The organism is Phycisphaerae bacterium, assembly GCA_019636475.1.
Taxonomy (GTDB): domain Bacteria; phylum Planctomycetota; class Phycisphaerae; order UBA1845; family UTPLA1; genus JADJRI01.
Genome location: JAHBXN010000001.1, coordinates 173015 through 634387, shown reverse-complemented (window position 1 = coordinate 634387; position 461373 = coordinate 173015). Strand labels below are relative to the sequence as shown.

Genomic DNA, 461373 nt, shown 5'->3' with positions numbered 1-461373 from the left:
CTCCGGCGCGGCAACGCTGTCGCCGATTTTCTTGCCTTCTGAATCGAGTATCACGAAGTACGGCAGTCCCTGATTTTCCCCGCCATGCTTCGCATTGAACTCCTTGCCGCCCCTGAAACGATCGACGTCGACCTTCACCGTGACAAACGCACGATCAAAAACTTCGGCGATCTCGGGCCGCAGCAGATAATCGTCAAGCCGATGGCACCATACGCACCAGGGTGCCGAGAATTGTACGAAGACGGCCTTCTTCTCTTTCTCGGCGCGGGCCAGCGCGGATTTTAGGAGATCATCGGCTGAAGGCGCCGGTGCGCGCCACTTCTTCAGAAATGCCAGCACCTTGGCCGGATCGTGATGGTCGCCCTCTTCGAGCGAGCCGGTCTCCTGAGTGGTCAGTTGCTTGCCATCTGCATCGAGAACGACCATGACCGGCAGCCCATGCTTTGTCGGATTACCATACTTCTCCACCACCGCGGCGTTATGCGGCTTGCCGTCGACCTTATCGACATCAATCAGAACCACGAGAAACTCGTCCCTCAATTCGCGGGCGATTTCCTTGTCGGACTTGCACAGGTCATGCAGCTTGTGGCACCAGCCGCACCAGTTCGCGCCGAACTGAAGAAGCACGCGTTGATGGTTTCTTCTGGCTTTCGCCAGCGCATTGGCGATCTGCTTTTCTCCGTCAGCCGTTTTGTCGTAAATTTCCGCACGTGGCGATCCGGTTGGTTTAGGCACGTCCTCAGCCGCCAATGCAGCGTGCGTATGGCCGGCCAGCAAGACAAACAGCGAGAAAATCTTCAGTCCGGAGCGGGTGGTCTGCATCGCCTGGATCCTCCAAAACAGCCCTGATGCTCTGTTTGTACGCCAAAGTGGCATGATAACCAACTTTCTCGTGAATTTCGTTGACCGGTTTCCGATGGGGTGTTGTGATGGTATCGCTTCTCGACCATTGCGGGAATCATCATGTCCGGCTCTATTCGAATCGAACGCTGTTCCAACCATCATACGGACGCGGTCCAGCGCTTCCTGGGCGAACATTGGCGGGCAGGACACATCCTTTCGCACGATCGTAACCTGCTGTTCTGGCAGCACAGTCCTCCCCGAGCCTCGGAACTCGGTTTCGACGGACCGTCCATCCTGCTGGCACTCGAACACGATCAGATTGTGGGAATGTTGGGGCTGATCCCGGTCGGCTTCAATCTGCGCGGTCGATTACTGCGCGGCTGCTGGCTGGCGATCTGGCATGTCATTGAACAGGCGCGTTCAACCTCCGCCGGACTGGAGTTGCTCGGAATGCTGCACGATCTGGCGCCTGAGGCGATCGGCGTTTTGGGAATTAACGACCGCGTGGCAAGAATCTATCGCGGCCTGCGTTACCAGGTGATGGACGATTTACCCAGATGGATCGGCATCTTCAATATCGAATCCACTTCAAATTTAATCGGCCACTGTTCGCCGGGCGACCTTCAAGCGTTTCGGATCGTGTTGAATCAGGATGCGGATGATTTTCACGGCATTTTGGTCGAGCGAATGGAGCACCGCTTCACGGCGAAGTGGGACGAATTCTGGAATCGGCAACTCGCTCCTCGACTGATCGGCACCAATCGCGATGCCGCGTATATGAATTGGCGCTATGCCGAACATCCGACCTTCCGTTATGAAAGACTGTCAGCACGCGATGAGCGGGGATGCCTTTGCGGAACAGCGGTCTATCGGATCGAGACGGTGGCAGGCAGTTCAGTGCGTGTGATGCGAATCGTCGAATTTCTGGCGAATGAGCGTGCCGGCTTGGCGCTTGCGCGTCGCATCGCCTCGGACGCGCAGGAATTCGGCGTGGCGTTCGCTGATTTTTATTGTGCAGCTCCGCAGTTCGCCGTTTCGCTTGAAGCCGTCGGCTTTCGACGTTGTGGCGTGGAGCCGACGGGGCCGATCTTTCCTTGCCGGTTTCAGCCGCTGGAACAGAGTCGTTTTGCGATGAGCGGCGCTTTCCGAATCACCTGCGAGCATTCCACGTTGAGCGATTCCCTGCTGACGGCCGATGATCTCTATGTAACAAAATCTGACGGCGACATGGATCGCCCGAATTGATCCATCGCGAAGTCGGAAGGGTATGACCGGCATCGGCCGATCGCGCAATTCTCGGGAGTGACTCTTTGCTGACCGTCGTCATGTACCATTACGTGCGCGAGACGGCTTCGACGTCGCGTTACGGTCTCAAAGCGAGGCGGGTGCATGAATTTGACGCCCAGCTCGATTACATCGCTGCAAACTTCCATGTTTGCTCGTCGGCGGATGTCGTGGCTGCCGCAATGGGCAAAAAGCCCTTGCCGCCGCGTGCATGTCTTCTGACTTTCGACGACGGGTTGATCGATCATCATCGGATCGTGTTTCCGCGGTTGTCCGCGCGAGGCTGGTCGGCCGCCTTCTTTCCGTCGGCGATGGCCGTCGAGCGACGACAGATGCTTGATGTTCACAAAGTGCACTTTATCCTGGCGGTGAGTGACGACCTCGATGCACTCGAAGGACGCATTCTGCGCGTCGTTGCCGAGTTCCGCCGTGAACATGACATTCCAGAAGATGCCGAGTTGAAAAAGCGATATACGGCCGCCAGTCGCTTTGATGCGCCGAACGTCGTATTCATCAAGCGCCTTTTGCAGCACGGTTTGCCGCTGCCGGTGCGCAGCGAGGTCGCCGACCGGCTCTTTTGCGAGACCGTCACGAAAGACGAATGCACTTTTTGCGACGAAGTCTATTTGACGATCGATCAGCTTCGACAGATGCGCGATGCCGGCATGGAAATTGGCGGCCACGGCGAACGACACGTCTGGTTGGAGCACTTGAGCGAATCGGATCAGTGTGGCGAATTGGAGCGGACGCTTTCATTTCTGGAGCGCGTACATGGAACGCGGCCGGCGAACTGGATGATGTGTTACCCCTATGGTAGTTACAATGCCACGACGTTGAGTCTGTTGAAAGAGCGAGGTTGTGCGGTCGGCTTCACGACGCGAGTCGGAACGAATGCCGACCTGTCGCGGCCGCTGGAGCTGGCCCGACTGGATACGAATGACCTGCCGGCGTGCCGCGTTAGCCCGCGTTGGGAGCAACCTGCTCCACATTGTGCAGATAGCCGTTGATTTGGTTGATCTGGGCCTGAATCACCTCCAGTTCGTGAGTAAGCACGGCTTCCAGATCATGAAGTGCGGAGTTTTCAGTCTGGTCAAGGGTTTGACGCAGGTCGTTCAACTCCTGCTCAACCTGACTCCTTCGGCCCATGACGGCATCAAGGCGGTCGCGCATTCCCATCAAAAAGCTCCTAAATACTTCTCGGGGCGACGAGGCCCGAACCCTTTTCGGCTTCACTGCGGACAGATACTCAAATGATATACGATTCAAGTCCCGCCGAATCAATAAAGGTCCAATAAGATCGATCGAATTGTACAAGAAAAACGTTTTCGCTGGCGCTTATAGGACGTTCAGATGACAGGCTCTTATTTGCCGCTAGAGTAGCCGATCAAGGAGTCGAAACCACGAAATGGACCGACCAATCGTTGAAGTTGAAGCACTCACCAAGGTTTTCCCCACCACTGAAGGCGGGGACAAGCGGGCCGTGGACGGTGTGACTTTCTCAGTTGCGCCAGGCCGGATTTACGGCCTGCTGGGACCCAACGGCGCGGGGAAAACCACGACCCTTCGAATGCTCAGTGGCTTGCTCACCCCCACATCGGGGTCCGCGCGTCTGGCGGGGTTCGACGTTCAATCGGAGCGCGAGCAGGCCAAACGGCGGTTAGGCTACCTCACGGCCAGCACCGGGCTTTATCAACGACTCAGCCCGCGTGAGCTGCTTCGATACTTTGGTGAACTGATTGACATGGAGCGGCAAGCAATCGAGCGCCGCATCGTTGAACTGGTCGAATGGCTCGATATGAAATCCTTTGCAGATCTGCGCTGCGGCGGGCTGTCCACCGGCCAGAAACAGCGAACCAATATCGCTCGGGCGCTGATGGGCGATCCGCCGATTCTGGTCATGGATGAGCCGACACTCGGACTCGACGTGCTCACGAATCGCGTTGTACTCGATTTCATTCGAGCCGAGGGCGCACGCGGCAAGGCCATTATCCTGTCAACGCACTATCTCGATGAGGCCGAAACGCTTTGCAATGAATTCGGCATGATTCATGACGGTCGTCTCGTCGGGACGGGCGATCTGGCCTCGCTTCAGGCCTCGTCCGGCAAACGCCGCCTGAGTGAAATCTTTCTTAAACTGTGTGGTCAATCGGAGCATGTGCTGACGGGCGTGCCGAACGACACGGCGGAGAGCCCGGAATGAATCGATATCGTCGTGTTTCGACTGTCTTTCGAAAAGAGTTGATCGAAACGCTCCGCGACCGCCGCACCCTGATGGCGATGGTCGTGGTGCCAATCGTTCTATATCCGATTCTCATGGTCGTGCTGGTAGAGGCGCTCAAGAGTGAGGCAGGGCGGCAGGAGAAGGAACATTATCTCGTCTGTGTGCCGGACCAGGACCATCGCGCCTGGCTGGATGGGGTATTCAAACGTGAAGAGGACGCCCGCGCCGAAGAGGCGCGACTGACCGAGGAGGCCGCAAAACGCGTCGGGCGCGCACCGGAGAATGCGGCCGCCGCGTTTCAAACGCGACTGCGCTGGGATCAGATCACGATCGACGTGGTACCGGCGGATCAGATGTGGGATCGGGTCTCGCGTGGCGGCTACCATGTCGGCGTGCTCGTCAACCCGCCCCCGGATCCGGAGCACTTCGCCGACAGGCACAACCGTGTCGTGCAGATTCTCTATAACGATACGAACCCGCTGTCGGACGTGATGTATCGCCAGCTGAATTTTATTTTCGGCAATGAGATGGAACGAATCGTTCGCGCGCGTGTCCGATCGGTTGCTGGAAGTGATCAACTCCTGTCGCCTCTTGCGGCGAACAGCATTTCAACCACAAGCCCCGACCGCCAGTTTGCCAAGGCACTGGCGATGATCGTCCCGTTCCTTCTCGTGACCATGACGGTGACCGGTGCGATGTATCCGGCAATTGATCTGACCGCAGGCGAGCGGGAGCGCGGCACACTGGAGACGTTGGCCGTGTCGCCGGTTCCCGTAGGGCAGATCGTCGCGGGCAAGTTTGGCGTGATCGTGACGATCGCAATGACGACGACGGCGCTCAATCTCGCATCGATGACCGCCGTGATTCACTTCAGCGGCATGGACAAGCTCTTCTCGACGATGAAGCCCGAATCGGATTCGGTCGGCTTGAGCGTCGAAGCCATGATCGTCGGTGAGCCTGGACCCGGCGCGACTGAATTTGCAGGACAGCAGCGCTCGAACATTGAACGCCGCCGGTCCATTGAACGGGCGGCGGCCGAGTCGGTTGGCTTCATCGCGAGCGCTGCTCCGGTGGTGCTTGCATCGATGATTCCGTTTGCCGTGCTGTTCAGCGCCGTCATGCTTGCGGTATGCAGCTTCGCTCGCACCTTCAAGGAAGCGCAGAATTACATGATGCCCGTGATGATGTCGGCGATCGTGCCTGCGATGATCGTGTCTTATATGCCGACGATCAAGCTGGAAGGCGTGATGCTGGTCATTCCCGTTGCGAATATCGTCGTGCTGATGCGCGAATTGTTCCTTGGAAACCACAACGTTGCCGCGATGGTGCTTTGCCTCGGATCGACGTGCTTCTATGCGGCGGCAGCCGTCGTGGTGGCGAACCGCGTTTACGGCAACGAGTCGGTCCTCTTCAGCGATGTGGGTTCGTACAAGACGTTGTTTGTGCGGCGCTACCTGCGGCCGCAGAAGCTGCCTTCGTCGGCGATGGCGCTTCTGACTGTTGCCCTGTTGTTCCCGTTCTATTTCTATGCCCAGGCCGGCCTGATCGGCACTGAGTCAGCCGCGCGGAATCAAGTCGTGCTTGTCATCACGCAGATCGGTTTGTTGGCGTTACCAGCCGTGCTGCTGTCGTGGTACGCACGGACTGACATTCGAGAGACTTTCTCGCTTCGAATGCCATCGCTACCGCATGTGGCGGGCGCGATGCTGCTGGCGGTATCGATGACCCCGGTCGTGACACTCCTCCAGCGCATCCAGTTCCACTTTTTTCCGGCAACCGACTTGGTCCACGCACTCGAGCAACAGAAGGCGATCTTGTTCGGCAATTCTCCGTGGTGGATCATCGTCCTGGTCTTCGCCATCACACCGGGAATTTGCGAGGAGTTATTGTTCCGCGGTTTCCTTCTTGGCGGCCTGCGCGAGCGAGTCGCCCAGTGGAAGACCGTTATAATCGTCGGGGCGATTTTTGGACTTTTTCACTTTCAGCTGGAGAAGATTCCGGTCACCGGCGTGATGGGAATGGTGCTCGCGTGGGTCTGCCTTCGATCGGGATCCATTTTTCTGTCAATCCTGGTGCACGCCGCGCACAATGCCCTTTCCGTTGCTGCGGAGACTTTTCCGATCATTCCTCGATTTTTCGGATTGCCGCAGACTGCGGAAGAGATCGGCCGACTCAATCTTGATGTCCGGACCGCTGCATTTCTCTTGACGTTCATGCTTGGGATTGCAGCTTTCGCCCTGGCTCGGCGCCGCACGGCCTGAGCAGGCCCGGGTCATGCTGGTTCAAACGGCGTGCAATCGGCTTGGCGGCATACGGTGCGGTTCACGCCATCAAGTGAAGATCACCTCTTTCGCTTGTCGGGCGATCGCTCCCACAGCCGGGTGCGCGAACGTTCGATCAACGGAGACTGCAAAGAAACGCTCCTTGATATCCGGCACCCGGCCCACGGGAATCACACCATGTAGTCGGCGCAGGTCGCGCGCGACGACCGTCGGCATTGCAAACAAGCCGACACCGTGCTGGCCGAACACATTCAACAAGGCGGAGTCCTCGAATTCGCCCACGACGCGCGGCCTGATGCCGGATTTCTCGAACCAGTGATCGAGGCCCGCACGAAGCGTCGACGACCTGGCAGGCAGAACGAACGGTTGTCCGTCGAGCGATTTCGGAAACTCCCGCTGACAGTTTCGCGCTAACGCTTGCGCGCCGAATATGCCGACACCGCATTCACCGAGCAGGTGTCCGAACGCACGTCCGCGCACGGTCGGCGCGAGCGGCGAATCAAGTATCACCACGTCGAGTTCGTTGTCTGAAAGCTGGGCAAGCAGGGCGGCGGGTCGCCCCTCCACGCAAGATAGGGTGATCGGCTCAGGCAGTTCAAGCGCCGGACGAAGCAGACGGTATGCAACCACCTTGGGTATCGCGTCGGCCACGCCCACCAGAAACGGAAGGGGGCCGCGCGTTATACGACCGGAAAGCGAGTCGATCAACTCGCGTCCCAACGTGAAGATGTCATCGGCATATCGAAAGGCCACCTTGCCAGCCGCAGTGAGAACGAGCTTTCGTCCGCGCCGGTGGAACAGGGTTGCCTTGAGAGCGGCCTCAAGATCGCGAATCTGCATGGAGAGCGTCGACTGGGAAATCATCAGCTTTCGTTGGGCCGCGGCGATGCTGCCCTCGCGTGCGACGGCCCAGAAATGTTGCAGGTGAAGATAGTTCAGTTCGATCATGGGGGATTCCTGGGTTCACCGGCCCGATTATCGCGTGCAAAAGGACCGTGATTCGGCCGCCGGCAATCATTCTATTTTATAGATAAACACGATTTAGATTATCTATGAAACAGATCTGTCGGGCAATCCGTATATTACAGTGAGAGCAGGAATGATCCTGCTCCGCTTCAGATGGAGGTCAGACATGAATCTGGTGCTTCAGACGCGCAACATGAGGATCAACACCCAGCTTCGTGAGTGGATCGAGCGCAGGCTCGCCTATGCACTCGGGCGGTTTGCTTCCCGATTAACCGAGGTTCGCGCGGTGCTGTCGGATGAAAATGGCCCACGCGGTGGCTTGGATCGCCACTGTAGCCTGGAAGCGCGTTTGAAATCATCCGGGTCCGTGATTGTTGACGTCATTGACGCTGAAACAGAGACTGCCGTGAGCCGAGCGGCGGATCGCCTCGCCCGGCGCATTCGCGACACCTTCGAGCGCCGTCGCGACATCAGGCGGCGACCGTCAGGTTCACGCCAGTAGGAAATCTGTTTGTCGGCACCCCGTGTTGAGCGGACGATTCGTCGGCTCGGCACGGGGCCGGGATTACGATCGGCCGAATACCCAATCGTTTATCTCGAAGGGCGGCCGCGACGGCTGCTCACGACGACCGACCCACCGTTGCCCATTCCCAGCAATACGTCGGCGCCGTCCTCTTTGAGCGCCGAGATCGATTCCTCGGTGAGCGGTTGGCCGTTGATACGCACGATGATGTCGCCGGGCGTCAGGCCCGATCGGTCGGCCGGGGAATCCGCATCCACTCGCAGAACCAGCAGCGCGTTGTCCGGCAGGTTCGCGATCAGTCGTGTTGACTGCGGCACCGTCCCAAGTTCCGCGCCACGGAACGAAATCATCACATCCGGCAGCGGCTTGGGATCCGCGGATGGCCGCCGTACCAGCGTGATTCTTGCGGTTCGTTGCTTGCCGTTACGCACATAGTTCAGGCCGACCACATGGTTCGGACCGAGTGAGCCGATTGTTCGGACGAAGTGCTCCACCGACTTGATCGCCTCGCCGTTGACGCTCGCCACGACGTCCCCTCCGCGAACGCCGGCACGCTCCGCCGGGCCGCCCGGGAACACGGTCGTGATGACCACGCCCTCGCCGGACGGCAGGGCCGCCACCGCGCGCCGTCGTTCATCGATCGGCTCTACCTCCACCCCCAGATAGCCATATTCGACCTGCTGGCCGCGGAGGAGCTTATTGATGATGGATCGCGTGTGTCGGTTGATCGGCACTGCGAAACCGATGCCGTCGTGACCGTCTGACCGCGTGCTGACCGCCGTGATGATGCCGATCACCCGGCCGCGCACATCAATGAGGGGGCCGCCCGAATTGCCCGGATTGATCGGCGCCGTCGTCTGAATCATGTCGCCGTAATACCGGTCTTCGTCACGGCCGAAGTTCTCCGGAAGCGGGCGTCCGATCGCACTGATGATCCCATGGCTGACGGCTGCCTGTCCGTCGCCCGAAAGCCCAAGTGGATTTCCCAGCGCGACGACGATGTGGCCGCGCCGCGCCGAGTCGTCCTCCGCCAGGTCCGCCGCGCGTAGATTTTCCGACTGAATCCGGATCACCGCCAGATCAGCACGGCGATCCTCGGCGATGGGCATGGCTCGGATGGAGCGGCCGTCGTGTAGAACAACGTTGATTCGTGTCGCTTTGTCGATGACGTGCTGGCTGGTGAGGATCATGCCGTCGTCGCGGATTATCACACCGGCGCCGGTACTGATCCACGCGCGCGGGGCCCAATCGTCGCGTTGCCCAAGCCCGGACGGATTGCGATCGGCCTGAATGGTTACGACGCTGGGCTCGACTTTTCGAACAAGCGAGGAAACGGCGTTTTGAACCCGGCGGAGCAGATCCTCGCCTTCGAGCAGGATGGCGATGTCGTTAGTTCCCGGCGTCTCTTCGGCAGCCGGTTCCCCGGCCGGTTGAGATGTCGAGCGGCTCGTCGTCGGTGATTCGGGCGGCGAGCCGTCTTCGGCCGCGGTCCGTGGAAGGCAGGACAGAAATCCGATGGCTGCGGCACATGCCGCGCATCCCAGACCATGTCCCATCCGGCGACGCTGACGAATCAACGGGCGTCGGTCAGACGGCGCGCGGTTCCACGACGCCCGTTGGAATAGAACGACGTGCTCACGCGGATTTTGATCTGACTGAAAGTTGCTCACGGTCCATCGGCTCCATCCGAAAGTACCGAGTGCCCACAGTGGGCCTTGCACAGGGGCGGGAACCTCGAGCGCGGCGCTCAGGACGCGCTCACAGATCGCTCGGACCAGGTTAGTTCGGTACCTCGATGTCCAGTTCCTGCGACTTCCCGCTGCCCGCATTGAAGCTGACAATCTTCACGCCTGGAGGAACGAGGAACAGGTATCCGAACCGCGTGTTCTCGGGGCCGGCCTTTGTCATTAGGCTGTGGGTGACCTTCGTCGGCTTCTTCAGGCAGCGTTCGGGAACCTCGGCGTTCGGGTAGTACTGGATCTCGATCTTGAAGGTGCCCTCGATTTCAACGGCGGCATATTGCCCGATGGCGAAGTAGGCGTTGCCTTCCGTGTCCGTGATCTGGATCTGCGCCGTCACGCGGTTGGCGAACCCGATGGCGCGGGAGTACATATTGCTCTGCTTGAGAACTTCCGCACCGATCTGGACCATTCGCTTGTCCTCGGGCACAGAGAATTTCTCGACCCGATCGCTCGGCTCCAGCACATACGGCTTTGGCTCGTACCAGAATTGACAATCATCACCACCGAGCTTGCCCTGGAACAGGTGCTTTGCAATCACAGGGTCATTCTTTTCAAGGGGGATCGGAATGTCATCCGACACCCCGGTGCGTTCTTCAATTGCATCGGCGACGTGAAGGGCTCCTCCGGGCGCTGCGCCAACGAGCTTATTCTCCTGCCGCTTGACTTTGCCCTGCTTGCCGCCCTGACCAAGGGGACGTGACGCATACGACGGCGGCTCCTTCAATAGCTTCTTGCCCGTCAAATCGAAGCGACCACCGCGCTTGAACTCCAGATACCACGGCTGGAAGTCCTGAGGCACTTCGAACGCGACATCAAACTTGAAACTGTCGCCATCCGACACGACGTTCGTGAACTTGTCTCCGAGGATGAAGTCCGTGAGCGGCCCAAACAGGCAGAGCCGCTTTCGCTGATCCGTCGTCACTGCCGTCGGTCCGAGCTTGCGGTGCGTATAAAGGTCGGTCATGCCGCAGGCCATGTAGACCGATGGCGGGCCGCCAACGCCATCCTGTCGCGGCGGGCCAACCAGCCTGAATTGCGGAACACGGAATCGGATTTCCCCATTCGACTTTTCGCCGGAAGCGCCTTTGTTGATCGACACATTGCAGATGAGGAAGGTCGTGTTGGCTCCCTCGGGGCCATGGGACGCATAGTTGCGGACCAGCGTGTTGTCTTCCACTCCGTGCGTGGGTTTGTCGATCTCACTTGCTTGCCACATGGCATTGACTTTGATGTCGCCGGGTTTGACGAAGATGCGCTCTTCGCTCGCCGGAACCGCGCGGGACGAATAAAGTGACTGAATGTAGTTCGGCTTCGATTCCGAGAATCGCACGTCGCCCCCGAAACGATCGTTGGACAAGGCCGACACCAGCCAGCAGACAAATTCGTCCGGTCGAACAACACCCAGACTGTGTTTTCGCGTGCGGCCATTGGCATCGACCGAATAGCGTTCAAAGCCGAACATCGCGGAACCGATCGGAAACATCTGGATCGCTGTCAATGTGCTCCCGATGATGATCATCCCTGCGAAGAATCCTGCCACAGCCGCGCCAGCGCGATCGACGGCGGGAGGAAACGTGACGGTCCCGTGAATCAATTTATCCGTTGCTGTGCGCATGATCCCCAGGGCGGCAAGGAAGATGACCATGAAGCTGACTGGCTGCTCGATTCCGGGGCCGCCGAGCGAACCGTCAGCCATTCCGGCGACCGGTTCGAAGAAGCCGAAAGCCAGCATGCAGGCAATCACCGACTCAAAGAACATGATCAGCGCGCTGAAGAAGCCCTGATAGGTCCAGAAGGCTCCAACCAGTACGACCATGAGAAACACGACGAGAGAAAAAAGCATCGCAGTCACCCAGTAATTTCAAATGAGGCGTGGGGCCATGCCCCGGATTGACGATGCCGCAGCAGCGGCCGAATCCGCCACCTCAGGCTTCCTTGGTTACGCGGAGGATTTCGGCAATCGCCGTCTGGCCCTCATACACTTTGTGCAAGCCGACTTCCTGGAGGTAAAGCATGCCGCGTTTGCGAGCCTCCGCCTTGATGCTTGGCAGCGGCGCGCCTTGCGCAACCATGTTGCGGATTTCCTGATCCGGCACGAACAACTCGATGATCGCCGTCCGTCCGATGTATCCCGATCCCTGGCAGGCCGGACAGAGTATCGGATTACCTTGTTTATCGACCTCGATCTCGTCGGGATTGGGCGGCTTGTAAAATGGGCGATTCTCATTCTCAGCCAGGTTGGCCTTCTTCAGCAGGTTCGGGTCCGGCTTGTAGGCGCGTCGACATTGCGCACAGAGTACGCGCGCCAGACGCTGGCTGGTAATCGCGATGAGGCTTGATGCGGCGAGGGCGTTGTCGTTGACGCTTTGCAGGTATCGCCGCAGTGCCACGAATGTGTCGCTCGCGTTCATGCCCAGATAGACTTTTTTGCCCTGGCGGCCTGCTGCCGCCGCAAGGGCCGCCGTCTCCGCATCGGGAGTGTCGCCCGCCATGACGATGTCCGGCTCGGTCCGAAGGATCGATCGGAATCGACGACCGAAGCTGACCGTGCCGTCTGAGCTGTCGTAGACGTGTTGAGTGATGTTCTCGAGGTCCATTGATTTGGACAATTCGAGCGAGTGGATGTTCTGCATGAAGGCGTCGTGCGAGCGGAGGATCGCGTAAAGGCTGCTCGTAACACCGCTGCCGCGGGGGCCGCTTACGATGACGACACCCTTGGGCTGTTGAATCGCTTCCTCAAATACGGGCAGTTGCGCCTTGGTGAACCCCAGATCAGGAATCCGGAATTTCGCTTCCTCTGAGAACATCTTGAGGAGCATTCGCTCGCCCGCGGTGCTGCCCGACGTTTTCACATCGACATCCACCGTCCGCTCCGCGCCGGCTCCAGCGCCGATGGTCGCCTTGAACTTGCCCTGTTGCGGGCGACGATGTTCCTCAACATTGAGCCCCGAGATGCGCTTCAGATGGCCGATGACGCGCGGCGCGGTTTCCGGGTCGAGCGGATCCCGCGTGCGATCGACTCCGTCGATTTTGTACATGATCTTGAGCGGCTCGTTGGGAATCATGTCAATCAGCACATCGCTCGCACGCCGCCAGATTGAGTCGAACAGCAGGTCCTGCGTCGCCTGGTACGCCGCGTGCTCAGTCGGATCCGTCGGCCAGGCCGGCTGCTTACCGTCCGGTCCTTTGATGCGCGTGCGGTCTTTGCCGCTGAGGGCCTCCTCCGTGCTCTCTTTCGATCGCCCCGAGGCGATTCGCTTGATGTGCGCGGATGTCAAAACGGTCTTGGCCGGAGCCACGCGGCGATTCCGAAACACGACATATGAAATAGCCGCCGGACCGAACGTCACGGCGAAGATCAGGATGCCGACAAAGTAAAGAGGAATGACCAGCCAGAGCACGAGGCCGAGCACGCCCGAAAAAAAGATCGCTGGCACCCAGAACCCCAGTGGGACCCGGAGCAGGCGCAAGTCTTTATCCGACCACGCCGCCGTGTGCGCCCAGAGGACGACGCACAACGCGTAGATGATGATCTTCCAGATCGCGAAATAGCCCCCCTCGTCGGTCGGCAGCGCCGCGAGCAAGGGCGAAACGAGTCGGTCAGGGACAAATTGGTCTGTCATTAGCGTTTTTCGGTTTCAGGTCTGGTGCTCGGTTTCGGTCGGCTTGAATCGAATGATTGTAAGGAATGACCGCCGAGATTGGAACGGCAAAAGGCGATTGCAGGCTTCAACCCTGGCGGACTGGTTTTCGGGCGTTGTGCGGTCCCGCCGGGGCGGACGCCCTGACACTGGCTAGGCCATTCCCGATACCCGGTCGACCTCCTGAAAAGTGGTTTTACCTTCCATCACATACCGAAATCCGCACTCGGTCAGCGTTTCAAACATCCACTCTCCGGCGGCCTTGCGAATATCGGAAATGGTCGGTCTGGTGAGAATCACGTCGCGGAGCTGTGGATTGAACATCAGCATTTCAAAAAGCGCCGTCCGGCCGCGATAGCCGACGTTCATGCACTTCTTGCAACCCACGGCGTCGTAGAAATGGCCATACTGCCGGCCTTCGATTTTCATCGCGCGGATCATGGCCGCGTCGGGCTTGAAGGGACGCTTGCAGTTGTCGCAGAGGGTCCGCACCAGCCGCTGTGAAATACACATCGTGACCGCGCTGGCGATCAGGAACGGCTCGACGCCCAGATCGAGCAGGCGAAAGATCGTTCCCACGGTGTCACGGGCATGGATCGTCGTCAGGACGAGATGACCGGTCGTGGCGGCCTGCATCGCCATCTTGGCCGTCTCCTGGTCACGAATTTCGCCGACGAGAATGACGTCCGGGTCCTGGCGCAGGACTGAGCTGAGCACCGAAGAGAAGGTGAGGTTGTGACGTGGGTCGATCGATATTTGCGTCGTATTCGCGAGTTCGTATTCGACCGGGTCCTCGATTGTGATGATATTGCGCGTCTCGGCGTTAATGCCCTTGAGGGCCGTATACAGCGTCGTGGTTTTCCCGCTGCCGGTCGGACCGGCGAGAATGACCATGCCCGAGTCCTGCGACGTGACGCGCTCCATCTCCATCACGGCCCGCTCTGTCATGCCCAGACCGCTGAAATGATCGGGAACAGTGCCCTTATCAAGGAAACGAAGCGCAAGTTTTTGCCCGTGAACCGTCGGAGTCATGTTCACGCGAAAATCGACCCGGCGCGACGCAAGATCCACCGAAAAGTTGCCTTCTTGCACGATCTGTTTTTTGGAGATGTCAGCCTCGCACAGCACCTTGATGACATTGAGCACCCCGACGCCCATCCGGGATGACATCTGCCCGACCGTGTGCATTTGACCGTCAATTCGGAAACGCACGCTGATCGTGGCACCTTTCGGCTCGATGTGAATGTCCGTTGCCCGGGTGCGAAATGCCACAAACAGCAACTGCCGAAGCGCTTCGACCGATTCGCCGACGCTCTCATCGCCGGACCGGCTCTTGACCTGTAATTCCTGGCCGCGTCGGCTTAGAAGGCGGAAGTCCTTGGCTGTGTCCGGCGATCCGGGCGGACGCGGCACATTCGCGACGGCCAGCATCATGGGCGCAAGCTGTTTTGATAGGGGGCCGGCCGCGAGTGCCCGTGCGGCGAGTGTGGTGGCGACGGTATTGTCCCCCGGGGCCGGTGAAGGCAGTTCCTCGGGCGAGTCCTCGACCACCACCGCCGTGGGCACCTTCCTGCCCTTTTTGCCGACGACTTCGTCGGGAAGCAGGCGCAGGCGGGTCTTGCCGATGCGGATGATATCGCCGAAATCAACCGAGGCCTCGATGATCCGATTGTCGCCGACCCAGGTTCCGTTCGAGCTCTTCAGGTCTTTGATGCGGAAGTTGCCGCCTTCAACCTCAAGTATGCAGTGCTGGCGCGATGCGAGCTTCTCGTTGAGGACGACATCGTTTCCGGCGTCGCGGCCAATTCGGAGCGTCGGCCCGTTGAACGGGACTATCTGCGATTCGGTTTCAGTGAGTATCTCAATTCGTGGCATGCTTGCAGCGATCCCCGACCCTCACCTCAACTGGTCGCGCGTTCGAGGTTGCACCACAAATGCGCCCGGTGCTGGCAGGCTCCGGCGATCGCAAAAAATGCGACGCGCCGAAAATGTCGTCGCGCAGGCCCGGCGCTCATCCCAGAATCATGCCCGCGCCCGTTCGGATGCCCTTGAGCCGCATCTTGAGCTCGTCCGGGCTCGGGGCGACTTCCATTGCCAACTTGACATCCACGTATTCCTGCTGAACGAGCTGGTACAGCGCCTCCGTGAAGTCCTGCATTCCGTCATGAATTGACGATTTGAGGACCGCGGCAATTTCAAAGTCGCGACCTTCGGCAATCAGCTTTCGAATGACCGCATTTACGATCATGATTTCACAGCATGGAATGCGCGATCGCTGCGGATGGATGCTTGGCAGCAGCTTCTGACAGATCACGGCCTTCAGGTTGAAGGTCAACGACTGTCGGATCAGTCCGCGCGCCTCTTCCGGAAAGAGGTCGAGAATGCGGGTAATGGTCTGAGAGGCGCTGGACGCGTGAATGGTTCCCAGCACGAGGTGGCCCGTTTCCGAGGCGTGCATGGCCGCTTCAAACGTTTCGCGGTCTCGCATTTCACCGACGAGCACGACGTCCGGATCTTCGCGCATGAGGTACTTCAGTGCGGCATGGAAATCCTGGACGTCGATGCCGATTTCGCGTTGATTGATAAACGCCTTTTTGTCTTCAAAGATGTACTCGATCGGGTCTTCGACAGTCACGATGTGACACGCGCGATTCTCGTTGATCTCGTTTAACAGCGCTGCAATCGTCGTGGACTTGCCGGAGCCGGTAATGCCGGCAAGCAGGATCAGGCCCTGATGCAGTTTGGCCAGCGAGCGAAGTGTGGGCGGAACACCCAGTTCCTCGAACGTGCGGATGTTTTTGGTAACCCGGCGTGCCGCCACCGACGTCATCCCTCGCTGTCGAAAGACGTTGACGCGAAAGCGGTCCAGTCCCGGCACCTGGTGGGCAAAGTCGAGCGCACCGTGCTCGAAGAAATATTTTTTCTGGCGCTCGCTGATGACCTCGAAGATCAGGTCGTCGATATCGTCGCTCGATAGCGGCGGTTCCTGCGCCAGGCGGATATCGCCGCCGAGCCGGAATCGCGGTGGAGAATTGGCCTTCAGGTGAAGGTCGCTCGCTTCGAGCTTGCAGCACGCCTTGAAAAGGCGGTTGATCTGCGGATTCTTCGGCTTCTGTATATTGTCCTGAGTATGAACTTCATGAATGTCAACCGGATTCGGGTCGTTGGCTGAATGAAGTTCCCCTTCCATTTCGACGGACATGACGAGACCTCTTCTATACGGATCATGAAGCGCCGGTATGCGTCCGGCTGCTGTGCGGGAGGGTTCAAAAGTTGATTATGAACCACCGACGATTGAAATCGCGATGGGTTCTAACCGTCGCTTTCGAAGTAACCAACTTCATTCTAAGGCCTGAGAGGCGCGAATCAAGGAGCGGCGTGGGGCGATAATCTGCGAAAGGCGATTTTTCCGTTGCCCATGCGCCGCCCGGAATCAAAGCGAATGAAGCAGCTCCTCCATTTCACTCTTCGAGTGATATTCGCCCAACTCCTCCGCCTTCGCGATGCCGATTTCCAGCGCTCCTCGGGCCGCTTCCAGATCGCCCTTGCTCACCAGTGTCTTGCCCCTGTGAAAATAGGCGGCGATGTAACCCGGATCGAGATGAATGGTCTTTTCGAATTGGGCGAGGCTTTCTTCCCAGCGCCGGCCTTTGGCCAGTTCCATCGCCAGGCCGAAATTGAGAAATGCGTCGTTCGGTTCTTTGGCAAGCAGGGCTTGCAGCTTTTCCATCCGCTCGGTGTTCATAATTATCCACGCACCCCGCGCCTGCCCAGTCGAAGAGGGAATCGGCTACCTCCGCCGATTCATCTGCCGCTGACGCCGGGGCGCAGCTTCGACAGCGGCCATCGGAATTGCCACAATATAGCCGATGATCGCAATTATCGCAGTCTGGACCGCTCTCGGCGCGATGGTGACGACTTGCGTCGTCCTCCTGGTACCCACTCGCAACAGCTTCGATACCGAAGCCGTCATCACGCTGTTGCCGTATACCATCGCGTTTTCCGCCACGCTGGCGGCGGCCGTTCTATGGTCTCTCCGCAAATGCCGGGCCGACGAACCTGGCGTGGCGGGACAAAGGTTGCAGGCGATTGCGTCGCTTGCCATAAACAGCCTGACTTTTGCGATTCTGCTGTTCGCTCTTCAGGACTTTCAATTCGCCGTCGTCGGGCTGGTCGTGGAGTTCGGATTCCTGTATGTCTGCTATTGGGGCTACACGCGCGTGCTGGTGCCCGACAAACGCTGATCTCCTGGCGCATCAGGGCCGGCGTCGTTGCTCCGGCGCTGATTCACTATAATCCGGAAATCGGCCCGGATTTTGCTCGGCGGAACCGGGCATTCCGGAACCGCGGTGAACCGCACCGAAGCCGGACTCTAACTATGCAGACCGAATCGGAATCAAGCCCTGTATCGACCGTTGCCGTGACGATTAATCTGAACGGGACGTCGTTTACTCTGCCATCGCCGGCGTCGATCGGGAGCCTCGTTGCAATTCGATCGCCAAGGCCGCCGTTCGCGGTGGAATTGAACAAGCGGCTCGTACGCCGCCCACAATACGAATCAACGCCGCTTGTCGATGGCGACGTCGTCGAAATTGTTACGCTGGTCGGTGGCGGCTGAACCGCTCCCGCGTATTCGTTTCCGTAGGCCACTTGGGCAGTATGACGAAGGTATTCCAGATGGATCCCATCCCCCTGAAGATCGGCACCCAGTCCTTTCGCTCCCGCCTATTCGTCGGAACCGGCAAGTACGCGACCTATGAGATCATGCGCGAATGCCTTGAAGCCAGCCGATGCGAGGTTGTTACGGTGGCCGTCCGCAGGGAGCGACTGTTTGACGCTCAGAACCGCAGCCTGCTCGATTTCATTGATACGTCGCGTTACACCATTCTTCCCAACACCGCCGGCTGCTTTACGGCGGATGATGCCATTCGTGTTGCACGCCTCGGCCGCGACATTCTCGAACAACTGAACAATCCCGGCGCCGCATGGGTAAAGCTCGAAGTTCTCCACGACAGGAAGACGCTCCTTCCCGATCCGGTCGCCACGCTGCAGGCCACGAAAGAGCTCGTGAAAGACGGATTCCAGGTGCTCGTCTATTCCAGCGATGATCCGGCCTCCGCCTGCCGGCTCAAGGAGGCCGGCGCAACCAGCGTCATGCCCGCTGGCAGCCCGATCGGAAGCGGGCAGGGCGTGCTGAATCCCAATGCAATTCGCATCATCCTGGAAATGCTCAAGGAGGGCGATCCGGATTATCCGGTAATCGTCGATGCGGGTGTCGGCACGGCCAGCGACGTTACAATTGCGATGGAGCTGGGCGCTGACGGCGTTCTGCTCAATACGGGCATCGCTCACGCGAAAGATGCCGTCGCGATGGCACGCGCAATGGCTTATGCCCTGGATGCGGGCTACCTCGCGCATCGGGCCGGTCGCATCCCCAGAAAGCTCTACGCCACGGCCAGTTCGCCCGTCGAAGGGACAATCGTTTACTAGACAGCCGCGATGAAATTCCGCCCCGTTTCGGCGCCCCGCCGGCGCTGCTGCTGAGCCGTCTGCACGGAAAACGGCCGTCGGCGCCGCGGCACCGGATCGAAGGTCAGCGCCGATCGATGAAACACGACCGGGCCGGTCTACCCGCCGCCGTTTGGCGGCTGGTCGTTGTAGGCGTGTACGATCTTGGTGACGAGCCGGTGGCGCACGATGTCGGCGTGGGTCAGCCGCAGAACCGAAATGCCTTCGATGCCCGAGAGTCTTCGCACGGCATCGGCCAGGCCGCTGCGCTGCTTGCCGTCAAGATCGGACTGGCTCTCATCACCGGTGATGGTCATCTTACTGTGATGGCCCAGCCGCGTAAGGAACATGAGCATCTGTTGCGGAGTCGCGTTCTGTGCTTCGTCTAGGATGATTACTGCGTTGTTAAGCGTTCGGCCCCGCATGTACGCCAGTGGACAGACTTCGATCACATCGTTCGCGACAAATCGCTTGATTTGGTCGAAGTCCATCATGTCATGCATCGCGTCAAAGAGCGGACGCAAATAGGGATTCACTTTCGCCTGCATGTCGCCGGGCAGATAGCCGAGCTTCTCGCCAGCCTCCACGGCTGGCCTCGCCAGAACGATGCGCTTGATCTTGCCCGCCTTCAGCAGGCCCAACGCCACGGCTACCGCCAGATAGGTCTTGCCCGTGCCCGCCGGTCCTACGCACACGCAGAGATCGTTCTCCAACATGGCCCGGACATATTCCTTCTGGCCCTCAGTCCGAGGCTTGACCGCGGCGGTCCGACGAAACACCTCGATCAGGTCGGCAGAGTCTCCAGGTTCGACGGACGTCCGTGCCAGCACGTCGCCCACGTCGTCCATCGTCAGATGAGATTGAGACTTCAGGCGCGATTGCAACTCTTCAAAGACCGATGCGGCCTTTCCGACGGCCGCTGCATCGCCCGATATTTTCAGATTGGGCCCACGTGCAAAGACGCGCACGCCGAGAACTTCGCGGACCGCACGGAGGTTGCAGTCGCCGGGACCGAGTATCTGCATGTGATCGTCGTGGTTGCCGCTTAATGTAATCGTGATTTCGGAGATGTCTGGCACCCTCATTTCAAGTTGCATCGGCCGAAGCGGCAATCGGTGCGAAACCTCTGACCCTCGGCCCTTGCGGAATCGTCGCTTCAAGCACTCCCTCGCTTTTCCGCCGAACCTCGAACGTTTTGTCAGCGCTCAGGCTCGAGATAGAACAGTTCGGCTTCGAGGCATTTTAATCATCGAACGGGCGTGAATCCTGATTGATCGACGCCCCGGACTACCTCCGATTTCCCGGAATACGTGACCTGCGGCCGGTTCTTATCAGACGTCCCCTGGCATCATATCAGGATCCAGTACGCAAAAGGAGCCGTCACCAACGGAGAATCGATAATGTCCAGTACGCCACCAAATGCCGGCACCGCCGAGGCGGAATCCTTCGCTCTGGCTTCCCGCTTGAATAGCGACTCCAGCAGATCCCCCGCGTGACCCACCAGCGCCATTGTCACACCGAAAAGGACGGCCATACCCGACGAAGGCAGTTGCGCCGCCAGCGGCGAACCCGGTTCGGCCAGTGCACGAACGATGGTCGGAACGGCCACCGCCACGACGACGCTGAACGTCACGCCGCCCGCAAGCCCTTCCACGGTTTTCTTCGGACTCAGCCATTCAATCAGCTTCGTTCGGCCCGCCATCCGGCCTGTGAAATAGGCGCCGATGTCGCAACTCTTTACGACGCCGACATAGTAAAGCAGGAGCCAGGCGCCGCCCGATGGCGCGAACATCCGGATGCGTACCAGGAACGATGCAAGCAGGCCCACATAAAGGATAATTAACAGTGTGGAACCGATGGTGTCGGTCGCGCCTTCGACCCGTTTGCGAGCCGCCACCAGTACGGCCGCGCCGATGAAGGTTGTCACGATCGCCGCCAGGGTCATTCTGCCATCGAAGCCGGAGGCGTCGAGGCGAGGCAAGGCGGAATCGGTGCTGTTAGCCGCGATAAATGGAATCGCGATGAAAAGCACGCACATCAGAACCGGCCATCGCGAGAGCGGGTCTCGGCCGGCCGCCCGGACGAGCATGACCATCTCCCGCACGCCAAGTATCGCGAGCGCCAGGATGACGCCGACGACAAGCATGCCGTCCAGTCTGATCAATCCGATTCGTCGAAGGAATTCCGGAGGATCCGGTGCGAGCTGCCCGTCGAAATAAATGAGCGCGAGCAGCGCCGCGATGAGTATTGAGCCGTAGAGCAGGCGTTGCTGCATTCGAAGTTCCGGGGCCGAAGTTCGCGTTCGAGGCGCTGAGCGTCCCGACTCGTCGTGCCTGTGTCCGGCCGCGGGAGCCACACAAGCGGGTGTCGCCAGGCCTAATTGCCTTCCTTCAGAAGCCTTTCGATGCTGAAACTCGTCCAATCGGAGTCAGTCGCCAGCCTTTGACCGCGGCAAATGGCGACGCGCAGTGTCCGGCGATTCGGCTCAAAGATCACCGAATGATAAGTTAGCAAGCCACCCGTTTTTCCCGCGGGGGCGACCGACGCCAGACCGAGAATTCGACCTGCTTCGGCCGCGTCAAGCGGCTTGCCCGCCTTCGATCGATCGGTCAGGGAGTCGTTCAGTTTCTGATACCGCGTGCATCGTTCTGCCGGCAGCCGCTTTCGGTAATGATTGGTGCATACATCAAAGCACCGATCGTCCGCCATGCGTTTGTTTGACTTGGCCGAACCGCCGCCATTCAGCATTTCCGTGCGTCTGACCACCACGCCGCCGTCAATTCCGCGACGGCCGTCATACTCAAACACCATGAACGGCGGAGCATCGGTGCCTTCGACGTATGGCACGCCCACGGGGATATTATTTCCGACCGCGACGCTGTGCGCCTTCAACACCGTCATGATATCGCGCTCTGCCGTTGCCGGGCGGGCTTTCTCGATTGCTTCACGGAGTATCAGCGATCGGGGCGTGAAGCCCATCGGCTGATCAGGCGCTCCGGCGTAGACATCGTGCATCGAAACGGTGACGCCATACTCGTTCATCCCCGTGTAGCATCCAATGGCTCCCGGCCAGGTCACTCCGACCCATCCCGCGCGGCCGCTGTCGGAATCGGGCGCCTGCACCACGAGAATCTGATTGGCAGCCATCTCAGGGATGTAGAACCAGTCCAGGTTGCGTGCCACGATCGTGTCGCCGGTTTTCGTCATCGGACCCCACGTCGCGAACGAGGAGCAGCCGAAGCCGGCCGAATCCGCGATGCAGTTCATCGCGATAATGTCCTCCGGCGTCAGGTTGCGTCCGAGCGACTTGATCTCCATGTTGCCGCCGGACGATTCGCGGACGCCGTCGTAAATTCCCTGCATCTCGTCGCGGTACGCCTGCCCGAACGTCATGAGCAACCCGATGCGAGAGACGTTCTGCTCATAGCCTTGCGGTCCGCCGCTCAAGCGCTCGGTCTTCACAAACGCATTGAGCAGTTTGATGATCTCATTGCCGAACTTTCGGCCGTGGGCCAGCCCGCGATCATGTGGCCCGCCGGAAAGATGAAGAACGCGCAATGCGCCATCGCCTGTCGCGCGCCCGTCCGGCCTTGGCTTGCCTTTCGGTTTGTCGGCTAGCGAACCCGCCGGAAGCATCAGCCCCAAAGCCATCGCGCCGGTGACGACTGCGATGAAATGACGATGGCGTTTTCTCATATGCGCTCCATTCCGTGCTGACTTGGTATCAAACAGGCCATTATAGCGGGAGATCGAATTGCTTCATGCTGATTCACGCGCCTGTTGTCTGATCCGCCATCGCCTCGCGAAGTCGATCGGTCCGCCCGGTGATGTGGTTGAAGATTCTCATTGCGACCAGCGCGACGCCACCGATTGCCGCGAAGGTGTACCAGATATAATGGGCGCTTGCGTAGGCGCTCGGAAGTTCGCTGCCGGTTTCGATCGCGGATTTCCATTGGGCATGGGCAAGCGGATTCGTCGCAGCCAGTTTTGCGGGGTCCGGGCAGAAGGCGTCAAGCAGGTAGCCCGACATGATGAATCCCACCAGCCACGAAACCGCCACCGGCAGATTCTGGAATCCCATGTAGAGTCCTTCTTCTCCGCGGGGCGCCTGCCTCGAGGCATACTCCATGAACTTCGGAGAAAGGAAACACTCGGCGAATCCCTGAAGCGCGATGCCGATGATCACCATCATCGTGAGCGGGTGCAGTGTGAAAAGTCCCAACACCGATACCGAATTACCTGTCTGCGCCTGCAATAGCGGCGTCATGGCAACGGTCAGTGCCGAAAGCGGTATGATTGTAAGCGCGATCCCGATGGACGTTTCGGGCTTGAAGTTTCGAACGAACTGGGTAATCGGCATGACAAATAACACGACAACGAAGGGATTCACATTCGCGAGCCATTCGGGCTTCGCGCTGTCACCAAGCAGACGGATCATGTACTTCGGCATCGACGCATAGAGCTGGCCTTGTATCAGCCAGAAGCCGGCAACGATGAGAATCAGCACCATGAATCGACCGTTTCTCAAAACGCGAAGAAACCCCTCAATCACCTCGCTGAGTGTCTTTCCGGTGCCTTCCGAATCGGGATTGCGATAGGCAAGGGCGACGAGCAGCAGGGCGATGACCGCCATGGTCGCCGCATAGTAATTGATGTAAACCAGACCCAGTTCGAGGCGACCGTACCACGGCAGATCAAACCCGGTGCGCAGCGGCGCGGCAATCGTTTTACCGCCAAACGCACCGATGTTGACCATGAAGTAGAAAATCGAGAACGCGCGTGCACGGTGGAGTTGGTCGGAACATTTCGCCGCCGTACCAAGTATGACAGGCTTGACGATCGCACCGCCGCCGGCGATCAGCGCCAGCGCGAACGCCGCCGCAATTTTGTTCGGCAGCGCGCCCAGCAGGGCGTACCCGCATGCAAGCGAAACAAACGCCGCAATCAGTGAAATGCGAAAGCCGATCTTGTCGGCGATGGTTCCCATGAATGGCGGCAGCAGATACAGCGCGAATGAAAAAACCGCGGTCACCCATCCGGACGAAACATCAGTGAAGCCGACCACATTGGTCAGATACATTGAAAGGGCGATGAACATTCCGTAGAACGCGGCCCGCTCGAAGAGCTCGGCGATGTTTGCCACCCAGAATGTCGCCGGAAACCGCCAACTGAGCTTCAGGGTCTCAGCGCCGGTGGTCGTTTGTTCGGCCGGTTGGGGCATCGCCATGTTTCAGTCACTCCAAAGCTGGATTTCGATTGCTGACGCGCCGGCAGTTCGATGCGCGTCGCGGCATGGTCGCAGTGTGTGCCGTACACCACCGCCCTGCGACCAGTCTATTCAGAATGGCCGGAAGGCGTAGGGGTAACGGAAGATCTCGCCCTCGTTCGATCGTATTGCCGCGACGACGCATGAATACAGATTCAACAGCACCAGGACGAAGAGTCCGAGGATCGACACGCTGCCGACGCGGGCGATCGGCAGAATATTCAGACTCGCGACGAACATCACCATCACAGTGAACGAGAACTGAAAATTCAGAGCTTCCCGTGCGCTGGCCCCAACGAACTCGCCCAGTTCTTTCCGCTTGATCTGCCAGATCAGAAGCGGTCCGATGATGTTGCCGAACGGCGGCATGAGAAACGCCAGACCCGCCAGATGAGCGAGCATCGCCCAATTGCGCTGTTGTTGCGTCGGTCCGAGCGGCGAGGGTGCGTCCATGTCGCTAGTCTAGCCGACCCGCGCGCGGCGACAATGGCCGGTCGGCGATGCGCCAGGCGCATCCCTTCGCTTTTAGCGGCCTCGTGGCGTACCGCACTCCGCGGCATCGAGGTATCATCGACCTGTATTGAGAACGTCAGGAGTCCGCCGCCATGTCTGAACCGCTGCGATTCAAGCTAGTTGACGCATTTACAAGCTCTTCCTACGCCGGAAATGTCGCCGGCGTCGTCTTTGACGCCGATGCGCTGACCGATCGTCAGATGCAGTTGATTGCCGCCGAATTCAATGCCAGCGAGACGACCTTCATTCTCAATCCCACCGTTCGAGACGCAGCTCTTCGCTTTCGCTGGTTTACACCCGGGTGCGAGGTAAATTTCTGCGGCCATGCGACAATCGGGGCCTTTCACGCCGTGATCGAGGACGGGCACTTCGCAGGCGCCTTCGATGAACCGGGCACCATCATCCCGATTGAAACGCGCAGCGGCATCGTCACGCTGCGACTGGAAAGATCCCGCGATCCGGCTCAGGTCGTTACGATCTGGTTCGACGCGCCGCATAACGAACCAAAAAAGACACCAGTCAATTTATCCCCGCTCCTGCCGCACCTGGGGATCACGATGGATCTCGTCGATCCACGCTTCAAGCCGATCCGAACCCACGATGACGATATCATCTTCGCAATCACCTCGCTCCCCGTGCTGCTTCAGATGCAGCCGTCAATGAGCGGACTGATCGAGTATTGCCGGCGTGCGGGCGGGTTGCGCGGAATCTTCATAACCTGCTTCGAGACCCTGTCCGCCGCAGTGGCGGCCCAGTCGCGATTTTTCGCGCCGAATGCCGGCGTCGACGAAGACCCCGTCACAGGCAGCGCACATGGTCCGTTTGGTCTGCAACTGGTCCAATGCGGCATCGTGCCCACGATCGACGGGCGCGCGGATTTTCTCTGTGCACAAGGCAAGTCCGGCGGACGCGCCGGCCTGGTGCGAGTCGTCGTCAGTGAGGAGCCGGGCGAAGACGGTGCCATTCAGCGAAAGGTTCGCATCGGTGGCAACTGCGTCACCACGGCTTCCGGCATCCTGAATCGGCTGCCGGCGGATCCCGCATCGGGCCGCCTTTACAAAGGCTGCTGATCGCAAACGACTTCAGCCTGTCCCCTGCCGTCGGTATGGCTCCCCGCTTCTCAGGATTTTCCCCGTGCGGAAATAAGCACACGGGCACACAATAATCCTCCGATCAGTTCGCCATGACCGGCCGAGGCCGATTGAGGAATCCATCATGTCCGATCCTGTTCAGTTGCTCGCATTCGCAGGAAGCACGCGCACGCAGTCGCTCAACAAAAAGCTGGTGAAGATCGCCGCGGAAGGCGCTCGAAAAGCCGGCGCGGTCGTCACGGTGGCCGACCTTCGAGACTTCGCAATGCCCCTGTTCGACGAGGACCTGGAATCGCGAGAAGGTCCGCCCCCGTGCGCCACTCAGTTGAAGAAACTGATGATCGCATCCGATGGGTTCATCATCTCATCGCCGGAGTACAACAGTTCGATCAGCGCCGTGCTGAAGAATGCGATCGACTGGGTTTCCCGCGCGGCAGCCGGAGAGCGGCCGTTGGCGGCCTTCAGCGGAAAAACAGCAGTCCTGATGGCGGCATCGCCCGGCGCGCTCGGAGGGCTTCGCGGCCTGGTCCACCTTCGAGCGATACTCGGCAATCTCAACATGATCGTCTTGCCCGAGCAGCGTGCCATACCGACGGCACATCAGGCGTTTGAAGGCGATGGACGCTTGAAAGATGCAACGCTTCATGAATCAGTCGAAGCATTGGGACACCGCCTTGCGTTCGTGACTCGGAAGCTGAAAGCCGTCTAGATATGTCCGTTGATTTTTCACCAGGCAGGCGGAAAATGGCGCGGGCGACCATCGATCCTCTGAAGGAGGTCGGCGTCGCCCACGCTGCGCTGCTTTTTCCCCAATCCGGAAAGCGCCGGGAACCGTGCGTCCCTCCGCCCGCTCCGACCCACCGCGCTGGACGGTGCGGTCGGCTCTTCGGTTCTGTTCCGAGATCGGCTCAAACCGCGGCGTCATTGAGGCGAAGTTCGTGCAACGCCGCTTATGATGACTTAGCTTTTTCCCGATGCTGCATTCCAGATCCATCGAAACACGCCGTTGTTCACCAGCCCTTTTTCGGACCGCTCCGTAATGTGCGGCGCACCCGGCTCAATAGGAGGATAATGCGCTTCGCATTGAGGCCGCCGCGAAACCGATGAATTCGCAAGACCGGCTGGCGCAGCCTGCCGACGTGTGCGGCCGAGGCCCGTCGATTATCATGGTCTCGCGTTCATCCCGAAGGGTTTCGGGACGAACTCGACGAACTGGAGACTTCCGTGAGATACTCACATTCCTTCTCGCGTGTTCGCGACACGGCGATGGCTTTCGGACTGATCCTGGGCTGCATCGCATTCTCGGCCTGCGATCTGTTCTCGATGCTGCCGATCGTCAATCCTCCGAGTAATACCGGCTCATCCTTTGCGACGGCGAAGCTGGTCTCATATGGTGCCAACGATGTGTCCGAATTCAGCGGCACGATCGGTTCGCAGGTCGCCGATGTGTATGACCTCGGGCCGATGGCCGTCGGCGATCGAATTCGAGTCACCGTGGATGCGGCATCAGGCAGTCTTCTCGATCCGACGATCGCGATCTTCGATCAGGACAAGGAACTGTGGTCGATCAACGACGATGTCGATTTCGACGCAAACAACTTCAATTCCGCCATTGATGATGTCGTCACCGTCGCGGGCGATCAGTTCTATCTCGCGATCACAAAATACTTCCAGTCCACGCGCGGCGGCAGCTACAACGTCCGCGTGCAGATCACTCGCGGCGGCGTGGTGACCCTGCCGGCCGTTCAGACCCTGCTCCTGAACTTTGCCGGCGGACCGGTGACCATCGCGGGCGATGGGTCGTATAACCTCAAGGTCTTCGATGCCGCCGACATCGATGATGCGTACGCCGGCGAAACCGCCGCGATCAAACAGATCATCATTGATACCGTCAAGGACAACTTCGCGGCCACCGGACTCGAAATTGTCACCAGCGATGAGAATCCCATGCTCACGCCGGGTACGTTCAGCGCGATTCACTTCGGAGCCTATAGCGGAACGAAATTCGGAATTGCCGATGATGTCGATGTCGGCAACCGGGATCGGTGCGACGACGGCATTGTCTTCATCGAACGGTTCGACGACCCCTTCGCCCAACGGCCCACCGTGACGGGAATCGGCATTGCAATCGGAAACGTCGCGGCCCACGAGGCGGGGCACCTGCTCGGACTCAATCATGTCTCGGACGTGACGGCGCTCATGGATAACACCGGATCGGCCAGCACGCTGCTCGAAGACCAGAATTTCAAAACGGCTCCGCTCAGCCGATCGATCTTCCCGTTCGGCGATCAGAACGATCTCAAGCTGCTGGAGAGGGTTGTTCCCATGCCCTGATTCGGGCACACGGATCCCGATTCAAATCGGTGGTTGTGGTTCCCAGCGCGAACCGAAGTCTCCGGCCGATTATCTGAATCGCCCGCGATACCGTTCCGACGGATATTTCGCCGCGTTCTTCACCATCTTCTCTCGCACCGCATCGTTCACGTCGATTCCTAGTGCATTGGCGAATGATAGCGCGTAACACAGAATGTCAGCGAGTTCTTCGCGAACCTCTTGCATGACCACCGGATCATCGGTCGGGCGACTCGATCCGCCACCCTCTGTCCATTGAAAGTGCTCCATCAGCTCCGCGGCCTCGATCGCAATCGACATCGAGAGATTTTTGGGCGTATGGAATTGCGACCAGTCACGCTCGTTGACGAATTCTTGAATGAGCCGCTTCAGGTCGGCTATTGTCGCCGTCTCGTCTGTCATGGTTTGCCTCCGTGAGTTCGGCGCGACGCAATTCCGGCGACGGATTGCCGCATCGCCGCCGCCGCGCGATGCGGCAGCACTTGATCTCCGCAATCGGTCATGCGCCCGCCGCTGACCGGACCGGATCGTACCCTCACGGGCTGTCGGATTCGACTGGGTTAGCGCTTTTGGGCATGCACGACGAGATTGTCCCCCAGCAAAGAAGGGTGCAGGCGATACCCGCGCCGCCAGAGCCGGTCGGCCGTGGCGGCCGCGGTGTCCAGCGTCGTGGGAGGAGCGGTCCGCAAGTCCGCCCATGCGCCAATTCGGCTCATGCGATCGAGCAGGGCGCCCGTTCGCCAGGCCAGCGCATCGGGCATCGCCCCGATCAGTCCCCGAAGCTCGGGTCGCGCGGACGGCGCCGCATATCGGCAGTGAGTGTAAGATGTCGTCCGCGTGACATCCATTCCACATCGCGCGAGCATCGCGCCAAGCGACCTTCCATCAAAGAGATTGACGTGAAACGGGTTGATGCCGATCCATCGTGATCGCGCCACCCGCCGCCACCATCCGCCCCAGTTCGGCGTATCGATGCACACGACGCCATTCGGAGCGAGGCAGCTGTGAACATTCAAAAGGAATCTCGCCGGATCGCCCACGTGCTCCAGCACGTCGCCCAGAAACACGACATCGAATCGCGGCAGAACCGAAAGATACTGCGACAACTGACCGGCCAGCGCATCAATGCTAAACGTCGAAACCGCGCGACTCACCGCCTCGGCCGAGACATCAATTCCCGTCACGCGCCAGCCGCGACGCTTTGCAAGCGCCGCCAGATGCCCCAGCGCGCAGCCCACGTCCAGAAGCCGCTTCGGTGATCGACGCTCAAGCCCTCGAAGATGGATGCAATACTGTTGCACGGCTCGTGCCCATCGGCGCGCATTGTCCTCCTTGAAGACGTAGTAGTTGTGACCGTAGTGAGCGGCCAGCTTTGCCGTGGACTCGCGGGGATGCTGCTGCACCAGTCCGCAACCGCCGCATCGATGCAGATCGAATGGAAGCGTTCCGCCGTTGCGTCGCAGGGCCGGGCGACCTGGCGACTGCATCAACCCGCAGCCAACGCACTGCATCGGCGGGGATACGATGGAAGCATCGGCGGCTGGATGAGTCGGAACGGCGAGAGCCATTCTGACTTATCGGCGGAAACGTTCGCACGCCTGCAATTTCTGCCGGTTGGTCATGCGGAATTTGCGCGATAAGCGAAGGATCACGAATTCAGACGGGTGGATCGTGGCAATTCAGGCCGTGTACCGCGTGGAATCTCCGCCGCCTCGGTCTTCGGGGTCATCGGACGGCGCGTCGGCGTGATGCTCGTCCTCGTCATCCTCGAATGTTTCGAGCGGCCCCACCAGGATCGGGGGCAGCGCGACCTCATCCGACCGCTGGACCGTTTCGCTCCGGCCGCGAAGCCGCAGCATCGCCATATTGAATGGCCCGGACAGAGCGTACGCCGAAGTCACGATCCACAAGGTGATATGAAACTGAACGACGAATCCGATCAGCACCGACATCGAAAGTGCGACGACCTGCCAGAACGGTCGACGGCTGCGCAGGACGGCATTGACCAGGTGCGGATAACGGAACGGGCTGACCATCAGCAAGCCAAGCAGTAGGGCATAAGCGGGCATCGCACGGCCCAGCACATGAGCAAACTCCGGCAGCTTCAAATCGGGCAGAAGGCCCTGATGGCAGATCACCAGGCCGATCACCGCGCCTGCCGCTCCGGGAGTCGGCAGACCGCGAAACTCCATGTGAGCCGATTCGTCTTCCTCGTTCTCAACGTTGAATCGCGCCAGGCGCAGCGCCGCGCAGCACACGTACACCGCAGCCATCACCCATTCCAGACGCCAGTACACCCGGTCGATGAACGACAGATCATTCATATCCACGAAGGTGGCGGGCTGCGAGATGCTCAGCACCATCAACGCCGGCGCGACGCCGAAACTGACCACGTCAGCCAGCGAGTCGAGCTGCGCCCCGAATTCCGTCGTCTTCCGCGCCAGACGCGCGAGGCGCCCGTCGATGCCATCGAAGCACATCGCCAGGATCAGCAGGAATCCCGCCGCCGCCACAAAAGACGGCGAAATCGCCGCCAGTTTTGCACCGCCGATCGGCGGATCGACAATTTTCATGGCGACCGCCTGCGAATGAAGCAGGCAAAGGTAGATCGCGCCCAGGCCGCAACTCAGATTGCCGAGCGTGGCGAGCGACGGCAACACACCGATCGTCTTCAGAACGCGCTCTCGGCGGCGAACTCGTCGGGCCGCGGGATCATGATGTTTGCGGAGTCTCATGGGATTGGGTGCTACGCCTTCTGCGATGACATCGTTGCCGCGCTCGGCTCGGTCGGGTGCGCGTCCGCTTCACAACGCACCTTCGATTGGACGGTCCGAATCAGAATCGTCGATCCGCCTTTTACCATATCGTTTACCTGAACCACCGGCTCCAGCCCGATATCCGCCGGCACGATCAAATCCGTTCGCGAGCCAAACTTGATCAGCCCGATTCGACCACCACGGCTGATCGAGTCCCCCGGACTGATCTGGCAGATAATCCGTCGGGCGATCAATCCGGCCACCTGTCGAATGACAACGCGTGTGCCGGTCGGACCCACGCCGGCCCCGGATCCGAGCGGCTCGTTTGCTTCGAGAACCACCGTGTTGCATTCGTTCCGAATGCCGCACTCCGGATGGCGCGCGTCAAGAAATTCACCCGCGCGATAATCCGTCCGCAGCACCCGGCCGGAGCAGGGCGAGCGATTGATATGCACATCGAAGATTGAAAGGAAGATGCTGATCTTCAGGGCCGGACCATCGATCCACTCGTGCGACTCAACCCGGGTGATCTCCGTGATCTTCCCATCAGCGGGCGAAACGAGCGAGCCGCTTTCGGCTGGAATATCCCGTTCGGGGTCGCGAAAAAAAGCGATGGTAAATACCCACACCGCCGCGAGCGGAATCGCCGGGATCCACCACAACGCCGACCCCGAGACCGCGCCCCACGCGCACAACGCCGCTCCACCGCCGAACACGACGGTACAGACCAGCATCTCGCGTAAGCCTTGAAGCGCCAGCGGCATCGGAATCCCAAAGTCAGATTGGCAACATTCGATTGCATTCGTCTCGAAGGAACGCTGCCTGATCGGATCATATCGCCGTTCGAGACACGGGTCATCCCTGCCGCCCGGCTCGTCGCCCGCTCACATGCCGGGCGTCTATGTGACTGAATGCCGAAACCCGCTATACTGCCGAAGAAATGCGCGATTCCCTGCCGATGAGCGGGCGCGCCTGACCTGGCCAATCGCCAACGACGCTCGTTTTGTTCCACTTCCGGTGCGGAACGTTCGCGTGGCTCGGTGCCCGACATGAATGAAGCATGATTGCCCGCGTGCAATCGATTCTGAAACAGGAGTAACAGAAAAATGGCAGCAGACGCTCCAGCCGCCGTCATGACGCCGGATACATACGACTTCTTTAACGTTAAATCACTGCTCTCCGAAGAAGAACGGCAGGTCCAGGAGACCGTCGCCCGCTTCGTGGACGAAAAAGTCATTCCTATCATCGGACAGGCGTTCGAGGATCACACATTTCCGCGCGAATTGATCGCCGAAATCGCGGCCCTCGGTCTGCTCGGCTGCAACATCGAGGGTTATGACTGCGCCGGATTGAACAACGTCTGCTACGGCCTGATCTGCCAGGAACTCGAGCGCGGCGACAGCGGTGTCCGCAGCTTCGTCTCCGTCCAGGGCAGTCTCTGCATGTACCCGATTCTCACGTACGGCAGCGAAGAGCAGCGACAACGCTGGCTGCCCGGCATGTCTCGCGGAGAATTGATCGGATGCTTCGGCTTGACCGAGCCCGATGGCGGCAGCGACCCCGGAACGATGAAGACGCACGCCGTGAAGAAAGGCGGCGATTGGGTCATCAACGGCGCGAAAATGTGGATCACCAACGGAACAATCGCCGATGTCGCCATCGTCTGGGCCATGACCGACGACGGCGTCCGCGGTTTCCTCGTTGAAAAAGACATGCCCGGATACACCACGCGCGACATCCTGCGCAAGATGTCCCTCCGTGCCAGCATCACGAGCGAGCTTTTCTTCGATAACGTGCGCGTGCCACAATCCAGCATGTTGCCGAACATTCGCGGCCTCAAGGGACCGCTCGGTTGTCTCACCCAGGCTCGCTACGGCATCACGTGGGGCGCGATCGGCGCTGCCATCGCCTGCTTCCGGGAGGCGCTCGAGTGGTCGAAGGTGCGTGTCGTCTTCAAGCGACCTATTTCACACACTCAGACCATTCAGCGTCGTCTTGCGGACATGTCCCGACGCATCTCGACCGCGCAGCTGCTTTCGCTGCAACTGGGTCGGATGAAGGATGAAGGCACCATGCACCATGCCCAGGTTTCGATGGCGAAGTGGAACAACGTGCGGATGGGGCTTGATGTGGCCCGCGACGCGCGCGATATCCTCGGCGCGGCCGGAATCAGTATCGAGTGTCACTCGATTCGACACATGCTAAACCTTGAAAGCGTCATCACTTACGAAGGCACGGAAACAATCCACGAACTGATTGTCGGGAGCCAGCTTTGCGGCGTCCCGGCTTTTTGAGACATCGTTCCCGAACCCCGTTTTCGCTCGGATTCTGCATTCCCGGCGCAAAATTGCATCGATCAAAACGCGCGCAATCGCGATGAAAACGCCGTTTTCCGGGCCGCCCGCAACTGTGGCCCCGCGCCGGTGTAGAATCTGCGAGGATCATGACGCCTGTCGGTCGTATCCGATATGGATAGTGACGTCCGCATGCGGACTGGCAAGGCTTGGATCGCTGCAAGTGTTTTCATGATAATGATTTGCACGCCATGGCTGAGGCCGGTTGCGCTCTAGGAGGGCGGAGGCCTACATCGGAAAATCGATCAAATGCCCAGTTTCTCCTATGTTGCGCGTGGTTTGGACGGAGGTACGGTGAAGGGCGTCCTGGCGGCCGACACCCAGCAGCAGGTTTTGCGCGCCCTCGACGAACAGCGGCTCTTCCCTCTCGAAATCACAGAAGGCGGCATGGCGGTCAGCGGCATGACCGGCCGCAAGAAGAAGGTCAGCTCGACCAATGTGGCGGTTTTCTATTCGCAGTTCGCGGACCTGCTCCGGGCAGGCGTTCCGGCGCTACGGGCGCTCGATGTCCTGTGGAAGCAGACTTCCAACGCTGTTTTCAAAGAAATTCTGAAAGAGGTCCGCGAGGACATCTCCAGCGGTCAGACGTTGGCGGACGCGATGGATCGGCATCCCAACGCCTTCACGACACTCCATGTCGCGATGATCCGTGCCGGCGAGAAAGGCGGTTTTCTCGAGGAGGTTCTCACACGCATCGCCGTCTTTACCGAGCGACAGAACGAACTCCGCAACAAAGTCATCGGCGCATTGATCTATCCGAGCATTCTCATGACGGTGGGCGCGGGCATCGTTGTCTTTCTGCTCGTCGTCGTCGTTCCGCAGGTGAGAAAATTCCTCCAGGGCAATCTGCCGATTCTGACGCAGTGGGTCTTCGCGGCCTGCGATTTCCTCCAGATTTACTGGCCGTACGTCGTGTCGGCGATCGGCGTCCTCGGAATCTCGGTGTTGCTGGTTTTGCGGAGCGAGGGCGGCCGCATTGCATTCGATCGCATGCAGATGAAGGTGCCGATGCTCGGCGAGATACTCCGGCTCGTTGCGATCTGCCGTTTCTGCCGCATTCTCGGCACCCTGCTCAACAATGGCGTGCCCATTCTGCAATCCCTGAAAATTGCCCGAGACTCGGCCGGGAATCGCATGCTGGTGGAGGTGATTGACGACGCGACGGAGAGCGTGCGAAAAGGCGCCGCGCTGTCGGGCCCGCTGGGACGCAGCGGGCTGTTCCCACTCGATATTGTCGACATGATTGCCGTCGGCGAGGAAAGCAACAATCTCGAAAACGTGCTCGTCACGATCGCGGATTCGTATGAGAATCGAACCGCTCGGAAGATTGATCTGGCGGTTCGATTGCTGGAACCGCTCCTGCTGGTCTGCATGGCGGGCGTGGTCGCCGTGATTGCGATCGCATTGCTTTTGCCGATTCTGACCATGAGCTCGGGCGGCGCCAGGTAGTTGCCTTCGGCGATGCTCGGCTTGTCCCGAGCCGGCCTATAATATCGGCTGGAAATCCGCTGAATTTGCTGCCACAATTCGGGATGCAACGTGTATAAGGATGTGCCGATGTGAGCAGTCCGTGTCCCGCAGGGAATTGGGTCTGAACATCCGCTCGATATCGAGATCATTGTTGAAGGAGTCTGATCACCATGAGTCCGAAGCGCGTCAAACGTCGTCCGGTTCGCAAGGGTTTCACCCTGCTTGAAATTCTGCTTGTCGTCGGTCTGCTGGCCTTGCTTGCAGCCTTCGTCGTGCCGTCGCTCGTCGGCCAGGCGGATGATGCCAAGGTCAAGCTCGCCAGAGCGGCGGTCGGCTCGAACGGCCCGCTGGCCAATGCGATCAATCTCTACCGATTCAATTGCGGGAGCTGGCCGGAGGATCTGAAGTACCTCTACGAGAAGCCGGCGGATGAGGAAATCGCCAAGAAGTGGATCCAGGGCATTGAGGATCCGGGTGGATTGAAGGATCCCTGGGGGCGTGACTATCAATTCCGAGCACCGGGCGAAAAGAATCGTGACAAGTACGACCTCTGGAGCCTTGGGCCCGATGGGCTCGATGGTTCTGAAGACGACGTGACCAACTGGCAGAGTGATCGCTAGGTCGTGTTTGCACGCGCTGATCCGCCCTGGCGATGGCGCGGCTTCATGTCGGTGCCCCGCGGCCTTTCACGCCCCTTCGCGGGCGTGATTTCCTCGCGGCGGTTTCGTGATGGGTGACATGCACGAGATCTCAACATTCATCGCCTGGACGCCGCGAAGGAGAAATTGCGCCAGGACGTTACGTCGCGCCGGATTCACGCTGATCGAGATTCTCGTTGCGATTTTTCTGCTTGCGATTCTTGCTGGTCTGAGCTGGCCGCTCCTTCAGAATCAGATTGTTGCGTCCGAGCTGCCGGAATCGGCTGCGCAGATGCGCGATACGCTTTTTCTCGCGAGGACGGAAGCGATGAAAGAGAACCGGCGCGTCCGCGTACGGTTCGCGCCGAACGAGCAACATCCCTATTTTGAAATCGAGAACGACCCGATTCAGTTTCCGGGTGTCTGGGAACCGCTTCAGGCGACGTGGGCCCAGGATTCGCCGCTTCTCGGCGAAGTCCATGTGCATACCATTGAGCTGGGCCGACCGGTCTTTCTCAAGCCGATTTCGTTCGATGAGACCACCGATTCCGCAAAGAAAGACTCGGACAAGCAGGAAGGAAATGCGAATTCCGCTGATTCCGAAGTGACTATTCCGGCCATCACGAGCATGAACGAGGATGTCGAACTCGACGATCGACGTCCGATCATTCTGTTCGAGCCGAGCGGTTCGACGGATTGGGCGACGCTAAAAGTCACGAAAGTGGCACTCGACCGCGAATTGACGGAAGACGATCCCCAGCATTGGATCATTCTCGATGGTCGGACCGGTCTGGCATACTTGCGCGATCCCGTCACCGAGGAGCAACTCGCCGACGAGACCTTCTACGTTAAGCGTGAAAACCTCGAGATGCCCACTGATGCCGATGCGAGTGACCTGTCATTCGGCTTACCGGATCAGGCGGCTGCGGCCGGCGGCGGTTCGGGCGGTTTCGGCGGAGGCGGCGGATTTGGCACCGGGGGAGTCGGCGCTGGCGCCGGCGGATTTGGCGCCGGGGCGGGTCGCGGTGTTCCCGGCGGCGCGGGTCCCGCCAGCCCGGGCGGACTGGGCGGATTGCCCGGCCGCGGCGCGGGTCAGTTTCCGAACGTCGGCGGTGCGGGGGGTGTTGGCGACGGCGGTCGAGGCGACGGCGGTCGAGGCGGCGGCGGTCGCGGCGAAGGACGTGGCCAAGGCGATCGGGGTGAGGGTGGCCGCCGTGGCGGATCGGATGGCCGAGGTCCTGGCAACGATCGCGGGGGAGATCGTCCGCCGATGCAGGATCGTGGCGGGAATCGTCCAGATCCGCGGGGGTCCGGCGACGGAAAAGACGGTGAAACCGGTGGCCGCAAGGGCGATCAGAACGGGCAAACCGGGCTGAAGGAAGACCTTGAGCAGTCGAATCTTACGGACGAAGAACGCGACAACATCGACAACGCACTGAACAACAACTCCAATTCAAATTCGAATTCCGGTCAGAAAAACGACAACACGAACAACCCGCCGGACACAAAAGGCGACAACGACAACCAGAACGACAACAAGAACCCCTGATTCGAAAATGTCCGCGTCGCTGTCGCCTGCATAAGCCATATCTTTATGATTCGCTGAAAGTTAAGTCTGCCGTGCCGGCTCGAAGATACTTCCGAAAAAGATCGTCCGTTCTGCGACGATTGCCGCTCTATTGCGTACAAGAAATGGGTTCTCGCAAGGCCTCCTGAAGGCCTCTCGGACAGGGAGCGCATTCGTGGCGATTTCGTATTCTCAATCTGGGGTTTCAGTCTGCGCAGCGGGTTCTCTGAGGATCCGCGCGCGAACGCCGTCCGCCCCGGGCCCGGCTCGACGCGGCCTGGTCTTGTTGGAAGTCGTCGTGTCGCTCGGCATTCTGCTCATGGCGATTGCGGCGATCGGAATCGTGTTTCGCAATGGACAGCAAAACGTCGAACTGGCCGAGCGTCTGACGCAGGGCATGTTGATGACCGATCGGCTCATCGCCGAGATGGACACCAACTCCGGCCTGCTCAATCTCGACGAGCGCGAGCAGAGCGGATATTTCCGTGAGGGCGAGACACTCGATCGCCTCTCGTGGAAGGTGACGACGAATCCGTCGCTTCGCGTTGAGGGACTGCTTGAAATCGATATCGAGATTTTTGTCGGCGACCCGAACGCAGATACCTCAGATCGCGAATTCGTCATGGCGACGCGAATCTTCCGCGCGATACCCCGCGGAATCGATCTCGAAAACGACTTCGGACTCGAGCCGGAGCAGATTACCCAGATCACCGACGCGATTCCCGGCGGTACGCAGTTTATCGATCCGAACAACTTTGATCCGCGTGCGCTGGCATCGATGGATATGGACACGCTGATTGAACTCCTTCCGACGCTTATCGCGGCGTTCGGTGATCGGTTTGCCGGCGGACAGATTGACCAAATCATCGCCGCGCTCCAATCCGGCGACACCGGGGCACTTCAGCGCATTGCCGGCCAGGCTGGCGTAAATCCCGGTCAAATTCCGGGTGGCGGGCAACAACAGGGCGGTGGGCAACAACAGGGCGGCGGTCGGCCGCAGGGCGGTGGACAGCAAGCCGGAGGGCGCGGCGGACAGCAAGGAGGAGGTCAGAAGCCTCCGGACAATTTGCCTCGCGGCGGATTCAGACCCGGGCAGGGAGGTGGCCGCTGATGACGCCATGCCGGCACAGGCGACCCGCGAACGCATTCGGGCGGCGATTGGCCGTTCCGGTGTCTCGTGATGCGCGGCGAGATCGCCGACGCGCGCTGACGCTGCTGGAAGTGCTGTTGGCGATCGGCCTCATGGTGCTGGTGTCGTTGCTGCTGTTTTCGTTCTATGACCAGGTCATGCGAACGCGTGAGAGTTCGCTGAAGGTCACGACGGCGGGCTATCTCGCCAAGATGGTCGCTCATCAGATTGCGGAGGAGATTCGCGCTTCGAACGGTTTTGTATCGACGCTCGGTCCGGGCGTCACCGGGAAGGAGCGTTTCATCTCTTTTCAGACGGTCACACTTCCGGACAGGACGCTATTCCGACAGCGAGGCATCGAGGAACTGCCTCCACCGGCCGAGTGCGACATCCGGCAGGTTCAGTACTACCTCGCCTATGACCAGGAAGACGAGAGCTACACCTATCCCAACGGTACGACCGGCAAGGCTCCGCTGGGGCTTGTGCGCCGCGAGGTGAAGACCCACTTTCAAACGGCGCTGTTTGAGAAGGATGAGAACTGCGTCAGCCTCGATCTGGTTTCGCCTGAGTTGAAGTTCATCCGATTCCGCTACTACGACGGTGTGGATTGGCTGGACCGATGGGACCTTGGCTTGCAGCCTGAGGGGAAGATGGGGAACTCCCTTCCGCAGGCGATCGAGATCACGGTCGGCTATCAGGAAGTCCCTCCGCCCGAGGAAGAAGAAGAGGAGGATCCGCTCAAGTTTGATCTAACTCCCTCCGAGCCAGATCCTTACACGCGTGAAGCCTATACGATCATGGTGCGTTTGCCGCAGGCGGACACGTTCATGGGATCGCGGCTGATGCGTGCACAAAAGATTACCCGCACGCGAGCGAGCGGAGGCAGCGGGTCAGGCAGTTCCGGCAGCCGGTGATGGGCTGGCTCGGTGGTTGTGATTTATTGTAATATTATGTACCAAAGGCATTTAAGTATTAGTTGTTTTCGTCGTAAGGTCGCCAGGCGCGGCCTCATGCTGGTCGTCGTTCTGGTGATGGTTGCGCTGCTGTCGCTGCTGGCGGCTGGATACACGCTGATGGTTCGCGCGTATCTGGACGGAATGACGACCGAGATTCGGCAGTTCAAGATCAGGCAGGCGGCCAACTCCGGTGTCCAATCGGCGGTTGTGACTCTTCGTTATACGCGCGGTGATCTGGATAGCTGGTTTAACAGCCCCGAGCGTTATCGTGCATTTCTGGTTTCGGGTCCCGAAGGCAAGGATGCCGAATCGGTCCAGCAGAAGGCCGTCACCGGCGAGGTGAAGAAATATGATCCGACGCTGGAGGAGGCGTTCCGATTCAGCCTGATCGCCCCGGACCTGAATGATCCCAATCGCGTTCGCTATGGCATCACGGATGAATCGGCTCGAATGGACCTGAACTCTGTCACCGGTGATCAGCTTCGTAGACTACTGCAGCGGGTAGTACCGGTGAACACGGACTTTCCCGTGAACATCGATGTGCTGGTCGATTCATTCCTGGATTGGCGCGAACCGGGCGATGAGCCTCGTCCTAATGGCGCAAAGAACGAGTACTACGCCACTTTGATTCCTCCGTATCGCGCCAAAGGCGCTGCATTTTCTTCGGTGGAAGAGTTGCTCCTCGTGCGGGGTTTTTCGACGTGGGTGGTGTACGGCGAGGATTACAACCAGAACGGGCTACTTGATCCGAACGAAGATGATGGCAATGAGTCGTTTCCGCCGGACGACGGCAACGGCGTTCTCTATCGCGGCATTGCTCCGTTCTTCACGGTCTGGTCGCAGGAATCGAACACATCCGGCGATAATCGCCCGCGCATCAATCTCAACATGCAGGATCTGGACAAGCTTCAGGAGAAGCTTGAACAGGAAATCGACGGCGACATTGTCAGTTATATTATCTCGGTTCGATCGGCGGGGATCCGTTTTAACAGTGTTATGAATCTGCTTCCCGCGCCACCGCTGGAGGCGCAGTTGGCGGAGCAGGAGGCCACTTCACAGCCGGATGATCAGTCCCCGCCTGAGCAGGGTGCACCCCAGTCGCCAGCACAGGCGGACGGGGAAGATCCGACATCTCAGCCATCCGAGGAAAACCGTGAAGATTCGAGGCCTGGTTTCGCCGATCAGGATGGGTCGGATCCCGAGTCCGAGAATCCGCCGACGAGCGCTCCAAGCGGAGAGAATCCGCAGCGCCCGCCGGCTGCCCGCGCACCCGTGTACGCGAACCTGACGGACGAGGAGCCGCCGGGTTCTTACGAGGATTTGCCGTTGCTGCTGGACCGTCTGTCGGCGTCACCGTCACCGATCCTGAATGGTCGCATCAACGTGAGCACTGCGCCCCGTGAAGTACTGGCAATGCTTGAGGAACTGAGCGATGAGGATGTGGAAGCGATCGTGACGGCACGTGCGAATCTGGACAGCGCGACGAAATCGTCGCCGTCATGGCTGGTTTCGCAGGGCGTGATCAGTGAATACAAGTTTCGCCGGATCCTCGACAAGATCACGACGAAGTCGTCTGTTTATCGAATCGAGGCGGTTGGGTTTGCTGACAGTCTTGGTATTGTGGAGCGGTTCATGGTGATCCTGCAGATGCGCGGGCCGGTTCCGCAGGTCATGTATTACCGAAACCTGAATCCACTTGGCATGGCGTATCGTCCGCACGGCGACGAATTGCGCGGCGCGCAGGACAAGTCCAAGTAGGGATCGAGCCGCGAGAGGCGGACCGGCGAATTGAAGGGGGCTGAGCCGAACTGATGGCACTGACAGGGAAAAAACTTCTGGCGGTTGACTGGGACGCCCGCGATCTTCGGATGGCGATGGTTCGCGTCAGGGGCGATCGTCTTGATCTGGTGAAGGCGGTCTCGGTTCCGATTCCGCCGGATCTGGCGGTTGACAATGCGGAGTTGCTCGGAGCATTCATTCGGGAGGCGATGAAGCAGTCCGGCCTGTCCGCGAAGCACGCCCTCATGTCGATCCCGCGCAACCAGGTCGTACTTAACCGGCTGGACCTGCCGCCGATGCCCGCGGATGACCTGCCGGCTTCGATTCAGTTTCAGATCGTGAAGGAACTGCCGTTTGCCGCGGAGCAGGCGACCATCGATTTCGCCTTCGCGCTGGGGCATGATCCGAAACAGGCCTGTCAGCCGCTGGTCGCGGCGATTCGCAATGAAGACCTTGAATTCTATCAGCGGGTCGCGCGTGAAGCGGGACTGACCATCGAGCGACTGGGTCTGCGGCCGTTCGCGAACCTGCGCGCGGTGATGGGCGGCCTGCCGGAACTGGCGGCGCACTCGGTGCTGGTTGTGGATGTCGGTCCGACGCACACTGAGATCGATGTGATCGATCGAGGGACTCTGGCATTTTGTCGTGCCGCGCAGTTGACATTGCCTCGGATTGACGCGGTCGGCGCGGACCGTGTGAAGGATAGCCGCATCACGGCGCTGCCTCTGCTGGATGCGGAACAGGACGAACTGACGACGGAAGCCGTCGGCAAGCTGCTGGTTGATGTCATCCGCTCCTACGAGGCTCACCGCGCGACGGCGCCGCACACGAGCGTTGATCAGATCGTGGTCTGCGGCTCGACCGGGCTGGAGGCAGAGCTGGCTCAATCCCTGGCCGCACGATTTGCCGCGAAGGCGCAACTGTTCTCGCCGGATCGCCTGCTCGACTTGTCGCCGCAGCGTGCGAAGGAGCTGCGCGGATTCTCGTCGGTGATCGGCATGGCCGTGAGCGAGGATCGGCCGGCGCTGGAGGCATTTGATTTTCTGCGACCGAAGAAGCCCGTCAGCAAGCGAACGAAGCGCCTGAAGAAGGCGCCGGTCGCGATTGGTGCGGCGATTCTGGTCATCGGCGCCGGCATCTGGGCACATATTCGCTTTGTGCTTCCGGCGCGTGCGAGCGCCGAGTCGGTTCGAAGGAGCGTCGAGCGCAAGCAGAGCATCGAGAAACCGTATCTGGAATTCATAGCGCAGGCCAACGCGCTTCAGGAATGGAAGGCTTCGGAGCAGTACTGGCCGGACGTGGTCGCTGAACTGTCGCGTGTGTTTCCTTCGGATCAACTGGCGTGTGTGGATCGCCTTGATTTGGATATGCGCAGCGCCGGTCGCACGGGGGGGCGAATCGCGAAGCTGGCCATGAAGCTCCGCGTGGCAGAATCAGGAACGGTTAATGCGATCAGCGAATCCCTGCGGTCGCTTGGATTCAAGTCGGTCGAGCCCGGGTCGGAAACGCCCCGCGGCCTGAAGGATCTCTCGGAAATCTATCGATTCGACACGAGCGTTCGAGCCGAACTGCCTCCGCGCGAGCCGCGCAACTGGGACGACGTGGATACGGACGACGCGGATGCGGCGATTGAAGCGGAACCGGATTCCAACGCGGCGCCTTCCGGCGACAACTCGAACGAGAATCGAGGTGGGGAGCCTTCGCCGGCGCGCCTGGACGTTCGATCGGCAACCGACGCGCACGCCGCGTCCCCAGCGGCTTCCCCGGTGTCGAATGGTCGATCGATCGGCCATCAAGGGGGTGTCCGATGAACCCTCGTGAGAAACGACTGGCCGCGATTTTCGGCGTATTCCTCGGCGTGCTGGGCGTCTGGTCGATGATCAACTGGCTTTTCATCGGCGAGATCAAAAAGGCGCACCAGCTGCGCGAGAGCTACAGCGAGCGTTACAACAAACTGAAGCGGCTCGAAGATGAAAAACACCGCGTGGAGAAAGTCTGGCTTGCGGATGCGGCGCGGACATTTTCATTCAACGAAACGCTCGCGAAGGACATGCTGCAACTTGAATTGAAGCGAATCGCCCTTCGTCATGGGTTCGATTCTCCGAACGTGAAGACCGCGATGGGCATCCGCATCGGGGTGAAGACTCAAATCAAGTCGCCGGCCGCGAGCGTGACGCTGATTGGTGATTATGTCAAAGTCATGGCATTTGTTCGCGATATCTATCGCGCCCCGTTTCTGTGCCAGATTACGAATCTGGCGCTCACGCCGCTCGGGCCGCGATACGGCCGGAACAATGTGAAACTCGACGTGACGGTTGAGACGCCGGTGCTGCCGGAGCGAATCAAAGACATCACGTTCGCGGAAGCGCCCCGGACAATTCCGACTGATCCGGCCGAGCCGCTCGCGTCGGTCCGGCAGGATGTCGCGCCCGATTGGTACTACGCGATTTTCGACACACGGAATCTGTTCCGCGAGTTTGTTCCCGCGCCGACCAACGTCGTTCTTCTGGACAACCAGGACCGAAAAATGGTCGGAATCAAGGGCGTATTTTCCTTCGATGGCAAGGAAGAAACGCAATTTCAGAAGGGTGTCGGCGGTAACAGTCAGGTGCAGGTCGAAGGCAAGGGCGATGTGGTGGAACTGACCATCGCGTACGCCGACGGCCATTCGGAGGGTCCGATTCGTCACGAATTCAAAACGGCCGGTCCGTGGGCCTACAAGGTGGCGTCTCGAACGCCGCCTGAACCGCCGAAGATCGTGAATCTCGCCGTACAGAATACCAACGCTGAAGAGGTTCTGCTGAATATCGTGGTTACAACGGAAGACGACAAGCAACTTCGGCCACCCACCATGCTGATCGAGGCGAATCAGACGATCGACATTGGCGAATGGCGGGCGAAGCAGATTCAGGTGAGTGCGACGTATCGATCCCGCAAGCCTGCACCGGGTGGAACGTACATGCCTTCTGACACCAAGCAGACGCTGACGATTCCACCGGAGCCGGAAGAACCGGTCTATGTCGATACGAACCAACCGCCGCCCGAGGATGCCCCGCCGGATGATCAGTACAAAGTCGCGGGTCTTTGGACCTATCGTGACGTTCAGGAAATGATCGTGGTGGGCGGAACGGGTCGGCGCGTGATTACTTTGGCCGACGAGGGCGCTGTGGATGGCGGCACGCTGCGCGCGGTTCATCCGCTGGGCGGCGTGGTGTATATGCCGGCGACCGGAAACTACTACCTGTATCCGCTTGGCAAGACTTTCGGCAAGCGGGTCTGGCTCAATGTGGAGAGTGAAGAAGGTCTTGCAGATGCGATCGATGCGTGGTCGCGGACGCGAAGCGCGTCGGCTGCGGCGCAATAAGTGTAAGACTTGGGGCGGAATCGAATGATGGAGACGCGCCCTCGCACGGTCCATTCGGCTGTGCGGCGGCTTTGCGTGGAGACGTAGTGATGAAATCGAAGAAACTGACAAAGACCGAACGTGCAGTTTTTCCGGCGGCATGGCCAGTCGTCGGAATGCTCGCGATGTTCTGCGTCTTCACATGGCAGGCTCGCTTTGTTGTCGGCGATGAGCCGGCGACGACGCAGAAAGTCGATGACTCCACGCCTGCGAGCGACGATGCCGCCGGCGTGGAAGCCAAGGACGAGGTCGAGTCGGCCGAAAGCGCAGCAGACGACAAGCCGGCCGACAAGTCCGCAGACGATGCAAATCTTGAAAAGCTGAAGGCGGCGGCGCGGGCTTCGACACAGCCGGCAAAGACTGCGGACAAGCCTGCTGTGACGCCGGCCGGTCTGGGTCAGCCTTCCGCCGGATCTCCGGCGACTACTCAGCCTGCGGCGGTTCCCCCGAGCACACAGGTCAACGGCGCGCAGCCGACGCATCCCAATCGAGCGGGAGGCCGCGTGAACCGACCTACCGGCCGTGCGATGCCGACGGTTCCGAAGGCGAATCTGTCGCAGCCTGGGAATGCGCATCAGATGAATCAGCCGACCGACGGCTCGGGCGCACCCGCGATCCAGCCGACGCCGGGCCGTACCGGCGGCCGGCCCGATCCCCGGGCTCCTCGAACACCTGCGACGGCAAGTCCGCGCGGCGGCACTCCGCCCGCGAGTGCCACGACCGCGACCCCTGGCGAGACATCGGACGATGCAGCGCCGGTTGTGACAAATACGAAGACGAAGATGCTCGTGTTCCAGATCGAGGATCCGCAGCCGGAGGCACGGACGTATCGATTCCAGTATTTCGACATGCCGTGGCAGGACGTGCTGGAGGACTTTTCGCGAATCAGCGGCCTCCCGCTCGTGAACAAGCCTGATCCGCCGATCGCCGGCAATCTGACCTATTTCAGCAATGACGACTACACGTTTCAGGAAGCCTATTACAAGCTGAACGAACTGCTGCTGCTTAATCCGCTGAATAACTATGTGATTCAGCGGAAGCCCAAGTACCTCACGGTCGAGCGCATTCCGGATCTGGTTCGCAAGATCGATACGGATCGGATGTTCAACTCGTTCGAGGAGTTCGAAGCGGCGCATCTGGATCTTTATGAAGTCTGCCTTGTCAAATATCGCACGCCGCCGGGATGGTCGGCATTTCAGGTGATCGAGCAGTTCCGCTCGATGTTCTCCGATACGTACGGAACCGAGATCGTCGGCCCTGACCTGATTCAACTGACCGGTCTGGTGAAGGAACACTATGAATTCAAGGCCACCGTCGCGAAGCTGACCGTCGGCAAGCCGCCCACTGAGTTTGACAAGCCTCAGTTGATCTACAAGCTGCGGGCGCAGAAGGCGGCAACTGTCCAGACGATACTCAATCAACTGTTTCAGATCGCGCCTCCCACGCCACGAGCGAGGCCAGGCGGCCCGGTGACGATCGACGCCAATATGCAGGAGCAGAAGGCACTGACGATTGTTCCGGACATCACGAACAACGAACTGTATGTCCGGGGACCGCAGTATCTGGTGGATGAGATTCTCACGACCCTGAAGCGGATCGACATCGGCGAATGGGTGCCGCCGAAGCAGGAACTGCTCAGGCTCGAGAACGCGTCGGCCAACACGATCGTCACGACCTTGAAACCGCTCTTCCAGAAGATGCTGGCGGACGTGAACAAGACCCAGCTTTATGTGCCGGAGGAGATCAAGGCCGCGCTCGATGTGGACATTTTTCCCGATGTGTCCAGCAATTCGGTCATCATCGTCGGCGGCGACGAGGGTCGGGCGCGAGCCAAGCAACTCGTGCGCCAGTACGACGTACCGACGGAGTGGGTGACTGAGATCATCACGTTGCAACATATGAAGTCGGATGATGCGATGCAGATGATCCAGATGACGCTCCAACGTCTGATGGGATCGCGTGGCGCGTCGATGGCGCCGCAGGTTACGGTTCAGTCTTCGAATACGCTGCTGATCTCATGCAGCCCGTCGGACTTGCGCGAAGTCATGGCGCTGCTTGAGAAGATTGATATTTCGAATCCCGAGGAGCCGCACGAACACATCATGCGACTCGAGTTCGCGACACCCTCGGATGTTGCGCAGACGGTTACGCAGGTGCTCTCGTCGGTCAACGGCGGATCGACGCCTCGCGTCATGCAGATGCAGGGCGCGAATCGGGCCATGCGGGGCAGGCCGGTTCAACCCGCCAAGCCAGGGCAACCGGGTCAACCGGTGCAGGCGCAGATGCAGCAGGTGATCGCCTCCGGCCAGGCGGGCGGGGCCGGGCCGCTGCTGCTTCCTGATGACGATGCCATGACACTGATGGTCTATTGCTCCGACAAGGAGTGGCCGCAGGTCGAGGACCTGGTGCTGAAGCTCGATGCGCAGGCGGGCACAACCAAGCCGATGCTGCAGACAATCGAGCTGAAGCGTGCGAATCCGGAAGATGTGGCCCAGATGATCAACTCGATGTTTCCGCCGGCGCCGGGATCGAGTGTTCCGCAGATTGTTACGGCCGACATCTACAACAACACCGTGCAGATTTTCGCGACGCCGTCGTTCGTGGAGCAGGTCGTTCCGCTGATCGAGACGCTGGACATCAATGCGACGGCGGAGTTGACAATCATCAAGCTGGATCACTGCAAGGCGGACGTGATCGCGCCGATTCTCGCTCAGGGTATTCCCGGGGCGCAGGCCATCACGACCGCTCGTGCCAATGTGCCGACACCCGGCGCGCCGCAGCAGCGTCCACAGCCGGTTCAGCGACCTGGTATGGTCAACCAACGGGGCGATACCAGCGTCCGCATCGTCGCGGAGCCGGTGACGAATTCGCTACTGGTGACTGCGCCGCCCAAGGAACTGGAACAAATTCAGAAGCTGGTGGCCGAGATGGAGAAGGTGGCCGAGGATCAATACGGCCCCGATGAGCAGGTTATTGTGACACTGGAGCATCGCCCGGCCGAGGAAATCTCCACGACGCTGACGACCCTTCTCGGCAGCGGGCCGACGGCTCGGGCGGGCGTGCCCGGCATGCCTGCGGGGCAGGCGGTCGCCGGTGAGTTCAATCCGAACGCGAAGGAACTGAAGGTCGTTTCCAACGGCGATCGACTGATTCTGAAGGGGCCGCGAACGCGCGTGGCCGAGGCGCTCATGATTATCCAGCGCATCGACGTGCCGGATCAGTCGCCGGTGACGCGGGTCTATGCCGTGAACGATGCCGAAAGTGATGAGCAGAAGCTCCGGGCGCTGCTTGCGGGCCGAGTGGCGGCCGGCGGCACGTCGCGGCCGGCGCCGGGCCGGCAGGCGCCGGGCCGACCGGTACCTGGCGGTCAGCCGGGTCAGGCGATTCAGCAGATTTCAATTCCGACGCAGACGTCGACCGACATCGTGATCTACGCGGACCTGGACAAGAATTCGCTGTTGATTCGAGCATTGCCGAAGGATTTTGTTGCGATCGAGGAACTGCTCACGGTTGTTCTGAGCGACCCGCCCACGACGACGATCGTTGGCAAGGAAGGCCGCGATTCCGATGAGTTTTTTGTGATTCGCTTGAAGTACAAGTCCGCATGGGACCTGTCTTTCACGCTGGATGATTTCATCAACACGAACGAGCGCTCGAAGGTGGAATTCCTCGAGGGTCCGACGAAGCGAGATCTGATTGTCCGAAACTACAAGCCCGGGCAGGAGGAGAAGATTCGCGAAGTGGCGACGATGTTCGACGTGCCCGAAGGCGGCGTGCGCAAGGATTATCGCGTGCTGAGTTCGGACAAGGTCACGTCATCGCGGCTCGAGACCATTCTCAAGTTGCGTGACGGACAAACCGCAAGCGGCATTCCGATCGAATTCATTCGGTCCGGCCGGGAGGGCCGCGTTCAGGTCATTGATATTCACGAAGGTCAGGAGCCTGACGAGGTTGAGACACAGCCGTCGGCGCCCGGTGGCTCGAAGCCCGGGAGCGAGACGGGCGCGAATTCATCCGGCACCGGGACCGATAAGAACACCCCGGTCGGTTTCGCGCCGGCTTCGTCGATTCCGGGATCGTTGCCGGCATTGCTCCTGAAGGCGCAGGCGGCGGCGGCCGTCGCGCAGACCCAGCCATCGGACGAAGGCGAGGGCAAGTCGCTCCGCTTTGCCGGTACGCGGAATGTGCAGAATCCCAGCGAGCCGCACCACGACAAGGTCTCGATCATTCAGGACCCGGATACCGGTGAGTACATCATTGTCGGTCCGGAAGATGAGATCGAAGCGATCATCTCGGAGATCGAGGGTGATGAAGACGAATCGCCGACCGTGATTCGCGTCTTTCCCTTGAAGTACGCTGATGTCAACACGGCGGCACAACTGTTGAACCAGGTCTTCAATCAGCAGGCCGCGCCCCAGCCGCAGCAGCAGCAAGGCCGTCGCGGACAGCAGGCCGGACCTCAGCAGCCGCAGCCCGGTCAGATGCAGATCGATCCGAAAACCGGCCAGCCGATTCCGGTGCAGCCTCAGATGCCGCAGGCCGCGGTGGTTCAGCAGCCGGGGCTTCGACGGGGTTCAAGCGGTGGCTCGTTGTTGAAGGTTGTTCCGGAAGAACGAACGAAAAGCCTGTTTGTCATCGCGAAGCTGTCGGACATTCCGCTGATCGTTGAAGTCCTTCGCAAGATTGATGTTCGCGTGCTGGATTCCAAGAACATCCGGTTTTTCCGGCTCAAGAATCTTGAGGCGGAGCAGGTTGTCGAGCGATTGCGCGACATCCTTGGACTGGAGCAGCCCATGACGGCGGCTCGAGGCCGGGGGGGACGTCCAGGACAGCAAATGCCGCAGCAAGGCGGCGGGGCCGAAGGCGAACAACAGATTGTCGGCCTGCCCGGCCAGACCGGCGCGGCCACTGTCGCGGCGGACAAGATCAAGCTCACGGCCGAGACGCAGACGAACACGGTCATTGCCCAGGCTCCGCCCGATACGCTTGATCTGATCGAGGGCCTCATCGAAGAATTGGAGACCCTGACGAACACGACGCAGTGGGACATGGAGCGATTTGAACTGATTCACGCGCGTGCGACCGACATCGCGGAGATCGTGGATGACCTTGCACGGGAATTGCTCCCCGGAGGCGGTGCGGCCGCTGCACAGATGCAGCAACAGGGCTTTCCCGGCGGCGGCCGTGGCGCGCGGCGCGCCGGCGTGAATCGGGTGCTTGTCCAGGCGGATTCGCGGACCAACAGCGTCATCGTGGCCGGTCAGGCGAAGGATCGCGAAGTGGTCGGCAAGATCATCAAGGATCTCGATATCGACGCGGGAGACAACACAGTCCGGCAGTTCACAGTCAAGGCGACCCCGAGTGACATGGTCCAGTCGCTGAAGGATCTGTTCGTGACGAGTCGCGGCGGAGGTCCCGGACGCGGCGGCCCAACCACGGACATCATCATCACATCGAACGACGCCACCAAGACGATTCTCGTCAAGGCGCCGGCGCCGCAGATGGCCGAAATCCAGAAACAGATCGAAAGCATGGATGCGAAGATCGAGAACGCCCAGGCGCTTCGAACGATCAAGCTGGCCGTTGCCAACGCAGAAACAATCGCGACGAAGCTGACCGAGGTGTTTGCGGCTCAGCAAGGCCGCGGTCGAGCGCAGAACGACGTGTCGTTCAAGGGGGTCAAGTCGAATGGGACGCTTTATGTGCGTTGTCCGGACGACATGTTTGATCAGATCAAGTCGATCGCCGAGTCGATGGACACCGCGCCGACGGATGTTCAGGTCAAGCGCTTCCCTTTGAAGAATGCCGCCGCTCAGGATGTTCATCAGCGTATCCAGACACTCATGGCGACGGCCGTGACCTCGCGGTCGGACCTGAATCTCGACCTCATCGGCTTGACGCCCGATCCTCGAACGAATTCGCTGGTGCTGGTCGGCGGACCGACGTCGATCATGCTGCTTCAGTCGATGCTGGGCGAAGTGGACGTGCCGCCCGAGACGCCGCTGCAGCGCACGAGCGTCTCCTACAAGCTGCCGACCGGCCAGGATGTCAACCAGGTTGCACAGAATATCAACGCCATGTTTCAGGGCGTCACGCCGCAGTCATCCGGGGTTGAGGCTCCGCGTGTCACGGCGAACGTCGCCGCCAGCATGGTGATCGTCGATGCGAACGCCGATCAGCACAAGAAAATCAAGGAAGCGCTGATCGAGCCGATTCTTGCGAATGTCGGCGCCGAGCCGGCGAGTTACAACGTGCCGCTCAGGTTCGCGCGGGCGGACGAATTGAGGCCGATCATCGAGGAATCGATGAACAAGTGGCGTCAGGCCCGCGGAAACAAGCCGCAGGACGCTTTCTATGTCACGGCCGATCCGAACAGCAACATGCTCCTCGTGAATTGTGCCCCGCATGTGAAGGAGGAGTTCGATCGCAAGCTAGCGGAAATGGATACGGACCGCATCGCGATTCAGGGCGACCGCAAGCCCAAGGCGTATGTTGTTCGCTATGCGAACCCGCAGGCCGTTCAACAGGCGATCTCGACGAACTTCCCGAGCCGCCCGGGCATGGCCAGCCGCGATCAGGTCACGGTCAGCCTCGACATGAACACCAACACGGTGATTGTTCAGGCGAATGACGTGAACCAGGACAAAGTGGGTGAGCTCGTCCAGATGATGGACACCGAAGGCGCAGAGGGCACTGCGAAGCGCGATTATGTTTACCAGGTGAAAAATGCGCAGGCCTCGCAACTCGCGAACACGCTGATGACGCAAGTGCGGGCAACAATGCCGAATGTGCTCGGCCGGTTCCCGGTGAACGTCACCGGCGACGACGGTTCAAACACGCTCCTCATCAACGCCACGGAGGCCAATTTCGAAAAGGTGTCCGGCTGGATCACGCAGCTCGACGTTCCGCCGCAGGATCGCATTACCCGCGCTTTCAAAGTCAAGTATGTCGCCCCGTGGACGATGGCGAACATCATCAATCAGCAGTACGGCACCGCGACGCGCAATCCGAACGAACGCGTCACCGCGGCATTTGAAGACGGCACACTGTCGATTGTCGTCACCGCCAACGGAAAGAACATGGACCAGGTCGCCAGGTTGATCGAGGAGACCGACAAGCCCGGTCAGACCAAGGAGACGCGCTACTATCAGATCAAGGAAGCCCGTGCCGACGATCTGCAGCGGGCGCTCGATGCATCGCTTCGCGGACGCATGCCGGTTCAGCGCAGCGGGCAGTATCCGTACAACATCACCGCGGACCTCGCTTCGAACATGCTCGTCGCGACGGCCGAAAGCCAGCTCTTCGACGAGATTGAGGAACTGATCGCGAAGCTCGATATCAAGCCGGCGGGTACGGACGACGTGCTGCGCAAGAACATCAAGCTGACTTTCGCCGATCCGTGGGCGGTGGCCAACAGCATTCGGCAGAGCTTCACCACTCCGAATCGTAATCCTTCGCCCCGCGACGTCGTTCAGGTTGCCGAGAACTGGACGACGAATAGTGTCTTTGTGACGGCATCAACGGCCAACATGGCGAAAATCGAAACGATGATTGCCGAGATGGACAAGGCCGAGGACACGCGTGTGCAGCGCGTGATCGAGGTGACCAACGCAAATCCGAACGATGTCGCCCAGGCCGTGCAGGCGGTCTTTCAGGACATGTACCGCAACCGTCGGCAGCAGACGCCGCCGACCATCAAGGCGATTCCGGGCACGACCAAGATCATCGCATTCGCCAACACGGAGGAGTACGAGCAGATCAAGTCGCTTGTCGAGAAGGTGGACATCGAGGGAGGACGCATCGTCCACACCGTGACGATGCCGGAGCAGGTTCCGGCGCGAGGCGTGTCGGAAAACATCAATCAGCTCTTCGGCGCGCGCGGCGGGCAGAGCGGCGACGGCCCGAAGGCGCAGTACCACGAACCCACGAACACCGTCCTGATCAGCGCGACGGATGCGGAATTCGATAAGATCAAAAAGCAGGTGATCGAGCCGCTCAGTAAGTCGCCGGGCACGAAGGTGCTTAATTTCTACAAGATTCCACTGAAGTTCGCAGTGGCGGATGACGTCGCCCAGACGCTGCAGCAGTTTTTCGACAAGAAATCCGGCGTCTCGCAAAACCGAAACCTGCCGCCGTGGATGCGATCGCAAAGCACGTCCGAAGCACAGGACAACCAGGTGACGGTCATGGCTGAGGCCGGCAGCAACACGCTGCTCATCTTCGCGACGGAGACCACCAAGAATCTCATCGACGAACTGATCCGGGATATCGACGTGGATCGAATCACCGATCAGACAATTGAGATGGTCGCCCTGCAGTATCAGGACGCGAAGGAAGTGCTCGAAGTGATGACCGAAGTGCTGAAAGTGCAGAAACGCACAGCCAGCGGCGAGGAGGACCGTTTCATCCCCTGGTGGATGGAGGGTCGCCAGGAGAAGAAGCAGGACGAGGCCGTGCTCGCGGGTGGCATGAGGCTCAAGGCGATTGAGTCCTCGAATTCGGTGATCGTGAGCGGCAAGCGGGCGTCAGTGGCGGATGCGGTCGCGAAGATCAAGGAACTGGACGTGCCGACGACAGGCGATACGCCCGTGACCTATACCGTGACCAACGGCACGGCGACCGACAAGGCCGAAGTGCTGAAGAAGCTGTTTGTCGAAGGACGTGACACCAGCCGTAGCTCGGCCTCGGTTCAGAAGCTCACGATCGTTGCCGATGAAGGGGCGAACCAGATTCTCGTCAAAGGCAAGACCAGCGAAGTCAACGCAGTCATCGACATGGCCAAACACCTCGATTCCAGCATGGAATCGAGCTCGACGGGCGTTCAGATTGTGAACGTGCCGATCGGCCAGAACGTGGAAGTGCTGGCCCGCGATATTCAGGATCATCTGAACGAGATGGAGCGGAACAAAGCCCAGCGCATGCAAGGCTACAAGGCCGATCTGGTCACCATCACGGCGAATACGAAAGCCAACGTGCTGATGGTTTCGGCGTCGAAGGCCAATATGGAAGAGATTCGCAGGATGATTGATACAATCGTCGCAAAGGGGCCGCAGGGAGGCGTCGTCCGCACTGTCGTACCCATCAGCACCAAGCTGTCTCAACAGAAAGTACAGGAGCTGATCCGCCAGATGCAGGAGGGCAACAGCGGCACGGGCTCGCGGCAGGGGGGCGGTCGCCGCGGTCCGCGCGGTGATGCCGAATGGACGAATAACCGCCGCTATGAACGCGCGCTTGATGGCGACTCGACGGCGCCGGCGTCGAAGGACCGTGGCCGGAAGTCAACAATTGTTGCATCGTCGATGCCGCTGCTCCTCATGCAGGTGGCATTTTCGACAGCAGTCGCGCAGACGACACCGAGCAAATCCGACGATGCCGACAAATCCAATGCGGACAAGCCCCGCGTCTCAACGATTCGGCCACGTGAGACGGCGACGACACAGCCCGCGACGAAGGGCGAAGAAGCTCGAAAGAACCTGCCGGTGACGACAAAGGGTCTGTCGGTGCCGGAGGCGATCCGTGCATCGGCGAATCAGCCGGAACGACCGGTCGGCAGCCGGCACGCGACCGGCGAGCCTTCGAACGCCGCTCGCCAACCGGCCGAGCACTCGATGACGGCGAACGAGCTTTTCGCGTCGACCACCCAGCCGGGCGATTTTGCGAATTGGTCCGATGAGGCGAAGAGCGCCTTGCAACTCACCGGCGCGGACGTCACGGTCTCGGAAGCCGGTCCCGGCATGATCTACATTGAAGGCGTGCAGTCCGACGTCGAGACGATTGAGAAGTTGATCCGCATTCTCGAGGCGTCAGTTCCGGAGCGGCGGATCGAATATTTCCGCCTGAAGAACGCAAGTGCCAGCGATCTGGCCCAGACGCTGGTTTCGGTTTTTCAGAAGCTGGAAGTCCAGGGTCAGGGACAGGCCCAACCGCAGGACAAGGTCGATATCATCCCGGATTCACGGACCAATGGTCTGTATGTCGCGGCATCAGAGGACAAGATGCTTCTCGCCGCTCAGTTGATTCGCGACGCCGACATTCCCGTTGATATCTCCAAGCGCGTGAAGGCATTCGTTTTCAAGAATCGCCGCGTCAGCGAATCGGGCGAAGTGCTCAAGAAGCTGATTGATTCATACCTGAAGCAGCGCGGCCTGGCGCCGAGCCTTATTTCAGTTGAGATCGATCCGCAAACGAATACCGCGTTTGTCGCGGCCGGGGAAAGTGATCTCGAGGTCGTGTCGGGTTTCGTCGAATTGCTCGATGCCGAACTCCCGGAGGAAGCCGACGAAAAAGGCAAGGCCGGTGGACAGGGACGCGCCGACATCATGGTTGTTCCGCTTCGGGTCGCCAAGGCGGACACGCTGGCGACACTACTTTCGGGACTTTTGCAGCGCGCCGCGACGGGTGACACGCCGATGAAGGACTTCATCCGCCGCTTGAGGCTGCTCGACGAAAACGGCAATCCGCTCGCGACCGTGGATCTCAATCGGCCCATCTTTGTCTTTGGCGATCCCGATTCAAACGCGCTGCTGATTGCGAGCACCATGGAGAACTGCCTGATCATGAAGCAGGTGGCTCTGGCGTTCGACAAAGAGCCGTCGAAATCCGAAGTTGCATCGAAGGTTTTCACGCTGCAATACGCCGATGCCGGCGAGATTGCAACACGCTTCAGTGAAATGCTGAGTGAAGCCGAGAACCTCACCAAACGGCCTGGATTGTCCGAAACCAAGGGCGTGCCGGAGGGCGAATCCGGGTCGCTGGTCTATAAGGCGGTGGTCAAGGCCGATCCCCGTACCAACCAGGTGATCATCGTGGGCCGGCCGGAAGCGGTCGAGGTTTTCGACGGGCTCATCAGGCAGCTCGACGTACAGGGCCGCGGCGTGATGCCGTTTGAAATCATTCGGTTGGAATTCGCCAGCGCAACGGCATTGGCAGGCGCGCTGACGGAGATGCTGGACAAGCGCAAGGACACGATTCCCGGCGCGAACGAAGCGGTGACCAAATCCGAAACGGTCATCATCACGCCGGATGCGCGGTCGCAGTCGTTGATCATCGCGGCCAAGCTCGAGCGAATGGAGGAGTTGAAGAACCTCATCAGGCAGTTGGACGTGAAGGCGTCGGCGCTCGTCGAGAACATCCGAACGATCACGCTTCGCAAGAGCAATGCCAACGATCTGGCGGAGAAGCTGAAAAATCTCTGGACGCAGACCCGGGATCAACGCGAAGGCGGACAATCCGGCGGACTGGGTTTTGAGATTCCCGCCATTGTGGCGGATGAGCGGAGCAATTCGCTGATCGTATCGGCCAGCCTGAGCGATTTCGAATCGATCAAGGGTGTCGTGGACAAGATCGAGAATCTCGAACTGAACCCGATGGCGAACATCTACATCGTTCGCATGAAGTACAACTCGGCCTCGCAGCTTTCCGGGGCGCTGTCCAATCTCTTCCAGGCGCGGGCGGAAATGTCGTCCGTCAGTGGACAGGTGCGGCCGGAGGACAAGGTCTCGATTGAAGTGGATGAGACGACGAATTCGCTGATCGTCGCGTCCTCTCGCACGAACTATGACGTGCTCATGGAGAAGGTGAAAGAGCTGGACGTGGAAGTCGGCGTCATGGGGCAGATAGAATTCTTCCGCTGCGACAACGTCAGCGCCGGCGCCGTCAAGGAAGTGGTCGATCAGTTGTTTCAGGGCAAACTGTTCAAGCCGGGCTCCGGTGGCACCGGACAGGGCGCCGAGGCGAGGGAGAAAGTCACCACCGTCATTGACGATCGGGCCAACGTCCTGGTCGTGACGGCCAGTCCCGAGAACATGGCGGTGATCCGCGAAATTCACTCGCGGATGAACAGCGTCACCAAGCCTTGGGATGTGGCGGTGATGGAACTGATCCAGCTTCAGCACGGCGATTGCGTACAGGTCGCCGCGCAGGTCGAGGACTACTTCGACAAGCTGAAGGAAGTTCGCGACACGGGAGGATCGACCGGTGCCAGCAGCACGGCGCGATGGACCGTGAAGGTGATTGCCGACGAGAAGCGCAACCGCGTGCTGGTGGGCGGCAGCAAGGACGGGATTGATCGCGCGGTGGAGTTGATCAAGAAGCTCGACGTGCCGCCGGGTGAGTCGAGTCAGGTCATTCACGTTTACAAGACGAATGAAGCGCCGGCCTCGAAAGTCGGCGAGATGATCAAGAACATTTTCCAGGAGCGAAACCAGCCTCGACAGGGGGCGACTGGAACGTCGGTGCCGGACATCAAGGTGACCGTCGAGGCAAACGACACGGCGCGGACGATCGTTGTCAATGCCTCAAAGCTCGATCACGTCCTGATCGCCGATTTGATCAAGCAGTTGGATCGCCCCAGCGCTCTGATCGACATGGTCAAGGTCTTCCCGCTTCTGCGCGCCCGCGCGTCGAAGGTGAAGGAGATTCTGGACGAAGTCTATCAATCGGCCCAGTCAGGCGGCGGGTCCGCGGCGCAGGCTGTGGCAGTCGTCGCGGACGAGCGCACCAATGCGATCGTCGTTGCGGCGCCTCCGGGCGAATTGTCCAACGTCGAGACGATCATTGGTCGGCTCGATCAGGCGGACATCACCGGGCTGGTCGAGGTCGGCATCTTTCCGTGCGACAATGAGGACGCCGAAAAGATGGCGGAGATTCTCAATCAGATCATGATGGCGCAGGGAGCGCAGGGCGGCGGCTCCTCCGCGGAGAATGACAATCTCCGGCCCGCGGGCTCCCGGCCGATCGCCTATCGCGATCGCACGACGCCTGGCGAAGAGCGTTTGCTCCAGACCATGCGGGAAAACGTTCAGATCACCTTTAATGTGCGGAGCAACAGTGTCATCGCCGTGGCTCCGCCCGAGACCCTGAAGCTGATCAAGGAGCTGATTCGCAAGCTGGACGGCATCCAGAAGCGCGAGGTCCTGGTCAAGGTATTCCTGCTGCGCCACGCCGACGCGACGAAAATCGTCCAGATTCTTGAAACGATGTTCGCACAGGACGAATCCGCGAGCCAGCAGGCCGAATTCCAACAGGGCCGCGAGATGAATGTCGAAGGCGGCATCAGCGGAACGTCCGGTGTGCCGACCGCTCTGTCGCAGGGCGGCGAATCCAGAAAAGGGACCTTCGGTCGGCCGAAAACGACCTTCGTCGCTGATGAGCGAACCAACGCGATCATCGCCGCGGGCTGGCCCGAGGATATCAATGTCGTTGCTGACATTCTCGATCAGTTGGATTCGATCGATGTACGCAACCGCGACAGCTTCGTCTACACGGCCTTGAACATGAAGGCCGTCGATATGCAGACGGCGCTCGATCAGTACTTCCAGAAGGAAAAGTCTGTGCTGGACAGCGTGGGAGACGCGGTGTCACCTCAGCAGCGAATGGAACGCGATGTGTCCGTCATTGCTCACGAAGAGTCGAACCAACTCATCATCTCGACCAGTCCGCGCATGAAATCATCGGTGCTCAGCATCGTCGAGTCGCTCGATACGCCGCCGGCGCAGGTGATGATTCAGGTCATGATCGCCGAAGTCACGATCGACGACCGGTTTGAAATGGGCCTGGAGTTCGCATTGCAGGAGCTGCGATTCAGCGAGACGGCGGTCCCCGGCGGAAACGGCATTCTGCAGAGCAGCCATTTCGACGTGGTTGGCGGCACCGATCTTGGAGCGGCCGGCTCGGGTCTGGGCGGCTTCAGCTTCACCATCACGGGTGAAGACTTCAACTTCCTTGTACGCGCCCTCCAGTCCGACAGCCGGCTTGAAGTCATTCAGCGTCCGATGATCATGTGCCAGGACAACCAGGTTGCGAACATCACGGTCGGTCAGTCGGTACCCATTCCGCAGGCCACCGGGCAGAACACCGGCGGAACCGTGCAGACCAACGTCGTGTATCAGGACGTCGGTGTCATTCTGAAGGTCGAGCCGAACATCAATCCGGACGGCTGGGTCTATCTGAAGGTCGCGCCGGAAATTTCGGACATTGCCGATTCGAGCATCCAGGTCGGTCCCGGCGTCTTTGCCCCGATCTTCACGAACCGCAAGGCCGAAACGTTTGTCGCGGTGAAGGACGGTGAAACCGTCGTGATCGGTGGCCTCATCACCACCAGCGAATCGGAGAGTGAATCGAAGGTTCCGCTACTGGGCGACCTTCCCCTCATCGGCGCCGCGTTCCGCACGACCGTGCGCGTGAAGCGGAAGACCGAACTGCTCCTCGCGCTCACGCCACGAATCGTCCGGACGGTTGAGGACGGCTACCGGATGAGCATCGAGGAACGCGATAAGTCGGGCATCATCACAGACGAAATGAAGGCGAGCCCGCTGTTCGAAAAGCTGCGGCTCACCCCGCAGTCCGAGGACGAGATTTCGTCGATCGAGGAGTTTCCCGTCGACGAAAATTACACTCCGCCGAACGGTGGCAAGCCGACACAGCCGCCGAGCGACAAGTCCGTCCCGCCGGAAAAAAAGTATGGTCCGCAAGTTCCGAAGTATGGCCCGATGGTGCCTTCAGATCCGGAGGATGAGGAAGTGGTTGCCCGGCGCAACGCGCGTTCGGCGACTGTTGGCTCGCGGTGAGGTGCGATTGGTTTTGTCGGTTCGAAGGGCTCTTGCGGCCTCACAATGTTTGGGTGCCGTCCCAGTAGCAGTTGATTGGCGATTCAAATGACAACACGAACAGCACCGATCTGCATGTCAGGAATCCGCCGCTCGCGAGCGAACGGATTGATCGCCGTACTGTGCATCCTCGCGCTGGTCACAGGCTGCGGAGAGCAGGGGGGCGTGGCACAGCAGCAGCAGCAACCACTCAAGCCTATTCGCACCTCAAGCATCGAGCCGAAGCCGATCAGCGCGCCGCCGAGCACCGAGGAATCCAACATCATCCGGGTCAACAAGATATTCGACAGTTTTCCGTGGCTGAGCTTCGCATCAGACGGAAGCGGACGGGTCGATGGTTTCAAATGTGCGGTTTATCTTGAAGGCGCCCGCAGCACCAAGGGCGTATTCGGCACGGGAACGCTGGTGGTCTCGATGTATCGGCTCGATGCCGACGCGCTCGGTCGCGAAGTGCCGACTGAGGTTCAATGCTGGACATTCACTCGCGAAGAAGCGATGCAGTTTCGTGCGAGAGAGATGAAGATGCTCGGATGGGGCTACGGTCTGCGGCTCAAATGGGATGACAATGTAAGCGTGTGCGGCAAGAAAGTGGCCGTTGTCATTAAGTACGTTCGCGATGACGGGCGCGTCGTTAGCTCATCCCGGAAGGTGCTGCGCGTGCCGATCGTCGGAGATTCTCGCGGCCAGATTCTGGACGCATCAACTTCCGGACAATCGAATGGTCGGGAGAAGCCCATCGCGAAGCCGGATCCCGAACCGCCGACACGAGCGTCGCGGGAGGCATCACCGCCGGGCCGCGGCTCGGATCAGTCAAACGCCGGTACCGGTTCGCGCCCGGCATACGGTGCCCCCCGGATTGAATAGCACGGTGTCACACGGGCGACATCGCGATGCTCGACTCGCCAGGCTTGAGATCGAAATCGAGGCTTGACATGCAGGCAAATCAACCGGCCGAACGGGATCTCGCGAAAGAGTGCCTTGCGGCGGTCGACGTGCTTCGTACGGCAAAAAACGCTTTCTTCTGGCTTGCCGCGGTTGCCGTTCTCATTCATCTGACGGCATGGTTCAGCGCCGGTCCTGCGGCGAGCCGGGCTCGCGGCACCGGCGCCACGACTGCGGCGAACCCGGGCGTCTCGCCCGAAAGCCCGCCCTCCACGGGTGACGCGTCAAGCCATTCGTTTGCCCAGGTGATCGAGACGAGATTACCGCTTGTCGGTTTTGTCGGTCGCGCGTCGGTGCTTGTGTGTTGCGGCGTGTTTGTCCTGTGCCTGCTAATCAGCCTGACCGGCCGCATCGGTGGGGCGGCGGGGTTTGCGAAGGCCTGCGTCTGGTCGCTGGGCGCGCTGGCAATGGTGACACCGTGGGTGGGCGCTGATTCGCGGCAGTTGTGGGCCTTCCGGTCCGCTTTCTTTGACGGTGACGAGCTGTATTCATTCGATGACGGATTTGTTGCACTGATCCGATTCGTCCTGTGCCCACTGTTGGTGATCGCATTTCTTGTGATCGCCCAGTTGCAGTTTCGATCCTCGTATCGACAGGTCACGCTGCCTGCATCCGGCAGACTGCCGATTCATGAACTATGAACGCCGGAGCACCTCATCCAGCCACACCGCCTTCGGCACGACCGGTCGATGAATCCGGCACGTACGGACACGGCGGGGGTCTGTATCGAATCGCGCTCGCGTCTTTGGCACTGATGGGCGTTGTCGCCAGTCTCGTCCTGATTGCAATGAGTGCATCCGCGGACGGCGCAGGCGAATCACTCGGTTCGAAGCTCTGTGCGCCCAGCGCGAACATGGACTGTGAGCACGTCCTCCGCAGTGAGTGGGCCCGAATCGGTCCCCTGCCGACCGCCGTCCTTGGTCTTGCATATTTCGCGACATTGGCCGTCTGGTTCATCGGCGTCGGTCTGCCGAATCGCGAGCAGCGGGCGTGGCATGCGTGGCCGACGGTCTTCGCGACCGTCGGCATGGTGGCGTCGACGTGGTTCGTTTATGTCATGGTCGCGCGGTTGCCGGTGTGGTGTCCGTGGTGCATTGCCTGCCACGCATTGAACGGGTTGATTTGGCTCGGCGTGCTTGGTGCGTGGGCCCGGCTGCCGCGCGTGCCGTCCTTGGTCGCGGCCACCGAAGCACGCTCAGATTTGGCCGCTGGAATCCATCCGACGATCGCTCGGGCCGGGGTGACGCTGGTGCTTGCTGGTGCAACGCTGGTCATCATTCCGCTTGCCGGCGTGGCGCTGGTGCATCAGTTCAACTCGTTTCGATTCCATCGTGAGTATCTGAAAATCGCGAACGATGTGGACTACATCATCTGGAAGCATGCCCGCGCGGAGAAGCACGAGTTCGCGGTTCGCCCGACCGACTGCATGATCGGATCGATCGATGCGCCGCACACACTGATCGTGTTCTCCGATTTTGAATGTGCCGCGTGCGTCGAATTGCACGCCAGCATGGACGGACTTGTTCGCACATTTCCGTCCGTGCGCTGTATCCTGCGGCATTTCCCCATGGACCGAACCTGCAATTCCTCGGTGTCGGTGGACTTTCATCCGAACGCATGCGAGGCGTCGCGAGCTGCCGAGGCCTTTATGGCGTTGACGGACGACCCGGAGAAACGGCTGAAGTTCACTCGTGCACTGTTTGACGCGCGGCGGTCGCTCGCCGGGAGGCCGTATGATCGGATCGCGAAGGATGTTTCAGCTTCGATCGATCTTGCCGCGTTCGAACGCGAATTGTCATCGTCGGCGGTTGCGTCGCGCGTGACCGAAGACATACGTCAGGGAAAAGCGGCCGGCGTCGATGGCACGCCTGCGATGTTTCTGGACGGCCGGCGATTGATGACGTGGCGAATCACATCGATCGACGGCGCGGGCAAACCGGATGGCGAAGCAACCCGTCGCTTGTGGCAGGCGCTACTGGCCGTTGAGCCTGTCTCGCAGGGCACTCGTGAATCCACCGCGAGGCCGGACCGCTGAGGGACAGGCGTCGCCGGCGGGCGGAATTCAGTTCGCGGGCTCGGGCGCGGCGCCCACCACGGGCAAGGCGATGCCAGGAGGAGGAAGGATCTGCGGCGCTTCCGCCACATCCGCATCGTTTTCGTGCCAATAGCTCGGCACGGTAAATCCCTTGGACAGGTTCATTCTGAATGCGGCGCGAACCTTGCTCATGCGCGCGGACTCTCGCGGAGCGAAGCCGAATCGCTTTTCGTCGTGCGGGGTCTGTACGATTGCCATCTTCCGCCAGCCGACATTCATGCCGTGAACAAAAAGCGCCGTCGTCAGCGAGCGTGTGTGCCAGAGCGTCTTCAGCGTTCGCTTCCAGACCCAGTTCTCCTTCGCGGCTGCATAGCGCAGTTCATAGATGGCTTCGTCCAACTCGCGGGCCGTCATCCGCTTCGGGTTGTACACTGTCTCAACGAAGGTGTATCGCTCCCAATCCGCCGGATAGTCGGTCGCAAACAGACGCTTCGCACCGGAATAGCGATCGAACATGGTCGTGCCCGGCAGAGGCGTCAGATTGGTAATCTGAATAATGTCCACGCCCATCTTCACGGCTGCCATCGCCGTATCCGCGACAGCATCGGTGTTGTCATCGTCCGAGCCAATGATGAAACCGCCGAAGACGGAAACTCCCGCGCGATGAAATCCGTTCACAAGTTCCTGATAGCGGGACAGGTTGTTCCGATTGATTCCTTTGTGATAGGCCTTCAGCGTTTTCTCGTTAAAGGTCTCGAAGCCGATCAACATGCCGCGGCAACCCGCTTTGTACGCGAGCCGCAGGCCTTCCTGGTCTTCGCCCATGTTGATCGTCGTCTGGCTGAACCACAATCGCTTCCGGCCGTGCTTGATGATGGCGCGGAGCAGTTCCTTCGCCCATTCGGCGTGTGCGGGCCCGACACCGAAGAAGTTGTCATCAACGACGAATATGAACTTCTTGGGCGTCTCGTTCCATTCCTTGAGTATGTCCTCAATGCGGCGGCGGCGAATCGGCGCGCCATTGAAGCGAGTCACGCTGCAATACTCACACCCCACGGGGCATCCGCGAGAAGTCTGAATGGCCGAGACGCTGTATTTCCCGTTAATCGGCAATACACGCTGCGCCGCGGCGCCCAGTCCGGTCGATTCCAGATCGGACAACCTGCCCTCGTAGCGCGGAGCTAGTCTGCCAGCCGCGGCATCTCGAACAATCTGCGGCCAGATCTCGTCCGTCTCGCCGACAGCGACCGAATCAAAAAACTGTGCTGCTTCATCAGGCCGCGCCGAAGCATGCGGCCCGCCCATGATGGTCTTGATGCCGAGCGCGCGACACCCCCTGGCGATTTCGTACGCGCGGGTCGCGCCGCTTGTGTATGCTGTCAGCCCGACGAGGTCATATCCGCCCCGGGCGATGAGATTGTCCGTCGCCTGGGTGCCGAAGATTTCGTCAATGATATCGACCTGGTGCCCATCAGGAACCAGGCGGGCGAGAACCTGCAAGCCCAGCTGCGGGATGTAGCTGCCGACAGTGTGATAGCCCTGGGTCCGGCGGGTGATGGGATTAACGAGTGCGATTCGCATACTGTACTGCCCTTCAGGGAGTTGAGCCTTGAACGAAGCGGTCGGTGCGCCTTTCGCGGCAGTCTATTCAAAAGAATCGGGGGGGTCAAAAAGGATCGTCGCTTCTGGCATGAACCGGCTCGCGGACAATCTCGATGCCGCTAAGATGGTGCGGAATGCGGGACAAATCGTTGCAGCGTCCGCGATGTCAGACTTGGCAAGGAATATAATCTCCATGAGCACCCGGACCGCCCACGCCGCCGTCATGAGCGCTTTCAAATCGCCAATCGAACTCAGGGAATTTCCACTGCCGGCCGAGCTGGATTCGGGCGAGGTGCTCGTCAAAGTCACGCTGGCCGGTGTGTGCGGAACCGACGTTCACCTCCACAAGGGCGAACTCAAGGTTCCGCTTCCCCTTGTCATGGGGCATGAGACCGTCGGTCTGATTGCGGCAACCGGTGGCGAAGTCGAGGACTGGCTTGGTAACCCGCTCAAGATCGGTGATCCCGTCTCATGGACCGTCGGAATGACTTGCGGCAAATGCAAGTACTGCCGCCTCTACAAACTCCCGGCCCGATGTGTCAACCGAAAGGCATACGGCGTCAACACGCCGTGCGACAGGCCGCCCCACTTCCTCGGTGGCTACGGTCAATATCACCACCTTCGAGCCGGCACGGCTGTTTTCAGGCTCCCGCCCGATCTGCGGCCCGAATCGCTCGTCGGCGCCGGCTGCGCGCTGGTCACCGTTGTGCACGGTTACGAAAAAATGCCCATCCGCTGGGCGGAGAGCGTTGTCGTGCAGGGCGCGGGGCCGGTCGGGCTGGCTGCCATTGCCGTGGCATCCGACGCCGGCGCGAGGCCGATCGTTGCGATCGGCGGACCGAAGGACCGGCTCGATCGATGTCGTCAGTTCGGCGCGGACATCGTCATTGACATTGACGATGTGAAGGATCCCGCCAGACGCCGAGACCTCGTCCTTGAACACACCCGCGGCCTGGGCGCCGACATGGTCGTTGAATGCGTCGGACATCCGTCAGCCGTTGCCCAGGGGTGGGATCTCGTGCGCGATGGCGGGCGATATCTCGTGCTGGGGCAATATTGCGATGCCGGCCCTGTCCTGCTCAATCCGCACCTCATCACGAAAAAAGAGCTGGAAGTTGCCGGGAGCTACGGTTCTGAACCCACGCACTGGGCCAAGGCGCTCGAGTTCCTCCGCACGCGAAGCGATCGCTTCCCCTTCCACGAGTTGATCACCCACCGCTTCCGGCTCGATCAGGTCAATGAGGCGCTGGCCGAAGTGGCCGCATGGAGAACAGGCAAAGCCGTGATTCTGCCGAACGGCTGACCCGCTCGGAGATCGGACGATTCTCGCATCCATGCGGATGCGGCTTGTTTCAGAGCAGATCGCGCAGCGGCCTGAAATGGAACCCTTCCAGGAGGCGATGCAGGCGTTTCTCTATGCGGCTGCGAAACAGCGCTTGCGTGAAATGCCGTATATTCCCGACCGAAACGCCGTCCAGCCTGTGTGCTAGTACCCCGCCGACATCCAGCTCATACGGGTGCATGTACAGGATTGCCGGCATGTTCGACCGATTCATCCCGCGAACTGCCGCGCGAACCAGCGGGCCGGGCAATAGTCGAAAATATCCGCCTCCGGCAATCGGCAGCGTGGTGCCGAAAATTCGGCAGGTCGCCGGTGGGCATTCGATGAGATCGCAGTTCTCCCAGCGATGAATGCGACGCGGCGAGCCGGGAATGCCGTAGCGCGGGTGCCGAATCGGAAAGATGCTCGAATCATATTTGAACCCGAGATCTGCCAGGATCGGTCCGGCCCAGCGTGTTTCACTGATGACGCTGAATGCCGGGGCGCGATACCCGATAGGTCGCGTCCCGGTGATCGCAGTCAGTATCTCAATGCTGCGCGACACGTCTTCGGCGAAACGGCTCGGAGACATGTTGAAGAGCAATTCGTGTCCATGACCGTGCGATGCGATCTCGTGACCGCGAGCGTGGACCTCCCGGATCAAGTCGGGGAATTTTTCGGCCACGCGACTCAGGACAAAAAACGTCGCCTTGGTGCCATGCCAGTCCAGGAGCTGAAGGCAACGCTTTGTGTTCCGAACAACCCGCGATGTGATCTCCTGTCCCGGACCCAGCACCGCGACCGGCCAGTCCTCCAGATCAATCGTCAGCGCATTGGCAACGCGCGACGATGCTCTGTCGGCGGCGGCGGAATGCGTGTGCGCGAACGCTTCGCTTTGATCGTGTGAGTCGCGGCGAAGACCGTCCAGGTTGGCGCCCGCGGGCTGCACAGGATTCGGTCGCGAGGGTATTGAGCGACCCAGCCGGACGGCGCGATCAAACGCGATGGGTCTGCCCATTTCCGAGTGCTTGTGCGGGTCTGAGGAAGCACGGTGTTGCAGGCTGGACGCGGGCATACTCGATCATCATCGGCGAGATTCATTGCGGGAATTGATCGCCCCCGTCGGCCCCAGGCAGTATTTGCCGTTAGTGGTCCGCGAATCACGGATAAAGCGGAACAGCCGCCGTGCTGGCTTCCCTCGGCGGGGCAAATCTGCAAAGGACACGTCGACAGATCTTACGGAGCGGACGCAACGATTGGCGAGACGGCGACTTCCTGGGTGGGAACGATGCCGAAGTCAACAAGGTCGGGTGAGGGTGTCACGACGGCAATCGTGGCCGGGCCGAGGTAGGAATCGATCGCGGCGCTGACCGCATCCAGGTTCACGCTGCGGATCTCCGTCAGAAACCGCTCGCTGTCTTCGAATCCCAGGCCGAATAATTCGTCCAGTCCGGCCCGCGCGGCATATTCGGCGGATGATTGCAGCTGATCCAATTCCCCCATGATGACCATGTTGCGGGCCCGGTCGATTTCCTCTTCGTCGTACCGGTGAGCGCGAAGCGCGTCCAGTTCGCCGCGGACGATCGCGTAGACTTCGTTGATTCGATCTGGTTCGCAGCCGGCGACGAACGCAATGTGACCCGGGAGCACGCCGATCAGGCCGGCGGGCGCGATCTCATAAACCATGTCACGGTCACCGCCCCGGAGAGCCGCGAACAGCCGCCCGCCCGAAAGCGAGTAACCGGCTAGCATCGTCTCCATGACAGCGACGCTCGCACGGTGCTCCACATCTGACACCCGCAAGCCGGGAAAGCCGACAAAGAGGCCGGCGACTTCGCGCTCATCGGACGACCGCTTGATAAACAGTCGATCCGCGCTGCGGACCGGCTCCGGCTCGACGGTCAGTTGGCGGCGGGTCATCGACGAAGGCATGGCGGCAAAGTGACGCCGTACGCGCGCCTCGACCGCGTCGACGTCGAATCGACCGGCAATGGAGAGCACGCCATTACCGCCCTGGAAGGTCTCTCGATGCGACTGAAAGAGATCGTCCGGCGTAAACCGATTCACGTTCGCAATCGTACCAAGTCGTGGAAGGCGATAGGGCGAATGATCGAAGAACTTGAGCCGTGCGAACTGGATCAATTCGGCGTTCCAGTCCTCCTCCGATCGGGCGATGCTGTCGCAGTGCGTGGGCTTGAGCTTCGCAAGCTCTTTCCCGTCGAACGCCGGCGAAAGAAGCACATCCGCGAGCACTTCGAGCAGTACGTCGAAGTCTTCTGCCACCGAAGTGAATCCGCACGACAACTGGCTCAGTCCCGAGACGGCTGCCAGACCGCTGCCCCTTGCCGCGAAATTCTCGGAGATCTCGTCGCCGGTGCGGTGGCGCGTTCCACGTGACAGCATCTGAACCGCCAACGGGTGGACGCCGTTGGTTTCCGCCGTCTCCGTCACGAGTCCTCCGATGAACGTGGCGTGGGCCGACGTGAATCCCGCGGCGGGTAACGGCTGCAGGACGCAGGTCAGCCCGTTATCGAGTTTGAGGATGCGCGGAAGAGCGGTGGCAGCCTGCGAAGGAGTGGTCGAACGGCGCGAAACGCGCTTTCGCGGCACAACGGTTGCGGAGACAAATGCATTCGGGCGCAGGTAGCGTTTCGCCGCCCGCATCAGTTCGTCCACGGTCGTTTCCACGACACGGCTTTCATAGGCTTTCGCGTAGTCCACATTGCCGCTGGCCAGAAAGTCCTCGCCCATCTGGGTCGCCGCGCCCGAGGCCGTTTCTCGCTGCATTCGCACGGCGGTCAGCGTCTGGCGTCGGGCGCGATCCAGCTCCGCCGCCGTCACGGGCGATGCTTCGATGTTCGCGAATACTTCCAGCATCGCGCGCTCGGCGGCCTCAAGCTTCGCCGCGTCACATTGGATGGTGACCTGCATCAATCCAGGCGAATGCCAATGGCTGTCATGCAGGATGCCGACGTCGTATGCCAGTTCGCGATTCCACTTCAGCGCTTTTGCCAATCTCGATGTTTCGGAATCGCCAAGTACCGACGCAAGCAGGTCCAACGCAATGTCGTCGCATTCTCCGTCGCGAACCGTCAGCCAGCCGAACGTCGTCGTGGCGGATTCGACACCCATCGAACGAATCGCGCGCGCGGGCGCGATGAACGGCCGAACCGGCGGAAGAACCATGTCATAGCGGGCCCGCCGCTCCATCGCGTCGAAGTGCCGGGCGACGACGGAGGTCGCCTCGTCAAGATCGATGTCGCCCACGATCACCACGAAAATGTTGTCGGGGACGTGCAGTTGCCTGTGATACGCCAGAATATCCTCGTGCGTAAGCGACAGCAGGCCCGATCGATGGCCGATGACCGGGTACTGCAATGGGTGACCGACATATGACACTTCGTAGAGCATCTCTTCCAGTTGCGTTTCGGGGTCGTCCCGGTCTCGCTCCAGCTCGCGCTGGACGACGCCCAGCTCACGATCAAACACCGCCTTGGAAAGCAGGGGGCGAATGAGGTAATCCGCGAAGATTTCGACGGCCGCCGACATGTTCTCGCGTGTCGTGCCAACATGGTGGCAGATGTGGTCGATCGTCGTATACGCGTTGATCAGTCCGCCCAGTCGCTCGCCGAGCCGCCCCATCTCCCGCTCGTCGCGCTGTTCGGTGCCGTCCGACGTGATGCAGTGCTCCAGGAGGTGGCTGATCCCCGTGCCGGTCCATCGGCCTTCGAATGCGCTCCCGCCGCGAACATATACGCGAACCTCGACGACCGGCGCGACACCGTGGCGCTGCAGGATCGCCGTCAATCCGTTGTCGAAAACGCAGACGCGGCGCTCTGCGGAATCAACCAGCCGATATGCTTCACGAAACGCGCGTTTTCGAGGTTTGCGGGCCATGGCGAAGTGTCAGGTGTTTCAGTTGGTGGCCTTCGAACGCGATGCCGCATCGGCAGAATCGCGCAAATTTTGCTCGGGATGATTCATCCGTCTGATTTCCGTCGGCCGCGCCGATCGCCGATCCGCCACCGGGACCGGCACACCGCTTATTTTGCGGATTTGCTGGCGTGCCTGACGCGAAGAAGCGTCCGAGCCCGCGCCAGAAGGTCTACACGATTCACCGGTTTGGTGATGAAATCGTTCGTCCCGACTTCCACGCCGCGCTCGATGTCGCCCATCTCGTGCAACGCCGTCACCATGATGATCGGAATGTCCTTGGTCGCGTCGTTCGCCTTGATCTTCTTGCAGACTTCGTAGCCGCTCATCCGGGGCATCATGATATCGAGCAGAATCAGGTCAGGCTGATCGGCCGCCACCTTTTCAAGGCACGTTTGGCCGTCAAGGGCGCTGGCGATCGAAACGCCGGGCAGGTCTTCCAGATACGCCTCCAATAGCTCCAGATTCTGCGGATTGTCGTCCACGATCAGAATCTTGCTCGGTGGCAGCGAATCATCCATGGTAGTCACCTCACGCATTCAGGAACGCCGAAACTGGAGATTCCGTTCGTTTTCATATGCCGTCAGCGCACCGGCTGCATGCCTGCTCCGGAGTCCATCCGCCGCCTGAATTCCGGCGGTCTAGTGGCGCGATCCTACCCGCTGGAGGCGTTTCAGGCCACTTTGCAGCAGATTGGGGAGCCCGTGCGCATCGGGCGTCGCCATTTCGGCTGCGTTGTTCAATCCCGGCCGGTTTGCGATTAGAGTCATGAGGTGATCGACAGACGTCGCAATTCGCACAAAAACGGCCATTTCTGAACACCGAATGACGCATTCAAAGGCATGGAGACAGTTTCGGGCCACAATGGTCGTCTCCGACGCGATCGCGATCGTCGGCGTCTATATCATTGCCGACATTTTCCGCTGTCATTTCTGGATGCGGACGCCCTGGCCCGAGGTCATTGACGGCCGCTGGAGCAGCGTTCGCATTCATATGACGGTACTTGCTTTTTTGCCGCTCATCTGGCCGGCAATCCTGAATGCCCTCGGCTGGTACGCGCAGAAATGGCGATCCTGGCGGTGGGTGGTTCAGAATGCGGTGGGAGCTGCATGTGCACTGGCGCTCTCGATGGCGGCCCTGGCATTGCTGCTTGAGCGCGAGCTCTATCCCCGTGCGCAGATTGGGCTTGTGGCGTTTCTGCTGCCTGCGACCACCATCGGCGTCCGCTGTATAAGCTCGTGGCTTGGCCGGTGGTTCGGCTCCCGGGCATCGCACCGAATCCTGATCGTGGGAACCGGTCGTGATGCAGTCCGGCTTCGCAGACTCTGTCAGAATGTGCAGGTGGGTCGGCCGAGCGTTCTCGGCCATCTTCGCGGTCCGTGGGAGCAGGCGACCGAATCGGATCACGCCGTCGAGCCGCTGCGGATTCTCGGCGAAATCGAGGAATTAGGTCCGATATTGGATCGTGAGGTTGTCGATGAGGTGATTTTTGCAGCGCCGCTGGATCACCTTCTCGAGGTACTTCCATTTGTTAGTCTGTGCGAAGAAGTTGGCGTGACGGCTCATGTTCAAGCGGAGTCGATGACTTGTCACTCAATCCCGGAAATCGCGAACTTCCACGGCGTGCCGCTCCTGGCCTATGCGCCGACGCGTCATTCCGCGGAGTGGCTGGCCATCAAACGCGCGTTCGATCTTCTGGTTGCAAGTGTCGCAATCGTCGCGACGGGGCCGATAATGCTGATATGTGCGGCTGTCATCAAACTTACCTCGCCAGGCCCGGTTCTGTTTCGCCAACGGCGAAGCGGCTTGAATGGCCGCGAATTTCTCATGCTCAAGTTCCGCACCATGGATCTGGACGCGGAAAAAAAACAGGCGGAATTTGCGCATCTGAACGAATCACAGGGGCCGGTTTTCAAAATCACGAACGATCCGCGCGTGACGGCGATCGGTCGGCTGCTTCGCCGATGGAGCCTCGACGAATTGCCGCAACTTTTCAACGTCGTAAAGGGCGACATGTCAATTGTCGGACCCCGGCCGCCGATACCCTCCGAGGTGGCGAAGTACGATCGCTGGCAGCGTCGGCGTCTGAGCATGCGCCCCGGATTGACGTGTATCTGGCAGATCAGCGGGCGGCATCGCGTCGGGTTCGAAGAATGGATGCGGATGGACTTGCTTTACATCGATCACTGGTCCCTGCGGCTGGACCTTCTCATCTTCTTCAAAACGTTCGCGACCGTATTGTCGGGATCCGGTGCGTGAGTCCTTTGGCGGCAGTTCCGTCGAAGGTGGAAGCCCGATCAACAATCCGTTACCATCGATGGTCCACGGCCGCGGTTGCCAGCCGAGCTGCGGCGTCGGGGGAAACACACAAAGAACTCACAACCGGCACGAGGGGAACATGACCAGTTCGATGCACTGGCTGATGATGCTTTTTTCGCTTTTCATCGCGCAGCCCGCGCCGATGTCCGAGCCCGATTCGACGTCACAGGCTCCACCGGAGGAGACGATCGTCGAAGAGCCGATCTCAAACGCCGTTCGCGTGCTCATCCGCACGGATAAGTCGATCATACCGATCGGCAGCCCTGTTTTTCTGGAATTCGTGGTGCAGAACAAGACTGGCGCGCCGGTGACGCTCGCGGTCCCCGGGGCGCTGAAGGGCAAAGAGGCGCCAGAGCACGGCATGGGTTTGCCGCTTGAACACGTTTTTTCCGGCATCAACTTTCGCGGGCTGGAGATCAGCTCGGAATCCAACCCGGAAATGGGGAATCGGGTGACGCGCAAGCCGCAATTCCCGGTTCCGCCGATTACGCTGGCTCCGTTCGGCACGGTCGGCCTGCGGTTCGATGTGGCGCGTTTCTATCCCGGACTTCACCAGGCCGGAAAATACGAACTGCGGTGGCGGCCTTATGCCGGTGCGGTCGAGACCAACACGTTGATGATCGAAGTGGTCTCATTCAAGCAGGCCGTGATCGAGACGAATTACGGCAACATGACGATGAACCTGCTGTACGATCAGGCGCCCCGACATGTGGACAATTTCATCGAGCTGGCCCGTGATCGGTTTTACAACGGCAAGACGTTTCACCTTGTTTACCCCACGCAGTTCATACTTGGCGGATGTCCGATCGGCGATGGAACCGGGAAGCGGGCGGACGGGCGGACCTTGGCGCCGGAATTCAACGATACGCCATTCGATGTGGGAACCGTCGGCATGGCGCTGATCCAGGGCGACGCAAACTCCGGCAGTTGTCAGTTTTTCATCTGTTTGAGCCGTCAGCCGAAGTGGGACGGGCAATATACCGCATTCGGCCGCATTCAAGGCCCGGCGTCTCTGGAGACCCTTCGGCGTCTTGGCGAAGCCAAAACGGACGAGAATCACCATCCGATTGAGCCGCTCAAGATCAAGTCGATCACAATTGTCGATGTGCCGTTCGTGGCTCGGGAAACCGAGTGACGTCGGGTTCCGATTGATATGGGGGGGGTGCTCCATTCGGCCGGCACACTGAATCGCCTCGTCGTGGGATCAAGTTCTTGCATCCTGAGGAAGCGGGCTATAATTGCGAGTGTGTCGGGTTCGAGCGGATTGGTTTACGATCCTGCTTGCGCGAATCAATTGCCGGATTTCACGGCGCGAATAGGAGATTGAGGCATGGCGCTTCCAAATCGAATCACTGCTGTCGTATCGAAGATTCCTGACCAGCAGACGCGGGATGCCGTCTGGCGATTTCTGAATCGCTGGCAGCATGAACAGAAGGTATTCACGGGTCGTGGGTGTCTGACTCGGGCCCACACGTTTCCACCGCCGACTCGAATTGCGCTGCGTCTGTCTCAGGTTCCCGGCGCGGATCTTGCGAGCTGGGCTTTTGACATGACGGGAACCTGCCTCGATTGGCTGGTGGAATCGTTCGCCCGCATGTACAAGAAGTCCGGGCAGATCAATCCGTCCGTGCGAAAGCAGTGCGAATACGTTCTCAAGGGTGGGCGTTGATTGCGGCGTAGGGGCCGGTCCTCGGGGATTCCTCCCGCTCGATCGTCGCCTGCTCCGGTCGGCCTGCTCAATTTCCGAGCAACATTCACATCCCAGCGGCCCGTCGACTCGAGTAGTTGCCGGGCCGCTTGCTTTGTGCGTCGCGCGCCCCGCGCGGGTGGCGGCGGGGTATCAATTCGCTAGAATGGCGGCAGCCGTTGTCGGCGGGATTCCGCGTCGACTGTGGTTCAAGTCCGGTTCGGCCCCATGCAACGTCCTGACCGGGACAACGGGTCAGATGGGAAACCAAGCAGCCCAGCTCTGTCAGCCCGTGTGCCGTGGATCGCCGAGCCGGACTTGAACGACAGGCGAGTTTATCGTGAATCGTGCCTGTCCCGCGGGCCCTTTGGTTTCGCTTGGGTTCGTGAATGCCGCATCCGCGACGCGCGGTTGTATCTGCTTGTTGGGAAACCAGGCGCGGCGTTGGCTGAATCGTCCGGTGCCGCGGCGGAGGCGTCATGTCCTACACCGTACTCGCCCGAAAATTTCGCAGTCAGAATTTCGACGAAGTGGTCGGCCAGGCACCGATCGTCGCGACGCTGAAGAATGCCATCGAACAGAATCGTGTGCACCACGGCTACCTTTTCTGCGGCACGCGAGGGGTCGGTAAGACCTCGATGGCCCGCATTCTGGCCAAGGCTCTTAATTGCCATGCATTTGAAGGCCCGACGGTCAAGCCATGCGGCGCCTGCGATTCATGTGTTGGAATCTCACGCGGCGACGATGTGGATGTCGTTGAGATCGACGCGGCCAGCAACACCGGCGTCGACAACATTCGCGAGCTTCGCAGCAATGCGGTGTATCGGCCGGCGAGATCGCGCTTCAAGGTGTATATCATTGACGAAGTTCACATGCTCAGCATGGGTGCATTCAACGCACTACTGAAGACTCTGGAAGAGCCGCCGAGCCATGTGAAGTTCATTTTTGCGACCACCGAAACGCAAAAGGTTCCCGCGACGATTCTCAGCCGCGTTCAGCGGTTTGATTTCAAGTCAATCCCGCCCGATGAGATCGAAGGCCAGATTCACTCGATCTGCAAGTCGGAGCATGTGGAGATTGATGCCGCCGCCGCGAAGCGCCTGGCTCGCCTTGCCAACGGCTCGATGCGCGACGCGCTCAGTCTGCTCGATCAGGTGCTCTCGATGGCGGGGAACAGGATCACAACCGCGATCGTGGATGAGCTACTTCCGGCTGCACACGATGAGTTGAACGCGGCATTGATCGATGCGCTGGCGGCCAACGACGCGGCGGAGGCGCTGGCCGTGATTGATCGGAGCCTTGGCGGTGGGGCAACGCTCGATCTCTGGTGCAGTCTGCTTATAAACCAGCTTCGTGATCTGATGGTCCTGCGCGTGGCCGGAGAGGAGACGGACCTCGTGGATGTACCATCCGGCCTGCGGTCGAGATTAGTCGAGCAGAGCCGCAAGTTCGATGGCGGCGCGTATGTCTTCATGATTACGGTGCTCGAAGAGCTTCGCCGTTCCGTGAAATCCAGCGGCAGCGGTCGAGCGCTGGTCGAGGCAGCAATCATTCGACTTGCCGAGGCGTCGAACTATTCCTCGATCGAATCGCTTCTCGGCGCGATCGGGCAGGGCACATCGAGCCGCGGCTCGGCCGCTGCATCCACGCGCGCGGCGACGGCTCCGGCACAGGCCATCAAGCCGGCGCCCCGGGTTGCCGCTTCTGAAAAAAAAAACGAGATAGCCGATGAGCGAACGGCCGGTTCCTCTCCGACTTCGACCGGGCTTGAATCGGATGCGCCTGCCAAGCGGCGACCGCTGACGCCCGGCTCGCGGATCATCGCCTCGGGCGAGCCAATCGCGCGCTCTGACGACCGCCGCGATGAAGAAGTGCGCGGCCTGCAGCAGCCGGTGCCGCCGATTGAGCCGGCCGCGGTTCGTGCACCGTCACCCGCTCCCGAATCCGCGACTATTGCGCATCGTACGACGCAGGAGGACATTCGGGCCGCGCAGAACGACCCGCTTGTTCGCGAGGTGCTGGACCTGTTCGGCGGGCAGATCGTGGATGTGCGCCGCAATCGTCAGGCGACGACGGAGGGGTTAGAATCTCCCGGCGAAGCAGACGAGGATGACGTCGCGTCGTGATCGTTTCGGCTTCGTGAATCGGCTTTACCCTTTAAGTGCAAAGTACTCTGTGAGGAAAATCGAATGTTTGGAAAGCTCGGCGAGATTGGCGGCATGATGAAGCAGGTCGCGCAGATGAAAGCGAAAATGCAGGAAATGCAGGAGCAGGCCGTCAATTTGCGGTTTGATGCCGAGAGCGGCGCGGGCATGGTCAAGGCGACCGTGAATGGGCGGATGGAATTGGTCGCGGTGAAGATATCGCCTGATGCAGTGGCGGGTGGCGACCTGGAGATGCTGGAGGACCTGGTGAAGGCGTCTGTCGCCGCGGCACAGAAAAAGGCCGCCGAAGGCATGAGAGCCGAGATGCAGAAGCTCACAGGCGGCATGAACCTTCCGGGACTCGATGCAATGCTGGGCGCGTAGGTTTCTTCATTGCACGCCGCGCCGACTCGTTCTGAGGGACCCTGGGCTGATAGTTCTCTTTCCGCCGTCACCCGGAATGAGCCATTCGATTTTCGCCCCGGCCGGTTGTGTGCGTGCCTTGCGTAACGGCCGGACCGAAGGATCCTTGAATGCCCGATCAGCTTCCGCCATCACTTGTTCGCCTGAAAGACGAGTTCAACAAGCTGCCGGGCATCGGGCCGCGCAGTGCCGAGCGTTTGGCATTTCATATTCTCAAATCCAACAAGGAAGAAGCGCTGGCGCTGGCTGGCGCAATCCGCGAAGTCAAGGAGATGGTTCGGCATTGCCGGATCTGTTTCAACCTGACGGAGGCGGATCCGTGCCCCATCTGCACGGATTCACGGCGGGATCAGTCGCAGGTCTATGTTGTCGAGCAGCCGAAGGACTTGATGTTGCTTGAATCGACAGGACTGGTTCGTGGCGTGTATCACGTCCTGCTTGGGCATATCGCCCCGCTGGACGGGATCGAGCCGGGGGATCTGACGATTGACGCTCTGCTTCAGCGCGTGAAGCGCGGGGGCATCAACGAGATCATCCTGGCGACGAATCCGACGATGGAAGGCGAGGGAACCGGTCTTCACATCAAGAGCGTCCTTGCGGGCACCGGCGTACAGATCACACGGCTGGCTCGCGGACTACCCAGTGGATCGCAGATCGAGTACGCCAGCCGAGCCGTGCTGCAGGATGCGATCGAGGGACGCCGCTCTTTCTGATCGCCGCTCGCGCGGTTCGCACCGGCTTGGCGCGGGATGAACTGGCCCGCAATCCAATGCTCGTCGGGAAGGTTCTCACCGTGCGCATCGATTCACTCCAATCGCGACGCGGACAGTCCGTTTCTTGTCTCACAATACGAGCGTTCTATCCGGATGGGCTGAATCCGAATTGAACGGCTTTGGCGGCGTTGGCCGGTTCGCGATGTCCAGCGGTCGCGGAAAGCCTAAGATAGCCATGATCATCTGATCGCCGGCCCCGAATGAGGGCCGGACATGCGCGGCATGTAATCGAATCGCCGCGAAGAAGGGAGCCGGGTTTCATGGTGACACCGTTCTGCATGGGCCGTACCGCGTTTTGGTTCGGGAATGGGCTGCGAGTCGTCGTCATTGCTGTTGCGGTCGGCTGCCTGGGTGCGGATCGCCCGGGATCGAGGTGTCTTGGAGATGACATCGGCGGGAACACATGGACGCAGTGGCGCGGACCGACGCGAGACGGACGAGCTGCGGATCGGCCGGTGTGGCCCGACGACCTGAAGGGCCTGAAGGAGGTTTGGCGGGTCAAGTTGTCGCCGAGCTATTCCGGGCCGATCGTGTCGGCGGATCGGATTTTTGTCACGGAGACGCGACGAGAGAAAGAAGAAGTGGTGCGGGCGTTTGACAGAGCGACCGGCAAGCAGATCTGGAGCGCGCGGTGGGACGGCGCGATGAAGGTTCCGTTTTTTGCGAGGGAGAATGGGGATTGGATTCGTTCCACGCCGGCGTTCGACGGCGAAACGCTCTATGTCGCGGGAATGCGGGACGTGCTCGTGGCACTATCTGTGGCTGACGGCCGGGAAATCTGGCGCGTGAATTTTCCGGAGTTCTACAAGGCGCCTTTACCCGATTTTGGCTTCGTCTCTTCGCCGCTGGTGATCGGTGAGTTTGTGTACGTTCAGGCGGGCGGTGGATTTGTGAAGCTCAACAAGCACACGGGCGAGCCGGTCTGGCGCGTGCTGGTCGACGGTGGCGGGATGTACGGCAGCGCGTTTTCGTCGCCTGTGCCGGCGCATCTGCATGGTCGCGAGCAGATCCTGGTGCAGACGCGGGAGAAACTCTGCGGCGTTGATCCGGACAGTGGCAAAGTTCTGTGGTCGCAGGTGGTGCCGTCGTTTCGGGGAATGAACATCCTGACGCCGACAGTGTATGCCGATGGTGTATTCACCAGTACCCACAAGAACAAGTCGTTTTTCTATGCAACGAAGCAGGGCGAGGGCGATTCGGTGGTCCTTTCCGAATTGTGGACGAACAAGGCGCAGGGCTACATGTCCTCGCCGATCGTCCGGGGTGACCACGTCTATCTGCATCTGGGCAACGGACGACTCTGCTGCATCGATCTGCGCACAGGTGAGCAGCGCTGGCGTTCGAAGTCATTTGGGAAATACTGGAGCATGGCGGCTCAAGATGACAAAGTACTGGCACTCGACGAGCGGGGGGAATTGATACTCTGGCTGGCCAATCCGGCTGAGTTCAAGCTGCTGGATCGGAGAAAGGTCGCCGATGCGGATTCGTGGGCCCATGTGGCGGTCTGCGGCGGCCAGGTCGTTGTTCGCGATCTTCGCGGGCTGTCGGTTTTTGATTGGAGTGCAGCCACTAAGTCGACGCCGTAGACTTGCCTGAATCTGATGATTGTATTTTTGAATCGCTCTGAGGCATGGACTCCGCTGCCATATGCTCGCCTTTTACGGGGTCGGCTCGCAAAGCGTTGCTAGGACCCCGAACTCCAAGCAGCGCATCAACATTCACGTCGATCGATTGCACGGCCTGACTTTTCCGTCCGGCTACGCGCCAAATTAGGGCGTTTACCCTAATTCGGGATCAAGGGGCCGAATTGCAATCAACATTTCAGTGAATAAATGTGATTTGGTTGGCTGTGGGCTGGCGAATTCACGCTTATTAATTAAGGCGTGACGATGGCGTGGCATTGACTGGCAGGCCTGCTTCGCCCGCTTTGGCCTGTTAGTCTTTGACCGTTGGGCTGAATTGCCCGGCGAAGAGCGTCCGATCACTGTCAACGCCTTGACCTCCTGCGGTGCCAGGGAGCTAGTTCGGGCCGGCTTCCTGGCACGCGGGGGTTGTACAAATTAGGGAGCAAAACTTGAAAGCGATTAAGACTCTTGCTATCTTGGAACTCTCGGGCGGGTTTCGTCGGTATCCGGGGAAACCAAATTCACCTTGAAGATCATTGTTGGATCGACCAGAGATCCACCGGGGGCGCGGTCTGTCCCGCGCCTGGCTGAACTGGTCATGGCTCAACTTCCTCATGGAAGCTTGAACTGAGCCACCTGATATGGAATCGACGAAGAGGATTCCGCAGGGCATGTTTGTCAATTCGCTCGTGATGCCTGCGAATCTTGGTCGTCCGTGAATCGAGGAAATTTAATGCGAATCGTCAGGCTGACTAATAGGTTGCTTCCGGTGGTTCTCTTCCTTGTCAATTCCTTGATCTCGGTCCGTCTGGCGGCTTCCGAGATTCAGGTGGAGGCGTGGACTCTGGGCACCAGAGTTACGGGTATCGGAGTCGGCACTGATTCAATTGTTTCGACCGTCCCCCAGTCGCCGTACTCGGCCCAACAAGTTGCAAGCGCACCACCATCGACCGCGAGCACTACGTACGAGGTGGCTTCAGACGCTTCAGGCCAATTTTACTTCCTCGCCGAAGGGTCGCACGCTGCCGCCGGGAATCCGGACCTTTCTTCCCGTTCGACCGGCGATCTGAGGCTGACGCCCCAGGTCGACTCCACGCTTGTCATTAATGGCAGCTACACCTACAGCCTCGCGGCGGGTGATCGGGAGGTGAGCTTCTTTGTCAATGTGACCGATGGCGGTGGTGCCCTTCTCTTCAATCAACAGTATTCCGTTAATGCGCTCATTGGAGACCCGCCATCCGGAACTCGTTCAATCAATGCGGAGATCCCTTTACAGCAGGGGATCCAGTACACGTTGCGATACAGCATGGAACTGCTGTCCTATAGCGGCAGCCCGGCCATCCTCTCCGCCGGCGGCGGATTTGTGCAGTTCTCTATCACTCCTGGATTGGGGCCCGGGGTCGACTGTAACGGGAACGGCAATGAAGATTCTCTGGACATTTTCGACGGCACGAGTTCGGACTGTAATTCAAACGGTGTGCCGGATGAGTGTGAGTTGATCGACAACGACTGCAATGGTGACGGCGTGCCGGATGAGTGCGAGCCGGATTGCAACTCCAATGGCCTGCCGGATTCCTGTGAGTTCGATGCACCTCCACTTGAGATCGCCAAGCTGACGGCGTCTGACGCGGCAAATGGTGACAACTTTGGCTACAGCATTTCGATCAGCGGCAATACGGCCGTGATCGGAGCTCTCGGGGACGACCACGCCGGTGGCACCGGTGCTGGATCAGCCTACGTTTTCCGTGAGAACGGCGGTGTCTGGCAGCCGATCGCCAAGCTGACGGCGTCTGACGCGGCAAATTTTGACCAGTTCGGTATCAGCGTTTCGATCAGCGGCGATACGGCCGTGATTGGCGCTTACCGGGACAGCCATGCCGGCGGCACCCAAGCCGGATCAGCCTACGTTTTCCGTGAGATCAGCGGCGTGTGGCAGCAGATCGCCAAGCTGACGGCGTCTGACGCGGCAAGCGGTGACTGGTTTGGCTCCAGCGTTTCGATCAGCGGCGATACGGCCGTGATTGGCGCTTATCGGGACAGCCATGCCGGCGGCACCCAAGCCGGATCAGCCTACGTTTTCCGTGAGATCAGCGGCGTGTGGCAGCAGATCGCCAAGCTGACGGCATCCGACGCTGCATCCTCCGACCTTTTCGGCATCAGCGTTGCGATCAACGGCAATACGGCCGCGATCGGAGCTCACCTTAACGATCATGCCGGCGGATTCGATGCCGGATCGGCCTACGTTTTTCAACTGCCCGGCATCGACTGCAACGGCAACGGCATTCCGGACGAATGCGACATCGCCGATATGACCAGCGCCGACTGCAACGAAAACGGCATTCCGGATGAATGCGAGACCGCCATCTGCGATCACCCGGACTTTGTCGTCACCAGCATCTCCTTCCCGGACATCGGCGTCGCGGGCGAATCGATCGACGTGCGGTTCGTCATCGAAAACACGGGCACGGCCGATGCTGTTGGCACCTGGACTGATCGTGTTTACTTCTCGGCGGACGATCAGGTTGGTGATGACCTTCTGGCCGGTAGCGCAGTATTCGATGGATTGCTCGGGGTGGGACAGTATTACGAGCAGATCGTCGCGGTTGCATTGCCGGCGAATGCGGGTGTGTATCATGTCGTTGTGCGAACGGACGCGACGAACAGCCTGTTCGAGGGAGTTGGTGAGTCGAACAACGATGCGGTCAGTGTGGATACTATTCATGTTCTGCCGATTCCGCGTCCGAACCTCGTGGTGGCGCCGTTCTCGGTGCCGCTGTTCGGATTGGCCGGTCAGGAGTTTGACCTTCGATTCACGGTAAGAAACGAGGGGAGCGACACGGCGGTCGGTCCGTGGAATGATCGCGTCTATTTCTCGTCGGATGATCAGATCGGCGGAGATACGGCGGTAGCCACGCTGAGTTATCCGGCTGCGCTGGCGCCGGACTTTGAGTACGAGCGTGTGGTAAGGATCAGGCTGCCGGGGACTCCGGGACCGCATTGGGTGGTTGTGAAGACCGATGCGGACGACGCCGTCGAGGAAGGCTCTGGGGAATCAGACAACACCGCAATAAGTGACATGGCGGTCGAGGTTCAGGCCCTGCCATTGGCGGACCTGGTGGTTGAGAACGTGGTCGCTCCCGGCGGCGCGGTTGTATCCGGCACGAGTACGCTGATCACGTGGAAGGTTCGAAATATCGGCGTCGCATCCACCTCGGCCACGCAATGGGTGGATGAGGTCTTTCTATCAACGGCTCCGAACCTGTCGCTGGAGGTTCCGGGTGGCGATCAGTTGATTTGCGGCGAGCCTTTTTACTATCTAGCGGCGCGGGTGGGTAATCAGAGCTATCTTGGGATCAACGGCGAGTACACGTCGTCGGCACTAATCTCGATTCCGCCGCATATTCAGGCGAATACAGTTTATGTGTATGTGGTGGCGGATCGTGTAGGCTGCCACAACGTTTCTGGTAATGTTTCTGAATTGAGCGACACGAACAATCTGAGTCGAAGTGAAAATCAGTTCTCAATCACCCTCCAGTCGCAGGCGGACCTGGTGGCGGCTGACAATCTGGTCTCTTACTTTCCTCCGGAGGTCGTGCCGTCAGCCTCGAGCTTTACGGTCAACTGGGTGACTAGCAATGAAGGCGCTGGCCCCACTTCAAGCGGAACGTGGATGGACGATGTGTATTTGTCAACGAATTCAAATCGATCGATTGACGCCGGCGATATCCTTCTCGGTCAGCGAACCCGATCAGGGCCACCGCTCGCCGCCACATCGAGCGACCCCATGGCGAGCATCACAAGAGTGCTGCCTCAGGAGTTGTCCGGGTTGTTCTTTGTGAAAATTCGGATCGACAAGAATAACAACGTCTCCGAGATCGGCTATGCGGACAACAACATCGCTGTCAGCAATAGTCAGGTGACGGTCACGCTGAGTCCACCACCGAACCTTCGGCCCGTATCCGTGCAGCCTGTTACCGTCGGCTTTCCTGCGCATCCGATCAGTGTCACATATGAGACCGAGAATGCCGGCGCGCCTCCCGTCAGCGGACTCGGATGGCGGGATGAACTCTATCTGTCAACGGCGCCGACCTTGGAAGGCGGGACGAATATTCTGCTTGGTTCGGTGTATCGAAGCACGTTTTTCCAGAATGGGCAGTATGTTGTGCCTCCGACGGCGACACTGAACAGCACGATGCCAGTGTCGCTGCAAGCCGGTCAGTATCATGTGATCGTGAAACTAGACGCGGATAACACGGTCAGCGAAGGGAATGATGAGAATGACAACATTCTTGCATCGGATCCCATCCTGGTCACGCTGCTATCGGCTGACTTGCGGATCGCCGCAGGATCAGTCGGCTACGAACTCCCGACTTCGGCCGTGGCCGGACAATCAGTGTCGATGACATGGACCGTGTCGAATGAGGGGACCGCATCGACACCCGTGAGCTTCTGGTATGACGCCGTATACCTGTCAGCGGATCAGACGTTGGGCGGGGGTGACGTTCGCCTTGCGATGGTCACCCACAACGGTGCGTTGGCGGTGGGTGCATCGTACGTGGGTCAGCGAACAGTGCAGATCCATCCATCGACTGCGAGTGGTCTGTATTATCTGCTGTTTGTGACGGACGACGGCTCGCACGTCTATGAGCAATCGCCTGGCGAGTCGAACAATGTTTCATCGACCGTGCCGTTTGTGATTCATCCGCCGGATCCGATATTTCTTGCGGATCTCAAAGCGACGCAATTGAGTAGTCCGCCATCGACTGAACCAGGCGCGGCGTTTGTCGTCGAGTTCCGGGTGCAAAATTCAGGCAATGTGGCGACCGCGGTATCGTCGTGGCGCGACCGAATATACCTCTCGGTCGATCATTGGCCGGATAGTGGTGACATCGTTCTGGCAACCGTGCCGCGAACTCAGGCCTTGGGAGTGGGTCAGGAGTATGTCGTTCAGCAACTGGTGAACATTCCAATCATCTCAGGAGGGGAGTACCGACTGATCCTTGGCTGCGATGTGAACAACGAGGTTCTGGAGTCTTCTGAATCCAATAATTTGCTCAACGTGCCAATCTTTGTGGACGGCCCACCGCTGCCGGCGCCCAATTTGGCGGTGACATCGGTTTTGGCGACCCAGATGCTGGAGTCCGGCGGATCAATGGACGTGACCTGGATTGTTCAAAACGGTGGCGAACTGCCGACGCCTTCGGGTTTGTGGCGGGACTCGATTTATCTTTCAGTGAATTCCGCACTCACGCCGGACGATCTGTTGCTGGGTGAGTTCGTTCATTCAGGTGTGCTCAACGATGGTGACGAACGCGAGATTTCGCAGCAGTTCTCGATCTCGTGTGCTGTGAGTGGGTCCTACTACGTCATCGTTCGGACTGATTCTGCCGGGCATATCGATGAGAACGGCCGAGAGAGTGACAATTCAATGGCATCTGAGGATGTTATACTGATTCAGTCGCTACAAGCGCCAAACCTCCGAGTGCAGGAAGTATCCGCTCCAACTTCGATCGTTGCAGGGCAAAGTGTCGGCGTATCCTGGACGACAGTGAATGGGGGGGCGGGGCCGACGTGCGCGGTGTCCTGGCGAGATGCCGTCTACTTGTCACTCGATCTGATTCTTGATCCGCAGCTGGATCGATTACTCGGGACATACACTCATTCGGATCCACTAGGGGCCGGTGAGTCGCGTCCGGTCGACGCAAGTTTCGTCATTCCCCCCGGACTATCTGGACCGTATTTCGTCATCGTCCGGGCTGACGCTTACAACCAGGTCGGCGAGTCATTGGAGGTCGACAACGACAGGCACACAAATGAAATAACCCATATCGTCCTGCCGTCACCTGGCGATCTGATCGTCAGCAGTGTCTCTACGCCGGAGGGAGGGTTGATTGGCGAGGAGGTCGAATTCGCGTGGTCAGTTGAGAATGCCGGCGACGTGTCGGTAACCGGGGTATGGAGTGACTCGATCTATCTCTCCGACGACGTATCATGGGATGTTAACGACATGCTGGTCGAGCGGGTCCAGAACCCTTTTACCAACATCCCTGGTGGGCATGAGACCGCGACGTTCTCGAAGTGGATTGCTCTTCCAGCAGTCGCTCCTGGTGACTATCACGTTATTGTCCGGGCCGACATTCTGAACCAGATTCCGGAAACGGATATTAATAACAACATTGGACATTCCACTGAGAAAATTCATGTAGGCGTGCGTTCGATCGAACTGGGGCAGCCGTTGAATCTGCCTCTGCCGGCTGGGGGGAGTCAGTACTTGGCTCTGGCGGTTCCGAACGCAGGTGAGACCGTCAAGATCACTCTGGATCACGACAGTGCGGACGCATGGACCCAGTTGTATGTGCGAAAGGGTGAAGTGCCGAGCGTCGGACAATTCGATCTGCTATCTGACCGTCCGAACGAGGCAAACCAGACCTTGTTTATTCCGACGACGGAAGCGGCGGCGTACTACATACTCGCCCGCGCGACGGCAGGAACCTCGTCCCCGTCAGGTGTCAATGCGACCATTCTTGCGACGATTGTTCCATTCGGCATTACTTCGGTAATGCCTCCGGTCGTCGGGAATGGTGATCGTGTGACGTTACGAATCGGGGGATCGAGACTGGGGAGCGATGTCGCCGTGGAGCTTCGAGCATCCGGCGGGTTGGTTATTGCGCCGGAGTATGTTCGGGTCGTCGACGGACAGAACCTTCGAGCGCGTTTTGATTTGTCGAACGCTCCGCTTGGACTTTATGACGTCGCCCTCATTGAAGCAGGCGGGCAGGTTGTCACGTTGCCAGGCGCAGTCACCATCGAGCCCGCGAGTGAACTGGCGACATCCATCACCGGAAACGGGGAATTGGATCCTCGGGCGGGGACGGCATTTATCGCGAATGGTGTGATTCAAAATTCGAGCAATGTCGATGTCCCCTATGTGACGATACTGGCAGATTTTAGTGGGAATGCGGTGATCGGATGGAGTCGACCGGAGGATTCACTTCCGCGCGTGTCGGATTTTTCGGAAGACGCGTGGGCCATTCAGTCACCTACGGCAAGTTTCTTCGGAGGGCATACGTATGATACATTCTACATTCGTGACCTCGGCCCAAGCGAAGCAGTCAGTTTTTCCGCAGTTGTGACGGAGTTTGTGGAAGGGCCATTTAATTTTGAACTCAGCGTGCATCCCGGCACATATGAGGAGTTTGCGTCCGGCCTCGCCGGACGCATCGAGACAATTAGACAATATCTGCTCAACTCCAATTTTGCAGATCTGCCTGCAGAATTGCAATCGCTGGTAAACGACCAGGCAGCCTGGAAGGCGTACTTTACGGAGTCGTTTGTCGAGACCGGATTCATCGACGGCCCACCGACATCGTCAGCTTCATTCGGGTGCGATGGATTTGCTAACTGTGCAGGACTCGCACTAATCGGGCCACTGACAAACGGTCTGTCGGATTGTACGTTTGCTGGAGCGGGCGTGCGTCGTTGCGTCACCAAGAAGATACTCCAGTATGGATCTGGCTTGTTGAAATGCTATCGCAACCACTGCAATCCACAGTGTTCAGATTGCGAGGGGGATCAACTCGCTTGGCGCTCGTGCTCGTTTCTTGACGTGATTGGCGCCTATTTCGCGGTCAACAGCAGCGCGTGCGGTTCAGCGCGAGGCGCGATTGATCCGAACGAGAAGTCAGGTCCATCCGGTACGGGCGGTACGCAGCGGATGGTTGCTGCCAGACCGCTGCAGTACACTATTCATTTCGAGAATCTAAGCAGCGCCAGTGCCCATGCAGGCACGGTCCGGATTACGGACAAGCTTAGCGCAGCCCATAATCTTGGAAGTGTCCGGTTCGGCGATATTCGAATCGGCGATGTCACAATTACAGATTTAAGGGACCGGTTTGCTTATTCCCGAAGCTACGATCTTACAGAGTCGAAGGGGATCATTCTCAACGTAATTGCCGGTGTCGACTCAGTGCGTCGCGAAGCTTATTGGATCTTGCAGAGCATTGATCCGAACACGGGCCTTCCGCCGGCGGATCCAAATCGAGGAATTCTACCACCGGAAGATGGCTCTGGAAGAGGCACGGGTTACGTTGAATTGCTTGCAGCGCCGTCACCTTCCGCAGGTACCGGCGCGCCGATCCCCAACGAGAGCGAAATCGCATTTGATTCCCAGGCGATTTTTGTGACGAACACGGTGATGAACACGCTTGATGCGGATCGACCAGCCAGCTCCGTCACGCCATTGCCACCGCAAAGCCCGAACCCTCAGCTCCCGTTAACGTGGACCGGCGTCGATCCGCCCGGCGGTAGCGGACTGGCAGGCTTCTCCGTCATGGTGCAATCGAGCGCGTCGCCGCTGACAACTTTCCAGCCGAGTGTTGCGGCGGCGATTCCGTCACTGATTGATACATTGGAGCAGGCGCAGACATTCGAAGGGCAGCCGGGGCGCCGATACTGGTTCTTTTCAGTTGCGAAGGACCGTGTGGGCAACCTCGAACTCGCACCGGTCGCGGCAGACGCAGAGACATACATCCCATTGCGCGAGCCGAATCCTCCCGAAGTGTTGTTACGGACGGCAGCGACCGTCAATCTCGGGCTCGGACTAAACCAGACTGTGCCGCAGAACCCTGCTGAGACGGAATATGCTGTTATTGAGAACAATTCGGGACGATACCTGGGCACGGACGGGAGACTACAGGCGACGCCGTTCTGGCAGCCCGCAGCCGCATGGCCCAACCTAGTTACGATTCGGGCGCTTCAATACGAAACGGTCTACGGCTTCCGGATCATGGCAAGGAATGCCTTTCCCGGAGACAGTCCACTCAGTTCTGTTGCGAATGCGCAGACGCGCATCAGCGGCGACGTCAACGGCGACGGGGTCGTTACTCAGGCGGATGTCGATATTGTGACAGGCGCGTTGGGGACCCAGTACGGTCAGGCGGGCTTCGTCGCGTCGGCCGATTTGAATGGGGATAGCCGCGTGAATTTCAGTGATTTCGCTCTGGTCAGTAGCGCGCTTCCGTGCAGTGGTCCCGGGACAGGCGATTTTGACGGCAGTGGAGCGGTGGGTCTTTCGGATATTCAGATGTTTGTCAGCGAATTGCTGAATCCATCGGTACAGGGTAGTTGCGTCGGTGATGTCAACGGAGACGGAAGATTCGATGGATTAGACATTCAGTATTTCGTTGATTTGTTGCAGTAGCTTTAAGCCTGAAATGCGGAGCGGAAAACATGAAACATGATGTGATCATCACGGGAATTCTTGTCGGCTTGTTGTCGGCGATCAATTCGGTGAATGCGGCAGATTATGAAGTTTCGGCCCTGTTTGGCGGACAATCGCCGACGGCCGTGCCGGGCGCGGTCGTTCAATTACGCGTATTGGCCCGGACGCAGCAGGGCGATAACCTTGTCGGTGCAGGGCACGTGGCGTTTGCGATTGATCTAGAGTTGTCGGGCAGCCTGAATTTGTCCGCGACCGCGATTTCAAATGTGGATTTGAATGCGGTCGTTTTTAATAATCTCGTGTTGTCATCAGCAGGTCTGGCGCAGGGCAACCATTATGTCGGCACGTCCGGAATCACGACCGACCTGATTCCCCCGAACCCCGGTTCTGTCGTGGGGGACGTTGTTCGGCTTTTTGATTTTGATTTGACGATTCCGGCGACGGCGCAGATCGGACAGTTCCTGACAATTACTCCGAGTGAGGGCGATCGTGGAAACGTGGCCGCGACGATGGATTTCGCTTCGGTGTTTCCGCAGGAATTCGTTCCGGCGACTGTGTTTATTGTGCCGGAGCCCGCGGTGCTGACGCCGATCTGTCTTTTCTGGATTTTGCTTGGCCGACCGAGGCGAGACTTGCGCAATTAAGATCGAGGCTTTCTATCTCGACGGAATCCCGAGCGATCCCCGCTCCTGTCAGGGGGATCCGCGCGCGGCCCGTCGCGTTTGCGGGATTTCGAGGATTAGGCAATCGCTTGCACGGAAGGAAAAAAGGGGGATGCGGGACCCGGTGATCTGCGCATCACATCAAGGACATTCAAGACTCAAATGACAGGCACACATGCAAGGCATTTGTCCGAGTTAAGGAGATTAAAATGAAATTGCGAATCGTCGGATTGATCCTGATGGTTGGATTTCCCGTGGCAGCGCGGGCTGATATCGAGGTTCAGTGGGCAAACGGCTCGGATGGGGATCTGAATGTGACCGCCAATTTGGTGCGTGATCTGTCTGAAGCTGAGACGATCTCGCTCGCCGAGTTTGAAGCCGGCATGAACCCCAGCCCCGGCAAGGGCGTGTACATTCCTGAGAAAAGGGCGGTGGTGTTTCGGTACTCGAGCGTGAATATTAACGCGAGCCGGACGCTGACATTCAAGAATCACCCGTCACGTGCGCCTGTCGTGTGGCTTGTTTCCGGCGATGTCACAATTTCCGGGCTTCTTAGTGTGAACGCGACGCAGATGGGCGGCGCTGACGGTCAATTTGGTGAACCTGGGCCGGGCGGATTCCGAGGAGGCCGAGGAAATCATGGCCTGGGACAACTGCAATCCGGAGGGTTGGGGCCGGGCGGCACACGGAACCTGGCGAATGGGCAAGGCCCGTACGGTGGCAGCCATGCGACGCCAGGATCGTCTGGTTCAGGAGTATCGAGTGCTGGGCCGACTTATGGAAATGCCAGCATTACACAGTTGCTTGGTGGATCTGGGGGTAGCGGCGCATTGTATCTGCCCACCGGCAGTTCGGCGATCGGTGGATGTGGAGGCGGTGGTGGTGGCGCTATCTTAATCGCCTGCCAAGGCATTTTGAGAATCAATTCCAGCGGTGGCATTGAAGCAAATGGCGTAGGGGGTGGAGATTCCTCTTCATCAGGTGGAAGCGGTGGCGCCATTAAGCTCATAGCCGATCAGATTATTGGTTCGGGTCGCCTTCGAGCAGTCGGTGGCCCGAGTAGTTTCTTCGGTGCTGGTGCCGGCGGCGCCGGTCGCATTCGACTTGAATCAACCAGCACAGCCGTATCCGACTATGTTCCAGACGCAAGTTTCGGTGTACCTGCGCAACCTGTGATCGTGTGGCCGCCCGCGGAGACGCCGATCGTCGAGATCATTTCAATCGGAAGTGCCGTAGTCCCAGCCGATCCCCACGCGAGTCTTGATTATCCGAATTACGACGTTCCACTGGCGGAAGCAGGAGAGGTCGTCGTTCAGATCAAGTGCAAGAATATTCCACTTCCACCAGTCGCATGGACGCTCGACGTTCGCGTCATTCCGAAAATGGGCCAGGACTTCACAGTCGAGGCGGAATATGTGAGCGGCAATTTTGAGGAATCCACATGGGAAGCGCGGATCACCTTCGCCGACGGCTTCTCAGTGGTCCAGGCGCACGGCAGGCAACCGTCGTGACCGTTTGTGATTGATTGCAATCAATTGCGTCTCGCGGAATTACGCGCCACTGCTGATGCACACTGACGCCCGATTGACGAGTGAGAGTCTTCTGTCCGGCTGCGACTCAGGATTTCCCTGAATCAGGACAAGTCAATGACATTCCGACTTTCAAAACAATCGAAGCAATCCGAACGTCATCGGCACTCGTTCCTGAGTGGCGGCTTGCGATCGTCAACCGGGTTGCGACGCGCGGCGATGGTCGCGATATTGGGATTGTCGAATTTGTTTCTGGCGGACTTATTGGCGGATACGGGGGACGCGGTTTCCCTGGAGATTTCTGTGCTGAATGACTCTATCGGCACTGAACTGCCGATGGACGCCGTTTCACGGGAAGTCAGCGTCTATCTCCAATCTTCCCTCGAAACCGTTGACACGGATGCAGTGTCGCGCGAAGTCTCCGTCCTGGTTGGCGCGGTTCCTGAAGCGCCCGCCACGAATGCCGTATCACGCGAAGTTAGTGTTTATGTCGTTTCGATCGTCGATATGAACTTATCGAATGCGACCTCTTGTGAAGTGAGTGTCTATCAAGAGTCGGCAGACGATCGGGAATCGCGTGACGCCGTCTCCCGGGAAGTCAGCATCTACGCGGCCTTGCCGGATCTATCGCTGGAGAGCGTGACTGCATCGGAGTTTGTGATTTATGGCGAGAATGCCGATGTGAGCTGGACCGTGCGAAACATCGGCCCCGGCGTCGCATCGGGTACATGGGTTGACCATGTCTACCTCTCCGAAGATACGATATTTGATCCCGGAGACCTCTTCGTGGCGGAAATCGCGCATACGAATTCGCTGCCTCCGAATGAGACATATCAATCGTCGGCGTCTGTTCCTGCGCCGGCCTGCGAGACCGGTGTTTACTACTTCATTGTATTCGTTAATGCCAGTGCAGTCCTGAATGAACTACCGTTGGGCGGCGCCAATGTGAGCGCGGCTGACGCGACTCAGGTGGTCGTGCTCTCGGATGACTGCAACGGAAACGGTGTGCCGGACACAACCGATCTCATCGAGTCGATCGACTTCAGCATTGTGGCGTCGATGCAGACAGGTGGCGGACCTGGGTTCGTTGCTGAAGGGGATCTGGATATGGATGGCGACATCGATCTCGCTGTCGTGAATTCCTCCGATAGCACGATCTCGTTATTCTTGAATAACGGCGACGGGACCTTCACAATGGCGGCACCCATCACGGTCAGCAACGGGCCGCGCGCGGTCTGCATTGCCGACCTCGATAATGACGGCCTTCCTGACATGGCCGTTACTTGTTTTACCGCAAACTCAATCACGCTTTTGCGGAACCAGGGCGGTGGGCAGTTCGTCCCAGTTGCACCGTTCGTGACTGGGAACCAGCCGTTCGGTGTTGCTGCGGGTGACATCGACGGCGATGGCTTTATCGACCTTCTCGTCGGCCGGGCCGAGGCGAATAGCCCATCTGTGTGCGTTCATCGCAACATGGGTAATCTGGTGTTTGGTAGCGCAGAAGCGGTCACCGTGCTGAATGGTTCGGGTAATGGTGTGCGTCCGCGCAGTGTCGCTTTGGCGGATGTCGACGGCGATGGCGACCTCGATATCATCTCTGGCAACGGTGATGCGAATATCGTCGGCTCAGTGTCCATCGTACGGAACATCGGTGGTCAATTCTCCACATCGCCCGAGGTTTATTCAGTCGGAATGTTCCCATACGACGTGACGCTCGCCGATTGGAATAACGACGGAGCGATTGATATCGGCGTGGTCAATGCGTCATCCGGCTCAGCCACACTGCTTCGGAATAACGGATCCGGCCAGTTTACGGCTCTCACAACGATGTTGACCGGCAGCGCACCAAGGCGAATTCGCGCGCTCGACTTGAACGCCGATGGCTGGGTTGATGTTGTGATCGCTAACTACGGGTCCAACACTGTGACAGCATATAAAAATGAGGGCAACGGCGGCTTCATGCCGGCATATGCATGGGATTTTGGCCAAAATTCAGGGTGTCACGGTCTGGCCATCGGAGACTTTAATGACGACGGCCGCAGCGATTTTGCCGTCGCGAATCTGACTGCCGCAACATGCGTCGTGTTTCATAATCGATCTACTTCGGAGAGTGACTGCAATGAAAACGGTATACTCGACGAATGCGATGTGCGTTGCGGCTCAAGTCTGGACTTGGATGAGAATGGGATTCCGGACGAATGCCAGGTACCGGGCAACTGCACTTCCTGTCCGGGGGATCTGACGGGAGACCACGTTCGCGATGGCCAGGATATACAGGCGTTCGTCGATTGCATGATCGGCGAATCGATCGCCGAGGGGTGCGGGTGTGCGGACATGGTCGCCGACGGCAGCCTCTCACTGGATGATATTGCCGAATTCACCGCACGCTTACTGGTCGACCATGTATGCGAATAGGGGCAACTCCGTCAACACGTCTGAATGAGGATTTCCTGGATCCAGGCAAATGAGGCGAATTTCATGAAATGCCTCTTACACCAAATCGGTTGGAGGAAAAACTCCCATGCCTCAATACGAACACAGTGATCTTCGTCGCATCTTTGATCAGGCACTTGCATTGCCTGCATCCGAGCGCGCGGCGTTTCTCGATAGCGCTTGTGGGGACAATCGATCTCTGCGCGAGGCGGTCGAGAAATTGCTGGCCGGCCATGACAGTGCCGGGTCATTCCTGGAATCCCCCACGATCAAGGATATTCACGATTCGGAGGAGACGATCAGTTTAAATCAGGAAACGATGCAAATGACTCGTCCGATTCGGGAAGCTCCCGGCGCGGAAATCGGACCTTACAAGCTGCTTCAGGTTATTGGCGAGGGGGGATTCGGCCTGGTGTTTCTGGCCGAGCAGCGCGAGCCCGTCAAACGGCGCGTCGCGCTGAAGGTCATCAAACTGGGCATGGACACAAAGCAGGTGATCGCGCGGTTCGAGGCCGAGCGTCAGGCGCTGGCCATGATGGATCACCCCAACATCGCCCGTGTTTTCGACGGCGGCGCGACTGCCACGGGGCGGCCTTATTTCGTTATGGAGTTAGTCAAGGGGGAGCCGATAACGGACTTCTGCGACAGGCACAGTTTCTCAATTCGGCAGAGGTTGGAATTGTTCGAGCAGGTGTGCACGGCCGTTCAGCATGCTCATATAAAGGGAATCATTCACCGCGACATTAAGCCGAGCAACGTGCTTGTCAGCATGCAGGACGATCGGCCGGTGGCGAAGGTGATCGACTTTGGCATTGCCAAGGCGACCAATGCGCAGTTGACGGAGAAGACTTTTTTTACAGAACACAAGCAGATGATTGGCACGCCGCAATACATGAGTCCGGAGCAGGCGGCGGGGGATCCGAATATTGATACGCGGAGCGATGTGTATTCGCTGGGTGTATTGCTATATGAGCTTCTGACCGGAACGACTCCATTCGATGCGAGGCGACTGCGATCAGCCGCATTCAAAGAGATCCAGAGGATCATCTGTGAGGTCGAACCACCGAAGCCATCGACGCGGCTGAGCGAGACGCTGGATACATTGCCGAGCGTAGCCGCCCGCCGCGCGACCGAGCCGAAGCGGCTTGGCACGATCATCCGCGGCGAGCTGGACTGTATCGTGATGAAGGCGCTGGAGAAGGTGCGGGAGCGACGGTACGAGTCCGCCACGAGCATGGCAGCCGATATTCGGCGTTACCTCGTGGGGCAACCGGTTCTGGCGGCCCCACCCAGTGCGATGTACAGGTTGCGAAAGTTTGTCAGGCGCAACCGCGCGGCGGTTGTTGTAGCGGCCGCGATCGTCATCAGCATTGTGATCGCCGGGGTGAGCATCGTGCGGGCGCGCATGAAGGATCTGGAGATAGCTTATTTGCAATTGGAAAGGGATAAGAATCGGGAGCGACAGGCGGAAAATGATTTGTTTTTCGGCGTTGTCTTTGGATCCGTCCAAGAAGAAACACTGGCGCTGGAGCTCGTTCGTCAATCGGAGCCCGCTGTACGGTCGTCGTCTCTGCTGACTTTAGGCACATACGAGGATAGGAAGATATCCCATGCATTAACAAACGGCGTGGACGTACTGACCTCAAGAAATTGGGATCAAATCCCACATGAGCGACTGACCAACGTTCTTACTATTTGCGCTCAGCTACTGATCCGCTTGGACAAAGGGATCGAAGCGGGCAGGGCAGCCGATCGAGCGATCACGATTCTGAGACAGCGCGGGGTCACCGAGGATCACACGCTCATTTCGAGTCTGAATATTTTGGCCTCGTCGCAGCAGTCAAAACGGGACTATGTGAATGCGGAATCGAATTTCAGAGAGGCTCTGGCGATTTGTCGTCGAATCTATTCGGGTGATCATCCTGACACGGCCGAAGTAACGAGCAACCTGGCGCTGTTGTATCAGGCGCAAGTTCGACATGACGAGGCGGAGCCGCTCTTTCGAGAGTCGCTGGCCATGTATGAGCGGCTGTATCCGCAAGGTCATGCCGATGTAGCGACGGCTGTCAAGAATCTTGCATCTCTTAAATATGCCAAGGAACAGTTGGATGAGGCAGAACGATTGTTTACGCAGGCAAGTGACATGCGCCGAAGCATCTACCGGGATGACCATGCCCTGTTGGCAATGAGCTTTTTTAATCTCGCTGCGGTGAGGCTTGAGCTGGGCCGCGCGGCCGATGCCGAAAACGTGGCTCGCGAAGCGTATGAAATGTGCAAACGGCATCCGGACTGGCGATCAGACGTCCGTAGGGATGCTTGTGCGACGTATTTCGAAGTACTCAAGGCCTTGGGCAGGACCGATGAAGCCATGCAGGTGATCATCGATTTCGATCCGCCGGTGGCCAAGGAATTGCCTGACACGAATCGGGCTTCGTTGCTGGCGGTTTATGCGTCGAAGTTGCTCTCGCTTCGTCGATCCGATGCGTCGGCCGCGGCCGTTCCCATGCTGGATGAATGCGCGGCGATTCGTCGTGCAGCATGGCCGGACGGCCATGAGCGCGCATGGCTCGTGTACAATGCCATCAGCCTTCTTGGCGAAGCCTATCTTGGCGAGGTCGGGGTCTTCGCAATCGAATCCGGCGGCAATTCAAAATCTGAACCATCGAAATCAGGGAAGACCGGTGATCCAACACCTGCATTCAATAGAGCGGAGCCGTTGCTTCTTTCTGCTTGGGAGTATCTCCGGAGTAATACAGACGTGCCGTCCGAGAAGCAAATCAAGGACATTCGCCGTCGAGAGGCACTCGCTCGGGTCGTGCTCTTGTATGATGCCTGGAGCGCGGCGCAGCCGACCGCCGATCGCATGGCCACGGCGGCCATGTGGCGGGATAGGCTCGCAGAATTCGATTCTTCGTTGGAGAAGTGAGGTGTTTACGGCAACTTGTTTGCCTACGCGGTGCCCCCAGGTGAATCTATCGCGATTTCCCCTTTGGGCTATCCCGTGGCGGCGCGCGACCGACTACCATTCAGTCGATTTCGACCGCTCCCATCCCGAAGAAGAGGTCGCTACCTCTCAGGATTCGCCTGAGCAGGGAAACAGTCACATCTTGAGATTACGGTCAGATGCGGTCTCTGGAGCGGATGTCGATCGAAAAGTGAAACAGCCGCCGATGGGACTCGAACCCATGACCTGCGGTTTACAAAACCGCTGCTCTACCAACTGAGCTACGGCGGCGGCGTGGCAAACCGAATTATATCGCGCGAATCCCATTCATCCACCGATCAAGTTTTCGCCGTCGAGCGTGGTCGGCCGGCGATTTGGATGTTTTCAAGAATCAGGCTGTTGAGGTCAACGGTTCCCGGCGTGTGTATAGCGAATTTACTATCGATTCTGCCTCGAACCTGCTTGTCCAGGGGGTAGATTGGATTAGTGAAAGTTGTCAGCGGCCCATGATGCCGGAATCGATAGATGTAGTACCGCTGCATTTTGACCAGATCAAGGAGCAGCGGCGGATTCCAGAACTGGGCATCCAGCCTTTGTGCGGCGATTCCAAGTTCGGCAAAGAGAAACAGCATCCACGAGTTGGGCTCCGCGACCGGATACGTATTCCCGGCGGCATTGAAGGGAACCCTGGCTCCAAGGGTGCCGGCAGCAAACTCCAGCAATGCTGCACCGACGTGTTTCTCTGGTTCCCACTGATCCAGGTTGCGCGCCGCCGCCCGGAAGACGTCCGATACCAGCTGGAGGTCGTCGTTTTCTATTTTTGGTGGCGGCGTCGTCGAGGACTGCCTCGCTTTGAGATTTCCCACCAGGCCGGCTTGTAATCGCTCCACCGTTTGTAAGCGCAGCTGAATTTCGCTGGGTGTCAACTCCGTTGCGAACTCGAGAAACTGTGGGTTCGTCATTCGGTCAAGATCGAAGAGGAATGCATGTTGACGCTTTTCAATCCCCCGTGCTTTGCACACTATTTCCCTTCGCCCATCAAGTATCGCCTGAAACTCCGCGGGCAACTCCGGCGCACGAAAGTAATCAGCCGGGGAGACTGGGGGTTGATTTGACCAATTTACGGTCAGCAATTCGGGCGGTTCGCCGGAATAATGAACCGTGAATATGACTTCGTGCCTCGCCGGGCACGCCGGTGCAAACTTGAACTCTCTGAGAAACCCATCGTTCTGCGACGATGACGATGCTGGCATCGTCTTAATGTGGCCGATGACAGTTCGAGTCGGAGCGAACAGCAAGGATACCGCGTGGCAGTCGCCCGCTGCTTCATTCCGCTGTTTGATTTTCGTCACGCAATCGGACATTGTCATACTCGGGTAATGATCCAACGGCACCGCACCCACATGCTCCGAGGGTCTGGGTCGTTGCGGGGGAAATTCCAGTCTTGCGAGCCTCTCCGGTTGATTACGACGCGAACAGGCACCTCGATACTTTCGTGTTGTCCGCCGGCCCCTGTGTTCCAGGGTCCGTGTGTGCTGCTGAACGCTTCGACATCACTGACATCTAATGGATTGCAGCCGAAGTCCGCGGCAATCTTGTCGCGCATTGAGTCGAGAATTTTCTTGTCCAGTTCATTCAAAAAATTTGTCGGGGTCATGTTCCTGAGCGTGAAACGCCACCAATCTATCTGGGTTGTCAGATCGAATCGATCAACGAACTCCTGATCGTATCTACGATCGTCGTCTTTGAAGTAGAGCCACATATGAACGAGATAGTCTGACATGTGAAGTTCCTTTCAGTTTTCTGCAAGAGTCATGTTGTCTTGTTCCGATTAGAATGCCCTACGAATCGCAGCTTACGTATTTTCGGTATTACTCTCTCGGTTTGTGCAATGCGCTCCGCGCGCAGCGAAAACCAATCTTCATCGACCAGGCTGGCTGACTCCGGCCTGACGCATCCACAACTTCCATCGGATAGCTTCGGCTGTTGGCCAGGTCCCATTGGTCGGGCAGATTCGCCCACGAAGCACCTTTCAGGACAACCTGCCCCATGATCTCACTGACGACCGTCTCCGTGAATTCGCTGACATTGGTTGCGCCGTGAAACAGGCCGACCGAGCTTTGGAGCGACTGGTCGGAACGAACCGGCCGAGTGTTCGCGATGTATTCAGCAATTGCAACGCTCATGTTGATCGAGGAAGACCGCTCAGCTGCATCAATCGAGGTGATCCGCAGTTCAGTTGGGCTCTGGCTTCCCCATGGCACCAGCCGGCCATCCGGCCAGCGCATCGCATGCTCCCACTCATCTGCCGTGGGAAGCCGTTTCCGAACGAAACGGCAGTAGGCGTTGGCGTCGTCCCAGGTCACTCCCACGACCGGACGATCATCGAGGCCCGGTTCGAAATCGGGATTGTCCCAATGGATGGGACGCCGGTGACCGGTCGCTTCGACAAAGCGCCGGTATTCCGCGTTGCTGACTTCCGCCAAATCGATATAGAAAGGATCCAGTTGGACCGCCCGGAGTGACTGCGAGCCGGTACGACCAGGCACGCCGGACATGACCTGACCAGCCTCGAAATAGGCCATGTTCGGATCGTTGGGAATCAGCTTCGGAGGCGGCATTTCAATCGTGCGTTCGTCGCCGGTCGTCGTGATCAGCAGCGTGGCTTCGCTGAAGCCGTCACCCGAAGTCGCCGTGAGACGATAAAGGCCGGTCGGCAGGTCGAATTTGACAGGCAGGTTGCCCATGTCCATCGATTTGGGAATGCTGGCGGTGGAACCGCCAATTGGCCGAACCCATAGTCGCGCATCCTGATCCTCGCACGTAGCGAGAATGTGTGACATGCTCCGTCGAGTCTGGGCGACGACGTTCCACGACAGCAATGCAATGGCTGCAAGCAACGCAGCGATGACTCCGGCGACAACACGGCGCCGGTGGCGTCGAACATAGCGGACAATCCGGTGCTTCAATCCGGGGGGTCTGGCAAGAATCGGATCGTTGGTGAGGTAACAGCGCAGATCTGCGGCGATGTGGGCTGCCGTCTGGTAGCGATCATGGGGTTGCTTCTCAAGGGCTTTGTGACAAATCGTTTCGAGGTCCTGCGCGATGGAGCGATCGATCGTACGCAGCTTCTGGGGCTCGACGTACATCACCGCTTGCAGAACCTGATGAATGGTTGGTCCGTCGAATGGGAGTCGAAACGAAAGTAATTCGTACAGCACAATGCCCAGCGAGAAGATATCGCTGCGCTGATCAACCTGCGTTTCCGCGATGGCCGCCTGCTCCGGGCTCATGTAGTGCACGGTGCCGATGACGCCGGAGTGGGGACTTGGCACTTCGTCGTTTACGTGCTTGGCGATACCGAAATCCGTCAGGCGCGGCCCCCGGTCATGGTCCAGCAGAATATTGGACGGCTTTACATCGCGATGGACGATCCCCGCCCGATGCGCGCAGTCCAGCGCATCCGCAATGACCGCCAGAATCTCTGCGGCCTGCTTGTGCCAGTCTCGGGCGTCTTCATGCGGCCGTGCCCGAAACTCATTCCGCTTGCTTTGAATCAGCCCGGCGAGCGTTTGACCTTCCACCAGCTCCGAAACGATGAAGTAGTCTTCGCCCGACTGACCAAACTTGAAAACAGGCACAATCGCGGGGTGCTTGAGCGCTGCGGCGCTTCGGGCCTCTTCGCGAAAGCGCGCGAGGGCGTGCTCGGAATTGATCTTGTGGCGCGCCAGAACTTTCAGCGCGACACGGCGTCCGAGTATCGCGTCTTCGGCAAGATAGACGACCCCCATGCCTCCCTCACCCAGCTTGCGGATGATCTTGAATTCCTCAATCTGGGATGGGAGCTCGGCGGAAGTCTCGGTCGTATTGACCGAAACGCTCAGCAGGTCCTCGTCGGCCTGCTGATGATGCTCGATCAGTGATCGGATTCGCTCGAGAGCGGCATCGTCCGGGCACGCCTCCTTCAAATACGCCTCGCGCTCGGCCCCGTGAAATGTCAGAGCGCGCAGGAAGACCTCCTTCTCGTTCCAGCTTGAATCGCCCGGCCGTGTTTCATCCGATGCTGCCATTATCGTAATAGCCGAATTTTCAGCCCGTCGTTGCGCGAATTCTTAATTTTTAGGTCTCAAGTGACCCCGAAGCGCCGGATTCAGGGATGGGCCAGTCGCTCGTGCAGCCAAGCCTTGGCATAGTCCCAATGTCGCCGCGTCACCGCGAACGTAGTGCCCATGGCCTCGGCGATCTCTTCCAGTGTCAGACCGGAATAGAACTTCATCAGGACGACGTGGGCGGCGGCTTCGTCGATGGCGCCGAGTTCACTCAGGGCCTGATGCAGGTCCATGAAATCGATGGGGTGGGGCAGCGGTTCGAGCGAAATCTCGATGAGCGGTACCCGGCGCATCTCGCGACCGCGCTTTAAGGCGAGGTCCGCGCGGACCCGCTCCACGAGCACGTCGTGCATGGCACGGCTGATGATGTAGAAAATCTCCGAGCGATCGCGGGCGGCGATCGGTTCCTTGGCCGCCAGGCGGGCGTACGCCGCATTGACCAGTTCGGTTGCTTGAAGTACGCCGCGCCGGTGACGTGCCAGGTGCATTCGCGCAACGGATTTCAGGTCGGAATAGATGTGCGCGAACAGGCGGTCTGGCGCATTCGGCAGCCCATCGCGGACGTCCTTAAGAAGTGACGTAACCGTACCCACACTCTCTCCGAACTGACCCGGCAACTGGGATCATTGTACGGCGAAAGGGCTTCGTGTTGCAACAAATCTGAACTGCCCCCGAATCGAACGGTGCCGCCGCGGCGACGCTCTTTGAGTGGGTGCTTTGTTTGAAGTGAGGTGCGCGGCGTGCAGGATTGACGCGGCGCATGAACAGAGCGCGATTCCCGGTGTCGCGGAAACAAGTGGAAGTGACTTACCCGTTCATCGTGACGGTCAGTGGGTGATTGAAGCTGTTTCGGCCGACACGGATCGGCCCCTTTCCGGCGCGTGCCGCTTGAGCCAGGATTCGACTTCCTCGACATGAAAGCCGAATGGCCCTGGTCCGCCCGCATAGGCGATGCGGCCGTCAGTGCCGATGATGAACATCCGCTCCGGCCAGCCGGCGTACAATTCGTCAACGGCATTGTCGATCGTGTCGACGACGCATGGCATGGTCAGTTTCAGCCGCTCACAACACGATTGGGCGATCTCATCGCGCCGCGACTTGGTCGTTGGCTGTTCATAGACGACCTTCTGCTCCTCGTTGATGTCCATTTGCCACCCGTCCGATGGATGGGCCTCGGAAACATAGACGAACAGGAAGTTCGCTCGATCCTTGTAGTTCTGATAGACCGACTCGATAGCGCCAGACTGGCGCCGGAAAGGAGGTCAGGTGAAGCTGCCGAATATCAGCACAAGCGGACGAGCTTCGCGAAACTCGCTCATGCGAATCGTTCGAGCGCCGTCCAGCGTCGCAAGGGCGAAATCAGGCGCGGGTTCTCCGATGGCCGGGGCAGGCCTCAACATCAACCGTTTGGTGCGTTCCCAGTCCGGCACGCGCTGATCGGGCGGCAGGGAGTCCTGTCGTTGAATGAATGACGCAACTGGGTCAGGCGACTGGCATCCGCCGAAAGCCCCGGACAGGGCGACCAGAACGCCGACAACCGCCGCGCGCTCGGTCAGGGCGGACCGGCGGCGTGGATCTAATCGGCTCAGACTGCGATGGCTCATTCGTTCATCCTCGTGCGAGCATGGCCTTGAGTAGTCGAATCTGCCCGGCATGATATACATCATGCGAAGCAATGCCGTGAATCAGCTTGCGGTAGCGTACTTCGCTTCCGGGCAGGCGTATACCCAGACGACGCGGCGCAACCTCCGCAACGGCCGCTCGCAGCCCGGCGTGCTCGGAATCAAGCAGCTTGAGGATGCTGCGCCACGTTTTGTCATCCAGCGAATCCGGCAGGACAAACCAATTGCTGCCCTTGAAGGGAAAAGACCCGCGCTTGTCGCCGCGAAGCCTGCGTCGCACGGCGTACTTCCAGTATCCGCAGTGTATGACCAGTTCAGCGATCGAGTGTCTGACTCCTGCCGGCCGGGCGGAAGCCTCGGCCGCCGTCAGGCCTCGAAGGATGCCACGAAGATTCGGCCCGTGCCATGCCTTCCCGCCGAAGGCATCATCGATCATTTCGAGTAGCAATTCAATTTCGCCGCTTGCTGCTTTGGCCATATCGATACCGCATCGCCCAAGACGAGGACTGCTAGGTTCTCCTTACCGCCCAGTCGTGCATGATAACGGATCGGCAGGCCGAAATGCTGGAAAGTCCGCCGTTTATGGTTTGATGGTTGGCGAATCCCCGTTCGCGCGGGCACGCGCGATACAATGAAACGCTGGAGGCGATTGGGCCGCTATTCTTCGAGGAATGCCCGCAGCATCCATGCCATTTTCTCGTGCTGCTCCATCAAGCCGGTCAGAAAGTCATTGGTCCCCGCGTCGCCGAACCTGCTGCCGCAGGCTTCAAGGTCGGTGCGAAGCTGGCGAATCAGCGTCTCATGGTCGGCCAGGAGATTGCCGACCATCGATCGGGCGTTCGGGAACTTGCCGGGCTCTTCCTTGAGGCGTGCGAGCTTGACGAATTCGGTCATTGTACCGGGTGACTTGCTGCCGAGCGTGCGAATTCGTTCCGCAACCGCGTCGATCGATTCTTCAAGAAGATTGTATTGCTGCTCCAGGAATTTGTGCAGATCGTTGAACTGGGGCCCGACCACGTTCCAATGGTAATTGCGCGTTTTGACATAAAGCACGTGCTCATCCGCCAGCACAGCGGCGAGAATTTGCGAGACAGCCTGCCTGTTCGAGTCGTTGATGCCGATGTTGGGAGTCATGCGCTCATCCTTTCGGTTCCGGGTGTGCGTGACCTGACGTCGCGCCGCGGCACCGAAGACCTTGGCGCGAACGTAACGATCGGGATTCTAGTCTATTTCCCCGTCGGCTTCCGAATCCAGTACATGTAATCCAGGTCCACTGATATACCGCCGGCCCTGCGAATCATGTTGACTGCCTGAGCACGATGATGGACCGAATGAAGAATGCCTTGAATCAGCATGTCCGACAGTGTGGCGGTGAACAGGTCGCCCTTGGAGTCGCGATAGGTGATTTCTCGGCCAAGAGACTCGGGCTTGACTGAATCGATAAACGCCGCGCGGATGCCGCTCACTTTGGATAGTCGTTCCCCGATCTCCTTCGGAGACAGTCGCTCGGCCTCGTCAGGCCATGCGGTCTCTGTTCGGCGTTGCCAGCGCTGAAGCCAGACATGCTCGCCTGCCCACAAGTGCATCAACGTCCGGCGCAGCGAACCCGGGCCCATCTCGACGGGCGTATCAAGCTTGTCGTCGCTGAGCGGTGCTGCTGCCATTATGAGCTGGCCGTTCGCCCAGTCACTGTAGCGGAACAGTTCCTTCGCCGCGTCCATGTTGAGCATTGCCATCGGCTCCTGAATGTCATGGCGGCTGCCAAGACTCGCGGCGCGCCGCGAAGCAGGTCAATTCGGACGTGCATGGACGCTCGCCGCGTGCTGACGGCGCGACCAGGCGATCAGATCGAGCGTTCCGATTGTGACGCCGCTGTGACGCAGCATGTTCACGATCTGAGCGCGATGCAGTGTCGCATGGACGCACAGTTGCAGCATCGATTCACCGAGACGGAAGAATAGGCGGATTCCCTCGGCCGGCTGGGCCAGAATCTCCTTCATGAGTGATTCGTCCGTCTGCTTTGAGATGTACTCGTTGCGTCCGGCCATACTACGGCTCCATTGCTCGCGAAGTTCGGTAATGGTCGTTTCCTTCGGCAATTCGTGGAATCCCGGTTTTGATCCCTGGGTCCAGTTTTCCAGCCAGTTCTGGTCAGCCGCCTGAAGGTGCAGGAGCGTGCGCCGGATCGACCCGAGTCCGATGTCGAATCGGCGGTCGAGTGCGGCATCGGAAAGGCCGGCCGCCGCGTCGAGCACAAGTCCGCTCGCCCAATCGCTGTATGTGAAGTAGGTCTGTAGCGCGGCAACTTCGAATCCGCACGACGTGTCCAGCTCCAGACCGACCTGTCGACCGAATTTCTCCAGTTTCTCGCGCGTGGACGCATCGGCGATTCGCACGGTCGGTCTGGCGACACGCATGAAGAGATAGTCGATGTTGCTCAGTTTCCGGCCGCCGCGGCTGATCATGTTGGCGACTTGCGCGCGGTGATGGATGCCATGATTGCAGCCGTGCATGAGGATGTCACGCAGGGGATTGCGCCACGGGTTCCCCTTCATGTCGCGGTACTCCACCATGCGGTCAAGTGCTTCGGAGTCAACGGACTGAAGCCACCGCGCCCGCACATCGGCAAGCGCCGAAATAGCGGTGCGAACCTCCGACACCGAGTGGAGCGATTCCGGGCTCGGCAGTGCCTCGGCATCGGCACAGCCAACGCGGACGCCCCAGATGCGTTCCGCGAAATAAATATGTCGCAGGGCCTCGCGAATCAGGCCGGGACCGATTTCATATTGCTGATCCAGCAGGGCGTCTGACAACTCCGACGCAACGCCCAGCACGACATCATTGGCCCACTCGTTGTATCGATACATTTCGCGGATGGTTTGAATGGACACCGAGCGCTCCCGATTTCCTGGCAACGGTCAAATCCGTTGCAACCTAATACGACCAGAATGCCAGAGCCGCCCACGGCCAGGCGAATTGAATCACAACCGCTGCAACGGCGACATAAACCGCAGCCTGTGCTGTTCGTACGGACCCCGCGGATTCGCCGGCCGCACGTGCGGCATGACTCCAGTGAAAAGCAAGTGGCAGACTCAGGATGATCACGCCCAGACCGAGCGTCGATAGGGGGTCGCCTCAGCAATATGCCATCCGTAGCGTCGCGCCGCCGAAGGCTGTAGCCGACGCGATGATCGATCTTATCGCGTGTTTCATCGCTGTAATTCTCACCTTGCTTTCAATGCGGGATTATTGTCTTCTCAATCCGCCCCGGCAATCCGTTCGCGTGACTCTGCCCGGCATTGGTTTTTTACGCCAAATCCGCGCAGGGGGTTTTTCCAAAAAAACAGGCCCGGCGCTTGCGTGCGCCGGGCCTGTCGCGTTGTGCGGTTGATATTCGGAGTCGAAGGGCGCGAATTACATCTTGGTCGCGACAGCCTTCGTGCCGTTGACGGCCTTTGCCGCTTCGAACTGCGCCTTCGCCAGCTCGACGCGGGCCATCAATTCGCAGTCCATCTGCTTCTTGCCGACGACGTACTTGACCTTGCCCTCGGACTTGGCCGTCGGGCAGACCTTCGACGCACAGTCGACTTCCTTGCCGTCCACGATGTACTTCATCGACACGGTGTGGATCGCGGTGATGACCTGTTCGCGAGCCTTGGCGGCTTCGTCCCAGGTCTTGTAGGTGTTGCCGGCGACCATGAACTTCTGATCTTTCGCAGTCTTGCACATTTCGGCGCAGGTCTTGGCGTCGATCACGGCCATCTTCTGGCCCTGCGGACCGCAGCAATCCTTGCCGTCACCGGTCTTCGAAACGCAGCCCTTGCCGCAGCCTTCCTTCTTCTCTTCGGCGCTGGCAAGCTTGCCCTTCGTGGCGCAGCAGCTCTTGCTGTCTTTCATCGCGACCTGCTCGCCTTCCTTCTTGGTGCAGGTGGCGGGCTTGTCATCGGCCGAGGCGAGTTTAGCCTGCTTGTCGCCGTGGCAGCTTGCTCCGGCCGAGGCGGTCTTCATTTCGCCGCCCTTGGTGCAGGCCGACGCGGACTTGTCCGCGCAGCACTTGGCGCCATCATCGCAGACGTAGTAGGTCTTGCCGTCCATCACGCATGCGATCGTCGCGAAGTGCTTGACGAACATCTCGGAGTTGTCGGCCAAGGCAGCCCAGGCCTCGCCTTCCTTCTCAAACTTCTGACCGGCGACGGCGAACATGACCTTCGTGTTCGACTCTTTCGCCATCTTCTCGGCTGTCATGGGGCACTCGACGCTCTTGTCCCCGACCATGCGCACCATGTGGGGGAATTCTCCCGGCTCACTGCAGCCTGAAGCCGCCTTGGTGCAGGATGCGGTTTTCTCGCCGCCTTCCTTCTGGCCGGAGCAACCCGGGCCGGCGGCCATCGCCGTCGAGATACCCAGGCTACACGCCGCCAAACATGCCAACAAAGTCGTGATTCGTCGCATTGATACTTCTCCTGTGATCAAAAGTGAAAACTGAATTCATTCGCTCGGCGACCCCGCGGCCACCAGTCATTTTCATTCAAGCGTTTGGGTGTTGAGTTCGATCCACCGCATATCGCGGCGGCGCAGGCGCTCTTCTCCTCCAGAACGTCCCGGTTTTCGCAACAGTTCGGGGCTATTATAGCGATTTCGCTGTTCGATGCTGCGGAGAAACATGCGGTTACAACTGCTTTTGGACGATCAAAGACGCCAAAACGCACATGATACGGTAAGATACGATATGCGTCGTTAGGAAACGTGATCGAACGTCCCCATGGCAATTCCAGAAATAACAGTAGGTTGCGCTGATTGAGCGGCATTGTGTATTGGGCGTCGATCGGGTTGTGGGTTCAGACACGGCGGTTTTCCGTTCGTTTGTCGGCTGGTTTTGCGTTACAGGGAAGTTACACGTCGTCGAAGCTGTGGATAAATCCTCTTCCATGCCACGCGGACCAGCGGTTATGAGCACTTCTTCCAAGCCACCTCTCATACTCTTGCTCGGTGTCACGGCCAGTGCCAAAAGCGCAGTCGCGATTGAGCTTGCGCAGTGGTTTAACGCCGAAATTGTCAGCGTCGATTCGATGCAGGTTTATCGGAGAATGAACATCGGCACCGCGAAACCGACCGCGCAAGAGCTGTCGGCTGTTCGTCATCACCTTGTTGATGTGGTCGATCCCCACGAGAGCTTCAGCGCGGCGCGGTTTACCGAAATGGCGGACGAGGCGATTGCCGGGATCGCAGCGCGCGGCAAGACGCCGCTGGTGGTTGCGGGGACGCCGCTCTACCTCATGTCACTGATGTATGGCTTGTTTGATGGACCGTCGGCCGACTCAGGTCTGCGTGAAGAGTTTCGCCGGCGAGCAGGCGAGCACGGCATCGGGGCGCTTCATTCGGATTTGACCCGCGTCGATCCGGAGGCTGCGGCGCGAATTCATCCGAATGATTACAAGCGAATCGAACGAGCGCTCGAAGTCCACGCCGTCACCGGTCGTCCATTGTCTGAGCAGCAGGTGCAGTGGTCGGCTGGGGCGTTGCGATACCGTGCGGTGGTGGTGGGGATTCGACGGGAGAAGGAGGAAGCATCCCGGCGCATCAATTCCCGTGTGCGCGGGATGATCGAGACGGGACTGGTTGAGGAAGTTCGATCGCTGCTGAGCGAACCGCCCGGCTTGAGCGAACAGGCGCGGCAGGCGGTCGGCTATGCCGAGATCATCGCGTACCTGGCCGGCGCCATGTCGCTGGAGGATGCAGTCGAGCGGATCAAGATCAACACGCGACGGCTGGCCAAACATCAGCGGACCTGGTTTCGCAAATTTCCGATGACGGAATGGGTCGATGCGGCCGGCGATGACACGGGCGCGATTGCGAACCAGATCGCTGAAGTGATCGACGTGCTGAATGTTCGCGAAGCGATCGGCATTGCGCCGCGGTCCTGAAGGACGGGAGCAGCGTTCGCGCGTCAGATCATTACGCGGCGGTTGTAGACCCACCATTCGAACATCACGATTGCAAGTGCCGCAATGGCGGCATATGGCCAGAGCGGCCGAACCGCCAGGGAATCCTGATCGATTGCGGCGATGCGTCCGCTGCCGAATTCAAGACTCTGCGCGGGGGCGATGCGCGATTCGTTCGGATCGAGCAGGTTGACCGCGAATTTTTCAGTTGTCGAGGACGGGTCGTCGAAAGCGGCGCTGTAGAGCCCATGTTTTCCGGTCCTGGCGAAGGTGATCGCCGGTCGGTTTGATGCGTCCAGTTCGATGCGTTCGGAGTCGGGCAAGCGGACTATCGCCCTGGAAGCGCCTGCCGGCACGTTCAGGGTCATCGATTCGCCGGGTTGGACCAGTCGCCCCTGTTCACCGGCGCGACCGGCGGCCAGGAAGGACAGGGCATTCTGCAGGAAGATAATCATCGCGGGCTGTTCGAAACAATTGGATTCCATTAGATCGAACGCCGCGATGACATAGCGGTGTCCCGGATCGGTGAGATAGGCGAGGGCGGTCGAGTTTTCGCCCTCGACCAATCGGATCGCGTAATCCGGGAGACTGAGCTTCTCCCATCCGAGCACGACGATGTTTTCAAACGAGGCGTGCTGCAAGAGGGGGTGTGATTCTCGCCAGTTGACGAAAATCTGCTCGTCAACGACTTCGTTCTCGCGGCGAACTCCTTCAATTTGAGGGATTCCGCCGAAGAACATGTAATTGCCTGGAGCAAGCCGGTTCGTATCGTGATCGTCGAGTATCACAAGATCGTAGGCTGAGCGGCCGTCGACGGTGAACTCCGAATCCGGGCCGGATTCGTACCGGGCGGTGGAGATCGCCCGAAAATCCGGAATTTCAAGGGCGAGTTGAAACGCCCGGCGCATATAGTACTGCACTTCCGGCCGATCCGACACGGACAACACACGCAGACCGCGCGGTGTTTCCACTGGAGCGACGACCGAATTGTCGATGTCGAGCGCGTCCGGCCTGTTGATTCTCAATTCAATCAGTGCGGCGGACGTATTCTCCAATTCGAACATCAGATTTTGCGCCGAGGCGAACCGCGGTTCCTTCTCCATCCGGGCCGGGCCGGAGGCCAGCAAACCGGCGCCGGCGGAAGCGGCCGTGCCGGATGCCGCGAGATCGGCACTCGCTGCGTCAGCGGGGCCGAGGGTCAACTCCTGCACTTTGAGCAGTTTTCCGTCCACAAGGAAGGAAACATCGGTCGTGATTTCGGATGGCCCGAAATTCTCCACGCGGGCGAATGCGATTGCCACGCCGGGCCGATCGAGTTCATGGCGAAGGTCGAATGCCACAATTCCCGTGTTGTCGGCGGCCTCGCCGATCCGGTGAAAGTTCAACTCACCCTGGGTGAGGATCTCTTTATCGATATCCGCCAATCGACCATCGCTGAACAACTCGATTCGGACTGATTCATCCGACGAGATTCCAGGCTCATGCATCATCGAATCCGTCTGATCGCCGGTTCTCGTCGAGTATGCCATGGCCAGTTGCAGGGCCTCGCCGATCCGGCTGGATGCATCGACGGCTTCGATGTCGCGAATCCTTGACTGCAGCTGCCGCGCGTCCACGGTGAACGTGCAGATCACCTCTGCGCGGTCCGCGAAGGCGATCACCATCGCGCGTGTTCCGGTGCGCATCGCGGTGACGAAGTCGGCCGCAGCGTCCTTGGCGTGCTCGATGCGCGTGCGGCCGTCTGATTCGATGGTTTTCATCGAGCCGGATCGATCGATGAGAATGACGAAATTCCGGCCGCGTACCTGCTGGAAATTGGCGGTCGGTCCGGCAAGGGCAAAGAGCAACGCGGCGAGAATGAGCAATTGCAGCAGGAGAAGCAGGTTTCTGCGAAGTTTTTGAAACGGGGTGTTGACCTGCAAGTCCTGCACCGCTTTTTTCCAGAGCATGGTCGACGGCACGACGTGCTGCTGTCGGCGAAGCTTCAGAAAATAAAGCAAAAGGAGAGACGGCAGCGCAATTCCGGCCGCGATGAGGCTCACCGATGGCGTGGTGAAAGTCATCGGAACAGTCCTCGCTGTCGTAGAAATTTCAGAATCAGGGACTCGAACGGCGTGGTGGTGAGCGTGTAGTGATAGGTCACGCCTCGCGACATGCAGTGCGAGCGAATAGCTTCGCAGTAGGAGTGAAGGCCGGCCTTGTACTTATCGATCAAGGGCTTGCTGATGGAGACTTCAGCGGCCTCGTCGTCTTCGCAGTCCACGAGTTTCAAGTCGCCGGTGAAATCGGGATTGACTTCTTGAGGGCTGAGAATCTGGATGGCGTAGATGTCCATTTCACGACCAATGAGAAATCGCAGCCCGTTTTCCCAGCCGCCCTTGTCCATGAAGTCGGAGAGGATGAGGACGACGCCTTTTTGCCGCTGGCGCAGGGCGAATTGCCTGGCGGCCACGGCGAATCGACTTCCGCCTTCAAGCGGCAATTCCTCAAGAAAACGGACAACGTGGGGCATCTGGCGCCGTCCGCGCAAGCCTGAGTTCATCCGGACAATGGAATCCGCGTAGGCACACAGGTTGACGCGGTCTGTATTACAAAGGCCGATGTACGCCACGGATGCAGCCACTCGTTTTGCGAAGAGCGCCTTCGACGGTTGGCCTGCATCCATTGAATGAGACACATCGATCAATACGGAAACGTTGAGGTCCTCTTCCTCGAGAAACATTTTTAGAAAGAGACGGTCGAGGCGTGCGTAGATGTTCCAATCGACATGTCGCAGGTCGTCACCGACGACATAGTTGCGATAATCGGCGAATTCGGCGGATTCGCCGCGTCGTTTGCTCTTTCTTTCGCCCTTGCGGCGACTTGCGTGGATTTTTCGAGAGACGATCGCCAGTTGCTCCAGCCGGGCCATGAAATCCGGATCGAGCAGTGAGCCGTTTGTCCGTCGGTCTGCGTGTTCAGGAATGGGCTCGCTCATTTGTGGAAATCACGGCGGCTGATGATGGTTCATTGTTGTCATTTGAGGCGCCGAATTCAGCGGATTTGGCGGCCCGGGGTAGAGTACATGATATTTGTTGCGGTGCGGCTGTTGAAAAACCGGTACCCCGTCGATTATACCGTTATCGGAGTCCTTTGATATCGCATCCTGGAACTTGCCCGTTGGAATCTCGCAAAGCTATACTAGATGTAATACGAATCAGCAGTGGGAGCGGCCGACATGGCAAAAGGCGGAAACAAGGGAACATCAAAGGCGGGCACCGAAAACGCGACCGTCGCCGCGCCGGAAGCGACGCGCCCACGCCATCTACCTCAGTACAAGGTTCTGCTGCATAACGACGATGTCAACGACTTTCTCGATGTGATCGAGACGATCGTGATGCTCACGCCGCTCAACAAAGAGGACGCGCAGCGTTGCACCGAGGAGGCCGACAAAAACGGCGTGTCCCTGCTGCTTATCGTTCACCGGGAGCGGGCCGAGCTTTACCTCGAACAGTTCCAGTCGCGCAATCTCACTGTCACAATCGAACCGACGGAATAGCTCCAGAACGATGAGTTTCGATCGGCCGTCGCTGATTCCGCTTATCTGGCGTGGGCTTCGACGTCGGTGCCCTCGGTGCGCGGCCGGCCGGATTTTTCAAAGTTGGTTCACACTCCATGCGCGTTGCCCCAACTGCGGTTTTGAGCTACTTCAGGCCGACGGCAACACATGGTTCTTCATGTACTTCAGCAGTGCCGGGGTCGCGGGCCTTTTCTTTCTGTACTCGTTTCTGAATCCGCCGGATAGCGCGGCGATCGGCTGGATGACGATAGTCCCCGCGGCGGCACTCGTGATGCTGGTGTCGCTGCCGCACCGCAAGGGCGTCGCCATCGCGATTGATTATTACATTGATCCGACGGGCGGCGGTTCGGCAGACACGGACCGACACGCCGCGAACAAGCCGGAGCTGTCGGATGGGCCGTGATGGTTACCGGTTTGGCGGCAAGGCATCGATCTTTCGGAATGCGTCGGCGTTTTCCGGACATTCGCGCAGAAACACCATTCCGTCGGGCTGGGCGTAAACGAGCGTCCATTCCGGATCGTTCAGGAGAAATCGATGCAGCGCCGGGCCGGAATCTCGCGTGACACGTGCCGGCTTCAGCAGGAATGCTCCGAGGCGGAATTCTCTCACGATCCGAGCGAACTCTGCGGGGGATGAAGACGCACCCAGATAGTTTCGCCCAAAGAAATCGAGATCGTCGACGAATCCGTGGGAGAATAGCTTTCTGCGGCCGTGCCATTGCCACGCCAGATATGCTCCGTAGCCATGCTGGTTGAAAAGATTGGAGGACAATCCGATCGAGTCCAGGAACTGAGCGGCGTGGATGGGGTGGGCATTGGTTTCGAGGCCGCCGCCAAGTCGCCGGGCGGCGTGGGAGGGCGCGTAGCCGGCGATCATGATTTTCACGCCGATGGAGACTGCGACGAGGGTTGTGATTCCAGCGGCGATTCGACTGATGAGTGTTCGCGAACGGATCGATGTCGCCGTTGCGACATGCGGTTCGCCATTGCACAGGTCGGCAGCGATGGTTGCGAGAGCGTACGCGGCTGTCGGGAGGAAGCGGATGGCGGAGAGCCCGAGATAGCCGAACACGGCCAGAAGCGCGGCATGAATCCACGGTTTTTCTCGGCGGCGTACGATCAGCAGCAGGATGGACAATCCAACGAGCACAAGGAAGAAGACCGCCATGAGGCCCGCCTGATTTCGTGGGTCGAGCGTCGGCAACCATTCCATGTTGAAACGGCGGTGAACGTCCCAGGTGTGGTCCACGATCGGTCGCAGCGGGTATATCACGCCCTGCCAGGCTCTGGGATTGAGGAAACAGGCGAGCGCGGAAGCGACGACGCAGCCCGCGAATCGTCGTGTTTCCGTTTCTCGCGGGCGTCGCAGTCGGAACAGCAGGGCGATCAGGCAGACAGCGAGTCCGGGGTAGAATCCGGGGTGGAAATTGACCCAGATCGCGAAGAGCAGAGGCAGAAAGTATTTGAGGCGGGCGGCCCCTCGCCGATCTGACAACACGATGGCGACGACGATCGTGGTGAAGCAGTCCGAGACGAGTGAAGATCGTTCGATGAACCGCTGACAGGCTGCACCACTTGCGATCAGGACAACCGGCGGGACAACCCATGCCATGTGGCGTGCTCGTCGTGCGACGAGCATGGGAGTCGCGGCCATCGCGAGGATCAGCACTGCTTTTGTGGTGATCAGTGCGTTCCAGCCACCGATCGCGAATATACCGTAGGCAACCAGGTGCGATGCCCATTCGTGAATGACCTGCCAGTGGTAATTCGGGATGCTGAACAGGAAAGGGTCGACCTCGGGGATTCCGCCTTCGTGGAAGAAGCGACGCCCGAGTTCGAGATGCATGAAGATGTCGTCGGAGCGCACTGGAAACAGGCACATTAATCCGACGGTAATCAAGACGAAAACCGCAGCGGCGAGACCCAGCGGCCGATCCCACCGGCCATCGCCGCCGGATTTCGCGGTTGGATCCATGAATCGAGTTCGTTTCGGCACTCTGGGCATGGACCAAGCCGGCTAATCAAAGGCGACGATTGCTGTGGAACTTTGGCCGCGGCACGCGCTACGCCAGGTTCATCGTCATCAGGAACTCGGCGTTTGTGCGCACCTTCTGCAAACGGGCCGTCAGCATGGACATGGCCTCGACGGGGTTCATGTCGACAAGGACCCGGCGGAGTTTGTACACGAGTTCCAGTTCTTTCGGATCGAGCAGGATTTCCTCCTTTCGGGTGCCGGAAGCGGCGATGTCGATTGCGGGCCAGGTTCGTTTTTCGACGAGTCTGCGGTCGAGGTGCAGTTCGCTGTTTCCGGTGCCTTTGAACTCTTCGAAGATGACTTCGTCCATTTTCGAGCCGGTGTCCACCAGGGCGGTTCCGATGATGGTGAGCGATCCGCCTTCTTCAATGTTGCGTGCGGCGCCGAAGAACCGCTTCGGCTTCTGCAGGGCGTTGGCATCCACGCCACCGGTGAGAATCTTGCCGGAGTGCGGCACTTCGGTGTTGTAGGCGCGGGCCAGTCTGGTGATGGAATCGAGCAGGATGACGACATCTCGCCCGTATTCGACGAGGCGCTTCGCCTTTTCGATCACCATTTCCGCTACCTGCACATGGCGGCTTGCAGGCTCGTCGAAGGTGGACGAAACCACTTCGGCCTTGGTGTGCCGCTGCATTTCGGTCACTTCCTCCGGTCGTTCGTCGATCAAGAGGATGATGACGTAGGAATCCGGGTGATTGGTCGTGATGGAATTGGCAATTTTCTGAAGGAGCACGGTCTTGCCGGTTCGCGGCGGCGCGACAATGAGCATGCGCTGGCCGAAGCCGATTGGCGTGACGAGATCGATGACGCGCATGTTGATCTCGGCGGAGGCCGTTTCGAGGACGATGCGTCGCGTGGGGTGTAGCGGCGTGAGATCCTCGAAGTTGGTCTTTTCGGTGACTTTGTCGGGCTCTTCGAAGCAGATGGCCTCGACTCTCAGAAGGGCGAAGTATTTTTCGCTTTCCTTGGGGGGGCGGATCTGGCCGGCGATGATGTGTCCGGAGCGCAGGCCGAATCGGCGAATCTGCGACGGGCTGATGTAAATGTCATCGGGGCAGGGGATGTAGTTGTATTCAGGCGAGCGCAGGAAGCCGAAGCCGTCCGGAAGGATTTCGAGAACGCCTTCGCCGTACATGAGGCCTTGTCCGTGACGATTGATGCGCTCCTTGAGTATTCGGAAGATGAGGTCCTGCTTTTTGACGAGGGCGTAATCGGTGACACCCTCGGCGTTTGCGATCTCATGCAACTCGGGAATGGACATCTTCTGCAAGTCAGTAATGTGGAGGTCACCGCGTTTGATTTTTTCGTACCGCTCATGCGTTTCGGGATCGACCGGACGGGATGCGGGTTGCTGGCGCGGAGGCTGAGCTTGCTGGGTATCGTCCATGGCATGTTCCTCGATCGGCGCTTCATCGACGGCGGAGTCCATTTCTTCAAGGGGTGTGTCATCGGGCTCGATGACGACGGACGCTTCCCGAGCCGGCTGGCCACCGTTCGGTCGAATGCGATGTTGACCGCCGGGGTTTCCGCCGGATCGCCGAATTTTCTTTCGCGGTCGGTGACCGCCCCCACCTTGCTGCTTAGACATGGACCGCTCCTTCAGTGATTGGGCAATACAGACGCATGATGTGAATCCTGTCGAATCTTGTTCGGATGGAAATGTTCCCTGGTGAAAATTGATCCGCGCCAGTCGAGCCGAGCTCTATGTTGAACGTCGCCGCAGGGATCGTGGAAGAACAGCCTCAGATTGAACCGAAGCCCGCGATGATTTGGGATATCACTTGCTCAACTTGTTTTCGCAGGTCGGCCAGATTGGAATTGTTCTTACAGGTATAATCGGCTCTCGCACGTTTCATGTCTAGGGGCTGTTGCGATTTTTCCCGGCGGACCATCTCCCCTTCGGGCCAGCCGCGCAACTTTTCGGACCTCTGCCGTCTGACCTCATCATCGGCGTCCACGAAGACGACCGCATCGCATTCGAGGTCGAGGTCGGATTCGTACAACAGCGGGCTGTCAATGACCAGGAACTTCGTGCGCGGCTGCGCATCGAGTTCGGCCATCCGGTCAAGCCGTCGGACAGCGACTCGCGGGTGAATCAGCGATTCGAGGCGATGCCTCTGCGCCGGATCAGAGAACACCAAGGCCGCGATCTGCTTTCGATCGACCGAGCCATCCGCGGCGAGGATGGAAGGACCCCACCAGCGAACCAGGGTGTTCTTCACATCGGACGCGTTGATCTCCTCATGGCTCAGCTCGTCGGACGAAATCACGCCGCCGCCCAGGTCGGACATGATCTGCGCCACCGAACTCTTGCCGGCACCGACGCCGCCGGCGAGCCCGACAACCGGCTTTCGGAATCGACGTGTTGTTTCTCTGTCCGTGGAAGCGCTCTCCAACCTCAATGAACCTGTCAGTCTACCCACCCGCAGATATTTCCCGAGCACACGTCGATGAGACCGGAATTCCCGAACTCGGTGTTCGGCGCTGAGGTGGGGAGCCGGCTGAACCTCGTGGCCACCGGCAATCCTGGAAGGGCGAGGGCGTTTCATACAACGTGCCCGCATCCCTGCACATTCCAAACACCCGGATTCTAGCTCGGCGAAGGTTCGATGTCACGCCGGATTTCGGTCGCTTGACTCGGAGCGAATCAGTCCGGACGCCGGTCAAGGGGGACTCGCGCCGGTCGACCATCGCCGACGGTCAGTCGCCGCATTGTCCCTCGATCAGGCAATCGACGAGCCGTGCGGCGTCGAAACTGTCGAACGTGTCGTCATCGTCCATATCCACCGCGAATCGGCGCTGCCAGCTTTGCGCCCCTGGATCCAGCAGGGTATCGACGAACGGCTGTATGTCGGCGGCGTCGACGGCGCCATCGAGATTGGCATCGCCGCGCAGGGGAATCGCGGCCATTCCGACGACCGTGCCGGTGATGCTGACGGTCCCGAGGGCGGGGTTGGCCGGGTCGAGCGGGCCGCTGATCTCGGGATGGAGCGTGAGCCGAACGACGCGACCGGGCAGCGTCTCGACGATGCCGGTGAAGTATCCGAGCTGAGTGCCCTGCTGTGACAGATCAATGGCACCGGCGCAGGGATAGCCGGCGAAGGTCAGGAGCAGGCATGTGGTTCCGGTGGCGGTGTATGAGACGATGCCCGACTGGTTCGCGGGAACGTCGAATAGCGAGAATCCTCCGCCGGGTCCGACCGGCTCGGGTTCCGTCGGGACGCCGGGCGTCGCGTACTCGAACATCATGCCGGCGCCCACTGCGGACAGGCCGGTGAGATTGAGCTGAATATCCTCAGTGAGCGCGAAGAAGAAGTCGTGCAGTTGGATCTGAGCCGGTGAGGCGATGGAGTCCAGCTTGAGCACGGTGAGACCAATGACGGGGGAAGAATCGTTCGCGCAGTTCGCGCCGAGGCAATACTGCACTGTCACGCTCGATAGGCCGGTATCGACGTCGATTTCGATGGGCGTCGCGATCACGGCGGGCATGTTGATTGAGAGCACGGCCAGGAGGCAGAGCCCGTGCATGATGCGAAAGTTCATGTCGTTCCCTCCGAAAATTGCAGGCAACCCCGCAGACGCATGATGGATGTTCCATCAGGATATGCGGGCCCGGCCAGCGAATGCAAACTTCGCGAAGTGTGCAGGCCTTAATTTTTCATTCTGGACGTTGAACGCGACTTCACCCGGTTCGGGAGGAGCTTGAAACATCGCGTTCGATTACTTTTTCCTGGCGCTCCTGGACCCGGATTTCGCGGCCTTGCGTTTTGCCGCTTTCGGCGTGGCGGCCTTCGACTTCACGGGCTTCCTGCCCGCGGACCTCGCGGACGCTTTTCCGGTTGAGGCGGGAATCTTTGCGCCGACTTCGAACTGCCAGAGATTGTCGACCTTCTTCATCGAATCGAGCTTCCACATTTCTGCAAGCAGCTTGTCCTGCTGCGCGTCGGAGATGACCCCTTTGGCCAGGGTGCGGAACTTGTGTTCGACTTCATCGTCAGACATTGGATTGCCCGCATGACCGCGAGGATACTTGACGGTCTTTTCGTAGACCTTTCCGCTGCGCAGGTGCACACGCAGGCGATTTGGAATGCCGTCCGGATAGCCGGCGTTCAGGTCGTCGGCCTCGACGATGGTCGTTCGGTCCAGAATATCGAGGTATTTCGGGTCCGTGAACTTTCGCGGTTCAAATGTTTCTCGGGTGACATCGCCATCGACGAGCGCGGCGACGGTCATGTATCCCATGCTGTGGTCGGCCGTTTCGCGGCTGGTCGGGCGCCATTTCTCCTTTTCGCTGCCGATGATGGACACTGCCGCCTCAAAGGATTCCATCTCGACGCGATCGATGTCGTTGTATGACCAGCCGTCGGCCATGAATTCCTTGCGAATCTGAAGGGCCGCATCGATGGAACTCTGAGCATGGTATTCGGCGGGCCAGAACTTGATGTAGGTTTTGTTAATCATGTAGCCCCTGCTCTTCGAGCCGAGCTCCACGTCGAATGCGCACCGAGTGAGCATGTTGAAAAGGCCTTTGGGGCCTTCGAAGATTTCGTTGGGACCGGTGAAACCCTGGCGAGCAAGGTTGACTGCAAAGAGGGCGCCACGGCATACGTTGGAGAAGGCGCAGGCCTTCCACATGGAGATCTGTCCGGTGCGTGTCTGTCGCGTGGCGTTGTTACACACACCCGCGAGGCCCTGGGCATGAATCATCTGGTCCGTGCGAAGGCCGTAAAGCTTCGAAGCGCCGAGCGTGGCGCTGTAGTTGCCGTAGATGACGTGATCCCAGCCGTGCGCTCGGAGCGAGGCCGCGTCGCAAAGGCGGCATTGAATTTCGTAGGCAATGACAGTGGCGAGGATGAGATCCTTTCCGGATCGTCCGTTGGCCTGTGCGGCGGCAAGCGTCGCGGCGATGTTGTCGGACGGGTGGGCGGGTTCGAGCGAGAGATAGGTGTCGTTGTAGTCGAGGTACCGCACGTGCGCGCCGTTTGCGAATGCGGCGAGCGCGGGCGTGGAACGATGCTTCGTGCCGAGAATCACCGATCCGCCCCTGGGGCACGGGACGGACAGGGCCGTGGCGCGGGCGATCGAGGCGGGCTTGCTCTTATAGGCTCCGAGCGCGGTGCCCAGGGAATCAATGAAGCGCCGTTTGGTCTCGTGAATCGCTTCCGGCGTGAGGTCGGTGTATTTGATTTTGTTCGTCCAGTCCGCGAGTTTTTCGGCCAGAAGCATCGTTCGGCTCCGTGAAAATGGCGTTCATTTCTGATTGGATGCGAAGCTCCTTCGTCGCATTCCCGTCGCCCGGCAATTCGGGTATTCGCGGAAATCCGGGCCCGCCGGGCCGCAGCATTTCGCGCGGGTCGGATTATATCGACGTGACGTGTCGCTGAAAGTGGTTCGAGATCGGCAGTCGGTTTCTGGGCACCGGCTTGTCGATCCACTTCCAAGGCACTAAAAGATTGGGCATGATCCAAACCGCCCGACTCGGCCCGACCGAAGCACCTCCTCGAATTCATATGGGGGACCTCGTGATACAGGTTCTCGACGGCGGTCATCTTCGACTCGACGGCGGGGCCATGTTCGGCATCATTCCGAAGCCGATCTGGTCGAAGCTGGTGCAATGTGACGAATCCAACCGCATCCCGCTTGCAACGAGTTGTTTTTATGTAGAGGCAGGGGGCAAGCGGCTTATCGTTGAATCCGGCTGCGGACATGCGACGAAGTTCGACGCCAAGGAGCACGGGTTCTTCGATTTCAGCAAGCACTGGCTGGCAGATTCACTGGCGGCCGCGGGCATTGAGCGCGAATCGATCGATTTTGTGATTTTGACGCACCTACATTTTGATCATGCGGGAGGCGGGACGATGCCGGCGGGCCACGTCGGATTCGAACCGACATTTCCTCGCGCGAAGTACGTCGTGCAGCGTGGCGAGTGGAGCGATGCCGTGTCTGGTCACGCGGTCATGACCGGGACCTACCGCAAGGAGAATCTTGCTCCGCTGGAAGCGGCGGGTGTGCTGAGTTTCGTGGAAGGTGACCAGGAAATCGTCCCGGGGGTTCATGTCCGGCAGTTTCCCGGACACACGCGACATCAGCAGGGCGTGATATTCGAGAGCGGAGACAGCCGGGCGATCCTGCCGGCCGACCTGATGCCAACTTCCGCGCACGTCGGACTGCGGTTTAACATGTCGTATGATCTGCTTCCCTATGAGAATATGCTAAACAAAGAGCGGCTCCTGAACGAGGCTCAGCAACCAAACACAACATTGCTATTGGGGCAGGATCCAACTGCGGTTCAGTGGCGCGTGGTTCGTGACGTTAAAGGTCGATTGTCGCTTTCGGCAGTGGAGTGAGCGATTTTGTCGGGGATAAATCGTTTCACTATTTGGGGTTTGTCGTTGCGGACCCGGTTTGGGTGACCGCATTCGCCGTTGTGCGTCCAAGGGGGGGGCTGCGGCGGACCGGAGCTTCCCGTTTGTCGAGCGGGCGGTCAAAGGGCACGAGCCGTGGTGCATCGACGTCGGGGAAAGCGCGCGGGCGTGGCTCGTTTTGACCGGCGGGCAGCTTTTTCTATAATGGCCTGATTCGATAGATTCGGGGAAGTATCTAACCGTCCCGTCGGTTGACCCCAATTTCCAACACCACAAAGCGATAGAATCGAGACAGCGAAGCGATGAACTTTGAGCTGCCAGAGGATCTTGTCGGAATTCGAGACGTGACGCGTGCCTTCGCCGCCGAGCGAATTGCTCCCCATGCGCGGAAATGGGACGCGGAAAAGTGGATTCCAACAGAAGTGTTCAAGGAAATGGGGCGAATCGGCATACTGGGCGTCGCGTTTCCGGAAGAGTATGGCGGATCCGGTCTCGGCCTTTTGGGAATGACGGTGGTCGTCGAAGAGATCGCTCGGTGGTGCGGGGCTTCGGCGCTATTCATCGCGGCACATTCCGGCCTTTGTTCCACGCACATTCGCATTGCGGGAAATGATGAACAGAAGCGGCATTGGCTGCCGCGGCTGGCGACGGGCGAGGCGATCGGCGCCTGGTGCCTGAGCGAGCCGCATTGCGGGACGGATGCCGAAGCGCTGACAACTCGTGCCGAAAAGACGGCGAAGGGTTGGGTGCTGAACGGCAACAAATTCTGGATCACGAATGCCATTCGGGCGAACGTGTTTGTCGTCATGGCCCGAACGAAGTCTGGCGAGCGGGGCGCCCGGACGATCTCGGCATTCCTTGTCGAGAAGGACACGCCCGGCCTGATTCTCGGCGAGCCCGAGGACAAGATGGGAATGCGCGGCAGTGATACGGTTCCGGTGGGCTTCGAGAACTGCGAGATTCCCGCGGAAAATCTATGCGGCGAGCTGCACGGAGGCTATGTCGATGCACTGCGTGTGCTGGATCGCGGCCGGGTGACGATCGGATCGCTTTCAATCGGCCTGGCCCGTGGATGCCTGGAGGAGGCGGTGAAGTATGCGGCGGAACGCCAGAGCATGGGCAAGCCGCTGCATGGTCACCAGGCCATCCAGTTCAAGCTGGCGGACATGGAGACTCAGATCGAGGCGTCGCGTCTGCTGGTGCGGCAGGCGGCGGCGACGCACGATGCCGGCCGACCGGACAAGGAGCTCAGTTCAATCGCGAAGCTTTTCGCAAGTGAGATGGCCAGTCGCGTGGGCTGGGATTCGATTCAGATTCATGGCGGCGCCGGCTATACGAAGGATGTGTGTGTGGAGCGACTGGTTCGCGACAACAAGCTCTGTGAAATCGGCGAAGGCTCAAGCGAAGTGCAGCGTATGTTGATTGCCCGCGCGGAGTATGCGCGGCGCAGCGCGTGAGTGTTTTCGCAGGACGTGCCGTGGCCGGCGGCCGAGCGGGCGTCGGAAGCATGCCCTGTACGTGTAAATCGGCGGATATATGACGGACCGTTTGGTCGCCTGGTCGATCGAACAAGTATGACACGAATCGGTGAATGAATGACGATGATGACCGGCGAGTTGATTCCATTCGGCTATGAGTTGGGTGAAGACCACCAGATGCTTCGCGACAGCATTCGCGAATTTGCCCGAAACATTGTGGCTGCCGGTGCGATGGAACGGGACATCAAGGGGGAGTTTCCTGGCGACGTGGTCCGCCAGCTCGGCGAAATGGGTTACATGGGAATCTGCGTGCCCGAGGAGTATGGCGGTTCGGGCATGGACGCCATTGCATCGGCGATCGTGGTTGAGGAACTCTCGTATGCGGATGCATCGGTCGGCGTGATTAACAGCGTTCAGAATTCGCTGGTGATCGACCCGGTCCTCAAGTTCGGCACGAATGACCAGAAGCGGAACTGGCTTCCGAAAATGGCGTCGGGCAAATGGCTGGGCTGCTTCAGTCTGAGCGAAGCGGGCAGCGGTTCGGACGCCGGAGCCATGTCGTGCCGGGCGGAATTAAAGGGCGATGAATGGATTGTGAACGGCACCAAGATGTGGGTGACCAATGGCGCCGAGGCCGATGTCGTGCTGCTTTTTGTCCGCACCGAGGATACCCCGCGCCGAAATGCGACATGCATGCTGGTTGAGAAAACCACGCCGGGCCTGACGGTCGGCAAGCACGAGGACAAACTGGGCATCCGAGGCAGCAGCACCGTCGAGCTGATTTTCGAGAACGTTCGGGTGCCTGTCGCAAACACCCTGGGCCAACGGGGCGGCGGGTTGAAGATCGCACTGACGGCGATCGACGGCGGCCGGGTGGGCATCGCCGCACAGGCGCTGGGAATCGCGCAGGCCGCACTGGACAAATCGATTGACTATGCACTGGCCCGCAAGCAGTTTGGAAAGCCAATCGGTGATTTTCAGGCGATTCAGTGGAAGATCGCTGATATGGCGACGCGAATCGCCGCGTCGCGTGCGCTGATTCTGAAGTCGGCTGCCCTGAAAGCGGCCGGCACGCACAACCTGCACATTCCGGCGATGGCCAAATTGTTCGCAGCGGAGACGGCCAGTTTCTGTGCAAACCAGGCGATCCAGATATTTGGCGGCATGGGCTACTGCCGCGAGAGTGAAGTTGAGCGGTATCTTCGCGATGCGAAAATCACGGAGATCTACGAAGGCACGAGCGAGATGCAGCGAATGACGATCGGGGAAACACTTGCCAATGACCCTGGACGGGTCTCGGCGAACCACTGCTGATTGCGTTCGTGCCGCTTCTGACAATTCACATGTCCGGTTTCGGTGAGTTGATTCCGCCTGTGAATTCGCATGTCTGTGGTCCATTCACTTGACCTTGTGCTTGCATCGCGTTGGAATACGGGTAAGTCCGCAGGTGGGGTACTGAATCTGGGCGGACAGCCCTGCATTCCGGGGGGCGGTTTGGACGGCCCGCGCGGCTTGGCGCTGCGCGATCGATCAAGGATGACACCCATGTCCCGTATTTTCCTTTCTCGTCGTGTTTCAACGTGCGATTTGCAGAGGTCTGCAAGTGTCATTGCAATGGCATTTATCGCGATGACGGCGGCCGTCGGCTGCGAAGGCATTTCGCGACGACATGACGCGCGCGTCGGCGATATTTCCCCGCCTCCGGAGGATGTGGATTTTCGGACGGCGTCATCGGAGTCGGCCAATTTTCCCGACCTGGTCGAGGAAATGGTTCAGAAGCGATCGGACTACATAAACCATCTGATTCAGATGGAGCGGGCTTATCTGAATGTCGGGGACATCAACCGGGCGAATTGGGCGCGTCGGCAGCGCGAACTGACGGAGCGGATCGAGGTCTATCCCTATCTGACCGAGCAGACGCCCATGCAGCAGAACGTGCAGGTGCAGGTCATACCGCGTGACTCGATTCCGGAGGCTGACGCTCTGTTTGAGCAGGGCTTCAAGCTTTACGACAAGTTCGTCGGCGTTCCTTTTGTCGGATTCGCGTATTTGAACAAGCCGGAACCGCGTCAGGCCGTGGATATTTTCAAGCGCGTGATTGCGGAGTACCCCACATCGGACAAGGTCGACGACGCGGCCTACTACATCGGCAACATCTACAAAGAATTTCTGCGGCATGACGATCCGGACAACGAACTGGCACTTCGTTATCTCAAGTGGGCATGGACGCTCGACCCGCGCACTCCGCACCCGGCGAGGTTTGACGCGGCGGTGATCTACGATTTCCGGCTGCATGATCGCGACAAGGCGATTGAACTGTATCACGAAGTGTTGTCGCTCGAGGAAGCGGGCAATAATTCGAATCAGCGGTTCAGCGCGACGCGAATCGCGCAGCTGTCCGACGACGATGGCAGCCACTTACGGCCGCGAGAGCCGCGCGTGGCCAGCGGAGGATCGAGCGGCGCGACTAATACAGCCGCGTCGCCGGTTGCGCCGAAATCTCCGGGCGAGGGTTCGCCTCCGGACACGTCGCGTGAGCCGGGCCCGGGGGGCGGTCGAATGTCGGGCGGAGGCGAATGAGCGTCGATTGGACGTGACGCATTGGAAAATTCGAGAGACACGGAGCCGGTTCCGACAGTCATTATCGGGGCCGGCTCTTTCATTTCCATCGCGGCCTGTTGCGGTTCTGCTATGATTTTGGGGTGATGAGGCACGGGCCGAGTCTCCGGCCGCGCGGCGAGCTACGGACTGGGTGGATGGGATACCGCCGCGGTGCTCGGCAAACGAGGTGCATTGGGACTGATGAAGATTCTCCTGGCGAATCCGCGTGGCTTTTGTGCCGGCGTTGATCGGGCGATCAAGATCGTCGATCTGGCGCTGGAGACCTTCGGTCCGCCAGTATATGTGCGGCGCGAGATCGTGCATAACAGCCATGTCGTTCGGGATCTGCGGAGCCGAGGCGCCGTTTTCGTCGACGAATTGACGGCCGTTCCGCCCGGCTCGGTCGCTATCCTGAGTGCGCATGGCGTCGCTCCGCTGGTTTTTGATCAGGCTCGGGAGCGCAATCTGCGACTTATCGACGCGACGTGTCCACTGGTTACGAAGGTGCATCTCGAGGTTCATCGATTCGTCAAGCTGGGATATCACATTGTGCTGATCGGTCACAATGGTCACGACGAAGTGATCGGCACGATCGGTGAAGCGCCTGGGCATATAACTCTCGTGGAGAATGAGGCCCAGGCGGCGACCGTTGTGCTGCCTCCGCATGATAAGCTAATGGTTCTGACGCAGACGACGCTCGGCGTGGATGATACGAAGGCGGTGATCGAGGCGCTGCGCAAACGGTTCGCCTATCTGGAGCTTCCGCCGACCGACGACGTGTGCTACGCGACTCAGAACAGGCAGGACGCGGTGAAGGAGATGTCGGCCCGGGGAATGCAGTTGCTGCTGGTTGTGGGATCGCGGAATTCGAGCAATGCGGCGCGCCTTGTGGAAGTCGGCGAAGCGCGGGGCGTGCGAGGATTTCTCATTGACGGGGCGGATGAGATTCGCCCGGAATGGCTTGATGGTGTCACTTGTGTGGCAGTGACGGCCGGCGCGAGCACTCCAGAGGATGTGGTGCAGGGCGTGGTCGACCGTCTTCGCAAATGCGGCGACGGCCGCGTCGAGTATGTGACCACGGCCGAGGAGACGACGGTGTTTCAGATTCCGATTGATCTGCGTCGTGCAATGGAAGAGCGAGCCGCGTTAAAGCGTTGAGGACGTCGCGGTCGATGCTGACAGCTCGAGACGGGGAATTGTGATGAGCGAGACGGGCGAACCGCAGAAATCGAATCTAGCTGCCTTCGCGAAATCGGCGCTGGAGAGCGGCCGAAGTGCGATGGAGACGGCGGCGGAAGGCGCGAAAGCCGGTACCCGGCTGGCGGTTGGGACGCTTTTCGCCGGCGCCAATGTCCTGCTGGACCTGGGAGTCAAGGTGGCTCGCGGGCTTCCGATTGACGGGAGTGACACGGAAGTGACGCTCGAATCCGCGGCGGGTCGGATTCATGCCGTCACGATAGCGGGACGGTCCCGTGCCGGTGAGTCGTCGCCGCTGGGGTGGTACCTTCCGGGTGATGCAGCAGCGCCGGCGGGTACCGAGTCTCCTGCATCGGCTATGCGGCGACTGCGAAGATCGGTGTTTGCATATGATCTGCCCGACGGTGTTGGCTTTGCGGTGGACGGCCGGTGCGTGATCGGTGCGGATGCGGCAGCGGTCGGCCGCAGCTATCCGCTGAGGGCGTATGTGCCGCCAATTGGGCCGGAGTCGCTCGGGGATCCGACGTTTCGGGCCGATTATGGATTGAAATATGCCTATCTTGCCGGTGCGATGGCCAACGGCATCGGCTCCTGCGAAATCGTGGAAGCGATGAGTCGCGCCGGGATGCTTGGCTTTTTCGGATCGGCCGGCCTGCCGCTGGAACGTGTTTCCGCCGCGATCGACCGATTGCAGAAGAGCCTTGGCGAGGCACCGTTCGGATTCAACCTGATTCACAGTCCGAACGAACCCTTGCTTGAGGCCGGGGTCGTGGAGTTGTACCTGAAACGTGGAGTGCGGCTGGTCGATGCGTCGGCATACCTCGACCTGACGCTGCCGTTGGTGCGATATCGCGTGCACGGCATCCGGCGCGAAGCTGACGGGCGAATCGTGTGCCCAAATCGCGTGATCGGCAAAGTCTCTCGAATTGAGGTGGCTCGCAAGATGTTATCGCCGCCGCCGGAGGCGATTCTGCGGCAACTGGTTGAGCAGGGTGCCATCAGCGCGGCGCAGGCGGAACTGGCGAAACAGGTGCCGGTGGCACAGGATCTGACCATCGAGGCGGACTCGGGCGGGCATACGGACAACCGTCCGGCGCTGACGCTTCTTCCGGGGATGATCGCGCTTCGGGACGAATTGCAGTCCATTCATGGATTTTCGATGCCGTTGCGAGTCGGCGCCGCCGGCGGGATCGCCACGCCGGCGAGTGCGGCCGCGGCTTTTTCGATGGGGGCGGCGTTTGTAATGACAGGTTCGGTGAATCAGGCTTGCGTGGAGGCCGGCACCTCGTCGATCGTCCGCGAGATGCTTGCGCACGCGAGTCAGGCCGATGTCACGATGGCGCCAGCCGCGGACATGTTTGAGATGGGCGTCAAGGTTCAGGTGCTTAAGTGGGGCACCATGTTTCCGGTGCGGGCGAGGAAGCTCTACGACGTGTATCGAGAGTACGAGAGTCTCGAAGCCGTCCCAGCGGCGGTGCGTTCGAGCATTGAACGCGACTGTCTCCGATGCACGTTCGAGGAAGCCTGGCGATCCACACGCGAGTTCTTTCGAACGCGCGATCCGAGCCAGATTGACCGAGCCGAACAGGATCCCAAACACAAGATGGCGCTGGTGTTCCGCAGCTACCTGGGTCAGTCATCCAACTGGGCTAATGCGGGCGATGCGTCGCGCAAGGTGGATTTTCAGATATGGTGCGGCCCGGCGATGGGGGCGTTCAATGAGTGGTCAAAAGGTACGTTTCTCGAGAAGCCTGAGAACCGAAAAGTTGCAGTCGTCGCGATGAATCTTCTTGTCGGCGCGTGTGTGTTGGCGCGTGCGAATTCGTTGAAGCAGCAGAGCGTCGCCCTTCCGGCGGCGGCGGAGCGATTTGCACCGGCGACCATGGAAGAGATCGAAGCGATACTTGCGTATTAGGTGTCCGCGGATGCCGTACCTCGAAGGCTCTCTCCGAGTAAATAAAGCAGGGCAACCGGGGCGTGATGGCGTGGCGTTCCCCATCTCAATCCTGCGGAGGCGGGCACTTCCTAATTAATTTTGTGTCAGTAGGTTAGGGCTGACATGCGAGTCGGGGACTTTGCCCTTATACTATTGAATTTCCATCCGTACGCCGTTCCATTCCCACGCGCTTCGAGGACGATTGGTGTCGAACAAAGCCGACCTGAACAAGGACATCCCCCAGACCCCCATCGCCATTATCGGCATGGGCTGCATCTTTCCGACTGCACGAAACTTAACGGAGTTCTGGCGAACGCTGCGCAGCGGCCGCGACGGCATCGCTGAGGTGCCTTCGACTCATTGGAATGCCGCCGACTACCTCGATCCGGATCCGAAGAAGCCGGACATGACTTATTGCGCTCGCGGGGGTTTTGTCTCGCCGGTGCCGTTTGACCCGACGGAGTTCGGCATTCCGCCGACGATTCTCGAGGCCACTGATACGACGCAATTGCTCGGCCTGGTTGCGGCGAAGGCTGCGCTTGAGGACGGCGGATATGGTGAACATCGCGACTTCAACCGAGACGGCGTGAGCGTGGTGGTTGGCGTGACGGGCACGCAGGAACTTGTTCTGCCCTTGTCGGCGCGTCTTGGGCATCCGATCTGGCGGCGGGCCCTTTCGCAGGCCGGCGTCGGACCGGAAGTGGCGGAGGAAGTCGTCGCACGAATCGCCGACTCCTATGTTTCCTGGCAGGAAAATTCCTTCCCTGGGCTGCTCGGCAATGTGGTTGCTGGTCGAATCGCGAACCGGCTGAACCTGCGCGGGACGAACTGCGCGGTTGACGCGGCTTGTGCAAGTTCGCTGAGTGCCATTCATCTGGCAATGATGGAGCTGTCGCTGGGCCGTTCGGAGATGGCGCTGGCCGGCGGCGCCGACACGCTGAACGACATCTTCATGTACATGTGTTTCAGCAAGACCCCCGCTCTTTCGCCAACAGGCGATGCGAGGCCGTTTGCCGCCGATGCCGACGGAACGGTGCTCGGCGAAGGAGTCGGCATGGTGTTGCTGAAGCGACTCGAGGATGCGGAACGCGATGGCGACCGCATCTACGCGGTGATTCGCTCAATCGGCACCTCCAGTGACGGCCGCTCGCAGAGCATTTACGCGCCGCACGCCGCAGGCCAGTCTCGAGCGTTGCGTGAGGCCTATCGGCTGGCAGGCATCGGACCGGATACGGTGGAACTGATCGAGGCGCACGGCACAGGCACCAAAGTCGGCGATGTGACCGAGTTTGAAGCATTGAAGACTGTCTTTGGCGAGACGGCCCGAGTTGGATCGTGGTGTGCGATTGGCTCGGTCAAATCGCAGATTGGCCATACGAAGGCAGCGGCGGGAGTGGCCGGTCTCATTAAAGCCGCGCTGGCGATTCATCACCGGGCCTTGCCGCCGACGGTGAAGGTGCGTGAGCCGAATCCGAAAATGGGCATTGAAGAGAGCCCGTTTTATGTCAGCACGGAGTTACGACCGTGGTTGTCGCCGTCGGGTCGTACGCGTCGCGCGGGCGTCAGTGCCTTCGGATTCGGCGGGAGCAACTTTCACGCGGTTCTGGAGGAGCACGATGCTTCGCTGCCCGCAGCGGCCTGGGACGGTTCGGTTCAGATAATCGCGCTGTCGGCGGCGACGCGAGACGAACTTCGCGATGAGCTTTCGGAATGGATCGAGTTTGCGGGGTCGGAACGATTTAATCCAGATTTGTTTGCCTATCGCGCTTCACAGTCGCGCAGCGCGTTTTCGATCGACGAAGGGCATCGCCTGTTGATCGTGCTGGAGGAAGGCGTCGATCCGCGCACACACTTTTCGACGATCGACGCCCGGCTCGCCGAAGCTGCCGACGATTCGTCGTGGAGTCTGTCGCATGCGTTCTACGGGAGCGGTCCGGCTGACGGGAAGCTGGCTTTCGTGTTTCCCGGACAGGGCAGCCAGTATGTGAAAATGTGCCGTGATCTGTCATGCACATTTGCGGAGATGACGACAACACTGGCGGAGGCCGAAGCAGTCAGCGGTGTATCGCTCGGGGATCTGATCTATCCGCGCCCGATCTTCGATGAAACGGAACGGGTTCGACAGGCGGAGTCGTTGACTCGTACGGAAGTCGCGCAGCCGGCACTCGGCGCAGTGAGTCTTGGGCTGATCCGGGTGTTGGAGCGATTCGGCGTTCGGCCTGCGATGACGGCGGGCCACAGCTTCGGCGAGTTGACCGCGCTTTGCGCCGCGGGTCGCATCGATGGTGCCGCGCTGCACCGTCTGGCGCGGCTTCGGGGGCGCCTGATGGCGGAAGGCGATAGCGGTCGCGGCACGATGCTTGCGGTGAAAGCACCGCATGCGGCCTTGTCGGCGATGCTGAGCGAGGAATCGATTGATGTGGTGATCGCCAATCGGAATTCGCCGGCACAATCTGTGCTCTCGGGTGAACGCTCGGAGGTGGGGCGGGCGGCCGAGGCGTGCAAGCGTCGCGGGTGGGCGTCGACGTCGCTGCGGGTTTCTGGCGCGTTTCACAGCCGATTGATGGAGTCCGCGCTGCCGCCGTTTCGCAATGCGCTGGAGGCGACGGAGATATCACCCGGTTCCGTACAGGTATTTGCGAACACCCTGGGCGCGGCCTATCCGCCATCGTTGTCGGAGACACGGCGCATTCTGAGCGAGCAACTCGTGCGGCCGGTGGAATTCGTCGGCGAGATCGAAGCGATGCACGCCGCCGGCGCGCGGATGTTCGTTGAAGTGGGACCTCGCAACATCGTGACCGGACTGGTGCGGGAAATTCTCTGCGAGCGACCGCATACAGCCATCGCGATCGATGCGTCCGCGGGACGATCTTCGGGTGTGCTGGATCTGGCTTTGGTTCTGGCACGGTTGGCGGCGGGTGGATTCAACGTCGATCTCTCGCAATGGGAACTTCCAGTGTCGGAACCGCGCGTTCCGAAGATGGTGGTTCCGTTATCCGGAGCCAACTATCGCGCGGAGAAGCGCGGCACCTCAGCGAAGCAGGCGCCTCGGCCGATGACTCATCATTCTGAGGATGCGGCGAGCGTCGGAGAGTCTCACGCCATGCCGGATTCCACGGTCGACTCGGAGAGGAATAGTGTCGCGCGTAAGGGCATTGAGACGGACGGAGGGAGGGAAGCAGGACGCACACCAATCAGTGCGAGTGATTCGTCCGCAAGCGAAGTATCCGAACAAGTGACGGAAGACATCGCACCTCTCGCCGAGGAATGCGATTCGAATGCAGGAATGGCAATGAGTTTCGAACATCAGCATGTGCAGGATCTTTCCGGTATGAAATCTCCGGCGTTGAATGCCGAATCAGATGCCTCCGTATCAGCGGCCGCTCTACACGCATCGATGCAACTGGTGCAGCAGGGAATGACTGCGATGCAGCGTCTCCAGCAACAGACCGCCGAAGCACATCAACGCTTTCTTGAAGGCCAGACACAGGCGCATCAGACGCTTCAGATGATTCTTGAGAGCCATCAGCGGATGGTCGGTGCGTGTGGGAAGTTGTCCTCCGACGCCGGGCCTCACGTCCCTGAGTTACCGCGAGCGTCCGGGCCGACGGTGGCGGCAAACCCCTCGAATGCGAACCCATCCGTAGCTGCGCTGCCGAAGGGTATTGAATATGTTTCGCCTGCGCGGGTGGCGTCGGCCGTCGCGGTTCCGGGTTTGCCCGCCACGCCAATTCAGTCACCATTCGTCGAGACGATTTCCAAGGTGGTGGGACCGAATGACACTTCGACAGCGACTACGGTGGAAGCGGTTGTCGCGCCGAAGGCGAGCCAGCATGATTCATCGGGCGGGGTCCAACGCGACGCGATCAAGCGCGCACTGATTGAAGTGGTGTGCGAAAAGACGGGTTATCCAGTCGACATGATTGATCTCTCGATGGACATCGAGGCCGATCTGGGAGTTGATTCGATCAAGCGTGTGGAGATCATCGCCGGACTGGAGGAGCGCGTTCCCACATTCTGCGGGGTGAAACCGGAGTACATGGGTTCGATCCGCACGCTGGCTCAGATCGTGGATTTCGTCACGGGAGATTCGGGAGGCGGCGCGTCGTCTTCAGTGACGGGCGCGGTGGCGCCAGGGACTGACGTGCGCGAATCTGGCCGGGAATGTGCCGGGACGGCATTGGGTGAATCGGCGGCGCCGGCGGATGCGAGCGGCAATGGTGTCGGACGTGCGGCATTTGAGGATTCTCTGTTGGCGGTTGTCGCCGAATTGACGGGGTATCCGCGCGACATGCTCGAACTGGGCATGGACATGGAGGCCGATCTGGGCATCGATTCAATCAAGCGCGTCGAAATCCTGGCGGGAGTTGAGGCTCGCGTGCCGGGATTACCGACCGTGAAGCCGGAGTACATGGGATCGCTCAGGACATTGGCGCAGATCGCGGACTATTGCATCGGAGAGACGGGCGGCCGTGCGCCGGTCGATATCGACGCCGTGCCAGCGCCCAGATTGAGTGTCGTCGAAACTCCCTCGTCGGATTCATCCGGCGTACACGCGGCTGAAACCGCCCCTGAAGGTGCCACGTCATCAGAGCCGGCGCCGCGCAACGAAGCGAAGGATGCGGCGGGCAGGCGAAAGAGGCTGAACCGTCGCGTGCTATCACTTGTTGATCTTCCGTCGGTGTGTGGCGAGGCGCTGCGTGTCGCAAAGGATCGGGAGATTCTCGTGACGGACGATGGTGCGGAGCTGTCACGTCAGATGGTGGCGCGGCTGGACTCGGCGGGCTATCGAGCACGGCTGATTCCGATCGACTCATCAGAGGCTGCGGGCAAGGTCAACATCGGTGCGGTGATCATCGTGGCGCCGCCGCGACCGGCGAATGACGGTCTTTGGCGACGCGAGTCCGAGGCTTTCATCAAGTCAGCCTTCTCGCTGATGAAAGCGGCTGTCTCACCGCTTGCGACAGCCGCTTCCCGCGGGGGCGCGTTGTTCGCGACGGTCTCGCGAATGGACGGCGGATTCGGGCTGCTGGGCGGTTCGTTTGATGCCGCGCAGGGTGCGCTCGCCGGCTTGTGCAAGACCGCCGCTCGAGAGTGGCCGAATATCGCCTGCCGATCGATTGATGTCGCGTGCTCCTGGTCTGATGCCAAGTCGGCGGCATCGGCAGTACTCCGAGAATTGGGTGAGAACAGCCCGCTGGAGGTCGGCCTCGATTCGACTCGCCGGCGCGGGCTGAAACTGGTGGAGCAGAGCGAGGCGTCGATCGAGTCGGGGACGAGATTTGCGGCTGAAACAATGGCGCGTCCGCATCGATTATCGCCGGGCGATCTGGTGATTGTGACAGGTGGTGCGCGCGGTGTAACGGCCGATGCGGCAATCGCTCTCGCGCGGCGATATCGACCGACGCTGGTGTTGCTCGGCCGGACGTCGTTGCCTGAGTCAGAGCCATCATGGCTGGCGAACGCGGAATCCGACGACGAAGTCCGGCGGGCCGTTCGCGAACACGAATTTGCCAATCGCAAGCCGACACCGAAGGAGCTGAAGCTGTCAGTTTCGCGGCATCTTGGTCGTCGAGAAATCCGTCGTAACCTGGCGAGGATCGAGTCCGCGGGGTCGATAGTTCGGTACTTTCCGGTTGACGTTTGCAATCCGGCTGCGGTTCGCGACGTGATTGAGGATGTGTCGGAGAAGTTCGGCCCGGTGCGCGGGTTGATTCATGGCGCCGGCGTGATCGAGGATCGGAGGATTGAGAACAAATCGGCTGAGCAGTTCGCCAACGTGTTTGACACGAAAGTCGTTGGTCTGCGAAACGTACTGGATGCGATCGATTTGGCGGCGCTGCGCTGCGTTGTGATGTTTTCGTCGGTAAGCGGACGGTGCGGCAACGTCGGTCAGGCGGATTATGCGGCGGCCAACGAGGTACTGAACAAGGCATCGCAGCGATTGTCGGCGATGGTCCCGTCGGCGCGCATTGTCTCAATCAACTGGGGTCCGTGGGATGGCGGCATGGTGCATCCGGCCCTTCGGCAGGAGTTTGTCAATCATGGGCTTCGACTGATTTCGGTGGACGACGGCGCGGAGTTGGTGGCGGATGAGCTATCCATCGGCCTCGCTGAGAACGACATGCCGGCCGTTGAAATCGTGGTCGGTTCGGATTTTGAGAGTGTGGCGTCAGGAGGCGCCTCAAGCACGGGATCGCGAGAAATCGCCGCGCAGGCGGCGGGCTTGCATGGGAGTTCGGTCGGTCACGCTGCCGAGTCCATGGCGCTATCGTTTGAACGGGATCTGGACGTTTCACGGCACCCTTTTCTTAAGTCACACGTGATCGACGGTCGGCCGGTACTGCCCGCCGCGATGATCATGGAGTGGATGGGGCATGCGGCGCAGCACGCGAATCCGGGACTGCGGTTACAGGGTCTGACGGACTTCCGGGTGCTCAGGGGAGTCGTGGTTCGCGAATCGGCGCCGACTTTGCGATTTTATTGCGGTAAGGTGCGACGCAGCGGAGAGGTATTCGACGTCGACGTCGAAATGCGCGGGGTGACAGGCGGCCCGGATACGACGGAGATCATCCATGCTCGGGCGACCGTGGTGTTGGCGTCGAAGCTCATGGCCCCACCGAATTTCGAGCCTCGGCCGGAGCTGATTGATCGTGCTTACGAGCGCGGCGCCGCGGGCGCCTATGCGGGGATTCTGTTCCATGGCGAGTTGATGCGCGGCATCGATCGCGTGGACGGATTTTCGCCGGATGGAATCGTCGTTCGCGTGAATCCCGCGACCGAGCCGGCGGCATGGATGGTCGATCCACTCAGGAGCCACTGGTTGACCGATCCGCTGGTGGTGGATTGCGTGTTTCAGGCGGCCATTCTCTGGTCCGTCGAACTGGCGGGTGCCCCGTGCCTGCCGTCGGTCGTGCGTAGTTACCGGCAATATTGCGCTGAGTATCCAGCGGAAGCCCTATCCGTGGTGCTGGAAGTCTGCAAGTTTGAACGGCACCGATGTGTGCTGGATGCCACAATACTGACACGAGATGGTGTCGTGCTGGCCCGCTTCGAAGGGGTTGAATGCACGATTGACGCGGGCCTGGCAAGAGCATTTCGCAATCGAGAGGCCGCGGGCGCTTCGGGTGCGGCATCGTAGGGGGCGGTCTTGGAGGATCAAACGCCGATTGCCGTTGTTGGCATGGGATGCGTCTTTCCCGGCGCGTTCGATCCTGCACGCTTCTGGCACAACATCATCAATCGCCGTGAACTCACACGCGAGGTGCCTGGCGGTCGATGGATCCTGGATCCGGCGCGGGCGAGACTCGCGGCTGAAATAGACACGTCCGCGGCATCGTTTGCCGGAAACGCCGCTGACCGCGTGCTTACAACCCGCGGCTGCTTTGTCGATGACTTTCATCTCGACGCGACCGGACTGGACATTGATCCGTCGGCGCTTTCATTGCTGGATCCGCTGTATCACTTCGTTCTACACGCCGGGCGAGCCGCCCTTCAGGGTTCATCCGCGTCCGAATTGGATCGCGATCGTGTCGGCGTGATCCTTGCGGCGATTGCGCTGCCCACTGATGGATCGTCGGCGATCACGCGCGAGGTGTTCGGTCGTGCGTTCGAGCAGCGTTTGTTTGACAACGCACCGGCCTGGATTCGCGAGCGGCTGTCAACCCGCGAGACCCGGTCAGGCGGTGATCGTGCGGAGCGTGTTCGGTGGTTGAACGGGCAGGTAACGAGTCTTCCGGCCGCGCTGCTGGCGTCGGCGTTGAGGCTGGGCGGGGGCGCATACACGCTGGATGCCGCTTGTGCGTCATCGCTCTATTCAATCAAACTGGCCTGCGACGAGCTGCGTTCGGGTCGTACAGACGCGATGCTTGCTGGCGGTGTTTCCCGCCCGGATTGCCTGTACACGCAGATGGGCTTCACGCAGCTTCGAGCTTTGTCTCGAAGCGGCCGATGTTGTCCGTTCGATGAGCGTGCGGATGGTCTCGTTGTGGGTGAGGGCGCGGGAATCGTCCTTCTTAAGCGATTGGACGACGCGGTCCGTGCCGGCGATCAAATCCTCGGTGTGATTCGCGGAATCGGACTTTCGAACGACATCGGCGGCAGCCTGATCGCGCCGGACGGCGAGGGGCAACTCCGGGCGATGCGCGAGGCTTATCGTGCGGCGGGATGGCAACCTGACGAGGTTGACCTGATTGAGTGTCATGGAACGGGCACTCCGACGGGCGATGCAGTCGAATTGTCCAGTTTGTGCGAGTTGTGGAGCGGACTCGCCGGCCCGCCCGGTCGATGTGCGATCGGATCGGTCAAGTCGATGATCGGCCACCTGCTGACAGGCGCCGGCGCTGCCGGAATCATCAAGACGCTGCTCGCCATGAATGAAGGCGTGCTGCCGCCTTCGATCAACTTCGAGCGACCGAACCGAATAATTCCGCTGGTAGACAGTCCTTTTCGGGTTCAGTCCGCCCCGGCAGCATGGGCGCGTCGATCGGCGGAAATACCACGGCGGGCAGCGGTCAGCGGATTCGGTTTTGGCGGAATCAATGCGCATGTCCTCGTTGAGGAGTGGCTCGGCCAGGGGCGTGGACAGGGCGAGAGTGCCGTGGGGACCATTCTCGGGGGGGCTGCGTCGTCGAGGCCAGCTCGCGCCGATCAAACTGCCCCGGAACGTGACGGGGGCGGTTCAGGGCCGGAGCCGATTGCGATTGTGGGAATGGATGCGCGGTTCGGAGAAATCGAATCGCTCGGTGCCTTTGAACGCGCGGTGATTCGCGGTGAGTTTATTGCGGTCCGGACGGATCCGACCCAAGTCGATCATCCTGTTGGCGTACGAAGTGAGCGGGCATCGCCGGCGGAACAGTTGAATGTGAGTTGCTCGGCGGGCGGGTGCATAACATCGGTATCGATTCCTTTCGGCAAGTACCGGCTTCCGCCAAATGAGATTCCGGAGATTCTTCCGCAGCAACTGGTTGCGTTGGATAGTGCCGCAGCCGCGATGGCGGACGCCGGCATTTCGATCGGCGAGCGCCGACCGTTGGCAGGCGTGCTCGTTGGCATGTCGTTCGATTTTGAAACGACGAATCATCATTTGCGCTGGTGGGTGGAGGAACAGTCAAGGCGATGGATTTCGGAAATCGGGGCTGAACCGACCGAAGCGCAACTGGCGTCATGGATCAATCAGTTGCGGGATGAATGCGGGCCGGCGCTTACGCCAGCGGCCACCATGGGTGCGCTGGGAAACATCATCGCGAGCCGCATCGCGCGGGAATTCCGGTTCGGTGGTCCCAGTTTCGCGGTCTCGGCGGAATCCGCTTCGGGCATTGTCGCACTGGAAGCCGCGGTTCGCTCGCTGCAGCAGGGCGAAACGGACTTGATGGTTGTGGGGGCGGTCGATCTGGCGGGCGACGTACGCTCGGTGCTGGCGACTGGCGCGGCGATTGAGTGGATGAAGCCGGCGTTTGGGGGCGATGGAACCGCGTCGCCGGTCTGGGTTGCTTCGAGTGCTGATGGCACGCCTGGGACGCTTGACGCCCGCTCGCGCGGCGCGCGCGTCGGCGAAGGTGCGGCGTCCGTGGTGCTCAAGCGCCTCTCAGATGCGCGAAGTGATGGCGACCGGATCTATGCCGTGGTTCGAGGCATCGGTCGAGCGGGCGGAGCGGAGATCGGCGGGATGACGGGCCTGGGCGACGAGGTCGCGTCGGCTTCGCAATCGCGCAAAGAGGCCGCTCGCGTGGCGGCTTATCGACGGTCCGTCGATGCCGCGCTGCGGGACGCCCGCGCTGACCTTAGCGCCATCTCCTACGTCGAATGCGCAGCATGCGGCGACCCCGCAGGCGATCGATTCGAGGCGAGCGTACTCGGGGATATTTTCTGCGGCTGTGCAAACGACACGGCGGTCGGTGCAACGGCCGCAATCGTCGGTCGACCGGGAGCGGCTGCATCGCTTGCGGGTGTCATCAAGACCGCGGTCTGTCTTTTTCGCAGAGTGCTGCCCCCGCTTCGAGGATTTGAATCGTTGCCGACAGGAGCGAACTGGCGTGAAACGAGGCTGCATGTCCCCAATCAGGCTTCGTACTGGTTGCGCGACCAGGTGGACGGTCCTCGATGTGCGATGGTCGGTTCGCTGACAATCGACGGGCAGGCGGCTCACGTCATTCTTGAGGATGCCGGGGGCCAACACCGTCCTGTGCCAATCATGACGGAAGCGGTAGAACCGGCCGCGGCCAAACTATTCCTCGTCCGCGGTGCCGACGTCGCGATACAATTGAATGAACTTCATGCGCTATTGCATTCGGTACGAGTGAATCAATCGCTGCCGGCCGCGGCAGTTTTGGGGGATGCCAATGGGCGACTTGTCGTTGCGCTAGTTGCCGCCACGCCGACCGAACTTAGCTCTGCAATCGAAATCGCCTGCAAGCATTTGCGAGAGGATTCAACACAGGCGATCGACGGGCGCGACGGCGTATTCTACGAGCCGCACCCGCTTGCCGCGTCCGGAGAAGTGGCAATCGTCTTCCCGGGTTCGGGCAATCAGTTTGTTGGCATGGGGCGCGACATCGGGCTTCGTTGGCCGCATGTGCTGGATGCGATGGATGAGCGGACGGAGCGGCTCAAAAGCCAGCATATGGCGCGGTGGTTCGTGCCGTATCGGCATTCGTGGTCCGGCGATTGGCGTTCGGCCGCGAATGCAGCGATGTCGAGCGACTCGCGTCGAATGATTTTCGGCCAGGTGGCGTTCGGCATGTTCATGTATGAACTGCTGAAATCATTCGGGATCCGCCCGTCCGCGCTGATCGGGTACAGCCTCGGAGAATCGACGGCATTGTTCGCATCGGGCGCCTGGCCGGATTCCGACGAAATGCTCCGGCGCATGATGTCGTCTTCCCTTTTTGCGTCTGACCTGTACGGTGAGCGCCGTGTGCTTCGACAAGCATGGGGACTCAGCGCCGAGGATGCCGCGAGCTGGCGAGCCGTCCTGATTCCGAAGTCAGCGGAGGTGGTCGCGCGGGCAATCAATACCGCAGAGAAGCAGGGCGCGTCGCACGTGCGTCTGCTGATTGTCAATACACCGACCGAGTGCGTCGTGGGAGGTTTGCCCGCTTCGATTGATGCGGTCGCAGCTGCGGCTGGGTGCCGCTGGGTGCCATTGGCGGACGTGCCTTCGGTACACTTTGAAGCAGTCCGTGTAGTGGAATCGGCGTACCGCGACCTGCATGTCATGCGCACGCGACCACTGAGGGATTTGCGGATTTACAGCGGCGTTCATGGCGGCCCATTTGACGTTACTTCCGAAAGCGCGGCCGATGCGATCACGGGACACGCGCTGCACGGTTTTGATTTCGTGCGAGTTATTGAGCGTGCCTATGCCGACGGCGTCCGGCTTTTTGTCGAGGCAGGTCCGCAGGCATCCTGCACGCGAATGATCCGCAAGACGCTGGGCAAGCGTGAGCACTTTGCCATGTCTGCGAGTGCAAAACGCGATGACGAGGCGCGCGTGGTTGTGCGCCTCGCCGCCTCGCTTGCTGCACACGGCGTGCCGATCGATGCCGATGCAGTGAATCGCGGTGTGGTGGTGTCGAGTCGGCCGGTCGTTCCGCATGACAGCCGCCGGTCGATTGAAGTGCCGTTGAGGCGTCGGTCGCCGAGTCCGAATTGGCCGGAATGGGCCATGAAAAAAACGCCGGAAAATCATCAATCGGGACGGGGTGCAAGGCCAGCGATGCCGGTCGCGACGAGTCGCAGCGCCTTACCAGATGTTGATCGTGTCTTGCCGAGCGCGCCGACGAACGGGGCGCTGCAAGCTCTGACCGATGCGCAGCTGGCGGTGGGGTGTGCACATCAGGAGTTCCTGAATTTCTCGGAGACCGCCGCGCGCGGTGTGGGCAATATCATCGCGAGGCAGGCGGAGTTGATTCAGGCGGGTGGCGATGCGTTGAGTGATCCGCGCTGGGCCGACGCATATCGGCAGGGTGCATCGGATCCACCACTGTCTGCCGGCTTCAATCCCGAGCGAGCAAACACGGTGACCGACCATCCCGGCGATGCCGGAATTCCGAACCCAGTCAGGCGAACACTGAATCCGACCGATACAGGAACTCGATCGAATGCGCCACCCGTACAAAATCTGGAGGCCCCACTATTTGATCGCACCATGTGCTTGGAATTTGCGGTCGGACGCCTGGAGCCGGTGCTCGGGCCGAGCTTCGCGGCCGTCGATTCCTATCCCGTCCGCGTTCGCCTTCCGGCTGAGCCGCTGATGCTGGTTGATCGAATCATGCGCGTCGAAGGTGAAAAAGGCTCGCTCACGAGAGGTCGCGTCGTGACGGAGCACGATGTGTCGCCGAGCGCGTGGTATCTTGATGGCGGTCGTGCGCCGGTTTGCATTACGGTTGAAGCGGGTCAGGCCGACCTGTTTCTCTCGAGTTATCTGGGAATCGATCTTCGTGTAAAGGGCTTGCGGGCGTATCGCCTCCTCGATGCGACTGTCGAGTTTCATCGTGATCTGCCCATGCCGGGAGAGACAATTCGATACGATATTCGAATTCTCCGCTTCGTCCGTCAGGGCGAGACGTACCTGTTTTTCTTCGAGTTCGATGGAACGATCTGCGGGCAGCGCGTGCTCACAATGCGAAATGGCTGCGCGGGCTTCTTCACTAATGAGGAAATTGCCAATTCCGGCGGCCTCATTCTCACAGCCGACGAAAAGCGACCGGAAACAGGTCGGCGTGATCCGACCTGGCTGCCTCTGGTCCCATTTGAAGGCGTCGAATCCTATGATGCCGATCAGGTGGCGGCACTGCGGGCCGGCGATCTGGCAAGCTGCTTTGGACCGATGTTTGATGGACTGGGTCTGCGCGATCCGCTTCGGTTACCGACTGGTCGCATGAAATTGTTTGATCGTGTGCTTGAGCTTGATACGGTCGGCGGGCGGTTCGGTCTGGGCATGATCCGCGCTGAGGCGGACGTGCATCCGGACGATTGGTTTCTGACCTGCCATTTCATCGATGATCAGACGATGCCAGGCACGTTGATGTACGAATGCTGTGTTCACACGCTTCGGTTTTTCCTGTTGCGGATGGGTTGGGTAGGCGAGCAGACGGGTGTTTGCCATCAGCCGATTCACGGTGTTCCGAGTGAGTTGAAGTGCCGCGGTCCTGTCATCCCAACCACGAAGAAAGTGATCTACCAAGTCGAAATCAAGGAGATCGGTTATCGCCCCGAACCTTATGTCATCGCCGATGCGCTGATGTTCGCCGACGGCCGTCGCATCGTACAGATGAAGAATATGTCGCTTCGAGTGACCGGGCTGTCGCGTGAAGGGATTGAGCGGATCTGGGCGCGAAAGCGCGGCCTGTCTGGGGCCGGGGCCGATGCGGGAACTCGTCCTCCGATTTATGACAAACAATCGATCCTCGCTTTTTCCAACGGCAAACCGTCGGAGGCATTCGGCAAGCCGTATCAGGTGTTTGATCATGAACGGACGATTGCGAGATTGCCCGGACCGCCTTTCCAGTTTATCGACCGCGTGACAGTGGTTGATGCGGAGCCGTGGTTGCTTAAACCGACGGGATGGGTGGAGACCGAGTACGATGTGCCGCCTCACGCATGGTACTGTGCCGCCAATCGTCAACGGGCCATGCCGTTCGCGGTGTTGCTGGAGGCGGCGCTTCAGCCTTGCGGTTGGCTGGCTGCTTTTTGCGGGTCGGCATTGCGAAGTGCCGTGGATATGTCGTTTCGGAATCTTGGCGGCCGTGCCACGCTTCACGAGGAACTGTCCCCGGACTGTGGGACGATCGTGGCGCGCGTGCGTATGACCAAAGTCAATGAAGCAGGCGGCATGATCATTCAGGATTACGACATGCAACTGCTCCGCGCGGGCCGCGTGGTTTACGAGGGCACGACGACGTTCGGCTTTTTCTCGAAGCAGGCGCTGGCGCAGCAGATCGGCGTTCGAGACGCCGGAAAGCGTCGTCTGACCGCCACCGATGAAGAGCGGATTGCGGCCCGGCGATTTGAGATTTCTCGGATCGCACCGTTGGATCCCGATGAGCTTTTCGAGGCGGGATCAGGCAGAACTGGCGTCCCCCATTCCGCGGAGCCCGGCTTGTGCCAACCAGCCGGCGCATTTCTCATGATCGATCGGATCGAGCTTCTGTCGCTTGTTGGTGGGCCGCATGGATGCGGTTTTGTTCAGGGTTCGGCAGACGTGAACCCCGCCGCGTGGTTTTTCAAGGCACACTTCTATCAGGATCCGGTATGGCCGGGATCGCTCGGATTGGAGTCTTTCCTTCAGCTATTGAAAGCTTACGCCATCGAGCGATGGGGCCGGGCGCTGTCTTCGACGCACCGCTTCGAGTCGATTGCTTTGGGTCTGACCCATTCGTGGGCCTATCGCGGACAGATCCTGCCGACAAACCGCCGCGTTGAGGTCGAAGCGGTGGTTACACGCGTGGAGGACAGCGACGAGCCGCTCGTCATCGCTCGCGGCTTTCTCGTTGTCGATGGCTTGCCGATTTACGAAATGACGGATTTTGGCCTGCGCCTCCGACGACGCTAGAATTCGATGAGAAGCGGCGAAATGCCGATCTGACAACGGGTCTTCAACCACGGTTGAATCGTATGAACCAGAATTCACGCATCATGCGCTTCACCAAGATGCATGGCATCGGCAACGATTACATTTATGTCGATTGTCTTGATCAAATGCTCAAGGACGTTGATCTGCCTGCCCTTTCGCGGCGCATCAGCGATCGGCATCGAGGCATCGGGTCGGACGGGCTCATTCTGATCGCGCCGCCGACGAAGGGCGGCGCCGCCGACGTGCGCATGGAGATGTACAACGCCGACGGCTCGCGCGGTGAGATGTGCGGAAACGGCATACGATGCGTTGCGAAGTTCGCCGTCGAGAAACGACGCAAGGGCACGATGCTCCCCCAAAGCAGTGAGCATCCTTCGGCCATGGATTCCATCGCGCTGCGCGTGGAAACGGATCGTGGCGTACTATCGCTCGTCGCATATCGATCGGGCAGCGTCGTTTCGCGCGTGCGGGTCGATATGGGGCGACCGATCCTGGTACCGGGCGAGATTCCAGTCAACTATGCAGGTGCTCGCGATCGCTGCGTTTGCGCGCCGTTGGAGGTGGGTGGTCGACGAATGACTCTCACGTGCGTTTCGATGGGCAATCCGCATGCGGTGGCGTTTGTCAGCGATGTCGCCGGATTCGATCTGGAGCGAATCGGCCCATTGGTCGAGCGACATGCGATGTTTCCGAATCGCGTGAACTTTCACATCGCCGAGGTTCGTTCGAGGACCGAGGCGATCATGCGGACGTGGGAGCGCGGCAGCGGCATCACACAGGCCTGCGGCACCGGCGCTTGTGCGGTATTGGTAGCCGCCGTCCTGGAGGACCGCCTGGATCGCGCTGCGCTGATTCACCTGCCCGGCGGCGATCTTGAAATTGAGTGGTCGGAGGGTTTGGGCGGCGGCACCGTGCTTATGACCGGCCCAGCCGAGGAAGTCTTCAGCGGCGAGTATCCATATTGATAAGTCGTCGGCGAGAGCGTGGCGCGGCATGTCGCCCTGCTGCGTCCAATCCTTGAGCGTACGACATTGCGGAGCGGATCTTGTTTGATCAGGCCATAAATCGGGTCGGCATCGGAACAGACCTCCACCGATTGGAGCCTGGCGGGCCGCTGCGACTTGGCGGACTCGACGTTCCGTTTGATAAACACGCCGCGGGTCACAGCGACGGCGATGTCGTGCTCCATGCATTGATCGACGGCATTTGCGGTGCCGCCGGTCTGCCGGATATCGGCGAACACTTTCCGGATACCGATCCACGCTACAGGGGTGCGGACAGCCGCGTGTTGCTCACGATGGTTGTCGATGAGATTCGACAGTTGGGTCTGATGGTCGCAAATATCGACATCACCATCCATGTCGAGCGGCCGAAGCTTTCATCGCTTAAAGGCGATATGCGCGCGGTGATTGCAGTGCTGTGCGAGATTTCGCCGGAATGTGTGAGCGTGAAGGCGAAAACGAACGAAGGAGTGGACGCGGTCGGGCGCGGCGAAGCGGTGGCGTGTACGGCTGTAGTCGGATTGTGTCGGGCATCGTAGCGGCCTGACGTGTCGCGGTTCTGAACTGTTGATGGTCAGGCGTCGAACAGTCCGCTCGGAACGTCGGCATCGGACGAACCGACGGTCGTCGAATCAGGCGGCGTCAACCCGAGATGCTCATATGCGGCGCGTGTCGCGCAGCGGCCTTGCCGAGTCCGAATGACAAAGCGGCGCTGGAGGAGAAACGGTTCGACCATGTCCTCGAGCGTGTCACGCGATTGCCCCAGCGTGGCCGCAATTGCTTCGATGCCGGCCGGTCCGCCACGGTATGTTTCGATCAGGCAGCCCAGGAACAGGCGATCGAGGCGATCCATCCCCGCGCCGTCAATCTCCTCGATTGCCAGCGCCTTCTCAACCGCGGAAGGGTCTATCCTGCCGTTCGAGCGCACCGCCGCATAATCGCGAATTCGCCGAAGGAGCCGATTCGCCACGCGCGGCGTGCCGCGCGAGCGCTCGGCGATGAGCTGAAGCGCATCGGCAGGTGCGGAGATTGCCAGTCGTGTGGCCGATCGCCGGAGTATCTCCAGCAGATCCGCCGGATCATAGAAATCCATATGGTATCGCAATCCGAAGCGGTCACGCATCGCTGCAGTCAACATGCCGGCGCGGGTCGTGGCGCCGATCAATGTGAATCGCTTCAGGTTGAAGTTGACCGTCCGTCCGCCCACTCCGGACTCCAGCGTGAAATCCACACGAAAGTCCTCCATGGCCGGGTAGAGAAACTCCTCGACGGTGCGGGCCAGGCGGTGGATTTCATCGATGAAGAGTACATCGCCTTCTTCTAGACCGGTCAATGTGCTCATCAGTTCGCCCGGTTTGACGATGGTGGGGCCGCTGGTCATGCGGATCCGATCCGCAACGCCCATCTCCTCTGCAATCAAGTGAGCCAGCGTCGTCTTACCGAGGCCGGGCGGCCCGTCGAGCAGGACATGCTCCAGTGGCTCACGCCGCGCCCGTGCCGCATCGATGGCGATATGTAATTGCTCAACAACCGCGCGCTGCCCGACCCATTCGTCGAAGCGCCGCGGGCGCAAGGCGAAGTTGGTCTGCTCCTCCCGAGCAGACAGGCTGCCGGATGTAATCACTCGCTCACGGGACATCGGATCACACAATTCATGTTCGCACTACTGAACGCATGGCCCATCAATTCAAAGGGCGCGGTCTATTGTACTGAGTGGCCGGTCATCTCGCCGTTCATTGGCCGAGGTCTTCTGAATTCGCTTCTCGTTCTTGACGCGCTTCCCGGGCACGTTTGTCTGCTCCGGTCCGTCGCGCTATCGCTCCGCACCGCCTTTCACGCGGTAGGCCGCCTTAACCCATTCGTCAGGCCCGGCGATATCCTGATGCAATTGGGCCGCTCTCGCCACCCATCGTTGTGCGTCGCCTCGGGAATCGCCCCACTGCGCAATGATCTCAATCGCCATCAGTTGCTCATCCGTGAACTGCGGCGATGCGGATTGCACCGGACCTGTTGCCACGGCATGCGCCGTCACCTTGCCACGGAGCTCCGCGACTATCTGCTCGGCTGTCCGTCGGCCAATACCCGGCAGCTTTACCAGCGCGTTGACATCGTTACGCTCGATATAGCTCGCGATATGAGCGGTCGGCGCGGTCAGCGCCCGAAGCGCTTTACGCGTGCCCAGCCCCTTGACCGTCGTGAATAGCTTAAAGAACGTGCGATCTTCCGGGCGAAGAAAGGCCACGATGCGCGGTGTCATGTTCCCGCCCGGAGTGCTCGATTCGAGATATTCGAGCGTGTAGACCGTGATTTCAGTCCCGACGCTCGATTCGAGTTCCAGTTTTGTGTAGGCGGGCACGAGCACTTCGCGCGCGATTCCGTCGCGCTCGATGACAGCGGTTTCGTTGTCCAGTTCGCTCAGATTGCCTCGAATTCGGACGATCATGCTGTATCGCAGTCGGTAATCACTGGGCGGCGGACATCATCGGCGAGTCAGTTCCGCTTCCCGGGCCTGCTGGCCTGCGCACCACGCGATGGCTAGCGCATCCGCCACATCCGACGGCTCGGGCATCACACTGAGTTCGAGCGTCGCTAGGATCGCCCGCTGCATCTGCAATTTGCCCGCATGACCATTCCCCGTCAATGTCCGCTTCACCATCGTCGCGGACAAGCTGGCGACGTCGATGGCACGTCGCGCAGCGGACACAAGCACCACGCCGCGAGCATGACCCATCAGGATGGCGGTGCGCGGGTGTTTATAGTGCGCGTAGAGATCCTCTACCGCGACGAGATCGATGGCATACTCGGACAGGAGTTCTTCGAGTCCGGCCTCGATTTCGCGTAGCCGGCGCGCGAGAGGCAGTTTATTTGACGATCGCAGCAGCCCCGCGTCGATCACCCGCCGCGTACCGGCTTCCAGCACGGCGTATCCGGTGCGATCCAGTCCGGGATCAATGCCCAGAATCGTCATTGACAGCAACCGCCGGGTGAGTCCGACATCGAGCGGGCCGCTCTCGGCCGGGGTGGTTCGGTTCGACGCGATCAGCCGGCGTGTTTTTGATGCACGTCCCGGAATAGTCGAGCCGCTGTCGGTTACTCGATTCGCCACTGAGTCCCATCCTTGCGATCTTCGAGTGCGATTCCCAGTTTGGACATTTCCGCGCGAATATGGTCTCCGATCTCAAACTGCTTCGCATCGCGCGCCATTTTTCGAACCGCAATAAGTAGTTCGACAAGTTTCGGAGTCAGGCTGTCGTTCTGAACTTTCGCCGTCGGCTTGGTCGTCAGCAGGCCGAGCAGATTTGCCATGAACGTAAACGAGCCACCGGCCGCCCGAACGATGATGGTGGCCGTTTCACTGGTCTGTGTCTCAATGCGCGATGCATCAATAAATCGATTGATGGCGCTGGCGGTGTCAAAGAGCACGCCAATCGCACCGGCCGTGTTGAAGTCGTCGTCCATCGCTTCGAGAAAACGCACACGCAGATTGGTGATCTTCTCTACGAATTCGCGTGTTGCCGTATCCACGGCCTGTTCGCGTACATGCTCGATCTGCACCTCGGCGCGATAGGGGTCGACTCCCGACGCCCGTTCAAGTCGCTCCATGAGCCGATGAAACGTGCTCAGGCCGCTCTTGCAGGCCGCGAGTGCTTCGTCAGAGAAATCGATCGGCGAACGATAATGCGACGAGATGATGAGAAAACGCAGCAGTTCCGGCGGGTGTGTGGTCAACAGGTTCGATAGCTGAAGCGACGCCATGACCTTTTCGAATTCAGGATCGGACTTCGAGACTTTCTTCGTATTGAATCGTGTCAGCCCGTTATGAAGCCAGTATTTCGCGAACGGCTTGTTGTACGCAGTTTCGGACTGGGCGATTTCGTTTTCGTGGTGCGGAAACTTGAGGTCCATTCCGCCGCCGTGGATGTCGAACGTTTCGCCCAGATACTTGGATGCCATCGCCGAGCACTCGATGTGCCAGCCCGGCCGACCGCGGCCCCAGGGTGACCGATAGACCACGTCGTCCGGTTCATCCGGCTTGGCAGCCTTCCAGAGTGCAAAATCGCCGGGGTTCCTCTTCTTCCCCTGAACGAGACCGTCGCGCGTGCCGGCGAATTGTTCTTCGGGTTTGCGATGGGAGAGCTTGCCGTAGTCGGCATCCTTCGAGACATCGAAATACACATCGCCATCGACGGAATAGGCGGCGTTAATTTTGATCAGCTTGTCTATGTGATCGATGATGTCCTGGATATGTTCGCTGGCTCGGGGCATGTAGTCGATGGATTTGACGCCCAAAGCGCCCATCGCTCCGATATACTGCTCCTCGAGGTCGCGGGCCAGCTCCATCACCCCGCGACCTTGCTTACGAGCTTCATTGATCAACTTGTCCTCGACGTCGGTCACGTTCACAACCCACGTTACTTTGTAGGACTTGAACGTGAGATATCGCTTGATGACGTCGAAAATCACGGGGCCGACGGCATGACCGATGTGCGCCGGCTTGTAGACTGTCGGGCCGCACAGATAGATTCCGACCGCGCCCGGTCGAACTGACTCGAATAGCTCTTTCTCGCCGGACAGGGTGTTGTAAACTCGTAGTGTCATGCGTGTAAGAAAACACGTGACGGTCGAAATGTCAAAGTGGGCAGTCCCGAGGCCGGAACCGGATCGAATCGGGGCCGGCGATTACCGCCGAGACCTGGGGCCGCCGCACTGATTTTCGTGGGCGGACCGTAAGGGAACGAGGTCGTAGCATCCTGCGATGAACGTTATTTCCGCCGTCATGGTCGATCTGGAGTGCTCGCCGCTGGGAACGCGGAGCCGCCTAGCGGATGATCTGCTCGGCAAGCCGATTCTCCGCAGAACAGTGGATCGGGCACTACGGAGCAAAGAGTGTGTCCGACTTCATCTCGTCGTCCCGAGCCAACAGGGCGGTCGCGTACGGGAACTCGTTTCAGGGCTGCCTTGCGAGATCGAGACCTATGCTGCCGGTCCACCCGCGCACCAGACGCTTGTACGCGGAGGCCGGTTCTGGGGGCTGGACTCGTGGCGGGGAGGTGCTGGTGGATTCAGCGTCTTCGACGAGGATTTCAATGCTCCCGTGCTCCAGGCGCTTCTTCGCAAGACGGGCGCCGATGCGGTGGCAACCATTCCGGCGGCCGCATCGCTTTTCGATTCAGCGATGCTTGATGCCATGATCCGTCACGCGCGGAAGGTGGACGAACCGACCGGAATAACCTTCGTTCAGGCTCCCCCTGGTCTGGGCCCGTTCATCATTCGAAATCACATCGTGGATCAACTCGCACCTTCGACTGTCCCGCCCGGAGCCATTCTCACCTATCAGCCTGGACATCCGGTCGCTGATCTCACGGGACGCGAGACCTGTTGGAGGCCCGGCGTTGAGGTCATTGCCGCGCGCGGCCGATTGCTCTGCGACACGCGGCGATCGACGGAGCGGGTTGAGCGTGTGCTCCGTGCCGGAGCGGAGGTCGAATCATGGGATGCCGCGAGAATCGTTCGTTGGCTGGCCGAGGTCGAGTCACGCCGAGTCGAAGATATACCCAGCGAGATTGAAATCGAGCTGACGACTGAGCTGCCGTATCACCTTCGCTCCATCTTGCGGCCGCTGGGCGGTGACGTGCCCTCGCGCGGTCCCATTTCGATGCGTGTGATTCAATCTGTGGCCGACTGGATTCGTGGGTACGACGACGCGTGCGTGATTTTGGGGGGATTCGGCGAGCCATGCTTGCATCCGGAGTTCTTGGAAATCTGTCGCGCACTGCGCGAGTCCGGTACGGCGGCCTTGGCGGTACGTACAACCGGCCTGATCGAGAGCGAGGCGATTGAGGCGGCATTGTTTGAGACGCCCGTGGATCTGGTCGAGGTGATGCTCGACGCATCGAATCCCGAGACCTATGCGCGCGTCTGGGGCGTGGACGAGTATTCTCGCGCTATTGCGGTGCTGGAGCGTAGACTCGAACGGCGCGTTCGGGAGAATCGCGTGCTACCACTCTGGATGCCCTCGATGGTCAAGGCGCGAGAAACCTACGAAGACCTTGAGACGTTCGTCGACACATGGCAGCGCCGGTTAAGCATGTACGCAGTGACCGGGCATAGTCACTGTGCAGGCCAACGGCCTGACCACGCCGTGAGCAGCCTTGCACCACCGGAGCGATGTGTTTGCCGTCGAGTGCGATCCCGCGCTGTCGTCCTTGCGGACGGTACCATGATCACCTGCGATCAGGACTACAGAGCCCGGCAGGTGATCGGGCGTATCGGTCCGCAGATGCCGAATGAATTTTGGCAAGGCGATCCGATACTGAATTCGATTCGTAATCAGATCATCGGTGACGCGCCGCTGTGCGCGGCTTGCGACGAATGGCATCGCCCGTGACCACCTGCGCCCGCGCCGTTGCTGGACCGCATCAGGCGGACAAATGTAAATGCCAGGCGACCACGGGCGTCAGATCAGACTACCCGTGGTCGCGCGTGATGTCTGTGCTCAGTTAACCGATGCGATACCGACTCAGCGGCGGCGCTTCATCTGCCGCCGGGCCGCGCGCCGCAATCCGCCATATCCGATGAGGAAGCCCAGGAGCGGAGCAAATAGGTTCGTTCCGCACAACTCAACACCGCACACTGGCAAACCGGGGATGAGTTGTACGACCGAGATTCTGATTCCGGTGTTGCCGTTGTTATTGTTGTTGGTGTTCGGCTGGCCTGCCGGCGGTTCCTGAACCACGGGCACGTTTGGATCGTTGGGAGCCGGATCGATGCAATCCGGCGTACCGTCCTCGTCGGCATCCGCATTGCTGTCGACAACGCCACATCCGCAAATGCCCGGCTCAAGCTTGGCTGCGTCATTCGGGCATTGATCGAGGCAGTCCGGGACACCATCACCATCGGAATCCGCCTCTGATTCGCTGCAACCGCAAACTCCGGGTGCAATTTTGTTCGGGTCGCTGGGGCAGAGATCGACGCAGTCAGCGACGCCGTCGCCGTCCGTATCGGTATCCGATACGCCGCAACCGCAAATGCCGGACGCCGTTTTGTTCGGATCGGCCGGGCAGGCGTCGAAGCAGTCTGGCGTGCCATCCGCATCTGAGTCCTCGACATCATTCATCGGGCCGTTCGACCGAACGAGCACGTTGTTCGTTTCGTCGGTTTCGAGGACCACGCCGTCGCGGTCGAGAGCGGCCTTTATCACGAAATGATTCGTCACGAAGTCAGCGGCCGATACGATTACGCCTGGAATGATGACCGTGTGCTGACCCACCGTCCGGTTCAACGCATCGCTCACGCTGACGCAGCCCAGCAGCACGTCGTCGGGGCCGATCGATGCATCATCATTGTGGGAGGCGAACAGGCAGATTTGATACGTTTCGGTCGGATCGTTCTTCGCGATGTCGTACTGGACTGTCACATCGAACGGCGTATCAAGAATCGCGCAGGCGTGCGTCAGATACCGGCCGACAAGATCGACCAGGTAGTCGCCTGTGGCTGTCTTAACGTTGTTGTTCTCATATCGCTCGACGACGGCATTGGTCGGATCGAGCTGCATGATGACGTTTACGGTTTCGCCGGAAGCAATTCCGACGGCCCGCAGCTCTGGCGCGAGATCAACGTTGAACTCGTGTACGCCGGGCTCAATGGCTCCGGGCAGGTCGAACAGGACGTCGTCAATCAGGTCGTCGCCGTCCGTGTCACGACCGACGTAAATGCGATACTCAGGCACGTTTCCGGGCGAGGTCACCTGGTAGGTGCCGTTGACCAGGAACGAACCGGGCAGGGCAATCAGCGATGTGGGCGACAGATCGATGATCTGATCTTCAGTGCCTGCTGCTGATGTCACGTTATTGCCCACTTCGACAATTTCGACAACCGCGCCCTCATCGCCACCGACCGGTGCGTTCAGTAGGTCAAGCGTTGCGATGATTCGATCACCGTCAACCAGCCGCGGATTGAGTTTGTTAATCGCTCCGCGGAGATCCGGGACAATATGTACATGTTCGCCTGGCGCCAGATCCGCCACGTCGGTTAGCGTCTGTTCGAAAATCTGGTCACCTGCGTCGAGATTGTCGATGAGGTTGTCGCCATCGCGGTCGATACCGATCCGCAAAGTGAACGGCGGAGCTTTGCCGATGCTGTTGATCGAGTAGACGACCGTGGCCGATGTGGTTCCCGCTTCGTTGTCAGCCGTCAGGAAGATCGACTGGGCCACCAGATCGACCGTGACCGGTTCGCGGGCGAAGTTGTTCTGCGTTTCGTTCTCCTCGACGACGAGATTCTCAGGTGTTGCGGCTCCGTCATCGAGAATGTCGATTGTCGCGATGATTCGGTCGCCATTCTGAAGGGCCGTGGGCAAGGCATTCAGTGCGACGAGCAGATCGCCCGAGTTGACGACATGCTTGTCGCCGTTCGGACGCAGCTTGCCGGGCCCGATGGCCGCAACGTCGATCGTCTCAAGCAGCGTGCCCGGATCGATGATCCGATCGCCGTCCGAGTCAATGCCGATCCGGATGAAGAATGGTGCAACGGCACCGGGGCTGTTGATGATGTAATTCACGCGGGCCACGGTGTCGCCGGTCGACGGGCGGTAGAACACCTCCACGGCCGTCGCGACAATATCGACGATGACGCTGTAGCTGGCGATATTGTTCGCGGATTCATCGCCACCAAGTTCGATGACGCTGTTGGCAGGCGTGCCGTCGTCCGCGAGGTCGAGCGTTGCGATGAGGCGGTCGCCGTGGTTCAGTCGCTGGGCAAGCGCTTCCATCGACGGCCGCAGATTGCCGAAGATTGCGGTGTGCGCTCCGGGGCTGAGATCCGGTGCAGCGACAATGGCGAGCACGTCAGTTGGTGAGTCGATGACATCGTCACCGTCGCGATCAACTCCGATCCGGATGTCAAACGCCGGTACGGCATCCGGTGCGTTGATGGTATAGGCGACGGAAGCGGTCGTCTGGTTCGCGTCGTCATCGGAGATCACCGTCAGGGCGTTGGCGATGAGATCGGTGATCTCGGTGTTGTTCGTGACCGCGATGTTGTTCGTCTCCGACAGTTCTTCGACGTCAAGCTTGTCATCAACGACCGCGAAGATGTGCTGATACGTCTGCGGAATGTGCGCGCTGTAATCCATGAAGGCGATGTGCTCGCCCGGTGTTGTCTGGCCGGCGACGAAGCCGACAAGCTGATCCGAGATATCGAGCAGCCCATTTTGCGGGTTGTTGTCGAGGTAGAACGATATCTCATAGCTCGGCACGCCGCCGACGCTGTTGACTGCATAAGCCATTGTCGCCTGATTCGTGTTCGAATCGAACGCCAGCGAGATCGCCACCAGGTCGACTGTCTGCGGCGAACGCGTCACGTTGTTCTGAATCTCTTCGCCTTCGACCACCAGATTCTCCGGTGTGCCCGCACCGTCATCGGCGATATCAAGGGTCGCGATAATGCGATCACCGTTGTTCAAGCCGAGTGCATCGAGTGCGGTCGTCAGATCTCCGCTGACGACTTGCCGGTCACCGGGACGGGTTTTTTCGTCCGCGAGGAGCGAGAGATCAAACAGTTCAAGGATGGAACCCGGGTCGATGATCTTGTCGTTGTCGGAATCGACGCCGACGCGAATGGTGAACGGTGGCACGGCGCCGGGACTGCTTACCGTGTAATTAACACGGACGCCTCGCCCGCCGTTGCCCGGGTGCTGAAGCACTTCGACGGCGCTTGCGACGAGATCGACGCTTTGCGACTGGCTCGTGATGTTGTTCGCAATTTCCACAGCTTCGACAACCAGATTGGCGGGCGAACCGTCCGGCAGAATATCGATCGTCGCGATGATTCGATCACCATCGCCCAATCGCTGTACGAGATTCGCGAGCGCCGACCGAAGATTACCGGTTGTCGTCGAGTGCGAGCCCGGCGAGCGATCGCTCGGTGAGAGGATCGCGAGCAGGTCGCTGGAATCCGCATCGATGATGTTGTCGCCGTTCCGATCCACGCCCACGCGGATGTTGAATGGGGCGGCATTTGCGGGGCTGTTCACGGTATAGGCGATGGTTGCGATGGTTTGATTGTCGGTATTGTCCGACTGAATCGCGATTGAGTTGGCGATGAGATCGACCGTCTGAGATTGTGCGACGCGATTGTTGTTGCGCTCGATGTCTTCTCGAACCGCGCCCTGGTCGTTGCCGTCGAGCATGAGATCGAGTGTCGCGAGAATCACGTCGCCATGCTTGATCGGTGTTGCAAGCCCGTTCAGCGCGGCGCGCAGGCCCGGGACGTTTACCGTGTGCGCACCGGGCGTCAATTCGGTGCCGCCAATCACGATGTCTGCCAGCAGGCCGTCCGGATCGTCGATCCGATTGTCGCCATTGCGATCGACGCCGATCTTCAGGCTAAACGGGGCAACGGCGCCGAAGCTGTCAATCGTGTATGAAACGCGAGCTCGCGTCGTTCCGGCATTTGTGTCGGTGATAATGTCGACCGCATTGGCAACCAGATCGACCCGCTGCGGCAGCGATACCGAGTTGTTCGAAACCTCGGCCGACTCGATGACGGAATTGGAGGGCGTGGCGTCGCCGTTCAAGTCGATCATGGCGATGATTCGGTCGCCCTGCTTGAGTGCCGGAGATACGGCATCGAGGGCGGCGCGGAAGTCAGCCGAGTTCGTCGACTGCGCGCCGGGCCGGAGATCTGCCGGGGCTGCGGCCATTGTCGTCAGCACGTCCGCCGGAGAATCGATTATGCCGTTATTGTCTCGATCGACGCCAATGACGATGTTGAACGGCTCGACACGGCCGGGACTGTTGACCGTGAAGCTGACGCGGGCCCGCGTCTGATTGCCGTTCCCGTCGAGGAACAACAGAAGCGAATTTGCGATGAGATCAACCGTAACGGTCGTCGACGTCGTGTTATTCGCGATTTCTTCCGTTTCGAGAACGGCCCCCGCGTCCGTTCCGCCCTCGGTCAGATCGAGCGTGGCGACAATCCGATCGCCATGAGCGATACGCTGGCCGATCGGAAGGCTGTTAATCGCCGCACGGAAATTCGGAATGAAGATGGAGTGCACGCCGGGAGTCAGATCCCCCGGAGCCGACACAGTCACATCCGCGAGTACATCACCCGCGCTATCAATCACGCCGTCGGCATTCCGATCGACGCCAACCTTGACACTGAACGGCGCGACCGGCAGCGGACCGTAAATCGCATACGCCACGTCGGCGGTTGTCGTACTACTGACCGTATCGACATGCACGGCGATCTGTGCGGCCACAAGGTCTGTGCCGAGTGAATTGCTCGCAGACACCAGGTTGTTTGAGAATTCATCGGATTCGACAACCGCGCCGATTTGCCCCGCATCCAGGTCGATGGCCGCGAAAATAAACTGGTTGGAGCCGGGCACGTCGCCGGAAAAGTCCTGAATGAGCGTGTAGGCGCCGGGCGTCGTGTTGCCGGAGACGATGGCGACGGGCGGCGCATCGCCAACATCGAGTGCGCCGGACTGATCGCGATCAAGATAAAAGGCGACGTTGTACGCCGGCACCGGGATGGGGGCGTTCACCGCGTAGCTGAGCGTCGCTTCTTCGGTGTTGGAGTCATAAAACAGCGAAATGGCGACGAGATCGGTCGGCGTGTTGTTTCGGGTCTTCGCGAAGTTGTCCGTCTCGTTCTTCTCCGCGACCTGATTGTCCGCATCGAGGACAACGTAGATGAGCTGATTTGACGCCGGCGGAGACGAGGCGTAATCGCCGATCGCGGCGTGGCCGCCCGGTGTGATCTCTCCGGCAACAACTTGAACCAACTGGTCCGAGCCGGCTTGCAGGCCGGGCGTGCCGTTTGATTCAAGGTAGAAGCGGATCTCATAAGGCAGCACATCGACAGGCGAATTCACATGATATGCGAATGTTGCTCGCTGGGTGTTGGAGTCATAGGTGAACGAAATGACATGAAGATCGCGGTAGTCCGTGTTTGTCGTGAAGGACGTGTTATTGAACTCATTGATCTCATTCACGTTGCCGAATGGCGGCGGCGAATAATCCGCAATGGCCCAGATCCACTGATCCGGCTCGACCAGATTGAATTCGAATGACTGAACCATCGTGTGCAGACCCGGCGTGGTGTCACCGGCCTGGACTCCCACGATCGTGTCCCCCGGTGTAATGGTGAAGCTGTTGTCCGTGTCGCGAATGAACGTGATGGTATAAGCCGGCGTGTTGATCGGGCTATCAACGAGGTATGTCAGATAGGCGACTTCGTTCACTTCATCATAATTCAGTGAACCGACCATGTTCAATGCAATGTCCGTCTGGGCGCTGTTCGTGGTGGTTACAAGGTTGTTGGATTCATCGATCTCCGCCACCGAGTTTGTCGCGTCCACAAATGCGAAAATCGTCTGGTTCGACGCCGGCGGATTTGCACCAAACGAGATGGTCTGAACATGGGAGCCCGGCGTGACCTGCCCCGCGATGGTGGCCACGGTGGTATCGGCCGGCGAAAACGCAAAGTCTGTATCCGAATCCAGGGCGAATGCAATGTCGAATGGGGCAACGGGAATCGGTGACTGCACCGTATAGGCCAGCGTCGCCAACTGCGTGTTTGCGTCATACGTCATTGCGACGGCAATCAGGTCCGTCGTGGCGGAATTTGACGTGGCTGCGAAGTTGTTCTCAGCCTCTTTGGTTTCTGGGACGTTGCCTCCGGTCGCAAAGGGGCGGTCGATCGCGGCGAAAACGAGTTGGCCGCTGTCTGCAGGACTCGCGGCGTAGCTTTGCATCAGGGTATGGGCGCCGGGCTGGGTATTGCCGGGGACCAGTGCGACGAGCGTGTCAGCCGGCGAAGGCGTGCCGCTGTGGTCGGAATCAAGATAAAACTCGATCGAGTAGGCGGGAACCGGAATCGGTGCGTCCACCACATAACTCAACGTCGCCTTTTGCAGATTGTCGTCGTACGACAGCGAAACCGCGATCAGATCCGTCGGCGTGGTGTTGACCGCCGAAGCAATATTGTTCCCCGATTCGTCGGATTCAACGACCTGATTGAACATGACCGGATCGATTGTGGCGAAGACAAGCTGGTTCGAAGCCGGGGCATTGATCCCCACAAACGCCGCGGTGGCTGTGTGGGCGCCCGGACTTGTTGCACCAATGACAAGCGCGACATTCGGCAGGTCTGCCACGCCGATCGAGCCGTTGCGATCTCGATCCAGTGAGAAGACGATGGCGTAAGGTGCCACCGGCGTCGGACTCTTGACGAGATAGCTCAGCGTTGCGATGCCGGTATTGGCGTCATAGTTGAAGGAGGTAACGGAAAGATCAGTCGTGAAGGTTCGGGCGGTGCTGATGATGTTGTTGGCCACCTCCGTCTGTTCCGCGACCTGCCCGCCCAGGCCGGCAGGCACCCGATCGATCCAAGCGTGAATGAACTGGTTCGAAATCGGCGCATTACCGGTAAAGTTGACCGTGGCGCTGTGCGGTCCCGGCGTGACATCTCCCGTAACCGTTGCGACAACAGGCGCGTCTCCTGGAGTTGGAGAACCGCTGTTGTCTCGGTCAAGGAAAAACTCGATGTCATACGCGGCGACGTCGGTCGGGCTGTTGACGAAATAATGCAGCGTCGCGTCCCGGGTGGTCTCATCATATTGGAGTGAAATCGCGATCAGATCGGTCGATTGGGCGTTGATGCCTGCGATTTCGTTGTTCGACTCGTCCGCTTCCGTTATCGCATCTCCGGTATCAAGACGGGCGAAGATCATTTGGCCCGAGGCAGGAACCAGGCCGGTGTAGTCCGCCATCGCTGATCGAATTCCGGGTGTGCCGTCGATGTTGACGACGGCCACTAGCGAATCCGTCGGATCCAACGCACCGTTTTGCGGATTGTCGTCGAGATAAAACTGAATCGTCGAATCGTGGATCGCCGCCGGGCTGTCAACCAGGTAGGTCAGCGTGGCCTGATTGGCACCATCGAGAACGAGCGACTTGGCCCGCAAATCCACGAAGAACGGTGCCGATGCCGCGAAATTGTCAGCCTCGCCCGCGCCCCAAAGCTCGTTGTTTGTATTGGCGGTATCAAGTCGGGCGATGAGCCGCGCGCCGTTGCGCATTCGCAGACTCAGGGGAAGTGCGTTCAGGTCGGGCAGAATGTTCTGCGACCACACATGACCTACGAAAGTCGTGCCGACCGTCTGGCCCGAAAAGGAATAAAGAACGTATTCGGGTGTCTGGTCGCCATCGAAATCCAGTCCGATCTCGATCGTGAATGGATTGAGGGGCGTGCCTATGATCGGGAGCAGATCGATGATTGAATAGTCGAGTGTCGCGCGCAGCTCCGTTCCGGTTTGTTCGACCGCGAGCGCATTTGCACGAATGTTGTCCTCGGGACCGGCATAAGCTGTCGAAGCGCCACCTGCGATTATTACGGAAAAAGCTGCCGCGAACACCCGCAGCCATGACGCGTTAGCCCGATGTGATTTGAAACCGTTGCCTGATGAGTCCGCCTTGGAGGTGATGCCGTCCCTGCGATCACTTGCGAGGGTCATCTGAAATTCCTTTGCGAAATGCGCTCGTGTCTACGAAGCTGTGCCTATTTCCCCGCCCGCTCTTTCGGGAGTGTCATGACCGTGGCGCGCTATTGCGACACCGGGCATCAACACAATTGCTGATACGCTAGCATCGATCCGGCAGTCGGCCGTTTGCATTTGAAGAGGTGACGCGACTGGGAGATGTGGAAGCATCGCTCTCTTCGTGGATTAACGGTCCACCAGTCCCGATGATCTTCGAGTATACGCCCAATCCTCGTTACGATCAACGTGGAGAGTCAGTGCAACGATGCGGCATTAGTCTCGACGCGCCGGGGCACACCTTATCGACACGTTCGCGCGGTCTTAACAATCCGGTGGCACGGTGCGGTTTCGGGTACACCGCGATTAGTTGCGCGACGAATTATGCAGTGGTCCGAAAATGCCGCTGCCATGAGAGTGAAAATGCGGAGTGCTTCGAGATAGCGTCAGTTGTCGTATACAAACTCGCTCAACCGGCGTTCATGGTCGTTTTGGCTTATCCGGCGACGGGCGCGAACGTAATGATCAAAACTCCGATCGCGGCAAGAACGACGGAGGCAAGCTTTCGTTTCGTCATTCGCTCGTTCAGAAAAATCGCAGCCAGAATGATCGCGAAGACCATCGAGGTCTGGTTCAGTACGGCCGCAACAGCAGCGCCGGTGTACTTGAAGCCGGCGACCCAGAATACCATCGATAAGTAAGCGCCAAGAAAGGAGCCGGGCACAAGGTATTTCCAGACATCGGTGGGGCGAAATACGCCCAGCAATCGTCGACGGTCCGGCGACGCCAGAATCATCAATGCAAGACAGCCTGCACCCGCCGACATGCGAATCGCAACCGCCCATAGCAGCGGGAATCCGGCAGCCGTCAGTACCGGCTTCGCCACGACAATGCCGACGGCCATCAGCGCGATCGCGCCGACTCCGGAAACGACTCCGATCACGATCTGTCGAGGCGTTCGGCCCATGGGTGGCGGATGCCGCGTGGAGATGAACACGGCACTGACGATCAGCAGGCCGCCGACATAATGTGGCAGCGCGAGCGATTCACCGATCATCAACCAGGAGACCAGCAGCACAATCGGGCTGTAGGTGCAATCGACAATCGCGAATAGACTCACGCCGATCAGATTCAGACTGTAGAAAAACACGGTGTCCGCCAGTGCAATGCCGAGAAAGCCGCTCACGATCAGGATAAAGATTTCTTCCCGGGGATGGTTGGCCAGATCAGTCCATGACTCCCCAAGGAGCGGCAGGGAAAGGCCCACGAGAATCACGCCGAGCACGTTTTTGAACAGATTCATCGCCAGAGGGTGAACGCGGCCTTCGGTCTTCTTGAAGAATACCATCGCCACGGCCCACGTCATTGCGGCGGCAAGAGCGTTCAACTGTCCGATGTGATCGTTCGACAAGCGGTGACGCTCCGACGGAGGGTGCAGTATCACGGCATCCAACGACAGACTCTACGGCCACAGGCTGCACAAATAAACAATCCCCTTTATCATGCCCGGTCGCATGGTAGCGAATGACCGCCAACTTTCGCCCGTTTCGATCGTTGTTCCCACCTTTCGCGAGGTGAAGAACATCCCCATTCTGGTGGAGGCGGTGTTTGCGGTGCTCAACGACGCCGGCCGGCCCGGCGAGATGATCATCGTTGACGATTCCAGCAACGACGGTTCGTTCGAGGCCGTTCAATCGCTGAGCGAACGCTTTCCCGTTCGGATCATCGTGCGCGAGAATGAGCGGGGGCTCTCTTCGGCGGTCGTTCGTGGATTCGAAGAGGCCCGATACGATCTGTTGCTTTGCATGGACGCGGATCTCTCGCATCCGCCTGCTGCCATTCCGGAAATTATCCTTCGGATAGAGAGCGGCTCCGCCGACTTCTGCATTGGTTCCCGATATGTCCAGGGCGGTCGCACCCGCGAGGATTGGGGGTTTCTCCGGAAGATCAATTCGCTCGGTGCCACGTCATTGGCACGACCCCTGACCACGGCCCGGGACCCGATGGCAGGTTTCTTCTGTTTAAGCCGCGAGACGTTCGAACGCGCGCGAAAGGCCGGCATCAATGCGATCGGATACAAGATCGGCCTGGAGCTCATGATCAAGGCCGGCTGTCAGAATGTGGCTGAGGTTCCGATTGAATTTGCCGACAGACTGCACGGCGAGAGCAAACTGACTTTCCGGCAACAGTTGCTCTATCTGAAACATCTCTGGTCGTTGTACGTCTTCCGGTGGGGCGTCGTGCCTTACTTGCTTGTGTGCCTCTTGGTCGGGGGATTGCTCGCGACTCTGTACTTCCTGGCGCGCTAATTTCGGAAAGTAGCTTTCGGTTCCCTGGCCTCGCACATAATTTTTGGTCTGCGTGGACGGAGACGTCGATTGTAACTGTTAGCCTGCCATAAGCTTGGTTGAGGCGCAATTTCTGCGCTGTGACGCACTCCCGCGAACGCAAGTTTTTTGCTTGAATCGAATTACGTCTGCCCTAGTATGGTCGCCCGGCTAGGGCTTCGGCGCCCCGCGTGTTCCCCCCCAGCACGCACCCGGACCCTAGCCATTATTTTCCTCCATCCTGTTTCATATCGCACGCAAGTGCGTGCGACGGCGGGGGGTTTGTTTGAATCACAACTTCCCCTCTATTTCCTTCCGAGATCGGGCGCTTCGTTGGGTGGGGTCGCGTTTGGCAGCCCGATTGGCGCGCTTCTATACTCACAATCGCGAGCTGTCGGCGTGGCTTCGGCGGATCGCACAGGCAATACCGGACCGCTTCGGTCCGATTCAATGAAGTGGTCCATGATTCCGATACAAGGCAGCGACGTTCCCGCACCGGCATTTATTGAAGCGATGAAACTGGCCAAAAGGCCGTTAATTGTCGCACACGTGACACCGGATGCGGATGCAATCGGCTCTTCGCTCGGACTCGCCGCGGCGATGCGTGAGTGCGGCATTGATGCAACCTGGGGGATGCCGCAACACTGCGTCTCGAAGCGACTCCAGTTCATGCTCGATCTGTCGCCCGACATGCCGCGAGAAGCACGCTGGCGCCCTGATGGCGGCTACGATGCGGTCGTCGTTCTCGACACGGCAGCCGAAAAACGAATTAACATTGAACCCGCGATTGACCTTGATGGGGATATCGCCGTGTTCAACATCGACCATCACATTACGAATACCGACTTCGGGCGCTTCAACTGGGTGGACCCGCACGCCACGAGCACCTGCGAGCTCGTGTCGCGTTTGATTCCCCTCATGGGATGGAAGCTTTCCGCGCGGGTGGCTTCGTTGCTCTACGCCGGGATTCACGGTGACACCGCCGGATTCAGCTTGCCCAATACCACGGCCGATGCGCTGTTCGCAGCAGGTGAGCTGCTTCGCGCCGGAGCCGATGTCGCGCACATCGGGGAGCAGCTTTGTCGATCGCAGGCTCGACCGGATTTTGAACTGCTGCGCCGCGTCTACGACCATACGGTGGTCACCGAAGACGGTTCCATCGCTTACAGCCATCTGACCTATGCGGATTTTGTCGAGTCCGGTTCACGCGCCGAAGACATCGACGATCAGGTGTCCATCCCCTTGGCTTTGCGCGGCGTTCGCATGGCACTGCTTTTCACCGAAGGTGAGAAGGGAGTTGTCAGGATTAACCTTCGCGGAGAGGGGAAAACCACCGTCGTTGAACTTGCCCAGCGATTCGGCGGCGGCGGGCACGCGCATGCCGCCGGGGTGAGAATGAAGAACAAGCCTATTCATGAAGTCATTGACACGGTGCTTGCGGCAGCTCGCGAAAATCTGGCCGCGCAGCCGGCAGAACGCTGAATTGCCTTCACATTCGGAAGATTCCAACTTTTCTATCCGGCCAGGGTGCGTTGAGACTTGCCGAGATCGCCAATCCAAGCACCATGCGCGTATCCGCCGGATCGATGATGCCGTCATCCCACAGCCGGGCCGTGCTGTAATACGCGCTGCCTTCCCGTTCATATTTCTCCAGCGTCGGCCGTTTGAATTCTTCCTCCTCGATCGGTGACATCGCCTTGACGCCTTTGGCGGCAAGCTGGTCCTTCTTCACCGTCAGCAGCACATTGGCGGCCTGCTCGCCGCCCATCACGCTGATCCGTGAGTTCGGCCACATCCAGAGGAATCGGGGCTGATAGGCCCGGCCGCACATGCCGTAATTCCCAGCCCCATACGAGCCGCCGATGATCACTGTGAATTTCGGCACGGCTGCATTCGAAACCGCTGCCACCATCTTCGCGCCGTCCCGAGCGATCCCGCCCGCCTCATATTTTCGGCCGACCATGAAACCGGTGATGTTCTGCAGGAATATGAGTGGAATCCGTCGAACGCTGCACATTTCAACAAAGTGTGCAGCCTTGAGGGCGCTTTCGCTGAAGAGCACGCCGTTATTGGCCACGATGCCCACTGGAAAGCCCCAGATGTGCGCGAAGCCTGTCACCAAAGTCGTCCCGTACAGTGCCTTGAATTCGTGGAAGCGGCTGCCGTCGACGACGCGCGCAATGATCTCGCGCACGTCATACGGCTTGCGGATGTCTTTCTGGATCACGCCGTACACTTCTCGCGGGTCATAAAGGGGTTGCTCGACGGGAGCCATCCCGATGTGGGCCGCGGGCCGCGTGTTCAAATGGCTGACGATGCTACGAGTGATGGCCAGGGCGTCTTCATCGTTCATCGCGTAATGATCCGCCACGCCGCTGGTGCGGCAGTGCACGTCCGCGCCGCCAAGTTCCTCGGCCGTGACTTCCTCGCCGGTCGCCGCTTTCACGAGCGGCGGTCCGCCGAGAAAAATCGTCCCCTGGTTTCGCACAATGACCGTCTCGTCACTCATCGCGGGAACATACGCGCCACCCGCCGTGCAGGAACCCAGCACGACGGCGATCTGCGGAATGCCCATCGCTGACATTTGTGCCTGGTTGTAAAAAATCCGACCGAAATGATCTCGATCCGGAAACACCTCATCCTGCATCGGAAGAAACGCGCCGCCCGAATCGACAAGATAGACGCATGGCAGATGATTCTCACGGGCGATTTCCTGCGCCCTCAGATGCTTCTTCACGGTCATCGGGTAATACGTGCCGCCCTTGACCGTCGCGTCGTTGGCGATAATGACGCACTCGCGGCTCTGAATTCGGCCGATGCCCGTCACCACGCCGGCACTCGGTGCGTCGTCGTTGTAGAGTCCATACGCGGCCAGCGGCGTCAACTCAAGGAACGGGCTGTCCGGATCGGTCAGGCGATCGATGCGATCTCGCGCCACCAATTTGCCGCGCCCGCGGTGTCTCGCAACGGCCTCCGCGCCGCCGCCCTGTTTGACCTGGGCGATCCGCTCTCGAAGTTCCCCCACGAGCCCCGCGATGTGTGCGGCGTTCTCCTTGAAAGTCGGATCACTGGTGCTGAGTTTTGATTGGATGATGTCCATGTCCGGATGATAATCCGGAGTGTCATTCGATTCACGCCCCCAACCGAAAAGGGAATCCTTGCTGAATCGTCGACGATCTGGCCGCGATTTTTACTTGGAATTGAATTTGAACGACGGCCCGACTCGCTTCGATTTTCCGCTTGAGGGTTCGGCGGGGGCGAGCACCGTGCCCAACTCCCGGACGACGCGGATGATACGGGTCTCAACCGTCGTCAGGTCGACCACTTCCCCGTTGTCGCGGCCGTCGCGGGAAAGTATGCGTACGACCGGGCGCGTGTGCTTCCCGCTGTTGGCGCGAAGGACGCGGGCGAACCGGCCATCATCCAACTCGACATGGCTGCCGATCGGAAAAACGGAGAGCCCGTCGATCAGAGCCCGCACGAAAACGGCGTCGTATTTGCCCGCGCCGCAATCGAACAGAATGCGCTTGATGGCATCGTGTGGCGACATGGCCTCACGATAGGGCCGGGGACAGGTCATTGCGGCGTACACGTCGGCGATGGCAACGATCTTCGCATAGGCATGAATGCCGCCGCTTCCGCGACTTCGCGGATAGCCGGTCTTGTCGAGCCGTTCATGAGCCTGGACGCCGACGTATTTCACTTCGCGAGGCAGTCCGGCAATCTTCTCAAGGTATTCCACCGTGTAAAGCGGATGCCGTCGGATTTCCGCCATCTCTTCATTGGAAAGCGGGCGCGGTGCAAATCGGATCGATTCCGGCACCTTCAGCATGCCCACGTCGGCCAACAGGCCCGCGAGGCCGATTTCGATCGTCTTTTCGCGACGCATCCCGAGTTGCGTCGCGATGTTCATGCTCAATGCCGATACATTGACACTGTGTTTGAAGAGATATTCATCCGCCGAGGTCTGAAGGCTCAGGATGGTCGGCATCAGATCGAGGTCTGATGAGACCATATCCATGAACTCGTGCACGATCTTATGCAGTCCGTCGTTCTTCGGAATTTCATTTTGCTTCAATGTCTTGCAGAATTGCTCAAGCGTGCGTCCTGCTGCATCATGCGTCTTTACGCCCCGAGTCGCCCGTTGCTCCAGGGCCGCGAGCGAAATGCGCGGCCGTTGCCCCGGCGTCAGCGGTCGGACCGGCAGTTGCGCGTCCGCCGGATTGATCTCGTTGAGAAGTCGATCGATGATCTTCTCGTCACTGGCGCGCGGCGCGACGACTTTGGTGCGTGCCGGTTCCGGACTGGTCGAGAGATACCGGATCTCACGTTCCTGCAGCAGCTTGAGGAACTCCGGGGTGATTTGCGTGCCGGCGGCCAGCAGCAACACCCCGGTCGCCGCTTCAAACAGTCCTTTGGTCAGCCGCATTCCGACACGCAGCGACGCCACGCGCACAATATCCGAACCGACGGATGCGATTGCCCCGTCAGTCGGTGGAACTTCCTGTGTCGTCCTGGTCTTTTGCGGGACTTGCATTCCCCGTCACCCTGCCTACTGGGTCCGTGGCACAGACTTTTATCGGATACTGCTGAGCGGTCCGGCCTCGTCGTCGACTGCGGCCGACCAGCGTTTCATCGGCAATTCGTCCACCGGTCGGGAGTTAACACGTCGATCGATCGATGCGAATTCTCTGCATCGGAGTTCTCAATCTACGATTTACAGGGTGATGTGGCGGGTCGCGCGTCCGCGAAGTGGACCCGTTGCTTCTTTCATTTTTCGTGAGGCTATCGGGCCTTTTGTTTCTCCCTATAATCAACGCGCCGTTGCCCGTCGGCGCGGTCGCAGCGAAAAAGAGCCCACCAATGACATGGGAATTGCATGACACAGCCCACGATCCCAATTCGCGTCGGACACTCGCCCGACCCCGATGACGCCTTCATGTTCTACGCGCTGGCCCGCGATCTGATCGATACCGGCCCTTATCGATACACCCACGAAATGGCGGATATCGAAACTCTCAATCGTCGCGCGCTGGCCGGTGAATTGGAGGTCTCCGCGATCTCGATTCATTCTTATCCCTATGTCTGTGACAAGTATGCACTGCTTGCATGTGGCTGCAGCATGGGGGACGGCTACGGACCGATGGTGATCACCCGGTCACCGATGACGCTTGGCGATCTCCGCGGCAGGATGATCGCGGTCCCGGGCGAACGAACGACCGCCTTCCTCGCACTGAATTTATGTATGGGACGCGGCGCCTTCCAGCACCGCGTTGTGATGTTCGATGATATCCCCGATGCGGTCGAACGTGGTGAAGTGGATGCAGGGCTGATCATCCATGAGGCTCAACTCACCTACGAACGCCAGGGGCTGCACAAGGTCATTGATGTCGCCCAGTGGTGGGGCGAGCAGACCGGTTTGCCGCTGCCCCTCGGAGGAAATGTCGTACTGCGGAGCCTGGGTGACAAAGCCATGCGAGATGTGGCAAAGCAGCTACGCGCTGCGATCGAATACGGACTTGAACACCGGAAGGATGCCATCGCATATGCGCTGCAATTTGGCCGCGGTCTTGACACCAGTTTGACAGACCGGTTCGTGGAAATGTATGTCAACAAGTGGACGGTGGACTACGGCGAGCGAGGCCGGCGTGCCGTGCGGGAGTTGCTCGGGCGAGCCTTCCGCGAGGGAATGGTCCCCGATCCGGGTGAGATCGAATTTATCGAGTAGCCGGCGGCATTCGCTGGATCGTATTGGAGGCTGTCGTCGCTTCCGGTGCGACGCACGGTGTCGGTTTCGATGTGGCAGGGCCCGGGTTGATCCACAAGCTGAAGAACATCATCGATCGTCTGCGAACTGTCGGTCTGCGCTGTACCATTGATTATCTTATTCAGCGAATCTCCTGGGTTCTCTATGATCGCATGCTCGGAATCCAAACCACGGGTGTCGTTCGTCTGGCCGCGCTGGGACTGTCCGGTGAGGCCCGAAGCGATTACGCCCCCATCAGTTTCGCATGCCTGCGCCGCATCCTGCGTCGCGTCTACATCCGCCCGGGACAAGATGTCTTCATCGATTACGGATCAGGGATGGGACGGGCCGTCATTGTAGCCGCGACCTATCAGTTCAAACGTGCGATTGGCGTCGAACTGAGTCCGGATCTCGCTCACGTTGCCGAGGCGAATCTTGCTCGAGCCAGGCCGCGCCTGCGATGTTCAGACGTTCAATTTGTCGTCGAGGATGCCACCCGCTTTGTTGTGCCCGACGACGTGACTGTCGCCTTCTTCTTCAATCCGTTCCGCGACGACATTCTTGCGGCGGTCATCCAGCGGATCGTCGATTCGTTGGATCGTTCCCCGCGACAGTTGACGATCGCGTTCGTTCATCCGAGCGAAGACACTGAAGCGCTGCTGAGAACCCATTCGCGATTTACCCTGCGACAGGAATACGATGATTGGTACAGCGCCGGCAGTCGCGGCAAGGTATTGATCCTGAATTCCCGCGAAACGGCCGCACCCTCGGATTAGATCATCACTGTCGCTTCGGTCGTTCCCGTAACCGCCGATCGACCTCCATGCGGATGGCCTCCGCGGTTTCCCGCGAACAGGCATTGGAAAAGTAGGTCAACGTGAAATTCAGTCGATCATGGTACCTGCAGAAAGCCGCAATGATGCCGGGTGGCGCCGCCGGCACGCCCCATGCAATCATGTTTTCCACGGTGCTGCCGCAGAGCGGTCGGTCCAGCGGATGAATGCGGTAATTGGTGAACGCCAGCGAATAGCGAGGGAAGATTCGAAACTTCCTCAGCAGCCAGGCATACACCCGAATCGGAAACCGTCCCACGAACGCCGTCGTCGCCGAATCACAATCGTCAAGCCGATCGCGCGCGTATTCGACCAGTTGTGCCGATAGGCTGGCATCAATCAAACGTGGATCGCCGACCGCCGATCGGGGAACTTCGAGCGTCGCGATGCCGATTCGGTTGCCGGGCGCATTAGGGTTTTCGTCTTGGCGAAGCACACGCCGAGGCAGCGAGATGAGGTAGCGATCCCGCAGATGAACATGGGATCTCGAAAATACCGCATCCGCGGAAGCGACGACAGCTGCGAGTTGCCACCGCGTATGCAGTAACGGCCCCGGGGCACAATGCTCAATCGCGGCCCGATCGATCGCCGTGGTTTCCTCCCGCGTCCACGAACAATGCAAGGTCTCGACCGACTTTCCGGCAGCGGCGTTTCTCATCTTCAGGCGATTGCCTTTGATGAAATTCAGCCGCTTGAGCCGCCACATTCCCCGCATCCAATCGTAAAAACCCGGGGCCGTATCGGAAATTCCTTTGCCCGCGAAGTTCGAAACGGCTGTTCCCCCGCCATCCGTCATGGTTCGGATCAACTGCTCTACGCCCGACAGGTCCATCAGATGATGAGGCCACTGCAAAACCAGGTGATGTCGTTCGTCCGCAAGTTGAAAGAGATGGAATCTGACCTGAGATGCGGCAAATGGATCGATAGGCTGCTGTGCCGCGGCGTGAAGCAACGAGCCGATGCGGTCCTCGGCAACAGCAATTCCGCGAAGGTCGTATTCGATCAGCGCGGGCGCAAATTCAGATGTCGTATGAGACGCGCTCGCGGCCGAATTCCATCGTGGCGTGCCGAACACGCGCGAGATCCGAACGGTCGTGCGGAGCGCGCGATATTGCGATGGCAGCTCGGCGATGCGGCGACGAAGCAGTTGAAAGTTGATACTGCCGGCCAATTCCAACCGGAGGAAAACGTGGTGCCCCGGCAGGCCCCTTGCTTGAAGGGCGAGCGTGCTCGCCAGAAAAAAACGATCGTACGGACCGAATTCAGAATTTTCTCCACCGGCGATCGCATCCATCTTGCGGACTCGGGCGGGCAGGCCCAAAACAGCCAACCCGCATTCCCGCCGCTCGGGTCGTCGCCGGCTGTCCAGATTTCCGATCTCAGGACGCGAGCAGGAGGTTCAGCGGATTCTCCAGAAAATTGATGATCGTCCGGCAGAACCGCGCCGCATCCGCTCCATCGATCACCCGGTGATCAAACGAGAGAAAGAGAGGCAGCATTTTGCGAATGACGATTTGCCCGTCGCGAACGACCGGCTTCTCCTGCAACTTGCCCATACCCAGAATCGCGACTTCGGGATAATTGATCATCGGCGTGGCAAATGTGCCGCCCAGGGCACCGACATTCGTCACGGTGAATGTTCCGCCGCGCATATCGTCAATCGCCAGCTTGAAGTCGCGCGCCTTCTCGGCGATCTCCTTCATCTCTTTCGAAATGGTCATCAGGCCCTTGCGATCCGCGTCCCGCAAGACGGGAACCATCAGTCCCTTCGGCGAATCGACGGCAATGCCGATGTGGACATAGTCCTTGAAGATCATTTCGCCGGCCGCATCATCGTACGATGCGTTGAAACTCGGATACTGCCGCAGCGCGCCGGCCACCGCTTTGAGCATGAACGCAGTGATCGTGAGTTTCACTCCCTGCTCTGCCATCACGCTGCCATGTTCCTTTCGGAACGATTCAAGATCGGTCACGTCGGCTTCATCGCCATGAGTCACGCGAGGCAGGGTCCACGCCCGTTGCATCTGCCGGGCGATCGTCTTGCGAATCTGGGCAACCTTCTCGCGTCGAACCGGTCCCCACTGAGAGAAATCAGGAAGTGGCTCAAAACCAACCGACGGTGCCGCAACGGACGGGACTGCATCGCCGCGAGCCGGTGTCACCGGTTGAGCCGTCGGCGCCGTGCGCGCCGGTGCGGGCGGAGCTCCTGTGCCCATCGGCCCCGCCAGCATATAACGCTCGACGTCTTCCCGAACGATGCGGCCGGCCGGTCCGGTCCCGTGCACCGCCCGCAGGTCGATCCCGTTCTCACGGGCGAATTTGCGAACCGCAGGCGCCGCGGGAATCGGTCCTTCCGCATGAGCGGGCGGAGCGGCCGTGGTCGAGGCATGAACGGGTGCCGAACGCCCTTCACCACCGACCGTCTGCGACATCAGCGCCTTTGCAACGCCCGCGGCTGGTGCGGAAGCGGCTTTGGGAGCAGGCGCTTCGGCGCTTTTGGCCGCCGGTTTGTCGGCTGAGGTTTCGCCGGCGCCGCCCACTTCGAGCAGCACCTGTCCGACCTTGACCGTATCGCCTTGCTTGACGTTCAACTTGTTGATCACGCCGGCGAATGGCACGGGCAGTTCGACAGCGGCCTTGTCCGTTTCGACCTCCATCACCATCTGATCGGCGGCGACGGTGTCGCCCTCTTTGATCATGACGTTGACGACCTGCGCCTCGTGGATGCCTTCACCAAGATCGGGGAGTTTGAATTCTTTGCCCATTGAAGTTCCTGATTTCGCCTTTCCGAACCGCGACCCGCGAGGGGTGCGGCGGGTGTCACGAATCGCGTCACATGCGATGCGGAGCCAACCCGTCCATCTTAGGTGTCAAGCCGCGCATCGCTCATCGCGGCCCAGTCGATCCGTTCGCCGCACGCGGCGAAGGACTGTCTAGTAATTTACGACTTTTCGTGCAGCCATCACGACCTTCGTCGAATCCGGCAGATACGGCCGTTCCAGATTGAAGAACGGCATGACAAGATCATAGCCGGTCACCCGCTCGATCGGCGCTTCGAGGAATTCAATCGCATCCTCGACGATTCGGGCGATGATCTCGGCCGCCGGCCCGCAATTGCGCGGCGCTTCATGAACCACGACGCAGCGACCCGTCTTCCGGACGGATGCCATGATCGTGTCAGTGTCGAGCGGCACGAGGCTGAGAAGGTCGATCAATTCGGCATCGAGCTGATGTTCGTCTCGCAATTCGTCCGCCGCCTCAATCACCGGCCGCATCGAGGCGCCGTACGAGATGATCGTCACGTCGCTACCTTCGCGGACGACCTTGGCCTTGCCGATTTCCATCGTCTCGGCGGCGTCCGGCACTTCCTCTTTGAATGCTCGGTAGCACGCCTTCGGTTCGTAGAACATGACCGGATCAGGGTCGGCAATTGCGGCCCGCAGCAGCGCTCGCGCATTTCGAGGGCCGGACGGGATCACGACCTTCAGGCCCGGCAGATGAGCCCAGATCGCTTCGCGGCTTTCACTGTGATGCTCAATCGCTCGGATACCCGCGCCATACGGCATCCGAATCACCATCGGACATGTCAGCCGTCCGCGCGTCCGGTTGCGAAAGCGCGACACATGATTCTCAACCTGATGAAATCCGTGGTAACCGAAGCCGGAGAATTGCATCTCGCAGATCGGCTTGATGCCCGTGAAACACAGGCCGACGGCCAGCCCGACGATGGCGGACTCCGCGACCGGGAAATCGATCACGCGATCCGCACCAAATTCCTTGAGCAACCCTTCGGTAATGCGAAAGACGCCTTCGTCCTGTCCGACATCCTGCCCCATGATGAGGGTCATCGGATCTTCCTGGAGCGCCTCCCGCAATGCGAGGTTCAGCGCCTTGGCCATCGTCAATTGAGCCATGTCATCAGATTCCTGGTTTGGGTTGGTTTCTCAACGCTCGTTCCGTAAACAATCGCCTGCCCGCGCTGCTCGTTGCACGCCAATCACACGTTTAATGCAGATGCTTACTGTAGCCCGCCAGGTCCTCTCGGTCACCGTCAACCGCGGACGCATCCCCGGTCGTGACCGCCAGATAGGCCTTGAACTCGTTCAACTGCCGGTCAAGGAACGCAGGGCGTTCGGCGAAGCAGTGGTCAAACGGCTCGGTGATATTCGGAACATAACGCTCCGCGCGTTCGATGCCCGCGGAAATCTCTTCCTGAATCTCCGCCTCCATTTTCTCGCGGTCCTTTTCCGATAGCACGCCCTTCGCCTTGACGTAGGTCCAGAACCGAGTGAGTGGATCCTTTGGTTTCCAGCACTCGACTTCTTCTTCGGTGCGATACTTCTTCGGATCGTCGGCAGTCGTATGGACGCCCATGCGATACGTCACCGCCTCAATTAAAGTCGGGCCGCCGCCGGCACGCGCCCGCTCGACGGCTTCGCGTGTCGCGGCGATCATCGCAAGGATATCGTTGCCGTCCGCTTGAATGCCGTTAATGCCATATGCAATGGCTTTCTGGGCGAGGGTCTTCGAAGCGGTCTGCTTCTGTCTCGGTAGCGAAATGGCCCATTGATTGTTTTGAATGATGAGAATGAGGGGCGCGCCGAAAATCGCGGCGCAGTTCATGCCCTCATGAAAGTCGCCTTCGCTCGTGCCGCCGTCACCGACAAACGTGAGCGCGACATTCTTTGTCTTTTTCAGCTTGCAGCCCCATGCGGCGCCCGCCCCGTATTGAACCTGCGATGCGACCGGCACGCAGATCGGCACATCTTTCGCACCATCGGGCGGTGTCGCGCCGGCCTCGTTTCCGCCCCACCAGAGAATCAGCTTGTCGATCGCCCAGCCGCGCCAGAGCGTGGCCGCAGGCTCACGGAACGAGGGAACGAACCAATCATCCGGTGTAATGGCGAAAACCGGTCCCAGCGACGCAGCCTCCTGCCCAAGTGCCGGACCGTAAGTGCCGATCCGTCCCTGACGCTGAAGCTTCAGCATGCGCTCGTCGTATCGGCGGGCGAGGGTCATCGCTCGGAAGAGCCTGCGAAGGTCTTCGTTGGAGATTTTGGGCTCGAGCGCCTGATCCACGTTCCCGTGTTCATCGAGGATAGAGAGGCTTTCGATCTTGTTTTCGATCTCGATCTTCTTTCGGGGCACGAAACGTCCTTTCGATCGAACGACAGCTGCACTAATACCAGGTTTGTAAGTCGAATCCGCTGGCCGGCGAAGCGCCGACGAAGGACCGCCGTCAACTGCCGGGCGGGGCGATTCTAGCCAAAACTGCTACGAGGCGAAAGCGCCCGATCCGCTCACGTCTGCAACGCCGCATCGACTGATGGATAGATCCCGAAGAGTTGCGCCAACCGCGTCGTTTCCAGTAACTTGCGGATATCCGCGGTCGGATTCACCAGCCGCATTTCCCCTTTGTGCTTGCGTGCCCGAAGATAGCCAGCAATCAAACCGCCCAGGCCGCTCGATTCGATGAAGTCGAGCTGGCTTGCGTCCACAACGATCAGCCGATGCCCCGCGCTACCCAGATCCCGCATCCGGACACCGAGCTGCGCCGACACCGTCATCGTGCAGGAGCCGCGCAGGTACGCGACCGCTGCATCGCCTCGTGTTTCCACTTCCATCGAGAACGGCGTCTCATGGATGGAAAGGTTCGTCGTGGGATTGCCGCTCATAAACAGACTTCTCGCAGGCTGCTCGACCTCGTGCTGGCCCTTTTCAGTGCGGCTTGAAACGGATCACTTGCGATTCATGACCAGTCTGACAGACTTGCCCGCAGGGCCGAATTCGACCACATCCAGATAGGCCCGCATCAGCATAATGCCGCGCCCATGAGGGCGATCAATGTTTTCCGGCAGCGTGGGGTCAGGGACCTCGTCTGGGCAGAATCCCTCGCCTTCGTCGTGAATCTCAATCTCGATTCTGTCCGGCGTGACTTCATACCGGATGCAGATTTTCTTGTTCGGATCGCCCTTGTTGCCGTGGCGATATGCGTTGGTGATCGCCTCCTCCAGGGCGAGCTTCACGGCGAATGTGCAGTTCTCGCAATACCCCTGGCTTCTGACTTCGGCCAGAATCGATTGCTCGGGCTCCTTTGCCGCCGAAAGATCGTTGGCTACGACGATTTCCTTCAATGGCTTGTTCCCCGTCAACCTTGATTCGCGTCACTCGCCCGAACCGCGGTCCAGGCGTGTCGTCATTTCTGTCCGCAACGCCCCTGCCTCAGAAACTCGCTCGCGCCTTGTCGATCGAAGGATGAATGTCAAAGAACTTGTTCAATCGGGTGATCTTGAACACTTCGTAGATCTGCGGATTGATGTCGCTGAGCTTGAGCTTGCCGCTCTTTTCCTCAACCTTTTTTCGCAGCGTAATCAGCATGCCGAGCGCCGCACTGGACAGATGCTCGACGTTCTGGAACGAAAGCAGCAGGTTACCGCCGGAGTGATTCTCAACCAGGCGCGACAACTCCTCTTGAATCTCGAGGATGGCCAATTCGTCAAGGATCTTACGATCTGAAAACTCGACGATTGAGACGCCGCTCACGTCTCGCACTTTTAACCGCGAGGTACGATCCGCCATGTGCATTCTCCGTAACTCCCGACTTCTGACGAAGTTCGGAGTCTAACACGAGAGTCTAGCCGCTTCCAAATCCGAAAACAAACACGCCGCCCCGGGCCGAGGGCACAGACCGGTGGAAATCAGGATGATTCCGGGATCCAGTAGGGTTCGGTAGGCGCCTAGGCACACGGCTGGCGAGACCCCGGCGGAATCCCCGGAATCCCGCTGCCGGTTCGCAATTGAAGTCAGGCGGTCTTGGAAATTCGCTCGAACGTGACTTCAAGGCGGTCCTTGACCAGTTGCATTGTCTTGGGCCGGTACTCGCGCTCTGGCTGGCAGCAGTCCTCGATCAATTTGACCAGCGCCGGGTCCAGTTGCTGCGACGTGGCGTCATGCCGCTCGTTGCGCCACGTGTAGACACTGACGCCGGACTTGGTCACCGCCGACGAGTTCAACTCGGTTTCGACGGTTCGACCGAAGAAAATTCGATGCATCGTCGCACCAAATCCGAAGATGTCCGTCCGCTGATCCAGTGCCTTCCGATCAACCTGCTCCTTGGCGATATAGTCCTTCGTGCCTTGGATGCGTTCCTTGCGGGTGTACATCGGGCAGGCCTGGCCGAAGTCAATAATCGTCGGCCGGCCGTTCTTGGCACAAAGGATGTTGATCGGTTTCAGGTCCGCATGGACAAATCCGCGATTGTGGAGGTCAGCCAATCCGTCCGCGACGTGCCAGAATATCTTGACCAGAAGATCCGGCGAGCAGTCTTCCGCATACTTGTCGAGCGGGATGCCGTCCACATACCCGAGAATGTTGAACGCCTCGATCGCCCGAAGCTTCCGTTTTACGATGCCATATTCGAAACTCTTGCGGAGGACCGGATGCTCATTCTGGACTCCAACCTCAAACTCATTTTTGAGCTGCCGAACCTGTGAATTGAAGTTCTCGGCATTCGCGCTGACGTACTTCTTGCAATAGAGCTTGTTATCCCGGACATCGCGCATGAGCGACACCTTGGTACCGGCTCCGGTCCCCAGTTCCCTGACGAACATTAGCGATTCGAGGCGTTTGGACACAAGTTCCCCGTCTGACAGAATTCCCAGGCCGGTTTCGCTAGACAGACCTTTCCGCGCGAAAGAGACCCGGAGCCTCACTCTGAACAGCAATTACCGAACCATCCGCCAATGTACATCGGCCATCTGAGCGGTGGATGGATTCAAACGAATGGCCCCGCAAGAATGGCAGACAGCGCCATCCCGTGGCTCAATACCGGTACTTCAGGCGATTTTGGCCGCGCGGCGCTATCCCGAACCCTGCGCAAAGTACGATAACGCGTATCAAGAAGGGGGGAGGTCGAGGAGGAACGACTCGTCAGAGGGTAATAAAATCCGCTTTAGGAAATATTGCTTTTCAGAATGCTCGAGCCGCATCCACTCCATTCAAGCTCTTCCCACCTGTTCAGTGGAGTATAATCAAATCCCAACTGTCTTTCCACCCGATCAGGCCCGGCCCGTGGCATGAGGATGGCAGTCGCAACGCGCAACGGTTTGGGGACGTTTACTGATCTCCGCTCGATTTCGCCCACATGCGGGGTTGGGCATTCTGCAACCACTGGCGATCCGTTGGCTGGGCGATATTACCCACTTCGAAGCCTCCGCTGCCGAACCACCGCATCATTAAAGGAGTTACGTCAATGGCACTGTGAGTGCCACAGGACTCTCGCCTCGCGATCGAGCCAAGGCTGCGGCCGGCCATTGGGCGGGTGTACGATGAGAGAAGCCATTGCAAATCCTGATCGGGATTCACAGAGCTGGGCAGGTGTCATGAATCGATTCTGGAGGAATCTTCGGATGTTCGGAAAGAACTGCTGGGCCGCCCTGCACCGTCATCACGACCAGGCCCCAGCATGTTCCTGCTACGACGCGGAATAATAAGGTGGCTTGGTGGGGGGCGGATCTAGGCGCCGGCGTGGTGGTCAAACTCATCGCCGCGGAAGGTTGAGCCTAGATACGTGTCCCGAACGAGCTTGTCGTTGATCAGCGACCGGGGCGTGCCCTCGCGCAGCACCTTCCCTTCGTGAATGATGTAGCTGCGGTCCGTGACCTCCAGGGTCTGCCGAACGTTGTGATCCGTGATCAAAAACGAAATACCCATTTTGCCCCGAAGGTGCAGAATCTCGCGCTGCAAATCCTGAACGGCGATCGGGTCCACGCCGCTAAACGGCTCGTCCAGCAGGATGATCGCCGGTTGGGTCACCAATGCTCGAGCGATTTCGAGCTTCCGGCGCTCGCCACCGGAAAGCGTTCTCGCTTCCTGCCTGGCATTTCTTAACAGGCCGAACTGTTCCATCAGGTCGTGAGCGCGCTTCCGGCGTTCCGCCAGGCTCAGTCCCGGCATCAATTCGAGAATTGCGAGCAGATTCTTCTCGACCGTCAGGCGCACGAAGACACTGCTCTCCTGCGAGAGATAGCCGATCCCCTTCTGAGTCCGCTTGTACATCGGGAGCTTGGTGATTTCCTGATCGTTGAAGAGCACGGTGCCGGCGTCCGGCTTCACAATGCCAACGGTCATTCGGAAACTGGTCGTCTTGCCGGCTCCGTTGCGACCGAGCAAGCCAACGATCTCGCCCCGGTCGACGTGAAAATTAACGTCCTTTACGACCGTGCGGCCGCTGTACGCCTTAAGGAGGTTCTTTGCTTCGAGGAGTCGGGTCACATCGGTTCCTATCGGGGAGCGATTCTGTCGGGTCGGACAGATGTTAACAACCTGTCAAATTGGGTGGCTCCTCGGGGCTCGCCGACCATGTGCGACCCATGCGGGTTCGGCTGTCGGCGAAACGATGGATCCATCATAAACCCGATGTTCTGCATCGCCTAGCGTGTTGTATCTTGTGAATTTGGCTGGCATTAAGATTCAGCTGTGATTTGTGGCCTTCGGAGGGGTCTCGCGCAGTTCTTGCGCGAAAGACGTTCGGGAGGTCGCAGACATTCCATGCCTCTGATTTACTCGGTGTCACCCATGTGGTTTGTGCATAAGTTGTTTGTGATTTACAGCCCGAGCTGCCTGTTGGCCGCTCGTTTCCTTAGGCCTGACAGAAACTTGTTGGCATTGATGGAGCCGGCAGTGTTCACCGCCGCATTCAGCGAATCATGCGCATGCGCCCGACATTCGGAATCACCGCCATGCTGTTCTTCGAGAACCGCAGACCGCTCGGCCAGTAAACAAAAAATGCCTGGCCGATCAACTGGTCGCCGGGGACGGTGCCGTATCGGTACTCATTGGGTGGCTTTCGTTCGCGAAGCAGCTCACAAACGTCGGTCCACAATCGCGAGTCTTTGCTTTGCGGACTGTTGTCGCCGCAGCAGAAAAAATCCTGCGGTGATTCGCGAAGCAGGATCGGATTCAGCGCAGTGCCCCAGCCGGGCGCTCCATTGAAGATGCTGTGCTCAACAAACCGGTCCGAACGATAGTACACATCGCGTTGCACCTTCAGATGGCGGATCTCCACCGACATCAGTTTCACGCCGATCGCGATTTGCGCATCCTGTCCGTGCCCGTCTTCGTACTTGGATTTCAGAACGTCTTCAAGATTCGGGTGGTACTGGGCATCGTCGGTCGCGAGAACTTCATCGCCATTGACTCGAAGTGCGATTCGGTAATCCAGATTCTCGAACTCGATTTCGATCGGCTTCCTGGATGCCAGTTGGGCGATTTTCGTTTTTCTGATCTCTTCCCAGAAACCGCCACGAATGGAGTCGTTGAATCGTTCGAGCCGAACCGTGCCGTCCGACGCGAGGTGCGCTTGAAACCGATCCCTGCCCTTGGCCAGCATGAGGGACAACTCTCCTTCACTGCCGTCTGGAAACAGCACGAAACTCAGGAGTACATCGCCGACTGCGCGGGCCGGGGTCGAATTCCGGGAATTCGGTTCGTAGTTGGTGTTGTTGTATCCGTACTCGTCCTCGATTCTCGCCCCGGTCAGGTCAATCCAGTGCAACTGCGTATCGGTCGGCTTGAAAGTGACCAGTGGCGTGCGGGTACTCCACGCCAGCGCTGATCCGGGGTCTCGCTCGATCCATCGCGGTGGGTCGTAATATCTTGCCATTCGATTCCGCTCAAACGTGTGCGGGACAAAATCGTGGTCATAGTGAAGCATCCAGAGGCTGTCCTGCGCGACGCGCGGCTTTCGCTGGATCTTCATCACCCTCGCCAACCGCTTCATTTGCTCGTCGGTGAGCCGTGCTTCAAGCGGATCGCCTGGGGGAGGGCCGTCGAGCGCTTTGACGATATCGTCGGGGACCGACTTGATCGGCGCGGCGAAGACGTCGCCGTTGATGATCTGAAGCACCTCTCCCGGAAGTCCCAGCAGTCGTTTGATGAAATTGACCTCGCCGTCCTGTGGGTTCTTGAACACCACGACATCCCACCGCTTGGGGCCGAGCCAGGGGCCGCCCAAGTCGTACGGCCATTTCAATACCAGTATCCGGTCGCCTGAGTCGGGAACGACCTGGTTGCTGCGGACATTCAGCTCGGAATTGCCTTCGCCATCCCACGAACAGTTGGGGCATCTGACCGAAAACGATCGAATCTCTCCGCGATCCGTGAAGAGCGTGCCGTAGTCGCGAACCTCCGGACTGGGAATGGGCTCGCGAATGCCGTATGCAAAGGAATATGAACAGTTCGCGCAGCGATGCTGACCGTGCATCCCGAACAGGGACGGAGCCATCGAGCCCGTCGGGATCACGAACGCCTCGACGATGAACGCACGAAAGACAAACGCGAGGATAAACGCCACGACGATTGAATCAATCGTGTCTCGAATGCTGTCGGTCACGATGGCCGGAGCGCCCGGGGTTGATCCCGGCCCCGCGGCCGGCGAATCTGGGTGTTGCAATGGATGTCGATTCATCGTTGATTATTCCAACGCAGTCAAATGGCCTGCTTTTCGGGACGATAATCGTCACTTAAGGTTCGGTCAAAAGCGCTGCTCGTTGCGAGAAGTGTCTGCACTGTCTATGCACGCGATACGTCGGCTGGACATCATCTTGAATCCCATCAGCGGCCGTCGACGGATGCGACGATTCGCCGCTGCATTTGTCCAGCGACTCGAACGCACGTTCAAGTCGGTACGACTTTTTGAAACGCGCGGGCGCGGCGATGCGGCCGCCCTCGCGGCGCGGTCCACGGCCGAGCCGGCGGAGACGAGGGCGGATGTCCTGGTGGTGGTCGGCGGCGATGGAACCGTGCGCGAGGCGGCGGACGGGCTGATTTCCGGTTCCTTCCGGCCGATCGACGATCGGGAAATCAAGGATGTCGGACCACCGATTCTGATTGTCCCATGCGGAACGGAGAATGTGCTCGCGAAGTATTTCGGGCTCGCGCCGGACGAGGACCTGCTGCTTGATGCGATGCAATCGGGCCGCCTTCACGCGCTGAACGTTTCGCTCTGCAATCAGCATCGCTTCCTCTTTGTCGCGGGTGTCGGATTCGATTCGGAGATTGTCCGTCGCGTTGAAGTCGCGCGGCGTGGCCACTCGTCCTATTTTAGCTATGTGCGGCCGGTTCTCCAGACGCTGTGGAACCACGATCCGGCAACGATTCGCGTTGATATTGACGGAATCCGTGTCTTTGAGGGGCGCGGGCTATTCCTCGCCGGAAACATCTCACGCTACGCGCTCGGGCTTGAGATATTTGAACGAGCCGATCCGGGCGATGGGCTGCTGGACGTCGTGATACTCGCATATCGACGACAATTCGGACTCCTCTGGCACGCGCTGCGCATGCTGTCCAATCAACATGTCGGCGCGACGGGAGTATACTATGGTCAGGGCAGGGCGATCCGGGTCGAATCGGATCGGACCGAGCCGCTGCAACTCGATGGCGATCTGGCGGGTGCGACCCCGATTGAGATCACGGTCCTTCGCCAACGCGTTCAGTTCCTGACGCGCCAATGATGTCAAAGGACGATGAACGCGACGGGCGATATTGAGATGATCGAAAATCGCCCGCGCGTCAATATCCGGAACTTGCATGGAAAGAGCCCGCTGATGAAGCCGACCAGACCGATTGAAGCCGAGGATTCCGCGCGACCCGCTGGACGCCGCTCATCGCGGAGACATCGAGATTCAAGGACGCTGCGGACATGCGGATGGCTCCTTATCGTCGCAGCGGTACCACTGGTGCCGCCGATCGCCGGGATACTTGCCGAAGACACCGGACCCACGACCCAGCCGATGACCACGACCCGGCCTGCGGCCTCTACCACTCAGCCTGCGGTCGCGACCCCGACCCCTGGCGACGCGGTCGATTCCGGTCGTGTGGACGAACTCGACTTGATATTTCTCGCCAATAGCGCGCGTTCCGCGTTTCGCGCAAAGGCCGCGGGCGCGCCGGATCAGCGCGCTCGGTTCCATCCAGAAACGCTCAAGGGCAAAAAGGGCATCATTCATCTCGTCCTTCGCAGCGATGGCGCGGTAAAGGCGGAGGCCGAGACGACCTCGATGGACATCGTGGATGCCGCCATATCCGCTGGGACCCTTCTGGCCACGGCTGCCATTGAAAAAGGCGCTGCGCTGACCGACAAGGGTGATGATTTCGGCATTGAGCTGGAATGGCTTGAAGCTCCCGAGACGCTCACGGTCCCGTCGTATGATCAGGGTGGCGTCTGGACCGAATCACTGCTGCATTCATTCGAACCGGCGGTCGAAGGCATTGGCGTCGAGTTCCGCGGCAAGCGCGCTTTGACCCGCCCGAGCCAGGTGGTCACGCTGGGATACACGCCGGATTTGGCTCTCGCGGCCTGCGAAAATGCCATTGGCCTGAAAAACATTCACAAGATTCGATTCGAGAGAGAGATAAGGTACTTTAGATTCCGATGTCATCACGTATGGCAGGCGAATTCCGCCGCCAGACCGGTTGAACTGAGACGCGGCGATCGGCTGATACCCGCATCTGCGGTGACGCGCGAAAATCTTGACGCGGCGATCGCGCGCGTAGGGCAGTATCTGCTCTACCGGCAGAATTCCAATGGCGAGTTTTCGCACGCTTACATCCCGTTCAACGGAACTTACACCCTCGGAAATGCCGCCCGCGTGCAATTGCGAGCGCTCGATGGGCTGGCCGCGTATGCAGTTCGTGAGAAGGATGCGGACGTCACCGCGCGGCTTTCGCGCGGCATTGCGGCATTCACCCCCTACCTCGAGCCGGTAGTAATCGCCGAATCGCGGCAGGACGGCTCTGTTGAGCAGAAACAGGTGGGTGTGGTGCTCGCGCCGCCAGGCCATTCCGGTGTTCTGGAAATCACCGCCAGGCTTCTATTGGCCATGAAGTTGTCACGAAATGCGGGTGACTATGACGAAGACTGCGCGCGTTTCGTGAATGCCATACTCGCGGCCCAGACCGAAGCAGGATATTTCGCGATTGCGGTCAACAATGAGGCCGAGGTGTCCGCTGATGCCGCACAAGTGTTAAATGATGCGGATTCCTGTACGGCGCTGGCGGCCCTCGCGGGAATCAATGCGATGTCCGAGGATGTTCGGATCACGAAATCAATTGAATCGGCAGTTCGTTATTACAGCGATCGATTCCAGGCGAGGTTTGAGCCGACGGCGGCTGCCGCTTTGCTGCAGGCCTTGTGCTTACATTATGCAAGATCGAATGATGCGCGTATCAGTGACATGGCGTTTGATCTGGCGGATCGTCTGGCCGCACTTCAGTTGACCGACAGGAACTGCCCCTATGAAGAATTGCACGGAGCGATCAACGTCCGGCGTGCGGGTGAAGTGGGGGCCGATACGTCCATCTACCTTGCGTCCCTGGCCGATGCGCTGGAACTCGCGGAGCGCGTCGGAGATTCCGCTCGCATCGAAGGTTATCGATCGGCGGTTTCGGCAGCGGCCCGTTTCGTTATGCAGCTTGAGTTTCGCGACGACGGTGCATTCTATGTTCGAAGTCGACGCGATGTTCTGGGCGGCATCCGTGCGGCGTTGTGGGATGGCCGGCTGCGCATCGATCATACCGGACTGGGTCTGCTCGGGCTGATTCGGGCTCGCGACGTGCTGAATCAAACGGCAGGCCGCTAATGCGACACGCCGGAGCAGGTTGCCAGGATGGCGACCTCTGACCGACGCCTCTGAATTTGCCTGATTCTGCGCGTCGTGCAGCGTTCGGCAGAACTCGCGGGCGCAGGAAAAATTCCTCGGCGGATCAACTCGCGGTATTGGATCGAATTCTCAGGGCTGTAAATCAGTCCACCCGCCAAAACGGCCTCTTCGTCCTAGAAAAAAGCGCTCGGTTCTTCGCGCACAACTCGCCGATACTCACAAAGTCACGCATGAATGGGTGCGAGTGGCGGCAGAATACGCCGGTTGGGGCGTGGTCGGCAGACTGGCGCGGCGGCGAGTGTGACCGCTGACGCGCCAAATCGGCAGGTTGGGCAGCGAGCTGATGGAAGCGGTGAGACTCAAGCCGATTCGAGGAACACTGGCGGGCCGGTGGCAAACACCGGTTTTTCTCGCCGGCGTCGTCGTCTTTGGATCCGCGATCTATCGCATGTCGCTGAGCCATCAAACGCTCAGTTTCGAAGATGAGTTGCAGCGTGTTGAGACGCTTCGGCGGGCGGGGGCCCTCACTCGCCTGAATGCATACCTCATTTATCTGATGAGGGATGTCGAGCGGCCGGCATCGGAGCGTGCGGAGCTTCACCGTCGGATGGTGGACGCCGTGCACCTCGCGGAGTCGCGATTCGAGACCCATCGGCCTCAGAACATTGAATCCATAATCACGAATTTCGACCGTGCCGCGGCGCTCGGCTCGACGATGAGCGGCGACGACTGGATTGCTCTGGCGGATGCGTACTTCTGGTCGAATCAGCCGGAAGAAGGAATACGTTCGCTGCGACAGGGCCTGCGTGCTGGTGCGTCGCGATCGGATGCCGTGCGTCGCCGACTGGTGGAGCATGCGGTCGCATCGAACGCGGACGCATTCGACGACTCGCTGGATGATATCGACGCGATCATTGAAGACGCCAGGTCCAGCCCCGGAAACTACCTCTGGGCGGTCGGATTGCGCGTCAGATGGTATCTGAGAAAAGGCGAATCGGCGTCGGCGCTGTCCGTGGTTGATGATGCCCGGCTGCGACTGAATGGCACGCCGGAACTTCCGATGCTTCGCTATTACGAAGCACTGTGTCTGAAGCGTCTCGATCGGACGGACGAGGCGGAGGCGATTGCCAGATCACTGCGTGATTCGGTGGAGACACTTGACGAACTGTGGGGCCGCACGGGCTGGCTTCTGGGCGAGATTGAACTGGATGGGGGTCGGCCTGATTCCGCGCTGGCTCTGTTCGAGGACGTCGGGCGGGCCTATGAGTTCGGTCCGTTGCGTGATGGGTGCGACATGGGTCGTGCCGAAGCGTTTGTCGCGTTGAACCAGCCTGAACGCGCGTTGGAGGCTTTTGCGGAGCTGCGCGACGGCCTGCCAATGTCCGGGTGGCATGAATTTGTTGACCGTGACGCGCTGCGTATGCGGCTGACGACGGTCGCTCGCAGCCTGTCGGTCTCCGGCCAACACGAACTCGGCGTCCAGTATCTGGAACTGGCGATTTCGTTGGTGCCTGCCGGTGAGGACGAGCTGCGGTCTCAGTATCTGGGGCAGATTGCTCTGGGTCTGCGTTCGGCGGCGCGGTCAATCGATCTTGTCAGCGCCGGCGAATTCGATCGGGAGCGATATCGCCTGTTGCATCTGCGGGCGGCCGAAGTGTCGCTGGCGATGGGTCGGCTGGTCAATCTGGACAACGGGCGAGCGGCTGAGGCGATGGAGGCTGCCGCCGACGATCTGGATCGGAGTGGCGAGATCGATCGCATGATGAAGGTGCTCGAATCATTCACGGCGCGCTTCACAAATGAGCAGGTCGGGTCAGTCCGTGCTCGCGTCATGATGCGCCTGGCTCGAACCTATCAAGCGAAGGGTCGTTATCACGACGCGGCGGCGGAGTATCAAAGCGTGATTTCGGAGTATCCGCGTCAGCCGGAGGCGCTCGACGCAATGGTTCCGCTGGCCGAGTGTCAGCTTCGACTGGGTGGCGAAGCCGCGTCGCGCGGAGAAGCGCTGCTGGTTGATATTGTAGACGACCGCGGCCGCGATGTGCTGTTCACGCCGACTGCGCGAGAGTATCGGGACGCGCTGGTGCTGCTGTGTGAGCATTACGTGATACCCGAGATGTCGCCGGACACCGCGGTCAGCGAAGGCACGCAGGACGAGGAAGCGCGTCTGGCAATGGGGATAACCCGTCTCGAGGACGTGCTTTCCCTGTACCCGGACGATGAGCTTGCCGGGCGCATGACATTTCTCTTGGCCGAGGCTTATCGACGCAGCGCGTCGCTGCTTTCGGCGCGGTCCACGCCGGCCGATGCGGCCGCCCGGCGAGAGGTGGATCGGCGGCTTCGATTCGCGCACCAGCGCTATTCAGAGGTGAAGCGCCGTCTGGCGCGACTGGACTCCGGCGAATTGACGGCGCTGGATGCAACGTATCTTCGCGCGGCCTATCTGTATCTTGGGGATTGCCTGTTTGATCTCAACGACTTCGAGCGGGCGGTGGAGGCGTATCGCGAGACGGCGTGGCGGTATGAGAACGAGCCGGCTGCCGTTGCGGCGATGATGCAGGTCGTGAACTGCTATTTTCGCATGGGCCGCGGTGAAGAGGCACGAGCGGCGCTGGCGCGGATGAAGTGGCTGCTGAAGAAAATTCCGCCGGAAGCATTCGATGGCGTCACCGGCATGTCACCAAAGGGCTACTGGGAAGACATGGTGATGCGCCTGGAGCGTTCCGAAATCAGCTGATAGTGGGCTTCATGCTTCAAAGTCGATTGGATGATGCGGACATGGAAGAGTTGAACGAAGGGCGATTGGTGGAACTGTTGCGTCATCAGCAGGTGCTGTTCAGGCGATTGCGGCAATTGGCCGACCGGCAGCGCGCCCTGGTCACGCAGGACGATGTGTCGTCGTTGGTTGATCTGCTTGTGGAGCGGCAGCGGCTGGTGGACGGTCTGGTCGGCCTGAGCGGAAAGCTTGCGCCGTTTCGGGCCCAATGGTCTGAAATCTACTCCGGCCTGTCGGAGGAGAGTCGCCGCGAGGTGGCCGCCATGCTGGAAGAGGCGAACCAGTCCTTCGGCGCGCTGATCAGCAGCGACAGCCGCGATAGTGCCACGTTGACTGCACGAAAGCAGGGGATGGCCGCGGAGCTGGAGAGTTATCATGCGGTCGGTCGCGCGAGTGCGGCGTATGCCGCGGCCGCGTCGACCGGCATGGCGAGTGCGACGGAGGCAAGGGCCTGATGCTGTCCGCAACCACGGAACCGATGCTCCGATCAGACTCGTCGTCCTCGAGCGCGCCCGGCGGATCGTTGGCGGACGCCTCCCATGTGCTACCCGAACGGGAGCGCGAGCTTGGTGCGATCCTGAAGGCCTACAGCGACGTGACCGAACGGCTGAAGGTGGCGCACGAGCGACTGAATGACGAAGTCTCTCGGCTTCGCGAGGAACTCCGGCGAAAGAACGAGGAACTGCGTCGTCGTGACCGATTGGCGGCACTGGGTGAGATGGCCGCAGGTCTGGCGCACGAGATTCGCAATCCATTGGGCGGCATTGCGCTGTATTCATCGATGCTGGAAAGAGAGCTTGCGGGACAGGAACGGGCGAGGCAGGCGGCGACACGCATCTCAAGCGGGGTGCGCACTCTGGATCGGCTGGTATCTGACATTCTGGATTTCGCCCAGGAAGATCACGTTGAGAAGACACTGTGCCGGGTGGGCGACATCCTGGAAGCGGTCGAGGATAGCCTTGCTCCGTGGGCCGACCAGCTTGGAGCAAAGGTGCATATCGAGGAATCCGCCCGGAACGTCGCGGTCAGATGTGATGCCGGAAAGATGCGCCAGGTGCTCCTGAATCTGATGCTGAACGGCCTTCAGGCGTCGGGCTCCGGCGGGTGGGTTCGCCTGAGTGCTTCGCGGACAGAGGCGGATGGCGCGGATGCGAGCGGAACCTGTCTTGAGATTGTCGATGGCGGGCCGGGCATACCGCCCGCCATGCTCGATCGCATTTTCAACCCATTCTTCACGACGAAGTCCGAGGGAACAGGACTGGGATTGGCGATCGTGCATCGAATCGTTGAGGCGCATGGCGGCACGATTCGAGCAATGAATGTCGCCGAGGGGGGCGCAAAATTTGCCGTAACGCTGCCGGACTGATGAATCCGGCGAATAAGGTTGTTTCAAAGGGCTCTCGGAATGGATGCCGTGAGCAAGATTGATAAAGGGAACGGTCGTCAATTCGAAACTGAACCAGCGGACCGTAGGGTCTCGCACCACTGATTGGAGGAATCGACATTATGCCGCGCGTTTGCATTATCGATGACAAGGACGTCATGCGAGACTCGTTGACGGACATTCTACGAAGCAGGGGGCACGAGGTTCGGTCATTCTCCGATCCGCATCAGGCGCTGACCGAAGTCAATCCGACCGAGACAGAGGTGATCATCTGCGATCTTCGGATGCCGGGCATTGACGGGATCGAGCTGCTTCGCTCCTGGCGGGCGCGGGGCATGGAGACGCCGTTTGTTCTCATGACCGCCTATGCAAGCGTTCCGACCGCTGTCGAGGCGATGAAGCTCGGCGCGTTCGACTACATTCAGAAGCCATTTGACGGCGACCAGATCGAACTGGTTGTGCAGCGGGCGGCCATGATGGGACGCCTCCAGGGAGAAAACGAGGCGCTCCGCGAGACGATTCGTGATATCTCCGGCGAATGGAAATTGATGGGATCGAGCCGGGCGATGCGCAACGTCCGGTTGCAGATTGAACGGGTCGCCAAGAGCCAGGCGACGGTGCTGCTGCAAGGTGAGAGCGGAACGGGCAAGGAACTCGTCGCGCGAGCGATTCATGAGACGTCGCCGCGGGCGAACGGACCGCTGCTTTGTGTCAATTGCGCGTCACTTTCGAGCGCGATGCTGGAAAGTGAGTTGTTCGGGCACGAGCAGGGCGCTTTTCCAGGCGCCGAGAAGGCCAGAAAAGGCCGGTTCGAACTGGCGCAGGGCGGCACGCTTGTGCTGGATGAAATCAGCGAAGTGTCGTTGCCGGTTCAGGCGAAGCTGCTTCGCGTACTGCAGGAGCGCGAGTACGAGCGGCTGGGAAGCAACGTGACGCGCAAGGCGGATGTCCGCGTGATCGCGACGACCAATCGCGATCTGTCGGAGTGGGTGGCACGCCGGCGATTCCGGGAGGATCTGTTCTTCCGCATCAGCGTGTTGCCGATCGTGATTCCGCCGCTCAAGGATCGGCGGGAAGACGTACCGGAACTTGTTGAGCACTTCATGCGCCAGATTGCCCGGCGCGAAGGCGGTGAACCGCGGCAGGTGACCGGCCGCGTGATCTCGATGCTGCAGAATTATCATTGGCCGGGCAATGTTCGCGAGTTGCAGAATATCTGCGAACGCGCGGCGGTGCTGTGTCAGGAACATCAGATCGACGCGCCGCTGATTGAGCCGTGGCTGGCGACCCCCGAGGTCAAGGCGGAAACGCTGACTCGACAGGGTCGTCCGGGCTTCCTGATGGAAGACATGGAGCGAGCGCTGATTGAACAGACGCTGGTGAAGTTCAGTGGTCATCGTGAGAAGACGGCGAAAATGCTGGGCATTGGTGTTCGGACGCTTGGGATGAAGTTGAAGAAGTGGCGCGAGGATGCGGCGGCGGCCGCGGCAAGCGCTGCGGCTGCGAACGCCGCGAACACGGCGACGATCGCGGCGTCGAGTCCGGCGGTCGGCGTTCAACCGGGCATGGCGGCGGGTGCTTCGAACCAGCGACTGGCCGGTTGACGGCGGGACAATCGCCGAACCCGGACAGTCTCGTTCGCGTCGGGAATCGGGTCGGAAGTCCACGGATTGCGAATCGTGGGAATCCGGCTTGGCGGGTTGGCGCAGGAATTGCGCTGTCGCGTCCCTTTCGTGGGGCGTGATGCGCGAAGATCGCGCAGACTTGTGTCGCAAAATGCAGGAAGGTGCATCATGTTCATGGATGATGTTTCAAATGCCGGCGCGATTCCGATGCTTGAAAAGGTGCTTGCCTTTACCGAGGCTCGCAACAGGATGTTGGCGGAGAATATCGCGAATGTCACGACGCCGGGATATCGCGCGAAGCAACTCGATGTGCATGGCTTTCAGTCCGCATTGCGCGAGGCGTTTGACAAGCGAGCGGCCGCGGGCGGACGGGTCGATGTCCGGTCGGGAGAGCAGATCTCGACGGATTCGGGCGGCCGTTTGAGGGTGAATCCGACGCAGGAGCCGGCGGAGAATCTGCTGTTTCATGACGGCACGAATGCGCGGATTGAGCGAGAGATGGCGAATCTGGCCGAGAACGCGATGATGCATCAGGCGGCGACGGAGTTGACAAGGGTCTACTTTGACGGATTGAAGAAGGCGATCAGCGGTCGCGTGGTGTAAGGCGTCCGGACGCTGATCTTGAATGACGTTGCAGGTCGCAAATGTTTGGATCGCTCGATATCAGCACGTCAGGGTTGGTTGCGCAGCGGGCGCAGCTGGACACGATCGCGGGTAATGTCGCAAATTCGCAGACGACCCGGCGGCTGGACGGCGTTCCGGGGCCTTTTCTGCGGCGCGTGGCGCTTCTGGCGGCCGGCAGCGATTCGGGCGGTCCGGGTGTGCGCGTGACGGGCGTGGTGGAGGATCGTCGGACGCTCCCGCGGCCGGTGAAGGATCCGGGGCATCCAGATGCCGATGAGAATGGGATTGTCTATTACCCGAACGTCGATCCGGCGACGGAGATGATTAACGCGATGGTTGCGGCCAGAGCGTATGAAGCGAATGTGACGGCGATGGAAGCGACCAAGTCGATCATCGCGGGTTCATTGCGGATACTGGCGTGATGGGAATGTGAACGCTGTCGGGATTTGTTGGACAGGATTGAATCTTGCGGGCGTCGGGATCAGGAGGATCTGCGGCGTCGTTGCAGTGTTGCTGGGTGAATCTGATGAGCGATCCGTTGATGGGATTGGGTGCGATTGAGGCGCTTCGCGGCGTATCGTTTCCGGACACAACGTCGACAAGTCCGGCAGGGTCCAGCGCGCCGGTTGAGGGCAAGGACTTCAAGTCCTTTCTCATGGAGAGTCTTGAGAAGGTGAGCCGGCTCCAACAGGATGCCGACGCCGGCGTTCAAAAACTGCTGACCGGCGAGACAGACAATGTGGCAGAGGTGTTCACCGCCAGCCGAAAGGCGGGCATCGCATTTGATTTGTTGATGGAAATCCGTAATAAGTTGATGGATGCCTACGGCGAAGTGAAACAGATGCGCGTTTAGGATCGTTGTTCGCCGATTCTCGGAACCGTCGGTTGATGGCTTCGGACGGCGCTTGAACGCATGGCATTGACTTGACAGAATGGCGTCGGCATGGAGGCCGTCGCGGACACATCGATTGGCGTTGCAATCTATCGTGATGGAGTACGATGGACGCGCTCAGGGCACAACTTCGATATATCTTTGATCAGTTGCGGACGCTCTCCGTGTCCGGACGCATTGCGATCGGCCTGCTGCTGGTTGTGCTGCTCGCAGGCATGGTTCAACTGATGAATTGGGCCGGCCGGCCGGAATGGCGGCCGCTGCTCGATCAGCCGTTCACGTCGACTCAGATCCAGCGAGTGCAAAGCGAACTGGCCGTCGCGGGCGCGGCAACGCGCGTGGAAGGCGATCGAATCCTGATTCGTGGCGACGATGCGGACCGCCAGCGTTATATGGCGGTTCTGGCTCAGCGCGGGGCGCTCCCTCGTGATACGAGCCTTGGCTACGAGGCGATCATCAAAGGCTCGAATGTTTTCATCAGCAATCAGGAAGCGCGATGGCGTCAGAGTCGTGGTCTTGAGGCGGAGCTTGCCGGGGTGCTTCGCAAATTCCAGGGTGTCAGGGATGCCAACGTTCTGATTCAGGTTCCGGAAAAACGTCCGCTGGGTTCGCGTGCGAAGTCGGCCGCGAGCGCGAGCGTGAATGTGACACTCGAAGAAGGCGATGTGCTGGATCAGAAGCGCATCGACGCGGTCGCCAATCTCGTGGCGGGCGCGGTGGAGGGCTTGTCTCCGACGGATGTGAACATCACGGACGGCACGCAGATCTACCGTGCGCGCGATCCGCGCAAGGGCATCGCGAGCGATCTACTGGAAAAGCAGCGGATGGAGGAAGATCATTACACGAAGATGATCTACAACCAGTTTGCCTATGTGTCGGGACTGGTGGCCCATGTGCGTGTGAAGCTGCGCGACGTTGACGAAGTGACGGATGACAAAGTGCTCGGCAAGCCGGAGCCCATCCGCGAGATGGAGGATTCGGAGGAGTCGTCGAGCGGATCGTCGTCGGCGGCGCCGGGGGTCCTGGCGAACCAGAATCGATCGATCAATGACAGCAGTCCGGGCAACACGACCACGCGCACCAAATCCACGATTGAATACAGCGAAAACGTCAACACACGGGTCACGCGAACGAACAAACCGGCCGGATTCCTGGATACGCTGAGCGCGTCGATCAACGTGCCGCATACCTGGCTTGAGGGGGTGTATCGACGCCAGAAGGGTCTTGATGACGACAAGCCGGTGGAGTTTTCCGAGCTTCAAAAAACCGCGGACATCGAATTGAAGCGGATTGAGGATCAGGCGCGGACGCTGCTGCTCGTGGACAACGCGGACTCGGGTGAGTTCAAGCGCGTGGTGGTGGACTGGTATTACAGTCTGCCGCCGGCGCCGGTTGGCGGACAGGTCGCGCTGGCGGGATCGACGGATTATGTCTTGATGCTTCGCGACTTCGGCCCTCAGATCGGGCTGGGTGTCCTGGTTCTGGTGAGTCTGTACTTCGTCATGCGGATCGCGTCGAAGGCACAGGCGTCGGTGATGGCGGCCAAGGCGGCCGGCGCGGGCGGGGCGATGGGAGTCGGCGGCGTCGAGGAAGTGCCGCTGGGCGGCGGTCCGGTGACGGTGGGCCAGGCTGAAGGCATGCAGAGCGCAATGATCGGGCATGAGGTGGACGCCGGTTTGGTTCGCACACAGCAGATTGTGCAGCAAATTTCGGATCTGGTGGCGGAGGACGCGGAATCAGCGGCTGGCATCTTGCAGACATGGCTGGCGGAAGATAAGTAGCCGGCGAAAGCGATCAGATTCTCGATTGCGTGAACGGGATGCCCGTTCCGAGGCAGTCGGTCGGCGGAAGAGGGAACAATGGCGGCGAGCACGAAAAGCAGTCAGAAATCCGACGGCGAAGCCAAAATGAGCGGCGCGCGGAAGACGGCCATACTGCTTGTCAGCCTGGAGCGCAACACGGCGGCGCGCATCCTGGCGAAGCTGGATCCCAATGTGGTGGAAAATGTCACCCGCGAGATCGCACATCTGAAGCTGGTGACGCCGGAAGAGCGGCAGAAGGTGGTCGAGGAGTTTCACGGGCTGGCGCTGGCGCAATCATTCATGGAAACGGGCGGGTTGAGCTATGCGAAGGCGCTGCTGGCCCAGAGCCTGCCGCCGGATTCGGCCGAGAAGATCATCGAGCAGATTGAAAGGCAGTTCTACTCCAAGCCCTTCAACTTCCTTCAAAAGGCGGAAACGGAGAGTCTGCTGACGTTTATTGTTGATGAGCACCCGCAGACGATCGCGCTGATTCTCGCACACCTGCCGCCCCAGAAGGCGAGTGAAATTCTCGGGGGCCTCTCCGATGAAAAGAAGGTGGAGGTTGTCAGTCGCATCTCGCACATGGAACAGACAAGCCCCGAAGTGATCAAGGAAGTGGAAAACAGCCTGGAACAACGGCTGGCCGGCCTGATGGGCGACGGCCTTCAGCGCGTGGGGGGTGTGGAGTCCGTCGCTGAGATTCTGAATCTGTGCGATCGCTCGACGGAGAAATCGATCCTCGAATCGCTCGAAACGAACGATCCGGAGCTGGTCGAACGCATCCGCCGCCTGATGTTCGTCTTCGAGGACATTCTGCTGATCAACGACCGCGGCGTACAGGCATTCCTCAAGGAAATTGAGACAGCCGACCTGGTGCTGGCGCTTCGCACCGCCACAGAGGATCTTAAACAGAAGATATTCTCCAACATGTCGGAGCGAGCGGCTCAAAACATCAAGGAAGAGATGGAATTCATGGGGCCGGTTCGGCTGCACGACGTGGAGTCGGCCCAGCAGAAAATTGTCGATGTTGTCCGGCGGCTTGAGGAGTCCGGCGAGATCATCATCGCGGGCCGCGGTGGTGATTCGGACATGATCGTATGAGCGGACGCGTGATCAAGGCGGGTGATTCGCGTGCCGTCATGAACACTGCGCGAAGTCTTGATCTGCGCGACATCGCCGCGAAAGCCGACGAAATGCTCGCGGCGGCGCGTGATCAGGCGAGCGCAATCGTCGCGGCTGCCCACGAGCAGGCGAATGCGGAGCGAGCTTCGATCCATCAGGCGTCCCGCGCCGAAGGTTATGCGTGTGGTCTGGCCGAAGGCCGGCTGGCCGGTGAGAAGAGCGCGATCGAGTCCGCGGCCCGCAAGTTCGCGGCGGACCAGTCGGGACTCCTGTCCGCCCTGAGCACGGCTTTGACAGAATTTGAGCATCGACGCGAGCAGTTTTACTCCGCGGCTCGGCGGGATGTCGTCATACTGGCAGTTGCGATCGCGTCCAGAATTGCACGACGCTTCGCCCTAATGGAGGAGCTTGCTCCGGAAATCGCGGCCGATGCAGCCCGGGAGGCGCTGCAACTGGTGCGTGAAGCGACGGACGTCACAATCGTGACACATCCGGCGGATCTTGCAGCGGTCCGGGAGCTGGCGACGGAGCTTTCGCAAACGCTGAAATCGTTAACCCATTTGCGCGTCGTCGAGGATGAGCGGATTGACCGCGGGAGCGTGCGCGTCGGCACATCGGACACGCGCATCGACGCATCCATTCAAGACCGGATTGAGCGCATCGCGGATGAACTGGTCGATCACTGGCGCGATCGAATGAACTCGCTGGGCATTTCGCCATGAGCGTACTCGCCGAACAGATTGAAACGGCGCGCCGCGTCTCGACGCTCGCCATCGAGGGCCGTGTTGCATCGGCGGCGGGCCTGACGATTCAGGCAAAAGGCATTCCCGCACCGGTCGGCTCGATGTGCGAGATCATCACGGGGCCGGACCGCGTCATTCGAGCCGAGGTGATCGGTTTTCAAAAAGAAACGACGCTCCTCATGCCGCTGTCCGAGATCGAAGGTCTGGCGAGTGGCCAGCGCGTACGGCATGTCACCAGCTCGCAGAAAGTTCCGGTCGGACCGTCTCTCCTGGGGCGCGTGGTGAATGCGATGGGCGTTCCGATGGATGGCGGCGGGCCACTGTCGGTTGATTCGTATTATCCCCTTCACCGGCCCGCTCCGGAGGCGATGGGGCGCCCTCGGATTGATGCACCGCTGTCAGTGGGCATTCGTTCGATCAATGCGCTGACGACCATCGGACTGGGGCAGCGTGTCGGTGTGTTCGCGGGAACGGGCGTCGGCAAGAGTGTGCTCCTGGGCATGATGGCACGATACACGTCGGCGGATGTTTGCGTGATTGCGCTCGTCGGCGAGCGCGGCCGCGAGTTGCAGGATTTCATAGCAAAAGACCTTGGGACCGAAGGCATGCGGCGCTCGGTGGTCGTTGTGGCCACTTCGGATGAATCTCCCCCGATGCGATTGCGCGCGACGTTCGCGGCGACGGCTGTCGCGGAGTATTTTCGGGATCAGGGCGCCAATGTTCTCCTGCTGGTGGATTCGATCACACGCATGGCGATGGCCGCGAGGCAGATCGGTCTGGCGGCGGGCGAGCCTCCGGCGACGAAGGGATATCCGCCCAGCGTGTTTGCAGCGATGCCGCGCCTGCTGGAGCGCAGCGGCCGCACGGAGCAGGGGTCGATCACGGGTCTCTACACGGTACTTGTCGAAGGGGACGATTTGAATGATCCGGTTTCGGACGCGGCGCGCGGCATTCTGGACGGTCACATCGTGCTAAGTCGGAAGTTGGCAAATCGGGGGCTTTATCCGGCGGTCAGCGTGCTGGACAGCATCAGCCGGGTCATGACGGACGTCGTCAATGCGGAGCACGTCCGCGCGGCGCAGCGCGTGAAGCGGATGATGGCGGTGTGGGACGAGATTGAGGACCTCGTGAACATCGGCGCCTATGCGGCCGGGACGAACCCTGAGTTCGACATGGTGATCCGGATGCGCCCCGCACTCGAGGAATTCATGAGGCAGGATGTTTCGCAGGGCGTGGACTCCGCCGCTGCTGCAGCGGACCTCCTGGAATTATCCGCGAGGATGGATGAATCTCCGGCGAAGGTCACCAGCGAGCCGGGCGGACCCGGGCGCGGCGTGGTCGGACAAGCGAAGGCGGGCGGCGCGGCGACACGCGTCGCGAACGCCAATCGAGCGAACTCGAATGGGAAACCCGCGGCTCGTCGTGGTTCCTGAGGGTATCGCGGAGGCGCGGGCGTCTGGATCGGGTGACGAGGCCGTCGGATGCGTTTCAAGTTTCGATATGAAACATTGCTTCGGATTCGCCGTCAGCTCGAAGACGAGCGGAAGCGAATTGTCGCAGCGCGATTGCAGGAAATCGCGGAGACGGAATCGCACCGGCAGGCCATTCTTGACCGAATTCGCCAGCAGTCAGAGGAGACGCGGCGGGCACTGTCGGCCGAAACGGTCAATGTGGATGAATTGAAGTTCGGTCGGCATTGGATGCTTCGGCTGCAGCGCGGCGTACTGGAGGCCGACGCGACGATCGTGCGACAGCGAGCGGCGTTGGCGGAGGAGCGTGTGCGGCTGGCGGAAGCGGCTCGAGCGGTGAAGGTGCTCGTTCGCCTGAAAGAGCGACGGCAGGCGGCATACGAGATGGAGATGAATCGGCGCGAGCAACTGGAACTGGATGAGATCAGCGTGCTGCGCCACGGAAGAGTCGGCACGGAAGATCGCAACGAGCGGCTGGTCGGTGACGTGGGGCGACAGACGTGACGATGCGAGCGCGTCAACTGCACGTCGTTAGATCCGCAGAGCGGGCCGGTGCCCGGGCGTGAGATGGGTGCTGTATGAAGAAGGTTTTTGTGGCAATCTCGGTCTTCTCGATCCTCAATCTGGCCATGCTGGCTGGCGGGGCCGCTTTGGCATGGCAAAAGGGCTGGCTTGAACGGTCTCGCGTGCTTGAAGCCGTGTCGATTCTGCGCGGGGAATCGGCAGAAAACATACAAAGGTCCGAAAGCGCGGGGGCTTCCGCGCGTCCGGTCAATGCAGAATCCACTCCCCGGACGATTCAGCAGACGGGTGATTTGATTCGCGAAGGCCGCGAAGCCGACGAGCGCAAGCGAATCGAATTCGCCCGTCGCGAGCGCGAGATTCAGGATGGATTCCGCTTGTGGGAGGCCCGGCAGCTGGCATTGCTGCGGGAGAAAGAAGCGCTGGAGGAGGAGAAGCGACGATTTGCCGCGGAGCGTGAGGCGCTGGCGCAACAGGCCGGTGACAGCGGGGTTCAGAAGGAGCTTGAGACGCTCTCGGGCATTCCGCCGAATTCAGCGAAATCGCTGCTGATGGCAAAGGACGAAGCCGAGGCGGCACGCATTCTCCGGACAATGGATCAGCGAAAGCTGAACCGGATTGTCAAGGAGTGCAAAACGGAAGAAGAGCGTCAGTGGATCGGACGCATTCTGGATAAGTTTCAAAACGCCAGCACGGCGAAGGCGGAGTCCCTCGACGACGGCTGATTGATGCGAAAGCGTCTGTCGAATGGGACCGCGTTCTCTGCCGATCGGAGTTTTTCGGGTGGCCCCGGGACCGGCACCCGCCGTTGCAAAGTCCGGTCGCGCCGGTGGATCCGGCGATTTCAAATCCGCATTGGCTGATGCGGCATCGCGCCGCGAGCAGACCTATCGAACGGGCACGCCGTCGGGCGCTGATAATGTGCGATCGTCCGGGCGCTCGAACAAGTCACGCGATTCATTGAAAGACAATCGACCGATTGGATCGGAGTCGACTGAATCGGATAGCCCGGTTTCGGTTGAAGTCTCCAGCATTGTACCTGACACAGTGGTTGCAGCCGATCCGCAGGCCGCGGGTTCGCAACTCGTCATCCAGAATTCCAGATCCGACGATTCGACGCCCTTCGATGGCACTTCGTCAGAAATCGTGCGAAACGTGTCATCCGCCTCGCCCGGCGAAGCGGAGGGTGAGACGAAAACAGAGGGCGATTCCGAAAGAGCCGGGCCGATCAATGGCCGAGTGGCTACCGAAGATTCAATACGAACATCGATTGGCGTGAAATTGGATGAGCGGGTCTCGTCGCGCGGGGCCGCGGAGGGGGGGGCAGCTCAGGGCGTAAGCCCGGTCGAGCCGGCTGAGGCGGAGGTACAGACCGCTTCACCGAGTCCGGAATCAAGTCCCGCCGATCGCATCCGAATCAGCGGCAAATCAGCGGATTCACAACGTGTGGTGACGGATGAAGCTGACCGCGCGGCAGCCGAGACCGCGCGTAGTCCGGCTGCTACGCAGCGTGGACGCGCGGACGCTCCAGTGGTCGAAGGCGAGGAAGGCCTGAGATCGCGTGAGGCGGCTGGCGACAAGCGCCGAGTTTTGCACCTGGATGCGCAGGAGCGGCCGTCCGATAGGGCGCGCGGCGCTGAAAGTGTGTTCGAAGAAAAAGTTCGCCGATGGATTGACGGTCGTCGTGAGGGGTCGAGTGTGCAGGATTCCGATGCGGAGTCCGGAAATGAATCGAAGCTCGGCAACGGGATATCGACGCCCATGACACGCACCAGCGGAGCAAATACAGCGAAAGTGACCGCTTCGGCGACGGAGATTCGACACGGCATTCGCGTGCTGTCCGGTCGTGGCGATGGCGCGGCTGCTTCGGTGGCGAAGCTGTTGCTTGAAGGTGGCGGCGAGATCGGACGCGACCATGCGACCAGTGAAACGGTGACGACACCCGGCTCTGTGGGCACGCATACCTCGGCTGCCGGGGTGATTGCGGATCGCGAGGCCGCGATTCCGGCGAACGTCGGCATGGATGCCGTGAGAAGCTCCGGCCCGTCGGGCGCCGGACATCGCGTCGCTGAATTGTTGAGTACGAGCGATGTGCAGAGCGATCCTATTGAGGCTTTGTCGCGCACGCTGAGCACTTCGGGCGGCGCCGGACGCTATCAGGCAACGATGCGGCTTGATCCGCCCGAGCTTGGGCAGGTGACCGTGCGACTGCGAATGGACCAGCAGGCCATGACGCTTCAGGTTCAGACCGAAGATGCGTCGGTTTCGCGGTTGGTCGAATCACGACTGAGCGAGCTTCGCGACGCCTTGTCGGCGCACGGCATTCGAATAGAGCGGTCGGAAGTCGTGACTCGCGCTCCAGAGACCGGTGACGCACGAAATCATGGCGAGTCGCAGCAAAGGTCGTCCGGCGACTGGCAGCGATCCGGTCGCGAGAGCGAGACGTGGGACGGCGCTCAGGATGGCCGTGGCGGTGCGTTTTTCCGCTCACGTGAGGGCGAAGGGGATCACAATTCGGCGTGGGATGCCGGGTGGCAGGCTGACGAATCGGCCGGACCGATGTCATCGAACGTCGGCGTCGTGCGAGGAGTGAATCGGCGCCCGATTCGAGATGGATCGGTTGATCTTGTGGCTTAGAGCGTGCGGCATGATGCCGATGGCGGCAATGTGCCGATGCCGAGGCATGTGAATTCGCTGTTGAAGCAGAAGGGTGCGAACATGGAAATCGGATCCACATCAAATGTCGCGGTCGCGGGCGGTTCGTCAAAGCCGACGACGGTCGGTTTCGGCGACATGAAGACCGAGGATTTCTTTGCGATGATGATCGCGCAGCTCCAGCAGCAGGATCCGCTCAAACCGCAGGACAACCAGCAACTGCTTTCGCAGATGTCGAACATTCGGCAGATCGAGCAATCGACCCGGCTGGGTGACACGCTCGAGGCACAAATGAAGGCGCTTCAGCAGCAGACCAAGATTCTGCAGGGGCTGACCTCCCAGAAGTTCAACGATCCGGCGAGCTTGATCGGCCTGTATGTGCAAGGACCGGGCGTCGGCGATTCCGGCGATCCGGTGATCGGCAGTGACGGAAAGCCGACGAAGGTCGAAGGGATCGTCATCGGCGTGGATTACACGTCGGCGGGCAGGGCCGTCCTGAAGTTGCACAATGGTACGTCAATCGTCGCGGACACGGTGGAAAAGGTGAAGATTGTTGTGCCGGATGACGGCGCCGGCGGCAGCGATGATGCTGGGACACCCATCGACAACGACGGAAATCCCGACGATTCAGATGCGGCGAATGACGATGCCGCGCGTATTAAGGCCGGCATGCACACTGCTGCGGACGCAAGGCATGTCAACGGGCCCCAGCAGATGGACACGGTCGCCGGGCTGCTGGATTCACTATTCTCGCAGGGCCTGGGCGTGCGCGTCGCCGTATAAACGAGACGGGATTGTCCGCTCAGCGGTATGCGCCGCGTCCGGGTTTGTCGAAAACAGTTTGATTATTCGCCGAGTCGTTGATCGAGTCAGAAAACTCTCGCCACAGAAACTGGAGTGAAGCAAGTATGGGTCTGACATCATCTCTTTACACCGGCCTTTCGGGGATGAATGCGAGTCAGTTCCGACTCGACATCATCGGCGACAACATCGCCAACATAAATACGACGGGCTTCAAAGGCTCGCGGACACTGTTCCAATCGCAGTTTTCGCGAACGCTTGCGGCCGGCACGAAACCGAGCGCGCTGCAGGGCGGGACCAATCCGGTTCAGATCGGACTGGGTGCGGCAATTGGTGCGATTCAGCGATCGTTCACGCCGGGCTCCGTTGAGACGACGGGAGTGCCGAGCGATCTGGCAATCGAAGGTGACGGCTTCTTCGTTCTGCGAACGCCGGAGAACGAACGGGTATTCACCCGTGACGGTGCGTTCAGCCTGAGTGCGGACAACCGGTTGCTGTCGGCGGATGGGTTCTTTGTTCAAGGCTATGCAGTGAACTCGAACTTTGAGCTGATTCCGGGATCGGTGGTCGACGTGAGTATCCCGATCGGTGTGTTGACCACGGCAAAGGCGACAAACGAAATTCAGATGGACGGCGTGCTCAATTCCAGCGCGACCAAGATTGTTGCGACGCAGGGATCGATTCTTCAGTCACAGATTCTGTACAACGCCACGACCGGCGTGCAGTTGAACAACGTGACTGGCCCAGGAACCGCGTTGACCAACATTCGCACGTCTCCCGGTCCGGGCGGCGCGCTTTTTGCGAACGGGGACGTCATCACGATTGATGGTGTTTCGCGCGGAGGACGTGATGTCCCTTCCGCTCAGTTCATTGTGGGGACAACCGGCACCACCATTGCGGACTTCCTCGCATGGACCGATGAGGTGATCGGTATTGACACAAGCGTGGGCGTGGCGGGCAATCCGGGAACCGGCGTGACGGCCGATGGCAGATTGGAGATTCGCGGCAATGCCGGAACCCAGAATGCGCTGTCGATCCAGGCCGGGGATCTGATCAGCAACGGCGGTACGCAGGTGCCGTTCACATTCACGGAAACTCAGGCGGCCAATGGTGAGAGTTCGCATACGACATTTGTCGTGTATGACAGTCTGGGGGCGCCGTTGACGGTCGATCTGACGATGGTGCTCGAAGCGCGCGACACGGGCAGCGCAACCTGGCGATACTATGCCTCTTCAGCCGACGATTCTGACGTGGACTTCGTCGTGGGAACGGGGACGATCACTTTCGACGGCAACGGTCAGTACATCGCGGCGCCTCAGCCCGGATTCCTTATTAATCGCGTCGGCACGGGCGCGAACGACCCGCTCGCAATTCAGATCGATTTCTCACGAATGAGCGGCCTGTCCGTCACCGGCCAGTCCACGATCGTGATGAGCTTTCAGAACGGTTTTTCGACCGGAACGCTGATCGATTACAGCATCGGCGAGGACGGCGTTATCACCGGCACTTTCAGCAACGGCCTGAATCAGACGCTGGGTCAGATCGCCGTCGGCACGTTCGCGAACCAGGAGGGTCTGCTGGCGCGATCCAACAACGTTTATTTCGTCGGGCCGAACAGCGGCGATGCAAGAATCACCCCGCCACTCACGCTTGGAGCCGGCAAGATTTCCGCAGGCACGCTTGAGTTGAGCAACGTTGACCTTTCGCGGGAGTTCATCAATCTAATCACGTCTTCGACGGCCTTTTCGGCCGCGAGCCGGGTCATTTCGACATCGGATACCCTCTTGCAGGAACTGCTGCTGGTGGCTCGACGGTAACCTCGAGGCCGTTCAGGATCGGTGCTGGAGTCTTGAAATGATCGCGGTTACGAAGCTTGGTGGTCAGGCCATCGTCTTGAATGCGGAGTTGATCAAGTACCTGGAGTCGACTCCGGACACAATGATTACCCTGATCACGGGGGAACGGATCATCGTGAAAGAGTCGCTTCAGGAGGTGGTTCGGCGCGCGATTGAGTACGGAAGGAGCGTCCGAGTCTTCGCCGCTTGATCCTCATTTTGTTGTGTTTCATGGAACCATTTGAGCGAAGCCCGCGGCCGATGCGCCGTGGGTTTTCGCATTTTCAGCAATGTTCCGCGGTCCGGTCCGGCAAATTTTGCGCGAAGGTACCGGCCGATTCCGCGTTTAGAGGCCCAGGTTGCGCAAGATTCGCAGTTGATCCGGTGAAGTATGCGCCGGAATCGACCGATAAGTATGGATACGCGATGACCGGAGGAGTCTGCCGGTTTCGCAAGGGGTGCCCTGACCATGGCCGATGCCGCGAAGGCGACAGATAAACCGACCGCTGAGCAGGCGGCGGCCGAAGCCACTGCCACCGGCAAGAAGAAGTTGCCGGTAGCGACTCTGGGGCTGGTGGGCGGCCTGATGGTATTGGAGGGTATCGGGATCTTTGCAGCGATGAAGTTTTTCGGCTCGCAGCCTGATCCGACCGTCGGCATGCCGCAACTCCAGGTGACGACACAGCCTTTTGGCGACAGCAAGGAAATTGAAGTCGCCAAGGTTCGCGTCCAGAACGCGAATGGCGTGCGGCCGATGCTGTATGCGGTGGGCATCGATATCAAAGTTCCGAGAGACAAAGAGGGCATGATCTCGGAGGATTTTCTGAAGAACCGCAAAGCCACGGTTACCGACGCGATCAGTCGCATTATTCGCAGCGCCGAGGGCAAGCACCTGACGGAGCCGGGCCTTGAGACGCTGAAACGTAAGATTCGAATTGAGCTGAGCAATCTGCTGGCGGACGACAAAATTATTGAAGAGGTGCTGATTCCGGAGTTCACGCCGATGCCGCTGGGCTATTAGCAGCGATCGTCGGCAAGAACGGGGACCGCCGTGCTGATTCCAGACCGGCAGATGAGGGCCGCGTGGAGCGCGGCCGGGCCACTGACCATGGATGGTGACGACGATGGCCGCTGAGAATCCTGACAACGTAGATGGCTTGTCCCAGGCGGATATCGACGCGGCGCTGGCAGCGGCCGGCGGCGATGCGTCGACGAGTCCGGCCTCTTCTTCGGGATCGGACGAAGGGGGTTCGACCTCCGATTCGATACCGATGTTTTCCCAGAGTGAGATTGATGCGGCACTGGCCGCGTCGCAGGAGGATGACGGTTCCGGCGCATCTTCCTCCCCATCGCCGATGGCCGTCGGTACGAACCCGGATGGAACGGTCAAGCTGGATTCCTCTGGTCGGCCGTTCGACGAAGCGGCGGCCATGATGGAAGCGGCGATCGCGGAGGAGCGTGCCGCAGCCCGGATGAATGCGTCGTCGTCTTCATCCGGTGCGGGATCGGCGGCGGTGACCGCCGGCGCAATGGCACTCGATCTTCCGGACTTTGGCGGCGGCTTGAGCGAAACCGACGAGAAAGGCATTTCGCTGATCGGCGATGTTCGCCTCGACGTGAAGATCGAACTGGGCCGGGCAGACATGTATATCGAGGACGTGCTGAAGCTCGGTGAGGGCGCTGTCGTCGAGCTGGACAAGCTCGCGGGCGATCCGGTTGACGTGCTTGTGAACGATCGACTGGTCGCTCGGGGCGAGGTACTCGTGCTGAATGACAATTTCTGTGTTCGAATCAGCGAGATCCTGCCGGGCGCCGGCGAAGCCCTTGAAGCGGCCTCATGACGGAGCGGGCAAGATGGGCCGGTTCGGACGGATAACCTTGTGCCATGAATTTGACATCCGACGCTTCCTGATTGCCTTCGCAATCCTTGCAGCTGTCTGCCTGCCGGCGAGGGCCGACGCGCCGCCCGTGTCCGGCGAGCGTGCGCCGGGGGTGATTGAGCGGAATAGCGAGCGCGCTTACGGCTCTCAGGGCGGATTGAGCGGCGGTGCCGGCCTGATCAGCTACTTCGGGCCGCTGTGCGTTGTGTTGGTTGTCGTCGGCGGTCTTGCGTGGGTGGCGAAGCGCTGGATGCCGCAGTCGCTGCGTAACACGGGTTCGGGTGTACTGCGAATCATCGCGAGGCAATCGCTTTCCGCGAAGCAGAGTTTCTGCGTCGTGCGGTTTGGGCGGCGCGTCGTTCTTGTGGGCGTGACGCCGGAACGCTTCACGGCGTTGAGCGAAGTGGTCGATTTGCAGGAGTCGTCCGCGATCATCGCGGCTGCGGAGAGCGGCAACCCTCAATCATTCTCGGCGATCTTCACGCGGGCTTCGGATGAGGATGCGAACTCCGTTTCGGGGGCCGAAGCGACGGGTTTCGGAGATGGCACCGAATCGGCAACGATGGAGGCCGATTCCATCGTTCGGTCCGGTGAACTGGCACGGTCGCGGGCGAAAGTGAAACAACTGCTCGAGCGCGTTCGCAGTCTGTCAAACGGAATCACGGCGTCGGCGGAGCCGGCGCAGCACTCGGCGTCGCGGTAGCGGCCCGATTCACACATGGGGCGCAAAGGAGTTGCGCGATGTCGTGCCTGCGTCGTCCACTGCGGCGATCGCGATTTATCCTCTCGGTGGCTTTCGCATCGGGCGTCGTGCTCCTGAGTGCGCCCGTACCGGTCCGCGCACAACTCTCTGCCAACGGCGTATCGAGTGCAATCGTCGACGAGTCGGACGCCGAGGCTGCATCTGGTTCGCCCAATCCGCTCGGAATTCCGGATGTGAGCCAGTTCTTTCCGACGGCGACCGATGCGAAGGGCGTCAGCGCCTCGATCAAGATTCTTGTTCTGCTGACGGTGCTGTCTCTGGCTCCGTCGATTCTGATCATGATGACGAGCTTCACCCGTATCATGGTGGTGCTCGCTTTGCTGCGACAGGCGATCGGCACTCAGCAGTTGCCGCCGGGACAGGTGCTGACCGGATTGTCGATCATCATGACGATGCTGGTGATGGCTCCGACGTGGCAGCGAATGAAGGCGGATGCGTTTGATCCGTATCTTGACGGAACGATGAATCAGGAGACCGCGTTCGAACGCGGCGTTGCACCCTTGCGGGAATTCATGCTGCGTCAGATCAAGCACGCGGGCAACGAGGAGCAGGTGTACCTGTTTGTCGAGTATGCCCGCGGTGAGTCGATTCCAGCGGGCAAAGTGCTGGCCGATGACGAGGTTCGGATGGCGGAGCTTGTGCCGGCGTTCGTGCTAAGCGAATTGAAAACCGCGTTTACGATGGGCTTTCGAATCTATCTGCCGTTTCTTGTGATCGACATGGTGATCGCTTCGGTTCTGATCAGCATGGGCATGATGATGCTGCCGCCGGTACTGATTTCGCTTCCGTTCAAGTTGATGTTGTTCGTGCTGGCGGATGGCTGGGGCATGGTCGTGGGATCTCTGCTCAACAGCTTTCATTGACGACGGCCGCGGATTGATGAGCGTCGCGGTTCGAAGGACTGGATATCGAAGATGAATGCCGGAACCGCCGTCGATATGTGCCGGGAAGCGCTAATGATCGCCCTGATTCTGGCCGGCCCGATCATGGCGATCGGCATGGTTGTCGGGTTAATCATCAGCATCGTTCAGGCTGTAACGCAACTACAGGAACAGACGCTGACTTTTGTTCCGAAGATTGTGGCGATGGGCGTGGCGACTGCGTTGTTTCTGCCGTGGATTACATGGCGGCTGGTGGAGTACACGCACACGTTATGGGGAGAGTTGTAAGGCGGGTATGCCGCCGAGAATTCGGACATCGTGTCGATACATGGAACTCATGCCATTTGAACTGCTGACATTCCAGAATCTGCTGCCGGCGTTCGCCCTGGTGCTGGCGCGGGTGTCCGGTGTGGTTATCGGGGTGCCGATGCTGTCGAGCGTTCAGATTCCGCGCGAAGCCAAGGTATGGCTCACGGTGACGTTGTCGTTGATGGTGTTTCCGCTGGCTGCACCGCATCTGCCGGTGGGGCTGACGCTGGGGCAATCGGTTGTCGGCATGGTCGGGGAATTCATCATCGGGGAAGTCATCGGACTGGGGACCGGGCTGGTGTTCGTTGCGGCGGAGGTCGCGGGCAAACTGGTCAGTCATCAGGCCGGATTGTCCATCGGCACGACGATCAATCCATTTTTCGACGAAGAGTCGATGGTGCTGGATCAACTCTGGTTTTTCACGGCGGCCATGCTTTTTCTCGCGTTGCGCGGCCATGTGCTGGTGGTGACGGCGTTGCTTGACAGCATTTTGACCATTCCGCCGATGATGGCGCATATCGACAATTCCGCCGGGGAGTTTGCGATGGCCATGCTTCAGAGCACCTTTCAACTGGGGCTTCGGATTGCGGGGCCGGCGATCGTGGCGCTGATGCTGACTTCGCTTGTGATGGGATTTCTTACACGGACGATGCCGCAGATCAATGTGCTGTCCGTGGGATTCGCGATCAAGATTCTCGTCGCTCTGCTCATGGTTTCGATGACGATATCGGCATCGGAGGACGTACTGACTCATGCGATGCAGCTCGGCTTCGATCAGATTTCCGCTCTTTTTGAGCAGATGTCGGAGGTGATCAAGCGTGGCGGATAGTGCCGGTGAGAGGACTGAAGCTCCGACGCCGCGCAGGCGGCAGGAAGCGCGGGAAAAAGGGCAGGTCGCGAAGAGCACTGATCTCAGCTCGGCCGTGCTGCTCCTGGGGGCAATGCTCGGCTTGCGCATGTTCGGCGGAAACCTGTTTGGTTCGCTGATGCAGGTCATGCGTGAGAATCTCGCGGAGATTGATGCGAGCGCCGCGGTCTCACTCGACATTCCGCGACTGGTCGCGACGACGGCGGTCCTCATGCTTTCGGCCGGCGGTCCGGTGCTGGTGACACTGGTCGTTGTTTCGCTGTTGTCGAATCTCCTGCAAGTCGGAGCCGTGTTCACGACGCGGCCGCTGGTTCCGCAACTGGAGCGATTGAATCCGCTGAATGGACTGGGGCGATTGTTCAATGTGCGCACGCTGGTGCAATTGGGGATGAATCTCATCAAGCTGCTGCTCGTCGCGTTCGTCGCCTACACGGCAATCAAGGGGCGGATGGGAGACCTGCTTCTGGCACTGGAACTGGAGGGTTGGCCGCAGGTGGCGCTCCTGTCTGACGTGCTTTACGACGTTGGGATTCGCCTGGCGCTCGTGCTGCTGCTGGTCGCGCTCTTTGATTTTGCATGGCAGCGTTTCAAGTTTGAACGCGATCTACGGATGACGAAGCAGGAAGTGAAGGAGGAGCTTCGCCGGATGGATGGCGACCCGATCATCAAGCAGCGGCGGCGGAAGATGCAGTTGGCGGCCGCCCTGCAGCGGATACGCAAGTCGGTGCCCACCGCGGACGTGGTGGTGACGAATCCGACTGAACTGGCGATCGCGATCAAGTACGACGCGGAGACAATGACCGCTCCGCGCGTGGTTGCGAAGGGGGCCGATTATCTTGCAAAGAAAATTCGCGAGATGGCAGCTTTGCACGGCATACCGATCGTCGAGCGAAAGCCACTGGCGCAGGCGCTTTACAAGACGGTGGAAGTGGGCCAGGAAGTGCCTGAGCAGTTCTATAAGGCGATCGCAGAGATTCTGGCGTATGTCTATAAGCTTTCCGGAAAGAAACTGAAGACCCGCAGCGCGGCATAGGTATTCCCCGGTGAACGGGACCGCCTGCATGAGATTCCGGAATCCGGATCAAGGAGCGAATGACGGAGAATGGCGACGGCGCTATCACCCATGGTCAGACTGACGAACGCGCTTCACGAGCATCGCGGACTTGCGTTCCCGCTGCTGGCGATGTCGCTCATTCTTGTCATTCTGGTGCCGCTGCCGACGCCGATGCTCGACGCGCTGCTTGTAGCCAATGTGACGCTCAGCGCTGTTGTGCTGTTGACCGTGATGTATATGAACGGTCCGCTTGATTTCTCGTCGTTTCCGTCATTGCTGCTGTCGTTGACGCTTTTTCGGCTGGTTCTCAACACGGCGACGACCCGATTGATTCTCACAAATGCGGACGGTACGACCGGGGCGGCGGGCGAAGTGATTGAGGAGTTCAGTGCGTTCGTTGCGGCGGGATCGCTGGCCGTCGGCGTCATTATCTTTGTCATCATTACGGTGATTCAGTTCGTGGTCATCACCAAGGGTGCGACACGGATTGCGGAAGTCGCGGCCCGGTTCACGCTGGATGCGATGCCGGGCAAGCAGATGGCGATCGACGCCGATCTATCGGCCGGACTGATTGATGAAGGCGAGGCGCGTCGCCGTCGTGAAAACGTGACCAAGGAGGCGGACTTCTACGGCGCGATGGATGGTGCGAGCAAGTTCGTGCGAGGCGACGCGATTGCGGGCGTCGTGATTACGCTCGTCAATATCATCGGCGGCATCTATGTGGGAATGGTGGAGAAGAATCTGCCGTTGATGGACTGTCTGAGCGTTTTTACCCGACTGACAATCGGTGACGGACTCGTGACGCAGATCCCCGCGTTTCTGGTGTCAGTTGGCGCCGGCATGCTGGTTACGCGGTCGACGGCCAAGTCGAACATGGGCGAAGAGCTCATGGGGCAGCTTTCGTCGAGGCCGGTCGCATTGATTCTGAGCGCCGCGTTCCTGCTGGTCCTGACGGCGACGCCGCTGCCAAAGATGCCGCTGCTTCTGATCGCGAGCGGCGTGGGCGGCCTGGGGTATATGCTTTACGGTCGCGGCCGGAAGCTCGCGCGGGCGGACGCTGCTGCGGCGACGGCTGCGGCGGCCAAGCCGAAAGAGCCGGAGAAGATCGAATCGTTGTTGTCGGTCGATGCGCTCGAGTTAGAAGTCGGATATGGGCTGATCCGTCTGGTTGACAAGAAGCAGGGCGGCGACCTGCTGGATCGCATTCAGAACATTCGACGGCAGATTGCGACGGACATGGGTATGATCGTGCCGCCGATTCGCATACGGGACAATGTGGCACTGGAACCGAACCAGTATGCGCTCAAGCTTCGCGGAGCGCACATCGCGAGAGGTGAACTCATGCCGGGTTATCTGCTCGCGATCGATTCCGGCGCGGTGTCGGAGCCTGTGCATGGAATTGAGACTCGGGAGCCGGCGTTTGGGCTGGCGGCTCGCTGGATTTCGGACTCGGATCGTTCGATGGCGGAGCATCGAAACTACACAGTGGTGGAGCCGACGAGCGTGCTTGCGACCCATCTGACTGAGCTGGTTCGAACGTACGCCGCCGAATTGCTGACGCGCGAGGACGTGAACAAGCTGATCAGCGCACTGAAGGAGCGCAGCCCGAAGATTGTCGAGGAGATTATCCCGGATGTGATGAAGATGGGCGAGGTTCAGGGCGTTTTGTCGCATCTGCTTCGTGAGCGCGTGCCGATTCGTGATCTGGAGACGATTCTGGAGACGCTTGGCGATTGGGCGCCGCGGACGAAAGATCCGGACGTGCTTACGGAGTATGTGCGAAATGCGCTTGCCCGGACAATCTGTGAGCAGCATGTTGATTCGGCGCGGACAATTCACGGTGTCACGCTCGATCCTGGCGTCGAGGATCTGATCAACTCCCACGTTGAGCGCACGGAGCGCGGCTCGTATCTGACGTTGCCGCCGACGATGGCGAACAAGGTGATCGCGGCAATTCGTCGTGAGTTGGAGACCGCGGCGTCGAAGGCCGGTGGACGGCAGCCGGTCATCTTCTCCTCGCCGCAGGTTCGACAGTGGACACGTCGAATTATTGAGACGGCGCTGCCGACCGTGGCGGTGCTGGGTTACAACGAAGTCGTCCGAGGTGTGAACATTCGGACACATGGCATGGTGACAATCCAAGATGAAATTGAGAACGTATCAGGCACGGTCAATGGCTGACGCACTGGCCAAGGTCAAGAAGGACCTTGGCAAGGATGCCGTCATTCTCCACACGCGGACGCTGACGCGCGGCGGGATTCTTGGCATCGGCGCGCGGTCTGTCATTGAAATCACCGCGACGGCCGATGAGCGGGTGATGAGCATCCGTCGCGCGGCGCGGTCGGGCGCTGAATCGGATGAACTTCCGTCGCCGAGGTCTTCACCGCGTGTCGCGCCCTTGTTCGATTATGCAGTGGCGCAGTCGGTCGGCGCGAGTGCGCCGCGCGAGGGCCTTCGCGGGCTGCCGACGCCGGTGCTCGCGGGGGTCACCACGGATCCCGGGGCAGGTTCCGGCTCGGCTCGACGCGCAGAGGCAGTGAATGCGACGCGAGGGGCGTCGGGTGCGTCGGACCCCGGCGCGGGGGTCGGCGATGACAAGGACGCTGACGAACTTCGGCGCGAATTGACGGAGATTCGCGGGATGGTCCGCGATCTTGTCCGGCATGTTCGTGGATCGGACGAGTTCGGCGAAGTCGGGGCGTTTGATGAATATCACGCGCTGCTTCTTGCACAGGAATTGGATGCTGAGTCGGCGTACGATCTGCTTGGCCGGACTGCCGAGCGCCTGCGTTGTCAGTCGGCTTTTCAGGGACGGATTCGGGCGGACGGCGCGGGTGGGGCGGAATTCTCTCGCGAATCCGTGCTGGCGGAACTGCGAAAAACCATCGCGGAATCGTTGCCTACCGCGGCGCCGCTGCGATTGCGTGATGATGGGCAGACGACTGTGGTCGCCCTTGTCGGGCCGACCGGCGTTGGCAAGACGACGACCATCGCGAAGCTTGCTGCAAACATGAAGCTGCGTGAGAACAAGCGCGTCGGATTGATCACGATCGATTCGTATCGGATCGCGGCGGTCGAACAGCTGAAGACGTATGCGCAGATTCTGCGTGTGCCCATCGCAAGCGTCCTGAAGCCGGAGGATATTCGCACGGCCATCGACGAAATGTCTGACATGGACCTGATCCTTATCGACACGGCCGGGCGGAGCCAGAAAGATGGGCTACGAATTGGCGAGCTGAATGAGTTCGTTCGGGCGGCGAACCCTGATCAGATTCATCTCGTACTGTCGACAACCAGCAAAGAAAAGACACTGCGAGAGGCGATCGATCGATTCAGCGTGCTGGGCTCGGCGCAACTACTCTTTACAAAGGTCGATGAAGCGGACGGCTTTGGCGTGATTCTAAACGTGCTGCGAGACGTCGATATGCGGCCATCATACCTTACGACGGGACAAGCCGTGCCGGATGATATCGAAATAGCCAGCGCCAGCCGACTCGCGCGGCTGATCGTGGACCAGATGGAGATACAGTCGCGCGAGGCCGGTGGTCTGCGACCAGAGGACGGCGGTCGCACGGGAGCCGTGGCATGAGTGCGATTCCGAAAGATCAGGCCGCGGATCTGCGGCTGCTCATGGCAACCCGCGGTTCGAGTCACTGCGCATCGCAATCCGTGCGAGCTTCGCTTCGTCGTAGGACAGCGAGAGTCGTGGCGGTGGCCAGCGGCAAGGGCGGTGTCGGCAAAACGAGCATCGCGGTGAATCTGGCGCTGAGGCTTTCTCAGTCGGGGCATCGCGTTGTCCTGGTTGACGCGGATCTCGGAACGGCCAATGCCGATCTACTGCTGAATGTTCACGCGCGGAGCAACCTGGCCGCGCTGGTTAGCGGCCGGGCTTCCATTGACGAGGTTCTGACCCCGATCAATGCGCGGATGAATCTGGTGGCAGGCGCGTCGGGCCTGGCTGCGGTTGCCGATCTGAGTTCACACGATCGTCGGGCGCTGGTTGACGACCTGTCTTCGCTGGAGGCTCGCACTGACATCATCCTGATCGATTGCGGCGCGGGTATTTCGCAGAATGTGCTGGCCTTTGCTCATGCGGCTGACGACCTTCTTGTCGTGACGACGCCGGAACCGACAGCGATCACAGACGCGTACGCCCTGGTGAAGGTGCTATCCCGCGCGGCTGAACTTCCGGCCGTCCATGTCGTGATGAATCAGGCATTGAGCGATGAGGAAGGGCGTACTTCGGCTGCTCGATTGACGAGCGTGGCGTCGCGATTCCTGGGGGTTGAGGTTTCGCTTATCGGACAGATCGCGCGCGATGAGCACGTCGGTCGAGCCGTTCGTCTTCGTGCTCCATTTGTTCAGCGATTTCCGCGCTGTCTGGCGTCAAGCGGCATTTCAGCATTGGCAAACAGGGTCGCGCTTCCCGTCGCCTCGACGAGCGACGATTCAGGATTCTTCCAACGCGTCCTTCGCTTTTTTCACTGAACCAATTCGAACGCTTCGCCGATGCCCAATACGGTTGAGGACCGAAAACGGCTAGAGGCGAGGGCGGTGTGGCTTCCTTGTTCGGTGTGACATGCGGTCTGCTGGCATTCGCGGGGATGATTCTGCGCGGATTGTTCTCTGGCAACGCCGTCGAGGTCATCCTGCTTCGCGCGATGGGCGGACTTTTCGGCTTCCTGATCATCGGAACGATCGCCGGGTGGATTGCGGGTTGCGTCCTTCAGGATCGTCCCCTTGCGGAATCCGAAGAGGATGGCAAGTCACGGTAACTGCGTCATGTCAGATGCCGTGAGCCTGACATCTTTCGCACCGCGACCCCGCCCGGCAGCCACGACGTTGACCTGATGGTTCTTGAATCAAAGCGCCCGACCTTCTCGCCCGAGTCGGACAGGAGTTTCTTCGAATGCTCGCTTCGGAAATTGACGTCTCGAAAGTCTGGAAACAGTACAAGAAAGAACCGGATGACGAACTCCGCAACACGCTGATCGAACAATACATGCATATTGTTCGATTCAACGCGGAGCGTATTCATACCAAGCTGCCGACGGAAGTCGAACTCGACGACCTGATCAGCGCGGGCATGTTCGGTCTGATCGACGCCATCGAGGCGTTCGATATGGATCGCGGTGTGAAGTTCGAGACATACTGTTCGCCGCGCATTCGTGGCGCGATTCTGGATGAGCTTCGTTCCATGGACTGGGTGCCGCGCCTGGTTCGCAATCGGTCGCAGAAGATTCAGAACGCAACCAAGGAGCTTCAGTCCGAACTGGGTCGCATGCCCAGCGAGCGCGAAGTGGCCGAGCGGATCGGCGTTGCGCCGGATGAATTCAAGCGAATTTCGCGGGACGGCAACGCGGTGTCGATGACATCGCTTTCGCGAAAGGCCTTCGCCGGTGATTCCTCGCGGGAAGTCTCGGAAATCGAAGTGCTCCGTGACGAACGAGCCGTGAATCCCGTGAAGGAGATTCAGAAATCGGACCTGAAGCGTTTGATTCAGCAAGGCCTTTCCTCGACTGAGCGACTGATTCTTGTGTTATACTACTATGAGGAAATGACCATGAAGGAGATCGGGGTGACGCTCGATCTTTCGGAAAGCCGGGTGAGTCAGATGCACTCGGCCATCGTTGAACGACTGCGGTTCCAGTTGAAGCAGCGCGACAAGGAATTCAGAATGTAGGCCACTTACCTCGCGCCGACCGAACCCGCGGAGCGGCCTGCGGGGGGGGCGCACTGGCGGATGCGGTGGTCAATGTCATGACCGCGGCGATGCACAGCCGGAACTGATTCTCGACGGGAGTCCTTCGATGTCGGCCATTCCGCCCAATTCGATCGGCTCGGTGCTACAGTCCGGCGCCGCCCAGCAGGTTCAATCGCGCGAGCGAGAGAACGAGGATAACCTTCGCACGGACGCTTCACGCCGTCTCACCGGGCAAGGCAGCGCCGATATCATCGAAATCGAAGCGACTGATACAGACGACAACGAAGTGCATGCCGACACCGCCGGCACGGGCGGTCAGGGCCGTTTCGACGCGCCGCCGGAAGAGTCGGAGAGTGAGACACACGACTCAACGGGCGTCCGTATCGACCCTGATGGCCGCCCTCATCTCGATCTTTCCGCGTGATCCGAATCTCATCCGATGTCGCGAATGTCCCATTGGGGCGCGACGAGCATTTGCCTCAGAACAATTCAGTTCGCAGGCGGGTAACCAGCAAGTGTGCCTGCCGGGTCGGTTCGGGCATCCGGTAACCCATGCAGCACCGGCGTGTCACTGAAACTGCATTGGCGAGTACCATCCGGTGTCCAATGCTGATATAGATTGGTTTGGCGCCTTCGCGGGTACGGACGACCCGTCCCAGAGTTTCACCATCCACGACGAGCCTGCACGAACCGCCCGCCCGAGACCCCGGCTCACGATGTTGACCGCAAAGACGGCTCTTCGCACAGCCGATGGCCGGTCGGTCGAGAAACAAGCCGACGTGGCATGCAAGGCCGAATCGCCTGGGGTGTGACTTCCCATGCCCATCGAGGATAAACACATCAGGTTCACGTGACAGCAGCCTCGCTGCCTCGATGAGTGCCGGCGCCTCGCGGAAGCTGAGCAGGCCGGGCACATAGGGAAAGGTCACGTTTTGATGTGCGAATGCGGTCTCGACGATCGTGTGTGCTGCGATGTCCCAGACGACCCACGCCGCAATCAGCCGATCGCCTTCAGAATTAAACGCCACGTCGCCGCCGGCAGCGAGGCGCGCAGCACGGGGGAGCGGCGATTCGATGATTCGCGCGGCGAGTTGTCTCTGGAGCTGGATTGCTGCCGCAGGTGTCTGGTTCCAGTCGTGTATCGGAGTGGGCAGGTTCATGCGCGCGAACCGAGTTTGCTCGTATAATACTGCGGATACCGCGATTGTGCGCAGGAGAATGATCCGCCGCGGGGCCGGCAAGTCTGCACTTGGAATGCCTTGGAATTGTTGAATGAATCGGGATTTTTCCGGCATCCAGCTGCTTCTCATCAGCGTGATCGGCGTCCTGGTCGCTTCGAGCCCGTCAAATGCCGAGATTGTCCGATTGAAGGATGGCACTTCCTTCGCAGGGCGCGTGGTCGAGGAATCGCCGACGTCCGTCCGATTGAAATCAGGCACGGCCGACGGGCCCAGGGAGCTGATATTTTCGCCCGACGATGTCGCGGCCGTTCGACGCACAATGGACGAAGTGGCCGAGATCAATTCGTGCATCGAGCCCGCGGTACTGCGTCGATGGTGCGAGGGGTATTTCCATTCTGACATGGCCATCCTCGCGGTTCAGTGCGTGGAACGACTGGTCGTGCTTGATCCAGGCTTGAAGGCGCGGGTGTGCGACACGGGATCGGCGGAGTACCAGATTTTCTGGAACAAGCTGATTTTTCGGCAGAGGTTTAACTCGGCGGAGTCGTCGTCGGGCGCGGGATTGCTGGAACTCGCCAAGTGGGCTGATGCCGCGGGGCTGAAGGCCGACGCACGCGAGACGCTGCGTCGAGCGGCGTTTGCCGATCCCACTCTGACAGAAGTGAGGCAGCTTGCGGCACTCTGGAATGTCTCACTTGCCTCATGGATTCGGTTGGATCTGACGCCGGCGATTGAGACGAGCCTGTTCCTTTCGCGAATCGTGGATCAGGGCGCGGAGGTGGAGGCACAGGCGGGCCGGGAGTTTTTACTTCTGCCGCTGCATTACGAATCGGATGTCGCGCCGCGTGTGCTGTCGCGTCTGCTTCTGTCGAAGCGCGATCGGCCGGCCTATTACGGCGTGTATTCATTCCATCGTCAGCCGACGGCCGCGGTACTTCAGTCATGGACCGAATCAATCGTGTTCGAGCGCATGGAGTTAAAATCCATCGCCGGTGGCGAGGTTCAGGTTGTCTGGAAGAACAATTTGCTTCCACGTGTTCGCGACGGGGAAAAATGGAAGCAGGAGGCTGTGCGGTCGCGTTCTGAGGCGGAGCGGCCGGCGGGCTGGGCGGTGCTCGTCCTTGAGCCGGAACCTGGACAGAGGGAGATTGTTCTGGAATGGGGCGACGGATCGGCGGACGTGATCGATCTGGCATTTATTCGATCGATACCGGAAATTCGGACGAAGGGCGGCCGTCTCGAACCGGATGCGCCGGAATTGGTGCAGGCGTTGCGGCATATGGGGGGGCGGTCCGCGGCCATGGTGGAATTGAGTGTCGAAACGCTGGGGATGGTTCGTGCGCAGGTGACGGCAGATCGGATTGGGAACTGGGCCCGCACGGTCGATCCGGGCGTGATCGCCCTGGTTAATCGAGGTGACCACCGAATCGATCGGGCGGTCTGGCGGTACATTGCGTCTCGCCGGGAGGTGCCGATGGCTGCGATGGCGCAGCTGCAATCGCTGCCGCACGAGTTGAAGCTGAAATGGATCAAGCTGATTGGCGAGCATGGTGTGGAATCCGTTGCGGGCGATTCGGCAATGATCAAGTCGCTGTTGCTGTCGATGTGCAGCAACGGGTCAGTCGAGGAATGCGAGGCAGCGCTGGTCACGATGCGGCGACTGCGAATGAAGGTTGATTGGTCTGAATTCAGCCGGATGTCGCAGAATGCACAGATGGCTGCGCTCCGCCAACTGGGCGGCATGCGCCGTGATGACGCGGTTACGGCACTCCTGACAATCATGAAGCATGTGCAGCAGTCGTCGGCGGCAGAGGTCGCCCGGCATGTGCGATCACTTGGACTGGAACTGAGCGACCCGCGCGATCCGCTGCTCCTTAAGTGGCGGGAGCTCAAGTCGAATTCGGATCGGATCTCACTTCTCACCGTACTACAACCGGCTGCGCTGGGCGATCTGATCTTCTCTCGTACGTTTGCAGATATTGTCAATACCGGGATTGAAGCGATGCCAAGGCAGCGCGGCCTGAAGCGGGCGGTATTCGATCTGGTGGTCGAGCAGGGCGAGCGATTCGTGTCGGATGCGCGACTGTTGGGGGACGAGCCAGGACACGGCGTTTTCCCTCTGAATGTGCGGCTGCGAATGGATGATCCGATGATCGCCGGTCTTGCTGAGGCGGCGCGAACAGGAAGCATGAGCCAGCGGATTGACGCCGCTTCGATTCTGATTCGGGCGGGGTATCCGACAATCGCGGCCGACGCGGTCAGTGGCTCGAATGCAACGACGGAAGAGACAGCGGCCATCATCACGGCACTTCTTGATCGACCGAAGACGGCGCTGTCCGACGGTATGCTTGGGCTGTGCGGCCGTTTGCTTCGCCCTGAGGGCTTGCCAATTGTAGAAACACTGTTGACGTGGCTGGGTCGGCGTTCGGCAGAGACGCCCGTTGCTGAGCATTGGCGGCTGATCGCCGCGATGAAGACCGGCATCGATTTTCAAGCGTTCGCGGAAATGGTGAGCGTGATGCGTCCGACTCAGGCGATTGCCGCGCAGCGCATCCTTTTTGAGGCAGGCCATTTCACGGCCCAGGACCGACAGGTTTTCGTTGCGGAGAAGAATCCGGCCACACGACGGGCGACGCTTTCGGAACTGGACCTGCGAAGAGCACAACTCGTCGATGGAAATTATGGTGTTGTCATCGTGGCTGAGGTGATCGAGGCGGTTGATTATCCGATCCACTCGCAGTCCGAGGATGTGCAATTGTCCGCCATTCGCTGGCGGGCGCCGCGCCGGGTGACCATGTATGGTCCGGCGGTCCGACTGTCGTCCAGTGATACCGGCAATGATTATCAGGTCTATTGGGAGAATGGCGAGATCGGACGCGGTCGTTCGCGTTCGAAGTTGAGACCAGTTCGGCGACCGGAAGGGTCGATCCCGGCGCTGGCCGATCCGAACGCCGATCTGTTGGGGGCGAATGGTTGGGGCTGGCCGGGGCCGACTGGGCTGGCGGGATTCGAACTTCAGACGGCAGTGGGACCGGTGGTGTTACCGTCTAATCGGCCGGTGCTGGACGAGCCAGGTGAGGATTTTGCGACGCTTGATCTGACGACCTATGCGGCGAAATTGCTTGCGGAATCGGGGCTGTTCTCGACGGTCGATTTGAGCAGGCTTTCCGTGACACCGCTTCGCGTCACGGTTCGATATGCGGCTTTTGCGTCGTATGTCGGTCTGATGCCAATGCGGGAGCCGCCTTTGAGCCCCGCACCTGGTCAACGCCATCTGCTGGGGATGCTTGTCATGCTGGAACGGATCGATCCGTGAGCGCAACGGGACGGCCGAATTTCGCGCGACATCATTGCAGGATCATCACGCGAGAGTACTTGGGCACGAGCAGATCGAAGACGAATGCCACCTCGTCCGGTCCGAGTCGGACGCATCCCATCGACATATCAGCGCCGATGCTTTTCGGATCGATGGTACCGTGAATGCCGAAGCCGATCCGCCCCATGCATTCGCCCGAAATGCACTCGAGGCTGATCCAGCGTTCGCCGATCGGGTTCTCGGGGTCGTTTGCCGCAAAATATCGGCCGGAGATCGGGTCGGCCCAGTCCGGATTGGTGAGTTTGCTCTTGATGAGCCATTCGCCGGTGGGGGTTCCGCCGTCGGTTCCGAGACCGACAGGAAAGCTGCGCACGAAGACATCTCCCAAGGAGAGGTCAATTCGATGTGCGGATTTGTAAATCCTGGCGCTGAACGGTCCTTTGATCACTTTGAGTCGCGAACCGGCGAGAATCGAATCTCGATCGCGGATGCCGTTAAGGGTCATGATGAGCTCTTCGCTGATCTGGTATTTCCTCGCGATCACAAAAAGGCTCTCGCCGGTTTTCACCACGTGAACCGCAGTGAGCGGATCATCCGGCGTCGTTGCGCGGCTGAAGAGAAGGGCGTCCGACAGGCGATCCAGCTCGCGTCGGATAAATTGCTGATCGGGTGGATTCACGCCGAGGGCGAGAGCGCGCGACAGCGCGGCGCGAGCCTTGATGACTTCGCCGGAGGCCAGCGCATCTCGACCGGTTTTGAGCGCGCGGGCGGCACTGTTGCCGAAGGCGCTCGGCATGAGCGGATTCGACGTGTCGGCGGTCGTTGGGACCGAGGCGATGGCGACCGTCGGTGTCGTGGCTTCGACCGACTCCCGGATGGATGTTGCCTCATTTGGCCGGATCGCGGCATCGAGGTCGGGCGCGTTCTCAGGCTTGGAAGTCCGCGTGCTACTCGGCTCTGATGAACCGAACCGCGGCGCGTCGTTGGAAATTGAGGCCGCCTGGTCGGACCCGACATCAGGCGGATTTGTCGACGAAAATTTCCATGCGTAGAACGACCATGCGGCCGCGGCGAAGATCACAACGCCTAGAACCATGCCGAGCGATTTTTGGTTTGTTCGTGTCATGGCAGTCAACCTCGAGCTCAGTCCCGCGGAGTAGCCCGGTGAAGGATCATACGACGCCGCCCGGACCGGAGTTTACCAAATCGCGCGGGCGATTCGCCAGATGAAAATCGGAGGCGGCGTCTTGTCGGCAAATCACGCATGTGCCGAGGCGGTTTCACGGTGCGCGTCTGTGGCCGGCGTGAATCCGTGGCGTGCCGTGTTTTCGGAAATCGTGCGGGGCAGCATGAATTGCTGGAGGTAATCCGGTCCGCCGGTTTTCGATCCCAGGCCGGATTGATCAAAACCTCCGAACGGCTGGCGGTCAACCCGCGACAGGGTGATCTTGCGATTCACATAGATCATGCCGGCGCGGAGGCGCAGTTTGGCGAATTCGCAGTGCCGCGGGCTTCGCGAGTAGAGACCGGCACAAAGGGCGTAGTTCGTGCAGTTGGCGATTTCGACAGCTTCCTCGAACGATTTCGCCCGATGAATGCACAGCACTGGCGCCATACACTCCTCCCGGGCGATAAACGCATCACACGGCACATCCGAGAAGATTACGGGGGACATGAAAAATCCGGCTTCGCCTGCCCCTTTTTTCGGCGGGAGAACACAGCGTGCTTCACGCATCCCGTTCTCGATGAAGCGCTCCGCAACTGAAAGCGCTTGCTCGTTGATCAGCGGACCGACCGAAGTCGCAGGCGAGTCGGCGGGTCCGGGCTTGATGGCGGACGCTGAATCGACCAACTTCTCGACAAAGGCTTCGTAGATCGAACCGACCACGATCACGCGCGAACAGGCGGTGCATTTTTGTCCTGCGTAACCAAAGGCTGACGCCATCACGGCCTGCACGGCGTCATCCAGATCGGCGTCGTCATCGACGATGATGGCGTTCTTTCCGCCCATCTCGGCGATAATGTGCTTAGTCGCTCCGCGGTCCGTCGATGCCGAACGTGCCTGATCGATGAGTCCGCGACCGACAGCGGACGACCCGGTGAATGCGATCATGTCGATACCCGGGTGGCGAACGAGAAACTCGCCCAGATCCGCGCCGGGTCCGGGCGTGAAATTAAGGACGCCCGGCGGAAGGCCGGCTTCGATCAGAATCTCGCAAAGGCGGGCGGCGCAGACTGCGGCATCGTTCGCAGGTTTCATCACGACGGTATTGCCGGTCACAATCGCGGCGGCAGTCATTCCACCGATCAGCGACGTGGGGAAGCAATAGGGGCCGATCGTCAGAACGACGCCGCGCGGCAGATAGTTGTACTCATTGGACTCACCTGGAAAGTCTCGCCGTCGCGGTCGAGCTGAAAGGCGGCGCATTTCCCGAGCGTAGAAACGGAAATAGTCGGCGGTTTCCATGAAGTCCGCTTGTGCTTCGCGCCAGGTCTTGCCGACTTCATGAATCATCCACGCGCAGATTTCAAATCGCCGCGATTCGAGCAGGTCGGCCGCTCGATCCAGCAAGGACGCCCGCTCCGCAGGCGGTGTGGCTGACCATTTCGGGAATGCTGCTCGAGCGGCGCTTATGGCGCGATCGGCCAAAGCGTGATCGCAGATGGCAGTTCGGCCGACGATCTCATTCCGATTCGACGGATTGAGCGATTCGTGCCATTCGCGCGTGTCAACCCCTCCGTTCGCAATGATCGCGGGGTACTTGCGGCCGAACTGAGCGCGTGTTGAGGCGATCGCCGCCTTCATTGCTTCGCGGTTGGCGTCGCGCGAGAAATCCATCTCGGCGGATTCATTAAACGGTTCCATGCATTCTTCCCCTTCTGGATCCTGGATGCGGGGCGCTGGCAGAATTGTCGGACAAGTTGGCGGTTGGCTGCCGGGACGCGCCAGGAGCGCATCGACCGACATGTGCTGTCCGAAGCTCTGCCGCAGGAAGGATTCGTTCGCGGTGTTCTCGATCAGCCGGCGGATGAGATACGCCATGCCGGTCATCAGATCGCCGAAGGGCGCGTAGATTCGCAGCCGCTGGCGCATCGAGACAAGGGCCCGCTTCAGCGGATCGCCCATGCCGGTCAGCATTTGCAATTCAAGGGTCCGTTCGGGCAGACCCAGTGTGGCCTCCATGGCCAGAACAGCCGCAATGGACCTGACGTTGTGACTGGCGAATGCCGGGCGAACAACATCAGCGTTTTTCAGAAGCAATGCTGAAACACGCTCGAACGATTCGTCGGAACGCCATTTCTCGGTGTAGAGCGGGATCGGCCACTTATTGCGCACGGCAGTCGCGGTTTCCGAATCCCAGTAGGCGCCTTTCACGATACGAACACTGATCGGCGTGCCGCGCCGGCGAACCCAGCCGATCAACTCGCGCAGGTCGGTTTCGCCTTCGGGCATGTAGGTCTGAATGACAATGCCGACGTCGGGCCAATCGCGGAACTCCGGTTCGCTCAGGACGCGCTTGAAGATTTCCAGCGTCATGTCCTTGACCGCGTAGTGTTCCATGTCGATGTTGATGAATGCGCCGACCTGCCGTGCGGCCCGGAAGATCGGACGCAGGCGATCCAATACGGCGGCAGCGACGCCTTCGGGATCGATCGGGTCGAATCTGACGACAATCGCCGAAAGCTTGATCGACACATTCACCTTCGGCAGGGACCCCCAGGGCGTGCGATCGAGGATCGGATCTTCCCGCCACTCGAGCGATTCGCGGCCAAGGTGCCGAATGAGTTCGAGATAAAGTTCCTGATGATGGCGCGCCACACGATCAGCGATGATCGTTTCGCCGAGGACATCCAATGTGAAGGTCATGCCCTTGCGACGCAGCTTTCGGACCGCGGCAACCGCTTCGCCGGGTGTCGATCCGACAATGAACTGCCTCGCGCTGGTGCCGCATCCGAATCGTGCGGCCCATGCGACGAAGTGTGCATAGGCGCTTTCCGGTCGATCGAATCCGATCGCGAGTTCGAGTATCCCAGGGAGTCGATGTCCCTTCACGCGACGCCAGGCCGCCTTGGGTTCGAGATAATCGATGAGGTGCCGCGCGATTGATGTCGCGTCGTTTAGTGACGGCATGACCTCAATGAAGCGAAACAACCGGAGTTTGAGGTCTTCATCGGAGGTCAGCCAGTTCATGCCGAACTGTTGCCATGCCTCCATCGAGAAAATCGATGGGGAGGCGTCCTCCGCCCGCTTGAAGATTTCGCGTCCGATCCTGCCGATCTCCGGCTCAATGGCAGCGGGGCTGAGGCGTGCGAGCGTCATGCGTTTGTACGGCCCCCTCGATGGTGTTTCGGATCGCGCGGGCAATTGTCCCGCCTGGCACATTTCTGATGAATTCTAAAGCCCGCTGACGCTGCTGCAAATACGCCGGATTGCCGGGTATGTGGGTCGGCTCTACACTCTGCCTCATGTCAAGAATCGTATTGCAGTGCCGGATTCCGGCCCTCATCCTGTGCTGTGCCGTCGGCGTCGCCGGCTGCGAAGACAAACGCCGTCATCAGGCCTCAGAGAATGTCGAGTTTCCGGTCGTGGAGCCGCCGGTCGGAAGCGACGCTCCGGCGGATGCGGTCGCGCTGGCCATGCTCGACGCGATGCGGACATTGCAGCGTATTCGAGCCGTGGGTTTCGGCCATTCGGACAACAAGGCGAAATACGACCACGCGATGGGCGTGATCGCGAGCCTGATGGACAAGGATCGCGTTTACATGTCCGTCAGGGCGGAGCCGCCACCAAGCGTTCCACGCGATATCAAGCGCGATGCGGCTGTACGGCTGGTCGCCGAGTCCTGGGTATCGGCGATTGCGCATTACCTGGAAGGGATGGAATCGTCGACACGCGAATTAACAATCCGAAAGAAGGGCGAGATTCTGTTCGAACAGAATCGGGCCATGTCGGCGGATGGAAAAATCGAACGCTCGAACGAACGAGTTCTGGCAATGGATGAGGCCACGCTCTATGTCGATGCCGTGGATCCGCATGAGCGCGAGATGCTGGCGGAAATCGAATCGAGCGACGAGATGACCAAGGCCGTCGGCTCGGACGGAAAGCCGCTTGCGAAGGGCACGGAAGCGTACCTCGCAAAACTGCGGTTATTGACAATTCCGAGGGGATTCAATGTGCCGATCGGCGCGGTGATTGTGATTCGCCTGAGCCAGACGCCAGACGGGTGGCGTGTATTTCATCTTCACTTGCAGGGTTGATCTGTTCGAGAAGCCGCGTGAAGGAAATGGCGCCGGCCTAGACGTGCAATTCGACGATGTTCTTATCCGTCAGAATGTGGTTGCCGGTGACCTGTTGTCCGTCGTGCACGGTGCCGCCCCAGATTCGAGCGGTTTTCAGCTTGGCAGCCAAGTCCTTGTGAATGTGCTCGGCCATGTCGAGCACGGTTGCGCCGACTGGCAGGATGAACGGGGCTTCCTTGTCCGCGGGTTTGCCCGGCTTCTTTGCATAGACACGAATCACATTGAGCAGCTCGTACAAATCCGCGAGCATCTCCGGCATTCCTTCGCCGGATTTGGCGGAGATGCCTCGCACCTGCAAGTGTTCCAATTCGCCGGACATCAATTCGCGGAATGTGCTGAGATTCTCCATCGCCCCGGGTGCATCGAGTTTGTTGGCGACCAGTAATGCGCGCTTCGGCAGGGCGGTGGCGTCGATTGCGTCCAGGTCCCGATCTTCCATGTCTTCTCCACCAAAGTCCGGCGTCGGCGTCGTCATCGGCCGCATCTGATGATCGCGAAGCAGTCTGATCGACTGCTCAAACTGGTCGACGACCTCGATTGAGGCCAGGTCGATCACGATCAGCAATGCGTCGGCACGGCGATACGCATTCAGCATTCCGGGCTGTGCATTGCCTTCCATGATCGGCGGCATATCGACGAGCTGGATTGGAACGTCTTCGTGATGAGCCATGCCGGGCACGGCCGCGTGCGTGGAGAAAGGAAAATCCGCAATTTCAACCTTTGCATGCGTCAACGCGCCGACGATGGAACTCTTGCCGACGTTGGCGGCACCGAGTAGGACGACTTGCCCGGCGCCCTGCCGGGGTACGCTGAACAGGTCATGCGAGGCGTGTCCACCGGACTTGTGCGCGCGTTGCGCGTCCTCTCGCGCGGCCTTGATTTTCTGCTTGATTTGAAGCTGGAGTTTCTCACTGGCCTTGTGCTTGGGGACGAGGCGAAGCATTTCCTCCAGGGCGGCGACCCGGTCGGCCGCATTGGTCGCGCAGCGATATCGCTCTTCGGCCTTCTTGTACATGGGTGTGGCATTGATCGCCATTCAACGATTACTCCATCAGGCTATGCGGGTTGGCTCCCCGGTGGCCGGCGTCACGACCGCGCCGAAACGAAGGATTCTGAATTCTCGATCTATCGCCATGATATCGCGCCGTCGCCTGCGCATCGACTCGGGTCCTTCCCATGAAGAGCTCGCTGCTCATGCCGGTGGGCGGGATGGTGTGTCCGAAGGCCCGAATCCGGAATTGTATCGAACAGATCGTTGTGCCATTACGACGGCATTCTCAATCTGCTTGATGATTCTGTGGCGACCACCGGGTGGCCTCTGTATCGGGCGATGCCGCGGAAAAAAGTTGCCGAATTTGCAAAGATCGGCTAGAATTCCTTCAGGCCAGCAAGCGCATTTGTATTTTCATTATTCGACCAAGCGGGTCGGATGTAATTTCGTGCGCTGAGTCCGGTCCGACATGAGGAGGTGAAAAAAGGGTTTCCGAATCGACGACGTTTCGGAGTCCGATTCAGTATTCACCGCGGCGTATTCGACAGTCTCCGCGATGGAATCTGAACCGATCTTGCCGAGTGCAGCCTGAGCTGATGGAACACGGATTGGCTGATGCAAATGGCCGTGCGAGACGTCACGAGGAAAAATAAGATAACATGCGAGTCCTGCATCGCGGGATTTGCCAACCGAGGAGAACGCCCATGACAGCCGTCACGCTCCCGCAATTCGAGGGTCGCGAGGGAGGCGCCCCGCGCGTCAGGTACATCCGAGACATTGATAAGCTTACCCAGATTCCGCCGGCCGAGCGCGACAAGCTCAAGAAAGTGGCCGAGCGATATGTGTTCCGGGCCAACGATTACTACCTCGGTCTGATCAACTGGGACGATCCCGACGATCCAATCAAGCAGCTCATCATCCCTCGCGAAGAGGAACTGAACGACTGGGGACAGCTCGATGCCAGCAATGAGGCATCTGTAACTGTTACCAACGGCGTTCAGCACAAGTATCCCGATACTGTTCTTCTGCTATGCAACGAAGTTTGCGGCGCATACTGCCGCTATTGCTTCCGCAAGCGGCTCTTCATGGATGATAACGACGAGGTGACGCGAGACGTTTCGGCTGGTATCCGCTACATCGCCGAGCATCCCGAGGTGACAAATGTCCTCCTGACAGGGGGAGATCCGCTGCTGATGGCGACGCGGAAACTGCGGCAGATAATCGGCGGGTTACGGGAGATTGAGCACGTTCGGATCATTCGCATCGGCTCAAAAATGCCGGCCTTTGACCCATGGCGGATTCTCAACGACCCGGATTTGCAGGAACTGCTTTCGACCTATTCGACGCCCATGCGGCGCATCTATCTGATGGCTCATTTCGATCATCCGCGCGAATTGACGGAGGCGGCGATCGAGGGAATCGACCGCTTTATCCGCTGCGGCGTGATCTGCGTGAATCAATGTCCGCTCATCAAGGGCATCAATGACGACCCGGATGTGCTTTCGGATTTATACAGAAAGCTCTCGTGGATCGGCTGCCCGCCGTACTACCTGTTCCAAGGACGCCCGACCGCCGGTAACGAGCCGTACGAAGTGCCGATCGTTCGTGGATGGGATATTTTCCGCGAGGCGCTGCGTCGCGGGTCCGGTCTGGCTCGCCGTGCCCGGTACTCAATGTCTCATGAGACCGGTAAAATCGAAATTGCGGGCGTGGACGATCAGTACATCTATCTGCGATATCATCGCGCGAAAGACCCGTCGCTGCGGGGCAAGTTCATGGTTTACCGCCGCAACGATGAGGCGTATTGGCTCGATCAGCTTGAACCGGTTTCACCGGCCGACGCGCCACGATTCAACGTTGAAAGCCGATATGATGTTGTTGACGGTCCTGAATAACATCAGCCGTGATTGGCATGAATTGTGCAGCAGGTTCTGTTCGGGAGCTAACCATCTTCGGAGGGCTTACGATGACGCCGCGCGACATCGCAAAGTGGATTCACGACGAGCACGCTCGAGTCCAGGAGTTCACATACGACGTGCGAAAGCAGTTGGCGGTCCCGCCGGTCGGACAGTTGTCGGACTGGCTGCCGAGACTCCGAACCAGCTTCAGCAAGCTGGCCACGCACCTTCGCAACCACATGGCCATGGAGGAGGAGGGTGGTTACATGAAGGGCGTCGAACGGATTCGGCCTACGCTGTCTCGAAAGGTCGAAGCACTGCACCATGAGCATTCGGAGCTTGATCGGCTCATGCGCGAGCTCGATGCATCGATCGCCGAACTGCGGCCGGAAGACAATCTGCTCATCCGACACGCCATCGCCCGAATCGGGATGTTCCTGGCCTACGTCGAACAGCACAAACACGAGGAGGAGAATCTCGTGATGTACGCGTTCAATCAGGACCTCGGTACCGGCGACTAAGCACCGGATTGAATTCGATTTTTCCCATATCGCACCTCGAGGCTCGGGCCGCGCTGCGATATTGATTTTTCACCCGACGGGGTGATACCATGCCGATCGAGAACCACGTAGCGATGAATTCCTCAAAGCCAGTCAGTCTCAATCTGAATGTCCGCGGACTTGGCCAATCGCCGACGCTCGCGATCAAGGAAAAATGCCGCGCGTTGTTACAGGCCGGAAAGCACGTCTATGACTTCGGCCTGGGACAGTCGCCGTTTCCCGTGCCCGGCTCCGTCGTCGAATCGTTGCGGACGGCCGCCACGGAGAAGGACTACCTGCCGGTCAAGGGCCTGCCGGCTTTGCGCGAGGCAGTCGCGGACTATCATCGCAAGAAGGATGAAATTGACGCCAGCCCCGATGGCGTGATTGTCGGTCCCGGCTCAAAAGAGCTGATGTTTATCCTGCAACTGGTCTATTACGGCGAGATTCTGCTGACGCCGCCGTGTTGGGTGACCTACTGGCCGCAGGCGAGGATTCTCGGTCGCCGATTCAGTCTGATTCATACCCGGTATGAAAACGGCTGGAAAGTGACGGCCGAGGAATTCGACCGGGCGCTGAGCGTTGTCGAGGACGATCATCGGCCGCGCCTGCTTGTGCTGAATTATCCGAGCAATCCGACGGGTCTGACTTATAGTGCCGACGAAGTCAAATGCCTTGCCGAGGTGGCGCGGAAATACAATGTGATTGTGTTGTCCGACGAAATCTATGGTCGGCTGCATTTCACCGGCGAACATGTTTCGATTGCACGATTCTACCCGGAGGGCACCATCGTCAGCTCCGGATTATCGAAGTGGTGCGGAGCCGGCGGCTGGCGACTCGGCACATTTACCTGCCCGCACGAATTGCGCTGGTTGGTCGATGCAATGGCCGCCGTCGCCAGTGAGAGTTTCACGTCAGTCAGCGCGCCGATTCAATTTGCGGCGGTCCGGGCGTTCCAGTGCGGAGTTGATATCGAGCGGTATCTGTGGCATGCGCGCCGGGTGCTCGCGGCAATCGCTGCGCCCACCGTTTCGATTTTGAAGTCCGCCGGCATTCGCGTTCATGCCCCGGTCGGCGGATTCTACCTTTTCCTGGATTTCTCGCCGTTCGCGGAGATGTTGGCCCGCCGCGGGATCAGGGACGGACCCAGTCTGTGCAATCGTCTACTTGAGGAAGCCAATGTGGCGATCCTGCCCGGCGTCTCGTTCGGGCGTTCGCGTCAGGATCTGACGGCTCGGCTTGCGTTTGTCGATTTCGATGGCGGCGCGGCTCTTGCTGCCAGCGAGAATCTGCCGCTCGAGCACCCGTTGCCGGACGATTTCGTCCGGGCGCATTGCCGAAGAGTGATAGACGGCGCTCTTGCAATTTCACAATGGCTTACGATCGGCGCGGACGGCAAGAATTCCGAAGGCTGAGATTGCGCCAATCGCTCGCCGGGAATCCCTTTGTTTTGACGTTTTCCGTCAACCCCCTAGAATTCGTTCCTCTTGTGGGTTGCCGCTCCCGTTGATCGCGGCGAGATCGAGAGGAATCAGATATGGTCGTAGGCGAACTGACTCAGGAGGTTGACCTCGTTGTCATCGGCGGAGGCCCCGGCGGTTATGTGGCGGCTCTCGCCGCTGCGGATCGCGGGATTCAGACCGCGCTGATCGAGGAAGCCAAAGTGCCCGGCGGCGTGTGCCTGCGTGAGGGCTGCATCCCCAGCAAATCCCTCCTGCATGTCGCCCGGATCATCGATGAGGCGAAGCACGCTGAGAGCCTTGGATTGACCTATGCCCCGCCGAAGGTCGATATCGAGAAACTTCGCGGCTGGAAGAACGGCGTCATACGCAAGCTCGCGGGCGGCGTTCAGTCGCTCATCAAGGCGCGCAAGATCGACTATTTCAACGGTCATGCCGAATTCGAGAGTTCGAACATCGTTCGCCTCGAAGGCGCAGATAACGCACGGCTTAAATTTCGGCATGCAATAATTGCGACCGGTGCATCCGCGAAATTTCTGCCCGAATCCGTGATTCCCCGGGACCTTTGCTGGAGTGCGGCGGACGCGCTCGAAGTCAGTGAGGTTCCGAAGCGATTGCTCATCATCGGCGGCGGCTACATCGGTCTGGAAATCGGACAGGTTTATGCCGGCCTGGGTAGCGAAGTTACGGTTGTCGAAGCGCTCGATGGCGTGCTGACCGGACTCGATCCCGAATTAGCCAAGCCGCTGCTTTCGAAGTTGAACAAGCAGATGAAGGCGATTCACACCGGAGCGCAATTCAAAGGCGCCAAGAAGTCCGGCAATGAAATTCAGGCGACATATGTCGTTGGTGGAAAGGAAGTCACCGAGCCGTACGACAGAATCCTCGTTTCGATCGGGCGCAAACCACGGACCGACGGACTCGGGCTTGAACATACCAAGGTTTCGCTTACGGATCGCGGGTTCATTCAGGTCGATCATCAGTTCCGCACCACAGACAAGCGAATTTTCGCAATCGGGGATGTCATCGGCGACCCGATGCTGGCACACAAGGCTTCCCGCGAGGCGAAGATTGTCGCCAATGTTCTGGCGGGCAAGAATGATGAATGGGACAACGTGACCATTCCGGCTGTCGTTTACACGGATCCGGAAGTCGCCTGGTGCGGCTACACGGAATCGGAAGCAAAGGCCAAGGGGCTGGATTTCGTTGTGAAGAAGTTTCAGTGGGTCGGCTCGGGCCGTGCGGTATCGATGAATCGGACTGAGGGACTGACGAAGCTCATTTTCGATCGACAGACGCAGCGGTTGGTCGGTATGGGAATTGTCGGTGCGCATGCCGGCGATCTACTGATGGAAGGTGTGCTCGGCATGGAACTCGGCGCCGTGGCCGATGATCTGGCATTGTCGATCCATCCGCACCCGTCCCTGGGTGAGACGATTATGGAGGCCGCCGAAGCGATGACAGGCAAGGCGATTCACGGGCATTGATTGCGTTGGCAGAAGCGTGTGGGTTTCCAAGGTTCATAGCGGGGCGAATTCCTTGCAGGCATCCGGACAATCGACGGTTTCAGCACTACCCCTTCCGGCCGATGAGTCGCCGAAGCGTTTCATGATTACGGGAGGTGCGGGCTTCCTCGGCATCAATCTGATTCGTTATCTTCTTTCGCGTGGTCACCAGGTCACATCGCTCGACATCGAGCCATTCGACTACGAGGATTGTCGCGACCGGATTCGCGAGATTCGTGGCGACATTCGCGATATGAACGCTGTGCGGGAATCCGTCAAAGGCGTGCAGATTGTTGTGCATTGCGCAGCGGCACTGCCGCTGTACAAGCCAGAGGACATCCGCTCGACGGACCTGGACGGCACGCGCAATGTGCTGGAGGCGGCGCGCGAGGCGGGATGCGAGCGGGTCGTGCACATTTCATCCACGGCGGTGTACGGCATTCCCGATCACCATCCATTGCGTGAAGACGACCGGCTTTACGGTGTCGGTCCCTATGGCGAAGCGAAGGTTCAAGCGGAGGAAGTTTGCAGGGAGATGCGATCGCGCCACGGCATGTGCATCCCGATCATCCGGCCCAAGAGCTTTGTCGGACCGGAGCGGCTGGGCGTGTTTGCGCTGTTCTACGACTGGGCCAAGGACGGGCGCGGTTTCCCGATGATCGGCTCGGGAAAAAACCGGTACCAATTGCTCGATGTCGAAGACCTCTGTGATGCGATCTACCTCTGCTGCACTCTTGAACGCGATCGGGTCAACGATGTCTTCAATATCGGCGCCAAGGACTTCCTGACCATGCGTGAAGACTATCAGGCGGTTCTGGATCGCGCCGGATTCGGCAGGAAAATCAGGGGCTTTCCGGCCGCTCCGATGATCTGGACACTGCGGCTTCTGGAACTGCTGAAGCTCAGCCCGCTCTACAAGTGGGTGTATGAAACGGCGTCGAAAGACTCCTTTGTGTCGATCGAGCGGGCCGAGACAAAGCTGGGTTTCCGGCCCCGGTTCAGCAATCGCGACGCGCTGGTGAGAAACTACGAGTGGTATCTGGCGAACCTGCCAAGGTTTGAAAATGCCAGCGGTGTGACACATCGCGTCCCGTGGAAGCAGGGCGTTCTGCGGATTGCCAAGGTCTTTTTCTGACTCGTCGGCAGATGCAAATCGAGGCCTGACATGATCGCGGTCACCGGAGCGGCGGGTTTCATTGGTTCGAATCTGGCGCATCGTCTTGCGCGGGATGGCGCCGAACTGCTGCTGGTCGATCGAGAGTTGACCGCCGCGAAGGCGCCGAATCTTGAAGGGCTGCGACGCGCGGATGTGGTTCGGCACATCGAATTCATTGACGCGCTTGAAGCCGGCCGTCTCTCTCCGGAGGTCATTTTCCATCTGGGCGCGTGCAGCCGTACGACCGAGACCGACTGGGCCTATCTGACCGAGATAAACATTCGATACACCCAGCGGCTCTGGGCCTGGTGCGCGTCCAGCGGGCGGCCATTGATTTTTGCATCGAGCGCCGCCACATACGGTGACGGCAGTCAGGGTTTCGACGACCGCACGCCCCCGTCGCGGCTCGCGCCTTTGAACCTGTATGGTCGTAGCAAGAATGATTTCGACGCGTGGGCTTTCGATCAAGTGTCAGCCGGGGCGCCCTGTCCTCCGCGATGGGCGGGGCTGAAGTTCTTCAATGTCTATGGTCCGCGCGAGGTGCATAAGGGCCGTATGGCGAGCGTCGTCTGGCACGCCCATCGGCAGATTATGGATACCGGCGAGATGCGACTCTTCCGTTCGAACGATCCGGCCATCGCCGATGGCGAGCAGCGGCGGGACTTCGTCTATGTGGAGGATTGCATCGATCACATGGTTCGGCTCTGGAAGCATTTCGCCCCGAACGGGCTGTATAATTCCGGCACGGGGGCCGCGCGCACGTTCCTCGATCTGACACACGCCGTCTTCGCCGCGATGGGGCGACCTGCGAAAATTCAATTCATCGACATGCCGCCGGACCTTCATCGCCAATACCAGAATTACACGCAGGCCGTTATGTCAAGCTGGCGGGACGCCGGCATTGAAACGACTCCGACTCCACTCGAATCAGGCGTCGCGCAGACCATTCGGGCGATCATGGCCGGACGGTCATAGAACGGACGGCGCGTCCCGGGCCGCGTCGGCCGTCCATCCCTTATCAGATCTCGTAAGACCATTCCGCTTCGACTGAGTCTGGTTTGTCATGGCGTGAGTCAGGCGCGGCTCGCAGCAAGTTCGTGCCCGTGGGCACGAATCCACGAGCAATGGTCTCCGCCAGTTCGATCGCCGCATGGGCGGAACTGAAGACTTTACGCGTGGTCTTGAGGAGGAATCTCGGATCGAGCGTACGGCCCAGCGGGCTGCGCGAAAGCTGTTCGTGCATCCGGTCCGTCAGACCGCAGATGATGAGCGTGCCGCCATCTGATATGTACCTCTGCACGACGCGATTCAGTTCGATGATGACCGAGTAATCGATGTGTTGCGTTCGTCGCATGCGAATGATTACGACGGCCGGTCTGCAATTGAAGATACGTCCCAGCACATCCGAAAGTTCCTCCGCTTGCGCGAAGAATAGCGGGCCCTCCACCTGAAGCATCGTGATCGGGTGGTGGCCGGTTTCCTTGTCGATCGCGTGCTCGTGAAACGCTCGGCCCTTGCCGGCGACCATCTCCACCAAGTACAGCCTGCTCACACGGCGAAGGAACATCGCAATCGATACCGTCAATCCGATCAGAACGGCCCAGTGAATCGGCAACGCCACCAGGCAGACGACGGTCGTAATCAGCACGATTCTGTCGTGTCGCGCGTGCGTGAGCAGATCTCGCACCTCCCGCCAGTCGACGACCGACCACGCCGTCGCCATGAGCAGTCCGGCAATGGCTGATCGGGTGATGTATTGGGTGTAGGGGGCTGCTCCGAACACGATGATCGCAGTGGCAATTGCGCAGATGACGCCGGACATGCGGGTCCGGGCGCCGGCCGTGTCGTTGATGACAGATCGCGAGATACTCTCCGCGCCGGGAAATCCCCCGCAGAAGCCGACAGTGACATTGGAAAGGCCAAGCGCGATCATTTCGCGCCGGGCGTCGATCCGCTCGCCATTTTTTGATGCGAACGCCTTTGAAAGAGCCAGCGTCTGAATCATGCCGACGGCGCAGATCGCGGCCGACCCGAAAACAAGGTCGGTTCGAAACTCGCCGTGATACGCAGGTAGGACGAACGGAGGCCATTCTCGGGGCACAGGTTCAATTCGAACCAACTGCTCACTAACGCCGAACCTCTCCAGCAGCCACACCGCGAATCCGCCGGCGAGGATTGACACAAATGCTGCGGGAAAGCGCCGTCCCAGTCGGCCGCCGACCAGTACGATCGCGAACGTCGCCGTACCCATCAGGACGTCTGGCCACGATGTTTCGGACATGCGGCGAATTAAATTGAGTATGAGCATGCCCAGGCGCGGTTCGCGCTGAACGGAAATCCCGAGGAAGGGCGCGAGCTGCGCGCCGAAGATGAGTACTCCGACGCCCACCGTCAAGCCAATCAGAACCGAGCGAGAAACAAACCGGACCATTTCGCCAACGCGCAGAACAGCCAGAATCAGCGTTAGCCCGCCGACCATCACGGCCAGCAGTCCGGCGATGGCCGGCCAACTGGCGATGTCTCTTGGAGCGACACTCGCGAGCACACCATACACCATCGAACTGGTTGTGATTGCCGGTCCAATGATGGATTTGGACGAAGTCGTTACCAAGCCGTTCACAATCCCCATGACGACTGCGCTGTACAGTCCCATGGCGGGTGGAAGCCCTGCCAGCGCGGCAAAGCCCATGCACTGCGGAACACCGACAAGTGCGACGGTGATGCCGGCCTGAAAATCCTGTCGAAGTGCGGACGACTCAATCACGATTTGCGACGTTGTATCAGAAATAAACGCGGGCACAAACGCCATGCCGGGCGATGCCTGTGATGGGCGCGGGTCGGTTCAGGATCGGAGTGGTTAATTCTTCGGTTCCGCGGCTTGAGCGGTGGTGGCCGCGCGCGGGTCCGGTCGCGCGGAGGGAATCAATTTGCGCTGCTCGCTGGTGAGCACCTGGCTGTCGAGGCGTTTCTTGAGTCGTTCGAACATCTCAGCGATGGGTCGCCGCAGCCGCACAACCTCGTCCTCCGCCATTTTGCGTTTCTCGGGGCTCTCGGCGGACGTGCGCATCGACTCCGCTTTTTCGATATCCTTGCCGCGTGACCGAATGTAATCCGCAGCCTCTTTTTCGCAGCTTTTCAGGATGGATTCGGCCTGCGATTGCTGACGTTCGTCGCATTTGTAGTGCGCGATGAACCATTGCACATATTTTCGCCATTCGCTCTCGTTGCTGCCGTCGAACTTCGGCTCCTGGCCGGTCGATGCCATGGCTGCGGCGGCGAGTGCGTTTCGATTCGCCTCTTTCGCGCGCCATTCATTGACGGCGGCAGCGTGAATCGGATCGTTGTCGAGTCCCCAGTCCGTAGGGTTCCACTGGCCGGATTGCCATCGTTCGACCATTTTCTCCACGTCTTTGTGACGCTTCAGCAGGGCGTCCATGTCGGCCCGTAGCCGTTGTCGCTGCTGATCCGTCATCGTGTTTTCGAGTTTGCTGGTGGTTCGCTGCAACGTCGCGATCGCATCATCCATGACGGGGCGAAGATCACGTGACCATTTCTGAACCTGCTCGGGCGTGTAAGGCTTCTGCTCGAGGCGGGTTTGAATTGCCTCCATGACAATCGGGAACATCGTGCGGAAGTGCTTCATGCCGAACTGCATCGACTCCTGGCGCATCTGATCGGCGATGAGCTGTCGTTGATCGGCCGTCAGGCCCAGCCTGGTCTGCACGCCATTGAGGAAAAGCTCTTCCCGCTGCTTCGGATTCCACGGCGTGACATTCGTAATCTGGTGGAGCAGATCCAACGCAAACTGGTCCGGTTCCGACGTCCAGCCGTTCGCCTTGAAAATGTTGGCATGGGCCTGATGCAGGAATTGGGCTTCCTGGTCCCATGAGATGTTCTTTGTTTTTTCCTGGAGTTCGCTGATTTGTCGCAGGGCATCGGCGGGTGGGCTGTCGTTCTGGTTGTCACGCTCACCGCCGCGAGCGGCGCGGCGTTCTCGGCGCTCGCGTCGACGTGCCGGGTCTTCCTGGCGCTGCCCATTGCGCTGTTCGCCGGGCTGCTGCGCCTGGGCCGCGCGTGCATGTGTGACAAACTGGCCTGGCGCAATTACTGCGTCAGCCGATGCGATCAGGGCGATCGCAGCACAGGTGACCCATTGCATCGGAATTCGGTGCTGCATCGTCAAGTCAGTCTCCGTGGCCCCCAAGATCCCGTGAGCGGATGATCGCCGCCCGGAGTTGTTCGTGAACTTCGCCTGGTCGCGACACGGTGCGCCACGAATGAGCACCGCCCAATACGCCCTCGGCCTGCGCCGGCTGGAACGAAACCGTGCCGGTTCGGCAGAGTCGTTCTCCCAACTCGGCCGTCAATTGCGTACTTTGAATGCGATCCAGTGCACACTCGAACAACTCGGCCCTGAATACGCCATGAATGCTCACGACGCGCCGATTGGTCAGGACATACATCCTGGAGACCCACTCCAGCGAGGCCCAGGCGAGGCGGCCGCCCACCATCACGACGCCGAGCTTTACGACCTGGTCGCGATAGTTGACATCGATCACCCCGCACAATGCCATGACGACAAGGACCGCCGCGAATGCGATCCACCTCGACGACTCGAGCAGGATGAACCAGGTCGACGGTCGGATCGAAAAATGAACGATCTCGCCGCCGTCCAGCAGATGGGCGGGGACCATCTCGCCGAATGCGATCCGCGCGACGCCGGATGGCGCTCCTTCGAGGTGCGCGGCGATGGGTTGCGCCTCAACGCGATAAGATTTGACCTTCAGTCTCACGCGTACAACTCCGGCTTGAGCACGCCGATCTCGGGCCAGTTGCGGTATTGGTCATTGAAGTCCAAGCCGTAGCCAACCACAAAAACGTCCTCGATGTCAAAGCCAACGAAATCCACATGGAAGCCTTTCGGCGCACGTGCCGGCTTCCGGAGCAGCGTGCAGACGCGAAGCGACTTCGGCCCGCGCGCCGCCAATTGCGAAGTCACACTCTGGAGCGTGCCACCCGTGTCGAGAATATCATCGACAACCAGCACATGACGATTCGCGATATCAACCGTTAAGTCCTGTATGACTCGGGTTTCGCCGCCCTCAGTCGACTTGCCGCGATATCGACTGACGGTCATCAGCCCGATATGCATTTTGAATGGCAGTTGTCGGATCAGGTCAGCGACGAAAATAATCGATCCGGACAGGACTGGGACGATTACCAGACCGTCGCTTTCCGATTCATAGACCGACGCGATCTGCTTTCCCAGCTCGACGACGCGGGTATGAATCTGCTGTCTGGTGAAGAGCGTTCGCGCCAGGTCCTTTTCCATTCACAGGATTATAGCCCTGTCGGGAGTAGTCACAACGGTTTGAGTGAGCGTGCACAAGGTGCGAAACGGCCGATGTTTGCAGCGATTTGCACGATTCCTGCGATGCCGGGGCTCGATTCGGGATGTCTCCCGACATTCGCCGCCACAAATTTACGGAATGAGTCGGGGTGTCCGAAAACTTAGCGACATCAGGATTTTGCTCGCAGGCAACTTCGGACTGTCCGATGCAGTTCGAGGCCGGGAGTCCCAGCGGGAACTCGGGTTCGCTTTCGGCCCGATTGAATGTTGCTTGATTGTATTTCGGGCCGCCGCAGGAGGGTTCTGCACATGACTGATGCGGGACAGTCGTTAGATCACAATGACGCTCCACTAATCCTGGTCGTCGACGATTCCGAAGACACCATGCGACTGGTGGTGAAGACGCTGCAGGTCGCCGGCTATCGAACGCTCTGGGCTGAAGACGGGGCGACCGGGCTTGTCATTGCGGAGAAGTATCAGCCCGACGCCATCGTCCTCGACGTTCAAATGCCGGACATGGACGGTTTCAAAGTCTGCGAAGAGTTGAAATCCAGGCTGAACACGGCAGATATCCCCGTGCTGTTCCTGACAGGCCTAAAGGACAGCGATGAACTCGTGACGCGCTGCTATGAGTCGGGCGCCCACGACTTGATACCCAAGCCGGTGCGGCGTACCTGGCTGGTTGCCCGGCTGCAAGTGGTTCTGCGGGAGCGTGCACTGCGCGAGGTCTACAAGCGGCTGGCCACTCAGGATCCGCAGACCGGGCTTGACAATCGTCGGCAGACGTTTCTAAGCATCACCGACGCCATCATCACCGCTCGGCGGAATCAAACCCGGAGTGCCGTCATTCTCGGCGACATCAACAAGCTCGCGGACATCAATCTCAAATATGGATACGAATTCGGCGACGAGATCATCCTGACCTTTGCCAGAATACTCCGCCGATTCATGAGCGCCGAATGCAAGATTGGGCGAATCGCTGGAAATACACTGGCAGTCATACTCAAAAACACCGACGAAGCTCGGGCTCGCGAGTTCTGCGAGCGGATCGAACGGACCTTCTCCGCGATCGCCTTTGATGCTGCGACCAGCCCGAAGCATTTCACAGCCAGCTTCGGCGTGGCGGTTTTTGACGGGGCTGCTTCCAACGGTGACGCCGACGATTTCATGAGCCAGGCCGATTTGGCTCTTAGCAAGGCGAAGAGTGTGGGTCGTGGCGGCGTCGCGTCCTACTGGGAAATGACTCCTGCCGAGAGGGATAGCGGCTTCTCCGGCAAGCGACGCTCACGGAAACGCCGGCGAATTCGTACCGATCGCACATTCGTGGCATTGGAACCGCAGCCGCAGATCGAAGCCGAAAACACCGTGGGGTGAGCGCCTTCGCGATCAATTGACCAACTCAGGAATCTGTTCGTCTTTGATTCCGGCCGACTCGCCATTCGGCCCGTCAGTTCTCCGTCAGCCGCCCCGGAATCAACCGGTTTGCCGCCAGACGAGCTTTAACATTATTTAAATACAGAACTTAAGGTGATTCCGGGGTCTCCGTTCGTCCGGTTCCGTGCCAAGTTTCTCGGTCTGGCATCGAGCTGCAAGTCATTTCGCCACGGTTAATTGCAACTGATTGTGCCGGTCAGCGTATAACATGTCGTCCCAAGTTCGTGGAGGGACTCCGCGCGATTTGATCGGGGCGGATAGCAGTGAACCGGATTGACACGGAAGGGATCCGGGAGAATGTTAAGGCCTGTTCAAGTTGGTCCCGGAATGGTTGCGAACCGATATTCGATTGAAGCAGACCACGGCACAACGAAAGGATCCACTCCGTTGAATCTCGGTTCGATTCTGATCGACGACAAGGTGCTGACCCAGGGCCAACTGGAGAGCGCCAACGCCCAGTGCGGCCCGAGCGATCGGCTTGACCAGGTGCTCGTTCGGCTGGGCTACTGCAGTGAAATGGCCGTGCTCAATGCGCTGGGGAAGCTCTATCACTTCGACGTTGTGGATCTGACGGACTCATCCATCGTCATCGATGTCGAGACGATGAAGAAGATGCCTTCGAAGCTGGTTCACCGGGCGAAGTTGATTCCGCTGAACCGCGAGAACGGGTCGATTCGGGTCGCGACGCGTGATCCGTTCCAGATCTACGCGTTCGACGAACTTCGCATGATCACGGGGTTGGATGTGCGCCCCGTGCTTGCGAAGGAAATCGAGATCAACGAGATCATCAAGCGATATTTCGGCGTCGGCGGTGACACGATCAGCAAACTGGTCGAGGATGACGACAACATCGCAGTCGTCAGCGATGTGCGCGAATCCGCCGGCGATCTTGCGGAGATGGCCCAGGATGCGAGCGTTATCAAGCTCGTCAACGAGATTCTGCTCGAAGCGATCAATGAACGAGCGAGCGACGTCCATATCGAACCCTACGAACATGACCTGAAGATTCGTTATCGTGTGGACGGCATACTTCGAAACACAAACGTGCCGCCACAGATCCGTCAGCTTCAGGCGGCGATCATCAGCCGCATCAAGATTCTGGCGAATCTGAACATCGCTGAACGGCGCCTCCCCCAGGACGGCAGCTTCAAGATCAAGGTTCGCAATCGCGAAGTGGACCTTCGTATCAGCATCATCCCCATGATCCACGGCGAAGGCGTGGTCATGCGTATTCTTGACAAGCAGTCGATTCTCCTGTCGCTGGAAGATCTCGGATTCGACGATCAAATGCTCGAGCGATTCGTCAAGATCATTAACATGCCGCACGGCATTCTGCTCGTGACGGGGCCGACGGGTTCCGGTAAGACGACCACGCTGTATGCTTCCCTCCGCACGATTGTTTCCGAAGAGATCAAGGTGCTGACGGTTGAAGACCCCGTAGAGTACCACCTCGAGGGGATCAATCAGGTCAACGTAAACAACAAGGCCGGGCTGACCTTCGCAAAGGGCATGAGAGCCTTTCTCCGACATGATCCGGACGTCATCATGGTCGGTGAAATTCGCGACCTCGAAACGGCCGAGACGGCCGTACAGGCGTCGCTGACCGGTCACTTCGTCTTCAGCACGCTTCATACGAACGACGCGGCCAGCGCGACAACCCGCCTTCTGGATATGGGGGTGGAACCGTTCCTTGTGGCCAGCTCGGTCGAAGCCATTCTCGCCCAGCGCCTGATCCGAACACTCTGCAAGCATTGTCGGCAGCAGTACAAGCCGGATCCGATTGATATCCCCCCGGACTACCCCTACAAGGATGAGCCGATCTACCGTGCGGTCGGGTGCCGCGAATGCCGCAACACCGGATACGCGGGACGAAAGGGCATATACGAGCTGCTCGTCATGGATGACGACGTTCGTGAGTTGGTGCTCGAACGAGCCAGTTCCGGCAAGATCAAGAACAAAGCCCTTGAGCATGGTCTGATTCTGCTTCGCGATGACGGCTGGTTGAAGGTACGTTCCGGCTTGACGACCATCGAAGAAGTCATGAAAGCGACCAAGGGCTGATCCGTCCGTACTGCCGACGTTTCAGCCGCGCCTTATCAACCTGTCATACAGTGCGGCCAATTCCGCCACCATCGTCCGATGGTCAAACGGGACGAGACATCGCTCGCGGCCGGCGCGTCCGTAAGCTTTTCGACGATTCGCATCGGCCGCCAGCGCGAGGATCGCCTCGGCAAACGCGGTCGTGTCATTCAGCGCTGCCAACTCACCGGTGGCGCCGGGAATGATCACTTCCGGCGCTCCGTCGATCGCGAAACTCACAGCGGGTTTGCACATTAGAAGTGCCTGGACGACGGCACGCGGCAGACCCTCCCATTGCGAAGTGTGAGCGAGCATGTCGATACCGGCGAGCATGCGCGGCATGCTCGCTGGCGGGATGAGACCGGTCAAAGTCACCCGATCACGCAGTTTCCGACGAATCAGTTCAGCTTCGTAGTGTTCCCTGTACGCGCCGTCGCCGACCCAGACGAACTTCAGTCGACCATCTCGTCTTGCGGCGATGTCGATCACTTCGATGAGCTGCTCGTACCCCTTGTTCTCAAACAGCCGTGCCACCGTTCCGACAACCACGTCGTCCGATGCAAAGCCCCATTGCGCTCGGATCGCCGCTCGTTCGATTTGCGACGGATCAAACTGCTCGGTTTCCATGCCGCTGCGTATGGTCAGGTATTGCTCGGGCCGGCCCACCCCGGCGTTGAGCGATTGGGTGGCCATCGCGTCCGCTACACACACGATGGAATCGGATAGTTCCGCGCAAAGACGCTCGGCCCATTTGTAGGTCGTCTGAGTCAAGTGGGGCTGCGTCCGGTTGAAGCTCATGCCGTGGATGGTATGAACCACGAACGGGACGCCGGCGAGCCGGGCTGCGAGCCGTCCGATCACACCGGCTTTGCTGGAGTGAGTGTGAACGATGTCAGGGCTGAATTCAGAGAACATCCGCGCCATCGCGATGATCGCGCGCAGGTCCCGGGCAGGACTGATTTCGCGAATGAGGTCGTCCAGCTCGATGTAGCGGTACAATCCTCGCCCCGCTCGATCGACAAGCGAGCCCTCCGGTCCAGTCGTCGGCCCTGTCAGCAGTGTGACATCGTGACCCAGCCCGGCAAGCCCTTCGCAGGTAAGGACGGTGTTCTCTTGCGCGCCGCCGACTATGAGACGCGTGATGACATGGATGATTCGCATTGTCGGGAAGAAAACGCGGAATTGAGGAAAAGGCAAGGGCAGATTTCGGCGAAGCGCGAAGCGCTGATTGCGAACGGCTAGGGGCAGGTCTCCGGTTCGATCCCGGATTCGTCGGCCGATGGGGCGGTCGAGAGCGGCTGCTGATCAACGCTGAACATGGCTGCACCGGAAGGCGGCGTTGCCCGTGCGGCGCGCTCGAGCATGTCCGGTGTCGGCGGCGGCAATCCGGGGATGTCATAGCGGACCCATCGCAGGCACAGGCCGCGTGCCGGCGCGGTCGGCCCGGCTTCGTTGCGATCGCGTGCCTCCAGTATTCTCTTCGCATCCTCCGGCGTCCATCGGCCTCGGCCGACTTCGAACAGTGTGCCGACCATGTTGCGCACCTGTTTGTAGAGAAAACCGTCGCCTTCCACGTCGATTCGAATCTCGCGACCGTGCCGGTGAATGTCCATGCTCATAATGCGGCGCACATTGGACTGTCGCTCATTACCTGACGAGGCGAACGATGTGAAGTCGTGCTCGCCGACCCAGTTTGCGGCAGCCTCGCGCATTCGATCGATGTCCAGCGGTTCCCAGACATGGTACGAATGATTCTGCGAGAACTGCTCAACAGGCCGACCGTGTTCATTATGGATGCGATATCGATAGAGCTTCCCGATCGCCGATCGCGTGGCATGAAAAGTGAGCGGCACTTCGCGGAGGTCGACGAGTGTCATGTCCTTCGGAAGACGCGACCCGACGCTTCGAAATACTGCGAGCGGACTGATTGGTGAACTGGTTGCGAAATTCGCGACATAGCCGGCCGCGTGTACGCCGGAGTCCGTGCGGCTGCACCCGACGACACCGACGCGGTGCCGGACGGTGCGTCGCAGCGCCTGTTCGAGGCACTCCTGTACCGTGCGCATGCCGGGCTGGAACTGCCAGCCGTGAAATTCGGTGCCATCATAGGCCAGGACAAGCTTGAGGTTTCGCAGCATCGGTGCGTGGCATGTTAGTTGAGCGGCTCGCGGGAGCAAGCCATCGTTAAACGCCCGCGGTTCGGCCTGTTACGACTTGGCCGAAAGATCCACAGCGACCAGCTTTTCATTATCGCGCACATACAATGTCGTGCCCGCGAGGGTAGGGACGGTCCATGCGTGCGACCCGAGCAGCGGCACTTTCTCGCGAATTTCAAAGAACTCCGGACAGGCGGTGGCCAGTCCGAGATAACCTTCCTCGTCGATCACGATGAACTGGCCGTCGGCATAGATTGCGTTCGATTTTGCGAAGCCGCGTTCGCGCCAGCAGACCTCACCGGTGCGGATATCGATCGCCTGCCAGATGTTGGGATCGCCCGTGGACGCGTAAACATGATTGCCGATCCGAATGGCGTTCTGGTGGTGGATTCGGACGCGGCGGTTGTGCCACAGTTCCTCGACTTCGGTTTTGTCGCCTTTCAGTGTCAGCTTCAGCGCCCTCGTTCCGCCTTGCTCGATCGAAGAGATGAACAGAATATGGTCGTCACCCCAGACCGGCATCGAGATGTTCTGGCCGTAACCGTTGCCGTGCTTGAATTCCCAGAGAAGGTTGCCGTTTGCGGGATCGATGGCAATCAATTCCTTTGCCATGAAGCAGAGAAGCTGCGGGCGCCCGTCGAGATCGATGAGCTTCGGTGTCGCATAGCTGGCATCAAAATCGTGCTTCTGCCACCTGATATCGCCTGACTTTGCGTCGAAGGCGACAACGCTGTGCCCCCTGCCGCCGACGACCGCAATCACCGTGTCTTTGTAAACGAACGGACTGGCGGAGTATCCGTGGTTGAGAAAAGTGGCGTCCTTGAACTCCGTCCAGAGATCGTGCCGCCAGATTACCTTGCCGCTGCTTGCATCCACACAGTGGAAGACAGCGCCGCAGTTGATGAAGTATAGCCGGCCGTCGTCGAGAGTCGGCGTGGCGCGCGGCCCGGCGTTGAATTCAATGACATGCTTCGGATGGGCGGGAGCGTCGAATTCGAAATCCCAGGTTGTCTCGCCGTTCTTCGCTTTGAGGGCGGCGAGATGATCACGGCCGGCCTTGCGGTATGTCGCGTACAGCATATCGTTATCCGCAAGCACAGCCGTGTACCCCTCGCCCAGATCGCGGGACCACAGGATTGGCGGGCCGCCGTCGGGCCAGTCATAAGCCAGCTTGCGGCATTCCACCTTGAAATCCTGCTTCGCGCCGCCGAATTGCCGGCACTGAGCCAATGAGGGCGACGCGGGAAGGGTGATAAGCAGGAGGCCGACGGCGCTCGCGGCACTGAGATGATTGGCGTTCATTTGAAGTTCCTCTCTCGATTTCCGCGGCGGCCTGATTGCATTGGGGGCGGTTTGCTTTTGAGCAATCGCACCACACCGCAGCGGCAGGTGCTATCGGCGGTGGTAACAGCAGGAGATTTCCGACCGGGACGGATTGTAATTTGCGGTGCTTTTCCGGGCCATTCGATTCGCCCCGGCTGGTGTCAACGCTTCTGATTCCTGAGTGAACGGCGTCTCGGCAGGCGGTTCACGCGCCGCGTCGGGTTGTGGGCCGCCCGGATAGGATTATGGACGAAGGGGGGGATATGCTTGAGAATCATCGGGGAAATGGGTCTTTCGGAATTGTGCGAGGGCGATACCGTGACGATTCGGCGATCAATTTGTGGAGTGTGGGCTCGAAACGCCTGGGCGGCCATGTCGATGGCGATTGTCGCTGTCGGCTGCGCTAAGCCCGAGCAGAGCGTTCGGCCGGGTGTGAATAAGGAATTCGAGGGCAAGGTGGACGTGCAGCAGTGGGTGGAGCGGTTCGAGGGCGAAAGCCGAGAGACCTACGCGTATCGCGACCGGATTGTCGCGGCGATGGGGCTCAAGCCCGGCATGTCGGTTGCGGACATTGGTGCGGGAACCGGATTCTATTCCTTCCTTTTCGGCGAGCAGGTGGGGCCCCGGGGTCGCGTGTTTGCCGTGGACATTTCCGATGAGTTCGTCGCTCACATCGAGGCTGGTGCCAGGAGTAAGGGGCTGACGAACATCCAGACCGTCCTGTGCAAAGCGAATTCCGTGGAGCTGCCGCCCAGGAGTGTCGATGTGGCATTCATCTGCGACACATATCATCACTTTGAGTTTCCCAAGAGTACGATGCGTTCGCTTCATCGTGCGTTGAAGCCCGGGGGCCAGGTTTTTATTGTGGATTTCATCCGCATTGAAGGTCAAAGCCGCGACTGGATTTTGGAGCACGTCCGCGCTGGGGAGTCGGTCGTTCGCGAGGAGGTCGAATCGGTCGGTTTCAGATCCGAGCCGCTGGGAAGTGACATGTCGTGTCTGAAAGAGAATTACATGATTCGATTTCGAAGGCTTTGACGTCGCGGACCGATGCGCCGTTGCCTGAGGGGAGTTTCTCGGACGTCGATGCGGGATCTCAGATTCGCCGTGCCGAAAGCGGATCGTCGGACCGATGTTAGCGTAGTATGCAGAGTTAGGGCACGAGGCGGTCGCGAATGGTCCTGCCGAAGATTCGATTTCTGAAGTTCACGTTTGGCGCGTTCGCGCTGTTGTTGGCGTCGATCGTGACGACTGACTATTTCTCAGTGTTCAAGATTCGTGAGTTGCAGTCACGCATCGCGGATCTGGAACGCGAGAAGGCGGAGATGCTGCTGTTCGCCGAGCGCATCACGGCTTCACGGCGGGTTGCCCAGGTTACCGTCACTGAGCAGCATCTGGATGCCCGTGACGGGCCCATGACCTTGTTGCATTGGCAGCAGATTGGCGCGGACGGTGTGCTCGGGCCGGTCGAGGTGATCGGAATCCGGGGAACGCAGGTCTACTTTGAAGCGCTGGTGCTTAAGTTCGATTACGACCTGATCGGGCGGGCATCGGGCGAGCCCACGACCAACCTGGCGATGTTCCGACGCGCTTTCGGAGATGGACAATCACCTGTTTCGGGGCATCCGCTTGATCAGACGGCACCAACCCTTCGCGGCGAAGCCGGTACCCATACGCAGGCTGAGGCCGCACTCTGGAAGCGTTTCTGGGAGTTTGTTGATCGCCCCGATTTGGCGAAGCAGTACGGCATTCGTGTGGCGCAGTGCGAGGCGCCGTCGGCTCCGATGCGCCCAGGCCAGGTTTGGGAAGTTGCGTTGGATGCGGCCGGCGGACTGAATCTGAGGCTGTTGGGTGAACGCGGTCCGGCTTCGCAGCCGTCGGCGCTGCCCGGTGAGGCGGCGTCGAGATGATCCGGCCTGCAACTTCCTTCCACGTTATTTGATATCTCGTCACATCTGAAGCAGATCGGCCGGCAAGCGGCCGACGTTTTCGTTGTGATGCACCAGTAGGTCAACAGTGATGGACCGCGAGCACTCGTCGTCCGACATGCTCGACCTCTACTACCACCTGCACGACGACGACAGCCAACAGGCGATGCTCGCACTCGCCGGCGGGAACGGATTCAGCCATCGAGAAGCCGGCACGATGAAGAACGAAGAATCAGGCGCGTTGAACAGTGAAAAATCGGAAATGGCGGGCAACGTCGGTTCGAACTTTGAGGGCAGTTTGAGGGCAGTCGGGCAGTCAACAATCGAGAAACTTTCGCAAGTGCGAGAGTTTCAAGAGTTTGTGAACAGCCTGCAAATTGAAACGGAGAGGGAGGGATTCGAACCCCCGGAGGCCTTACGACCTCAACGGTTTTCAAAACCGTCTCCTTCAGCCACTCGGACACCTCTCCTACGGGCAATCAACCAAGAACTTACTACTCCACGCTGCGGCGCCTGGATCGAAAATCGGAATGCCAGGATTCAGTCGGCGGCCGCCCAATGGACAGGCAAGTCCCCTGTGCGCTTCTGTCGCAGGTTCGTCGATTCATGCCGGAAGTCATTATACGCCCACAGGCCTCAAATCGATATCCGACTTTTCGAGTAGCTTCATGCCGCAAGAGAGTCAGTCGAGGAATCCCCAAACTCGATGTCTATGATGGGAATTGAAGCGGTCCCGAGTCTTTGCACACGCAGGAGCGAATTTTGCCTGCAAGCGCCTTGATTATGATTCGAGTATCACGCGCTGCCAAATGGCGGCGTCGCGCATACGAGAAGGCGAATCCCCGGATGCGTTCCTCTCGAAGACGGCTATCGACGGAACTTGATCTCGCGAGTTAGTACGACAACGCGGGAATGTGCGGCCAAGTAACAGCGCTTTCGGCGCATCTGGACGAGTTTGTAGGGTAAGCCCATACGGACTTGTCCACAGCAACGTCCGCCGACTCAACCAGCGGAGCTCGTTAGCCTGCTTAGGTGAATGGTCGTCCTCCGCCTTGGAAATCCGCGCCGTGGGACTAGTCTGCGCCAGGGTTCTCCTCGGAAGAGTCGATCGCAATGCTGCCGGAGTGATCGGGTTCCTCAATTGGCGCTCCCTTGATCCAGCCGATCACCAGGAAGTCAGCTCCGAGTCGGCGGCGGGCGATCGTCGGATCGTAGTCGATGGATAACGCCGACAATCCCAAGTCATCGACCATGCTTTGCGCGGCAGACGGGCCAATGAGATCGTAGAACCCTTTTCGGCGCAGTCCCGCTTCGACTCGTGCCGCGGTCTGACGGCCATACTCGGATGCCGCGGTCCTTCGGTTTGTCGGCGCGAACGGCAGCACGGCGATTCGCTGATTATTTGTACGGTCCAATCGATCGGCCATGTACGAAACGAGTTCCGAAGCCAGCAGATCTGGATCATCTCCGGGAGACGTGACGATTGGGAGCGACTCCGCCTCCCCGGTCGACACGTTGATCAATCGGACGCGTAGCGACACGGGCCCGATCCCGGCCATCGGTTCGCGTGCGGCGACGGTCCGGATCGATGAGGGTGAGTTCTTGTCGTCGGTGACGGACACCCTCTTGGCATTCGGAGTCCGATCGCCGGTCAGTGATCTCGCCTCCTCCAGCGCGGCATGAAAGGTCTCGCCGCCGATTGCCTTGAAGGCCACGCGACCGTCGGAATCGAGTACGAAGCGGGCGGGCAGGTCGAACTGCCAGCTCTCATCCAGCCATCGACCGATGTCCAATCGCGCGGAGCGAGGGATGACGACGCAGGGATAATTGGCTCGCGCGCTCTGGAGGATCGGAACGACGCGCGATGCCCATTCATCCGATGGATCAAACGTGCATGCGATCACGCGGACACCGTCGGCGTATGTCTCCTCCTGAAAATCCGCCAGTGGCGAGAGATCAGACCGGCTCGTCGGCGACCAGGACGCCCAGAACTCCAGCACGACGGTCTGGTGGCGATACTGATCGACGAATTCCCGCAGGCTCGAGGCATCCATCACCGGAGGCGTCGGGGGATATTGATAGCGATATGCGGAGTAGCGATAGATCGAATCGTTCGAGGCTTCGACCGTTCTGCCCGCGGAACCTGAGCTTTGGCAACCCACCGGGCCGACGGCCGCGAAGGCCATGAGCAGGAGTGTCATCACCGAGGCACCTAATCGGCTCGGTCGCTGAAGGTTGATTGTGGAAGGGGACAATTGTCGGTTTCGTTCGTGCGCCATCGTCTCTGACCTCCGTGTCGTGGGCGGGCTCGAAAATGCGGGGTGCCGCTTCGCGCCCCGGCCTCCAGCGGGGAGTCGGTTCACCGCTGGAATTCATCCGAGAACCGTGCCGGGCAATGAGTGTATCGACGGCGACTCACATCGTCTATTCGGCGGCGACCTCGACTGCAACTTCCGGCTGCTCGCCTTGCTCGGCACGCTTCGTCAGCAGATGCATTCGATCGCGAACTTCGGCAGCCATTCGGGAATTCGGAAACTCCTGAATGATTGACTCGCCCGCCTCGATCGCCTCTTTCCATTCGTGCCCCGATACGGCAAGCGAAAATCGAACGCCCAGGTTGTGCAGTTTGGCTCGGAAGACACCGCGAGCTGATTCCTCGAGTGCGGCGGCCTCATTGGGCGTGAGATACTGATCCAATTCCTTGAGGAGGGCAATGCCGCGGTCCACTTCATTGCGCTGTACGGCAACGTCCCATTCCTTAAGCAACCGCCGCTTATGATCGTTTCGCATCCGAGTGTAGTACTTGGGCAGTTCCAGCACTTCCGCATGGGTCGGATTCTCGGCCATCAGACGATCCATCCCACGTCGAGCCCGCTCCCAGTCATGGTTCTGCATGAACTGTTTGACCTTTTCGATCGTTTCATGCAACTTCTCGACGCTGTCCAGCTTCCTTGAGCGATCCACTTCGATCCGCAGTCGGGACGCTTCGTTGGTATAGCCGTGCCGTTGCTGAAGCTGATCGACCAATGCGTAGGCCGCTTCCCAGTCGCCGCGAATGATCTCCTCATTGATGGCCATGCGCAACGCCGTGCGCTCCCGGGCGCGGTGCGTGATGGCTCGCACCGCATCCGACATTTGTGAGTTTTCGGCAACGATGCGAAGCGACTCGTCGCTCTTCTCAATCGCGCTTTGAATATCGCGAAGGACGCCGTAGCTGCGGAAGGAATTCCCTTCAAGCTTCAGCAGAAGGCTCAACACATTCCAAAGGCAGATGAACGCCGCTGCGACGAGACAGACGCCGGCGATAAGTAGAAGCGGGAACACGTTTCTGCCGATCCACGGCCATGGCGCGGCGTCGCCCGCCAACCGATAGGCGGCAACCAGAACAATCAGGCCGGCGCCGCAAAACACGAGCAAACGCCCCAACCTGGCCGATTTACGAATGTGGTCGAAACGCTGGGGGACTTCAGACATGACAAGCCCCGTTTCTGCTGCGACGAGATGCGACGGCCTCGTCCTGATCCTACCTAGAATGTATCTCCAGTAAGGCGATGAGTCAATCAGAATCGGCGCAATGAGTTGCGACCCATGAGGTTAGGAGGCTTGATCGACGCAGGCCATGACACCGCTCAGGCGCGGGTGAGAGATTCTCTGACACCCGTGTGTCGCAATCAACGCCTAAATGCCAGCGCGAAAGCGGTCGCGTGGGCAAGGTCCCGACGATGGCGGCGGCCGATCTGGCGCGGGACGAATTTGAGTATCAGATTGCCTTGCGCGACTTGCTTCGCTGTTCAGCGGTCAAGACACCGTCGAGTCGGATTTTCAGCTCTTCTTCCAGTTTGACGATCGGAGCGTTCAATTCCTTCAGCTTCGCCTCACGCTCCTTTGAGTCAGTGATTTCCTTGGCGGCGGCGATCTTGGCGGAATTCGCCAGTTCCACCTGGCTTGCCCGATTGCGGACGTCTTTAAGGATGGCCGAGGCGGCCGATTGCTGGTTAGCCGAGAGCCTGTACTGAGCTGTGAACTCGCGGACCAGTTTCTCCCAGGGATGCTCAGCGGCCTCGACGGGCTTGGGCAGATTTACGCCAGACTGCGCTCGCGCTGCATTGACCTGATCGCGAAGTTGCCGCTTCAGATCGTCGGACATCCACTGCCGCTCGATCCGCTGATCCGCATCGTCCAGAATCTTGCGGACGGCGTCAGTGTCGCCTCGCGCCGCAGCTTCCTGATATTGCTGTATGGCCTTTTGCATTTCGTCGCGAATCTCAGTCTCTCGCTCTTGCCGTCGTGCATCCCAGCTTTGCCGTCGCTCCTCAAATCGCTGACGGCCCTTCGCTGCCTGGTCCGGCGGAAGCAGGCTCTCGACGCGCTGTATGGCTGCCTGAAAATCGAAAGGATACTTCTGGTCGAGCGTTCGAATCTCGTCTCGAATCTTCGTGAATTCGGGATCGTTGCGCATTCGCTCCCAATCCGGCCCGCCGCGTCCTCCGCGGTCACCGCCGTCACGATTCTGCCAGAAGCTGAACATCTGCTCGCGAAGTTGTTCATATCGCTCATAGTCCGCCCCCATGAGCATCTTGCGTTCGTCGCGCATTTTCTGCATCTCGCTGCGTACGAGCGATTTCTGATCCTCTGTGAGGTCATATGTGCGAGCGGTCATATCCAGCATGCGTTCGTCGCGCATGCGCCGACGCTCTTCGGGGGATATATTACGAAAGTCCGGCGGTCCGCCGCGGCCGAACCCGCGATCACCGCGCCCTTCCCGATTGCCGCCGCGACGATCTCCTCGCTGGCGACGATTCTCGCGTCGATTCTCATCCTGCTGCGCGGGCTGATCGGGTTGTACCTGGGCAACCGGCCCCGACCATGTTGACGAGAGGATTGTGATAAGAATTCCGGTGAACATGCGATCTTCCTCGATCTGATGACGGTGCAGAAAACCCGCGAAACGCGGTCAGTTAAGATATCCGCTCGCCAACTCAGCGACAACACGAACCCCGCCCGAAAGAGCCGGCAAGAGTTGATCCGGGCGAATTCCGCACTTGGTCGGCGCGCAGCACTCACCCGACTTGCTTAACGTTATCCGCTGCGGCGTATTTCAAAGAAAACGAGAATTGAAGGGCTGCGTGGAAGACAAGGCTGCCTCGGCGACACTGAGAGCGAGTTGGTTTCGCGTAAGTGGCGTCCGGAGTTGGACTAACAGCCGACGTGATTTGCCGGTGCTCCGGCAGTGCCCGAAAGTTGAATACCGCAGAGGTACCGTCTTCCGTTCCGGCTTATCTCTTTGGTTTCTTGCTCGCCTCGTACTGTTCACGCTGCGCTGCGGTCAGCAGGTTTTCGAGGCGTGCAACCAGTCGGCCGAAAAGTGCGTCGATGGGGGCGCTGATTTCCTTCAGTTTCTCGGTTCGCTGGCGCGGATCTTTAATGGCGTCGGCTGCCTTGATTCGCGATTCGTTGGATTTGTGAAGTTGATTTGCACGATTTGTCATATCGCGCAAAATCGCCAGGGCGGCATTCTTCTGGGTTTCGGTCAATTGGTTCTTCTCGATGAAATCCATGACGAATTTCTCCCATTCCGTCAGGGGGCGCGGCGGCACGGTCGGGACAACCGGCGCCGGTGCGGGCTTTGCCGTCGCTGCAACGGCGACGGGCGGTGCCTTCTTCGGTTCGCTGTTCGCCGTCGCGGAAATCGGGCGTGGCGCGGCCGAATTTGCCTGGGTCTGTTTCGGTGGCGGCGCGGCTTCGGCGTGTTGGGTGATTGCAGTGCGCTGAGTTTGAATATTCTCCTTTCGGATAAACTGTCGGCTGCGTGCCCCATCGGGTTTCGCGGGCGGTACGACGTAGCCCGGGTAGGTTGCCTCATTGGCAGCCAGGACCGCCTCGTAGCTGCCGGCTTTGGCTTGGGCGAGGAGGGTCCGATTCTGAATCGGGAGGTGGTCTAGTCGTGCGGAATTCGCGGCCCAGTTGGCCCTCGCGTCGCTGACTTTTTCGTAGGGGATGAAAGTTTCGATCTGAGGCAGAAATTCGGCCAGATTCAGTGGTCGAGATTTCTCATACTCCTGGCAGCTGTCATTCACGGACTTAAAATCGGGATTCTCATTCAATAGTTTGTCCAGGCTCGCCTGATTCATGCCCTCGGGACTGCCATTGACGATCTTCGAAAACAGATCCGCGCGACGCTGAAGCATCAGTCCGAATTTCGAATCGTCATTCGCATCACTCCAGCGAGAATCCATCGCAACAATGATGGCCTTTTCGACGTTGCGAGCTTCTTCATGGTCGAGGCGATACATATTGGTTGCAATCGTCATCAGGTCGTTTGTCTCAGCACGCCGAGCTTCTTCGGGACCCCATGCCCATCGAGCCGCCTCAGGACCAAGTCCCGCCTGGGACCGATCGCTCGCGACGGAAGATCCGGGCCGGCTCGGCGCGTGATGACTTCTGCTGACTTCGGCGTGCTTGTCCTGAGCGTTCAAACTGATTGGTGCGACCAGGATCATTGAGAAGACGGTGACAACGGGTGTGAACGCTCGTCGTGTCATTTGTTTTCTCCGAGGTGAACTGCATAACGACGGAATGAGCCCCAAGTAGCCCTGGCCCAGCCTTCCATGAATATACCCCGCACGAGTGGCCGGCTCAACGCGAGCATGTCCGATAGTTACGCGGTCGTTGCGCCCCGGCAAGCCCCACACTCGCTTTTCTTTCACCCAGGAACGGACAATGTCGTCATTCTTTGCTATTGGGCGACTCAGCGTGAGGCTTGCCGGTCGGTGGCCGATCGTGTGGCGATTCACGCGCCGGTCGGTTTGATCTCTCCATTTTTTCCATCGGATGGGGGTTCGGCCTTCTGCGTCGACGGCAACACCGTTTCAATGAATTTGCCGCCGCATTTCACGACCACCCGTTCACTTTGTGCGAAGCAGCTCGCCAACTCCCTGTGCGTGTTAATCAGGTCGAAATAGTCTTTTGAGTAAATCACCACCTTTACAGTCTCGGCCTTGCCGTCATAGGTGGCATCCACCCACCTGCCGTCTTCGAGGTAGAACGTGCGCGGACCGACGAAGTTGATGAGGCGACGACCCTGGTTGTCTCGATTGCTGTCAATCAGCACCGATTCCTGCTGGGTGGCGGCATCGCATGCCAAGCCACGGAAGATGTAGTTCACCTGAGATTGCTTGTTGGATTCCTTACCGACGGCCGCCGCCTGTCCTCTTGCCGCCGCAGCGTATTCGTCGTCCTTCGACTCTCTCATCTGCCGCATTTGAGGGGTCGCCGCTCGGCCGCCGACGGGGGCTCGGTCTTCGCGCAACGCGAGATGCTCGTCTTCCTGAACAAGAAAGCTGGTATATGGCGTGAGAATGCCGTAAAGCTTGCTCAGGCGGATGACCTCGTTCCTGATCTCGAGGTTATCGCCGTGAAGCCGCAACTCATCGAGCAGAAAGCCGATCTTTCGCATCGCCCAGAATCTGGGCAGGAATTCGTTGCGAGAATCCTGAGTCGGAAAGCGGCACGCGTAGTTGTAGGAACGCTTTTCACCACGTGCAGTGCCTGAAAGTCTTATCTGCTGCGACTCTTTGGCGCCGCTGTATCGACCGACGACGACGATCTCGCCGCCGTGGAAGAGATCGGGAATCTGGCGCGGATACAAGTCCTGGACCGAGACTCCATCAAAGGCCAGCGAAACATCCGATAGCACGGGGTTCGCGAGCTTCGTGTAAAACGCGGAGATCTTCAATTCCAGATTCTCATCCGGTGTGACGTAATCGCGCGTGCCGCCGTTGTCGTCTGAAAGGCGGTCGAGCAACTTGGTGTTGACCTGAAATCCAACACCGAGTGAGAAGATGCGTGCGGATTTGCCGACGTTGGCCGCTGCCGCGTTGGCGAGGATTTCGTCCAGGTTGGTGACTCCGACGGTTGGCTCTCCATCGGTAATGAAGACAATGAGGTAGGGGTTGTTTTTCCAGGCCTCGGTTGCGCCGTCAGTTTCGGACCGGGTCGGTCGCATCGACAATGCGCGCGCCAGGGCGGCGTTGATGTCCGTTCCGCCGACGGCGCTCGCCCGATCGATGAACTGGCACGCGGCGTTTCTCTCCGCGTCCGTGGCGATGGCCCAACTTTCGCGAAACGAGCGAATTTCCGTCGAAAATGTGATGACATTGAAGCGATCCTCCGGATGCAGATTGGTCACGCAGAATTGCATGGCTTTGCGTGCCTGCGCGATCTTGTTCGAATCTGCCATGCTTCCGGAAGTGTCCAGCACGAAACAGATATTTTTCGGTTGGATCGCGTCGTCGCGACTGGTGACGCGCGGCGAAATTCTCGCCATGAAAAATCCCTCATCCTCGCCCATTCGATAGGGCAGCATGGAGAGGCCGAATGCGTCCATGCCAAGTTGTGCAAACAATTGAAAATCCGACTCAGGTGCGTGTCGCTGTCTCTCGATGCTGACGACGATCTCTTTCTCGCTTCGGCGATCTACGCTGCACTGGTCCGAGGCGCTGAACACGCTGATCAGCGGACGCTCCGTTCGAACCGTCGCGCGCAGGGAGAATTGCTCGATCGGCTCAAACCGGCCGCCGGCTGATCCAAGTGGAAATCGGTACGACGCCAGGCCGCTGTCAATCGTGACGGGCTCCGTATACTTCAGCTTGATTCGACATTCTCCGTTGGGCGGGATGGGAAACACTTTTGCTTGAATCAATCCGCGGCCGGCGAATTGCAGCAGACCGGGATCGCGTGTTCGGCTCACGATGGATTCGTAAATGCTCCGCGCCCGATCGGCATCAAGCATCTCGCCGACGACTTCCTTGCCGTTCATCCACATTGTGAATCGATGAACGCCGGCATTCTCAGCGATCGGGAAGAGGTATTGTCCTTCCTGAGGGCTGCCGCTCCGGTTCACGAAGACCTGCTCAACTGTTGACTCCGCGACCGCTTCAGTGATTGTCACGTCGACGATCTGGTTCTTTATCTGGAAGGGCATCCATGAATGAATGGGGCGACGCTCCGGTGGCGATGTTGCGACAGCGGACTCACTGATGGGACTGATAATCAGGCCGTTGGCGTGAGCCACCGATAGGGGCAAGCAGTGCGCCGCGGCGGCGCAGATCAGGATTACGAGCGAAGTCGATGCGGTTTTTCGCTGAGTCGGGATCATGGGTTTCCCTTTCGTCTGGGTCGGAACGACATGCTCCAACCGGATGGTCGGCTTCTGTTCATTGGTGGCCGGGCCGTCTGTCGGCTAATGGACAGCCGCCCGAAGCCTCGAAACCATCAGACGCGGAAACGCGGAAAAAGTTCCTCTGTGGTGTGATAATCGAGCTTGGCGCGGCGCAGATCCGCGCGTGCGGGGCTACTTTGCGCCGGCGGAGTGCAGTGGCCGAGTCGGCGAGGTGTCCGTCGGCAGGGGGGGACGGACGGCAGGCAGGAAATAGTCCCGAGCAACCACATCCCAGCTCATTCGATGGGCCAATTCCGCGCCGCGCTTCAGGAAGGCCGCTTTCTCCTCAGGGGTGCGTGGGAGTCGCCGCAGAATCCTCTGCGCGGCGTCTTCCGCGACGCTTTCGGCGAAGGCGTGGCGTGCTTCCCTCGTCAGGCTCTTGAAGCCTTCGATCGTGTCCGGCTCGGCGCGGTAGTCGGTGTAGTCCGCGACAATGATATTCGGTGAGCCCTCGGGTCCGGCAGCCTTCTCGGCAAAGAAACGGCATCCGCAGGCGCTACTCATCACGCAGATCGATCCGAACGACAATGCCTCGACCTGTGCGATCCCGAATGGCTCATAGATTGACAGGCCGAATTCGACATCGCTGCCACGCCGAATATCCTGGAATCGCATGTCTTCGGGAATTCGTCGTCCGCAGGTGAGGTGATCGAATCCGAATTGGTTGATGAAAATGATCTTGCACTGCCGCGCGCGGGCGTTGAAGGATTGCACATGCTGATAGAAAAGGGCTTCGCCGCCGGTGAGATCGGGCAAGCCTTCGCGGTGAGCGACCGGCCAATCCCATTCTGACTCTATTCTCAGTATGTCCTCCTGCCGGCGCGGGCCGCCGATTTCCGTGGAGAGCACGAACAGCACAGCTGTTTTTCCGAGTTTTCGAAACGCCTGCTCGATGTGGTTCATCAGGCAGACATCCTGCCACAGGCCCTTGCTGAGTGTCATTCGAGTGACATGAGTGAAAATATAATCGGGGCGATCTCCGAGCAGCTTTTCGGCGTAATCCTGCAGGCGGCGCTTGCTGGCGGCGGCCTCGTCCCGTGACAGCTCGTAGGCTGGAATGCCGTTATAGACGAGCTTGATTTTGTCGGCGTCCATGGCCGGCGACAGGAGCTTCAGCTCGAGACTGACATAATCTCCAACGGCCAAGGTGACATCGAGGTGCCGGCTGGCTTCCGCCAGGGCGTGCCGGTAGTAGCCGAACTGATCGCCGAAGAGATCGGCGAATTGCAGGCCCTGCTCAGCGCCTTTTTTCAGCACATTGTAAAACATGGTGTCATGGGCCGGATGCTCCTCGACGATCTTGCGTGCCGTTGGCACCTCGTGTGCGTGATACGCCGTGCGCATGTTCCATTCGGGATGAGATTTCGCGCAAAGCGCCGTCGGCATGCCCATGAACTCATGCCCGATGATGGCGCACTGCTGGGTGCCCGTGTTCAAACCGAGGGCGCGAACGACGGCCAGCGCCGGTTCGGCGAGCCGCACGTACTGTTCATAATCCCAACTGTCCTCGTATCGTCGCGAATCGATCCCGAAGTGGTCGTACAATCGCTTCTTGAAGCCATCCACTTCCAGCGTATTCATATGGCCGACATCGATCAGCGCCACCTCCGGCCGCGCTTCGCGTCCGGTGAGCGGATCGCGAAGCAGTCGCCGACCGTAAACAATGCGCACAAAGAATCGGTGTTCGATCTCACGGAAGTCATGGGAATGGGGATCGCTGGTTCGCCCGTCTATCGAGGAATAAAGCACGTCGCCGTGCTCGCCCAGGCGGGAATCGACTCCGCCTTCCCGCGTGAAGAGCGGACAGATCAGAAGCGTCCGGTCAACCGCGGCGTCGTAATCCTCCGAAGTGATCAGGCCTTCGAGGACGGTCCCGATGCCACCGATCTTTACGACGGCCTCGTGAGTGACGTGCGCGATATTAAGAATCATGGGTTGCATCCGTGCAGAGGTATCTCGCGGCGGCCACTCGCGATGCGCGTGAACCGCCACATCGGGCAGTGTATCACGATTCACCTGCGAGGAAAGCAATGCCGTTTGATCTCGATGCGACCCATCAAGCAGTCCATCGCACGCAATGGCAGTATCGCACGGCTGATCCGCGGCGGCCGGATCGCTCGCGTCGTCGGTCAAGGGTCCGCGATCGCCGAGCGTCTAGAAGATCGTGTAGATGAACGGCGAAGCGGCCGGCGCAATGACCGCCAGCGCGACCAGGCCGATCAAGCTGACGATGATAATCAGGATCGGCAACAGCCACCATTTCTTGTTGTGTTTCAGGAAGTCGATGAATTCCGCGACAATGCCGGTGCGGCCGGATTCGGCTTCGCGGAGAAACTCATTTTGATCGTGGGGCTGCTGCTGACTCATCGTGCGTCTCCGCAAGTGTACGGTTGGCGGACGTGGAACTCTTAATTTCAGAACTGACGGAAGTATCGCTTCACATCGGTCATCGGTTTTCGTTTGATCCAGTAGGTCGTGGCGGCCGGTTCGAATTTGCGCTGCATCGCATCACGGCCGATGAGTTTGAAGATGAGGGAGATCGGCGTAATGACGAGGAAGTAGGTAATCGCAAGCAGCACGTAGAGTACGGCGGCGCCAATCGGAATTCCGATAAAGGACATCCCGATGAACAGGGGGCGAAGCAGCGCAGGCGCCGCGATCGCTCCAATGCCGCTGAAAGCGCCCAGAGCAAGCATGACCCAGACGAGCACGCTGTTTGCCGCTGCCGGGAGCATCGCAAAGATGATTACACCCTTCGTCGCCGCGAGCGACAGCAGCGGGAATAGCATCAGGCCGATCAATCCGAAGATTCTCAGCGTGCGGGCGGTTGGGTTGAAATCGATCTTCATCATGGACATATCTGGAACTCGTCTGTCGTGTCGCCGTACTGCGGTTAATCCAACTGGAATTTCTTCAGGTATTCCGCGTTATCAAGCTTGTCCTTGTTGGGCTGTTCCTCTTTGAAAAGAACGAAGTTGTCAATGACCAGGACGTCGATGTGCGTCCCCATGAAGCAATGATAGGCGTGGTCGGGGCCGCAGATGATCGGTTCGCCGCGCACATTGAAGCTCGTATTGATAATGACCGGACAGCCGGACATTTCCTTGAAGCGCTTCATTACCTTGTAGAGCCGGGGGTGTCGGATAGGGTCCACCGTCTGGACGCGGGCGGAATAGTCGACGTGCGTGATGGCCGGGACAACGCTTCGGACCTGCTTGAGCTTCTCAATGCCCCAGAGATGGTCACCATTACAGGGCAGACGCTTGTCTTCGCGGACATCCGCGACAAGCAGCATATAGGGGCTGTCTTCGTTATCCCGCATTTCGAAATACTCGCTGACGTTCTCACGCAGCACGCACGGTGCGAAAGGACGAAACGACTCGCGGAATTTGATCTTCAGGTTCATGACCGACTGCATCTCGCGCGAACGGGCATCCCCGATGATGCTGCGAGAGCCCAGCGCGCGCGGACCGAATTCCATCCGGCCCGCCATGTGACCGATGACCTTCTGGTCAGCGATGGCTTTGGCGACGATCTCGATCACATCGTTCTCGTCTTCGTAGTAGTGATACTTTGCTCCGACCTTGTCCAGGAATCGCTGGGTTGTTCCCTTGTCGAACGCGGGGCCGAGAATCGACCCGCGCTGTGCGTCCGGACTCTCCACCGTTCGTGGGTTGCCCAGCAGTTGATACCACACCATCAGCGCTGCGCCGAGCGCGCCGCCGGCATCGCCCGCCGCCGGCTGGATCCAGATATTCTCGAAAGGTCCTTCGCGAAGAATGACGCCGTTGCCGACGCAATTTAGAGCAACACCGCCCGCGAGACAGAGATTTTTCGAGCCGGTCTCTTTGTGAACGTGACGCGCGGCCCGCAACATCGCCTCCTCGGTAACGGCCTGAACGGAGGCTGCGAGGTCCATGTCCTTCTGAGTGAGCATGGACTCCATCTCGCGCGGCGGGCCGCCGAAAAGATTGTGGAACTTCTCGCTGGTCATCGTCAACCCTTCGCAGTAATTGAAGTACTCCATATTAAGGCGAAGGGAACCGTCCGGTTTAAGGTCCATCAACTCGCTGAGAATGACATCCTTGTATTTCGGATCGCCGTAGGGTGCCAGGCCCATGACCTTGTACTCACCGGAATTCACCTTGAATCCCGTGTAATAGGTGATGGCGCTGTAGAGCATTCCAAGGGAATGCGGAAAGTGCATCTCGTGTGTGAGTTCGATCCGGTTGCCGTGGCCGAATCCGTATGCGGCGGTCGCCCATTCTCCGACGCCGTCCAGCGTCAGAATCGCGGCTTCCTCAAAGGGTGACGGGAAGAAGGCACTCGCGGCATGCGACTCGTGATGCTCCGGAAAAACATATCGGCCCTTGTAGCCCTTGAGGCCATGATCCATCTCACGCGGCAGATGGAGCTTTTCCTTGACCCAGAGCGGGATCGCCTGAATAAAGCTCCGGAATCCCTTCGGCGCGTAGGCACAGTAGGTCTCAAGGATTCGTTCAAACTTGAGCAGCGGCTTGTCATAAAACGCGACATGATGAAGATCGGCCGGCGTAAGACCGGCTTCCTTCAGGCAGTAATCAATCGCGTGGCGCGGAAAACTCGCGTCCGCCTTCTTGCGGGTGAATCGTTCCTCCTGGGCGGCCGCCACAATACGTCCGTCCTGAACGAGGCAGGCGGCGCTGTCGTGATAAAATGCGGAAATTCCGAGTATGTTCATCGCGTCGGACACCCTGTTCGGGGGCTGTTTTCTACAACTTGTTGAACGACTGACAAGCCGAGCTATTCTACCTTTCGGCAGGCTCGAGGGCCAGTGTTTGGTTCGTTCCGGCGACGGCGTCGCAAGGCCCGATATGGCCGTCAGACGCCGGTAGGCGTCCCTTTTTTCGTTGAGCGAATCCGCGTCCGAAGTCGGAATAGCTCGACAAATGCCTTGAAGATCACCCTGAGCTTGGCGCCGGTCTGGACGCCGGCTTCGCGAGGGTAGTGGTTGACTCCCACCTCCCGGATCCGCAATCCCCGGTAGGTGGCTTTCGCGAGCAATTCGGTGCTGATCAGCGCGCCATCACTCCAGAGTTCGATGGAATCCATGAATGACCGGGGAATGAGTTTGAAAGCACAATCGATATCGCGCACGCGGATATGGAACAGCAGCCGCACGAGCGCGCCCCAGCAAAAGGCATTCAGCCGTCGAACGAAGGGATCCGCTCGCTTGATTCGATATCCCACCGCCATGTCGCAATGGTCGAGCAATTGAACAAGTTTCGGCAACTCGTTGATATCGAATTGGCCGTCGCCGTCGGTGAAGAAGATGTACTCCATCCGAGCTTCCTTGAAGCCGCGCTTGACCGCGCCGCCGTAGCCCTGATTCGGGCGGTTGTGGGCTGCCCGGCAATTCGGAATCTCTCGATCGAGTCGGTCCGCGATCTCGCCGGTGCGATCGCGACTGCCGTCGTTCACCATGATCACTTCGAACTGATCCGCGAAACGGGGAGCCGCTGCGACCGCGGCGCGCACCACCCGCTCGATATTGGCCTCCTCGTTGTAGAACGGGAAGAAAATAGTGAGTGACGGTAACTTGCTCATCGCGATTTTCAGGTTGGTCGGATGGATTCGAATCGAATATTTGGTCGAAAGCGGCTCGCGTGCCGGCCGTAGTCAGTGATTGCAGATCGCTTCGCGTATCTTCACGCAGGATCGCAGCAGTCGTTCCAACTGATCCACCGGAAACACGGTCTTCGCATCCGATTTCGCGGCGTCCGGCGTATCGTGAATTTCAATGAACAGCGCGTCCGCGCCGGCAGCCACCGCAGCGCGTGCCAGCACCGGGACATACTGTCGCAGACCGTCGGATTGGTTGCCAAGCCCGCCCGGAATTTGACAACTGTGCGTGGCATCAAACACGACGGGGGCGAAGCCCTGCATGATCGGAATGCAGGTCATGTCGTTGACCAGCCTGGCATAGCCGAAGAATGTTCCGCGATCGGTCAGTAGGACGCGGTCGTTGCCGAAATGCCGCACCTTGTTCACGGCTTCCTTCATCTGCTCAGGCGACATGAACTGGCCTTTCTTGACATTGACCGATTTGCCCGTCTTCGCAGCCGCTTCAAGCAGATCGGTCTGCCGACACAGAAAAGCCGGAATCTGAACGATGTCACATACTTCACCGACGGCAGCGCACTGTTCGGGCAGGTGTACATCCGTCACGACCGGCACGCCGAGCTTTCGACCTACCGTGGCCAGCGTGGCGAGTCCCGATTCGAGGCCCGGACCGCGGAATCCACCGACGCTGGTTCGATTTGCCTTGTCGAAGCTGCACTTGAATACGTAATGGATTCCAAGCGAGCGGCAGATGCTGGCGGCCGCTTCGCCCACGCGCAGGCAATGCTCCGTCGATTCGATCACGCAGGGGCCCGCAAGCAACGCAAGCGGCCGGTTCCGCCCAATTTGAAACGGGCCGATATCGACCGGTGGGGTTCGTGGGAATTCGCCAAGCTGAGTCATGCCGAACTGCTCCTGGAAGTTCGTATTATCGCGGGTTTCGACTGCACCGATCAGATGCACCGGCTACGCCGCATGCCGGCCGCAGACCGGACTGACATCATACGTCCGATTCACAAAGTGCGGAATTGAGTGAGTTTCTTCCAAGTGGCAGGCGGGGCGGGGCGCACCTCGCACCCTGGCGGATCGGTCTTCACCAGTAATCGCTTGGCGGAATGGCCTTGGGGATCCCGCCGGGAGCGAAATTGGATGCGGCGGCAACCGGCAATCCGACAAGATGCGAGCATTCATTCAGGCAGATCAGGGAGCTGATTTCCTGGTGAAAGCGGAGCGCGCTTAAACCGGCGTTGTCGATGATGAATCGAAAGGACGGCCCTGGTGAGGGCGAGAGCCAAGCATCGATTAGTCGGGCGATGGGACTTCCGTGGCTGATGACCAGGACGACGTCTCCGGGGGCCTGCCAGCGTGTTTTCAGATAGCCGGCCAACCGCCTGATTCGAAGGATGAGATTCTCGTGGCTTTCATCGATCGGGGTCCATTCCAACTCGCCGGGCCAGTCCGGACAGCGAATGAGTCGTGAGTCAGATGCGAGCAACTCCTCGGGTAGCGGCAGTCCGGCGTCCGTGACCGTGCCGGGTTGAAGGTGATGGAACTCCGCGAGGTCTGGCCGAATGCGGATCGGCATGTCGAGAGCCTCGGCAATCGGCGCGGCCGTCTCGATGCAACGAGCAAACGGACTGCAGTAGATCGCCGAAAGCCTCTGGCTGCGGATTCGCTCGCACAATGCGGTCGCCTGCTGCCGACCGAGCGGGCTGAGCAGCGAATTCAGCCCGGCGGAGCGGTCAACGTTGGCAATTGATTCGGCGTGTCGGGCGGCAATCAGCAGCATGCACATTCTGTCCGTTGGGCGAGCGTGGTGCTCGGTCTTCATCCTAACGCGGCACGGCGAGACCGAGAACGGCTTCCGCCGTGTGAGTGATTGCCGCATCTCGAAATCTATCAAGCGCTGGCGATCGACGGCGCATGCGAGCAGATTCTGTGAATTGTCGTCACGTCGTTTTCTCGGTGAGAATCGGTGTTCCCGGTTGACAATGTGGAGTATGCGACATATTTTGAGGACGTTAAGCGGGACTGCTTAACCCATTCCGCGCGCTACGGTGCGCTCGCATTACAGGGAGGTACCTCATGTCAAGAGCACGTTGGATCGCCGCCGCGGTGCTCGTGTTTGTCTCCACCCAGGACCTTTTCGCTCAGACCGGGACGTCGGGCAGTGCCGCGAGTGCGGCACCAAGGACCGCCTTCCCCTGGGAGGGAGAGGTCTCCGGCACCAACGTACGGGTTCGCTCAGGCCCCGGAACAAATTTCTACGCGACCACCAAGGTCAATACCGGTGATCGCCTGCTGGTGCTCGGCGTGCGCGACGGCTGGTATGAGATCGCGCCGCCGCGAGGCAGCTTCAGCTATGTGGATACCGCGGACGTTGATCGAGAGGGCATGTCCAATCGCGGTACGGTCAAGAAGGAACGGATTTTTGCCAGAGCCGGCAGCGAGTTGGCGGCAAGCAAATCCACCAATCAGATCGCACTGACGCGAGGAACTCGCGTCGAAATCATCGGCGAAGTGGACGGCTTTTTTAAGATTTATCCACCGGCTGGAGCCAAGCTCTATATCAGTACGGATTTCGTGCGGCCGGTCGCCAATGATCTGCGAACCGGGCTGGCGGAACGCTATCTGGCCGGTCTGGAGCAGACCCCGGCGCCGGAGGCCGCGGCGCGAAACACTGCAGCGCCCGTTCGGAATTCCTCCGCTTCCACCGCGACGCCCGGTGGCGTCAGCCCGGCGCCTTCCAACGCGCCGGTCGACGAGCCGAATCTCAGCCGAATGAATGAGCCTGCGGCCGAAGAAGAGGAGGAATCGGAGGGCATGGAGGGTGCGGAGCCTTCCGTGAATGACGATGACGCGATGGTTGATGAACTTCCGCCGATCGAGACCGATCGAAGCATTCAGGCATTGAAGGAGCCGAAGGACGAGCGGCCCCGGCGGGATGTCCCTGCGGCTCCGATGAACAAGACGTCCGGACGATATCAGGCATTGCTCACCGCAGTCGAGAGTGATCTCCATGCGACGATGCTACTGCCCTTGGAGGAGCGCGATCTGGATTCGCTCGTTCACCGCTATGGGGAAATAGCCAATCAGTCCGATGAACGCGTTCCGTCTGAATATGCAAAAATTCGCGTTTCTCAGTTGCAGACCATGTCCGATGTGCGCAAGGCTCGGGCGTCTGCGGTTGCCAGGTCAAGCGACATCGACGCTTTCAAGGCGCGCATGACGAGCGAGCGAATGCAGATCATGCGGGCGCGGGCCGAAAAGGTCACCGAGAAGTTTGATTTTGTCGGTGAATTGCGAAAGAGCTACGCCTTCGCCCCGGAGAAGCGGCGATATCGGCTTGTCGATGTCAAACGCCAGACGACGATCGCCTACATCGATATTCCTCGTGACATCTCGGAAAATCCGGAGTATATGGTGGGGCGAACGGTCGGAATTCGCACGTCGGGGCAGCGCTACAGCATGGCGGCGCGAATTCCCATCGCCGTCGCCGCGAGCCTGACGGATTTGACGCCACCCGCTGAAAATGCGGGCGGCACGCTCGGCGAGTCCGCCGGGAAGAATTCGATTGACATAGCGCCGCCTCCCTTGGAGGACAAGCCGACGACGCCGGACGAGTCGTCAGGCAAGGCGCCGGCGAAAACCGAATAAGCCGCGCCTTCCCACTTGTGAATTTGTTGCCGGCTTTCATGAAGCGCGGATTTTGCGTTCGGCGCACGCTCGGTTCACCAGCCTATCTCAATTCGCGTAGTTGGATTCCTGTGGAGTTTCGGCTCCAGCTGCTTGGATGCGTCCCGCCTCCAAAGTGCCATTCTTTTTGTAATCAATATTCGACCCTGCAGCGTATAATATCTCTGCGATGTGGGTGAATTCCTGTAGTGGGCCGGATCGCATCCTGGATCAGCACGGCGACCGGTCGTTCCGCAGGCGAGGGTGATGACCGTGGTTTACTACTTCGTAATTGCCCAGGATGGCAGTCGGTACGGGCCGGCGGATATCGATACTCTGGTCCAGTGGACCCGGGAAGGGCGCATCATCGAATCGACCTTGCTGGTTGAACGCGGAACTGAACGTCAATTGTCCGCCTCGGAGATTACCGCCATTGCCGTCGAGCTTCGCCGCAGCATGGGTGGAGCCGGTGTCGCGATTGAGCGCGGCCAGCCGTCCGGATTCGATGAAAAGCCGACGATGACGCGGCCGGGTGCGCCGGCCGGCCCCATCAAACCTGCACCGTATCCGCCTTTGCCGCCCATGCCGCCGACAAATTTTGCGCAGGCTCGAACTGCGGGTTCAGTCCACGATGCCAATTTCGGCACCCGAAGCAGGATCGCCGCCGGACTGCTCGGCATTTTTTTCGGGGGATTCGGCATTCACCGATTCTATCTGGGATATACGGGGGTTGGGCTGCTGATGCTGTTTCTGTCGGTAATCGGTGGCGGCCTGACGGTCGGCTATAGCTGCGGATTCGTTGGTCTGTGGGGATTCATTGAAGGCATCATCTGCCTTTGCGGCGGAATGAAGGATGCCGACGGTAAAAATCTGCGCGAATAACCCAGGACGGCCGCGATCTTATTCTCGCGGCGATCAACAAGTCCGGCGGTCTAAAGTGATGAAAACGCTCAAAGTGAAGCCGTTTTCGCAATGAGGCGCACCGAGGCCCAGTCGCGTACTGCCGCGCCTACTGATACGGAAAGCGGATCGGAGTCGTTCCCCACAACAAATCGAACAGCGTCGGATTCGCCAGACTGGTGAGCGGCGGACAGACAGACGGGTAGTTCGGCGGGTCCAACTGGGCCTGCGCGAATGGGGTGATGCCCAGGACCAGCAAGGCGGCCAGCGTTGCGATTCGTCGCCAGAATGAAATCGGCGAGGGGGCCGCATCCTGATCCGGTGTTGGGACGGGAATCGTTTCGCGATTCTCCGTCGAATCCGGGCTCACTCTGGAATCCGCGCTTCGATATTCAGGCCAATCAGATCGTTTCATACCCTAATAACGGCTCAAGATAGGGTGATACTGTACGCTCGCATCGATTCGGTGAAGTTATCGGGCGAGCCTCGACAGGGTTTCCGCTCGCATTTTGAGTTGCAAATCAATATGCTCCGCCTTTCCCGTCGGTAACAAGGTGAGCTGTGTTTGCCCGGCAGGTTCCAGCATCTGCCGCATATATCAGAAACGCGACGAATGGATCCAAGTCGCAGGGAGATAACGAGAAGATGAGCCAGTCTGGACCCAGCTACTCCGCCGCAACCGAGGCGGCAGACCCCCGTGATCGTTCATTCTTCGGGCATCCGTCCGGATTGGCGGTTTTGTTTTCGACTGAGCTTTGGGAACGCTTCAGCTTCTACAGTATGCGAGCGTTTCTCGTGCTTTACATGACCAAAGCGCTGTCTCTCTCCAAGCAGGCCGGAAACGAGGTCTATGGCGGTTACCTGGGATTCGTTTACGCCGCGCCATTTGTCGGCGGCATGCTCGCCGATCGGCTTCTTGGGCAGCGGCGGGCCATTGTGATCGGCGGAATCATGATGGCGGCAGCGCAATTCTGCCTCGCAGCGCACGCGCTATTATTGCCGGCGGAGGGCGGCGAGGCTCCGGTATACCTCAACCAGTTGTTCTTTCTATCACTTGGCCTGATGGCCGCAGGGAATGGGTTCTTCAAGCCGAACATTTCCAGTATCGTCGGGTCACTCTACGAAAAGGCTGATGCGCGACGCGATTCAGCATTCACCATCTTCTACATGGGCATAAACATCGGTGCGTGGGTCGCGGGTATTTCAGGACAAGTTGCCGAAAGCAAGGGTTGGCATTGGGGGTTCATACTTGCCGGCGTTGGCATGTTGTTGGGTCAGGTTATTTTCTTCGCCGGTGGCCGGCGTCTCGAAGGAAAAGGACTCCCGCCGCGCGAGGGAGCTCTGCTGGAACGCGGCATCGCAGGCTTGCCGAACGTCATGAGCCTCATCATTGGCGTGATGATCTTCATTCCGACGACGGCCTATCTGATTTCACAGCCCAAGTTTGTTCAGTCTCTTGCGATCATTGTGGCGGTTCCAATCCTGATTTACCTGCTCTGGGAGGCGTTCAGAAGTTCGCATGAAGAGCGGGACCGAATGATCGTGTTGATAATCCTGTGTTGTTTTTCGATTCTTTTCTGGGCCTTCTTCGAATTGGCCGGCAGCGCCATTTTGCTCTTCACTGACGAGCACGTGAATCGAACGGTGCCTTGGTTCGGCGAGTTGAAGGCCTCGCTGCTGACCGCCTCGATCAATCCCGCATTCATCATTTTGTTTGCGGCGCCATTTGCCTGGCTGTGGATCTGGCTAAACAAGCGGAAGATGGAACCCTCCAGTCCGCTGAAGTTCGCGATGGGTTTGATTCAGCTGGCGGCGGGATTCATGGTCCTTTACTGGGGCGCAATCGTGGCCGGACCCGATGGCCGCTGCAATATCCTGTTTCTGGTGATTGGATTCATGCTGCACACGACTGGCGAACTCTGCCTCTCGCCGGTCGGGCTTTCGACGATGACGAAGCTGGCGCCGGCCAGGATGGTCAGCACCGTAATGGGTGTCTGGTTCCTTTCCTCCGCACTCGGCAATGTGCTCGGCGGTTATGTCGGCGGCAAGACCGAGCATTTTGGGTTTGCCAAGGTTTTTCTCGGAATCGGCATCGTGACGGCTGCTTCGGCGCTTCTGCTCACTATCGTCGCTGCACCGCTGAAGCGCATGATGCACGGAGTCAAGTAACGATCGAGCGGTCGGCTGGGCTGATGAAACGCGCCATTACGCGTTCATGTCCGCCCACCTTTTCGCCATCTGTCCGAAGATGAACAGCGCAATTGCCGCGGCCACACCCACCGCCACGAATGGCAGCCAGAAGTAATACTGCGGGTGATAGGTTTCCCACAGGAGTTGGGTCGCCTGATCCGAGTTGACGTTCAGCACCTCCTGCAGCTTTGAGAACGCGTCGGTTCGACTGATGCCAGTCACCTTTTCGAGCGAAGCGGCGCGGCCGTCCCATTTCTTCTCGCCAAGTAGCGGCGTATGCTCGGCGAGATACTTCAGCGAGAGGTTCGCTTTTTCGCACACTTCCTGATAAAGCCAGCCCGACAGCTTGTTGCCGACGCCGCGGCCGATGCCTGTCGGGATGACGACATAGCCCAGGTAGAGCGCCTTCTTTCCGGCGGGTGCGATCAGGGCGAGGTACTCGCTCTTCTTGGGTCCGACCAGCATTTCGCCAAGGGAGAACATCGTGATGCCTGCGAGGACGATCCACGCGCTCTGGGTCGTCCCCGCCGCAAAGACACCCAGCGTGACAACTCCCATTCCCAGCAACATGGCGGACAGGCTGCGAAGTTTGCGAACGAGGAACGAAATCGGCACAACAAACACGACAATGAGCAGGCTGTTGAGCGAAAGCAACACCTGCTGCGGCACGCGCAGCTTTCCATCGGCGCCCAACTCACGCCAGCGCTCGACCGGCATCGCGCTGGCCAGTGATTCGCTGTTGATCCAGTCGCGAATGAAATTCGGCTGAGCATCCCAAAGCTGGTACATCATCATCCAGAAGCAGGACATGATCAGAAGCCACGCGAGCAATCGCGGCTCGACGATGTTTCTGGCGGTGTTCCAAAGAACCCTGAGTGGATGCACCTCTTTGGAAGCGCCGCTGGGCACATCCCTGAAGACGATCAGCAGGGCGATCAAATTGAAGGCGCAACAACCTGCTGCGATGAAGAAAAGTCGCTGGTAGGTTCCCGGCGTTGTTGGCGAGAGGAGGATGATTGGCGAGATCCAGTGTCCGATCATCGCTCCGATATTGACGACCCAGTAAAAGATTCCCCATCCGATCGACGATTGCTCGCGTGTCAGAAGCTGGGAAAGGGCGCCTTGAATCGCCGGTTTGAAGAACGCCGCGCCGACGCCGACGAGCATCATGCCCCAGAATGCCGCTGCAAATGTATGCTCCATCCCCATTATCGCATATCCGGAGGTGCTGATGAGCATCGAAACCATGAGCGACAGCTTGAATCCGTATCGATCTGCATAGCCGCCGCTGATGATCGGCAGGATGATCTGGACCAGGGAGAACCAGAAGATGAGCGTTCCCTTGTCTGCCTGGGAGCGATGCAATCCGCCGGGATCGTCGGCTTGCGCGATGTAGATCATCAGGATCGGCCAGACGAGGTAGAACGCGAGACGCTCACCCGCTTCGATCGTGTTGAGCAGCCAGAAGTTGAACGGGAAGCCGCGCGTCGCCTGCCGCGGGGGTTCCGAGTCATCCGTCCTGATCGGCGACATGCCGGAGTGGGTTCCGGTCGCGGGCATGTTCATGTGCTATCCCCGTGTGTAGGCGCGGAAACACCGCTGAAGGAAAGATCGGATTTCTCAATGCTGCAACGAGGAACCCGTGGATTGGCTGGGCTTGGCGCGCAGGCAGTCCAGATAGACAAACAAGCAGAGGACCCCGAATGCAATGAGGCCGGCCCAGTTCTGGGCTGCGTCGTCGCCCACGACGGAGCTGATGTCTACGGAGTCAAGGACGTCCTTGCTGATGAGCTTTATTACGCTCTTGACCACGCCGATGATCGCCGCTCCGGCGATGAGACCGGAAGCGAGCAGGATGCCCTTGTCGTTTCTTCCCTTGACTTTTGCCGGATCGCTTGAGCTTTTCTGCACCATCCACGCGACAATCGCGCCGATGAGAATGGGTGTGTTCAGAGCCATTGGCAGATACATGCCGAGTCCGAACGCCAGCGGCGAAATACCGAGCATCTGCAATAGCAAGGCGATTACCACGCCCACGCCATACACCGTCCATGGCACGTCGCCGGAACCGACGAAGCTCTTGAGTGCGGTTGCCATGAGGTTCGCCTGTGGGGCCTGGAGCGCTTCGGTGCTTGTTGTGGAATCGTATCCCGGTGATTTGGCCAGAATCATGATCGTGGCGGTGACGACCGCGGACGCCAGGACGGATGCGAGAATCGCACTCCATTGGATGCGCCTCGGGCTCGCGCCGACCCAGTAGCCGATCTTGAATTCAGTGACGAGGGTGCCGGCCATTGACAGCGCCGAAGCGACGACACCGCCGACCAGCAGCGTCGCCAGCATGCCCGCCTCACTTTTGGGCAAGCCGGCGGCAAGCAGCGCGACGGCCGTGATGATGATCGTTGTCACAGTCATGCCGGAAATCGGCGTGACGGAAATCATGGCGATCGCCCAGGCTGAAACGGTTGTAAACACGAACGCGACAAAAATGGCCAGCACCAGTGCGATGAGAGATAACCGCTCAACGCCCGCGATGTCGTGAAGAGCGACGAACCTGAAGTACGCCCAGATGGCAGCGGCCGTCACCAGTCCGAGGAGCAGCAACACGGGATAGCTAATGTCGGTGTCGGTACGATCCTGCAAGCCGCCGCTGGATTTGAACAGGCCGCCGAGCGCCTGTCGAAGCGCCGTGGCGATGACTTTGCTCATTTTGAGAATGGACAAAAGGCCGGCCGCAAAAATGCAGCCAATGCCGATGCTTCGTGGAATTGCAAGAAACAGGTCGTCCGCACCGGGAAGCAGCCCCATCACTGAAATGCCGCCCGACTCGGCGTCGGCCTTGAGCTCGTACGTTCGCTTTTCGTCGCGGATTTTCCACTCTTTGCCGGCCGATTTGACCGTGATCATTGCGTCCTTCTTGGTCAGGGGATGACCCGCCTCCATGAACGCCGGGCGCAGTTCCGCGATTGCGGCATTGCGCAGATCAAGTTTTTCCTGGTCGCTCAGCTCCTTGTCGGCCAGTCGATCGAGGGATGCCGCCATCGTCATGGGCAGCGTGAGCAACCGGGTCGAGTCGATCTCGCCATGATGGGCCTCGGCTTCACCATTGATTTGGAGGACATGCTGGTAATTGAGCGGTGCAAGCAGCGGGATGATCACAAACCACGACAGAAAAGACCCCGCCACGATGATTGATGCGTAGCGCACACCGATGATGTAACCAAGCCCGAGAAACTCCGCGCCTGTTCCGAGTGAGAACACAGCCTTGATTCGATGCGTGAAGGATTCGATTTTCGGGATTGCAGCCGTGGTGAATTCCTCGCTGAAGAGCTTCATCGGGCTGGAAAGCCAGTTGTAGACCATCCCCAGTAGAAATGAGTAAATCAATACGATCGCCTGCGAGCCGCCGCTGGCGCCGGTGACGAGTATTTCATTCGTGGCGGTGCCTTCGGGGAAAGGCAGTTTGCCGTGCATGTCTCGAACGAAGTAGCGCCGGAACGGCACAAGCAACAGAACACCCAGTATCGCTCCCAGCAGGGGAACGAGAAATATCATGAGAAACAGCGAAAGCCCGTCGATCTTCAGCGTGCCGTTCAGGTTGAGAATATAAATCGCCGGCATTGTGAACACGGTCCCGCCGGCGACGATGCCGCTGGTTGTGCTGATGGCGAGAATGTTCACGTTCTCGAGCAATGAGCTGGCGCGGGAGCCCGATCTCAGCATAAATCCGGAGAAGCCAACTGCCAGAATCGAAATCGGAATCGCGGTCTCGATACCCTGACCGACTTTCAGCGCCAGGTAGGTCGCCGCCATCGAGAAGATGATGTTCATCACAATCCCGAATGCGATCGAGCGGCCGGTGATCTCCGGCACGGTGACTCCGGCGGGGACCATCGGCGTGTAAGCCTCTCCGGGCTTCAACTCGCGATAGGCGTTTTCCGGAAGCTGGGTCTGAATTTGAATCGGTTCAGTGGACATCGATGTTCCTTTGGTTGAATTCCGGACGGCGGCACCAATGTAGTTGCGATCAGGAGGGCCTGCGCTTGTCGTGGCCTTCGGCGGCCGCCCTGGGTGGCTGCACGCCTCGCGTCGATTACTTCATCACTTTTCCTTGCCCCACAACTGAGCCAGTTCGACGAGCACTTTGACCGCATTTTCCATCTGCTCAAGACAGGCGAATTCCAGTGGCGAGTGGAAGTTGTGCATGCCGGTTGAAAGATTCGGAGTTGGCAACCCCTTTTCACTCATGCGCGATCCGTCGGTACCGCCGCGGATGCTCTGATACTTCGGTTCGATTCCGGAATTGCGGATGGCCTGCTCCGCAAGCTTCGTCGCGCGCGGCTCCTTCTTGAGGTATTCCAGCATATTTCGGTATTGCTCGGTGACATCAATCTTGATCTCCGCCGCAGGATGTTCGGCTTTCAGCGTTGCGGCGATGTTTCTCAGGATATTTGCCTGATCTTCCAGTTCCTTCGTCACAAATGAGCGGAGCAGCACTTTCAGCTTCACCTCCGGCACTCCGCCTTCGATGACGTACGGATGCAGGAAGCCCACGCGGCCCTCAGTCGTTTCCGGCGAAAGCGTGTGCCAGGGAATGCGCTCGATGAACTGGCCCGCAAGGCGAATCGCATTGACCATGCGGCCCTTTGCGAAGCCGGGATGAATGTTTTTCCCGGTGATAGTGACGGTTGCCAGGTTGGCCGACCATGTCTCGTTTTCGATATTGCCTTCGTCTTCTCCGTCGAGGGTGTAACAGCAGGTGCAGTTTATCTTCTGAAGGTCGAGATGGTCCGTTCCGTGCCCAATCTCCTCGTCGCAGGTATAGATGATTCGGATGGGGCCGTGTTTGATTTGCGGATTGGCCATCATGTGCGCGGCCGCGGACATGATGACTGCGACCCCGGCCTTGTCGTCCGCGCCAAGCAGCGTGGTGCCGTCCGTGGTGATCAGCGTCTTGCCCGTCATATTGGTTAATGCGGGGCATTCGTCGACCTTGATGACGCGCGACTTATCGCCGGGCAGGGTGATATCCTTTCCGTCATAATTCTTCACGATCTGCGGCTTCACGTCCTTCGCCGTGAATTCGGGCGATGTGTCAACATGCGAGCACCAGCCGATCGTGGGCGCGCCCGCGACATTGCCCGGAACGGTCGCCATCACGATGCCGTGCTCATCCATCGTGACGTTTTCCAGCTTCAATGCGCGGAGTTCATCGGCCAGCATCCGGCCTAGATCGAGCTGTCCGGGTGTGCTTGGGTAGGTCGGTGAATCCTCCTTCGCGGTGGTTTCAACCTTGACGTAACGAATAAAGCGATCCAGAAGGGTTTCCACGGCAATCCTCCTATGGTCCAGATGCGGTCGTGTCGAAGAGCGCGCAGTGTCGCTGATCGGAATCGAATGGCGTGAGTTTTACGGCGTCAGGCGGACAGACGCAAATCGGCCTTCACCGCGTCTCCCCGGCCCGGGCGGGGTTGGAGAACGATACGGATTGCGGACTGCACTTCGCGCGGGGCTCGGCGAATGCTGGTCGCTATACGGTTCACTTGGCAGGGCTCATTCCGAGTTTCTCAATCCGGGCGAAATGCCGCTGTTCGACCGGCATGATCGACAGACGCTGGCCGCGTTTGAGTACGAGCAGGCCGTCCAGGTCTTTTGTGGCGCGGAGACGATCGAGGGTGACGATCTCGCGGAACTTCGCCTCAAATTCGATGTCCACCATCAACCAGATCGGGTCTGCCTTTGTCGATCGGGCGTCGAAATGCGGGTTTGTCGGGTCGAGCGCCGTATGATCCGGATAGGCGGTTCGGCAGATACGCGCGAGGCCCGCAACGCCGATCGGATTAGAATTCGAATGGTAGAACAAGACTCGGTCGCCGACTCTCATGTTGTCGCGCATGTAGTTCCGCACCTGGTGGTTTCGGACGCCGTCCCAGTGCGTTCGGCCATCGCTTTGGAGGTTGTCGATCGAATAGTCCGACGATTCCGACTTGAAGAGCCAGTACTGCGTATTTGCCATGTGTGGGACGATGCCTCCGATCGTGATGCCGTCGCGATTGCTCATCACGTCGGGCCCGTGCTGTGAAATGACTGCGCCGACGTATCATTGATTCAATCGTCTCGGCGATGATTGAAGCGGCTCTTTTGACGCTGTGCAAAAAAAAGCGGACCCGAACCGGATCCGCTGGAGGTGCACTGCTGAATTTGCTCTGCGATCGTTGTGCTGCGAAGGCGCGACCCGATCAGAAGCTGCCCGGCGTCTTCTGGATGCGTCGCTTCGACTTACGGCTGTTGCGCCGGTTTCGATCCGACGGCTTCTCGTAGTATGCTGTTCGCTTCATCTCGCGAAGGACACCTTCGCGTTCACAGAGCTTCTTGAGCCGCCGCATCAGTTGCTGAACAGGTTCACCGGGTCGTGGTTTGACTTTGATCATACTGAACGTCACTTCGCCTTTCGCATCAGAATGTCGCAGATTTACGGGTTCCACTTGGCTGACCGGAGGTCCGTACCCGATCGGTCGAGCACGGCATGATACGCTCCAATCGACAATTTCGCAATGCGACAGTAGTCTGGGGGAGTTGCCTGTGGATGTACTCAGCCGAGCGGTGAAGCGAATCGGAGCGTTTTGGAACGCCAACGGCAAATGTCGTCGACGTGGTTTTCGATATAAGCTAATACTTGGCAAGTAGTTGTGCAACTAATGCCGTCGAGTTGGGCGGCTGAACAGCATCGCAGTTAAGATACCCGACAGCGAATCGTTGGGGGCCGATGGCCGGTGGAGTGGGGACGGACGCCGGCGCCCGCCATCTCCATTGGGCGATGGATCTGAGGAGCGGTGATGCCTGGCAGAGCGGACACGCGGGCAGCGGAGCGGCTGGACGAGCATCTGACGATTTATCCGCATCTGACCGATCGAATTCTGCGCCAGCTTCTCTTCACCCTCCATGAGAAGGGTGTTGTATCAATCGATCAGGTTTATGAGGAAGCGCGGGCGGCGGCCGGTCGTACGACGACCGCAGGCGTCGATCCGTTGAATCCGAATGTTGCCAATGCGCCGCGTGGAGATCTGGTCGAACGCGACCTCGTGAACCAGATTACGCGCCGGTACGTCGTGGAGAATCTTCGGGCGCACGAAATCGACGAGATTGTCAACCTGACATTGAAGCGGGAAGAGGCGGACAAGCTTCGCGCGATCGTCACGCTGGGTTCGGTGTCATTTCGACTTCTGGCCGATACGGTCCGCCGTTTTTGCGCACTGCCCGAAGGGGAATTGCAACTGACTCCCGACGAGGCGATGGGTATTCGCGTCGGGCTCATCCGGCATCTGATCAGCGATCAACTCGAGTTCATCGCAATTGCGAAGAAGTGGTTGCGCATCCGCGACTTTGAAGGGATTATCGAGCGCACGATCGGCCCTGAGGCGGGAATGGGCCGGGTCGGCGGCAAAGCCGCCGGAATGTACCTCGCCGCGACGATTCTCAGCGCACGGCGACATGGCGGTACGCCGGACTCCGCAACACCTGCCGCGACTTCGACCTATTCACCCACCGGCGCGCCGGCGGAAAGCTACGCGCTTTCGATGCCCGAATCGTACTACCTCCGTTCGGATGTGATCGAGGATTTCATCGCATTCAACGGACTGGGTGAATATCAGAATCAGAAATACAAGACGTCTGACGAGATTCACAAGGAATATCGACTGATTCGATCCGTGTTTCGCAACGCTGATTTTCCGTCCGGCATTGTCGATCAGTTGCGTAACATGCTGGTCAAGATTGGCGATCATCCACTGATCGTCCGGTCGAGCAGCCTGCTCGAAGATCGTTTCGGTACGGCATTCAGCGGGAAATACGCCAGTCTTTTCGTGGCCAACCAGGGATCGATGGACGATCGGCTCAGTGCGCTCCTGGGCGCGATTGCCGAAGTGTACGCCAGCGCGCTGGGGCCGGATCCGTTGCTCTATCGACGCGAGCACGATCTCATCGACTATGAAGAGGACATGGCGGTTCTGATCCAGAAGGTCGTCGGGAAACGATTCGGTCCTTACTTCGCACCGGCTTTTGCGGGCGTGGCATTCAGCCGAAACGAGTACCGATGGAGTCCGCGGATCAAGAAAGAGGACGGCCTGGTCCGAATCGTCATGGGCCTTGGAACGCGCGCCGTCGATCGGGTGGCCGGCGAATCGCCGCGGCTCGCGGCGCTGGGTCTGCCGACATTGCGCTTCGAGTCGAGCACGAACGAGATTCTATCCAACGCGCAGCGCACGATTGACGTAATAAACGTGGAGACGAATCGCCTGGAGTCGATCAGGCTGGAGCAGTTGCTTGAGCACGCGGCGGATTTTCCGATGCTTGATCGCTGCGTGTCGATTCGGCGCGACGGCATGCTCGTGCCGCCGATGGGGACTTACATCGACGCGCCGCATCGCGATTTGTACATTACGTTCGACAAGCTGATGAATGAAGGCATCCTCCCTGAACAGCTTCGACGAATCCTTCGAAAGCTGGAGGACACGTACGGAAATGCCGTGGACGTCGAGTTTGCGCACGACGGTGAGCGGCTCTACATTCTTCAGTGTCGCACACTCAATCAGTATGGAGAATCCGAGGCCGTGGCGATTCCCACGGATGTCTCCGACGAGCGCGTCGTTTTCAGTGCCAATAAGTTCATTCGCTCAGGCGCTGTATCTCAAATCGAATACGTCGTGTATATCGATCCGCGTGATTACGACATGGTGCCGACACGGGAAGGCCGCGTCGAGATTGCCCGCGCGATCGGACGTCTGAACGAGAAACTGACGGGCCGGAAGTTCATATTGATCGGCCCGGGCCGGTGGGGGAGCAATGACATCCGGCTTGGCGTTCCGGTTTCATATGCCGATATCAATCGAGCGAGCATGCTGATCGAGGTGGCGCGAGAGAAGGACGGGTATGTGCCCGAAGTGTCATACGGAACGCATTTCTTTCAGGATCTCGTCGAGGCCAGAATCGTTTACCTGCCTCTTTATCCGGATGATCGACGCAATCGATTCAATGAAACCTTCCTGAGCGGATCGGCAAACTGCCTTTCTGACCTCATCCCCGATGCAGGCACGCTCGGCAACGTCATACGCGTGATCCATGTGCCGTCGGTCGCGGGCGGGCGATTCTTGCGGGTGGATATGAACGGCAATGAGGACCGAGCGCTGGCCTATCTGGTGAAACCGTGACGGTGCGTGCGTTGGATGTTTCGGGCGGAGATCGGCATGAAGGTACTGGTTACGGGCGGCGCGGGTTATGTCGGAAGCCATTGCATTCGCTCTCTGATGGCGGCTGGACATGAAGTGGCCGTGCTCGACAACCTCTGCTCAGGTCATCGGGCGGCGGTGGCGCCGGGCGCGCGCCTGTTTGCCTTTGATCTGGACGACTGCGTCCGACTTGATGCGTTGTTCGATGGGGAACGGTTTGACGCCGTCATGCATTTTGCGGCGTTTATTGAAGTGGGCGAATCGGTCAGACAGCCACTGCGCTTCTATCACAACAACGTTGCAAAGACGATTGACCTACTACGAGTGATGCAGAAGCACAGCGTGAAACGCCTTGTGTTCAGTTCCACATGCGCGATCTATGGCACGCCCGAACGAATGCCTCTTACTGAAAGCATGACGCCGAATCCCGCGAGCCCGTATGCCCGGAACAAGCTGGCGGTCGAGTGGATGCTGGCTGATTCCGCCGAGGCATGGGGATTGGGTTTCGCGGCATTGCGTTACTTTAACGCGGCCGGTGCGAGCGACGATGGGTCGATCGGGGAAGATCACAATCCCGAATCGCATTTGATTCCGAATGTCCTGAAAGTGGCACTCGGTCAGCGCGAGGCCGTGCACATTTTCGGCTCGGATTACCCAACTCCCGACGGTACCTGCGTGAGGGATTATGTCCACGTGGATGATCTGGCGGACGCGCACGCCCTCGCGTTGGACGCGCTCTCGCCCGGCGATCGGCGGTTCTACAACACCGGCACCGGCCGCGGGGCGAGTGTGCGCGAGGTGATCAACGCTGCCCGCGTGGTGACGGGGCACGCGATTCCGATCGTGGAATCGCCTCGTCGCGCGGGAGATGTTCCCGTATTGTACGCCGATTCGTCGCTGGTGCAGCGGGAACTGGGCTGGCGTCCACGATATACGGAACTCAAGGATATCGTCGCCAGCGCCTGGAAATGGCACGCTTCGCACCCGCATGGGTACGGCGATCGTGGCGGTTAAATCGGCAACGAGTTGACCACCGGCCGCATCATGTCGCGATGCAGACGTTCTTCGGTTCCGTGAAGAATCGCAGGGCTTCGTCGCCGCCTTCTCGGCCGACGCCGCTCTGCTTCATGCCGCCGAAGGGTACGCGCAAGTCGCGAATCAGCCAGCAATTCACCCAGATCGTGCCGCTGTTGATCCGCTCGGCCAAACGGTGGGCCCGGGTAAGATTCTGGGTCCAGAGTGTTGCGGCCAGGCCGTATGCCGTGCCATTGGCATATGCAACCACCTCGTCCTCGGCATCAAAAGGAATGATCGTGGCGACGGGACCGAAGATTTCCTCCTGATTCACGCGGCAATTCGGCCCGAGTCCGGTGATGACGGTCGGCGAGAAGAAATAACCGTCGCGGCAGCGGTCATTTACGGGCGGCGGCGGCGAGCCGCCCACCACAATCTTCCCGCCTTCCTCCTTCGCCAGCTTGACGTAGTAGTTGACTTTCTCGAACTGAGCTTTCGAAACGATCGCGCCTTGATCGACACCCGGTTCCAGCGGATCACCTACGCGCAGGCGGCCGGCCTCGGCGGCGAATCGTTCGACGAACTCGTCATACGCGGAGCGCTCGACGAAAATCCGTGATCCGCACAGGCAGATCTGGCCCTGATTGGCGAAGGCGGCGCGCACGCTCTCGGCGACCGCCTTGTCCATTTCGGCGTCCGCGAAGACGATGTTCGGATTCTTGCCGCCCAGTTCGAGCGAGACTTTCTTGAACAACGGGGCTGCCGAGCGGGCGACTTCGCGGCCCGTGACGGTGCCGCCGGTGAATGAGAGGGTGGTGATTCCCGGGTGTGCCGTCATGGCCGCACCCACTTTGGCGCCGAGGCCGTGCACGATGTTGAGGACGCCGGGCGGGAGTCCGACATCGCGGCAGACCTGCGAGAGGAGGTAGGCCGTCATGGGCGTGACTTCGGACGGCTTGGCGACCGCCGTGTTGCCCGTCGCGATGGCCGGAGCGATTTTCCAGCTCAGGAGATACAGAGGCAGATTCCAGGGTGAAATGAGACCGCAGATGCCGCGCGGCTGTCGCAAGGTGTAGTTGAGGGCGAGTCCGTCCGTGACGTGGGTCTCGCTGCGGGCGTGCAGAATCGCCGTGGCAAAAAAGCGAAAGTTCTTGACGGCGCGCGGAATGTCCAGGCTGCGTGTCAGTGACAGGGGCTTGCCATTGTCGATGCACTCAGCCAGCGCGAATTCTTCGAGGCGATGCTCGATGGCGTCGGCGATCCGCAGCAGATGGCTGGAGCGAACGTCGGCGGGCGTGCGCGACCACGCCGGGAAGGCGGATTCGGCGGCCAGGACGGCGGCGTCCACCGTGGCGGCATCGCCGTCGGGCACGAGGGAATAGACGTGGCCCGTGGACGGATCGATGTTATCGAGATAGGCGCCGGAGCGGGGCGGGGACAACTCACCGTTGATGTAGTGCTCAATGCGAATCATGGGTTACAGGCTCCCCAGGCGACCGCCATCGACAGGCAGATTGACGCCCGTGATGTAGGAAGCGGCCGGTGACGCGAGGAAGGCCGCTGCGGCGGCGATCTCATCGGCGGTGGCGAGCCGCTTCATCGGGATACGGCCGATCATCTCGTCTCGAACTTCGTCAGTCGCGGTTCCGGCGGCCTGGGCCTTTTTCTGGATCAGCGCGTCAAGCCGGCCCGTTGCCGTGTATCCTGGAAGAACGTTGTTGACCGTGATACCGAACGGAGCAACCTCTCCGGCTGTGGTCTTGGCCCATGCGGCGACAGCCCAGCGGGTGGTGTTGGAGACGCCGAGCCCCGGAATCGGCTCCTTCACCGACGTGGAGATGATATTGACGATGCGGCCGTATTTTGCCTTTTTCATGCCGGGCAGGACAGCTTGCAGGAGTATCTGATTGCAAACGACGTGCATTTCGATCGCGCGGAGGAATGCTTCTGGTGCGGCCTCGATGATCGGGCCTGAAGCGGGCCCGCCCGTGTTGTTCAGTAGAATGTGAACCGTGCCGGTCGCGTCGACGTGCCGCGTGATGGCCTCTTTCACGGAATGGGGTGAAGCGAAATCGGCGACGAGGGTGCGGTGCTGGATGCCGTCATGCGTGGGCAATTCTGTGCGGACTTGGTCCAGCGCGGCGGCGTCGCGAGCGAGCAGGGTGACGGAGGCGCCAAGAGTGGCGAATCGGTGTGCGCAGGCGCGGCCGATGCCCTGGGTGCTCCCGCAGACGACGGCCTGCTTTCCGACGAGTAAGAGATCTTGCGGCCCCGTCATGATGGATCCTCCCATGTTCCCGTATCGGTTCGACAATTCGCGGTTCGAAATGATAACACAACGGGCAGATCTTGACGCCCGGCCGATTCCTGCGGAAGATGAAGGGGAGTTGCATGTTGCCGACATAGCTCAGCGGTAGAGCACAGCTTTCGTAAAGCTGGGGTCCTGGGTTCAAATCCCAGTGTCGGCTGTTGGCTCGGCCGGCGGTCTTTCTTTTCGTTGGTTTTGTTTTGGACCTCGCGTGATGGGTCTGTTGCGCGCGGGTCTGGATTCTCGTGCGAGAAGGGCCTCGCATTCCCGGGTTGGCGTCGGATGGGTGACGTGATGCCGGTGCGGGATCGGCTGGCGCACGGAGTGGGTGCGAGAAAGGCCTCTCACACCCGTTCGACATGACCGTGTCATTGCTGCGATGATGGACCCTGTTTCTTACATTTTCCCACACGCCGGAGGGCTCAGTCGCGGCGGCGTGCGAAGATGTCTCATGGCGTTGGGACTCATTCTGGTGTCCGTGCGATGTCATGATTCCGCATCAGATGGATCGGGGTTTGAACCGTCGCCGTGTACGACAAACGACACCGATCCGGCAACTGACGGTGTCATGATCAGAATCGGGTTTGAGTCGGCGGATTGGCGGGCGCCCTTCGCGCCGCTTGCCCTGCCGCTTCATGCCCAACCCGTGGCCGACGACATCGATCGCGGGTTCGAGCCGCTTGACGGGCGCGCCCTTCGCGTGACACTGCGCGAGGGCGAGCACTACGGTATTTATCATCTCGCCTACTATTTCCGATGGCACACCGGAGAGGAGCCTGAGGAGATTTACTTTCGATATTACCTTCGGCTGGCCGGCGATTTTGATCCGGTGCATACGGGGAAGCTGCCGGGTCTGGCGGGCACGTACTTTCGCGCGGGCTATGGCGGAATGCCGTCGGACGGTCGCAACGGCTGGTCGGCGCGCGGGCTGTTCGGCGCCAGGACGGCCGAGGGGCGGATTCCGATCGGATATTACATTTATCACGCCGACATGGCCGGACCGTATGGCGACGGCCTTTACTGGGCGGTCGAGGGCGGCGGCCTTGCGCTGGATCGCTGGTATTGCATCGAGCAATTCGCCCGGATGAATACGCCGGGAGAGAATGACGGGGTGCTGCGGGCATGGGTCGATGACGTGCCCGTGTTTGAAAAGACGGATCTGAGATTTCGCGATGTGCCGGAGCTGAAGATCGAGAAGGTGTGGCTGGACGTGTATCACGGGGGCAAGGTGACGGCCGCGAAGGACCATCACCTGTACATGGATGATGTCGTGATCTCGCATCGGAAGATCGGGCCGCGACCGTGAGGGGAACGCCCGAGTTTGGGATGGGGATGGGGATGGAGATGAGGGGCGGCGTCCGTCTTCTCTCGCCCCTGCGGCGGGCGGGCGTCTTTCGGAACGGAGCCGGTTACCCCGCGACGGCCGCGCATCAGCCCGCGACGGCCGCGCATCAGCCCGCGACGGTCGCGCTCGTCGTGGCGCTCCACGGACCGGGCTGGCAGCGTGTGTTGAGCCAGCGGGCGAGGTAGTGTGCCGTCTGGCCGGCATCGGCCCCCTTGAATTCGACGGCGGCGGGGAAGCGCGTGGCGGTGAGGGCGAAGCGGTAGTCGTCCGGGTCGGCCGGGGCGTTTTCGCCCGGCGGGGTAAGTGCCACGTAGATGGCAGCGGCGAAGACGCCGCGCGGCTTGGCGAAGCGCGTGGGGTGTTCGCTGTCCATGAGCCGCAGGCGATGGACGAGCCGCGCGCCGGCGTCGATCATCACGATCGGGGCGGAATCGGGCGCCGGGTAGTCCGGGCCGGTGGCGCGCGGGGCGTTGAGGCCGAGTGCCGCGCGCTGGGCATCGTCGATCTCGGGGTTGGCCTGGATGCGGACGGCGGCGCTGCGGATGATGGCGGCGAAGGCGTCGCGGGCATCGTTCTTGGCGGCGACCGACGAGGCGAGATAGGCCCGGGCATCGGTCACCTGACCCAAACCCTTCCGCCAGCCGGTCTGGGCATCTTCCAGGGCCTCGACCTCGGCATGGGAGAGGCCCAGCGCCGTCGAGTGGGCGAGGGCGTAGGCGACAAAGTTCTTCTGCCAGGCGTCGAAGTCGCCGTCGGCCCGCGGCATGGTGTGGATGTTGGGCATGGTGAGAAACGCCAAAAAGTCAAAACGCCAGAACGTCAAAACCTCGATACGCCGACGCCCGCTGGTGCGAGAATCCGTTCTCGCACCCGCTTCGACGCGGAATCCTTTCCGCTGTTTTCGGTCGGCGACTGGGGCGGCTTGCGATTCGATTGGCGGAGGATTCAGGCCGGCGCGCGGCGGAGGGGCGGCAGGGCTGGGAGGATGGAGATTATGGGCGCCGGGTGAGGCGGGAGCGACGAACCGGGCGGCGGGGATGACAGAAGGAGCGGCGGGGGCAAAGAAACGAGCGGTGGGAGCGAAAGAAGGAGCGGCGGGGATGAAAGAAGGTGCGGCGGGGATGATCCCCGCCCGGTGACGGCCTGGCGGCACCCGGTTCGCCGATCGCGCGAACCGGTGACGAGCGGCCTCGAACCGGTGACGAGCCGCCCGTAACCGGTTACGAATCGTTCGTAACCGGCGACAAGTGCCTGTGAACCGGTGACGGGCAGGGCGGAGGGGGTTACGGACGATCGGTAACCTGCTCGTGTTTGAGGAATTCCGGCTTAGGACAAGAAGCCACCTACGGAGGCACTGAGATCTGATCTCCTTACCCAATGAGCCGTAGAAGCGCCCCGACGCTAGCCTAATCAGAGTCTTCTGTTCAAGCAGCTAACGCTCTACCTTATTCCAGGTTATCCCCTTGCCTATCTCCAGAGTCGCACCCTCCATGATTAGTTCGCGGTCGATCACCCCACACCTGCCGTCTGAAATCTCGAGGATTCTTGTGTTCAACGGCTTTATTATGGTTTTGAGGGATTCGAGGGGTGTTCCGCGGCATCTGGTCATAAAGATATACAAGTAAATCTGCACGGTAATCCAGTTATCGCGTACGAAGCGATTAATCATGCTGCTTCTAAATGAAAACTTCCCGGCGTCATGCCATTGAACCCCCAAGAGCGAGTGCAAGATATCGGTAACTACGAGGAACCACTCCCGTGTAGCCTCGTCTGGCGAACAGTATCGAAATCTGCCGTCTTCATCACTCAGTAGTTTCTCATCAACGAGCGTCAAGAGTATTGACTTTGCAAATTGCTTCAGGGAATCAGGGACCATTTTGGGGTTCGCGAGTTCCGCCGACTCGTAGCTGATCGCAGCTACAGGCATGGTACGCATGAGATCGCGAACGATTAACTCAAGCCTCGATAAGAGTGGGTCAGCGTGGAAAATATCGGTCTCTTTACTGTCTCGAAGAAGCGCCGTGTCTCCTAGCATCTTCGACGAGGCAGGAAATCTGATCTTGTATGATCCGCCTATGTTCGGCTCGTCCCCTGGAACTTGGCTGGAGTAGTAAACGGCGTGCTGGCGGGCCGATCTTAGCATGGGGGGCGGAGGAATGGTTGAAGTAAACTTGAATTCATCATTGTCGACTTCGAAGCTGTAGACGCACGCGAATTCCGCGTTTCCGCACACCGCCTGCTTGTGGGCCATAATAACCGCTAAGGAAGGGTCAGTGGTGAAGTCAATTAGCGGCGACGCGAATCCGTGATGTCGTGCCATCGACATTGCGGTATTTTGGTCCAAGTGCCATGCCTTCTCGAACCTTTCTGACGCATACCAATTTATTTCGTACAGCACGAGAGCGAATATAGTAGCTGCATATAACTGCCTAAGATGCTCCCGTACGTCTGACTTCATGAAGCGATCAATACTGGGTTGAATTGTCCATCCATCCACGTCAGCCTGACCACGGTAGACCTTTGGACAGCCGCACGCCTGAAGAGAGATTTCCTGGTCAAGGTGTAAGCAGAGGGCGGCACTCGCTGCGTCGGGCACTACAGTACTTGAGCCAGCAGTGAGAAAACCTGGCACAACGCCGGGTTCAAGGTTTTGTCCAATGAAGTCTGAGATTTCTTTGCCCGAAAGTCCTACTGAGTTTTGGCACGAAAGAATACCTGCAAAAAGTCGATGCGGGCCCCATGAGTCCATCTGTATGGACCGGTACCGTTGCCATAAAGACCACGCATCCATTTGTCAGCCGCTTCTCCCAACTTTGGTCAATCGGACAGGCATTTATTCGTGCCTCTTGCATCTGAGGCAGTCTGGTGGACATCTGTCGAAAACGGCTTGGGCGAGCTTATTCGACGACGATGCGATCGTCCTCGACATGGAGCCAGCCGTTGGAACCAAGGAGAGTTGCCGAAAGTTCTTCACGGTCTAAGATTCCTCGCTCAATTAGATCGACACACATTAGAAGGTCAAGAGTCTTTATCAGAAGTACGTTGTCGTCTCTGGCTCTTTGCTGCACGTCGGGGACTGGCCGATCGTCTTGCTTTTCTTGAAGCGAGGTCGCGCCAAGTTTCGTATTCATGATTAGCCAGCCAAGAGTACCTGGATCAAGATTGACGCGTTTGCGATGGGAATCAACCTGTCCAATTTCTTTCAAGCCAAAGGAGCCAGAAGAGCCTTTTACCTCGACCACCACGCGAATGCCGCCATTGTCGTCGAGGATCGATGCGTCTTGGATCTTGACGTCGTCCTTTTGAATCTTGAAGCCAAGTTGTTCCTCAAGGAGCTTTGCAACGTGAAAAACTAAGAGATCACTTTTTTGCGTCAGGAGATTCTTGCGGGCTTCGATATCCGCCAACTCTTCCTTTGACTTATCGAGTTGGGCAGAAATAGAAGCGATACTGTCGAGTAGCAAGGATTCCCGCTGAGACCGATACTCCGCAGTCCATTTCGGGAGTTGTTTGACCAAACGCTCGCGGTAGTTTAGTACAGATTCGACGGCGGATTCGGCAATGGAAATCGCGTCCTCTTGATCCGATGGTTCACGGGCGGGAAGGACAAAAATCCGTTGCAAAAACTCCCATGCGACGCAGTGCCTCTTGCTGTCATTTATGGGGACGATTGAATCTATTATCTCGTCGCCGAATTTAAATCCAACATGCGCGACTCCATGCCTGCGAAGATACTCCTCGAATTCTGGAATCTCTGCCTCGAAAGTTTCGGGCTGCTTTGAGTGATACCATTCAAACTCGTTGCGGTTAAGGAATCGCCTAAAGAGGTCATTGTCGTCCGTCGCAGGGTAGCCCACATTTCGAGGTAGATCTGGAACTAGAAAGATAATGGGCCGATCTTCGTCAATGCAAGTATTAAGCTCATGATCTCTGCGATTAAGGTCGCTCGCGTTTCGCACATCCGTGCGAATGTAGGCAATATAGTCGTAACTACCCGGTGAACGTTGTTCGAAGATCCCGGCATACAACACGATTGCGTCAAAATCAAGGAATGACTTCGGATGACCTAATGGAGCAGCATAGAGAGTAATGCGCTCTAGGTCATGAATGATGCGGTCCCCTGATTTTATTGCGACCTTGGGAAGTGCGTAGGCAAGGACCCGAGGTAGCCCTGGGCGATCTTGTCCACCAATCAAGACTCCGCGCGGGGTCGTGGTCTTGTTCTTGCGATAGTCAGCCAAGCAGAATTCCTCACTGCGATCACAGCGACCATTGCGGACGATGATTTTGGATCAAGTCAACGCGCCCCCAGAATCGGCAGCTCGTACGTCGCCGGGTTCAGGCGTTTGAGGACGGTCTCCACGCGGTGGGGCTCCTGCTTGCGGATGTGGTCTTCGAATTCTCCGCGGGACTTCGGGACGATCGTGCGGATGAAGCCCTTCGGCCCACTGGCCAAGCAGCAGGTCCCTTGTTTCCGCTGTCAGGCCGCGCCCTCGAACTTCGCCAATGGGATGTTGGTATCGACCGCCAGCTCGCGCCAGTGGAGGCGGATGCGCTCGATTTCCTTCAGCGTGGCGGCCGTCAGGTAGCTTTCGCCGCAGGATGGGCAGGAAACGACCGGCACGTTTTCGATCAGAAACGTCGAGCGGCCGCGACCGAAGCTGCGCGTGATTCGGCGGACGCGGGCCTTCTTGTTTCCACAGATGTCGCACACCATAACTGCCGTCCCACGATTACACCCGATAGACCGTGATAATGATCAGCTTACCGGTGGGCCCGATTTTTGCAACGACGTGAATAAGCTTGTGGTCGAGCGCCGGCCCTTCCACCACGTATTTCCACTCTCCGGTCATGCGATCCTTCTGGCGCACCAGAATTCGGCCAGCCAGGATGCAATGCTCGACATCGAAAATGATGAGGCCGTCGGCTTCCATCTCGTCGAGCGCGTGGGTTGTGGCGATGTATTGACCGGTACGGATCAACTCTCGCATCTTTTTCAAGATTCGATCGAACACGGGAAAGGCATTCTCCGCTTCACCACACTCGCCCCGCTGGCACGGGGGTCAGGAATCACCCTCATCCAGCCTCTCCTTTCAAGGGAGAGTCGCAAAATGACTCAGCGAGCCCCCAGAATCGGCAACTCGTACGTCGCCGGGTTCAGGCGTTTGAGGACGGTCTCCACCCGGTGGGGTTCCTGCTTGCGGATGTGGTCTTCGAATTCGGCGCGGAACTTCCGGACGATGGTGCGGATGGGGAAGCAGGCGCCGTCCGGCAGGCCGCAGATCGAGAGGCCGGGCATCATGCCCATGTTGGTCGTGATCTCTTCGAGCAGGTCCAGGTCTGTCATGCGGCCGGCGCCAAGGGCGATGCGCAACGCGATCTTGTAGGCCCAGTTGGTGCCCTCGCGGCACTGGGTGCACTGGCCGCAGCTTTCGGAACTGTAGAACCGCGTGATGTTGGCCAGCACCTGGCGGATGTCGGCATCGTGGGGAATGACGATCGCGCCGGCGGTGCCGAGACCGAGCAGGCCGTACTTGCGGACATCGTCGAAGTCGAGCTTGCAGTCGAGCTCGGCTTCCGTGAGAACGCCAACCGACAGCCCGCCGGGGATACAGCCTTTCACGCGCTTGCCGTCTTTCATGCCGCGGCCGTAGTCGTCGCCGAAAATAAGTTCCCGGCATGAAAGACCGAGGGGCGCTTCAAAACATCCAGGGCGGTTGACCGGGCCGCTGAGGGTGTAGAGCTTCGGCCCGGCGGAGCCTTCGGTGCCGATGGATTTGAACCATTCCGCGCCGCGTTCGAAGATGTGAACGACGCAGCAGAGGGTTTCGACGTTGTTGACGACGGTGGGGCGGCGGAAGAGACCTTCAATGGCTGGGAAGGGCGGCTTGATCCGCGGCCACCCCCGCTTGCCTTCAAGGCTTTCGATGAGGCCGGTCTCCTCGCCGCAGACGTAGGCGCCCGCGCCGCGATGGATGTAGCAGTTCATGGAGAAGGGGGTGCCGAAGATGTTCTTGCCGAAGAAACCGGCGGCGTAGGCTTCGTCGAGGGCTTTCTGGAGGATGTGGAACTGCTCGTGGAATTCGACTCGCATGTAGATATATGCGGTGGTCGTGCGAGTCGCATAGCCGGAGATAAGAATGCCCTCGAGCAGTTGGTGCGGGTCTTCCTCCATCAGCACGCGATTGCAAAAGGTGCCCGGTTCCGATTCATCTGCGTTGACACAGAGGTATGTCACTTCGCGGTTGGGTGGCAGGAATGACCATTTCATGCCGCAGGGAAAACCGGCGCCGCCACGGCCGCGCAGGCCGCTCGCCTTGACTGTCTCAATAACGGCATCGGGCGTCAGGGTGGTGAGGACTTTCCTGGCGGTTTCGTATCCGCCGCGCGACTGGTAGGTCTTGAGAGACCGGATGTTTTCGACGCCGAGATTCCTGAGCAGGACGGGTTCATATTTTGGCATGGGTTTGTCCATGAAATCGCAGGTTTGCCGGAGCAAGTCCTAGGACCACTCGTGCGGTCCGCGATGTGCGTTGAATTTCGCGATTCGCATCCGGCCTATCGCACTTGTTACACCTTGAGACACTGAAAATACCACGCGCTCCATGCGATGCAGGCCAGCGTGGCCGGCGTTCGACGGCATCCGCGCGTCAGCGGTGCGATTACAACCAACCAGATCACGATGAAATCCATCGCGAATCGGCTGTAACCATGCCCCCAGTGTCCGGGGGTATGATAACATAAGAGCACCGCCATGATGAGCAAAGTGCATAGCATCATGGCACGGCCGGCCAGGCTGGACCACCAGGTGCCGGCATTCCAAAGGACGAGCAGAAGGAGCGGCGTCGTGATCCAGATGCTGGTTCCATACGGGTTGGCTTCGCGGATCAATAGCCTGTTGGGGTCCAACTCGGCCAGTTCCGGCAAGGCCAGGTGCATAAACCATGCATTGCCAGGCAGGAAGTGGGGCGAGAATACGCCATACTGTGCGCAGTTTCGGGCGAATTCATCATCGCGGCCGACGTAAATGTACTTGTAGCCGAATTCGAACGGACTGCCGAACTTCGCCTGATTCAGCATCAGAAGCGGTGCCACAATGATGATAATGGCTCCAAGGCAGCCCGCCGCCATCTTCGGTCCGCGGAAATGCCATGCCGCCCATATTAATGCCAGCCCGTAAAGAAGGGTGACCTGACGAGTGTAGGTCGCGATAAACAGGCCGATGAGTCCCGGCCAGAAGCGGCGCGGCCCGAGCAGGTCGTCCGCAAGAATCAGCAGGCCGATGCCTGAGAGGGTGTGATTCATCTGGCCGAGCAGTCCGCGGCCGGTGAGTTGCAGATTCGGATAAACGGCTGTTGCCCCGATGAATCCAAACGCGAGTAATGCTCCCCATGCCGAGTCACCCACGCGCCGCCTGAAGACGAGGAAAGCAGTGATCGGCAACGGCCAATAGACCAGCCAGGCGAACGTCCAAGGCGACCAGACACCATCGGGTAGACCGAGCAGCATCGAATGTAGCGGGTGCAGTACCACGGTCAGCAAGGCGACCAGAGGCGGGAACACGTTATAGACTTTTCCGTCGAATGCGGCGGTGTCCCACGGTCGTTCATCGGCGTTTGAGGCGTCTGTGCCTCGAAACGGTATGTCGAGCCGGCCATTGAGCCAAGCGGCGCCTTCGGCGACGGCGGCGTTGACGTCCGAGTCAACATGCCACTGCGAGAGTCGCACCTTGTCGCCAAGGGACACGTTCAGTGCAACTGCGAGGAGTACGAAGCAGCCCATCGCGCGGAGCCGTGATTCGTTTTTCGGGGATGTCGGAATCGCGGCACTCATGCAATCAGATGGAAGTAGAGGGCGCTATAAGCAAGCAGGCCGAGTGTAATCCATGTTCGCCGGCCGTTAAAGAGATCCGGGGCGATTACTGCCAGCCAGATCGGAACAAAGTCCATCGCGAAACGGTGAAACCCCCGTTGAACGGAACCGGTGTTGTGATAGCACAGCAAAGCAAGCATCACTGCCATTGAACAGAGCATGAGGCCGCGCCGATCCGAATCGCGCCACCATCGGCGCGCGTCGAACAGCACGTAGAGAAGCAGCGGAGATGCATACCAGAATGCCGCACCGTCCGGATCTCCCGTGACGCGAATTGCGAGTGAGCCGCGTGGCTCCACCATCGGAGGAGCCGCCCACATGTGCCATGCGTTGCGCGGAATGAATCTCGGATCGAACGCGCGGCCGAATTCGGCATAGCGACGAGCGTAAACGTCGTCACGGCCCTCGTAGATCAGACCGTAGCCGCTTTCAAACGGCGAGCCGAATTTCAACTCATTCAGCGTAGCGACGCTTCCGAAGCCCATGCACGCGGCGAGTGCAACGACCGTCATCCGGATCCGGCGAGATCGTGCGCTTGCGGCGGCCGACCAGGCGGTCCACGCCACCGCGACCAGATAAATCACGGTCAGTTGACGCGACCACAGCCCGATGGTGCAACCGATCGCGGCCGGCCAGATCCTTCGATTGCCGAGCAGATCGCCGGCGACGAGCAGTAAACCGACCGTGGCGAAGACCTGATTCACTGCCACGGACCCGTCGCGACAGCCTTCGAGAATCAATAGCAGGGGCGTCCCGAGAATGAGGTAGGCTGAAAGAACAGCGGCGGTCATATAGGCGGAATGGCCGTTCGATCGAAGACCGGCCGAGGATGCGGCCCGCGAAAAGGCCCAGAATGCGACGAGCGGAAGTGGGAGTGCCACGATTGCGACATACCATGCGGGATGGAAGACGGAGTCGCCGTCGGAGCCGACGCCCTGCCAGTCTTGAAGTGTCAGTGCGCCGTAAGTTATGAATGTGAAGAGCGGCGGAAAGACGTTCCAGACTTTATTCTCTCGCACGGCCGTATCGAGCGGTCGCTGGCCGGCGCGTTCAGGGTGGGCGGAACGGACGGGGAGGTCGAGGCGGCCGTGTCGCCAGGCCATGGCTTCAATGACATTGGGATTGACGTCCGGCGCCACACGCCATTCGGAAAGTTGTAGGCGAGGCCCCGCCGTCAGATAAACGCCGACCGCCATGAGACCGAAGATCAGGGCGACATGTCTCGCTTGCGGCTTGCCGGAGCCGATCCGCGGATTCTGATTCGCGGCGGGATCTGCCAAGTCACGACTCCCGCATCTCCTGAATGTCGGACGTCTTTTCGATGATCTTCGTGGCGTCGCCACCGTCGCCGACGGCTTGTGAAGGGGGATCGAAAAGATCGGACCTTTGCGGCGCGATTTGATCGTTTTTCGGGTCTTTGAGAATCTTCTTCACATCGTCCGGCTTTACGGACTTGTGCAATTTCTCGTTGATCAGCATGCAGGGAGCATGATCGCAGGCGGCGAGGCACTCTTCCGTGAGCAGGCTGTAGCTGCCGTCGGCTGTGGTGCCGTGCTCCTCGATCTTCAGTTCGTCCTTGAGTGCAGCGAGAACGGCATCGCCACCCATGACCTGGCAGGACAGGCTTCGGCAGGCCACAATGACCTTCCGGCCTTTTTGGTGATCCCAGAAGTGGGTGTAGAACGTGAGCGTATCGAGCACCGCGCTGGGTGGAATCTCGAGGAGCTCCGCAATTTCGGACATCGCCTGATAACTGATGTGGCCCAGCGTGTTCTGTACCACATGAAGCGCCGGCAGCAGGGCGGCGCGCTTGGTCTCGTAGCGGGGAAGGAACGAACGAATCTTCTCACGCACGGTTTCGCTGAGCGACGGGGGCGCTTCGGAGTCGAACACGGGGGTGCGGCGGTCAATTGCCTGCCAAGCCATGTAACACCTCAAATCTCGATCGATCGCGATGATTCGAAGGCTCGCGACACGGGCCGAAGTCTAACCGATCGACGGCAGGAACGCACGTCCTTACGGGGGCGGGCGACTTGCTTCGCTATAGCGCCGTTGATGGCAAGGCGTGCCGCAGGTAGGCGAAATACGCCACACTCCACAGGATGCATGCGGTGGAAAGCCAGCGCTGTCGCCCTCTCATAAGCCACGGAGCCGCAGCAACGAGCCAGACCGGCAGGTAATCGAGTGCAAACCGGTAGTAGCCATGCTGAACATAGCCAGTGTTGTGATAAAACAGGTGCGCAAGCACGATCGGCATGGAGCCAACACACAGTGCGAAGGCAACCTGATCTCGAGGCTTTCGGCAAATGCCGATGACTGCAAGCAACGCGATCGGCGTCGTGAACCAGAGGGCGGTACCGTGCGGAGACGGATCGAAACGAATCCGGTTGTCGTCGTCGAAGCTGAACGGGAGCGCCGTATTCATATAATAAGCATTCATGCCGACGAAGTGAGGTGAGAAAAGGCCATACTGGCGCGCATTGATGGCGGCTGGGGTGGTCCGATCGTGGTAAAGGTGCTGATAGCCGCTGTCGAACGCATTTCCGAATTTCGCTTGATTCATCGCCAAAGGGACGCACACGATAAACGCGATTCCGATCGCGAGTGATGCGAGCTTACCGAATCGGAGGGAACTGACGTCGGCCATCGCAGGTTGGTCCCCGTGCTGAAGCCGCGCGATTGAAGTGGCGAGGACATACAAGATCGGCAGTGCGAAGAAAATGGTGAGTTGCCTCGTCCACGCGGCGATCAATAGACCGACCAACAAGACCCATGCGCGGCGTCTCCCGAACAATTCTCCTGCCAACAGTAGCAGCCCGACTTGCGAGAGCAAGTGATTCTGGTGATAGATGTAGTCCTGCCGGGCGGCCGCAATGCAGGGCATGACCGCTGAGCCGCCAACAAGTGCCAGTGTGAGCAAAGCGGCTGCGGCCACGCTTCGAGTCCGTCTGAAGAACACGGCGTATGCTGTCAGCGGCACTGAAATTCCGAATACGATCAGCGGCAGGATGTGAAATGCCGGCATCGATTCAGGCGTAGGCATCGCTGTTTCGACGGGAACCATCCACACGGCGAGGTATGTAATGAGCGTGATGAGCGGCGGATAGACGTTGTAGACTCGCTGCACCTCAGGCAGATACGCGGCGTCGAGCAGGCGATAGCGCAGGTCGAGCCGGCCGATTCGCCAGGCCCATGCTTCCTGAAACGCGGGATTCAATCCGGTGGAAGCGGTCCAGTCGAACCATGCAATGCCCCGCTGCTGCGCCGCTTCGATCGTGCCGAAGACCAGGAGCAGTGCAAAAATGTGCCGAATGTACGACACCCGCTGAACCGGCGGCTTGGCTGGAGGATCCAGTCTGCTATTCACGGTCGCATCCGGCATCATGGAATCGGGCTGATCGGGGAACACGCGGCAATGCTCTGATCGCTATCCGTGTTGGGCGGAATCAGCGGCACTTTCCGCGCCGGGCTTCGGCTTTCGGCGAGATCCCTCGTACAACTCGTACATAAGTAGCCTGCATTCGATCCGGGCATTGAAGAAGATGATGCGGCGTTTGGCCGTCAGCCCGATTTTCTTCGCAAGTTCGAGGTTCCCGGAGAATACGTAGCCTGAATGGCCTCTGCATTTTTGTTTGAAGAAGTCGCCGATTCGTGCGTAGGTTGACTCGAGCGCTTTGATTTCGCCCATCCGCATGCCGTATTCTGGATTGAGCACCACCACGCCTTTGTCGCTTGGCAGGGGGGTATTGGTGAAATCGCACTGGTGAAATTCGATCATATGGTGCACGCCGGCGGTCTCGGCATTTCTCCGCGCGGCGTCGATCGCGCGGGGGTCCATATCAGTCGCGACGATGGGTTTGGGCTCCACCCGGTTGCGCATCTTCTTTGCGGCGATTCGCATTTCCCGCCAGGCGTCTTCATCGAAACCGCGAATGTGCTGAAAGCCGTAATGCGTGCGGAAGAGCCCCGGCGGCCTTCCCGTGGCAATCAGCGCGGCCTCAATGGCGAGCGTGCCGCTGCCGCACATCGGATTGGTCAGTGACACGGATCCGTCGTAGCCGGTGGCGAGAATCACCGCAGCGGCCAGAGATTCCGACATGGGAGCATCATGCGGCAGTTTCCTGTAGCCGCGGTCCGAGAGCTTGCGCCCGGAAGTGTTGACGAACAATTCGGCGGTCTCGCCGAACCAGATGACATTGAGGACGAAGCCGTCGCGTTCAGAGCCGGTATCCGGGCGGCGGCCGAAGTGTTCGATCATCCGATCAACGACCGCGTCCTTTACGCGCTGATTGACATACATGAAGTTGTCGATGCTCGGGTGATTTCCGCGTGAGACAACAGTGAAATAGGTATCGGGGGAGAGCCAGTTTTCCCACGGTACGTCGCGAACGGCGCGGTAAAGCTCATCGGGGCCGTCACAAGGAAACTGCGCAAGCTGATAGAGTACGTTGACAGCCGTCCGCAGGTGGAGATTCATCCGCATGGCGTCGATCAGTGTTCCAGATGTTTCAACGACGGAGTGGCCGACGGTGTCCACCCTGAAGCCGAGTTGTTCGATCTCGGCGCGCAAAAGTTCCGCCGCTCCACGTGGGCAGGTGAGGCGGATCGCGGCTTGGCTGGTGAAATCCATATTCTCCGATCAGATGGGCAGGACCTTCAGATTCGCCTGAATTGCCTCTCCAGGTCTTGCGTAGTGAGTTCGAGCGTGGTTGGGCGTCCGTGCGGGCAATTACTTGACCGCTCGGTCAGATGCCGCATTTCCAGTAGCGCTAACATTTCGTCCTGGGTCAACGGGTCACCGGCTTTGACCGCCGCCTTGCACGCCATCATGTCGAGTGCCGCGTGAATGGCGGTTTCCTCGGAGGGGGCGCCATCGGTATCCGGGAGTTTGTCGAGCAGGTCGGAAACGAATTCGCCGATTTCAACGCCCTGTAGAAGCGTGGGGAATGCCTGGACCGCCAGCGCGCCGGGGCCGAAGGGTTCGACCACGATGCCGAGCCGATTCAGCAACGATGCGTGATGTTCGATCGTTTCGGACCGCGTGGGGGAAGTCGCGATTGTCTCCGGAAGCAGCAATCGCTGCGATTCCAGCGGGCCTTGTAGTATTCTCTCGCGGAATCGCTCGTAGAGGATCCGCTCGTGCAGCGCGTGCTGATCAACGATGATCACGCCGTCCTGAGTCTGCGCGACGAGATAGGTATTGTGGATTTGCATCACGCCGCTGGGGCCGGGTGCGACGATACCTTCGGGCACGCCGGCCGGCAAGGATTGGGAAGCCATCGCCGGTGCGTCTGTCGCCGCTGACGCGGCGATGAACGGCTCCGGACGAGCGGAGCTGTTCAGTTGGCCTGGTAATGTCGGAGTCGCTTCTCCGGAATCCGAGCCCGCTCCATTCAGAGTTGCCGGGCCGAAGGGCGACGGCGGGCCCAGCGCGGCGTCGTGCGATTGGGAATCATCCATTGGCGGCGTTCGCAGCGTTCGCGCGATCGACGGTCGCAGCGAATCTGAGCGGAACGGTGGTGGCGAGAAGGTCAGCCGCGATTGCGTCGGATCGACGCGCTTAAGGTAATCGGCCAGCGCCTGCCGGGCGCGCTGCTGATTGCCGAAGTCGCGCCGCGGGCCAGGATCAACCGAACCGAGCCGCGCGACCGCATCACCGGAATTCCAACCGCCGCGAGCGCGATTCATATTCATCGCGGGCGTCAGATCGTGCGACAAAAGCGCCTCGCGCAGAACGGCCAGCACCTGCGACTGAACCAGACCCGCATCCTTCCAGCGAACCTCAATCTTTGTGGGGTGCACATTCACGTCGAAATCGCGCGGATCAGCCAGGAGAAACAGGAACACCACGGGAAATCGATCGTGCTCGACGAGGCCGCGAAACGCTTCGCGTACGGCAAAGGCGATCCGGCGATCAGTAATGTATCGGCCGTTTAAAAACAGGTATTGCCACTTCGTCGATGCGCGCGATTGCGCGGGTGGGGCGATCAGGCCTTCGATGAGTAGTTCGCGTTCCTGACTCCGCACGGGCAGTAGGCAATCCGCCAGTTCCGCTCCATAGAAATCAGCGATTCGTGTGCGGCGGTCGACCGTTGCCGGCAAATTGCGCAACGCGCGGCCTTGGTGCGTCAATGTGAAAGCGATTCCGGGATGCGCGAGTGAAAGTCGGGCGATCTGTTCGGTGACGTGGCTGCACTCCGTTTGCGGTTGCTTTAGAAACTTGCGCCGCGCCGGCACATTAAAGAACAAGTTGCGGACCTCGATGCAGGTGCCCTGCGGGGCCGCGAGTGGACGTGGCACAATTCTCCGATGTGGATCGTCGGTGGCGAGGCGGGCGTTGCGGTGGTCTGCCCTTTCGGGGGATAACTCCTCTGAATCCTTGTTGGATTGAATCTCATAGCCTTCGAGCTGGTCGGATGGCCGGCTCACGATTCGTAGATGGCTCACCGAAGCAATCGATGCGAGGGCTTCACCACGAAAACCCAGTGTGCGGATATTGAACAGATCGTCGGCCGAGCTGAGCTTGCTGGTGGCGTGAGAGGCGATTGCAAGAGGCAGGTCGTCGTGGCCGATGCCGCATCCGTCGTCGATTACGCGAATGAGGTCGCTGCCGCCGCCCTCAAGAGCGACGTCGATGCGGGACGCTCCTGCATCGATGGCATTCTCGACGAGTTCCTTGACGACCGAAGCGGGACGTTCGATGACCTCGCCCGCGGCGATCTTGTTGACAAGGGAGGGGTCAAGCCGGTGAATGCGCATCGTCGTCGAGGGTTGTCGCGAAAGCGGTTGATGAATATCTACAATCCACCAAGTATAGAACCGCGATAGTCGATGAGCAATGCAGATGGAGGAATTCACATGTTGTTTAGGCCCTTGGTTGCGGGCGCGTCGATTCTGGTCGGGACGTTCGTGTGGTCGTCGGCCGTCGCAGGTGAGCCGAAGATCATCGCAGGGCCAATGGTTTCGAAAAGCGAACCCAATAGGATTGAAATCTGGCTAGAGACGGATAAGGAATCCATGATTGGCGCGCGTCTTGTCAGCGGTCGCGCTGGTAGCGGCGGCGCGGGCGACTTTGTCGCGGCAAAGCGCCTACTGTGTTCGCGTTATCTTCATCGCCTGCAATTAAGTACGGATGCCTCGTCGGCGGTGCGCATCCAATTCGCATGGGCGACTCAGCCGGCCGGCGAGCAAGTGAAGTGGACCTTGGTGGACGGAGTCGAATGGCGTGGAACGACCCCGCCCTTGGTTGGCGCCGCAGGTCGGTTCAATTTGGCTTTCGGCTCCTGCTCACACCAGGAGAAGCATCCGGCCTCTCAGCCGGTCTGGAGCGCAGTTGCTGCCGACAAGCCGGATCTTTTTCTCTTCATCGGCGACAACATCTATCTGCCCAACGATTCAATTCAGTATCCGGCGACGCGAGCAGAGGTGCTCAAACTCTACTGCGATACCTACGACAGACAGCGGCGGATGCCGGAGTTGCAGTCGCTTTTGCGATCAACATATTGCTTCGGCCTGTGGGACGATCATGACTACGGCCCAAACAACTCTGACAGAACCTGGCAATGGAAGGACGTGGCGTTGGAAGCGTTCATGCTCTATTTCCCGGGGGAGTATGGATTGCCGGACGCGCGCGGTTGTTTTCGGAAGTTCGCTTGGGGCGACGTGGATATCTTCATGCTCGATGATCGAACGTTTCGCGACCCGAACACTGCGCCGGACCGCAGGACATTCCTCGGTGAGAAGCAACTCGCCTGGTTGAAGGAAGGATTGTCCGCTTCGAGGGCGACGTTCAGGATCATCGTCTGTGGCAACCAGATTCTGTCCGACACGCACCCGCATGAGGGCTGGGGCACGTGCTTCCGCGCCGAACGCGATGAGTTTCTTCAGTGGCTGTGGAACAACCGGATCGGTGGCGTCATTTTCCTGGCGGGCGATCGACACTTTGCGGAATTGGTTCACAAGAAGGATCCATCGAAAAAGGCTGCGGATCTCTGGGAGTTGACGAGTTCGCCGCTCGCCAACGACACGTTCAAATCGGGCGACCAGATTCCCAATGCGGATCGAGTTGCGGCCTATACGACGGGGCCGAACTACGGAGTGCTTGAGTTTGATACCGTCGCGAATCCGCCGTCCGTTATGCTGAAATTGAAGAGTGAGACAGGTAAAACCATGTTTCAGCAGGAAGTGCGTTCGATTCGTCGGGCCGACTCTCCCTGACACGCCATAAGCCGTGTGCGGCCGCATCGTATCGCTGTCGGGAGCAGGCCGGAATTGCCGATTCATAGGTATGACATCGCTTCCGCTTGCTCGGCTGGAACCGGCCGACGGGGCCGGCCATGGCTTACCCTCGTCCAATGCACCGCGATCAGCGCGCGCGATGTCGGCGTTGGCGCGATCCTTCCGAACGGGCCTGTTTCATGCGCATGAAGCGGTGATGCGCCGAGGAACCGTGCGTCTTGCGAGACGCCTGATCTCGGACGAACGGCAGCCGCCGTCGGCAGTGGTTGCGATGCAGCGAGGCAAGTTGATCGCCATTCTGGAGCACGCCCGGCGGACGTGTGTTTACTACAAGGACGGTCGCTATCGGAGCATGGAGGATGCGCTTGCGGCATCGCGAGATCGTCAGGCTGTTTCGGCGGCTGATCTGCTTGCCGGCGTTCCCCTTCTTCCGAGGGCGGAGCTCCGATCGCATGCCCGGGAGATGCGGTGGGACAGCGGCCCCGGGCGCGTGCTGATCGACCACACACGGGGGTCGACGGACGAGCGGCTGGCTTATTATTGGGATCGGAACCGGCAGGCGTGGGACAAGGCCCAACGAATTCGCGGGCATCATGATCTCGGATTCGCGATCGGCGACCGCGAATTGCACTTATGGCCGATTGATCCGCCGGTTGACTTCAGCGGTCGTGTTCGGCATGGATTGCGGCGGCTGCGAGACTTTGCGCTCGGCGAATTGCAGGTTGATTGGCCGGGCGGAACGAAAGAGCTAACGCGCGACATGGCGGCGTCGTTCTGGCAGAAGGTATTGCGGTCCGGGCCGTCGCGACTTAGTGCGTTTCCGTCGGCGTTGTCGATGATGATACAGACGGACCCCAAAGGTGCGCAGGCCTGTGCGCGTCGAACACTGCGAACGGTGTTTCTCACCGGCGAGGTGACGCATAAGTGGCAGAGACGTCTCATCTCGCGATCATTGCACGCGCGATGCGTGGAGAGCTATGGCGTGCAGGAGGCCGGGGCAATCGCATACGAGTGCGCGCGCGGGCGATGGCATGTGTGCTCGGAATCAGCGTTTGTCGAGTTTGTTCGAGGGGGGCGATCAGCGCGGCCGGGAGAGTTGGCGGAAGTGGTGGTGACGGGGCTGGAGAGTTTTGCGATGCCGCTGATTCGCTACTGCACCGGCGATGTCGTTCGCGTTGGCGAATTGGATTGCGACTGTGGCAGCGGTCGGCCGGTTATGCCGAGGGTGCTGGGGCGTACGCGGGATTTCCTTGTGACGGACGAAAGTGAGTGGATTGAGCCGGCGAGGACCGTCGAGGCGCTTTCGCCGATACTCGGAGAGGGGCGTTTTCAGGTCAGGCAGACCGATGTCGGTTCAATCGAGATTTCGGTCGTGAACGACGGCACGACCTCCACGGGACGCGCGTCTCGTGTTCGCGAGGCATTGGAATCACTGATGGGGCAGCGGGCGGCGGTGAGCCTTCGGCAGGTCGACGGCCTCGAACGCACCGAGTTCGGCAAATGCCGCTATGTGCAATCCGATCGAGGCTTGCAGGGTCTGGCCGGCGCCGCATAAGTGCGCAATTGCACCGATATCCGTTTGCGCATTAAACCCGTGCGCGGCGTCTGCCCGGTGAGGTTCAGGAATCAACGCAGTGCAATATGCGGGAAACGCGGGCGGATCAGCCTGCATGCGCTTCCTGTGCGACAAGATTCAACTCGACAAGCGCGTTGTAGGCCGCCTTCTGTTCGGCTTCTTTCTTGCTCGGCCCCCATGCCGGAGCAAACTGCCGTGACCCGATTCGGACGGCCACTTCAAAGCACTTGCTGTGATCGGGCCCTTTTTCGTCAAGCATCTGGTAAACAGGTGTCGCAGACATGTCACGTTGTGCGTGTTGCTGCAACTGGGATTTGAAGTTCTGGTGGTGCTCGCTGACCGCGGCGCGCTGAATGAACGGTTCGACATGCGTCAGGACAAACTCCCGCGTGGTGTCCCAGCCGGCGTCAATATACATCGCGGCGATTATCGACTCCAGCACGGCGGCGAGCACGGATGTCGGGAGCTTGGCTCGCGTCGATATGCCGTTGCCGAGGAACAGGCATTCAGCCAGTCCAAGCTCCTCGGAGATTTTGGCACAGGTCTTTCCGGAGACGACGGTCGATTTGATCTTGGTCAATTCGCCTTCGAGAAAATCAGGGTAGTTCTCGAAGAGGTACTGGCAGACGATCATGCCGAGAATGGAGTCACCGAGAAATTCAAGGCGTTCGTTACTTTCAAGGCGATTGTTCGCGATGGAGGCGTGTGTGAGTGCTGAAGCAAGGAGGGCCGGGTTCTTGAATTGAATCCCGATCGCCGCCTGACAGCGGGCAAGCGCTTCGTCACGCATAGATGTTCTGATCCTCGATTCGAGCGATCAGGCGGATGACGAAAGCCGCTCTCGGCGATACCCAAGCGGTTTTCGGCATAAGCCCGGTCGAAAGGCCGGTCTCGGTACACGGGACGCGAATTCACCTTTCGACGATTCCACTATAGTATCGCACGTATGACCAGTCAACTGAACGAGTCCATGCATCAATCTTCCAAAATCGAACCGGATCATTTCGATTCATTGCCTCACCTCACGACCGATATTGCGCCAATACCAGCCGCCATCAAGCGTCGGTACGAGGATTTTCGCGTTGAAGAGATCCCGGCCTACGAACCGTGCGGCAGGGGCGATCACGTGTATTTCACGATCGAGAAGTCCGGGCTTGCGACGATGCGGGCGGTAAACGACATCGGGCGCTACCTCGATGTCAATCCGCGTGACATTGGTCTTGCCGGGCTGAAGGATGCCCGAGCTGTCACCACCCAGATGTTAAGCATTGAGCATATCGACTCCGATCGGGTTCGATCCATGGAGATTCCGCGGATCAAGATTCTGAATGTCTCGCGGCACACCAACAAACTGCGCATCGGGCACCTTCGGGGAAACCGATTCGTGATCCGCATGCGCGAAGTAGCGGGCGATCGACTCGACGATATCCGGGCAGTTTGCGACACGCTCATGGCACGCGGCGTACCCAACTACTTCGGGCGACAGCGATTCGGTTCACGCGGAGACACCTGGCGCATAGGGCGTTCGGTCCTCCTGGATGATAAGAAGCAGGTTGTCGATCTGATCCTCGGACGGCCGGGGCCTGCTGACTCCGGAGAAGTGCTTCGGGCCCGTCAGCTCTATGAGGCGGGCGATTTCGCCGGAGCGGCGAAGGCGTGGCCCTACGGCTTTCGTGACAATGTCCGAATGTGCCGGGAGCTTGATCGCACCCGCGGCAAACATGCGAGGGCATTCCACGCCATCGACATGCGGTTGAAAAAATTCTATGTCAACGCGTACCAGTCCTATCTTTTCAATCTCGTTCTAGCGCGGCGCATTACGACCCTCGACGAAATCAGGGAGGGAGACCTGGCTTTCAAGCATGAGAACGGCGCGGTGTTCCGGGTCGAGGATGCCGCGGCGGAGGCGCCTCGGGCGGCCGCCTTCGAAATCTCGGCGACCGGTCCCATCTTTGGATACAAGATGACCGAGCCGACCGGAGTTCCGGCGGAGATTGAGAATGAGATTCTCCAAACAGAGAACATTTCGAAGGACACTTTCCGTTCGTTGGCGCGGATGAAAATTCACGGCGCGCGGCGGCCCTTTCGTTTCCGGCCCGAGGGGCTGTCGATTGAGCCCGGCGAAGACGAGCACGGGCCGTTCATTGAGCTGCGATTCATCCTGCCGTCGGGCTGTTACGCCACGCTGATACTCGGTGAAATCTGCAAGCAGTACATGGAAGAAGGCCTGGAGGAGGAGTAATTTCCGAACGTCCCTTCAGGCTCCGCGCATGTCGCACGGTGGGGCGGAACCGCTGCCACGACTGAAAGGTTGGCACGCCACAAGCACGGTGTCCGGCGCCGGCGAAGGCAAGAGCGCATCGCGGCCGCACTACTCCAGGTGGGCCAGCCGGATCTTCTCGATAAACCAGATGAGATAACCGGCCAAGCCCAGTCCGCCGACCATGCTGACGATCCCCATCCAGAGAGTCAGCTGATCGCCATCCGTGCGAAATTCATGAATGGCCCAGCCGCCGAAGAGATCAGCCCCCATGATTACAATCATGACGAAGATCAGATGGAATGCTTTCAGGGACATCACGGCACCTCCAATTCAGAAATCCGCGCGGAAATCCTCGGACGACCGGCAGTCGCAACGGCCGGCGCTCGAAACGTGGCATGGCAGTTGTTGCAGGTTTTGATCATCTGATCGAGCCGCTCTTTCACGAGGCTGATGCTGCCTTCAACCGCCGCGTCATGCAAAGCGATCGCATCTGCGTGCAGTCTTCGCGACATTTCGTCGAGAACCCGTCGCGCCTCATCGTTCATTTCCGTGTTCCGAAAGATGATTGGAACCACCGCCGCATCGGATGCCAGATCAGTGGCATACGACGCGATATCGCGAATGTCCCGATTCAGTGCTCCGGTCTTCTCTATTTCGATTTCCATTTCATCGAAGTTCATCTGAGACAACCGGCGCATGATCGTGCGCAGCCGATCGTTATCGAGCACATGAAGGCCATGAGTTTCGTCCGACGCGGCGACGTCTGATCGCGCTGGAGGGTCCGGCGTCTCCTGGGCCGCGGGGGTTGCTGTGTTGCAGCCGCAATTCGATTTCCTGTGGGCCTCGCCGCTCGACTGGCTGCACGACGGAAGTAGGAGAACGACGAGCAACGACGTGACGATGATTGCAGGGATAATCAGCGATTTGGCTCGAAGTCCGTGGAACATGAGATTGCCTCCGGCGCTCCCGATCGCGTCGGCTGCGTTGGAAAATCTATGGAGCGCCATCAAACTTGCTGCAAGGGAGGTGCCAGTCGCTCGGAAGGAGGTTTCAGCCCGGTTCAGCCTGAATTTTTGGCATGAATGCTCAAGAATCGGCAATTCGTCGCGGACAATTCCGCAAGGCTTCGGTGAACAAGCCTCCAAGGCTGTCAGTCGCTCTCGGGTTTTGCCGTTGGACCGTATCGCGGCGAGACGGCCACATAGGGCTTGCCTCGCAGTTTCTTGACCAGAATCAGCTCGCCCATGTCGTTGCCTTCGACCAGGTGCCCGATCCACTGCAGCAGATAGCCGCCGGCAAACAGCGCGGTCGGCCGCCACCACAGCGACCATTCATCACGGGTAAGCTGCACAATGGCCAGGGGAATCGCCGCGATCGTCATCGGAATGCCGATCATGTGCAACCAAAATGACACCGGATTCTGATGCCGCTCGAGCCAGTTTCGAAGCCACGCCGGTTTTCGGGAGGATGTTGCGCGGCCGTCCGTGTGTGAGGCGGATGCGCTCCGAGGTGCCGTGACGAGATTTGATTCCTGATTGCGAGTCAACGATTATCGCTCCCTGACGAGCTGCTCGCGCCGAATGCCGAGGCGTCGCGCGTGTGGTTCGATGTCTTTGAGAAATCGTATGCCGTCTTCGTAGTAACCGGCAGTCGGGACAAGGTCGGCTGCATGTTGCCGCCAATAGGCATTGAATCTCTCCATGAACAGTTCGCGGAGGTACTTGCTAAGCATGCTGGCCAGCGCGATGGGCAGATACTTCGACTCGCCGCTCTGACTGAACCGGACGCGCCATTTTGTCAGGCGACCTTGCAACTCGTATTCACTCTCTTCGTCTTCCTCTTTCAGTATTCGCAATTGTCGGTCTTCGAAGGCGCGCAAAAGGAGCGGCCCGTAGCGCCCACGGCCGCCTTGCTTGTCAATCAGAAAGAGGACGTCACGATCGGGATGAGCGGCGGCGGCGCGCTGTATCAGCCGCAGAACCAGACCGAACAATGCGGACGCCTTGTTTTGTGTCACACCCACCAGACGATTGAAGTGCCCTTCAGGAAGCACTTCAGACCACATGCCGGACTGTCGCACCGATTTCGCGGCGAGATCCCGCGCGAACCGCGCCGCGGCAATGCGTATCGCTCCGGCGTCGGCCGCGCAAGGTAGCGGCAGATCGGAATGGCTGTACCATGCATACTCCTTCAGAAGCGGAATGACGTCGGGAGCGACGGCTGTCAGAAATCCGGATAGGTCCTTCGGGGGTTCATTCGCGCCGCCGAAGACCGAGAGAACGGAGCGCTCCAGCCTGGCCAGACCGTGTTTTCGATGGAAGAGCTTTTTGCTGTCCTGGATGGCGATCCGACCGTCGCGTGTCGACGTCCCATTCGAGACGCTTTGAGTCAGAGATTGCCACAGGCATCGATGCCAATCAACGCGGGGCACTTCAAATGCAGCGGCGCTGACGACCAATGGACCGAGAATCGGCCCATAGCCTGCTTCATCGATTCCGACAATCACGACATGTTTCGACCAGCCGGACATGTTCGGAATCATGCGCGAGACAGGCCTTGGATGCCAGCAAAAGCCGGAATGGCGCGCCGGCACGCCTTTAGTTCATCCCGACCTCTTTCGGCGGGTAAAAAGACAGCCGTGCTTTTATCTGGGCGATGATAATTGTCGGACAGGCTGCTACACTAATCGAGGAGCCGGCCCTGCACCGAGTCTGGTGCACGAGACGTTGGACGAGCAGTCTGCATGATAAAGAAAGTGCTTCCACACTGGATTCCGATCTTCCCACTGCCCAACGCGGTCCTTTTGCCTCGGACAATTCTGCCGCTGCATATCTATGAACCGCGTTATCGAGAAATGACCGAGGACGTGCTGTCGGGGCGGCGGTTTATGGCCATCGCGCTGTTGAAGCCAGGTTACGAAGCCGCCTACCACACGCTGGATGCAAAAGTCTGCGAAATCGTCGGTGTCGGCCGTGTCCTTCGGGACGAGCGCCTGCCGGACGGCCGGTTTAATCTGCTGCTACAAGGACACTATCGGACCAGGATCATTGAAGAACGAAAAGATCGAGTCTATCGGCAAGGACGTCTTGAAGTGATTGAACCGATCGCACCGCAGCCAGAGCAGGAATGCGCCGTCCGGCGAAGGTTGCGAGAGCTTCTGAATTCCTCGTCGTTGGCATCCTGGGCAAAGGAAGCGAACTGGAACGAACTTTTTGCCTGTAGCGCCTACTCGCTTTCGGATGTGGTTGATGTGATTGCATCATCGCTGGTCAAGCGGCCGGAAGATCGCCAGTGTTTTCTGGAGGAATTGTGCGTTGAGCGACGCGCGCGATGCATCTGTTCGGCTTTGACGGTGCTTTCGGAGCAACTGGCTCAGGCCGCCGCTACGCGCCGCGCCAGGCCGTGGCCGCCGACCGATTCCTGTAATTGACGCTGCCACACGGAGACCGGAAGCGAGGCGCCGCCGGCTCGATCCACGACGTCAGAGATTATGATGATCGGAATCGAGCATGTCTTTCCATTCCGCAAGATTCTCGAGATAGACGGCTGTTCCGCGCGCGACGCATGAGAGCGGGTCGTCCACGACCTTGCATTGCAGGCCGGTGCCGTCGCTGATGACGCGGTCGAGACCTCGCAGAAGAGCGCCGCCGCCACAGAGGTGGATGCCGGAATCAACCAGGTCGGCGGCGAGTTCCGGCTCGCATGCCTCAAGCGTATGGGTGACGGAATCCAGTATCTGGCTGATGGGTTCGCGAAGCGCTTCGCGAATTTCCTGGCTGGTGACAACGGTCTTGCGCGGCAGGCCGGAAATCATGTCGCGCCCACGCACTTCGACAGCCACTTCCTGATCGAGCGGAGACGCCGACCCGATCTCGATCTTCAACCATTCAGCCGTTTGAGGGCCGATTTGCAGGTTGTATGTGCGTTTCATGTGCGCCTGAATGGCTTCGTCCATGTCGTCTCCGGCCGTTCGCAGCGACGTACTGACCGAAATATCCGCGAGCGACATGATCGCGACTTCAGTCGTCCCGCCGCCGATGTCGACGATCATGCTGGCGCGTGCCTCAGAAATCGGCAGGCCCGACCCGATGCCGGCCGCCATCGGCTCTTCGACGAGATAGACACGACGGGCGCCGGCGCGCTCCGCGCTGCCATAGACGGCTCGCTTCTCGACGGCGGTGATGCCCGACGGTACCGCAATGACGACGCGCGGGCGAATGAAGCGGCTGCGACCGCCGTGGACCTTGCGGATGAAATAGCCGAGCATCGCTTCCGTGATATCGAAGTCCGCGATCACGCCGTCCTTCATGGGGCGAATCGCGGTGATGGAGCCGGGGGTCTTGCCGAGCATTTCTTTCGCAATCAAGCCGACGGCGTTCCCTCCCTGAAGTACTTGATTGGTTCCCTTGCGCACCGCGACGACACTCGGCTCGTTCAGAACGATGCCTTCGCCGCGCACGCAGACAAGCGTATTGCAGGTGCCCAGGTCGATCCCCATGTCGACGCTGAACATTCCTAGTAGAGAATCGAATAACAAACCGGGTTCCTCGAACGTTCGGCCAAGCGAGATAAGAGCGCGCGAGCGATGGCATCCTTCCAAAGCGACCGCGCTCGACGGGCATTCTACAGATATACGTCATCTCGTCATAGAGACGTTCGCCCTGGGAGATGAAATTTCAGTCGGGGCTGTGAAATGATTCAAAATCGTATGCGAGCCGGAAACCGGTCGGTCACGGTCCGGTCGCGCGCCGCCCAACCCTGAATGCGATGCGTTATAAAAAAAAGCGGCTCCGATTGGAACCGCGTTGAAAGGAAAACTGAAAGGACGACGTCGGCCGCCGGAGCCACCGATGCCGCCCGTCGATCTTCAACTTGCGAAGCTGGGAAACGGGACACCCAGAAGTTCGTTCGCTCGTATGATCGCGAAGGTGAAAGTACCCGCCACCAACGCGAGCGCGATCCCCAGGAGCACCGTGTAAATGTCGTTCTCAGGAGCGGGTCGTGAGCCATATCCACCGGGCGCTGCCATGATCGCTAACTCCTTGTTTCGATTCCAACCGGCATGAGTCAGGCTGCCGTCTATGCTTGCGAGGCGACGGCCCAAGCCTCGTTCCGTTTGCGATTATCCGCGGAGGGCAAAGCTGGCTTCGTCCCGAGCGAGGTCACCCGGACGAATCTGCCCTTCGGTCGTTTCCACTGAACCGGCACAGGCGTTCGCCTCCACCCGCGTCACACGGAGGGTTCCGAGATACATCGGCTTCGAACCGGCCACGCCCGGTCGGTAGAGCAGAAAGGTCATGCCCTCGACGACGCCGTCGGATGAGCCCACCGAAATGCTGGCGAGTCCGTCCTTGACGTCAGTGACCTCACCCCGGATCGGAGCGGTCACTACCGGGCGGGCGGCGGTCGAGACACTGGGTATGCCGGCCTGCACGATGCCGGGACCGCCGGGAATCTGGGTGACGCCGGCGACCTGGCTGGTTGAGATCGTCTCAATCTGCTCGCGAAGTGCCCGAATCTGTGACTGGGCCATCGCCACACTCGACGTGAGTTCCTTCACCCGATCGTTCAGATCGACATTCAGCCGCTCCAGCTCGCTATTGCGACGACTCAATTTGGCAATGAATTCACCATCGCGATTGCGGGCTGTTTCGAGGAGCTTGTTGTGCTCCGATGTGCTGGCCAAAGCGCCTTGGGCGACGGTCATTCGGTTCTGCTCCGCGGCGTAGTCGCTCTCCAGCTTGGCGAGTTCACGCTCCTTGTCCGACACTTCCGCCTTCAGGCGGTTGATCGAGTCCAAGTCGGAAAGGTGCCGAGCCAGCGCGTTCTGTGCTTCGAGCGCCGCGTTGGCTGCGATGGTTCGAGACTTGGCTTGCTCGGCCAATGCGACCTCTTTCCAGTCGGCCGCCGACGCCTTCCACTTCTCCTGCTGCGAGAAGGTCGCCACGGTGTGGGCAGATAGAAACACGGATAGAACGACAACAACGATGACAAAGACCTTCGTGAGGACGCTCACTTCGATTCCTCCTCAAACGGAGTAAGTAGGTTTGCGAGTCGAATCGGCGGCGAGCCGCTTCATGCGGTTCTTTCTTTGGTTGCCCCCCGTCGGGCGGTGTGGCGATTCGTACTCTTGTAAGCCTTTTCGCTAATTCTGTGCGTTGAGGCGTGGTTCCGTTGAAGTCGCGCCGAGCCGGTTGCGGCGTCCGGCGCTTTCACTGGAATCATTGGATTATCCCCTCTCTGACGGCGATTTGCAAGCCCCTCATCACCTTGAAGTCGCAATCTCCGATCGGCGGACCTTGCGACGTCCGCGAACGCGCGAACGCCTCGGATCGAGCGGTGACGATCGAATGGTCTGAAAGACGAGGGGACCGAGAATCCGCATGAAGGGTCTGAAGGCGGAACCGGGTCAGGCCGATGGTTCGGGACCGGGATTCGCGCCGGGATCAACGTCCCAATCAGCGTAATCATCTGATTGGCACGGGTCCACGTCTTGACCCGGCAGCGTCAGAACGATTACAGTTAGAAGCAGGATAGCCGCTATTTTCCAGCCTGCCGCGCGCGTCCTGAGCCCCGGGGTGAAGCGTCATTCCAGCAGATCAAATGGTTGGTGAGACCGATTGACCCGCTGCGCCGATTTCAGTACCTGAGCCGATCATCCCGCCAGAAGCCTTCCGTTCGACTGAGGAGATTGTCGATGAATTTCTGCGTTCGTGCCGCCCTTCCTTCGTGGGTCGCTTCGATGGCGATTGCGTCCTCGATTTCTTCGGGCGCGATTGCATCGGATTTGATCTCGGTCGAGTCGATTGACCAGCTTGCCGCGCGAAAGTTGTGGCGGGTCAGCATTCCACTCATGGCGAACGATCGCATTGTCCGCGCCGAGTTGCTCGACGATAATCTCTATCTGATTACCGCTCAGAATCTGGTCTACGCGGTTCACGCCAAGACCGGTGTGATTCGATGGACAGCCCAGGCCGCCGAACCGGGCCAGTCGCTTCGCGGCCCGACGCACACTCCCCAGTATGCGCTCTTCACGACCCCCGCCTCAGTCAAAGCGATCGATCGCGTGACCGGTCAATTGGCCAGCGAGCCTCGAAAGCTCCGCGGCGCAATCATCGAAATCTCTCACGACGTCGCCACGATCTCGATCGGCCGGGCCAACGGCATCCGACAGGATGATGTGCTGAGCATCGTTCGAGTCGGCGACGAGCCGGACGATTCATCCAAAACCCTCGCGAGGCTTCGTGTGACCGTCGTCGGCGAACGCCATTCGAAAGGGGAGGTGATTCGTACCTCGCGGACGACCGTCATCGAACCTGGAATGCGAGTGGGAGCCAACGTCAACCTTCCGCTCAAGTCGATCAATCTGCCGTTCTCGGCGACAACCGCTGCCGTGGGTGACGCGTTTCATATTTTCGTCGGCTCGGCGAACGAACGCGTCTATTCGCTCGATATCTTCGAGACCTTCCGCAATTGGGAGGCATCGGTTTCGGGTACGGTGACCGGCACGCCGGTGCTTGTCGGAGATGAACTGTATTACGGATCGCAGGGCGGCCGCGTGACGGCATTGATCCTGGGCAGTGCTCGGCGCGACGAAGCCCGCCGCAAGTGGGAGTTTGTCACTGAAGGACCGATCTTCAATTCGCTGGCCGTCGATGCGGAGAAGGTGTACGTCGCATCAAGTGATCGGCAGCTATACGCTCTCTATCGCAAGAACGGCCGCCAGGTCTGGACCGAGCGCTTCGAGAATCCGCCGGATTCACCCCCTGTGCTGGCCGATGGACGGGTTTACCTGTCGATCGTCGATCACGGACTGAATTGTCTCGATTCCCGAACCGGAAAACGGCAGTGGCATCTGCCGGAACAGGCACGTTATCTCGCCCGGTTCGAAAACGACGCATACGTGCATTCGCCGACGACCTCCTCCATTATTCGAATTGACGAGGTGACCGGGAAGATCAAGAGCCGGCAATCCACATCGGCGGATATCGCGGTCTCCAGCCATGCTGATCAGTTGATCGTTATTGGAAATTCGTGCGGCGATCTCGTTTGCCTGCGACCGAAGTCGGCGCCCCCCCTGAAGCCGGCGGAGCTCGCAATCGTCTTGCAGAACGATGCCAGAGCGAAGGAACTTGCGCGGATGTCTGCGGAGCAGCGCGCCCTTGCGGAGGCAAAGTCGTCGGATGAGTCGATACGGCGCCCGGACATCAAATTCATCGAGGACGACGATTTCCTCGGGAGCCGCAGCACTGCAAAACCGGCGGGTGGCCGAGACTTGGTTGATGTTGGCGAGAAGCCGTCAAATGGCCGCACAAAGGCGCCGGAGGCACCGGCAAAAGAGACTGAAGCCGAGGAAGAGACCGAGGATGAATCCGATTCGGATGACGGTGATGAAGCCGATTCCGACGACGATTCGGATGATGAAGATGACTCCAATTCCGACGACGATTCGGACGACGATTCCGACGACGATTCTGATGACGATTCTGATGACGATTCTGATGACGATTCGGACGATGAAGACGACTGAGATTCTGCCCGGCTTGTGATGTTTGAATCGTGATTCGGCATTGAGTAGCACCAGGCGCATTTCTCCCTTTCGCCGGTTACGCTACACTGCCGGTCATGCCCCAATCCAATATCCGACGTGCGCTGATTGCTGTCTACGACAAGGCCGGAATCGTCGAGTTCGCCCGCGCGCTTGTGGACGAATTCGGTATTGAAATTCTCTCCACCGGCGGCACTGCAAGGCATCTGAGCGACGCCGGAATTCCCGTCACGATGGTTGAGCGGATCACCGGCTTCCCCGAAATGCTCGATGGCCGCGTCAAGACCTTGCACCCGAAGATTCACGCGGCCATTCTGGCCGACCGCGACAACCCCGATCACATGCGACAACTGGCCGAGCATCGCATCGAACCGATCGACATGGTCGTGGTCAACCTTTATCCGTTCAGCGCCACCGTGGCGGATCCGAACTGCGCCATAGAGCAGGCGATTGAGATGATCGACATTGGTGGCCCCTGCCTGATCCGGGCGGCTGCAAAGAATCACCGGCACGTGTTGGTGATCTGCAATTCAACCGCGCAGCAATTGATTCTGAATGAGATGCGGTCGGGAGGGCGGAACTTGGAAGCGGTGCGGACCGCGTTGGCCACGCGAGCGTTCCAACTGACCTCCGACTATGACGCGGCTGTCGAGGCGTATCTCGCGAAGTCGGTCTCCGACAAATTGGATAATCTGTTATCCTCGGCACTCGAAGCGGCCGGCGAACATCCCTGCGAGGCGCATCCGAAAACGGATCCGCCACACTCGCTCGAATTGGGGGACGTATCTCCGCTGCGCTACGGGGAGAACCCGCATCAGCGCGGATTTCGTGCCGCTCTGAATGAGAGGGAACCCGGAGTCCGGCTCTTGGATGAGCATGGCGACGCAGGGCAGGATTTGTCGTTTAACAACCTGCTAGATGCGGACGCAGCCTTGGCAATTTGTTCCGAACTTGCAAGAGCACGGATTCATGTCGGCCATGTAGACACCTTTGTCGATGAAACCGCATCGCGGCCACATACAGCGTGTGTTTTCATTAAACACACCAATGCGTGCGGCGTCGGATTTGCCCACGATCCGATCGATGCCTTTCAAAAAGCCTACCTTGGTGATCCGAACGCCGCGATGGGCGGTATCCTCGCTTGTAACTTTGGCATCGATGCCGCGTTTGCCGTTGCGGTGATGGAAACATACGATCGCTTCGGTCGGCCGTTGAAAGCCGCGGGTCATCCGGCCGCTCCCGGCGGTTTCTTCGTCGAGGTGTGGGTTGCTCCGCATTTTACCCCCGACGCAGTCAAGTTGATACGGGGAACGGCTGAGCCGGCCGCCGACTTGCCGCATCCACCGAGAAAGAAGTGGGGTGAGAGTGTCCGGCTGCTCGCCGTGGGCGACATGAACATGACGCCTTCAGCGGCTACCTTCGATTACAAGCGCATTGCCGGCGGCATGCTCGTTCAGGATCGCGACGTCGTCTGTCTCAACGAGGATCAGTGGCGCGTGGTGACCGCGCGCCCGCCGAGTGAGGCGGAATGGTCGGACTTGCGGCTCGCATGGCTGATTGCGAAACATACGCGGAGCAACGCCATCAGTCTCTGCAAAGGCGGCATGCTCATCGGAAATGGTGCGGGCCAGATGAGCCGCGTGATGAGTTGTCGAATTGCGACCTGGCTCGCTCGTGAAAATGGTCATTCCCTGAAGCTGGCCGGCGCGGCCGCCGCAAGCGATGCGTTCTTCCCTTTTCGCGATGGTCCGGACATCCTCATCGATGCCGGCGTGACGGCGATGATACAGCCCGGCGGAAGCAAGCGGGACGACGAAGTCATCGCTGCATGCAATGAACGAGGCGTGGCGATGATTTTCACCGGAACGCGGCACTTTAAGCACTAACCCGGTATCAGACTGGTAGAACGGCTGCAAGCCTTTCGATCTCGCCGCCGAGGTGCCAAATTCGTGTCACTTACTCAGGACCGCCGTGGGCCACGTACTGGGATCGATGAACCAGTTCAGCTCGTCACCGATGGTGATCGATTGACGGCCCAGTTCGGTATCTTCGACCATCACGAACAGGCCGATGCGAGGATTCTCAATCGGGTCAAACCCGTTCAGAATCGCGCCGGGCAGTTGAGCGGTTAGCGTATAGCCGCCACGACTGAGCGTGGACTTGATCGGGATCTCACCGGGCTTGGGAAGGGGGGCGTCCTCCGTGGCCCGTTGAACTTTGTCCGCGCCGGCGATGGCCGCTCGGCCGTCCCGTCCGCCACCGGTTGGGAGGAGGTGAAAGTGCTGGCAGAAGCGCGTCGCTCGGCGGATGCTCCGTGTGTCGCGCATGTCGGTCATGACCCGAACATGATCGGATTTCCAGAATCGTTCCGGATCACAAATCGGAGGTCTGCTCTTACCGGAGACGCGCGCGGCAATATAGAGCCCGTCTTCGTCACATGTCGCGAACACTTCCGCAAAGCCCGGCTCTTCGTCCAGCTGATGAAGGGCGGGCAGCCGCCATGAGGGGTCCCAGTTTTCCAGTCGGCCGTCAATGGAGGGTGCGGTCGCGCACCAATTGAGCTGAAACTCGAACTTAAACAGGAACCGATTGGGAATAATCAGCGACATGGCCGAATTATAGCGTTCCGGTTTGCCGGCGTGAACGCGGCGTGAGTTTCGGCATCGGACGCACGGCCTCCTCGGTTCTCGCGTCGTCGCGGCTCACCACGCTTTCAACTCGCCGACAATTTCCTCCACAAGGTCTTTGACCGTGACGATTCCAAGACAGCGCCGTTTGCTGTCCACCACAATCGCCATTCTGCGAAATTCACGCTGAAGACGCGAAAGGGCATCGACCACACGCGTCTGCGGAGAGATTTCGATCGGTGGACGCATCAGGTTTCGGGCCGTCCGATCGCCGCCGGCCGTGAGAAGATCGAGCACATGCACGACGCCGACGACGTTCCGTTTGTCGTCACCGTAGACCGGCAGCCGCGAGACGCGCGACAACCGAAGCAGCGGCTCGGCCGACTTGCGTGTGTCGTCCGCCGCGAGCATCACAACCTGATAATGCGGAACCATCACCGCCGATACCTGCAACGACCGCAGTCGATCGATGCGTTCGAGAATCGACATTTGGGTGAGGCTCATTGTCCCTTCCGCCGCGCCCTCGCGGAGCATCTGAAAGACATCAAGCCGCGATTTCACGCCTGCCGTATCGCGCGCGTTTGGGTTCATTCCTCGAAAGGCGATCTCTGAGAATTTTCGCTGAAGCCAGATGATGCCCAGCTTCTCGCAGATGCGATGCGCCAGAAAGATGATCCCGGAGAATCGCAGCATGAGCGCTTCGGCATTGCGATTGAATACGTTCTTCGGCACGACTTCGCCCAGAACGAACACAATCGGTGTGAGGATCAGCGTGGTGTAGAGCTCGGCCAGACTCTCGGTCTCCTCTCGCGTGTGATCTGCGATCGTGCTGAGAAAAATGATCGTCAGGCAGGCCGGCGCAAGGTAATTCGCCAGGTTGGTCCCGAAAAGGGTCGTGAAGAGCAGCCCGCCGCGATCGCGCAACAAAAGCTGCATCCGAATCGCCGCCGCACTCTTCTGATGCGCCGCGAGTCGCACGCGCGTGGTATTGATACAGTACATGCCCGTCTCAGCCCCGCTGAACAGGCCGGAGAAAAAGACACACACCGCGCACAATCCAATCCAGCACATCATTTCCGGCAGGGCCATATCGGCCATGATCGCTGTCGGCGTCATGACACCCCTCCGCCGTCCGCGCTGGACCTCATTTGCTCGGTCGATCCCTCCGATTGTTTCAGCAGAATCATCAGATCCGGATTGTCTCGAATCGGCCGGTCAAGTGTCACAAGCACGCGCACCACCCGGCGCCGCCGCATGCCAAGCACCGTGAGCTTGGCGTGCCCGATGACGACTTCGTCTCTCGGTTCGGGCAGTCGATCGAGTCGCTCGCTGATCAGCCCGCCGACGGTGTGGATGCGGGTCTCCTCCTCCGGCAGTTCGAAGGCCTGGCAGAAATCGCCGACATCCAGCCCGGCATCCACGAGGTAGTGCAGATCGTCCGACTTTTCGATCATCGGAAGGTCGGATTTCTCCTCCGGGGCACGAAGGTCGCCCACGATTGCCTCAACCACATCCTCCAGCGCCACCACGCCCGCCAGTCCACCGTACTCGTCCACCACCACGGCGAACTGGGTCTGAGTTTCGCGAAAGTGCTTCAAGAGCATCTCGCTGCCGGCCTGCTCAGGGAAGAAATGGACCGGCCGCACAAGCTGCCTGATGGGTGTGGTCGGACTCAGGAGCACATCGCGCGACGAGACGTAGCCCGTAATGTGGTCGATGTCATCCTCAAACACCGGCAGTCTCATCAGGCGATGGGACTTGAACAGCCGAATGAGATGTTCTCGCGAGTCATTGAGGTCGAATGCGGCCACATCCACGCGCGGCGTCATCAGCGCGCTCACCCGAAGATGCTTCAGGTCCAGAAGCTGATGAAGCAGCACATTTTCAGCGTCGTCGAGAAGTCCTTCGTTGCGGCTGATGCTCACGAGGCGTTGCAGGTCGTCCTCGTCGATCGACGCCGGCGGAGCCGGTGTGAGAACGCGAGTCAGTGGTTCAATCAGCGTGGCGTCCATCACGCGACGAACTGGATGCGTCAGAATTTCAATTGCACGCATCGGCCGCGCCACCATCGGCGCAAGCCGTTCACTGAGCGTCAGAGCGATCAGCTTGGGCAGAATCTCCGCGAACAGCAGAACCATGATGAAGCCCGCCACGCCGAGCGCACCCGTCCAGACCGCCGAGCCATTCGCCAAGGCCCCGACGGTCACGCCAAGTATCGAATACAACAGGATGTTGATGGTCGTGTTTGATAGAAGGACCGACGCCAACAACTCCGACGGATTCTCGCGCAGTCGAACGATGGTCGCCGCCGTCGCGGATTTCATGCTGCGATACCGGTTAATCTGCTGCCTGTTAAGCGCGAATAGGGCGGTCTCGCTGGCGGAAACCATCCCGCTCACGCCTGTGAGAATGACCAGCGTGACCAATTCGGGGATGTTGTGGACAAGCACCTCAAGCGTCATGTGCGGCTCCCTGCCTTACGCGATGATAGCAGAAAAAGTCCAACGCCCGAAGATGCGGCCCCGTCTCTTTCCATGGCAGGCACGCGCTTCGGCGAACAGTTCCATCAACCGCACGTTCGAACGGCGGATCGGTCTTTCATATCAATCGGGCTCAAGTCAGTCTGGATTGATCCGGGCGCCGAATGGGCGATACGGTATCATCGGGCCAACGAAGCTTGTGGCCTCTGGTTTGATCGATACGATCTCGCGGACAAACCCATGAATAGCGACGAACTGTTGACGCTCCTGCCGATCGGTCTACTCGCCGGATTCTGCGGAGGTCTGCTCGGCATCGGTGGCTCGGTCGTCATTATCCCGGCCCTCATCATTTTCTTCGGTGGCCGGCAGCAGCATCTCTATCAGGCGGCCGCGATGATCGTGAACTTCTTTGTCGTCGTTCCGTCGGTCATTCGGCACTTTCAGGCCCGGGCCACGCTTCGCCCGATTACCCGATGGATGATTCCGGGCGCGTTGATCGGAGTCGTCGCGGGAGTCTATCTAAGCGAACTGCCGGTGTTTCGAGGGGCAGGACAGGGCTATCTGCAGATCGCATTCGCCATATTTCTCGCCTATGTGCTGATCTACAATCTTCGAAGGCTCACATCGGCAATCCGCATGCCGCGGATTTCAGAGTCTCAGGCTGCGGAACGGTCCGGCTTCGTCGCATTCGCCGGAGTCGGCGTGCCCACCGGGGTGACGGGCGGATTGCTCGGCATCGGAGGCGGACTTTTCGCCGTGCCGGCGCAACAATTGCTCCTTCGGATTCCCCTTCGCAATGCAATTGCGAATTCCGCTTCGGCGATACTGTGGACCAGTGTCGTCGGCGCGGCATTCAAGTCGGCGAAATTGTCAGGCCACGGACATGACTGGACCGACGCGATCTGGATGGCGATCGTGATGGCGCCGCCTGCCATGATCGGATCATGGTATTCAGCCGCGAAGGTTCACGTGTGGCCGGTCCGAGTTACTCGCCTGGCGTTCAGTCTGCTGCTCATCTATGCGATTATCCGGCTCGCAACGACAGGTTGGGCGCAGATTTACGGAGGGTCTTGATATGTCAGCGGAACTCAGGCGATTGATCGAAGCATATCAGCCGGGACTGAAACTCGATCGTGCTTCGACCATCCCTTCATCATGGTACACGGATGCGCGAATCGCCGAGCTCGAACGATCCGCGGTCTTCAGCGGCACATGGCAGTTCGCCGCGCGAGCCGATCAACTGAAGAATGCGGGCGACTATGTAACGACCGATGTGGCCGGCGAACCGGTGGTCGTGGTTCGCGGCGAGGATCACCAGCTTCGCGCATTCTACAACGTATGTCGGCATCATGCCGCTGCCGTCATGACCCAGCCGCAGGGACGCTGTCATGTCATGCAATGCCCTTACCACGCATGGACCTACGCGCTCGACGGCTCGCTCAAGGGCATGCCCGACTGGGACGGCGTGCAAGACTTCAGAAAGCGGGACAATGGCCTGGTTCCCATCCGTGTCGAGACATGGGAGAACTTCGTCTTCGTGAAACTCGGAGCCGGCGGGGCGCCCGCGGATGCCCTCGCCAAAGGTTCGGAGTCGTTGGCCGCCTTTCTCGGAGACATGCCGACGCGCGTCGAATCCCTGAATCTGACCAGTCTGCGGTTTTTTGAACGGCGATCCTACGACTTGAAATGCAATTGGAAGGTTTATGTCGACAACTACCTCGACGGCGGCTACCACGTCCCTCACCTTCACAAGAGCCTGAATACGGTCCTTGATTATGGTGAGTACACAATCGAGACATGTGGCAACTATTGCCTGCAATCAAGTCCGTTGACGGCCGGGAGCGATGCCGACACCGCGTCCGTTCGCCGTGGTAATCGCGCGTATTATTACTGGGTATATCCCAATTTCATGCTGAACTGGTATGAAGGAGTCATGGACACGAATCTCGTCATGCCGCTTGCGGTGAATCGATGCCGGGTAATTTTTGATTTCTACTTTGATAATGTCGAGCCGGCGGCACTCGACCGCAATCAGCGCAGCGTCATGGTGGGCGAGCGCGTGCAGCAGGAGGACATCGATGTCTGTGAATCCGTACAGCGTGGGCTAACATCACGAGCCTATGACACGGGTCGGCTGTCAGTGCGCCGTGAAGCGGGCGAGCAGCAGTTTCATCGCCGCCTGCACGATTACATGAACCGGTCCCTATCCGCATCCGCCGACTCCGGCTCGCGAACAGGATCGGACATCGCAACCGGGCGCTCGGTCTGAACGGGGCGGTCCCGTTCGGTTTGGCCGAGTTTCCGTGCAAATCGCGGGTTACCGACGCGAATCGAACCAACCAGACCGATCGCAAAATCGGCCCGGACTCGGCGGTTTGATGATTTGCTTGCGTCCATAAAGCTATGCAAGCAAAAAGTTTATGGCTGAATCTGGGCATTGCGCAAAATCGCCTCACAACATTCGCAAAGCCTTGACTGCGAAGGATTGAAACAGGTACGATGAAGATAGTGGACGATGGTGTTCATTCGTTTCGGGGAAGTGCCCGGAAACGGAATAAGTCAACATCGTATGGGGTTTGCAATTTAGGCGGTAGGTTAGGGGCCGCCTGGGCAGCGACGTAACGGTAGGAGTGGGGTCAATCCAAGAGGGGATTCCCGCAGTTCGGCCAGTCTCGACTCGCATTCGCGATTGCAGGCCGCTGGCGGGGTCAATTGACCCGCGATTAACACTGTAAGACTTGTTTTAAATTAGGTCGGTCCGCGCTTTGTGCTCCGTCGATTCTCGCGCACGCCGTGTGCGCGGCTGAATCGTGGATTGATCTGCATTCTTCGGAGGCGTGGTACTTGTACGTGTCCGGACTGCCGGACGGAAGGAGTGTGTGGAGATGGGTAAGTTCAGGTTGTGTAGTTGTCTTGCAGCACTGTTTGCGATCGGCATCGCGTCGATGTCCGTTCGCGTCTTTGCGGATGGTCCGACGGAAGGTCCGCCGACCAATGAAGCGACGATTTCCGACCTTCAGCCCGTTTCGGACGGCGAAGTGATCGGAACGGACGGGATTCTCCCCGGGACACCGGACGACTCCATTCAGGCGAAGGTCTCTCGTGGGCCGCGAACCGACCTCGACCCCGCCGCGCCGCGCGGTCCGGGTGCCGACGAGTGCGCGAATGCCACGGCCGCCAACGACGGCGCGAATGCGTTCGATACCACTTCAGCTTTGCCCGACGGCCCGACTCATACGGCTGCGGAGTGCCAGATCGCCGGCACGCTCAACAACAACGTGTGGTTCACCTATCAGGCGACCTGCACGGGCCTGTTGACGGTCACGACCTGCGAGCAGCTCGGCGGCAGCGCCGACTATGACACCCGCGTGGCCATCTATTCCGGCTCGTGTGGCGCGCTGACGCTCGTCGGCTGCAATGACGACGACGAATTCAATGCTTGCGGCGGTGCCCCGAACTTTCACTCAACGGTTCAAGCCCTTGTCACCTCGGGCACGACCTATCGGATCAGTGTGGGCGGCTTCGATGCGTTCGAAATCGGCACCGGCTCGCTGTTCATCTCCTGCAACGGCAATCCCAGCGGCGCTTGCTGCCTCGGCGACGGCACCTGCCAGGAAGTCGCGACCGATGTCGATTGCGCATCGCTCGGCGGTCTGTGGAACGGCTATGACACCACCTGCGCCGAAACGACCTGCCCCTGCGGCCAGGTTGTTTATTCGAATCCTTACACCGGCGGATTCTTCTACACCTTCGTCGGCGTTGGAAACAACGTCGGTAACGGCATGAATCTCGCGGCCGGCAATCGTGCGCTCTGCCGCATCGATACCCTGGTTCGCAATACGACTGCCCCCGCCGGCACGCCGTACAACCTTCGTGTTAATGTCTGGACGGCCTGCCCGTCGACCCAGAGCCCGCCGGTTACGGCTTGCGGCTCCTCGGCGACGCTGCTCTACACGGGCCTGATGGATGCCCCGCTGCTCTCCGACCCGACCCCGGGCGGATTCCTCGTTGCGACGTTCAATCTGCCGAACGTTCCGGTTCCGAATCAGATCTTCGTGACGGTCGAGCCGGTGCTTGCGAACACCGCGTTCCTCGTGGACGGCACGGAGGCGATTGTTGGTCAGCGTGCCAGCTCGATCGCCCTCTGCTTGGCCGGAAATTCCGGTTGCGGCTGGGTCATCGGTGGCGTCGCGAACGTCCCGTTCGTCGTCTTCGCCAAGCCGATTCTTGAGCCGGGTGCCTGCTGCGATATCTCCGACGGCACCTGCACCAACGTCGCCGGCGGCCAGCCGGATTGCGACGGCCCCACGGAACGCTTCACCTACGGCGGATTCGGCGGCGATTGCAACAATCCGAACTACACGTGTGTTGCTCTGATTGGCGCTTGCTGCGATCTCAACACCGACACCTGCACCGAAGGTGTTCTGCCCGGTGACTGCACGGGCGCTGGCAAACACTTTGCACTCGGTCGGGGTTGCGATGACATCATCTGCCCGCCGTCGTGCATGGATGGCGGTGATGGACAGCTTCCGAACTATGCCGGCAACGGCGTCGAGAATACGGTCGGTCGAACATCTGACCTGAGCCCGACGTTCGCCGGCTTCCTCGTGGCTGACAACGTCACTCCGGTCGCCAACGGAACGATCAACTCGGTCCGCTGGTGGGGCGCTTACCGAAACTTCGGCGCAGGCAACGTGCCCTGCAATCCGCAGAACGGTGATGTTCCCGATAACTTCCGCATCCGAATCTGGAACGAGGCGTTGAATCTCCCGTACCAGATCCTGGCCACCTACAACGTCGGTGCGTCGGCCGTCAAGGTCGACACCGGTCTCGATTTGAACCTGACAAGCGGTCGACGACGTGTCTATCAGTACACGTTCACCGGTCTGAACTTCCCGGTCCAGGCGGACATCTGCTACTGGATCGAGATCGTCAACAACACGACCGGCGGCAACTGCCAGTGGCTGTGGCTCTCCGGCCCGGCGGGTGACTCCAGTGCGGCTCAGCACGTCGGCGACACCACTTCCGCGTGGATCTCCGATGACCTCATCCCGCACGACATGGCCATCTGCGTTGACGTCTCGATCAACGCCGACGGTTGCGACAGCGCGATTGAGCTTCCGGGTGCCTGCTGTTTGTCAGCCGATCCGTTCTGCACCTCGGTCGGACCGACCGATTGTGCGAACCTCGGTGGTGAGTTCACGACGGTCGGACAGGCTTGTCCGCCGCCGCAACAGTTCCCGACGAGTCCGATCTGTCAGGGTGCATGCTGCGTCAGCGGTACATGCGAAGTCGTGACGGAAGCGGATTGCGATGCCCAGTTCGGCACATTCTTCGGCGTCGGTTCCACCTGCGGCGAAGGTCTGTGCTTCGGTGCGTGCTGTCTGGCTGACGGCGCTTGCGTCGACAACGGCCTCGACAGCTCCATCAATGCCGTCACCTGCGAATCGACCGGTCTGATCGACTATGCCGGTTCGTGGCTCGCTGGCGCAACCTGTGCCACCTCGATCTGCGCTACCTATGACCAGTGCGATCCGGACGGCCTTGGCCAGCCGGGCGGCGTGCCGCTCCTCAGCTTTGCCAATTCGCCGTATGTGTTCAACAACACGGCGCAGTTCTCGCAGGAGTTCAGCATCCCCGTCCCGAGCTTCCCGGATAATCCGGACCCGAGCTGCTTCGGCGGCACCGGCAACGGCGACGGCGTTGGTAACTTCTGGGTGGCCTTCACCGGCACCGGCAACAGCGTCGAGGTCAGCACCTGCAACAGCGTCGTGTCGGATACCGTGCTCGCGGTCTACACCTATGGTCCGGAACAAGGTTGCCCGACATTGCTCACGCTCGCCAACGAAGTCGGTTGCAGTGAGGACGACGATGCCTGCGCCGATCCGCTCCAGTCGCGAATCTGCCTCGAGACGACCGTCAATGGACAGGTCTACTATGTCCAGGTCACGTCGTTCGATGCGGCGAGCGTTGGGCTGATCACGCTGAACCTCAATTCGCCGTGCCCGGTGGCCTGCGCCTGCCCGGGTGACGTCGGTGGTCCGGCGGGTGCGGTCAGTGATGGTCTCCGCAACGGCCTTGATGTTCAGGAGTTCGTCCGCTGTCTGCTCGGCACCGGCACCAATTGCGATTGTGCCGACGCCAGCGAGAACGGCGATCTCACTGATATCTTCGGCGCGAACGGCGACATTGCGAAGTTCGTTGAGTTCCTGCTCAGCGGACCGAGCTGCCCGTGATGACGGTCTGACGCCGTTCATCCCGTCGGAATAACCGCCAGCCGGGCATTGTTCGGGTGACGGGGTTCCGGCGCAAATAAAGTCTCAAACGGCCGCGGTGCGAGAGGAATCTCTCGCGCCGCGGCCTTTTTTTTGGATCAACCGAGAGGCTACCGGGTCTGAAGTCGAAGTCCTCGTCGCGTCGCCTCAGGGCCGCAAAGTTAGCGTGACCCGGAGGCTCGGATGGACGATGAAGTCCATGCGCGGCGTAGTCTGGTCGTGTCGCGTGTGAGAGAAATTAATGTAACGTTAGGCTGGCAAAGCACATAGGGTGGTTGCCGGTATCGTTTCGCGTTGTTGGCGGAATAATTGACTAAGGTCCGAGAGTTTTGTTACCATGCAGCGGTCGGTCGTCTGGAGTAGAGACGCGACCCGGCGTCTCAGGATTGGCGGGGTTGTCAGCGGTTCGGGCAGCAGGGGGTTCTCGTATTTTGGGATGCGGGAACGTCGAATAACGAACACAGCTGACCTCACCTCCCGCACGAGTGCCAATCTGACGGCAGTCAGTCGTACCCTGAATTGTCGGACCTTCCCATATGAGAGATCTGATGCGCGCCCGTGAGTGGAGAATTCGCTGGCAGAATCAGTTACCAATCGGCGTGTGCCTTGATGGTGGCCATCGGGCGCGGCGTTTCGATCGTTAAGTGCTGAAAAAAAGTGTCCGCGATGAATCGCGACCACGGATCCACCCAGGAGGTATGAAAATGTTTGGTCGTCCGGGAAAATGGAAGAGCCCACTCTCCCTCTGTATCGCGGCGCTGCTTGCGTCCGCGAACGTCGTCTCAGCCGATGAACCGCCGGTGCCCGAAAAATCCTGGCAGCCGGTCTCTGCGGAGGCAATCATTGCGGATCCGTCTGCATTGGACCCTTTTGATGACGGTACGCCGCGCGGTCCCGGGACCTACTTTGCCGGATTCGAGACCGGTGAAGGCTACGCAAACGGCAACATTGCCGGGCAGGTCGGATGGGTAACCTCCGTGGGTTCCGGAACGACGTGGGCTACAGTTTCGACCGTTACTCCCTTCACCGGTCTGCGAAGCTTGCGGATTGTGGACAACACCTCGCTCACCAATGGAACGGAGATCATCGCATTGACGCCGGTGCTGCCGCCGCCCGCCGCGGGCCCGAGCGTTTTTGAGTGCGATGTCCGCATCAGCGGAAATAACGGGGCGGACTACGATATCGTCCTGCAGTCGGTCGCCGAGGGTTTCATCACGGCGAGAATCAAGTTCTACTTCGGTGACACCGGCGATCCCGACACCACGCCGGGAGAATTGGCCTTTCTGGACAACGCAACCGGCGGTGGCCTGGCCTTCGTCGCGACAGGCGTCGAATACACCGTCGGACAGTATCGACACCTCCGCGTCGAGTTGATTCCCAGTGCCAATCAGATCCGCTACTTCTATAACAATGTGCTCATCTACACCGGCCAGATGCTCAACGGAGCCGGCACCCGAATCGACCAGGTCGGAATCATCAGCGACAACTGGCAGAATGTGAATGAGAATGCCCATTTCGATAATCTCACCGTGAATCCTCTGACGGTTACCGGAGCCTGCTGCGCGAACAATACGCTCCCCTGCCAGGACAACGTGCCCATCGCCAATTGCAGCGGTCCGAACGATCGCTTTGTTCCCTTCACCACATGTGCATCGGCCGTCTTCACTCCGGCATGCGGTTCCACCACGCCGGGCGACCTCTGCACCAACGCCCTGACGCTCAGCGGCCAGGGTGCGACGGCGAACTTCACCACTTCGGATGCGCTGACTGGTGGGCCGGATGCTTCCTGCGTCCCGAATGGGCCCGGCACACTGCACCACGACCGCTGGTTTGACTACACCGTTCCGACGCTTTCCCCGTCGGCGACGAATGGTGGCGATCTGGTCATTAGTACGCTCGGTTCCGATCACGACACCGTCGTGGTCGTCTATGGACCCGTCAGCGGGACCGCAGCGCAGATCTGCCAGGATATCACCCTCGGCAACGTTGGCGAGGTCGGATGCGATGACGACATCCGCGCCGAGAATCTGCTCTCCTTCCTCAGCGTCCCGAGCGTTCAGCAAGGCGAGCGCTATCGGATTCGCGTCGGAACGCCCTTTGACTCGGTCAGCGGCAACGGCGTGATCAACGTGGACTTCGTGCCTTATTTCAACGGCGTGAACTACCTTGACGCCGGTCGGTGCTGCAGCGAGGACGGCTCGGTCTGCACGATCATTGGCCGCTCAGACTGCGAAGCCCTTGGACGATTCTGGCAAGCCGGAACGCGATACGTCGAAGGCGCGAGTGCCGCGATCCAGGCCCAGTTCCCTGAGACGTTCCCCATCGGTTGCCGGACGCTTCCGTGCCCGACGCTCGGCGGCGCGTGTTACAACGCGATCAGCCTCCAGAATGCGATCGGCGGCAACGAAGGCACGGTCGCCCGCAGCATCACGGACAAGATCTTCTTCAAATACAACATCGGTGTCGGACAAACGCTTGTCCTCGACACCTGCGGTTCGTCATTCGACACCGTGATCGAAGTGTACGCCGGATTCGGCGATCAGAGCGGCCTCTCGAACGGCGACTGCCAGAATCTGATCAAAGTCAACGACGACTGCTCCTTCGGCGATCCTGATGGAACATCCGAAGGTGCCAGCCAGACTGCGTCATGCTATGCGGCAGCCGGACAGCTCGATTCCTGTCTGTGTGTCAGCCGCGACGAAGTCGATCAGGCCGGCGGAGTGAACGGCCGCGTCTACATTGCCATTGGCGCGTTCAATCCGTTCCGAGCCGACACGAACGTGGCATCGATCGATCCGGTTCTGAATCCGTTTTCACCGGCGGCCACGCTGAATCTGACCGCCACGCTCATTCCCCAGTGCTTCGTCTGCAACGTCACGAATGTAGTGGATGGCAACCCCGTGACGCCCATCCTCGAGAATGAGCCGGTTTGCGGTAACAACACCTCAAATCGCACCAACGATGGCTGCAGTCTCCCCGGAACGCCGAACTTCCAGTTGCTGACTCCGCCCACTCCGGGCAATCCGATTTACGTTCGGGGAACGGCCGGCGTATATATCGATAGCGTTCACGGTCATCGGCCGGATAACGACTGGTACGAATTGAATTTTGCCGGCAACGTAACCGCGGAGTTCCGCCTCGTGGCCGCTGAATTCCCGGCTCGATTCACGGTGTTCCGCGCCGGCGAAGTCGATCCGTGCCAGGCCGAGGCGGCTTCCACCTTGACGACCTTTGTCAGTTGCGTTGACACCGAGGACCTCTTCACGGTCGACCTGTGCGCTGGACGATATTTTGTCCGCGTCCGGGCTGAAGCGCCCAACGACGTGCCCTGCGGCGCCGCCTACCTCTTCAAGGTCAGCGTGACCGCGGCATCACCGAGTACGGACTGCTGCAAGGGCGACGTGGACGGCAGCGGCGTCCTCGACGGCGAAGATGTGGATCTGTTCGTACAGTATCTGACGGAAGGCGTTGTGGATGCATTCGGCTTCGGCCCCTGCTTCGGCCAGAAGTTCTGCCGAGCCGATGTCAACAACGACGGCGCCGTCAATCTGAACGATGTCGGTCCGTTTGTTTCGGCTCTGCTCAGCAAGGCGCCGTGCCCGCCGATTCCGCCGTGCACCGATCCGGATGCCTGCCAGTTGCCGAACCAGACAAACGTCGTCGCAGCCGATACGGAGGACTTCCGCTCGGCCGACAACTTCACACCGCGACGCAGCGGGCAGATCACGAGTGTTTGCTGGTGGGGTGCCTATATCGACGTCACATCGGCTTCTTTGCCGGATTGCGGTCCGGGCGGTGGCGATGCCTTCACCATTGCGATCTATAACGATGCCAGCCTCTGTGCGGGCAGCCTCATCGCCACGCAGAGTGTCACGGCGACCAGAACGGCAACCGGCAGTCAGATCGCCGGTCTCTGGAACGAGTATCGCTACCAGGCCACGCTGAGCAATCCCGTGTCCGTTGTGCGCGACCAGTGCTACTGGATTGAAATCCAGAACAACGTCGCCGGCACGGGTTGCCTCTGGGTCTGGGAAGGTTCTGATTCCGGTGACGGAATCTGCCTGGCCGATCCGGATGCCGCGCCCTACACCTGCCCGGATGATTACCTCGGCACCGATCTGGCGTTCTGCCTCAACCTGAAGCTGGGTGGATTCGGTTGCTCGGATATTCTGGATGATGGCAAGTGCTGCTATGTCAGCGGTGGTAACACCCTCTGTGTGCAGACCGACATCGACACCTGCATCGTTCAGTACGACGGCTACGCTTTCGACTTCGATGGCGTATGCGGCGTTGATCCCTGTCCGGCCGCCCCATGTACCGTGACATGCCAGCCAGGTGACATCATCGAAAACGAGTTCTGCGGGTTCGATGTCAATGGCGGTTGTTTCCTTGACTCGGTCTTCCCTGCCGTGCAGGAACTCGGCGCGTTGACCTGCGGCCAGCCGAAGTCGATCTGCGGCGAGACGTGGAGTGACGGCGCGGTCCGCGATACGGACTGGTTCCGGTTCACGACGTCGACGCTGAGCAAGATCACGGTTTCAATGCAGGCGACGAGGTATGACGGGCGAGTCGTTCTCACGCGGCTGGACCCGAACTGCGACAATCTGCCGATCCTGCTCGACGTGCAGTTGTTCCCGAACACCTGTCAGGAGGTTCAGCGTTCGGCATGTCTGCCGGCCGGTCAGTACCTGCTGGTTGTGCTTGGTTCCGAAACCTTCACGCCTCACCTCTGTGAGACGCGAAATCGCTATCGCGTGACCGTCGCGTGCGAAACGCCGTGTCCGTCCTCGCCGAACGACCTCTGTGTGAACGCGATCGACGTGACCGCGAATATCAACGGCGCACCCATTCAGGCGGATAATAGCGATGCCAGCACCGAAGCCGGTGATCTTCCGCATAGCTGTCACTGGTCTGGCACCCCGACGCCGGCCGAGTTCACCATCTGGTACAAGTTCACCGCGCCGGCCAACGGACGCATCACGGCCTCGATTTGTGGCAGCACCGGTTCGCTGCTCGATTCGACCCTGGCGATCTATTCCGGTGCCTGCGGAGCGCTGACGGAAGTCGCGTGCGACGACGACGGCTGCGGAGATGCGCCGCCGTACTACTCGCGCGTTTCTTCGACGACGTTGACGCCGGGACAGGTCTATCTCCTGCAGATGGGCAACACCGGAAACACGACGCCGACCAATCCGGGCACGTTCACCCTGACGCTGACGAGCCCGTGATAAGCGGCCAACATCGGATGGCCTGAAACGGCATCCGAACATCGTGGTTTGGAATCAAGCATCGGCCTCCGCGACGACACGTCTCGGGGGCCGATGTCATTTCTGGAATGCGTACGATTCAGGCAGGATTGGTTTGTCGACGATTAGCGATTTGTATACCATGAAATCGCGGATCGGGTTCCTGTTTCAGCATGGAGCAACGGTTGATGAAGAGATCCCACAAAGTCGCCTGCGACAGAAACCCTCGGAGGTTTCGGCTTGCCGTTCAACCAGTGATGGTGATCACAGGCATGATCCTGCTGATGGCCTCCGCAGGTTGCGACCGTAAGTCGGGTAACTCCGGCGGCGACGCCTCCCAAGGCACGAATGCCGTCTCACCATCCTCAACCGGAACGTCGACGTCTGGGACGCCGACGCGTGTCACAACTCAATCCGCGCCTGTTGCTTCGTCACAGTCCTCCGAACCGATATCGCTTCCGCCCGATGCGCCGAGCAACATCGTCCTGATCACGCTTGATACAACACGAGCCGATCGAATTGGTTGTTATGGTCATGCCGGTGCCATGACGCCGGCGCTGGATGCCCTGGCGCTCGAGGGTGCACGATTCAGCAGAGCGATTTCCTCAGCGCCTTTGACGTTTCCATCTCATGCATCGCTCTTCTCCGGCGTGCATCCGCCGGTACATGGCTGCCGGGTCAATGCGACCGATTCCATCAGAGATTCCATTCCGCTCTTGACCGACGCGCTCCGGGCGCGCGGCTACGCGACCGCGGCATTTGTCTCTGCATTCGTGCTGCACCATCGATTTGGACTTAACCGTGGATTCGACGTATATGACGATGGCTTGAATGAATCGCACGATTTCGGCTCCCACGGCGAACGGCGCGGCGACCTCACTTGTGACGCCGCGATTAAGTGGCTGTCAAATCGCAAACCGGGACCGTTCTTCATCTGGCTGCATCTTTTTGATCCGCATGAGCCCTATGCCGCGCCGCCGCCGTTTAATGAGATGAGCGATGCCTACGATGGGGAAATTGCGTTTGCGGATTCGCAGGTGGCCCGCGTGGTCGAAGCACTGTCTCGCGCGGAGCATTGGGACAATTCGCTGGTCGTGATCATCGGCGATCATGGCGAATCGCTCATGGAGCATGGCGAGCCGACCCACGGTCTGCTTTTGCACGATTCGACCCTCCGCGTGCCGCTCATCGTTCGATGGCCGAGGCGCGTGCCGAAGGGTCGCGTGATCGATGCGTCGGTCGAGCTTGTTGACATTTTCCCGACGGTGGCCGACTTCATCGGAATGGAGCCGCTTGAGCGGTGCAGTGGCCGAAGTCTGCGTTCGACCTGGGAGACCGATGAATCATGGAGCGATCGCCTGATCTATTCAGAGACCCAATACCCGTGGCGATCGTATGGTTGGGCGCCGATGACCTCGCTGGTGCGAGGCAATTGGCGATATGTCGAAGCGCCGATTCGCGAATTGTACGATCGCGAAACCGATCCGGGCGAAACAGTGAATCTCGCTTCGAAGCGCGCCGATCTCGCGGATGAATTTCGCGAGTTGCTCGTGCAGATGACGTCGCGGTTTGTCGCGATTGAAACGAACGCGGTTTTACCCGATGCGACATCGCGCGGCATGCTTGAAAGCCTCGGTTACGTTGGGGCATCGGCGACCGCGAGTGATCCGACCGGCCGCGAGCGGGATCCCAAGCAGATGCTTGAAACCTACTTGCGCTACGTCACTGCCCAGAAAATGCTGAAATCCGGCCGCATCAATGAGGCAATGCCGATCCTCGAGTCAGTCGTAAAGGACTCGCCCGAGTCAGACGAACTCTATGTCTCACTCGGTTCATCCTACCTGACGTTGGGGCGACCGGCCGATGCCGAACGTGCGCTGGCGATGAGTCTTCGCACCCGTGCCGATGACCCGTACAAGTTGTGGATGCTCGGTGAAGCGCTTCAGCGTCAGGACAAGCTGGAAGCGGCGCTCAAGTGCTTTTCGCGGACGGCCGAGTTGCTTCCGGAAATGGCCGATGCGCAGCGAAGCATTGCAATGGTGCATTGGAAGCGGCGAGATTTTGCAGCGGCATACGAGCCGTTCCGTCGCTACACCGAATTGAAGCCTCAGGCTGCTGCCGGATGGATCGATCTGGGCAACGTGTGCGCAGCTCTCGGCCGGACCAGCGAAGCGATCTCCGCATACGAGAAGAGTCTCGTCATCGATCCGGCGAATCTGATGGCCAGGCAGGCCTATATCCAGGCACTGATCGGTAGCGGCCGGAAGCTCGACGCGATTACCGCGATGAAGGGCGCACTCGCAGCGAACCCGGGCGAGAATTCGATGAAGACTCCGCTCGTTTGGATGGCCGCGACCACCGAAGGTGTCGATGCCCAGACACTGCACGAATGCGTGAAGCTCGGCGAGTCCCAGGCCCAGGCCAATCCGGGTGATGCGCGGACGCTGGACGCCCTCGCCGCGATTTATGCGGCCGTGGGGCGATTCGAGGATGCATTGGCCACGGCGAGGCAGGCTCTATCCGCTGCGGAAGCGATGGGTGACAAAGACCTGACCGCCAGGATCGGATTTCGCGCGAAACTTTACGAGGCTCGAAAACCGTTTCGCAGTCAGTAGCGCCGATGACGACGGGAGTTATTGATCGTTGCGCCATTTCGCGAGCGACGCCATCTCGCGAATCAGCTTCTCATAGACTTGGAAATTCAGCGACTGGTGGCCATCAGACAAGGCCTCGTCCGGCTGCGGGTGTACCTCGATCATGACCGCATCCGCGCCTGCGACGACCGCTGCCTTGGCGAGTGCCGGTACGGCCCATGCGATGCCCACTCCGTGCGACGGATCGGCAACCACTGGCAGATGCGTATGCCGTTTAATCAGCGGAATGGCCGAGATGTCAAATGTGTTTCGCGTCATGGTCTCGAACGAACGGATGCCGCGCTCGCACAGGATGACTTCGTAGTTGCCCAGCGACAGGAGATACTCGGCCGCCATAAACAGTTCTTTCAGCGTGGCCATCATGCCCCGCTTGAGCAGAACCGGTTTGCGAAGCCGACCGCACGCCTCCAGCAGTGAAAAGTTCTGCATGTTGCGCGCGCCGATCTGGATCACGTCCGCGACCGCTGCGATTTCGGGGAGCGTCTCGGAATCTTTTGCTTCCGTCACGATGCGCAGGCCGAATGCCTGCCGAACCTCCTCCAGCAGCCGGAGCCCTTCCTGCTTCATACCTTGAAACGCGTAAGGCGAAGTGCGAGGCTTGAACGCGCCGCCCCGGAGGAACTTGGCGCCGCTCTTTGCGACCGCCTCGGCTGCCCGAAAAATCTGGTCTCGTGATTCAACGGAGCACGGACCCGCAATGATTTGTAAGCGACCGTCGCCGATCTTCTCGCCTCCGACGCTCACAACCGTCGGTTCAGGCTTTACTTCCCGGCTCACGAGTTTGTACGGATTTGAGACCGGAACGCACTCGGCCACGCCGGGGAGATGAATGAAGTGTTCCGTGGAGACCGCGCCTTCGTTTCCGGTGATGCCGATGGCCACGCGCGTCGATCCCGGTATTTCATGAGCGCGGTAGCCGATCTGCTCAATCCGCCGGCAGACGGCCTTAATCTGATCTTCGGTGGCATTCTTTTGCATCAGGATGAGCATGGGAAATTTCTTTGAGCTTGATCTGGTCGATTGAGGACGGGGACACTCGAACAACGGACGCGGGCCGGCCTACTGCGGCGTATTCGCCGAGGCTGGCGGCGACCTTCCGAGGTTGGCGCTCGATTGTTGGGCCCGGTTCCGTGCCTTCGCGCTGGCATTTCCGCTCGAAGGACGATCCTGCTGGACGGCCAGCCAGCTGGCATAGCGCGCGAGGTAGTCCATCAGCGGCTTCTCTTCGCCGTCCTTTTCAAGGTCGTATTTCTCCACCAGTTCATCGATCACCTGTTCCAGCGTCCAGCCGCAATGGCGCAATCGATACGCCGCGAGCACCGCGTTTGATCGTTGCTTACCCGCCGCGCAGTGATAAAAAACAGGCTGATTACTCGGATTGGCAATCGCATCGGCCGCCATATCCAGAAGCGCGAACTCGGCTGTGCCGTTTCCGGGCATCGGAATGCACATCAGACGGATGTTCGACGCGCGGGCGGCGCGCCGCCGATCGCGGTCTTCGGGCGTACTCTTGTCTTCGAGAAGGCTCAGAATCGTGCGGATATGACGATCTCGCCCAAGGTCTCGAATTTGTTCCGGCGTCGGTCGGCCGCCCCGATAGATTGCACCGGGAACAACCTCGGCGAATCGCCGGGGCTGCGATTGCAGTCGAGTGACGATGGCCGTCGCAATCGGCGGTGCAATCAACAGAAGCATGAGCAGGATCTTGCGTGTCATCGTCATGCCATCGCGTCGAGGCCGGTATTCGGCCCAATTGAAATCGACCGCGGATTCAACGAAATCATGCCGTTCGAATTCGGCTCGGCTTCTGCGCCGGTATCCGGGCGTTTGATTCCACGCCCCTTTATTTCTTCGCCGGCAGGTCGCAGTGATTGATGAAATCCACCAATTGCCTCAGCTTCCCGTGCGAGCGGCGATTAAACCGGAAGATCAGACGCGGCATGCCCGGCAGTTCATTCTCTTCTTCCGGCAGCGGCCCCCCGACTTCAAAAGTCCCCAGTTCCAGGATGCCGGCGAAGTTCTTCTGAATCTGCTCAAGGGCGCCGTCAGGCAGCGGCGAATTCAATCGCATCACAAGACGCTCGCGAACATATCGATACGAATGGAAGCGGCGATAAAAGGTGAGTATCTCCTCGACCCCCGCTTCGACATCGTCGGTGAACTTGATCAGGCTCATGTCCTCGGGGCTGATCATGTTCGTGTGCAGCAACTCCGCCTTCACATACGTTCGCCAATGCTGCCAGTAGGTTCCGCCGGGCGCGTCAAGCATGACGATCGGCACAAGCTGCGCCTTGCCGGTCTGAACCAGCGTCAGCACCTCGAAGCCCTCATCCTGCGTTCCAAACCCGCCCGGAAACAGGGCGACCGCCTTGGCTTCCTTCGTGAACATGAGCTTGCGAGTGAAGAAATACTTGAAGTTGATGAGCTTTTGATCGCCTTCGATGATGTCATTCGTGCGTTGTTCGAACGGCAGGCGAATGGCGACCCCGAAGCTCGCTTCGGCGCCGGCCCCGCCATGGCCGGCCTTCATGATGCCGTCGCCAGCGCCGGTGATGACCATCCAGTTGCTTTCGCGCATGCGCTCGGCGAATCGAACTGCCTGGATATACTCGGGGTGATTCTCCGGCGTGCGGCTCGATCCGAAGATTGAGACCTTGGGAATGTGCTCGTACGGCGCAAACGTCTTGAAGGCGTATCGCAATTCCGCGAGGGCCTTGTCCACGAGCTTCACTTCGGCTCGATCTGTCCCGTCGCGCGACATGCGACACACCGTCTTGATCATGTTCGCGTACAGGTCCGTATCCGGTCCGCTCGCGTACCTGTCCACAAATTCCTGGATGGCTGCATCGCGGGCGGCGCGTTCTTCCGGGCTCTGGTGTGGCTCCGATTCTCTCGCTGATTCTGAAACAATCTTGCTCACAAAACTTCCTTCAGGTCGGGCATTCCGGTGACCGGACCGGCCGATCGCCGCCACGACTGACGATTTCGCCCTTACTTTTGGTCTATTTCATCGTGTTCGATGGGCCCAGCAACAACGGGGCGACACGGCGCGTGAAACCCATCGACAATCGTTTCTGACGCGATCATCGCGAACCCCGTAGTATAGTCGCTGTCTGATGCGCCTACAAAAGTGCGGGCACCCGCATTCCGGCCCCAACCTGCCCGCTCCATGCACCATTCCGCCGGGATCCCCGCACCGGAACCGACGTTGTTCCTGTTCTTATCGGAGCTTACGATGCCACGGGACCTTCGGCGACAGAGCGCTGAGCAAGTACACTCAATGGGTTGAGATTGGAAGGAACGCGGTCTTGTGGATGTCCCGGCTCGGATTGCCCAATTGCATCAGTCTGGGACGAATTCTCCTCGTTCCGGTGTTCGTTTTCTTCCTGGTGAGACAAGCCGACTCCGGCCGGGTCCGAGACCGGTTGCTGGCGATCGGCGTCTTCGCCGTCATGGCGTTGAGTGACTGGGTTGACGGCTACCTGGCTCGCAGGCTGCGCCAGGAAACCGCACTGGGGCGCATTTTGGACCCGGCTGCCGACAAGCTTCTGGTCATTTGCGCCGTAGTCTTGCTCTGGCGTCTGGGGGTCGCGTGCCCCACCGAATCAGGGGACCTGCATCAATTTCGGCTGCCGGGCTGGGTTGTCGGAATTGCAATCAGCCGAGACCTGCTGGTCTGCCTGGGGGCGCTGGCATCACGGCTGTTTGCAGTTCCGGTTCGCTTGCAGGCCAGGACGCTCGGGAAGTGGTGTACGGCCGCGCAATTGGCGTTGGTTCTGGCTATGCTATTGTTGCCCGGATTGCCGGGCGAAGCCGCGAACCTGCCGGTCATATGCTGGTGGATCTCGTCGGCATTGGCGGTCGCCGCGGCGGCTGACTATGTTGCAGTGGGGATTCGTGCGCTTGAGGCCTGGTCGTTCGCCTGACCGACGCGGGCGACTTCAATTGGAGAATTGCCTGATGGCGTCCGTTGCCAAACCGTTTTCGTCCGTCACGGAAGCACTCGAAGACATCAGGGCCGGCCGACTCGTCATTCTGGTTGACGATGCCGATCGCGAAAACGAGGGCGACTTGGTGTGCGCGGCGGAGTTGGTAACGCCGCAGATGATCAATTTCATGATTCGGCAGGCCGCCGGCAAGCTGTGCCTGTCGCTCTCCGCTGAAATTTGCGAACGACTGCACCTCTACCCGCAAACCAGTGACAGCACCGCCCCGCATGGCACCGCATATACGATTTCCATCGACGCGAAGCCACAATTCGGAATCACGACAGGCGTCTCGGCCGCGGAACGATGCGCGACGATTCGCCGATGTCTGGCGGACGATGCCCGGCCGGGCGACTTTGATCGCCCCGGTCACATCAGCCCCCTCAAAGGTCGTCCCGGCGGCGTGCTCGTTCGCGCCGGCCACACGGAAGCGAGCATCGATCTCGCCCGGCTTGCCGGCCTGAAGCCGGCGGGTGTCATCATCGAGGTACTCAAGGAGAATGGCGAAATCGCCCGGCTGGACGATCTGGTGCAATTCGCTGCGCGGCATGATCTGAAGATCTGCACGATTGAATCGCTGATTGAGTATCGATTGCAGCGCGAACGTTCGGTCATGCGCGTTGAGTCAGTGCCCATGCAGAACGCCTACGGTCAGTGGACGCTCCACGCCTATCAGTCCGTGACCGACGCGGAGCCGCACGTTGCATTGTGCATGGGGGACATCGGCAAGCTCGGTCCGGATGGTGAACCGATCGACATCGACCACGCGGTTCTCGTGCGTGCGCACTCGCAATGTCTGACCGGTGATGTCTTCGGATCGGCACGATGTGATTGCGGTGAACAGCTCGATCTGGCGATGCAGACGATCGCCAGGGCCGGTGAAGGCGTTATTCTCTATCTACGGCAGGAAGGCCGCGGCATCGGACTGCGCAACAAGTTGCATGCATATCGCCTTCAGGATGAAGGGCTCGATACGGTCGAAGCCAACGAGAAGCTCGGTTTCCCCGCGGACAAGCGCGATTACGGCGTGGGTGCGCAGATGCTTCGTGATCTGGGCGTGCGGCGCGTCCGCATTCTGACCAACAATCCGAAGAAGGTCAGCCGGCTTGAGGTGTACGGTCTTGAAGTGGTCGATCAATTGCCGCTTCAGGTCGCATCAAATCCTCATAACAGGCGATATCTGCAAACCAAACGCGACAAGCTGGGCCATACGCTGAAGGACGAATAAGCACGGAATGAGTCCATGATTCAGCCCGGGCAGCCTGATCCCGCATCGAAACCCGCGTCACGCCGATCTGTCGCCGCGCGGGATCGAGTCGCTCTGCGCCGTGCGCGAACGCGCCGGCCGATGTCGCTTTGTTTGTGTGATTTTGATGCGCTGTACGCCCCGACTGTTGCGACCTGGGTGCGAAACGATCGGGAACTGCTCTGGCTGGCTCCGCGAACGCCGCCGCCGCTCAGTGCATCAAAGGTCATGGCATGGGGGCGTGATCGATCGAGCCGGATGCTTCTCTGGGATGCCGCGTCGGCGACACCAGTCGGCTACACCGAGCTGAACGAAATGCCTGGCGAGCGCGATCATCTCTGGATCGGCCATTTTCTGCTTGCGCCGCACCTGCGCGGTCGCGGGCTGGGCAAGAATTTCGTGCGTGCCGTGCTGGCTCGCGGGTTTCTCGATTTCAACGCGCGCGAAGTGTCACTGGTTGTCTTTCCGGACAACCACCCGGCAATCCGCGCCTACGAGTGTGGCGGCATGAAGGCGGTGGGACGCGAGTTCAAGTATTTCAAGGAATCGAGAACTCGTCACGAATTCGTGAGGATGTCGATTCGGCGAACAGCATACGAGCGATTGATTGCCGCGGGTGAACAGCCGCAGCGGTCAATTCTGTTCATCGGGGACTCCGCCCTTTTGCGAAGCGGTCCGATTCGCCTTCCATTTCAATCGTCGTAGCGATTCGACATTCGATTCCGCGTCTGTCGGCTGCACAAGTCCATCGAGATGGACGCAGGTCGCTTACTTCAGGTTGAGCAGGGTGTGATGGCGGATTTCCCCGCCGATCTGCTCGACCGATACACGAATCGGCCGATCGTCCGACGCGGCGGGCACGCTGACGGCATATTGGCGTGTCGCCGACTCGCCGGCGCCGAGCTGCGAGATCGTCCGCCACTGTCGAGCATGGTCCGGCGAAATCAACGATGCCTTAAGATCAAGCGGACGTGATGTCATATTGGTGACACGCTGAATCACTTTATATCCATCCACGTCGCGTACAGCCGCGACGTCGACCCGCAGTTCCTCCGACTTCACTTCCACGGGTACCCGGAGCGTCAGCGCTTTGCCTGCGACGCCGGCCGTTAATCGGCCGATCAGCTCGAATTCACCCACGGCCTGATTTGCCGGAATGCGAATTCGCGTCGTGAAGGTCGTGGTAACGCCGGGCTGGACGTCGATCGGAAAGCTTGAGGGGGTCAAACTCCATCCGGCCGGTGCGCTGAATCGGATCAAGCCGCGCAGCGGACGCGAGGTTGTGTTGGTTAATCGAATAGTTCGCTGATGGGTCTTGATTCTCGGCGGCAAAGACGGCTCGTCGATCTCGAGACTTTCAGCGAGTTGTGCGATACCCGGATCGATCTTTCGAAGCAGCACGGGCATGGCGGTCAGCGTCAGATCATTTCCGTCATCGCTGCGGGAGTGTGTCGATCGATTGCCCCACAAATCGACGAATTCGATATCCTGTCCCAAATCGAATCGAACGTGCGTGGGGATCGGGCTTTCCCCGCGGGTCCATGCGGCGACGACGCCTTGCTTGCCCGATTCATCCGCCAGCAGCCATGCTTCGATTCCTCTTCCCATGCGAAGCGGCTTGACCGGTCGATAGCCATGCAGGATTCCGAAGATCGTCCGAAGCAGAATCAGTTCTTCGGTCGGCTCAACAAGGACACCGCTCGCGGTCGTCCGGGTCTGCCAGGGAATTCGGGTGAATACGGTGGCAGCGCCATGGCATCGCGCGAGCAGCAGGCCGCGGGAAAAATCCGCCAGCCGGCTGTTACGCTCGTATCGATCGGAGGGGAGAGACTGAAGGGTCACCCACCGGTCTTTACTGCTTTCACGATCAACATCGAACAGTTGGCGGGCAACTTGTTCGGCGGGTCGATGGGCCGGCTGTGCGAAGGCCATGATGTCGCCGCGATCGAGTTCCACATCCATCGGAGAATCACTCGATTGCGGCAGTACGAAGCTCGCCGAGCCGATCAGGGGCTTCACTTCATTGACTGAATTGCGTATCGCACTCTTCAGCAGATCGCGATCGAAGAGCGGGTCCACTGCGTCTGATCCGAGCTGCCACTGATCCACCCACAGTCCGTAGCGTGTCACAACCATCGCAAGGTACGGCTGCCAGAGCGACGAATCCTCCGACAGGACATGGAACAGTCCGCGACGGCCTTTGGGATATTGCATCGCCAGGCCCGCGGGGGGCGATTCCAGCACGGCTGCCAACCCCATGCCTCTCTCGTGCAGTGAGCGGACGGCACGATCGAATTCGGCGGAACCGAGTAGTACGGTCTCGTCGTTCATGTCCGCGCGCCACACCGGGACTTTCACGCGATCGGGCTTAAGCACCTCCATCCACCGGAGCATGGCCTTTGGCTGGCTCATGCTGTTGCCGTCGAGAACGATGCCGAATCCGGACTTCGCGCCTTGGGCGTCGCTTAGCGCATCCGCGAGTACGACGAACGATCGTTCGACCGACTGCAATTCATGTTGTTCGGAATGGAGCGTCAGACGCAGCGTGTAGCGGCCGTACTTCAGCGGCGACGGGCGATATGTGTGGATGGTCCCGATCATGCTGGATGGGTCGATCTCGCGCTGCTCGACCGGCTGGCCGTCGGCGTTGACTAGCGTTAGTTCAGCTCGAATCCCGCGGCCGTCGACGTCTGAAAGCCGGATCGATGCCTCCGGTGCTTCACCCTTCTCGAAGATGCTGTCCTTCCGATTGAGTTCGAGCGACACATACGGCATGCGAATCACGGATATGTCGTCAAACCACGCCTCGCCGCGCGCATCGCGATGTTCAATCGATTTGTATGACTCGGACGCCTCGCCGCCGATCGGCGACTGTTCAACCCGACATGCGAGAGAAATCCAACGCGCGTGCTCCGCACTCGGAGCCAGGTCGATCGAGACTTCGACCCACTGCTCACCGTTGTCGCGAGCGACATCGCTTCGCCGCTCGGTGTTGGGCAGTATCGATCCATCCGCGGCGAGGTAGTGCGCGGAGATAAACGCGCCGGCATGTTTCAATCCTCGCGGCCTGATCCAGCCGACAATGCGATAAGCGCAGCGCGGGTCGATTGGAATTTCACGACCGACGTACACCGCACCCAGATTGCCGCCCTGAAGCGCGAGGTGAAATGACGGCGGGGCGTCATGGCCGATTGTTTCGTCGATGCGAGGTTCCAGAAAGCGGGGATATCCCGGTTCGACAATCTGCCGCCAGTTCATCGGCATCGAGTCGTAGTTGCCGAACTTCCGCTCGTCAAAGTCGAAGGAACGCACGATTCGCGCAAGGCTGTCATTCTGCATGCTCTGGGTCGTTGTGGTGGCGGGCTGTCCAACTGCAACTCCATCGAGTGAAGGAGCGGTCAGTCCGAGCAGGAGAGCGATGCAAATTGCAATGCGGGATCGATATGTGCGCACGATGAAACCCTTTGGCGTCTCATCGTTTATCGGGGCGATTGGCAGGCCAGTTCAGAGTCGATCTGGCATTGCGGGACGGTCGAGTCGCGTGCGGGCCCCGCAGGCTTCGCGGTCGGCCGCGCTAAACCGGCCGAAGGTCCGATATGCACTTACCTCTGCCATCTCGTTTCGGAAGCCGCCTCCGGTCCATCCGAAAGGAATGGAGGTGCATTGCCAAAGGGAATCGTGACTTGTGATTCGCGTTGCAGCGGGAGGCCAATCGATGAGACGCTATTCGAAGATGCTCCGTAAGTTGAAGATTTCTGCGATTGCGACGCTAGTCGGCGGGGTCCCGGTCCTAAACGGGTGTCTGGATTCTGATGTTTTCAAGCGATTCCGCGAGGCCTACGAACCTGGTTTCGTGGAGGGGCTTTCGATGGCGATTGAAAATCCTGCTCAATCGCAACTCGGCTTTCGGCGACTGGGCCAGGCGCTGTTCGAGGGGCTTGGGGCGATCATCGATCCGCGCACTCCATCTTCCGCCGGTTCGAGGCGGTAATTTTCTCGTCCACGGGAACGAGTCGTTCTGGGCACTTTCGGCGTCGCGCACTTCGCGAGCGGCGCGCAAGTTATTTAATATAAGCAGTTTGCAGATCGACCGCTTCAAAATGCGGGCAGAATGGGTCCACGAAATCCGTTGGACTCAGGAAAATCCTGAACGAAAAAACGTTCTTTTGAGTGAGATCTGCGCCGAAAGTCCGTTATCATATGTATCAAGGCGCTGGATGAAACTACCACTTTAACTCGATGAACGGTGTCTGGTAATGGATGGCAAGAACGGACCGGGATGTTGGGAATTTAATTCGTATCAAAATGAGGCGAATTCCAAGTAACGCCCGGGAACCGTAAACGTCCAAGAGAAGTAGTAATTAGAAAGGTCGATTGGCCAGTTGTCGTTTACGGACGGTCGTTCGACGTGGCCGCCACCTACTGGCGCCGGAAAGGTGAGTGCGTGATGCGACGTGTAACGACGCCCAGCTCAGCAAGATCTGCGATGAAGGATTGGATGGTTCCGCCGCCGTACATCATGAATGCGGAACTTCGCCGACCATCGACCGAGGATCGGCTGTTTTCGGATTGGCCGGGGATCGTCGGGGACTCTGGTCGCCTCACGCCGGATGGCGAAGTGCTCCTTTTCAAGCAGTTGCACTTCTGCGGATTCAAGCTGAGCACGCTTTACAAACAGGCATCGAAGCGACCGACGAAGGGGCTGAGGCAAAAATTCAATGTGTGGGTTCAGCGTTACAATCTGATCCGCACGCGGATCATCGAAGCGAACCTCGGTCTTGTTTACGACATGATCGGCCGGACACGATTTGAAGTGCTCGACCGCGACGAAATGACGAGCGAAGGGATGATGGCGCTGTTGCGTGCGGCGGATACGTTTGATCCCTGGCGGGGCTACCGTTTCAGCACGTATGCCTGCAATGCGATCATTCGGGCATTTTCCCGCGCGGCCTTGATGGACTCGAAGCGTCGCAGCCGGATTGCCGGCCCGTTCGACGTCGAGTTCGAAAAGAGTGACGCGATCGAATCAATGCGAACGGATCAGGAAGCCCTTTTCACGGAACGGCTGGGGCAGATTCTTCAGTTGGATAACGCGGAGTTGACGGACGTCGAGAAGAGCGTGCTGGCTCGGCGCTTCCCCTTTGCCGACGACAAGCCGCGACTGACGCTGGAAGACATCGGACGCCGGATGCATGTGAGCAAGGAGCGCGTCCGGCAGATTCAGTTGTCAGCGATCGCCAAATTGCGGCGTGCGATTCGAGACGATCCGGTCCTGATCTGACCGAGAGCGCTGATCGCGAATTGAGTATTTGAAATGGCGGTTTTCCTCTGAGCGGAGAACCGCCGTTTTTATTTATCAGCCTAATTGCGCGGTCGATGTGCCAAACCCTGCGGATGGTTTGACGTCAGGCCGACACGCGGGCGGCCGCAGCCGGAACGCAGTCTGCGTTATTAGCGGCCCGCGGTGCGGTCGCTGGTCAGTGATTTGCGAAACTTGTCGTTGCGATCAACGGAGAGGTATTTCTCTCGAACGCTGCCGTCGCTCAGGTCGACGTAGACCATTACCACGTCATTCTTATCGTTGAGTTTACGATTGAACTGTATGTCGATGCAGACGGCGCCGGTTGAGAAATCCGTCTTGGTTGCCCCCGTTTTCTTCTCGCCTCCGATCTCATCGCCGATCGAGATTTTGAAGGTGGATTCCCTGGGTGTCTCTTTTCCTTTTCGTTTGAAGACGGTGACGGTCACTTCGTTTTTCTTGTCGTCGGCCCGTGTCAGATAGAAGTAGGTGTCGCTTTCGACAGTGACCGGCCGGCTCGGAGGGGACCATCCGCTGAAAATCGTGAGCTTCCTTGCGTCCGCCGGATCGAGCAATTCGCCGACGTTGCCGGCGAAAATGTTAATGACTTCATAGCGGGTGCGGTAAAGGTAGGTATGTCCGGGCACGACATCCAGATCGTACGCAAGAATCGGCATCAACTTTTCCGGCGGGCGAATGGTTGAATCAGACAGGATGCCTTTGCGCTGACCCTTGGCACTGCTGACGATGGCCGCCAGCATCGACCGGGCCTTGTCGACATCGGAACCGGCGGCGCCGGCGGTGCCGATCACCGCTCGAAGCAGGATGGCCGCGGCATCCGCGTCTTCTTCGGAGAACGGCGTTTTGCCATCCTTTGCCTTCTGGGCCAACTGGAGCCATCGTTTGGCGCGGGCCGCGGGATCCTCGCCGGACGACTTCGGCGGATCCGGGAAGTAGGGCACAGCCGGGTAATCGAGGCGACCGCCGCCGGTGCGAGCGTTGAGCATCGGCCGCGCGATAACTTCCTGTGAACGATCGATCAGTTCCTTGAATTCGGAGAAACCTTCGAGATTCATTCCGTCGTCGATCCGGTTCACGATGTTCGGCCGCTCGATCGGTTTGAATGGCAGCGTGGTGTTGACCGTCTGCCAGCCGCGCCAGGGTTCATTCTGATCGAATCGTTCGAGATGCACCTTGACGATGCTGGGGTAGGAGTTGTCCGGGTATTTTTCTGTTTTGAAGTTGATGTCCTGCTGAATCAGGTCGACCTGTGCCGCGACAGCGACCCAGTTGCGTTTCGTTGCCGGCAAGGTGTCCTTGACCGGGCCGGGGGTGTACTCACTGAGTGACGGCAACTGTGCCGGAAACTCAAAGATGCTCTGTCCCGTGGAGACGACCGGCAGACCGGGCGCGACCATCTGCGCGAGATGGTGCCGATCCTCCGGCGCGACCTCGGTCGTGGAGACGAAGGAGGGTGGAAACGGCTGGGTTCGGCCGGCCGGCGACTTCAATCCGGCGATGGCGATGAGGCCGCGCGCCTGATCTCCGAACCACTGTTTCAGCAACTCGACGGCGTCTTCCGTGGCGCCCGGTTTGGTGTTTCCGGCGGCCTGTTTCGGTTCGGGCTGTTTACGCATGATGGCGGAAGCGGTCGATTCGGCCGCCGCGCCGACGGCCTCGGCCAGCTTTCCGGGCTTGTTCTCGTTGATCGTGAAGCGGCCGCTGAAGAAAGCGACATAGAGGCTGCCAATAAAGAACAGCGCGCAAAGGCCGACGACGACCTTTTCAATGTGCTCGTCCACAAAGCCGACGTTTTTTTTCGCCATCCATCACCTCAGGTGTCAATTCGTCGCGGGTGGTTGCGCGTTTTGTGTTTGGACTATCGACGTTGATTCAGCTCTTCTTCCGCCTTTGGCCGAGACAGTATCGGCGCGAGGTCCTTCGGGATCCACGTATCGAAGACCTTTCGGAAGAAGACGCCCTCGATGTCGATTGTTACATCGATGACGGGGGCATTGCCGTAGATGTATTCATCCTGCAGCGGGTTGGCCGGCACAGCGCGGTATTCGACCTGAATCGGCGTGTAGAACCCGACCCGGCAGATCTCATCGAGGAAATCGAAGATCGCGGCCTCCTCCATGATGAGCCGGATCTGAAGCGGGACAACGAACTTGGTTGAATCGTTGGCGTGGCCTGTGAACGACTGGGCGAACGGCAGCTTGAGCAAATCGTTCATTCCGCCGCCGCGTCCGAGCCAGGGTTCACTGGCGAGGTACTTGATGCGTTTGATGGGCATGTTGGCGACCCAGCAATCATACGCACGGTTCTGCTTTTTCAGTGATTCGGCCCGGGCTTCGTTCAGGCTGGACATGGCGTAGGCAAAGTCCTGCTCGATCCAGAGTGTCATCTGTGCGTGCCAGATGTCGGTGGCCGGAGGGGTTTCGGAGTATTCGAGCATGGCATGCGGCGCGAAAGCCAGATTGTCGTAGTACATGTAAATCGAACGGGCCACAACTTCGGCAGCCTTGGCCTTCGGATAGGCCTTTAGGATTTCGGCGATCGTCCGATCGGTCTGCTGTGGCTGCACTGCGTCGGAGTCGCTGGGCTTCTCCGGTTTGGGCAGCCACGGGCCGAGGTTTTCGTCCGAAGAGGATTGCTGGTTTTTGGCGTCTTCCATTGCCTGCTGCCGGGTGATCTCGGCCGAAGTGGCCGGTCCTCGAGCCCGGAGACGGCGGCGAAGATCGGCGAATGCCGCGCGGTAGGCATCGCGAAACTCGATGCGAGCCCCGTTGCTCCTTGGCTCGGGCAGCACGTCCGGCACGAGCGTCTGTCGCTCCCGGTTTTCGTAATGATTGAACTTCTGGGCGTTGAGCGAGGCGGCCAATGCGGCCTCCTGCTCCGCAATGAGGGCGGCCTGCCTGGTCTTCATCGCTTCGATCGTGGAGGCGTTCTGTGCGCCATTGCCTTCGCGTTCGACTTCTCCACGAAGACGGTCAAGCTCCGACAATTCTTCGATGATTGCATCGCCGGCCAGGTAGGCCCATGCGGCGGTACCGATCGAGCCCACGGCGACAACGCCGAGCGTGAGGTATATCCAGTGCTTACGAACGAAGTCCATTTTCAACGGCTCCGGTGATCAGTGTCGTCTGCGGTTGTGTTGGCTGCTTCCCTGTGTTGGTCCAAGCCCGACTCGCAATTCAGATGGCTCCGTCCGGGACGGGCCGGCGCGCGTCAAGATTTCGGCGGTGTACCACCGCCGGCCGTATCCGGCTTGGGCTCCTTGAATTTCTCGGGGATTCGATCCTTTGGTGGCTCGTCCTTACGTACAACGATCTGAAGCTCGAAGGCATAGTCGCGATCGATGCTCTCTTTTGTCAGCGGATCCTTCTTGGCGAGTTCCTCGGAAAGTTTGCGCAGATCGTCGCGAACGGAACTGCCTCCGCGCGGACCGGACGGTCCGCCGCCGAACGGCCCCCCGACGATGGGGCCGCCGCTGAGGTCTCGTCGATCATCGCGGCCGTCGCTTCCCGGTCGCCCGCCGCCTCGTGGTGGGCCTCCGCCTCGTCGCCCGCCGCCATCCCCGCCGCCTTCCGATGCTCCGGAGAATGCGGAACCTTCGGATACGAGCTTTGAATCCTTGGATCGTTCGGTGACCTTGCTGAGTGTCACGGTGTCGATATAGAAGCCTTTTCCGGGTTCGCAACCAAGCTCGAGGAGAATGCGTTTGAGGTTCTCTTCAATCCAGGTCGCGGGGGTGGGTTCCGTTGTGATGCCGTTGACCAGAATGGCCCATCCAGGCTTTCCTCGCGCGGTTTTCGATTCGCCGAAGGCGTTGCGGAATTCCTGTCCGGGGTCATCGGAGTAGCGCATTTGAATCTGCCTGACCCATAGTTCCTTTCGTTCCGCGCGTTTGATCCGGCTTGCAACACGCAGGTAATCTTCGGGCGATTTCGTGTTGCGGATGTCGGGGGGCACGGCTTCCTCGAAAGCGCGGTGGATGGCATCGAGGATACGCGGCACGAAGACGTTGTTCTGGGGGAATTTGGCCAGGGTGACCAGCGTGCCGGCCTCCTTGCTGCCGCCGGTGTATTTGGCGTACTCGGACTTGAGGTACTTGGCCGCGCCAGCGACCTGCATCGCACGCTGAACGGGCGTTGCCGTGCCGGAAGGGTTCAGTGCCGCCATTGCGGCATCGACCTGGCTGAAATTCGCCGCCCGAAGCTGTCCGGGCTCCACGCCTCCGCGTGCGCTCTGGACTTCGCTTGACGCCATGACGTTGCCGATGAACATGATGCCGGCGGCCGCGGCCAGACTGGCGGCCGCACCGATGAACCATGGCTGCTTCTTCTGCCAGAGGAGCGTACGTCGCACCTCGAGCGGCAGCAGGTTTGAGTTGACGGCAGCGAGGTCGAGGCCCTGCAGTGCGAGTCCATAGGCGACGCCGAGGCTCATCTGGTTTTCCTCGAACTCGTCATGCTTCTGGTTCGCGACGGGCACCATCCTTGAGAATCCGGGGAACTTATCGACCTTCATCTGCACGTTCTGCTGGAGGAATTTCTGCAGGCCCGGGAGTTTGAAGGCGTTTCCCATTCCGATGATTCGGGTGATGTGCGACTCGCGATGCGTCGAGGTGTAGTATCCGATCGAACGCTGGACCTCGGACACGAGATCGGCGAAGACAGGCCGCATCGCCTGAAAGATCTGGCGAGCGTATTTTGAAGTCGCAGCGGTCCGCTTGAGTTTTTCGGCCTTGGCGAAGGGGACTTTGAAGGCCGAAACGAGCGATTCGGTGAAGCGATTGCCGCCGATCGGCACGGGCCTGGCCCAGATTCTTTTACCTTCCATGACGATGAGATCGGTGGCGAGAGCTCCCATGTCGAGCAGGACGTAGGTTTCGCCTTCGGGAAGATCCAGCTCAAACCTTGCGGCGTTGTAGGAAGCCATGGGGCTGGTCTGCACCATGACCGGCTCGACCTTCTGGCTGGTGAACTGTTGCAGGTAATTGCGGATCAGTTCCTTTCGAATTGCGAAGATGCCGACTTCGAACTCCGCCGCCTCGCCCTCGGTCATGACCTGATAGTCCCAGACGACTTCGTCCATGTCGAAGGGAATCTGCTGACTGGCCTCGTACTGGACCATGTCGGGGATTTTCTTTTTGTCCACGGGTGGCATTTTGGTGAAGCGGGTGAGCGTCTGCTGGCCGGGCACGGAAACGACGATCTGGCAATTGGACAGATCGTTTCGTTCGGCGAACGTGCGGATCGTCGAGCGAACAATGTCTCCGGCGTCGGATTCGGCCAAGGAAAGAAACTGGGAATGCTCAACGAGATCGAAGCCGAGCAGTTCGACTTTGTCGCCGGCCGCCTGGAGCTTCACCGCTTTGAGTGAGCACTGGCCGACATCGATTCCCCAAACAGGTTGCCTGGCTGCCATTTGTATCTCCCGGGTGACCGTAAGCGAGTCGCATCCGTCAGGTGGCACCTTGAACGGGCGCTACGTCGGGGTGCGCATGCATGCGTCGCGCTCTCGTGATCGTTCCTCGCACCTTGCATCGCTTTCAGCGACCGCGTCATACCGCTCGCTGCGCTACAGCCGAATTCAATCCTGTCGAGTCGGAGTCGGCTGCAGACGTCCTCGAGCTTGCGTTTGCAATCGGCCAAGGTGGGTTTGTCGGTAGGAACGGACCCCCATCGGCAAGGCCGAATCAGCGGTCCGCCGGACGTCGGCGATCGGTTCCTATAGCTGTTTTACTGTAGCGACCAGCGTCGGTTCAGTCAACGAAAGGTCACCGTTTACGCCGGTCGCGGGATTGTCCCTTTCGGTTGGCATTTGGCCGGTTGATCGATTCAAAGGTTGGCGGACGAGACGGTTATCGGCTCGCCAATATGATTCGTTTCCGCGATATTGCCGGTCATGATGCTCTCGGAAGGGATGCCGACGACTGCATTCGGATGGACAGACTGGCTGGTCATCGCGGGCTACCTCGCGCTGACGACCCTGCTGGGCGCGCGACTGTCCGGTAAGCAGACCACGATTCGGGAGTTTTTCCTGGGTGGGAGGAAGCTTCCGTGGTGGGCGATTTGCGGATCGATCATTGCCACGGAGATCTCGGCCGCAACGTTTATCGCGGTGCCGGCGACGAGTTTCGCGGCGGGGGGTGATCTGACCTATCTTCAACTGGGACTGGGGGCGATCCTGGCGCGGGTGATCATCGGCCTATTTTTCGTGCCGCGCTATTTCGACGAGGAGATTTACAGTCCATACGACTACATGGGCGCGCGACTTGGTCCGCGCGTCAAGACCATGACGACGCTGTTGTTCTTTGTCGGGGGGGTGCTGGGACAGGGAGCGCGCGTGTATGTCGCGGCTTTTATTCTGCATAACGTCGCCCAGATTGAATTCATCGCTTCGATCTGGATCATCGGCGTGGTCGCGATCGGATGGACTCTTCTGGGCGGCATCACGACGGTCATCTGGACCGATTTGATTCAGTTCGGCGTTCTGATTCTCGGGGCGATGGCTGCACTTTTCTACAGCGTCTCGGCGGTGGAGGGTGGCGTGGATGAGGTTGTTCGAATCGCCAATGACGCCGGGAAGCTGAGGTTGCTGGACACGCGGGCGGATCTGACGCTGGGACTGACACTTTGGACGGGCCTGATCGCGATGCCATTTCTGAATCTGGCCGCGCTTGGGCTGGATCAGGTCATGGCTCAGCGAATGTTCTGCTGTAAGACTCGCTCGCAAGCGAGGCTGGCGATTATCGTGAGCAGTGCGGGGCAGTTGATCGCGCTGCTGATGCTCCTCGTTGGTGTCGCCATTTATGCGTACTACCAGCATCATCCATTGCCGGCCGATGCGGCGGCGTTGATGGCGAAAGAGGCGACGAATATCCTTCCATATTTCATCGCGCGTCAGATGCCTCATGGCATCCGCGCGATCATCGTCGCTGCGATCCTGGCGGCGGCAATCTCCTCGCTGGATTCGGCGCTGGCCGCGCTGTCGCAGACGACGGTCAGCGCGTTCAAGCAGCGTGCGATACAAGTTGCTCGTCGCATCGGGCTGATTCGAGGTCGTGCGCCGAGTGACATCGGGCTATCGAAGGCGCTTGTTGTAATCTGGGGTGTCACGTTGTGTCTGATGGCAACGGCGTGCATTCCGATTCGCAACCAGTTTGAAAGCGTGATCGAACTGGTGCTTGGGCTGGTGGCCTTCACGTATGGGCCGCTGCTGGGGATCTTTCTGCTGGCGTTTCTGCCGCTGAACAGGGATGACCGGGGGTTGGTCTGGGCGGTGGCGATGTCGGTACTGTCGGTGTTCGGTCTGGTGGTGCATTCAACTCCGTGGATCATCGGCGATTTCCGTATCGCCTGGTCGGACGGTCTGGTGTGGCTGGGATGTTCGTCGGCGCTGTTGCTTGCGGTTCGGCGTTTTCGCGATGATCTGTCCCGGGTCGGGTGCATCTCGTTGACCTCGGTGCTGGTTCTGGTGCTGCATCATGTGGCCGCCGGGAAGGGGATTGACGGCAGTCCGGTCTATGCTCATCCGTTCTGGGGTTTTCCAGTGGGGACGGTTGTGACGGTCTTCGTGGGATGGGTGCTGGGCCACCCGCGACGCGGAAAAAACGGGTCGGTATAATGCCGCGTTTTGAACGACGGACGAACCATCGACGGGAGACCGAACCACATGGCGATCAATCTCAAAGGCCGCGACTACATCGAGACGCAGGATTTTACGCTGGCGGAACTCAACCATCTGCTCGAAGTCGCGAAGGATCTGAAGGCGAGATTTCATCGCGGCGAACCGACGATCCTGTTACCCCATCAGACTGTGTTCCTGCTCTTTTTCGATAACAGCACCCGCACGCGAAACGCCTTCGAGGCCGGAGCGACTCAGCTCGGCGCTCACGCGCATTTCCTGGATAGCAAGGTCACGCAGATCGCCCACGGCGAGACAGCGAAGGACACCGGACTGATCCTTGGATCGATGGGACACGGCATTGCAATTCGCCATGATCTGATTCTGGACGAAGGCAATAAATACATGCGCGATGTGGCGGCGGCGACGGAAGTTCCCGTCATGAACATGCAATGCGACATCGATCATCCGACGCAGACGCTTGCCGATATCATGACGATCCGTGAGGTTTTCGGAGACGACCTGCGTGGTCGAAAGATCGCGGTCAGCTGGGCATATTCACCGTCCTATGCCAAGCCGCTCTCCGTGCCTCAGGGTTTGATCACGCTGATGACGCGATTCGGCATGGACGTGACACTCGCCCATCCGCCGGAGTATCGGCTGATGGACAAGTGCATGAAAGCCGCACGAGAAAACGCCAGGGCGGCCGGGACGAAGTTCGAGGTCGTCGAGAACATGGACGACGCGTTCAAGAACGCGGACATCGTGTATCCCAAGAGCTGGGGTCCGTACGACCTGATGATGGAGCGACGAGACGCGCGGAGCGACGCCCAGATGAAGCAGATCGAGGAACGGATGCTTTCGATGAATGCGAAGTACAAGCCGTGGATCTGCAACTCGGAGCGAATGAGACTTGCGCGAAGCAACGCGATATACATGCACTGCCTGCCGGCCGATCGCGGCGCCGAGGTGACGGATGCCGTGATTGATGGTCCGCAGTCCGTGGTCTTTCAGGAGGCGGAAAACCGCTTGCATACGGCGAAGGCAATCATGGCGTCGACGATGCGAGAGCGGCCGTTCAAGTAAGCGTGTGGTGCGCGGGAGCCGCGGGATGAGGTCGCCCTCAAGATCTTCTACGTAGAGCCGATTTTCTCAACCAGGTCAGGTGGAACGTCCAAATGAAAACCGTCGTCGCCATCGGCGGCAATGCGCTGATCGCTCCGGGGGGGCGTGGTGACATTGGCGAGCAGTTTGCCCGCAGTCGCCTCGTCGCCCGAACACTCGCGGACCTAGTCTTCCAGGGATGTCAGGTGACCGTGACTCACGGGAACGGACCGCAGGTCGGTTCGATCATGCGCCGCGTGGAGATTTCCTCCGGCGAGGTCTATCCGATCGACCTGGGTCTGGCCGTCGCGGACACGCAGGCGGGCATGGGCTACATGATCAGTCAGACCTGGCGCAACGAGATGCACAATCGGGGGCGTGACCGTGAGTGCATTGCAATCGTCACGCCGGTCATTGTCGATGCGGATGATCCGGCATTCGCCAATCCGACCAAGCCGATCGGCCCGTTTCTTTCGGAGGAGCGCGCGCGGCAGCATGCCGAGCGCGACGGCTGGAAAATCGTTGAGGACGCCGGTCGAGGCTGGCGGCGGGTCGTGGCGTCGCCGAAGCCTGTGGCGGTAGAGTGCATCGACACGATCAAGAAGCTGGTCGCAGCCGGCGAGCTAATCATCGCGGGGGGCGGGGGCGGCATCCCGGTCATCATCAATGAAAAAGGGGAGCGACACGGCGTGGAAGCCGTGATCGACAAGGACTTCACGAGTGCCATAATAGCGGCATCTGTTGAGGCGGACGTACTGGTTCTCGTCACGGCCGTCGATCATGTGTATGTGAATTACGGAAAGCCGGATCAGCGGGGACTGACCCATGTGCGCGTCGCGGAGATCGAAGGGCACATCGCCGACCGGCAATTTCCGGCCGGTTCGATGCTGCCCAAGATTCAGGCCGCGGTGCAGTTTCTAAAGGATCGCGGAGATCCAACGGCGCGTGCCGTCATTGCCGATCTGGACAAGGTTCCTGCCGCGCTGGCGGGCGAAACCGGCACGACGATCACGTTGTAAGGCGCTCGCCGAAGCTGACGTGGTTATGAATCGCCGCTCGAATGAGGCGCCCGGCCGGATTTATTTCGGCGAGAGGTCTCAAACCGGAATCGCCGGAGCCCGACGATCGCAGGATTAGGCTCAGGCGGTCAATTGTTGCATTCGGTCCCAAAGCCCGGCGGCGCAGTGGGCGGCGTGTTCTCTGGCCGCGCGTGCATTGACACGGGTGGCCGTCCGGTCGCGAAAGACCGCTTCCCCGTCGATGAAGACCGAATCGATATGCTGCGGACCCATCGCGAAGATGAAGTGGGCCGGCGCATTCTCCGACAATAGCGGCGTCGCGGGTACGTAGTTCGTCAGGATCAGATCGGCAGCCGCTCCGGCTTCCAACCGGCCAAGCGTCACGCCGAGAACCCCGCTGGCGACCCGTGCATTGTGGGCGAGCATGTCGAGGAATCGTGCCGGTGCGAGTCCCGCGTCACCGTTCGCGCACGAGTCGCGATACTTGAACCACGCGGTTCTGCATTCGTTGAACATGTCGCCGCCAATGCCATCGGTTCCGAGCATGACGCGGGTCATGTGGCGGATGGGGGCGTAGCCCACGGCGTTGTTCATATTGGATCGCGGGTTATGGGCTATTCCCGCGGCGATGGATGACAGACGCGCGGCATCCGCCGGCGAAAGATGGGTGCCGTGGCCGAGAATGGATCGCGCGATCAGGCTGTCCGCGGCAGCCTCGCCAGGCGGCAACAGTCCGCAATTCCGAAGCCGGTCGAGAAGCGGCAGGCCGTGGATTTGTCGGCAAATCTTGTCATCGCACGGGTCTTCGGCGACATGAATATGCAGCCCGGATCTGTATTCCTCCGCGAGGCCGGCACATGCCAGCAATGACTTGTCCGATAGCGTGAAAGCGGCATGTGCACCGACCATCGCGCCGAATCGGCCATTGGGGTCGTTCAGTCGAAGCTTGTCCAGATAGCGGCGATTTTCGAAGAGCCCGGCCTCGAAGCGGGCAGGTCCGTTACGATCGGTGACCTCGTAACAGAGAATGGCGCGGAGGCCGACTTCAGCGATGCCGCGCTCAAGCAGATCGAGGGATCCATCGATGTGGTTCGGCGAGGCGTGATGATCAATGAGGGTGGTGGTGCCGCAAGCCATTGCGTCCATCGCGCCGATTCGCGCGGAGACTTCGATCGATTCGGCATCCATCGCGCGGTCAAGCCGCCACCAGATGAACTTCAGAATCTCGTGGAAGTCGGCGGGTGCGATCGGCGGCATGGGCATCCCCGCGGCCAGCGCGGAGTAGAGATGGGTGTGCCCATTGACAAGCCCCGGCAGGACGACCGCTCCGCCGGCGTCGATGACGTCGTCGCCGGGTTGCGCGGTGACGCCCGTTCCGGCGGCATCAATTCGATTGCCGACGGCGCGAATTGCACCGCATTCGATCCTCACTGGATCAAGGTGGAAGAGCGTGGCATTAATAATCGACAGCGACATATGCCTGCGATTCGAAATGTGAGCCCTGGTTTGAGCCGCGACATTCGGGTCCTCTGACCCATCTTCGTACGTCGTAGTCATCGGAGCGAGCCGGTCTGCCGCGGCATTCGCCGATTCTCCGGCATCCCCAAGGGCGATGGTGAATCGGAATTGTCATTTCAACGATTCGCCAGTCATCTCGCATTCGATCAGTTTAACATATTCGGCGGCGGTCGCATCCGAGATCGCCGGGCGAGTGTATGTCAGCGTCAGATTCAGTCGATCTGCGAATCTCGAAAAGACGGGATTCAAGCCGGGTGGCGTCGTATTGGGTCCGCCGCCCCAGAGATTCGAGACGGTGGCGTCCCCCATCCGTCGGACCGGCGAGTCGATTTCGCCGTAGAACGAATTGCCTGTCGCGAAACTCCCTCCGCCGAATGGCAGAGCGAACACCAACTCATAGACCCATGCGTGAATCAGCGATGCGGCCCACATCATCGTCCATTGCAGCAGGTCGCCGCGGCGCTCGTGGTAACTTGTGAGCTGGTTTGTGATCATCTCACCGATGGCCTGCGGATCGGCGGCGATCCCGCGCGGGATGCAGAGCATTGGCGAGATAAGATAGTTGCCGTTCATGGGTCGCCTGCTGAAGAGCTTGCCGGCCGGATCGGATGAGCCGACGCGCATGGGCAGGGTGATCAGGTAGGCGTCCGTTTCGATGCCGCGCTGAAGGTACAATCGATGGACCGCTCGAACGATGCTGGCTGCAAGATGCCTTGCGTAGAGGAGCGGGCCGGATGGCATTGTGAGCCTGGCGGCGGCTTGCACGCGACGTGTTTCCTCCGCAGACAGATTTCGATGAATCACGCGGTGATCGATAGGCCCGGTCGTAGATTCGGGCGGCATCAAGCGAATCCGGGATTTGCTGTGGGTGCGTTGATAACTCGCGCCGCGTGCGAACAGCCGACAGCGGGTCGGCAAGCCGTGTGCTGCGATCGGATCAATAATCTCGTGATCGTCGGCGAGGGATGCTGGCCTTGGCGACTGACCCGCTCCACATCGTGACAACTCGCCGAGAAACCATTGCGCGCCTTCCGCGTCCATCAGCGCATGTGGCCAGCGGATGATCAGGCGAGCGGAGTAGTTCGGAAGGGCGTAGTGCTCCAACCGAACGAGCGGGTCGGCGTTTGTATTCCAGTTGGTGACGTTTCCGACCGCGGAGCGCTCCGCGAGCGTTTCCCGCCAGTGCGGATCATTTCGCAGGTCTTCGTGGCGAAACGCGCGATCGACCGCGCGATCAAGATCAGAACGCGCGGGAGCATGTACGGTCCACATCGGTCGCCCGGTGATGAGGGTGCAATCAAAGCGGCCCAGAATCACTGGGTGCTCCTTGATAACGGCAGCCAAGGCGTCTCGCAGCCAGTCCGCTCTCAGTTCTCCCTCCAGATCCATGAGCATGAACGCGACGTTTCCGCCTTGGCCGCGCCGAGCATTCATTCGGTGCTGACCCCAGAAGAGGTAATCACAAGGATTGAGACGGAAGTGCTGGGCCATCGTGAAAGCGATTATGGAAGACATCGCGGGAAATGCAACGTGGCGGATTGTGAGCGCCATGCGGCGGGGAGCGGTTTCGCGGCGAGCGACGATGCGCGGGCCGTGTGATTTGGCGTGATTGCCTTATAATGCGGTCATTCGGCTCGAAGGGCTTTTTGCCGCTCGTGTGGCTAAAGGGAATTGATCCAGTACGGAGTTCCTCATGATTCAATATATGCGTCTGGGAAAGATACCGCCGAAGCAGCACGTCAGCTTCTACGACGAAGGCAAGCTGCTGATGGAGCAGTGTTTTACACGCCAGGGATTCGAAGGGCCGTACTCGACGCTGTATTTTCGCACGCCACCCACCGACGAAAACGCGGTGGAGCGGCTTTCGATCGACGGGTTCTGCCCGTTCGAACCGCTTGACGAGCAGCCGCTGTATCGACGGCACGTCAGGACGCAGGCTCTGAAGCTGTCGGGTGATTTTCTCGATGCGCGCCGCGTGCTGATGTACAACAGCGACGTCCACATCTGCATGGTCAAGCCGACTCAGATGTCGAGTCGGTTTTTCTGCAACGGCGATGGAGAGGAACTTTATTTCATCTACAAGGGCAGCGGCCGCGTTGAGTCGATCTTTGGTATTACGCCGTTTCGCGAGCGAGACTATGTGCTGATCCCGCGCGGCACGCCTTATCGCATCGCATGGGATGCAACCGGGACGGGGGGCGAGTCACCTGAGTACCTCGTGTTTGAGGGGCGAGGCTGGATCGATATTCCCAAGGAGTTTCGTAATTCCCACGGTCAGATCACAGACTATGCACCCTATTGCCATCGGGATTTTCGCGGACCGGAATCGCTGCTGATGTATAGTGAGGCGTCGCACGGCAAGCCGCCGTACAAGCTTGTGGTGAAACGCGAGGACACATTGACCGTGCACTTGTTCAAACACTTTCCTCACGAGGTGGTGGGATGGGACGGCAGTGTTTATCCCGTGGCCTTCAATATCGAGGACTATCAGCCGCGCACGGCCAGCGTGCATCTGCCGCCGACGACCCACATCACCTTTGCCGGCAATGAGTTCGTGGTGTGCAGCTTCGTTCCGCGAAAGGTGGACTACTACGACCGTAACGGTGTGAAGGCGATACCCTGTCCTTATGGCCATGCGAGTGTGCATATGGACGAGATTCTTTTCTATGTCGCCGGCAATTTCACGAGCCGGCGCGGAATTGACAGCGGATCCATCAGCCTGCATCCCGCGGGCATCCCTCACGGGCCGCATCCCGGCACCTATGAGCGGAGCATCGGACACGATCGCACGAGCGAACTCGCGGTCATGTGCGATACATATAAGCAGTTGAAATTGACGAAGCTCGCGCATGAACTGGAGGACAAGGACTATCATCTGACGTGGGTCGCGAAGGAATCCGGCGAAGCGGATGCGCCAGGCGCGCGTTGACGGCTGTCCCGGCGATGGACGCGATCGTCGCTCGTCATGAACCGGTTGATGCGCGAACGATCGTTTCGTAGATTTCGAGCCCGCCTTGATATCCAAAGAAGCAGAGCGTGATGACCAGTGCGGCGTTGGTGAGGTGCCCGGAGCGAAATTCGCGAGGGATCGCGCGGCTGTTATTTAGCAGAAGCAGTGTCAGCGCGAGAAACGGCATGAAGAAGGCGCCGAGGACCGTGTAGGCGAGTTGAATCGTCGCAGACGGCTGCCACAGTAGAATAAGCGGGACAATCGAAATCAGCACCAGGCAGACGCGGTAGGTCGTAGTGCGGTCATAAACAATCATCCGCCGCTCCTGCGCCGTGTGGCGACGGCCGAGCAGGATGAGGTCGGTGAAGAAGTAGGGTGTGCTCTGCCAGACGCCGAGCAAGCTCGAGAACACCGCACCCCAGAAACCAATCAGGAACACCCAACGACAGACGGGGCCTGCCGTGCCGACGGCATTCTGCAACTGCTCAGCCAGTTGCAGTGCGACTGAATCGCCCCCGCCGGACAGCGAAAGCTGCGATCCGATCAGGATCATCGCCACGCCGAAAAGCCCGGTCATGGCATAGCCTGCCGCGAGATCGATGCGGCTGGCTCGCACGCCATCCGCTCCGCGCCGGCCTTCTTCGCGAATCCAGTACCCGTAGGAGAGCAGTGTCACCGTTCCGCCGACACCGCCGAGCACGCCCAGCAGCCACTTTCGGCCTGAAGGATCGGTCGGGAACTGCAAGCTGGCCAGGTCCGCGGCAGCGTCGCGCCGAATGATGATCAATGCCGCGGTGACCAGGACGGTCACGAACATGACACCGATGCAGACGCCCATGACGCGTTCGAACAGCCGGAAACCGCCCAGCAGCACGAACACCAGGCCGACGATGGAGTGAACGACTCCCCAGATGATCTTGGCGCGAGCGGGATCGTCGCCGATCGGAAAAAGCGCCAGCCCGGCGACTCCGCATGCATTGACCATCGCGCCACCGGTAACGAAAGCCCAGATCAGCAGGTAACCGAAGAAAACGTAGCGAACCCATTTGCTGAGCTGTTCATGCCAGCCTTCGAGCAGCGTCGTCTCCGTCGCCATCTGCCAGCGGGCGAGGCCCTCATTGAGAAACCATTTCAGCACGGAGCCAACGACGGCCGCCCACGCCAGTCCTGCGCCGACGCGTGAACCCGCAAAGGCCGCGGTGATCAGATCGCCCGAACCGACTCCCGTCGCGGCGACGAGTATTCCGGGCGCGAGTGAAATGAGGATTTGACGCAGCCGACCTGACATCGTGGCCGCCATTGTGTCGCGGGCCGCAGCCGATGCAAGCCAATGGCTGCAATGCGAATGTGATGCTCGTCCAGTGGACTGGGTTTCAGCATCGGATCCGAGCGTGCCACGACGGATGCACGGCGAAGCTTCGTGTGGACAGAGTAGGCGATTTGCTCACCCGCGAGGTCGCAGGCCGGGTCACCACCGAACATGCACTTACATGTACATGCCGCCGTTGACGCCGATGACTTCGCCCGTGATAAACGAGGCCGCCGGCGACGCGAGGAAGACAACCGTCGCAGCCACTTCCTCCGGCTTGCCCAGCCGGCCCATCGGAGTGAGCTGGCGTACGGCATCGAGCGCGGCATCGGGGACGTCGGCGGTCATATCGGTTTCGATGAATCCGGGGGCCACGGCGTTGACCGTGACGTTCTTCTTGGCGAACTCGCGTGCGAGAGTCTTTGTGAGGGCGGCCAGACCGCCCTTGGCGGCGGCGTAGTTGGCCTGACCGAAGTTGCCCATCTGGCCGACGATGCTGCTGATGTTGATCACGCGGCCCCAGCCGGACTCGATCATCGGCTTGATTGTGCGGTAGATGACCATTGCGGGGCCTGTGAGATTGGTCGTTAGCACTTCATCCCACATCTGCCGGTCCATCTTGACGAACGACTTGTCGCGCGTGATGCCCGCGTTGTTGACGACGATCTGGACTGAACCGAAGTCCTTGAAGACGGCTTCGACCATGCGATCGTTGTCTTCGGTTTTTGAAACGTCGGCCATGTAGACGTGGGCCTTGCGGCCCATCTTGTTGATTACGTCGGCGACTTCCTCGGCCCGTGCGCGGTTGTGTGCATAGTTGATCGCGACATCGGAGCCTGCTTCCGCCAGCGCGATGGAGATGGCGCGACCGATTCCGCGTGAGCCGCCCGTGACCAGACTCACCTTGCCGTCGAGTACGCCCATGATTGTCACCTCAAGTTTCTGAAGACGTGCAACCGTCGGCCGGAGAAACTTCCGGATCGGACCTGCGAAAGCGGATTGTAACGGGGTCGGCGGGCAAATGCGAAGCGAAAAACGGGCGGCGGCCCATTGCTCGCTTGTCCAGTGAGTGGCACGGCACACGCTGGCTCGCCCGAAGGGGTTCGGGAGCTGCGCGCGGCACCAACCTGCACCTGCGGCGGACCCCGATCGACATCCAGCGTGCGGCAGAGCCGGCAATGTTCCGGCGGAGCGGATCTTCGGTCGGGCTGCAGCGGCGATCCGTTGGGTTGGGAAACAGAATGTCGGGCGGCTCGGCGGGGCGCGGCCTCACGCCGCCGGATGCCAGCCGGCATCGACCCAGAGCGAACCGCTGACCGCCGAGTTCTTGAGCATGAAGACGATCGCATCGGCAATCTCGGCGGGGCGGCAAAGTCGCCTCAGTTGCGTGTGGGGGAGAATTTGCTCCCTGATGAAATCCTCACCGAGTGATCGAACCATCGGCGTGTCTGTATAGCCCGGATGGATGATTGCGCACCGCGTGCCGAAGTAGATGGCCTCTTTGGCGAGCGTTGCTTGTGCGCCTTCGAGTCCGGCCTTTGCTGTCGCGTACGAGATCTGACCCTTGTTGCCGGATGACGACACAGAACCGATCAAGACGACACAGCCTTGCGCGCCTTCTGAAGAATCCCATCGACCCAGTCGCCGGCGCACGCGATCTGCCGCAATGCTTGCGATGGTCTCGATGGCCCAGTAGATGGGTGCAATCAGGTTGATGTCGAGCAGTGTCCGCATGTCGTCCAGTGGATAGATGTCGGCCTTGCCGGTTTCCTTATCGATTTTGAGCGACAGGCGATCGCGCGTGATCCCTGCTGCCGGAACGCAGAGCTGGACCGCGCCAAACCGCTGGTGCATCGCGGCGAAGACCGATTTGCGAAAATCCTGACTCGTGACGTCGCCGATGAACGGAAAGGCGACTTCGCGCCCTGCCGTCGAATTCAGATTTTGTGCGGCATCGGAAACGGCCGCACTTCGATCGACCATCGCGATGCCGGTGACTCCCTCTTTTGCCATTGCTTCGCAGGTGGCCAGGCCAATACCGCTGGCTGCGCCCGTGACGACCGCTGTTTTACCTTTGAGTTCCATGATTTAATACCCCTTTGCCGGATCATTCGGCGCTTTGCGTGCCGAGACGACTCCCCCAGATCATTGCATCCTTGCACATGCCGCGCTGGGCGGCGATTTCCGTTCCGTGGACGATACGTCAGATTCTCTCGCTGCGCTCTCCCAGCCACTCGCAAGCCCTGGGCCATAACTCCTTGTGCGCTTTGCTGCCGACCGACAATCCGATGTGGCCCGCCGGGAATGTGATCGACTTTCGATCGGTCGAGCCAATTGCGTCGTTGAACGGCGCGCTCTGGCCGCAAGGTACGAGGTGGTCGTTCGATGCCATGAGATTGAGCACGGGGCAGGTGATGTTGCGAAGGTCGATCCGCTTTGTGCCCAGTCGCATCTTACCCTGGAGGAGCAGGTTTTTCTGGAAGCAATCCTTCACGAATTGCCGGAATGTTTCGCCGGCGACGGGGATGTTGTCGTTGCCCCATGTTTCCATCGCGACGAATTCCTCGACGAATTTTTCGTCCGTCATTTTCTCATAGAAGCCGAACCACTTCTCGATCAAATTGCTGACCGGCTTGAGAATGGCGAAGGATCCCTGAAGCCACTGGGGCGGCGCGTTGCCGAATGCGTCGATCATTGCATCGACGTCGAAGTATTTCGGATCCGTCCATGCACCCAGGAGGCTTTCGCGGCTGGACCAGTCGATCGGAGCGGCCATCAGTATGAAGTTGCGAATCATTTCCTGGTGGAGCGAAGTGTACATCGCGCTGAGCGTTCCACCCATGCAATAGCCAAGAAGTGAAACCTGATCGACCTCGCAGAACTTGGCGACCTCGCGGACGACGTTGTGCAGGTAGCGCTCGACATAGTGTTCGATGGTGAGGTGGCGGTCGGATTCGGAAGGCACGCCCCAGTCAATCAGGAAGACGTCGAAGCCCGCGCGGAGAAACTGCTGAACGACGCTTTTGTGCGGCAGCAAGTCCAGAATGTACGGCCGATTGACAAGTGCGAAGCAGAGTATGATCGGCGTGCGATACTGCTTCGGGACATCGGACTCGTAATGGAGAACACGCAGCTTGTCTTCCTGATAGATGACCTCGCTGGGTGAAGCCCCGACCTTCACGCGCTGGGCGATTTCCATGATCTTCGGCATGGCCATCATGCGCTGGCGAAAGCCCTCGACATCAGGGAGAAAGGCGGATGCGTTTTGCGGGAACATCGCCGCGAACGGGTTCGTAAAGGTGCTGTTCATGAGTGGGGCCTCTCGAGACCGTGCTGTAATCGTGAAACGTCTCGTCCGGGTCGTGGTTCTGTTTAGCGTTTGCCTTTGCCGCCCGCCTGCCGTTTGGCGCGGGTCGCCGAAACGGAGGGACGCTTCGTCAGGCTCGCCTTGACGCCGCGTCCGCTCCGCTGCGACTCTTCCACTGCTGCGACCTTCTCCTCCAGTGCATCCAGACGGTTTAATACGCGATTCTCAATTCCCCGCATGAGGCTCGCGATGTCGTCGACGTCGGCCCGCACGGGCGCCTGCATTCCTCTTTGGGCCTTCACGAGGAAGTCGTCGAAAAGCCGCTTCATCTGCAGCGACTGATCCATGGTTTGCTTCATGGCTGTCAGAAACTGCTCTGATCGCATGAAGTCGTCGGCGTACTTCGCCATCGTATCAAAGAAGATGCGCTGCATCTGACGCGATGACTCCGTAAATGCCGGGACAGGACCGGCGCCATTGTTTGCGGCAGAGCCGTCCACGCCGACGCGCGACATGAATTCGTTCCAGAAATTTGCGAATGGATCGGTCGTGATTCGCTGATCAGCCATGTTTTGTCTTCCCTGGCGGCGACTGCGCCGCACGTAGAATGAAAAATGCCACGGGAACGACTGGGTCGCGCCCGTGGCCTCGGAATCGTTACACCGGCGTGCGGGGTGTTGTCCTGTTCATGATGGGCACCGAAATGCCGGGAGTCAGTCGCTGTTGTTATTGCAAATCGGCTGCCGCAATGAACATGGATGCCGGTGGCATCTGTCCGGATCGACCTTCGGCCGCGAAGGCCGGCCTGCCGGGCGGGCAGTTTATCACTTGCCCTTGGGCGCGGTCGAACTGATCGACTTGTTGACGAAATCGCTCATGTTCTCGATGGTGGCCGTGGTCGTCCTGGTGAACATTTCGACATTTGACTTCATCATGTCGAACATGGTCGAAAACATGTCGCGGCTCATGACGAACATGTCCTTGTTGTCGCCCCGGGTCGTCTCGAACGCCTTCTTAATGACGTTCATGCCATTCTTGCAGTTCTCGTCGAAGGACTTCTGGGTCTGCTCGGCGTTCTTGCGGACCATGTTGATCGTGTCGTTTGCCATGACTTCGAACTTGCTGCGATAGTCATCCATGGAATCGCAACCGTTAAACATGCCGGTGACAGCCTTCATGGTGTCCTGCTGGAACTTCACGCTGTTATCGTAAGCAGTTCGGAAGTTCTCGTTAACGGTCTTGAACATGTTGTCCACGCCGTTGTTGTTCATCGTCTTGCTGTCCATCGTCTGCGCTGCCATCGTCGTTGCTCCTTACTCGAAACTTTCCTTTTCCTCAGTTCGGTGTTGTTCCCGATTTCTGCTATAACTATATCGTCGTCTTTTGCGGTCGGCAACAGAAATTTGTGCAATCGCAAAAAATACCTGGATACACGTAAGAGCATTGAATATAATGCTTTACATTTACTGAATGTTGGTGGATTGTGCGATTAACGTAAATTTATTGCGTTCGCGAAATAACGAGGAAGGGTAAAGTCATGACCCAGTCCAGTGCACCGCGGCGTTTCGAGATCAAAAAATATCCCAATCGCCGCTTCTATGACGTCTCTCGCAGCCGGCATGTCACGCTCTCGGACCTCCACGATCTCGTTCGAAGCGGCAACCAGATCCACGTCACGGACTCCGCCACCGGTACCGATATCACCAACGTCGTGCTCGCCCTGATCATCCTTGAACACGATCCGCCAAAACTTGATTTGTTTCCGTCCTCACTGCTGCACCAGGCGATTCAGGCCAACGAACAAATGATCCGGAAGTTCATCGATCAGTACTTCGCCGGCGCGATGGACGCGTTTGTCCAGTCCCGCAGGCAATTCGACGATTACCTCCGGCGAATCGGATTCAGCGCGCTCACGCCCATGGCGCCATTTGACTGGGTGCGCATGCTCATTCCGAATGGCGGGATCTCCGGCGCGGGGCCGCATGGATTCGGCTCGGGTGCACAAAGCGGTTCGAATCAGCCGTCCGCCGATGCGGCGCGCGAGTCTCCCGTCGAACCGGTCATGGGCGGCGGGCGATCGGACCCGGGAGGCGAGCCTGACAGCGATCCGGGTTCGCTGGCCGCCCTGAGAGAGCAGATGGACGTCCTTCGTGCTGAACTGGAAGCGCTGCGAACCGCCGCCAGTCCGGTTCGCGGACGACCGAAGAAGACTCAAAGACCGAGTAATCCCCGGAAGCGAAAATGAGCACAACCGGGGGTATGTCGCCGCCTGGCTCGTCGCGATCGGCGATGCAGGACGGCCGCCCGGGTGGGCGAAGTCCCGCAACGGCTGCTTGCCGAATCCGACGGAGAGTCGTATAAAGTAGGGCAGTCAATCGCTGGCGTAGCTCAGTTGGTTAGAGCATGGGATTCATAAACCCAAGGTCACTGGTTCGACTCCAGTCGCCAGCAGTTCGGGCCTGATTTCATTCCGATTCGCCGATCTTCGTTGAGGTGTGGAATTCTCCTCGGAGGCCGATCTACTTCTCGCCGGTCCAGACAATCGCGATCAACCGCTGGCCGGTCATGAGCGGGGTATCGAGATTCGGCGGACATTCGATCCGGCCGTCAGGGTTTTCGATGGCGATGACCTGAGCGCCGTAGTGCCGTCGGAAATCGGCGTCGCGTAGTGACTTGCCAACGACATCAATTGGGACGAGCAGCCGCTGTATCATGTCGGACTTCATGGGCGCGACGCCCATGACCAGCTGCTGCAGCTTGCCCTCCTGCTCAATCGCCACTAGGCCCGTGTGTTCGCGGAACATGACCCGGTGCATTTCGGCGAGGTGATTCTGAATCTGCTCGTAGACCTGTTTTCGGGAGAGCATTCCGACCCAGTTTGCCTCGGGACCGCGCTGCACGACGGGGAGAACCTCGTGATTACCCCGGCGGAAGACCGCCAGCGCGCTGTAGACGTCCGTGTCCGGGTGAACAGTGTCAAGCTGCTCGGTCATCATGTCGGCGGCGATGACCACTTCGGCCATCGAAGGCTCTTCCATGATTCGCTGGATGTCCGGCACTGACACGAGGCCGCGCAGCCTGCCTTGTTCGGTGACTGCGAAGACCGGGCGGGTACCGGGGCGAATCCGCTCGATCATTGTTCGGAGCGGCGTCTCGGGTGACACGGTGTCAGGCCATGTCGGCTCCATGACATCCGCGACCTGCCAGTTCTCCAGCAGGTGGACGACGGCGTCTCCCGCGTGAGCCGGCGACTGCGCGGATGTTGGAACCTGTTCATCATTCAGTCCCCAGCGACGGCCGACCACGTAAGCGCTCATGCATACGAGCATAAGCGGGACGATCAGGCCGTAGCTGCCTGTCATTTCCATCACCATGACCATCGCGGCGACGGGCGTGCGCATCCCCGCGGCGAGAACGCCTCCGATGCCGACAGGAATCAACGCCTGTCGGAGATGTTCCGGTATCTGCCCTGGAAAGAGCGCTTCGAGCAGTGCTCCCATGAAGGCGCCCACGGTCCCGCCGATGAAAACACAGGGGCCGAAGTTTCCCCCCGAGCCGCCACTCCCGACCGTACAGACATTTGCGATGCACTTTGCAACAGCCACCGCGCCGAATAGCTTCACGAAGTTCCACGAACCAAAGGCGGATTCGATGCCCGATTCGCGGAATCCGGTCATGGCGTTCTGAACGAACTCGTATCGATAATCCATGACCTGGGGGAGCATGCAGGCCAGCGCGCCGGTAGCCAGTCCACCGATTCCCGGCAGCAACCATTTCGGCAGGGACGAATTGGGCACGAGGCGATGCTCAGCGTAGAAGAATGAAGCGCTGAGGAAAATCGAGATCAGCCCGCAGAGCGGGCCGAGAAATGCGTAGGGGACGAGTTCCCACGGGTGAGCAAACGTCAATCCGCCGCTCAGATTGGTGGACAGCAGGAAACCGCCGCTGCCCAGACCCCCGAGAATCGTTTTGAACGTCGTGTAGGCGATAACCGAGGCGACAAACGAAGGCACCATCGCGCCGGACTCGAACTCTTCTTCGCTGTATAGAACGCTCGTTGCAAACAGCGCGCCGCCCAGAGGACATTGAAAAATCGCGCCGACGCCGGCTGCGCAGCCGGCCAGGAGCATGTATCGTCGCTCGCGCGCGGTCAATTTGAAAAGCCGTCCGACAGCAGAACCGATCGCCGCGCCCAGACCTGCGATGGGGCCTTCCGGCCCGGCGCATCCGCCGCAGGAAATGACGCCGACCGAGGCCAGGCTTCGAACAAGCGGACCTTTGAGCGGAAGATGACCGAGGCTGTGATGGAATGCCCGGGCGACGGCATTGGTTCCGTGCTCGCGCGCCGTCGGGACAAATCGCGTCGTGATGATTCCCGACGCCAGTCCGCCCATCGCCGGAATCAGCAGCAGGACCCATTCAAATCGGAACGTATCCAGGCCGCCGAGGTTTGCCACACGGCCCACGATATGGTGCGTTCCAAACTCAAGCAGCGCATGGAGGGCGGCGGCGGCAAGCCCACCGAGGACACCGACGACAATGCCGAGAGCGAACAGGCGTGTCCAGCGGCCGGCCGGTCCGCGGAGGTCGGCCATGCCGCGCATGATGGAAGCAGAAGCATCGAGCATTTTTTCAATTCGGCCAGGAGCCGGGATCGATGATAGGGCACTGGCCGAAGCGTCGCTAGTTTGGGGATTCCCGCTTCCGCGGCGGCGGTGCATCGGGGAATACGGTTTTCAGAGCCTTTGTAAGGCTCTTGAGCGGCTGCGGCGTGATTATCGGCTCAGCCAGCGTGCCCGTGACGCGAACCTCCATGATTTCCCTCGCCGCACCTTCGAGAAGATCGCTCAACAATGGGACTTTGATGCGCACCGGGCTGCCAGCCAGCAGCACGAGATCGATCTGATTCGACCCAAGATCGAGGGTTCCGCTCCCGATGAATGACATTGCCTTGCCTTGCAGGTCGATCTTCTGGAACGTCACGCGATCTTCTGAAAGATAGAATTTCAGGAGTCCGTCGTGAAACACGTTTTCATCCGGTGTGAGATTGAGAACCTGGAATATCGCAAGGATCAACGGGAGCTTCCAGACCTGGGCCTCGCGGATGTAGAATTCTCCGCTGCCCTCGTTGTACCCGTTCCGTCCGGTCATGCCGCTCAGAATAAGATTGCCGGTCACGCTCCCCTTTGCAATGTCCGCATTCGCCGGGGTTGCCGTGGGGGACCTGGGTGGATGGTGTATCATGATGTATTGATCGAGCTGCATGTCCCTGGCCGTGATCGAAGCTCTGTACTCGGCGCGGCGCTTTCCGAGCTCGATCTCGACGGATCCGACTGCATCGCCCCCGTACATCTTTGCGCGGGCCTCATCGATGGTGATGACCCTGCGGTCTTCTGAAGTCCGGAGGCGCGCTTCCAATCCGTTCACCAGCCATCCGGCCATTTTGACCGTCTGTGCGGAGACTCTTGCATCCAGATCGACGCTGCCATCGCCGGCAACGAACCCCTGCCCGGTGATGCATCCGTTGAAACTCTCCAATTTCAGTCCGATCTTCGCGTTGGTCGCCGCCATCGTCATGGCGCCGGAAAAACGCCATTCAAGCCGGCCTTCTTCGTCTGTCGTGAATTGCAGCGGGAGAAGTGAAAGGTTGAATCGGCCGGTCGCCTGGGTGGCTCGGACGAATTCCTGAAGCGCCGTGGGCAATGCCGAAACGAGGGTCTCGTCAAAGGACAGATCCTGCGCTTCGATCCGCAGCACGCCCTGAAGTCCCGACGCTCCGAACTGAAAATCGCCACGAATCTGAATCGTCGCGTCTTGGGACCGGGCCGAAAGCTGCACAATTTCAACGCGGTCGTTGATGACCATGAGCTTGCCGTTGACCGCGGTCAATGGCAGCGGGAAAGGTCGAAAGAGGATTGCCGCGTCGATCAGTTCGATTTCGGTGCGATGGAGTAGCCGGCTGTTCAGCTCGTCCGTTTCTGTTCGGATGTGCGTTCGAATGCGCACCTTGCCATGCGGATTGAGCATTGCCCAGATGTCCTTCAGGCCCGTCGGCAACGATTCGTGCAGCGTCTCATCCAGCAGCACGCCCCTGGCGTTGAAATCGAGATCGACCACACGGCCGCCCTGCGTCGAGCGGCGGACGTCGCCTGAAGCCTGAATCGCGGCTGCGCCGTGACTTGCATTCAGTTCGAGAATTCGCACGCCATCGTTGTCGATTTCGAGTTCGCCGGCGGCATGTTCGAGCAGATAGGGAAACTGTGCATACTGGATTGTCGCGTCCTGAAGCTGCGCGGAAAGATCCCACTGCATGTCGCCGCCGGATTTGTGCGTGGACACGATGCCGACAAGATCGACGACTCCGACCGGGCGGAACTGCGAAAGTTCCGCTGCGATCTTCGAAGGCATTGATGCGACATACTCGGCGTCCATGCGAATGCCAGTCGCCTCGACGCGCACTTCCATTTCCGGATCGCCGTCGGCCGGGACGATGGCATAACCGTCGAACTCCATCGATGCGCCGTTCGAATCGCCGGATACGCGGTTGATCTGAATGCGATCACCATCCACTTCAAGCCGGCCGTGGATATTTTCAAGCACATACGGGTGCGGCTGAACCGATGCGCTGACATCGACCAGGTCGATGGTGAACAACTGAGTCCATTTCGGCTTCGGTTGATCCTGTAACACGCCGGGGCGTTGAAGCCGTGTCCTGACATGCGCCATTCCGCGCGGCCGGAACCGCTGCAATACGCTTTTGTAGCGATCCGGCAGGGCCTCGAAGAGTTTGGCGTCAAGCGGGATGGATGTGGCCTGGATGTCCAGATCGACATCAGGATAATAGGTGTGGACGTCAATGAGCGCATTGATGTTGGCACTCCCGCAACCGTGGCGCCCGTGCAGATTTTCAATTCGCACATGCGTTCCCGCGAAATGGATGGTTCCACGAACCTCGTCCAGCGGATACTTGAACCATTTTGCGGAGCCTCGCATGCCCAGCGGTATGACATAGCCGTCCGTGCGCATCGTGCCGGCCTGGTTCGCACGCCGCGTAAATTTCAGGTAGGCGTTGAGCTTTCCGTGCGGGCCGTAGTCCTCGAGAAAATTCCGCAGCGCTCCGGGCGTTCGGGCATTCTCGGCGAGCAGCCGATTGCGCGCTTTGCCCTCGGGTACGGGAAGATCCCGTGCTTCAACGGTGACATTGACTCCGAAATCCTTGAATTCGTCGGCTGTCGTGTTCCAAAGCTCTCCATGGACGCGACATGGGGCGTTATTGACTTGTCCGGCTATGTTCATATGAAAACGATCACCGATGATCGTGATCGAGCCGCGCACATCATTCATGTGCACCAGGCTCTCATCGCTCGTCGGCGGCGATCCGGCGTCGGCGGGTTCTTTTGGCTTCTCGCTCTCGAGAATTGCCAGCGGGATATCGCACTGCACCCGGCGAAGAACGATTTCGGTGTCTCGATTTTCCTGGCTGAGCGAGTCATAAAGCAGCCGCGAAAGTCGCACCTCGCCGCGCAGCGCGATTCGATCGAACAGATCGCGCGCGGTTTTGGGAAGTTGCAGGCGGATCGTGCGGGCATCGACAAACGGCGTGTTTGCCACCATCCGCTCGCCGGGATCGAAATAAACCGTGGTCCGTTCCACGGGCTCCGAATAGCGACGGACCTCAATGTAATAGCCGGTTTCGGCTTGAGGGTGTGGCCGGACATCCGCGTCGAGCCGCTCCTCACGAGTTTCTCGGGTTCCCGTTGAATCGATGCCGACCACGACCGCCCGCGCGGACCGAAGCGTGATGATCGGTCGATAGGTTTGTCGGCGGTCTCCGACGTTTTTTTTCTCGGCGGTCAGGAGCTGCCAGTTTCGAAGGCCCGTATCGACGTTGTGGCGCAGGTAAATCGTCGGCTCGACGGCGGTCACCTGCTCGACGCGCAGTTTCCCAAGAATCAGCAGCCAGGGGTTGTGAACGAGTTTCAGCGCGGGCGACGAGAAGATCAAACGCGATGAAAAGTCCTTCGCGGTCGGATCAAGTCGATCGTCGCTGGGCACGGCCAACTGCACATCGTGTAGCGTAATGCCATCAAACATACCAAAGCTGGCGCTGCCGACCGAGATTTCGAGTCCGCCCGGCGTTGATTTTCTGATGAAGTCAATCGCACGCTGCCGAATTGCCGCGTCACGCGTCGTCAATAGATAAATGCCGAAGCCGGTTAGAAGCAAGGCAAGCGTGGCCGCTCCGATGCGCTCACGGGCCACGGAGACCGGATGGCGCAGGAATGTCGTGCTCGCGAAGAATCTTCGCCAATGCTCCAGTCGGGATGGTCTGTATGATGTCTGAGGCATCAACGTTCGCAACGATCAGCCGGTGCGTGCCACCCGGCGGCCCGACCGAAACGCCGCGATGGCCGATGCGGCGAGGAGGAATAGAAAAGGCATCGCCGGAAGCCGATAGCGTACTGAACCAACGAATACCACATGCACCAGACTAAAGTAGACAGCGGGTGCGAGCAATAACGCGATCAGGTCCGGCCGCCGCCGCAATAACCCGACTCCGACGATCGTCAGAAGAAACTCGGGTGCAACGGTCAACCAGCACGCCGCACGCAGAACAGGCGTTGTATAGCCAGATGCGTTGATCTCAATCGACCACGTTCTTTTGAGCTTTGCCAAAGCCAGCCGCACTGTATCCGCCGGATGCGCCGCAGCCCAGTCAATGGCGGCCTGACGGCAGATACGATCGCGTTTGAGTTCGTCCGCAGTCGGCGGGAATGGCGGATACTGAATGCGATCCATCCCGGGAGCTCCATCGGCCCACGGTCCGAGCGCTTCCATGAGGCTTGCGCCGCCGCCGATTCGCGTCGGGACGAATGCGCCATAGATTCCATAGTTGCGAATCATGGTCGGCGTCAGGACAAGGACACTGCAAACCAAGAATGTGCCCACTGCCGACAGATTACGCATGTTGGTGTACGGGATTCCTGCGACAGGCAAGTTCAGGCCGTTTTGAGCCTGCCCGCCCGTTGTCGCGCCGAGCGCTGGTAGCCCGGCCGATCGAAAGGGCCGCCTTGTGAGTAGGATGAGAAAAATCGGGCAAAGCGCGATCGGCAGGAACAAGTTGGTGCTTCGGGTCAGTGTCGCCGCACCGATGCAGATTCCCGCGAGCATCGCCCATGCGATGCAGTCCCGTTCCGCGCGAACCGACGCGGCGGATTCGCCGGTCCGGCGCAATGCGGAGCGAGTCATCGAATAAACACTCGCCAGCAATAGGAGAATGTAGAGCGACTCGGTCAGGACCAATCCGTTGAAAAAGAGGAGAATCGGATCGAGCGCGAGAATGAACGCCGCAATCAGGCCGACCCGCTCGCCAAGTATCCTCCGTCCCAAACCAGCGAGCAGCAGGACCGATGCGATCCCGAAAATTGAATTGCAGATGCGGCCGAATCGCAGGATGGCGTCTTCCGAGTTGAAACCGGCCAGCGGCGCTACCGACAGGACAAATGGATACAGCGGATCGGTGCCGCTTCGCAATTGCTCATGATCGATCGGACCCAGACCGGCTGCGATGTGCCGCGCAACCTGCACATACCGATGAGAATCCGGAAAATCGAATCGCGCGGGTCGCCGTTCGGCAAAGGCGAGCACCGCGATTCGAGCGATGCACGCCGCAACGACCGCGATACGAAGGCCCCTGCGATAGCTCGCCGATGCCCAATCGGCCCGCAGGTTCTCACTCGCAATGGCGTCGCTGACGTTCATCGAACCGGGTGCACCTCCGGTGTATCGATCGTGGCATCAGGCCTGGCTTCCGGTCGGCGTCTCTTGATGAACAGATATTTCCCGCGGCGTTCCGCGATCATTCTGTCCGGCAGTTCGACGATTCGATGCGCGATCTCTGGCCTGACGGCCCGGGTCACCGCTTCAATTCGCTCCGCACTGACCGCCTTCAATCCCGCGCCGCACCGACGCAGCGCGATGAGAACGACTTCGCCCAGGACCGCCGCCGATGCGTCGGACAAGGCGGCTGCACGGAGTGTGATGGCGTCGCAATCGGCGCAGGCCGCGGCGGCATCGAACAGTCCAGCGGCCGTTTCGGAAACGAAATCGGCCGCGTGGCGGGCGTGGGCCGCAAGACGAGTCAGGGCCCCGTCCACGTTCGGGTTGATCAATCGGCGAATTTCCGGGAGTAGCGCGTGTCGCAGCACATTGCGCGTTGCCACGGCTGTGTCATCATTCGTCGGATCGTGCATGAATGGAATGTCGCGCCGGTGCAGATAGTCGGTCACGTCCGATCGTCTCAGCGAGAGCATCGGACGAACAATCCGAATCTCACGGTCGGGCCGGAGGCGACGCGATTCGGACATGCCCGCAAGCCCTTTCAGGCTTGTGCCACGGAGGATACGGTGCAGCACTGTCTCGGCCTGATCGTCCGCCTGGTGGGCGACCGCTACGAATTTCGCATTGAACTGATCGGCCGCACGTTCGAAGAATTCATAACGGGCCTTTCGTCCGGCCTCCTCGAACGATTCGCCCGTCGACGCCGATCGTGCCGGCACGTCGATCCGCTCCTCGTAGAACGGAAGCCCCAGCCCGGCCGCGTTTCGATGCGTGAACTCCGCCATCTGCGCGGAGCTGCCTGGCGGCAGATGATGATCCAGATGCGCGACGCACAGATGCAGTCCGCATTTACGAAGCTGGTTCATCCGGAAAAGTCCGTGAAGCAGGGCGATCGAATCGCAGCCGCCCGACACGGCGCAGACAACGGCTGCCTCGCGCGGCAGGAGCCGAACAGTCGCCTCATACAGGAGTTTGTGGAAGCGGCGCGTGTCCATCGCCGTGCACCGAGTCAACGGGAATCATGCCATGACTTTGACGGGCCGGGCACGCCGGGATTCGCATCCTCCGTTCGCGCCCAATGGGCCTCGCATCCGAATTTCGACAAATTCAACTTCCGGCCGATCCTATTCGTCCTTGCGATCGATGTTGATTTCGATGGTCGCGCGCGCATCGGCGACTGCATCGGCGGAATCTGCATTCATCATCGCCTTGCGGCGCAGTTGCCCGCAAGCGGCGTCAATATCCAGGCCGCGTGACTTGCGAATGTGCGCGTTGACTCCGTGCTTACGCAGCGCCTGCTGAAAGGTGAATGCGTCTTCACTCGACGGCCGTCGATAGGGAAGCGGCTCAACCGGATTGTACCGCAGCAGGTTGACATTGCACCGGAGTTGCCGGGCGAATTGAGCGAGCTCGCGGGCATGGGAGGGCGAATCGTTCGTGCCGTGGAGCAGTGCGTATTCAAGCGTGATTTCGCGGCCGGTCTGGTTGAAGTAGTAGCGGCAGGCATCCACCAGTTCACGGATCGTGATCTTTTCCGCCCAGGGGATCAACTGCTGCCGCAACTCGTCATTGGGCGCGTGCAGCGATAACGCGAGATTCAATTGGAGTCCCTCGTCCGCCAGCTTGCGAATCTGCTTGGGCAGTCCGACCGTGCTGATCGTTATTTTTCTTGCGCCGATGTTCGGCCCCCACGGAGCGTTGATTGTATAAACCGCCGAGATCACGTTCTGGTAATTGGCGAGCGGTTCGCCTAATCCCATGAACACCAGATTGGACAATCGGCCGCCCGCTGTCGCGGCCTCGGCGGCGACGCGCAGCACCTGCTCCACGATTTCGCCGGACGTCAGATTCCGCTTCAGGCCGTCCAGACCACTGGCGCAGAAACGACACCCGACTGGACAGCCCACTTGCGAGCTGATGCAGCCCGTGATGTGGTGCTCCGATGGGAGCATCACGCATTCACTGGTCTGGGAATCCTCCCACTGCAGCAGCAGCTTGACTGTTCCATCGCTGGATGCCGCCCGTCGTGTGATCTCAGAGGTGAACAGGACAAATCGATCGGCCATTGCGGAGCGGAGTTGCTTCGACAGGTTCGTCATCGCCTCAAATGAAGTTGCGCCGCGCTCGTAAATCCACTGCATGACCTGCGTCGCGCGGTACGCGGGTTCGCCGATCGCTTCAAAATCGCGAACCAATTCCGGCAGCGACATTGAGAGCAGATGCCGGCGACTGGATGGACTGGGAGTATCAGACATGGTTATCGCGGAACTTGCGTCCTATTCGCCGATCAGCGTTCCAACATTCTGACCCATCACGGCGCGACGCATGTTCCCCGGCGTCATCAGGTTGAACACTTTGATCGGCACGCCATGCCGCTGGCACATGTCGACGGCCGACACGTCCATGACCTTCAATCGTTTGTCAATCACCTGATTATAAGTGAGTGTCGGAAGAAACTCGGCACGTTTGTCCTTTTTGGGGTCGGTGGTGTACACGCCGTCAACCTTGGTTGCCTTGAACAGGATGTCCGCTCCGATCTCCACCGATGCGAGCGCGGCCGCGGTGTCGGTCGTGACGAACGGCCGGCCGGTGCCCGCCGCCAGGATGACGACGCGCCCTTTCTCAAGGTGGCGGATGCAGCGACGTCGAATGAAATTCTCGCAGGCGCTGTGGATTGCGATCGACGATTGCACACGCGTCGGCTGACCGAGGTCTTCGAGAACGTCCTGCAAGGCCAGCGCGTTAATGACTGTTCCCAGCATGCCCATGTAATGGGCCGTCGCTTCCTGGATTCGGGCCTGCGAGGCTAGCGTGGTGCCGCGGATAAAATTGCCGCCGCCAACCACCACCGCCACATCCACGCCCAGTTCGCGAACCGCGATGATCTCGGCCGCGATCCGTCGGACCGCTTCGCCGTCGATGCCGAAATCGCCGTGACTCGAAGCGAAGCCTTCACCGGAGATTTTTAACAGAACGCGCCGGTAAACCCGCTTGCGCAATGCGGATCGGGCAGCGGTTTTCTTCTTTACGGGGGTCTTGATTGTCGCCATTCATCCACTCCTTTGTTCTGGCGGGACGGATAGTAGCGGCAAGCCATGCGGATCGACAGGGACTCGGGCTGCCGTCCGAAGCGGATGCTCGAACCGGCAATCTGGCTCCGGTCCCGAGGCGTGCTTATCGGGCCTCGGCTGAACGGGGTTCAAGCGGCCTGGTTCGGCTTTCGATGATGACCAATGAGAGGTGACCGATGAGCGACTCGAACCCCCAATCCAGTCAGTCCGATCCACAGTTTTCGAACATCCTCGCGGAATGCCCCGAGCTTTGGGATGTCGTTGACATGTTCGCGCGGGCATTACCCCAGACGATTCAGGAATTGCAGGATGCGCTGGATCAGTCGGCTTTTGATCAACTGATCGAATCGGCCCGCGCCCTCGCTCTGTCCGGCGGTGGTCATGGTTATCCGGAGCTGGTTGCGTACGCCTCGGCGATCGAGCGGTCTGCTCGGGAAGGGATGGTCAAGTCGCTCGAAACCCAACTTGCCGAGCTTCGCTCGCTGACAGACCGCATCCGGGAGGGCATTGACTCGCGGAGTCGTATTCGCGATTGACGTGGGCAAAAAAAAGTTCGCCCCGTCGGGTAACGGGGCGAAACTGCGTTTCCCAGGCATGGTTCCCGGGGCGCAGAAAGGAGAGAGGAAAGCGAGGTCGTGATGACCTCATCCACTATAACCTGACCCACGTGTGCCCTATTCCCGCGTCCCGATATAATCTTCAAACTGGACTGAAGACCCCTCCGCGATCAGCGACCCGCCTCGCGACGGTCTGACGCAGGAGACACCGCGTGAGCGTATTGAATGACCCACGAGCCGGCGCATCGCTGCTCATCATTGAAATCGGAAATTCGCACATCTCCGTGGCCACTTCGGTCGCGGGGCAGATTTTCTCCCACGAACGATTCAGCCATGACGAGATTGAGGCCGTTCTGAATGCGGCCGAAGCCGCATGGAACGCGCTTCCTCCGGATCGATTGAGAGCTGTGGCTGGTGTGTCGGTGGTCCCGGCGGTGCTGGAGCGACTGCGCGGACCCATCGAGGATCTGCTTCAGTCTCCGTTGCTCATCGTCGGGGAGGACCTCCATCGGCCGTTGTCGCTTGCAGTCGAATCCCCCGAATCGGTTGGTATCGACCGGGTCTGCGCCGCTGCTGCCGCGTATGACACGTTGAAGCATGCCTGCGTCGTGGCCAGCTTCGGCACGGCGATCACCATCGACTGCGTCAATGACGAGGGCGCGTTCATGGGTGGGGCGATTCTGCCGGGACTGGATCTCCAGGCGCGGTCACTGAATGAACATACGGCACAACTGCCGCGCGTCACGATTGAATCGCCGGAAGGTACCTACGGCGGATCAACAACCGAGGCCATCCGCCAGGGCATTGTGTACGGAGTTGTCGGTGGGCTTCGTGAAATTACCGAACGCTACGCAACAGAGCTGAAATCCTGGCCCGATCTCGTCGCCTGCGGCGGCAACGCCGAACTGATCGGGCGACATGCCGAGATAATCGACCGCATCGTTCCTGATTTGTGCATCCGTGGCGTCGCCGTCGCATACCGGATGCACTTCTCACCTCTTGCGGATTCCGGCGAAGAACAGTGAACGGGATCGAACTGGCGATGAACACGGCCTCTATCTTGACTCCGCCGGCGCCCGGCGCAATCGGCGTCGTCGCGATACACGGGCCGGACGTAATCACGATTCTGAACTCGGTCACGAGTCGAAGGTGCGAGGAGTCGGAATGGCCGGTGGGCCGACCGGTATTCTGCAGGATCAAGGATCGGGACGCGGTGCTGGACGACGCAATTGTCTGCGTTTTTCATCAGGCCGGTTCGACCTTTGCTGAAATTCATGTTCATGGGGGTGTGCGAGTCGTCCAGCGCGTGCTTATGGTTCTGGAGCGGGCCGGGGCCACCGCTGTTCCCGCCGGTGAGTTTTCGCATGTCCTCAGATCGGATGATGCCGTGGTCCGGAGAATCGACGATGCGATCATCGCGGCCCCTTCGCGCCGGCTTCTGAAGTGGCTGCTCGCACAGAGATTGATTCTGCCGGCTTATCTGCAAAGGTTGTCAACGGTTGCGCCTTCCGAGCGTGCGGAGTTTCGGGAGCGATCGAAGATCGCGGTCGCTCTGATGAGAGGACTCCGGGTCGCGCTCATCGGTCCGCCGAATGCCGGCAAGAGCACACTTGCCAATTGCCTGATTGGCCGAGACCGCATCATCACATCCGATGCGCCCGGCACGACACGGGATTGGATCAGCGAGACCGCGCTCATCGACGGCTGGCCGGTGACACTCACGGACACCGCCGGAATCCGGCACACGGAATGTGCGATCGAATCAGAGGCGATTCATCGGAGCCGGCAGCAGGCACGCATCGCGGATCTGGTGGTCGTCGTGATGGATGCGGCCACACCGCCGAGCGAGATGGACCGGATCGGTTCATCGCTGGCTGCAATGGTCGATGCGACTCAACCGGTCGTCGTTGTCTGGAATAAGTCGGACCTTCTTTCAAGTACAGCCGCTTCCGGACGGGGCGATCGATTCACCGATGAAATCGCACGCCGGTCACGCACTGGGCCGTTTGATTCCGCTCCATCGTGCAGTGTTTCGGCGAAATTCGGTGGAGGAATCGTCGAACTTGAGCGGCAACTATGCCGCATGCTCGGACTGGACCGGCTGGAAGATCGGCTTCCGACCGCATTCTTTTCGATCGAGGGCGACGAGCGCGACTGATGGACCGTGGAGACCTCCAATCAAGGATTGATGCGGCCGTCAATCGCCGGCGACCGCTGATCGAACGATCCGACCTCGACGCGTATCGGCTCTTTCACGGCGAAAGCGACGGTGTTTCCGGCATGGTCATCGAGCGGCTCGGTCCCGTTCTGATCGTGCAGTTTCACGAAGGGCGACTCTCGGTGTCGCCAGACGATGCACGGCCGGCGGTCGAGCGTCTGATGCACACGTTCGGCGTCAAAGCGGCCTATGCAAAGTATTTTGTACGAGATCGAAGCGAACTGACCCCCGCGCAGGCGGCGGAGCATACGCGATCGGCGCCGTGGCTCGGGGCAACCGTCGAACCGCGCATTACGGTGCGGGAGCAGAGCGCGTCGTTCATCATCCGCCCGTATGACGGCTTCTCGTATGGACTGTTCCTGGAACACCGGGACAATCGCGAGCGGATTCGAAAGCTCGCTGGAGGTCGCCGGGTACTTAATTTGTTTTGTTATACCTGCGGCTTCTCGATTGCGGCGGCCCAGGGCGGCGCGTCAGAAGTGTGCAGCGTGGACCTCTCAAAGCGGTATCTGGACTGGGGAAGAGCCAACTTCGAACTGAACCGCTTGGATCCTGGGGCCCATCGGTTCTACTGCTCTGACACGCTTGACTACTTTCGGCGTGTCGAACGCCAGGGTCGGCTCTTCGACATCGTCATCCTCGATCCGCCCACGTTCGCCCGGATGCGCCGACCGGCCCGGACATTCGTTCTTGAAAAGCAGCTTGGCGCGTTGCTGACCGGTGCGGCCAGAGTTCTGGACAAGGGCGGTGTGCTTCTCTTCGCCACGAATAACAGAGCAATGAACGGCGGCCGAATCGACCGCGAACTGCACCGAGCGGCGGGGGGCCGCAAATGCCGCATCATCGAGCGTCCGGGTCTGCAGTTGGATTTCGCCGGCGATCCGCATTATTCGCACACGGTCCTGGCCCGTTTTGATTGATGCCTGTTCGCGGCATGCGTTTTCGGCTTGGTGGGTCGCGGGTTTCCCTTCCATTCAGGCAAAATCAGCCTGATTTGCAAATTCCAGGTCCGATTTTCGATAATACTGACAGTGACCGGCGGATGGTGTCGTCTTTATTCCTGTGAGTATGGTGGTGGCCATGAGCGTGGACCCGAGCGATCAGGACTTGATCGCAGCGGCCCGAGCCGGTGAATGGACCGCGTTGGACGTGTTCATTCGCCGACACGAACGATGGGTGCGCCATGTCGTGTATTCCACGCTCGGCGAACCGTCGCTGGTTGATGATGTCGTTCAGCATGTATGGGCGAACGTCGTCCGGCAGATCGGATCGCTTGTTGATGTGGAACGTTGGCGCTCGTGGCTCTTCAGGCTGGCCCGCAATGCCGCGATCGATGCCGGACTGAAGCGCTCACGGGAAGGACGTCGCCGACGCCCGATTTGCGATGGCGATCCGGTCGCCAGTGATCGAGCCGATCCCGCTCGAACGGCGATTGAGTCGGAGCAGTATCACCGGATGCTCGACGCGATTCACGGCTTGCCGGAAATATATCGGGAGCCGTTCGTGCTCAAGCATCTGGAGGATTGGAGCTATGCGGAAATCGCGGACGCCATGTCGATCCCGGTCGACACCGTCGAAACGCGGTTGGTTCGAGCGCGGCGGCTGTTAAGAGCTGCGTTAACTGATACCGGAACTGAACGAAACACCGACGCACGATGAAGCACATAGACCCGAATATCCCGAATTCGATCAACGAAGACATCGAACGGCTGATCGTTCGACACCTTGATCGAGAGATATCGACGGCGGATCAGGCACGTCTGGCTCAGATCTTGAACGAAAATGCCGACGCGCGGGCAATGCTTGCGGAATATCGCGAAATTGATGCGATCGCCCGAACCGCGCTGCGGGCTGATGCGTCCGGCGCAACGCGTCCGGCGCCGCGAGACTCTTTTCCAAATCGCGCTGGTCCACCGCAACGCGTGTTGCATCCCTGGTTTGTGGGTGCGGCCGGTGCGATTCTTTCGGCTGCGGCGGTCATCGGCATCGCAGCCTTCATGCGGACCAGCCCGACAGAGCCGTCTGTGGCGACGAATTCCCGGCAGGTCCGGCCGTCGCTTCAGGATTTCGGATCCGAACGAACCAGACCGCTCGGCGTCACGCCGGCCGTCGAGTTCGCTGACTATCGAATACCCGATTATCAGCCTGGCGTCCGGGTTGAGAATGTATATCGCGACCTGATCGGAATCCGCGGTTCCGATCCGAATCGCATTTTTGTTTTCGAACGCGAGGCGCAGGCGACTCGGCGCGTGCCGGTTTCCGGAGACTTCTAGCGGCTGTTGTCGTCCGGTGTGGAACCGGATCGTGCGTGCCGCCGAAATGGCAATTCGCGGTTTGTGAGCCGGTTTTTTTGAGAGGAGCATCGGTTATGTTATCGTTCCACAGTGTTGTTTCTTTTCTGGCCTGCCTTTCGGCGGCATCCGTTTCCGTGCAGTCTGCGGCCTTGGCCGATCCGTCCGCGGCGCCGGTGATCGTCAAGCTGGCTCCGACGGATCAACCGGGCCAGCAGCCAAAGGTGGTCGTCCTCGGTCGTGTCGCCACTTCAGATGATCCCAACATCGCACGGATCGATCGAACCGACATCGCCGCTGGCGGTCCATGGATCGGCGTGCAGTTCGGTCCCTTGCCCAAGCCCCTGCGTGCACACCTGAAGCTGTCGGCCGGTGTCGGCCAGATGGTCCTGAATGTTGCGGAAGGCTCACCCGCCGAAGCGGCCGGCATCCAGCAATACGACATCATCACCGCCATGGACGGCCGCGAGTCCTCCAGCGACATGGGCGCATTCCTTGACTCGATCCGAGCGTTCGCTCCGAACGAAACGCACCTGTTGTCGGTCATTCGCGAGGGGGCGCCCATTGAGGTCAAACTGGTCGTCGGCTCCCGCCCGGAGAACTGGGCCGACTTGAAATACAAGTACGAGATGGATGAGGAAGTTCCTTTTGCAGGGCGGCAACTCTTCCGCCGGGGTGGGATGTTGGAGAAAGACGCCCAGGGAAACTGGATGTATAAGGATCTCGATCAGCTCAACGAGATGAGCGACATCTGGTCCCACATTCCGCAGTTCAATCCGGACGATCTCCAGTTCTCGTGGCAGCAGTCGGGTCCGGACGCACAAAACCAGGTGCAGGTCTTTGTGAACAAGGGCGTTGAGCTGCGAATCGAACGAGGCGATGACGGCAAAATCACCGTGAATCGCACCGAGCGGGATGGTGACCAGACCAAGACCAGTTCCTCAACCTACGACAACGAGGACGCCTTCAAAGCCGCTGATCCTGAGACATACAAGTCATACAAGGGCGGATTCGGCGGCGAAGGCCGCATGTTTTTCAAGTTCAATCCCTCGACGATCGGGCAGGGTCCCGACGGCAAACCGTTCGGATTTGAGATCGAACTGAAGGAACTGCACGAAGCCGCGGACGCCATGCGAAAAGAGGCCGAGGCCGCGCAGCAAAGCGCTGATTCCCTCCGGCAGACCCTTCGAAAGAAGGTCATCGTCCGACGCGGCGACGGCGCAGGCGCCGAGACGACCGACGTGATCGTCGAAGGCAAGGCGGCGACAGTCTTCGAGGTTGAGGCCGATGGCGCCGTGCGGGTTACCACGCGAAACGGCGATTCCGAAATCGTCGAGCGATTCAGCAGTATCGACGCGATGAAAGCCGCCCGTCCCGAACTGGCTGCAAAATATGACTCGCTCCGAAGTGCGGCCGGCGAATAGTCCGCCCCACGTGCGAGTTACAGTACCCCACTCCACCCACACCTGAAATGTTTCGCGTAGTTGGCGGAACGCGTAGGGCAAAGCGCCTCGGTCGATCGAAGTCGGCCGGGGCGCTTTATCTTTCGGCGACTGAATGGCTCGTGCCGATTCGAACGCCGGCATCCGACATTCTTGCAATGGCCGAGTCGATGTCGCCCGGATTCAATTCCACCCCGCGACATCCGTCGAGAATCAGTGTGACTTCGTAGCCCAGCGATCGCGCATCGAGCGCCGTCGCAAGGACACAGTAATCCGTCGCAAGCCCCATGACGAAAAGATGGATCACGCCCTGACTTCGCAGATAGGGGGCCAGATCCGTGGCGACGCGGCGGGAGTTGTCAAAGAAGCCGCTGTAGCTGTCCACGGCCGGATTCATTCCCTTTCGCACGACGTGCGCGATTCGTGAGTCATCAAGGTCTGCATGCAGTCGAGCCCCGTGGGTACCTTGCACGCAGTGTACGGGCCACAACGTCTGCTCGACGCCGTCAAGCATGATCCGATCGCCCACCGACCGGCCGGGGTGATTTGCCGCGAAGCTTGCATGGTTCGATGGATGCCAGTCCTGTGTCGCGACGACAAGATCACATTCTGCCATCGCTCGGTTCGCGATCGGCACGACGGCATCGCCATCCGCAACCGCCAGCGCACCGCCCGGCATGAAATCGTATTGCAGATCGATCAGAAGGAGTGCATTCATGGCTGGATCCCGCATGTGATTTCGCAACGGCTCAATGCAGACCGACTGAAGAATCAGATTTCGAAATTGAAGCCCGCACTGGCGAGCCGCTGATACTGTCGTCGGTCAAATCGGTAGAGTCGCGCCGCCCGGTGAGGAACGTCCGCCTGCCGTTCCGGCAGCTCGATCAGTATCTTCATTTTCAGCATCTTTCGACGGAAATTACGCTTATCGAGCTGACGGCCGAGGATCACCTCGTACATGCGCTGCAGCTGGGAAAGCGTGAACTTTCGCGGCAGCAACTCAAACCCGATCGGCTGATACCGCACCTTGGCTCTCAGGCGGTCGCATGCCACCTGGAGTATCTGGGCATGGTCGAACGCCATCGGCCCCACGCGCATCACATCCACCCACTTCGCGTCCGCCGCGTCGTCACCCGCTTTCGTCTGGTGCAACTCAGGCTTCACCAGCGCATAGTAACCAACGCTGATCACCCGGCCGCGTGGATCGCGCGCGGGATCGCCGAAGGTGTAAAGCTGCTCTAGATAGAGATCCCGGACGCCCGTCTCCTCGCGCAGTTCGCGAAGCGCCGCGGTTTCGAGCGGCTCGTCCATTTCAATGAAGCCCCCGGGTAGTGCCCACGCGCCCTGGTGGGGCGAGCGGGCTCGCCGAATCAGCAGCACTTTCAACGCGTCATCAGCCAATCCGAACACGACGCAATCGACCACAACCATCGGCCTCGGATATTCGTAGGTGAAACTCATTCGGCACGCTCTCTCGCTTCAAGAATGAGCCGCGTCTTGAGATCGTGCAGGCTTTTCTCCAGGCCGACCGGATAGCCATGCGGAAAGGTGAAACGCTTGATGCTTGGGTGGAGGCTGGCCAGTTGTTCCGCCGCCACGCGCCGTGATTCCGATAGTGGCGGGATGGCGTAAACACATTCGCCGCCTCGGAAGACCGGCACCAGCAGATCTTCGTGCGGCGCCGTCGCGGGAAGGTGCTTTCGTCTTGTCAGATCAAGTGGGTCGACGATGGTGCAGCCGGTGGTCAGATCTGTGTTGATATCGTGAATCGCATCGCCTGAAAATAGACCATCGTCGCGATAACGCCGCACCTGCAATATGCCGGGTGTGGAGATTTTGACCGACTGCTCGGAGAGCTTCAACGTATATCGCCAGGGCTGTCCGGGCTTTCGGACCGCCGTCATCTTGTAAACGCCCCCCAACGCGGGTTGATCGTGGCCCGTGACCAGCTTCGTGCCGACTCCCCAGACGCTGATCTTGGCGCCCTGATCCCACAGACTCTCGATGATTTTCTCGTCGAGATCGTTGCTCGCCACAATCGCAGCGCCGGGAAAACCCGCCTCGTCCAGTATTTTTCGTGCTTCAATGCTCAGATAAGCCAGGTCCCCAGAATCCAGACGGATGCCTCCCAGTTCGTGGCCTTGCTCGCGAAGGCGCTTCCCGATCTCGACGGCGCGCCGCACGCCATCGAGCGAGTCATAGGTGTCCACGAGGAAGACACAGTTGTTCGGCATCGTCGCGGCGTATGCCTCGAAGGCCTCTCGCTCCGAATCGAAACACATCACCCAACTGTGAGCGTGCGTGCCGCGAACCGGGATGCCGAACAATTTCCCCGCGAGGACATTCGATGTCGCCGTGCATCCGCCGATATAGGCCGCACGACTCGCGGAGAGCGAACCGTCGATGCCATGGGCGCGTCGCAGACCGAATTCGAGGACGGGCTCGCCGCGCGCGGCCATGCAGACCCGGGACGCCTTGGTCGCGATGAGCGTCTGAAAGTTGATGATGTTGAGAATCGGCGACTCCAGCAGTTGGCTCTCGATGATCGGCCCGCAGACGCGCACGAGGGGCTCGTGGGGAAAGACCGATGTTCCTTCCGGAATCGCGTCGATATCGCACGTCAGCCGCAGACCGGCGAGATAGTCAATGAATGCGGGCTCGAACAGCCGCTTGCCGTCATTGCCCGTCAGGCCGGATAGATAGTCCAGGTCGGATTCATCGAACCGAAATCGTTCGAGAAATCCGATCAGGGAGCCGAGGCCCGCCGCAATGCTGAAACCGCCGTCAAACGGATTCTTCCGGTAGGTCAGGGTGAAGACGGCCTCACGGTCCGCGACGCCGGATTTCCAGTATCCGTATGCCATCGTTAATTGATAAAAGTCTGTCAGCAGGCCGAGTGACGTGCGGTAGAGATCAGGGGGCGAACTCATCGGCTTTCATCTCCTGCCCCGCAATCATAGTGTTTCTATTACACTAAGTCCACGGCGCAAGCAGTGTGCCGCGCCAGCTCCACTAAGAAGCCGCAACGCGCCGTGAAGGTCCGGTACGGTGATCGCTTCTTCTTCATCCGGCGATTCCCGCCGATCCCGTTGAAACTGCCGCCTCTTAGCGAGCGGCGATTCCGTACTGCACGGACTTGTCGCAAATGAATGGAATATGGGTACTTCGACGTGGGGCGGGAAACGGGGTGTTCAAAATCCGCGGAGCGCATTGAGTCGCCGGCATTCCTCGCAGATCGGAAAATTGCCCAGTCAAGTGTCTTGATTTGAACCCCGATCAACTAATGGAAGTTCATGCACGCCAGCGGGTTGGAGATTCCACTCTTTACATTCGCCGGCAGAGCATCCGGAGCGGACGCGCGCCTGCGGCACTGAATGAATCGACGGGATTCGATGGTCGCGGAAGGGACTAACCGATGTCACGGATCCGGCATTCAGACAATCCAGATCGTCGACATACTCGGTCGGCAAAGTCGTTGACCATGACTCTTGGTGTCTGGGCGGCCGCGCTGATCGTGGGAATATACCTCCTCGTAGCCCACTCATTCGTTAATGGCTCTCGAGGAATGGCGCCAGGCAACTGGCCGGACCGATCGAAGCTCACCTGCGCTTCCGATCAAATGACGCTCGTCACGTTCATTCATCCCGCGTGCCCCTGCTCCATGGCGTCGATCGAAGAACTCGCTCGAATTCAGGCACACTGCGGCGAGCGACTGAAGTTCTATGTCGTCTTCGTTTGGTCCGGCGGCAGCTCGCAATTGGACGCATCAATGACCTATCGATCTTCGATTGCGAATCCGGGGTTCGAATCCGTGGTCGATCGCGACACGTCCGAGGCTCGAGCCTTTGGAGCTCAAACGTCGGGTCACGCATTCCTCTTCGCGCGAGACGGCCGCCTGGTTTTCGATGGTGGTATCACCGGTGCAAGGGGCCACTCCGGGGACAACCTGGGTCAAATGGCGATCGAGGAATGGGTGTTCAAGGGGCGATCCGACACCATCGCGACCCCGGTCTTTGGTTGCGGCCTTTTGCATCCTTCAGAGTCGGGACTGGAGGGGGCGAGATGATCCCCGCTCAGACCGCATCCTCGGAAAACTGTGCGTCCGCGCCGCTGACCGCACGTGGCGAGGCGATTCTGTGCAACAGCCTTCTGGCGATCCGAACCAGAACCGATCGAATGTTCATCGTTCTGATGTTGTCGCAGTTCGTTCTCGGCGTGATCGCGGCGTTGCTGGTTTCCCCCAGGACCTGGTCCGGTCCGATCAACAGGCTTCACATCCATGTCTATGCGGCGCTGATTCTCGGTGCGATCATCAGCAGCCTGCCGATCTACCTGGCGATCACGCGACCCGGCGAAGCGGTGACACGGCATGTCATTGCGATCGCACAGACAGTCTGGTCCGCATTGCTGATCCATTTGACGGGCGGGCGAATCGAAACCCACTTCCATGTGTTTGGTTCGCTGGCATTCCTCGCGTTCTATCGCGATTGGCGGGTCTTGCTGACAGCAACAGCGGTTGTGACGGCCGACCACGCATTTCGAGGCATCTATTGGCCCCAGTCAGTGTATGGCGTGCTTCTGGCCAGTCCCTGGCGCACGCTTGAGCACGCGGGCTGGGTGGTATTTGAGGACATCTTCCTGATCCAGTCCTGCATTCAGGGGGTATCCCGGCTGCGCGAGCTTGCGCGCCAGCAATCCGAACTGGAGGGAACGAATGAACGAATCGAACGCGAAGTGGCGGATCGGACGTGCGATCTTCAGATCGCGAACAGGGAACTTGCGGAGCACAAGCTCGAAATGGAGGCGATGGTCGAAAGACTGGAGTCGGTCAATGGCGAATTAGAGCGAGCGCGCGCCGAAGCGGATGCGGCAAACACCGCAAAGAGCGAATTCCTCGCAAACATGAGTCACGAAATTCGGACGCCCATGGCGGCGATTCTCGGCTACGCGGACCTGCTGATCGAAGACGGCGATATCAACCGTGCGCCGGAAAAACGAATCAGCGCGCTGCGAACCATTCAACGCAACGGCGATCACCTGCTGCGGATCATCAACGACATTCTGGATCTGTCGAAGATTGAATCGGGGAGAATGCCGGTCGAGCAGGTGCCCTGTGCGCCGATTCAGGTCGTGTCCGACGTCCTGTCACTCATGAGAGTACGGGCCGATTCAAAAAATCTGGCGATCAAAGTCGAATTCACAGGCCCGATTCCCGAAACGGTCATCAGCGACCCGACACGCCTTCGCCAGATACTGATCAACCTCCTCGGCAACGCCATCAAATTCACCGAGAACGGGGGAGTGAAACTCTCTGTACGCTATGTCGCGGAGCCGACACACTCGCTCCAGTTTGACGTGCATGATACCGGAATCGGCATCACGGATGAGCAGGCCCGCGCCCTGTTCCGGGCGTTTTCGCAGGCTGATGCATCGATGACTCGGCGTTTCGGAGGCACCGGCCTCGGACTCGCGGTCAGCAAGCGATTGGCCCAACTGCTCGGCGGCGATATCGAGCTGATTTATTCACGACCCGCAATCGGAACGACTTTCCGCTGCCGGATCGCCATCGGGGATGTTTCTTCATTGAAGTGGATCAGGGATCCGGCGCTCGCAATGGTCGAAAAGCAGGCGGCGAATGAACTTATCGATGAAAACATGACCGCCAAGCCTAAACCGGTATGCTTCAAGGGTCGGCGATTTTTGCTCGCGGAAGACGGGCCCGACAATCAACGCTTGATCTGCTACATCCTTCAGCGAGCCGGAGCGGAAGTCACGGTTGTGAATTCCGGCAGGGAAGCCTTGAACGGGGCGACCGACGCACTTCTTCGGGGGCGTCCATTCGACGTGATTCTCATGGACGTGCAGATGCCGGAGATGGACGGCCTTGAGGCGACAATGGCGCTGCGCGCCCGGGGATATTCCGCGCCGATCATCGCCTTAACCGCGCATGCCATGGCTGATGATCGCGAAAAATGCATCCGGGCCGGGTGCGATGATTACGCCACCAAGCCGATCGAACGCGAAAAACTCTTCGCCTCAATCAATTCACAACTCGAGCGAAGCCGGAACCGCGCACTGCTGATCTAACGAGCACGGCGGCCGGCAATCCCCGCTTTTCCGGCTCTCGCGATGCGGCGGAATTTGGGCTAGAATCCGCCGCAACTATGTGATATTTTTCACGAACTCCGTCAGGCCCAACGGCTGCCGGGGTTTGCGATCGCGTCGGTGACAAGTCCGTTCCGCGCGAGACAGGTGGACAGGCATCAGAGGTGTCGGCGGGACCGGGTCTTCCGGGCGGCCGAAGTGTGTTGGATGGCCAAGATCATCATTGACGGCAAGACGGTGGAGTGCAGGGAGAACGTCCCGGTGCTACAGGCCGCGCTGGAAGCGGGCTGGGATGTTCCGCATTACTGCTACCATCCCGGATTGCCGGTCGTCGCGTCGTGTCGGCTCTGCCTGATGGAAATGAAGATGCCCAATCCGAAGACCAAGGAGATGGATTGGGCCCCGAAGCTCTTCCCAAGTTGCCAGACGCCTGCAAAGGACGGCATGGAGGTTCGGTTCGCATCCGACAAGGTTCAGGAAAACCAGCGGGAGTGCATGGAGTACTTCCTTCTGAATCACCCCCTGGACTGTCCGGTCTGCGATCAGGCCGGCGAATGCTACCTACAGGATTATTCGCTGAAATTCGGCGAGGCCAGCAGCCGAATGGTGGAGGCGAAGAACAAGAATCCCAAGAAAGACATCGGCAGCAAAACACTCCTCTATCAGGATCGCTGCGTCATGTGCACACGCTGCGTGCGATTCTGCAACGAGGTCGTCGGCACCGGCGAGCTGGCCGTTGTTCAGCGCGGCAGCAAGGCCGAGATTGATGTATTTCCCGGTGTGCCGCTTGAGAACGAGCTTCAGGGCAACGTGGTCGATATCTGCCCCGTTGGATCGCTGCTCGACAAAGACTTCCTCATGAAGCAGCGCGTCTGGTTTCTCAAGGAAACGCCGAGCGTCTGCGCCGGCTGCGCGACCGGCTGTGCCATCCGCGTGGATCATAACGACGGCAAGGTCTGGCGGCTGAAGCCTCGATACAACCCGGGCGTGAATGACTGGTGGATGTGTGACGAAGGCCGCTACGGCTGGAAATATGTTCACGATGATCGCCGGCTGAACAAACTGTCTGTCCGCCGTGGCGTTGATGTGAGTCATCCGGAATGGACCGCATTGAGTGAGATCGTGCGGCTGTGGCTAACTGCCGCGGTGAATGAAAAAGGCGCCGAGCGCCTGGCGGTCGTGCTCTCGCCGTTCATGTCGTGCGAGGAGGCGTGGCTGCTCGGGACATTTGTCCGCGAGATCGCGCCGGGTGCGCTGCTGTCGTCCGGCTTCATTCCAGTCGATGGCGAGGATAAGCGATTTCCGATTGGCGATGGCCGACCGGTGCGTTTCACGATCAGCGCGGAAAAGTGCCCGAATCGTCGTGGAATTGAGATGGTAATGGCTGCGCTCGGCGGGCCGACGTGCTCGTTTGACGAGTTCGTTCAGAATTCAGCCGGCGGCAACGTCTCAGCGGCCTGGATCGTCGGCGGGTATCCGGGCGACTGGGTGCCGAAGGAACTGGCGTCGGCCGTCGCGAAGATCGACACGTTGATCGCTCAGGATATCCTTCCCAATGCCGTGACGGAGGCAGCGAGCATCGTGATTCCCGCCTGCTCCTGGGCGGAACGATCCGGCACGTTCGTTAATTCGCAGAACATGATTCAACCGTTTGATGCGGCAATCAATCCGATCGAAGGCTGCCAGCGGGATGGCCAGTACCTGTACGCCTTGTCCGGCCGGCCCGGTATTTACAGCGCCAGTGCCGTGAGAGAATTGATGGCAAAGACCCTGCCGCAGTTTGCCAACCCGCATGTTCCACCGGAAATGCCGGAACATGCACATTGAGTGGTGCGATTGAGTTGCGAAGGCCATGGTCGACTTGATTAAGGACATTCTCGCCGATCAGTTTTCTTTCAGCCTCCTGCTGGCATTGGCGATATTCGGCGTCATCATGACGGCGGTGGCGTATTGCATCCTGCTTGAGCGCAAAATCTCAGCCTGGGTGCAGGATCGGTACGGTCCGAACCGGGTCGGTCCACTTGGTCTGCTGCAACCGCTGGCCGACGGCATCAAGCTCTTCATGAAAGAGGACATTATTCCTCTTAATGTGGAACGCGGGCTTTTCATCATCGCGCCGTTCATCGCGTTTGTCGTGTCGATGATCGGCTACGCGGTGATACCCTGGGGTGGCGAATTCCGCTGGCCGTGGATGCCTGAAGGCGAGACGCTGCATTGCCAGGTGGCGAGCATCGATGTCGGTCTGCTGTATATCATCGCGGTCGGTTCACTCGGAGTGTACGGCGTGGTGCTGGCGGGCTGGGCAAGCAACAACAAGTATGCCTTCTACGGCGGCATGCGTGCGGCGGCGCAGATGCTCTCCTACGAGATTCCTATGGCGATGATGGTGCTCGTCGCGATTCTGACGGTACGTTCCATGCGCCTGGAGGAGGCCGTTTCCGTGCAGGCGGGGAGTTGGTGGACGGTTGCGTACCATCCGCTGGCCGCGCTGGTGCTGTTTATCACAGCGCTGGCGGAGGCGAATCGCGCACCGTTCGATCTGGCTGAGGCGGAGCAGGAGCTTATTGGCGGATTCCACACCGAATACAGCGCGATGAAGTGGGCGATGTTCTTTCTTGGTGAGTATGCCCACATGATCACGGCCAGCGCGTTCATGGTTGCCCTCTTTTTCGGGGGCTATCTTCTGCCGGACTTCTTCCCTGGTTCGGCATGGGTCAATGAATCGACGGGCGTGTTCGCCATGCTCGTTCGGATGGGCGTGTATTTTGGGAAGATCGGGCTGTTCATCTGCGCGTACATGCTGGTCCGCTGGACTTTGCCGAGATTCCGGTATGACCAGCTCATGGGCCTAGCGTGGAAATCGCTCGTGCCGATGGGCATGATGCTCGTGCTGCTGCAAATCTGGATTGTGTATAACCGGCTGCCGCAGTGGTATTCAGTGGTGGGAAATGTCGTGATCCTTCTGGTGTGCGGCGTTTTTGGCGCCGCGGTTTCCCGGCCCATCACTGGCCGGCAGACGAGCCTTTTGAAGAAGGAACGTGCGATCGGCTCCTGAGATCGCGGGACTGAGTTGATTTGGAAACGAGGTGGACTGAGGTGTCCAGGCCGAATTGGAGAGAAACCGACGTCGTCTTCGTCGATCAGCCTGAGCTGACGATGGCCGAGCGGTTGTATCTGCCGCAGGTCTTCGGCGGCCTGAAGACGACGCTTCGACACCTGTTCGCGACGAAGGTTCGCGAGCAGAAAGTCATCCAGTATCCTGAGCAGCGGCGTCAGGTTCGCCGGGAAAACTATCGCGGCGTGCACCGTCTGAATCGCGATGAACAAGGTCGCGTCGCGTGCGTGGCGTGTTTCATGTGCGAGACGGCGTGTCCGGCGCATTGCATCCATATTCAGGGCGCCGAAAGCCCGTGGCCCGACCGCGAGAAATACCCGATCCAGTTCGACATCGACGAACTTCGATGCATCTACTGCGGCATGTGCGAGGAAGCCTGCCCGGTTGATGCCATTGAATTGACACCAGAGTACCATCTTGTCGGCTCCAGCCGCGAGGAGATGATCTTCGACAAGGAGAAGCTGCTGACCGTCTTCGATCGAACCAAGGATGAGAAGCCGCGGAAGAGTCCGGCCATTACGGGGTATTGATTGGGCTTAAGCGCCCGGCGCGCGATGTGTGAAGCGGCTCGCCGGTGGCATTGACGAAGGACTCGGTCCGAACGCGGCGTGATTCGTCGATTGCGGTCCGAACGGCCTGATGGAGTTTCGAGTTGTCCGTCCCGCTTGCATACATCTCGTATCTTGTCGCGGCACTGGTCGCGTTCGGCATTTACGTCGGACTGCCCAAGCAGGGCCGCGCACCGCGCAGCGGCGGCTTCATTCTTGTCTTGGCCGCGGGGGCCGCGGCGATGGTGTACCTGCTCGAAGCGCTGTTCACCGCGCTTGGATCCGATCCCGGCCAGGTTACGTTCTGTGTGCTGGCACTGCTCGGAATCGGGTCGGCTGTCCGCGTCGTGACTCATCCCAAGCCGGTTTACGCGGCGCTGTATTTCGTTGCAGTCGTGATTACGACGGCGGCGATGTTGATCCTCTGCGGCGCGGAATTCCTTGGAGCGGCGCTGGTGATCGTCTATGCCGGTGCGATTCTCGTGACCTATGTTTTCGTCATCATGCTGTCGCAGCAGTCACCGGCGATGCGCGGGCGAGTGGCCGCCGTGCTCGATTACGATCGCAACGCTCGCGAGCCGGTCTGGGCCGCGCTGTGCGGATTCATGCTGATGGCCGCACTGACCGGCATGATCGCCGGTCGCAACTGGGAGCGTTTTGACGCGGCTGCGGCGGAGGCGACTTCGGTTCGGAACACGATCGAACTCGGCAGGCTGCTGATGACGGACTTCGCCGTAAGCGTGGAACTTGCGGCTGTGCTGCTGATGGTCGCCATGGTCGGCGCGATTGCCATCGCGCGGAAGCGATTGCCGCGCCCGGACGAGCCTGGGGATCACGTGGTCCCCGGCCATGCGGGCCGGACGGTGGAGCCGTTCTGACAAATCAGCGTGCGTATATCGCGTCGAATTAGATACGGGAACCCAGGACACGAGATCGAAAATTCGCAATGCCCCATCCGATCGCACTCATCTTCGTCGGCGCTTTCCTGTTTGCCATCGGCGTTGTCGGCTTTCTGACCCGGCGCAACATGATCGTCATGTTTCTGTGTACGGAAGTCATGTTCCAGGGAGTCCTGGTGAATCTGGTTGGGTTCGGACTGATGCACGGCAATCTGCAGGGGCAGGCGCTGGGCATCTTCGTGCTTGTGATTGCCGCGGTGGAAGCGGGACTGGGTCTCGCGATCGTCGTCATGCTATATCGCCGCCGCGGGACATTGGATGCAGAAAACTGGAGAAGCCTGAGAGGCTGATTTGCTGATCGCATGGACACCCGGACACTCGCGATTCTAATTCCGCTGCTTCCTCTGGCCGGTAGTGCGCTCGTCGGAATTGTCGGCCTGCGCATGTTGAAGGACCGATCGCACTGGTTGGTTCTCCTGGGAGTCGCGGCTTCGCTCTTCTTCGCCGTGAGCCTGTTCTTCCAGGTGAAAGGCGAGACCGCGCGCGGCTCGGCGGATCTGGTCGATCGAGTATCCGCACAGGCAACGGTCGATCCGTCCCACGAAGTCGGCTACGAGAAGCTCAAACACTCCATTCCAATCTACGAGTGGATCAGCGCGGGCAGGTCGGAATGGCTGAACGTCACTTTCCGCGTTGATCCGCTCACCATCGTCATGCTGCTCACCGTTCTTTCCGTCTCGACCATGGTTGTCATGTATTCCGTTGGATACATGCGAGACCACCACGGCCATGCCGAGCGGGGCTATGAGCGCTTCTTCGCCTTTCTCGGATTGTTCGTGTTTTCGATGTGTGCGCTGGTGCTCGCGGGCAATTTCCTTCTGCTCTATCTCGGTTGGGAACTGGTCGGCCTTTGCAGCTATCTCCTGATCGGTTTTTACTACGACAAGCCCGCCGCGGCGGCCGCCGCAAAGAAGGCCTTCTTGGTCAACCGCATCGGCGATTTCGGGTTCGGTCTGGGAATCCTGCTGATCTACCTGACTTTCGGCACGCTCGATTACGAAGGGGTCTTCTCGCAGGTGGCCGAGGGCGTCACGGCCGGCGGCATGCCGTTGACGACGGAACGCATTACGACGATCGCCCTGCTGTTGTTCTGTGGTGCGATGGGCAAGAGTGCGCAGTTGCCGCTGCATGTCTGGCTGCCCGACGCGATGGAAGGCCCCACGCCGGTGAGCGCACTCATTCATGCCGCGACGATGGTGACGGCCGGTGTGTACATGGTGGCCCGCTGCAGCATCATTTTTGCCGCGTCACCGATTGCCATGTGGGTTGTCGGCGGCATCGGCGCGGCGACGGCGATCTTTGCCGCCACCATTGCGCTGACGCAGTTCGATATGAAGCGCATCCTCGCCTACTCCACGCTGAGCCAGTTGGGCTACATGTTCCTGGCTCTCGGCGTCGGCGCTTTTGATTCGGCCGTATTCCACCTTTACACCCACGCATTCTTCAAGGCTTGCCTGTTTCTCGGCGCGGGCAGCGTGATGCATGCGATGGCCGGGGAGATTGATATACGACGTTTCTCCGGCCTGCGTCGCGGCATGCCGGTGACGTATTTCACATTCCTGATATCCGGGGCGGCGCTTGCGGGCGTCCCGCTGCTTGCGGCTTTCTGGAGCAAGGACGAAATCATTCATGCCGCACTGTCCAGTTCGACGCCCTGGCTGGGCTGGATCGGACTATTGACCGCATTGCTGACGGCGTTCTACACGTTCCGCATGATCTATATGGCCTTTCACAATGAAGTGCGACTGCCGCGGGGCGTGGAACACGCACACGAATCGGGTTTCTGGATGGCCGTGCCGCTGGTGGTGCTCGCGATCGGGGCGGTTTTCGCCGGATATGTCGGCGTGAGCGTCGGGCCCGGCGAGGGTCGTTTCCTGGGCATGTTCGAACCGCACGGGGCGTTCCACCATTTCCTCGAGCCGGTGTTCGCCGATGCGAAGCACCACGAAATGACCGTGGCGGCAGCGCCGATTCTCTCGCATGCGGGCGGTGACGCACACGCGGCATCCGGCTCGGCGGCCCATGCGGGCGGCCATTGGCTGATGTGGCTTTCGGCCGGTATCGCGGCATACGGCATCTTCAATGCCTGGTATTTCTACACGCGAAGACCGGGTATCCCGCTGGCCATCGCACTGGCAAGCGGATCGATCTATCAGTTGTTTTATCACAAGTACTACGTGGATGAATTGTACGACTATGCCTTTGTTCGAACGCTGCGGCGGATCGGCGACCTGTGCTATGCGTGCGACCGATTTGTCATCAACACACTGCTCTGGATCATTGCGGCGTTGCCCCGCGCGATCGGATTCCTGCTTCGCGGTTGGCAGCAGGGAGCCATGCAGGGCTATGCGCTGGGCATGATGCTGGGACTGGTCGCGATTCTCTGGTGGGTGCTTTCGAGCGCGTGAGACTTCGGTCGCCTCAACGGAAACGGATCACGAAACCCGTAACTTGAAACTCGCAACGCAATGGAATCGATTTTGAACAATTTCATGGGGCGGCATCTGCTGACGGTGCTCATCCTCCTGCCGATCATCGGCTCAGTCGTGATTTTTTCACGATCGGCCTGGGATGCGGTCGCGACACGCCGATTCGCGCTGGGCATCTCAATCGCGACGCTCATCGTCGCGGCGATTGCCCTGGCGGCATTCCTCGATCAATCATCGATGTGGCGTACCGGCGGCTACTGTCTCGTCGAGCAGTCGGACTGGATCATGGGGGGCGAGGCAGCCGGCGACTCGGCGATCCGAATTCAATACAAGCTGGGTGTTGATGGCGTCTCGATGCCGCTGCTGCTGTTGACGGCCATGCTGACGCCGCTGGCAATCTGGTCCAGCTTTACGGGCATTCAGACGCGGCAGCGTGAGTATTACGCATTGATGCTGCTGTTGCACGGCGCAATGCTCGGAGTGTTCTGCGCCCGGGATCTGCTGCTTTTCTACGTCTTTTTCGAGTTCACACTGATCCCGCTGTTTTTCCTGATCGGCATCTGGGGCGGCAAGGAACGCGCCAAGGCCGCCAACATGTTCTTTATTTACACGCTGGCCGGAAGCCTCCTGACGTTCGCCGGCGTGCTCTATCTGGGCTGGAAGGCGGCATGGATTGCCGGGGATACCGGGCTTCCGACGGCGCTGACATTCGATCTCGATGTGCTGTACCAACTCGCGCCGCATCTGACCGATCGCGAGCAATTCTGGCTGTTTATTGCATTTTTCGCCGGGTTCGCGATCAAGGTGCCGCTCTTCCCGTTTCATACATGGTTGCCGCTCGCTCACGTCGAGGCGCCAACTGCCGGTTCCGTCATGCTGGCAGCCGTCCTGTTGAAGCTCGGCACCTATGGCTTCCTGCGATTGAGTTTGCCGATGCTCCCGGCCGCGTCGATCGAACTGGCGCCGTATGTCGGCACGCTGGCGGTCATCGGAATCATCTATGGCGCGCTGGCTGCGTGGGTTCAAAGCGACGTAAAAAAGCTCGTCGCTTATTCGTCCGTGTCGCATCTCGGATTCTGTCTGCTCGGGATGTTCTGTCTCAAGACCGCGGGCCTCACGGGATCGCTGCTTTACATGGTCAATCACGGCCTGTCGACCGGCGCGTTGTTCCTCATCGTCGGCATGATTTACGAGCGGTATCACACGCGCGAAATGTCCGAGATGGGGGGGCTCGCACGGAAGATGCCGATCATGACGTTTTTTCTGATTGTCTTCACGATGTCGAGCATCGGCCTGCCGGGTCTGAACGGATTCGTCAGCGAGTTTCTCGTGCTGCTGGGTGTGTTCACGTCAGCGGATCCGAAGCCCGATGGTCCGGGCCCGCTGGGCGTTTGGTTCGCCGTGCCGGCCGCATCAGGGATTCTGCTCGGCGCGATCTACATGCTGCACATGGTTCGCCGCGTGCTTTTCGGTCCGCTGAAAGAGCCTCATGGCGGGCCGGATACGTCGACCGGTCTCACGCCGGATCTGACGCGCCGCGAGATCGGCATTCTCACGCCAATTGCGATTGCGTGCATTGTAATTGGCGTTTATCCGAAATCACTGACCGACATGATGGTCCCTTCACTGGATTACGCCGTGCTCAACAGGGTGCTTCCACCGGACTGGTCGAGCCGGGTCGTGTCCGCCGACATCGGCGGAAGCGCATCGGCTGAGCCCCGAGCGGAGTCGGGCTCGATCGGCGTGGCGTCGGGAGAGGCTGGCCCGAAGGCGGCGTCTGATTCGGGGAGCATCGTGCCACGTGTCGTTGCAATCGAATCGGCGTCGGTTTTGCCGGCAGATCCGGGGGGGCGATGATGCTTGCCATGCACCCGCTGATGGAAATACTCATGCCCGAGGCCGTGCTGATTCTTGGCGCGACGCTTGTTCTGCTCGCGGGGTTGTCGCGCGCCGCGAGTGGTCGTGCTGCATTGCTGGCTTTGTTGACCATTGCCGTCGCGCTCTGGCTGGCAGGGCGGCTGGTCGATGCGCCGATTGAAGCGGCTGGAGTGACTTCACTTCATCAGGGGCCGCTCGTCTGGTATGCGCGGCTCATCACGCTGTCCATTGGCGCGCTTATCGTTCTTGTGAATCGGCATGTCCCGGATGAAGCGGAGCGCGGCGAGTACTTCTCACTGATTCTCTTCTCTCTCGCAGGCATCTCACTGGTGGCCGTCGCTAATCACCTCGTCCTGTTTTTTCTTGCGCTGGAACTGGTCAGCGTGCCGACGTACATCTTGATCGGCCTTTCGCGTCGCGACATTCGCGCCCAGGAGGCGGCCGGCAAATACTTCTTTCTGGGCGCCTTTGCCGCCGCGATCATGCTCTACGGCTTCAGTTTTCTGTATGGTTACGCCGGAACGATGACGATGTTTGGTTCGACGGGCTCGATCTCCGCGAGCCTTTCCGCCCCGGGCGCGTTGCACGATCCGCTGATTCTGGTGGGGCTGTTGCTCTCCCTGGCCGGGATGGCTTTTAAGATCGCGGCCTTTCCACTGCATTTCTATGTAGCGGATGTGTACCAGGGCGCCGCTTCGCCGGTGACGGGTTTGCTCGGTTTCGTGCCGAAGTTCGCGGGATTTCTCGCGCTGATTCAGCTCCTGACCCTCACGGGTTGGCGGTTTGGCGATGAGATCTACTGGCTGCTCTGGGCGATGGCAGCCGTGACGATGACGGTCGGCAACACGCTCGCGCTGATGCAGCATAACGTGAAGCGGATGTTGGCTTACTCCGGCGTCGCTCATTCCGGTTATATGCTCGTGGCGATCGTGGCCGGGCCGGCGCTCGCCTCGCCGGAGCGCGGTCCGCTTCGCGATGGATTGGCCGCATTGCTGTTCTATATGACCGTCTATGGCATCATGAATCTCGGCTGTTTCACTGCTCTCTCGTATTTTCGCAAGCCGGGCGTCGACGATCCGGATGAATCGGCCGAAACAACGGATGACCTGGCCGGGATCGCTCGCAAGCATCCGTGGGCCGCGCTCGCGCTCTCATTGTGCGTGCTTGGATTGATGGGATTCCCACTCACCGGCGGGTTCATTGGCAAGCTCTATATCATTTCGGCCGCACTGTCAGCCGGAGGCGAGGTCGTGTCGGGCGCGTCAGCTGCACGGCAAACCGGCATGTACGTGCTGGTTGTGCTTCTCGCATTGAACGCAGCCGTCGCCGCGGCGTATTACCTGCGAATACTCGCAAGTTGCTATCTGAGAAAGGCCACGGCGGCACTGACTCCGATGCGCTGCCACGCCCTGCAATTCTCGCTGGCGGTTTGCGCGTTGATTGCGATCGCGTTGTTTGTTCGCCCGGGCCTCTTGTTCGGCGAATCCAAGAGGGCGGTTGGCGAGGTGTCCAAGCTCTCGCGGCGAACCGCGGTCGTAGCGACAAATGAGTTAGGCGAGCCTCCCGAATTGAATCCGATACCGCCGGCGGCCGACTTCTGATATCATTCGAAACGGCAAATGTCGAACAGGATCAGGTCGCAGGTGCGTATTACTCCCCGTGCGGTCGCCGCAACAGCGCGGACCGTCGAGGTGGGTTCAGATTTCGATCCGGTACCTCGGCCGAAATTTGAAGGATCGATTAGCATGAAAATTGAAACCAAACTCAGATCGACTGTGATGTCGCTCGGAATTCTGGCGGCCGTGACTGGGTGTGCATCGCCGCTGACCGGGACATGGACATCGGACGGCGCGGTTGAATTTGCCTGTCCGATCGAGAATGCTTCATTTTGCGATGATGGGACGTTCACGGCCATGGCTGCGTTTGAAGAGGGTGTGTCGCGAACTCGCTCCGGCCGTTTCGAATATCGCAGTGGTAAGCTGAAGCTGGATGCCGGTGGCGCGATTCGCGAATACGATGCGAAGGTGGATGGCGATCAGCTTCGCGTCATATTCGATGGCCACGTGCACACCATGATCCGTGTAAAGTGAATTCGCATTCGTCGTCCGGCCTTGCGAGGCCATGAGCCGTCACGATCGAGGCGATCAGGTGTCGTCGCCGCGGACGGCGTCTGTGCGGCGGAGACTTTTGGAGCAACGTCAAATGCCGGGCGGCGATTCACAGGCGAGTCGTTCGAAACTCGAAACGGTCGAACCGATCGGCAAGCGCGTGCTTGTTCGCAAGGACGCCGACAAGAAGCGCACCAAGGGCGGCATTCAACTGCCGGACAACATCGAGATTCCCACGATCACCGGCAGAATCGTTGCCGTTTCGGCGCAGGTTGAGGCCGATGAGGATTTCCCGATCAAGCAATATGACAAAGTCCTGTTCAACCCGAAGCACATGATCCCCGTCGATTTCGAAGGTGATAATCAGCTCTTTGTCGTACCCGTCGAGGATATCGTCGCGGTCTTTCGCAAGGCCGGCGCATAGCCGGGCGACTCGCTACGCTGAATCGTCAGCCGCCCCTCTCGCCCGCCCCGATCAAGCCGGCGCATCCCTTTCCATCATTGGCGCCTATTCAATAGAATAGCCGGGGTTCAGTGTCGTCGGCCGGTCATTTGGGACAGGCTGACTCCATGTGTCGGGCGTGTGGCATTCAGAAGGAGTTCGCGCATGAGCTTGCGAAGGCTCGGATTCGGCCGTGCGGTTCTGGCACTTGGCATCGTCCTGCTGATTGTGGCGCCGGCTGCCGCGCTCGTCCGCGAGGTCTTCGGGACCAAACGCGGCAAGGTCTACCACACACAGCCCAACGAGTGCGCATCAGCCCGGAAAATACAAGGTGACAATCGTGTGACATTTCAGGCCGAGCAGGATGCAAAAAACGCCGGCCGCCGAATCTGCAAGCGATGCGAGACGCTCGACCGCCAGCCTGCCGGGAAATCCGATTCGCCGAAGAAGTCAGGCGGCGTCAAGGGCGGCGGTGACGACAGCGCGGCCGGAGGCGCGGGGCGCGAAGACCACGATGCGCCGCCAACATCAGGGCCGCCCGTTCGGATCGCCGGAAGCGAACTGACAGCCGAAGTCGCTCGGGTGACGAGCGTGCTGCCCGGCGGCACATTGGTGCTGGATAACGGCGAGCATGCGACGCTGGTTGGCGTCGTGTGTCCCGATCGCGGTCAGCCGGGCGAGAAGGACTCGGTTCGCTTTCTCATCGAGCAGACACGTGGTCGAACGATTCGGCTGACCATCGAGGGCGGAGCTTGTCGACCGGATGCTCGCGATGAGCACGGACGTCTTTGCATTTACGCAACGCCGGAGCCCGATGGCAGGGACCTGGGCGGCGAGTTGATCTTTCAAGGCTATGCCTGGGTGGACCGCGCAGCGCCCTTCGAAAGACAGGATGAATATCTTCGATTCGAGGAAGACGCATGGCGGGGCGGCCGCGGTGTGTGGGTGCGCGGGGAGGGATTGGATGCCGGTGGAGAATCCGTGGTCACCGGGCGGCACGCGCATTGCTATCATCCGGCAAATTGTGGTCATTCAAAAATACTGGCGAATGTCATGCCACTGACGCTCAGCGAGGCCCGGGCACGCCGCCTTGTGCCGTGCAGCGAATTTCGGAGCAGGAAGTAGGTCCGGTTGCCTTGCGATCATCGCATCGAATCGGATCGGCGAGAGCGTCCCTGCGGGGTCGCAGTGCGGTGTCATTTAGAAAGCGTGATCGCAGCGATGGCCGAGTTGACAATGGTGCATAAATGAGACGACAAACAATCGGTCGGCCCGCGCGGCTTCGGCTAATCGGCATGGTCCATCTGCCGGCGCTCCCTGGATCCGCCCGCGCCGCGTTGCCGATCAATCGAATCATCAGCCGCGCCGTTGCTGAGGCCCGGCAGTTGGTCGATGCAGGATTCGATGCCATAATCGTCGAGAATTTTGGCGATGCGCCGTTTCACGCCGATCGCGTTCCCGCCGAATCGGTGGCCGCAATGAGCGTTGTTGTGGATCACGTCGTTCGCGGCGTGAAGGTTCCGATCGGCGTCAACATGCTTCGCAACGACGGACTCTCGGGACTCGCCGTCGCAAGTGCAACAAATGCGGCATTTATTCGCGTCAACGTGCTCTCCGGAGTTTATGCAACGGATCAGGGATTCATCACGGGACGGGCGGCTGAGCTGCTCGCCCGGCGCGCCGCAACCGCGCCTCATGTGTTCATCGCAGCCGATGTCCACGTGAAGCACGCCCAGCCGATCAGCCAGCCCGACGTGGCACTGGCCGCCGAAGAAACGGCCTACCGAGGCGGTGCCGATGCGCTGATTGTCAGCGGCGTCGCGACCGGCTCGCCGGCGGATATGAAGAAGGTTCGCAAAGTGGTGGAGGCGGTGCCGGATCGACCGGTTTGGATCGGATCAGGTGTCACCGCCGCGTCTGTTCGAGAGTATTTGTCCATCGCCAGCGGCGTGATCGTCGGCACGGCCTTGAAGAAGGGCGGTCGAACCACGGCCGGCCTGGATTTGACCCGCGTGAAGGATTTCGTCAGGGCCGCGAACCGAGCGGTGTGAAGACGTCGGCTCGATTTGAAGTGGCCATCGACGCCCGGCCGATCATCACTTGTAGCCGATAAATGCTCGCAGCCGGTCCGCATCGCCACAATTTCATCCGGACACTGGGTGGCCCGATAGGATATCACAACGCGAAGAAGGCTCATTAAAGCTGATCGCGCGAAAGCGGCGCCTCGGTTGATTCCGGATTCCAGTTCATTTACCGCGCCGTCAAGTTGTTAATCCGCATGGGGTCGGGAATCGTGAAGCACGCTTCAAGCTTGCTCCCTTGGTGGTCCGACGGCCTTGATCGTGTCCGGCTGTGCGTTCTGGCCGTTGTGCTGCTCCAAGCGATCACGCCGCGGCTGAGGGCGGATGACTTCTGGCAGTCTCTCGGCGGTCCGACGGGCGGTTCAGTCAACTGTCTGGCGCGCGATCCGATGTCCGGTGCGATCTTCGCCGGTACCGGCTTTCAGAATGGATATAACCAGAATGCCGGGAGCGTTTTCAAATCGATTGATCACGGCGATTCGTGGACATACATCAGCGCGGATTTCTTTACACTCGCCCCGCCAATCACCACGCGCGTTCGGGCGATAGCCACGAACTCTCTGGGCCATGTCTTTGTCGGCCTGGAGTCCGGCGGCATCATGCGGTCCGTTGATGGCGGGGCCGGTTGGTCGCGATTAAACAACGGATTGGGCGAACTTCGCATCCGATCACTGGCGGTCTCGCCCTCTGATGCGATCTTCACCGCGACCGACACACTCGGAGTATGGGCTTTCAGCGCAGCCGGCAATTCATGGACGGCGGTGAATGACGGTCTGACCAGTCTTGATACGCGGGCATTGATTGCGCGAAACGACTACCTGCTCGTCGGAACGCAGACCGGCGGCGTGTTCAAGAAGCTTGCCGGGCAATCGTGGACATCGTCCTCGAACGGAATGTCCAACCTGCGTGTCAACGGTTTGACGCAGTCGCTGACGACCGATGAATTGTTTGCCGCTACGGACACGGGATTCTTCTCCTCGATCGACCACGCGGCATCCTGGCAGCCGGTCGTCGGGCCGTTCACCGGATCAATTTGCTGGACCCTGCTCGATACCGGTTCGTTCCTGCTCGCGGGAACCAGCGCCGGCATCTTCAAGTCCACGAACGGCGGAACCGACTGGGTTTCAGTGTCGGACGGCTTCACCGGAACCGCCGCTCGAACGCTTCTCGCCGATGGCACGGGCAGGGTCTACGCCGGTTCGTTTGACGCCGGCGTCTTTCGTTCGGTTGACGATGCCCAATCCTGGGAGCCTGTGAATAACGGGCTGCACGGGCTTTCTGTCATTCGACTGCTCGTGACCAGCGAGGGTCGCATCCTTGCGGGAACGCCGGGCAACGGCATCTACCGCTCGACGATCTTCGATGGGCTGTGGACAGGACCGCGACTTCCGCGACGAAATATCTTCGCGATCGCCGAAAGTCCCGCGGGTGAGATTTTCGCCGGCAACTACAACATCACGAACGGTGTCCCGGATGGCCACCCATGGCGGTCCGAAGATGGAGGAGAGACCTGGGTCTCGCTTGATAACGGAATTGCGGCCGCAATGGTCAGTGCGTTTGCATTTCCCGGTGGCGTACAGGTGCTTTGCACGTCCGCATGGAACCCCGGCGGTGTCTCACAGTCGGCGAATCGCGGCGATCTTTGGTCACGTCTGGGTCCTCCGCAGAACATTCCAGCGTACTGTCTGACTCGGGTCTCCGGGGGAGATCTTTTCTTCGGCACGGAAGGCCAGGGCGTGTGGCGCTACAACGCAGGCAGCGGCACTTGGTCCAATCTCGGACTCAGTCAGTCTCAGCAGTTCTCGATCGCTGTAAACTCCGCCGGCCATGTCTTTGTTGGAAACGACGGCAATATCAAAGGCGTGTATAAGTCGCTCGCGAATGGGGATGGTCTGCAACCACTGAACGCGTTTCCCGGCAACTACGGCTACACCATTTGCATCCTCCCCAACGACGATATTTATGTGGGCACCCGCGACAACGGGATTCAGTTCTCAAACGATGGTGGAACGTCCTGGATCCAGGTCAACAGCGGCATTCCGGTCCGCGCCTGCCAGGCCATTTGCGTCGGACCGGATGGTCATCTCTATGCGGCGGTCGCCGGCTTTGGTGTGTATCGGTCGGTTTCGCAGGTTGTTCAGAAAATGGCCGATGACATCGACGGAGACGGTGATATCGACATCGTGGATGTGGAGCTGTTCGCTGAGGCGCTCATCGGAATCGGCGCGACGCCAATTCATCTCTGGCGGTCCGACCTGGATGCAAGCGGCCGTGTTGACGGCGCGGATATCGCGCTGTTTGTGCAGGCCGCCGTGAATTAGATGATAGGGTCCTTCAGAATCAGTCCACGACCTGATAGTAGTGATTGCGCTTGCGTGCCTGCCAACCGGCATCGTGGATCAGGCGGCGAATCATTTCTTCGTCCAGCCGATAGGTCGTGCCGGCCGCACTGACGACGTTTTCTTCCATCATCACACTGCCCATGTCATTCGCGCCGTGAAATAGCGCGAGTTGGCCGATCTTCGGGCCCATGGTCACCCAACTGGACTGGATGTTCGGAATGTTATCCAGAAACAACCGCGAGAGTGAAAGCATCGTCAGGTATTCATGCGCGTCCGCGAGCAGCAGATGACGCCCGTCATTCAGCGGCCGGGAGCTTCGCACGCCCGCGAATCGGTCGTGGGAGTGCGGCGCGTCCGCCTCGGCGCCTGGAGGCGAAGGCGGATCGGTCCGGTTCAGCGGCAGGCGCTTCATCCGGCCTAGCGGCGTGTTGTCGGGTTGGAACGTCCAGCAGATGTACGCGCTGAATCCGCCCCCATTGTCGCGGGCAAGCGATTCATCCTGCAAATCGCGGAGCAGGCGCAGATGCTCGATCCGTTCGTCGACTGTTTCGATATGCCCGAACATCATGGTGCAGCTCGTCTTCATGCCGAGTATATGACACTGCCGCATCACTTCGAGCCATTCCTGTGTCAGCGTCTTGCCTTTGCCGATCCGGTCTCGCACGCGATCAGCAAGGATTTCACCTCCGCCGCCCGGAACGCTGTCGAGTCCCGCTTCCTGAAGGCGCGCCAGCACGTCGCGAATCGTCATTCCGAAAATCCGGTGAAACGCGAAAATCTCAGGCGGGCTGAATGCGTGGATGTGTATTCGCGGGAAGTTCGACTTGATATACCGCATCAGGCCCAGGTACCAGTCAAACGAAAGGCCGGTCGAGCCCTCGCTCGGAACCAGTCCGCCCTGCATGAGTATCTGCGTGCCGCCGATCGCCTCCAATTCGCTGATCTTTTCGCCGATTTGCTCATAGCTCAGGGTGTAGCCTTCCGGCAGGTCCGTCCGGCCGCTTTTCATCTCCGGCGGATCCGCCTTGAAATTGCAGAAAATGCAGCGAGCCGTACACCAGTTCGCGTAGTTGATATTGCGATCGACGACATAGGTGCGATAGTCCTCCGGGTGCAGACGCTCCGTCAGCTCAAACGCCCGGCGTCCCAGTTCATGAATCGAACAGTCGAAGTACATCGCGCGCAGATCGTCGGTCGAAAGCCGAGCGGCCGATGACGCCACGATGCCGGAGTCTGTCGCGGTCATGGCAATAGCCCGTATCGAACCGCCAACGCGAAGAAGCGGTCCATTCCATCCTGCATCGCCTCGGTGATTCGGAATTTCAGGGATCGCGTGAGGTATTGCACCGCCGTCTCGACCGGCCAACCATGAACCGGGCCCCACTGCCGGGCGATCCGCTCCGCATCCGCCTCACCGCGGTCGCGCGCGGCCGACAGAAGGGCGGAGAGCGCCGCATTCTCCGCGCCGCGGCGGCCGAACCACGCCGCGAACACAAAGGGCAGGCCCGTCGCGTACTTCCACGCCGAGCCTAGGTCCACCTCGAATCCGAATCCCAGCGGCTGGCCTGTCACGACTTTGTCACCGATCAGCAGCAGTGCATCCACGTCATCAAGGCTGCCCGGATTGTGCCGGTCCCACGGCGAAATCTCCAGCGTCTGGCCATATATTTCGCGCCAGAGCACCTGCGCCAGGACAATCGACGTGTGCGAATCACAATCCACATGCAGGCGCGTCACCGTCTCCGCCGGTCGCTTCGAAAACACCCGCACCGTCATCGTTTCCCCGTCACTTGCGATGCAACCGTCCGACACCCGCACCAGCCGATCGCGGTTGCGCCAGTAATCCACCACGGGCAGCAGTGCAACCTCACACTCCCCGCCATCGAGCATCGCAATCAACTCCGCCGGTACCGCGGGCCGAAGCCGAATGCCCGGGACGGACCCAAGGCCGTCATGCAGCGGTCGGGAATTCAGATACGAAACAACGCCGAGAGTGTGGGTCTGGGTCGTCGGAACGCTGGCGGGTCGGGATTCAAGGTTCATGTCGTGTGTTCCGCCGACGGTCAAACGTGCCGCCGGCTGACGCGAAATTATAAGGAACCGCGTGCAACGGGCCAATTTGCACTTCCGCCGTGCCGCTTCTTTCACAAGGATTGAAAACCGCCCCCAAGAGGATGCAATCGCCGGCCAGGTCGATAGTATCAATATATACCGGCTCGCAGCCTCGACGAGACCGGATGACGTCCGTTTTCCGGCCGTCTCCCCGACAGGAGTGACAGATGGACCCGACCACCACACCGAACCAGTTTCAGTTGGCTTTCATCGATCTCGGTTTCGCGTTGTGGGACCTTTTCTGGAATGTCGTACTCGGCGTGGTTTTCCCAGCCGTGACGACTCCATTCCTTACAAACGTCTTCGACGTGCTCCGCCAGATATTCAGTCCGCTGCTGCCCGCCTGATCGCTCACCCCGGGTCGGCCTTGACGGTCCCTTCCGGTACAATGACCCGCCATGCGGATCGTCGCGGATGACGCCATTCCAGGTGCTGCCGAATTATTCGGCCCTCTGGGAGACCTCGCGCTCGCATCCGGCCGATCGCTCACCGCTTCGGACCTCCGCAACGCCGACGCCCTCATCGTCCGAAGCGTCACCCGCGTCGACGCCAGACTGCTCGAAGGCGCCCACGTCCGGTTCGTCGGCTCGGCCACCTCCGGAACAGACCACGTCGATCTCGAATACCTCCAATCGCGAAACATCCGGTTCGCCGATGCCGCCGGATGCAACGCCCAGGCCGTCGCCGAATACGTCCTCACCGCGATTTTCCTCGATGCCCGCCGCCGCCGCGTGGACCCGCGCGGGCAAACCATCGGAATCGTCGGCTGCGGCCGGATCGGCTCAAAGGTCGAACGCCTCCTCGCGCGGCTCGGGATTCGCACATTGAAAAACGACCCGCCTCTGGCCGACGCCGGCATGATGTCCGATTCAATCACGCTCGAAGCCCTGCTGCCCGCGTGCGATGTCGTGACGCTCCACGTGCCGCTCACCGGGCACGGCCCACATCCCACGCGCGATCTGCTCAGCGCGTCGCGCATTCGCGCATTGAAGCCCGGCGCGACGATCATCAATGCGTCACGCGGCGAAATTCTCGACGACGCCGCACTCTACTCCGCGCTCCGCGAAGCCCGCGCACGCGCCGTGCTCGACGTCTGGCGAAACGAGCCGGCGATTGATGCACGCCTCGTCGAACTCGCCTCCTTCGCCACGCCGCATCTCGCCGGCTACACCGTCGAGGCCAGGCGGCAGGCAACGCGACTCGTGGCCCGGCAACTGGCGACATGGAGCGGCCGCCACCCAAACCCGCCTGAATTCCCGGAAAAAACGCCAAGTGTCACCATAGAGGCACTCGCGGATTCAACCGCCGCCGATGTCCTCGCCCGCATCTGCCCGCTCGAGGCGATTGACGATTCGGTACGCACCGCCGCGGCAAGCGGCACACTCACGCGAGACTTCGATGCGATCCGCGCGCGATATGCCGCGCGCCGTGAGTGGTCGTCAGTGCACGTCGTGCATCATGACACACTCCCGCCCGGCACGGCCGCCGCGCTCGATGCACTCGGAATCGCGCACGCCTGATGCGAAGCGCCCGAGCAAACAACGCGGCTTGTCCGAATTGTGAAGACGCACGCCCAGTCTCGCGCAACATCATCACGCGGAAGATTACGGGACGCAGCCGCGATCTCATTCATCCACGGGAAACTTTGCCAAAGTTAAGTCTTGAATGGACTTGCAACTGCCTCGGACGCACTCCCCGGCGAGCCGCCCGAGAAAAAGCCCCATAGGGTATTAACCTGAAAAAATGTCACCGCTCCGGGGTAAAAAGATTGTATGAGACCACCGCTAATACTGCGTAACCTACGTATTAGAAAATACTTAACGCGATCACGGGTATTTGATCGCCAATGGCCCAACCCCTTGAAATGCCGTTCCCAACTCTGGTAAGATCAATGTCAGGTCGCGGGTTCCTTTCCAGGGAACCCCGAGTTGGGTGTCATCGTTCGAGCGGAGATGCAGTCATCTCCTGCGTTTCAAACAATGCCCCATGCGGCTTGATGCTTTCGTCCTTGCCAGGGTTCGCGGCGGACGAAGCGGCCTCGGCGGTGAACACGGCCCTGCAAGAGAGTCGGCGTTCAACGCACGGCGGCGTTTCTCGACATGCAAGAGATCGAGCGGCGTTTGTCGGAAGTTGCTTCGGGTTGCGATGGCTCGGCTGAATGCGGAATAGCCGGCGGCGATCGATCGTGGTTCAGGGTGTTTCCGGCATTCTGGCTCGCGGCGGTCTCCAGATCCGACGTCGGTGTCACGGGTGTGTCCCGGCGTGGCTTCGAGTGGTGGGGGTGTGCTTCGCCGCCTCGAAGTAAATTCAGCCTGTATAGGCTGGTAGCCTGAAGCCCCGGTAAGGCTAGGGTTCCAAAACGCGAATCGGATATCTCGGTTTCGCACGAAAGTTTGGAATTCTCCACGAGGCCTCAAGTCGTCTCTGGAGGAAGGAGCTACCTCAATGAAGAAGTTTGGATACATTTGTGCGGGTCTCGCCGTCGCCCTTGCGGCACAGACGGCTCGGGCCCAGGGTCCGTCGGCCAACACCGGCCTGTCGATCTTCTACGATGCCCGCTCCACGGCGGCCAGCATCGTCGCCCCGGCCTCGCCGTACACCAACGGCACCGCGGCGCAGGTCGTCGGCGGCAAGACCGGCACCACGCTGATTCAGGCCCAGATCAACCGCGGCAATAACGGCGGCGTCGGCGATGGATCGTACCTCTACATCAACCCGCGACAGCCGGTCAACCCGCTGTTCCAGCCGACGGTCAACCTCGGCTTCCACTGGATCGGTTCAAAGAACAAGGCCGGCGTGGTGACGGCGGTCGATAGCAGCAAGCAGACGCTCTACAAGTATGCCTTTGTCACGCAGCGCGCCGCCGCGACGGAAGTCATCGCCGCCCTCGGCCTCGATGTGGACATCGTCAAGGGCGGAACCGCCGGCGCCGGCAACCGCCTCGAGCAGGTCACGGCCTCGGCCAATGGCTCGCTCTGGAATGGCAACAACCTGACGGTCACCCCCCCGGGCGTCGGCGAGAGCGACAGCTTCGCCATCAGCACCAAGGCCGTCAAGGTCCCCGTCGCTGACGGCGGCGGCGGCACCCCGGTCTACAATGCGGCCGGCGGCCTCGTCCCCTCGGCAAACCTCTACCAGATCGGCCAGATCAACCTGACGGCCGGCGTCTGGAAGAAGAACGTTGCGTTCGGCAACATCCCGGGCGAAGGCAACGGCGTCTACACGGTGAAGGACAAGGTCAACAACCTGCTTGTGACCCGCGTCTATCCGGCCACAGGCCCCTCGCCTGAGGTTCCGGACTTCGGCCATGTCACCACGGTCACCGGCACCCCCGGCACCGTCGGCGTGGTCTACACCACCGGCACCGCCCCGGAAGCCAGCAGTGGCAATGGTCTCACGATCGGCTCCACCTCGGCCCAGGCCGACGCCGTCATCGTCATTCAGGCCAAGGGCGACTACAACAACAATGGCGCAATTGAGAACGGCGATATCGCCGGATTCAATGCAGCGGTCGGTTTGGGCCTCGCGAATCGGATTCGGGAAACATGGCTTGGTGAATTGAATAATGCTGGTGGCGTTGAGAACGGCGATATTGCGTTCTTCAATGCGTTGCTGGCCAACGCCGCTGATTGTACGGTTCCCGCCAACTGCCCGTGATTGAGTTGATCACGCGGTAGCTTGACGGTCAGTTTTTCTGAAATGATCCTCACGCTGGTGTAAGCATGGGGAAGAAAAAAGGCGAATAGGTTTATCCCCCGAGTTGTTTGTGGACGGAGGGGAACAAGAGAGGCAAGAAGGAGAAAGATCATGAAGAAACTTGGTTTGTTGGTTGCGGCGCTCGCCCTCATCGGCAGCGCATCAGTCGCCAGGGCGGCTGACGCCGCTTGGTTCACGCTCGAAGGCGCGAGCGGCCCGGGCGCTGGCTCGGTCCAGGTCGTGTCGTCCGGCCCCGGCCAGGCGCTGGTCATCGAGAAGCAGGGCGATGTCGCTTTGACCATCGGCTTTCGCTTCACGAACACCTACAACGCCGGCATGGCTGGCTGGGCGATCGCTCTGAACTCGAGCGCTCCCGGCACGTTCTCGAACGGCGTGTTCCTTGGATCTGGTTATAACGTCGTCACTGGTACTGGTCCTGCCGGTTCTTCACTGACTGCTGGTCAGTCGACTCTGGCAGTTCCGGGTGGCAGCGCGGGTCATGTCTATAACTTCAACCTGAACCTCCTCGGCGAGGCCCTCGGCAACATCGTCAACGTCACCGGTGACTACGGCGGAGCCAACATGTACTACGGCGAAAACTCTGGTTTCGCTTGGTACGGCACCGTTGGTCCGAACGGCCTGTCGTACGGCATCAACGGCTACGACGGAAACCCGGGCGGCACTTGGGGCCAACTCCCGGTCATCGTCGTTCGCAACGTTCCCGAGCCGGCCACCATGGCCCTGCTCGCTTTCGGTGCGATCGCCCTGATCCGACGCCGCAAGTAATTCATCCTTCGATCGTAAGATCGAATGGCTGATGCAAAACTGATTAGGCCACTCGTTCGGCACGCCGGGCGGGTGGCCTTTTCTTTTCCCGCTCCCTCGCACGGACCATGACAACCCTCGACTTCCCCGATATTCTTAATCCCATGACCTCGAAGAAACGATGCGGAGGGTTCGGACGCTGCCGATTGGGAGGCATCCTGTCGGCGGCATTGCTCGGGCTTCTGTCGATGAAGGCCGCGATCCGCGCGGATGAACTTCCCCCGGAGTTGCAGGACGTCGGTGAACACTGGCTGGAGGAGCACTGGAAGTCGATCGTCGAAAACCGCGACCACCTGATCGTGGCCTATGGCATCGGCTCGGATGAGATGGACGCCTTCCTGCACATCTATTACGACGCCTGGCGCGGCTACCGCGATCATCTGACCCGCTTCGCCCAGTCGATCTCACTGGACGATACCCCCGAGGAATCGCAGCGCAAGCTGCTGGAGTTCGACGAGAACTCGCCGGTGAGCGAGCGGGCCTTCATGGCGCTGGCCGAATCAATTTTGCCGAAACGGGACTTCGCCGAGAGCCGGTCGCGCTTCAGCGAGTTGAATTCACGGGCAACGGCCTTGCGATACAAGGACCAGGACTACCAGGTGGGTCGCGAACGCTTCCTGAAGGAGTTGGCGTCGGCCCGCGAGAGTGCGATGGCCATTCGAGACGAGTCCGGCCGGCCGATCCCGCTGAGTGTCGCGATCGAGCGTGGAATGTTCAAGAGCGAGTCAATTCGTCCGGGTGACACCTTGGTCGTGCCGGAGACGGTGGTTGCGCCGACCTGCGAGCGCGTGATCGGGGAGGGTGTATTCCGGCGGCCGGCGGTTCGCAAGAAGCCGATCGTGAAGGCGATCAACGATGCGGCCACATTGGCGAAGCTGCGCGGCCCGGTGCCGGCGGCGGCGCCTGCTCCGCTGATTGATCCGGCCGAGGATGATTGGGTTCGGGGGGCGCGCCGGATGGCGCGCGAGGCGGCGTCGCGACCGGGTGTGACCGAATCGCAGCGCGCGGTCATTGCCGCTCTGCTGGATGAGATTCTGGCGCGTGCGGATGCGACCCGGCGGCCACGGGCGTCGGACTATCTGGCGCTGGAAAGGCTGACTTCGCGGTCGGAATTCAGCCGGAAGCTGGCGGAACTGGATGAGGAACTCGACGGGCTGTGGCTGGAGTTGCAAGGGCGGCTCAGCGCGCTCTAGTCGCCGGCGACGCGGGAGGGCATGTCGTCGCCGCGGCGTCTATTCCGGATGGGACGCCGGGGTCGAAGAGGCCGGGTTCCGGGATTGAAATTCGTCAATTCGCTGGATGTACATGGCGGCCTCGGGGTGGCCGGGCTGGATTTCCAGCACGCGGCGGTAACCCGCTTTGGCTTCGTCGAGGCGCTGGAGTTCGAGCAGGCAGTTTGCCCGTTTGAACTGGGCATCCGCGTCATCAGGCTGCGCGGCGATCACCCGATCGTACGCCGCCAGCGCTTCCTCGAAATAGTGCAGTGCATAGTAGGCGTTTGCGACGTCTTTCGTGGCGCCGGGCAGATCGGGCTGCCGCTGGGCGGCCTGAAGCGCGGCGGCGAGTTCGGCCTCGCGCTGGACGCTGTCGTTTTTGATGAGGGAATCAAGATTGCGCCGGGCATCGGCGCTCGCGGGGTCGCACCGGAGCGCGAGGCGGAACGCCTTGACCGCGGATCGCGGATTGTTGAGCCGCATCAGGGCGACGCCCATGTTGTTGTATGCGGCGCAGTTGTGCGGATCGATCGCGACGACCTCGGCGAACTGCGCGATCGATTCGTTGTATTGCCCGATCGAAAGCAGGAGGCCTCCGAAGCTGAATCGCAGCGAGGCGTCGTTGGGCACGATCTCAACGAGGTCGGCGAAAATCTCGGCGGCCTTCTCGGGCTGTTTCAATTCGGTGTAGCAGGTGACGAGGCCGGCGTGGGCCCGCTGGTTGAGTGCATTGAGCTTCAGCACTTTTTCGAACTGGGTCGCGGCGTCGGCGTAGCGCCCCATGAGCTCGTAGGTGTTTCCGAGAGTCTCCGCCAGGGGCAGTTGATAGACCGGGTCGGGAAATTTTCCGAGTGCCTTCTGCAGGATCTCGACGCCGCGGGCATATCGCTTGGCGAGCACTTCGGCCTTGGCCAGTTGGTTCCACTCTTCGACGGCCTTGGCGAGCGCCGAATCGCGGACGACCGGGGCGAGGAGGTTTTCAACGGGGGCGTAGCCGTCGGTCAGGACGACATAGCCGGATCGCTCGCGCACGGCTTCTTTCTCGGCCTGGCTCAGCGGGAAGATTGCGCAGTCGGCGCGGTAGAGCGGCCCGAGGTTGTTGACGTCAAAGGGCTGGTTGGTTCCGGCGACGATGAATGTCATGCGTGTGGCACGGATCTGCTCGTTGGGCCTGCCGTCGTCCAGCGTGAGCGGCTGCTGTTCGACGAAGACGTTCACATGGGGGAAGACGTCCTGCATGGTCGAGATGATGGCTCCCAGCAGAAGGCCGCTGTTGTAGAGATCGATCATGTTCATGAGGTATGCGCCGTCGGGCTTGAGCAGGCTCCGGGCGTGGGTCATGAACTCGCGCGTGGTGAGCTGGTGCGGCACGCTGTAATCGTTGACCGCGTCGCAGTAGATGAAGTCATATGGCGCGGTCATCGCGCTGCCGCTAATCCTGCCGGCAAGACGATCGACGAAGACGCGGCCGTCCTCGTGGAAGTAGTTGATGGTGGTGTCGCGCGGCAGGCCGAATGCGGCCATGGCGGCTTCGGTCACGGCGGGGTCGATTTCGACGACGTCGGTCCGGCTGTCGGGCCAGGTCTGGTTCATGAACTGGGGATAGACATATCCGCCGCCGCCGATGGTGAGGCTGTCGATGCGCCGGGCGTCGGGACGCAGTCGACGGGTGATGGCGAGATAGACCTTCTCGTAGGCGTATCGGAAGTCGTCGATGCGGTCCATCTGCTTCTGGCTGTGGAGCAGCGTGTCGAGGTGCATGCCGCGGATGTCCGGTTCCTTTGAAAACTGGACGATCTCGATATAGGAGTAATTGCTCTCTGTCTGGTAAATGACGTTCTCGGATCGGGGCAGTCGGATGAGCAGGGCTTCACCGGCCGAAACCGCCCACGCGGCGTTGGATGTGGCACAGACCGTCAGCAGGAGGGTGGCCGGCGTCCAGACCCAGACCACGGGATTTCGTCGATCGTAAAGTGCCGCCATCAACGCGAGGATGACGGCGACGGCCCAGACGACGCCGAGCGTGCCGATGAGGCCGATGAGGAAGTACCCCGCAATGAAAGTGCCGACGATGCTCCCGACCACGCCGCAGGCGTAAATATCGCCGATGGTGCGGCCACGCTCGCGTCCCAGGTCCAGCGCCATTTTTGCGATGACCGGGCTGATGGTTCCCAGAAACGCCGTGGGGATGAAAAAGACGATGGCGACGTGCGAGGCGACGCGCATGGGCCACGAAAACGTCCAGAGCGGGCTGAAGCCCTCGGCGAAATGATCGAACACGGCAATCAGCCCGGACATGATCGAGCCGCAGACAAAGAGCAGGGCAAGCGTCCGGTGCGAGGAATGGCGGTCCGCGATCAGTCCGCCGATGTAGTTCCCGACGGCGATTCCGGCGAGGACGATCCCGATGACCGAAGTCCAGGTGTAGACCGATGCGCCGAGGTGGCGGCCGATGATGCGCCCGGCGACCAGTTCGATCATCATGATCGCGGCGCTGGAGACAAAAACGGTGGCGTTCAGCGAAATCCACTCGAGAGAAATTCCGACGGATTGGGCTGCGGGGGCCGCAGTGGATTTTTGCATTTTGCGGAGCGTCCTGTGAAATCTGATTGCGGATCGTAACTCTGCGTGGGGTCTATGTTAGCGGAAGATTGGCGAGGTTGTCAGGCACCGGATCCCCGCAAACGATGGCGAATTTGAGCGCAAATGGTGGACTTCGGGGACGTGGGCGCAAAAAAAAGCCCACTCGATCCGACCACCGAGTGGGCCACACCAGCGGGTGGGCGAGCCGACAATCACCCACTGGAAAACACGCTTCTCATCGCTGTTTTTGTGCGCCTCATGGCGCGATTTGCATCGCTGGGACGGCAGAAAGCCCGTCCATTTTGTAAAAACCGGAAAAGTCAATCAGATATTCCGAATACTGCGGATTTTTTGAGGCAAGCCCGGGCAGGATCGACCTGATTCCATAACTATTTATTGAGACGAGATTTATGCCGTCGCTCGCTCCTCGAATCAGCTCCTGCTGCGGGCAAAATCGTCGGCGAATTTTGTGATCTGCGGCGCCAGAACGTCCGGCGGCTGGTAACCCATGACCATTCCGTGCAGCTTCCCATTCGCATCAACAAAAAGTATCGCCGGATACCCGCGGATGGAGTAATTCGAGACGAGGGAGCGTCCTTCCAATTCGCCGTTGGACTTAAGCGGCACGACACGGCCTGCTGCGGCAATGACGCGGGGATCGGGAAAAGTGCGCTGATCAAGCATCTTACATGGACCGCACCAGGTCGTGAAAACGTCGATCATAATGAGCTTGCCGGACTGTTTTGCGAGCGTCTTGGCGGTATCCAGGTCTTTGACCCACTCAATGCGCGTGGGTTTTGCGGCGCTTTGAGGGGCCGTGGTGGTCGTTTTGGGGTCTGCCGGCTTGCTGTTTGATGACGAATCGCAGCCAATTACGGCCGCGATCATGCCTGCGGCGAGCGCCCGTGTTGCCAATAATCTGATTTGCATGTCATGTGCCTCCGGGATTGCATGGGTATTGTATCGACAGCTCGGTTAGATTGCCTGCGAGATGGGGACGTGGTCGGGAAGCGGACGCGTTGAACAGGAGTGCTTAGATGGAACGAATGAAGGTGAATGGGGTCGAACTGTCATTTGAGCATCACGGTCGAGGCACTCCGGTGCTGCTGGTGCATGGATTTCCGCTGTCGAGCGCGCTATGGCAATCGGTGATCTCGCCGCTGGCGAAGCGGCATTGGGTTATCGCACCGGACTTGCGCGGGATGGGACAATCTGAAGCGACAGCCGACGCATCGATGGAGACGTATGCGGATGATCTGTCGGGCCTGCTGGACGGTCTCGGGTCGAAGGAACCGGTGGCGTTGGTGGGCTTGTCGATGGGGGGCTATATCGCGTTTGAGTTCTTCCGAAGGAATCGGGACCGTGTGCGTGCGATGGTGCTCGCGGACACGCGAGCGGAGGCCGACACGCCGGAGGCCGCGAAGGCTCGCCTGGAGACGGCTGAAAAGGTACTGCGCGAAGGCAGCGGCGTTGTCGTGGATGCCATGACGCCAAAGCTCTTCGCGAAGAGCGCGTCGAAGGCGTTGGTGGAGCAGTGGCGTGCGATCATGCTCGCGACCAAGCCGATGGGCGTGGCGGCGGCACTGAGGGCGATGTCGGCGCGGGCTGATTCGACCAACACGCTGCCTGAGATTCGCGTACCGGCACTCGTGCTGGTCGGCGAGGAGGATGCGATCACGCCACCGGCGACCGCGCGGACCATGCACGCGGGCATCGCGGGTTCGCAGATCAAGCTGATCCCGGATTGCGGACATATGTCGCCCGTGGAAAAGCCGGAGCAGTTTGCCCGGATCTGCGGTGAATTTCTTCATGGGGCAATCGGAAGCTAGGAGAGGCGCGGCGAGTCGCAGCCCATCGCACGTCCAGTTTGGTTGAACCACATTGCGGTTATGCGCCATCCTGTCGAAGCGACTGATAAGATCGTGCGGGGAAGTTGTCCGCTTCGACCGGCTCGAGGGCACGGGACATTCCGAGCGGTTCCTGTTCGAGCACGCCGTGCACGTGGGGGATCATCCGCAGGGCCTCGACGATCATCCATATCTGGAGAGCCATGATGATGGCACCTGCGGCAATGAGATGAAACTGCCTCATCGGCCACCAGCCATCGGCGGTATTGAACATCTGATACCACATGGCGGTCATGGGGATGATGAGCATGGCAGCGCCGGGCAGCAGGATGAACCAGAGCTTCATGCGGCGGCGGGCCAGATAGAAAACGATCACCGTGAAGGCGAGGCCGGCGAGGAGTTGGTTGACCGCCCCGAATATGGGCCAGAGCGTCATACCGCCCTTGCCCATGCCACTCTGCCATGTCTGGCCCGGGGGCGGCAGGGCGGCCAGCAGCGCGGCGGACGCGACTGCCATGAGCGTGGCACCCTTCGGTCCGGCAAATACTCTGATGTGACAGGTTGCGGCGAGCTCCTGAATCACGTATCGCTGAAGGCGTGTGGCTGTGTCGAGTGTGGTTGCCGCGAAAGAAGCCACGAGCACCGCCATGAGGCCGACAGCGACGGGGCGCGGGACGCCGATGGTCGTGACGAAGTTTCCAGCGCCATCGACGAATGCCGAGACGGTCCTGGCGAGGCCTCCGGAGTGTGTCCACGAACGATAGCGCTCGCGAAACGCGGGGTAACCCTGGAAGGTGGCCGCGGGCTGCGATTGATGGAATACCACCGACCCGTTCATGAGCGGGATTCTGGCGTCCGCCTCGCGTGGCGTGGCGGCCGACGCGCCTTCGGGTCGGGTTGTGTAGAGACGGCTGTTACCGCCGTTTTGTGTGACGGCGAGGCGGGTCGGCGTGCCGTTCGGGTCTTCGAATGTGCCGAACTCATATTCGCTTTCCGTGCGAATGCTGGAGCCGGTGAGGTTGCGGGCGATCGTCGTGGAACCGAGTCCGAGTCCCGCACAACAGGCGAGGATCACCAGCACGGCCAGGAATCCCTCGGTGAGCATTGAGCCGTAGCCGACAAACTGGGCATCCGTTTCGCAGGCGATCTGCTTGCTGCTTGTTCCGCTCGATACGAGGCAATGGAAACCGCTGATCGCGCCGCAGGCGATCGTCACAAACAGAAACGGGAACATGGGCGGCGCGCCGGGCACATCCGCCTGGACAGCCGGCGCGACGATTGGTGCGCCTCCCTCGTGCAGAAAAGTGGCGCCACCGATGCCCAGGACGATCATGGCCAAGCCGACAACGAGAAGGTACGCATTGACGTAGTCGCGTGGTTGCAGCAGCAGCCAGACAGGCAGCGTGCTCGCGAAATAGCAGTAGACCAGGAGCGCGGCCGTCCATGTGATGACCGGGTCAATCCTGAATCCGTCAATTGTGAACCCGGGCATCCGAAATGCGAAGGCATCAGATTCGGATGCCAGAACAATGGCACCAATCATCACGGCCAGGGAAATGAGAGCCGGGGCGGTCGGTTTGACGCCCTTGCGATAGACGCACCATCCGATAAGCATTGCGAGCGGCATTGCAATCCAGACGGACAGAACGCTGGCAGGGTACATGTCGAAGATGTTCGCAATGACGAGGCCGAAGATTGCGAGCACGATCATGAGCGCGAGAAACAGAATAATCAGGAAGAGTGCTTTCACGCGCGGATTGATGAGCCGTCCGGCGATTTCCCCGACAGTCTGGCCGCGGTTGCGGATCGAGACGACGAGGGTGGCCAAGTCATGCACCGCACCCATGAAGATGCTTCCGAAGATGACCCACAGCAGCGCGGGAAGCCAGCCCCAGATCACCGCGAGTGCCGGTCCGACGATCGGTCCGGTTCCGGCGATGCTGGTGAAATGGTGGCCAAACAGGATCTGCTTTGGCGTGGGAACGTAGTCGCGTCCATCGTTGATGGTCTGGCTCGGGACGGGTGCGTTGGGATCGAGTTTGAACAGTTTCCGCGCGAGCCAGCGTCCGTAGGTGTGGTAGGCGACGATGTACAGGACGAGGCTGCCGAGGGCGATGGAAAATGTGGCCATTGCGAACCGATCCGTACGCAGAAAGTGAATCGTCGACGGGTCGATTATCGCCTCTTCATGCGCTGGATGGAAGCGAATGCCTGTGCGGACGCTGGAGAAGCCCATGATGGGATCGGGTCAGGCGGAATCGCCTTTTCCTGAGATGCGGAGCGTTCGGTAGGGCCCCGGGCGTTACTTCGAGAGTGCGGCGAGTTGATCGTCGGTTACCAGAGCGTGGAACTTTTCCTGGGCCATGACCTGGTCAGTCGGAACCATTGTGATGACGTTCCAGGGACAGACCTGCGCGCAAAGTTTGCAGCCGATGCAGACCTGCAAATCGATGGTACAGATGCCCATCGCGTAGCCGGGGTGTTTGGGGTCTCTGATCTTGTCGATGCAATCGACGGGACACACTGTTACGCAGGCATCACACCCGGTACACAGGTCTTCATCCAGAATCGCGAGTTGTTTGGGCAGCTTCTTTGCCATGCTTCGATTCGCGCTGTTCCTAACCGGCGGAATGTCCCAAGTCGACCGCCTCGACGGACGTTCGCACGGGCCTCACGCAGCCTAGAGAGGATAGTACCTCGGCGAAGATCAGGCAAGACCGCGACCGGGTTTTCGACCGGCCGCACGCGCTCGCCTGCGCACGAGATGCTGGGGAACGAAGTCCGCCACATCTTCGGGGTGAAGGTCCGACTGTCTGCCGGCGCCTGACTTGGGTACGCCGCTTTTCGCTCCATTGCGGCGGCCGTTTGCTCCGGCGGTGGTTTTACCGGGATTCGATTCGAGTCCGGCTTCGTTTGCATCCGACTCTTCCTCGGCATCGACCTGAAGCTTGTGCGCTCGAATGGCTTCGGCGACCGAGCCGTCGGTCAGTTCGCCGGTGGTGGCGAGAATGGCGCCTTTGGCTTCCATCTGTCTAAAGGCATGTTCGCCGTCGACGGCCGACCAATATCCGCAGGCATCCCGGACGACAACAACCTTGTGGTGTCGGGCAAGCAGTCCGAGTGTCACATGTTTGACACAGTGCGTCGCGGTGATTCCGAAGATAATCCAGTATTCGGGTTCGATGGTGTTGATGAGCCGGTCGGCCTTTGGATTGGCGAGAAAATCGGCGTTTCGCTTGGTGAAGATCAACTGCTGGAATCGTGTGAACGGCTGCATGGGGACATCGGCGGTATTATCGCCCATGATCAGCATGCGATTTGGCATGAGCGTGAACGGCAGCTTCTTCTGGCCGAGCGTGTGGTCCAGGCAGTGTGGTGGCAGGTTTCTGAATGATTCACCGGGGCGATGGGCCTCGAGGCTGGAAATAACGGGAATCTTTGACAGTCGGGCCCAGTTCATGAGTTGCCGGACGCGCGGCAGCACATCGGCGCGATTGGCCACCGGCAGGGCCCCGCCAGGCAACAAGAAGTCGCACTGGGTGTTCAGATCCAGGATCACGCGTTCGAACACCGAGCGGCGATTCGAATGAGTCATGCCTTCCTCCCCAACCAGGTTTTTCATCGGGCGCATCGAGTGGGAGCCGGCGGTTGTCCGGCCATCAAAGTCCGTTCGATTTTTCTGAAGTACCGAGCCTATTCCCGCGAGGTTTTCGCCAGTCCCCCAGATGGTCGAACATTCATGTTATTCCGTTTTTGGCGACAAGGCGAGAGCGAAGCGCAAAAAATGACCTGTGGTATTTGAGGACGCCGGCAACCGGAGTCTACGGATATCCTTATGCTTGCAATAATGTTATGTTTCGCATCTCGGACGTTATGGGTCGTTCATGATGATCCGATCAAAATTGCAAGAAAGGGTGTTAAATCCTGGGCGCGCTGGGAATTCGGTTCAGGAAATCGGGTCCGATAATTGTCTGCGCCGGCGTGTCCATCGGCTATTCTCGCGACAGGCTGGCGCGTTCCGACCCGCCCTGACCCGGCGAGTCGGACTCGTGGCTCGGATGAATCGATCCTGAGCCGAACGGCTTTTCACAGTCGCCGACGGGTCGGTCGAGTTCGCGTCGCGAAGCAGTTTGGAAGAGAATCATGCGTTCGGCGTCCGTCCGCATTTCGCGCCCCCTGGTGAACGCCGAGACGTGAGGGGTGCCGCAGAGGTTCTGATGATGACAATGCGATGGCACAGAGCAACAGCGCGGACACTGATCGTGTTCGGATCCCTGCTGGCGATGAGTACGACGGCGTGCGATTCCATCGAAGCCAACTGGGATACTTCGTACTGGCGGCGCGACCGCCGCGTCGTTCGTCCAAGCGGCACCGCGCAGAAGTCGACGCCGGATGCCGAACGCGACGGGGAAGAAGTGGTTGCGGGTCGAGACGGCGCGGCCTCGGGAGATCGCGCTCAGCCGATTGAAGGCGAATCGGCCGGGAGCGACCGCATCGGCGATGCGTCGAACGACCAACGACAGGCAGCAGGCGCTCGCGGGCTTCGTCCTTTTTATCATCTCTATCTGATTGCCGACGGTTCGAGGGCAGGTGAAGTCGATCGAAATGAGGCGAGCGTCTCATTCAAGCATGTGAATCCGCGCACGGCCGGTGCGTTGCTCGAGATGCTTTATGTTTCGATGGGCCGGTCGGGCAGTTCCGAGGAGATATATCTTCTGTTTGAACAGCCGGACGAGTTTCAGCGGGCCCTGGCGTTCGCGAATCGGTTGGATGTGTCCTCGGATCCGGGCGGAACGTCGGACCCGTGGCGCGAAGGAATTGTTAGCCTTGTGGCGTTGATCGAGCAGGGCGCGCTGGTTGATCGGACCTTGATCGAGGTGTGCGAACGGCAATTTGCCGAAGTCGTCGATGGAACGTCGTCGCCCGTGGAGCTGCGATGGGCGGCGGCGATCTTTGCGGGAAAGGTGGCGGCGGATTATCGATATGACTATCCGGGTGCTCGTGCTTACTACATGAAGGCGATTCGATTCGCGAAGGCCGATTCGATCGAGGCGATGACGGTCGAATGGTGGCGGGCGGATACTTTCCGTCAAGAAGGCGCGACGACCGACGCGAACGAGGCGTACGATGACCTGCTCAACGCCTATACGCACCTGTATCCGCGATCGCAGATCATTCAGCGGTCATCGGCCATTCTCAGGGCATCACGGAAGCGGAAGTAGAGCCACCGCGACCGCCGCTAGTCTTCGCTCCGCTCGGGCGAGTTTTCGTCGCCCTCCTCGTCAATGATTCTGGCCTTGACTTCACCACCGCCGACGAGCCGGAGCTCCATGTGTTTGCCTGTCTGGGAACAGGTCAGATGGACGGTGGTTTCCGGCATGTCGAGGACATGCGACTTGTTGCAGGCGGGACAGGTGAATCGTACTTGCATGGTACCTCTCAAGAGAAATCAGCGTGACGCAGAAGAGGATAGCGGCTTCGAGGCCGGGTGCAACTGATGCTTGGCGGCCGCGCCCAGCCGGCAGCCTATGCCCCGGCGCGGGTCCCGCGGATTGAATCGATCAAGCGGCTGCAACTCGCCCATTGAATGATTCGATCATGCGATCCCAATCGCCGACCTGCGACCAGGTTTCCGTCCAGAAATCGGGATCCCACAGACGCCGCAGTTCTTCGACGTCGCGCTGCTGCTGTTCGACCCAGGTGAAGTATTTGAAGTTGTGAAGAGCCTTGCGATCGACGTAGGTCAATTCACGCATGTGGTCGGTCGTCGTTCCGAGCAGTCGGCGTTCGAAATCGCGTGCCGCCTGCATCGCGCTGTATGGGCCGCGTGATTTTCGGCATTCATCGAGCCGACTGGCATAAAGCTCCATTGAATCGGTCAGGGGCATGAATATGACGTCCCGGCTGTCGAGGTCAAACGCGCGGGCCGTCTTCATCGCCGTGACGAGATTGCAGATGCCGGAGATGCCGCAATCCGGGAGCCTGGCGACGAGTTGCGGGGGGACACCCTCCTCGATCAGGAACTGCTGGCCGGCCTCTTCGTTGAACAGGCGCATCAGGGCGATGCACTGCTCGTCGTCGATTGCGGCGACCACATCGGTATTGCGAACGTTATGAATCCATGGGATGTGTTTGTCGCCAATTCCTTCGATGCGATGCCCGCCGAAGCCGCATTGCAGCAGCGTGGGGCATTGGAGGGCTTCGCAGGCGACGATTCGCGTGTTTGCGTGATGTGCCTTGATTCTGTCACCCGCCGCGATGGTTCCGGCGCTACCCGTCGCGGAGATCCATGCGGCGAGTCTCAGCGGCCTGGAGTCGCGCGTATCGGCCTGTAACCTCTGAAATATCTCCTCGACGATGGCGCCGGTGACGTGGTAGTGCCAGATGGCGTTTCCGAATTCCTCAAACTGGTTGAAGATGACGCAATCGGGTCGGGTACGGCGTATTTCCCAGCACTTGTCGTAGATTTCCTTCACGTTGGATTCGCATCCGGGCGTGGCAATGACTTCGGCGCCGATATTGCGGAGCCAGTCGAATCGTTCCCGGCTCATTTCCTCAGGCAGGATGCCGACGGCATGACAACCGAGCAGCGCGCAGTCAAATGCGCCACCCCGGCAGTAGTTCCCAGTGCTGGGCCAAACCGCTTTCTGTGAAGTTGGATCGAACTGGCCTGTCACGAGCCGCGGGACGATGCAACCGAATGCGGCTCCGACCTTGTGTGCGCCGGTGGGAAACCACTTGCCAACGATTCCGACTATGCGGGCATCGACCCCGGTGAGAGCGCGGGGGAATTCGATCCAGTTGCCGTCATTAAAGAGTCCGCCGCTTTCGACCGGCTCGTTTTTCCATGAGATGCGGAAAAGGTTGACCGGATCCACATCCCAGAGTCCGACATCGCGGAGGCGCTTCTTGATATGCTCGGGAATTCGCCCGGGGTCTTGCATTTGAGCGAAGGTGGGAATGATGATGCCGCGTTTTCGACAAAGCGAGGCGGCCCGCTCGATGATGGATTCGTTGATGATCATCGAATTATTTTCGCGTGCCGTACAGAGTTTCACAAGTCACGTGGCGGCGGGCGGTGAGGCGGCATTTGCCCCCACTAGTCGGGGACGTCGGCCATTTGCCGGCTGTTTCCCGGATTCGGCAACAAAAAGACGGCGAATTCGTCTATCATATCCGGCCGGAACATTTGACCCGAGCGCGTGGACTTCGCGCGACGAATGGAGTGGAACCATGATGAAGATCGGTCGTGCCGTCATCTCGGTAGTCGTGATGTTGTTGCTTGCGCATCCGCTGATCGCGGATTCGAAGTCGGAGTCTGAAGCGAATTGGCCGGCGTGGCGCGGCCCGCTCGGCAATGGCGTTGCACCGAAAGCCAAGCCGCCCTCGGAGTGGGGCAAGGACAGGAATATCCGCTGGAAGGTGGAGATTCCCGGCAAAGGACACGCGACGCCGATCGTCTGGGGCGATCGCATCTACATTCAGACCGCCGTCGAAACGAATCGCGAGCAGAAGGAAGCGGATGCGGGCAACGGCGGCTCGAATTCGCTGGAGTCAACAATCGATGAATCATCCGGTTTGACATTGTCTCAGCCCAGGGAAGGGCGAGGCGGTCGCGGGGGGCGGCTTCGACCGGGCGGCGGTCGCGGGTTCGGCGGCGGCGAGGCTCCCAAGCACCTGTTCGAGTTCCAGGTGATTGCGCTCGATCGACATACGGGTAAAACGATCTGGACGAAGACGGTGCGCGAGGAACGACCGCACGAGTCCGGACATACGGATGCGACGCAGGCATCCAATTCGCCGGTGACCGATGGCAGGCATATCTATGCGTATTTCGGATCGCGCGGGCTTTACTGCCTCGACATGGACGGCAACGTGAAATGGGAGAAGCAATTCGGCCACATGAAAACCCGGAATCAGTTCGGCGAAGGCAGTTCGCCCGTGCTGCATGGAGACACTGTTGTCGTCGTATGGGATCATGAGGGGGAGGATTTCATCGTCGCTTTGAACAAGAAGGACGGAAAGGAACGCTGGCGCAAGGAGCGCGATGAGCCGACATCCTGGTGCACGCCTGTCGTGGTGGAGGTGAAGGGGCGGGCGCAGGTCGTCGCATGCTCAACCAACCATGTCAGATCGTATGATCTCGAGACCGGCGACGAAGTCTGGCGCTGCACGGGCATGACGCAGAACACAATTCCGACACCGCTTGTATCCGGCGATCTGCTGTATGCGATCAGCGGATTCCGCGGCGCGGCGGCGATTGCCATCCGGTATGCCTCTGCCAAGGGCGACATCACTGATAAGGATGCCATTATCTGGCGATATGACCAGGACACTCCCTATGTTCCGACGGGCGTCATCTACAATAATCGCCTCTACTTCGTCGAGAACAATCGCCCCATCCTGACCTGTCTGGACGGCAAGACGGGCAAGCCGGTGTATGACAAAGTGCGCCTGACCGGACCGGACAGCATCTACGCCTCGTTTGCGGCGGCCGACGGGAAGATCTATATCGCGGGACGAAACGGCACGACCGTTGTCCTCAAGGATGGGCCGTCGTTTGAGGTGCTGGCGACCAATACGCTGGACGATGGATTCGATGCATCGCCGGTGCTGGTCGGAAATGCGATCTATCTTCGCGGCCGATCGCATCTGTACTGCATCGCCGAATCGAAATGAGCGGAGGTCGAAGCAGGGCGATGCAGCCGCATGAACCGGACGTCATACCGCCAGGCTATCAGCGCCATGTCATCACCGACGTGATCCGTCATGATGACAGTCTGACGATCAGATATTCCGGACGAACTTTCGGCGGCATCATACTGGCGGAACTGCCGCAGGGCGTCGCCGATCATGTTGTTCCGGGTACAGTCGTGATCGTGCGATACCATACGGAAGAAACCGGTGGTGCCGGGATTGTGGCACATATGCTCATGCCGAATCCCTTTGACGAGGGCTGGGCGGAGCTTTACGAAGACATGTAAACGGCTGCGCCATTGCACGCTGCGGACGGCGCGAATCCGCGATGCGCACCGCGAAGGCTGGTCGCATGCCTATTGGCGGCGACGCCTGTGCGGCATCGCACTTCGCATGCACAATAGCGCCAGCGGGACAATGCCGGCGAGCGCGGCGCCTGAACCGCACAGCATGGCGAGGAGATCACCACCGATCGGGCCGGCACCGCCGTTGTCGTTTGCGCAGTTCGAAGGCTCGGCTGAGTTATCGCAGGGATCTTCGCCGGCGGGATCGCCGCCCCAGTCGTTTTCGTCGAGGCCGGCGCCCGGCTCGGTCGTCTCATCCGGCGAATAGCCGATGCGCTTTATTACGCCGGTCGTGAGTTCCGTGTAGTAGAGCCGTCCATCTGGCCCTTCGGTAATGTCGACGATGGAGCCTTCCGCCTGTGCAAAGAGGCTGTGCTCCGCGACCTGGTCGCCGTTTAACGTCACGCGGAAGATCCGGCTCAGGGTGTAGTCGAGCTGAAACAGATTTCCACGATAGGGCTCGGGGAAATGACTGCCGCGATATGACACGATTCCCGTGATGCACTGTCCCAAGTCGGCGTAGTCGAAGATCGGCGGTTCGAAGCCGTCACCGGCTGTATCGGACGCGGCGCCCTCCTTGTTGGGCCATCCATAGTTTCGGCCGGCGCGAACGAGATTGATCTCCTCGCGCCGCTCCATCCCGGAAGACCCGACATCCGAGAGAAAAAGCCGGCCGTCCTCGGAGAAGCAGAATCGAAACGGGTTGCGAAATCCCATCGCATAGACGGCGCTGGCAGCGCCACTGGCGGTGGTAAAGGGATTGTCAGAGGGGATTTCGCCTTCGGGCGTGATGCGGCAGACTTTTCCGGCCAAGGTGTTGTCCGCCTGCGCATTAGACGCCGTGCCATTGTCGCCGACGGAGAAGTAGAGCATCCCATCGGGTCCGAAGCGCAGGCATCCGCCGTTATGAATGGTTCCGCCAGTCGGTATGTTTCGCCGGATAATGGTCTGTTCGACGCCGGTTCCATTGACAATTCGATAACGCAGAATCTGTTGCTCCTCGAATGATGTGGTCGCGAAGACATAGAGGTATGGCGTGTTTGGATAGTCGGGATGCAGTGCAAGCCCGGTGAGGCCGCACTCAAAAAACGTGTGCACCGGCAACTCAATCACCGGTTTGTTGCGAATGACGCCGTGCAGAGCGATCCGCACGCGCCCGGACTTTTCAGCAATGAAGAGGCGGCCTTGTGCATCGAACTCGATCGCCGTGGGCTCAGTCAATTCGTCCAGATACTTTTCAATCCGAAATGCGGGATCGACGGGGTCCGCCGCGTGAGCACGGGGTGCGATCGACACAAGCGTCAGAGCGTGCGTGAGTACGATGGTTGTCGTCGTTTTGATGGAATTCGATCGCATTATCGGCAACTCCGCGCGCCGCGTGTTGAGCGGCCGGCGCGGGCGCAGGCCGAACGGCGGCGAGCCTGTCTGAGTGATTCAACGGAAGAGGGAAGAGCCGACTTGTGTGTCGAATGTCTCGCCCTCGATTTCAAATATCGGCTTGGGATCGAATCCGAGCCAATCGTTGATCGCCTGACCGAAGACCGCTCGGAAGTCAACGTAGTAGGGCAAGGAGTCCTTTGAGAGATCCGATGTCGTCACATTCTGGCCGTGAAGACCGCCGTTGACTCCCGGTCCGACGAGCACCATGTGGCCGGCATAACCATGATCCGTCCCGGGGCTCCCGTTTTGTTCGTTGCGGCGACCGAATTCGCTGTAGAAAGCAACGCAGGTTCGGTCCCAGAGACCCGCGGTCTGCATATCGGCGACGAACTGCGCGAAGTGGTTGTTCACTCGCGGGAAGAGTGTCGCATTGGCCTCTCGCTGTGAACCGTGGGTGTCGAATCCGTCATATCGAACTTTCACGATCTGGGTTCCGAGGTCTGCCGACGCATACTGTGCGGCGCGGAAAAATTCGCCCCGCGCCGGGCCGGTGGATTGAAAACCCTCAGTGCGCGCGCGAAGGTCCGCTCCGCGCTGATCGATTCTGGCGTATGTGTCGATGATGCCCTGCTGAATCGGATTGCTTCCTGACTTCGCGCGTGCCAATCGAGCGAATGCGTCGGCTGCCGCGCGGCGATACGTGTTGTCAGGATAGCCGTAGTTCGACGGATTCCCGATTTCGGCGGAGTCCAGAACTCCGAACGGCTCGTTGAAATACAGCTTTCGGAGTCTTTCATACCACGATGCGCTCGTTCCGGTTCCCGAGCCGAGATTGCGGACTCCGTATCGATAGATTTCCTGGCTTTCGAAGTGCGATCCGTTCGCGTTCGGATATGCGCACTGCTGCACGAATGCGACCTGCCCTTGAGCGTACAGATCGGCGAGAAACTGGAACTGTTTGTTGATGCCGTAGTCCGCATTATCGCCGAGCGGGACCACCTCATCGGCCGTCAGCGCCAGGTCGGGGCGTTTGCTGATGTAGGTGCCGTTTCGGTAGGGCGCGAGCATGCTCAGTGAATCCAGTCCGCCCGAGAGTTCACAAAGCACGAGCAGATTTCCGGTGCCGGCCATCGATTGGGCGTATGTGGCCGCAACCGAATTCAACAGACCGTTTCCGATGGCCAGCGCGCCAGCGCCACCGAGGCTTCGACGCAGAAAACCTCTTCGACTGAGCGTCAACTTCTTGCATTCGTCGCAACCGTTCATCGCGATCTCCTCGCTTCAGGTCGGCCCGATGAATTCCATGGGCGCTACAATACCTTTGTTGGTGAGAATTACCGGCCGATCACGTCTTCGTGCATTGCCATGAGGCGGATCAATTCCTGGACATGGCGTGGCTGATAGTCAGGATTCTCGAGGTGGAAAGCCAGGTGCCCGTTCTGGTCGAGAACTTCCACGTAGATGTCTTCTTCATCGGTCGTCAGATGCAGGTGAAACACGTCGGCTATCATGCGGACCATGTCTTTGCGGACTTCTCGCTCGGACCATCGACTGCGCGGAGGCAGGAGGTGGTAGGGCAGTTCGGGTGTGCGATCGGGTCCGTATTCCATGGTGCGTCCGAGTGCGCGCACCCTTGAGATGATCCACTGATCCTGCATCCATCCGAGGTCTTCGTCCCAGCCGTTCACGCCTTCGGGATTTAACATGTCGAGTCCCGCGCCGGCCAGATCGTTTACGACGCGATCGAGGATGTAGCCCTGGGAGTCCTCTGAGTACATCCTCATGTCGAGCGTCCTGGCAACGCCGACGAAGTGCTCGACCGGAGAGGTCACCTGGTTACCGCGTGCGTCATCGGAGAAGAAGGCCCTGGACGTCAGGATTCTTCGCACGAGCGGGGCAATCTCCCAATTCGCTTCGCGGAACACATCCGCGAGGCGGTTGACCTGTGCATCGGTTGGATGATCGTGAATGAACAGACGGAACAGATTTCGCGCGACATACCGCGCCGCCTCGGGCTGCGCCAGCGTCAGATCGGTCAGGCTGATGTAGTCGTAGTTGGCCGGCCCCGAGGTGCGACTGGGGAAAATGTTCTTCAGCGTCTCGTCGTGGTTGTTGAGGTCGAAGATCGGTCGAGCGTCTTCTCCATTCTGCCGAAGTAGCGTGATGCCGGTGAATGCCCGAGCGCCTTCGCGGATGTCGTCTTCGGTATAGAGGACGTCGCGGCCGAGGGTGAACAACTCCCAGAACTCACGGGTGTAATTCTCATTTGGTTTGGCCTTCGGGCTATTGGCTCCGTCGAGCCAGATGAGCATCAGCGGATCCAGCGTCAACTGTTTGAGAAACTCCCGGTAGTTGCCAAGAGCGTTACTTCGCAGCATCAGCCAGTGTGTGACCGCCAAATTGCGGTCGCGGTCCGACAGGACGCGGCGCGACGTGGCGAATCGGTCATGCCAGAAAAGGGCCAGTCGTTCCCGAAGCGGATTGTTGCCCTGCATCAGGAAGACCATCCAGCGCTTGGGAATGTTGTCTTCGTAGGTGGCCGCGAAATTCCGAAACTGATTGGTCTCGGGAACAATCGTCAACAGCTTGTCGACCGTCTTCTCCAGGCCGTCGGCGACCGCCTGCTCCACCTGGCCGGGCGTTGCACCGAAGGCAGCTCGCCGTAGCAGGCGGTAAGCGTTGTCAGAAGTGAATTCGCCTGTATACGTATCAAGTGACGTATCCAGGCCGGGGATGTCGATCGGATTTTCCCCGTTTGGATCGCATCCGACGGAGCCAACACACAGTACGGCCGCAAGAAAGTGCAAACTGACCTTTGTTTTTCGTGACATGGTCCCATCCCTCGAACGTGCCCGGCCCCGGTGCCGCGAACCCGCGACGGTGCACACCGGCTCATGATTCGCGCGGAAATCCGGGCGAATGTGTTGCAAGGCGACATCAGAGTTCTACGCGATTCCGCGTCCACCAGGATTCAATGCCAGGCTGTCAGAAATTTTTGTTGGTGTGTGCAGGCTTGCGCGGGAGCATCCTGACTCGCCGCACCCATACCCTATTGCCCGCCCAACTGTCCGGCCACAGAAAATTGAAGGTCGCCTTCCGCGAGGCGCTTCGTTCACTAAAATTCACAGTCGCCCCCAGTGCATCGGCGGATCATGCCGATCGTGGTGCAAGTCGATCATGTGGAGCTCAAATCGTCTCCGATGGCGACTGTTTGTGCGAGGAACGTATTGCCGGTTGCCGGTGCTTGATCACTGCGGTTAGAAAATAGGTAAGATACGAAGGCAGATCGTGCAACCGAAAACGGGTCCCAATTCGTCACAAGAGAGTGCCCCGCGATGCCGGTCCGCGAATAGTCAGGGAATGCGTCGGAATCGTGTTGACACCAGCAGTTGCTCGAGTCCCAATGCGATCAATGCGACCAGCAGCGGTGGGGGAAACCGAAGGCCGCCCAGGTCGATCCAGCGGTAGGCCAACTCCTCGTAAAGGTAATATCGTTTTTCGTCGACCTCGCTGCGCTCCAGCCTATCGATCTCCGCGTAAATCCCCTCCAACGATGTCGCATCCGTGGCACGAAAGTAACGGGCGTTCGTCGTATCGGCCACGAATTTCAGCAGTTCCTCCCCGATACCCGCCGACTGCTGTGCGATCAGCGCGCGGCCGAATCGGACCTGTTCCGGTGGCGGCACGACTCCGATGGTGTATATCTTGATTCCGAGCGCGGCGGCGGCTTTCGCGGCCTCCTCGGGTCCGTGCCGACCGGCGTTCTGCTCGCCGTCGGTCAATAGAATGACGGCACGGCTCGTGAGCTTGAAGTCATCCTTTTTGCTCATGCGTCGGGCGATGTTACGAATTCGTTCCACGCCCAGCAGTAGTGCATCGCCGATGGCCGTTCCGCCTTCTTCGCGCGTTACGGCGGGCCGGACCTCTCGCAGTGACCGAACGATGTGTTCGTGGTCCCAGGTCAGCGGGCAGACCGTGTCGGGATATCGTGCGAAGACTGTCAGCCCGATGAGATCGTCCGGCCGACCAGGCAGTTTGTCGCCATCGCCTTTGATAAATGCCTGGACCACGTCTTTCACGACTTGCAGCCGAGTTTGCGGCCGACCGTTCCTGTCGCGAAAATCGGGCTCGTCCATGCTTCCGGAGCGATCGATGACGAGTTCGAGCGCCACCCCCTCCGTTTTGATGCGGGTCATTTCGTCTGCCTTTCGCGGTCGGGCGACGGCGACGACGAGCATGATGATTGCGATGGAGCGCAGAATCGGCACGATCACGCGCGCTCGCACGCTCCAGCTTCGGCTTCCGAGCTGCGCGAGCGGCTCGACCGACGAGAAGCGGATGGTGGCCCGGCGCCGCGGATTCCGCCACGCCCTCCAAACCCACGGCACGAGGACGACGGCAATCAGCAGCGCCCAGGGATGGACGAAGACCTGGTCCAGAATCATGCGGGAGCCTCCGCCTTCGTGGCGACCGGCTCGAGTGATGCACCCGATGCGGGGGATGTCTCGCTTTCGGCCGTCTGCTCAATGAACTGCCGAGCCGTCCGTCCGACCCATTCGATTTCATCTTCCGCGGGTATCTGTCGTGCGTACTTGACCGGGTCGCATGCTGCGATGAACCGGTTGAGTCCGGACCTGAGCTCTTCCGTCAGCGGTAGGGCATCGCGCATGCTGCGAATAAACTCCTCGCTCGTCTGTTCACCAACATTGACTCCGAAGCGTCGCTCGATGTACTGACGGACCAGACCATTCACGCGGTAGTAGTACTCCTGAAACATCCCGCGGCCGATCAGATTTTCGGCGGTGAGGCCATCGAGTTCTCTCAGCGCCCAGACGTGCGCCGGAATCGGAGGCGCCTTGACGGATTCGGACGTGCGTGCAGGCCATTTTCGTGCGATCCATCGGACTGTCCATGCAAGAAGCGCTACCGCGGCCAGCGTCCCCGACGCCCACCAGAGCAGTCGGTAGTCGAATGGTACGGGCACTTTCATCGGGCCCTTCAGATCCGCCAGATGTCCTTCTACCGCGATGGCAATCGGATCGGTGGTCAGTTGATCGCGATATATTTCGGTGGAGCCGTCGGCCTTCGGACGCGGATCCTCAAACGAAAACTGCAACGCAGGAATCGACATGTTGCCAGGGATCGCGCAGATCAATTCAAATCGCCACTCGGCGCAGTTGTGAAGCGCTTCGCAGTCAGGCTGGGAATCCGAGGATCCCGTGACTTTGAAATCGCCGAGGAGTCCCTCGATTTTCGGAATGGCCACCCTCACGCCTTGCTCCGCCATGACGTCGAGCTTGAAGACGACGGGATCGCCGATCGCCACGCGGTCCCGATCGACGCTCGTAGTTACCGTGAGCGGACCGTTGCGGGCGGTTTGCGAGATCGGCCGGGCGGCAGGCTGTGAGGAAGGCTGGGACTGGGCGGCGGGCCGTGAGTCGTGACAGCCGGTGGCCGTGATGGACAGCAGCAGGCTGCTGACGATGCCCGCTGACAGTGATCGCCGCAGTCGATGGCGTGACGTGTGCTGATGCTCGATCGCGAATCCGGGCTGATCGCGGTGTGCTTCGCGCCGATGGCCAGTTCGGGTAATGGAAGGACCAAGTGCCATGTGTGCGGTGGTGCCTGTTACTCCTGTTGATCGCATCGAGCGACAATTCGCGCGATGGGGATCGGCAGGGTGATCCGTCAATCGCCTTTGACAGTTGGACGAGTTCGGCGTCCCAATCCTGTCAGAAACTCCGATGCGTCGGTCCGTACGATCGCATCAATCCGCACAAATTGGCGGCTTGGCCAGGTGATGGCTCGTGACAGTCTGATACCAGTTTGCAATCTGAAGCAGGCGGCCTTCAGCAAAATGCGGCGCCATCAACTGCATGCCGACCGGCATTTGCTCGCTGGTGAAACCGCACGGGATGCTGACAGCGGGGATACCGGCCAGATTGGCCGCGCAGTTGTAGATGTCGGCGAGGTACATTTCGAGCGGATTGTCCCGTTTCTCGCCGAGTCGGAATGCCGGCGTCGGCGTCGTGGGCGACAAAATCACATCGCAGTGGTTGAAGGCGTTTTCAAAGTCCTGCTTGATGAGCGTGCGGACTTTCAGTGCCTTGAGGTAGTACGCGTCGTAGTAACCGCTGGACAGTGCAAATGTGCCGAGCATGATCCGACGTTTGACTTCGGAACCGAACCCTTCCGCGCGGCTCGCGCTATACACGTCGAAGTAGTCTTTCGGATGGGCTGTTCGATGCCCGTAGCGGACGCCGTCGAAACGGGCCAGATTGCTCGACGCTTCTGCCGTGCAAACCAGGTAATAGCAGGCGATGGTGTACGGTGCGTGCGGGAGGTGGATTTCGCAGATCTCCGCGCCCAGCTTTCGGTAGGTGTCAATGGCCGCTTCCACGCGTGCGCGAGTCTCCGGGTGGAGCCCATCGCCGAAGTACTCGGCGGCGATGCCGATCCGGACCCGGCCCGGAGATTCGTCGAGCATTGCGGCATAGTCAGGCACCGGGGCATCCACGCTGGTCGAATCGCGTTCGTCGCGTCCGGCGATCACCCCGAGCAATTCGGCAAGCCCGCGAACATCGGTCGCGACCGGTCCGATTTGATCGAGGCTGCTTGCGAAGGCGACCAGTCCGTATCGCGAAACGCGGCCGTACGACGGCTTGAGCCCACACACGCCGCAGAACGATGCCGGCTGGCGGATTGAGCCGCCCGTTTCGCTGCCCAGAGCGTAGGGCGTTAATCTGGCCGCCACAGCCGCAATTGATCCGCCCGACGATCCGCCGGGAACGCAATCCAGGTTCCATGGATTGCGAGTCGGAAAGTAGGCGCTGTTCTCCGTTGAACTGCCCATCGCGAATTCGTCCAGATTGGTTTTCGCGACAATGACGGCCCCGGCGGCGTGCAGCCGTTCGACGACGTGGGCGTCAAAAGGGGATTGGTAATTTTGCAGGATGTGCGACGCGCACGTCGTGGCTCCTATCTTCGTGCAGATATTATCCTTCACGGCGACGAGCGCGCCGTGGAGCGCTTGCCGTGAGGATTGTGCATCAAGTGATCTGGCTCTCGAAAGTGCGGAATCGTCGAGCACTGAGATCACGGCTCGAATCCGCGGATCGAGTGAGCGGATGTTGGACAGCGCGGCCTGAGTTTTTTCAAAAATGATGCCCATTCCGAATCGCTATGCGTCCATGTGATCCAACACCTTCGGCACTTTGAAGTAGGGTGGTGCGGAATCGGGGGCATTGGCCAGGGCGAGTTCCGCGCCGAGCGACGGCCGAGGCGCGTCGTCGCGGAGCACGTCACAAACGGGCAGGGGATGCGCCGTCGGTTCGACGCCGTCGGTTGGCACTTCGTTGAGCTTTTCGATGTAGCCCACGATGGCTGACAACTGTGCGCCGTACCGCGTGATCTCCTCGTCGGAGAGCTTCAGGCGCGCCAGATGGGCGATGTGCCGCACCTGTGATTCGTCGATTCCGGTCTCCATGAGACAGCGTTCCCAAAAAAAAGACGATGCCGATTCGCTCGACATCGTCGTGTATTATCATCGATTTGTATGCGCGTAAAGCCGGGCGGGAATCAGGCTTCGGCGGTTGCCTCGGGCTTCCACGTGCGCTTCGGCGGCTTGACGATCAAGCCCATTCGAATTGCCTTGGCGGAGACCTTCAGGCGTACAATCCGACCATCAATCAGAGCGCGAACCTTCTGGATATTCGGCTTGAAAGTGCGGTGGGTCTTGCCGGTTACCTTGGTGCCGACGCCACCCAGGTACTTGGCCTTACCGCGGTGGGCATATTGTCGGCCGGCTTTGGTTTTCTTTCCGGTGAAGTAACACACGCGTGGCATGAGACACCTCGATCATTGAACGGCAAAACAGTTCCAAGTCGGGCGAATATAGGGGATAATGGTCGTGCCATCAAGGGCATTTCGCGGTGGGAATTGCCGGCCCCGGTACCAGTGGCGGCCATCTGACGGCGCTTCGGAAACGGGACGTATCGGGGCGTCCGATAGCATGGCGGGTTCTGAAGCCTGAAATCGGATCCCGGGAGCCGAGGGGCCGCCGCACAGCGAAATGTGCCTGGCTGCAATTTCAAGCCGGATCGTGCGTTATGCCAATCGAGGAGCGAATGGACGACGCAGCCTTGTCGGAAGTCATTCGAGGCGCACAACGCGGGGAGGCTGCCGCGTTTGATCGCCTTATTGACTGCTTTGGTTCGCGCGTTGCCGGATTCCTCTACCGGATGACCGGTTCGCGGCAGGACTCCGAGGATCTGGTTCAGGAGGTATTCCTGCGGGTGGTAAGAATGCTCCCGGCGTATCGGCACGACGGCAGGTTTGAGCCCTGGCTGTTTCGAATCGCGGCGAATCTGGCCCGGGATCGTATTCGCCGAACCAGGCGATTGCGGAACCATGCCGGCGAGGGCGACTCGGCTTCCAGAACGCCGGATCAGAGTCTGGGAGGAGCAGCGCGGCTGAGCGAGTTGGAGAGCGCCGTCGAAGACGTGGATGCCCGGCTGGTACATCAGGAGGAAATGGACGCATTGAACGCAGCCCTCCAGGAGATGCCGGAAGCAGAGCGTGAGGTTGTCATGCTCCGCCATTTTTCGCAGTTGTCATTTAAGGAAATCTCCGAAGTGACGGGCATTCCCCTCGGGACGGCGCTGGCGCGATCTCATCGCGGGCTCGCCCGGTTGCGCGAATGGCTCACCGACGAGGGGAGAAGCCGACGAGCGGCAGCGGGCAGGAAGGCGATGTCCGGAGGTTGACACTACCATGAATGAGTCAGACCGCAAATTGCTGATGGAGATTGATGAGTCGGAAGCATGGCTCTCCCGATTCGAAGTCCCCCTGTCTTTCAGTCACCGGCTTGAAGAGGTGAAACGCGCGGTCCGCTCCGAGCTTGCCGCAGCCGATGCGTCGCGGCGTCTCGAATCCGCGTGGCTTAACCGGCTCCGGCCGTGGCACGGTTCGATGGCGGCGGCGGCAGTGCTGGCGATCTGCGTCGGCGTGGCCTATTTCTCATCTGCCTTCTCGCCATCAACGGATGATGCGATTCTGCTTGCCGACCGGGATGCGGCGATTGAAGCCGAGATGGGCGCCTTGGTGAAGGTGTTGTCGGCGTCGGGGGATCGGCTGTCCGATCTGGAGGAGCTGGCCGGAACCGATGCGTGGGCGATCGATGACGTGTCGTTCTACCGCGCTTTCGAGGAAGCGTTCGGGGATTGGCCGGAATCGGACGGTGCGACCGATCGGACCGGCGCGATGCTTGATTCGACAGCGCGATCGAAGCGATCTGGAGAGATTTCATGACGGAGTACAGTTGCGTCCGAATTCGCAAGGGTTTCGTTTGCTTGGCGCTTTTCGGTGTGATGTTTCTGCTTTTGGCATCCGGCTCGATGCGAGTTGTTTCGGCCGACGACCCACCGAAAGCCGACAATGCGACCACACAGCCCGACGGCAGGAAGGTCGAACAGCACGACGGCAATGCCGACCGTCCGCCGCTTGGCGGGCCGGCCGTTGATCGGCCGCGCAGGCCGCGGCGCGACGCGGGGTCGAGCGATGACGGCTCGGCTGACCAGCCGAGGCGGGGCAGAGGCTCACGTGACGGTCGAGAGATGGACCGGGGGCAGGGGGGCGAGGGCGATCGTGACATGCGCGAGCGGCGGTGGATGCGGCCACCTCATCCGGATTCGGACGAGGACGGAGGCAGGCCGCCAAGGCCGGGACCGATGGGGCCCGACGGCATGCGTGAACGCTTTGCACCGCCGCTGCCACCGGATGTGAAGGAAGCGCTGGAGTCGATCATCCGCGAGGAAATGCCCGAATTCTTCCGGCGAATGTCGGAATGGCGAGAACGTCATCCCGAACGATTCGATCGGGCGATGGGTAAGTTCTATCCACCTCTTCGCGAGTACGTCATTCTTCGAGAGCACGATCCGGCGCTTGCGGCGACGGTGCTCGAGGACATTCGCCTTGAGCTTCAGTTGCGAAAGCTCAGCATGGAGTATCAATCGCTGGACGAGTCGTCCCCGAGGCGCGCTGAACTGGAACAGGCGATGGCCGAACGCGTTCGACGTCAGATTGACATTCGACTTGAGCGTCGAGAGGCGCGGCTTCGCATGTTGTCGGAGCAGCTCGAACGCCAGCGAATTGAACTGCAAACCGAACGCAGCCGAATCGAGGAGGTCTCGGCGCATCGCCTACAGCAGATTATCAAGGAAGGCGCCGACGATCCGTTCTTCCGGCCCGATGGTCGCGGCCCTCGAATTCGTGGCGATCGGCGCGAGCCGGGAGACCGCGCGGGCGACAACGATCGATCCCGACACGACGATGAGCCCCGTTGGCGCGGGCCAAGAGGCCAGGCTCCGCGAGACTCGGACCGGCCGACCGATGAGGAGTGACTGAACGCCGGGTTTGTGATAGTCAGGCGTCGCGTCGGTAGTTCAGTTCAGTTCAGTTCTTTCAAAATGGCCGTCAGCAGTTTCCAGGACTTCCCGACTGACTCGATGAAAACACGTTCTTCGGGGCTGTGTGCGCCTTGAATCGTCGGCCCGAGCGACACCATGTCCACATTGCCGACGAGCTTGCCGATGATTCCGGTTTCCAATCCCGCATGAATCGCGGACACCTTTGGTGGCGTCTGAAACAAGTGTTCGTAAATCCGCTTGCAGGTGGCGAGCAGTGGCGAATCGGGGTTCGGTTCCCAGCCGGGGTACTGATTGGCGTTGGTGATTTCCGCCCCTGAGAGTCTGCCGATTGACGCAAGCTGGCACTTCGTGAATTCGAGCATCGAGTCGGACGAGCTTCGAGAGAGCAATCCGACAATGTAGCTCGCTTCCTTTTCTCCGGAGCGGAATTCGATCGTGGAGATGTTATTTGAAGTCTGCACCAGCCCCGGTACGCGCGGATGCATGGCAATCACGCCTGACGGAAGTGCTACGATTGCCTGAAGCAGACGTCGTGAATCGTTCGCCGGGACAAAGTCGCCCGCATCGCCGCGCGGCACGTGTTCGACACAAATCCTGATGTCTGGCTCGAACGATTCGGCCGCGCACTCGTCCCGGACAATCTTCGCGGCCTCTTCGAGCGCTTTGCGCAAGCCTGTTGCCCCCGAGACCAGGGCATGAGCTTCACGCGGAATGGCATTACGCTTGCTGCCGCCGACGACTTCACCGAGGCGGATTCCGGCGATGTTTGTTCCGGTGAGCGTCCGAGCCAACAGGCGGATCGCGTTGGCCCGACCTTCGTGAATGTCGCAGCCGGAGTGCCCGCCGCGAAGTCCCTCCACCACCAATCGGCACACTTCGGACGAAGACTCTGCCGGGCTGGCCGCGAACTTCCATGTCAGATTCGTGTCACATCCTCCGGCGCAGCCGATATAGAGGGCGTCGTCCTCCTCGGAGTCGAGGTTGATCAATCGCCGCCCCCTGAACGACTCTGGGGTGAGCGCTTTGGCTCCGCTCATGCCCGCTTCTTCGTCGATTGTCAGAAGGATTTCCAGTGGTCCGTGCGACACGTCCTTCGATGCCGCGACTGCCAGTGCCATCGCGACGCCGATGCCGTTGTCCGCGCCGAGGGTGGTACCCTCGGAAACGACGATTGCCTTGCCGGTTTTTTTGTCCGTGTCGACCTTTACCGGGAGTGGGTCCTGTTCCCAGTCAAACTTTGTGTCGCGGTTCTTCTCGCACACCATGTCGAGATGCGCCTGCAGAACCGTCAGCGCCGCCGCCTCGCGGCCGGGCGTCGCGGGCGCCGAGATGACAAGGTTCCCAATCGGCTCCTGTTTCACTGCAAGGCCATGACGTGTGGCGAACTGCTTCACATGTTCGCGAATCTTGTCCTCCTGCTTGGATGGGCGCGGTATGGCCGTCATCTCGGCAAAGATACTCCAGACGACCTGCGGCTCCAGCGCGGCGACTTGTTTTCGACCATGGTCTGACATGCGAAGCGCCTCCTTTTGTTGGAACGAAACCGGGGCGGATCAAGCGATCAGGCCGCGCCGGTGCTGCTCTCTGCATCGTCGGTCGCCGCCGCTGCCACGTCAACGTGTCGGAGGACGAACTTGCGATAATAGGTGATTGCGAGGCATGTAATTGGAATGGCGAGTATCAGACCGAGAAAGCCGAGCAGTTTGGAACAGATCAGCAATCCGAGAATGATCGCAACCGGACTCAGACCGGTTGCCTTACCCATCACGCGCGGCGCGATCAAACCTTCCTGAATGATCTGCACACCGGCAAATGCGATGCCCAGCCACATGAACGAAGAGATCAGGCTGCTGTCCCCGCCAAGCGATCGCATGACCGCCAGCATCGCCCCGGGAATCAGGGCGATCATCGGCAGGTACGGAACCATCGTCAGCAGCCCGATGATCAGTCCGAACGGCACGGCCATCGGCAGATTGATCATCGAAAAGGCGACGGCATAGAGCACCCCCGAGATCGCTGCGATCACGAACTGCCCGCGAAAATAGCGACGAAGCACCGCTTCGAATTCCCGAAAGAATTCGATGACGTCCGAGCGAAAGTCAGGTGGCAGAAAGGACTTCCACGTTGCCAGGTAAGTCGGAAAATCCAGCAGCATGAAAAGCAGATACAGCAGAATGACAACGATCACCGTCGCGCCAAGCAACAACTCCACGAACACGTTGATTACCGTGATGCCGCCGACGGCCAGTCGGCTGGCGAGGTCCAAGACCAGCGAGCGAAATTCCGTCGTCTTCACGAACTCCATTGCATCGGCCAACACGGTGCCGACCGGCGTGCCCTCGACATGAGCCAGTAGGCGCTCCAGGCGAACGGAGCGCGGCTGCGATTCAGCATCATTCAGATAATCCGCCCAGCCTTCCCACAGCTCTTGCAGGCCGAGCGTGGACTTTACCGCGACGGTTGTTGACTGGGACGTTGGTTGACTGGTCGCCTCGGATGTGACGGAAACCGGTTGATTCTGCGCCCTGCTCGCACGCAGATTTGGCGCGGGCGACGGCATGAGTGCGGACGTAAGATCAGCCCTGAGCTTGCGAATATCGTGGTCGAATCGGCTGAACTGGTGTGCCACCATCGGCACGGCGATGACGATCATCGCCATACCAACGATGAAGATGCCTGCAAACGTGTAGCCTACGGCAAACGCGCGGGATTTCGTTCGTTTTTCGAGTTCCGTGACGAGCGGATTCAGAAAATAGGCCAGCGCCGCGGCGACCGCGAACGGGACGAGCACGTCCGACAAATATCGCAGCAGTAGAAACAATCCCAGCGCAACCAGCGTCGTGAGGACCATCCGCACGACGCGATCAAAGGTATATGGTCGCGAGGAATCGAATAGCATGGGATACAGGCTCCGTTCGAGGGTGCATTTGAACGGACGCCCTCTGGCTTGGCAACTTCCGGAAGGCCGGCATGAGCTGATGAACCCGACGATCGGCGCCGATCGCGCGAGAGGCGGGCGCAATTCCCGCATCGCGCGATGGACGCCGTTGCGAGTTTACAGGCGCTTTCAGCCCGGCCGGCGCGGCGGATTATCCCTGTTTGATCGTGATGCGCCGGGCTTGCGCGTCAGGGCGCTTCGAGAGCGTGATCGTCAGGACACCGTTTTTGAAGGTGGCGTCGACTTTTTCCGAATCGACGCTGCTGGGCAAGGCCACGCTTCGATGGAACGCACCGTGCTGTCGTTCGATGTAGTGGTAGTCTCGCTTCTTCTCTTCGCGCTCGTGGCGTTTTTCGCCGCTGATCGTAAGCACGTTATCCGTCACCTTGATCTCAACGTCCTTCGGATCGACGCCCGGAAGTTCGGCGGTGACGGTGACGTCCTTTTCCGACTCGGCAAGATCGATCTGAGGACCCCATGACAATTCGGTACCCGTCTCGTCTCCGAACGCCGCGCCAAACGGGTCGCGGATCATTCGATCAAACAAGTTGTCCATCTCGCTTCGCAGCCGCGCGAGCGAAAACTCGGGACGCGACAGGCCACGTTCTTCTCGCTTGGTTTTCCATGGAATCAGATTCATGTCAAAAGCCTCCATTCCAGTTGATCGGGCATGACGGTATTGCCCACCCTGACCACCTTCCCGGCGTAATGAAGCTGTCCAATGTTGTCACCCTGGCGACGATGCAATTCGCCGAGCGGCGACGTTCGCTCAAGGTCTGGTTTACATTCCCTTGACCGCGATCTTTTTCGGTCGAACGGCCTCTGCCTTCGGCATGGTGATTGTCAGCACGCCGTTCTCCAGCTTGGCGGTGATCTTGCTCACATCGACCTGTTCATTCACTTCAAAGGTCCGTCGATAGTTGCCGACACCATATTCGCGAAGCAGGTAGCGCGTCCTGGCGTCTTCGCGCCGAGGCCGGACGGCCGCTTCAATCGTCAGATTGCCACGTTCGAACTGGATATCCACGCCGTCGGGAGTCGCTCCGGGCACATCTGCGACCAGCACCATCGCATCAGGCTCTTCGAAAATGTCGACTGCCGGCGAATACCGCCGCACCACGCTAGGCTCGGTGCACTGGGTCTTCTTGTTTGCATCCTTCTTTGCTTCAATCTCTTTTGCAACCATGGTCATATACCTCCCGTGTCCAATTTGCGTGCAGCTGCCGCCCTGAATCTCCTGTCTCCGTTACTCGATTGCTTTGACCTGGATCTTGCGGGCCTTGGCAGTTTCGGCCTTGGGGAGCTTCACCAGGAGCACGCCATTTCGCAGCGTCGCCTCGACTCGATTCGCATCGATCTCGACCGGCAAAGTCAACATGCGGCTGAACTCGCCGTCGCCGCGCTCTTGTCGATGGATGGTCACGTTCTCATGTGGCGGCGCTTGCCGATGGCCCTTGATGATCACCTCATTGCCCAGCACTTCCAAGTCGAGATGATCCATCGAGAGCCCCGGAACTTCGGCTTCGATGAAATACTCGTCACCCTCTTCCCAGACGTTCAGAGGAGGAAAGGCGCGGGATCGATTCGCTGCGATGTCGACCTCAGGCAGGAAACCGTTAAGCAGTCGTTCCATGTCGCGGCCGAATTGGCCGAAATTCGCCATGGGAGAAATTCGTCGGAGCAACATGATTCTGGACCTCCTTAGGATGCCCCTGCTGGCGATACCCTGTCGCGACCGCCGCGACGGGCTCGACTTGACATGTTTCAATTTGTGTGCCAATGGAAGGCCTTGCGAGGTCGATCTCTAACTCTCGTATTTTAAGCTACTTAGGGTTCTGTCGAATTCGGGGTCCGAGAAGCGCCTGCCAGGTTGACCTGCCAGAAGCTGAAAAAGTGGCAATTTGAAACACACGGTGGGCCTCGTTTGAGATTTCCGGCGAATTATCGTTTCGGGGTGAGCAGTGATTCGCTCCGGTCTGTTTTGCAAATGATATGCAACAATCGATTGGCCCAGGCGGCTGCGGCAACTTCTCGAATTGGAACGGGCTCGTGACGCGTCATGTTGTTTCGGTCTACTGGATGACGCGTGGCTGGCGACGGAGGTGTCGCGCTCGATGCTCACCGGGACGCTCTGCATCAGGCATCGGCCGATTTGCGTCGATGCGGATCGGCGCGCTAAGATGTAATCAGGTTGTTGTGCCGAGTCGGGCGGCAGCGTGTCGTTCTGCCTCGAGTCGAATCGGGAGCCGCTGACGCAGTCTGTTGGAATTCGCGCCCGCGAACTTCTCACCAAGGGATACCGATGATTTCAAAGAAAATGAACTCCGCGCTGAATCGTCAGATCGCCAACGAGATGAACGCTTCGTTCAAGTATCTGGCGATGTCCTATCAATTCAGCGACATGGGCTTGCTGATTTTTGGCAAGCGTTTTCGACAGCAGTCCGACGAAGAGCGCGGTCATGCTCTTCGGATCGCGGATTACATTCAGGATGTTGGTGGATCGGTCGTGCTGGAGACCGTCGAGAAGCCGAAGTCGAAGTATCCCGGCGCGAAGTCGATGGTCGAAGCGGCCTTGGAGAGTGAGCGCACGGTCACCGCGCAGATCAATGATCTTGTCGACCTGGCGTTTTCCGAGAAGGATCACGCCACTCAGAGTTTTCTGAAGTGGTTTGTGGATGAGCAGGTGGAGGAAGAGAAGTCGATGAATGACCTGCTTCAGATGATGAAGTTGGCTGGCGACCAGAATCTGTTCCTCGTCGAGCACCGCATTTTGTCGATCAAGCCCGAAGAAGGCGTGCCCGGCGAGGATTCGGGCGGGGATTGAAGTGGTCGCCGCTTGCAGGTCGCGTCTGGATTCATGGAGGACGGGGGCGGAATCAGGGAATGTGTCGCGTTCGCCAAATCAGTGTGTTGGTTTCCGCCTTGCTCCTCGTTTGCGGCTGCAAGGAAGACCCGCAAGTGCCGCCGGAGAAACCGCGTGCGCCGGAGCCGGAGATTCCGCTCGATGTCACGCGCTTCGCCAAGTTCAACGCCGACATTGAGATTGTCGCCCCGAATCTTGTGTTTGTTCTGGAGACCGACGCAGTCGCCCCGAACTGGACCTATGTCACACTCACTTCGGCGCAACCGGGACCCGATGATGCGAGGGTGCTTTTCTACAGTCAGGAGCGCACGAAGCCACTGAGTGAGATGAAGGATTCGCCGATCGATTTTTCCTCTGGCTCGTCACTGGACCTTGGTGGCAACGGGTTTTTCTCGAAGTCGTTCGCCTATCAACCCAAACTGGCGACATTGGCGATAACGGATTTCGATGAAGGCCAGGTGCGTGGGAAAATCACCGGTGAATTCTACAAGTTTCGACTCGGGTTCCCCGCGGCCGGTCCCAGTGTGCTGAACGGAGAAGCCACATTCAACGCGACCATCATCCGGCGTGGCTCGAAGCCGCCCGCCGTGACTCAGCCGTCTTGAAGAATTTCACATCAACTATCTCTTTGGTTGGCAGGACGTTTTCTCCGAATCGCCTGCCGAATGTACGGCCTGAGCAGACCCGCGAGTTGTTCGGCATCCACACCGGTAAATTGTCCGATCGCTTCGGCTAATTCGCGCCCGTCGCTGACGGACTCGATCCGCGGCGTGAACGAATCGTCCGGCAGGAGATCGAAGGTCTCTTCATCGATCTCTCTATCAGTTTCGAAACGCAGTCCGGCGATGTCGAATTCAAATTGCCCGTACGGACCCAGGTGCATTCGCAGCCCATCCGGCGAAAGCGTGATGCTCAGATCCGCGTTCCAAAGACAAAGCAGGAGTCGTTTCAACGCCGCGAGCGCGAGCGTCAGTGCGACGGCCGCGCCGAATAGGAAGATCGTTGCTCTCGCGAAGAACTGCGAGAAGTCGTTCTGCCACAGTAGGCGCCATCGAACGTCCCAGACGGCCAGGAGTCCGATGATGCACGCCGCGGAGGCGCCTCGCCAGATCAGTCCGGCCAGCACTCTCGTGCGATCGACTCGGAGCTTGATCGTCGGCAGCGAGGCTTCATCGGATGAGGGGGTTAAGAAGTCCATTGTAGTTTGCGTCCGGAGTTTCCGCGTCTTGGGGGCTTCGTCGAGGCACCTGGAAAAGTGACCCATATGGCGCGGCGCCCGCTTCCGTTGAGAAACCCTCTATCGGTTTCAATCCCGCGGAAACGAGCCGGTCGAACAGCGCCAAATCAATCGAGGGCCAGAAACCATAGGTGCTGCGCAACCGCTTCATCTCGCCCCAGTCGACATAAACGTACTCGAAGCCGCGTGCCCGAAGCCAGCTGATCAACTCGATTGGACTCATTTTTTCCGCTGACTCGGCGAATTCATTGCGATTGAACACGACGCAATAAGAGACACCGCGCTCGTACCAGAACCGGCGGGCATCCGCGACGACGAGCACGCGGTGTCCATCGCGAAGCTCCCGATTGACTCGCTTGAGATGCGACGGCGCGACCGGCGAATCGACCTCAGTGAACAATCCGGCCCGGCCAAATAAGTCCGCCGCGAGATAATTGATCGGTGTGCCGCGGCCATCGGCTCGTCCCGTTGTGAATAACGCGATCACCGATTGGAAATTCCACGCGAAGATCGAGACTGCGGCGATCGTCCCCAGCATCGCCCCCGTCTTACCCATTCGCGATCGGACATCGGCCCACGCGAGAGCGGCGAAAAGCGTGCAAGGCGCTATGAGTACAATGGCAAATCGATCGACCAGATGCGTTAGTGCGCACCACGCCGTCGCGCCAATCAGGAGCATGCTTCCGCAATGCGCCATTGCCGCGGTGCGCAAAGGCCGGCGCCGCGGCTCTTGCACCGTCAATCCGGTCTGTTTACTTCGGCGAAGGAACAACAGAGCTGTCACACCTGCCGCGCCCATTGCAATCACCGGACCGAAATATCGGGATGCGGGCACCCGCTCCAGAAATCTTGCTGCGCGCCGAACCGGAGTGCGTTCTTCCGGAGGCGGTTGATGCCCCCGTTCCCATTGCTGCGCAAGTTCGTCCGTCCAGACGCCGTCGTTCGCGCCGAATACGCCGTAGCCCAATGGGAAAATCGGATTGCCGACCAGCGCGACATTCTTGATGAGCCACGGGGAAAAGGCGGCGATCAAACCAACCACGAAGAGCGCCGGCGAAGGAGCCGATCGGACAGCGGGTCGAGAAGCCGCGGAAAAGCTGGCTGTTCCGTCTCGACTGATCCATCGAAGGACCACGAATGAAACGAAGAGCGGAACAGCCGTCGAGAGGATGCCGGTGTACTTGCACCCACATGCCAGTCCGGCGCACAAGCCCGCGATGATCGACGAATCAGATGCAGCCCTAGTGTCATCCCGCGAGGCACGGATCGCCGCGCCCAAAGCCGCGATCGAAAACACCAGCAGGCCGTGTTCCACGTAGGCCAGCCCACTCAGGTAAACCAGAAACGGCGTCGTTCCGGCGAGCACTGCGGCCGCCGCGCCCGCGGAACGACCGAAGTCTCGCGCCACGACCCAGCATCCGAAGACAAACAGCATTCCCAGCAGGCAATGCACCATCTGGCAGGACAGCGCCGCCGCAGGCATGTCATTGCGCAGGATCATGATGAGCAGGTACAGCATTTCGACGTTAAATGGAAAGTTCGAATAGATGTTGTGTGGGAGGTAGTCGATGCGGCCTGCGTCGATAAAATCTCGCGGCGCACCGAGGTGATACTCGAGCGCGTCATATCCGCCGCCTTCCGCCGGCCAGAGCATCCCGGGCGGCATCGTCGCGGACAGGCACGCGAACGCAGCGAATGGAGCGAGCAAAGACAGGACCGCCGTCACCTTCACCAACAACGCCCGCTGTTCGGAAGGATCCTCCGGCGCAACGTCGCCGTGTTTGAAGAGCGAGCGGCCCAGCCATATTGCAAGGACACAGCCGATCGACTCGATCCCGATCCATGCTGCGCGGTTCATCATGCCCGCGGCACCGAGTCCGAGCATCAGCAGTGATGTGATCCCCAGCCCGATTGTGGCAGCGACGAAGAGCCGCCACCGTCTCGTGTCGAATTTCCATCGCGCGATCGCGGAGCACGCAAAGCCGAATCCCGTGGCCGCCGTCATGAGGAACAAGGCCAGTGTTCCATCCAGCAAGACGGCGATCAGCCCCAGCGGCGAAAGGAACGCGATGATGGCGAGTGTGAACGCGAGCGCCGCCAGCGTTGCCGCCGCAAGGCGTCGGCGAATGCCCATCATGGATTGTGCGATATTCTGACGCGAATGGGACTCTGGCACGGGTCGGGGCATTCCTAAAGTTCGTCAACCGGTTTTCGGGTATTTCTACCGTATCGGTTGCGTTCCTTCTCGCGGCATTCTTCCAACATGCGGACGTAGCTATCGTACCGCTCGGGGAAAATTTCTCCCCGCTCCATGGCGGCACGAATGGCGCAGCCCGTTTCCTCGAGATGCGAGCAATCCGGAAATCGGCAGCCGCCGATGAAGCCCCGAAACTCAATGAAATATGCTTCCAACTCGTCGGAGTCGATCTCGGCGATATCGAACTGCCGCATGCCCGGCGTATCGACAACATATCCACCGAACGCCCAGCGGACGAGCGCGGCGGTTGTTGTCGTGTGCCGGCCGCGAGCCAGATCGCTCAGGCTGCCGACCTTCAGTTGCAAGGCTGGATCAAGTGCGTTCAGGAGTGAGCTTTTTCCGACGCCGCTGGGTCCGACTAGCACACTTGTTTGATCGCGAAGAATCGCCCGAAGCGCCTCGATTCCCTGCTGATCCGGCACTGATGTCAGCACCGCCTGGTAACCAATCGCTCGATATCGTTCAACGGCCTCCGCCGCCTCGCCGCTCACGTCGAGATCGCCCTTGTTGATACAGATCACGGGCCGCATATCGCCCTGGTGGACTGCGACGATGTAGCGATCGACCAGATGGATGCGCAGTGTCGGTTCGGCCGCGGCAACGACGATCAGCACATTATCTACGTTCGCGGCGATGGCTTGCAGCTTGCGCTCGTAGTGGCGCAGTAGGGTTGTGCGGCGCGGCTCGACCTCGTCGATGACGCCTTCCTGAAGTGAGCGATCATCGCTGATCGCGATCGACTGCCCGCCTCCAACGCGAACCGGTGTGAATCCGACGCGGTCGCCGACCGTGACGGCATGCCGCTCACCTTTAAGCAGTTTCCTCAGTACCTGGCGAACCGTGCATGCCCACGTCGTCTCGCCGTCGTCCACCTCGACGATTAATCCGCGCACGCGAACCACGGTGCCACGGCGAAGTCGTGCCGCCTCCGCCTCGTCCACAATGATCGTTCGTTTGCGTGACAGATCGCCTTTCGCGCGCACGTTCTCGACCGAGGCGGTTGCTTCCTGGTCGACATCGCCTTTGTGGTAGTTTCGCGTCCATTGCCGTTTGTCCCGGGCGGTTTTCGACTGGTTTTTGCGGAAATCGACGCGCACCTTTCGACGACCGCGTGGCGGCTGGCCGGGTTTCGACTTGTCGTCGCCGGCGTTAGTCACGGGTGGCGCCCCGCGACGTTGGTTGATCGGCGGTCTGTTTTGTCGCCGGGGCCAGCCCGGACTCGGGCTCGGGCTCGGCAGGTTGCGAGGCGGCTCTCGCAGCCGCGGCCGCAGGTGGCGGATTCTCAGCCGGTGCCCGATCGGGCCGCGCGTTCTGAGATCGCAATCGAGGATTGGTCCTGAGCGAAATTGCCAAAGTGACGAATTGCGGATTCGCCTCCGGCGTGGTCGGCGCGCCTCCAAACACTTCGAGGGGAGATGGCGAATTCCCAGAGTCTGACGGCCTCGAGGTGGCAATCGGTTGGCCTCTGCGCGGTGTGGCGCCGATCGCGCCCTCTTCAGTGGTTTCGCCGGCCGGCGCATCCGAAACCCGGCCCGTTCGTTGCTCGTCCGATCGGTCGAACAGAGCCGGTGAGACCAGCCGCCGCACTGCTTCTTCCGCCGGTCGATCGGCCGTCACGGGTTCACTGTTTGCCACCCAGACTGCGATCGAATCGCATTGTTCCACCAGCGTCTGAATTGATCGGATCAACGGGGCAGCCTGTTCCCTTGGCACGTTGATGACGAAAACCTGCCCATCAGCCGGGGATTCTGCTTCATCGTCAGCGGAGCGAGTGACGGATGCGTCATTTCGATTTGCATTGGAGCGGCTGTAGCCTTCCGGCGCATCTTTGGATTCGTTTAACTCGTAGTCTGGCGCGCGACCGGCGGCGGCGCGTGCGTCTTTGTTTTGGCTGGGCTTTTCGTCTGAGTCTGGGGGAGAGATTTGATCGCCACGCGCCGTAGCGCCGGGTTTCACTGCATCTTCGGCGTCGTTCAGAGCGTGCGGTATTTGCTTCTCGAACTGCGATTCACGGTCTGACGTCGTCACGGGACGCGCGAGCCAGAAGGACTGGTCGTTCCGGATGACTTCGTTCTTCGCGGCATCTTCCAGATTCTCGACTTGATACCTGCCCATGTTGCTTTCGATCAGCGATGCAAGTCGCGTGACCGTCGCGGCATCGTCGACCTCGATGTCGAGTCGGTTCTGGAATGATTGCACCGGAGCCGCCTGAACTTCGTGGAGCGACACCTGATTGTTCGCCAGTTTCGAATCAATCGTGGGCAGGTCAATTGCCAGGGCGGTTGCCGGCGAGTACGCAAGGCTCGTGATCGTGTTCGCGGAGGGCGCCGGCTCTTTCGCACTGAGTGGGTAATCGGCGGCGGGCTGTTCCGCCGCAGTGGCGGAGTCTTTTTGTTCGCTTTGGTCCCGTTCGACTTTTTGCTTGCTGTTGCCGGTCGCGATCGCGACATGTGAGCCGGCATCGCCGTTCTCCGAAATGGCCCGATCCTGCGATTCTTCCCACCCTCGCCCATCCGAATCCCCCCTTGTCGTGCGAGGTTGCTGCACGGCCAGCCTCTCGGATTGGGCAGCAGGGGAGGGCAGACTACTTTGCCGGCTGGATTCGGCGGACGGACCGCGCGGCTCCGTTTTTTCCGCAAGTGTGCTTCGGTCGACCTTCAAGTCGGATCTTGAAGACTTGTTTACGGACTGAAATTGCGGCAGCGAAAACCACCCGACTGTGCAGACAATCAGCACGCTCGCTGCGATTCCCAACATGCGGGAGTATCGTCCGAATCGAAGCACCGATGGTGATGCGGCTTCTCCCAGGAGCGATTCGCGTTCGAGGCGTTCGAGGCGTTCGAGGATGGCGCCCGTCATCGGCTCGGGTCCGCGGAGGCGCGGCAGGTCGCCGATCCATCGTGAGACACGTCGCAACTCGCTGAGATACACTCGCGCGTCGGCGTCTTGCTCGATGAGGCGCTCGACCTCGGCGCGCTCTGTTGGCGTCAATTCGCCATCGAGATAGGCGCTGAGTTGCTCCAGTTTCTTCGCATCGAGTGCCATGTCACCGATCCGTCATTCCGCCTGAATCAGCGGTGCGAGCAAGTCGCGAATCGCCTGTCTTGCGCGATGAATTCGCGACTTTACTGTTCCCGTCGGGATGTCCAGTACATCCGCGATTTCTTCATAATTCAGTCCTTCCATGTCCCGAAGCACCAGCACCGTTCGGTGCTCCTCGTCAATTTTCATCAGCGCCGAGGAAACGGCCTCCCGCTGTTCGGCGGCAACCATCTGATCGTGCGGTTGCGAAACACCTGACTTAACGTTCGCACGACGCGAATCGCGGCCGTGGCCGTCTTCGGATTCGTCCGGTCTTGATTCGAGCGAGTACATCGTGCGACGTCCCGATTTGCGCCGATCGCTGATCACCAGATTGACCGCGATTCGAAACACCCAGGTATAGAACCGTGAACGCTCCGCGAACCGATCGAGCGATTGCATCGCCCGCACGAAGGCCTCCTGGGTGTGGTCCTCCGCGTCCTCGCGGCTTCCGCACATCCGAAAGCAGAGATTGAAGACTCGGTCCTGGTAGCGCCGCACCAGTTCGCCATAAGCAGCGGCTTCACCGCGCCGGCACGCTGCGAGGAGCGAAGCATCCGCGTCGATGCCGGGGTCCACCCCGCCCGGGGGCCGGGCTGCACCGCCGATTGCGTCCGTCAATGAGTTTGGACGCTCGGAATGCGAAAAAGTTCCATCCATGGTGGCGGCTCTCGAGCCTGGCAAGCGTCTCGCGGCCTTGAGGGGGACGGCCAAATTCCGAGCGCATTGCCTGTCCGTACTGCTGCCACGCGAGGACGGCCGCCCGAAACTGATTGCCCGTGTATTCTCGGCCCGAGCGCGCGGCAGGTCAATCTGACGCATCGCACATTCGAATCGCGGGCCGGGTCACTGACCGGATCAAATTCTCCGCGACGAACACCGTTTGTACGATACAATGCCGAAGATGGTTGCTCTTGACGTCATTCCGAACGAACGGATTGCAATGCGCGGGGGAGATCCGGCGGCGACGGGACCGCGCGACATCGCGGCTGTAAAGACGCTTCGCATCAGCGTGACGGACCGCTGCAATTTCCGCTGTGTATATTGCATGCCGGAGCACAAGCTTGATTGGGTTCCGCGCGAAGAGATTCTGAAGTTCGAGGAAATCGTCGCCGTCGCCCGAGCCGCCCAGCGTCATGGGATTAACGCGTTCAAGCTTACCGGGGGTGAACCCCTCGTCCGCTACGATCTGGCAAGACTGATCGGCATGCTCAAGGCGCTGCCCGGTGCGCCCGAACTTTCCATGACAACCAACGGCGCGCTGCTCGGTGTATTTGCCGGGCAACTCCGGGACAATGGTCTCGACCGGATCACCGTCAGTCTTGATACGCTGCGTCCTGATCGCTTCAGCAAGATCACCCGCGGAGCTCGCATCGAAGCGGTTCTGCGCGGCATTGAAGCAGCCGTTGAAGCCGGTTTTCACCATCCGAAGATTAACTGTGTCGTTATGCGTGGCATCAATGACGATGAACTCGCGGATTTCGCCGCGCTGACGTTCGACCGGCCGCTGACAGTGCGGTTTATTGAGTACATGCCGCTGGGTCGCACCGCGCTCGGCGGCGAGTATGAACACCGATTCATCAGCGAGTGCGAGATTCGCCAGAGGATCGAGGCCGTTCACTCCAAATTGTCCGGCGTCACGAAAGACACCGGCCACGGCCCCGCCGTAGTCCATCAGATTCGCGGTGCACGCGGCCGAATCGGATTCATTAGTGCCATGTCGAAGCCGTTCTGCTCCACGTGCAATCGTCTGCGCCTCACGGCCGAGGGCCAGTTGCGAAGCTGTCTTTTTGATGGCGGCGAAGTGGAACTTCGTCCGATTCTGCGAGACCGCGCCGACGCGAACGACAGCGCCCTGCCGGGTCACACTGAATCCGGGGCACAGCGCGCCCTGCACCATGCTTTCATTCGGTGCGTCGCATACAAACCGGAAGTGCATTCATACTTCGGCAATCGACAGATGTCCCAGCTCGGCGGCTAGCGGAGCGGGCTTCGCTGTGTCTGCCATGCCACACGACTCGCACATTCGATGATCTATCTCGACAACAACGCCACCACGAAGCCGGCCGAAGAGGTCGTACGGGCGATGCTGCCGTTTCTCCATGAGCAGTTCGGAAATCCGTCCAGCCTGCACATCGCGGGCCAGACGGCTCGCCACGCGGTCGAAGACGCACGTGCTCAGGTCGCGTCACTGATCGGCGCGCGGTCGCGCGATATCGTTTTTACGAGCGGCGGCACCGAAGCCGACAATCTCGGCATCCTCGGCGCGCTTGATGCATATCCATCGCGCAAGCATCTCGTCACCACCGCGGTGGAGCACGTCGCTGTTCGAGACCTCTGCATCCGTCTCGCCGGACGCGGCCATCGCGTCACATTTGTCCCCGTCGATCGCGACGGCCGGCTGGACCTTGAAATGCTTTCAAACGCGCTGGATGACGAGACGGCAATCGTGATGGCAATGGCCGTGAATAATGAGACCGGCGTGCAGTTTCCGCTTGATGAGATTTTCGCGATCACATCCTGGCGAGGTGTGCCGCTCCATGTGGACGCGGTACAGGCGGCGGGTCGCCTTTTGCTCGATGTCAGGACGCTGCCCGTTGCCAGTCTGGCGCTTTCAGCTCACAAGATTCACGGGCCCAAGGGTGTCGGAGCGTTGTACGTCGCGCCGGGAACGCGAATCCGATCTCAATTCGTCGGAGGCCACCAGGAGCGCGATCTGCGCCCCGGAACGGAGAACGTCGCGGGCATTGTCGGATTTGGCGTGGCGGCGGGCCTTGCGAAGCAGCGATTGGATCTCGACACACCTCGCGTTCGCGCGCTCCGCGATCGGCTGGAGCACGGCGTTCGGACATGTCTTTCATCCGCATGTGTCATTGCGTCGGCATCCCCGCGCGTCTGCAATACGACCAGCATCGCTTTCCCCGGAATTGAGGCGGAGGCGATCCTGATCGGCCTGAGCCAGCGAGGGCTCTGCGCGTCCAGCGGATCAGCATGCAGCAGCGGGGCGCTGGAGCCCTCACATGTGTTGCAGGCGATGAACATTGATCCTGATACAGCGAAAGGGGCGATCCGCTTCAGCCTCTCACGATACACGAGCGAATCCGAGATCGACGAGGCTGTCACGATCGTACGCGAAGTGGTTCAGATGCTGGCGTCGATGGGCCCAGCTTGATCAGAAGAACCTTGAATCCAGGAAGTAGATGGATAGAGCGATTGTGATCGCCAAGAGCAGCATGTAGAGCGCGAGCCGGGCATCCGGCAATCCATCGATCCAGCGGATGATGCGTTCGCTGCTTTCGACGGTCTCGGGCGGTCGTTCGAACATCGATAAACCTCCGCCGTAGGGCCTGAAAGGTCTCGATTGAGGCGGCTGACTACCGTCGCCGCCAAACTACCCCATACATTATTTATCGGAGCCGAATCGCCATTTACCGCTAATCAATTCCCCTAATTATAGGGCCTAAGTTTCGATAATGTCGAATGAAAAGGCTGTTTGCCATCGAGAAATTGCCTAATTCTGGATACCGTGTGTCCATAAACAAGGAGCCTTCGTGGAGATCGCCTCCGCCGACAGCGCTTCGCATTGTTGCTCCATGCGGGCCAAATCCAGCGAGGTCGATTCAGATGGCTTGATGGTCTCGGCAAGTGCCGGGGCCATCGGTGTTAATGTTGCAGTTCAATCTGTGTCCTCGCAGCCCAAGCGCGACGAGTAGGTTTGAACCATCGCGCTGTCCGCTCGACGGCGACAAGCTGGCGATCCCGATGTTCCGCTGGATCAACACCAGCGACGAAAATGGGCTGTCGTCCATCGTCACGACTGCCACTGTCGTAGCCCGAGGCGTTGCTAAGCTGTCCGCAGGACCGATGGCGGGACCGTGAGCGGCGGGCTCGACATCGTTAAACCATGTGGTATACTAAACCACATGGTAATTAATCGATCTCCCAGGTTCGATCGCGTCTTCCACGCTCTGACCCACCCCGCCCGGCGGCCGATTGTCCGGCAACCCTCCGGCGGAGAGCGGAACCTTAGCGAGCTCGCCGCGCTCCTGAAGATGACGTTCCCCGCGGCGACCAAGCAAGTGCGCGTGCTGGAAGGGGCCAATCTCGTGCGTCGCCGAGTGGTCGGGCGGGAGCGCCTGTGCCGTCTACCCGCCGCGCTGCGACAAAGGAACCATGTATGAGCACCGCAGGATTGAAAGTCACCACCCCCACCGACACCACCATCGTCATGACTCGCTCGTTCAATGCCCCGCGCAAGCTCGTGTGGGAGGCGATGACCAACCCGGACAAGATGCGCCGATGGATGCTCCAGCCCCCGGGCTGGACGCTCTCCGCGCTCGAGTGCGAGGCCCGCGTGGCGGGGACGCTGCGGGTGGTCTCCAAGAGCCCGGAGGCCGACCCGGCGATGATGCTGCTGGGCGTCTTCACTGAGGTCACGGTGCATGAGCGTATGGTCCATACCGAGATAATGCTGCTCGGATCGGGGCAGCCGGTGGGGTCGCAGGTGGAGACGCACGAGTTCACCGAGAAGGGCGGCGTCACCACAATGCGGATCACCCAGGTGTACGCCTCGAAGGAGGCCCGCGACGGCGCGGCCGCATCGGGCGCGTCCGAAGGCATGGAAGCGTGTTTCCATCAGCTCGACGCGATGCTCGCGCAGACCGCGTAAAGCGGGCGGCGGGCCGGTGTGTGAAGATCGACCGGTTCATCCCAAGGAGATAACATGAGCGCAAAGAAGGCATCGTCACGCCGCCCAAAGCCGAAGGTCAACACCGACGCAGAGAGCGGAGCGCAATCCGCGGGGGGGCCGCGTTCGGCTGAGGCCGAAATCCGCCGCCTGATCGAGTTGTTCTCGCCAGAGCATCTCCGGCTTGTCGCCGGCATGCGGCGCTCGCTGCAGGGCCGTCTGCCAACCGCGCACGAAGTGGTGTACGAGTACCGCGACTGTTTCGTCATCAGCTACTCACCCAGCGAGCGGGGATATGAAGGAGTGCTCGCCATTCGAGGGAGCGCGGAGGGTGTGAGGCTCTACTTCAATCGCGGCAAGGAACTCCTGGACCCCGAGAAACTCTTGCAGGGAACGGGCCGCCAAACCCGCTTCATTTCCGTGGAGAGCGCGGCCGCGCTCGGTCGACCGCCGATTGCGAGTTTCATCGAGGAGGCCATCGCTCGCCACCGAGTGCCGTTCGCGCCCGAGGGCCGAGGGTCGGTTGTCCTTCGCTTGGCATCGGCGAAGAAAGGTCGGAGAAAGAACTCCTCCTGACGCACAGCTGCCCATGCTGGGGCTGCCGCCCCCGGTACCCCTGCTCAGAACAGTCGGAACGGACGATCAGCGCAACGGGCGGTTCATTTCCGGGCAGGGAGAGGTGCGGAAAAGGCGGCACGCCATCTCCACATCATCGCATCAGTGTGAAGACCTGGTAATCGATCTTGAAACCATCGAAAGTGCCTTGGCGCTCAGCAATCTGTGCCTTCCGGGCTCCCAGCCGCTATTGTCTTCCAAGAAAAGTTCTATTGGAGTACTGTCAGCCCGGCATGCGCTCCGTTTGCCCCGATTTCGGTTTGTCGCAATAATCGCTTAATCATGAAAACACAGAGGCGACGACTTCGGGAACTGATTCAAACCGGCATCGTGCAGATGCCGGGTGCATTCAACGCGCTCACGGCTCGGGCGATCGAAAGAGCCGGATTTGAGGCAGTTTACGTCTCCGGGGCCGGGCTTTCGAACGCGGTTTACGGCTTGCCGGACGTTGGCCTCGTCACCCTGTCCGAGGCGGTAAGCCACGCCCGGGGTATATGCGCGGCAGTCGACGTGCCGGTCATAGTCGATGGTGATACCGGGTTCGGCGAAGCGATGAACGCGGCTCGGACCGTGAGCGAAATGGAGGTCGCCGGCGTGGCCGGAATCCATCTCGAGGATCAGGTTCTGCCCAAACGCTGTGGCCATCTTGACGGCAAAGAGCTGATCTCCGGCGACGCAATGGTCAGCAAGCTCCGTGCAGCGGTGGCGGCGAGATCCGACTCGGATTTTCTGATCATCGCTCGGACCGACGCACGAGGCGTCACTTCGTTCGATGACGCGGTGGACCGTGCCAAGCGTTATCTCGATGCAGGTGCCGATGCGATCTTTCCCGAGGCCATGCAGAATGCGGAAGAACTGGCTCGCTTCGCGGACTGCGTCAAAGCGCCGCTGCTCGCGAACATGACGGAATTCGGGAAGACGCCGATCCTGCCGCTTGCGAAACTTCGTGATATGGGCTATCGGATGGTCATCTACCCGCAAACGGCGCTGCGGGTGGCATTCAAGGCTATTGTGGAGATGTTGGCCGATTTGCGCCGCTGCGGCGACCAATCCGCCTGGATTGATCGGATGCAGACCCGGGCTGAGCTGTACGATCTGCTTGACTACGACGGACTAAACGCGATCGACTCCGCCGCAATGAAATGAGGATTCGGCGTCGTCGGCCCCCCGTCCCGGGCGTGGTGAAATGTCGATCAACCTGTCTGCGCAATCGCTGCAGGCCGCATGAAGGTGAGAAGTGCCATGAGTGAACAGAAATCGAAATTCGAAGCGGGACTCGCGGGTATTGTCGCGGGTCAGACTGCTGTCGGCGAGGTGACACAGACAAGCCTCCGCTATCGTGGATACGAAATCGCGGATCTGGCTGCTCACGCAACCTTCGATGAGACTGCATACCTGTTGCTTCACGGAGAATTGCCGAACGCCGACCAGCTCAAGTCTTTCCGTCAGCGCATTCAGTCCTCGATGTCGCTACCGAAGCAGGTTATTCAGGCGATTGACGCCATGCCCGGGAGCACTCCGCCCATGGATGTTTTGCGGTCAGTGGTGTCGCTCCTTGGGCATTACGATCCCGAAGCGCAGGATAATTCCCATGCCGCAAATCTTCGAAAAAGCGAGCGGCTGATCGGTCAATTGGCACATGCCACAGGCTACTGGTGCCGACGCATCGGAGACCTGCCTGAAATCCAGCCCGATCCGAATCGTCCGCACGGTCACAACCTCCTCGCCATGATGACGGGCAAGCCACCGAGCGAGCTCGCCGGCCGCGTCATGGACGGCACGCTCGTGCTATATGCGGAGCACGAATTCAACGCCAGTACCTTCACGGCGAGGACCATCGCCAGCACGCTGGCTGACATGCACTCGGCCGTCAGCGGCGCGATCGGCGCTCTGAAGGGGCCGCTGCATGGCGGTGCCAACGAAGCCGCGATGCATCAGTTTCTCAGCATCGGCAGCGCGGACAATGTGGAAAAGTGGTTTAACGACCTGGAGGCGCATAACAAGGCCAATCCGAGTAACAAGCGTCTCATCATGGGGTTTGGGCATCGCGTGTATAAGCACGGAGATCACCGCGCGGGCATTCTTCGAGAGTGGTCCTTGCAACTCTCGAAAGAGACCGGGCAGGGGCACTGGATCGAGATTGCCGACAAGTTGCAGAAACTCATGCTGGAGCGGAAGAACATCCATCCGAATACGGACTATCCCGCAGCCCATGCTTATTATCAAATGGGTATTCCGATATCGCTCTATACGCCGATCTTCGTCTGCTCACGCGTCACCGGATGGTGCGCACACATCATGGAGCAACAGGAGAACAACCGGATCATTCGGCCCGGCAGCGAGTACATCGGTGTTCCGCCCCGCGAGGTGCCGCCTATCTCGAAACGCTGAACGGTCCTTCGCCGCCGCGGCAAGATACAATCGGCGGGCCGCGCGATTGAACCGCTTCTCGCATGGGTTGTCGCGCTCGCGTGCAGTGGATGACGTGGTGAATCCGATGAAACAGAACCCGCAGCGAGAACTCGCCAACGTCTTGGCGGAGTCGCAAAGGCTTGTCGCGCTGGCGGGCCGTGGACTGGCTCGAGTCGAATTCCTTCGCGCATGCTCCGGAATTCTCCTCGGATTGTCAGACTGTGATGCCCTTCAAATCGAATCCCGGGATGACGAAATCGCGTATTCGTGGGAGGCCGATCGGGGTGACAATGCGTCGGCATCCACCGCGCAAGGCGAAGCGCCGCTTGGTCGCACCTCGTTTCAAATCTTGAAACCCGGCGGCCGCAAGACAGCGGGCTCGTCGGCCCCGATATCCCCGGCTTATCGCTCGCATATCACTCTGCCGATCAACGACGGCGAACACTGCATCGGACAGCTTGTATTATTGTCGAAGTCGAAGGATCACTTTTCCGCCGACGCAGTGGGCTATTTTGAGTTCGTCGTCAGCATGCTCGGATTGGCAATCACCAATCGTCGTGCGCAAGCGCGACTGGCGGAGCGGATCAAGGAACTGGACTGTCTCTACGATATCGCGCGCATCGTGCGTGTTCCCAATCGGACACTCGACGAAAAGCTGGCCGATGTGACTGCTCGTCTGCCGTCGGCTTGGCAGTTTCCGGAGATCGCCGGCGCTCGCTTGCTTCTCGGTGAACGCCGATTCGTGGAGGGAAACCGGAGTGCGGCCGTCGCGGTGCAATCAGCGAGCATCAGCGCTTTCAACGAAAGCACCGGAGTGGTGGAGGTCTTTTATACAAGTGAACGACCTGAGTTCGTCGAGGGACCGTTTCTGAGGGAGGAAACGAGCCTGCTGGAGGGAGTGGCGCTCGAAATCGGCGAACTCATGGAGCGGACGCGAGATGCCGAGCAGCGCGCAAGACTGGAGGATCAGTTGCGCCACGCGGACCGGCTGGCGACGATTGGCCAGTTGGCGTCGGGCGTTGCGCACGAATTGAACGAACCGCTGGCCAATATTCTCGGGTTCGCTCAATTGATTCAGAAATCACCGACGCTTGACGAACAGGTTCAGCGCGATTTGCAGCATGTCGTGTATGCGACGCTTCACGGCCGAGAGATCATCCAGAGCCTGCTGCTCTATGCTCGACAAACGCCGGCGGCACGCAGTCCCGTCGACCTCAGTGTCGTGGCATCAGAAGCGATCTCCCTGCTCCAGGCCCGGTGCGAGAAAAACGGCATCGCACTGAAGCGAGAGTTTGCCCGATCCGGCACGGTTGTCTCGGGAGATGCCGGGCAGTTGAAACAGGTGATTGTAAATCTGGCGGTGAATGCCATTCACGCAATGCAGAGTGGCGGCACACTCACCGTGCGGACGGAATTGGACACGGTTTCTGATCGGGTGCGACTCACGGTTTCGGATACCGGAATCGGTATGAGCGAGGAAATCCGGCGCCGTATCTTTGAACCATTCTTCACAACGAAAGACGTCGGGATGGGCACCGGGCTCGGGTTGGCGGTAGTGGACGGAATCGTGGCGCGGCATGGTGGCGATATCGTCGTCGAGAGTAATCCCGGCGAAGGTGCGACATTCGTCGTGACTCTGCCAAGATCGATCAACATCGTCGAAAATGAAAAGGGTCTCGACGTGCGAGCAACATCATGACGGCGACGAACAAAGAACGACCGAAGGAAGTACCGGATCGGATACTCGTTGTCGACGACTCCGCAGCCACCGTGGAAGTCCTTCAACGGAATCTCGTGTCCAGGGGATACGTCGTCTTCACCGCCAACAGCGTGAGCGAGGCCGTCGCGGTGTTGAACAAGACTTCCGTCGATCTCGTCGTGACAGATATGAAGATGCCGCAGTCGACTGGAATCGACCTGATTCGTCACGTTCGCGAGAATTACCGCGACATGCAGGTCATGATGATTACCGGCTTTCCCTCGATTTCAGACGCGGTCGAGGCAGTGAAGCTCGGCGCTGAGGATTATCTGCCCAAGCCATTTACAGACGAAGAGCTTTTCGCGGCTGTCGAGCGCTCGCTCGAACGCGGACGTGCGAATCGCGCGGGGCGGCGCGTCGCGTTGCAGACGCGGCGGACGCCGAACGGGCTACTCGGCGATAGCTCGGCGATGCAGATTGTACATCGCATGATTCAAAAGGCGGCGGATTCGACGGCCACAGTTCTCATCACTGGCGAAAGCGGCACCGGCAAGGAATTGGTCGCCCGTGCGATCCACTATTGCGGCCCTCGGGCCGCGGCCGCATTTGTTCCGGTCAACTGCGGAGGGATTCCCGAGAACTTGCTCGAAAGCGAGTTGTTCGGGCACATGAAAGGCGCCTTCACCGGCGCGACCGAGTCGCGAGCCGGCTTCTTCCAGACTGCGGATGGAGGCACCATCTTTCTCGATGAGATCGGAGAGATGAGTCCGACCATGCAGGTCAAGTTGTTGCGCGTCTTGCAGGACCGCGAGGTCTACATGGTTGGCTCAACGCGCGCGAACAAAGTGGACGTGCGAATCGTGGCGGCCACGAACAAGGACCTTTCGCCTTTGGTGGCGCGCGGTGGTTTTCGAGACGATCTGTTCTATCGGCTGAATGTGATTCCGATTCAGCTTCCGCCGCTTCGCGATCGTGACGATGACCTGCTGATGCTGGTCGAACATTTCGCCGCGCGGTTCAGCGAGGAGGCGGGGCGGCCCAAACCGGCGTTTTCACCTCGCGCGTTGGAAGCGCTGCGCGGATATCACTGGCCGGGAAACGTCCGAGAACTCGAGAACGTGATTCACCGTCTCGTGGTGATGTGCGAAAGCGAGGTGATCGACGCGCCGGACCTACCCGAGTTGATGCGATTCTCGGCACTCCGCGGGGGGGGCCTGAATCGAACGCTCAGGGACATTGAGTCGGAACACATCCGACTGGTGCTATCAGGGGTGAATGGCAACAAATCACAGGCCGCTCGCATTCTCGGAATTGATAGAAAAACTCTTCGTGAGAAGCTCAAATCGCTCGACATTCCGGATTCCGAATAGTCCGGTCCCCGCGCTGGGGTGTTTCGCCCCAGCGGGTTGAATCACCCCAGAATTCAGAGCCAACCTGTTCTCAGATTCTCCACGGTCTCGCCGCCGATCCCTGGCTGCTGTGATTTCCATAATTGATTTACAGGCAAAAGATTGCGATCGAGTCGATCGTCGGGTGTGACATTCCGAAGCCAGTGCCGGAGCTTATTTTCTGCACGGCACGACCCTTGCTTTAGAGGTGATCCGGTCGAGCGACGAATCTCGATCAAACCGACGGAATGCAACATCAGGAGGTGCATCATGATCCTGAGCGGGACGAGAAAGGAACGCGAACACATGAGAACAGAATCGCAACCGGTTGAGCGGCACGATCCAGTCACGGCGCGGCCGGAGTCGCTGCGAGCGACCGGCCCCACGGGCGAGACCTTTGCGTGCGAAGAGGGTGAGTCGATGTCCGCGACGCCCATTCCCGGATTGATTGGTTCCCGAAGGCGGCATGGCCAAACTGTGGGAGATCGGCATTATACTAGCGGGATCGCACGCCCTCCGGCTCAGTGGGAGCCGGATCTGACCGCTGCCCGCACGGGGTGGACGGAGGAAGACGGCGCGGCATTGCAAATGCCGGGAATGATCGTCGATCAGAATGCCGCGACCGTGTCGCTCGAGGTTGAGCAACCGACGAGAGCGACTTCGGCGAAAGGCCTCTGTGCGACGTGCGAACTTCGTGAAACCTGCACCTTCCCGAGGCCTGAGTCCGGCGTCTGGCGGTGCGAAGAATATCGCTAGTCCGGCAGGACGGCGGAGGTATCGGAATAGTATGTCCAGCATTCCGCGCAGTAAGAAGAACAGTGAGGAGCGACCTGCGATGAACAGTCCAACGACAACAGCCGAGCCTCATGCGACCGGATCGAGCAGGCACGAGTTCGCTCCGACAATTGAACGACCATCGAGCGCTGCGACCGCGGCGACAGAGACGAAGGCGACGGAATCGGCCGTCGCCGCGCCGCCGGCGCATGGTGTTTACAGCAATGTGGTGATTCAGTTCAACCGCGCTGCCGACATGATGGGGCTTGATAACAACGTCCGCAAAATTCTCGCGACGACGAAGAATGAGATTGTCGTGAACTTCCCCGTCAAGATGGACAAGGACGATCACATCGAGATCTTCACGGGCTATCGCGTACAGCACAACGACGCGCTGGGACCGTTCAAGGGCGGACTGCGTTTTCATCCCGAGGTGAACATCGACGAAGTTCGCGCGCTGGCAACGTGGATGACCTGGAAGGGCGCGATCGCCGGAATTCCTTTCGGCGGGGCGAAAGGTGGAATCCAGATCGATCCCTCGAAATACTCCAAGGCCGAGCTTGAACGAATCACCCGGCGGTTTGCGTTCGCGCTGGGAGAGAACATCGGGCCGGAGTACGACATTCCCGCGCCGGACGTGAACACCAATGCCCAGATCATGGCATGGTTCATGGATATGTACCTGTCCACCGTACCGACGCATGAACGACAGAACAATATTCATGTCGTGACCGGAAAGCCCGTTGAATCCGGTGGAAGCGTTGGCCGTGATAAAGCAACGGGCCAGGGCGTGGTCTATTGCATTCAGTGCTGGGCAGAGGATCGTGGGTTGGATCTCAAGCACCTGACATTCTCGGTTCAGGGATTCGGCAATGTCGGTTCGTGGACGGCCAGGCTGCTCGGTGAACTGGGCGCAAAGCTCGTCGCGGTCGAAGACGTGACCGGTTCGATCCGGGATACCCACGGACTTGATCCTGATGATCTCGTCAAGCATGCGTCAGGCGGGCGCGGCGTCCGGAGCTATCCACACGGCGAAAAAATCGACCACATCATGTTCATGAAGACCCCGGTTGACATCTTTGTCCCCGCGGCAATGGAAAATCAGATCACGGGCGCCACGGCGGATTGGCTGGATGTCAAGCTCGTGGCGGAGGGTGCGAACGGCCCGACAAACGTGGAAGGCGACGCCATTCTCCAGAAGCGCGGCATCGATCTGATTCCGGACATCCTGTGTAACTCGGGCGGTGTCATCGTCAGCTACTTCGAGTGGCTGCAAAACAAGCGAAGCGAATCCTGGGACCTCGAAGAAGTCGATCGAAAGCTTCGAAAGAAGATTGTCGCGGCCTATGAGCGGGTCCGCGGCACCGCGAAGGAGTTCAACACCGACTGGCGGACGGCCGCCTACATCGTCGCGTTGCGCCGACTGGAGAAGGTGTATCTCGAACGCGGCATTTTCCCTTGATGGCCCCGAGTGAATTCAAAAAAAAGCAGCCGGTGGACCTGAATCCGCCGGCTGCACTCATTTTTGGAATTCGCGATGATTCAGTTCGGCTCGCGCATCAGCGTTCCTTCGTCAGGTCCTGCACTTCAACGCCTGCTGGTGGAGTGAACTTGAAGCGATCGGGAGCGATGGTCGGATTCACCTTGATGTCGGTCAAAGTGGTCGTTGAGGTCAACTGGCCTTTGCCATCATAGGTGGTGCTCTTCAGCGGCATGCCGGTCTCTTTGCAGTAGGAACTGACCATTCGTCCGACATAGGCCTTCATCTGGGGATCCTTCGGAGTCATTTCGACGACGAATGCCGGTCGGCCGTCGACCGTTTCATCCGCAAGCACCTTGATTTCGAAGTTCTTCTCGAACTCCTTCATCGAGTCGGTCTGGTCCATCTTGGGGAGGCTGTCCTTCTTGACTTTGCTCTTGGTGGCCTGCTTGTTGCCGTCGGTGTCGGAGTAGGTGTAGATGTATTCTCCGTCGCAGATGGTCAGCATGGTAATGTTGTTCTTCATTTCTCCGCCTTCGTACTTCGTTTCCGACTTGGTCTTCAGGTCCTGGCGGTATTGAATCTTGCCGTCCTTTTCGGCGTACTCAAAGGACATCTCGGATTCGCTCTTGTTGCTCATATTGGGATCTTTGGTCTCATGAACGGTCTTCATTTTGTACTGCATCGACTTGATCTTGGCGGACGCCTCGCCAATCTTCTTGGCGACGTTCTCCCACGTTTCGGCATGGGATGACGCGGCGGACAGGGCAAGGGCGACAGCCGCGATCAACGTCAGTTGGAACAATTTTTTCATGTCTCGCATCCTTTCAGAAAAATTGGCTCGATCCAGATTTCTTGGTTCGATCAAACTCGGTTGGAAATCGGGGGGGTATATACACGGAAACGCAATCCGCGGTTGAAACCCTTGAAAATCGCCGACTGGCGGGCCGTATCCGCCTGAAGTCCGGGCGCATCCTACCTCGAACCGGCGCAGTTTTGAATGCCGGCCACATCGGGTTACAATTTTTGATGGGATGCAGATCTTCAAACGGGACCCGGACATGTCCGATTGCGACGCGAAAGAAGCGACTGAAGCCCTCCGGCTGATCGGCAATGGCGACGCAAGTGCCGCGGAACGATTATTACCCGTTGTCTATGCGGAACTTCGGGCGCTAGCCGGCAGCTACTTTCGTGGACAGCCGTCGGATCACACCCTTCAACCCACCGCGCTCGTGCATGAAGCCTTTGTACGGCTGATCGACCAGACATCAATCCAGTGGAAAAGCCGAGCCCATTTCATGGCCGTCGCCGCGACGGCGATGCGCCATATTCTGACGGATCATGCTCGACGATCAAACGCGGCCAAGCGCGGCGGCGGACAACGGTGTATCGAGCTCAATGACGGCATTGCCTTGTCCAGCGCGGCTCAGATCGATCTGGTGATCCTTGAAGATGCGCTGAGCAAGCTTGCAAGTTACGATGCGAGAAAGCACCGAATCGTGGAACTCCGGTTCTTCGGCGGCCTTTCGGTGGACGAGGCGGCGGAGGTTCTCGGTGTTTCGAAATCGACCGTCGAAGCCGATTGGCGGGCGGCCCGTGCCTGGCTGAGTGTGGAACTGGCAAAGTAGCGTGAACCGCGTCGCAAGCGATGGGAAGCCCCGATCCGCTTCGGATTTGGATAGATGGATTCGCAGCGATTCTTCAAGGTAATGAGTTTGTTCCAGGAGGCGTGCGTCCTCGAGGGCGCGGCGCGTACGGCCTATCTCGATCAGGCTTGTGACGGAGACGGCGCGCTGCGTTCCGAACTCATGGCGATGCTGGAAGCAGATGCCGCTCGTGGGGCGCCGCTTGACGCCAATGGCGGGGGAATGCATCTGCTGGCCGCGCACATGGCAGAGGAGCAACTTCAGTCCGGGACCGCGGCCGGCAGCGCGTCGCTTGCAGCGCCACCCTCGAACGCATCGGGGCTATTCGCGGGGCAGTATCGGATCATCCGCCAGATCGGCGAAGGCGGCATGGGTGCCGTTTACGAAGCCGAGCAGTCGAGACCGCGTCGCATCGTCGCCCTGAAGTTGATTCGTGGCGGATCACATTCGACCGGACTTCTTCAGCGATTTGAGCATGAAGCGCACATCCTCGGCCGGCTGCAACACCCCGGCATCGCCCAAATCTATGAGGCGGGCACCGACGAATCGGGGCAGGCATACATTGCGATGGAGTTCGTGGCGGGGCTGCCGATGACGGAATTTGCCAACACCCACGAACTGTCGGTGCCGGATCGGCTTGCATTGATGATGAAGGTTTGCGATGCGGTGCAGCACGCTCATCAGCGCGGCGTGATTCATCGCGACTTGAAGCCCGGCAACATTCTCGTGGTGGACGAGGGAGTGGACAGGAGGATTGACGCGGGTCTCAGCAAAAACGTCGAGAGCGGTCTCGTATTTCAGACAGCAGGCGGCTCGTCCGCAACGACGTCGCTGCGGAAGTCGAGCGTATCGCTCGGCCAGCCGAAGGTACTTGATTTCGGCGTGGCACGCTCCTTCGGCGACGATCAGCAGATTACCACGATGCACACGGTGTCGGGGCAACTCATTGGCACGCTGGCTTATATGAGCCCTGAGCAGGTCTCCGGCGAACCGGAGGATGTTGACATCCGCTCCGATGTCTATGCGCTGGGCGTGATTCTCTTTCAGTTGCTCTCCGGTCAGATGCCATACGATCTGAAGGCGAAATCACTGCCAGAGGCTGCGCGCCTGATCCGCGATGTCGAAGCGCCGACACTCTCATCTTTCAGCGCGCACTATCGCGGAGACATTGAAACGATTGTCGTAAAGGCGCTGCAGAAGGATCGGGAGCGTCGATACCAGTCGGCGGCGGAGCTTGCGGAGGATATCCGCCGTCACCTTGCCGGCGAGCCGATCGGGGCAAAACGGGATTCGGCTTTGTACGTCCTGCGAAGACAGCTCCGCCGGTATCGCGTCCTGGTTGGCGCCGGGGCGCTGGTCGCCGCGATGACAGTCGGATTCGCTGCGTGGCTCAGTGTTCTTTATCAGCGACAGGGCCAACTGCTAAATGATGTCGAGTCTCAGCGCGACAAGGCGATCGCGGCGAGCAAGCTTGCAGGTGATCGACTGAAGAGTGCGAACGAACTGAGGGAACTGGAGGCCGGCGCTCGGGAGGCGGCGGTCCGATCGGCCGGACGGGCTGAGAGTGTAAAGCGATTTCTACAACAGATGCTGTCTCATGCCGACCCGTCGCTGGCGCGAGGTCCGGAGCTTACGTTGCGTGAACTACTTGATGAGTCGGCATCGAGGATGAATGCCGGCGCCTTCACCGACTCGCCGGACATCGAGGCTGAAATGCGGCTGACGATCGGCGAAGCTTACAGCCGAATCGGCCGATACGACGAGGCAATGCGGCATTTCAATCGGGCGCTGGAAATCAATCAGAATCTGACGCCGGGGGACTCGGCTTATACGGCCGAGAGCAAATCGCTCCTGGCGGGCTTGTACGGCGAGATCGGCAATCTCGAAGAGGCGGACCGGCAATCGCTTGATGCGGTCGAGATGTTTCGGCGATTGGAGGACCACTCCTGGATTTATGGGGCCGCGCTGAATACACGGGGCATCATCCTGCTGAAACGGGCTGACTATGCCGGCGCGGAAGCCGTTTTTCGTGAATGTATGGAGGTCTGGCGCGTCCTGCATGGCGATCGGCATGTCGAAGTGGCGGGAATGATGCAGAATCTCGGTGCCGTCTATATGGCATTAGGCAGGCGGGCCGACGCCGAATCGATGCTCGAACAGAGCGTGGCGCTCTTCGCGGAGCTGCTGGGCTCGGAGCATCCGTACGTCGCGTTGGGATTGAACAATCTGGGCGCCATGGCGTTCGCCCGGCAGGACTTCGACCGTGCCGAAGAGCTGCTGACCGAATCGCAACGATTGCGGCGGATCTACTTCGGCGAGGATAACCTGGTCACGATCGAATCGCTGGTGAACATCGGAATTCTGCGTCAGGTCCGGGGCGATATGAAGCACGCGGAGTCGTCATTCCGCGAGGCGATCGAGGCACAGCGACGGCTTCTGGGCCCGAGTAATCCGCGATTGGCCGACACACTCTCGAAACTGGGCCAGTTGCTGCAGGAGGAGGATCGTCTCGACGAGGCGGAGGAGTGCTATCGGGAAGCGCTGGACATTCGCCGGGGAACGGAAGGGCCGGGACATCCGAACACGGCCAGTGATCTGAGCGGGCTGGCATCGATACTCAGTGCTCGCGGCGATTACGAAACCGCCGAGCAGATGCATCGAGAGGCACTGGCCATTCGTCGCAAGACGCTGCCACCGGGTCATCGGGATATTTCCTCGACGCTTGGGATGCTCGCAGCCTTGATGATCATGCAGGATCGTTTTGAAGAGGCGGAACCGCTGGCGCGCGAAACGATGGCGATACGTCGGGAGACCATTCCGAATCACTATCTTTATGCCAATTCCGTGTCACGACTTGCCGCGGTACTCACTGGATTAGGTCGTCTTGAAGAGGCCGAGCCGCTCGCGCTTGAGGGATGGGAACTTATTCAGTCGATGCGGCATGTGCCGCTGGCGTATCAGCAGGATGCCGTCATTACGGTCATCCGCGTGTATGAAACAGCGGGAAGGGCGGAAGAAGCAAAGCACTGGCAAGCACGGCTGGATGCACTGACGTCGTCCGCGGGCAGCGAGTCAGCGGGCGACGGCACCGACGCGCCATAGCGTCGCCGAGACACCTCGCGCCGCAAAGTGTTGTTCCGGCACGGCCAGGGTCGACAAATCCAGCGAGCGGCCGCGGCAGATCCAATCGGCCGAGAGCGTCCAGATTCCGCAATTCGGATTGGAACGAATGAAATCCATCAGAGCAGCCCGGTCGGTTTGCGTGAGCATATCTTCTTGATCGCCAAGTGTGATGATTTTGTCACTGAGGCGATTTGTCGGTCGATACTCGATCAACTGCGATGATTCGATGGGCGTGTCGTTCCGCCGCGCGTAGGCACGGAAGGCACCGAATGAGTAGAGCGGGTAATTTTCCTGCATCTCGTGAATGAATCGGTCGCCGGGCTGAATCCGCGAGCGCATCGCTTCGAACAGATTCCGCCAATCGGCGCGCGATCCGGGCGACGCGAGATAGTGCGCGCTCACGGCGAGCGGCGCCACGACGAGCAGAACGATGCACGGGGCGAGACGGCCGCGGAAAAGTCGATGCGCGCCAATTGCGAAGAGGGGAGCGAGCGCCGGAACAATGAGCAAGAGATATTTTCGGTGGATCAGGTGGACGCCGAACAGGACCGACATGGCGATGTAGGCCAGCGGCGTGAGAATGGCAAGCATCGCGAAGAGACGCATCGCTGGAGACTGGGGCGATCGGGCTTTGCGGGGCTTCCCGGTCAGCCCTGCCGACCCGAGGATGCCGGCGGCGCCCAGCGCCAATAAGTAGATCACCCAGCGATGCGGCGACGATACCTGCTCAAAGCCGATGCCGAATGGAGAAAGCTCGGCGAGGCGCGAGACCACACAGATGACGAGTGAGGGTGCTTCTCCGACCGCATGAATGCCGTCTCCCGCCGCCATGGTGATGAATCGGAAGACATAGTACGGCGATGCAAGCAACATGCCGACAGTGACTGCGATCATGGCGGTCCTGGAATCCGCTTTGCCATTGGGCGTCATCGATTTGATACCTGCCGTCGTGAGGCCGTTGCTTCGCAGCGCGCTGAACGCCGCGTGGATCAGGACGGCGAAGGGCGCGGCGAGACCGAAGCCATCAAGGTGTGCGGAAAGGCCGGTGATTAGTGCCAGAATCAGGGCACCTTTGATTCTCGGGCGAGCGAGCAACGAGAGGTAGGCCGTCAGGACTGCGACCGAGAGCAACTCGGCCAGCGCGTAAGCGCGCGCTTCCTGGGCGAATCGGATATTGACCGGCATTACGGCATACAGGGTGAGCGCCAGCAGGCTGATTCGCGACTCGAGCCGAGCGAGGCGGAGCAGGCGCACCATGAGGAACATGGAAATAATCGAGCAGATCGCGCTGGGCAGTCGAAACAGCGTGTCGCTGGACTTGAAAACGTCCGGAAGCTGTTGATAAAGCCAGTAGAACGAAATTGGATGAGGATCGTCACCGGCGATGGCTATGATTCCGTCCCGCGCGGTTGCGGCATAGTCTGTCCACGCCTCGTCCTCCCAGAGTGACCGTGATCCGAGATTCACGAGCCGCAGCACGACTCCGACGATGAGAATGATCCCGACGAGCAACACGACGCGACCGTTCAAGCTGAACGCCGGATGCTCTGACAACCGGAGCGCCGGCGAAACCGGAGTTGACCGATCGCGCGGTTGCTTGAGGGAATCTTCGGTCGGCCCGGTTCGGAGGGTCGTTGCATCGTCCGGCGATGGCGCGATGGCGGATTGGTGAATTGAGATGGATCGATTGAGCGAAGCCATTTGAACTGAGCGACCTCTCTATCATCAAAGGGCAGGAAGCTCGAGACGCACTCCATCGACCAATCTTCACTGGTTTATCAAGCCGCGTCCGTGTGGCTCAGCACGGGATGCTCAATGCGCCTGGGCGAGGCGAGTCCTGCAGAGAGCATTGCACTGACCGCGTCCTGCGCGAGCTTTACGCTTGTATTCCATGAAGTCACCATGGGATAGGCTTGCGCCGTGGTTGCAAGGAATACCCGCGTATCTGCGATGCGCGGCTCCGGTCTGTTCCGCAGGTATCCGCGCGGCCACACCGGTTCGACGTGTGGAGCGCGGAATACGTATGCCGCCTCGATATCGCCCGGGTCAAAGTTCGGATAGAGGCGTGAGAGTCCGTCGCGGGCCAGGCGAATCTGCGATTCGTCGTCCGCATTGTACGGCGTGCTGTCTTTGGAGCAGTAATTCATCAGGTAGATGAGGTGTCGGTCGCCGATCCATTCCGGGCGAATGACATGTGTCGTCTCCACGACACCCTGGAATGGAAAGCCGCTTTCGACGACGGCTGTCCAATAGTGCCGGTCGAGGCGTCGTTTCGCGACGAGCAAGACGTTCACGACGCCCTGATATTCCAATTCCGGTAGTGGGATTTTTGGCGCGAGTCTGCGATCCGAGATGTTTCGAAGCAGGGGCATCGGGAGGGTTGAAAGCAGCGCATCAAATTCGCCCTCCGCGCCACGACCGGCCACTCGCACGCCGTCGCGTGTTTCCCAGAGACATTCGATCGGCGTGTCGAGGCGAATTTCGCCGCCGGCAGCGATGATTGCATCGGCCAGTGAGTCAACGAGCGTACAGAGCCCTCCGCGAAGCGCCGCTTTGACCTCCTCGCCGCCATTCTTTTCACGATTAAGTGTGTTCCAAATCCAGTACGCCGGGACGCGATGTCGCAGGTCACCGAACTTCGCATTGAGCAACGGCTCCCAGATTGCGCGATAAACGCGCTGGCCGAACAATCGCTTGAGCCATTCGTGGGCCGGCAGATCATCGAGGGGACGCCCGTGCTTTTTCAGCCTGGTGATGTAGAGCGCTGCGAGACCGGTTCGGATGCGATCCGGGATGCTCAGCGCGCCGAAGCGCATCAGGTCGAGCGGTGTATTGAAGGGGTAGTGTTCCCCTCGGACGATGAATCCCATCGTTGTCGTTGACCATGCGAGATCGTCGCTCAGTCCCATTTCATCGATCAGGGCAAGCAGGTGTTCGTCACTGTCGAGGATGACGTGGTAAAATTTGTCGAGACGCCGGCCTTCATGCTCAAATGCCGCGCCGAGACCTCCGAGATACCCGGAGGCTTCGAAGAGCGTGACGCGATTGCCACGCTTGGTGAGCCTCCACGCGGCCGACAAGCCGGCAATTCCGCCCCCCAAAATGGCAATGTTCACGCTGCGCCTCCTTCGGTGATGTTCTGCTTTGGTCCGCGACCGAGCAGCGATCCGGCGATGAAAACGCAGTGATCGATGATGGATCGAACGATGGGCATCTTCGATTCTCCGTGCCGGCGTTCGGTGAGGACGAGCGGGAATTCGACGATCCTGTACCCCTTGCGATGGGCGCTGATGAGCACTTCCGTGCAACTGAGGAAGCCGCGGCTTGTCGGCATGATGTGCGCAAGAATCTCGCGTCTGTAGATTCGAAGCAGGCACGAAAAGCTGTACAGGTTGGACCAGAAGGCAATTCGATAGAGCAAAGACAGATTTCGACTGAGAAAGAGCCTGAAACAAGATATATTTTCGACGCTGCCGCGCGGATGGAATTCCGAACCTGTGACCACATCGATTCCGTCTGTCATCATCGGCAGCATGTCAATGAGATACATCGGGTCGTAGGTGCAATCGACGTCCATGATGGCAACGAATTCGCCGGTCGCTTCACGAAAGCCCGTGGCGATCGCTCCGCCGAGTCCCCGGTTGATTTCATGCC

343 protein-coding genes, 4 tRNA genes and 1 other RNA gene (2 of these 348 only partly in view) are annotated in these 461373 nt (G+C 59.7%); 178 read left to right on the top strand and 170 right to left on the bottom strand.

The window, feature by feature from the left end; all coding sequences use genetic code 11:
• Positions 1-822: the 5' portion of a thioredoxin family protein gene (locus tag KF841_02490; GenBank protein ID MBX3394215.1), read on the bottom strand. It extends 129 nt beyond the left edge of the window; only the first 822 of its 951 coding nucleotides appear in the window; the start codon lies at positions 820-822; its stop codon lies off the left edge, out of view.
• 141 nt (positions 823-963) lie between these two features.
• On the opposite strand from KF841_02490, the gene KF841_02485 reads away from it, so the two are divergent.
• Positions 964-2088 (top strand): hypothetical protein, encoded by a 1125-nt coding sequence (locus KF841_02485; GenBank protein MBX3394214.1) that lies wholly within the window; start codon positions 964-966, stop codon positions 2086-2088.
• 65 nt (positions 2089-2153) lie between these two features.
• The gene (locus KF841_02480; GenBank protein ID MBX3394213.1) at positions 2154-3134 is read left to right on the top strand and encodes a polysaccharide deacetylase family protein; all 981 of its coding nucleotides are present in this window, start codon (positions 2154-2156) and stop codon (positions 3132-3134) included.
• Here the strand turns inward: KF841_02480 and KF841_02475 are convergent.
• Positions 3085-3303, bottom strand: a complete 219-nt coding sequence (locus KF841_02475; GenBank protein ID MBX3394212.1) for a hypothetical protein — start codon at positions 3301-3303, stop codon at positions 3085-3087. The genes KF841_02480 and KF841_02475 overlap by 50 nt on opposite strands.
• Before the next feature lie 241 nt (positions 3304-3544).
• Here KF841_02475 and KF841_02470 point away from each other — a divergent pair, with 241 nt between their 5' ends.
• Positions 3545-4327, top strand: a complete 783-nt coding sequence (locus KF841_02470; protein ID MBX3394211.1) for an ATP-binding cassette domain-containing protein — start codon at positions 3545-3547, stop codon at positions 4325-4327.
• A complete protein-coding gene (locus KF841_02465; GenBank protein ID MBX3394210.1) occupies positions 4324-6609 on the top strand; it encodes a CPBP family intramembrane metalloprotease in 2286 nt (761 codons plus the stop codon). Before KF841_02470 ends, KF841_02465 begins: the two co-directional genes overlap by 4 nt.
• A 69-nt stretch (positions 6610-6678) precedes the next feature.
• Here KF841_02465 and KF841_02460 read toward each other — a convergent pair whose 3' ends face one another.
• A complete protein-coding gene (locus KF841_02460; protein MBX3394209.1) occupies positions 6679-7578 on the bottom strand; it encodes a LysR family transcriptional regulator in 900 nt (299 codons plus the stop codon).
• A gap of 184 nt (positions 7579-7762) precedes the next feature.
• On the opposite strand from KF841_02460, the gene KF841_02455 reads away from it, so the two are divergent.
• On the top strand, positions 7763-8098 hold the full coding sequence (locus KF841_02455; GenBank protein MBX3394208.1) for an HPF/RaiA family ribosome-associated protein: 336 nt from the start codon (positions 7763-7765) through the stop codon (positions 8096-8098).
• Positions 8099-8187: 89 nt separating this feature from the next.
• Here KF841_02455 and KF841_02450 read toward each other — a convergent pair whose 3' ends face one another.
• The 6 genes from KF841_02450 to KF841_02425 form a co-directional block, all read right to left on the bottom strand.
• Positions 8188-9789 carry a trypsin-like peptidase domain-containing protein gene (locus KF841_02450; protein ID MBX3394207.1) on the bottom strand — a complete coding sequence of 534 codons (1602 nt, stop codon included), beginning with the start codon at positions 9787-9789 and terminating at the stop codon, positions 8188-8190.
• Positions 9790-9898: 109 nt separating this feature from the next.
• Positions 9899-11704 carry a CvpA family protein gene (locus KF841_02445; GenBank protein MBX3394206.1) on the bottom strand — a complete coding sequence of 602 codons (1806 nt, stop codon included), beginning with the start codon at positions 11702-11704 and terminating at the stop codon, positions 9899-9901.
• A gap of 82 nt (positions 11705-11786) precedes the next feature.
• Positions 11787-13484, bottom strand: a complete 1698-nt coding sequence (gene tadA, locus KF841_02440) for a Flp pilus assembly complex ATPase component TadA (GenBank protein ID MBX3394205.1) — start codon at positions 13482-13484, stop codon at positions 11787-11789.
• A gap of 171 nt (positions 13485-13655) precedes the next feature.
• Positions 13656-15377, bottom strand: coding sequence for a Flp pilus assembly complex ATPase component TadA (gene tadA, locus KF841_02435; GenBank protein MBX3394204.1), 1722 nt, complete (start codon positions 15375-15377; stop codon positions 13656-13658).
• Positions 15378-15513: 136 nt separating this feature from the next.
• Positions 15514-16692 carry a PilT/PilU family type 4a pilus ATPase gene (locus tag KF841_02430; GenBank protein ID MBX3394203.1) on the bottom strand — a complete coding sequence of 393 codons (1179 nt, stop codon included), beginning with the start codon at positions 16690-16692 and terminating at the stop codon, positions 15514-15516.
• 243 nt (positions 16693-16935) lie between these two features.
• Positions 16936-17247: a hypothetical protein gene (locus tag KF841_02425; protein ID MBX3394202.1), complete on the bottom strand. Its 312-nt coding sequence runs from the start codon at positions 17245-17247 to the stop codon at positions 16936-16938.
• Between the two features lie 124 nt (positions 17248-17371).
• Between KF841_02425 and KF841_02420 the strand changes: the two genes are divergently transcribed.
• From KF841_02420 to KF841_02410, 3 genes are all read left to right on the top strand, one after another.
• Positions 17372-17746: a hypothetical protein gene (locus KF841_02420; protein ID MBX3394201.1), complete on the top strand. Its 375-nt coding sequence runs from the start codon at positions 17372-17374 to the stop codon at positions 17744-17746.
• 134 nt (positions 17747-17880) lie between these two features.
• Entirely contained in the window at positions 17881-18120 is a 240-nt protein-coding gene (gene thiS, locus KF841_02415; protein ID MBX3394200.1) for a sulfur carrier protein ThiS, read from the top strand.
• 59 nt (positions 18121-18179) lie between these two features.
• Positions 18180-18992 (top strand): thiazole synthase, encoded by an 813-nt coding sequence (locus KF841_02410; protein ID MBX3394199.1) that lies wholly within the window; start codon positions 18180-18182, stop codon positions 18990-18992.
• 137 nt (positions 18993-19129) lie between these two features.
• Here KF841_02410 and KF841_02405 read toward each other — a convergent pair whose 3' ends face one another.
• From KF841_02405 to KF841_02385, 5 genes are all read right to left on the bottom strand, one after another.
• Complete coding sequence (locus KF841_02405) at positions 19130-20095, bottom strand: PhoH family protein (protein MBX3394198.1); 966 nt, start codon at positions 20093-20095, stop codon at positions 19130-19132.
• Between the two features lie 263 nt (positions 20096-20358).
• Positions 20359-21285 carry a phosphatidate cytidylyltransferase gene (locus KF841_02400; protein MBX3394197.1) on the bottom strand — a complete coding sequence of 309 codons (927 nt, stop codon included), beginning with the start codon at positions 21283-21285 and terminating at the stop codon, positions 20359-20361.
• Between the two features lie 101 nt (positions 21286-21386).
• A complete protein-coding gene (locus KF841_02395) occupies positions 21387-22706 on the bottom strand; it encodes a hypothetical protein (GenBank protein ID MBX3394196.1) in 1320 nt (439 codons plus the stop codon).
• A gap of 73 nt (positions 22707-22779) precedes the next feature.
• Positions 22780-24231: an MFS transporter gene (locus tag KF841_02390; GenBank protein ID MBX3394195.1), complete on the bottom strand. Its 1452-nt coding sequence runs from the start codon at positions 24229-24231 to the stop codon at positions 22780-22782.
• Positions 24232-24348: 117 nt separating this feature from the next.
• Positions 24349-24729, bottom strand: coding sequence for a DUF4870 domain-containing protein (locus KF841_02385; protein MBX3394194.1), 381 nt, complete (start codon positions 24727-24729; stop codon positions 24349-24351).
• 152 nt (positions 24730-24881) lie between these two features.
• Here KF841_02385 and KF841_02380 point away from each other — a divergent pair, with 152 nt between their 5' ends.
• The 3 genes from KF841_02380 (at position 24882) to KF841_02370 (ending at position 28214) form a co-directional block, all read left to right on the top strand.
• Complete coding sequence (locus KF841_02380; GenBank protein MBX3394193.1) at positions 24882-25859, top strand: PhzF family phenazine biosynthesis protein; 978 nt, start codon at positions 24882-24884, stop codon at positions 25857-25859.
• A gap of 145 nt (positions 25860-26004) precedes the next feature.
• The gene (locus KF841_02375) at positions 26005-26589 is read left to right on the top strand and encodes an NAD(P)H-dependent oxidoreductase (protein MBX3394192.1); all 585 of its coding nucleotides are present in this window, start codon (positions 26005-26007) and stop codon (positions 26587-26589) included.
• Between the two features lie 515 nt (positions 26590-27104).
• Complete coding sequence (locus KF841_02370) at positions 27105-28214, top strand: matrixin family metalloprotease (GenBank protein MBX3394191.1); 1110 nt, start codon at positions 27105-27107, stop codon at positions 28212-28214.
• A gap of 69 nt (positions 28215-28283) precedes the next feature.
• Here KF841_02370 and KF841_02365 read toward each other — a convergent pair whose 3' ends face one another.
• The 4 genes from KF841_02365 to KF841_02350 all read right to left on the bottom strand — a co-directional run bounded on the left by KF841_02365 (position 28284) and on the right by KF841_02350 (position 31752).
• Positions 28284-28634, bottom strand: a complete 351-nt coding sequence (locus KF841_02365) for a nucleotide pyrophosphohydrolase (protein ID MBX3394190.1) — start codon at positions 28632-28634, stop codon at positions 28284-28286.
• 158 nt (positions 28635-28792) lie between these two features.
• Positions 28793-29800: a class I SAM-dependent methyltransferase gene (locus KF841_02360; GenBank protein ID MBX3394189.1), complete on the bottom strand. Its 1008-nt coding sequence runs from the start codon at positions 29798-29800 to the stop codon at positions 28793-28795.
• 111 nt (positions 29801-29911) lie between these two features.
• On the bottom strand, positions 29912-30967 hold the full coding sequence (locus tag KF841_02355; protein ID MBX3394188.1) for a phosphatidylcholine/phosphatidylserine synthase: 1056 nt from the start codon (positions 30965-30967) through the stop codon (positions 29912-29914).
• An 11-nt stretch (positions 30968-30978) separates the two neighbouring features.
• Complete coding sequence (locus KF841_02350; GenBank protein MBX3394187.1) at positions 30979-31752, bottom strand: phosphatidylserine decarboxylase family protein; 774 nt, start codon at positions 31750-31752, stop codon at positions 30979-30981.
• Positions 31753-32121: 369 nt separating this feature from the next.
• On the opposite strand from KF841_02350, the gene KF841_02345 reads away from it, so the two are divergent.
• The 13 genes from KF841_02345 (at position 32122) to KF841_02285 (ending at position 61867) form a co-directional block, all read left to right on the top strand.
• A complete protein-coding gene (locus tag KF841_02345) occupies positions 32122-33282 on the top strand; it encodes an acyl-CoA dehydrogenase family protein (GenBank protein MBX3394186.1) in 1161 nt (386 codons plus the stop codon).
• A gap of 309 nt (positions 33283-33591) precedes the next feature.
• Positions 33592-34791 carry a type II secretion system F family protein gene (locus KF841_02340; protein MBX3394185.1) on the top strand — a complete coding sequence of 400 codons (1200 nt, stop codon included), beginning with the start codon at positions 33592-33594 and terminating at the stop codon, positions 34789-34791.
• Between the two features lie 191 nt (positions 34792-34982).
• Complete coding sequence (gene gspG / locus KF841_02335; protein ID MBX3394184.1) at positions 34983-35432, top strand: type II secretion system major pseudopilin GspG; 450 nt, start codon at positions 34983-34985, stop codon at positions 35430-35432.
• A 118-nt stretch (positions 35433-35550) separates the two neighbouring features.
• On the top strand, positions 35551-36999 hold the full coding sequence (locus tag KF841_02330) for a prepilin-type N-terminal cleavage/methylation domain-containing protein (GenBank protein ID MBX3394183.1): 1449 nt from the start codon (positions 35551-35553) through the stop codon (positions 36997-36999).
• A 316-nt stretch (positions 37000-37315) separates the two neighbouring features.
• Positions 37316-38128 (top strand): hypothetical protein, encoded by an 813-nt coding sequence (locus KF841_02325; protein MBX3394182.1) that lies wholly within the window; start codon positions 37316-37318, stop codon positions 38126-38128.
• On the top strand, positions 38128-39060 hold the full coding sequence (locus KF841_02320; GenBank protein MBX3394181.1) for a hypothetical protein: 933 nt from the start codon (positions 38128-38130) through the stop codon (positions 39058-39060). The genes KF841_02325 and KF841_02320 overlap by 1 nt, the downstream gene beginning before the upstream one ends.
• 96 nt (positions 39061-39156) lie before the next feature.
• Complete coding sequence (locus KF841_02315) at positions 39157-40860, top strand: general secretion pathway protein GspK (GenBank protein ID MBX3394180.1); 1704 nt, start codon at positions 39157-39159, stop codon at positions 40858-40860.
• A 53-nt stretch (positions 40861-40913) separates the two neighbouring features.
• Positions 40914-42692, top strand: a complete 1779-nt coding sequence (pilM, locus tag KF841_02310) for a pilus assembly protein PilM (GenBank protein ID MBX3394179.1) — start codon at positions 40914-40916, stop codon at positions 42690-42692.
• Positions 42689-44245 carry a hypothetical protein gene (locus tag KF841_02305; GenBank protein ID MBX3394178.1) on the top strand — a complete coding sequence of 519 codons (1557 nt, stop codon included), beginning with the start codon at positions 42689-42691 and terminating at the stop codon, positions 44243-44245. Before pilM (KF841_02310) ends, KF841_02305 begins: the two co-directional genes overlap by 4 nt.
• Positions 44246-44334: 89 nt before the next feature.
• Positions 44335-58851: a hypothetical protein gene (locus KF841_02300; protein MBX3394177.1), complete on the top strand. Its 14517-nt coding sequence runs from the start codon at positions 44335-44337 to the stop codon at positions 58849-58851.
• 87 nt (positions 58852-58938) lie between these two features.
• On the top strand, positions 58939-59754 hold the full coding sequence (locus tag KF841_02295) for a hypothetical protein (GenBank protein ID MBX3394176.1): 816 nt from the start codon (positions 58939-58941) through the stop codon (positions 59752-59754).
• A gap of 68 nt (positions 59755-59822) precedes the next feature.
• Entirely contained in the window at positions 59823-60473 is a 651-nt protein-coding gene (locus tag KF841_02290; protein ID MBX3394175.1) for a hypothetical protein, read from the top strand.
• Positions 60470-61867: a thioredoxin domain-containing protein gene (locus KF841_02285; GenBank protein ID MBX3394174.1), complete on the top strand. Its 1398-nt coding sequence runs from the start codon at positions 60470-60472 to the stop codon at positions 61865-61867. Before KF841_02290 ends, KF841_02285 begins: the two co-directional genes overlap by 4 nt.
• A 27-nt stretch (positions 61868-61894) precedes the next feature.
• Here KF841_02285 and KF841_02280 read toward each other — a convergent pair whose 3' ends face one another.
• Positions 61895-63448 (bottom strand): B12-binding domain-containing radical SAM protein, encoded by a 1554-nt coding sequence (locus tag KF841_02280; protein ID MBX3394173.1) that lies wholly within the window; start codon positions 63446-63448, stop codon positions 61895-61897.
• 214 nt (positions 63449-63662) lie between these two features.
• On the opposite strand from KF841_02280, the gene KF841_02275 reads away from it, so the two are divergent.
• A complete protein-coding gene (locus KF841_02275) occupies positions 63663-64772 on the top strand; it encodes a zinc-binding dehydrogenase (protein ID MBX3394172.1) in 1110 nt (369 codons plus the stop codon).
• 49 nt (positions 64773-64821) lie between these two features.
• Here KF841_02275 and KF841_02270 read toward each other — a convergent pair whose 3' ends face one another.
• The 3 genes from KF841_02270 to KF841_02260 form a co-directional block, all read right to left on the bottom strand.
• Positions 64822-65808: a DUF3473 domain-containing protein gene (locus tag KF841_02270; protein MBX3394171.1), complete on the bottom strand. Its 987-nt coding sequence runs from the start codon at positions 65806-65808 to the stop codon at positions 64822-64824.
• A gap of 218 nt (positions 65809-66026) precedes the next feature.
• Positions 66027-68687: an insulinase family protein gene (locus KF841_02265; GenBank protein ID MBX3394170.1), complete on the bottom strand. Its 2661-nt coding sequence runs from the start codon at positions 68685-68687 to the stop codon at positions 66027-66029.
• A gap of 146 nt (positions 68688-68833) precedes the next feature.
• Positions 68834-69244: a response regulator gene (locus KF841_02260; GenBank protein MBX3394169.1), complete on the bottom strand. Its 411-nt coding sequence runs from the start codon at positions 69242-69244 to the stop codon at positions 68834-68836.
• A 304-nt stretch (positions 69245-69548) separates the two neighbouring features.
• On the opposite strand from KF841_02260, the gene KF841_02255 reads away from it, so the two are divergent.
• From KF841_02255 to KF841_02195, 13 genes are all read left to right on the top strand, one after another.
• Positions 69549-70982, top strand: a complete 1434-nt coding sequence (locus KF841_02255) for a sugar transferase (protein MBX3394168.1) — start codon at positions 69549-69551, stop codon at positions 70980-70982.
• Positions 70983-71121: 139 nt separating this feature from the next.
• Entirely contained in the window at positions 71122-72177 is a 1056-nt protein-coding gene (locus KF841_02250) for a peptidylprolyl isomerase (GenBank protein ID MBX3394167.1), read from the top strand.
• Between the two features lie 195 nt (positions 72178-72372).
• On the top strand, positions 72373-72711 hold the full coding sequence (locus KF841_02245) for a hypothetical protein (protein ID MBX3394166.1): 339 nt from the start codon (positions 72373-72375) through the stop codon (positions 72709-72711).
• Positions 72712-72946: 235 nt separating this feature from the next.
• Positions 72947-73046: signal recognition particle sRNA small type (ffs, locus tag KF841_02240), an RNA gene on the top strand.
• A gap of 162 nt (positions 73047-73208) precedes the next feature.
• Positions 73209-74855 (top strand): DNA polymerase III subunit gamma/tau, encoded by a 1647-nt coding sequence (gene dnaX, locus KF841_02235; GenBank protein ID MBX3394165.1) that lies wholly within the window; start codon positions 73209-73211, stop codon positions 74853-74855.
• A gap of 63 nt (positions 74856-74918) precedes the next feature.
• Positions 74919-75257, top strand: coding sequence for a YbaB/EbfC family nucleoid-associated protein (locus KF841_02230; GenBank protein ID MBX3394164.1), 339 nt, complete (start codon positions 74919-74921; stop codon positions 75255-75257).
• Positions 75258-75406: 149 nt separating this feature from the next.
• The gene (gene recR, locus KF841_02225; protein MBX3394163.1) at positions 75407-76009 is read left to right on the top strand and encodes a recombination mediator RecR; all 603 of its coding nucleotides are present in this window, start codon (positions 75407-75409) and stop codon (positions 76007-76009) included.
• A 338-nt stretch (positions 76010-76347) separates the two neighbouring features.
• A complete protein-coding gene (locus tag KF841_02220; GenBank protein ID MBX3394162.1) occupies positions 76348-77655 on the top strand; it encodes a PQQ-binding-like beta-propeller repeat protein in 1308 nt (435 codons plus the stop codon).
• A gap of 1009 nt (positions 77656-78664) precedes the next feature.
• The gene (locus KF841_02215; protein ID MBX3394161.1) at positions 78665-86893 is read left to right on the top strand and encodes a hypothetical protein; all 8229 of its coding nucleotides are present in this window, start codon (positions 78665-78667) and stop codon (positions 86891-86893) included.
• A gap of 29 nt (positions 86894-86922) precedes the next feature.
• Positions 86923-87558, top strand: coding sequence for a hypothetical protein (locus tag KF841_02210; GenBank protein ID MBX3394160.1), 636 nt, complete (start codon positions 86923-86925; stop codon positions 87556-87558).
• 227 nt (positions 87559-87785) lie between these two features.
• On the top strand, positions 87786-89087 hold the full coding sequence (locus tag KF841_02205; protein MBX3394159.1) for a hypothetical protein: 1302 nt from the start codon (positions 87786-87788) through the stop codon (positions 89085-89087).
• Positions 89088-89291: 204 nt separating this feature from the next.
• On the top strand, positions 89292-91520 hold the full coding sequence (locus KF841_02200; protein ID MBX3394158.1) for a VCBS repeat-containing protein: 2229 nt from the start codon (positions 89292-89294) through the stop codon (positions 91518-91520).
• A 106-nt stretch (positions 91521-91626) separates the two neighbouring features.
• Positions 91627-94464, top strand: coding sequence for a serine/threonine protein kinase (locus KF841_02195; protein ID MBX3394157.1), 2838 nt, complete (start codon positions 91627-91629; stop codon positions 94462-94464).
• A gap of 236 nt (positions 94465-94700) precedes the next feature.
• On the opposite strand, the gene KF841_02190 is transcribed toward KF841_02195, so the two are convergent.
• From KF841_02190 to KF841_02135, 12 genes are all read right to left on the bottom strand, one after another.
• Positions 94701-94773 (bottom strand) — tRNA-Thr (locus KF841_02190).
• 47 nt (positions 94774-94820) lie between these two features.
• Positions 94821-95444 (bottom strand): hypothetical protein, encoded by a 624-nt coding sequence (locus KF841_02185; GenBank protein ID MBX3394156.1) that lies wholly within the window; start codon positions 95442-95444, stop codon positions 94821-94823.
• A gap of 404 nt (positions 95445-95848) precedes the next feature.
• The gene (locus tag KF841_02180; protein MBX3394155.1) at positions 95849-96265 is read right to left on the bottom strand and encodes a hypothetical protein; all 417 of its coding nucleotides are present in this window, start codon (positions 96263-96265) and stop codon (positions 95849-95851) included.
• 88 nt (positions 96266-96353) lie between these two features.
• Positions 96354-98552 carry an SUMF1/EgtB/PvdO family nonheme iron enzyme gene (locus KF841_02175; protein ID MBX3394154.1) on the bottom strand — a complete coding sequence of 733 codons (2199 nt, stop codon included), beginning with the start codon at positions 98550-98552 and terminating at the stop codon, positions 96354-96356.
• Between the two features lie 80 nt (positions 98553-98632).
• Entirely contained in the window at positions 98633-99184 is a 552-nt protein-coding gene (locus tag KF841_02170) for a hypothetical protein (protein MBX3394153.1), read from the bottom strand.
• A gap of 234 nt (positions 99185-99418) precedes the next feature.
• The gene (locus tag KF841_02165) at positions 99419-99826 is read right to left on the bottom strand and encodes a hypothetical protein (GenBank protein ID MBX3394152.1); all 408 of its coding nucleotides are present in this window, start codon (positions 99824-99826) and stop codon (positions 99419-99421) included.
• Positions 99827-99853: 27 nt separating this feature from the next.
• Positions 99854-100195: a hypothetical protein gene (locus KF841_02160; protein MBX3394151.1), complete on the bottom strand. Its 342-nt coding sequence runs from the start codon at positions 100193-100195 to the stop codon at positions 99854-99856.
• A 4-nt stretch (positions 100196-100199) separates the two neighbouring features.
• Positions 100200-100691 carry a DinB family protein gene (locus KF841_02155; GenBank protein MBX3394150.1) on the bottom strand — a complete coding sequence of 164 codons (492 nt, stop codon included), beginning with the start codon at positions 100689-100691 and terminating at the stop codon, positions 100200-100202.
• A 179-nt stretch (positions 100692-100870) separates the two neighbouring features.
• On the bottom strand, positions 100871-101347 hold the full coding sequence (locus KF841_02150; GenBank protein MBX3394149.1) for a DNA starvation/stationary phase protection protein: 477 nt from the start codon (positions 101345-101347) through the stop codon (positions 100871-100873).
• Positions 101348-101439: 92 nt separating this feature from the next.
• Entirely contained in the window at positions 101440-101943 is a 504-nt protein-coding gene (locus tag KF841_02145; protein ID MBX3394148.1) for a DinB family protein, read from the bottom strand.
• A 60-nt stretch (positions 101944-102003) separates the two neighbouring features.
• Positions 102004-103104, bottom strand: a complete 1101-nt coding sequence (locus KF841_02140) for a DinB family protein (GenBank protein MBX3394147.1) — start codon at positions 103102-103104, stop codon at positions 102004-102006.
• Positions 103105-103627: 523 nt separating this feature from the next.
• Positions 103628-104665 carry a hypothetical protein gene (locus KF841_02135; protein MBX3394146.1) on the bottom strand — a complete coding sequence of 346 codons (1038 nt, stop codon included), beginning with the start codon at positions 104663-104665 and terminating at the stop codon, positions 103628-103630.
• 497 nt (positions 104666-105162) lie between these two features.
• Between KF841_02135 and miaA the strand changes: the two genes are divergently transcribed.
• Positions 105163-106137, top strand: coding sequence for a tRNA (adenosine(37)-N6)-dimethylallyltransferase MiaA (gene miaA / locus KF841_02130; protein MBX3394145.1), 975 nt, complete (start codon positions 105163-105165; stop codon positions 106135-106137).
• A 23-nt stretch (positions 106138-106160) separates the two neighbouring features.
• Here the strand turns inward: miaA and KF841_02125 are convergent, their stop codons facing one another.
• Together KF841_02125 and KF841_02120 are read right to left on the bottom strand one after the other, a co-directional pair.
• The gene (locus KF841_02125) at positions 106161-108218 is read right to left on the bottom strand and encodes a VWA domain-containing protein (protein ID MBX3394144.1); all 2058 of its coding nucleotides are present in this window, start codon (positions 108216-108218) and stop codon (positions 106161-106163) included.
• Complete coding sequence (locus KF841_02120) at positions 108215-109132, bottom strand: DUF58 domain-containing protein (protein MBX3394143.1); 918 nt, start codon at positions 109130-109132, stop codon at positions 108215-108217. Before KF841_02120 ends, KF841_02125 begins: the two co-directional genes overlap by 4 nt.
• Before the next feature lie 240 nt (positions 109133-109372).
• Here KF841_02120 and KF841_02115 point away from each other — a divergent pair, with 240 nt between their 5' ends.
• Together KF841_02115 and KF841_02110 are read left to right on the top strand one after the other, a co-directional pair.
• On the top strand, positions 109373-109693 hold the full coding sequence (locus KF841_02115; GenBank protein ID MBX3394142.1) for an ATP-dependent Clp protease adaptor ClpS: 321 nt from the start codon (positions 109373-109375) through the stop codon (positions 109691-109693).
• Positions 109694-109703: 10 nt separating this feature from the next.
• On the top strand, positions 109704-110117 hold the full coding sequence (locus KF841_02110) for a DUF983 domain-containing protein (GenBank protein MBX3394141.1): 414 nt from the start codon (positions 109704-109706) through the stop codon (positions 110115-110117).
• Between the two features lie 3 nt (positions 110118-110120).
• Here KF841_02110 and KF841_02105 read toward each other — a convergent pair whose 3' ends face one another.
• The 5 genes from KF841_02105 to KF841_02085 all read right to left on the bottom strand — a co-directional run bounded on the left by KF841_02105 (position 110121) and on the right by KF841_02085 (position 116975).
• Positions 110121-111689 carry a hypothetical protein gene (locus tag KF841_02105; GenBank protein ID MBX3394140.1) on the bottom strand — a complete coding sequence of 523 codons (1569 nt, stop codon included), beginning with the start codon at positions 111687-111689 and terminating at the stop codon, positions 110121-110123.
• An 88-nt stretch (positions 111690-111777) separates the two neighbouring features.
• Positions 111778-113178, bottom strand: a complete 1401-nt coding sequence (gene rho, locus KF841_02100; protein ID MBX3394139.1) for a transcription termination factor Rho — start codon at positions 113176-113178, stop codon at positions 111778-111780.
• A 313-nt stretch (positions 113179-113491) separates the two neighbouring features.
• Positions 113492-114172, bottom strand: coding sequence for a dephospho-CoA kinase (coaE, locus tag KF841_02095; protein MBX3394138.1), 681 nt, complete (start codon positions 114170-114172; stop codon positions 113492-113494).
• Positions 114173-114449: 277 nt separating this feature from the next.
• On the bottom strand, positions 114450-115292 hold the full coding sequence (locus KF841_02090) for a hypothetical protein (protein MBX3394137.1): 843 nt from the start codon (positions 115290-115292) through the stop codon (positions 114450-114452).
• A 177-nt stretch (positions 115293-115469) separates the two neighbouring features.
• Entirely contained in the window at positions 115470-116975 is a 1506-nt protein-coding gene (locus tag KF841_02085) for an MmgE/PrpD family protein (GenBank protein MBX3394136.1), read from the bottom strand.
• A gap of 233 nt (positions 116976-117208) precedes the next feature.
• On the opposite strand from KF841_02085, the gene KF841_02080 reads away from it, so the two are divergent.
• The 10 genes from KF841_02080 (at position 117209) to ispF (ending at position 141441) form a co-directional block, all read left to right on the top strand.
• Positions 117209-118096, top strand: a complete 888-nt coding sequence (locus KF841_02080; protein ID MBX3394135.1) for an MBL fold metallo-hydrolase — start codon at positions 117209-117211, stop codon at positions 118094-118096.
• 320 nt (positions 118097-118416) lie between these two features.
• Positions 118417-119571, top strand: coding sequence for an acyl-CoA dehydrogenase family protein (locus tag KF841_02075; GenBank protein MBX3394134.1), 1155 nt, complete (start codon positions 118417-118419; stop codon positions 119569-119571).
• A 147-nt stretch (positions 119572-119718) separates the two neighbouring features.
• On the top strand, positions 119719-120906 hold the full coding sequence (locus tag KF841_02070) for an acyl-CoA dehydrogenase family protein (GenBank protein MBX3394133.1): 1188 nt from the start codon (positions 119719-119721) through the stop codon (positions 120904-120906).
• Between the two features lie 231 nt (positions 120907-121137).
• Entirely contained in the window at positions 121138-122172 is a 1035-nt protein-coding gene (locus tag KF841_02065) for a tetratricopeptide repeat protein (protein MBX3394132.1), read from the top strand.
• A gap of 222 nt (positions 122173-122394) precedes the next feature.
• Positions 122395-123351 carry a 4-hydroxy-3-methylbut-2-enyl diphosphate reductase gene (gene ispH / locus KF841_02060; protein MBX3394131.1) on the top strand — a complete coding sequence of 319 codons (957 nt, stop codon included), beginning with the start codon at positions 122395-122397 and terminating at the stop codon, positions 123349-123351.
• Between the two features lie 397 nt (positions 123352-123748).
• Positions 123749-125305, top strand: coding sequence for a PfaD family polyunsaturated fatty acid/polyketide biosynthesis protein (locus KF841_02055; GenBank protein ID MBX3394130.1), 1557 nt, complete (start codon positions 123749-123751; stop codon positions 125303-125305).
• A 226-nt stretch (positions 125306-125531) separates the two neighbouring features.
• The gene (locus KF841_02050) at positions 125532-132467 is read left to right on the top strand and encodes an SDR family NAD(P)-dependent oxidoreductase (GenBank protein ID MBX3394129.1); all 6936 of its coding nucleotides are present in this window, start codon (positions 125532-125534) and stop codon (positions 132465-132467) included.
• Between the two features lie 9 nt (positions 132468-132476).
• Positions 132477-139880, top strand: coding sequence for a type I polyketide synthase (locus KF841_02045; protein MBX3394128.1), 7404 nt, complete (start codon positions 132477-132479; stop codon positions 139878-139880).
• An 83-nt stretch (positions 139881-139963) separates the two neighbouring features.
• Positions 139964-140866 carry a diaminopimelate epimerase gene (locus KF841_02040; protein MBX3394127.1) on the top strand — a complete coding sequence of 301 codons (903 nt, stop codon included), beginning with the start codon at positions 139964-139966 and terminating at the stop codon, positions 140864-140866.
• Between the two features lie 95 nt (positions 140867-140961).
• Complete coding sequence (gene ispF, locus KF841_02035) at positions 140962-141441, top strand: 2-C-methyl-D-erythritol 2,4-cyclodiphosphate synthase (protein MBX3394126.1); 480 nt, start codon at positions 140962-140964, stop codon at positions 141439-141441.
• Between the two features lie 35 nt (positions 141442-141476).
• Here the strand turns inward: ispF and ruvB are convergent, their stop codons facing one another.
• The 4 genes from ruvB to cysS all read right to left on the bottom strand — a co-directional run bounded on the left by ruvB (position 141477) and on the right by cysS (position 145501).
• On the bottom strand, positions 141477-142541 hold the full coding sequence (gene ruvB / locus KF841_02030) for a Holliday junction branch migration DNA helicase RuvB (GenBank protein ID MBX3394125.1): 1065 nt from the start codon (positions 142539-142541) through the stop codon (positions 141477-141479).
• A 174-nt stretch (positions 142542-142715) separates the two neighbouring features.
• Positions 142716-143345: a hypothetical protein gene (locus KF841_02025; GenBank protein ID MBX3394124.1), complete on the bottom strand. Its 630-nt coding sequence runs from the start codon at positions 143343-143345 to the stop codon at positions 142716-142718.
• Between the two features lie 36 nt (positions 143346-143381).
• Positions 143382-143870 carry a crossover junction endodeoxyribonuclease RuvC gene (locus tag KF841_02020; GenBank protein ID MBX3394123.1) on the bottom strand — a complete coding sequence of 163 codons (489 nt, stop codon included), beginning with the start codon at positions 143868-143870 and terminating at the stop codon, positions 143382-143384.
• A 122-nt stretch (positions 143871-143992) separates the two neighbouring features.
• Positions 143993-145501: a cysteine--tRNA ligase gene (cysS, locus tag KF841_02015; GenBank protein ID MBX3394122.1), complete on the bottom strand. Its 1509-nt coding sequence runs from the start codon at positions 145499-145501 to the stop codon at positions 143993-143995.
• A gap of 157 nt (positions 145502-145658) precedes the next feature.
• On the opposite strand from cysS, the gene KF841_02010 reads away from it, so the two are divergent.
• Positions 145659-147290, top strand: a complete 1632-nt coding sequence (locus KF841_02010) for a hypothetical protein (GenBank protein ID MBX3394121.1) — start codon at positions 145659-145661, stop codon at positions 147288-147290.
• 132 nt (positions 147291-147422) lie between these two features.
• Here KF841_02010 and KF841_02005 read toward each other — a convergent pair whose 3' ends face one another.
• Both KF841_02005 and KF841_02000 read right to left on the bottom strand, forming a co-directional pair.
• Positions 147423-155426 carry a hypothetical protein gene (locus KF841_02005; protein ID MBX3394120.1) on the bottom strand — a complete coding sequence of 2668 codons (8004 nt, stop codon included), beginning with the start codon at positions 155424-155426 and terminating at the stop codon, positions 147423-147425.
• Positions 155427-155943: 517 nt separating this feature from the next.
• Positions 155944-156858: a DMT family transporter gene (locus KF841_02000; protein MBX3394119.1), complete on the bottom strand. Its 915-nt coding sequence runs from the start codon at positions 156856-156858 to the stop codon at positions 155944-155946.
• 91 nt (positions 156859-156949) lie between these two features.
• Between KF841_02000 and KF841_01995 the strand changes: the two genes are divergently transcribed.
• Positions 156950-157756, top strand: a complete 807-nt coding sequence (locus KF841_01995; protein ID MBX3394118.1) for a polyprenol monophosphomannose synthase — start codon at positions 156950-156952, stop codon at positions 157754-157756.
• A 480-nt stretch (positions 157757-158236) separates the two neighbouring features.
• Complete coding sequence (locus KF841_01990; GenBank protein ID MBX3394117.1) at positions 158237-159256, top strand: DHH family phosphoesterase; 1020 nt, start codon at positions 158237-158239, stop codon at positions 159254-159256.
• A 7-nt stretch (positions 159257-159263) separates the two neighbouring features.
• On the opposite strand, the gene KF841_01985 is transcribed toward KF841_01990, so the two are convergent.
• Positions 159264-160874: a methylcrotonoyl-CoA carboxylase gene (locus tag KF841_01985; GenBank protein ID MBX3394116.1), complete on the bottom strand. Its 1611-nt coding sequence runs from the start codon at positions 160872-160874 to the stop codon at positions 159264-159266.
• Positions 160875-160964: 90 nt separating this feature from the next.
• The gene (locus KF841_01980; GenBank protein MBX3394115.1) at positions 160965-162311 is read right to left on the bottom strand and encodes an HD-GYP domain-containing protein; all 1347 of its coding nucleotides are present in this window, start codon (positions 162309-162311) and stop codon (positions 160965-160967) included.
• Between the two features lie 342 nt (positions 162312-162653).
• Here KF841_01980 and KF841_01975 point away from each other — a divergent pair, with 342 nt between their 5' ends.
• Complete coding sequence (locus KF841_01975) at positions 162654-163502, top strand: ABC transporter substrate-binding protein (GenBank protein ID MBX3394114.1); 849 nt, start codon at positions 162654-162656, stop codon at positions 163500-163502.
• Positions 163503-163525: 23 nt separating this feature from the next.
• The gene (locus KF841_01970) at positions 163526-164296 is read left to right on the top strand and encodes a class I SAM-dependent methyltransferase (GenBank protein MBX3394113.1); all 771 of its coding nucleotides are present in this window, start codon (positions 163526-163528) and stop codon (positions 164294-164296) included.
• A gap of 4 nt (positions 164297-164300) precedes the next feature.
• Here KF841_01970 and KF841_01965 read toward each other — a convergent pair whose 3' ends face one another.
• The 10 genes from KF841_01965 to KF841_01920 form a co-directional block, all read right to left on the bottom strand.
• Positions 164301-165647 carry a hypothetical protein gene (locus tag KF841_01965; protein MBX3394112.1) on the bottom strand — a complete coding sequence of 449 codons (1347 nt, stop codon included), beginning with the start codon at positions 165645-165647 and terminating at the stop codon, positions 164301-164303.
• An 85-nt stretch (positions 165648-165732) separates the two neighbouring features.
• Complete coding sequence (locus KF841_01960) at positions 165733-167118, bottom strand: 2-oxo acid dehydrogenase subunit E2 (protein ID MBX3394111.1); 1386 nt, start codon at positions 167116-167118, stop codon at positions 165733-165735.
• A 168-nt stretch (positions 167119-167286) separates the two neighbouring features.
• Positions 167287-168267, bottom strand: coding sequence for an alpha-ketoacid dehydrogenase subunit beta (locus KF841_01955; GenBank protein ID MBX3394110.1), 981 nt, complete (start codon positions 168265-168267; stop codon positions 167287-167289).
• 91 nt (positions 168268-168358) lie between these two features.
• The gene (pdhA, locus tag KF841_01950) at positions 168359-169501 is read right to left on the bottom strand and encodes a pyruvate dehydrogenase (acetyl-transferring) E1 component subunit alpha (GenBank protein MBX3394109.1); all 1143 of its coding nucleotides are present in this window, start codon (positions 169499-169501) and stop codon (positions 168359-168361) included.
• A 152-nt stretch (positions 169502-169653) separates the two neighbouring features.
• Positions 169654-170028, bottom strand: a complete 375-nt coding sequence (locus tag KF841_01945; protein MBX3394108.1) for an STAS domain-containing protein — start codon at positions 170026-170028, stop codon at positions 169654-169656.
• 63 nt (positions 170029-170091) lie between these two features.
• Entirely contained in the window at positions 170092-170487 is a 396-nt protein-coding gene (locus KF841_01940; protein MBX3394107.1) for an ATP-binding protein, read from the bottom strand.
• An 88-nt stretch (positions 170488-170575) separates the two neighbouring features.
• Entirely contained in the window at positions 170576-170932 is a 357-nt protein-coding gene (locus KF841_01935; protein ID MBX3394106.1) for an STAS domain-containing protein, read from the bottom strand.
• Between the two features lie 224 nt (positions 170933-171156).
• Positions 171157-171987: a protein kinase gene (locus KF841_01930; protein MBX3394105.1), complete on the bottom strand. Its 831-nt coding sequence runs from the start codon at positions 171985-171987 to the stop codon at positions 171157-171159.
• An 880-nt stretch (positions 171988-172867) separates the two neighbouring features.
• Positions 172868-173626 (bottom strand): LPS export ABC transporter ATP-binding protein, encoded by a 759-nt coding sequence (gene lptB / locus KF841_01925; GenBank protein ID MBX3394104.1) that lies wholly within the window; start codon positions 173624-173626, stop codon positions 172868-172870.
• A gap of 424 nt (positions 173627-174050) precedes the next feature.
• A complete protein-coding gene (locus KF841_01920) occupies positions 174051-175820 on the bottom strand; it encodes a hypothetical protein (GenBank protein ID MBX3394103.1) in 1770 nt (589 codons plus the stop codon).
• A gap of 106 nt (positions 175821-175926) precedes the next feature.
• On the opposite strand from KF841_01920, the gene KF841_01915 reads away from it, so the two are divergent.
• From KF841_01915 to KF841_01760, 32 genes are all read left to right on the top strand, one after another.
• On the top strand, positions 175927-176865 hold the full coding sequence (locus KF841_01915; protein ID MBX3394102.1) for a hypothetical protein: 939 nt from the start codon (positions 175927-175929) through the stop codon (positions 176863-176865).
• 93 nt (positions 176866-176958) lie between these two features.
• A complete protein-coding gene (locus KF841_01910) occupies positions 176959-178992 on the top strand; it encodes a hypothetical protein (protein MBX3394101.1) in 2034 nt (677 codons plus the stop codon).
• Positions 178993-179356: 364 nt separating this feature from the next.
• A complete protein-coding gene (locus KF841_01905; GenBank protein MBX3394100.1) occupies positions 179357-181750 on the top strand; it encodes a tetratricopeptide repeat protein in 2394 nt (797 codons plus the stop codon).
• A gap of 11 nt (positions 181751-181761) precedes the next feature.
• A complete protein-coding gene (locus KF841_01900; protein MBX3394099.1) occupies positions 181762-182244 on the top strand; it encodes a hypothetical protein in 483 nt (160 codons plus the stop codon).
• Entirely contained in the window at positions 182244-183155 is a 912-nt protein-coding gene (locus KF841_01895) for a hypothetical protein (GenBank protein MBX3394098.1), read from the top strand. Before KF841_01900 ends, KF841_01895 begins: the two co-directional genes overlap by 1 nt.
• Positions 183156-183295: 140 nt before the next feature.
• The gene (locus tag KF841_01890) at positions 183296-184777 is read left to right on the top strand and encodes a sigma-54-dependent Fis family transcriptional regulator (protein MBX3394097.1); all 1482 of its coding nucleotides are present in this window, start codon (positions 183296-183298) and stop codon (positions 184775-184777) included.
• 189 nt (positions 184778-184966) lie between these two features.
• The gene (gene flgB, locus KF841_01885) at positions 184967-185401 is read left to right on the top strand and encodes a flagellar basal body rod protein FlgB (protein ID MBX3394096.1); all 435 of its coding nucleotides are present in this window, start codon (positions 184967-184969) and stop codon (positions 185399-185401) included.
• Between the two features lie 41 nt (positions 185402-185442).
• Positions 185443-185844: a flagellar basal body rod protein FlgC gene (flgC, locus tag KF841_01880; GenBank protein MBX3394095.1), complete on the top strand. Its 402-nt coding sequence runs from the start codon at positions 185443-185445 to the stop codon at positions 185842-185844.
• A gap of 104 nt (positions 185845-185948) precedes the next feature.
• A complete protein-coding gene (fliE, locus tag KF841_01875) occupies positions 185949-186275 on the top strand; it encodes a flagellar hook-basal body complex protein FliE (GenBank protein MBX3394094.1) in 327 nt (108 codons plus the stop codon).
• Between the two features lie 146 nt (positions 186276-186421).
• On the top strand, positions 186422-188095 hold the full coding sequence (locus KF841_01870) for a hypothetical protein (protein MBX3394093.1): 1674 nt from the start codon (positions 186422-186424) through the stop codon (positions 188093-188095).
• A 78-nt stretch (positions 188096-188173) separates the two neighbouring features.
• Positions 188174-189217 (top strand): flagellar motor switch protein FliG, encoded by a 1044-nt coding sequence (fliG, locus tag KF841_01865; protein ID MBX3394092.1) that lies wholly within the window; start codon positions 188174-188176, stop codon positions 189215-189217.
• Positions 189214-189960, top strand: coding sequence for a hypothetical protein (locus KF841_01860; protein MBX3394091.1), 747 nt, complete (start codon positions 189214-189216; stop codon positions 189958-189960). Before fliG ends, KF841_01860 begins: the two co-directional genes overlap by 4 nt.
• The gene (locus KF841_01855; GenBank protein ID MBX3394090.1) at positions 189957-191414 is read left to right on the top strand and encodes a FliI/YscN family ATPase; all 1458 of its coding nucleotides are present in this window, start codon (positions 189957-189959) and stop codon (positions 191412-191414) included. The genes KF841_01860 and KF841_01855 overlap by 4 nt, the downstream gene beginning before the upstream one ends.
• 48 nt (positions 191415-191462) lie before the next feature.
• Positions 191463-191954 (top strand): flagellar FliJ family protein, encoded by a 492-nt coding sequence (locus KF841_01850; GenBank protein ID MBX3394089.1) that lies wholly within the window; start codon positions 191463-191465, stop codon positions 191952-191954.
• Between the two features lie 74 nt (positions 191955-192028).
• Positions 192029-192697, top strand: a complete 669-nt coding sequence (locus KF841_01845; protein MBX3394088.1) for a hypothetical protein — start codon at positions 192029-192031, stop codon at positions 192695-192697.
• 58 nt (positions 192698-192755) lie between these two features.
• The gene (locus KF841_01840; GenBank protein MBX3394087.1) at positions 192756-194609 is read left to right on the top strand and encodes a flagellar hook-length control protein FliK; all 1854 of its coding nucleotides are present in this window, start codon (positions 192756-192758) and stop codon (positions 194607-194609) included.
• A gap of 48 nt (positions 194610-194657) precedes the next feature.
• Positions 194658-195410, top strand: a complete 753-nt coding sequence (locus tag KF841_01835) for a hypothetical protein (GenBank protein ID MBX3394086.1) — start codon at positions 194658-194660, stop codon at positions 195408-195410.
• Between the two features lie 125 nt (positions 195411-195535).
• A complete protein-coding gene (locus tag KF841_01830) occupies positions 195536-197245 on the top strand; it encodes a flagellar hook-basal body complex protein (protein ID MBX3394085.1) in 1710 nt (569 codons plus the stop codon).
• A 37-nt stretch (positions 197246-197282) separates the two neighbouring features.
• Complete coding sequence (locus KF841_01825) at positions 197283-197474, top strand: flagellar FlbD family protein (GenBank protein MBX3394084.1); 192 nt, start codon at positions 197283-197285, stop codon at positions 197472-197474.
• Positions 197475-197732: 258 nt separating this feature from the next.
• Positions 197733-198284 carry a hypothetical protein gene (locus tag KF841_01820; protein MBX3394083.1) on the top strand — a complete coding sequence of 184 codons (552 nt, stop codon included), beginning with the start codon at positions 197733-197735 and terminating at the stop codon, positions 198282-198284.
• A gap of 409 nt (positions 198285-198693) precedes the next feature.
• The gene (gene fliN / locus KF841_01815; GenBank protein ID MBX3394082.1) at positions 198694-199104 is read left to right on the top strand and encodes a flagellar motor switch protein FliN; all 411 of its coding nucleotides are present in this window, start codon (positions 198694-198696) and stop codon (positions 199102-199104) included.
• 13 nt (positions 199105-199117) lie between these two features.
• Positions 199118-199846: a flagellar biosynthetic protein FliO gene (locus KF841_01810; protein MBX3394081.1), complete on the top strand. Its 729-nt coding sequence runs from the start codon at positions 199118-199120 to the stop codon at positions 199844-199846.
• Positions 199847-199884: 38 nt separating this feature from the next.
• Positions 199885-200769 (top strand): flagellar type III secretion system pore protein FliP, encoded by an 885-nt coding sequence (fliP, locus tag KF841_01805; protein MBX3394080.1) that lies wholly within the window; start codon positions 199885-199887, stop codon positions 200767-200769.
• Between the two features lie 51 nt (positions 200770-200820).
• Positions 200821-201075 carry a flagellar biosynthesis protein FliQ gene (fliQ, locus tag KF841_01800; GenBank protein ID MBX3394079.1) on the top strand — a complete coding sequence of 85 codons (255 nt, stop codon included), beginning with the start codon at positions 200821-200823 and terminating at the stop codon, positions 201073-201075.
• Positions 201076-201115: 40 nt separating this feature from the next.
• Positions 201116-201925, top strand: coding sequence for a flagellar biosynthetic protein FliR (locus tag KF841_01795; protein MBX3394078.1), 810 nt, complete (start codon positions 201116-201118; stop codon positions 201923-201925).
• Positions 201915-202997: a flagellar biosynthesis protein FlhB gene (gene flhB, locus KF841_01790; GenBank protein ID MBX3394077.1), complete on the top strand. Its 1083-nt coding sequence runs from the start codon at positions 201915-201917 to the stop codon at positions 202995-202997. The genes KF841_01795 and flhB overlap by 11 nt, the downstream gene beginning before the upstream one ends.
• Positions 202998-203087: 90 nt before the next feature.
• Complete coding sequence (flhA, locus tag KF841_01785; GenBank protein MBX3394076.1) at positions 203088-205199, top strand: flagellar biosynthesis protein FlhA; 2112 nt, start codon at positions 203088-203090, stop codon at positions 205197-205199.
• Positions 205162-206607, top strand: a complete 1446-nt coding sequence (flhF, locus tag KF841_01780; GenBank protein ID MBX3394075.1) for a flagellar biosynthesis protein FlhF — start codon at positions 205162-205164, stop codon at positions 206605-206607. Before flhA ends, flhF begins: the two co-directional genes overlap by 38 nt.
• Positions 206604-207506 (top strand): MinD/ParA family protein, encoded by a 903-nt coding sequence (locus KF841_01775; protein MBX3394074.1) that lies wholly within the window; start codon positions 206604-206606, stop codon positions 207504-207506. The genes flhF and KF841_01775 overlap by 4 nt, the downstream gene beginning before the upstream one ends.
• Positions 207507-207574: 68 nt before the next feature.
• On the top strand, positions 207575-207793 hold the full coding sequence (locus KF841_01770) for a hypothetical protein (GenBank protein ID MBX3394073.1): 219 nt from the start codon (positions 207575-207577) through the stop codon (positions 207791-207793).
• 134 nt (positions 207794-207927) lie between these two features.
• The gene (locus KF841_01765) at positions 207928-208701 is read left to right on the top strand and encodes a FliA/WhiG family RNA polymerase sigma factor (protein MBX3394072.1); all 774 of its coding nucleotides are present in this window, start codon (positions 207928-207930) and stop codon (positions 208699-208701) included.
• Positions 208702-208828: 127 nt separating this feature from the next.
• Positions 208829-209146 (top strand): hypothetical protein, encoded by a 318-nt coding sequence (locus tag KF841_01760; protein MBX3394071.1) that lies wholly within the window; start codon positions 208829-208831, stop codon positions 209144-209146.
• A gap of 55 nt (positions 209147-209201) precedes the next feature.
• Here the strand turns inward: KF841_01760 and KF841_01755 are convergent, their stop codons facing one another.
• Positions 209202-209882 carry an endonuclease V gene (locus KF841_01755; GenBank protein ID MBX3394070.1) on the bottom strand — a complete coding sequence of 227 codons (681 nt, stop codon included), beginning with the start codon at positions 209880-209882 and terminating at the stop codon, positions 209202-209204.
• A gap of 112 nt (positions 209883-209994) precedes the next feature.
• Between KF841_01755 and KF841_01750 the strand changes: the two genes are divergently transcribed.
• Positions 209995-213219 (top strand): hypothetical protein, encoded by a 3225-nt coding sequence (locus KF841_01750; protein MBX3394069.1) that lies wholly within the window; start codon positions 209995-209997, stop codon positions 213217-213219.
• A gap of 31 nt (positions 213220-213250) precedes the next feature.
• Here the strand turns inward: KF841_01750 and KF841_01745 are convergent, their stop codons facing one another.
• Entirely contained in the window at positions 213251-214345 is a 1095-nt protein-coding gene (locus tag KF841_01745) for a LysM peptidoglycan-binding domain-containing protein (protein ID MBX3394068.1), read from the bottom strand.
• Between the two features lie 132 nt (positions 214346-214477).
• Entirely contained in the window at positions 214478-217540 is a 3063-nt protein-coding gene (locus tag KF841_01740; protein MBX3394067.1) for a proline dehydrogenase family protein, read from the bottom strand.
• Positions 217541-217659: 119 nt separating this feature from the next.
• Between KF841_01740 and KF841_01735 the strand changes: the two genes are divergently transcribed.
• Positions 217660-218478: a hypothetical protein gene (locus KF841_01735; protein MBX3394066.1), complete on the top strand. Its 819-nt coding sequence runs from the start codon at positions 217660-217662 to the stop codon at positions 218476-218478.
• 37 nt (positions 218479-218515) lie between these two features.
• Here the strand turns inward: KF841_01735 and KF841_01730 are convergent, their stop codons facing one another.
• Complete coding sequence (locus tag KF841_01730; protein ID MBX3394065.1) at positions 218516-219556, bottom strand: 50S ribosome-binding GTPase; 1041 nt, start codon at positions 219554-219556, stop codon at positions 218516-218518.
• A gap of 659 nt (positions 219557-220215) precedes the next feature.
• Between KF841_01730 and KF841_01725 the strand changes: the two genes are divergently transcribed.
• The 6 genes from KF841_01725 (at position 220216) to rfaD (ending at position 227044) form a co-directional block, all read left to right on the top strand.
• Positions 220216-221406, top strand: coding sequence for a 4Fe-4S cluster-binding domain-containing protein (locus KF841_01725; protein ID MBX3394064.1), 1191 nt, complete (start codon positions 220216-220218; stop codon positions 221404-221406).
• 71 nt (positions 221407-221477) lie between these two features.
• Positions 221478-221930: a hemerythrin domain-containing protein gene (locus KF841_01720; GenBank protein ID MBX3394063.1), complete on the top strand. Its 453-nt coding sequence runs from the start codon at positions 221478-221480 to the stop codon at positions 221928-221930.
• 113 nt (positions 221931-222043) lie between these two features.
• Positions 222044-223363, top strand: a complete 1320-nt coding sequence (locus tag KF841_01715; protein ID MBX3394062.1) for an aminotransferase class I/II-fold pyridoxal phosphate-dependent enzyme — start codon at positions 222044-222046, stop codon at positions 223361-223363.
• A 122-nt stretch (positions 223364-223485) separates the two neighbouring features.
• On the top strand, positions 223486-224895 hold the full coding sequence (gene lpdA, locus KF841_01710) for a dihydrolipoyl dehydrogenase (protein MBX3394061.1): 1410 nt from the start codon (positions 223486-223488) through the stop codon (positions 224893-224895).
• Positions 224896-225016: 121 nt separating this feature from the next.
• Positions 225017-226048 (top strand): NAD(P)-dependent oxidoreductase, encoded by a 1032-nt coding sequence (locus tag KF841_01705; protein MBX3394060.1) that lies wholly within the window; start codon positions 225017-225019, stop codon positions 226046-226048.
• Between the two features lie 30 nt (positions 226049-226078).
• A complete protein-coding gene (gene rfaD, locus KF841_01700; GenBank protein ID MBX3394059.1) occupies positions 226079-227044 on the top strand; it encodes an ADP-glyceromanno-heptose 6-epimerase in 966 nt (321 codons plus the stop codon).
• Between the two features lie 43 nt (positions 227045-227087).
• Here rfaD and KF841_01695 read toward each other — a convergent pair whose 3' ends face one another.
• Genes KF841_01695 through hpt form a run of 4 tightly spaced genes read right to left on the bottom strand, consistent with a single transcriptional unit; the run spans position 227088 to position 231401 of the window.
• On the bottom strand, positions 227088-228878 hold the full coding sequence (locus KF841_01695) for a SulP family inorganic anion transporter (protein MBX3394058.1): 1791 nt from the start codon (positions 228876-228878) through the stop codon (positions 227088-227090).
• A 48-nt stretch (positions 228879-228926) separates the two neighbouring features.
• Positions 228927-230246: a hypothetical protein gene (locus tag KF841_01690; GenBank protein ID MBX3394057.1), complete on the bottom strand. Its 1320-nt coding sequence runs from the start codon at positions 230244-230246 to the stop codon at positions 228927-228929.
• 7 nt (positions 230247-230253) lie between these two features.
• Positions 230254-230862, bottom strand: coding sequence for a PH domain-containing protein (locus tag KF841_01685; GenBank protein ID MBX3394056.1), 609 nt, complete (start codon positions 230860-230862; stop codon positions 230254-230256).
• Entirely contained in the window at positions 230859-231401 is a 543-nt protein-coding gene (gene hpt, locus KF841_01680; GenBank protein ID MBX3394055.1) for a hypoxanthine phosphoribosyltransferase, read from the bottom strand. The genes KF841_01685 and hpt overlap by 4 nt, the downstream gene beginning before the upstream one ends.
• A gap of 327 nt (positions 231402-231728) precedes the next feature.
• Here hpt and KF841_01675 point away from each other — a divergent pair, with 327 nt between their 5' ends.
• Entirely contained in the window at positions 231729-232793 is a 1065-nt protein-coding gene (locus tag KF841_01675; GenBank protein ID MBX3394054.1) for a diguanylate cyclase, read from the top strand.
• 387 nt (positions 232794-233180) lie between these two features.
• Positions 233181-234914: a type II secretion system ATPase GspE gene (gene gspE, locus KF841_01670; GenBank protein ID MBX3394053.1), complete on the top strand. Its 1734-nt coding sequence runs from the start codon at positions 233181-233183 to the stop codon at positions 234912-234914.
• Positions 234915-234935: 21 nt separating this feature from the next.
• Here gspE and KF841_01665 read toward each other — a convergent pair whose 3' ends face one another.
• From KF841_01665 to KF841_01655, 3 genes are all read right to left on the bottom strand, one after another.
• The gene (locus tag KF841_01665; protein ID MBX3394052.1) at positions 234936-236129 is read right to left on the bottom strand and encodes a glycosyltransferase family 4 protein; all 1194 of its coding nucleotides are present in this window, start codon (positions 236127-236129) and stop codon (positions 234936-234938) included.
• A 41-nt stretch (positions 236130-236170) separates the two neighbouring features.
• The gene (truA, locus tag KF841_01660; protein MBX3394051.1) at positions 236171-237067 is read right to left on the bottom strand and encodes a tRNA pseudouridine(38-40) synthase TruA; all 897 of its coding nucleotides are present in this window, start codon (positions 237065-237067) and stop codon (positions 236171-236173) included.
• Positions 237068-237139: 72 nt separating this feature from the next.
• Complete coding sequence (locus KF841_01655; GenBank protein ID MBX3394050.1) at positions 237140-238390, bottom strand: PQQ-binding-like beta-propeller repeat protein; 1251 nt, start codon at positions 238388-238390, stop codon at positions 237140-237142.
• A 306-nt stretch (positions 238391-238696) separates the two neighbouring features.
• On the opposite strand from KF841_01655, the gene KF841_01650 reads away from it, so the two are divergent.
• Positions 238697-239449, top strand: a complete 753-nt coding sequence (locus KF841_01650; protein ID MBX3394049.1) for a class I SAM-dependent methyltransferase — start codon at positions 238697-238699, stop codon at positions 239447-239449.
• Between the two features lie 137 nt (positions 239450-239586).
• A complete protein-coding gene (locus KF841_01645; protein MBX3394048.1) occupies positions 239587-240321 on the top strand; it encodes a hypothetical protein in 735 nt (244 codons plus the stop codon).
• A gap of 401 nt (positions 240322-240722) precedes the next feature.
• On the opposite strand, the gene KF841_01640 is transcribed toward KF841_01645, so the two are convergent.
• The 13 genes from KF841_01640 to KF841_01580 all read right to left on the bottom strand — a co-directional run bounded on the left by KF841_01640 (position 240723) and on the right by KF841_01580 (position 256949).
• A tRNA-Ser gene (locus KF841_01640) sits at positions 240723-240809 on the bottom strand.
• A 603-nt stretch (positions 240810-241412) separates the two neighbouring features.
• Entirely contained in the window at positions 241413-242540 is a 1128-nt protein-coding gene (locus KF841_01635) for a TlpA family protein disulfide reductase (protein MBX3394047.1), read from the bottom strand.
• A 223-nt stretch (positions 242541-242763) separates the two neighbouring features.
• On the bottom strand, positions 242764-243813 hold the full coding sequence (locus tag KF841_01630) for a hypothetical protein (GenBank protein MBX3394046.1): 1050 nt from the start codon (positions 243811-243813) through the stop codon (positions 242764-242766).
• Positions 243814-244099: 286 nt separating this feature from the next.
• Positions 244100-245245 carry a hypothetical protein gene (locus KF841_01625; GenBank protein ID MBX3394045.1) on the bottom strand — a complete coding sequence of 382 codons (1146 nt, stop codon included), beginning with the start codon at positions 245243-245245 and terminating at the stop codon, positions 244100-244102.
• Between the two features lie 370 nt (positions 245246-245615).
• Positions 245616-246881 (bottom strand): hypothetical protein, encoded by a 1266-nt coding sequence (locus tag KF841_01620; protein ID MBX3394044.1) that lies wholly within the window; start codon positions 246879-246881, stop codon positions 245616-245618.
• Positions 246882-247129: 248 nt separating this feature from the next.
• The gene (locus KF841_01615; GenBank protein ID MBX3394043.1) at positions 247130-249496 is read right to left on the bottom strand and encodes a VWA domain-containing protein; all 2367 of its coding nucleotides are present in this window, start codon (positions 249494-249496) and stop codon (positions 247130-247132) included.
• Positions 249497-249691: 195 nt separating this feature from the next.
• On the bottom strand, positions 249692-251692 hold the full coding sequence (locus tag KF841_01610) for a hypothetical protein (GenBank protein ID MBX3394042.1): 2001 nt from the start codon (positions 251690-251692) through the stop codon (positions 249692-249694).
• 21 nt (positions 251693-251713) lie between these two features.
• On the bottom strand, positions 251714-251926 hold the full coding sequence (locus KF841_01605; GenBank protein MBX3394041.1) for a hypothetical protein: 213 nt from the start codon (positions 251924-251926) through the stop codon (positions 251714-251716).
• A gap of 47 nt (positions 251927-251973) precedes the next feature.
• Positions 251974-252417, bottom strand: a complete 444-nt coding sequence (locus KF841_01600; protein MBX3394040.1) for a hypothetical protein — start codon at positions 252415-252417, stop codon at positions 251974-251976.
• Between the two features lie 35 nt (positions 252418-252452).
• Complete coding sequence (locus KF841_01595) at positions 252453-254279, bottom strand: carbamoyltransferase (GenBank protein ID MBX3394039.1); 1827 nt, start codon at positions 254277-254279, stop codon at positions 252453-252455.
• 140 nt (positions 254280-254419) lie between these two features.
• On the bottom strand, positions 254420-255145 hold the full coding sequence (locus tag KF841_01590; GenBank protein ID MBX3394038.1) for a glycosyltransferase family 2 protein: 726 nt from the start codon (positions 255143-255145) through the stop codon (positions 254420-254422).
• A gap of 72 nt (positions 255146-255217) precedes the next feature.
• A complete protein-coding gene (gene kdsA / locus KF841_01585) occupies positions 255218-256063 on the bottom strand; it encodes a 3-deoxy-8-phosphooctulonate synthase (GenBank protein ID MBX3394037.1) in 846 nt (281 codons plus the stop codon).
• A 190-nt stretch (positions 256064-256253) separates the two neighbouring features.
• The gene (locus tag KF841_01580) at positions 256254-256949 is read right to left on the bottom strand and encodes a histidine phosphatase family protein (GenBank protein MBX3394036.1); all 696 of its coding nucleotides are present in this window, start codon (positions 256947-256949) and stop codon (positions 256254-256256) included.
• A 296-nt stretch (positions 256950-257245) separates the two neighbouring features.
• On the opposite strand from KF841_01580, the gene KF841_01575 reads away from it, so the two are divergent.
• The gene (locus KF841_01575) at positions 257246-258817 is read left to right on the top strand and encodes an SH3 domain-containing protein (GenBank protein MBX3394035.1); all 1572 of its coding nucleotides are present in this window, start codon (positions 257246-257248) and stop codon (positions 258815-258817) included.
• A 285-nt stretch (positions 258818-259102) separates the two neighbouring features.
• The gene (locus KF841_01570) at positions 259103-259717 is read left to right on the top strand and encodes a TM2 domain-containing protein (protein MBX3394034.1); all 615 of its coding nucleotides are present in this window, start codon (positions 259103-259105) and stop codon (positions 259715-259717) included.
• Between the two features lie 127 nt (positions 259718-259844).
• Here KF841_01570 and KF841_01565 read toward each other — a convergent pair whose 3' ends face one another.
• A complete protein-coding gene (locus KF841_01565) occupies positions 259845-260105 on the bottom strand; it encodes a hypothetical protein (GenBank protein MBX3394033.1) in 261 nt (86 codons plus the stop codon).
• A gap of 275 nt (positions 260106-260380) precedes the next feature.
• On the opposite strand from KF841_01565, the gene KF841_01560 reads away from it, so the two are divergent.
• Positions 260381-261904 (top strand): oligopeptide:H+ symporter, encoded by a 1524-nt coding sequence (locus tag KF841_01560; protein MBX3394032.1) that lies wholly within the window; start codon positions 260381-260383, stop codon positions 261902-261904.
• 36 nt (positions 261905-261940) lie between these two features.
• Here the strand turns inward: KF841_01560 and KF841_01555 are convergent, their stop codons facing one another.
• From KF841_01555 to rpsU, 5 genes are all read right to left on the bottom strand, one after another.
• Entirely contained in the window at positions 261941-263491 is a 1551-nt protein-coding gene (locus tag KF841_01555; protein MBX3394031.1) for an MFS transporter, read from the bottom strand.
• Between the two features lie 54 nt (positions 263492-263545).
• Positions 263546-265903: an OPT/YSL family transporter gene (locus KF841_01550; protein MBX3394030.1), complete on the bottom strand. Its 2358-nt coding sequence runs from the start codon at positions 265901-265903 to the stop codon at positions 263546-263548.
• A gap of 123 nt (positions 265904-266026) precedes the next feature.
• On the bottom strand, positions 266027-267256 hold the full coding sequence (pepT, locus tag KF841_01545) for a peptidase T (GenBank protein ID MBX3394029.1): 1230 nt from the start codon (positions 267254-267256) through the stop codon (positions 266027-266029).
• Between the two features lie 208 nt (positions 267257-267464).
• Positions 267465-267941 (bottom strand): EVE domain-containing protein, encoded by a 477-nt coding sequence (locus tag KF841_01540; protein MBX3394028.1) that lies wholly within the window; start codon positions 267939-267941, stop codon positions 267465-267467.
• 223 nt (positions 267942-268164) lie between these two features.
• Entirely contained in the window at positions 268165-268356 is a 192-nt protein-coding gene (gene rpsU / locus KF841_01535) for a 30S ribosomal protein S21 (protein ID MBX3394027.1), read from the bottom strand.
• A gap of 405 nt (positions 268357-268761) precedes the next feature.
• Here rpsU and KF841_01530 point away from each other — a divergent pair, with 405 nt between their 5' ends.
• Positions 268762-271131, top strand: coding sequence for a pyruvate, phosphate dikinase (locus KF841_01530; protein MBX3394026.1), 2370 nt, complete (start codon positions 268762-268764; stop codon positions 271129-271131).
• Positions 271132-271167: 36 nt separating this feature from the next.
• Positions 271168-272163, top strand: a complete 996-nt coding sequence (galE, locus tag KF841_01525) for a UDP-glucose 4-epimerase GalE (protein ID MBX3394025.1) — start codon at positions 271168-271170, stop codon at positions 272161-272163.
• Between the two features lie 28 nt (positions 272164-272191).
• Here galE and KF841_01520 read toward each other — a convergent pair whose 3' ends face one another.
• Both KF841_01520 and KF841_01515 read right to left on the bottom strand, forming a co-directional pair.
• The gene (locus KF841_01520) at positions 272192-273637 is read right to left on the bottom strand and encodes an aldehyde dehydrogenase (GenBank protein MBX3394024.1); all 1446 of its coding nucleotides are present in this window, start codon (positions 273635-273637) and stop codon (positions 272192-272194) included.
• Between the two features lie 3 nt (positions 273638-273640).
• Complete coding sequence (locus tag KF841_01515) at positions 273641-274441, bottom strand: SDR family oxidoreductase (GenBank protein ID MBX3394023.1); 801 nt, start codon at positions 274439-274441, stop codon at positions 273641-273643.
• Positions 274442-274559: 118 nt separating this feature from the next.
• Here KF841_01515 and KF841_01510 point away from each other — a divergent pair.
• Both KF841_01510 and KF841_01505 read left to right on the top strand, forming a co-directional pair.
• Positions 274560-274631, top strand: a tRNA-Thr gene (locus tag KF841_01510).
• 291 nt (positions 274632-274922) lie between these two features.
• On the top strand, positions 274923-275777 hold the full coding sequence (locus tag KF841_01505; protein MBX3394022.1) for a hypothetical protein: 855 nt from the start codon (positions 274923-274925) through the stop codon (positions 275775-275777).
• 145 nt (positions 275778-275922) lie between these two features.
• Here the strand turns inward: KF841_01505 and KF841_01500 are convergent, their stop codons facing one another.
• The 12 genes from KF841_01500 to mutL form a co-directional block, all read right to left on the bottom strand.
• Positions 275923-276639, bottom strand: coding sequence for a hypothetical protein (locus KF841_01500; protein MBX3394021.1), 717 nt, complete (start codon positions 276637-276639; stop codon positions 275923-275925).
• Between the two features lie 609 nt (positions 276640-277248).
• Positions 277249-278412: an FRG domain-containing protein gene (locus KF841_01495; protein ID MBX3394020.1), complete on the bottom strand. Its 1164-nt coding sequence runs from the start codon at positions 278410-278412 to the stop codon at positions 277249-277251.
• Positions 278413-278713: 301 nt separating this feature from the next.
• A complete protein-coding gene (locus KF841_01490; protein ID MBX3394019.1) occupies positions 278714-280057 on the bottom strand; it encodes a hypothetical protein in 1344 nt (447 codons plus the stop codon).
• A 239-nt stretch (positions 280058-280296) separates the two neighbouring features.
• Entirely contained in the window at positions 280297-280533 is a 237-nt protein-coding gene (locus tag KF841_01485) for a type II toxin-antitoxin system MqsA family antitoxin (GenBank protein ID MBX3394018.1), read from the bottom strand.
• 16 nt (positions 280534-280549) lie between these two features.
• A complete protein-coding gene (locus KF841_01480; protein ID MBX3394017.1) occupies positions 280550-280807 on the bottom strand; it encodes a DUF4258 domain-containing protein in 258 nt (85 codons plus the stop codon).
• 125 nt (positions 280808-280932) lie between these two features.
• Entirely contained in the window at positions 280933-282279 is a 1347-nt protein-coding gene (gene nuoF / locus KF841_01475) for an NADH-quinone oxidoreductase subunit NuoF (GenBank protein ID MBX3394016.1), read from the bottom strand.
• Between the two features lie 107 nt (positions 282280-282386).
• Positions 282387-283649: a hypothetical protein gene (locus KF841_01470; GenBank protein MBX3394015.1), complete on the bottom strand. Its 1263-nt coding sequence runs from the start codon at positions 283647-283649 to the stop codon at positions 282387-282389.
• Positions 283646-284968, bottom strand: coding sequence for a hypothetical protein (locus KF841_01465; GenBank protein MBX3394014.1), 1323 nt, complete (start codon positions 284966-284968; stop codon positions 283646-283648). Before KF841_01465 ends, KF841_01470 begins: the two co-directional genes overlap by 4 nt.
• A 1-nt stretch (position 284969) precedes the next feature.
• Positions 284970-285614 carry an NAD(P)H-dependent oxidoreductase subunit E gene (locus tag KF841_01460; GenBank protein ID MBX3394013.1) on the bottom strand — a complete coding sequence of 215 codons (645 nt, stop codon included), beginning with the start codon at positions 285612-285614 and terminating at the stop codon, positions 284970-284972.
• A 115-nt stretch (positions 285615-285729) separates the two neighbouring features.
• Positions 285730-287055 carry a hypothetical protein gene (locus KF841_01455; protein MBX3394012.1) on the bottom strand — a complete coding sequence of 442 codons (1326 nt, stop codon included), beginning with the start codon at positions 287053-287055 and terminating at the stop codon, positions 285730-285732.
• Between the two features lie 60 nt (positions 287056-287115).
• Complete coding sequence (locus tag KF841_01450) at positions 287116-288318, bottom strand: class I SAM-dependent RNA methyltransferase (GenBank protein ID MBX3394011.1); 1203 nt, start codon at positions 288316-288318, stop codon at positions 287116-287118.
• 26 nt (positions 288319-288344) lie between these two features.
• On the bottom strand, positions 288345-290546 hold the full coding sequence (gene mutL / locus KF841_01445) for a DNA mismatch repair endonuclease MutL (GenBank protein MBX3394010.1): 2202 nt from the start codon (positions 290544-290546) through the stop codon (positions 288345-288347).
• Here mutL and KF841_01440 point away from each other — a divergent pair, their 5' ends adjacent.
• Together KF841_01440 and KF841_01435 are read left to right on the top strand one after the other, a co-directional pair.
• Positions 290547-291905, top strand: coding sequence for an alkaline phosphatase family protein (locus KF841_01440; protein ID MBX3394009.1), 1359 nt, complete (start codon positions 290547-290549; stop codon positions 291903-291905).
• A 70-nt stretch (positions 291906-291975) separates the two neighbouring features.
• The gene (locus KF841_01435) at positions 291976-293481 is read left to right on the top strand and encodes a hypothetical protein (protein MBX3394008.1); all 1506 of its coding nucleotides are present in this window, start codon (positions 291976-291978) and stop codon (positions 293479-293481) included.
• A 106-nt stretch (positions 293482-293587) separates the two neighbouring features.
• On the opposite strand, the gene rnc is transcribed toward KF841_01435, so the two are convergent.
• Positions 293588-294292, bottom strand: a complete 705-nt coding sequence (gene rnc, locus KF841_01430) for a ribonuclease III (protein ID MBX3394007.1) — start codon at positions 294290-294292, stop codon at positions 293588-293590.
• 180 nt (positions 294293-294472) lie between these two features.
• Between rnc and truD the strand changes: the two genes are divergently transcribed.
• Complete coding sequence (gene truD / locus KF841_01425) at positions 294473-295744, top strand: tRNA pseudouridine(13) synthase TruD (GenBank protein MBX3394006.1); 1272 nt, start codon at positions 294473-294475, stop codon at positions 295742-295744.
• Between the two features lie 129 nt (positions 295745-295873).
• On the opposite strand, the gene KF841_01420 is transcribed toward truD, so the two are convergent.
• The 4 genes from KF841_01420 to KF841_01405 all read right to left on the bottom strand — a co-directional run bounded on the left by KF841_01420 (position 295874) and on the right by KF841_01405 (position 298295).
• Positions 295874-296080 (bottom strand): hypothetical protein, encoded by a 207-nt coding sequence (locus KF841_01420; GenBank protein MBX3394005.1) that lies wholly within the window; start codon positions 296078-296080, stop codon positions 295874-295876.
• Positions 296080-296712, bottom strand: a complete 633-nt coding sequence (locus tag KF841_01415) for a cytochrome c (protein ID MBX3394004.1) — start codon at positions 296710-296712, stop codon at positions 296080-296082. Before KF841_01415 ends, KF841_01420 begins: the two co-directional genes overlap by 1 nt.
• Before the next feature lie 203 nt (positions 296713-296915).
• The gene (locus KF841_01410; GenBank protein MBX3394003.1) at positions 296916-297311 is read right to left on the bottom strand and encodes a DUF962 domain-containing protein; all 396 of its coding nucleotides are present in this window, start codon (positions 297309-297311) and stop codon (positions 296916-296918) included.
• A gap of 3 nt (positions 297312-297314) precedes the next feature.
• Complete coding sequence (locus KF841_01405) at positions 297315-298295, bottom strand: hypothetical protein (protein ID MBX3394002.1); 981 nt, start codon at positions 298293-298295, stop codon at positions 297315-297317.
• Positions 298296-298508: 213 nt separating this feature from the next.
• Between KF841_01405 and KF841_01400 the strand changes: the two genes are divergently transcribed.
• Entirely contained in the window at positions 298509-299195 is a 687-nt protein-coding gene (locus tag KF841_01400) for an LON peptidase substrate-binding domain-containing protein (GenBank protein MBX3394001.1), read from the top strand.
• A 51-nt stretch (positions 299196-299246) separates the two neighbouring features.
• Here the strand turns inward: KF841_01400 and KF841_01395 are convergent, their stop codons facing one another.
• The 3 genes from KF841_01395 to KF841_01385 all read right to left on the bottom strand — a co-directional run bounded on the left by KF841_01395 (position 299247) and on the right by KF841_01385 (position 301781).
• Complete coding sequence (locus KF841_01395; GenBank protein MBX3394000.1) at positions 299247-300278, bottom strand: rod shape-determining protein; 1032 nt, start codon at positions 300276-300278, stop codon at positions 299247-299249.
• 354 nt (positions 300279-300632) lie between these two features.
• Positions 300633-300794 (bottom strand): hypothetical protein, encoded by a 162-nt coding sequence (locus KF841_01390; GenBank protein ID MBX3393999.1) that lies wholly within the window; start codon positions 300792-300794, stop codon positions 300633-300635.
• A 93-nt stretch (positions 300795-300887) separates the two neighbouring features.
• Positions 300888-301781, bottom strand: a complete 894-nt coding sequence (locus KF841_01385; protein MBX3393998.1) for a hypothetical protein — start codon at positions 301779-301781, stop codon at positions 300888-300890.
• A 681-nt stretch (positions 301782-302462) separates the two neighbouring features.
• On the opposite strand from KF841_01385, the gene KF841_01380 reads away from it, so the two are divergent.
• Together KF841_01380 and KF841_01375 are read left to right on the top strand one after the other, a co-directional pair.
• The gene (locus KF841_01380; protein MBX3393997.1) at positions 302463-304295 is read left to right on the top strand and encodes a PQQ-binding-like beta-propeller repeat protein; all 1833 of its coding nucleotides are present in this window, start codon (positions 302463-302465) and stop codon (positions 304293-304295) included.
• A gap of 95 nt (positions 304296-304390) precedes the next feature.
• A complete protein-coding gene (locus KF841_01375) occupies positions 304391-306199 on the top strand; it encodes a bifunctional phosphoribosylaminoimidazolecarboxamide formyltransferase/inosine monophosphate cyclohydrolase (protein ID MBX3393996.1) in 1809 nt (602 codons plus the stop codon).
• A 66-nt stretch (positions 306200-306265) separates the two neighbouring features.
• On the opposite strand, the gene KF841_01370 is transcribed toward KF841_01375, so the two are convergent.
• From KF841_01370 to KF841_01360, 3 genes are all read right to left on the bottom strand, one after another.
• Positions 306266-306922 (bottom strand): hypothetical protein, encoded by a 657-nt coding sequence (locus tag KF841_01370; GenBank protein MBX3393995.1) that lies wholly within the window; start codon positions 306920-306922, stop codon positions 306266-306268.
• 93 nt (positions 306923-307015) lie between these two features.
• Complete coding sequence (locus KF841_01365) at positions 307016-308056, bottom strand: DUF21 domain-containing protein (GenBank protein MBX3393994.1); 1041 nt, start codon at positions 308054-308056, stop codon at positions 307016-307018.
• On the bottom strand, positions 308053-309402 hold the full coding sequence (locus tag KF841_01360; protein ID MBX3393993.1) for an HlyC/CorC family transporter: 1350 nt from the start codon (positions 309400-309402) through the stop codon (positions 308053-308055). The genes KF841_01365 and KF841_01360 overlap by 4 nt, the downstream gene beginning before the upstream one ends.
• Before the next feature lie 258 nt (positions 309403-309660).
• Between KF841_01360 and KF841_01355 the strand changes: the two genes are divergently transcribed.
• The 5 genes from KF841_01355 to KF841_01335 all read left to right on the top strand — a co-directional run bounded on the left by KF841_01355 (position 309661) and on the right by KF841_01335 (position 323556).
• On the top strand, positions 309661-310494 hold the full coding sequence (locus KF841_01355) for a sulfite exporter TauE/SafE family protein (protein ID MBX3393992.1): 834 nt from the start codon (positions 309661-309663) through the stop codon (positions 310492-310494).
• 1 nt (position 310495) lies between these two features.
• Positions 310496-311689, top strand: coding sequence for a Rieske 2Fe-2S domain-containing protein (locus KF841_01350; protein MBX3393991.1), 1194 nt, complete (start codon positions 310496-310498; stop codon positions 311687-311689).
• 616 nt (positions 311690-312305) lie between these two features.
• Positions 312306-315656, top strand: coding sequence for a hypothetical protein (locus KF841_01345; protein MBX3393990.1), 3351 nt, complete (start codon positions 312306-312308; stop codon positions 315654-315656).
• A 743-nt stretch (positions 315657-316399) separates the two neighbouring features.
• The gene (locus KF841_01340) at positions 316400-320923 is read left to right on the top strand and encodes a dockerin type I repeat-containing protein (protein MBX3393989.1); all 4524 of its coding nucleotides are present in this window, start codon (positions 316400-316402) and stop codon (positions 320921-320923) included.
• A 290-nt stretch (positions 320924-321213) separates the two neighbouring features.
• Entirely contained in the window at positions 321214-323556 is a 2343-nt protein-coding gene (locus tag KF841_01335) for a sulfatase-like hydrolase/transferase (GenBank protein ID MBX3393988.1), read from the top strand.
• Positions 323557-323574: 18 nt separating this feature from the next.
• On the opposite strand, the gene aroF is transcribed toward KF841_01335, so the two are convergent.
• The 3 genes from aroF to KF841_01320 all read right to left on the bottom strand — a co-directional run bounded on the left by aroF (position 323575) and on the right by KF841_01320 (position 326377).
• Positions 323575-324585, bottom strand: coding sequence for a 3-deoxy-7-phosphoheptulonate synthase (aroF, locus tag KF841_01330; GenBank protein ID MBX3393987.1), 1011 nt, complete (start codon positions 324583-324585; stop codon positions 323575-323577).
• A gap of 69 nt (positions 324586-324654) precedes the next feature.
• Positions 324655-325311, bottom strand: a complete 657-nt coding sequence (locus KF841_01325) for a dual specificity protein phosphatase family protein (protein MBX3393986.1) — start codon at positions 325309-325311, stop codon at positions 324655-324657.
• A 127-nt stretch (positions 325312-325438) separates the two neighbouring features.
• Positions 325439-326377 carry an LOG family protein gene (locus KF841_01320; protein MBX3393985.1) on the bottom strand — a complete coding sequence of 313 codons (939 nt, stop codon included), beginning with the start codon at positions 326375-326377 and terminating at the stop codon, positions 325439-325441.
• 532 nt (positions 326378-326909) lie between these two features.
• Between KF841_01320 and KF841_01315 the strand changes: the two genes are divergently transcribed.
• Genes KF841_01315 through KF841_01305 form a run of 3 tightly spaced genes read left to right on the top strand, consistent with a single transcriptional unit; the run spans position 326910 to position 329532 of the window.
• Complete coding sequence (locus tag KF841_01315) at positions 326910-327521, top strand: CDP-alcohol phosphatidyltransferase family protein (GenBank protein ID MBX3393984.1); 612 nt, start codon at positions 326910-326912, stop codon at positions 327519-327521.
• A gap of 34 nt (positions 327522-327555) precedes the next feature.
• The gene (locus KF841_01310; GenBank protein ID MBX3393983.1) at positions 327556-328809 is read left to right on the top strand and encodes a bifunctional 3,4-dihydroxy-2-butanone-4-phosphate synthase/GTP cyclohydrolase II; all 1254 of its coding nucleotides are present in this window, start codon (positions 327556-327558) and stop codon (positions 328807-328809) included.
• 15 nt (positions 328810-328824) lie between these two features.
• Entirely contained in the window at positions 328825-329532 is a 708-nt protein-coding gene (locus tag KF841_01305) for a GNAT family N-acetyltransferase (protein MBX3393982.1), read from the top strand.
• Between the two features lie 63 nt (positions 329533-329595).
• Here the strand turns inward: KF841_01305 and KF841_01300 are convergent, their stop codons facing one another.
• The gene (locus KF841_01300; protein MBX3393981.1) at positions 329596-332280 is read right to left on the bottom strand and encodes a hypothetical protein; all 2685 of its coding nucleotides are present in this window, start codon (positions 332278-332280) and stop codon (positions 329596-329598) included.
• 262 nt (positions 332281-332542) lie between these two features.
• On the opposite strand from KF841_01300, the gene KF841_01295 reads away from it, so the two are divergent.
• Together KF841_01295 and KF841_01290 are read left to right on the top strand one after the other, a co-directional pair.
• Positions 332543-332818: a hypothetical protein gene (locus KF841_01295; GenBank protein ID MBX3393980.1), complete on the top strand. Its 276-nt coding sequence runs from the start codon at positions 332543-332545 to the stop codon at positions 332816-332818.
• Between the two features lie 456 nt (positions 332819-333274).
• Positions 333275-334108 (top strand): sigma-70 family RNA polymerase sigma factor, encoded by an 834-nt coding sequence (locus KF841_01290; protein MBX3393979.1) that lies wholly within the window; start codon positions 333275-333277, stop codon positions 334106-334108.
• Between the two features lie 170 nt (positions 334109-334278).
• On the opposite strand, the gene KF841_01285 is transcribed toward KF841_01290, so the two are convergent.
• The 3 genes from KF841_01285 to pilM (KF841_01275) all read right to left on the bottom strand — a co-directional run bounded on the left by KF841_01285 (position 334279) and on the right by pilM (KF841_01275) (position 339559).
• Complete coding sequence (locus KF841_01285) at positions 334279-335952, bottom strand: hypothetical protein (GenBank protein MBX3393978.1); 1674 nt, start codon at positions 335950-335952, stop codon at positions 334279-334281.
• Positions 335953-336005: 53 nt separating this feature from the next.
• Positions 336006-337244: a hypothetical protein gene (locus KF841_01280; GenBank protein ID MBX3393977.1), complete on the bottom strand. Its 1239-nt coding sequence runs from the start codon at positions 337242-337244 to the stop codon at positions 336006-336008.
• Between the two features lie 113 nt (positions 337245-337357).
• A complete protein-coding gene (gene pilM / locus KF841_01275) occupies positions 337358-339559 on the bottom strand; it encodes a type IV pilus assembly protein PilM (protein ID MBX3393976.1) in 2202 nt (733 codons plus the stop codon).
• 480 nt (positions 339560-340039) lie between these two features.
• On the opposite strand from pilM (KF841_01275), the gene KF841_01270 reads away from it, so the two are divergent.
• From KF841_01270 to KF841_01260, 3 genes are all read left to right on the top strand, one after another.
• Complete coding sequence (locus KF841_01270) at positions 340040-341761, top strand: hypothetical protein (protein MBX3393975.1); 1722 nt, start codon at positions 340040-340042, stop codon at positions 341759-341761.
• A 48-nt stretch (positions 341762-341809) separates the two neighbouring features.
• Entirely contained in the window at positions 341810-342847 is a 1038-nt protein-coding gene (locus KF841_01265) for an ornithine carbamoyltransferase (GenBank protein ID MBX3393974.1), read from the top strand.
• Positions 342848-342939: 92 nt separating this feature from the next.
• On the top strand, positions 342940-343884 hold the full coding sequence (locus KF841_01260; GenBank protein ID MBX3393973.1) for a carbamate kinase: 945 nt from the start codon (positions 342940-342942) through the stop codon (positions 343882-343884).
• Positions 343885-344004: 120 nt separating this feature from the next.
• Here KF841_01260 and KF841_01255 read toward each other — a convergent pair whose 3' ends face one another.
• Positions 344005-345360: an amidohydrolase family protein gene (locus KF841_01255; GenBank protein MBX3393972.1), complete on the bottom strand. Its 1356-nt coding sequence runs from the start codon at positions 345358-345360 to the stop codon at positions 344005-344007.
• A gap of 153 nt (positions 345361-345513) precedes the next feature.
• Positions 345514-346917 carry a hypothetical protein gene (locus KF841_01250; GenBank protein ID MBX3393971.1) on the bottom strand — a complete coding sequence of 468 codons (1404 nt, stop codon included), beginning with the start codon at positions 346915-346917 and terminating at the stop codon, positions 345514-345516.
• 178 nt (positions 346918-347095) lie between these two features.
• Between KF841_01250 and KF841_01245 the strand changes: the two genes are divergently transcribed.
• Positions 347096-348331, top strand: a complete 1236-nt coding sequence (locus KF841_01245; protein ID MBX3393970.1) for a homogentisate 1,2-dioxygenase — start codon at positions 347096-347098, stop codon at positions 348329-348331.
• A 34-nt stretch (positions 348332-348365) separates the two neighbouring features.
• On the opposite strand, the gene KF841_01240 is transcribed toward KF841_01245, so the two are convergent.
• From KF841_01240 to KF841_01215, 6 genes are all read right to left on the bottom strand, one after another.
• On the bottom strand, positions 348366-349640 hold the full coding sequence (locus KF841_01240; protein MBX3393969.1) for an Nramp family divalent metal transporter: 1275 nt from the start codon (positions 349638-349640) through the stop codon (positions 348366-348368).
• Between the two features lie 198 nt (positions 349641-349838).
• Complete coding sequence (gene fabG / locus KF841_01235) at positions 349839-350585, bottom strand: 3-oxoacyl-[acyl-carrier-protein] reductase (protein ID MBX3393968.1); 747 nt, start codon at positions 350583-350585, stop codon at positions 349839-349841.
• 345 nt (positions 350586-350930) lie between these two features.
• The gene (locus KF841_01230; GenBank protein MBX3393967.1) at positions 350931-351746 is read right to left on the bottom strand and encodes an SDR family oxidoreductase; all 816 of its coding nucleotides are present in this window, start codon (positions 351744-351746) and stop codon (positions 350931-350933) included.
• Positions 351747-351864: 118 nt separating this feature from the next.
• Positions 351865-352971 (bottom strand): class III poly(R)-hydroxyalkanoic acid synthase subunit PhaC, encoded by a 1107-nt coding sequence (gene phaC / locus KF841_01225; protein MBX3393966.1) that lies wholly within the window; start codon positions 352969-352971, stop codon positions 351865-351867.
• Positions 352972-353033: 62 nt separating this feature from the next.
• A complete protein-coding gene (locus KF841_01220; protein MBX3393965.1) occupies positions 353034-353537 on the bottom strand; it encodes a hypothetical protein in 504 nt (167 codons plus the stop codon).
• A 255-nt stretch (positions 353538-353792) separates the two neighbouring features.
• Positions 353793-354269 carry a hypothetical protein gene (locus KF841_01215; protein MBX3393964.1) on the bottom strand — a complete coding sequence of 159 codons (477 nt, stop codon included), beginning with the start codon at positions 354267-354269 and terminating at the stop codon, positions 353793-353795.
• 236 nt (positions 354270-354505) lie between these two features.
• On the opposite strand from KF841_01215, the gene KF841_01210 reads away from it, so the two are divergent.
• Positions 354506-355213 carry a hypothetical protein gene (locus tag KF841_01210; GenBank protein ID MBX3393963.1) on the top strand — a complete coding sequence of 236 codons (708 nt, stop codon included), beginning with the start codon at positions 354506-354508 and terminating at the stop codon, positions 355211-355213.
• Between the two features lie 132 nt (positions 355214-355345).
• A tRNA-Met gene (locus KF841_01205) sits at positions 355346-355419 on the top strand.
• A gap of 68 nt (positions 355420-355487) precedes the next feature.
• On the opposite strand, the gene KF841_01200 is transcribed toward KF841_01205, so the two are convergent.
• The 6 genes from KF841_01200 to pyrH form a co-directional block, all read right to left on the bottom strand.
• Positions 355488-357596: a chloride channel protein gene (locus KF841_01200; GenBank protein ID MBX3393962.1), complete on the bottom strand. Its 2109-nt coding sequence runs from the start codon at positions 357594-357596 to the stop codon at positions 355488-355490.
• 55 nt (positions 357597-357651) lie between these two features.
• Positions 357652-361317, bottom strand: coding sequence for an AsmA-like C-terminal domain-containing protein (locus tag KF841_01195; protein MBX3393961.1), 3666 nt, complete (start codon positions 361315-361317; stop codon positions 357652-357654).
• 15 nt (positions 361318-361332) lie between these two features.
• The gene (locus tag KF841_01190; GenBank protein MBX3393960.1) at positions 361333-362730 is read right to left on the bottom strand and encodes a glycosyltransferase family 39 protein; all 1398 of its coding nucleotides are present in this window, start codon (positions 362728-362730) and stop codon (positions 361333-361335) included.
• Complete coding sequence (gene tilS, locus KF841_01185) at positions 362727-363803, bottom strand: tRNA lysidine(34) synthetase TilS (protein MBX3393959.1); 1077 nt, start codon at positions 363801-363803, stop codon at positions 362727-362729. The genes KF841_01190 and tilS overlap by 4 nt, the downstream gene beginning before the upstream one ends.
• Positions 363804-363932: 129 nt before the next feature.
• Positions 363933-365063 (bottom strand): 23S rRNA (adenine(2503)-C(2))-methyltransferase RlmN, encoded by a 1131-nt coding sequence (gene rlmN / locus KF841_01180; protein MBX3393958.1) that lies wholly within the window; start codon positions 365061-365063, stop codon positions 363933-363935.
• Positions 365064-365084: 21 nt separating this feature from the next.
• The gene (pyrH, locus tag KF841_01175; GenBank protein MBX3393957.1) at positions 365085-365807 is read right to left on the bottom strand and encodes a UMP kinase; all 723 of its coding nucleotides are present in this window, start codon (positions 365805-365807) and stop codon (positions 365085-365087) included.
• A gap of 248 nt (positions 365808-366055) precedes the next feature.
• Between pyrH and KF841_01170 the strand changes: the two genes are divergently transcribed.
• The 7 genes from KF841_01170 (at position 366056) to KF841_01140 (ending at position 372369) form a co-directional block, all read left to right on the top strand.
• On the top strand, positions 366056-366415 hold the full coding sequence (locus KF841_01170) for an Hpt domain-containing protein (protein ID MBX3393956.1): 360 nt from the start codon (positions 366056-366058) through the stop codon (positions 366413-366415).
• Positions 366416-366648: 233 nt separating this feature from the next.
• Positions 366649-367461: a type III pantothenate kinase gene (locus tag KF841_01165; protein ID MBX3393955.1), complete on the top strand. Its 813-nt coding sequence runs from the start codon at positions 366649-366651 to the stop codon at positions 367459-367461.
• A gap of 17 nt (positions 367462-367478) precedes the next feature.
• Entirely contained in the window at positions 367479-368594 is a 1116-nt protein-coding gene (locus KF841_01160; protein ID MBX3393954.1) for a 50S ribosome-binding GTPase, read from the top strand.
• On the top strand, positions 368594-369574 hold the full coding sequence (locus KF841_01155) for a class I SAM-dependent rRNA methyltransferase (GenBank protein MBX3393953.1): 981 nt from the start codon (positions 368594-368596) through the stop codon (positions 369572-369574). The genes KF841_01160 and KF841_01155 overlap by 1 nt, the downstream gene beginning before the upstream one ends.
• Positions 369575-369734: 160 nt before the next feature.
• Positions 369735-370313, top strand: coding sequence for an RNA polymerase sigma factor (locus KF841_01150; protein ID MBX3393952.1), 579 nt, complete (start codon positions 369735-369737; stop codon positions 370311-370313).
• The gene (locus KF841_01145; GenBank protein ID MBX3393951.1) at positions 370310-370927 is read left to right on the top strand and encodes a hypothetical protein; all 618 of its coding nucleotides are present in this window, start codon (positions 370310-370312) and stop codon (positions 370925-370927) included. The genes KF841_01150 and KF841_01145 overlap by 4 nt, the downstream gene beginning before the upstream one ends.
• A gap of 95 nt (positions 370928-371022) precedes the next feature.
• Positions 371023-372369 carry a PDZ domain-containing protein gene (locus KF841_01140; GenBank protein MBX3393950.1) on the top strand — a complete coding sequence of 449 codons (1347 nt, stop codon included), beginning with the start codon at positions 371023-371025 and terminating at the stop codon, positions 372367-372369.
• Positions 372370-372484: 115 nt separating this feature from the next.
• Here KF841_01140 and pncA read toward each other — a convergent pair whose 3' ends face one another.
• Genes pncA through KF841_01125 form a run of 3 tightly spaced genes read right to left on the bottom strand, consistent with a single transcriptional unit; the run spans position 372485 to position 375317 of the window.
• Complete coding sequence (gene pncA, locus KF841_01135) at positions 372485-373105, bottom strand: bifunctional nicotinamidase/pyrazinamidase (protein MBX3393949.1); 621 nt, start codon at positions 373103-373105, stop codon at positions 372485-372487.
• 53 nt (positions 373106-373158) lie between these two features.
• Positions 373159-373848, bottom strand: a complete 690-nt coding sequence (locus KF841_01130; GenBank protein MBX3393948.1) for an NUDIX hydrolase — start codon at positions 373846-373848, stop codon at positions 373159-373161.
• Positions 373845-375317 carry a nicotinate phosphoribosyltransferase gene (locus KF841_01125; protein MBX3393947.1) on the bottom strand — a complete coding sequence of 491 codons (1473 nt, stop codon included), beginning with the start codon at positions 375315-375317 and terminating at the stop codon, positions 373845-373847. Before KF841_01125 ends, KF841_01130 begins: the two co-directional genes overlap by 4 nt.
• Before the next feature lie 635 nt (positions 375318-375952).
• Between KF841_01125 and KF841_01120 the strand changes: the two genes are divergently transcribed.
• The 15 genes from KF841_01120 (at position 375953) to KF841_01050 (ending at position 394373) form a co-directional block, all read left to right on the top strand.
• Positions 375953-376453 (top strand): RedB protein, encoded by a 501-nt coding sequence (locus tag KF841_01120; protein MBX3393946.1) that lies wholly within the window; start codon positions 375953-375955, stop codon positions 376451-376453.
• Positions 376450-378474 (top strand): response regulator, encoded by a 2025-nt coding sequence (locus tag KF841_01115; protein MBX3393945.1) that lies wholly within the window; start codon positions 376450-376452, stop codon positions 378472-378474. The genes KF841_01120 and KF841_01115 overlap by 4 nt, the downstream gene beginning before the upstream one ends.
• Before the next feature lie 225 nt (positions 378475-378699).
• Positions 378700-380319, top strand: coding sequence for a (2Fe-2S)-binding protein (locus KF841_01110; protein MBX3393944.1), 1620 nt, complete (start codon positions 378700-378702; stop codon positions 380317-380319).
• A 25-nt stretch (positions 380320-380344) separates the two neighbouring features.
• Positions 380345-381547 (top strand): NADH-quinone oxidoreductase subunit NuoH, encoded by a 1203-nt coding sequence (nuoH, locus tag KF841_01105; protein ID MBX3393943.1) that lies wholly within the window; start codon positions 380345-380347, stop codon positions 381545-381547.
• Positions 381548-381648: 101 nt separating this feature from the next.
• Positions 381649-382137, top strand: coding sequence for an NADH-quinone oxidoreductase subunit I (locus KF841_01100; GenBank protein ID MBX3393942.1), 489 nt, complete (start codon positions 381649-381651; stop codon positions 382135-382137).
• 122 nt (positions 382138-382259) lie between these two features.
• Entirely contained in the window at positions 382260-383033 is a 774-nt protein-coding gene (locus tag KF841_01095; protein MBX3393941.1) for an NADH-quinone oxidoreductase subunit J, read from the top strand.
• A gap of 68 nt (positions 383034-383101) precedes the next feature.
• Positions 383102-383404: an NADH-quinone oxidoreductase subunit NuoK gene (gene nuoK, locus KF841_01090; protein MBX3393940.1), complete on the top strand. Its 303-nt coding sequence runs from the start codon at positions 383102-383104 to the stop codon at positions 383402-383404.
• 12 nt (positions 383405-383416) lie between these two features.
• Positions 383417-385522 (top strand): NADH-quinone oxidoreductase subunit L, encoded by a 2106-nt coding sequence (nuoL, locus tag KF841_01085; protein ID MBX3393939.1) that lies wholly within the window; start codon positions 383417-383419, stop codon positions 385520-385522.
• 60 nt (positions 385523-385582) lie between these two features.
• Entirely contained in the window at positions 385583-387400 is a 1818-nt protein-coding gene (locus KF841_01080; GenBank protein ID MBX3393938.1) for an NADH-quinone oxidoreductase subunit M, read from the top strand.
• An 8-nt stretch (positions 387401-387408) separates the two neighbouring features.
• Positions 387409-389022, top strand: a complete 1614-nt coding sequence (locus tag KF841_01075) for an NADH-quinone oxidoreductase subunit N (protein ID MBX3393937.1) — start codon at positions 387409-387411, stop codon at positions 389020-389022.
• Positions 389023-389166: 144 nt separating this feature from the next.
• Positions 389167-389511 (top strand): hypothetical protein, encoded by a 345-nt coding sequence (locus KF841_01070; GenBank protein MBX3393936.1) that lies wholly within the window; start codon positions 389167-389169, stop codon positions 389509-389511.
• Positions 389512-389623: 112 nt separating this feature from the next.
• A complete protein-coding gene (locus KF841_01065) occupies positions 389624-389953 on the top strand; it encodes a co-chaperone GroES (GenBank protein MBX3393935.1) in 330 nt (109 codons plus the stop codon).
• 183 nt (positions 389954-390136) lie between these two features.
• Positions 390137-391096 carry a hypothetical protein gene (locus tag KF841_01060; GenBank protein MBX3393934.1) on the top strand — a complete coding sequence of 320 codons (960 nt, stop codon included), beginning with the start codon at positions 390137-390139 and terminating at the stop codon, positions 391094-391096.
• 122 nt (positions 391097-391218) lie between these two features.
• Positions 391219-392022, top strand: coding sequence for a BtpA/SgcQ family protein (locus KF841_01055; protein MBX3393933.1), 804 nt, complete (start codon positions 391219-391221; stop codon positions 392020-392022).
• A 242-nt stretch (positions 392023-392264) separates the two neighbouring features.
• On the top strand, positions 392265-394373 hold the full coding sequence (locus tag KF841_01050) for a hypothetical protein (GenBank protein MBX3393932.1): 2109 nt from the start codon (positions 392265-392267) through the stop codon (positions 394371-394373).
• A 19-nt stretch (positions 394374-394392) separates the two neighbouring features.
• Here KF841_01050 and KF841_01045 read toward each other — a convergent pair whose 3' ends face one another.
• Positions 394393-395640 (bottom strand): radical SAM protein, encoded by a 1248-nt coding sequence (locus KF841_01045; GenBank protein ID MBX3393931.1) that lies wholly within the window; start codon positions 395638-395640, stop codon positions 394393-394395.
• Entirely contained in the window at positions 395637-396437 is an 801-nt protein-coding gene (locus KF841_01040) for a menaquinone biosynthesis protein (protein MBX3393930.1), read from the bottom strand. The genes KF841_01045 and KF841_01040 overlap by 4 nt, the downstream gene beginning before the upstream one ends.
• 236 nt (positions 396438-396673) lie before the next feature.
• On the opposite strand from KF841_01040, the gene KF841_01035 reads away from it, so the two are divergent.
• From KF841_01035 to KF841_01015, 5 genes are all read left to right on the top strand, one after another.
• Positions 396674-396853 (top strand): hypothetical protein, encoded by a 180-nt coding sequence (locus tag KF841_01035; GenBank protein MBX3393929.1) that lies wholly within the window; start codon positions 396674-396676, stop codon positions 396851-396853.
• Between the two features lie 51 nt (positions 396854-396904).
• Positions 396905-398026, top strand: a complete 1122-nt coding sequence (locus KF841_01030; GenBank protein MBX3393928.1) for a 4-phosphoerythronate dehydrogenase — start codon at positions 396905-396907, stop codon at positions 398024-398026.
• A gap of 925 nt (positions 398027-398951) precedes the next feature.
• Complete coding sequence (locus KF841_01025) at positions 398952-400163, top strand: hypothetical protein (protein ID MBX3393927.1); 1212 nt, start codon at positions 398952-398954, stop codon at positions 400161-400163.
• 150 nt (positions 400164-400313) lie between these two features.
• Complete coding sequence (locus KF841_01020; GenBank protein ID MBX3393926.1) at positions 400314-400988, top strand: PEP-CTERM sorting domain-containing protein; 675 nt, start codon at positions 400314-400316, stop codon at positions 400986-400988.
• 107 nt (positions 400989-401095) lie between these two features.
• The gene (locus KF841_01015) at positions 401096-402220 is read left to right on the top strand and encodes a hypothetical protein (GenBank protein MBX3393925.1); all 1125 of its coding nucleotides are present in this window, start codon (positions 401096-401098) and stop codon (positions 402218-402220) included.
• A gap of 39 nt (positions 402221-402259) precedes the next feature.
• On the opposite strand, the gene KF841_01010 is transcribed toward KF841_01015, so the two are convergent.
• On the bottom strand, positions 402260-404824 hold the full coding sequence (locus KF841_01010; protein MBX3393924.1) for a fused MFS/spermidine synthase: 2565 nt from the start codon (positions 404822-404824) through the stop codon (positions 402260-402262).
• Positions 404825-405256: 432 nt separating this feature from the next.
• A complete protein-coding gene (locus KF841_01005) occupies positions 405257-405754 on the bottom strand; it encodes a thioredoxin family protein (protein MBX3393923.1) in 498 nt (165 codons plus the stop codon).
• 107 nt (positions 405755-405861) lie between these two features.
• Between KF841_01005 and KF841_01000 the strand changes: the two genes are divergently transcribed.
• Positions 405862-406653 carry an alpha/beta fold hydrolase gene (locus KF841_01000; protein MBX3393922.1) on the top strand — a complete coding sequence of 264 codons (792 nt, stop codon included), beginning with the start codon at positions 405862-405864 and terminating at the stop codon, positions 406651-406653.
• Positions 406654-406711: 58 nt separating this feature from the next.
• Here KF841_01000 and KF841_00995 read toward each other — a convergent pair whose 3' ends face one another.
• The 3 genes from KF841_00995 to KF841_00985 all read right to left on the bottom strand — a co-directional run bounded on the left by KF841_00995 (position 406712) and on the right by KF841_00985 (position 410266).
• On the bottom strand, positions 406712-408802 hold the full coding sequence (locus tag KF841_00995) for a carbon starvation protein A (GenBank protein ID MBX3393921.1): 2091 nt from the start codon (positions 408800-408802) through the stop codon (positions 406712-406714).
• Positions 408803-408973: 171 nt separating this feature from the next.
• Positions 408974-409270, bottom strand: coding sequence for a 4Fe-4S dicluster domain-containing protein (locus tag KF841_00990; GenBank protein ID MBX3393920.1), 297 nt, complete (start codon positions 409268-409270; stop codon positions 408974-408976).
• A 108-nt stretch (positions 409271-409378) separates the two neighbouring features.
• The gene (locus KF841_00985; protein ID MBX3393919.1) at positions 409379-410266 is read right to left on the bottom strand and encodes an isochorismatase family protein; all 888 of its coding nucleotides are present in this window, start codon (positions 410264-410266) and stop codon (positions 409379-409381) included.
• Positions 410267-410897: 631 nt separating this feature from the next.
• On the opposite strand from KF841_00985, the gene KF841_00980 reads away from it, so the two are divergent.
• Positions 410898-411893, top strand: coding sequence for a hypothetical protein (locus tag KF841_00980; protein MBX3393918.1), 996 nt, complete (start codon positions 410898-410900; stop codon positions 411891-411893).
• Positions 411894-411910: 17 nt separating this feature from the next.
• On the opposite strand, the gene KF841_00975 is transcribed toward KF841_00980, so the two are convergent.
• Positions 411911-412102: a hypothetical protein gene (locus KF841_00975; GenBank protein ID MBX3393917.1), complete on the bottom strand. Its 192-nt coding sequence runs from the start codon at positions 412100-412102 to the stop codon at positions 411911-411913.
• Positions 412103-412232: 130 nt separating this feature from the next.
• Positions 412233-413696: a pyridoxal-phosphate dependent enzyme gene (locus KF841_00970; protein ID MBX3393916.1), complete on the bottom strand. Its 1464-nt coding sequence runs from the start codon at positions 413694-413696 to the stop codon at positions 412233-412235.
• Between the two features lie 247 nt (positions 413697-413943).
• Here KF841_00970 and KF841_00965 point away from each other — a divergent pair, with 247 nt between their 5' ends.
• The gene (locus KF841_00965) at positions 413944-415350 is read left to right on the top strand and encodes a PQQ-like beta-propeller repeat protein (GenBank protein MBX3393915.1); all 1407 of its coding nucleotides are present in this window, start codon (positions 413944-413946) and stop codon (positions 415348-415350) included.
• Positions 415347-415655 carry a hypothetical protein gene (locus KF841_00960; protein ID MBX3393914.1) on the top strand — a complete coding sequence of 103 codons (309 nt, stop codon included), beginning with the start codon at positions 415347-415349 and terminating at the stop codon, positions 415653-415655. Before KF841_00965 ends, KF841_00960 begins: the two co-directional genes overlap by 4 nt.
• Positions 415656-415724: 69 nt before the next feature.
• Here the strand turns inward: KF841_00960 and KF841_00955 are convergent, their stop codons facing one another.
• The 8 genes from KF841_00955 to rpmB form a co-directional block, all read right to left on the bottom strand.
• On the bottom strand, positions 415725-417068 hold the full coding sequence (locus tag KF841_00955) for a PQQ-dependent sugar dehydrogenase (protein ID MBX3393913.1): 1344 nt from the start codon (positions 417066-417068) through the stop codon (positions 415725-415727).
• Between the two features lie 78 nt (positions 417069-417146).
• On the bottom strand, positions 417147-418358 hold the full coding sequence (locus tag KF841_00950) for a DUF1501 domain-containing protein (protein ID MBX3393912.1): 1212 nt from the start codon (positions 418356-418358) through the stop codon (positions 417147-417149).
• Between the two features lie 68 nt (positions 418359-418426).
• On the bottom strand, positions 418427-419923 hold the full coding sequence (locus KF841_00945) for a DUF1800 family protein (GenBank protein MBX3393911.1): 1497 nt from the start codon (positions 419921-419923) through the stop codon (positions 418427-418429).
• Between the two features lie 522 nt (positions 419924-420445).
• The gene (locus KF841_00940) at positions 420446-421537 is read right to left on the bottom strand and encodes a VWA domain-containing protein (protein MBX3393910.1); all 1092 of its coding nucleotides are present in this window, start codon (positions 421535-421537) and stop codon (positions 420446-420448) included.
• On the bottom strand, positions 421534-422739 hold the full coding sequence (locus KF841_00935) for a hypothetical protein (GenBank protein MBX3393909.1): 1206 nt from the start codon (positions 422737-422739) through the stop codon (positions 421534-421536). The genes KF841_00940 and KF841_00935 overlap by 4 nt, the downstream gene beginning before the upstream one ends.
• A 120-nt stretch (positions 422740-422859) precedes the next feature.
• The gene (gene gatA / locus KF841_00930; protein ID MBX3393908.1) at positions 422860-424263 is read right to left on the bottom strand and encodes an Asp-tRNA(Asn)/Glu-tRNA(Gln) amidotransferase subunit GatA; all 1404 of its coding nucleotides are present in this window, start codon (positions 424261-424263) and stop codon (positions 422860-422862) included.
• Between the two features lie 9 nt (positions 424264-424272).
• A complete protein-coding gene (gene gatC, locus KF841_00925; protein ID MBX3393907.1) occupies positions 424273-424578 on the bottom strand; it encodes an Asp-tRNA(Asn)/Glu-tRNA(Gln) amidotransferase subunit GatC in 306 nt (101 codons plus the stop codon).
• A gap of 92 nt (positions 424579-424670) precedes the next feature.
• The gene (gene rpmB, locus KF841_00920) at positions 424671-424937 is read right to left on the bottom strand and encodes a 50S ribosomal protein L28 (GenBank protein MBX3393906.1); all 267 of its coding nucleotides are present in this window, start codon (positions 424935-424937) and stop codon (positions 424671-424673) included.
• A gap of 281 nt (positions 424938-425218) precedes the next feature.
• Between rpmB and KF841_00915 the strand changes: the two genes are divergently transcribed.
• From KF841_00915 to KF841_00905, 3 genes are read left to right on the top strand one after another with little or no spacing between them, the layout of a single operon-like run.
• Complete coding sequence (locus KF841_00915; protein MBX3393905.1) at positions 425219-425857, top strand: sigma-70 family RNA polymerase sigma factor; 639 nt, start codon at positions 425219-425221, stop codon at positions 425855-425857.
• A 7-nt stretch (positions 425858-425864) separates the two neighbouring features.
• Positions 425865-426401, top strand: coding sequence for a hypothetical protein (locus KF841_00910; protein ID MBX3393904.1), 537 nt, complete (start codon positions 425865-425867; stop codon positions 426399-426401).
• A complete protein-coding gene (locus KF841_00905; GenBank protein ID MBX3393903.1) occupies positions 426398-427492 on the top strand; it encodes a hypothetical protein in 1095 nt (364 codons plus the stop codon). The genes KF841_00910 and KF841_00905 overlap by 4 nt, the downstream gene beginning before the upstream one ends.
• Positions 427493-427539: 47 nt before the next feature.
• Here the strand turns inward: KF841_00905 and pepD are convergent, their stop codons facing one another.
• The 5 genes from pepD to KF841_00880 form a co-directional block, all read right to left on the bottom strand.
• Positions 427540-429033: a beta-Ala-His dipeptidase gene (pepD, locus tag KF841_00900; protein MBX3393902.1), complete on the bottom strand. Its 1494-nt coding sequence runs from the start codon at positions 429031-429033 to the stop codon at positions 427540-427542.
• A 47-nt stretch (positions 429034-429080) separates the two neighbouring features.
• Positions 429081-430418 (bottom strand): AI-2E family transporter, encoded by a 1338-nt coding sequence (locus KF841_00895; GenBank protein MBX3393901.1) that lies wholly within the window; start codon positions 430416-430418, stop codon positions 429081-429083.
• Positions 430419-430608: 190 nt separating this feature from the next.
• On the bottom strand, positions 430609-431112 hold the full coding sequence (locus KF841_00890; GenBank protein MBX3393900.1) for an Hsp20/alpha crystallin family protein: 504 nt from the start codon (positions 431110-431112) through the stop codon (positions 430609-430611).
• A 126-nt stretch (positions 431113-431238) separates the two neighbouring features.
• Positions 431239-431643, bottom strand: coding sequence for an Hsp20/alpha crystallin family protein (locus KF841_00885; protein MBX3393899.1), 405 nt, complete (start codon positions 431641-431643; stop codon positions 431239-431241).
• Between the two features lie 60 nt (positions 431644-431703).
• Positions 431704-432144: an Hsp20/alpha crystallin family protein gene (locus KF841_00880; GenBank protein MBX3393898.1), complete on the bottom strand. Its 441-nt coding sequence runs from the start codon at positions 432142-432144 to the stop codon at positions 431704-431706.
• 615 nt (positions 432145-432759) lie between these two features.
• Between KF841_00880 and KF841_00875 the strand changes: the two genes are divergently transcribed.
• Positions 432760-433281: a ferritin gene (locus tag KF841_00875; protein MBX3393897.1), complete on the top strand. Its 522-nt coding sequence runs from the start codon at positions 432760-432762 to the stop codon at positions 433279-433281.
• 59 nt (positions 433282-433340) lie between these two features.
• A complete protein-coding gene (locus KF841_00870) occupies positions 433341-433925 on the top strand; it encodes a hypothetical protein (protein ID MBX3393896.1) in 585 nt (194 codons plus the stop codon).
• An 11-nt stretch (positions 433926-433936) separates the two neighbouring features.
• Here the strand turns inward: KF841_00870 and KF841_00865 are convergent, their stop codons facing one another.
• From KF841_00865 to KF841_00845, 5 genes are read right to left on the bottom strand one after another with little or no spacing between them, the layout of a single operon-like run.
• Positions 433937-434518 carry a hypothetical protein gene (locus KF841_00865; GenBank protein ID MBX3393895.1) on the bottom strand — a complete coding sequence of 194 codons (582 nt, stop codon included), beginning with the start codon at positions 434516-434518 and terminating at the stop codon, positions 433937-433939.
• Complete coding sequence (locus KF841_00860; protein MBX3393894.1) at positions 434490-436745, bottom strand: hypothetical protein; 2256 nt, start codon at positions 436743-436745, stop codon at positions 434490-434492. The genes KF841_00865 and KF841_00860 overlap by 29 nt, the downstream gene beginning before the upstream one ends.
• 2 nt (positions 436746-436747) lie before the next feature.
• A complete protein-coding gene (gene rsgA, locus KF841_00855; GenBank protein MBX3393893.1) occupies positions 436748-437971 on the bottom strand; it encodes a ribosome small subunit-dependent GTPase A in 1224 nt (407 codons plus the stop codon).
• Positions 437964-439859, bottom strand: a complete 1896-nt coding sequence (locus tag KF841_00850; GenBank protein MBX3393892.1) for a zf-HC2 domain-containing protein — start codon at positions 439857-439859, stop codon at positions 437964-437966. The genes rsgA and KF841_00850 overlap by 8 nt, the downstream gene beginning before the upstream one ends.
• Before the next feature lie 12 nt (positions 439860-439871).
• Complete coding sequence (locus tag KF841_00845) at positions 439872-440555, bottom strand: sigma-70 family RNA polymerase sigma factor (GenBank protein MBX3393891.1); 684 nt, start codon at positions 440553-440555, stop codon at positions 439872-439874.
• 244 nt (positions 440556-440799) lie between these two features.
• Between KF841_00845 and moaA the strand changes: the two genes are divergently transcribed.
• Both moaA and KF841_00835 read left to right on the top strand, forming a co-directional pair.
• Positions 440800-441876 (top strand): GTP 3',8-cyclase MoaA, encoded by a 1077-nt coding sequence (gene moaA / locus KF841_00840; protein MBX3393890.1) that lies wholly within the window; start codon positions 440800-440802, stop codon positions 441874-441876.
• 48 nt (positions 441877-441924) lie between these two features.
• Complete coding sequence (locus KF841_00835) at positions 441925-443067, top strand: aminotransferase class V-fold PLP-dependent enzyme (GenBank protein ID MBX3393889.1); 1143 nt, start codon at positions 441925-441927, stop codon at positions 443065-443067.
• Here KF841_00835 and KF841_00830 read toward each other — a convergent pair whose 3' ends face one another.
• Complete coding sequence (locus tag KF841_00830) at positions 443068-443220, bottom strand: hypothetical protein (GenBank protein ID MBX3393888.1); 153 nt, start codon at positions 443218-443220, stop codon at positions 443068-443070. It abuts the gene before it with no gap.
• A gap of 598 nt (positions 443221-443818) precedes the next feature.
• Between KF841_00830 and KF841_00825 the strand changes: the two genes are divergently transcribed.
• From KF841_00825 to KF841_00785, 9 genes are all read left to right on the top strand, one after another.
• On the top strand, positions 443819-444076 hold the full coding sequence (locus KF841_00825) for a winged helix-turn-helix transcriptional regulator (GenBank protein ID MBX3393887.1): 258 nt from the start codon (positions 443819-443821) through the stop codon (positions 444074-444076).
• Positions 444073-444564, top strand: a complete 492-nt coding sequence (locus tag KF841_00820; GenBank protein MBX3393886.1) for an SRPBCC domain-containing protein — start codon at positions 444073-444075, stop codon at positions 444562-444564. Before KF841_00825 ends, KF841_00820 begins: the two co-directional genes overlap by 4 nt.
• Before the next feature lie 54 nt (positions 444565-444618).
• The gene (locus KF841_00815) at positions 444619-445158 is read left to right on the top strand and encodes a hypothetical protein (GenBank protein ID MBX3393885.1); all 540 of its coding nucleotides are present in this window, start codon (positions 444619-444621) and stop codon (positions 445156-445158) included.
• Positions 445159-445479: 321 nt separating this feature from the next.
• Positions 445480-446343 (top strand): methylisocitrate lyase, encoded by an 864-nt coding sequence (gene prpB, locus KF841_00810; protein ID MBX3393884.1) that lies wholly within the window; start codon positions 445480-445482, stop codon positions 446341-446343.
• Between the two features lie 96 nt (positions 446344-446439).
• Positions 446440-447588, top strand: a complete 1149-nt coding sequence (locus KF841_00805) for a citrate synthase (protein ID MBX3393883.1) — start codon at positions 446440-446442, stop codon at positions 447586-447588.
• Positions 447589-447694: 106 nt separating this feature from the next.
• Entirely contained in the window at positions 447695-449308 is a 1614-nt protein-coding gene (locus KF841_00800) for a hypothetical protein (protein MBX3393882.1), read from the top strand.
• Positions 449305-450678, top strand: a complete 1374-nt coding sequence (locus KF841_00795; protein MBX3393881.1) for a sigma-54-dependent Fis family transcriptional regulator — start codon at positions 449305-449307, stop codon at positions 450676-450678. The genes KF841_00800 and KF841_00795 overlap by 4 nt, the downstream gene beginning before the upstream one ends.
• Before the next feature lie 324 nt (positions 450679-451002).
• Positions 451003-451452, top strand: a complete 450-nt coding sequence (locus KF841_00790; protein MBX3393880.1) for a hypothetical protein — start codon at positions 451003-451005, stop codon at positions 451450-451452.
• A gap of 79 nt (positions 451453-451531) precedes the next feature.
• Positions 451532-452932 (top strand): Glu/Leu/Phe/Val dehydrogenase, encoded by a 1401-nt coding sequence (locus KF841_00785; GenBank protein MBX3393879.1) that lies wholly within the window; start codon positions 451532-451534, stop codon positions 452930-452932.
• A 97-nt stretch (positions 452933-453029) separates the two neighbouring features.
• Here KF841_00785 and KF841_00780 read toward each other — a convergent pair whose 3' ends face one another.
• The gene (locus KF841_00780; GenBank protein ID MBX3393878.1) at positions 453030-453764 is read right to left on the bottom strand and encodes an outer membrane lipoprotein carrier protein LolA; all 735 of its coding nucleotides are present in this window, start codon (positions 453762-453764) and stop codon (positions 453030-453032) included.
• Between the two features lie 247 nt (positions 453765-454011).
• Here KF841_00780 and KF841_00775 point away from each other — a divergent pair, with 247 nt between their 5' ends.
• Both KF841_00775 and KF841_00770 read left to right on the top strand, forming a co-directional pair.
• Complete coding sequence (locus tag KF841_00775; protein MBX3393877.1) at positions 454012-454578, top strand: sigma-70 family RNA polymerase sigma factor; 567 nt, start codon at positions 454012-454014, stop codon at positions 454576-454578.
• A 54-nt stretch (positions 454579-454632) separates the two neighbouring features.
• Entirely contained in the window at positions 454633-457698 is a 3066-nt protein-coding gene (locus KF841_00770) for a serine/threonine protein kinase (protein ID MBX3393876.1), read from the top strand.
• Here the strand turns inward: KF841_00770 and KF841_00765 are convergent.
• The 3 genes from KF841_00765 to KF841_00755 form a co-directional block, all read right to left on the bottom strand.
• Positions 457669-459249, bottom strand: a complete 1581-nt coding sequence (locus tag KF841_00765; GenBank protein MBX3393875.1) for a glycosyltransferase family 39 protein — start codon at positions 459247-459249, stop codon at positions 457669-457671. The two genes, KF841_00770 and KF841_00765, sit on opposite strands and share 30 nt — an antisense overlap.
• Positions 459250-459497: 248 nt before the next feature.
• Positions 459498-460835, bottom strand: coding sequence for an FAD-dependent oxidoreductase (locus tag KF841_00760; protein MBX3393874.1), 1338 nt, complete (start codon positions 460833-460835; stop codon positions 459498-459500).
• On the bottom strand, positions 460832-461373 hold the 3' portion of the coding sequence (locus KF841_00755; GenBank protein MBX3393873.1) for a glycosyltransferase. 202 nt of this gene lie beyond the right edge of the window; 542 of the gene's 744 nt are visible here — the last part of the coding sequence; the start codon falls outside the window, past its right edge; its stop codon occupies positions 460832-460834. The genes KF841_00760 and KF841_00755 overlap by 4 nt, the downstream gene beginning before the upstream one ends.

Excerpts from the sequence above, each read along its gene's own strand:
- KF841_02390 (MBX3394195.1), bottom strand. The coding sequence starts at position 24,231 with ATGCCCCAACCGGCCGAACAAACGACCACCGGCGCTGAGACCCTGAAG.
- KF841_01995 (MBX3394118.1), top strand. The coding sequence starts at position 156,950 with ATGCCCGGTCGCATGGTAGCGAATGACCGCCAACTTTCGCCCGTTTCG.
- KF841_02350 (MBX3394187.1), bottom strand. The coding sequence starts at position 31,752 with ATGCCGCTGGCGCTTCAAGGCTTACGCGAGATGCTGGTCTGTACCGTC.
- KF841_02075 (MBX3394134.1), top strand. The coding sequence starts at position 118,417 with ATGAACTTTGAGCTGCCAGAGGATCTTGTCGGAATTCGAGACGTGACG.
- KF841_02080 (MBX3394135.1), top strand. The coding sequence starts at position 117,209 with ATGATCCAAACCGCCCGACTCGGCCCGACCGAAGCACCTCCTCGAATT.
- KF841_02025 (MBX3394124.1), bottom strand. The coding sequence starts at position 143,345 with ATGATCGTCCGAATTCGAGGCAATCTGAGCGAACTGGACAACGAAACC.
- KF841_01935 (MBX3394106.1), bottom strand. The coding sequence starts at position 170,932 with ATGGCGGATCGTACCTCGCGGTTAAAAGTGCGAGACGTGAGCGGCGTC.
- KF841_01200 (MBX3393962.1), bottom strand. The coding sequence starts at position 357,596 with ATGCTCGATGCTTCTGCTTCCATCATGCGCGGCATGGCCGACCTCCGC.
- KF841_02250 (MBX3394167.1), top strand. The coding sequence starts at position 71,122 with ATGACCAGTTCGATGCACTGGCTGATGATGCTTTTTTCGCTTTTCATC.
- KF841_00910 (MBX3393904.1), top strand. The coding sequence starts at position 425,865 with ATGAATGAGTCAGACCGCAAATTGCTGATGGAGATTGATGAGTCGGAA.
- KF841_00830 (MBX3393888.1), bottom strand. The coding sequence starts at position 443,220 with ATGTTCGAACGACCGCCCGAGACCGTCGAAAGCAGCGAACGCATCATC.
- KF841_01255 (MBX3393972.1), bottom strand. The coding sequence starts at position 345,360 with ATGTCGCTGTCGATTATTAATGCCACGCTCTTCCACCTTGATCCAGTG.
- KF841_00960 (MBX3393914.1), top strand. The coding sequence starts at position 415,347 with ATGAGCGGAGGTCGAAGCAGGGCGATGCAGCCGCATGAACCGGACGTC.
- KF841_01650 (MBX3394049.1), top strand. The coding sequence starts at position 238,697 with ATGGGTCTTTCGGAATTGTGCGAGGGCGATACCGTGACGATTCGGCGA.
- KF841_00990 (MBX3393920.1), bottom strand. The coding sequence starts at position 409,270 with ATGGCAAAGAAGCTGCCCAAACAACTCGCGATTCTGGATGAAGACCTG.
- gspE (MBX3394053.1), top strand. The coding sequence starts at position 233,181 with ATGGTTGCGAACCGATATTCGATTGAAGCAGACCACGGCACAACGAAA.
- KF841_01615 (MBX3394043.1), bottom strand. The coding sequence starts at position 249,496 with ATGATCCCGACTCAGCGAAAAACCGCATCGACTTCGCTCGTAATCCTG.
- KF841_01690 (MBX3394057.1), bottom strand. The coding sequence starts at position 230,246 with ATGCAGCACCGAATTCCGATGCAATGGGTCACCTGTGCTGCGATCGCC.
- fliQ (MBX3394079.1), top strand. The coding sequence starts at position 200,821 with ATGAATGCCGGAACCGCCGTCGATATGTGCCGGGAAGCGCTAATGATC.
- pilM (MBX3393976.1), bottom strand. The coding sequence starts at position 339,559 with ATGGCAGCCAGGCAACCTGTTTGGGGAATCGATGTCGGCCAGTGCTCA.
- KF841_02280 (MBX3394173.1), bottom strand. The coding sequence starts at position 63,448 with ATGCGAATCGCACTCGTTAATCCCATCACCCGCCGGACCCAGGGCTAT.
- KF841_01325 (MBX3393986.1), bottom strand. The coding sequence starts at position 325,311 with ATGACACGCAAGATCCTGCTCATGCTTCTGTTGATTGCACCGCCGATT.
- KF841_02210 (MBX3394160.1), top strand. The coding sequence starts at position 86,923 with ATGAAACATGATGTGATCATCACGGGAATTCTTGTCGGCTTGTTGTCG.
- KF841_01955 (MBX3394110.1), bottom strand. The coding sequence starts at position 168,267 with ATGGCTCAATTGACGATGGCCAAGGCGCTGAACCTCGCATTGCGGGAG.
- KF841_02360 (MBX3394189.1), bottom strand. The coding sequence starts at position 29,800 with ATGGCTCTCGCCGTTCCGACTCATCCAGCCGCCGATGCTTCCATCGTA.
- KF841_01595 (MBX3394039.1), bottom strand. The coding sequence starts at position 254,279 with ATGAACATACTCGGAATTTCCGCATTTTATCACGACAGCGCCGCCTGC.
- KF841_00895 (MBX3393901.1), bottom strand. The coding sequence starts at position 430,418 with ATGCTATTCGATTCCTCGCGACCATATACCTTTGATCGCGTCGTGCGG.
- KF841_01380 (MBX3393997.1), top strand. The coding sequence starts at position 302,463 with ATGAATTTCTGCGTTCGTGCCGCCCTTCCTTCGTGGGTCGCTTCGATG.
- KF841_01065 (MBX3393935.1), top strand. The coding sequence starts at position 389,624 with ATGCCGGGCGGCGATTCACAGGCGAGTCGTTCGAAACTCGAAACGGTC.
- KF841_01820 (MBX3394083.1), top strand. The coding sequence starts at position 197,733 with ATGGCCGATGCCGCGAAGGCGACAGATAAACCGACCGCTGAGCAGGCG.
- KF841_01990 (MBX3394117.1), top strand. The coding sequence starts at position 158,237 with ATGATTCCGATACAAGGCAGCGACGTTCCCGCACCGGCATTTATTGAA.
- KF841_01060 (MBX3393934.1), top strand. The coding sequence starts at position 390,137 with ATGAGCTTGCGAAGGCTCGGATTCGGCCGTGCGGTTCTGGCACTTGGC.
- KF841_01100 (MBX3393942.1), top strand. The coding sequence starts at position 381,649 with ATGGCCGAGCGGTTGTATCTGCCGCAGGTCTTCGGCGGCCTGAAGACG.
- KF841_02270 (MBX3394171.1), bottom strand. The coding sequence starts at position 65,808 with ATGGGCAGACCCATCGCGTTTGATCGCGCCGTCCGGCTGGGTCGCTCA.
- rpmB (MBX3393906.1), bottom strand. The coding sequence starts at position 424,937 with ATGCCACGCGTGTGTTACTTCACCGGAAAGAAAACCAAAGCCGGCCGA.
- cysS (MBX3394122.1), bottom strand. The coding sequence starts at position 145,501 with ATGACACTACGAGTTTACAACACCCTGTCCGGCGAGAAAGAGCTATTC.
- KF841_02475 (MBX3394212.1), bottom strand. The coding sequence starts at position 3,303 with ATGGGAATGCGCGACCGCCTTGATGCCGTCATGGGCCGAAGGAGTCAG.
- KF841_01920 (MBX3394103.1), bottom strand. The coding sequence starts at position 175,820 with ATGAATCGACATCCATTGCAACACCCAGATTCGCCGGCCGCGGGGCCG.
- aroF (MBX3393987.1), bottom strand. The coding sequence starts at position 324,585 with ATGCTCATCCTGATGCAAAAGAATGCCACCGAAGATCAGATTAAGGCC.
- KF841_02410 (MBX3394199.1), top strand. The coding sequence starts at position 18,180 with ATGGATCCCATCCCCCTGAAGATCGGCACCCAGTCCTTTCGCTCCCGC.
- KF841_02085 (MBX3394136.1), bottom strand. The coding sequence starts at position 116,975 with ATGCTTCTGGCCGAAAAACTCGCGGACTGGACGAACAAAATCAAATAC.
- dnaX (MBX3394165.1), top strand. The coding sequence starts at position 73,209 with ATGTCCTACACCGTACTCGCCCGAAAATTTCGCAGTCAGAATTTCGAC.
- KF841_01290 (MBX3393979.1), top strand. The coding sequence starts at position 333,275 with ATGCGACGTGTAACGACGCCCAGCTCAGCAAGATCTGCGATGAAGGAT.
- KF841_01230 (MBX3393967.1), bottom strand. The coding sequence starts at position 351,746 with ATGGAACTCAAAGGTAAAACAGCGGTCGTCACGGGCGCAGCCAGCGGT.
- KF841_01765 (MBX3394072.1), top strand. The coding sequence starts at position 207,928 with ATGCTCGCTTCGGAAATTGACGTCTCGAAAGTCTGGAAACAGTACAAG.
- KF841_01045 (MBX3393931.1), bottom strand. The coding sequence starts at position 395,640 with ATGACCGCGACAGACTCCGGCATCGTGGCGTCATCGGCCGCTCGGCTT.
- KF841_01000 (MBX3393922.1), top strand. The coding sequence starts at position 405,862 with ATGGAACGAATGAAGGTGAATGGGGTCGAACTGTCATTTGAGCATCAC.
- KF841_01035 (MBX3393929.1), top strand. The coding sequence starts at position 396,674 with ATGGACCCGACCACCACACCGAACCAGTTTCAGTTGGCTTTCATCGAT.
- KF841_01750 (MBX3394069.1), top strand. The coding sequence starts at position 209,995 with ATGAATCGGGATTTTTCCGGCATCCAGCTGCTTCTCATCAGCGTGATC.
- KF841_01315 (MBX3393984.1), top strand. The coding sequence starts at position 326,910 with ATGTCCCGGCTCGGATTGCCCAATTGCATCAGTCTGGGACGAATTCTC.
- KF841_01985 (MBX3394116.1), bottom strand. The coding sequence starts at position 160,874 with ATGGACATCATCCAATCAAAACTCAGCACCAGTGATCCGACTTTCAAG.
- KF841_01125 (MBX3393947.1), bottom strand. The coding sequence starts at position 375,317 with ATGAGTTCGCCCCCTGATCTCTACCGCACGTCACTCGGCCTGCTGACA.
- ispH (MBX3394131.1), top strand. The coding sequence starts at position 122,395 with ATGAAGATTCTCCTGGCGAATCCGCGTGGCTTTTGTGCCGGCGTTGAT.
- KF841_02290 (MBX3394175.1), top strand. The coding sequence starts at position 59,823 with ATGCAGGCAAATCAACCGGCCGAACGGGATCTCGCGAAAGAGTGCCTT.
- KF841_01340 (MBX3393989.1), top strand. The coding sequence starts at position 316,400 with ATGTTTGGTCGTCCGGGAAAATGGAAGAGCCCACTCTCCCTCTGTATC.
- KF841_02125 (MBX3394144.1), bottom strand. The coding sequence starts at position 108,218 with ATGACTTTCACCACGCCATCGGTGAGCCTCATCGCGGCCGGAATTGCG.
- KF841_00790 (MBX3393880.1), top strand. The coding sequence starts at position 451,003 with ATGAGAACAGAATCGCAACCGGTTGAGCGGCACGATCCAGTCACGGCG.
- recR (MBX3394163.1), top strand. The coding sequence starts at position 75,407 with ATGCCCGATCAGCTTCCGCCATCACTTGTTCGCCTGAAAGACGAGTTC.
- rnc (MBX3394007.1), bottom strand. The coding sequence starts at position 294,292 with ATGCGTGACGAAGCGCTTGCCCGCTGTCAGGCGGCGATCGGGATTCAA.
- KF841_01240 (MBX3393969.1), bottom strand. The coding sequence starts at position 349,640 with ATGTCAGGTCGGCTGCGTCAAATCCTCATTTCACTCGCGCCCGGAATA.
- KF841_01775 (MBX3394074.1), top strand. The coding sequence starts at position 206,604 with ATGAGTGCGATTCCGAAAGATCAGGCCGCGGATCTGCGGCTGCTCATG.
- KF841_01625 (MBX3394045.1), bottom strand. The coding sequence starts at position 245,245 with ATGTTCACCGGAATTCTTATCACAATCCTCTCGTCAACATGGTCGGGG.
- KF841_02260 (MBX3394169.1), bottom strand. The coding sequence starts at position 69,244 with ATGGATGATTCGCTGCCACCGAGCAAGATTCTGATCGTGGACGACAAT.
- KF841_01075 (MBX3393937.1), top strand. The coding sequence starts at position 387,409 with ATGCACCCGCTGATGGAAATACTCATGCCCGAGGCCGTGCTGATTCTT.
- KF841_01570 (MBX3394034.1), top strand. The coding sequence starts at position 259,103 with ATGACCGTGGTTTACTACTTCGTAATTGCCCAGGATGGCAGTCGGTAC.
- KF841_01675 (MBX3394054.1), top strand. The coding sequence starts at position 231,729 with ATGACTGATGCGGGACAGTCGTTAGATCACAATGACGCTCCACTAATC.
- KF841_02185 (MBX3394156.1), bottom strand. The coding sequence starts at position 95,444 with ATGACGAACCCACAGTTTCTCGAGTTCGCAACGGAGTTGACACCCAGC.
- KF841_01190 (MBX3393960.1), bottom strand. The coding sequence starts at position 362,730 with ATGAACGTCAGCGACGCCATTGCGAGTGAGAACCTGCGGGCCGATTGG.
- KF841_02285 (MBX3394174.1), top strand. The coding sequence starts at position 60,470 with ATGAACGCCGGAGCACCTCATCCAGCCACACCGCCTTCGGCACGACCG.
- KF841_01395 (MBX3394000.1), bottom strand. The coding sequence starts at position 300,278 with ATGTTCAGCGTCGACATGGGGATCGACCTGGGCACCTGCAATACGCTT.
- KF841_00820 (MBX3393886.1), top strand. The coding sequence starts at position 444,073 with ATGAGCACCGCAGGATTGAAAGTCACCACCCCCACCGACACCACCATC.
- KF841_01645 (MBX3394048.1), top strand. The coding sequence starts at position 239,587 with ATGGTCCTGCCGAAGATTCGATTTCTGAAGTTCACGTTTGGCGCGTTC.
- KF841_01350 (MBX3393991.1), top strand. The coding sequence starts at position 310,496 with ATGTCAGCGGAACTCAGGCGATTGATCGAAGCATATCAGCCGGGACTG.
- KF841_00935 (MBX3393909.1), bottom strand. The coding sequence starts at position 422,739 with ATGCGATCAACAGGAGTAACAGGCACCACCGCACACATGGCACTTGGT.
- KF841_00875 (MBX3393897.1), top strand. The coding sequence starts at position 432,760 with ATGATTTCAAAGAAAATGAACTCCGCGCTGAATCGTCAGATCGCCAAC.
- KF841_00915 (MBX3393905.1), top strand. The coding sequence starts at position 425,219 with ATGGACGACGCAGCCTTGTCGGAAGTCATTCGAGGCGCACAACGCGGG.
- KF841_01115 (MBX3393945.1), top strand. The coding sequence starts at position 376,450 with ATGATCCCCGCTCAGACCGCATCCTCGGAAAACTGTGCGTCCGCGCCG.
- KF841_01620 (MBX3394044.1), bottom strand. The coding sequence starts at position 246,881 with ATGACACGACGAGCGTTCACACCCGTTGTCACCGTCTTCTCAATGATC.
- KF841_01845 (MBX3394088.1), top strand. The coding sequence starts at position 192,029 with ATGAAGAAGGTTTTTGTGGCAATCTCGGTCTTCTCGATCCTCAATCTG.
- KF841_01005 (MBX3393923.1), bottom strand. The coding sequence starts at position 405,754 with ATGCAAATCAGATTATTGGCAACACGGGCGCTCGCCGCAGGCATGATC.
- fliG (MBX3394092.1), top strand. The coding sequence starts at position 188,174 with ATGGCGGCGAGCACGAAAAGCAGTCAGAAATCCGACGGCGAAGCCAAA.
- KF841_01280 (MBX3393977.1), bottom strand. The coding sequence starts at position 337,244 with ATGGACTTCGTTCGTAAGCACTGGATATACCTCACGCTCGGCGTTGTC.
- KF841_00795 (MBX3393881.1), top strand. The coding sequence starts at position 449,305 with ATGACGGCGACGAACAAAGAACGACCGAAGGAAGTACCGGATCGGATA.
- galE (MBX3394025.1), top strand. The coding sequence starts at position 271,168 with ATGAAGGTACTGGTTACGGGCGGCGCGGGTTATGTCGGAAGCCATTGC.
- KF841_00865 (MBX3393895.1), bottom strand. The coding sequence starts at position 434,518 with ATGGACTTCTTAACCCCCTCATCCGATGAAGCCTCGCTGCCGACGATC.
- nuoF (MBX3394016.1), bottom strand. The coding sequence starts at position 282,279 with ATGCCAAAATATGAACCCGTCCTGCTCAGGAATCTCGGCGTCGAAAAC.
- KF841_02405 (MBX3394198.1), bottom strand. The coding sequence starts at position 20,095 with ATGAGGGTGCCAGACATCTCCGAAATCACGATTACATTAAGCGGCAAC.
- KF841_00980 (MBX3393918.1), top strand. The coding sequence starts at position 410,898 with ATGCGATGGCACAGAGCAACAGCGCGGACACTGATCGTGTTCGGATCC.
- KF841_00770 (MBX3393876.1), top strand. The coding sequence starts at position 454,633 with ATGGATTCGCAGCGATTCTTCAAGGTAATGAGTTTGTTCCAGGAGGCG.
- KF841_02420 (MBX3394201.1), top strand. The coding sequence starts at position 17,372 with ATGATCGCAATTATCGCAGTCTGGACCGCTCTCGGCGCGATGGTGACG.
- KF841_00815 (MBX3393885.1), top strand. The coding sequence starts at position 444,619 with ATGAGCGCAAAGAAGGCATCGTCACGCCGCCCAAAGCCGAAGGTCAAC.
- KF841_02345 (MBX3394186.1), top strand. The coding sequence starts at position 32,122 with ATGACGCCGGATACATACGACTTCTTTAACGTTAAATCACTGCTCTCC.
- KF841_01415 (MBX3394004.1), bottom strand. The coding sequence starts at position 296,712 with ATGTTCCACGGACTTCGAGCCAAATCGCTGATTATCCCTGCAATCATC.
- KF841_01420 (MBX3394005.1), bottom strand. The coding sequence starts at position 296,080 with ATGTCCCTGAAAGCATTCCATCTGATCTTCGTCATGATTGTAATCATG.
- KF841_02460 (MBX3394209.1), bottom strand. The coding sequence starts at position 7,578 with ATGATCGAACTGAACTATCTTCACCTGCAACATTTCTGGGCCGTCGCA.
- KF841_01015 (MBX3393925.1), top strand. The coding sequence starts at position 401,096 with ATGACAACCCTCGACTTCCCCGATATTCTTAATCCCATGACCTCGAAG.
- KF841_02430 (MBX3394203.1), bottom strand. The coding sequence starts at position 16,692 with ATGGAAGGGGAACTTCATTCAGCCAACGACCCGAATCCGGTTGACATT.
- KF841_01285 (MBX3393978.1), bottom strand. The coding sequence starts at position 335,952 with ATGGCGAAAAAAAACGTCGGCTTTGTGGACGAGCACATTGAAAAGGTC.
- KF841_02070 (MBX3394133.1), top strand. The coding sequence starts at position 119,719 with ATGACCGGCGAGTTGATTCCATTCGGCTATGAGTTGGGTGAAGACCAC.
- KF841_01470 (MBX3394015.1), bottom strand. The coding sequence starts at position 283,649 with ATGAGTGCCGCGATTCCGACATCCCCGAAAAACGAATCACGGCTCCGC.
- KF841_01745 (MBX3394068.1), bottom strand. The coding sequence starts at position 214,345 with ATGACACGAACAAACCAAAAATCGCTCGGCATGGTTCTAGGCGTTGTG.
- KF841_02020 (MBX3394123.1), bottom strand. The coding sequence starts at position 143,870 with ATGACGATTCTGGGCATTGATCCCGGACTGGATCGCACCGGATACGCC.
- KF841_01245 (MBX3393970.1), top strand. The coding sequence starts at position 347,096 with ATGATTCAATATATGCGTCTGGGAAAGATACCGCCGAAGCAGCACGTC.
- KF841_02400 (MBX3394197.1), bottom strand. The coding sequence starts at position 21,285 with ATGCAGCAACGCCTGCTCTACGGCTCAATACTCATCGCGGCGCTGCTC.
- KF841_01335 (MBX3393988.1), top strand. The coding sequence starts at position 321,214 with ATGATCCTGCTGATGGCCTCCGCAGGTTGCGACCGTAAGTCGGGTAAC.
- KF841_01830 (MBX3394085.1), top strand. The coding sequence starts at position 195,536 with ATGGGTCTGACATCATCTCTTTACACCGGCCTTTCGGGGATGAATGCG.
- KF841_00975 (MBX3393917.1), bottom strand. The coding sequence starts at position 412,102 with ATGCAAGTACGATTCACCTGTCCCGCCTGCAACAAGTCGCATGTCCTC.
- KF841_00775 (MBX3393877.1), top strand. The coding sequence starts at position 454,012 with ATGTCCGATTGCGACGCGAAAGAAGCGACTGAAGCCCTCCGGCTGATC.
- KF841_01655 (MBX3394050.1), bottom strand. The coding sequence starts at position 238,390 with ATGAACGCCAATCATCTCAGTGCCGCGAGCGCCGTCGGCCTCCTGCTT.
- KF841_01485 (MBX3394018.1), bottom strand. The coding sequence starts at position 280,533 with ATGGTGTGCGACATCTGTGGAAACAAGAAGGCCCGCGTCCGCCGAATC.
- KF841_02175 (MBX3394154.1), bottom strand. The coding sequence starts at position 98,552 with ATGGCAGCATCGGATGAAACACGGCCGGGCGATTCAAGCTGGAACGAG.
- KF841_01345 (MBX3393990.1), top strand. The coding sequence starts at position 312,306 with ATGGGTAAGTTCAGGTTGTGTAGTTGTCTTGCAGCACTGTTTGCGATC.
- KF841_00805 (MBX3393883.1), top strand. The coding sequence starts at position 446,440 with ATGAGTGAACAGAAATCGAAATTCGAAGCGGGACTCGCGGGTATTGTC.
- KF841_00985 (MBX3393919.1), bottom strand. The coding sequence starts at position 410,266 with ATGACTCATTCGAATCGCCGCTCGGTGTTCGAACGCGTGATCCTGGAT.
- ruvB (MBX3394125.1), bottom strand. The coding sequence starts at position 142,541 with ATGTCCCGTGAGCGAGTGATTACATCCGGCAGCCTGTCTGCTCGGGAG.
- KF841_01520 (MBX3394024.1), bottom strand. The coding sequence starts at position 273,637 with ATGATTCGCATTGAGCACTACATCAACGGTGAGTTGTCCCCGCCCCGC.
- KF841_02305 (MBX3394178.1), top strand. The coding sequence starts at position 42,689 with ATGAACCCTCGTGAGAAACGACTGGCCGCGATTTTCGGCGTATTCCTC.
- KF841_02145 (MBX3394148.1), bottom strand. The coding sequence starts at position 101,943 with ATGCTCAACATGGACGCGGCGAAGGAACTGTTCCGCTACAGTGACTGG.
- KF841_02180 (MBX3394155.1), bottom strand. The coding sequence starts at position 96,265 with ATGTCAGACTATCTCGTTCATATGTGGCTCTACTTCAAAGACGACGAT.
- flgB (MBX3394096.1), top strand. The coding sequence starts at position 184,967 with ATGTTCATGGATGATGTTTCAAATGCCGGCGCGATTCCGATGCTTGAA.
- KF841_02425 (MBX3394202.1), bottom strand. The coding sequence starts at position 17,247 with ATGAACACCGAGCGGATGGAAAAGCTGCAAGCCCTGCTTGCCAAAGAA.
- KF841_01390 (MBX3393999.1), bottom strand. The coding sequence starts at position 300,794 with ATGGCAGCGCCCGGTGGATATGGCTCACGACCCGCTCCTGAGAACGAC.
- KF841_01365 (MBX3393994.1), bottom strand. The coding sequence starts at position 308,056 with ATGACGCCGACAGCGATCATGGCCGATATGGCCCTGCCGGAAATGATG.
- KF841_01860 (MBX3394091.1), top strand. The coding sequence starts at position 189,214 with ATGAGCGGACGCGTGATCAAGGCGGGTGATTCGCGTGCCGTCATGAAC.
- prpB (MBX3393884.1), top strand. The coding sequence starts at position 445,480 with ATGAAAACACAGAGGCGACGACTTCGGGAACTGATTCAAACCGGCATC.
- KF841_01310 (MBX3393983.1), top strand. The coding sequence starts at position 327,556 with ATGGCGTCCGTTGCCAAACCGTTTTCGTCCGTCACGGAAGCACTCGAA.
- KF841_02395 (MBX3394196.1), bottom strand. The coding sequence starts at position 22,706 with ATGAGAAAACGCCATCGTCATTTCATCGCAGTCGTCACCGGCGCGATG.
- KF841_01960 (MBX3394111.1), bottom strand. The coding sequence starts at position 167,118 with ATGGGCAAAGAATTCAAACTCCCCGATCTTGGTGAAGGCATCCACGAG.
- KF841_02055 (MBX3394130.1), top strand. The coding sequence starts at position 123,749 with ATGCGGCGACTGCGAAGATCGGTGTTTGCATATGATCTGCCCGACGGT.
- lpdA (MBX3394061.1), top strand. The coding sequence starts at position 223,486 with ATGGTCGTAGGCGAACTGACTCAGGAGGTTGACCTCGTTGTCATCGGC.
- fliN (MBX3394082.1), top strand. The coding sequence starts at position 198,694 with ATGATGGAAGCGGCGATCGCGGAGGAGCGTGCCGCAGCCCGGATGAAT.
- KF841_02300 (MBX3394177.1), top strand. The coding sequence starts at position 44,335 with ATGAAATCGAAGAAACTGACAAAGACCGAACGTGCAGTTTTTCCGGCG.
- KF841_01530 (MBX3394026.1), top strand. The coding sequence starts at position 268,762 with ATGCCTGGCAGAGCGGACACGCGGGCAGCGGAGCGGCTGGACGAGCAT.
- KF841_01040 (MBX3393930.1), bottom strand. The coding sequence starts at position 396,437 with ATGAACCTTGAATCCCGACCCGCCAGCGTTCCGACGACCCAGACCCAC.
- KF841_01905 (MBX3394100.1), top strand. The coding sequence starts at position 179,357 with ATGGAAGCGGTGAGACTCAAGCCGATTCGAGGAACACTGGCGGGCCGG.
- miaA (MBX3394145.1), top strand. The coding sequence starts at position 105,163 with ATGAGCACTTCTTCCAAGCCACCTCTCATACTCTTGCTCGGTGTCACG.
- KF841_02455 (MBX3394208.1), top strand. The coding sequence starts at position 7,763 with ATGAATCTGGTGCTTCAGACGCGCAACATGAGGATCAACACCCAGCTT.
- KF841_01440 (MBX3394009.1), top strand. The coding sequence starts at position 290,547 with ATGTTGTTTAGGCCCTTGGTTGCGGGCGCGTCGATTCTGGTCGGGACG.
- KF841_01560 (MBX3394032.1), top strand. The coding sequence starts at position 260,381 with ATGAGCCAGTCTGGACCCAGCTACTCCGCCGCAACCGAGGCGGCAGAC.
- KF841_00940 (MBX3393910.1), bottom strand. The coding sequence starts at position 421,537 with ATGATTCTGGACCAGGTCTTCGTCCATCCCTGGGCGCTGCTGATTGCC.
- KF841_02115 (MBX3394142.1), top strand. The coding sequence starts at position 109,373 with ATGGCAAAAGGCGGAAACAAGGGAACATCAAAGGCGGGCACCGAAAAC.
- KF841_01605 (MBX3394041.1), bottom strand. The coding sequence starts at position 251,926 with ATGAGTCAGCAGCAGCCCCACGATCAAAATGAGTTTCTCCGCGAAGCC.
- KF841_02375 (MBX3394192.1), top strand. The coding sequence starts at position 26,005 with ATGTCCGATCCTGTTCAGTTGCTCGCATTCGCAGGAAGCACGCGCACG.
- KF841_00945 (MBX3393911.1), bottom strand. The coding sequence starts at position 419,923 with ATGTCACGAAAAACAAAGGTCAGTTTGCACTTTCTTGCGGCCGTACTG.
- KF841_00885 (MBX3393899.1), bottom strand. The coding sequence starts at position 431,643 with ATGGTTGCAAAAGAGATTGAAGCAAAGAAGGATGCAAACAAGAAGACC.
- KF841_02220 (MBX3394162.1), top strand. The coding sequence starts at position 76,348 with ATGGGCCGTACCGCGTTTTGGTTCGGGAATGGGCTGCGAGTCGTCGTC.
- KF841_01900 (MBX3394099.1), top strand. The coding sequence starts at position 181,762 with ATGCTTCAAAGTCGATTGGATGATGCGGACATGGAAGAGTTGAACGAA.
- KF841_01140 (MBX3393950.1), top strand. The coding sequence starts at position 371,023 with ATGTTATCGTTCCACAGTGTTGTTTCTTTTCTGGCCTGCCTTTCGGCG.
- KF841_02010 (MBX3394121.1), top strand. The coding sequence starts at position 145,659 with ATGAACGTTATTTCCGCCGTCATGGTCGATCTGGAGTGCTCGCCGCTG.
- pilM (MBX3394179.1), top strand. The coding sequence starts at position 40,914 with ATGGCACTGACAGGGAAAAAACTTCTGGCGGTTGACTGGGACGCCCGC.
- KF841_01740 (MBX3394067.1), bottom strand. The coding sequence starts at position 217,540 with ATGACGCTCGCACGCCTCAGCCCCGCTGCCATTGAGCCGGAGATCGGC.
- KF841_00845 (MBX3393891.1), bottom strand. The coding sequence starts at position 440,555 with ATGGATGGAACTTTTTCGCATTCCGAGCGTCCAAACTCATTGACGGAC.
- KF841_01810 (MBX3394081.1), top strand. The coding sequence starts at position 199,118 with ATGGGCCGGTTCGGACGGATAACCTTGTGCCATGAATTTGACATCCGA.
- KF841_01270 (MBX3393975.1), top strand. The coding sequence starts at position 340,040 with ATGATGCTCTCGGAAGGGATGCCGACGACTGCATTCGGATGGACAGAC.
- gspG (MBX3394184.1), top strand. The coding sequence starts at position 34,983 with ATGAGTCCGAAGCGCGTCAAACGTCGTCCGGTTCGCAAGGGTTTCACC.
- KF841_01030 (MBX3393928.1), top strand. The coding sequence starts at position 396,905 with ATGCGGATCGTCGCGGATGACGCCATTCCAGGTGCTGCCGAATTATTC.
- kdsA (MBX3394037.1), bottom strand. The coding sequence starts at position 256,063 with ATGACTCAGCTTGGCGAATTCCCACGAACCCCACCGGTCGATATCGGC.
- KF841_01170 (MBX3393956.1), top strand. The coding sequence starts at position 366,056 with ATGAGCGACTCGAACCCCCAATCCAGTCAGTCCGATCCACAGTTTTCG.
- KF841_01725 (MBX3394064.1), top strand. The coding sequence starts at position 220,216 with ATGACAGCCGTCACGCTCCCGCAATTCGAGGGTCGCGAGGGAGGCGCC.
- KF841_01630 (MBX3394046.1), bottom strand. The coding sequence starts at position 243,813 with ATGTCTGAAGTCCCCCAGCGTTTCGACCACATTCGTAAATCGGCCAGG.
- KF841_02330 (MBX3394183.1), top strand. The coding sequence starts at position 35,551 with ATGCACGAGATCTCAACATTCATCGCCTGGACGCCGCGAAGGAGAAAT.
- KF841_01070 (MBX3393936.1), top strand. The coding sequence starts at position 389,167 with ATGAAAATTGAAACCAAACTCAGATCGACTGTGATGTCGCTCGGAATT.
- flhA (MBX3394076.1), top strand. The coding sequence starts at position 203,088 with ATGGTCAGACTGACGAACGCGCTTCACGAGCATCGCGGACTTGCGTTC.
- KF841_02195 (MBX3394157.1), top strand. The coding sequence starts at position 91,627 with ATGCCTCAATACGAACACAGTGATCTTCGTCGCATCTTTGATCAGGCA.
- thiS (MBX3394200.1), top strand. The coding sequence starts at position 17,881 with ATGCAGACCGAATCGGAATCAAGCCCTGTATCGACCGTTGCCGTGACG.
- tilS (MBX3393959.1), bottom strand. The coding sequence starts at position 363,803 with ATGGACACGCGCCGCTTCCACAAACTCCTGTATGAGGCGACTGTTCGG.
- KF841_01695 (MBX3394058.1), bottom strand. The coding sequence starts at position 228,878 with ATGGCGTTTGTGCCCGCGTTTATTTCTGATACAACGTCGCAAATCGTG.
- KF841_01855 (MBX3394090.1), top strand. The coding sequence starts at position 189,957 with ATGAGCGTACTCGCCGAACAGATTGAAACGGCGCGCCGCGTCTCGACG.
- KF841_01890 (MBX3394097.1), top strand. The coding sequence starts at position 183,296 with ATGCCGCGCGTTTGCATTATCGATGACAAGGACGTCATGCGAGACTCG.
- KF841_02005 (MBX3394120.1), bottom strand. The coding sequence starts at position 155,426 with ATGACCCTCGCAAGTGATCGCAGGGACGGCATCACCTCCAAGGCGGAC.
- tadA (MBX3394204.1), bottom strand. The coding sequence starts at position 15,377 with ATGCCACGAATTGAGATACTCACTGAAACCGAATCGCAGATAGTCCCG.
- KF841_01705 (MBX3394060.1), top strand. The coding sequence starts at position 225,017 with ATGATTACGGGAGGTGCGGGCTTCCTCGGCATCAATCTGATTCGTTAT.
- KF841_01020 (MBX3393926.1), top strand. The coding sequence starts at position 400,314 with ATGAAGAAACTTGGTTTGTTGGTTGCGGCGCTCGCCCTCATCGGCAGC.
- fliE (MBX3394094.1), top strand. The coding sequence starts at position 185,949 with ATGAGCGATCCGTTGATGGGATTGGGTGCGATTGAGGCGCTTCGCGGC.
- KF841_01265 (MBX3393974.1), top strand. The coding sequence starts at position 341,810 with ATGGCGATCAATCTCAAAGGCCGCGACTACATCGAGACGCAGGATTTT.
- KF841_01730 (MBX3394065.1), bottom strand. The coding sequence starts at position 219,556 with ATGGCGATCAATGCCACACCCATGTACAAGAAGGCCGAAGAGCGATAT.
- gatA (MBX3393908.1), bottom strand. The coding sequence starts at position 424,263 with ATGGGCATCATTTTTGAAAAAACTCAGGCCGCGCTGTCCAACATCCGC.
- KF841_02255 (MBX3394168.1), top strand. The coding sequence starts at position 69,549 with ATGACGCATTCAAAGGCATGGAGACAGTTTCGGGCCACAATGGTCGTC.
- KF841_01850 (MBX3394089.1), top strand. The coding sequence starts at position 191,463 with ATGCGTTTCAAGTTTCGATATGAAACATTGCTTCGGATTCGCCGTCAG.
- nuoL (MBX3393939.1), top strand. The coding sequence starts at position 383,417 with ATGGACACCCGGACACTCGCGATTCTAATTCCGCTGCTTCCTCTGGCC.
- KF841_01715 (MBX3394062.1), top strand. The coding sequence starts at position 222,044 with ATGAATTCCTCAAAGCCAGTCAGTCTCAATCTGAATGTCCGCGGACTT.
- KF841_02380 (MBX3394193.1), top strand. The coding sequence starts at position 24,882 with ATGTCTGAACCGCTGCGATTCAAGCTAGTTGACGCATTTACAAGCTCT.
- KF841_00890 (MBX3393900.1), bottom strand. The coding sequence starts at position 431,112 with ATGGAGGCTTTTGACATGAATCTGATTCCATGGAAAACCAAGCGAGAA.
- truD (MBX3394006.1), top strand. The coding sequence starts at position 294,473 with ATGCATCAATCTTCCAAAATCGAACCGGATCATTTCGATTCATTGCCT.
- KF841_01895 (MBX3394098.1), top strand. The coding sequence starts at position 182,244 with ATGCTGTCCGCAACCACGGAACCGATGCTCCGATCAGACTCGTCGTCC.
- rfaD (MBX3394059.1), top strand. The coding sequence starts at position 226,079 with ATGATCGCGGTCACCGGAGCGGCGGGTTTCATTGGTTCGAATCTGGCG.
- KF841_01825 (MBX3394084.1), top strand. The coding sequence starts at position 197,283 with ATGATCGCGGTTACGAAGCTTGGTGGTCAGGCCATCGTCTTGAATGCG.
- fabG (MBX3393968.1), bottom strand. The coding sequence starts at position 350,585 with ATGGGCGTACTCGACGGCAAGGTGAGTCTGGTCACGGGCGGCTCACGC.
- rlmN (MBX3393958.1), bottom strand. The coding sequence starts at position 365,063 with ATGTCTGATACTCCCAGTCCATCCAGTCGCCGGCATCTGCTCTCAATG.
- pepD (MBX3393902.1), bottom strand. The coding sequence starts at position 429,033 with ATGTCAGACCATGGTCGAAAACAAGTCGCCGCGCTGGAGCCGCAGGTC.
- KF841_02120 (MBX3394143.1), bottom strand. The coding sequence starts at position 109,132 with ATGAGCGAGCCCATTCCTGAACACGCAGACCGACGGACAAACGGCTCA.
- KF841_01355 (MBX3393992.1), top strand. The coding sequence starts at position 309,661 with ATGAATAGCGACGAACTGTTGACGCTCCTGCCGATCGGTCTACTCGCC.
- KF841_01375 (MBX3393996.1), top strand. The coding sequence starts at position 304,391 with ATGCCCCAATCCAATATCCGACGTGCGCTGATTGCTGTCTACGACAAG.
- KF841_00970 (MBX3393916.1), bottom strand. The coding sequence starts at position 413,696 with ATGATCATCAACGAATCCATCATCGAGCGGGCCGCCTCGCTTTGTCGA.
- phaC (MBX3393966.1), bottom strand. The coding sequence starts at position 352,971 with ATGAACAGCACCTTTACGAACCCGTTCGCGGCGATGTTCCCGCAAAAC.
- KF841_01250 (MBX3393971.1), bottom strand. The coding sequence starts at position 346,917 with ATGTCTTCCATAATCGCTTTCACGATGGCCCAGCACTTCCGTCTCAAT.
- KF841_01450 (MBX3394011.1), bottom strand. The coding sequence starts at position 288,318 with ATGGATTTCACCAGCCAAGCCGCGATCCGCCTCACCTGCCCACGTGGA.
- KF841_00860 (MBX3393894.1), bottom strand. The coding sequence starts at position 436,745 with ATGCCCCGACCCGTGCCAGAGTCCCATTCGCGTCAGAATATCGCACAA.
- KF841_01460 (MBX3394013.1), bottom strand. The coding sequence starts at position 285,614 with ATGGCTTGGCAGGCAATTGACCGCCGCACCCCCGTGTTCGACTCCGAA.
- KF841_01370 (MBX3393995.1), bottom strand. The coding sequence starts at position 306,922 with ATGTCGCTGATTATTCCCAATCGGTTCCTGTTTAAGTTCGAGTTTCAG.
- KF841_02110 (MBX3394141.1), top strand. The coding sequence starts at position 109,704 with ATGAGTTTCGATCGGCCGTCGCTGATTCCGCTTATCTGGCGTGGGCTT.
- KF841_00870 (MBX3393896.1), top strand. The coding sequence starts at position 433,341 with ATGTGTCGCGTTCGCCAAATCAGTGTGTTGGTTTCCGCCTTGCTCCTC.
- KF841_01220 (MBX3393965.1), bottom strand. The coding sequence starts at position 353,537 with ATGGCTGATCAGCGAATCACGACCGATCCATTCGCAAATTTCTGGAAC.
- KF841_00825 (MBX3393887.1), top strand. The coding sequence starts at position 443,819 with ATGGTAATTAATCGATCTCCCAGGTTCGATCGCGTCTTCCACGCTCTG.
- KF841_01155 (MBX3393953.1), top strand. The coding sequence starts at position 368,594 with ATGGACCGTGGAGACCTCCAATCAAGGATTGATGCGGCCGTCAATCGC.
- KF841_01360 (MBX3393993.1), bottom strand. The coding sequence starts at position 309,402 with ATGACGCTTGAGGTGCTTGTCCACAACATCCCCGAATTGGTCACGCTG.
- KF841_01305 (MBX3393982.1), top strand. The coding sequence starts at position 328,825 with ATGATTCAGCCCGGGCAGCCTGATCCCGCATCGAAACCCGCGTCACGC.
- KF841_02265 (MBX3394170.1), bottom strand. The coding sequence starts at position 68,687 with ATGGCCCGCAAACCTCGAAAACGCGCGTTTCGTGAAGCATATCGGCTG.
- KF841_01760 (MBX3394071.1), top strand. The coding sequence starts at position 208,829 with ATGTCGGCCATTCCGCCCAATTCGATCGGCTCGGTGCTACAGTCCGGC.
- KF841_00835 (MBX3393889.1), top strand. The coding sequence starts at position 441,925 with ATGATCTATCTCGACAACAACGCCACCACGAAGCCGGCCGAAGAGGTC.
- KF841_01980 (MBX3394115.1), bottom strand. The coding sequence starts at position 162,311 with ATGCAAGTCCCGCAAAAGACCAGGACGACACAGGAAGTTCCACCGACT.
- KF841_01540 (MBX3394028.1), bottom strand. The coding sequence starts at position 267,941 with ATGGCAAATACGCAGTACTGGCTCTTCAAGTCGGAATCGTCGGACTAT.
- pncA (MBX3393949.1), bottom strand. The coding sequence starts at position 373,105 with ATGAATGCACTCCTTCTGATCGATCTGCAATACGATTTCATGCCGGGC.
- moaA (MBX3393890.1), top strand. The coding sequence starts at position 440,800 with ATGGTTGCTCTTGACGTCATTCCGAACGAACGGATTGCAATGCGCGGG.
- KF841_01590 (MBX3394038.1), bottom strand. The coding sequence starts at position 255,145 with ATGAGCAAGTTACCGTCACTCACTATTTTCTTCCCGTTCTACAACGAG.
- fliP (MBX3394080.1), top strand. The coding sequence starts at position 199,885 with ATGTCGTGCCTGCGTCGTCCACTGCGGCGATCGCGATTTATCCTCTCG.
- rho (MBX3394139.1), bottom strand. The coding sequence starts at position 113,178 with ATGGACTCCGCCGTCGATGAAGCGCCGATCGAGGAACATGCCATGGAC.
- KF841_01120 (MBX3393946.1), top strand. The coding sequence starts at position 375,953 with ATGGCGCCAGGCAACTGGCCGGACCGATCGAAGCTCACCTGCGCTTCC.
- KF841_01910 (MBX3394101.1), top strand. The coding sequence starts at position 176,959 with ATGAAGCCGACCAGACCGATTGAAGCCGAGGATTCCGCGCGACCCGCT.
- KF841_02295 (MBX3394176.1), top strand. The coding sequence starts at position 58,939 with ATGACAACACGAACAGCACCGATCTGCATGTCAGGAATCCGCCGCTCG.
- KF841_01215 (MBX3393964.1), bottom strand. The coding sequence starts at position 354,269 with ATGGCAGCGCAGACGATGGACAGCAAGACGATGAACAACAACGGCGTG.
- KF841_02230 (MBX3394164.1), top strand. The coding sequence starts at position 74,919 with ATGTTTGGAAAGCTCGGCGAGATTGGCGGCATGATGAAGCAGGTCGCG.
- KF841_02040 (MBX3394127.1), top strand. The coding sequence starts at position 139,964 with ATGCGCTTCACCAAGATGCATGGCATCGGCAACGATTACATTTATGTC.
- KF841_00880 (MBX3393898.1), bottom strand. The coding sequence starts at position 432,144 with ATGTTGCTCCGACGAATTTCTCCCATGGCGAATTTCGGCCAATTCGGC.
- KF841_02385 (MBX3394194.1), bottom strand. The coding sequence starts at position 24,729 with ATGGACGCACCCTCGCCGCTCGGACCGACGCAACAACAGCGCAATTGG.
- KF841_01295 (MBX3393980.1), top strand. The coding sequence starts at position 332,543 with ATGAGACGCTATTCGAAGATGCTCCGTAAGTTGAAGATTTCTGCGATT.
- KF841_01915 (MBX3394102.1), top strand. The coding sequence starts at position 175,927 with ATGCACGCGATACGTCGGCTGGACATCATCTTGAATCCCATCAGCGGC.
- KF841_01575 (MBX3394035.1), top strand. The coding sequence starts at position 257,246 with ATGTCAAGAGCACGTTGGATCGCCGCCGCGGTGCTCGTGTTTGTCTCC.
- KF841_01945 (MBX3394108.1), bottom strand. The coding sequence starts at position 170,028 with ATGAGCGGCAATCCCACGACGAACCTTTCCATCCATGAGACGCCGTTC.
- KF841_02090 (MBX3394137.1), bottom strand. The coding sequence starts at position 115,292 with ATGAACTTTCGCATCATGCACGGGCTCTGCCTCCTGGCCGTGCTCTCA.
- KF841_00995 (MBX3393921.1), bottom strand. The coding sequence starts at position 408,802 with ATGGCCACATTTTCCATCGCCCTCGGCAGCCTCGTCCTGTACATCGTC.
- gatC (MBX3393907.1), bottom strand. The coding sequence starts at position 424,578 with ATGGAGACCGGAATCGACGAATCACAGGTGCGGCACATCGCCCATCTG.
- KF841_01480 (MBX3394017.1), bottom strand. The coding sequence starts at position 280,807 with ATGCGAGAGTTGATCCGTACCGGTCAATACATCGCCACAACCCACGCG.
- KF841_01505 (MBX3394022.1), top strand. The coding sequence starts at position 274,923 with ATGGCGTTGGGACTCATTCTGGTGTCCGTGCGATGTCATGATTCCGCA.
- KF841_02205 (MBX3394159.1), top strand. The coding sequence starts at position 87,786 with ATGAAATTGCGAATCGTCGGATTGATCCTGATGGTTGGATTTCCCGTG.
- KF841_01975 (MBX3394114.1), top strand. The coding sequence starts at position 162,654 with ATGACACAGCCCACGATCCCAATTCGCGTCGGACACTCGCCCGACCCC.
- KF841_02065 (MBX3394132.1), top strand. The coding sequence starts at position 121,138 with ATGTCCCGTATTTTCCTTTCTCGTCGTGTTTCAACGTGCGATTTGCAG.
- KF841_00785 (MBX3393879.1), top strand. The coding sequence starts at position 451,532 with ATGAACAGTCCAACGACAACAGCCGAGCCTCATGCGACCGGATCGAGC.
- KF841_02320 (MBX3394181.1), top strand. The coding sequence starts at position 38,128 with ATGACGCCATGCCGGCACAGGCGACCCGCGAACGCATTCGGGCGGCGA.
- KF841_02445 (MBX3394206.1), bottom strand. The coding sequence starts at position 11,704 with ATGCTTTTTTCTCTCGTCGTGTTTCTCATGGTCGTACTGGTTGGAGCC.
- KF841_01080 (MBX3393938.1), top strand. The coding sequence starts at position 385,583 with ATGGAATCGATTTTGAACAATTTCATGGGGCGGCATCTGCTGACGGTG.
- KF841_01555 (MBX3394031.1), bottom strand. The coding sequence starts at position 263,491 with ATGAACATGCCCGCGACCGGAACCCACTCCGGCATGTCGCCGATCAGG.
- KF841_01795 (MBX3394078.1), top strand. The coding sequence starts at position 201,116 with ATGGAACTCATGCCATTTGAACTGCTGACATTCCAGAATCTGCTGCCG.
- KF841_01150 (MBX3393952.1), top strand. The coding sequence starts at position 369,735 with ATGAGCGTGGACCCGAGCGATCAGGACTTGATCGCAGCGGCCCGAGCC.
- KF841_01145 (MBX3393951.1), top strand. The coding sequence starts at position 370,310 with ATGAAGCACATAGACCCGAATATCCCGAATTCGATCAACGAAGACATC.
- KF841_02245 (MBX3394166.1), top strand. The coding sequence starts at position 72,373 with ATGGCGCTTCCAAATCGAATCACTGCTGTCGTATCGAAGATTCCTGAC.
- KF841_02275 (MBX3394172.1), top strand. The coding sequence starts at position 63,663 with ATGAGCACCCGGACCGCCCACGCCGCCGTCATGAGCGCTTTCAAATCG.
- KF841_02465 (MBX3394210.1), top strand. The coding sequence starts at position 4,324 with ATGAATCGATATCGTCGTGTTTCGACTGTCTTTCGAAAAGAGTTGATC.
- KF841_02365 (MBX3394190.1), bottom strand. The coding sequence starts at position 28,634 with ATGACAGACGAGACGGCGACAATAGCCGACCTGAAGCGGCTCATTCAA.
- KF841_01735 (MBX3394066.1), top strand. The coding sequence starts at position 217,660 with ATGTGGGTCGGCTCTACACTCTGCCTCATGTCAAGAATCGTATTGCAG.
- KF841_01755 (MBX3394070.1), bottom strand. The coding sequence starts at position 209,882 with ATGAACCTGCCCACTCCGATACACGACTGGAACCAGACACCTGCGGCA.
- KF841_02150 (MBX3394149.1), bottom strand. The coding sequence starts at position 101,347 with ATGACTCCCAACATCGGCATCAACGACTCGAACAGGCAGGCTGTCTCG.
- KF841_01515 (MBX3394023.1), bottom strand. The coding sequence starts at position 274,441 with ATGACGGGGCCGCAAGATCTCTTACTCGTCGGAAAGCAGGCCGTCGTC.
- KF841_01400 (MBX3394001.1), top strand. The coding sequence starts at position 298,509 with ATGATAAAGAAAGTGCTTCCACACTGGATTCCGATCTTCCCACTGCCC.
- KF841_00955 (MBX3393913.1), bottom strand. The coding sequence starts at position 417,068 with ATGCGATCGAATTCCATCAAAACGACGACAACCATCGTACTCACGCAC.
- KF841_01870 (MBX3394093.1), top strand. The coding sequence starts at position 186,422 with ATGGACGCGCTCAGGGCACAACTTCGATATATCTTTGATCAGTTGCGG.
- KF841_01965 (MBX3394112.1), bottom strand. The coding sequence starts at position 165,647 with ATGGATGCGATCGCCGGTGGAGAAAATTCTGAATTCGGTCCGTACGAT.
- KF841_00965 (MBX3393915.1), top strand. The coding sequence starts at position 413,944 with ATGTTGTTGCTTGCGCATCCGCTGATCGCGGATTCGAAGTCGGAGTCT.
- KF841_01720 (MBX3394063.1), top strand. The coding sequence starts at position 221,478 with ATGACGCCGCGCGACATCGCAAAGTGGATTCACGACGAGCACGCTCGA.
- KF841_01130 (MBX3393948.1), bottom strand. The coding sequence starts at position 373,848 with ATGAGTTTCACCTACGAATATCCGAGGCCGATGGTTGTGGTCGATTGC.
- KF841_01635 (MBX3394047.1), bottom strand. The coding sequence starts at position 242,540 with ATGACACTCCTGCTCATGGCCTTCGCGGCCGTCGGCCCGGTGGGTTGC.
- nuoK (MBX3393940.1), top strand. The coding sequence starts at position 383,102 with ATGCCCCATCCGATCGCACTCATCTTCGTCGGCGCTTTCCTGTTTGCC.
- KF841_00850 (MBX3393892.1), bottom strand. The coding sequence starts at position 439,859 with ATGGCACTCGATGCGAAGAAACTGGAGCAACTCAGCGCCTATCTCGAT.
- KF841_01405 (MBX3394002.1), bottom strand. The coding sequence starts at position 298,295 with ATGTCCGGCTGGTCGAAACATGTCGTGATTGTCGGAATCGATGAAGCA.
- KF841_00780 (MBX3393878.1), bottom strand. The coding sequence starts at position 453,764 with ATGAAAAAATTGTTCCAACTGACGTTGATCGCGGCTGTCGCCCTTGCC.
- KF841_01320 (MBX3393985.1), bottom strand. The coding sequence starts at position 326,377 with ATGATCAAGACGGTGTGTCGCATGTCGCGCGACGGGACAGATCGAGCC.
- KF841_02160 (MBX3394151.1), bottom strand. The coding sequence starts at position 100,195 with ATGAGCCATCGCAGTCTGAGCCGATTAGATCCACGCCGCCGGTCCGCC.
- rpsU (MBX3394027.1), bottom strand. The coding sequence starts at position 268,356 with ATGATCAAAGTCAAACCACGACCCGGTGAACCTGTTCAGCAACTGATG.
- KF841_01600 (MBX3394040.1), bottom strand. The coding sequence starts at position 252,417 with ATGTCCATGATGAAGATCGATTTCAACCCAACCGCCCGCACGCTGAGA.
- nuoH (MBX3393943.1), top strand. The coding sequence starts at position 380,345 with ATGGTCGACTTGATTAAGGACATTCTCGCCGATCAGTTTTCTTTCAGC.
- KF841_02485 (MBX3394214.1), top strand. The coding sequence starts at position 964 with ATGTCCGGCTCTATTCGAATCGAACGCTGTTCCAACCATCATACGGAC.
- KF841_00800 (MBX3393882.1), top strand. The coding sequence starts at position 447,695 with ATGAAACAGAACCCGCAGCGAGAACTCGCCAACGTCTTGGCGGAGTCG.
- KF841_00950 (MBX3393912.1), bottom strand. The coding sequence starts at position 418,358 with ATGAACGGTTGCGACGAATGCAAGAAGTTGACGCTCAGTCGAAGAGGT.
- KF841_01055 (MBX3393933.1), top strand. The coding sequence starts at position 391,219 with ATGAGACGACAAACAATCGGTCGGCCCGCGCGGCTTCGGCTAATCGGC.
- KF841_02105 (MBX3394140.1), bottom strand. The coding sequence starts at position 111,689 with ATGGATCCAACCGCGAAATCCGGCGGCGATGGCCGGTGGGATCGGCCG.
- KF841_01260 (MBX3393973.1), top strand. The coding sequence starts at position 342,940 with ATGAAAACCGTCGTCGCCATCGGCGGCAATGCGCTGATCGCTCCGGGG.
- KF841_01580 (MBX3394036.1), bottom strand. The coding sequence starts at position 256,949 with ATGCTGCTGATTGCCGCCCGACACGCCGAATCAATTGCCAACGTTGAC.
- flgC (MBX3394095.1), top strand. The coding sequence starts at position 185,443 with ATGTTTGGATCGCTCGATATCAGCACGTCAGGGTTGGTTGCGCAGCGG.
- KF841_01550 (MBX3394030.1), bottom strand. The coding sequence starts at position 265,903 with ATGTCCACTGAACCGATTCAAATTCAGACCCAGCTTCCGGAAAACGCC.
- tadA (MBX3394205.1), bottom strand. The coding sequence starts at position 13,484 with ATGACAGACCAATTTGTCCCTGACCGACTCGTTTCGCCCTTGCTCGCG.
- KF841_01010 (MBX3393924.1), bottom strand. The coding sequence starts at position 404,824 with ATGCAAAAATCCACTGCGGCCCCCGCAGCCCAATCCGTCGGAATTTCT.
- KF841_01160 (MBX3393954.1), top strand. The coding sequence starts at position 367,479 with ATGAACACGGCCTCTATCTTGACTCCGCCGGCGCCCGGCGCAATCGGC.
- KF841_01210 (MBX3393963.1), top strand. The coding sequence starts at position 354,506 with ATGACCCAGTCCAGTGCACCGCGGCGTTTCGAGATCAAAAAATATCCC.
- KF841_02315 (MBX3394180.1), top strand. The coding sequence starts at position 39,157 with ATGCTGGTCGTCGTTCTGGTGATGGTTGCGCTGCTGTCGCTGCTGGCG.
- KF841_00905 (MBX3393903.1), top strand. The coding sequence starts at position 426,398 with ATGACGGAGTACAGTTGCGTCCGAATTCGCAAGGGTTTCGTTTGCTTG.
- KF841_02340 (MBX3394185.1), top strand. The coding sequence starts at position 33,592 with ATGCCCAGTTTCTCCTATGTTGCGCGTGGTTTGGACGGAGGTACGGTG.
- flhF (MBX3394075.1), top strand. The coding sequence starts at position 205,162 with ATGAAATTGAGAACGTATCAGGCACGGTCAATGGCTGACGCACTGGCC.
- KF841_01435 (MBX3394008.1), top strand. The coding sequence starts at position 291,976 with ATGACATCGCTTCCGCTTGCTCGGCTGGAACCGGCCGACGGGGCCGGC.
- KF841_01195 (MBX3393961.1), bottom strand. The coding sequence starts at position 361,317 with ATGCCTCAGACATCATACAGACCATCCCGACTGGAGCATTGGCGAAGA.
- KF841_02155 (MBX3394150.1), bottom strand. The coding sequence starts at position 100,691 with ATGGCCAAAGCAGCAAGCGGCGAAATTGAATTGCTACTCGAAATGATC.
- KF841_02355 (MBX3394188.1), bottom strand. The coding sequence starts at position 30,967 with ATGAGACTCCGCAAACATCATGATCCCGCGGCCCGACGAGTTCGCCGC.
- KF841_02135 (MBX3394146.1), bottom strand. The coding sequence starts at position 104,665 with ATGCGACGAATCACGACTTTGTTGGCATGTTTGGCGGCGTGTAGCCTG.
- KF841_01110 (MBX3393944.1), top strand. The coding sequence starts at position 378,700 with ATGGCCAAGATCATCATTGACGGCAAGACGGTGGAGTGCAGGGAGAAC.
- KF841_01025 (MBX3393927.1), top strand. The coding sequence starts at position 398,952 with ATGAAGAAGTTTGGATACATTTGTGCGGGTCTCGCCGTCGCCCTTGCG.
- hpt (MBX3394055.1), bottom strand. The coding sequence starts at position 231,401 with ATGGAAAAGGACCTGGCGCGAACGCTCTTCACCAGACAGCAGATTCAT.